408 protein-coding genes, 4 tRNA genes, 1 other RNA gene, 4 pseudogenes and 2 riboswitches (1 of these 419 cut by a window edge) are annotated in these 461,373 nt (G+C 65.4%); of the genes and pseudogenes, 160 read left to right on the forward strand and 257 right to left on the reverse strand.

Annotated elements, in window-relative coordinates; all coding sequences use genetic code 11:
- Positions 1–4: 4 nt before the first annotated feature.
- From nadC to VIK36_RS13370, 4 genes are read right to left on the reverse strand one after another with little or no spacing between them, the layout of a single operon-like run.
- Positions 5–922, reverse strand: a complete 918-nt coding sequence (gene nadC / locus VIK36_RS13355; RefSeq protein ID WP_324642264.1) for a carboxylating nicotinate-nucleotide diphosphorylase — start codon at positions 920–922, stop codon at positions 5–7.
- Positions 915–2,558 (reverse strand): L-aspartate oxidase, encoded by a 1,644-nt coding sequence (gene nadB, locus VIK36_RS13360; RefSeq protein WP_324642265.1) that lies wholly within the window; start codon positions 2,556–2,558, stop codon positions 915–917. The genes nadC and nadB overlap by 8 nt, the downstream gene beginning before the upstream one ends.
- Entirely contained in the window at positions 2,558–3,862 is a 1,305-nt protein-coding gene (nadA, locus tag VIK36_RS13365) for a quinolinate synthase NadA (RefSeq protein WP_324642267.1), read from the reverse strand. Before nadA ends, nadB begins: the two co-directional genes overlap by 1 nt.
- Positions 3,859–4,569 carry an NUDIX hydrolase gene (locus VIK36_RS13370; protein WP_159631683.1) on the reverse strand — a complete coding sequence of 237 codons (711 nt, stop codon included), beginning with the start codon at positions 4,567–4,569 and terminating at the stop codon, positions 3,859–3,861. Before VIK36_RS13370 ends, nadA begins: the two co-directional genes overlap by 4 nt.
- A 283-nt stretch (positions 4,570–4,852) precedes the next feature.
- Here VIK36_RS13370 and VIK36_RS13375 point away from each other — a divergent pair, with 283 nt between their 5' ends.
- Both VIK36_RS13375 and VIK36_RS13380 read left to right on the forward strand, forming a co-directional pair.
- Positions 4,853–6,250, forward strand: a complete 1,398-nt coding sequence (locus tag VIK36_RS13375; RefSeq protein WP_324642268.1) for an amino acid permease — start codon at positions 4,853–4,855, stop codon at positions 6,248–6,250.
- A gap of 81 nt (positions 6,251–6,331) precedes the next feature.
- Positions 6,332–7,159 (forward strand): alpha/beta fold hydrolase, encoded by an 828-nt coding sequence (locus VIK36_RS13380; protein ID WP_255172558.1) that lies wholly within the window; start codon positions 6,332–6,334, stop codon positions 7,157–7,159.
- 48 nt (positions 7,160–7,207) lie between these two features.
- On the opposite strand, the gene VIK36_RS13385 is transcribed toward VIK36_RS13380, so the two are convergent.
- Both VIK36_RS13385 and VIK36_RS13390 read right to left on the reverse strand, forming a co-directional pair.
- On the reverse strand, positions 7,208–7,696 hold the full coding sequence (locus VIK36_RS13385) for a hypothetical protein (protein WP_255172559.1): 489 nt from the start codon (positions 7,694–7,696) through the stop codon (positions 7,208–7,210).
- A gap of 361 nt (positions 7,697–8,057) precedes the next feature.
- On the reverse strand, positions 8,058–9,392 hold the full coding sequence (locus tag VIK36_RS13390) for an MFS transporter (protein WP_324642269.1): 1,335 nt from the start codon (positions 9,390–9,392) through the stop codon (positions 8,058–8,060).
- A 252-nt stretch (positions 9,393–9,644) separates the two neighbouring features.
- On the opposite strand from VIK36_RS13390, the gene VIK36_RS13395 reads away from it, so the two are divergent.
- A complete protein-coding gene (locus tag VIK36_RS13395; RefSeq protein ID WP_324642270.1) occupies positions 9,645–10,379 on the forward strand; it encodes an IclR family transcriptional regulator in 735 nt (244 codons plus the stop codon).
- A gap of 57 nt (positions 10,380–10,436) precedes the next feature.
- Here VIK36_RS13395 and VIK36_RS13400 read toward each other — a convergent pair whose 3' ends face one another.
- From VIK36_RS13400 to VIK36_RS13415, 4 genes are all read right to left on the reverse strand, one after another.
- Complete coding sequence (locus VIK36_RS13400; RefSeq protein ID WP_420716211.1) at positions 10,437–11,777, reverse strand: MFS transporter; 1,341 nt, start codon at positions 11,775–11,777, stop codon at positions 10,437–10,439.
- Positions 11,778–11,881: 104 nt separating this feature from the next.
- Positions 11,882–14,968 (reverse strand): SMC family ATPase, encoded by a 3,087-nt coding sequence (locus VIK36_RS13405; protein ID WP_324642271.1) that lies wholly within the window; start codon positions 14,966–14,968, stop codon positions 11,882–11,884.
- On the reverse strand, positions 14,965–16,143 hold the full coding sequence (locus tag VIK36_RS13410) for an exonuclease SbcCD subunit D (RefSeq protein WP_324642273.1): 1,179 nt from the start codon (positions 16,141–16,143) through the stop codon (positions 14,965–14,967). The genes VIK36_RS13405 and VIK36_RS13410 overlap by 4 nt, the downstream gene beginning before the upstream one ends.
- Before the next feature lie 57 nt (positions 16,144–16,200).
- Positions 16,201–17,130 carry an MIP/aquaporin family protein gene (locus VIK36_RS13415; protein WP_324642274.1) on the reverse strand — a complete coding sequence of 310 codons (930 nt, stop codon included), beginning with the start codon at positions 17,128–17,130 and terminating at the stop codon, positions 16,201–16,203.
- Positions 17,131–17,349: 219 nt separating this feature from the next.
- On the opposite strand from VIK36_RS13415, the gene VIK36_RS13420 reads away from it, so the two are divergent.
- Positions 17,350–18,435: an ADP-ribosylglycohydrolase family protein gene (locus VIK36_RS13420; protein WP_324642275.1), complete on the forward strand. Its 1,086-nt coding sequence runs from the start codon at positions 17,350–17,352 to the stop codon at positions 18,433–18,435.
- Here VIK36_RS13420 and VIK36_RS13425 read toward each other — a convergent pair.
- Positions 18,416–18,895, reverse strand: a complete 480-nt coding sequence (locus VIK36_RS13425; RefSeq protein ID WP_255172566.1) for a DUF4395 domain-containing protein — start codon at positions 18,893–18,895, stop codon at positions 18,416–18,418. The two genes, VIK36_RS13420 and VIK36_RS13425, sit on opposite strands and share 20 nt — an antisense overlap.
- Before the next feature lie 77 nt (positions 18,896–18,972).
- Positions 18,973–20,034, reverse strand: coding sequence for an exonuclease domain-containing protein (locus VIK36_RS13430; RefSeq protein WP_324642276.1), 1,062 nt, complete (start codon positions 20,032–20,034; stop codon positions 18,973–18,975).
- Positions 20,035–20,116: 82 nt separating this feature from the next.
- Here VIK36_RS13430 and VIK36_RS13435 point away from each other — a divergent pair, with 82 nt between their 5' ends.
- Positions 20,117–20,911, forward strand: a complete 795-nt coding sequence (locus VIK36_RS13435) for a VTT domain-containing protein (RefSeq protein ID WP_159635376.1) — start codon at positions 20,117–20,119, stop codon at positions 20,909–20,911.
- Between the two features lie 106 nt (positions 20,912–21,017).
- Here VIK36_RS13435 and rdgB read toward each other — a convergent pair whose 3' ends face one another.
- From rdgB to clpS, 6 genes are all read right to left on the reverse strand, one after another.
- Positions 21,018–21,665 (reverse strand): RdgB/HAM1 family non-canonical purine NTP pyrophosphatase, encoded by a 648-nt coding sequence (rdgB, locus tag VIK36_RS13440; RefSeq protein WP_324642278.1) that lies wholly within the window; start codon positions 21,663–21,665, stop codon positions 21,018–21,020.
- Positions 21,662–22,420: a ribonuclease PH gene (gene rph / locus VIK36_RS13445; protein WP_251046341.1), complete on the reverse strand. Its 759-nt coding sequence runs from the start codon at positions 22,418–22,420 to the stop codon at positions 21,662–21,664. The genes rdgB and rph overlap by 4 nt, the downstream gene beginning before the upstream one ends.
- A gap of 69 nt (positions 22,421–22,489) precedes the next feature.
- Complete coding sequence (locus VIK36_RS13450; protein ID WP_324642280.1) at positions 22,490–23,287, reverse strand: MBL fold metallo-hydrolase; 798 nt, start codon at positions 23,285–23,287, stop codon at positions 22,490–22,492.
- Positions 23,284–24,315, reverse strand: coding sequence for a glutamate racemase (gene murI, locus VIK36_RS13455; RefSeq protein ID WP_420716212.1), 1,032 nt, complete (start codon positions 24,313–24,315; stop codon positions 23,284–23,286). Before murI ends, VIK36_RS13450 begins: the two co-directional genes overlap by 4 nt.
- Positions 24,316–24,420: 105 nt before the next feature.
- Positions 24,421–24,987 (reverse strand): DUF2017 domain-containing protein, encoded by a 567-nt coding sequence (locus tag VIK36_RS13460; RefSeq protein ID WP_255172569.1) that lies wholly within the window; start codon positions 24,985–24,987, stop codon positions 24,421–24,423.
- Positions 24,980–25,363, reverse strand: a complete 384-nt coding sequence (gene clpS / locus VIK36_RS13465) for an ATP-dependent Clp protease adapter ClpS (RefSeq protein ID WP_324642281.1) — start codon at positions 25,361–25,363, stop codon at positions 24,980–24,982. The genes VIK36_RS13460 and clpS overlap by 8 nt, the downstream gene beginning before the upstream one ends.
- A 38-nt stretch (positions 25,364–25,401) precedes the next feature.
- Between clpS and VIK36_RS13470 the strand changes: the two genes are divergently transcribed.
- Both VIK36_RS13470 and VIK36_RS13475 read left to right on the forward strand, forming a co-directional pair.
- Positions 25,402–26,730, forward strand: a complete 1,329-nt coding sequence (locus VIK36_RS13470) for a nicotinate phosphoribosyltransferase (RefSeq protein WP_324642282.1) — start codon at positions 25,402–25,404, stop codon at positions 26,728–26,730.
- Positions 26,730–27,362: an isochorismatase family protein gene (locus VIK36_RS13475; RefSeq protein WP_255172572.1), complete on the forward strand. Its 633-nt coding sequence runs from the start codon at positions 26,730–26,732 to the stop codon at positions 27,360–27,362. Before VIK36_RS13470 ends, VIK36_RS13475 begins: the two co-directional genes overlap by 1 nt.
- A gap of 4 nt (positions 27,363–27,366) precedes the next feature.
- Here VIK36_RS13475 and VIK36_RS13480 read toward each other — a convergent pair whose 3' ends face one another.
- From VIK36_RS13480 to VIK36_RS13500, 5 genes are all read right to left on the reverse strand, one after another.
- On the reverse strand, positions 27,367–29,148 hold the full coding sequence (locus tag VIK36_RS13480; protein ID WP_324642283.1) for a DEAD/DEAH box helicase: 1,782 nt from the start codon (positions 29,146–29,148) through the stop codon (positions 27,367–27,369).
- The gene (locus VIK36_RS13485; protein WP_324642284.1) at positions 29,148–29,486 is read right to left on the reverse strand and encodes a DUF3039 domain-containing protein; all 339 of its coding nucleotides are present in this window, start codon (positions 29,484–29,486) and stop codon (positions 29,148–29,150) included. The genes VIK36_RS13480 and VIK36_RS13485 overlap by 1 nt, the downstream gene beginning before the upstream one ends.
- 109 nt (positions 29,487–29,595) lie before the next feature.
- A complete protein-coding gene (gene nagB / locus VIK36_RS13490; protein ID WP_324642285.1) occupies positions 29,596–30,375 on the reverse strand; it encodes a glucosamine-6-phosphate deaminase in 780 nt (259 codons plus the stop codon).
- A gap of 21 nt (positions 30,376–30,396) precedes the next feature.
- A complete protein-coding gene (locus VIK36_RS13495) occupies positions 30,397–31,968 on the reverse strand; it encodes a transporter (RefSeq protein WP_324642286.1) in 1,572 nt (523 codons plus the stop codon).
- On the reverse strand, positions 31,950–32,744 hold the full coding sequence (locus VIK36_RS13500; RefSeq protein WP_324642287.1) for an ABC transporter ATP-binding protein: 795 nt from the start codon (positions 32,742–32,744) through the stop codon (positions 31,950–31,952). Before VIK36_RS13500 ends, VIK36_RS13495 begins: the two co-directional genes overlap by 19 nt.
- A gap of 51 nt (positions 32,745–32,795) precedes the next feature.
- Here VIK36_RS13500 and VIK36_RS13505 point away from each other — a divergent pair, with 51 nt between their 5' ends.
- A complete protein-coding gene (locus tag VIK36_RS13505; RefSeq protein ID WP_324642288.1) occupies positions 32,796–34,673 on the forward strand; it encodes a Na+/H+ antiporter in 1,878 nt (625 codons plus the stop codon).
- A 10-nt stretch (positions 34,674–34,683) separates the two neighbouring features.
- Here the strand turns inward: VIK36_RS13505 and VIK36_RS13510 are convergent, their stop codons facing one another.
- Genes VIK36_RS13510 through VIK36_RS13525 form a run of 4 tightly spaced genes read right to left on the reverse strand, consistent with a single transcriptional unit; the run spans position 34,684 to position 38,811 of the window.
- Positions 34,684–34,962 (reverse strand): DUF3253 domain-containing protein, encoded by a 279-nt coding sequence (locus VIK36_RS13510; protein WP_324642289.1) that lies wholly within the window; start codon positions 34,960–34,962, stop codon positions 34,684–34,686.
- A 28-nt stretch (positions 34,963–34,990) separates the two neighbouring features.
- Complete coding sequence (locus VIK36_RS13515) at positions 34,991–36,088, reverse strand: NADH:flavin oxidoreductase/NADH oxidase (protein ID WP_324642290.1); 1,098 nt, start codon at positions 36,086–36,088, stop codon at positions 34,991–34,993.
- Positions 36,088–37,083, reverse strand: a complete 996-nt coding sequence (locus VIK36_RS13520) for a tetratricopeptide repeat protein (RefSeq protein WP_324642291.1) — start codon at positions 37,081–37,083, stop codon at positions 36,088–36,090. Before VIK36_RS13520 ends, VIK36_RS13515 begins: the two co-directional genes overlap by 1 nt.
- Positions 37,084–37,134: 51 nt before the next feature.
- Positions 37,135–38,811 carry a hypothetical protein gene (locus VIK36_RS13525; RefSeq protein ID WP_324645282.1) on the reverse strand — a complete coding sequence of 559 codons (1,677 nt, stop codon included), beginning with the start codon at positions 38,809–38,811 and terminating at the stop codon, positions 37,135–37,137.
- Positions 38,812–39,044: 233 nt separating this feature from the next.
- On the opposite strand from VIK36_RS13525, the gene VIK36_RS13530 reads away from it, so the two are divergent.
- Positions 39,045–40,358, forward strand: a complete 1,314-nt coding sequence (locus VIK36_RS13530; protein ID WP_324642292.1) for an AI-2E family transporter — start codon at positions 39,045–39,047, stop codon at positions 40,356–40,358.
- Between the two features lie 13 nt (positions 40,359–40,371).
- Here VIK36_RS13530 and VIK36_RS13535 read toward each other — a convergent pair whose 3' ends face one another.
- Both VIK36_RS13535 and VIK36_RS13540 read right to left on the reverse strand, forming a co-directional pair.
- A complete protein-coding gene (locus VIK36_RS13535) occupies positions 40,372–41,169 on the reverse strand; it encodes an alpha/beta hydrolase (protein WP_324642293.1) in 798 nt (265 codons plus the stop codon).
- A gap of 44 nt (positions 41,170–41,213) precedes the next feature.
- Positions 41,214–41,567: an ATP/GTP-binding protein gene (locus tag VIK36_RS13540; RefSeq protein ID WP_159631654.1), complete on the reverse strand. Its 354-nt coding sequence runs from the start codon at positions 41,565–41,567 to the stop codon at positions 41,214–41,216.
- A gap of 138 nt (positions 41,568–41,705) precedes the next feature.
- On the opposite strand from VIK36_RS13540, the gene nucS reads away from it, so the two are divergent.
- Together nucS and VIK36_RS13550 are read left to right on the forward strand one after the other, a co-directional pair.
- Positions 41,706–42,401 (forward strand): endonuclease NucS, encoded by a 696-nt coding sequence (nucS, locus tag VIK36_RS13545; RefSeq protein WP_159631653.1) that lies wholly within the window; start codon positions 41,706–41,708, stop codon positions 42,399–42,401.
- A 304-nt stretch (positions 42,402–42,705) separates the two neighbouring features.
- Positions 42,706–42,909, forward strand: a complete 204-nt coding sequence (locus tag VIK36_RS13550) for a cold-shock protein (RefSeq protein ID WP_011692441.1) — start codon at positions 42,706–42,708, stop codon at positions 42,907–42,909.
- 132 nt (positions 42,910–43,041) lie between these two features.
- On the opposite strand, the gene VIK36_RS13555 is transcribed toward VIK36_RS13550, so the two are convergent.
- The 14 genes from VIK36_RS13555 to VIK36_RS13620 all read right to left on the reverse strand — a co-directional run bounded on the left by VIK36_RS13555 (position 43,042) and on the right by VIK36_RS13620 (position 56,578).
- Positions 43,042–45,639, reverse strand: coding sequence for a bifunctional lysylphosphatidylglycerol flippase/synthetase MprF (locus VIK36_RS13555; protein ID WP_420716213.1), 2,598 nt, complete (start codon positions 45,637–45,639; stop codon positions 43,042–43,044).
- Positions 45,621–46,949 (reverse strand): alpha/beta hydrolase, encoded by a 1,329-nt coding sequence (locus VIK36_RS13560; protein WP_324642295.1) that lies wholly within the window; start codon positions 46,947–46,949, stop codon positions 45,621–45,623. The genes VIK36_RS13555 and VIK36_RS13560 overlap by 19 nt, the downstream gene beginning before the upstream one ends.
- Before the next feature lie 5 nt (positions 46,950–46,954).
- Positions 46,955–47,386, reverse strand: a complete 432-nt coding sequence (locus tag VIK36_RS13565; protein WP_159631651.1) for a DUF2550 domain-containing protein — start codon at positions 47,384–47,386, stop codon at positions 46,955–46,957.
- A gap of 10 nt (positions 47,387–47,396) precedes the next feature.
- Positions 47,397–47,681: a F0F1 ATP synthase subunit epsilon gene (locus VIK36_RS13570; RefSeq protein ID WP_018760117.1), complete on the reverse strand. Its 285-nt coding sequence runs from the start codon at positions 47,679–47,681 to the stop codon at positions 47,397–47,399.
- 1 nt (position 47,682) lies between these two features.
- The gene (gene atpD / locus VIK36_RS13575; RefSeq protein WP_255172584.1) at positions 47,683–49,137 is read right to left on the reverse strand and encodes a F0F1 ATP synthase subunit beta; all 1,455 of its coding nucleotides are present in this window, start codon (positions 49,135–49,137) and stop codon (positions 47,683–47,685) included.
- An 82-nt stretch (positions 49,138–49,219) separates the two neighbouring features.
- Positions 49,220–50,110 carry a F0F1 ATP synthase subunit gamma gene (locus VIK36_RS13580; RefSeq protein WP_255172585.1) on the reverse strand — a complete coding sequence of 297 codons (891 nt, stop codon included), beginning with the start codon at positions 50,108–50,110 and terminating at the stop codon, positions 49,220–49,222.
- Positions 50,111–50,182: 72 nt separating this feature from the next.
- Complete coding sequence (gene atpA, locus VIK36_RS13585; RefSeq protein WP_141160059.1) at positions 50,183–51,820, reverse strand: F0F1 ATP synthase subunit alpha; 1,638 nt, start codon at positions 51,818–51,820, stop codon at positions 50,183–50,185.
- 78 nt (positions 51,821–51,898) lie between these two features.
- Positions 51,899–52,726 (reverse strand): F0F1 ATP synthase subunit delta, encoded by an 828-nt coding sequence (locus VIK36_RS13590; RefSeq protein ID WP_324642296.1) that lies wholly within the window; start codon positions 52,724–52,726, stop codon positions 51,899–51,901.
- A complete protein-coding gene (locus tag VIK36_RS13595; protein ID WP_175316623.1) occupies positions 52,726–53,277 on the reverse strand; it encodes a F0F1 ATP synthase subunit B in 552 nt (183 codons plus the stop codon). Before VIK36_RS13595 ends, VIK36_RS13590 begins: the two co-directional genes overlap by 1 nt.
- A 54-nt stretch (positions 53,278–53,331) precedes the next feature.
- A complete protein-coding gene (gene atpE / locus VIK36_RS13600) occupies positions 53,332–53,550 on the reverse strand; it encodes an ATP synthase F0 subunit C (RefSeq protein ID WP_003804776.1) in 219 nt (72 codons plus the stop codon).
- A gap of 109 nt (positions 53,551–53,659) precedes the next feature.
- On the reverse strand, positions 53,660–54,460 hold the full coding sequence (atpB, locus tag VIK36_RS13605) for a F0F1 ATP synthase subunit A (RefSeq protein WP_159631646.1): 801 nt from the start codon (positions 54,458–54,460) through the stop codon (positions 53,660–53,662).
- 81 nt (positions 54,461–54,541) lie between these two features.
- On the reverse strand, positions 54,542–54,880 hold the full coding sequence (locus VIK36_RS13610; protein ID WP_324642297.1) for a hypothetical protein: 339 nt from the start codon (positions 54,878–54,880) through the stop codon (positions 54,542–54,544).
- A complete protein-coding gene (locus VIK36_RS13615) occupies positions 54,873–55,355 on the reverse strand; it encodes a hypothetical protein (RefSeq protein WP_324642298.1) in 483 nt (160 codons plus the stop codon). Before VIK36_RS13615 ends, VIK36_RS13610 begins: the two co-directional genes overlap by 8 nt.
- Before the next feature lie 110 nt (positions 55,356–55,465).
- Positions 55,466–56,578, reverse strand: a complete 1,113-nt coding sequence (locus tag VIK36_RS13620) for an MraY family glycosyltransferase (RefSeq protein WP_255172589.1) — start codon at positions 56,576–56,578, stop codon at positions 55,466–55,468.
- Positions 56,579–56,867: 289 nt separating this feature from the next.
- On the opposite strand from VIK36_RS13620, the gene VIK36_RS13625 reads away from it, so the two are divergent.
- Positions 56,868–57,764: a glycosyltransferase gene (locus VIK36_RS13625; RefSeq protein ID WP_324642299.1), complete on the forward strand. Its 897-nt coding sequence runs from the start codon at positions 56,868–56,870 to the stop codon at positions 57,762–57,764.
- A gap of 46 nt (positions 57,765–57,810) precedes the next feature.
- Here the strand turns inward: VIK36_RS13625 and VIK36_RS13630 are convergent, their stop codons facing one another.
- From VIK36_RS13630 to argS, 10 genes are all read right to left on the reverse strand, one after another.
- A complete protein-coding gene (locus tag VIK36_RS13630) occupies positions 57,811–58,578 on the reverse strand; it encodes a WecB/TagA/CpsF family glycosyltransferase (protein ID WP_324642301.1) in 768 nt (255 codons plus the stop codon).
- Positions 58,578–59,405, reverse strand: coding sequence for an L-threonylcarbamoyladenylate synthase (locus tag VIK36_RS13635; RefSeq protein WP_324642302.1), 828 nt, complete (start codon positions 59,403–59,405; stop codon positions 58,578–58,580). The genes VIK36_RS13630 and VIK36_RS13635 overlap by 1 nt, the downstream gene beginning before the upstream one ends.
- Positions 59,402–60,307 (reverse strand): peptide chain release factor N(5)-glutamine methyltransferase, encoded by a 906-nt coding sequence (gene prmC / locus VIK36_RS13640; RefSeq protein ID WP_324642303.1) that lies wholly within the window; start codon positions 60,305–60,307, stop codon positions 59,402–59,404. The genes VIK36_RS13635 and prmC overlap by 4 nt, the downstream gene beginning before the upstream one ends.
- A gap of 16 nt (positions 60,308–60,323) precedes the next feature.
- Complete coding sequence (gene prfA / locus VIK36_RS13645; RefSeq protein ID WP_159631638.1) at positions 60,324–61,397, reverse strand: peptide chain release factor 1; 1,074 nt, start codon at positions 61,395–61,397, stop codon at positions 60,324–60,326.
- Between the two features lie 227 nt (positions 61,398–61,624).
- Entirely contained in the window at positions 61,625–63,763 is a 2,139-nt protein-coding gene (gene rho / locus VIK36_RS13650) for a transcription termination factor Rho (protein WP_324642305.1), read from the reverse strand.
- Between the two features lie 292 nt (positions 63,764–64,055).
- On the reverse strand, positions 64,056–65,030 hold the full coding sequence (gene thrB, locus VIK36_RS13655; protein ID WP_324642306.1) for a homoserine kinase: 975 nt from the start codon (positions 65,028–65,030) through the stop codon (positions 64,056–64,058).
- Between the two features lie 2 nt (positions 65,031–65,032).
- Positions 65,033–66,139 (reverse strand): threonine synthase, encoded by a 1,107-nt coding sequence (gene thrC, locus VIK36_RS13660; protein ID WP_324642307.1) that lies wholly within the window; start codon positions 66,137–66,139, stop codon positions 65,033–65,035.
- Positions 66,140–67,456, reverse strand: coding sequence for a homoserine dehydrogenase (locus VIK36_RS13665; protein ID WP_324642308.1), 1,317 nt, complete (start codon positions 67,454–67,456; stop codon positions 66,140–66,142). It abuts the gene before it with no gap.
- Entirely contained in the window at positions 67,457–68,929 is a 1,473-nt protein-coding gene (gene lysA, locus VIK36_RS13670) for a diaminopimelate decarboxylase (protein ID WP_324642309.1), read from the reverse strand. It abuts the gene before it with no gap.
- Positions 68,930–68,934: 5 nt separating this feature from the next.
- Positions 68,935–70,599 (reverse strand): arginine--tRNA ligase, encoded by a 1,665-nt coding sequence (gene argS, locus VIK36_RS13675; protein WP_324642311.1) that lies wholly within the window; start codon positions 70,597–70,599, stop codon positions 68,935–68,937.
- Between the two features lie 324 nt (positions 70,600–70,923).
- On the opposite strand from argS, the gene VIK36_RS13680 reads away from it, so the two are divergent.
- From VIK36_RS13680 to VIK36_RS13695, 4 genes are all read left to right on the forward strand, one after another.
- The gene (locus VIK36_RS13680; protein WP_324645284.1) at positions 70,924–71,337 is read left to right on the forward strand and encodes an FMN-binding protein; all 414 of its coding nucleotides are present in this window, start codon (positions 70,924–70,926) and stop codon (positions 71,335–71,337) included.
- Between the two features lie 3 nt (positions 71,338–71,340).
- On the forward strand, positions 71,341–72,213 hold the full coding sequence (locus tag VIK36_RS13685; protein WP_324642312.1) for an FAD:protein FMN transferase: 873 nt from the start codon (positions 71,341–71,343) through the stop codon (positions 72,211–72,213).
- Positions 72,210–73,772 carry an oxidoreductase gene (locus VIK36_RS13690; RefSeq protein ID WP_324642313.1) on the forward strand — a complete coding sequence of 521 codons (1,563 nt, stop codon included), beginning with the start codon at positions 72,210–72,212 and terminating at the stop codon, positions 73,770–73,772. The genes VIK36_RS13685 and VIK36_RS13690 overlap by 4 nt, the downstream gene beginning before the upstream one ends.
- 112 nt (positions 73,773–73,884) lie before the next feature.
- Positions 73,885–73,957: transfer RNA gene (locus VIK36_RS13695), tRNA-Arg, on the forward strand.
- Positions 73,958–74,051: 94 nt separating this feature from the next.
- Here VIK36_RS13695 and VIK36_RS13700 read toward each other — a convergent pair.
- Positions 74,052–75,002, reverse strand: a complete 951-nt coding sequence (locus VIK36_RS13700) for a cation diffusion facilitator family transporter (protein ID WP_255172597.1) — start codon at positions 75,000–75,002, stop codon at positions 74,052–74,054.
- 124 nt (positions 75,003–75,126) lie between these two features.
- Between VIK36_RS13700 and VIK36_RS13705 the strand changes: the two genes are divergently transcribed.
- The 3 genes from VIK36_RS13705 to hrpA all read left to right on the forward strand — a co-directional run bounded on the left by VIK36_RS13705 (position 75,127) and on the right by hrpA (position 80,629).
- Positions 75,127–76,179, forward strand: a complete 1,053-nt coding sequence (locus tag VIK36_RS13705; protein WP_324642314.1) for a M4 family metallopeptidase — start codon at positions 75,127–75,129, stop codon at positions 76,177–76,179.
- A gap of 60 nt (positions 76,180–76,239) precedes the next feature.
- Positions 76,240–76,575 (forward strand): protealysin inhibitor emfourin, encoded by a 336-nt coding sequence (locus VIK36_RS13710; protein ID WP_324642315.1) that lies wholly within the window; start codon positions 76,240–76,242, stop codon positions 76,573–76,575.
- Between the two features lie 64 nt (positions 76,576–76,639).
- Positions 76,640–80,629: an ATP-dependent RNA helicase HrpA gene (gene hrpA / locus VIK36_RS13715; RefSeq protein WP_324642316.1), complete on the forward strand. Its 3,990-nt coding sequence runs from the start codon at positions 76,640–76,642 to the stop codon at positions 80,627–80,629.
- 72 nt (positions 80,630–80,701) lie between these two features.
- On the opposite strand, the gene VIK36_RS13720 is transcribed toward hrpA, so the two are convergent.
- The 3 genes from VIK36_RS13720 to VIK36_RS13730 are packed head-to-tail and all read right to left on the reverse strand — an operon-like array spanning position 80,702 to position 83,195.
- Positions 80,702–81,130, reverse strand: a complete 429-nt coding sequence (locus VIK36_RS13720; protein WP_324642317.1) for an HIT family protein — start codon at positions 81,128–81,130, stop codon at positions 80,702–80,704.
- Complete coding sequence (locus VIK36_RS13725) at positions 81,127–82,305, reverse strand: NAD(P)-dependent alcohol dehydrogenase (protein WP_324642318.1); 1,179 nt, start codon at positions 82,303–82,305, stop codon at positions 81,127–81,129. The genes VIK36_RS13720 and VIK36_RS13725 overlap by 4 nt, the downstream gene beginning before the upstream one ends.
- Positions 82,302–83,195, reverse strand: a complete 894-nt coding sequence (locus VIK36_RS13730) for a sulfurtransferase (RefSeq protein WP_324642319.1) — start codon at positions 83,193–83,195, stop codon at positions 82,302–82,304. The genes VIK36_RS13725 and VIK36_RS13730 overlap by 4 nt, the downstream gene beginning before the upstream one ends.
- Before the next feature lie 93 nt (positions 83,196–83,288).
- Between VIK36_RS13730 and VIK36_RS13735 the strand changes: the two genes are divergently transcribed.
- A complete protein-coding gene (locus VIK36_RS13735; RefSeq protein ID WP_324642320.1) occupies positions 83,289–84,392 on the forward strand; it encodes a PLP-dependent cysteine synthase family protein in 1,104 nt (367 codons plus the stop codon).
- Here the strand turns inward: VIK36_RS13735 and VIK36_RS13740 are convergent.
- The gene (locus VIK36_RS13740) at positions 84,389–85,045 is read right to left on the reverse strand and encodes an MBL fold metallo-hydrolase (RefSeq protein WP_324642322.1); all 657 of its coding nucleotides are present in this window, start codon (positions 85,043–85,045) and stop codon (positions 84,389–84,391) included. The genes VIK36_RS13735 and VIK36_RS13740 overlap by 4 nt on opposite strands.
- 104 nt (positions 85,046–85,149) lie before the next feature.
- Here VIK36_RS13740 and VIK36_RS13745 point away from each other — a divergent pair, with 104 nt between their 5' ends.
- Positions 85,150–85,611 carry a Fur family transcriptional regulator gene (locus VIK36_RS13745; RefSeq protein ID WP_159631620.1) on the forward strand — a complete coding sequence of 154 codons (462 nt, stop codon included), beginning with the start codon at positions 85,150–85,152 and terminating at the stop codon, positions 85,609–85,611.
- On the opposite strand, the gene VIK36_RS13750 is transcribed toward VIK36_RS13745, so the two are convergent.
- The 5 genes from VIK36_RS13750 to VIK36_RS13770 form a co-directional block, all read right to left on the reverse strand.
- Positions 85,589–86,473, reverse strand: a complete 885-nt coding sequence (locus VIK36_RS13750; RefSeq protein WP_255172605.1) for a metal ABC transporter permease — start codon at positions 86,471–86,473, stop codon at positions 85,589–85,591. The two genes, VIK36_RS13745 and VIK36_RS13750, sit on opposite strands and share 23 nt — an antisense overlap.
- On the reverse strand, positions 86,473–87,288 hold the full coding sequence (locus VIK36_RS13755) for a metal ABC transporter ATP-binding protein (RefSeq protein WP_324642323.1): 816 nt from the start codon (positions 87,286–87,288) through the stop codon (positions 86,473–86,475). The genes VIK36_RS13750 and VIK36_RS13755 overlap by 1 nt, the downstream gene beginning before the upstream one ends.
- Positions 87,285–88,271, reverse strand: a complete 987-nt coding sequence (locus VIK36_RS13760; RefSeq protein WP_324642324.1) for a metal ABC transporter solute-binding protein, Zn/Mn family — start codon at positions 88,269–88,271, stop codon at positions 87,285–87,287. Before VIK36_RS13760 ends, VIK36_RS13755 begins: the two co-directional genes overlap by 4 nt.
- A 145-nt stretch (positions 88,272–88,416) precedes the next feature.
- Positions 88,417–89,487, reverse strand: coding sequence for a hemolysin family protein (locus VIK36_RS13765; RefSeq protein ID WP_255172608.1), 1,071 nt, complete (start codon positions 89,485–89,487; stop codon positions 88,417–88,419).
- Positions 89,484–90,818, reverse strand: a complete 1,335-nt coding sequence (locus VIK36_RS13770) for a hemolysin family protein (RefSeq protein WP_324642325.1) — start codon at positions 90,816–90,818, stop codon at positions 89,484–89,486. The genes VIK36_RS13765 and VIK36_RS13770 overlap by 4 nt, the downstream gene beginning before the upstream one ends.
- A gap of 559 nt (positions 90,819–91,377) precedes the next feature.
- Here VIK36_RS13770 and VIK36_RS13775 point away from each other — a divergent pair.
- From VIK36_RS13775 to VIK36_RS22115, 5 genes are all read left to right on the forward strand, one after another.
- The gene (locus VIK36_RS13775; protein WP_324642326.1) at positions 91,378–95,163 is read left to right on the forward strand and encodes a multifunctional oxoglutarate decarboxylase/oxoglutarate dehydrogenase thiamine pyrophosphate-binding subunit/dihydrolipoyllysine-residue succinyltransferase subunit; all 3,786 of its coding nucleotides are present in this window, start codon (positions 91,378–91,380) and stop codon (positions 95,161–95,163) included.
- Between the two features lie 156 nt (positions 95,164–95,319).
- Entirely contained in the window at positions 95,320–95,919 is a 600-nt protein-coding gene (locus VIK36_RS13780; protein ID WP_141160025.1) for a GDSL-type esterase/lipase family protein, read from the forward strand.
- 85 nt (positions 95,920–96,004) lie between these two features.
- The gene (locus VIK36_RS13785) at positions 96,005–96,838 is read left to right on the forward strand and encodes a DUF4097 family beta strand repeat-containing protein (protein WP_324642327.1); all 834 of its coding nucleotides are present in this window, start codon (positions 96,005–96,007) and stop codon (positions 96,836–96,838) included.
- On the forward strand, positions 96,838–97,452 hold the full coding sequence (locus tag VIK36_RS13790) for a PadR family transcriptional regulator (protein WP_324642328.1): 615 nt from the start codon (positions 96,838–96,840) through the stop codon (positions 97,450–97,452). The genes VIK36_RS13785 and VIK36_RS13790 overlap by 1 nt, the downstream gene beginning before the upstream one ends.
- 118 nt (positions 97,453–97,570) lie before the next feature.
- Entirely contained in the window at positions 97,571–97,645 is a 75-nt protein-coding gene (locus VIK36_RS22115; RefSeq protein ID WP_369299106.1) for a 50S ribosomal protein bL37, read from the forward strand.
- 104 nt (positions 97,646–97,749) lie between these two features.
- On the opposite strand, the gene rsrA is transcribed toward VIK36_RS22115, so the two are convergent.
- Positions 97,750–98,010, reverse strand: a complete 261-nt coding sequence (gene rsrA / locus VIK36_RS13795) for a mycothiol system anti-sigma-R factor (protein ID WP_056334975.1) — start codon at positions 98,008–98,010, stop codon at positions 97,750–97,752.
- On the reverse strand, positions 98,007–98,780 hold the full coding sequence (locus tag VIK36_RS13800) for a sigma-70 family RNA polymerase sigma factor (RefSeq protein ID WP_324642329.1): 774 nt from the start codon (positions 98,778–98,780) through the stop codon (positions 98,007–98,009). Before VIK36_RS13800 ends, rsrA begins: the two co-directional genes overlap by 4 nt.
- A gap of 275 nt (positions 98,781–99,055) precedes the next feature.
- On the opposite strand from VIK36_RS13800, the gene VIK36_RS13805 reads away from it, so the two are divergent.
- The 8 genes from VIK36_RS13805 (at position 99,056) to VIK36_RS13840 (ending at position 106,730) form a co-directional block, all read left to right on the forward strand.
- Complete coding sequence (locus tag VIK36_RS13805; protein WP_255172613.1) at positions 99,056–99,604, forward strand: DoxX family protein; 549 nt, start codon at positions 99,056–99,058, stop codon at positions 99,602–99,604.
- A gap of 6 nt (positions 99,605–99,610) precedes the next feature.
- Positions 99,611–100,999 carry a 3-phosphoshikimate 1-carboxyvinyltransferase gene (aroA, locus tag VIK36_RS13810; protein WP_324642330.1) on the forward strand — a complete coding sequence of 463 codons (1,389 nt, stop codon included), beginning with the start codon at positions 99,611–99,613 and terminating at the stop codon, positions 100,997–100,999.
- The gene (locus VIK36_RS13815; protein ID WP_324642331.1) at positions 100,983–102,098 is read left to right on the forward strand and encodes a ribosome small subunit-dependent GTPase A; all 1,116 of its coding nucleotides are present in this window, start codon (positions 100,983–100,985) and stop codon (positions 102,096–102,098) included. The genes aroA and VIK36_RS13815 overlap by 17 nt, the downstream gene beginning before the upstream one ends.
- Positions 102,099–102,142: 44 nt before the next feature.
- The gene (gene hisN / locus VIK36_RS13820; RefSeq protein ID WP_255172615.1) at positions 102,143–102,955 is read left to right on the forward strand and encodes a histidinol-phosphatase; all 813 of its coding nucleotides are present in this window, start codon (positions 102,143–102,145) and stop codon (positions 102,953–102,955) included.
- Positions 102,956–103,107: 152 nt separating this feature from the next.
- Positions 103,108–103,221, forward strand: a riboswitch (SAM riboswitch).
- Between the two features lie 36 nt (positions 103,222–103,257).
- Positions 103,258–104,676 (forward strand): aminotransferase class V-fold PLP-dependent enzyme, encoded by a 1,419-nt coding sequence (locus tag VIK36_RS13825; protein ID WP_324642332.1) that lies wholly within the window; start codon positions 103,258–103,260, stop codon positions 104,674–104,676.
- An 85-nt stretch (positions 104,677–104,761) separates the two neighbouring features.
- Positions 104,762–105,520, forward strand: coding sequence for a class I SAM-dependent methyltransferase (locus VIK36_RS13830; RefSeq protein ID WP_324642333.1), 759 nt, complete (start codon positions 104,762–104,764; stop codon positions 105,518–105,520).
- A 73-nt stretch (positions 105,521–105,593) separates the two neighbouring features.
- A complete protein-coding gene (locus VIK36_RS13835) occupies positions 105,594–106,304 on the forward strand; it encodes a metal-dependent transcriptional regulator (protein ID WP_324642334.1) in 711 nt (236 codons plus the stop codon).
- A gap of 48 nt (positions 106,305–106,352) precedes the next feature.
- Positions 106,353–106,730, forward strand: coding sequence for a hypothetical protein (locus tag VIK36_RS13840; RefSeq protein WP_324642336.1), 378 nt, complete (start codon positions 106,353–106,355; stop codon positions 106,728–106,730).
- 72 nt (positions 106,731–106,802) lie between these two features.
- On the opposite strand, the gene VIK36_RS13845 is transcribed toward VIK36_RS13840, so the two are convergent.
- Complete coding sequence (locus tag VIK36_RS13845) at positions 106,803–107,786, reverse strand: S1C family serine protease (protein WP_324642337.1); 984 nt, start codon at positions 107,784–107,786, stop codon at positions 106,803–106,805.
- A gap of 215 nt (positions 107,787–108,001) precedes the next feature.
- On the opposite strand from VIK36_RS13845, the gene VIK36_RS13850 reads away from it, so the two are divergent.
- Positions 108,002–109,111, forward strand: a complete 1,110-nt coding sequence (locus VIK36_RS13850; RefSeq protein WP_324642338.1) for an acyltransferase — start codon at positions 108,002–108,004, stop codon at positions 109,109–109,111.
- 10 nt (positions 109,112–109,121) lie between these two features.
- Positions 109,122–109,586 carry a pyridoxamine 5'-phosphate oxidase family protein gene (locus tag VIK36_RS13855; RefSeq protein WP_324642339.1) on the forward strand — a complete coding sequence of 155 codons (465 nt, stop codon included), beginning with the start codon at positions 109,122–109,124 and terminating at the stop codon, positions 109,584–109,586.
- Positions 109,587–109,640: 54 nt separating this feature from the next.
- Here VIK36_RS13855 and VIK36_RS13860 read toward each other — a convergent pair whose 3' ends face one another.
- Entirely contained in the window at positions 109,641–110,696 is a 1,056-nt protein-coding gene (locus tag VIK36_RS13860; RefSeq protein WP_255172621.1) for a zinc-dependent alcohol dehydrogenase family protein, read from the reverse strand.
- Between the two features lie 187 nt (positions 110,697–110,883).
- On the opposite strand from VIK36_RS13860, the gene VIK36_RS13865 reads away from it, so the two are divergent.
- Both VIK36_RS13865 and VIK36_RS13870 read left to right on the forward strand, forming a co-directional pair.
- The gene (locus VIK36_RS13865) at positions 110,884–111,354 is read left to right on the forward strand and encodes a pyridoxamine 5'-phosphate oxidase family protein (RefSeq protein WP_324642341.1); all 471 of its coding nucleotides are present in this window, start codon (positions 110,884–110,886) and stop codon (positions 111,352–111,354) included.
- Between the two features lie 67 nt (positions 111,355–111,421).
- Positions 111,422–112,462: a zinc-dependent alcohol dehydrogenase family protein gene (locus VIK36_RS13870; RefSeq protein ID WP_324642342.1), complete on the forward strand. Its 1,041-nt coding sequence runs from the start codon at positions 111,422–111,424 to the stop codon at positions 112,460–112,462.
- Here the strand turns inward: VIK36_RS13870 and VIK36_RS13875 are convergent.
- The 17 genes and pseudogenes from VIK36_RS13875 to VIK36_RS13955 all read right to left on the reverse strand — a co-directional run bounded on the left by VIK36_RS13875 (position 112,432) and on the right by VIK36_RS13955 (position 127,659).
- Positions 112,432–113,457 carry an ATP-dependent 6-phosphofructokinase gene (locus VIK36_RS13875; protein WP_255172624.1) on the reverse strand — a complete coding sequence of 342 codons (1,026 nt, stop codon included), beginning with the start codon at positions 113,455–113,457 and terminating at the stop codon, positions 112,432–112,434. The genes VIK36_RS13870 and VIK36_RS13875 overlap by 31 nt on opposite strands.
- Entirely contained in the window at positions 113,454–116,639 is a 3,186-nt protein-coding gene (locus tag VIK36_RS13880) for an HAD-IA family hydrolase (RefSeq protein WP_324642344.1), read from the reverse strand. The genes VIK36_RS13875 and VIK36_RS13880 overlap by 4 nt, the downstream gene beginning before the upstream one ends.
- A gap of 57 nt (positions 116,640–116,696) precedes the next feature.
- Positions 116,697–117,161 carry a pyridoxamine 5'-phosphate oxidase family protein gene (locus tag VIK36_RS13885; RefSeq protein ID WP_255172626.1) on the reverse strand — a complete coding sequence of 155 codons (465 nt, stop codon included), beginning with the start codon at positions 117,159–117,161 and terminating at the stop codon, positions 116,697–116,699.
- Positions 117,162–117,305: 144 nt separating this feature from the next.
- Positions 117,306–117,674, reverse strand: a transfer-messenger RNA (tmRNA) gene (gene ssrA, locus VIK36_RS13890).
- 73 nt (positions 117,675–117,747) lie between these two features.
- Positions 117,748–118,221 (reverse strand): SsrA-binding protein SmpB, encoded by a 474-nt coding sequence (gene smpB, locus VIK36_RS13895; RefSeq protein ID WP_043453530.1) that lies wholly within the window; start codon positions 118,219–118,221, stop codon positions 117,748–117,750.
- A gap of 83 nt (positions 118,222–118,304) precedes the next feature.
- Positions 118,305–119,735 carry a peptidoglycan DD-metalloendopeptidase family protein gene (locus VIK36_RS13900; protein ID WP_324642348.1) on the reverse strand — a complete coding sequence of 477 codons (1,431 nt, stop codon included), beginning with the start codon at positions 119,733–119,735 and terminating at the stop codon, positions 118,305–118,307.
- A gap of 27 nt (positions 119,736–119,762) precedes the next feature.
- Positions 119,763–120,677 carry a permease-like cell division protein FtsX gene (gene ftsX / locus VIK36_RS13905; RefSeq protein WP_224026502.1) on the reverse strand — a complete coding sequence of 305 codons (915 nt, stop codon included), beginning with the start codon at positions 120,675–120,677 and terminating at the stop codon, positions 119,763–119,765.
- Positions 120,674–121,462, reverse strand: coding sequence for a cell division ATP-binding protein FtsE (gene ftsE / locus VIK36_RS13910; RefSeq protein WP_255172629.1), 789 nt, complete (start codon positions 121,460–121,462; stop codon positions 120,674–120,676). Before ftsE ends, ftsX begins: the two co-directional genes overlap by 4 nt.
- A 196-nt stretch (positions 121,463–121,658) precedes the next feature.
- Positions 121,659–122,774 carry a peptide chain release factor 2 gene (gene prfB, locus VIK36_RS13915; protein ID WP_324642349.1) on the reverse strand — a complete coding sequence of 372 codons (1,116 nt, stop codon included), beginning with the start codon at positions 122,772–122,774 and terminating at the stop codon, positions 121,659–121,661.
- Between the two features lie 54 nt (positions 122,775–122,828).
- Positions 122,829–123,275 (reverse strand): pilus assembly protein TadG-related protein, encoded by a 447-nt coding sequence (locus tag VIK36_RS13920; protein ID WP_255172631.1) that lies wholly within the window; start codon positions 123,273–123,275, stop codon positions 122,829–122,831.
- Positions 123,272–123,880, reverse strand: a complete 609-nt coding sequence (locus tag VIK36_RS13925; protein ID WP_255172632.1) for a hypothetical protein — start codon at positions 123,878–123,880, stop codon at positions 123,272–123,274. The genes VIK36_RS13920 and VIK36_RS13925 overlap by 4 nt, the downstream gene beginning before the upstream one ends.
- Positions 123,861–124,277, reverse strand: coding sequence for a TadE family protein (locus VIK36_RS13930; RefSeq protein ID WP_324642352.1), 417 nt, complete (start codon positions 124,275–124,277; stop codon positions 123,861–123,863). Before VIK36_RS13930 ends, VIK36_RS13925 begins: the two co-directional genes overlap by 20 nt.
- Positions 124,278–124,280: 3 nt before the next feature.
- The gene (locus VIK36_RS13935) at positions 124,281–124,577 is read right to left on the reverse strand and encodes a hypothetical protein (RefSeq protein ID WP_324642353.1); all 297 of its coding nucleotides are present in this window, start codon (positions 124,575–124,577) and stop codon (positions 124,281–124,283) included.
- Between the two features lie 76 nt (positions 124,578–124,653).
- Entirely contained in the window at positions 124,654–125,595 is a 942-nt protein-coding gene (locus VIK36_RS13940; protein ID WP_324642355.1) for a type II secretion system F family protein, read from the reverse strand.
- The gene (locus VIK36_RS13945; RefSeq protein ID WP_324642357.1) at positions 125,592–126,449 is read right to left on the reverse strand and encodes a type II secretion system F family protein; all 858 of its coding nucleotides are present in this window, start codon (positions 126,447–126,449) and stop codon (positions 125,592–125,594) included. The genes VIK36_RS13940 and VIK36_RS13945 overlap by 4 nt, the downstream gene beginning before the upstream one ends.
- A pseudogene (locus tag VIK36_RS13950) lies at positions 126,446–126,754 on the reverse strand (CpaF family protein); the annotation flags it as partial. The gene VIK36_RS13945 and the pseudogene VIK36_RS13950, both read right to left, overlap by 4 nt.
- A 131-nt stretch (positions 126,755–126,885) precedes the next feature.
- On the reverse strand, positions 126,886–127,659 hold the full coding sequence (locus VIK36_RS13955; protein WP_324642359.1) for a DUF6994 family protein: 774 nt from the start codon (positions 127,657–127,659) through the stop codon (positions 126,886–126,888).
- A gap of 517 nt (positions 127,660–128,176) precedes the next feature.
- On the opposite strand from VIK36_RS13955, the gene VIK36_RS13960 reads away from it, so the two are divergent.
- Complete coding sequence (locus VIK36_RS13960; RefSeq protein WP_324642360.1) at positions 128,177–131,731, forward strand: SIR2 family protein; 3,555 nt, start codon at positions 128,177–128,179, stop codon at positions 131,729–131,731.
- Positions 131,732–131,887: 156 nt separating this feature from the next.
- Positions 131,888–132,553: a hypothetical protein gene (locus tag VIK36_RS13965; RefSeq protein ID WP_324642361.1), complete on the forward strand. Its 666-nt coding sequence runs from the start codon at positions 131,888–131,890 to the stop codon at positions 132,551–132,553.
- 48 nt (positions 132,554–132,601) lie between these two features.
- Here the strand turns inward: VIK36_RS13965 and VIK36_RS13970 are convergent, their stop codons facing one another.
- Positions 132,602–133,339: a hypothetical protein gene (locus tag VIK36_RS13970; RefSeq protein WP_324642363.1), complete on the reverse strand. Its 738-nt coding sequence runs from the start codon at positions 133,337–133,339 to the stop codon at positions 132,602–132,604.
- 606 nt (positions 133,340–133,945) lie between these two features.
- Positions 133,946–135,136 (reverse strand): competence protein CoiA, encoded by a 1,191-nt coding sequence (locus VIK36_RS13975; RefSeq protein ID WP_324642364.1) that lies wholly within the window; start codon positions 135,134–135,136, stop codon positions 133,946–133,948.
- A gap of 804 nt (positions 135,137–135,940) precedes the next feature.
- Here VIK36_RS13975 and VIK36_RS13980 point away from each other — a divergent pair.
- The 4 genes from VIK36_RS13980 to VIK36_RS13995 all read left to right on the forward strand — a co-directional run bounded on the left by VIK36_RS13980 (position 135,941) and on the right by VIK36_RS13995 (position 141,059).
- Positions 135,941–136,489, forward strand: a complete 549-nt coding sequence (locus tag VIK36_RS13980) for an SAM-dependent DNA methyltransferase (RefSeq protein WP_324642365.1) — start codon at positions 135,941–135,943, stop codon at positions 136,487–136,489.
- Positions 136,486–138,168 (forward strand): Eco57I restriction-modification methylase domain-containing protein, encoded by a 1,683-nt coding sequence (locus VIK36_RS13985; RefSeq protein ID WP_324642367.1) that lies wholly within the window; start codon positions 136,486–136,488, stop codon positions 138,166–138,168. The genes VIK36_RS13980 and VIK36_RS13985 overlap by 4 nt, the downstream gene beginning before the upstream one ends.
- Complete coding sequence (locus VIK36_RS13990; protein ID WP_324642368.1) at positions 138,161–140,713, forward strand: DEAD/DEAH box helicase family protein; 2,553 nt, start codon at positions 138,161–138,163, stop codon at positions 140,711–140,713. Before VIK36_RS13985 ends, VIK36_RS13990 begins: the two co-directional genes overlap by 8 nt.
- A 91-nt stretch (positions 140,714–140,804) precedes the next feature.
- A complete protein-coding gene (locus VIK36_RS13995) occupies positions 140,805–141,059 on the forward strand; it encodes a hypothetical protein (protein WP_324642369.1) in 255 nt (84 codons plus the stop codon).
- Between the two features lie 39 nt (positions 141,060–141,098).
- Here the strand turns inward: VIK36_RS13995 and VIK36_RS14000 are convergent, their stop codons facing one another.
- Positions 141,099–141,560, reverse strand: coding sequence for a hypothetical protein (locus VIK36_RS14000; RefSeq protein ID WP_324642371.1), 462 nt, complete (start codon positions 141,558–141,560; stop codon positions 141,099–141,101).
- Between the two features lie 103 nt (positions 141,561–141,663).
- Between VIK36_RS14000 and VIK36_RS14005 the strand changes: the two genes are divergently transcribed.
- A complete protein-coding gene (locus VIK36_RS14005; RefSeq protein ID WP_324642372.1) occupies positions 141,664–142,005 on the forward strand; it encodes a hypothetical protein in 342 nt (113 codons plus the stop codon).
- Between the two features lie 15 nt (positions 142,006–142,020).
- Here the strand turns inward: VIK36_RS14005 and VIK36_RS14010 are convergent, their stop codons facing one another.
- On the reverse strand, positions 142,021–142,905 hold the full coding sequence (locus tag VIK36_RS14010) for a nuclease-related domain-containing protein (protein ID WP_324642373.1): 885 nt from the start codon (positions 142,903–142,905) through the stop codon (positions 142,021–142,023).
- Positions 142,906–142,949: 44 nt separating this feature from the next.
- On the reverse strand, positions 142,950–143,636 hold the full coding sequence (locus VIK36_RS14015) for a recombinase family protein (protein ID WP_324642374.1): 687 nt from the start codon (positions 143,634–143,636) through the stop codon (positions 142,950–142,952).
- Between the two features lie 881 nt (positions 143,637–144,517).
- On the opposite strand from VIK36_RS14015, the gene VIK36_RS14020 reads away from it, so the two are divergent.
- The 5 genes from VIK36_RS14020 to VIK36_RS14040 all read left to right on the forward strand — a co-directional run bounded on the left by VIK36_RS14020 (position 144,518) and on the right by VIK36_RS14040 (position 146,928).
- Positions 144,518–145,294 (forward strand): hypothetical protein, encoded by a 777-nt coding sequence (locus VIK36_RS14020; RefSeq protein WP_324642375.1) that lies wholly within the window; start codon positions 144,518–144,520, stop codon positions 145,292–145,294.
- Positions 145,295–145,376: 82 nt separating this feature from the next.
- Positions 145,377–145,751 (forward strand): hypothetical protein, encoded by a 375-nt coding sequence (locus VIK36_RS14025; protein ID WP_324642376.1) that lies wholly within the window; start codon positions 145,377–145,379, stop codon positions 145,749–145,751.
- Positions 145,748–146,047, forward strand: a complete 300-nt coding sequence (locus VIK36_RS14030; protein ID WP_324642377.1) for a hypothetical protein — start codon at positions 145,748–145,750, stop codon at positions 146,045–146,047. The genes VIK36_RS14025 and VIK36_RS14030 overlap by 4 nt, the downstream gene beginning before the upstream one ends.
- Before the next feature lie 175 nt (positions 146,048–146,222).
- Positions 146,223–146,639, forward strand: a complete 417-nt coding sequence (locus VIK36_RS14035; protein ID WP_311262093.1) for a nuclear transport factor 2 family protein — start codon at positions 146,223–146,225, stop codon at positions 146,637–146,639.
- Between the two features lie 136 nt (positions 146,640–146,775).
- The gene (locus VIK36_RS14040; protein ID WP_324642379.1) at positions 146,776–146,928 is read left to right on the forward strand and encodes a hypothetical protein; all 153 of its coding nucleotides are present in this window, start codon (positions 146,776–146,778) and stop codon (positions 146,926–146,928) included.
- Between the two features lie 53 nt (positions 146,929–146,981).
- Here VIK36_RS14040 and VIK36_RS14045 read toward each other — a convergent pair whose 3' ends face one another.
- Positions 146,982–147,188, reverse strand: coding sequence for an STAS/SEC14 domain-containing protein (locus tag VIK36_RS14045; protein ID WP_324642381.1), 207 nt, complete (start codon positions 147,186–147,188; stop codon positions 146,982–146,984).
- Positions 147,185–147,370: a hypothetical protein gene (locus VIK36_RS14050; RefSeq protein WP_324642382.1), complete on the reverse strand. Its 186-nt coding sequence runs from the start codon at positions 147,368–147,370 to the stop codon at positions 147,185–147,187. Before VIK36_RS14050 ends, VIK36_RS14045 begins: the two co-directional genes overlap by 4 nt.
- A gap of 157 nt (positions 147,371–147,527) precedes the next feature.
- On the opposite strand from VIK36_RS14050, the gene VIK36_RS14055 reads away from it, so the two are divergent.
- The 4 genes from VIK36_RS14055 to VIK36_RS14070 all read left to right on the forward strand — a co-directional run bounded on the left by VIK36_RS14055 (position 147,528) and on the right by VIK36_RS14070 (position 151,592).
- Complete coding sequence (locus VIK36_RS14055) at positions 147,528–147,695, forward strand: hypothetical protein (protein ID WP_324642383.1); 168 nt, start codon at positions 147,528–147,530, stop codon at positions 147,693–147,695.
- A 58-nt stretch (positions 147,696–147,753) separates the two neighbouring features.
- Positions 147,754–148,371, forward strand: a complete 618-nt coding sequence (locus VIK36_RS14060) for a helicase associated domain-containing protein (RefSeq protein ID WP_324642385.1) — start codon at positions 147,754–147,756, stop codon at positions 148,369–148,371.
- 299 nt (positions 148,372–148,670) lie between these two features.
- Entirely contained in the window at positions 148,671–149,723 is a 1,053-nt protein-coding gene (locus VIK36_RS14065) for a serine hydrolase domain-containing protein (protein ID WP_324642386.1), read from the forward strand.
- A 693-nt stretch (positions 149,724–150,416) separates the two neighbouring features.
- Positions 150,417–151,592 (forward strand): serine hydrolase domain-containing protein, encoded by a 1,176-nt coding sequence (locus VIK36_RS14070; RefSeq protein WP_324642387.1) that lies wholly within the window; start codon positions 150,417–150,419, stop codon positions 151,590–151,592.
- Between the two features lie 348 nt (positions 151,593–151,940).
- Here VIK36_RS14070 and VIK36_RS14075 read toward each other — a convergent pair.
- A pseudogene (locus VIK36_RS14075) lies at positions 151,941–152,338 on the reverse strand (DUF4259 domain-containing protein).
- A gap of 142 nt (positions 152,339–152,480) precedes the next feature.
- Here VIK36_RS14075 and VIK36_RS14080 point away from each other — a divergent pair.
- Positions 152,481–153,380, forward strand: coding sequence for a DNA/RNA non-specific endonuclease (locus tag VIK36_RS14080; protein ID WP_324642388.1), 900 nt, complete (start codon positions 152,481–152,483; stop codon positions 153,378–153,380).
- A 164-nt stretch (positions 153,381–153,544) separates the two neighbouring features.
- Positions 153,545–154,249, forward strand: a complete 705-nt coding sequence (locus VIK36_RS14085) for a DUF2510 domain-containing protein (RefSeq protein ID WP_324642389.1) — start codon at positions 153,545–153,547, stop codon at positions 154,247–154,249.
- Between the two features lie 51 nt (positions 154,250–154,300).
- On the opposite strand, the gene VIK36_RS14090 is transcribed toward VIK36_RS14085, so the two are convergent.
- The 8 genes from VIK36_RS14090 to VIK36_RS14125 all read right to left on the reverse strand — a co-directional run bounded on the left by VIK36_RS14090 (position 154,301) and on the right by VIK36_RS14125 (position 158,721).
- The gene (locus VIK36_RS14090; protein ID WP_324642390.1) at positions 154,301–154,813 is read right to left on the reverse strand and encodes a hypothetical protein; all 513 of its coding nucleotides are present in this window, start codon (positions 154,811–154,813) and stop codon (positions 154,301–154,303) included.
- 224 nt (positions 154,814–155,037) lie between these two features.
- A complete protein-coding gene (locus VIK36_RS14095; RefSeq protein WP_324642392.1) occupies positions 155,038–155,181 on the reverse strand; it encodes a hypothetical protein in 144 nt (47 codons plus the stop codon).
- Positions 155,182–155,319 carry a hypothetical protein gene (locus tag VIK36_RS14100; protein WP_324642393.1) on the reverse strand — a complete coding sequence of 46 codons (138 nt, stop codon included), beginning with the start codon at positions 155,317–155,319 and terminating at the stop codon, positions 155,182–155,184. It abuts the gene before it with no gap.
- Between the two features lie 195 nt (positions 155,320–155,514).
- A complete protein-coding gene (locus VIK36_RS14105) occupies positions 155,515–155,856 on the reverse strand; it encodes a hypothetical protein (protein ID WP_324642394.1) in 342 nt (113 codons plus the stop codon).
- 284 nt (positions 155,857–156,140) lie between these two features.
- Positions 156,141–157,274, reverse strand: coding sequence for a hypothetical protein (locus tag VIK36_RS14110; protein ID WP_324642395.1), 1,134 nt, complete (start codon positions 157,272–157,274; stop codon positions 156,141–156,143).
- Between the two features lie 81 nt (positions 157,275–157,355).
- A complete protein-coding gene (locus tag VIK36_RS14115) occupies positions 157,356–157,901 on the reverse strand; it encodes a hypothetical protein (protein WP_324642397.1) in 546 nt (181 codons plus the stop codon).
- 38 nt (positions 157,902–157,939) lie between these two features.
- Positions 157,940–158,239 (reverse strand): hypothetical protein, encoded by a 300-nt coding sequence (locus tag VIK36_RS14120; protein WP_324642398.1) that lies wholly within the window; start codon positions 158,237–158,239, stop codon positions 157,940–157,942.
- 200 nt (positions 158,240–158,439) lie between these two features.
- Complete coding sequence (locus VIK36_RS14125; RefSeq protein ID WP_324642399.1) at positions 158,440–158,721, reverse strand: hypothetical protein; 282 nt, start codon at positions 158,719–158,721, stop codon at positions 158,440–158,442.
- Positions 158,722–159,219: 498 nt separating this feature from the next.
- On the opposite strand from VIK36_RS14125, the gene VIK36_RS14130 reads away from it, so the two are divergent.
- Positions 159,220–159,912: a DUF6994 family protein gene (locus VIK36_RS14130; RefSeq protein ID WP_324642401.1), complete on the forward strand. Its 693-nt coding sequence runs from the start codon at positions 159,220–159,222 to the stop codon at positions 159,910–159,912.
- A gap of 24 nt (positions 159,913–159,936) precedes the next feature.
- Here VIK36_RS14130 and VIK36_RS14135 read toward each other — a convergent pair whose 3' ends face one another.
- Complete coding sequence (locus VIK36_RS14135) at positions 159,937–160,107, reverse strand: hypothetical protein (protein ID WP_324642403.1); 171 nt, start codon at positions 160,105–160,107, stop codon at positions 159,937–159,939.
- A 653-nt stretch (positions 160,108–160,760) separates the two neighbouring features.
- On the opposite strand from VIK36_RS14135, the gene VIK36_RS14140 reads away from it, so the two are divergent.
- A complete protein-coding gene (locus tag VIK36_RS14140) occupies positions 160,761–161,429 on the forward strand; it encodes a hypothetical protein (RefSeq protein WP_324642404.1) in 669 nt (222 codons plus the stop codon).
- A gap of 418 nt (positions 161,430–161,847) precedes the next feature.
- Here the strand turns inward: VIK36_RS14140 and VIK36_RS14145 are convergent, their stop codons facing one another.
- From VIK36_RS14145 to VIK36_RS14165, 5 genes are all read right to left on the reverse strand, one after another.
- Positions 161,848–162,576, reverse strand: a complete 729-nt coding sequence (locus tag VIK36_RS14145; protein WP_324642406.1) for a PspA/IM30 family protein — start codon at positions 162,574–162,576, stop codon at positions 161,848–161,850.
- 119 nt (positions 162,577–162,695) lie between these two features.
- The gene (locus VIK36_RS14150) at positions 162,696–163,922 is read right to left on the reverse strand and encodes an ATP-binding protein (protein WP_324642407.1); all 1,227 of its coding nucleotides are present in this window, start codon (positions 163,920–163,922) and stop codon (positions 162,696–162,698) included.
- A gap of 72 nt (positions 163,923–163,994) precedes the next feature.
- Positions 163,995–165,227, reverse strand: a complete 1,233-nt coding sequence (locus tag VIK36_RS14155; RefSeq protein ID WP_324642408.1) for an ABC transporter permease — start codon at positions 165,225–165,227, stop codon at positions 163,995–163,997.
- A 2-nt stretch (positions 165,228–165,229) separates the two neighbouring features.
- Entirely contained in the window at positions 165,230–166,156 is a 927-nt protein-coding gene (locus VIK36_RS14160) for an ATP-binding cassette domain-containing protein (RefSeq protein WP_324642410.1), read from the reverse strand.
- A gap of 492 nt (positions 166,157–166,648) precedes the next feature.
- On the reverse strand, positions 166,649–167,584 hold the full coding sequence (locus VIK36_RS14165) for an endonuclease NucS domain-containing protein (RefSeq protein ID WP_324642411.1): 936 nt from the start codon (positions 167,582–167,584) through the stop codon (positions 166,649–166,651).
- Between the two features lie 896 nt (positions 167,585–168,480).
- On the opposite strand from VIK36_RS14165, the gene VIK36_RS14170 reads away from it, so the two are divergent.
- Positions 168,481–168,798 carry a hypothetical protein gene (locus VIK36_RS14170; RefSeq protein WP_324642413.1) on the forward strand — a complete coding sequence of 106 codons (318 nt, stop codon included), beginning with the start codon at positions 168,481–168,483 and terminating at the stop codon, positions 168,796–168,798.
- 76 nt (positions 168,799–168,874) lie between these two features.
- Here the strand turns inward: VIK36_RS14170 and VIK36_RS14175 are convergent, their stop codons facing one another.
- Positions 168,875–169,258 carry a hypothetical protein gene (locus VIK36_RS14175; protein ID WP_324642414.1) on the reverse strand — a complete coding sequence of 128 codons (384 nt, stop codon included), beginning with the start codon at positions 169,256–169,258 and terminating at the stop codon, positions 168,875–168,877.
- Between the two features lie 626 nt (positions 169,259–169,884).
- Between VIK36_RS14175 and VIK36_RS14180 the strand changes: the two genes are divergently transcribed.
- Complete coding sequence (locus VIK36_RS14180; protein WP_324642415.1) at positions 169,885–170,655, forward strand: metallophosphoesterase; 771 nt, start codon at positions 169,885–169,887, stop codon at positions 170,653–170,655.
- A 237-nt stretch (positions 170,656–170,892) separates the two neighbouring features.
- Here the strand turns inward: VIK36_RS14180 and VIK36_RS14185 are convergent, their stop codons facing one another.
- Positions 170,893–173,361: a hypothetical protein gene (locus VIK36_RS14185; RefSeq protein WP_324642416.1), complete on the reverse strand. Its 2,469-nt coding sequence runs from the start codon at positions 173,359–173,361 to the stop codon at positions 170,893–170,895.
- A 443-nt stretch (positions 173,362–173,804) separates the two neighbouring features.
- Positions 173,805–174,083, reverse strand: a complete 279-nt coding sequence (locus tag VIK36_RS14190) for a hypothetical protein (RefSeq protein ID WP_324642417.1) — start codon at positions 174,081–174,083, stop codon at positions 173,805–173,807.
- Between the two features lie 387 nt (positions 174,084–174,470).
- Here VIK36_RS14190 and VIK36_RS14195 point away from each other — a divergent pair, with 387 nt between their 5' ends.
- The gene (locus tag VIK36_RS14195) at positions 174,471–175,400 is read left to right on the forward strand and encodes a DUF2510 domain-containing protein (RefSeq protein WP_324642418.1); all 930 of its coding nucleotides are present in this window, start codon (positions 174,471–174,473) and stop codon (positions 175,398–175,400) included.
- A gap of 109 nt (positions 175,401–175,509) precedes the next feature.
- Here the strand turns inward: VIK36_RS14195 and VIK36_RS14200 are convergent, their stop codons facing one another.
- Positions 175,510–176,328, reverse strand: a complete 819-nt coding sequence (locus VIK36_RS14200) for a hypothetical protein (RefSeq protein WP_324642420.1) — start codon at positions 176,326–176,328, stop codon at positions 175,510–175,512.
- A gap of 129 nt (positions 176,329–176,457) precedes the next feature.
- Between VIK36_RS14200 and VIK36_RS14205 the strand changes: the two genes are divergently transcribed.
- Positions 176,458–176,820: a M15 family metallopeptidase gene (locus VIK36_RS14205; RefSeq protein ID WP_324645285.1), complete on the forward strand. Its 363-nt coding sequence runs from the start codon at positions 176,458–176,460 to the stop codon at positions 176,818–176,820.
- A 497-nt stretch (positions 176,821–177,317) separates the two neighbouring features.
- Here VIK36_RS14205 and VIK36_RS14210 read toward each other — a convergent pair whose 3' ends face one another.
- Positions 177,318–177,605, reverse strand: a complete 288-nt coding sequence (locus VIK36_RS14210) for a hypothetical protein (protein WP_324642421.1) — start codon at positions 177,603–177,605, stop codon at positions 177,318–177,320.
- 1,696 nt (positions 177,606–179,301) lie between these two features.
- Here VIK36_RS14210 and VIK36_RS14215 point away from each other — a divergent pair.
- Positions 179,302–180,474: a hypothetical protein gene (locus tag VIK36_RS14215; protein ID WP_324642422.1), complete on the forward strand. Its 1,173-nt coding sequence runs from the start codon at positions 179,302–179,304 to the stop codon at positions 180,472–180,474.
- Between the two features lie 81 nt (positions 180,475–180,555).
- Here VIK36_RS14215 and VIK36_RS14220 read toward each other — a convergent pair whose 3' ends face one another.
- Positions 180,556–181,440 carry an NYN domain-containing protein gene (locus VIK36_RS14220; RefSeq protein ID WP_324642423.1) on the reverse strand — a complete coding sequence of 295 codons (885 nt, stop codon included), beginning with the start codon at positions 181,438–181,440 and terminating at the stop codon, positions 180,556–180,558.
- 243 nt (positions 181,441–181,683) lie between these two features.
- Between VIK36_RS14220 and VIK36_RS14225 the strand changes: the two genes are divergently transcribed.
- From VIK36_RS14225 to VIK36_RS14235, 3 genes are read left to right on the forward strand one after another with little or no spacing between them, the layout of a single operon-like run.
- Positions 181,684–182,388 carry an SOS response-associated peptidase gene (locus VIK36_RS14225; protein ID WP_324642424.1) on the forward strand — a complete coding sequence of 235 codons (705 nt, stop codon included), beginning with the start codon at positions 181,684–181,686 and terminating at the stop codon, positions 182,386–182,388.
- Positions 182,385–182,777: a hypothetical protein gene (locus VIK36_RS14230; RefSeq protein ID WP_324642425.1), complete on the forward strand. Its 393-nt coding sequence runs from the start codon at positions 182,385–182,387 to the stop codon at positions 182,775–182,777. The genes VIK36_RS14225 and VIK36_RS14230 overlap by 4 nt, the downstream gene beginning before the upstream one ends.
- A complete protein-coding gene (locus VIK36_RS14235; protein WP_324642427.1) occupies positions 182,774–183,379 on the forward strand; it encodes a suppressor of fused domain protein in 606 nt (201 codons plus the stop codon). The genes VIK36_RS14230 and VIK36_RS14235 overlap by 4 nt, the downstream gene beginning before the upstream one ends.
- A gap of 510 nt (positions 183,380–183,889) precedes the next feature.
- Here the strand turns inward: VIK36_RS14235 and VIK36_RS14240 are convergent.
- The 5 genes from VIK36_RS14240 to VIK36_RS14260 all read right to left on the reverse strand — a co-directional run bounded on the left by VIK36_RS14240 (position 183,890) and on the right by VIK36_RS14260 (position 189,932).
- Positions 183,890–185,269 (reverse strand): recombinase family protein, encoded by a 1,380-nt coding sequence (locus VIK36_RS14240; protein ID WP_324642429.1) that lies wholly within the window; start codon positions 185,267–185,269, stop codon positions 183,890–183,892.
- Positions 185,270–185,320: 51 nt separating this feature from the next.
- Positions 185,321–185,665, reverse strand: a complete 345-nt coding sequence (locus VIK36_RS14245) for a hypothetical protein (protein ID WP_324642431.1) — start codon at positions 185,663–185,665, stop codon at positions 185,321–185,323.
- A gap of 1,064 nt (positions 185,666–186,729) precedes the next feature.
- Entirely contained in the window at positions 186,730–186,996 is a 267-nt protein-coding gene (locus VIK36_RS14250; protein WP_324642432.1) for a hypothetical protein, read from the reverse strand.
- A gap of 824 nt (positions 186,997–187,820) precedes the next feature.
- On the reverse strand, positions 187,821–188,639 hold the full coding sequence (locus VIK36_RS14255; protein WP_324642434.1) for a hypothetical protein: 819 nt from the start codon (positions 188,637–188,639) through the stop codon (positions 187,821–187,823).
- Positions 188,640–189,260: 621 nt separating this feature from the next.
- Positions 189,261–189,932 carry a hypothetical protein gene (locus tag VIK36_RS14260; protein ID WP_324642436.1) on the reverse strand — a complete coding sequence of 224 codons (672 nt, stop codon included), beginning with the start codon at positions 189,930–189,932 and terminating at the stop codon, positions 189,261–189,263.
- 106 nt (positions 189,933–190,038) lie between these two features.
- On the opposite strand from VIK36_RS14260, the gene VIK36_RS14265 reads away from it, so the two are divergent.
- Entirely contained in the window at positions 190,039–190,239 is a 201-nt protein-coding gene (locus VIK36_RS14265) for a hypothetical protein (protein ID WP_324642437.1), read from the forward strand.
- Between the two features lie 177 nt (positions 190,240–190,416).
- On the opposite strand, the gene VIK36_RS14270 is transcribed toward VIK36_RS14265, so the two are convergent.
- The 8 genes and pseudogenes from VIK36_RS14270 to VIK36_RS14300 form a co-directional block, all read right to left on the reverse strand.
- Positions 190,417–191,127, reverse strand: a complete 711-nt coding sequence (locus VIK36_RS14270; protein ID WP_324642438.1) for a 4Fe-4S single cluster domain-containing protein — start codon at positions 191,125–191,127, stop codon at positions 190,417–190,419.
- Positions 191,054–191,878, reverse strand: coding sequence for a ComEA family DNA-binding protein (locus VIK36_RS22120; RefSeq protein ID WP_420716214.1), 825 nt, complete (start codon positions 191,876–191,878; stop codon positions 191,054–191,056). Before VIK36_RS22120 ends, VIK36_RS14270 begins: the two co-directional genes overlap by 74 nt.
- On the reverse strand, positions 191,856–192,074 hold the full coding sequence (locus VIK36_RS14275) for a DUF2997 domain-containing protein (RefSeq protein WP_324642440.1): 219 nt from the start codon (positions 192,072–192,074) through the stop codon (positions 191,856–191,858). Before VIK36_RS14275 ends, VIK36_RS22120 begins: the two co-directional genes overlap by 23 nt.
- 5 nt (positions 192,075–192,079) lie before the next feature.
- On the reverse strand, positions 192,080–192,526 hold the full coding sequence (locus VIK36_RS14280; protein WP_324642442.1) for a hypothetical protein: 447 nt from the start codon (positions 192,524–192,526) through the stop codon (positions 192,080–192,082).
- Entirely contained in the window at positions 192,526–194,208 is a 1,683-nt protein-coding gene (locus VIK36_RS14285) for an AAA family ATPase (protein ID WP_324642443.1), read from the reverse strand. The genes VIK36_RS14280 and VIK36_RS14285 overlap by 1 nt, the downstream gene beginning before the upstream one ends.
- A 589-nt stretch (positions 194,209–194,797) precedes the next feature.
- Complete coding sequence (locus VIK36_RS14290) at positions 194,798–195,199, reverse strand: hypothetical protein (protein WP_324642444.1); 402 nt, start codon at positions 195,197–195,199, stop codon at positions 194,798–194,800.
- 232 nt (positions 195,200–195,431) lie between these two features.
- Positions 195,432–196,481, reverse strand: a complete 1,050-nt coding sequence (locus tag VIK36_RS14295) for an SHOCT domain-containing protein (protein WP_324642445.1) — start codon at positions 196,479–196,481, stop codon at positions 195,432–195,434.
- 239 nt (positions 196,482–196,720) lie between these two features.
- A pseudogene (locus tag VIK36_RS14300) lies at positions 196,721–197,644 on the reverse strand (CpaF family protein); the annotation flags it as partial.
- 738 nt (positions 197,645–198,382) lie between these two features.
- Here VIK36_RS14300 and VIK36_RS14305 point away from each other — a divergent pair.
- Positions 198,383–200,893 carry a GH25 family lysozyme gene (locus VIK36_RS14305; RefSeq protein WP_324642447.1) on the forward strand — a complete coding sequence of 837 codons (2,511 nt, stop codon included), beginning with the start codon at positions 198,383–198,385 and terminating at the stop codon, positions 200,891–200,893.
- Between the two features lie 65 nt (positions 200,894–200,958).
- Here VIK36_RS14305 and rfbA read toward each other — a convergent pair whose 3' ends face one another.
- Positions 200,959–201,828: a glucose-1-phosphate thymidylyltransferase RfbA gene (gene rfbA, locus VIK36_RS14310; RefSeq protein WP_159631583.1), complete on the reverse strand. Its 870-nt coding sequence runs from the start codon at positions 201,826–201,828 to the stop codon at positions 200,959–200,961.
- Positions 201,829–201,883: 55 nt separating this feature from the next.
- On the opposite strand from rfbA, the gene rfbB reads away from it, so the two are divergent.
- Genes rfbB through VIK36_RS14330 form a run of 4 tightly spaced genes read left to right on the forward strand, consistent with a single transcriptional unit; the run spans position 201,884 to position 205,433 of the window.
- Entirely contained in the window at positions 201,884–202,882 is a 999-nt protein-coding gene (rfbB, locus tag VIK36_RS14315; protein WP_324642448.1) for a dTDP-glucose 4,6-dehydratase, read from the forward strand.
- Positions 202,883–202,885: 3 nt separating this feature from the next.
- A complete protein-coding gene (locus VIK36_RS14320; protein ID WP_324642449.1) occupies positions 202,886–204,316 on the forward strand; it encodes a bifunctional dTDP-4-dehydrorhamnose 3,5-epimerase family protein/NAD(P)-dependent oxidoreductase in 1,431 nt (476 codons plus the stop codon).
- A complete protein-coding gene (locus VIK36_RS14325; RefSeq protein WP_324642450.1) occupies positions 204,313–205,038 on the forward strand; it encodes a glycosyltransferase family 2 protein in 726 nt (241 codons plus the stop codon). Before VIK36_RS14320 ends, VIK36_RS14325 begins: the two co-directional genes overlap by 4 nt.
- 8 nt (positions 205,039–205,046) lie before the next feature.
- Positions 205,047–205,433: a DUF2304 domain-containing protein gene (locus VIK36_RS14330; protein ID WP_255172642.1), complete on the forward strand. Its 387-nt coding sequence runs from the start codon at positions 205,047–205,049 to the stop codon at positions 205,431–205,433.
- A gap of 86 nt (positions 205,434–205,519) precedes the next feature.
- Here VIK36_RS14330 and VIK36_RS14335 read toward each other — a convergent pair whose 3' ends face one another.
- Positions 205,520–206,401 carry a glycosyltransferase family 2 protein gene (locus tag VIK36_RS14335; protein ID WP_159631578.1) on the reverse strand — a complete coding sequence of 294 codons (882 nt, stop codon included), beginning with the start codon at positions 206,399–206,401 and terminating at the stop codon, positions 205,520–205,522.
- A 192-nt stretch (positions 206,402–206,593) separates the two neighbouring features.
- On the opposite strand from VIK36_RS14335, the gene VIK36_RS14340 reads away from it, so the two are divergent.
- From VIK36_RS14340 to VIK36_RS14370, 7 genes are all read left to right on the forward strand, one after another.
- A complete protein-coding gene (locus VIK36_RS14340) occupies positions 206,594–207,313 on the forward strand; it encodes a glycosyltransferase (protein WP_324645286.1) in 720 nt (239 codons plus the stop codon).
- 104 nt (positions 207,314–207,417) lie between these two features.
- Positions 207,418–208,248 carry a glycosyltransferase gene (locus VIK36_RS14345; protein WP_324642451.1) on the forward strand — a complete coding sequence of 277 codons (831 nt, stop codon included), beginning with the start codon at positions 207,418–207,420 and terminating at the stop codon, positions 208,246–208,248.
- 53 nt (positions 208,249–208,301) lie between these two features.
- On the forward strand, positions 208,302–209,345 hold the full coding sequence (locus tag VIK36_RS14350) for a hypothetical protein (RefSeq protein ID WP_324642452.1): 1,044 nt from the start codon (positions 208,302–208,304) through the stop codon (positions 209,343–209,345).
- Positions 209,346–209,372: 27 nt separating this feature from the next.
- Entirely contained in the window at positions 209,373–210,605 is a 1,233-nt protein-coding gene (locus VIK36_RS14355; RefSeq protein WP_324642453.1) for a lipopolysaccharide biosynthesis protein, read from the forward strand.
- Positions 210,602–212,575: a DUF6541 family protein gene (locus VIK36_RS14360; RefSeq protein ID WP_324642454.1), complete on the forward strand. Its 1,974-nt coding sequence runs from the start codon at positions 210,602–210,604 to the stop codon at positions 212,573–212,575. Before VIK36_RS14355 ends, VIK36_RS14360 begins: the two co-directional genes overlap by 4 nt.
- A 149-nt stretch (positions 212,576–212,724) precedes the next feature.
- Positions 212,725–213,705, forward strand: a complete 981-nt coding sequence (locus tag VIK36_RS14365; protein WP_324645287.1) for a substrate-binding domain-containing protein — start codon at positions 212,725–212,727, stop codon at positions 213,703–213,705.
- Positions 213,702–215,399, forward strand: a complete 1,698-nt coding sequence (locus tag VIK36_RS14370) for a DUF2142 domain-containing protein (RefSeq protein ID WP_324642455.1) — start codon at positions 213,702–213,704, stop codon at positions 215,397–215,399. Before VIK36_RS14365 ends, VIK36_RS14370 begins: the two co-directional genes overlap by 4 nt.
- Positions 215,400–215,650: 251 nt before the next feature.
- Here the strand turns inward: VIK36_RS14370 and VIK36_RS14375 are convergent, their stop codons facing one another.
- Positions 215,651–216,127, reverse strand: coding sequence for a GtrA family protein (locus VIK36_RS14375; RefSeq protein WP_255172650.1), 477 nt, complete (start codon positions 216,125–216,127; stop codon positions 215,651–215,653).
- Between the two features lie 75 nt (positions 216,128–216,202).
- Between VIK36_RS14375 and VIK36_RS14380 the strand changes: the two genes are divergently transcribed.
- Positions 216,203–217,786: a DUF2142 domain-containing protein gene (locus VIK36_RS14380; RefSeq protein ID WP_324642456.1), complete on the forward strand. Its 1,584-nt coding sequence runs from the start codon at positions 216,203–216,205 to the stop codon at positions 217,784–217,786.
- A gap of 67 nt (positions 217,787–217,853) precedes the next feature.
- On the opposite strand, the gene VIK36_RS14385 is transcribed toward VIK36_RS14380, so the two are convergent.
- From VIK36_RS14385 to VIK36_RS14395, 3 genes are all read right to left on the reverse strand, one after another.
- The gene (locus VIK36_RS14385) at positions 217,854–219,824 is read right to left on the reverse strand and encodes a glycosyltransferase (protein WP_324642458.1); all 1,971 of its coding nucleotides are present in this window, start codon (positions 219,822–219,824) and stop codon (positions 217,854–217,856) included.
- On the reverse strand, positions 219,821–221,008 hold the full coding sequence (gene glf, locus VIK36_RS14390) for a UDP-galactopyranose mutase (protein ID WP_255172653.1): 1,188 nt from the start codon (positions 221,006–221,008) through the stop codon (positions 219,821–219,823). Before glf ends, VIK36_RS14385 begins: the two co-directional genes overlap by 4 nt.
- Before the next feature lie 124 nt (positions 221,009–221,132).
- Positions 221,133–221,717 carry an acyltransferase gene (locus tag VIK36_RS14395; protein WP_255172654.1) on the reverse strand — a complete coding sequence of 195 codons (585 nt, stop codon included), beginning with the start codon at positions 221,715–221,717 and terminating at the stop codon, positions 221,133–221,135.
- A gap of 181 nt (positions 221,718–221,898) precedes the next feature.
- On the opposite strand from VIK36_RS14395, the gene VIK36_RS14400 reads away from it, so the two are divergent.
- Positions 221,899–225,981, forward strand: a complete 4,083-nt coding sequence (locus tag VIK36_RS14400; protein ID WP_324642459.1) for an FtsK/SpoIIIE domain-containing protein — start codon at positions 221,899–221,901, stop codon at positions 225,979–225,981.
- Between the two features lie 56 nt (positions 225,982–226,037).
- Here the strand turns inward: VIK36_RS14400 and VIK36_RS14405 are convergent, their stop codons facing one another.
- A complete protein-coding gene (locus VIK36_RS14405; RefSeq protein ID WP_420716215.1) occupies positions 226,038–226,526 on the reverse strand; it encodes a hypothetical protein in 489 nt (162 codons plus the stop codon).
- Positions 226,527–226,755: 229 nt separating this feature from the next.
- Here VIK36_RS14405 and VIK36_RS14410 point away from each other — a divergent pair, with 229 nt between their 5' ends.
- Positions 226,756–227,004 carry a WhiB family transcriptional regulator gene (locus VIK36_RS14410; protein WP_003804966.1) on the forward strand — a complete coding sequence of 83 codons (249 nt, stop codon included), beginning with the start codon at positions 226,756–226,758 and terminating at the stop codon, positions 227,002–227,004.
- Between the two features lie 138 nt (positions 227,005–227,142).
- On the opposite strand, the gene VIK36_RS14415 is transcribed toward VIK36_RS14410, so the two are convergent.
- Genes VIK36_RS14415 through VIK36_RS14430 form a run of 4 tightly spaced genes read right to left on the reverse strand, consistent with a single transcriptional unit; the run spans position 227,143 to position 235,488 of the window.
- On the reverse strand, positions 227,143–228,609 hold the full coding sequence (locus tag VIK36_RS14415; RefSeq protein ID WP_159631565.1) for a sensor histidine kinase: 1,467 nt from the start codon (positions 228,607–228,609) through the stop codon (positions 227,143–227,145).
- Positions 228,610–228,636: 27 nt separating this feature from the next.
- Positions 228,637–233,490, reverse strand: coding sequence for an NAD-glutamate dehydrogenase (locus VIK36_RS14420; protein WP_324642461.1), 4,854 nt, complete (start codon positions 233,488–233,490; stop codon positions 228,637–228,639).
- A 55-nt stretch (positions 233,491–233,545) separates the two neighbouring features.
- The gene (locus VIK36_RS14425; RefSeq protein ID WP_324642462.1) at positions 233,546–234,850 is read right to left on the reverse strand and encodes an AAA family ATPase; all 1,305 of its coding nucleotides are present in this window, start codon (positions 234,848–234,850) and stop codon (positions 233,546–233,548) included.
- Complete coding sequence (locus tag VIK36_RS14430; protein ID WP_324642464.1) at positions 234,847–235,488, reverse strand: hypothetical protein; 642 nt, start codon at positions 235,486–235,488, stop codon at positions 234,847–234,849. The genes VIK36_RS14425 and VIK36_RS14430 overlap by 4 nt, the downstream gene beginning before the upstream one ends.
- A gap of 152 nt (positions 235,489–235,640) precedes the next feature.
- On the opposite strand from VIK36_RS14430, the gene VIK36_RS14435 reads away from it, so the two are divergent.
- Positions 235,641–235,856 (forward strand): helix-turn-helix domain-containing protein, encoded by a 216-nt coding sequence (locus VIK36_RS14435; protein WP_018768505.1) that lies wholly within the window; start codon positions 235,641–235,643, stop codon positions 235,854–235,856.
- A 5-nt stretch (positions 235,857–235,861) separates the two neighbouring features.
- Here the strand turns inward: VIK36_RS14435 and VIK36_RS14440 are convergent, their stop codons facing one another.
- Positions 235,862–236,431: a hypothetical protein gene (locus tag VIK36_RS14440; RefSeq protein ID WP_324642465.1), complete on the reverse strand. Its 570-nt coding sequence runs from the start codon at positions 236,429–236,431 to the stop codon at positions 235,862–235,864.
- Between the two features lie 139 nt (positions 236,432–236,570).
- Here VIK36_RS14440 and VIK36_RS14445 point away from each other — a divergent pair, with 139 nt between their 5' ends.
- Together VIK36_RS14445 and VIK36_RS14450 are read left to right on the forward strand one after the other, a co-directional pair.
- Positions 236,571–237,458: a hypothetical protein gene (locus tag VIK36_RS14445; protein ID WP_324642466.1), complete on the forward strand. Its 888-nt coding sequence runs from the start codon at positions 236,571–236,573 to the stop codon at positions 237,456–237,458.
- Between the two features lie 162 nt (positions 237,459–237,620).
- Entirely contained in the window at positions 237,621–238,127 is a 507-nt protein-coding gene (locus VIK36_RS14450; protein WP_255172661.1) for an Rv3235 family protein, read from the forward strand.
- Positions 238,128–238,244: 117 nt separating this feature from the next.
- Here the strand turns inward: VIK36_RS14450 and secA are convergent, their stop codons facing one another.
- The 7 genes from secA to mtrA form a co-directional block, all read right to left on the reverse strand.
- On the reverse strand, positions 238,245–240,986 hold the full coding sequence (gene secA, locus VIK36_RS14455) for a preprotein translocase subunit SecA (RefSeq protein ID WP_324642468.1): 2,742 nt from the start codon (positions 240,984–240,986) through the stop codon (positions 238,245–238,247).
- Positions 240,987–241,085: 99 nt separating this feature from the next.
- Entirely contained in the window at positions 241,086–242,297 is a 1,212-nt protein-coding gene (locus VIK36_RS14460) for a winged helix-turn-helix domain-containing protein (protein WP_324642469.1), read from the reverse strand.
- Between the two features lie 48 nt (positions 242,298–242,345).
- Positions 242,346–243,071, reverse strand: a complete 726-nt coding sequence (gene hpf / locus VIK36_RS14465) for a ribosome hibernation-promoting factor, HPF/YfiA family (protein WP_159631557.1) — start codon at positions 243,069–243,071, stop codon at positions 242,346–242,348.
- A 144-nt stretch (positions 243,072–243,215) separates the two neighbouring features.
- A complete protein-coding gene (locus VIK36_RS14470) occupies positions 243,216–244,118 on the reverse strand; it encodes a ComF family protein (RefSeq protein ID WP_324642470.1) in 903 nt (300 codons plus the stop codon).
- Positions 244,119–244,253: 135 nt separating this feature from the next.
- Complete coding sequence (locus VIK36_RS14475; RefSeq protein WP_324642471.1) at positions 244,254–245,969, reverse strand: LpqB family beta-propeller domain-containing protein; 1,716 nt, start codon at positions 245,967–245,969, stop codon at positions 244,254–244,256.
- Positions 245,966–247,759 (reverse strand): MtrAB system histidine kinase MtrB, encoded by a 1,794-nt coding sequence (gene mtrB, locus VIK36_RS14480; RefSeq protein WP_324645289.1) that lies wholly within the window; start codon positions 247,757–247,759, stop codon positions 245,966–245,968. Before mtrB ends, VIK36_RS14475 begins: the two co-directional genes overlap by 4 nt.
- A 136-nt stretch (positions 247,760–247,895) precedes the next feature.
- The gene (mtrA, locus tag VIK36_RS14485) at positions 247,896–248,570 is read right to left on the reverse strand and encodes an MtrAB system response regulator MtrA (protein WP_255172666.1); all 675 of its coding nucleotides are present in this window, start codon (positions 248,568–248,570) and stop codon (positions 247,896–247,898) included.
- A gap of 177 nt (positions 248,571–248,747) precedes the next feature.
- Between mtrA and VIK36_RS14490 the strand changes: the two genes are divergently transcribed.
- From VIK36_RS14490 to VIK36_RS14515, 6 genes are read left to right on the forward strand one after another with little or no spacing between them, the layout of a single operon-like run.
- The gene (locus VIK36_RS14490) at positions 248,748–250,235 is read left to right on the forward strand and encodes a hypothetical protein (RefSeq protein ID WP_324642473.1); all 1,488 of its coding nucleotides are present in this window, start codon (positions 248,748–248,750) and stop codon (positions 250,233–250,235) included.
- Positions 250,225–250,863, forward strand: coding sequence for a DUF4129 domain-containing protein (locus VIK36_RS14495; RefSeq protein ID WP_324642474.1), 639 nt, complete (start codon positions 250,225–250,227; stop codon positions 250,861–250,863). The genes VIK36_RS14490 and VIK36_RS14495 overlap by 11 nt, the downstream gene beginning before the upstream one ends.
- On the forward strand, positions 250,860–252,098 hold the full coding sequence (locus tag VIK36_RS14500) for a DUF4350 domain-containing protein (RefSeq protein WP_324642475.1): 1,239 nt from the start codon (positions 250,860–250,862) through the stop codon (positions 252,096–252,098). The genes VIK36_RS14495 and VIK36_RS14500 overlap by 4 nt, the downstream gene beginning before the upstream one ends.
- Positions 252,095–253,108 (forward strand): MoxR family ATPase, encoded by a 1,014-nt coding sequence (locus VIK36_RS14505; protein WP_324642476.1) that lies wholly within the window; start codon positions 252,095–252,097, stop codon positions 253,106–253,108. The genes VIK36_RS14500 and VIK36_RS14505 overlap by 4 nt, the downstream gene beginning before the upstream one ends.
- Entirely contained in the window at positions 253,108–254,400 is a 1,293-nt protein-coding gene (locus VIK36_RS14510; RefSeq protein WP_324642477.1) for a DUF58 domain-containing protein, read from the forward strand. Before VIK36_RS14505 ends, VIK36_RS14510 begins: the two co-directional genes overlap by 1 nt.
- 46 nt (positions 254,401–254,446) lie before the next feature.
- Positions 254,447–255,160, forward strand: a complete 714-nt coding sequence (locus VIK36_RS14515) for a DUF4166 domain-containing protein (protein WP_324642479.1) — start codon at positions 254,447–254,449, stop codon at positions 255,158–255,160.
- Here VIK36_RS14515 and VIK36_RS14520 read toward each other — a convergent pair whose 3' ends face one another.
- The 9 genes from VIK36_RS14520 to VIK36_RS14560 form a co-directional block, all read right to left on the reverse strand.
- Positions 255,161–256,153 carry a hypothetical protein gene (locus VIK36_RS14520; protein ID WP_324645290.1) on the reverse strand — a complete coding sequence of 331 codons (993 nt, stop codon included), beginning with the start codon at positions 256,151–256,153 and terminating at the stop codon, positions 255,161–255,163.
- Between the two features lie 134 nt (positions 256,154–256,287).
- On the reverse strand, positions 256,288–256,695 hold the full coding sequence (locus VIK36_RS14525; RefSeq protein WP_159631548.1) for a chorismate mutase: 408 nt from the start codon (positions 256,693–256,695) through the stop codon (positions 256,288–256,290).
- Positions 256,696–256,808: 113 nt separating this feature from the next.
- The gene (locus tag VIK36_RS14530) at positions 256,809–258,503 is read right to left on the reverse strand and encodes an ABC transporter ATP-binding protein (RefSeq protein WP_324645291.1); all 1,695 of its coding nucleotides are present in this window, start codon (positions 258,501–258,503) and stop codon (positions 256,809–256,811) included.
- A 32-nt stretch (positions 258,504–258,535) separates the two neighbouring features.
- Entirely contained in the window at positions 258,536–259,582 is a 1,047-nt protein-coding gene (locus tag VIK36_RS14535; protein ID WP_324642481.1) for an ABC transporter permease, read from the reverse strand.
- A 1-nt stretch (position 259,583) separates the two neighbouring features.
- Complete coding sequence (locus tag VIK36_RS14540; protein ID WP_255172674.1) at positions 259,584–260,675, reverse strand: ABC transporter permease; 1,092 nt, start codon at positions 260,673–260,675, stop codon at positions 259,584–259,586.
- A gap of 127 nt (positions 260,676–260,802) precedes the next feature.
- Entirely contained in the window at positions 260,803–262,443 is a 1,641-nt protein-coding gene (locus VIK36_RS14545; RefSeq protein WP_324642482.1) for an ABC transporter substrate-binding protein, read from the reverse strand.
- 252 nt (positions 262,444–262,695) lie between these two features.
- Entirely contained in the window at positions 262,696–263,829 is a 1,134-nt protein-coding gene (gene mnmA / locus VIK36_RS14550; RefSeq protein ID WP_324642483.1) for a tRNA 2-thiouridine(34) synthase MnmA, read from the reverse strand.
- Between the two features lie 151 nt (positions 263,830–263,980).
- Positions 263,981–265,210 (reverse strand): cysteine desulfurase family protein, encoded by a 1,230-nt coding sequence (locus VIK36_RS14555; RefSeq protein ID WP_324642484.1) that lies wholly within the window; start codon positions 265,208–265,210, stop codon positions 263,981–263,983.
- Positions 265,211–265,257: 47 nt separating this feature from the next.
- A complete protein-coding gene (locus VIK36_RS14560; protein ID WP_324642486.1) occupies positions 265,258–265,917 on the reverse strand; it encodes a helix-turn-helix transcriptional regulator in 660 nt (219 codons plus the stop codon).
- 88 nt (positions 265,918–266,005) lie between these two features.
- Between VIK36_RS14560 and VIK36_RS14565 the strand changes: the two genes are divergently transcribed.
- Positions 266,006–266,428 (forward strand): hypothetical protein, encoded by a 423-nt coding sequence (locus tag VIK36_RS14565; RefSeq protein ID WP_324642487.1) that lies wholly within the window; start codon positions 266,006–266,008, stop codon positions 266,426–266,428.
- Between the two features lie 103 nt (positions 266,429–266,531).
- Here the strand turns inward: VIK36_RS14565 and VIK36_RS14570 are convergent, their stop codons facing one another.
- Entirely contained in the window at positions 266,532–267,227 is a 696-nt protein-coding gene (locus tag VIK36_RS14570; protein WP_324642488.1) for a hypothetical protein, read from the reverse strand.
- 196 nt (positions 267,228–267,423) lie between these two features.
- Here VIK36_RS14570 and VIK36_RS14575 point away from each other — a divergent pair, with 196 nt between their 5' ends.
- The 4 genes from VIK36_RS14575 to VIK36_RS14590 all read left to right on the forward strand — a co-directional run bounded on the left by VIK36_RS14575 (position 267,424) and on the right by VIK36_RS14590 (position 270,543).
- Positions 267,424–268,365 (forward strand): J domain-containing protein, encoded by a 942-nt coding sequence (locus VIK36_RS14575; protein ID WP_324642489.1) that lies wholly within the window; start codon positions 267,424–267,426, stop codon positions 268,363–268,365.
- A gap of 23 nt (positions 268,366–268,388) precedes the next feature.
- The gene (locus tag VIK36_RS14580) at positions 268,389–268,856 is read left to right on the forward strand and encodes a tRNA (cytidine(34)-2'-O)-methyltransferase (protein WP_255172680.1); all 468 of its coding nucleotides are present in this window, start codon (positions 268,389–268,391) and stop codon (positions 268,854–268,856) included.
- A 207-nt stretch (positions 268,857–269,063) separates the two neighbouring features.
- Positions 269,064–269,672 carry a sigma-70 family RNA polymerase sigma factor gene (locus tag VIK36_RS14585; RefSeq protein WP_255172681.1) on the forward strand — a complete coding sequence of 203 codons (609 nt, stop codon included), beginning with the start codon at positions 269,064–269,066 and terminating at the stop codon, positions 269,670–269,672.
- 10 nt (positions 269,673–269,682) lie between these two features.
- The gene (locus VIK36_RS14590) at positions 269,683–270,543 is read left to right on the forward strand and encodes an anti-sigma factor (RefSeq protein WP_324642490.1); all 861 of its coding nucleotides are present in this window, start codon (positions 269,683–269,685) and stop codon (positions 270,541–270,543) included.
- 78 nt (positions 270,544–270,621) lie between these two features.
- Here the strand turns inward: VIK36_RS14590 and VIK36_RS14595 are convergent, their stop codons facing one another.
- The 4 genes from VIK36_RS14595 to VIK36_RS14610 form a co-directional block, all read right to left on the reverse strand.
- Entirely contained in the window at positions 270,622–271,401 is a 780-nt protein-coding gene (locus VIK36_RS14595; protein WP_255172682.1) for a PIG-L deacetylase family protein, read from the reverse strand.
- A 4-nt stretch (positions 271,402–271,405) separates the two neighbouring features.
- Positions 271,406–272,353 (reverse strand): electron transfer flavoprotein subunit alpha/FixB family protein, encoded by a 948-nt coding sequence (locus VIK36_RS14600; RefSeq protein WP_324642491.1) that lies wholly within the window; start codon positions 272,351–272,353, stop codon positions 271,406–271,408.
- Positions 272,354–272,366: 13 nt separating this feature from the next.
- On the reverse strand, positions 272,367–273,158 hold the full coding sequence (locus VIK36_RS14605) for an electron transfer flavoprotein subunit beta/FixA family protein (protein WP_255172684.1): 792 nt from the start codon (positions 273,156–273,158) through the stop codon (positions 272,367–272,369).
- Positions 273,159–273,393: 235 nt separating this feature from the next.
- Positions 273,394–274,977, reverse strand: a complete 1,584-nt coding sequence (locus tag VIK36_RS14610) for a S1C family serine protease (protein ID WP_324642492.1) — start codon at positions 274,975–274,977, stop codon at positions 273,394–273,396.
- Between the two features lie 282 nt (positions 274,978–275,259).
- On the opposite strand from VIK36_RS14610, the gene VIK36_RS14615 reads away from it, so the two are divergent.
- The 3 genes from VIK36_RS14615 to VIK36_RS14625 all read left to right on the forward strand — a co-directional run bounded on the left by VIK36_RS14615 (position 275,260) and on the right by VIK36_RS14625 (position 279,722).
- A complete protein-coding gene (locus VIK36_RS14615) occupies positions 275,260–277,311 on the forward strand; it encodes a TPM domain-containing protein (RefSeq protein ID WP_324642493.1) in 2,052 nt (683 codons plus the stop codon).
- A gap of 107 nt (positions 277,312–277,418) precedes the next feature.
- Positions 277,419–278,207, forward strand: a complete 789-nt coding sequence (locus VIK36_RS14620) for a PspA/IM30 family protein (RefSeq protein WP_255172687.1) — start codon at positions 277,419–277,421, stop codon at positions 278,205–278,207.
- Between the two features lie 87 nt (positions 278,208–278,294).
- Entirely contained in the window at positions 278,295–279,722 is a 1,428-nt protein-coding gene (locus VIK36_RS14625) for a deoxyribodipyrimidine photo-lyase (RefSeq protein ID WP_324642494.1), read from the forward strand.
- Positions 279,723–279,746: 24 nt separating this feature from the next.
- Here the strand turns inward: VIK36_RS14625 and VIK36_RS14630 are convergent, their stop codons facing one another.
- The 5 genes from VIK36_RS14630 to VIK36_RS14650 all read right to left on the reverse strand — a co-directional run bounded on the left by VIK36_RS14630 (position 279,747) and on the right by VIK36_RS14650 (position 285,628).
- Positions 279,747–280,679, reverse strand: coding sequence for a cytochrome b/b6 domain-containing protein (locus VIK36_RS14630; RefSeq protein ID WP_255172689.1), 933 nt, complete (start codon positions 280,677–280,679; stop codon positions 279,747–279,749).
- A 139-nt stretch (positions 280,680–280,818) separates the two neighbouring features.
- Positions 280,819–280,892: transfer RNA gene (locus tag VIK36_RS14635), tRNA-Met, on the reverse strand.
- Between the two features lie 165 nt (positions 280,893–281,057).
- Positions 281,058–281,131: transfer RNA gene (locus VIK36_RS14640), tRNA-Met, on the reverse strand.
- A gap of 117 nt (positions 281,132–281,248) precedes the next feature.
- Positions 281,249–284,254, reverse strand: coding sequence for a UPF0182 family protein (locus VIK36_RS14645; protein ID WP_324642495.1), 3,006 nt, complete (start codon positions 284,252–284,254; stop codon positions 281,249–281,251).
- Positions 284,255–284,416: 162 nt separating this feature from the next.
- Positions 284,417–285,628, reverse strand: a complete 1,212-nt coding sequence (locus VIK36_RS14650) for a PDZ domain-containing protein (protein WP_324642496.1) — start codon at positions 285,626–285,628, stop codon at positions 284,417–284,419.
- Positions 285,629–285,764: 136 nt separating this feature from the next.
- Between VIK36_RS14650 and VIK36_RS14655 the strand changes: the two genes are divergently transcribed.
- On the forward strand, positions 285,765–287,198 hold the full coding sequence (locus tag VIK36_RS14655) for a zinc-dependent metalloprotease (RefSeq protein WP_255172691.1): 1,434 nt from the start codon (positions 285,765–285,767) through the stop codon (positions 287,196–287,198).
- 59 nt (positions 287,199–287,257) lie between these two features.
- Here VIK36_RS14655 and VIK36_RS14660 read toward each other — a convergent pair whose 3' ends face one another.
- From VIK36_RS14660 to nudC, 3 genes are read right to left on the reverse strand one after another with little or no spacing between them, the layout of a single operon-like run.
- Positions 287,258–287,917: a M48 family metallopeptidase gene (locus VIK36_RS14660; protein ID WP_324642497.1), complete on the reverse strand. Its 660-nt coding sequence runs from the start codon at positions 287,915–287,917 to the stop codon at positions 287,258–287,260.
- On the reverse strand, positions 287,914–290,049 hold the full coding sequence (locus VIK36_RS14665) for an ATP-dependent DNA helicase UvrD2 (RefSeq protein ID WP_324642498.1): 2,136 nt from the start codon (positions 290,047–290,049) through the stop codon (positions 287,914–287,916). Before VIK36_RS14665 ends, VIK36_RS14660 begins: the two co-directional genes overlap by 4 nt.
- 55 nt (positions 290,050–290,104) lie before the next feature.
- A complete protein-coding gene (gene nudC / locus VIK36_RS14670) occupies positions 290,105–291,127 on the reverse strand; it encodes an NAD(+) diphosphatase (RefSeq protein ID WP_324642499.1) in 1,023 nt (340 codons plus the stop codon).
- Between the two features lie 142 nt (positions 291,128–291,269).
- Here nudC and VIK36_RS14675 point away from each other — a divergent pair, with 142 nt between their 5' ends.
- On the forward strand, positions 291,270–292,538 hold the full coding sequence (locus VIK36_RS14675; RefSeq protein ID WP_324642501.1) for a macrolide 2'-phosphotransferase: 1,269 nt from the start codon (positions 291,270–291,272) through the stop codon (positions 292,536–292,538).
- 60 nt (positions 292,539–292,598) lie between these two features.
- On the opposite strand, the gene VIK36_RS14680 is transcribed toward VIK36_RS14675, so the two are convergent.
- From VIK36_RS14680 to VIK36_RS14690, 3 genes are read right to left on the reverse strand one after another with little or no spacing between them, the layout of a single operon-like run.
- Entirely contained in the window at positions 292,599–296,108 is a 3,510-nt protein-coding gene (locus VIK36_RS14680) for a UvrD-helicase domain-containing protein (RefSeq protein ID WP_324642502.1), read from the reverse strand.
- The gene (locus tag VIK36_RS14685) at positions 296,105–299,434 is read right to left on the reverse strand and encodes an ATP-dependent DNA helicase (protein WP_324642503.1); all 3,330 of its coding nucleotides are present in this window, start codon (positions 299,432–299,434) and stop codon (positions 296,105–296,107) included. The genes VIK36_RS14680 and VIK36_RS14685 overlap by 4 nt, the downstream gene beginning before the upstream one ends.
- Positions 299,431–299,847, reverse strand: a complete 417-nt coding sequence (locus VIK36_RS14690) for an MGMT family protein (protein WP_324642504.1) — start codon at positions 299,845–299,847, stop codon at positions 299,431–299,433. Before VIK36_RS14690 ends, VIK36_RS14685 begins: the two co-directional genes overlap by 4 nt.
- 63 nt (positions 299,848–299,910) lie before the next feature.
- Between VIK36_RS14690 and VIK36_RS14695 the strand changes: the two genes are divergently transcribed.
- From VIK36_RS14695 to VIK36_RS14710, 4 genes are all read left to right on the forward strand, one after another.
- Positions 299,911–300,621 carry a 3'-5' exonuclease gene (locus VIK36_RS14695; protein ID WP_324642505.1) on the forward strand — a complete coding sequence of 237 codons (711 nt, stop codon included), beginning with the start codon at positions 299,911–299,913 and terminating at the stop codon, positions 300,619–300,621.
- A gap of 330 nt (positions 300,622–300,951) precedes the next feature.
- Positions 300,952–301,902 (forward strand): substrate-binding periplasmic protein, encoded by a 951-nt coding sequence (locus VIK36_RS14700; protein ID WP_255172699.1) that lies wholly within the window; start codon positions 300,952–300,954, stop codon positions 301,900–301,902.
- A gap of 33 nt (positions 301,903–301,935) precedes the next feature.
- Positions 301,936–302,700, forward strand: coding sequence for an amino acid ABC transporter permease (locus VIK36_RS14705; protein ID WP_324642506.1), 765 nt, complete (start codon positions 301,936–301,938; stop codon positions 302,698–302,700).
- Complete coding sequence (locus VIK36_RS14710; RefSeq protein ID WP_255172701.1) at positions 302,697–303,434, forward strand: amino acid ABC transporter ATP-binding protein; 738 nt, start codon at positions 302,697–302,699, stop codon at positions 303,432–303,434. The genes VIK36_RS14705 and VIK36_RS14710 overlap by 4 nt, the downstream gene beginning before the upstream one ends.
- Positions 303,435–303,506: 72 nt before the next feature.
- Here VIK36_RS14710 and hemL read toward each other — a convergent pair whose 3' ends face one another.
- The 8 genes from hemL to VIK36_RS14750 all read right to left on the reverse strand — a co-directional run bounded on the left by hemL (position 303,507) and on the right by VIK36_RS14750 (position 311,237).
- On the reverse strand, positions 303,507–304,838 hold the full coding sequence (hemL, locus tag VIK36_RS14715) for a glutamate-1-semialdehyde 2,1-aminomutase (RefSeq protein ID WP_255172702.1): 1,332 nt from the start codon (positions 304,836–304,838) through the stop codon (positions 303,507–303,509).
- A 69-nt stretch (positions 304,839–304,907) separates the two neighbouring features.
- Positions 304,908–305,981 carry an LLM class flavin-dependent oxidoreductase gene (locus VIK36_RS14720; RefSeq protein WP_324642509.1) on the reverse strand — a complete coding sequence of 358 codons (1,074 nt, stop codon included), beginning with the start codon at positions 305,979–305,981 and terminating at the stop codon, positions 304,908–304,910.
- Entirely contained in the window at positions 305,978–306,961 is a 984-nt protein-coding gene (hemB, locus tag VIK36_RS14725; protein ID WP_324642510.1) for a porphobilinogen synthase, read from the reverse strand. The genes VIK36_RS14720 and hemB overlap by 4 nt, the downstream gene beginning before the upstream one ends.
- A gap of 57 nt (positions 306,962–307,018) precedes the next feature.
- Positions 307,019–307,900: a uroporphyrinogen-III synthase gene (locus VIK36_RS14730; protein ID WP_420716216.1), complete on the reverse strand. Its 882-nt coding sequence runs from the start codon at positions 307,898–307,900 to the stop codon at positions 307,019–307,021.
- A gap of 7 nt (positions 307,901–307,907) precedes the next feature.
- A complete protein-coding gene (gene hemC, locus VIK36_RS14735; RefSeq protein ID WP_255172706.1) occupies positions 307,908–308,906 on the reverse strand; it encodes a hydroxymethylbilane synthase in 999 nt (332 codons plus the stop codon).
- Entirely contained in the window at positions 308,903–310,147 is a 1,245-nt protein-coding gene (locus VIK36_RS14740) for a ferrochelatase (protein WP_324642512.1), read from the reverse strand. Before VIK36_RS14740 ends, hemC begins: the two co-directional genes overlap by 4 nt.
- The gene (gene hemQ, locus VIK36_RS14745; protein WP_255172708.1) at positions 310,144–310,845 is read right to left on the reverse strand and encodes a hydrogen peroxide-dependent heme synthase; all 702 of its coding nucleotides are present in this window, start codon (positions 310,843–310,845) and stop codon (positions 310,144–310,146) included. The genes VIK36_RS14740 and hemQ overlap by 4 nt, the downstream gene beginning before the upstream one ends.
- Before the next feature lie 110 nt (positions 310,846–310,955).
- Positions 310,956–311,237 (reverse strand): hypothetical protein, encoded by a 282-nt coding sequence (locus VIK36_RS14750; protein ID WP_324642513.1) that lies wholly within the window; start codon positions 311,235–311,237, stop codon positions 310,956–310,958.
- A gap of 7 nt (positions 311,238–311,244) precedes the next feature.
- Here VIK36_RS14750 and VIK36_RS14755 point away from each other — a divergent pair, with 7 nt between their 5' ends.
- Entirely contained in the window at positions 311,245–311,739 is a 495-nt protein-coding gene (locus VIK36_RS14755; RefSeq protein ID WP_324642514.1) for a hypothetical protein, read from the forward strand.
- Positions 311,740–312,088: 349 nt separating this feature from the next.
- On the opposite strand, the gene hemG is transcribed toward VIK36_RS14755, so the two are convergent.
- Positions 312,089–313,540 (reverse strand): protoporphyrinogen oxidase, encoded by a 1,452-nt coding sequence (gene hemG / locus VIK36_RS14760; protein ID WP_324642515.1) that lies wholly within the window; start codon positions 313,538–313,540, stop codon positions 312,089–312,091.
- A gap of 3 nt (positions 313,541–313,543) precedes the next feature.
- Positions 313,544–314,638, reverse strand: a complete 1,095-nt coding sequence (hemE, locus tag VIK36_RS14765) for a uroporphyrinogen decarboxylase (protein WP_324642516.1) — start codon at positions 314,636–314,638, stop codon at positions 313,544–313,546.
- 158 nt (positions 314,639–314,796) lie between these two features.
- On the opposite strand from hemE, the gene VIK36_RS14770 reads away from it, so the two are divergent.
- Positions 314,797–316,122 carry a glutamyl-tRNA reductase gene (locus VIK36_RS14770; protein WP_324642517.1) on the forward strand — a complete coding sequence of 442 codons (1,326 nt, stop codon included), beginning with the start codon at positions 314,797–314,799 and terminating at the stop codon, positions 316,120–316,122.
- Between the two features lie 78 nt (positions 316,123–316,200).
- Here the strand turns inward: VIK36_RS14770 and moeB are convergent, their stop codons facing one another.
- Positions 316,201–317,400: a molybdopterin-synthase adenylyltransferase MoeB gene (moeB, locus tag VIK36_RS14775; protein ID WP_255172714.1), complete on the reverse strand. Its 1,200-nt coding sequence runs from the start codon at positions 317,398–317,400 to the stop codon at positions 316,201–316,203.
- A gap of 85 nt (positions 317,401–317,485) precedes the next feature.
- Between moeB and VIK36_RS14780 the strand changes: the two genes are divergently transcribed.
- From VIK36_RS14780 to VIK36_RS14790, 3 genes are all read left to right on the forward strand, one after another.
- A complete protein-coding gene (locus tag VIK36_RS14780) occupies positions 317,486–318,151 on the forward strand; it encodes a TetR/AcrR family transcriptional regulator (RefSeq protein ID WP_255172715.1) in 666 nt (221 codons plus the stop codon).
- A gap of 62 nt (positions 318,152–318,213) precedes the next feature.
- Entirely contained in the window at positions 318,214–318,438 is a 225-nt protein-coding gene (locus VIK36_RS14785) for a DUF3107 domain-containing protein (RefSeq protein WP_159631504.1), read from the forward strand.
- Between the two features lie 58 nt (positions 318,439–318,496).
- On the forward strand, positions 318,497–318,799 hold the full coding sequence (locus VIK36_RS14790; RefSeq protein ID WP_324642519.1) for a hypothetical protein: 303 nt from the start codon (positions 318,497–318,499) through the stop codon (positions 318,797–318,799).
- A 74-nt stretch (positions 318,800–318,873) separates the two neighbouring features.
- Here the strand turns inward: VIK36_RS14790 and VIK36_RS14795 are convergent, their stop codons facing one another.
- The 3 genes from VIK36_RS14795 to thiO form a co-directional block, all read right to left on the reverse strand.
- Positions 318,874–319,689, reverse strand: coding sequence for a thiazole synthase (locus tag VIK36_RS14795; protein ID WP_303693483.1), 816 nt, complete (start codon positions 319,687–319,689; stop codon positions 318,874–318,876).
- A 4-nt stretch (positions 319,690–319,693) separates the two neighbouring features.
- Positions 319,694–319,930 (reverse strand): sulfur carrier protein ThiS, encoded by a 237-nt coding sequence (gene thiS / locus VIK36_RS14800; protein ID WP_159631501.1) that lies wholly within the window; start codon positions 319,928–319,930, stop codon positions 319,694–319,696.
- Positions 319,927–321,228: a glycine oxidase ThiO gene (gene thiO, locus VIK36_RS14805; RefSeq protein ID WP_324642520.1), complete on the reverse strand. Its 1,302-nt coding sequence runs from the start codon at positions 321,226–321,228 to the stop codon at positions 319,927–319,929. The genes thiS and thiO overlap by 4 nt, the downstream gene beginning before the upstream one ends.
- Positions 321,221–321,339, reverse strand: a riboswitch (TPP riboswitch). (Overlaps the previous gene by 8 nt.)
- A gap of 27 nt (positions 321,340–321,366) precedes the next feature.
- Here thiO and thiE point away from each other — a divergent pair.
- The 4 genes from thiE to VIK36_RS14825 all read left to right on the forward strand — a co-directional run bounded on the left by thiE (position 321,367) and on the right by VIK36_RS14825 (position 326,529).
- Positions 321,367–322,116, forward strand: coding sequence for a thiamine phosphate synthase (thiE, locus tag VIK36_RS14810; protein WP_324642521.1), 750 nt, complete (start codon positions 321,367–321,369; stop codon positions 322,114–322,116).
- A 39-nt stretch (positions 322,117–322,155) separates the two neighbouring features.
- Positions 322,156–323,661: an RNB domain-containing ribonuclease gene (locus tag VIK36_RS14815; protein ID WP_324642522.1), complete on the forward strand. Its 1,506-nt coding sequence runs from the start codon at positions 322,156–322,158 to the stop codon at positions 323,659–323,661.
- Between the two features lie 292 nt (positions 323,662–323,953).
- Positions 323,954–325,648 (forward strand): DEAD/DEAH box helicase, encoded by a 1,695-nt coding sequence (locus VIK36_RS14820; RefSeq protein ID WP_324642523.1) that lies wholly within the window; start codon positions 323,954–323,956, stop codon positions 325,646–325,648.
- An 8-nt stretch (positions 325,649–325,656) separates the two neighbouring features.
- Positions 325,657–326,529, forward strand: a complete 873-nt coding sequence (locus tag VIK36_RS14825; protein ID WP_324642524.1) for a site-specific DNA-methyltransferase — start codon at positions 325,657–325,659, stop codon at positions 326,527–326,529.
- Positions 326,530–326,548: 19 nt separating this feature from the next.
- Here the strand turns inward: VIK36_RS14825 and VIK36_RS14830 are convergent, their stop codons facing one another.
- A complete protein-coding gene (locus VIK36_RS14830) occupies positions 326,549–327,397 on the reverse strand; it encodes a PHP domain-containing protein (RefSeq protein WP_324642525.1) in 849 nt (282 codons plus the stop codon).
- 80 nt (positions 327,398–327,477) lie between these two features.
- Here VIK36_RS14830 and VIK36_RS14835 point away from each other — a divergent pair, with 80 nt between their 5' ends.
- The gene (locus VIK36_RS14835) at positions 327,478–329,052 is read left to right on the forward strand and encodes an aminopeptidase P family protein (protein ID WP_324642526.1); all 1,575 of its coding nucleotides are present in this window, start codon (positions 327,478–327,480) and stop codon (positions 329,050–329,052) included.
- A 117-nt stretch (positions 329,053–329,169) separates the two neighbouring features.
- Here VIK36_RS14835 and VIK36_RS14840 read toward each other — a convergent pair whose 3' ends face one another.
- The gene (locus VIK36_RS14840; RefSeq protein WP_255172724.1) at positions 329,170–330,189 is read right to left on the reverse strand and encodes a general stress protein; all 1,020 of its coding nucleotides are present in this window, start codon (positions 330,187–330,189) and stop codon (positions 329,170–329,172) included.
- 77 nt (positions 330,190–330,266) lie between these two features.
- Here VIK36_RS14840 and VIK36_RS14845 point away from each other — a divergent pair, with 77 nt between their 5' ends.
- From VIK36_RS14845 to VIK36_RS14855, 3 genes are all read left to right on the forward strand, one after another.
- Entirely contained in the window at positions 330,267–331,550 is a 1,284-nt protein-coding gene (locus VIK36_RS14845) for a magnesium transporter MgtE N-terminal domain-containing protein (RefSeq protein ID WP_026265667.1), read from the forward strand.
- The gene (locus VIK36_RS14850; RefSeq protein WP_255172726.1) at positions 331,534–332,226 is read left to right on the forward strand and encodes a DUF1003 domain-containing protein; all 693 of its coding nucleotides are present in this window, start codon (positions 331,534–331,536) and stop codon (positions 332,224–332,226) included. Before VIK36_RS14845 ends, VIK36_RS14850 begins: the two co-directional genes overlap by 17 nt.
- A gap of 64 nt (positions 332,227–332,290) precedes the next feature.
- Complete coding sequence (locus VIK36_RS14855) at positions 332,291–333,448, forward strand: Mrp/NBP35 family ATP-binding protein (RefSeq protein ID WP_324642527.1); 1,158 nt, start codon at positions 332,291–332,293, stop codon at positions 333,446–333,448.
- Between the two features lie 9 nt (positions 333,449–333,457).
- On the opposite strand, the gene VIK36_RS14860 is transcribed toward VIK36_RS14855, so the two are convergent.
- From VIK36_RS14860 to sigE, 3 genes are all read right to left on the reverse strand, one after another.
- Positions 333,458–333,862, reverse strand: coding sequence for a Sec-independent protein translocase TatB (locus VIK36_RS14860; RefSeq protein ID WP_255172728.1), 405 nt, complete (start codon positions 333,860–333,862; stop codon positions 333,458–333,460).
- 69 nt (positions 333,863–333,931) lie between these two features.
- A complete protein-coding gene (locus tag VIK36_RS14865; protein WP_324642528.1) occupies positions 333,932–334,840 on the reverse strand; it encodes an anti-sigma factor in 909 nt (302 codons plus the stop codon).
- A gap of 7 nt (positions 334,841–334,847) precedes the next feature.
- Positions 334,848–335,462: an RNA polymerase sigma factor SigE gene (gene sigE, locus VIK36_RS14870; RefSeq protein ID WP_159631489.1), complete on the reverse strand. Its 615-nt coding sequence runs from the start codon at positions 335,460–335,462 to the stop codon at positions 334,848–334,850.
- A gap of 229 nt (positions 335,463–335,691) precedes the next feature.
- Between sigE and VIK36_RS14875 the strand changes: the two genes are divergently transcribed.
- Positions 335,692–336,324 (forward strand): O-methyltransferase, encoded by a 633-nt coding sequence (locus tag VIK36_RS14875; protein WP_159631488.1) that lies wholly within the window; start codon positions 335,692–335,694, stop codon positions 336,322–336,324.
- A 57-nt stretch (positions 336,325–336,381) separates the two neighbouring features.
- Here the strand turns inward: VIK36_RS14875 and VIK36_RS14880 are convergent, their stop codons facing one another.
- From VIK36_RS14880 to VIK36_RS14895, 4 genes are all read right to left on the reverse strand, one after another.
- Positions 336,382–336,549 (reverse strand): DUF3117 domain-containing protein, encoded by a 168-nt coding sequence (locus VIK36_RS14880; RefSeq protein WP_009357720.1) that lies wholly within the window; start codon positions 336,547–336,549, stop codon positions 336,382–336,384.
- 233 nt (positions 336,550–336,782) lie between these two features.
- Positions 336,783–338,039 (reverse strand): hypothetical protein, encoded by a 1,257-nt coding sequence (locus VIK36_RS14885; protein ID WP_324642531.1) that lies wholly within the window; start codon positions 338,037–338,039, stop codon positions 336,783–336,785.
- Complete coding sequence (locus VIK36_RS14890; protein ID WP_324642532.1) at positions 338,036–338,497, reverse strand: DivIVA domain-containing protein; 462 nt, start codon at positions 338,495–338,497, stop codon at positions 338,036–338,038. Before VIK36_RS14890 ends, VIK36_RS14885 begins: the two co-directional genes overlap by 4 nt.
- Positions 338,498–338,540: 43 nt before the next feature.
- Positions 338,541–339,323, reverse strand: a complete 783-nt coding sequence (locus VIK36_RS14895; protein WP_255172732.1) for a TIGR00730 family Rossman fold protein — start codon at positions 339,321–339,323, stop codon at positions 338,541–338,543.
- A gap of 104 nt (positions 339,324–339,427) precedes the next feature.
- Here VIK36_RS14895 and VIK36_RS14900 point away from each other — a divergent pair, with 104 nt between their 5' ends.
- From VIK36_RS14900 to VIK36_RS14915, 4 genes are all read left to right on the forward strand, one after another.
- Positions 339,428–340,183 carry an amino acid ABC transporter ATP-binding protein gene (locus tag VIK36_RS14900; RefSeq protein WP_255172733.1) on the forward strand — a complete coding sequence of 252 codons (756 nt, stop codon included), beginning with the start codon at positions 339,428–339,430 and terminating at the stop codon, positions 340,181–340,183.
- Positions 340,184–340,252: 69 nt separating this feature from the next.
- Positions 340,253–341,140 (forward strand): glutamate ABC transporter substrate-binding protein, encoded by an 888-nt coding sequence (locus tag VIK36_RS14905; protein WP_141159890.1) that lies wholly within the window; start codon positions 340,253–340,255, stop codon positions 341,138–341,140.
- A gap of 85 nt (positions 341,141–341,225) precedes the next feature.
- The gene (locus VIK36_RS14910; protein WP_018768597.1) at positions 341,226–341,876 is read left to right on the forward strand and encodes an amino acid ABC transporter permease; all 651 of its coding nucleotides are present in this window, start codon (positions 341,226–341,228) and stop codon (positions 341,874–341,876) included.
- A complete protein-coding gene (locus VIK36_RS14915; RefSeq protein WP_018768598.1) occupies positions 341,873–342,712 on the forward strand; it encodes an amino acid ABC transporter permease in 840 nt (279 codons plus the stop codon). Before VIK36_RS14910 ends, VIK36_RS14915 begins: the two co-directional genes overlap by 4 nt.
- 83 nt (positions 342,713–342,795) lie before the next feature.
- Here VIK36_RS14915 and dapE read toward each other — a convergent pair whose 3' ends face one another.
- Positions 342,796–343,932: a succinyl-diaminopimelate desuccinylase gene (gene dapE / locus VIK36_RS14920; RefSeq protein ID WP_255172735.1), complete on the reverse strand. Its 1,137-nt coding sequence runs from the start codon at positions 343,930–343,932 to the stop codon at positions 342,796–342,798.
- Between the two features lie 51 nt (positions 343,933–343,983).
- Between dapE and dapD the strand changes: the two genes are divergently transcribed.
- Both dapD and VIK36_RS14930 read left to right on the forward strand, forming a co-directional pair.
- Positions 343,984–345,012 (forward strand): 2,3,4,5-tetrahydropyridine-2,6-dicarboxylate N-succinyltransferase, encoded by a 1,029-nt coding sequence (gene dapD, locus VIK36_RS14925; RefSeq protein WP_324642535.1) that lies wholly within the window; start codon positions 343,984–343,986, stop codon positions 345,010–345,012.
- Positions 345,013–345,034: 22 nt separating this feature from the next.
- Positions 345,035–345,892 (forward strand): hypothetical protein, encoded by an 858-nt coding sequence (locus VIK36_RS14930; protein WP_324645292.1) that lies wholly within the window; start codon positions 345,035–345,037, stop codon positions 345,890–345,892.
- Between the two features lie 28 nt (positions 345,893–345,920).
- Here VIK36_RS14930 and VIK36_RS14935 read toward each other — a convergent pair whose 3' ends face one another.
- A complete protein-coding gene (locus VIK36_RS14935; protein WP_255172736.1) occupies positions 345,921–346,532 on the reverse strand; it encodes a hypothetical protein in 612 nt (203 codons plus the stop codon).
- Positions 346,533–346,646: 114 nt separating this feature from the next.
- Positions 346,647–347,255 (reverse strand): TetR/AcrR family transcriptional regulator, encoded by a 609-nt coding sequence (locus tag VIK36_RS14940; protein ID WP_324645293.1) that lies wholly within the window; start codon positions 347,253–347,255, stop codon positions 346,647–346,649.
- A gap of 101 nt (positions 347,256–347,356) precedes the next feature.
- Between VIK36_RS14940 and galE the strand changes: the two genes are divergently transcribed.
- Entirely contained in the window at positions 347,357–348,370 is a 1,014-nt protein-coding gene (galE, locus tag VIK36_RS14945) for a UDP-glucose 4-epimerase GalE (protein ID WP_324642537.1), read from the forward strand.
- A 212-nt stretch (positions 348,371–348,582) separates the two neighbouring features.
- On the opposite strand, the gene VIK36_RS14950 is transcribed toward galE, so the two are convergent.
- From VIK36_RS14950 to fdxA, 3 genes are all read right to left on the reverse strand, one after another.
- Entirely contained in the window at positions 348,583–349,869 is a 1,287-nt protein-coding gene (locus tag VIK36_RS14950; protein WP_056334606.1) for a citrate synthase, read from the reverse strand.
- A gap of 252 nt (positions 349,870–350,121) precedes the next feature.
- On the reverse strand, positions 350,122–351,261 hold the full coding sequence (gene dapC, locus VIK36_RS14955) for a succinyldiaminopimelate transaminase (RefSeq protein WP_324642539.1): 1,140 nt from the start codon (positions 351,259–351,261) through the stop codon (positions 350,122–350,124).
- Positions 351,262–351,275: 14 nt separating this feature from the next.
- Complete coding sequence (gene fdxA, locus VIK36_RS14960; protein WP_013601705.1) at positions 351,276–351,602, reverse strand: ferredoxin; 327 nt, start codon at positions 351,600–351,602, stop codon at positions 351,276–351,278.
- A gap of 137 nt (positions 351,603–351,739) precedes the next feature.
- On the opposite strand from fdxA, the gene VIK36_RS14965 reads away from it, so the two are divergent.
- Positions 351,740–351,979 (forward strand): hypothetical protein, encoded by a 240-nt coding sequence (locus tag VIK36_RS14965; RefSeq protein WP_255172739.1) that lies wholly within the window; start codon positions 351,740–351,742, stop codon positions 351,977–351,979.
- 125 nt (positions 351,980–352,104) lie between these two features.
- Here VIK36_RS14965 and typA read toward each other — a convergent pair whose 3' ends face one another.
- Positions 352,105–354,033: a translational GTPase TypA gene (gene typA, locus VIK36_RS14970; protein WP_255172740.1), complete on the reverse strand. Its 1,929-nt coding sequence runs from the start codon at positions 354,031–354,033 to the stop codon at positions 352,105–352,107.
- A gap of 272 nt (positions 354,034–354,305) precedes the next feature.
- On the opposite strand from typA, the gene VIK36_RS14975 reads away from it, so the two are divergent.
- Positions 354,306–355,199 carry an SGNH/GDSL hydrolase family protein gene (locus VIK36_RS14975; RefSeq protein ID WP_324642540.1) on the forward strand — a complete coding sequence of 298 codons (894 nt, stop codon included), beginning with the start codon at positions 354,306–354,308 and terminating at the stop codon, positions 355,197–355,199.
- A 122-nt stretch (positions 355,200–355,321) separates the two neighbouring features.
- On the opposite strand, the gene VIK36_RS14980 is transcribed toward VIK36_RS14975, so the two are convergent.
- From VIK36_RS14980 to VIK36_RS15000, 5 genes are all read right to left on the reverse strand, one after another.
- Entirely contained in the window at positions 355,322–357,028 is a 1,707-nt protein-coding gene (locus tag VIK36_RS14980; RefSeq protein ID WP_255172742.1) for a dipeptide ABC transporter ATP-binding protein, read from the reverse strand.
- An 11-nt stretch (positions 357,029–357,039) separates the two neighbouring features.
- Positions 357,040–357,984 (reverse strand): ABC transporter permease, encoded by a 945-nt coding sequence (locus VIK36_RS14985; protein ID WP_255172743.1) that lies wholly within the window; start codon positions 357,982–357,984, stop codon positions 357,040–357,042.
- Complete coding sequence (locus VIK36_RS14990; RefSeq protein WP_142117098.1) at positions 357,974–358,903, reverse strand: ABC transporter permease; 930 nt, start codon at positions 358,901–358,903, stop codon at positions 357,974–357,976. Before VIK36_RS14990 ends, VIK36_RS14985 begins: the two co-directional genes overlap by 11 nt.
- Before the next feature lie 124 nt (positions 358,904–359,027).
- A complete protein-coding gene (locus tag VIK36_RS14995) occupies positions 359,028–360,716 on the reverse strand; it encodes a peptide ABC transporter substrate-binding protein (protein ID WP_255172744.1) in 1,689 nt (562 codons plus the stop codon).
- 278 nt (positions 360,717–360,994) lie between these two features.
- A complete protein-coding gene (locus VIK36_RS15000; protein ID WP_324642542.1) occupies positions 360,995–362,755 on the reverse strand; it encodes an ABC transporter family substrate-binding protein in 1,761 nt (586 codons plus the stop codon).
- Positions 362,756–362,971: 216 nt separating this feature from the next.
- Here VIK36_RS15000 and VIK36_RS15005 point away from each other — a divergent pair, with 216 nt between their 5' ends.
- Complete coding sequence (locus tag VIK36_RS15005) at positions 362,972–363,496, forward strand: DUF805 domain-containing protein (protein ID WP_255172746.1); 525 nt, start codon at positions 362,972–362,974, stop codon at positions 363,494–363,496.
- A gap of 84 nt (positions 363,497–363,580) precedes the next feature.
- On the opposite strand, the gene ychF is transcribed toward VIK36_RS15005, so the two are convergent.
- The gene (gene ychF, locus VIK36_RS15010) at positions 363,581–364,666 is read right to left on the reverse strand and encodes a redox-regulated ATPase YchF (protein ID WP_159631466.1); all 1,086 of its coding nucleotides are present in this window, start codon (positions 364,664–364,666) and stop codon (positions 363,581–363,583) included.
- Positions 364,667–364,756: 90 nt separating this feature from the next.
- Between ychF and VIK36_RS15015 the strand changes: the two genes are divergently transcribed.
- The gene (locus tag VIK36_RS15015; RefSeq protein ID WP_255172747.1) at positions 364,757–365,986 is read left to right on the forward strand and encodes a DNA recombination protein RmuC; all 1,230 of its coding nucleotides are present in this window, start codon (positions 364,757–364,759) and stop codon (positions 365,984–365,986) included.
- Between the two features lie 94 nt (positions 365,987–366,080).
- On the opposite strand, the gene VIK36_RS15020 is transcribed toward VIK36_RS15015, so the two are convergent.
- Entirely contained in the window at positions 366,081–367,160 is a 1,080-nt protein-coding gene (locus VIK36_RS15020) for a 4-hydroxy-3-methylbut-2-enyl diphosphate reductase (protein ID WP_255172748.1), read from the reverse strand.
- A gap of 9 nt (positions 367,161–367,169) precedes the next feature.
- Positions 367,170–368,021 carry a hypothetical protein gene (locus tag VIK36_RS15025; protein WP_255172749.1) on the reverse strand — a complete coding sequence of 284 codons (852 nt, stop codon included), beginning with the start codon at positions 368,019–368,021 and terminating at the stop codon, positions 367,170–367,172.
- A gap of 161 nt (positions 368,022–368,182) precedes the next feature.
- Between VIK36_RS15025 and xseA the strand changes: the two genes are divergently transcribed.
- Together xseA and VIK36_RS15035 are read left to right on the forward strand one after the other, a co-directional pair.
- The gene (gene xseA / locus VIK36_RS15030) at positions 368,183–369,535 is read left to right on the forward strand and encodes an exodeoxyribonuclease VII large subunit (RefSeq protein WP_324642543.1); all 1,353 of its coding nucleotides are present in this window, start codon (positions 368,183–368,185) and stop codon (positions 369,533–369,535) included.
- Positions 369,532–369,750, forward strand: coding sequence for an exodeoxyribonuclease VII small subunit (locus VIK36_RS15035; RefSeq protein ID WP_056334565.1), 219 nt, complete (start codon positions 369,532–369,534; stop codon positions 369,748–369,750). The genes xseA and VIK36_RS15035 overlap by 4 nt, the downstream gene beginning before the upstream one ends.
- Before the next feature lie 77 nt (positions 369,751–369,827).
- Here the strand turns inward: VIK36_RS15035 and VIK36_RS15040 are convergent, their stop codons facing one another.
- From VIK36_RS15040 to VIK36_RS15065, 6 genes are all read right to left on the reverse strand, one after another.
- On the reverse strand, positions 369,828–370,682 hold the full coding sequence (locus tag VIK36_RS15040) for a polyphosphate kinase 2 family protein (RefSeq protein ID WP_324642544.1): 855 nt from the start codon (positions 370,680–370,682) through the stop codon (positions 369,828–369,830).
- Positions 370,683–370,733: 51 nt separating this feature from the next.
- Positions 370,734–371,954 (reverse strand): pyridoxal phosphate-dependent aminotransferase, encoded by a 1,221-nt coding sequence (locus tag VIK36_RS15045; RefSeq protein ID WP_324642545.1) that lies wholly within the window; start codon positions 371,952–371,954, stop codon positions 370,734–370,736.
- Between the two features lie 141 nt (positions 371,955–372,095).
- On the reverse strand, positions 372,096–373,058 hold the full coding sequence (locus tag VIK36_RS15050) for an ABC transporter substrate-binding protein (protein ID WP_255172753.1): 963 nt from the start codon (positions 373,056–373,058) through the stop codon (positions 372,096–372,098).
- Entirely contained in the window at positions 373,055–373,801 is a 747-nt protein-coding gene (locus VIK36_RS15055; protein WP_324642546.1) for an ABC transporter permease, read from the reverse strand. Before VIK36_RS15055 ends, VIK36_RS15050 begins: the two co-directional genes overlap by 4 nt.
- A complete protein-coding gene (locus VIK36_RS15060) occupies positions 373,798–374,526 on the reverse strand; it encodes an ABC transporter permease (protein WP_255172755.1) in 729 nt (242 codons plus the stop codon). Before VIK36_RS15060 ends, VIK36_RS15055 begins: the two co-directional genes overlap by 4 nt.
- Entirely contained in the window at positions 374,526–375,626 is a 1,101-nt protein-coding gene (locus VIK36_RS15065) for an ABC transporter ATP-binding protein (RefSeq protein WP_324642547.1), read from the reverse strand. The genes VIK36_RS15060 and VIK36_RS15065 overlap by 1 nt, the downstream gene beginning before the upstream one ends.
- Before the next feature lie 238 nt (positions 375,627–375,864).
- Between VIK36_RS15065 and VIK36_RS15070 the strand changes: the two genes are divergently transcribed.
- Positions 375,865–376,884: a pirin family protein gene (locus tag VIK36_RS15070; RefSeq protein WP_255172756.1), complete on the forward strand. Its 1,020-nt coding sequence runs from the start codon at positions 375,865–375,867 to the stop codon at positions 376,882–376,884.
- Here the strand turns inward: VIK36_RS15070 and VIK36_RS15075 are convergent.
- Both VIK36_RS15075 and VIK36_RS15080 read right to left on the reverse strand, forming a co-directional pair.
- A complete protein-coding gene (locus VIK36_RS15075) occupies positions 376,881–377,831 on the reverse strand; it encodes an N-acetylglucosamine kinase (protein WP_324642548.1) in 951 nt (316 codons plus the stop codon). The genes VIK36_RS15070 and VIK36_RS15075 overlap by 4 nt on opposite strands.
- 85 nt (positions 377,832–377,916) lie before the next feature.
- Positions 377,917–378,891 (reverse strand): LysR family transcriptional regulator, encoded by a 975-nt coding sequence (locus tag VIK36_RS15080; protein ID WP_255172758.1) that lies wholly within the window; start codon positions 378,889–378,891, stop codon positions 377,917–377,919.
- Between the two features lie 99 nt (positions 378,892–378,990).
- Between VIK36_RS15080 and VIK36_RS15085 the strand changes: the two genes are divergently transcribed.
- Together VIK36_RS15085 and VIK36_RS15090 are read left to right on the forward strand one after the other, a co-directional pair.
- On the forward strand, positions 378,991–380,229 hold the full coding sequence (locus VIK36_RS15085; protein ID WP_324642549.1) for an MFS transporter: 1,239 nt from the start codon (positions 378,991–378,993) through the stop codon (positions 380,227–380,229).
- 139 nt (positions 380,230–380,368) lie between these two features.
- Positions 380,369–380,872: an Lrp/AsnC family transcriptional regulator gene (locus VIK36_RS15090; RefSeq protein WP_026265760.1), complete on the forward strand. Its 504-nt coding sequence runs from the start codon at positions 380,369–380,371 to the stop codon at positions 380,870–380,872.
- A gap of 28 nt (positions 380,873–380,900) precedes the next feature.
- Here VIK36_RS15090 and VIK36_RS15095 read toward each other — a convergent pair whose 3' ends face one another.
- Positions 380,901–382,148, reverse strand: a complete 1,248-nt coding sequence (locus tag VIK36_RS15095) for an MFS transporter (protein ID WP_324642550.1) — start codon at positions 382,146–382,148, stop codon at positions 380,901–380,903.
- A gap of 169 nt (positions 382,149–382,317) precedes the next feature.
- Here VIK36_RS15095 and VIK36_RS15100 point away from each other — a divergent pair, with 169 nt between their 5' ends.
- Positions 382,318–382,809 (forward strand): Lrp/AsnC family transcriptional regulator, encoded by a 492-nt coding sequence (locus VIK36_RS15100; protein WP_255172761.1) that lies wholly within the window; start codon positions 382,318–382,320, stop codon positions 382,807–382,809.
- Positions 382,810–383,805, forward strand: a complete 996-nt coding sequence (gene corA, locus VIK36_RS15105; RefSeq protein ID WP_255172762.1) for a magnesium/cobalt transporter CorA — start codon at positions 382,810–382,812, stop codon at positions 383,803–383,805.
- Here the strand turns inward: corA and VIK36_RS15110 are convergent.
- From VIK36_RS15110 to VIK36_RS15120, 3 genes are all read right to left on the reverse strand, one after another.
- On the reverse strand, positions 383,802–384,407 hold the full coding sequence (locus VIK36_RS15110) for a Pr6Pr family membrane protein (protein ID WP_324642551.1): 606 nt from the start codon (positions 384,405–384,407) through the stop codon (positions 383,802–383,804). The genes corA and VIK36_RS15110 overlap by 4 nt on opposite strands.
- Positions 384,408–384,631: 224 nt before the next feature.
- Positions 384,632–384,784 (reverse strand): hypothetical protein, encoded by a 153-nt coding sequence (locus VIK36_RS15115; protein ID WP_018760353.1) that lies wholly within the window; start codon positions 384,782–384,784, stop codon positions 384,632–384,634.
- 122 nt (positions 384,785–384,906) lie between these two features.
- Complete coding sequence (locus VIK36_RS15120) at positions 384,907–387,381, reverse strand: PEP/pyruvate-binding domain-containing protein (protein WP_324642552.1); 2,475 nt, start codon at positions 387,379–387,381, stop codon at positions 384,907–384,909.
- 178 nt (positions 387,382–387,559) lie between these two features.
- On the opposite strand from VIK36_RS15120, the pseudogene VIK36_RS15125 reads away from it, so the two are divergent.
- A pseudogene (locus tag VIK36_RS15125) lies at positions 387,560–388,656 on the forward strand (DUF2235 domain-containing protein).
- A gap of 42 nt (positions 388,657–388,698) precedes the next feature.
- Here the strand turns inward: VIK36_RS15125 and VIK36_RS15130 are convergent.
- The 4 genes from VIK36_RS15130 to galU form a co-directional block, all read right to left on the reverse strand.
- Positions 388,699–388,774: transfer RNA gene (locus tag VIK36_RS15130), tRNA-Ala, on the reverse strand.
- Positions 388,775–388,906: 132 nt separating this feature from the next.
- Positions 388,907–389,848 (reverse strand): hypothetical protein, encoded by a 942-nt coding sequence (locus tag VIK36_RS15135; protein WP_324642556.1) that lies wholly within the window; start codon positions 389,846–389,848, stop codon positions 388,907–388,909.
- Between the two features lie 81 nt (positions 389,849–389,929).
- A complete protein-coding gene (locus tag VIK36_RS15140) occupies positions 389,930–390,550 on the reverse strand; it encodes a GNAT family N-acetyltransferase (protein WP_159631445.1) in 621 nt (206 codons plus the stop codon).
- Positions 390,551–390,554: 4 nt separating this feature from the next.
- Positions 390,555–391,460, reverse strand: coding sequence for a UTP--glucose-1-phosphate uridylyltransferase GalU (gene galU, locus VIK36_RS15145; protein WP_324642557.1), 906 nt, complete (start codon positions 391,458–391,460; stop codon positions 390,555–390,557).
- A gap of 103 nt (positions 391,461–391,563) precedes the next feature.
- Between galU and VIK36_RS15150 the strand changes: the two genes are divergently transcribed.
- From VIK36_RS15150 to VIK36_RS15160, 3 genes are all read left to right on the forward strand, one after another.
- A complete protein-coding gene (locus VIK36_RS15150) occupies positions 391,564–392,184 on the forward strand; it encodes a 5-formyltetrahydrofolate cyclo-ligase (protein WP_324642558.1) in 621 nt (206 codons plus the stop codon).
- 111 nt (positions 392,185–392,295) lie between these two features.
- Entirely contained in the window at positions 392,296–392,568 is a 273-nt protein-coding gene (locus VIK36_RS15155) for an FmdB family zinc ribbon protein (protein ID WP_324642559.1), read from the forward strand.
- A 220-nt stretch (positions 392,569–392,788) separates the two neighbouring features.
- Positions 392,789–393,406: an RcpC/CpaB family pilus assembly protein gene (locus VIK36_RS15160; protein WP_324642560.1), complete on the forward strand. Its 618-nt coding sequence runs from the start codon at positions 392,789–392,791 to the stop codon at positions 393,404–393,406.
- Positions 393,407–393,417: 11 nt separating this feature from the next.
- On the opposite strand, the gene VIK36_RS15165 is transcribed toward VIK36_RS15160, so the two are convergent.
- The 7 genes from VIK36_RS15165 to VIK36_RS15195 form a co-directional block, all read right to left on the reverse strand.
- Positions 393,418–397,617, reverse strand: a complete 4,200-nt coding sequence (locus VIK36_RS15165) for a DUF4011 domain-containing protein (RefSeq protein ID WP_324642561.1) — start codon at positions 397,615–397,617, stop codon at positions 393,418–393,420.
- A 129-nt stretch (positions 397,618–397,746) separates the two neighbouring features.
- Positions 397,747–399,336, reverse strand: a complete 1,590-nt coding sequence (gene guaA, locus VIK36_RS15170; protein WP_324642563.1) for a glutamine-hydrolyzing GMP synthase — start codon at positions 399,334–399,336, stop codon at positions 397,747–397,749.
- A gap of 103 nt (positions 399,337–399,439) precedes the next feature.
- Positions 399,440–399,946: a DUF3817 domain-containing protein gene (locus VIK36_RS15175; RefSeq protein ID WP_255172772.1), complete on the reverse strand. Its 507-nt coding sequence runs from the start codon at positions 399,944–399,946 to the stop codon at positions 399,440–399,442.
- A complete protein-coding gene (locus VIK36_RS15180) occupies positions 399,943–400,827 on the reverse strand; it encodes an SURF1 family protein (protein ID WP_324642564.1) in 885 nt (294 codons plus the stop codon). The genes VIK36_RS15175 and VIK36_RS15180 overlap by 4 nt, the downstream gene beginning before the upstream one ends.
- Positions 400,828–400,907: 80 nt before the next feature.
- A complete protein-coding gene (locus VIK36_RS15185) occupies positions 400,908–401,396 on the reverse strand; it encodes a PTS sugar transporter subunit IIA (RefSeq protein ID WP_324642565.1) in 489 nt (162 codons plus the stop codon).
- A 38-nt stretch (positions 401,397–401,434) separates the two neighbouring features.
- Positions 401,435–403,174, reverse strand: a complete 1,740-nt coding sequence (locus VIK36_RS15190; protein ID WP_324642567.1) for a glycerol-3-phosphate dehydrogenase/oxidase — start codon at positions 403,172–403,174, stop codon at positions 401,435–401,437.
- A gap of 105 nt (positions 403,175–403,279) precedes the next feature.
- On the reverse strand, positions 403,280–404,416 hold the full coding sequence (locus tag VIK36_RS15195; RefSeq protein WP_159631434.1) for a GuaB3 family IMP dehydrogenase-related protein: 1,137 nt from the start codon (positions 404,414–404,416) through the stop codon (positions 403,280–403,282).
- 729 nt (positions 404,417–405,145) lie between these two features.
- On the opposite strand from VIK36_RS15195, the gene VIK36_RS15200 reads away from it, so the two are divergent.
- The 3 genes from VIK36_RS15200 to VIK36_RS15210 are packed head-to-tail and all read left to right on the forward strand — an operon-like array spanning position 405,146 to position 406,928.
- A complete protein-coding gene (locus VIK36_RS15200) occupies positions 405,146–405,787 on the forward strand; it encodes a hypothetical protein (RefSeq protein ID WP_324642568.1) in 642 nt (213 codons plus the stop codon).
- A gap of 29 nt (positions 405,788–405,816) precedes the next feature.
- On the forward strand, positions 405,817–406,422 hold the full coding sequence (locus tag VIK36_RS15205) for a hypothetical protein (protein ID WP_324642569.1): 606 nt from the start codon (positions 405,817–405,819) through the stop codon (positions 406,420–406,422).
- On the forward strand, positions 406,419–406,928 hold the full coding sequence (locus VIK36_RS15210) for a hypothetical protein (RefSeq protein WP_324642570.1): 510 nt from the start codon (positions 406,419–406,421) through the stop codon (positions 406,926–406,928). The genes VIK36_RS15205 and VIK36_RS15210 overlap by 4 nt, the downstream gene beginning before the upstream one ends.
- 35 nt (positions 406,929–406,963) lie before the next feature.
- Here VIK36_RS15210 and VIK36_RS15215 read toward each other — a convergent pair whose 3' ends face one another.
- The 4 genes from VIK36_RS15215 to VIK36_RS15230 form a co-directional block, all read right to left on the reverse strand.
- The gene (locus VIK36_RS15215; protein WP_324642571.1) at positions 406,964–408,823 is read right to left on the reverse strand and encodes an ABC transporter ATP-binding protein; all 1,860 of its coding nucleotides are present in this window, start codon (positions 408,821–408,823) and stop codon (positions 406,964–406,966) included.
- Positions 408,824–408,850: 27 nt separating this feature from the next.
- A complete protein-coding gene (locus VIK36_RS15220) occupies positions 408,851–410,362 on the reverse strand; it encodes an HNH endonuclease signature motif containing protein (protein ID WP_324642572.1) in 1,512 nt (503 codons plus the stop codon).
- A 128-nt stretch (positions 410,363–410,490) separates the two neighbouring features.
- The gene (gene guaB / locus VIK36_RS15225; RefSeq protein WP_159631427.1) at positions 410,491–412,002 is read right to left on the reverse strand and encodes an IMP dehydrogenase; all 1,512 of its coding nucleotides are present in this window, start codon (positions 412,000–412,002) and stop codon (positions 410,491–410,493) included.
- Between the two features lie 223 nt (positions 412,003–412,225).
- Positions 412,226–414,298, reverse strand: a complete 2,073-nt coding sequence (locus VIK36_RS15230) for an acyltransferase family protein (protein ID WP_324645294.1) — start codon at positions 414,296–414,298, stop codon at positions 412,226–412,228.
- 123 nt (positions 414,299–414,421) lie between these two features.
- On the opposite strand from VIK36_RS15230, the gene VIK36_RS15235 reads away from it, so the two are divergent.
- Positions 414,422–415,390 carry a DUF389 domain-containing protein gene (locus tag VIK36_RS15235; protein WP_324642573.1) on the forward strand — a complete coding sequence of 323 codons (969 nt, stop codon included), beginning with the start codon at positions 414,422–414,424 and terminating at the stop codon, positions 415,388–415,390.
- Between the two features lie 9 nt (positions 415,391–415,399).
- On the opposite strand, the gene VIK36_RS15240 is transcribed toward VIK36_RS15235, so the two are convergent.
- Positions 415,400–416,923: an ATP-dependent DNA ligase gene (locus VIK36_RS15240; protein WP_324642574.1), complete on the reverse strand. Its 1,524-nt coding sequence runs from the start codon at positions 416,921–416,923 to the stop codon at positions 415,400–415,402.
- A gap of 70 nt (positions 416,924–416,993) precedes the next feature.
- Between VIK36_RS15240 and VIK36_RS15245 the strand changes: the two genes are divergently transcribed.
- Positions 416,994–417,596: a dihydrofolate reductase family protein gene (locus VIK36_RS15245; RefSeq protein WP_324645295.1), complete on the forward strand. Its 603-nt coding sequence runs from the start codon at positions 416,994–416,996 to the stop codon at positions 417,594–417,596.
- A 144-nt stretch (positions 417,597–417,740) separates the two neighbouring features.
- On the opposite strand, the gene groL is transcribed toward VIK36_RS15245, so the two are convergent.
- The 3 genes from groL to VIK36_RS15260 all read right to left on the reverse strand — a co-directional run bounded on the left by groL (position 417,741) and on the right by VIK36_RS15260 (position 420,360).
- The gene (gene groL / locus VIK36_RS15250; RefSeq protein WP_255172786.1) at positions 417,741–419,351 is read right to left on the reverse strand and encodes a chaperonin GroEL; all 1,611 of its coding nucleotides are present in this window, start codon (positions 419,349–419,351) and stop codon (positions 417,741–417,743) included.
- Positions 419,352–419,430: 79 nt separating this feature from the next.
- Positions 419,431–419,724, reverse strand: a complete 294-nt coding sequence (groES, locus tag VIK36_RS15255; protein ID WP_003805290.1) for a co-chaperone GroES — start codon at positions 419,722–419,724, stop codon at positions 419,431–419,433.
- Between the two features lie 255 nt (positions 419,725–419,979).
- Positions 419,980–420,360, reverse strand: coding sequence for a hypothetical protein (locus VIK36_RS15260; protein WP_324642577.1), 381 nt, complete (start codon positions 420,358–420,360; stop codon positions 419,980–419,982).
- A 54-nt stretch (positions 420,361–420,414) separates the two neighbouring features.
- Here VIK36_RS15260 and VIK36_RS15265 point away from each other — a divergent pair, with 54 nt between their 5' ends.
- Positions 420,415–421,653 (forward strand): class I SAM-dependent methyltransferase, encoded by a 1,239-nt coding sequence (locus VIK36_RS15265; protein WP_324642578.1) that lies wholly within the window; start codon positions 420,415–420,417, stop codon positions 421,651–421,653.
- A gap of 6 nt (positions 421,654–421,659) precedes the next feature.
- Here VIK36_RS15265 and VIK36_RS15270 read toward each other — a convergent pair whose 3' ends face one another.
- Positions 421,660–422,478 (reverse strand): shikimate 5-dehydrogenase, encoded by an 819-nt coding sequence (locus tag VIK36_RS15270; protein ID WP_324642579.1) that lies wholly within the window; start codon positions 422,476–422,478, stop codon positions 421,660–421,662.
- Between the two features lie 43 nt (positions 422,479–422,521).
- Positions 422,522–423,970, reverse strand: coding sequence for a glycoside hydrolase family 3 N-terminal domain-containing protein (locus tag VIK36_RS15275; RefSeq protein WP_324645296.1), 1,449 nt, complete (start codon positions 423,968–423,970; stop codon positions 422,522–422,524).
- A gap of 374 nt (positions 423,971–424,344) precedes the next feature.
- Here VIK36_RS15275 and VIK36_RS15280 point away from each other — a divergent pair, with 374 nt between their 5' ends.
- Positions 424,345–425,496 (forward strand): glutamate--cysteine ligase, encoded by a 1,152-nt coding sequence (locus tag VIK36_RS15280; protein WP_324642580.1) that lies wholly within the window; start codon positions 424,345–424,347, stop codon positions 425,494–425,496.
- A gap of 172 nt (positions 425,497–425,668) precedes the next feature.
- A complete protein-coding gene (locus VIK36_RS15285) occupies positions 425,669–426,346 on the forward strand; it encodes a CPBP family intramembrane glutamic endopeptidase (RefSeq protein WP_324642581.1) in 678 nt (225 codons plus the stop codon).
- 11 nt (positions 426,347–426,357) lie between these two features.
- Here VIK36_RS15285 and tsaD read toward each other — a convergent pair whose 3' ends face one another.
- The 6 genes from tsaD to VIK36_RS15315 are packed head-to-tail and all read right to left on the reverse strand — an operon-like array spanning position 426,358 to position 431,596.
- Positions 426,358–427,449 (reverse strand): tRNA (adenosine(37)-N6)-threonylcarbamoyltransferase complex transferase subunit TsaD, encoded by a 1,092-nt coding sequence (tsaD, locus tag VIK36_RS15290; protein WP_324642582.1) that lies wholly within the window; start codon positions 427,447–427,449, stop codon positions 426,358–426,360.
- Entirely contained in the window at positions 427,446–427,916 is a 471-nt protein-coding gene (gene rimI / locus VIK36_RS15295; RefSeq protein ID WP_324645297.1) for a ribosomal protein S18-alanine N-acetyltransferase, read from the reverse strand. Before rimI ends, tsaD begins: the two co-directional genes overlap by 4 nt.
- Before the next feature lie 44 nt (positions 427,917–427,960).
- The gene (tsaB, locus tag VIK36_RS15300; protein WP_324642583.1) at positions 427,961–428,632 is read right to left on the reverse strand and encodes a tRNA (adenosine(37)-N6)-threonylcarbamoyltransferase complex dimerization subunit type 1 TsaB; all 672 of its coding nucleotides are present in this window, start codon (positions 428,630–428,632) and stop codon (positions 427,961–427,963) included.
- The gene (gene tsaE / locus VIK36_RS15305) at positions 428,626–429,213 is read right to left on the reverse strand and encodes a tRNA (adenosine(37)-N6)-threonylcarbamoyltransferase complex ATPase subunit type 1 TsaE (RefSeq protein ID WP_324642584.1); all 588 of its coding nucleotides are present in this window, start codon (positions 429,211–429,213) and stop codon (positions 428,626–428,628) included. Before tsaE ends, tsaB begins: the two co-directional genes overlap by 7 nt.
- Positions 429,210–430,448 carry an alanine racemase gene (gene alr / locus VIK36_RS15310; RefSeq protein WP_324642585.1) on the reverse strand — a complete coding sequence of 413 codons (1,239 nt, stop codon included), beginning with the start codon at positions 430,446–430,448 and terminating at the stop codon, positions 429,210–429,212. Before alr ends, tsaE begins: the two co-directional genes overlap by 4 nt.
- Positions 430,449–430,504: 56 nt before the next feature.
- On the reverse strand, positions 430,505–431,596 hold the full coding sequence (locus VIK36_RS15315) for a carbohydrate kinase family protein (protein ID WP_255172795.1): 1,092 nt from the start codon (positions 431,594–431,596) through the stop codon (positions 430,505–430,507).
- Between the two features lie 91 nt (positions 431,597–431,687).
- On the opposite strand from VIK36_RS15315, the gene VIK36_RS15320 reads away from it, so the two are divergent.
- The 4 genes from VIK36_RS15320 to VIK36_RS15335 all read left to right on the forward strand — a co-directional run bounded on the left by VIK36_RS15320 (position 431,688) and on the right by VIK36_RS15335 (position 437,279).
- A complete protein-coding gene (locus tag VIK36_RS15320; protein WP_324642586.1) occupies positions 431,688–433,100 on the forward strand; it encodes a 6-phospho-beta-glucosidase in 1,413 nt (470 codons plus the stop codon).
- Positions 433,101–433,176: 76 nt separating this feature from the next.
- Positions 433,177–434,442: a D-inositol-3-phosphate glycosyltransferase gene (mshA, locus tag VIK36_RS15325; RefSeq protein WP_159631413.1), complete on the forward strand. Its 1,266-nt coding sequence runs from the start codon at positions 433,177–433,179 to the stop codon at positions 434,440–434,442.
- A gap of 117 nt (positions 434,443–434,559) precedes the next feature.
- Positions 434,560–436,236: a formate--tetrahydrofolate ligase gene (locus tag VIK36_RS15330; protein WP_324642587.1), complete on the forward strand. Its 1,677-nt coding sequence runs from the start codon at positions 434,560–434,562 to the stop codon at positions 436,234–436,236.
- 461 nt (positions 436,237–436,697) lie between these two features.
- Positions 436,698–437,279 (forward strand): endonuclease domain-containing protein, encoded by a 582-nt coding sequence (locus VIK36_RS15335; RefSeq protein ID WP_324642588.1) that lies wholly within the window; start codon positions 436,698–436,700, stop codon positions 437,277–437,279.
- 83 nt (positions 437,280–437,362) lie between these two features.
- Here the strand turns inward: VIK36_RS15335 and VIK36_RS15340 are convergent, their stop codons facing one another.
- The 8 genes from VIK36_RS15340 to glmS form a co-directional block, all read right to left on the reverse strand.
- A complete protein-coding gene (locus VIK36_RS15340; RefSeq protein ID WP_141159814.1) occupies positions 437,363–438,448 on the reverse strand; it encodes an inositol-3-phosphate synthase in 1,086 nt (361 codons plus the stop codon).
- Positions 438,449–438,610: 162 nt separating this feature from the next.
- Positions 438,611–439,651: an L-glyceraldehyde 3-phosphate reductase gene (gene mgrA, locus VIK36_RS15345; RefSeq protein WP_324642589.1), complete on the reverse strand. Its 1,041-nt coding sequence runs from the start codon at positions 439,649–439,651 to the stop codon at positions 438,611–438,613.
- Positions 439,648–441,438 carry a malto-oligosyltrehalose trehalohydrolase gene (treZ, locus tag VIK36_RS15350; RefSeq protein ID WP_324642590.1) on the reverse strand — a complete coding sequence of 597 codons (1,791 nt, stop codon included), beginning with the start codon at positions 441,436–441,438 and terminating at the stop codon, positions 439,648–439,650. The genes mgrA and treZ overlap by 4 nt, the downstream gene beginning before the upstream one ends.
- Positions 441,435–443,762 carry a malto-oligosyltrehalose synthase gene (gene treY / locus VIK36_RS15355; protein ID WP_324642591.1) on the reverse strand — a complete coding sequence of 776 codons (2,328 nt, stop codon included), beginning with the start codon at positions 443,760–443,762 and terminating at the stop codon, positions 441,435–441,437. The genes treZ and treY overlap by 4 nt, the downstream gene beginning before the upstream one ends.
- Entirely contained in the window at positions 443,759–446,017 is a 2,259-nt protein-coding gene (gene glgX / locus VIK36_RS15360) for a glycogen debranching protein GlgX (RefSeq protein ID WP_159631407.1), read from the reverse strand. Before glgX ends, treY begins: the two co-directional genes overlap by 4 nt.
- Positions 446,018–446,086: 69 nt before the next feature.
- Positions 446,087–447,670, reverse strand: coding sequence for an NAD(P)H-hydrate epimerase (locus VIK36_RS15365; RefSeq protein WP_324642592.1), 1,584 nt, complete (start codon positions 447,668–447,670; stop codon positions 446,087–446,089).
- Positions 447,671–447,685: 15 nt separating this feature from the next.
- A complete protein-coding gene (locus VIK36_RS15370; protein ID WP_159631405.1) occupies positions 447,686–448,033 on the reverse strand; it encodes a holo-ACP synthase in 348 nt (115 codons plus the stop codon).
- A 238-nt stretch (positions 448,034–448,271) separates the two neighbouring features.
- Entirely contained in the window at positions 448,272–450,164 is a 1,893-nt protein-coding gene (gene glmS, locus VIK36_RS15375) for a glutamine--fructose-6-phosphate transaminase (isomerizing) (protein ID WP_324642593.1), read from the reverse strand.
- Positions 450,165–450,269: 105 nt separating this feature from the next.
- Between glmS and coaA the strand changes: the two genes are divergently transcribed.
- The 4 genes from coaA (at position 450,270) to VIK36_RS15395 (ending at position 453,841) form a co-directional block, all read left to right on the forward strand.
- Positions 450,270–451,265: a type I pantothenate kinase gene (coaA, locus tag VIK36_RS15380; RefSeq protein WP_201302504.1), complete on the forward strand. Its 996-nt coding sequence runs from the start codon at positions 450,270–450,272 to the stop codon at positions 451,263–451,265.
- 5 nt (positions 451,266–451,270) lie between these two features.
- On the forward strand, positions 451,271–452,128 hold the full coding sequence (locus tag VIK36_RS15385) for a M15 family metallopeptidase (protein ID WP_324642594.1): 858 nt from the start codon (positions 451,271–451,273) through the stop codon (positions 452,126–452,128).
- Positions 452,129–452,152: 24 nt separating this feature from the next.
- The gene (gene mscL, locus VIK36_RS15390; protein WP_324642595.1) at positions 452,153–452,557 is read left to right on the forward strand and encodes a large conductance mechanosensitive channel protein MscL; all 405 of its coding nucleotides are present in this window, start codon (positions 452,153–452,155) and stop codon (positions 452,555–452,557) included.
- 285 nt (positions 452,558–452,842) lie between these two features.
- A complete protein-coding gene (locus VIK36_RS15395; RefSeq protein WP_324642596.1) occupies positions 452,843–453,841 on the forward strand; it encodes a hypothetical protein in 999 nt (332 codons plus the stop codon).
- Here the strand turns inward: VIK36_RS15395 and glmM are convergent.
- Positions 453,831–455,192: a phosphoglucosamine mutase gene (gene glmM / locus VIK36_RS15400; RefSeq protein ID WP_324642597.1), complete on the reverse strand. Its 1,362-nt coding sequence runs from the start codon at positions 455,190–455,192 to the stop codon at positions 453,831–453,833. The two genes, VIK36_RS15395 and glmM, sit on opposite strands and share 11 nt — an antisense overlap.
- A gap of 184 nt (positions 455,193–455,376) precedes the next feature.
- Here glmM and VIK36_RS15405 point away from each other — a divergent pair, with 184 nt between their 5' ends.
- The 3 genes from VIK36_RS15405 to VIK36_RS15415 are packed head-to-tail and all read left to right on the forward strand — an operon-like array spanning position 455,377 to position 460,509.
- Positions 455,377–456,621: a bifunctional glycosyltransferase family 2/GtrA family protein gene (locus VIK36_RS15405; protein WP_324642598.1), complete on the forward strand. Its 1,245-nt coding sequence runs from the start codon at positions 455,377–455,379 to the stop codon at positions 456,619–456,621.
- Positions 456,618–458,597, forward strand: a complete 1,980-nt coding sequence (locus tag VIK36_RS15410) for an ArnT family glycosyltransferase (protein WP_324642599.1) — start codon at positions 456,618–456,620, stop codon at positions 458,595–458,597. The genes VIK36_RS15405 and VIK36_RS15410 overlap by 4 nt, the downstream gene beginning before the upstream one ends.
- A 4-nt stretch (positions 458,598–458,601) precedes the next feature.
- Positions 458,602–460,509 carry a glycosyltransferase family 39 protein gene (locus tag VIK36_RS15415; protein ID WP_324642600.1) on the forward strand — a complete coding sequence of 636 codons (1,908 nt, stop codon included), beginning with the start codon at positions 458,602–458,604 and terminating at the stop codon, positions 460,507–460,509.
- A 59-nt stretch (positions 460,510–460,568) separates the two neighbouring features.
- Here the strand turns inward: VIK36_RS15415 and rpsI are convergent, their stop codons facing one another.
- Both rpsI and rplM read right to left on the reverse strand, forming a co-directional pair.
- Positions 460,569–461,072, reverse strand: coding sequence for a 30S ribosomal protein S9 (gene rpsI / locus VIK36_RS15420; RefSeq protein WP_175316342.1), 504 nt, complete (start codon positions 461,070–461,072; stop codon positions 460,569–460,571).
- A 38-nt stretch (positions 461,073–461,110) separates the two neighbouring features.
- Positions 461,111–461,373 carry the 3' portion of a 50S ribosomal protein L13 gene (gene rplM / locus VIK36_RS15425; RefSeq protein ID WP_015937805.1) on the reverse strand. Its footprint extends 181 nt past the window's final position, so 263 of the gene's 444 nt are visible here — the last part of the coding sequence; the start codon falls outside the window, past its right edge — the gene reads right to left on this strand; the stop codon is at positions 461,111–461,113.

The raw sequence follows: 461,373 nt of genomic DNA on the forward strand, positions 1-461,373 counted from the left end.
AGCGTCACCCTGCGGCCAGTTCGACGTCGAGGCCCAGGTCCAGCGCGGCCACCGAGTGGGTGAGTGCGCCAACGGAGATGACATCCACACCGGTGGCTGCAATGGCCGCGACCGTGCCGGTATTCACGTTCCCGCTGGCCTCCACCCGGGCACGGCCGGCCACAAGGGCAACCCCGGCCCTGAGCTCTTCGAGGGTGAAGTTGTCCAGCATGATGGTGTCCACGCCGGCGGCCAGCACGGGTTCGATCTGGTCCATGCGGTCCACCTCGACCTCAAAGTGGGTGGTGTGGCCCAGCTGTGCCTTGGCGGTCAGCAGGAGTGCGGTGAGTTTCGCCGGGTCCCCGCCGGTCATTACGGCGAGGTGGTTGTCCTTGGCAAGCACGGCGTCGGACAGGCTGTAGCGGTGGTTGGAGCCGCCGCCGCAACGCACCGCGAAGCGTTCAAGGATGCGCAGCCCGGGGGTGGTCTTGCGCGTGTCGGTGATGCGGGCCCGGGTTCCGTCGGCGAGCCGGACAAATTCGGCGGTCTTGGTGGCGATGGCGGACATCCGCTGGACAAGGTTGAGCGCCACGCGTTCTGCCAGCAGCACCGAGCGGGCGGTGCCGCTGACCCGGGCGAGGTGCGTGCCGGCGTCGAACGTTTCCCCGTCCGCCACCAGCAGCTCCACCATGGTGGCCGGGTCCACCAGCTGCATGGCGTCGCGGAAGACCGTGGCTCCGCTCATGACGCCGGGCACGCGGGCGTTGAGGACGGCGGTGGCGCGGGCACCGGCGGGGATGAGCACCTGCGAGGTGATGTCACCCGAGGGCGCATCCTCGGCGAAGGCCCGTTGCAGGATGTCCCGGACGGGGGCCGTCGGAAGGGTGAGGTCCAGCGCGGGGCGCAGGGGCGTTGCCTGGTCGATCACGGCGGGTTCAGTCATGGAGCAGGCTCGCTTTCGGGCGGAGGGAAGTCAGGTAGTCAGTTTCGACGGGTTTATCGCTGCGGTAATGCGCCCCCAGGGATTCACCACGTTTGAGGGCAGCGTCGACCAGCAGCTGCGCGGCCAGCAGGAGGTTCCGGTCCTCATGCACAGCAGGATCGGCAGAGTCGGCAACAGCAGGAGGACAGACGACGGCGGCCCACCGGCCGAGCGTCCGCGTGGCCTGGAGCAACAGCTCCCCGGACCGCAAAACCCCGGCGTGCGAGGTCATGAGGCGGCGAAGAGCCTCCCGCGAAAAGGGTTCCCCGGAAGCGTGCGTCAAGGGGAGGCCGTCCGCGGCCGAGGCAGCACGCGGAGGGGTGTCTTCAGGCGACCCCCAAGCAGGAGCACCGGAAAGAAATGATTCAACAGCGCGGCGGCCGAAGACGAGTCCCTCGAGGAGGGAGTTGCTGGCCAGCCGGTTTGCCCCTTGGACTCCGGTGCAGGCAACTTCGCCGGCGGCGTAGAGGCCCGGAACGGTGGTGCGGGCGGAGAGGTCGGTGCGTACCCCGCCCATCCAGTAGTGGGCGGCGGGGGCGACGGGAACCAGTTCGCGGGTCCAGTCGATGCCGGCATCGAGGGTTTTGCGGGTGAGGGTGGGGAACCTCTGTAGGAGGAAGCCCGCGCCCTTGGCGTGCTCGATACCCCGGGCGTCGAGGTAGACGTGGCCGGTGGGATCGCCCAGCTTGGCCAGGTGGAGGGCGATGCTGCGGGATACGACGTCGCGGGGCGCCAGTTCGGCATCAGGGTGGTAGGCCTGCATGAAGCGGCGGCCGCCGGAGTCCAGCAGGATGGCTCCTTCGCCCCGGACGGCTTCTGAGATCAGCAGCGGCCCGTCCAGGCGGCCCGGGTGGGCCGTGGCGGAGCTGACCAGGCAGGTGGGATGGAACTGGAAGAACTCGAGGTCTGCCACTGCCGCTCCGGCGCGGACGGCGAGCGCCAGTCCGTCGGCGGTGGCAACGGCGGGATTGGTGGTTTGGGCAAACAGTTGTCCTGCTCCCCCGGTGGCGAGCAGGACGGCATCAGCATCCAGGACCGCACGCCGGCCGTCCTGGAGGTACTGGACTCCCGCCACCTGCCCGTCCCGGGTCACCAGGGCGGTGGCCTGGGCATGCGTGAGGATGGCGAGCTTCCCGTCATCCCGCCGGGACAGGACGGCTTGGATCAGCGCCCCGGCGACGCGTGCACCCGTGGCGTCTCCTCCTGCGTGCAGGATCCGCGGGGCGCTGTGGGCTGCTTCTAGCCCAAGGGCCGGGCCGCCGTCGTCCGCTGCGTCCCCGTGTTCCGTGTCGAAGGCGACCCCGTAGCGCTGGAGGCTTGCGATGTCCTGCCGTGCCTCCATGCACATCAACCGGACCGCAGCCTCGTTGCAGTGGCCCGCACCCGCCCGGAGCGTGTCGGCGATGTGCGCGGCGACGGTGTCTCCTGGCGAGGGTTCGGCCAGCACGGCCGAGATGCCGCCCTGGGCGTACCAGGTGTTGCTGTGGTCCAGCGCGCCCTTGGTCAGGAGCACTACGTCCGTGCCGGCATCGGCAGCGAGCAGGGCAGCGTAGAGCCCGGCAATGCCACTGCCGACGACGGCGAGCCGGCCTGTCATCACGGCCTCGCGGCGAGCATGCGCTCGAGCGCCGTCCTGGCGTTGGCCTGCACGTTATGGTCCACGGTGATGCGGTTGACCACGCGGCCGGCCACCAGTTCCTCCAGGACCCAGGCGAGATAGCCGGGGTGGATCCGGTACATGGTGGAGCATGGGCAGATCACCGGGTCCAGGCAGAAGATGGTGTGCTGCGGGTACTCGGCGGCGAGCCTGTTCACCATGTTGATTTCGGTGCCGATGGCGAACGTAGTGGGCTCGGTGGCGGCGGCGATGGCCTTCTTGATGAAGTCCGTGGAGCCGGCGGAATCCGCGGCGTCCACCACCTCCATGGGGCACTCCGGGTGCACGATGACCTGCACGCCGGGGAAGTCCGCGCGGGCCTTCTCGATCTGGGCTACGTTGAAGCGCTTGTGCACGGAGCAGAATCCGTGCCAGAGGATGACGCGGGAGTCCAGCAGGGCCTGTTCGTCGTTGCCGCCGAGTTCCTTGCGCGGGTTCCACATTGGCATCTGCTCGAGGGGCACACCCATGGACTTGGCGGTGTTGCGGCCCAGGTGCTGGTCGGGGAAGAACAGCACCCGCTGGCCGCGCTGGAAGGCCCACTCCAGGACGGTCCTGGCATTGGAGGAGGTGCAGACGATGCCGCCGTGTTCGCCGCAGAAAGCCTTCAGGGCCGCGGAGGAGTTCATGTAGGTGACGGGGATGACCGGAACCCGGCCCTCGGCGTCGGGCTCGGTGCCGAAGATCTCCGCCAGCTGCTCCCAGCATTCCTCCACGGAGTCCGTGTCCGCCATGTCTGCCATGGAGCAGCCGGCGGCGAGGTTGGGCAGGATGACCGCCTGCTCCGGGGTGGAAAGAATGTCCGCGGTTTCGGCCATGAAGTGGACGCCGCAGAAGATGATGGCCTCTGCCTCCGGCCTGGTCAGTGCCGCGTTGGCGAGCTGGAAGGAGTCCCCCACGAAGTCCGCGTACTGGATCACTTCGTCGCGCTGGTAGAAGTGGCCCAGGATGACGGCGCGTTCGCCCAGGGTGGCTTTGGCGGCCTTGATCCGTTCCCCGAGCTCGGCGTCGCCGGCAAGTTTGTACTCCTCGGGGAGCTGGCCCTGGCGGGGGGTGGTGGCGGGGGCAGGGTCCGCGCTGGACGCGCCCGGGCCATAGGCGGGGACACCGGCGAGCGCCTCGGCCAGGTCGTAGTCCCACGGGCCCTTGGCCAGCGCCGGACTGCAGGTGCTGCGCTCGGCGGCTGCGCCCTTCTCGGCCTGTTCGCGCGTGATCAGCTGGATTGCCGTGTTGACGCTGCTCATGGTGTGCTCCTGTTGTCTGGGTCAAGGCCTGGCCGGCCGGTGTAGCGGTAAAGGCGGGGCGGGCGGTGCTTCCCGCCCTGCAGGTATTCCCCGGTCTCTTCGATTTCCGGGGTTGACTTGAGTTGGCGGCGGAAATTGGCCGGGTCCAGCTGGCGGTCCAGGACGGCTTCATAGACTTCGCGGACCTGGGCAAGCGTGAAGTACTCGCCCAGCAGGTGGTAGGCCACCGAGCCGTAGGCCAGCTTGTTGCGGAGGCGCCAGAGGGCGTAGTCCACGATTGCGTTGTGGTCGAAGGCCAGGTCGCCCAGGCGGTCGGCCCGGAACCACTTCACGTTTTCGGATTCGTCCGCGAGCGCTGCCTCCGTGGGCTGGACCAGGGCCCAGTAGACGATGGAGACCACGCGCTGGGTGGGCGAGCGGTGCAGGCCACCGAAGGCGTACAGCTGCTCAAGGTAGCGGGGCGCAAGGCCTGTGGTCTCCTGCAGGTTCCTGGCGGCGGCGCTTTGGAGGGACTCGTCATGGCTGAGGGGTCCGCCCGGCAGCGCCCACAGCCCCTTGAAGGGTTCCCGGATGCGGCGTACCAGGGGAAGCCACAAGGTGGGCCGGCCCGAGGACTCGCTGGGCCGCAGTGCGAAGATCACCGTGGAGATGGCCAGCGACGGCGGCGCGGCCTGCCGCTCGGAAACGTTCGCCGAACTGTAGTACACCCGCTTCACCGCCTTCCATCACCATCGACCGCACCCGGGCGCTCCTCGGTTAGTTATGGTCATCTTGACCAAAACTAATTCTACGGCCGGGCGCACCCGAAAGGGAAATATTTCTGCACCCAGTCGGGGCCGCGGCCGGCTGCCCCGGAACCCTCTTCCCGCGGCCCCTCCTTCCCGTCCGTTTCCGGGCGCGTTCCGGAGGCGGTAAATTCAAGAGGTCCCACGAGGACCCCGGCCCCGAGAGGCCGGACCCCCCAACCAGCCCCAGAAGGTGCACTGCCCCATGACGACGAAGTCCGGCGGGACCACGTCCGCCACATTCCCCACCAAAGCCACTGCCGACCACAGCATGAAGCCGCGGCAGCTCACCATGATGGGGCTGGGCAGCGCCATCGGCGCGGGACTGTTCCTGGGATCCGGTGCCGGCGTCCAGGCGGCCGGACCGGCAGTGCTCATTTCCTACCTCGTTGCCGGAACGCTGATCATCCTGGTGATGTGGGCCCTGGGCGAGATGGCCGCTGCACATCCCACCAGCGGGGCGTTTTCCGTGTACGCGGAGCGGGCGCTGGGCCGGACCGCAGGAGCCACCATCGGCTGGCTGTGGTGGCTGCAGCTCGTGGTGGTGATTGCGGCGGAGGCCCTGGGTGCCGCCGGCCTGCTCTTCTCCGTCTGGCCCGTGGTACCGGTCTGGGCGCTGGCGCTGTTATTCATGGTGGTCTTCACCGGCATCAACCTGGCCGGCGTCCGGAACTTCGGTGAGTTCGAGTTCTGGTTCGCCATCCTCAAAGTGGCCGTCATCGTCCTGTTCCTTGCAGTGGGCGCCGCCCTGCTCCTGGGCCTGCTGCCCGGCGTCGACTCCCCCGGGGCGGAAAACCTGACCGACAACTTCGCTCCCCAGGGCCTGGGCGGTGTTGCTGCAGCCCTGTTCGTGGTGATCTTCGCGTTCGGCGGGACGGAGATCGTCTCCGTGGCCGCGGCCGAAACCGAGGATCCCGAGCGCAGCGTCGGCAAGGCCATCCGGACCGTGGTGTGGCGCATCCTGGTGTTCTATATCGGCTCCGTCTTTGTCATTGCCGCCGTGCTTCCCGCCACGTCCAAGGGCCTCGCCTCGCCCTTCGCCGGCGTGCTGGACGCTGCCAGAATCCCAGGCGCCTCCACCGCCATCACCCTCGTGGCCGTCGTCGCCCTCCTCTCGGCGCTGAACGCGAACCTCTACGGCGCCTCCCGCATGGTGTATTCGCTCTCGCAGCGGGGGGAGGCGCCCCGGGTCCTCACCCGGCTCAACAATGCGGGCGTGCCGCTCCTCGCGGTGGCAGTCTCGGTGGCCTTCGGTTTCATCGCCACTGTCCTGGAGCTGTTGTTTCCGGAACGGATCCTGCCGGCGCTGTTCCAGCTGGTGGGATCCACGTGCCTGGTGGTGTGGGGCAGCGCTCTGGTCTCCCAGCTGATCCTGCGCCGGCGGGCAGACCGGGACGGCACCGCGCTTCCCTTGCGCATGCGGGGCTTCCCCAGCCTGACCATCCTGGGCCTGGTCCTGCTGGGACTTATCTTCGCCGTCGGTTTCAGCGCCGAGGGCAGCCGCATCCAGCTCTTCAGCACCTTCGCCCTGATCGCCGGCATTGCACTCGCGTGCGCCGCCGGGGCCCGGCTGGCCGCCAGGAACCGGGCCGCCAACAGGTAGAGTGGAGCGTACCTTTCCAAGGAAGACGCACCGACGCGCCGGGCCCGCCCAGGCGCCGTACCTGATTGGGGAACTGACACCATGAGCGGCAGGCACACCGGACAGCAGCAGGCGCACACCGTTGAAGGGACCGACCCGCAGCTGTACGTGGCGGTCCATGAACCCGCCAGCGACGCCGGCCTCCGGCCGGTCCTCCTGCTGCACGGCTTTTCCTCCTCCTCCAAACTCAATTGGGAGGACACCGGCTGGGTGTCCTCCCTGCTTGACGCCGGCCGCCGGGTCATTACCGTTGACCTGCCGGGCCACGGCCGCAGCGGTGCGCCGGAGGACCGGGATTCCTACTCCCCCAGCAAAATCAGGGCGGACCTGCTCCAGGCAGCGTTCGACGCCGGAGCGCGCCCCCTGCATGACGGGGACCCTGCCAGCGGGCTGGACGTAGTGGGCTATTCCCTGGGGTCCCGGCTCGCCTGGGAGTTCGCCGCGACCCAGCCCGAGCTGGTGCACCGGCTGGTGCTCGGCGGACCCAACGACTCCGACCCCCTGGCCGCATTCGACCTTCGGGCCGCCCAGGACTACCTGGCGGACGGCACGCCGATCAACGACGAATCCACCGCCCAGCTGCTCAAAATGGCCCTGCTGCTGCCGAGCAACAACATCTTCGCGCTGCTGTCCCTGGTGGAGGCCATCAAGGCAGAGCCCTACGACCCCGCCGAAGCGGTACCCCACGTCCCCATGCTGCTGGTGGTTGGCGACAAGGACGAGCGGGCCCACACGCTGCCCAAGCTCGCCGAGCTGGCCCGCAGTGCCGGCTCCATGGCCGAGCAACTGGTCCTGCCAGGCCGGAACCACACCAACGCCATCACCAGCAGGGCTTTCAAGCAGGCCGCCATTTCATTCCTGGGCGTCTAGGCTGCAGCGATCCCTTGGGCAGCGCGGATTGATTCATATCCTGTCCGGTCAGTAGTCAACCCCCGGATCCGGCCCTCCCTCCATGTGGAAGCACGCGGAGGAGGACAACACGTAAAGTGAGTTCCGCTGCGGGTTGTACTCGATTGAATGCCGATACCCTTCCCCGCTGACGACTACCAGTTCGGGGATTCCATTGATGCCCGTCCCGGACTGGACCGTCCAACCAGGCTTCGCGGACCACTCGGCTTCGATCTGCGGCAGCAAGGCCGCGACGTCGGCATCCGGGGTAAGGACCACATCCATCATTCCCGGCCAGTAATAGCCGCCGTTCCCGCATTCAAACAATGCACGGGACTTTTCGGTCCGTGTCGACGTGGAAACTTCGCCCGGCGGCACCACTGCCTTCAGCTCGTCCTGCTGACTGAGAAGGGACTGTTTCGCGGAAGCAAGATCCAGTCCCGCAGCCGTGGAGTCCACGGCGGGCGCACATGCCGCCAGCGCCGCGAGAAGGCTGGTCGCAAGCAGGGGCGCCCCCATACGGGCAAGCCTGACGGGCATGGTGGTCGATGCACTCCACCGACGGGATGAGCGGCGTCCACGCCGAATTTTTGAACTGTTGGCTTCTCCGGCCACCGTGCCCCCAAATGTTGATCCTGCCCCCACGGTTGGCACCCAGCTTTCGCCCCCCCGGGCCAACGCTACCGGGTGCGGTCAATCCCGGCGATGGGCAGAACTGCCCCGCACGCACCAGCAGCCCGGACTTGGCGGTCCGGGCTGCTGGTGTTGCGGTTCCGCGCCCCGGTTGGAGGCCACGGTGCAGCGGATGGAAACCCCCGCCGTCCCGACCCCTGACCGTAGCGGCGGGGTCAGGGGGACGGTGTTAGGAGGGCCGGTGGGATCAGTGGTGGCTGCTGACGCCGAGCGGGCGGCCCTTGGTCTCCTTTGCAAGCACCACGCCGACGGCGGAAATGACGCAGAGGGCCATGATGTAGATGCCGATCGAACCGGTCCATTTGGTGGACTGCAGCAGGGCCTCCGCGATGGTTGCTGCGAAGGCGCCGCCCAGGATGGCGCCGAAGGCGTATCCGATGGAGATGCCGGAGTACCGAACATTCGCGGGGAACATCTCTGCGTACATGGCGGACATGGGTCCGTAGGACAGGCCCAGGCCGATCGTCAGGACGAACAGGGCGACGCCATAGAGCATGATGTCCTTGGTGTCGATCAAGGCAAACATGGGGATCATCCAGGCAAAGACAATGGCGTAGCCGATCAGGAAGGTCTTGACGCGGCCGATGCGGTCGGACAGCCATCCGCCCACCAGGGTGAAGATCAGCCAGCCGAAGGACGCCAGTGTGGTGGCCAGGAGGATCTGCGGCGTGGGCATCTTCAGGGTCTTGGTGGCATAGGAGATGAAGAACGCAATCAGCAGGTAGCCCGCTGCATTGTTGCCGATGAAGATCAGGGTGGAGTACAGCACGGGCAGCTTGTGGTTCCGGACCAGCTCACCCAGCGGTGCTTTGCTTTCCTTCTTCCGCAGGGCCATCTCCTGGAAGACCGGGCTCTCGGCGACGGCGCGGCGGATGAGGTAGCCCACCACGATCAGGACGATGGAGAGCAGGAACGGCACACGCCAGCCCCAGGCAGCGAAGTCTTCCTTGGACATGCTGGTGTTGAGGAAGAACAGCAGGCCGGTAGCGAGGATCATGCCCACGGGCACGCCGATCTGCGGGTAGGCACCGAAGATCCCGCGCCGGTTGACCGGCGCATGCTCGACGGCCATGAGGGCGGCTCCGCCCCATTCACCGCCGGCTGAGAAGCCCTGGATAACCCGCAGCAGGATCAGCAGCACCGGGGCCCAGGCGCCAATCTGCGCGTAGGTGGGCAGCATGCCGATGAGGGCGGTGGCCGCACCCATCATCACGAGGGTGAAGACCAGCATTGCCTTCCGGCCCAGGCGGTCACCCAGGTGCCCGGCGACAACTGCGCCAAGGGGGCGGAACAGGAAGCTGATGCCGATGAGGGCAAAGGAAAGGATCTGCGCCAGGCCCGGGTTGGACTCGTTCAGCGGTGCCAGGAACAGCGGTGACAGCAGCGTTGCGGTCAGCTGGGCAAAGATGAAGAAGTCGTACCACTCGATCGTGGTGCCGACGAGGGTGCCGGCGAGGACCTTGCGCTCCTCCCGCCGGCTGCTGGGACCGGCGAGCGTATCCACCTTGGAAGGTGTGGTCATTGAAACTCCATTGTTTATTGGGCAGCAGCGCCGCCCGTACGCCTTCAGAATTACCGACAGAACGGTCAGTTAGTTAGTAGGGTACTACGGAAAGTGTGATACGGAACACGGAATGGTCGATATTTGCGGTGAACGGCGACCGAAGCAAAGTTCTATATTTGAACTGCAAGTTCGTATAGAGGACATTACCGGCAGTGAGTGGTCGGTACAAGAGTCACAGCACTCCAGGCCCGCCAACCTAGGATGGACATCATGACTCCTCCAGCAGCCGCAGCCGGGACGGGAGCGGCGGCACAGGCTTCGCCGTCCCAGACCCTCTCGCGCGGCATCCGCGCCCTCGAAATCCTGGCAGCCGCGCCCGGCCCGCTGACCATCGCAGAGCTTGCCGATGCCATGGGTGTTCACCGGTCGGTGGCTTACCGGATCCTGCGCACCCTCGAAGACCATTCGCTCCTGGTACGCGATGATGCCGGACGGGTCCAGCCCGGACCCGGCCTGGCGGTCCTGGCACGCGGCGTGTCCCGCAACCTGCAGAGCGCCGCGTTGCCCGAGCTTACCCAGCTGGCGAACTCGCTGGACATGACTGCATTCGTGGCGGTGTGGGACCACCACGACTGCATTACGCTCGTCACGGTCGAGCCGAGGCATTCCGGCGCAACTGTTGCCCAGCACCCGGGCACACGCCACCCCATCAACGCCGGTGCCCCCGGGATCGCCATCCAGTCCGCCCTCTCGGAGGAGGAATGGGACCGGTTGGCAACCGGAATGCCCTATCGCCCGGAGGCGGCGGAGGCGCGGCGGAAGGGTTACTCGGCCAGCCACGACGAGGTGATCGCCGGGGTCTCATCGCTGGCAGCACCGGTCCGGGTGCCGGGTGGGCGTCCGGCCGCACTTGCAGTGGTCTATATCCGTTCCGCCCATGATCCGGATGCCGTGGGGGCTGCCATCGCGGAGAGCGCGGCAAGGATCGAGCGCCAGCTGGCGTAACGGCCCTGCCGGAACAACGCCGCAACGGACCGGTGCCGCCCGCAGGAACGTGCCGCGTCAGGCCCTGCGGCGGAGGACGACGGCGGTTCCCGCGCCGAGCACAGCCAGCGCCGCCGCCGCGCAGACCGGGACGAGGAACGCGGCCGCGGCCCCGTGGAGCTGGGCCAGCTGTCCCCCAACAGAGGACCCGATGGCTGTACCGGCGACAATGCCGCTGGCCAGCGCTGTCATCACGGTACCGAGCCTGCCGGCGGGTGCCACTTTCCCGCCCACGGCGAACACGGTGACCATGACGGGACCCACGGGGAGGCCCAGGACCAGCAGGACGGCCGCCATCATGGGCAGCGATGACGGTACCAGCAGCAGGACCGCGAGCCCTGCCATCAGGACTGCGCAGGACACCCAGCGCAATCCCAGTCCCGCACGGCGCGGCCAGTAGGCAACTGAGAGTGCCGCGGCGGCCGAACTGAGGCCCATGACGGCGTACAGCAGCCCGGCGATTTCCGCGCCGGCAAGCCCGGCAGAGAAGGCACTCAGTGCGGCCTGGGTGGAACCGAAGAATGTGCCCATGCAGGCCATGGCGAGGACGGGCAGGGAGACAGTCCACGGCAGCTTGGTGCCCTGCGCAGCACCCTTGCGGGTCCCGCGTGCCGCAGGCCGGCTGGCGGGGACGGCCCGGTGGCTGGGATGAACGGCGAAGAGAGGCACCAAAATGATGGTCATGACCGCTGCCAGGACCAGCGGAAGCCACGGCGCCACAAGGCTGGCCAGGATCCCCACCAGGGCCGGTCCCAGGACAAAGGTCACCTCGTCGGCCGTACTCTCGTACGAAAGCGCTGTGTCCAGGTCCCGGGCGGCCCCACCGGATGGTGCCGTTGGACCTCCGGCATCGGCCGTGAGCGACATCCACCTGACCCGGGCCAGGGGCCCCACCTGTGGGCAGGTGGCGCCGGCCGCGAAGGCAGCCGCGAGGACGGCGGGCAGGAAACCGCCCGAGGCCCCAGCGGTATGGGCCGCGAGGACCAGGGCCAGCACGGCCACTGTATTGAGTACGGCCGCCAGCAACAGGACCGGCCGCTGTCCCCGCCTGTCCGCAAGGGATCCCAGTACGGGAGCCCCCAACGCGGAGCCGATGCCCACTGCTCCTGCTGCCGTTCCACCGGCGGCAAAGGAGCCGCTGACGGATGTGACCAGCGTGAGCGTGCCCATGGCCAACATGGCCAGGGGAAGCCGCGCAAAGAGGCCAAGGGGAATGAAACCCCGGCCGGCCAGTTGGGGAAGGCGGAAAAAGCGTCCCCGCGCTGCCGCATCCGTCATGTCCGGGTCAAGGGTTTCCCGGGATGGAGACGCCTGGGCAGGGGCGGTGCCGGTGGATGAGGGGGTGGTTTGTGGTGTCACGTCAGGGCTCGTTCAGTACGTGCGCATCGTCCCTCCTCCCGATGCGCGCAACCCGGTAACACGGACAAGTATATCGGCCCCCGTCAGGGGTTGGTCAGAGGTAGTCAGAGGAGGGCGTCCAGGCTTTCGGAGATCCGCAGCGTTGAGCCGTTCCGGTTCTTGACCACCTGCAGCTGGGTGCCGATCCGCTGTTTCATTTCGGCCACGTGGCTGACCAGTCCCACGACCCTCCCGCCGTCGCGGAGTCCTTCGAGGGCATCCATGACCTGCTCGAGGGACTGGTCGTCCAGGCTGCCGAAGCCCTCGTCAACGAACAGGGTTTCGATTTCCACGCCTCCGGATTCCTGCTGGACAACGTCTGCAAGGCCCAGGGCCAGCGAGAGGGAGGCCATGAAGGACTCGCCTCCGGACAGCGTGGAGGTGTCCCGGCGGAATCCCGTCCACTGGTCCACTACTTCCAGGCCCAGCCCTGACTTTGCTCCGCGGGCCGCCTTGGCGTCAGTGTGCTGGAGAAGGTAGCGGCCGTCGCTCATGGCCACCAGGCGTTCGGAAGCCGCGAGGGCCACCTGTTCCAGCCGCGCGGCCAGGACGTAGCTGGTCAGGCTCATCCGGTAGGTGTTCTCGCCCCGGCCGGCGGCGGCGTCGGCCAACCCGGCAAGCATCTGCGCCCGCTCCGCCGGCTCGCGTGAGGAGCCGGCCAGCGCATCATATTCAGCGGCGATGGACTTCAACGACGCCAGGCAGCGGGCGGCCAGGCCGGCAGCCAGATCGGCTTCCCGCGCCTGATTCCGGGCTGTCGCCGCATCCAGGCGCAACGCTGCCAGCCGCTCCTCATCCGCTGTGAAGCCGCCGGCGGCTTCGTCCAGGGCGAGCACAATGTCCTCCGACTCAAACAGCCCTGCCACGCGGGCTGCCTCGTCCTGGGCTGCACGGATGGCGGACTCGAGGGCTGCCAGTTCAGCGGTCCCGAGAAGCTGGCTGCGGGCATCGTCGGCACTTGCGAAGCCGGCACCTGGCAGGGCCCGTTCCAGGTGTTCCTGCGCTTCGGCGGCCTGCAGCCGGGCACCATCGAGGCGTGCCTGCGCTTCGACGGCTTTGTCCAGTACCGCCACGGCCTCCTCAAGTGCCCGCAGCCGGCGTTCCAGGCTGCGGTGGCCGCCCCGGAGGCCGGCAAGCGCCGTGTCCAGCGACGCAACCTGTTCGGCCAGGTCGGCAAGGGACGCTGCCGTCCGGGACAACTCCACTTCCGTTTCGGACAGCGTGGCCCGCGCCTGGGTAAGGCCGGCGTCCAGGGCCTCCAGCCGCTGCCGCCTGTCCTGCAGTTCCTCCGCAGCCTGCTCGGCATCCGCCGCCGCAGCAAGGGCATCCTCCGCGCCGGAGCGGGCCTCCTGCACGGGCGTAGTCCCGCCTTGACCGGCGAGGACGGCCACCGCCTGCTCGGCCTCGGCAAGGTCAGCGGCAACCAGGGCGTGGGCTGCTTCGGCGGCTTCGTAAACTCCGTGGGCCCGTTCCTCGTCCTGGGCCAGGGCCGGGCCTCCGGTGCCCGCATCTGCCGGGCCGGGATGATGTCCGCTTCCGCAGACGGGGCAGGGTTCCCCGGCAACCAGCCCTGCTGCCAGTTCCGATGCAGCGTTGGCCAGCCGTTCCTCCCGCAGGTCCAGCCAGCGGCGTTTCGCCTCGAGGAGGTTCTCCCGCGAGTCGGCGTGGCGGCTCTTGACCCGGTCCCTGCGTTCGATGGCTGTCCCGTACCGCCGGACGACGTCCAGCAGCTCTGCCGCAGCACCAGCCTCCTTGCGCCGCAGCGCAGCTTCCACCGACCGGGCCTCCAGCTGGTCCATGCCGTCGGCCAGCTGTTCGCGTTCAGCCACCAGGCGCTCGGTGCGCCGGCCCAGCGTCTCCACGGCGAGCTCCAGCTCACCCAGCCGGCCGTTGAGGACATGGTGCCGCTTCCGCAGCTCCTGGAGCCTGTCCTCGTCAGGCAGCCGTGCCTCGACGACGGCCAGCAGCGAACGCAGGCGGCCCAGTTCCTCCGGAGCCCCCGGCATGCTCCCCCAGGCGTCTTTTGCGGTTCCGGGGCTGGCATCGGCACTCTCTGCCGGTCCACTGCCGAGCTGGGCCAGTTCGCCGCCGTCCCCGGCAGCCATGCGCAGCAACGTCATGGCTGATTCGGCGGCCGCGGCGGCGGCGCGGACTTTGGCGGATGCAGCGTCCACAGCCTGCAGTTGCCCGTGAAGAACCTCCGCCTGGCGGTGCCGCCCAAGCCGGGCGGTAGTTTGTTCCTGTTGCGCGGCCCCTGCCTCGACGGCCTTTTGCCGTGCTGCCGCGGCTTCGAGCTTGCGGTGCCGTTCATGGCGGGCAGCCTCCTGCTCAGCCTCTGTGCGGCGGGCCTGGTTCACAACCTCAGCGGCGGCGGCCTGCTCCGTGAGTTGCGCCAGGCGCACGGCAGCAGAAGCCTGCAGCCAGTCAAGGCGGCGGGGGATGTCGTCCGCCGGCGGCGCCTCCTCTTCCGGAAGCTGGAGCGGGCCGGCCTCGGTTTCGGCACGCGAGGCGAGGATGCCGAGTTGGCCGGACAGCACGGCCACGTCCTCCCGCGCGGCGGCGGCCTGCCGGGAGAGTTCCTGTTCCAGGGCTTCAAACCTCTGGGTACCGAAAAGCTTCTGCAGCAGGTCCAGCCGGTCAGCAGCCTTGGAGCGGAGGAAGGCAGCGAAATCACCCTGCGGCAGCATCACCACCCGGGTGAACTGTTCGCGGTCCATGCCCAATAACGCCATGATCTCCGTGCCCGCTTCATCATTGCGGGCAGACTTCTCCACCCAGGCCCCGCCCACCCGTTCGCGGAGGAGCGTCTTGGCCTGCTGGAGAGTGAAGCCGTTCTTCCCACGGGCGCTGGGCTTCTCCCATGCCGGGGACCGGGTGACTTCGAAGCGGCGGCCCTGCGCGGAAAATTCACAGGTGACGGCGGGTTCCTGCCCGGGCTCCGCATGGTCGCTGCGCAGCCGCTTGCCGTCCTGCCGTGCCCCCGGAACGGAGCCGTAGAGCGCAAAGCAGATGGCATCCAGCACGCTTGTCTTGCCGGCGCCGGTGGGCCCGTTCAGCAGGAACAGGCCGTGTGCGCTGAGCCGGTCAAAGTCGATGTCTTCTGTGCCGGCAAAGGGCCCGAACGCCGAAATGCGCAGATGGTGGATCCTCACCGCGACACCTCCAGGAGCCTGACGTTTTCCAGCGCGGCCGCGAGCGCGGTCCTTTCCACCGGGTCAGCGCTCCTTCCCCGCACGTGGTCCAGGAACCCGCAGCAGACGGCGAGGTCGTCCGGGGCGCCTGCGAGCCTGCTGCTGTAGCTGGCCTCCGTGGCGGCAGTGGCGCCCTGGGGATCAAAGGCAAGGACCAGCGTGTCAGGGAACCTGGCGCGGAGCCGTTCCATGGCACGGGTGGGGCGCTGGGAATCGGTAAGGGTGACCTGGCAATAGGCGGTTTCAGCCCAGGCATAGGCCGGATCCCCCAGGAGATCCTCCAGCGGTCCGCGGAGAACGGCCAGCGAACGCGGGGCCTCCCAGAGGACTTCCGCGACCGACGCGACGCCCTCCGGGCCGATCTCCACCAGCCAGGCACCCTTCTGGTGCGTGGACTCCGAAAAGGAATAGGCCAGCGGCGACCCCGAATACCTGACGGAACCGGACAGCTTCTGCCGGCCATGCAGGTGGCCCAGCGCGGTGTAGCTGAAACCGTCGAAGAGGTCCAAAGGAACAGCTCCCACACCGCCGATGCTGAGGTCCCGCTCGCTGTCCGAACTGATGCCTCCGCTGGCGAAGGTATGGGCCAGGACCACCGAGTGGACCGTGGCCGAAGCGGCGCGCCGGGCGATGTCCTCCCGGATCAGTTCGGTTGCGGAGCGGGTGACCTCGAAATGGCTGGCCGTTTCCACCCCCAGCTGTTCGGCCACCATCCTTGGCTCAAGCCACGGAATGCCGTAGAGCGCCAGCGTGGCGTCCTTCCCGGCCGCATCAGTTCCCAGCGGCAGCAGCAGCGGCTGGTCCAGGTCCTCCACCCTGGTGCGCAGGTGCACTCCCCCGCGTTCCAGCAGGCGGGATGCGAATCCCAGGCGGATGGCGGAGTCGTGGTTGCCGCTGGTGAGGACCACCTTTGCGCCTGCGGCAGTGAGCCGGACCAGGGCGTCGTCAAGAAGGTGGACCACGTCCACGCCCGGGAGCGCCCGGTCATAGACGTCGCCGGCGATCAGGACGACGTCGACGCTGTCCCGCTCAACCGCCGCCACCAACTGGTCAACGAAGGCCCGCTGGGCATCCAGCATTCCGACGCCGTGGAAGGAACGGCCCAGGTGCCAGTCCGAGGTGTGAAGTAACCGCATGTTCCTAAGCTATCGGCAGCCACTGACAGTGCAGAAAAACGCCGCGGCAAACAGCGCTCAGGACCTTTTGCCGTCAAAGAACTCCTGCGCCTCGCTGACACCGCGGGCTTTCTCCTGGCGGGCAGCCTCCGCAGGGGCAGGCTCACTCACGGCAGCAACGTCGGCGTCATCACCGGCGTCATCGTCAACGCCGGTGTCATCCCCGGCAGTCTCCACGTCGGCAACGGGCGCAGGGGAACCGGCCACGTCGCCGATCCGGAACACCAGCCCCGCGATGGCAGCGCCGGCCAGCGGAGCCACCAGGAAGACCCACAGCTGCTCCACGGCCCAGCCGGAGCTGAAGATGGCGGAGGCAACGGCGCGGGCCGGGTTGAACGGCAGGTTTCCCACCGACTGGCCCACCTGCAGCAGGGCGGCAAACGACAGGCCGACGGCGACGGGCGCCACCGTGCGGACGCCTCCTTCACGGCCCGCGGCTCCCAGGAAGACAGCCACGATGATGGCGGCACCCAGCAGCTCCAGGAGGACAACGGCCGCGAGGGGGGCCTGGATGATTGAGTGCTCACCGAAGCCCGCGGCCACGGTATCGAAGGCGGTGCGGCTGTCGGGGATGCTGGGCAGCGTGCGCAGGATGCCGAACAGGGCAAGGGCGCCCACCAGGGCCCCGACGAGCTGCGCGGCAGCATAGGCGGCTGCCGCCCCGGCCCGAATCCGCCCGGCCAGGAGGTGCCCCAGGGTGATGGCGGGGTTGAAGTGGCCGCCGGAGATATGACCGAAGGCCAGCATGGCGGCGGTAACGGCCAGGCCGGCAGCCAGGGCGGAGGGGACCGGGCTGGACTGCGGAATGCTGAACAGGGGCACGCCCAGGCCGGCCACCGCCAGGAAAAGGCTGCCAAAGGCCTCGGCCGCCAGGCGGGGCAGCAGGCCGGTGGGCGCGGCAGCCGTGCCGGGCTGCAGTGCGTCGCGGGCTGGGACAGGGGTGCTCATGATGGAACCTTTGCTTGTGGGGGTCTGGGGTTCGGGCTGCCTGGTGGCCCGGGCGCCGCGGCCGTCCAGGAATGTGCCGCTTCCGTCGATGGTGGCGCCGGGCAACCCGAGCAGTATGCCAGCCCCGGCTGTGCGTTTGCTGGACGGCAGCTGTCCGCGGGGTTGCTCGACCACGGTATGCAGCACGGGCCTCCGGGCTGCGGACGGTAAATTTACTCCATGAGCTTCGACCACGGCACCCCCGCGCCCACCCTCAAGTCCCGAATCCACGGCTCCCTGCTGGGTGGGGCGCTGGGCGACGCCCTGGGCTACGCCGTGGAATCCGATTCCATCGCTGCGATCCGACAGCGCTTCGGGGCGCAGGGCCTGGCTGGCTTTGAGGACCTGCAGGGCCCGTGCCATTTTTCCGACGACACCCAGCTGACCCTGTACACGGTGGATGGGCTGGTGGAGGCACTGGAGTGGGCCAACTCCGGCGTGGGCGCGGACGTGAACGCCTGTCTTTGGCTGGCCTACCTGCGCTGGCTGGCCACCCAGGGTGAGGAGGCCGGGCCGTCCGCCCCGGCACCCCAGCCCCGCTGGATCGACGGCAACGAGGTGCTCCGGCAGCGCAGGCGTCCCGAGGAAGACTGCATTTCCGGGCTTGCCACCGGTGAGATGGGAACCATCATCCGCCCGGTGAACCCCGGAGCCAGGGGCGCCGGCACGGTGATGCGTTCAGCACCGTTTGGGCTGGTGCCGCACATCACGCCCGACGCCGTCTATAAGCTAAGTGCCGACGCCGCCGCCCTGACGCACGGGCACCCTTCAGCCCGGCAGAGTGCGGGCATCTTCAGCCTCCTGATCCACCGGCTGGTGTCCGGCGAGGGGCTGCGGGACGCCGCCGCCGGGGTTACGGCGCACGCCGGCGCCCTTGTGGACGTTGCCCCGGAGCTGCCGGAGCGCCTTGAGGCCGCCCTCGGGCTCGCGGACAAGGCGCTCGTCGGCCCCGAAGAACTGCTCCAGGTGCTGGGCGGGGGCCGGACAGCGGAGGAAGCACTCGCCGTCGCGCTTTATGCCGTCATGGCCGCTGCCCCGGCCGACGGGGCGGACACACAGCCCGTTGACCATTTCCGTCGTGCCATGGCCGTTGCCGTGAACCACAGCGGCCCCAGCGATACCGCGGGTTCGCTGGCAGGAAACATCCTGGGAGCCTTGTACGGTGAGGACTGCCTCCCGGCGCAGTGGCTTGAATCCCTGGAAGCGCCGGAGGTGATCCGCGGCATGGCCGATCAGCTGGTGAAGGTTACGACCGGCGAAGACTGAGGTTGTTGCAGGCTTCGCAGACGTCCTCCGGGATCACTCCGCGTCGCTGGAGAAACCCGAAGATGGTGCATCCCAGGCAGAACCCGGCGAAGGCCTCGAGCGAGGCAGCAACCACCAGGACGCCCAGGAGCGTCCAGGCTGCCGGTGCCGCACCGGCGGCGAAAAGGAGCAGGGCGGCGGTGGATACTGCCGCACCGATGCCCTGGGCGAAGCGTTTGGGCGGCCCGGGAACGAGCTTCACCTTTCCCAGCCGGGGGGTGATCACCTTGACCGACAGCAGGGCCAGGGGCGAAATCCGCGGGCCGAAGAGCAGTCGCAGCCAGAATCCGACGGCGATGGCCGCCAGCCCCCATCCTGAATTTGCCACCGCGGTGATGACGGCGAGCAGCACCACGAGCGCTGCCGTGGTGCGGGCGGCGTATTCGTTGACGGGGTTGGGAAAAGTGAACAGGGAGGCCATCCCGCAAGGGTAGGAGCCACCCGCCGGAGCGGCCAAGCTTTGTTGCGCCGGATGACTGTGCGCGGCCCCGCCGGGGATCAGGCGTTGACGGCAGGTGCGCGGGCGCCGGCCCAGGCTTCCCCGGGACCACCGAGCGGCCCCCGGGCATCCCCGCCGCCCACCATCTGCAGGAACTCCCCCTCGGACAGCACTTCAATGGCCTGCCCCCGGTCGTGAAGCTCCAGGACCCGGCGCGCCTTGCCGGTGAGCCTGCCCGAGCGAAGGTCCGAGGCAACAAACCCGTCTCCCACCACCAGGACGGTGGTCCGCGCGGTGACCCGGCTCTCGGTCCGCGCCCCGCACCGGGCCGACCGCAATTTGGCGTCCGGACGGTTGATGGAGAGCTGCCCGGTGAACACCACCGTCTGGGCGTACAACGGGTGCCCGGGCTCGGCGTCCAGGTTGGGCTCGGGGTTCAGTCCTTCCTCCGGCCAGCCGGACTGGAACCGGCGGACCAGGGCGGCCCCGTTGCCGGAGTTGCCTGCCAGCGCCGCGAGGCTGGGCTTTGACAGGTCGTCCGTGGCGGGGTCGAAGGCCTGCTGCCGTGGCATCGCCAGCCCCAGGGACAGGTAGAGTTCGGCGATGCTGTTGGCGCCGTTGCGGCCGGCGATGTCGACGAGGATGCCGGCGCAGGCACGGGCATCCTCCGCGGCGTCGTGGTGGTTGACCAGCGGGACGCCCGCTTCCTCGGCGGCGAAGGGCAGGGAATTGGACACCAGCGAGTAGCAGCGACGGGACAGCATGACGGTGCAGACGTAGTCGTAGGCGGGGCCGGGCAGGCCGGAGACTTCCAGCGCCGAGCGGATCACGCCGAGGTCGAAGGCGGCGTTGTGCGCGGCCAGCACGTCGTCGCCGATAAACGCGCCGATTTCGGGGAACAGGTCGCCAAAACGGGGCGCGCCGGCGACGTCAGCGGCAGTGATGCCGTGGATCCTGACGTTGTTGTGGTCGAAGGAGTCGTATCCCGCCGGCGGACGCATCAGCCAGGAGGCCTCCTCAACGATCCGGCCCCCCCTCACCTTGGTCAGCCCCACCGAGCACGGGGAGCCACGGAAGCCGTTGGCCGTTTCGAAGTCGATCGCCGTAAAGTCCAAACCCACGGCCCCTACCTTACCGCCGCGGACCCCCGGCCCCGGGGAGCACAGGCCCGTCAAGTACCCTTGAGGGGTGAACTTTCCTGTGATGAATGACCTCGCTGTGTCCATGCTGGGCGGTGCGGGACCGGTCCAGCCGAAAATGGCTTCCTTCCTGCCCGATTGGCTGAACCCCCAGGTCTTCCTGGCCGATCCCGCGCTGGCCCCCTGGGTGGTCCTGCTGGTGTGCGGCATCATCTTCGCCGAGACCGGCCTGCTCATCGGTTTCTTCCTGCCGGGCGATTCCATGCTGTTCACGGCGGGCCTGCTGGTGGCCACCGGCACCATCAAGTTCAACATCTTCGCGTTCGCCGCGTTGATCGTGGTGTCCGCGATCATTGGCAACCAGGCCGGCTACCTGATCGGATCCAAGGCCGGCCCCGCCATCTTCAACAGGCCCAACTCCAAACTGTTCAAGCGCGAAAATGTCGAGAGCGCCCACGCATTCTTCGAAAAGCACGGCGGCAAGGCACTGATCCTGGCCCGCTTCGTGCCCATCATCCGTACCTTCGTGCCCGTGATCGTCGGCGTGGCGCAGATGAGCAAGCGAAAGTTCTTCATCTACAACGTCATCGGCGCGGTGCTGTGGGGCGGCGGCGTCACGCTCCTCGGCTACCTGCTGGGCGACAAGGTCCCGTGGGTCCGCGACAACCTTGACATTATCTTCATCGTCATCGTGCTGGTCTCGGTGGTCCCCATCGGCATCGAGCTCCTGCGCGGGCTGTCCGCACGGCGGCAGGCGAAGGCATACGGCACCGACACCGTCGACGAGTACATCGAAGAACACGAACCGGAAGAGGAGCAGAAGACTCCCCGGAACATCCATCGCGGCCGGCCGGAGTAGCAGTCCTCCGCCCGCTCCCCACACCCAAAAAGGTGCGCACCCCGCCGGGGTGCGCACCTTTTTTGCTGGTTCCGTTCGGCGGGTTCCCGCGGCCCGGCCTCGTGTCCTAGCCTGCCGCCTCCAATGCCGCCACGATGGACGGCAGCAGCGCCCGGAAGGCCTTGCCGCGGTGGCTGATGGCGTTCTTCTCCTCGGCGGACAGCTCGGCGCAGCTGCGTTCCTCGCCCGCCGGCTGCAGCACGGGGTCGTACCCGAAACCACCGGCACCGCGCGGTTCACGCAGGAGGATGCCCTCCAGCTGCCCGTACTCCACCACCTCGCGCCCGGGGCCCTCCGCGTCCGCAGGCATGGCCAGGGCGGCGGCGCACACAAACGCGGCACCGCGGTGCTCGTCGGGAACATCGGACAGCTGGTTCAGCAGGAGTTCCAGGTTGGCGGCATCGTCACCGTGCCGCCCCGACCAGCGGGCGGAGAAGATGCCCGGGGCCCCGCCCATGACGTCCACGGCCAGGCCGGAGTCGTCGGCGATGGCCACCAGGCCGGTGGCCCCGGCCACCGCACGCGCCTTCAGCAGGGAGTTCTCGGCGAACGTCACTCCGGTCTCGACGACGTCCGGCGCACCCGCCGCAGCGGCGTCCACCACCTGGGTGTCGACGTCGAGCCCTGGCACCTGTCCGCGCAGCAGCTCACGGAGTTCGCTGAGTTTGCCTTTGTTGTGTGTGGCGAGCACCAGCCGGGGAGCCACACCGGTCACAGGGTGTCCGCGAGGGTCTCGCGCTGGATGGCAGCCAGCTGGGCGGTGCCCAGCAGCGCGAGGTCCAGGAGCTGGTTCAGCTCGTCCCGGTCGAAGGGCGCACCCTCAGCAGTGCCCTGGACTTCGACGAACTTGCCGGAGCCGGTGACCACCACGTTCATGTCGGTCTCCGCACGGACGTCCTCCACGTAGGGCAGGTCAAGCATGGGGACGCCGTCGATGATTCCCACCGAGACTGCCGCGATGGTGTCGATGAGCGGCTGGGCATTCCTGGCGATGAGCTTGGTGTCGCGGGCAAACCGGATGGCGTCGGCCAGGGCAACGTAGGCGCCGGTGATGGCTGCCGTGCGGGTGCCCCCGTCGGCCTGCAGGACGTCGCAGTCCAGCACGATGGTGTTCTCGCCCAGTGCCTTGGTGTCGATGATGGAGCGCAGCGAACGCCCGATCAGGCGGGAGATCTCGTGCGTGCGGCCGCCGATCTTTCCCTTGACGGATTCGCGGTCCGAACGCGTGTTGGTGGCGCGCGGCAGCATGGCGTACTCGGCCGTGACCCAGCCGCGGCCCTCGCCCTTGAGCCAGCGCGGGACCCCGGCGGTCAGTGATGCCGTGCACAGGACCCTGGTGTTGCCGAATTCGATCAGCGCCGATCCCTCAGCCTGGTTGGACCATCCGCGGGTGATGCTGATGGGCCGGAGCTGGTCGGGGGCGCGGCCATCGGCGCGCACAATGGGTACTGCTGTTGCTTCAGATGTCATGCCTTTAGCTTATCGAGTGCCGGTGCGGCAGGCAGGCGCTGTGGAATCAGGCGCTGGAATCAGGGGCAGCTAGATCGTGTAGTGCACGCCCGCCACGGCAACCGCAACGTCGCCGGGAAACACCGGGCGGGCTTCGGCCATCACGGTCGTCTGGGACGTCCACACCGGGATGTGGGTCAGCAGGAGCCGACGCGCGCCCGCTGCCGCTGCGGCCTCCCCGGCCCGCTTGCCCGTCAGGTGCACATCGTTGATGCCGTCATCACGGCCCTCTTCGAAGGCTGCCTCGCACAGGAAGATGTCCGCGTCCTTGGCGGCTTCCTCGAGCCCTGCGCAGGAATCGGTGTCCCCGGAATAGGTCAGGACCCGGGACACCGGGCTGCCGTCCTTGCCGGGCTCCACCACTTCCACCCGGAGGGCGTAGGCCTCCTCAATGGGGTGGTTGACGGCGAACGGGGTAATGGTGAACGGCCCCACGGTCACGGGTTCGCGTTCGGTCCAGTTGGTGAAGTCGAACTCTTCGTGCATGCCGGGATCCAGGGGCAGGCCGTAGGCGGTGGCCATCCGGTCTGCCGTGGCGGCGGGCCCCCACACGGGAATCCGGCCGCGGCCCCAGCCGCCGGGCTTCCAGCGGATGGCAACGTGCAGCCCGCACAGGTCCATGCAGTGGTCAGGGTGCAGGTGGGTGAGGAAGATCGCGTCGATGTCCTCCAGGTCCGTGTAGCGCTGGATGGCCCCCAGTGCCCCGCTGCCGAGGTCCATCACCACCTTCCAGGTCCGCTCGCCGTCGGAGGCGGTCAGGAGGTAGCACGATGCCGGGGAGCCGGGCCCGGGAAAAGAGCCCGTGCATCCCACGATGGTCAGCTTCACTGGGCGGACCCTCCGCCGCGGCGCGCCCCGGCAAGACCGCCGCCCACGAAGTTGGAGATCCGGGGACGGTTGCGCGCGCTTTGGGCGGCTGCAATCATCTCAGGGGTTATCCGGGCCAGGCTGCCGGTGGGGTACTGCGCGGCCACATGGTCCACGTGCCGGACTGACAATACTTCCGGTCCCAGGAACCGCCGGGCGAGCGCCTCGAACTGCCCGGCGTCACCGGTGGCGACGAAGTGGTGCTCGGGCGGAGCCTCCGAGGTGCGCTGCAGGTTGTGGGTGGCCAGGGCGCGGTAGACGTCCTTGGCGGTCTCCTCCGCGCTGGAGACCAGCGTGACGTCGGCGCCCATGACGTAGGAGATGACGCCCGTCAGCAGCGGGTAGTGGGTGCAGCCCAGGACCACGGTGTCCACCCCGGCGGCCTTCAGCGGTGCCAGGTATTCCTCCGCGACGGCGAGCAGCGCCGGGCCCGTGGTGATTCCGGCCTCCACGTAGCTGACGAACTCCGGGCACGCCACCGACGTGATGTCCAGGTCCGGGGCCGCGGCGAAGGTGTCCTCGTACGCGCGGGACCCCACCGTTGCGGACGTGCCGATCACGCCCACCTTTCCGGTGCGGGTGGCGGCAACGGCACGCCGGACGGCAGGCTGGATGACCTCGATGACGGGGATGCCGTACTTGGCGGTGTAGCGCTCCCGGGCGTCCCGCAGGACAGCGGCCGACGCCGAGTTGCAGGCGATGGTGAGCAGCTTGACGCCGGAGTCCACCAGTTCGTCCATCACACCCAGTGCGTTGGCCCGCACTTCGGCGATGGGGAGCGGCCCGTACGGCCCGTGCGCGGTGTCCCCCACGTAGAGGATGGACTCGTTGGGAAGCTGGTCAATGATGGAGCGGGCCACGGTGAGGCCGCCGACACCAGAATCGAAGACGCCGATGGGGCGGGCTTCCGGGGCAGCGGCCGGCAGCGCGCCTTCGCCGGAGTCAGGCTGCGTTTCTGCCGGTGGTTCCATGCTCGGGGCTGTTGTCATGATTATTCGAGGATAGGGGGTCCCGGAAGCGTCAGCCATCATCTTGTGTCCGGTAACTCATGTCTGCTGTGTCACAGCGCACGGCCTCCCCCGGGCCGCCGGAGCTCACCGCCGGGGTTCCATGGACTGCAGCATGGCCTGGACGAGGGACTCCTGCAGCCAGGTGGTGAAGTTGTACACCAGCGCCAGGTAGCTCTCCACATCCTCGGCCTGGGACCAGTCCTGCATGCGGTGGACGTGCTCGGCGTCTGCCTCGTCCCGGATGTCCAGCCGCTCCGCCAGGACCAGCCGCACGTCGTTCAACGCCATCGACCAGTGGCGGGCCCCCTCGGGGGTCAGCACGATCTCGTCCTTGTCCAGGTCCAAAGCAGCCGCGCGGAGGGCGCCGATCTTTGTTTCCCGCAGTGACCGCTCGGTGAGCTGGCGGAACTCAAGGGACGCGGCGCCGTCGTCCTTCACCACGTTGGGCAGCAGCCGCTTGACGGCACGGTCCGTGGGTTCGGCCACGTCCATGTCCAGGCCGATGAGTGCTGCCAGCGGGTCCTGCCCCGTGCGGTCCTCGGGCTGGAGCATTGAGACGACGTCATCGATGAGGCTGCGGAGCAGGTCCCGTTCAGCGGGTTCCAGGTAGCCCGTGATGCCTTTGAGCCCGTACTTGAATGCCTTAGCCACGCTTCCCCTTACCCTGGCCCGGACCGCCGGACTTGCCTGAATTGCCGCCCGTGCCGCCGGTGGCTTTTTCCACCGTGGCCCAGAGCCCGAAACCGTGCATGGCCACGGCGTGGCGCTCCACCTGTTCCTTGCTGCCCGAGGCAACGATGGAACGGCCCTTCTTGTGGACTTCCATCATGAGCTTGTTCGCTTTGCTTTCCGCGTAGCCAAAGTAGCTTTGGAAAACGTAGCTGACATAGCTCATCAGGTTGACGGGATCGTTCCAGATCACCAGGTTCCAGGGGATGTCCGGGGCGGTCAGGGAGTCGGTGGACTCTGCTGTGCCGGTCCGGATGCCCTCCTGTGTATCAGGGCCGGGCGCAACGCTTATGGTCATCTGTCCATTCTATGTGGATGCCCACTAGAGTGACTTTCGTGAGCACCTCAGCCGGCTGGGACCATCCCCGCACGTCCTTTTATACCGACCACTACGAGCTGACCATGCTGCAGGCGTCCCTCCATTCCGGGGCCGCGCACCGCAGGTCAGTGTTCGAGGCGTTCGCGCGGCGGCTGCCCGACGGCCGGCGCTACGGGATCGTTGCCGGCACCGGACGGCTCCTGGAAGGCATCGCCAACTTCCGTTTCGGCCAGGCGGAACTGGATTTCCTGGAGCGCACCCAGGTGGTCAACCAGGAAACGCTGGAGTATCTGGCCAATTACAAATTCTCCGGGGACATCTGGGGCTACGCCGAGGGAGAAGCGTATTTTCCCAACTCCCCCATCCTGGTGGTGGAGGCCTCCTTCGCCGAAGCCTGCATGCTGGAGACCTACCTGCTGTCCGTGCTCAACCACGACACCGCCATCGCCTCCGCCGCGTCCCGGATGGTCAGCGCTGCGGGCGGCCGTCCCTGCATCGAAATGGGATCCCGGCGCACCCACGAGGAGGCCGCCACCGCATCGGCGCGTGCGGCGATCATCGCCGGCTTTGACAGCACGTCCAACCTGGAGGCTGGCATCCGCTACGGCGTGAAAACCGTGGGGACTGCAGCCCACTCGTTCACCCTGCTGCACGACACCGAGCGGGAGGCCTTCGAGGCCCAGATTGCCTCGCTCGGCGCGGGCACCTCCCTGCTGGTGGACACGTACGACGTCGAAAAGGCCGTCCGCACGGCTGTGGAACTGGCGGGGCCGCGGCTGGGCGCCGTCCGGCTTGACTCGGGCGACCTGGTGGCCCAGGCCCAGTGGGTACGCCGCCTCCTGGACGACCTCGGCAACGAGCACACGAAGATCGTGGTGACCTCGGACCTGGACGAGTACGCCATCGCAGCCCTGCAGTCAGCCCCTGTGGACTCCTACGGCGTGGGCACCTCGCTGGTGACCGGTTCAGGCGCCCCGACGGCGAGCATGGTCTACAAACTCGTCAGCCGCACGGACGACGACGGCAACTTCGTCTCCGTTGCCAAGGCGGCCAAGAACAAGGCCAGCGTGGGCGGCCGCAAGTACGCCCTGCGGAAGCTGGACGAACGCGGTACCGCCACCGCCGAGGTGGTGGGAGTGGGCCACCGGCCCGAGGACGACGGCAACGACCGTGCGTTGCTGCAGCAGTTCATGAAGAACGGTGAATTGCTGCCGGGCTGGACCGGGCACGAAGGCGTTATGCGCGCACGGCAGCGCCACGCAGATTCCATGGCTGAGCTGCCGCCGGTGGTCAACCGCCTGCAGCGCGGCGAGGCCGCGATCCCCACCATCTACGAGGAGCACTGATGTCGCGCGCTTTGATCATCGTGGACGTGCAGAACGATTTCTGCGAGGGCGGCTCGCTCGCCGTTCCGGGCGGAGCCGCAGTTGCAGGCGCCATCACCGAGTACCTGGACGCCCACCACAGTGAATTCGACCATGTGGTGGCCACCCAGGACTGGCACATCGATCCCGGCAGCCACTTTTCCGATACGCCCGATTACAAGGACAGCTGGCCCCGGCACTGCGTGGCAGGCACCCGCGGAGCCGAACTCCACCCGGACCTGGACACGGAGTACGTCGATGCGTACTTCCGGAAAGGCCAGTTCGCCGCCGCCTACTCAGGCTTCGAGGGCCTGCTGGCACCTGAGGACGCCGTCCCCACCGGGGAACGGCAGCCCGGCGGCCTGCCCGGCGCCCAAGCCGAGCTGGAAGCCGATGAGGACGCCATCGGCCTCGATGACTGGCTGCAGAGCCATGACGTGGAGGACGTGGTGGTGGTTGGCATCGCCACCGACTACTGCGTGAAGGCCACAGCCCTGGACGCCGTCCAGGCCGGCTACGGCGTCACTGTGGTGCGGTCGCTGACCGCCGGGATCGCCGAGGACCTGGAAGACGCCGTTGCCGAGATGGAACTCGGCGGAGCGGACATCGCCTAGCGCGCTATTTGCGGCCCACGAACCAGTCCTGGAGCTTACGCAGCCGGGACTTCAGCTGCTCCTCGTTGGCCTGGGCCACGGGCGGGCCGCCACAGACCGTGCGCAGCTTGGTGTGCACCACCCCGTGCGGGGTTCCGGTCCGGGCAGCCCAGGCGGCCACGTTCTTGGCCAGTTCGTTACGCAGGTCCATCAGCATGCGGTGGTCCGGAACGGCAGGAACCTGCTGGGCGTCCGCGGCCGGGGCCTTCCGGTTCTTGCGGTTCAGCTGCTCATGCTGGCGCTGGCGCAGCAGCGTTCCCACCTGTTCGGCGTCCAGCAGCCCGGGGATGCCCAGGAAGTCCATTTCGTCGTCGGACCCCACTTCGCCGCCGGTGCCGAACTCGCCGCCGTCGAACAGCACCCGGTCAAAGGACGCCTGGGAGTCCAGCGCTTCGAACTTGCCCTTCGTGAGGCTGTCGGAGGCCTTCTCTTCGCGGTTGGCCTCGTCCATCAGCGAGTCTTCCGGGTTGAAGAGGCCGTCGCCGTCTTCCTTCTCGGGCCGGTCCAGCGCGTGGTCCCGCTCCATCTCCATGGAGTTGGCCAGCGCCATCAGCTGCGGCACGGAGGGCAGGAACACCGACGCCGTTTCGCCCCTCTTGCGGGCACGCACGAAACGGCCCACGGCCTGGGCGAAGAACAGCGGCGTGGACGTTGACGTGGCGTAGACGCCCACGGACAGCCGGGGCACGTCGACGCCTTCGGACACCATGCGGACAGCCACCATCCAGCGCTTGTCGCCGGCGGAAAATTCCTCGATCTTACTGGAGGCCTTGGCGTCATCGGAGAGGATGACGGTGGGCGACTCCCCGGTGATCTTCTTCAGCTGGCCTGCGTACGCACGGGCGTCCTCGTGGTCGGTGGCGATGACCAGGCCGCCGGCATCCGGCACGGTGCGCCGGACTTCGCTGAGCCGCCTGTCCGCACCGGCCAGGACAGCGGGGATCCACTCCCCTGCCGGGTTCAGGGCGGTCCGCCACGCGTGGCTGGTGATGTCCTTGGTCACGGCCGCCTCGCCCAGGGAGGCGGCCATTTCCTCGCCCGCGCTGGTCCGCCAGCGCATCTGGCCGGAGTAGGCCATGAACATCACGGGCCGGACCACGTGGTCGCGGAGGGCGTTGCCATAGCCGTAGGTGTAGTCAGCCTTGGAGCGCCGGATGCCGTCACGGTCTTCGGCGTACTCCACGAACGGGATGGGTGAGGTGTCCGAGCGGAACGGCGTACCGGTCAAGGACAGGCGGCGCACCGCAGGATCGAATGCCTCGCGCAGGCCGTCGCCCCAGGACAGCGCCTCGCCGCCGTGGTGGATCTCGTCCAGGATCACCAGGGTGCGGGCAGCCTCGGTCTTGGCGCGGTGCAGCAGGGGTTTGCTGGCCACCTGCGCATAGGTGACGGCGACGCCAATGAAGCCGCGGCCGTGCTGGCCGTCCGAGTTCTTGAAGTTGGGGTCGATGGCGATCCCCACCTTGGCGGCAGCATCCGCCCACTGGCGCTTCAGGTGGTCGGTGGGGGCAACAATGGTCACGCGGTTCACTGCCCCGGAGTCGATCAGCGTGGAAGCAATCCGCAGCGCGAACGTTGTCTTACCTGCACCCGGGGTTGCTACCGCAAGGAAGTCGCGCGGACTGCTCGCAAGATAGCGGTCAAGGGCTTCCTGCTGCCAGGCACGGAGTTTCGGGGCGGTTCCCCAGGCTGCACGTTCCGGGTAGGCCGGAGGCAGGGTGGGGCCGCCAAAGAGCGTCTCCGTCACTACTTGTTGTTGCCCGAGCCGCCCGGACCCTTCCCGCCGTCGCTGCCCGGGCGGAGGCCATCATAGACTTCCTTGCACTCGGGGCAGACAGGGAATTTCTTCGGGTCCCGGCCCGGGGTCCACACCTTGCCGCACAGGGCAATGACGGGCTCCCCGGTCATGGCGGACTCCATGATCTTTTCCTTCCGCACATAGTGCGAGAAGCGCTCCCGGTCCCCCGGCTCCACTTCCTGGCGCAGTTCCTCGCGCTCAATGGTGGCCGTGGACGTTCCAGCCCCGGAAAGCTCGCGCATCGGGTCGTTTTCGAGAGGGTCCGTCATGCTAGTCATGGCATCCATCTTAGCCGTTCCCCCAGCCTGACGTTCGACGGCGGCACGCCCGCGCCGGGGTCCCGCACCGGCCGCCGTCGTACTTTTGGACGCCGTCACGCCGCTCCCGCAGGCGCCGTCACAGCCCCTGCCAAGCGGGCTTGTTCTCGTACGTGTGGCGGTAGAAATCCGCAAGCTTCAGGGCCGAGGCGGCCGCCTCGTCCAGCAGGACCGTGGCATGCGGATGGAACTGCAGCACCGACGCGGGACAGATGGCGGCCACCGGTCCCTCCACGAAATCGCGGACCGCCTGCGCCTTTTGCGCCCCTGTGGCCAGGAGGACCACGTGACGCGCCGCCATGATGGTGCCCAGCCCCTGGGTGAGGACGTGGTGCGGCACCTCCGCCAGGTTGGTGAAGAACCTGGCATTGTCCCGGCGTGTCTGCTCGATCAGGCTCTTGATCCGCGTCCGCGACGCGAAGGAGGAGCCCGGTTCGTTAAAGCCGATGTGCCCGTCAGTGCCCACGCCCAGCAGCTGCAGGTCCACGCCACCGGCTGCGGCGATGGCCCGTTCGTACGCCTCGCAGGCAGCCGGGATGTCGGTGGCGGTTCCGTCGGGGCCGTGGACATTCTCCGGTGCGATATTCACGCGGTCCGTGAATTCCCGGCGTATCACCTCCCGGTAGGACTCGGGGTGGCCGGCAGGCAGGCCCACGTACTCGTCCAGCGCAAACGCGGACGCCCTGCTGAAGTCCAGGCCCCGTTCATGGCGCGCGGCAAGTTCGTCATAGACGGGCAGCGGCGATGACCCCGTGGCCAGGCCAAGGACCGCGTCCGGCTTGCGGCGGACCAGCTGTTCAATGGCGTCTGCCGCAAGTCTTCCGATCTGCCTGCTGCCGCCGAGTATCACGACTTCCATGGTGCTCCTTTCCTGGAACTGTCAGCGGTTGACTGTGACCTGCGCCAGGAGTTCCGGCCCGCGGGCCTCCAGCCACCTGCCGCCCAGCCGGACGCCGGCCCCGAAAAGGACCAGGCCCAGGACGGTTCCCACCGCGAAGTTGAGCCAGCCGAACAGGATGTTGCCCGTCACCGCCTGGGCAACCAGCAGCGCGGCCTCCGGCAGGACCAGCACCATCAGGACCAGCATTCCCACGAACTGCACGGCCAGGGTCTGCCCCACGTTGCCTGGCGGTTTCTTGAACGGGCTGTCCCCCGGCAGCGGTACGTTGACGGTGTACCGGGCCGATACCACCGAGGAAAGGCCCAGGCCGGTGAAAAGGATCCCCAGGCTGAGACCCAACTGGCCGGGCAGTGCCGTCCAGTTACCCGTGAAGGCGGCGTAACCGACCGAGAACACCAGCACCACGGGCAGCGCAAAGGTCATGCACGCCAGTGCCCGGCCCAGCCGGTCCGCCACCCCACGGACACCGGTGGCCAGGTGCAGGGCAAACGCGGTGTTGTCATAGGAGACGTCGGCGGAGATGGACCATGCCAGGATGAAGGCGGACACCGGGGCAAGGAAAGCCAGGCTGCCATAGCTGCCCGTCTGCGTCCCCTGGAACGCCAGGACCACCGGGAGCAGCGGGATGACCACCAGGGAACCCGAGTACCGCGGGTCCCGGAGCCAGTAGGTGAGCGACCTGGCCATCACGGCGCCGGCCGGGGTGGGCGGCAGGACGCCGAACAATCCCAGCCTGCCGCCCCTGCGCTTCCCCGCGCCGGCATACGGCGGGGTGACCAGTGCCCGTTCGAGCAGCAGCTTCCAGCACCAGGCCAGGGCGCCGAGGACCGCCACCGATACCAGCAGCTTCACCGCGGCCTGCCCGGGCCGGCCCGACGCGATGTCGCCGCCGAGTGACCATGGCGCCCCGAGCGGCGTCCAGGACAAGGCCCGGGCGAACTCGGGCAGGAACCCGGTGGATGCCGGGATGCCGCGGCCAACCCCTGCCACGATGGGGCCCAGCAGGACCAGCGGCACCATGAACGCAATGGCACTGATGTCCTTGAAGCGCCGGGAAGCCGCCAGGCTGGCTGTTGCGGTGGTGACCACCTTGGCCAGCACAATACAGGTCATGACACCCAGGCACGCCCCGGCCAAAGCGGCGAGCGCGGGGAGCACGCCCCGGGACCAGGTGACTACCGTGGACAGTGACACCAGTGCGGTGGCCAGGCCCGGGATGCCGATCAGGCCGCCGAGGGCAAGGCCGGCGAGCATCTGCTTCATGGGGATCGCAAAAGTGGTGAAGCGGGCCGGATCGAGTGTCATGTCCGTGGCCGATGCCACCACCGGAACCACGGCCCAGCCCAGGACCGCGGCGGAGCCGCCCAGGACCACGGCAGTGTGGGCGGTGACCGGCCCGGCGTTGCGCAGCAGGACAAGGGCGATGACCAGCGTTGCCACCACGCCCAGCGCGTAGAGCCCGGCGATGGCCATCCCCACCAGCTGCCAGGGGCTGCGGCGCAGTCCGTTGCGGAGGAGCGTGAGTTTAAGCCTTAGAAGCTGCGCAACCATTCCAGCCCCTCCGTGTGGCTGTGGCCGCCGACCAACTGCACGAACCGGTCCTCGAGCGAGGCACCGGCGCGCACCTCATCCACCGTGCCCGCGGCCAGCAGTCGGCCTTTGGCCACCACCGCCACGTGGTCGCACATCCGCTGTACCAGGTCCATTACGTGGCTGGACACGATGACTGTTCCGCCGGAGTCAACGTAACGGTCCAGGATTGAGCGGATGTTCGCTGCAGACACGGGGTCAACCGCTTCGAAGGGCTCGTCGAGGACCAGGAGCCGCGGGGCGTGGATGAGTGCAGAGGCGAGGGCGATCTTCTTGGTCATGCCCGCCGAGTAGTCCACCACCAGTGTTCCGGCGTCCTGGCTGAGGTCCATGGCGGCCAGCAGCTCCCCCACCCGTGCGGCCACCACGGCCTTGTCCATGCCGCGCAGCAGTCCGGCATACGTAATCAGCTGCTCTCCGGTCAGCCGGTCGAAGAGCCGGACTCCGTCGGGCAGGATCCCCATGAGCCGCTTCGCTTCAAGGGGGTGCTGCCAGACGTCGACGCCGTGCACCACGGCGGTGCCGAAGTCCGGGCGCAGGAGGCCGGTGGCCATGGACAGCGTGGTGGTCTTGCCTGCACCGTTGGGTCCCACAATGCCGAAGAATGAACCCGCCGGGACTTCCAGGCTGATACCGTCCACCGCGATCTTGCCGCCAAACCGCTTGGCCAGCCCGCGGATGGACAGGGCCGCCACGGGGCCGGGATTCAACGCCTGGTCAGGCATGGGAGCAGTCATGGTGCCAGCCTAGTCCGCGGGCCGTCGCTGCGGGGGTGCGAAACTAACTTCATGGACATTGCCCTGGGCCTGCTGGTAATCGTTGCGGTGGTGTGCGCCGGCAGCGCGGTGGGGCGGAAGCTCAATCTCCCGGTTCCCCTGCTCCTGGTCATGGCCGGCGTGGCGGGATCCTTCCTGCCGTTCATCCCGCTGGTCGAGCTTAATCCGGAACTGGTCCTGGTTGGCCTGCTGCCCCCGCTGCTCTACGCCGCCGCGTTCCGCACATCGTTGTTCGACTTCACATCGAACCGCCGGTCCATCGGGCTCCTGTCCGTGGGCTATGTCATCTTCGGCACACTGGGGGTCGGGGCGGTGGTGTGGTGGCTGTTCCCGGAAATCCCGCTGGCCGCCGCCATTGCGCTGGGCGCGGTGGTGGCTCCCCCGGACGCCGTGGCGGCCACCGCGATCGCGCGGAAGGTGGGCATGCCCCGCCGGATCGTCAACATCCTCGAGGGCGAATCACTGGTCAATGACGCCACGGCTCTGGTGTGCCTGCGGGCGGCCGTGGCCGCCATCGCTGGTTCGGTGTCCGCGCTGGATGTCGCCGGCGGCTTCGTGCTGGCAGCCGGCGGAGGACTGGTGGTGGGCCTGGCTGCCGCCTACGTCCTGACCGAAATCCGGAAACGGATCAGCAACGTAGCCATCAACACCTCAACATCGCTGATGGCCCCCTTCGTTGCCTTCCTCCCGGCCGAGGCCATCCACGCCTCCGGTGTGCTCGCCGTCGTCGTGACCGGCCTGGTAATGGGTACCAAGGCGCCGTCCATGCCCAACGGAGCCGCGCGGCAAAGCGCCCGCAGCAACTGGGACACGGTGCAGTTCCTCCTGGAGAACTCCGTATTCCTGCTGATCGGCCTGCAGGTGCGGACCATCATCGACAGCGTCCAGGACGATTCGCTGGGCGCCGGCCGGGTATGGCTTGGCTGCGCCGTGATCCTGGTGGCCGTGCTTGTGCTGCGGCCCATCTGGGTCTTTCCCGCCACGTACCTCCCCCGCCTGATTCCTTCCGTGCAGCGCAAGGACCCCGCGCCGCCGTGGCAGTTTCCCGCCATCGTGTCCTGGGCGGGCATGCGTGGCGTAGTCACCCTGGCTGCCGTGCTCACGCTGCCCGATGACCTGGAACACCGCAACGTCCTGGTCCTGGCCGCCATGGTGGTGGTGGCCGGCACCCTGGTGCTGCAGGGCTTTACGTTGCCGGCCCTGGTCCGCGCCCTGGGCGTGCCCGGGCCGGACAGGCGCGAGGACGCGCTGAACCAGGCCTCACTGATGCAGCTGGCCACCACTGCGGGTATGGAGCGCCTGGAGAAGCTTCGGCGGGACAGCGATCCCCCGGAGGTCATGGACATGCTGCGGCGCCGGACCCAGGAGCGGGGACTGGCAGCCTGGGAACGCCTGGGCAGGCCCGCTGCAGAGGCGGCCACCCCCAGCCAGCGGTACGCCCAGCTGCGGATGGCCATGCTGGAAGCCGAACGGGAAAAAGTCCTGGAACTCAGGCGGGGCGGCGACTTTGCCCATGAGGTCCTCAGCGAAGTCCTGGAGCGGCTGGATGTGGAAGAGTCCATGCTCGATGCCTCCCTCAACGAGCTGGACTCCGCTGCCGGCGGCGGTGGCGGTGAAGGGCTGTCCCAGCCCGGCGGCGTCTGCGACCACCTGACGGCGGCCATGCCGGCACCGCTCCCCGGCGACCCGGCATGTGCAGGCTGCGAACGGGAGGGCACCACACCGGTGCACCTGCGCATGTGCCTTGCCTGCGGACACGTTGGCTGCTGCGACTCCTCGGCGGGACGTCACGCCAGCCGCCACTTCAAGGAAACCGGCCACCCGGTCATGCGCAGCATCGAACCCGGCGAAGAATGGCGCTGGTGCTACGTGGACGACCTTCTGGGCTGACAGCCGGCCTTCACAGCGCCTTGCGGATCCGGATCGGCCCCTTTGCCGTGGCGGGATCGACGACGGACCCGCCCTGGGTGATGTGGACCTGGCCGGCGTCAACCAGGCGCCGCGCGGCTTCGCGGGCCGGTTCCATCAGGTGCCGCCAGTCGTCGCCGCCCACCGCCCTGGCGGCATCGGACGGGCAGATGGTGGACGTTGCCGGCCGGGAAGCCAGCAGCTCCAGGATTTTCGCTTCCAGCTGCCGCCCAACCGGGGTGTGCGGGCCATCCCCGCCAGCGTGTGCCATGCCTGGCTCCGTCTTCACGGGATGGGGCTTAGAAGGTCCGCCGCGGGATGGCCCGCTCGTACTGGGGCGGCCAGGCCATGTCGTGGCCCAGTTCGAAGGCGGCCCGGAGCCACCAGTGGGGGTCGCGCAGCGCGGCCCGGGCAATGAAGACGCCGTCGGCCTGGCCGGTGGCGACCGCGTGCTCCGCCTGTCCCGGCGTGGTGACCAGGCCCACCGTGCCGGTGGCGATTCCTGCCTCCCCGCGGATGGCGGCGGAGAACCCGGTCTGGTAGCCCAGGCCCGGCTTGATCTGCTGGTGGGCCACCGCCCCGCCGCTGGAAACATCCACCAGGTCCACGCCACGGCCAGCCGCCTGGCGGGCCAGGCGGACCGAGGCTGCCTGGTCCACCCCGCCCGGCGCCCAGTCGGTGGCCGAGATCCGGAGCAGCAGGGGCATGGAATCGGGAATCACGGCGCGGACTGCATCAACCACGGCCAGCATCAGGCGGTTGCGTCCGGCCTCGTCCCCACCCCACTCGTCGTCACGCTGGTTGATCAGGGGGCTCTGGAACTGGTGCAGGAGGTAGCCATGTGCCCCGTGGATCTCCATGGTGTCGAACCCTGCGGCCACCGCACGTTCAGCAGCGGCGGCAAAATCGGCGATGACGCCGTGGATTTGTTCCACGGTCATGGCGGCAGGCGCCGCGTAGCCCTCGAACGAGGTGGTGGACGGACCAATGGTGTCCCACCCGCCTTCGGAGGCGGGAACAGTGCCGTGCCGGCCGGAGAACGGCCAGAACGTGGACGCCTTCCGGCCCGCGTGCGCCAGCTGCACGCCGATTTTGGTGCCGGCAGTACCGTTCCGGTGGACGAAGGAGATGATCCGTTGCCAGGCCGCCGCCTGCTCATCGTTGTACAGGCCGGCATCCCGGGGGCTGATCCGGCCTTCGGCGTTCACTGCCGCGGCTTCCGTGAGGATCATCGCCGCGCCGCCCACGGCAAAACCGCCCAGGTGCACCAGGTGCCAGTCGTTCGGAACCCCCGGGGCGGCGTCGGGATCGCAGCTGTACTGGCACATGGGCGAGACCCATCCCCGGTGCTGCAGCTCCATGGACCGCAGCGCCAGCGGCTGGAACAGGGCCGGCACTAGAACAGCACCCGGGCCAGCGCCTGGCGCGCCTTGGCCACGCGCCCGTCACCGGCGCCCACCACCTCGAAAAGTTCCAGCAGCCGCACCCGTGCGGTTTCACGCTCCGGACCGAAATTCCTGCCGATGAAGGCCACCAGCCGGTTCAGTGCGTCCTCCACATGGCCGCCGGCCACATCCAGGTCCGCCACCCCAAGCTGGGCGTCCAGGTTGTCCGGCTCATTCGCCGCCAGCGTACGCAGCGCTTCACTGTCCTGGGCCGACACTGACTGCAGCCGGTGCATCAGCTCCACCTGCGCCAAGCCGGCCTTGGCCTCGTGGTCCGACGGCATTTCCTTCAAAGCCTGGCGGTAGGCCTCGGCCGCGGCGGCGTAATCGCCGGCTTCGATGGCGTCGTAGGCCGCCTGGTGCAGCGGCGGCAGCGGCGCCGGCTCCTGCTCAGCGGCACCGCCGGCGTCCAGGCTTCCGGTGACGCCGTTGGCCGCGGCCACCTTGAGGAGTTCGTCGAAGAGGCTGCGCACCTGCTGCTCCTCCGCAGACCCCTGGAAGAGCGGTACCGGCTGCCCCTTCAGGACGGCGACGGCAGTGGGGACGGCCTGCACCTGGAAGGCCTGGGCAAGCTGCGGGAAAGCTTCGATGTCGGCAGCGCCCAGGACCAGGCGGCCGCCGTAGCTGGCCACGACGCGGTCGAGGGTCTCCACCATCCTGCCGGACTCCGGCGAGTAGGAAGCCCACAGCGCGAACACCACCGGAACCTGCGCGGACAGTTCCACCAACTGCTGGAAGTTCGCTTCGGTGACGTTGACCTTGAGCTCAGGTCCGCCTGCCGCCGCGCCCGGCTGCCCTTCCTGCGCCGCCCCTGACGGCGCGGTGCCGGACGGAGCTGTACCGGAGGGAGCTGCGGGGCGCTTCAGTGAGGAAAGGTCGACGGCGCCGCGCAGGTTAAGCAGGTTGGCAGCGGCAGGAGGGACTGGGCGGGAAGCTGGCGAACTCATGTTTCCCACTCTAGCCACTCCGGCCGCTGCCGGTGGTAATGCAGTCAGGCGCTACTTGAAGCTGGCGCCGACCAGGCCGCGGGTGGCGGCAACGAGCTTCATCGGGCCCGTCGATCCTGCCGGCGGCACGTAGACAGCCATCGATTCGGCGAAGTTCAGGACCATGCCCGTAGTGGTTTCCTTGCCACCGGCCAGGGCTGCGGCGTCGTCACCGATGCTGAGCTTGTCGCCGGCAGCTTTCGGGGTGCCTTCGAAGCCGAAGTTGATCCGGCCCAGGACCAGTGCCCCGCCGTCGGAGGTCCGGAACACCACGGTGCTCTCGGGTACCACCTTGTGGGTGAAGGAGAAGTTGCCGTTCTCGCCGGCCTTGACCACCTCTGCCTGGTAGGACAGGGTGTCGGCGATGTACGGCGAGGAGTCGCCCTCGACCAGCTTGTCCTTGAACGGCGAGTCCGCGGACGTGAGCCTGTCGGCCAAGCCGGACATTGCTTCCTCGCCGCTGTAGAGCAGCCCGGACTTGTCCGACGCTGCCAGGGTGTCGGTGCCACCCCGGCTGATGTTCGGGAACGTGGTTCCCGGCTGCAGGGGCGTGGTTTCCATGAGCTTGTAGTTCTCGCGGGGCGACTGCTGGACCAGCGTCAGGATCTGCGGGACAACGTTGCCTTCGCCCTGGGTCACGGCCAGCACCGAACGCGGCCAGTCACGGTCGCTGGTGACCACCGTGGTCAGGAGCTTGGTGGAGCGCACGGGCATGCGCGGCTCGTAGGAACCCACCTGGGAGCGGATCTTGTAGTTCTGGGTGCGGATTTCCAGTTCGGGGCCGGCAACGCGGTCCGCGAGCTTGGCGGCGTCCTTGGCCGCGTCCCCGGCGTCGGTGGCGCTGGAGACCTGCTCCAGGATCCGGCGGAATTGTGCGTCCAGCAGGACAGGCGATCCTGCTGCTTCCTTCGCCGGCGATGAGGCACTCCCGGAAGGCTGGGGGCTGGGGCTGGCGGCCTGGGCGGCCGTGCCGGATGCAGCCAGCACTGCTGCTGCCACACCGGCTGCCACCATGGTGACCTTGGAGGACGACGACGGGTCCTGGTTCTGCGCCTTCCGGGCACGGGCGCGGGCAGCGAAGCCGGGGTCGCCGCCGCCTTCGCCCTCGCCTTCGCCGTTCTTCCGGCGGGCGGAGAGCAGCGCGAGGACGATTCCGCCCACGATCAGGAGGCTGCCCAGGACCATCAGCGGAACAGCCCACGGAGTGGACGTGTCATTTGGGAACGTCATGGACACGGTGGCCGGCGCAGGCTTGGTGCCGTCGGAGGCGAGCAGGAGGCTCCAGTCGCCGTCGGCGGGCGGGGTCCAGGTGTATTCAAGCTCGCCGCTGGCGTTCTCGTTGGACACCCAGAGGTCCGAACCTGCCGGGTTCGGTGCGGTGCCTTCGCCGTCGGCGTGCTCGACCTGGAGGGACTTTTCGTCCTCGGACACCCCGGTGATGGTGTTGTGGGCTGTCTTGCCCACCCAGGCGTCCACGTCATCCGGCCGGCCGGAGGCCAGCATGAAATTTCCGTCGCCCTGGATGTTGATCTTGACCGTCCCGCCGTGCAGGGTGCGCAGCTTCTGGTCAATGACGGTCAGCGGCGCAGCGGCGGCGTCGGCTGGCGCGGACGCGGTGAACGTCTCGGAGGGAGCCCAGATGGTTCTCTGGCCGATGCCGGCCAAAAGTGTCAGGAGGCCGAGCAGCACAAGTGCGGCTGCAGTCTTTAAACGCAAGGGAAACACCTATCATCAGCGGGGGTTTGCCTTCAATAGTAACCTTTTTGTTACCAGCGCCCCCTTTTTTGCCCTTCCGCCCCGCCCGCACCGGCCCGCGCGCGGCGCCTTCGGCTCGTGGTGACAAGCCTGCTGATAGTGTTTGCGATGATCATCACACCGGCCCGCGCAGGCGGTGCCACGCACGGAACAGGCCCCCAAATCCATTGACTGACAAGACGGACCCGTCCTCGGCTGCAGCCGGAATTCCAGGGGATCCCAGGGGCCCTGTTCCTGCCGCCGTTCCTCCGCTCGCCATGGCAGCACGGCGCGGGGGTTCAGCCGCTGCAGCCCTTGGCCATGTGGTCCGCCGGCTTCGCCAGCCATTGCCCGGCGCCCAGCCCAGGCTTCGGTTCGAGATGCCGCCGGAATACACCGGACAGGCTCCGGAGTCGGAACACGACGGTGACGATGAGCCGCAGTTCGGCCACCCCGGACCGCGCATGTCCCCCCAGCATCCGCTCTACATGGGCTTCATGGGCACCGTGGGCGTGGGACTGGCGCTGCTGGTCTACTGGATCGGTTCCCACACCACGCAGCTGCTGCTGTGGATCGTGGCGGCGCTGTTCATCGCCCTGGGCCTGGAACCGGTGGTGGGCTGGCTCGAAAACCGGAAGATCCCGCGGCCCGCCGGCATCCTGGTATCCGTGGCAGTCCTGATGGGCGCGGTGGTCGGATTCTTTGCCACCCTCATTCCCACCATCGTTGAACAGGTCTCCGAAATCGTGCGGCAGGCGCCGGACTGGGTGCGCAACTTCATGGATTCGGATTTCTTCCGCAACGTTGATGACCAGTTCGGCGTGCGCGACCGGATCACCGAGGAACTGAACAAGTTCGTCAACGACCCCGCCGCGATGGGCGGCATTTTCGGCGGTGTAGTGGGCTTCGGATCCACCGTGGCCAACAGCCTCTTCGGCGCCCTGATCGTCCTGGTCCTGAGCCTGTACTTCCTGGCAGCGCTGCCAGCCATGAAGAAGTGGGGCTACCGCCTGGCCCCGCGCTCCCGGCGGAAGCGGGTTGCCGCCCTCTCGGAGGAGATCACGCGGTCGGTGGGAAACTACGTGATCGGCCAGGCGTGCGTGGCCCTGCTCAACGCCACCTTCGCGTTCGTGGTGATGTCCATCGTCGGCATTCCGTTCGCCCTGCTCCTGGCATTCGTGGTGGTCCTGCTGGCCTTCATCCCCCTGGTGGGCGGGATGATCGCGGGCATCGTGGTAACCCTCGTGTCCCTCACCGAGGGCTGGCAGGTGGCGGCCATCTACGCCATCTGCTACTTCGCATACCTGCAGTTCGAGGCGTACTTCATTTCACCGCGCATCATGCAGAAGGCCGTTGCAGTGCCGGGTGCCGTGGCGGTGATTTCCGTCATCGCCGGCGGCAGCCTGCTGGGTGTCCTGGGGGCCTTGATCGCCATCCCCACTGCCGCCGCCGTGCTGCTGCTGGTCCGGGAGATCTACATCGTCCGGCAGGACCAGCACTAGCACTGCGGGAAGCCTAGGCTCCGGCAGTCGCCGCCGGACCGTCCCATTCCTGCGGCAGCTCTGCACGGTCGGGGTCGGGACTGACCAGGGCCACAATGTCGTTCAGCACCCGGGCCGCGTACTTCTCCCCCACCCAGAGGTGCTTGGCCCCGGCCACGCCCACCACGCGGGCCTGCGGCACCAGGCTGAAGCGTTCGGTTGCCTCGGCCGGCTGCAGGAAGTCGTCATGCTCCGGTACCAGGACGGTGAGGGGCTTGCCTGATTCCGCCCACATCTGCAGGTGCTTGTCTGTGGCGCGGTGCAGCGGGGGCGAGAGCAGCACCGCACCCTCGATTTGTCCGGCCACCGGTTCCACGGCGCCGTACATCAGCGCCAGCTCGGTCCCGAACGACCATCCCACCAGCCAGCGGTTGGGCAGGCCCCGTTCGACGGCGAAGCGGACGGCTGCTTCCACGTCGTAGCGCTCGCCCACTCCCTCCTCGAAGGCGCCGCTGCTGGTGCCGCGCGGCGAGGCGGTGCCCCGGGTGTTAAAGCGCAGCACCGCGATGCCGGCCAGCGCCGGCAGCCGGTAGGAGGCCTTCCGGTAAACGTGGGAATCCATGAAGCCGCCGTGCGTGGGCAGCGGGTGGAGCGTGATCAGCGTGGCCTTGACCGGCCCCGACTCGGGCAGCGCCAGCTCCCCCACCAGTGTGTGGCCGTCCTCTGTCTGCAGCTCGATGTTCTCGCGCCGGGCAGGCAGGACAGTGGAGGCACGGATGGGAGCGGGGCCCTGGGTTGGGCTGAATTCGTACGGCGCCGGATCAAAAGTCATGCCTGCCAGCTTAGCGACCGCGGAGGTTCTTCTGCCGCGCCGCGTCAGCGGTAGCGGTAGCTGCGCGTCATCCAGCAGTTGGTGTGCCAGTGCCGCCGTTCCGCGAGGCCGGCGGCAGCTCCAAAGAGATGGTCATCCTTCCAGACCACCAGGTGGGCGATCCCGGGCAGTACGGCGGTGGAGCATTCCGGGCAGATGTAGGTCTTTTCGGCATTTTTGGCGGTCATGGTGCGGACCATCCACTCGCCGTCGGGAGCGCTTTCCCGGCGGGCGATTCCAGCCCGGGCACGCTCAAGGTCCAGTTCGGGAACGTCCGCACTGCCCTTCCGGCCTGCGCCCCGGCCGGAAACAGGGCCCTTGCCGGAAGCGGGACGGCGGGGACGGTTGGAACGCGGCATGTCTCCATTCTGCCCCAGCCGGTCCGCACACCGAGCCGTACCGTGGTGCCCCCGCCCGTCCGTGGCGTCCCTGCCGCTCCGCCCGGCCACCCGGCGTCGACCATGGCCTGCCGGAGCCCACGCGATAGTCTGTACGGCGTGCGACTCGTCATAGCCCATTGCTCCGTTGATTACGTTGGCCGGCTCAAGGCCCATCTCCCCCTCGCCACCCGGCTCCTACTGGTGAAGGCGGACGGCTCCGTGCTGGTGCACTCCGACGGCGGTTCCTACAAGCCGCTGAACTGGATGAGCCCGCCGGCAACCCTGCGCGTTACGTCCCCGGACGAAGTGGACCTCGAGCTGGGCGTGGTGGAGCAGTGGACCGTGCAGTCGGCCAAGACCGATGACCGGCTCATCATCAACATCCACGAGAAGGTCAGCGAGTCCTCCCACGACCTCGGCGTGGACCCCGGGCTGATCAAGGACGGTGTGGAAGCGGACCTGCAGCGGTTGCTGGCCGACCAGATTGAAACGCTGGGCCAGGGCTACTCCCTGATCAGGCGCGAGTACTTCACCGCGATCGGACCCGTGGACATCCTGGCCCGGGACGCCGATGGTGCCACAGTGGCCATCGAACTCAAGCGCCGCGGGGACATCGACGGCGTGGAGCAGCTGACCAGGTACCTGGAACTGCTCAACCGCGATCCCCTGCTGGCACCGGTCCGCGGGATCTTTGCAGCCCAGCAGATCAAGCCGCAGGCAAAGGTACTGGCCAACGACCGCGGGATCGACTGCGTCACCCTTGACTATGACGCCATGCGCGGAGTCGACGACAGCGAATCCCGGCTCTTCTAGAATTCCCTTTGTTGCTTCGGGCACCTAATTGGCGCTTTTCGAGACGGGGTTCCCTGTCACCTGTTTTTTACCTAAATTTTTTCTTTTTTGCTGTTCGGGCCGTTGACCTGCGGGAACGGGCATGAAATTCTTATCTCAGTCTTTGTGTAGGTGTTTTTCATGCTCGCAAGACATGTTGCGAGCGCGAAGCTCCTGCAGCGCCGGACCTGTCCCAGGCAAGGCAACCCAGGATTCTTCTCGCGGAGTGACCAAGGTCGGCACGAGGTGTGCCGGTCTTAAAAAGTTCCACAATGAGGAGAAATAAATGGCACAGGGAACCGTCAAGTGGTTCAACGCTGAAAAGGGCTTCGGCTTCATCACCCCGGACGACTCCGATGGCGATGTCTTCGTTCACTACTCCGAGATCCAGACCGGCGGCTTCAAGACCCTCGACGAGAACCAGCGCGTTCAGTTCGAAATCGGCCAGGGTGCCAAGGGCCCCCAGGCCACCGGCGTAACTCTGGTCTAGTACCGCCCGGCCGCTTGCCGCGGCTGTCAGCACAAACAAATGATCCCCGGCGCAATTGCCGGGGATCATTTGTTTGTGAAATATATATGCGCCGCAAATATGACTTTATCGTTGAGCGGCGTATGGCCGGTGTCAGGTCACTAATTTGCGGACCAGGCGGGCGCCCTGTGCAAGGGAAAGCCCCGGCAGGTAGGCGCGCGTCAGCGCCCTCCCGATGGCAGGCAGGTGCAGCGGGTCCTGGTAGTACAGGTACAGGGCCCGGTACTCGGGCTTGAACCGGGATTTGAAGGCTGCCAGGGAGCGGAAGCCATAGACGGGCTCAAGCGAGTGGCCCACCAGGTCCAGGATTCTCACGAGGTTCTGCGCGCCCTCATCGGTCGCGGCTGCGTCTTCCTCCCTTTCGGCGTCCCCTGCTGCGTCCCCTTGGGCTGCGTCCTCCGGACGGCTCGCCAGGGGCGAGCCGGACAGCGAGATCATGTCCACGGAATCGCGCAGCTCAAGGACAGCCGAGGCGATCAGGAACTCCATGACGCCGGGAAAGCCCTCACTGCCCCTGCGCATAACGTCCAGCGTCCGGCTGACCAGCCGCCCGCCGTCGTACACCGGAAGCCAGCTGGTCACGCCGTGGACCGCACCGTTGCCGTCCACGGCCAGGCAGCAGAGGACTTCCTCGTCATCGAGTTCGTCCACTCCCCCAAGCGTGAAGCCCATTTCGGGAACGGATTTGCCGGCCGCCCATTCCTCGGACACTTCGTTCAACCGGGACCGGAGTGCGGCCGGCAGCGAATGGTACGAGCCCCAGACCGCGTGCACCCCCAGCTTGGCGGCACGGTTCAGGGCCGTCCTGACGTTCTGCCATTCCTTTCCCTTGAACTCCAGCTGGTCCAGCGCCAGACGCGTCTCCTGGGCCACGGCCACCCGGGAGAAGCCACGTTCCCTGAGCGCCGGCCACAGCGTGTCGTCGCAGGAATACAGTGCGGGGATCAGCGCCTGGCTGCGGCAGTAGTCCAGGAAACCCTCCGTCACGCGTTGCTCCGCCTTGCGCTCCCCAAAGGCGCCGCCCAGGGTCAGTGCCACCGTCCCGTGCTGCTGGAAGGCCATGGCACCCGCGCCGTCCGGGCTGAACCAGTACGTGTTGGGCTCCCACAGCGCCATCCACGACAGCGGGCCGCCGCCCTGGTGGAGCAGCTGCCGCGCGCGGTCGCGGTCCTGCCGGCCGAAGTTCAGGCCGTGGTGCCGGCCCACGAGTACCCACCACACGGCCACCAGGGCCACGAGCCAGAAGATTGGCCCCGAGTAGGCGAACAGGAGGGCTTCGGCGCTGTCCTGTTCCGGGAAGACCCGGCGGAAATGCTGGGGTATGGGCACCGGAACATACTGCCGGGCCAACTCCGCGAAAAGGCCCAGCAGCCCGCCGTCGCGGGCCAGGCCGCCGGACGAGAACCAGGCCACGGTGTAGGAACTGGCCAGGACAAGCCATGTTCCGCAGACCACAACCCCGAGGGTGCGCCGGGCACCCGGCCGGGTCTGCACGCGGAACTGGCGGCGGTTCAGCCACAGGACCACCGCAAGCAGCAGGGGAACAACCACGAGTGGAAGGACGTGGGCGAAGGCCGAGGACAGCGGCGTTGCATGCGTGCCCTGGAGGCGCGAGGGAACCAGGGCGAACAGGGCCAGGTAGACCGCTGCCAGCGCCGTGACAGCCAGCTGGATGGCCAAGGCGATGTTAAGCGCGAGCCGGCGGCCCCGGCGCATGCCGTCCGCGCAGATCAGCAGCAGGATGACCGGCACCACTGCCAGCGCCAGGCCGAACGGTCCGGCGAATCCTGCCCTGCCTGTTTCGAGGCAGGAGGCATCAACGGTGGCGCCACAGTTGAACACGAGCTGGCTGAGCGTGGGCATCGGACTCAGCACGACGTCCCGCAGGAGTGCCAGCGGGCCGGTGGGTGCGCGGGTGATTCCCGTCAGGATGGGGCCCACGGCAAAGACGGCAACGGTGAGGGCCAGGAGGTTCCTGGTCTCGCGGCCGGTGGACCGGTGGCGATGGAGCCGTCCCTGGTCCCCCTGGATCCACCAGCCTGCCAGGAGGCCAAGAAGGGCACCGATGAGCCCAATAATGGTCTCGGCGTGACCTACGTAGAGGACCAGCAGGATCGAGATGGACAGCACCACGGTACGGAGCCGGCGCTGCCACAGCAGCGTGATCCGCGCACTGGCGGCAAGGCCCGCCGTCAGCACCGGCGCATAGGGCCCGATGAGGCTGTCATTCACCATTTTGTCCAGCCAGCCGTCCCCCACGTACCCCGCCAGCTGGGTCACCAGGAGGAACACCGTGACGGCGGCAAACTGCCCGCCAAAGAAGAGTCCGACGGCGGCACGCCGGCCCAGCTTGCGCTCGGCGAGTCCGAGCAGCAGGACAATCATCAGCGACGCGGTGAGGTAGGCCAGCGGGTTTGTGGCGAAGAACAGGCTGGTGAAGAGCGACCACCACTGCCCCTCGCGCAGGCCAGGCCCGCTGACAGACGCCAGCCCCAGGAGTTGCTCGGGCGGTCCATCCAGGAAGCTCCCGGTCAGTGCGGCGGCCGCCAGGAAGGCAACCACCACGCCAAGTGTGAAGGGCATCGATTTCAGCGTGCCCAGTGCCTGCTGGACGGCCGGGCGCCCGACGGCGGCCCACATCAGGACGACGGTACGGTCCGGTTTCCTGGTGCTCACCACTGCAGGCCCCATTGGCTGCCCAGGAACTGCAGTGCGTCCGCAAAGCGCTTGGACGAGGTATCCCAGGAGTGACCGGTGTGCTCCACCTCGTGTGCCTGCACGGTGAAGCCCGCGTTCTCTGCCGCAGCGGCCAGTGTCCGGAGGTTCCCCACGAACTCCGGATCGTTTTGGCCTGCCGTAAGGTACATGCCACTGGACTCGAACCGTTGGTGTTTCATGATCTCCAGTGGAGTCTGCTTGGTGAATTCTTCGGGGTTTCCAGGAAAGGCGGCGTCGATGGTTTTCTGCCGTTCCTTGGCAATGGCGGGTTCGGCCTCGCTGGAAAATGCCAGCACGTCCGCGTAGATGTCCGGATGCCGTGTTCCCATCTGCACTGCGCAGGTGCCGCCGAAGGAGAACCCGCCCACGGCCCAGTGGCTGTGGTTGGTGTCCACCGCCAGGGTGGAACTGATCCAGCGGGGCACGTCCTGGGACAGGTAGGTGTCTGCCTTGGCGATGCGGCTGTCCATGCACATGGTGTTTGCGGACTGCGATCCGTTCGGGTCCGGGATGACCACCACGGGGGCCACCCCGCCGTGTGCGGCGGCGAATGAATCCATATGGCCGCGGATTGCGCCACCGGTGAGCCAGTCCGCCGGGCCGCCGGGCTGCCCGGCCACCAGTACCAGCACGGGCAGCGCCGGCCTGTTGGCAGCAAAATAGGCAGGGGGAAGGTAGATGAAGGCATCCCGCGTGGCCATTCCCGAGGCTGTTCCCGGGATAGCGGACTTCCGCAGCTCGCCTCCGGCCGGCAACTCCCCCTCGGGCTTCCAGCCCTGGAGCGGGACACCGTCAGATTCGCCGGCGTGCCGCATGACGTCCTGCTCGAGGACCGGTATCCGGGCCAGGGCCGTTCCCAAAAGGTCGCTTACCGTCCTGTTCAGGCCAAAGTAGGCGTTGATCTGGATTGCTGAGAGCAGTACCACCAGCAGCGCGGCGAGGATTCCGGCCCCGCGTCCGCGCCAGCCCGTCCTGGGCAGGCGGAGCAGGCCCAGGAGGACTGCCGCCACACCGGGGACCAGCCACAGCAGTACCGGATTCGGCAGGTCCTCCGGGAAAACAGTGAAGACATTGATGAGGGCCCAGTGCACCGTGGCCACCAGCGCGAACGCGGCGGCGGCAGCAAGGAGGATGCGCAGCGCCCAGGTCCGGGCCCGGTGCACGGAAGTCATGGAGGCACGCCGGGGCGGCACCAGGAGATAGGCTGCGCCGCCAACTCCCAATACCAGGACGGTTCCATACAGTGGTCCGTCCGTGAGCCGGATGTCTGAAAACCAGTCCACGCCGGCTAGCGCCAGGTCCCCACGCCGATGACCGGACCCGCTTCCAGCCAGGAGGAAAGACCCGTGTAGGCGTCGAATTTCATGGCGAAGTGGAGGTCCTGCCCCTCGTACCGGAGTTCGACGATCACCACATCCGGCTGAACCTTGACGGCTTCAGCTTCGGTGGGTTTCCTGCGCCCCAGGAGCTCCAGGGAGCTGCGTTTGAAGGTGTACTTGGGCCGGACGCTCAAGGAGATGAGCCTGAACCATTCAAGGTCGTTGTCCTGATAACGACAAACCCCCATCTGCCAGCTGTTTCCAGCTACGCAAATGGAGGCGTCCACCGTGCCGAGGGCACGCCGCAGGTTGAAGCGGCGCACCCCCGAAAGGCACAGTGCAAAGATCAGCAATCCGAACGCGATTGCCAGTGCGATGAACGAAATACCCGGTGCGTCCATCAAGGTCGTGCTAGCGGATCCCAGCGGTAGCCGAGCCGCCCAGCTGGGCGTTGTCAGCAACGATAACCACGCGGTTGTTGTCAACGGAGAAGAATCCACCGTCCACATCTACCGCAATACGGTCCCCGGATACCGGCTGGATTGCCAGTTCACCCTCGGCCAGGATCGCCAGCAGGGGCGAGTGGCCGGGCAGGATTCCGATTTCACCATCGCTGGTGCGGGCCTTGACCATCTTGGCCGCTCCGGACCACACAAAGTGGTCCGCTGCGACAATCTCAACCTCAAGCTCAGCCATATTACTTGGTCTGTTCCTGGATCTTGGCCCACTGGCGCTCAACGTCATCGAGGCCGCCAACGTTGAAGAAGGCCTGCTCTGCGATGTGGTCGAGTTCGCCGTCGCAGATGGCTGCGAAGCCTTCAACGGTGTCCTTGATGGAAACCGTGGAGCCCTCGACGCCGGTGAACTGCTTGGCAGTGTAGGTGTTCTGCGACAGGAACTGCTGGATGCGGCGTGCACGCGACACGACGATCTTGTCTTCCTCGGAGAGTTCATCGACACCGAGGATGGCGATGATGTCCTGGAGTTCCTTGTTCTTCTGCAGGATCTGCTTCACACGGACAGCCGTGTTGTAGTGGTCCTTGCCGATGTACTGGGGATCCAGGATGCGGGAAGTCGACGTCAGCGGGTCAACGGCCGGGTACAGACCACGGGAGGCGATTTCACGGGAAAGTTCCGTGGTCGCGTCGAGGTGTGCGAAGGTCGTGGCCGGAGCCGGGTCGGTGTAGTCATCTGCGGGAACGTAGATGGCCTGCATCGAGGTGATGGAGTGGCCCTTGGTGGAGGTAATGCGCTCCTGCAGGAGGCCCATCTCATCCGCCAGGTTGGGCTGGTAGCCCACGGCCGAAGGCATGCGGCCCAGCAGCGTGGAAACCTCGGAGCCTGCCTGGGTGAAGCGGAAGATGTTGTCGATGAAGAGCAACACGTCCTGGTTCTGCACATCGCGGAAGTACTCCGCCATGGTCAGCGCGGACAGGGCCACGCGCAGGCGCGTTCCCGGCGGCTCATCCATCTGGCCGAATACAAGGGCGGTGTCCTTGAGGACGCCTGCCTCTTCCATTTCCACCCAGAGGTCGTTGCCCTCACGGGTACGCTCGCCAACACCGGCGAACACGGAAGTACCACCGAAGTTGCGGGCAACACGGGTGATCATTTCCTGGATCAGAACGGTCTTGCCCACGCCGGCGCCGCCGAACAGGCCGATCTTTCCACCCTTGATGTACGGGGTGAGGAGGTCGATGACCTTGATGCCGGTCTCCAGCATCTCGGTGGAACCTTCGAGCGAAGCGAAGCTGGGAGCCTTGCGGTGGATGGGCCAGCGTTCGCTGACATCCAGCTCGGACTCGGCAACGTCCAGGGGCTGGCCCAGCACGTTGAAGATGTGGCCCTTGACGCCGTCACCAACGGGAACGGAGATCGGGGCACCGGTGTCAACGACGCCGGTGCCGCGGACCAGGCCGTCGGTTGCCTGCAGCGAGATGGCGCGGATGAGGTTGTCGCCGAGGTGCAGCGCAACTTCGAAGGTAATGGTCTTGGTCTCACCGTTGAGAGTGATCTCGGTGGTGAGGGCGTTATAGATCGACGGGATTGCGTCAGCCGGGAATTCGACGTCGACAACCGGGCCGATTACGCGCGCAATACGGCCGGTTGCACCGGACGTTGCGGCTACGTGTTCGGTAGCAGTGGCAGTCATCTCTCTCACTTCATTCAGTAGATGGCGTGGGGTTAAGTCTATCTGTGGTGTTGCTGGTTCCGCGGAACCGAGGGTCGGGAGGCTACGACGCGAGGGCGTCGGCACCTGCAACAATCTCGGAGAGCTCCTGCGTGATTTCGGCCTGGCGGGCCGTGTTGCGCAGGCGCGTGTACTTCTTGATCAGGTCCGTTGCGTTGTCGCCTGCGGACTTCATCGCCCGCTGGCGGGCTGCAAGCTCGGAAGCTGCCGCCTGCAACATGGCTGCGAAGATACGGGATTCGATGTAGCGCGGCAGCAGGGCGTCAAGGACACGCTCCGTCTCCGGCTCGAACTCGTACAGCGGCAGGAGCTCCGATTCGGAAGCAGCCTGTTCTTCCACTACTTCCAGCGGGAGCAGGCGGATGACCGTCGGCTCCTGGGTAACCATGGACTTGAAGCGGGTGTAGACAACGTGGATTTCGTCCACGCCGCCCTCCTCGAAGTCAGTTGCGAAATCTGACAGCAGCGCCTCGCCGATTTCACGGGCGGTGGCGAACTCTGGAGCGTCGGTTCCTCCGGTCCAGACCCGCGCATATTCGCGGTTCCGGAATTCGAAGTACGCCTGGGCCTTGCGGCCCACGAGGTAGGTCTTGACTTCCTTGCCTTCGTCGTGGAGCAGCTCGAAGAGACCTTCCGCCTGCTTGAGCACACTGGCGGAGTAGGAACCTGCCAGGCCACGGTCCGAGGTAATTACCAGGACGGCGGCACGGCGGATCTGCTCCGGCTCAGTGGTCAGCGGGTGGTCGATTTCGCTTTGGCTGGCGACAGCAGAAACGGCGCGCGTGATCGCGTTCGCGTAAGGCAGTGAAGCTGCTACGCGCGCACGGGCCTTCCCGATGCGCGAGGTAGCGATCAGTTCCATCGCCTTGAAGATCTTGCGCATCGACGTGGTCGAGCTGATCTTCTGGCGGTAGACCCGGATCTGGGCTCCCATACTTATCCTTTCCTAACATTCCGTAGCCGGGTGTGCCGGACCCTGGGGCCCGGCACACCCGGCGATGCGGAACTAGCGCTTCTGCTTGACGATCTTTTCCTGGTCGACTTCGCCCTCGGAGATAGCGTCATGCTCCTCGTGGCCGGCGCCTACCAGGTGGTTGTCACCCTCGCCGAAGAAGCCCTTCTTGAAGTCCACGATTGAGGACTTCAGAGCGGCAACGGTGTCATCGTCCAGTACGTTGGTCTGGGCCAGCGTGGTCAGGATCGAGGACTTGTGGCGGAGGTGCTCCAGGAACTCGGCTTCAAAGCGGCTGATGTCCTCGACCGGGACGTCATCCAGGTAACCGTTGGTGCCGGCCCAGATGGACACAACCTGGTCCTCGACCGGGAACGGCGAGTACTGGCCCTGCTTGAGCAGTTCCATCAGGCGGGCGCCACGGGTCAGCTGCTGGCGGGACGCTGCATCCAGGTCGGATGCGAACATCGCGAACGCCTGCATGTCGCGGTACTGGGCAAGGTCCAGCTTCAAGGTACCGGAGACCTTCTTCATGGACTTCACCTGGGCTGCACCGCCAACGCGGGACACCGAGACACCAACGTCAACAGCGGGGCGCTGGTTGGCGTTGAAGAGGTCCGACTGCAGGAAGATCTGGCCGTCGGTGATGGAAATGACGTTGGTCGGGATGTAGGCGGAAACGTCGTTCGCCTTGGTCTCGATCAACGGCAGGCCCGTCATGGAACCGGCACCGAGCTCGTCGGAGAGCTTGGCGCAACGCTCCAGAAGGCGGGAGTGCAGGTAGAAGACATCGCCCGGGTAGGCTTCGCGTCCCGGCGGGCGGCGGAGCAACAGCGACACGGCGCGGTATGCCTCGGCCTGCTTGGACAGGTCATCGAACACGATCAGGACGTGCTTGCCGCCGTACATCCAGTGCTGGCCAATGGCCGAGCCCGCGTACGGTGCCAGGTACTTGAAGCCTGCGGGGTCGGACGCGGGAGAGGCCACAATGGTGGTGTACTCAAGCGCGCCGTTGTCCTCGAGGGTCTGGCGGATGGCGGCGATGGTGGACGCCTTCTGGCCAATGGCGACGTAGATGCAGCGGACCTGCTTGGTGACATCGCCCGAAGCCCAGTTGGCCTTCTGGTTGATGATCGTGTCGATCGCGATGGCGGACTTGCCGGTCTGGCGGTCGCCGATGATCAGCTGGCGCTGGCCGCGGCCGATCGGGATCATCGCGTCGATGGCCTTCAGGCCGGTCTGCATCGGTTCGTGGACCGACTTGCGCTGGGTCACGCCGGGCGCCTGAAGTTCCAGGGCACGGGTGGTCTCAGCCTTGATCTCGCCCAGGTCGTCCATGGGCTGGCCCAAGGGGTCAACCACGCGGCCGAGGAAGGCGTCGCCAACCGGAACGGACAGAACCTGCCCGGTCCGGTGCACTTCCTGGCCTTCCTCGATGCCCTGGAAGTCACCGAGGATAATGACACCGATCTCGCGGACGTCAAGGTTCTGGGCCAGGCCCAGCGTGCCGTCTTCGAAGCGAAGAAGCTCGTTCGCCATGACCGAGGGAAGGCCCTCAACACGGGCGATGCCGTCACCTGCGGTCGTTACACGGCCAACCTCTACGCGCTCTGCGTTTCCGGGTTCGTAGGACGCCGCGAACTCGTTCAACGCATTACGGACGTCGTCGGCGTTGATGGTCAATTCGGCCATCTGCAGTCCCTGCTCTCCTGTTTGTGATCACCGCAAACGGTGACCGGGGTTTCTATCAGTTTGGTTGTGCTTGTCCGGCTAGCCGGCCAGCTGGCGTTGCAGTTCGCCCAGCCGGGAAAGGACGGAAGCGTCGAGCACTTCGTCTCCCACCTGGACGCGGATTCCGCCAATGAGCGACGGGTCAACGTTGACGTTGACCTTCAGTTCCCGCCCGTACAGGGCATTCAGGCCCGCCTGGAGGCGTGACTGCTGCGTCTGCGACAAGGGCCGGGTTACGCTGACCGTTGCAATCCAGCGCTGCTGCCGCTTGGCCGCCAGTTCGGCGAACCGCTCCACAAGCCTGGTGGGCTTGATTCCGCGTGGCTGGCTGACTGCCTGCGTAATGAGGACTTTTGCTTCCTCACTGACGCCGGGCACCAGCCTCTCTGCAAGGGCAGCCTTCGCGGCGGAGCTTGCCTGCGGTTCGGACAGAGCACGTTGTACCTCGTGGTTGGAGGCAACAGCCTGGTTGAAGGAAAACAGGTCGTTTTCCAGCTCCTCCAGGCCAGTGATTCCGGAGGCAGAAACGGCCGACTTGTTTTCAGCAACGGAAATGACCACCGTTGCGGCAAGAGTCTCGAGTGCATCGCCGATGTCACGCGCCGATGCCCAGCGTGAGCTGGCCAGACCGGCCGCGATCTCAGCAGCATCAGCGGAGACTTTTCCGCCAACCAGCTGCCTCACCAGCGCCGACTTTTCGTCACCGCTGCGGGAGGGGTCAGTCAGGGCACGGCGCAAGCCAGCCGAGCTGTCCACCATTCCCAGAATTCCGAAGAGTTCCTTTGCCAGCTGCAGCGACGCCGTGGGAAGCTTCGCTTCCAAAGCGCCAAGGGCTGTTGCCAGCGATTCGCTCGATACGCCTGCCATTACTTAGCTGCACCTGCGTTCTGGGACTCCAGATCTGCCAGGAAGCGGTCCACTACCCGTGCTGCGCGTGCGTCGTCGTCGAGGGACTCGCCCACGATGCGGCCGGCAAGGGTGGTGGCCAGGGTGCCTACCTCAGAGCGCAGGGACACAACGGCCGCCTGGCGCTCGGACTCGATCTGTGCGTGGGCCTGCGCGGTGATGCGGGCAGACTCTGCTGCCGCCTTCTCCTTGAGATCCGCGAGGATCTGGGCACCTTCGGCGCGGGCTTCCTCACGGATGCGGTTGGCTTCGGTGCGGGCGTCGGTCAGCTGCTGCTTGTACTCTTCGAGTGCAGCAGACGCCTCAGCCTGGGCCTTTTCAGCCTTGGCGATGCCGCCTTCGATGGCCTCGGCACGCTCTGCGAAGGTCTTCTCGAACATCGGGACAACAAACTTGACCACGATGAAGAAGAGGATGGCAAAGCCCACGAAGACAACCAGCATTTCCCAGCCATTGGGAACAAGGGGGTTGACGTCGCCTTCAGCGGCGGCTGAGATGATCAGCTGATGCATATTTCACCCGTCCTTATCTACTCGGTTCTGAATGTTCGCTGAAGTTCTGAAGGTTTACTTGAGAACGAAAGCGAAGACCAGGCCCAGGATGGCGAGTGCTTCGGTCAGGGCCAGGCCAAGGAATGCGATCGGCTGCAGGACGCGCTGGGCTTCCGGCTGGCGTGCAACGCCGTTGATGTAGGCAGCGAACACGAGACCCACACCGATACCACCGCCGATAGCCGAGAGGCCATAGCCGATGAGGTTGAGGGAGCCGTTGATGGAGCCTTCCATTTTTTTTCCTTTCAAGATGCCACTTGTGTGGCAGGTTGTTTGGGTTGCTTCATCCCCGCGAGGGGAAGACTGTGGTGTGCCGCCGGAGCGTGCTGCCCGGCCGGCGAGCCTAGTGGCTGTCGGCGTGCAGTGCGCCTTCGATGTAGATCGCGGTCAGCAGCGTAAAGACGTAGGCCTGCAGGACCATGATCAGGGCTTCAAGCATGTACATGGCAATGGCACCGGCAAGAACCAGGATTGAGGTTCCCTTCAGCAGGACGTTCTCCTGCATGATGAGGTATTCGATGCCGGAACCGGCGATCATCACGATCAGGTGGCCGGCGAGCATGGTCGCGAACAGACGGAGGCTGTGCGTGACGGGCCGGACAACGAAGTTGGAGATGATTTCGATCGGAATGACGATCGGCAGGATGTACCACGGCACGCCCGAGGGGACGGTGGCCAGCTTGAAGTACCGCAGGCCGTTCTTCTTGACGCCGATGGCGATCCAGGTGACGTAGACCAGGCCGGCCAGCACATACGCTCCACCCACGTGCGAGAACGTGGGGAGCTGGAACACCGGAATGGCGCCGTAGATGTTGTTGACCAGGATGAAGAAGAACAGGCTGAACAGCAGGGGGACGTACTTGATGAAGTCCCTGCCGCCGATGATGTCCTTGGCAATGCCGTTGCGGACGAAGCCGTACGCGGCTTCGCCGGCGAACTGGAGCTTGCCGGGTACCAGCTGCTGCTTGCGTGCGGCGAGCACGAAGAAGACGGCGATAAAGACGACAGAGAGGAGGACCAGCAGCATCTGCTTGGAGAATCCTTCTGCGGCACCCCACGGCAGGATTGCCGGCAAATGCATTTCGTTAATACCAGGAGGAGTGAACTCTCCTGAATCTTGGGCCGGGAGCGCAAGCGCGATCAACGCGTTTCCTCTCTGCAGTGTCCATCATTGGGCGTTGGGCGGGGTCCGGCAGCCTGACAGCCTGCTGTTCCCCCTGTGAAATTATTTGGCATTATCTTCTCCGTCCTGGGACGGTGCGCTGGGAGCATGGCGCCCATCAGCATTTTTGCGGGAACTGGTGAGGCCATGCATGTGGGAAAGGTAGAAACCTCCGACGGCTCCAAGCAGAGCGCCTGCGAGCACAATCCAGCGCGTTCCCCACAGATAATCCAGTCCCCACCCTATCAAACTCCAGACGATGATTCCGCCAATGATGTAGCTGAATACAGCCATTCCAGCGTTGTAGCCGCCATCGGTGGATGCGTCGGAAGAAGCCGGCGTGGAGCCGTTGGAGCCGCGTTTGCCGTCGCCGGCGCCTGCGGTTTTTTTCGGATCACGCATCGGATGCTCCCCTGTCTTCAGGATCGTTGTAGATCTGGAGGCGTGCCCTGCTGAAGCCGTGGATCTCCGCGGCCTGCCACAGGACGACGGCAACGACGGCACCGATGACGAACCAGCGGCCGTGCAGCCATTCCGGAGCCCCGATGACGAACAGGACAACGGCGAAGCCAACTACCTTGATGAAGTAGGTTGCTACGAACATCCCGATCGCACCCGAGGGGTTGCGGCGTCCCACGAAGTGCCCCACCAGCAGGCTGATGCCAAAGAAAAGCATCACCAGCAGGCCACCAAGGAAACTGGACACCGCCCCGGTTGCCCCGTTGAGGATTCCGGCCGGGATTGCGCACACCACAAGTCCGGCCGTCGCGGCAATCGAACTGCGCTTGAGCAGGTTCAGCCAGAGCGAACGGGTGGGACCGGACGTACCAACGGGTCCATTGCCGGAGGCAGGTCCGGACTCGGCGTTGGAGGTCATGCGATCCAATCGTCGGCACCACATGGCAGATCGCCAGGAGGCAGGGGGTGGAGTGGCAGCTTGGGCTGCCCCTAAATTCTACACGAGATAGAAATAATTCAGAACCGCCGTTACGCCGCGGTTTCCCCATTGCCGCGGGACAGGTACGGCCACGCTGTCACCAGTCCCATGACCAGCGTCGCGAAGATGTCCACGGCGAGCACGATGTGCCAGGGGAAGACAGCGAACGCCAGGCCGCCGAAGGAGAGCACGGCGGTCCACAGGTACATCAGGACCACCGCGGTACGGTGCGAATAGCCGATGTCCAGCAATTTATGGTGCAGGTGTCCGCGGTCCGCCGACCAGGGCGAACGCCCGCGGGCCGTCCGCCGGACGACCGCCAGACCGAGGTCCAGCAGCGGCAGGAAGAGGACGGCGAAGGGAAGCAGGATGGGGATAATGGTGGAGATACCGTTGGCACGGTCGTAGAGGCCCGAGGTGATCTGCCCCGTGGACACGACGCCGGCCGAGGCCATGAGGAGCCCAATCAGCATGGCGCCGGAGTCCCCCATGAAGATCTTCGAGGGAAAGAAGTTGTGCGGCAGGAAGCCAAGGCACCCGCCCACCAGCACGGCCGTAATGAGCGTAGCCAGGTCTGAATAGTCCAGCAGGACTGCGTTCCGGTGGACCCAGTAGGCGGTGATGAAGAACGCCGTGCCGCCGATGATGGCCACTCCCGCGGCGAGGCCGTCCAGCCCGTCAATGAAGTTGAAGGCGTTCATGGTGGTGACGATCAGTCCGGCCGTCAGCACTATCCGCAGTGTTCCGTCCTGGAGGTAGATGGGTTCAGGTACCCAGGGGACGATGGTCATCTGGACACCCCAGATGGCCACTGTCAGTCCGGCGGCGCTCTGGCCGATCAGCTTCACCCACCAGCGGATGTCCAGCAGGTCGTCCGCCACGCCCACCAGGACGATGACCGCTGCTCCCGCCAGGACACCCCACGGTGAAAAGTTGTTGCGGTAGATGTCCTTGACGAAGAAGGACTGGCTGGCAACGACCAGCGCCACCATGACGCCCAGGAAGATTGCCACCCCGCCCAGCCTGGACACCGGCGTGGAATGCATGTCGCGGCTGCGGATGGGCAGGTGCAGCTCAAGCCGGTGCCCCACGATGCGGGCGCCCCAGGTGGCCCCGTAGGAGACAATGGCGGCGGTGAGCCCCATGAGCAGGTACATGATCATGGGACGGCAACCGCTTCAAGGGTGGTGGTGCCAAAGCCGCTCGGCTGATGTGGCAGCCGGTTGGGGGTGGGTGGGCTCACGGGCCGGGAATCTGTTCTTCGATAAATGAAACTTCTCCGTCGCCGAGCGCGCAGCAGGCAGTGCGCACAGACGTACGCGCAGCGCCTTACAGGGCTGTATTACAGTGGACTCTAGTCAAAGATACTAGTGCCAACGGCACCATGGCTCCGCGCCACACGGGCGCACAACAGGCGGGGAACTCCCTTGCAGCCATGCTGAAAGGACCCCCATGACCCCCCGCATTGCGGTTGCCGCCGTGACTTTCGACCGGCCCAAGGAACTCTCCGTCCTGCTGGATTCGATCAATGCCCAGAGCCGGCACGTGGACACGATTTGCCTGGTGGACAGCGGCACCACCCCGGCCGCGGATGTGGCAGCGGCGCACCCCAACGTGGACTATGTGCGCTCGGAAGCGAATCTGGGCGGCGCGGGCGGATTTGCGCTTGCCGCGCTCAAGGCCGTCGCCAGCGGTGCCCGCTGGATCTGGATGATGGACGACGACGCCGAGCCGGCAGATCCGGAATGCCTCGCCACGCTGCTTCGTGAGGCTGAGGCACGCGACCTGGAGGCGGTGGTCCCTTTGGTCACGGCGCCCGACCATCCCGACCGGCTGTCCTTCTTCTTCCGCCTGGACGGCAAGGTCACGCACGACAGGGCCGAGGTGGAGAAACGAGGCTTCCTGCCGGACGACGGCCACTTCTTCAACGGTGCGCTGATCCGCTCCGACGTGTTCTTCAAGGTGGGCCTGCCGGACATGCGCCTGTTCATCCGCGGCGATGAAGTTGATTTCACCATCCGGCTGCGCAAGGCCGGGATCCGCTTTGGCACCGTCACCACCACGGCCATTACGCACCCGCACGCCTTCGGGGAAACGCAGCACGTCTACGGCGCCCGCTGGCACGTGATCGTCCCGGACTCCGCCTTCAAGCGTTTCTACTATTACCGGAACCGGGGCTACCTGATCCGCCGCTACTTCCGGGTGCGCTCGTTCGTGGCCGACGTCGGCGGGTATCTGGGCTACTTTCTGCAGCGCCGCGACCTTCCGGGCTTTCTGGGGTGGGCACGTTCGTTCACCACCGGCCTGCGGGGCAAGGGCTTCGCTCCGTTGGAGGACCAGAAGTTCTAGGCGAACCCTGCCGCTGTTTGCCGCGCTCCGCTGCTTCCGGCCCCGGTTACCTGTTCAGGCCCGGTTTTCCGAGCCTCCGGGCGGCCAGGAGCCACAACAGGACCCAGGGCTCCCCCAGCACGCGGTAGGCCACGCGGCGGGGATGCAGGAGCAGGCGCCACGCCCACTCCAGGCCCATCCTGCCCAGCCACCGGGGGGCCAGCTTCTGCACGCCGGCCAGCTGCTCGATGGCGCCGCCCACGGCGCAGTACACGGCAGGCGGCATCTCAGTTAGCCGCCGCTGCAGCACTTCCTCCTGGAGCGGCATGCCCAGGCCAAGCAGGACCAGCTGCGGCTGTTCCCGGTGCAGCCAGGCAACGGCTGCCTCCTCCAGTGCAGGACCCCATCCTTCACCGGGAAAGCCTGACACACGGGCGCCCGGAACGATGTCCTTCAGCCTGCTGACTGCCCCCGCGTTCGCCTCCGCACCTGCACCGATCACGGCAATCCGTTCAAGGCCGCGCACTTGGTCCAGCGCCGGCAGCCAGTCCGTTGAACCCAGCCGGTAATCCATGACGGGGCCTTCGGCGTTGCCGGTCCTCCCCCACAGCCACAGCACGGGTGCGCCGTCCAGGAGCACGACGTCGCTGTCCTCGTAAAGGCGCCGGAATCCGTCGTCGGACAAAGCCAGCGTGACGCTGTGCAGGTTGTGGCCCAGGACGGTACGGGTAGAGCCATCCGCCACGAAGCTGCTCAGTTCCGCCACCAGTTCGGGGACGCGCAACGGTGTGGCGTGGACGTCCAGGACAGGAATCTGCTGGCGGTCCAGCGCCATCAAGGCTGCTGGTTCCCGGCCGGCGTGGTGGATTCCGCGGCCGGGCCGGTCACGGCGGACGACCCGGACGCCTCAGGTGCGGCCCCGCCGTCGTCCTGTACATCGGCTGCGCTTGACTGACCTGCGCCAATTTGCTCACCGCCGGCTTCCTCTTCGGCCATGGGGATCTCTCCCAGGCCCAGGACGCCGGGGACGTGCCCGCGGAGCTGGTCCAGGCTCACTGCCCCGTTGCGCACCACGCGCAGGATGGGACCGGTGGCATCCACAATGGTGGACGGCACGCCGGCTTCACCCTCCACGGGGCGCTGGCCGCCCTCCAGGTACACCTCCACGGAATCAGCAAGCTGCTCCCGGGCGGCAGCTGCGGTCTGGGCCGGGGCGTGTCCGGTGCGGTTTGCGGAGGACACGGCAAGTGGGCCGGTCAAAGTCAGCAGTTCCAGGGCCACCTCGTCGGCAGGCATCCGCAAGGCCACGGTCCCCTTGGTTTCGCCCAGGTCCCAGTCCAGGGACGGCTGTGCGTGCAGGATCAGCGTCAGGCCTCCGGGCCAGAAGGCCTCGGCGAGTTTCCGTGCGTCAGCCGAGACCTCGGTGGCCAGGCCGTCCAGGGCGTTGATCCGCGGAATCAGGACGGGCGGCGGCATGGTGCGGCTGCGCCCCTTGGAAACCAGCAGCATGGTGACGGCCTGGGGCGAGAACGCATCCGCGCCGATCCCGTAGACGGTGTCCGTGGGGAGCACGACGCACTTCTTCTCACTGATGGCGCGCTGGGCGTGTTCCAGGCCCCGGGCCCGCTCGTCGTCGATGGTGCAGTCATAAGTTGTGGTCACTGGCCCATTCTTTCATTCCGTGCGGAGTCCCCCACGAGCACGGCGCTGGTGGCGCGCTCCTTGCCGTTGAGGTCCAAGTGCGTTGTGATGGCTGTCCAGGTTCCGGTCCTTGCAAGCATGGCGGCGATCCAGCCGGCCTGGACTTCTGCGTGTTCCATGACGAAGTAGCCCCCCGGCCGCAGCAGCCGGGCAGCGGAGGCCGCTGCCGCCGTCGGAAGTTCCATGCCGTCCGCTCCCCCGCCGTACAAAGCTTCCGGCGGATCGTGCAGGGCTACTTCGGGTTCGTTGGGGATGGCTTCGGCGGGGATGTACGGCGGGTTGGAAACCACCACGTCGACGCTTCCGTTAAGCTCCGGGAAGGCGTCGCGCAGGTCGCCCAGGACAAGGTTGACGCCCAGCGGCGCCAGGTTTTTCGCCGCCCAGGCGTGCGCGAACGGGCTGAATTCGACAGCATGCACCTCGGCTCCGGGAAGTTCGGAAGCGAGCGAACCGGCGATGGCACCCGACCCCGTCCCAAGGTCCACCATGCGGGGACTGCGCATGCCGCGGACGTGGTCGATGGCCAGCTGGACCACCGATTCGGTCTCCGGACGGGGAATAAAAACCCCCGGCCCCACAGCCAGCTCCAGGTAGCGGAAATGCGCCACCCCCGTGATGTGCTGCAGCGGGATCCGGCGCGCACGTTCGGCCACCAGCTCGCCATACCCCTGCGGTGCGGGAGTGTCGCCAAGCATCAGGGAGCGCAGGCGTCCCAGCCCGACGTTCAGGAGATGGTCCGCCAGGAGCTCCGCGTCGGCGCGGGGGCTGGGGACCCCGGCTTCAGCCAGCAGTGCGGCAGCCTCACGGACAGCTGCAGCCAGTGTCTGGGTCTGGGCAGGCACCGCGGAGGTGGGCTCGGTCATGGGTGGCAGCTTCCGCTCAGTCGCCGATGGCGTCCAGCCGCGCCTGCTCGTCCATTTCGATCGCCGACTGGATGACCGGTTCCAGGTCACCGTTCATGACCTGGTCCAGGTTGTAGGCCTTGTAGCCGGTGCGGTGGTCGGCGATCCGGTTTTCCGGGTAGTTGTAGGTGCGGATGCGCTCGGAGCGGTCCATGGTGCGGATCTGTGACTTGCGCTGTTCCGAGTTGGCGGCGTCGATCTGCTCCTGCTGGTGTGCCAGGATGCGGGCGCGGAGGACGCGCATGCCGGCCTCACGGTTCTGCAGCTGGGACTTCTCGTTCTGCATCGCCACCACAATGCCGGTGGGAAGGTGCGTGATGCGGACGGCGGAGTCCGTGGTGTTCACGGACTGGCCACCCGGGCCCGAGGACCGGTACACGTCAATTTTGAGGTCGTTCTGGTTGATCTCGAGCTCTTCCGGCTCGTCCACTTCGGGCAGGACCAGCACGCCGGCAGCCGAGGTGTGGATGCGGCCCTGGGACTCGGTCACAGGCACGCGCTGGACGCGGTGCACGCCGCCTTCGAACTTAAGCCGGGCGTAGACGCCCTCAGCGGGATCGTTCGAGTTGCCTTTGACAGCCACCTGGACGTCCTTGTAGCCGCCAAGGTCCGATTCGGTGGCGGAGATGATTTCGGTCTTCCAGCCGCGGGACTCCGCGTACCGGGTGTACATTCGCAGCAGGTCGCCGGCGAACAGGGCAGCCTCGTCGCCACCTTCACCGCCCTTGACCTCGAGGATCACGTTGCGCGCATCGTCCGGATCGCGCGGAATCAGCAGGCGCCGCAGCTTGGCGGCAGCAGTCTCCAGCGCGGCCTCGAGTTCAGGCACCTCGGCAGCAAACTCGGGATCCTCGGCAGCCATCTCCTTGGCGGCAGCAAGGTCATCCCGGATACCTTCCCATTTGTGGTAGGCCTCAACAATGCCATTGAGCTGAGCCGACCGCCGCCCCAGCTTCCGGGCAAGCCGCTGGTCAGCATAAACAGCAGGATCCCCCAGCTGCGCCTGGATGGAGTCATGCTCATCAAGCAGGCCCTGTACGGACTCAAACATCTATAAACCTCTTTCGACTTGTACAAGTCTAGTAATGCGACGCGTTAGGTGGGACGAACGCAGGTCGGGCGGTTTTTTGCCGCCCCGGGAGTGGCATCGGGCCTGCCGGAGCGTGGTGGCCAAAGTCCGTCAGGACGTGGCCACCACGCGTAGGGGCGGGGGCGGCAAAAAACCGAACGACAAAGGGGCGGGGCCGGCAAAATGCGTCGGCCCCGCCCCTGGTGAAACTATTTGTCGTTATCCGACTTCGCACCAAGCGTCGTCTTCTGGACCTGCATGAGGAACTCGACGTTGCTCTGCGTTTCCCGGATCTTGTTGGTGAGCAGTTCAAGGCTCTGCTGGGTCTCGAGTCCGGAAAGGACGCGGCGCAGCTTCCACATGATCTTGACTTCTTCGGGCGAGAGCAGGTTCTCTTCGCGGCGGGTACCGGATGCGTTGACATCCACGGCCGGGAAGATGCGCTTGTCTGCCAGCTGGCGGGACAGGCGCAGTTCCATGTTGCCGGTGCCCTTGAACTCTTCGAAGATGACCTCGTCCATCTTGGAGCCGGTCTCGACGAGGGCGGTGGCCAGGATGGTGAGCGAGCCGCCGTTTTCGATGTTGCGGGCGGCACCGAAGAAGCGCTTGGGCGGGTAGAGGGCTGCGGAGTCCACACCACCGGACAGGATGCGGCCGGAGGCCGGTGCTGCCAGGTTGTAGGCGCGGCCCAGGCGGGTCATGGAGTCCAGCAGGACCACCACGTCCATGCCCATTTCCACGAGGCGCTTGGCGCGTTCGATGGAAAGTTCGGCCACGGTGGTGTGGTCATCTGCGGGACGGTCGAAGGTGGAGGCAATGACCTCACCCTTGACGGTGCGCTGCATGTCCGTGACTTCTTCGGGCCGTTCGTCAACCAGCACCATCATGAGGTGGACCTCAGGGTTGTTGGTGGTGATCGCGTTGGCGATGGACTGCAGGATGAGCGTCTTGCCGGCCTTGGGCGGGGAGACGATCAGGCCACGCTGGCCCTTGCCGATCGGGGCGACGAGGTCGATGACGCGGGGGCCGATCTTCTTGGGATCGGTCTCGAGGCGCAGGCGCTCCGACGGGTACAGCGGAACCAGCTTGGCGAATTCGACGCGGTCCTTGAGTTCTTCCGGCGTCTTGCCGTTGACGGACGTGACGCGGACCAGGGCGTTGAACTTCTGGCGGTTGGACTGCTGGCTGCGGTCTTCGCCTTCGCGCGGTGCACGGATTGCGCCTACCACGGCGTCACCCTTGCGCAGGTTGTACTTCTTGACCTGGGCCAGGGAGACGTAGACGTCGTTGGGGCCGGGCAGGTAGCCGGAGGTGCGGATGAACGCGTAGTTCTCGAGGACGTCGAGGATGCCGGCGACCGGCAGCAGCACGTCGTCGTCGGTGACCTCGACGTCGTCCACGTCCGGACCCTGGTTGCGGCCGCGGCGGCGGTCGTTGCGGTCGCGGAAGCGGTCGTTGCGCGAGTTGTCCCGGTCCTGGCCGCCGGAACGGTCGTTGCGGTCATTCCGGTCGCGGCGGTTACGGCGGTTGCGGCGGCTTCCGCCGTCGGCGTCGTCGTTGTCGCGGTTGTCCCGACCGCCATCGCGCTGGCCGGCTTCGCGGCTGCCGGCGTTGTCGCGGCCGCCATCGGAATCGCGGGTGTTGTCACGGCCGCGGGTGCGTCCGCCTTCACGGCGTTCGGTGCGCTGGCCGGCGTCCCCTGCTTCTGCGGGGGTTTCGGTGCGCTGTTCACCCGAACGCTGTTCGCCCGCACGCTGTTCCGCGGCCGGCTGCTCTGCCGGGGTTTCCACCGGGGCTTCCTGGACGGAGGCGGCAGCGGCTTCGCCGCGGCGGCGGTTGCGGGTGCGCGGCTGGCGGCGCTCGGGGGCGCCTTCGGTTGCCTCGGTGGTTTCCGCGGGGGCAGCCGACGGCGCCTCGACGGTTGCGGCGGCAGGTGCGGCAGCGGTTTCCACGACGGGAGCTTCGGTTGCCGGGGCAACCACGCCGTCACTGACAGCGCGGCGGCTGCGGCCGCGTCCGCGGGCACGGGTGCCTTCAGCGGCAGGAGCTTCTGCGGCAGCGGCCTCCGGAGCGGCTGCGGCAGGAGCCACGCTGCTTTCCGGAGCCTTTTCCGTTGCCTTCGCAGGAGTCTTGACGGTCAGGGTCCCTGCGCGGTGGGCGGAGATGGCCGAAACCAGGTCCCCCTTGCGCATGCGGGAGCCGCCGGAGATGCCGAGCTGGCTGGCGAGGGCCTGCAGCTGGGCGAGCTTCAGGCCGGCGAGGCCGCTGCTCTTGGCGGGTGCGGCCGATGATTCGGCAGCAGAAGTTGTGTGTTCCACAGCTGGCGACAGCTCAGTGGTTTCGGTCACGAAGGATCCTTCCCCCTCGACGGCGTCCAGACTGGGAGCTGGACGCGATGATTTGATCTGGGCTGCAGTTCAGATCTGCAGCCGGATTTCAGCCTTGCCGGTTGGATTTCGGCCAGCAGGGCCGGATACTGATTCACCTTGCGCTGCGCCCACGGCGCAACGCCTGACTGACGCTTCAGGGGCAGTTGGATGCTGCAGATTCCTGCGACAGACCAAGCAGGTGGCACCGGAATACATTCACAGTGGTAGATCAAACAGCAACTGAATGCAGGAGCAGATCAGATAGGCGGAATTACCGCCGGTGCACGTCCACCTTAGCACCTTCAACGTCCACTGCGAGCTTCAGCACGCGCCAGCCAATGTCCGGCGTGTTCTCCGATGTAAAGGCCTCGATGAAGGCCAGTGCATCACTGGCCTGTGCTTCGCCGTTGGCCAGCACCAGGACGGTTGGCCCGGCGCCGGAAACCACTGCTGCGTAGCCTGCTTTGCGGAGGGCGCCGATCAGCGCCGCGCTGGGCCGCATGGCTTCCGCCCGGTAGCTCTGGTGCAGGTAGTCCTCGGTGCCCGGCAGGAGAAATTCAGGCTTTTGCGTCAACGCATGGATCAGCAGCGCCGCACGGCCCGAATTCATGGCCGCCGCATGGTGTCCCACTGATGCGGGCAGCAGGGCGCGGGCGGCTTCGGTGGACAGTTCGAAGTCTGGTACCGCCACGATGGGGATGATGGACCCGGCAACGGTGGCAGTGGTGCTGCTGTACTGCTCACTGTCCTGCCATGACAGCGCCAGTCCGCCGAAAATCGCCGGTGCGACGTTGTCCGGGTGGCCTTCCATCTCGCTGGTGAGCTGCAGGATCCAGTCGCGGCCGCGCCGGCTTTCACCTGGAACCATGGCATTGGCAGCAGACACAGCCGCCACCACCGCCGAGGCGGACGAGCCCAGTCCCCTGCCGTGCGGGTTGACGTTTTCGGCAGTCACCTTCAGGCCGCCGTGGCGGAATCCCAACCGTTCAAAGGCCGCGTCCATGGCCCGGATCACCAGGTGGCTGGCGTCCCGGGGCAGGGTTTCCGCCCCTTCGCCGCGCAGGTCGAAGACGAGTTCGTTCGTGTCCAGGCTTTCCACGGTCAGGGTGTCGTGCAGGGCCAGTGCAAGCCCCAGGCTGTCGTAGCCGGGACCAAGGTTGGCCGTGGTGGCGGGGACGCGGACAGTGACGCGCTGGCCCGGCTCAATCAGTTGCAGTCCGACGGCGGCCTGCGAGGTGGTGTCCAAGGTTATTTTTCTTCCAGTCCCAGCTCAGCAGCTACGGTGACGACGTCGTTGGGGACCTTGACCGGCTGGACATCGCTGCCATCCTCGGTGCGCAGGGCCCACTGGGGATCCTTGAGTCCGTGGCCGGTGACGGTGATGACGATGGTTTTCCCGCTGGGGACCTCGCCGGCGGCATGCTTCTTGAGCAGTCCCGCGACGCCTGCGGCGGAACCGGGCTCCACGAAGACGCCTTCCTTGGACGACAGCCAGCGGTGGGCGTTCAGGATCTCCTCATCGGTGACGGCCTCGATGAGTCCACCGGACTCGTCACGGGCGCCGACGGCACCGTCCCAGGACGCCGGGTTTCCAATGCGGATGGCAGTGGCGATGGTGTCCGGTTCCGTGATGGGGTGGCCTGCCACGAAGGGGGCGGCACCGGCGGCCTGGAAGCCCCACATCGCGGGTGTCTTGGTGGATACGGCGGGAAGCGTGCCGGCCGTCTCCGATTCGAAGGGAGCGGAGTACTCCTTGTAGCCCTTCCAGTAGGCCGTGATGTTGCCGGCGTTGCCCACGGGCAGAACGTGGATGTCCGGTGCGTCGCCCAGGGAATCGACCACTTCGAAGGCGCCGGTCTTCTGGCCCTGGATGCGGGCGGGATTTACGGAGTTCACCAGGAAGACGGGGTAGGACTCCCCCAGCTTGCGGGCGATGTCCAGGCAGTTGTCGAAGTTGCCGTCCACCTGGAGCAGGGTGGCCCCGTGGGCAATCGCCTGGCTGAGCTTGCCCATGGAGATCTTGCCTTCGGGCACCAGGACCGCACACTTGAGGCCGGCGGCCGTGGCGTAGGCAGCGGCGGACGCGGACGTGTTGCCGGTGGAAGCGCACACAACGGCCTTCGCGCCGGAGGCAACTGCTGCCGTCATCGCCATGGTCATGCCACGGTCCTTGAAGGAGCCGGTGGGGTTCATGCCTTCCACCTTGAGGTAGACCTCCGAACCGGTGAGTTCGGAGAGCTTCTGCGCGTGTACCAGCGGGGTACCGCCCTCACCCAGGGTGATGACCCTGGTGGACTCCGTCACGGGCAGACGGTCAGCGTATTCGCGGATGACACCGCGCCATTGGTGAGCCACTTAGACTCCTTCTACCCGCAAAACGGATGTAACTGAATTGATGACGTCCAGGCCCTTCACGGCCTCGACGGTGGCTGCAAGGGCAGCCTCTGACGCACGGTGGGTGACGATCCGCAGTTCGGCCGACTCCACGTTGGAAGCTGAATCGCGGTGGATGGTCTGCCGCATGATTTCGATGGACACGCCGTGCTCGGCAAAGAGCTGGGCGATCTTAGCCAGGACGCCGGGCTGGTCGGCGACGTCCAGGCCAATGTAGTAACTCGTGGTGGCCGCATCGATGGGCAGCGCGGGAACGTGGCCCGTGGTGGTTTCGGTACGTCCGGGACCGCCCAGGACCAGGCGCCGGGCTGCTGAAACGAGGTCGCCCAGGACGGCGGATGCCGTCGGGGTGCCGCCGGCGCCCTGGCCGTAGAACATCAGCTCACCGGCATTTTCGGCCTCGATGAACACCGCGTTGAATGCGCCCCGGACGGCGGCCAGCGGATGTTCGCGGGGCAGGAGGGTAGGGTGCACGCGGACGGACACGCCTTCCTTGCCGTCAGCGCCGGTCAGTTTCTCCGCGATGGCCAGCAGCTTGATGACGAAGCCGGCGTCCTTTGCGGCGGCGATGTCCGAAGCACTGACGGACGTGATTCCCTCGCAGTGGACATCGTCCAGCGCAAAGCGGGTGTGGAAGGACAGCGACGCGAGGATGGCTGCCTTGGCGGCGGCGTCGTGGCCTTCGACGTCGGCAGTGGGGTCCGCTTCGGCGTAGCCAAGGCGCTGGGCTTCGGCGAGGGCATCGGCGAACTGGGCGCCGGTGGTGTCCATCTGGTCAAGGATGAAGTTGGTGGTGCCGTTGACGATGCCCAGCACCCGGGTGATCCGGTCGCCCGAGAGGCTGTCGCGGATGGGGCGCAGGATCGGGATGGCGCCGGCCACGGCGGCCTCGTAGGACAGCTGGACGCCCGCCCTGTCCGCCTCTTCGTAGAGGGTGGGTCCGTCCTGCGCCAGGAGTGCCTTGTTGCCGGTGACCACGCAGGCGCCGTTGCGCAGCGCGGAGAGGATCAGCGTGCGTGCGGGCTCAATGCCGCCCATCAGCTCGATCACGAGGTCGGCGTCCTTGACGAGAGTTTCGGCGTCGGTGGTGAAAAGCTCCTGCGGCAGGTCCACGTCGCGGGGGGCATTAACGTTGCGCACGGCGATGCCGCTGAGCTGCAGGCGGGCACCGGTGCGGGCAGCGAGGGCGTCGGCGTCCTCAATGAGGATCCGCGCAACCTGGGCTCCAACGTTGCCACAGCCCAGCAGGGCTACTTTCAGCGTTCGCATTTCCGTCATTCAGGCTCCCATGTCGCGGTTCAGCAGATCTTCTTCGGTTTCCCCGCGGACAATCAGCCGGGAAGATCCATCGCGCACCGCGACAACGCCCGGCCGGGCCAGATAGTTGTAGTTGCTCGAGAGGGCCCAGCAGTAGGCGCCGGTTCCCGGTACAGCAAGCAGATCACCGGCTGCCACGTCCTCGGGCAGATATACATCTCTAACAACTATGTCGCCGCTCTCGCAATGTTTGCCCACTACGCGGGACAACTGCGGGGCGGCGCTGGAGGTGCGGGAGGCCAGGACGGCCGAATAATCCGCGTCGTACAGCACCGGGCGGGCGTTGTCGCTCATGCCGCCGTCCACCGAAACATACCGCCGGGGATACGTAACGTTGTTGCCCGCGTCACCGTCGCCGGACGTGCCGGGTGCGTCCACGCGGACCGTCTTCAGCGTGCCCACTTCGTACAGGGTGAAGGTGGTGCTGCCAACGATGGCGCGTCCCGGTTCGATGGAGATGCGCGGCGCGTCGATGCCAAGCTCGGCGCAGGTGGAGCGCACGACGGCGGCCATCGCGTTGGCGATCTCCGCTGCAGGGCGCGGGGTGTCCACCGGCGTGTAGGCGATCCCGTAGCCGCCGCCAAGGTCCAGTTCCGGCAGGGTGATGGAGTACTTTTCCTGCATGGCGGCAAGGAAGCGCAGCAGCTTCTCCGCGGCCAGCGCAAAGCCGTCCGGCTCGAAAATCTGGGATCCGATGTGGCAGTGCAGGCCCAGCAGCTCGATGCCGGGATGCGCTGATGCAGCTGCCACCGCTTCCTCGGCAGCGGAGATGCCGGCTTCATCGGTGGTGTCGGCAGCCATGGAGAGGCCGAACTTCTGGTCCTCGTGGGCGGTGGCGATGAATTCGTGCGTGTGGGCATGCACGCCGGGGGTGAGCCGCAGCATGACCTTCGCCCGCTCCCCGCGCCCCTGCGCGATCGCGCCGACGCGCACGAGCTCATCCAGGCTGTCCACCACGATCCGCCCCAGGCCCATGTCAAGCGCCCTGTGGATCTCGCCGTCGGACTTGTTGTTGCCGTGCAGGGCGACGTCCGCCCCGGGAATTCCGGCCCGGTAGGCCACGGCGAGTTCCCCGCCCGAGGCCGTGTCCAGCCGCAGCCCTTCTTCCTCCACCCAGCGGACCACCGCCGTGCAGAGGAACGACTTGCCGGCGTAGTAGACATCCACTCCCCCGCAGATATCCGCGAAGGCGTCGTTGAACGCGTCGCTGAATGCCCTGGCCCGGGCACGGAAGTCATTCTCGCTCATGACGAAAAGCGGGGTCCCGTATTGCCGCTGCAACTCGCTGACGGGGATCCCGCCGATGGCAAGTTCACCATCGGCGTTCCGCGCTGCGTCACCGGCCCACATCGGTTCGTGGAGGGCATTGAGGTCATCCGGAACGGCAAGCCACTCGGGGGCAAGCGGAGAGCCGTGTGCTGCTGTCTGCGTCATGGGTCCTACATCCGTTCCGGCGCGGAAACGCCCAGCAGGTCAAGGCCGTTCGCCAGCACCTGGCTGGTGGCGTCATTAAGCCAGAGCCGGGTGCGGTTGAGGTCCGTGACGGGTTCTTCACCCATGGGGGCGATACGGCAGGCGTCGTACCAGCGGTGGTACGCCCCTGCGATGGCCTCCAGGTGTCGCGCCACGCGGTGCGGTTCGCGCAGTTCAGCAGCCTTGGCCACGATCGACGGGTAGCTGCCCAGGTAGGACAGCAGCTCGTTTTCCGTGGCGTGGTCCAGGAGTGAAGCATCGAAGCTGTCCTGGCCGTCCACCTGGCGTTCGACGCCGGCGGCCACAGCGTTGCGCGCGGCGCCCCGGGAGCGGGCGTGGGCGTACTGGACGTAGAACACAGGGTTCTCGTTGCTGTGCTTCTTCAGCAGTTCCGGATCCAGGGTCAGCGGCGAGTCGGCGGGGAACCGTGCCAGGGAGTAGCGGACTGCATCCTTGCCCAGCCAGTCGATCAGGTCCTTGAGTTCGATAATGTTGCCGGCGCGCTTGGACAGCTTGGCGCCGTTGACGGACACCAACTGGCCGATCAGCACTTCGATGTTCACCTCGGGGTCGTCACCGGCGGCGGCGGCGATGGCCTTGAGCCGGTTGATGTAGCCGTGGTGGTCGGCGCCCAGGAGGTAGATCTTCTCCGTGAAGCCGCGGTCCTTCTTGGACAGGTAGTAGGCAGCGTCCGCGGCGAAGTACGTGGGCTCGCCGTTGGCGCGGATCATGACGCGGTCCTTGTCGTCGCCAAAGTCCGTGGTCCGCAACCAGACCGCACCGCCGTCGTCGAACACGTGGCCCTGCTCGCGAAGGCGCGCCACGGCACTTTCAATGGCGCCGGCGTCGTGCAGTTCCTGCTCGGAGAAGAAGACGTCGAACTCGACGCCGAAGTCCGCCAGGGTGGCCTTGATGTCCTTCATCTGGGCCTCGTAGGCGGCGGCCCGGATGACCGGAAGGGCGGCGACTTCGGTGAGCTCGCGGATGTCCGGGTGCGCGGTGAGGACTTCATGGCCAAGCTCGGCGATGTACTGCCCGGGGTAGCCGCCGTCCGGCACCGGAAGGCCATGCAGGCGGGAGTAGACGGAGTTGGCGAAGGTGTTCATCTGCGAGCCGGCGTCGTTGATGTAGTACTCCGCGGTGACATCCGCGCCCGAAGCGCGCAGCACGCGGGCGATCGAGTCGCCCAGGGCGGCCCAGCGGGTGTGCCCGATGTGCAGCGGCCCGGTGGGGTTGGCGGAGACAAACTCCATGTTGACGGTGCGCCCGGCGAGCGCAGTGTTGGTGCCGTAGTCCTTGCCGGCCTCGACGATGGCCTTGGCCAGGGCACCGGCGGCTGCGGCGTCCACGGTGATGTTCAGGAATCCGGGCCCGGCGATATCCACGGCGGAGACGCCGTCGATGGACTTGAGCCGGCTGCTGAGGACGGCGGCGAATTCGCGCGGGTTGGTGCCGGCCTGCTTGGCGAGCTGGAGGGCGATGTTGGTGGCCCAGTCGCCGTGGTCCCGGTTCTTGGGTCGCTCCACGCGCACCTCAGCCGGAATGGCTGATGCCGCAAGGGCAATATCGCCGGCGGCGACGGCGTCCTTGAGGCAGGCGGATATGGCGAGGGAAAGTTCTTCGGGAGTCACCCCTCTAGCGTACCGGGGGCCAGTGACAGCAAAGAATTTGGGCCGTGCACGCCCCCGGCGGCGTGCAAAAGAAATCTTCCCGGCCGGTTCCGTGAACCATTCGGGCGGATCCGGCGTTGACTAAACCGTAGCCACTGCCGCAAGGGCCTCGCCCCACACAAGGTGGCAGCCCCAAGGAAGTGAACAGCCCACAGAGAAACGAGAGCCTTCATGAGACCCTCCATCCCTAAAAGCCCCGTCACTCCCGGGAGTACTTTTGCCGTGAAAGGCCCTTCTGTTCCCAAAGTCCTTCTCCGGAGAAGCCTCTTCGCCGGTATCGCAGGGCTGTCCCTGGCGGGAACCGTGGCGGGCTGCGCGCCGTCCACCGCCGACAGCACCCCCGGCACTGCCGCGGCACCGGGCGCCCCCGCTGCCGGATCCTCCGCCCTGGCCGGCAGCGGGGGCAACTACAAAGACGGAACCTACAATGCGGACGGCAACTACGTCTCGCCTAACGGCACGGAGACGGTGGGTGTGCAGCTGACGCTTGCAGCGGGCAAAGTCACGGACGTGCAGATCACCGAGCACCCGTCCAATCCCAACACCCGCAAATTCCAGGGCCAGTTCGCCGGGGGCATCGCAGCCCAGGTGGTGGGCAGGAACATCGATGAACTCAACGTCTCCAAGGTTTCCGGGTCCTCACTGACCAGCGGAGGGTTCAACCAGGCGCTGGAGAAGATCAAGGCGGAGGCGCACTAGGCGGTGTCCGCGACGGACCGGGAGGACTTTTCGTTCCAGGGGATCGGCACCGGCTGGCACATCAGCACTCCTCTGCCGCTGCCGCATGGCGCGCGGGTGCGCCTTCTGGACCGGGTCGAAAAGTTCGACGGCGACTGGTCCCGTTTTCGCGCCGATTCCCTGGTTGCCGGCTTGGCCCGGCAGGCGGGACGCCATGTGTTCCCCGACGAGGCCGCTGCCCTGGGCGACTTGTATTGGCGGCTCTACCGGCTGACCGGCGGAGCCATGACACCGCTGATAGGCGGCAGCCTGGAGCGCCTGGGGTATGACGCAGCGTACTCCCTCCGGGCAGCAGGGCCACCGCTCCCGGCGCCGGCCTGGGAATCGGTCCTCACGTGGTCCGGAACGGTCCTGACTGCCGGCGCCCCCGTGGTCCTGGACATTGGTGCCGCCGGCAAGGGCCTGTTGGTGGACCTGCTGGCGCAGGAGCTGGCGGCCGCCGGCGTGGGCGGGTTCGTCATTGATGCCGGCGGGGACCTGCTGGCCCGCGGAACCGGCCCTGTCAGCGTGGGGCTTGAACACCCCTACAACCCGGCCCAGGCGATTGGCGTGGTGGACCTGGAGGGCCGGGCCCTGTGTGCCTCGGCTGCCAACCGGCGTGCCTGGGGCGATGGACTGCACCACGTCCTGGACGGAACCACCGGGCAGCCGGTCCGCACCGCCGTCGCCACCTGGGCACTGGCAGAGACGGCGATGGTTGCCGATGCCCTCGCCACCGCCCTCTTCTTCGTCCCGGGCGACCTGCTCCAGGAGGCGTTCGACTTTTCCTGGCTGACAGTCTTTTCCGACGGCAGCGCAGCCTATTCCGCCGAATTCGAAGGAAAGCTGTTCCCATGAGCCCCGTGGACACACCGCAAACCGGCCCGGCCACCTCCCTGACGGGCCGGATAGGCACCGCCGTGGGCAGGTTCACCATGTACCGGCTCATCCTTGTAGTCCTGGCTGTACTCGCCGCGTACAGCCTGCTGCTGAATGTGCTGGGCTGGCTGACTTTCGGAATCCCGGAAATGCTGGCACACCTGGCGCTGTGCCTGGGTTTGACCTACGCCGCCAACCGGGCGCTGGCGGCACTGTTCCGGGTCAATCCCCATACGGAGTCCTCGCTGATCACCGGGCTGCTGCTCTATTTCCTGTTCTGGCCGTCCCTGCAGCCGAGGGACCTGGCAGGGGTGGCGCTGGCGTGCGTGCTGGCGTCGGCGTCCAAATACGCATTGGCGTGGCGCGGACGGCACATATTCAATCCCGCCGCGGCCGGCGCGTTTGCCACCGGACTCACCGGGCTGAACATCGCCACGTGGTGGGCCGCGACGCCGGCCATGCTCTGGGTGCTGGTCCCGGGCGTGCTGCTGGTCCTGCACCGGACACGCAAGATGCTGATGGCATCCGTGTTCACGGGGGTGGCCACCGCGATCATTACCCTTGAACTGCTTCGTTCGGGGATGACGGCCGGGATGGGAGTCTGGCAGGCCCTCGCCCAGCGCCCGGTGCTCTTCTTTGTGGGCTTCATGCTGACCGAGCCCCTTACGTTGCCACCGCGCCGCCACCAGCAGCTGGCACTTGCAGCCGTGGTTGGGGTGCTCTTCGCGGTGCCGTGGAACCTGGGCATTGTGGCTAACTCCCCGGAGGCTGCGCTGCTGGCGGGCAACCTGCTGGCTTTCCTGGCGGGCCAGCGCGGGGCCGTAAAGCTCCGGTTCGCGGGGACGCGCCCGCTGACGCCCACCACCGCCGAGTTCTCGTTCGAGCCCGCCCGGCCGGTACGTTTCCTCCCCGGACAGTACATGGAGCTGGACCTGCCGCAGGCCAGGCCGGATGGAAAAGGCCGGCGCCGGGTGTTCAGCCTGACCGGCTCCCCCGGCGAGCGCCTGGTGAAGTTTGGCGTCCGGACGGCGGGCCCTTTGTCAGCGGCAAAGGAGTCGCTCCTGGCGCTGCAGCCGGGTGACGAAGTGACAGCCACGGCGGTGGGCGGCGACTTTATCCTGCCGCGGGATCCCCGCCGGCCGGTGCTGCTCATCGCGGCGGGCATCGGCATCACCCCATTTGTGTCCCACCTGTCCTCGGGCGCCTTGCGGGAACGGGACGCTGTGCTCCTGCTCCTGGCCAGGAGCGCTGACGAGGTGGCCTACGCGGAAGAACTCCGGACGTCCGGCATGCGTGTACTGGTGCGGCTGGCGGATGGCTCCGACCCGCCGTCCGGCCTGGCCTCCGCTTCCGCTTCCGCCGCCAGAACCGGTGCGCACGGCCGGTTGGATGGAAAGGCGCTTGCGGAGCTTGTCCCGGATATCGACCGCCGGGAGGTTTACGTTTCCGGCTCGCCCGCAAGCGTCGCATCCCTCCGCCGCGCGGCCAGGCGGGCCGGGGCACGGAGGGTCCGGACGGACTCTTTCTCGGGCTACTGAGGCTGCTTCGGCGACCACCCCCGGCTGGTCCGGGTGGCGGTTTTCCCTTGCGGGCCACCTTCCTGCTAAGCTCTAGGACGTCCCGCCGGGAACGGCAGGATATCCGGAAATTGCCCTCGTAGCTCAGGGGATAGAGCGTCTGCCTCCGGAGCAGAAGGCCGTAGGTTCGAATCCTACCGAGGGCACACGAATACCCCCGCCGCTTGTTGAAGCGGCGGGGGTTTCTTCGTTCCCGTGCATCCTGCCCCCTGCCGCTCAGGTCCGCCGGGAGGCGCCGGCTTAGAAACGCAGGGCTGCCTCGTCAAGGGTTGCGAGGGTCAGGACGGCTTCCTCCACCGTTTCGTGGTCTTCCAGCTCACGCTCAATCCGGCGCAGCGCCACCGCCACCTCGTGCTCCGGGTGGTCCCCCTCCAGATCCACCGCAGCCACCAGGTACAGCTTGCGCGGGCCGACGAATTCCAGGTGCAGGTAGGTGAGCCGGGCGATGTCGCGGTGCTCCAGCACCCGCCGGGCCATGGAGCGCTCGATGTCCGGGGTGACGCCCTGGCCCACCAGGAAGCGCCTGTTGCGGTCGATCAGGACAACCGCGACGACGGCGAGCAACACGCCGACGACGATCGAACCGATCGCGTCCGGCAGCGGCGAGCCGGTGACCTGGTGCAGGAATACGCCCACGAACGCCACCACGAGGCCGATCAGCGCTGCGGCATCCTCGGCGAAGACCGCGCGCAGGGTGGGATCGGAGCTGATCAGGACCTGTTCAAGGGTGTGCCGTTCCAGCTCGTGGGCCGCCTTCCGGGTCTGGCGGAACGCCTGGACGAAGGAGACTCCCTCGAAGACGAAGGCCACGGCAAGGACGACATACGCCACTGTGAAGTCCGACGCCGGTTCAGGGGCAATGATCTCCTGGATGCCGTGCATGATGGACACCACTGCCCCGGCGGTAAAAAGGCCGAACGCAGCGAACATCGACCAGACATAGGCCTCCCGGCCGTATCCCATCGGGTGGCTCTTGTCCCGGGGCCGGGCAGACCGCCGCTCCGCAAAGAACAGGAACACCTGGTTTCCCGTATCCGCCCAGGAATGCGCTGCCTCCGCGGCCATGGAGGCCGAGCCGGAAAGGACAGCGGCCACCGACTTTGCCGCCGCCACGAGCACATTCGCCACGAAGGCGATGATGACAGTCAGCAGGGTGGAACTGGATTTGGTTCGCTTTTCGGTTTCAGCCATGCGCCTACCGTACCCAGCCCTGCCCGCTCCAGCGCCCGGCGGCTGCTGAATTTGTGGCGGTGGCGTCCCTGTCATTGTCGGTGGCTCCTCTTAGGCTGATTTCACCTAGTTGAGAGGGTACGCCATGCACGTTCAATTCTGTTCAATCATTCCGCCGTACATGCTGCGGCGGCTGGCGCAGCAGGATGCGCCAGAGTTTTCGTCCGCGGCAAGCGCCGCCAGGAAAGCGCTGGGACACGTCGAATCGTTCCAGGCTGCGCGTTCGCAGGCTGTTCCGCCCCTCCCGCCGGGCCTGCGGCCGGAAAAGCCAGGGCCCGTCAACCGCGCCGTCTACGACGCCGCCGGGGACGAAACCCTCCCAGGCAGGCCTGTCCGCGAAGAAGGCGGACCAGCCACCGGCGATGCCGCCACTGACGAGGCCTATGACGGGCTGGGGAACACGCACAGGCTGTATGCCGACGCCTTCGGGCGGGATTCGGTGGACGGCCGCGGGCTGAAGCTGGACGCCACGGTGCACTTTGGCAAGCTGTACGACAACGCCTTCTGGAACGGCAGCCAGATGGTCTTCGGCGATGGCGACGGCGACGTCTTCGAACGCTTCACCAAATCCGTAAGCGTCATCGGGCACGAGCTGGCACACGGGGTCACCCAGTACACGGCGGGGCTTGTGTACCGGAACCAGGCGGGTGCCCTGAACGAATCCATGTCCGACGTCTTCGGCGCGCTCGTTGAGCAGTACGTCAGGAACCAGACCACCGCGCAGGCCAGCTGGCTGATCGGGGAAGGGCTCTTTACGTCCAAGGTCCAGGGGCGGGCCCTGCGGTCCATGAAGGCGCCGGGGACGGCGTACGACGACGATGTGCTGGGCAAGGACCCGCAGCCTGACTCCATGGACTCCTACATCCGGACCAGCGCGGACAATGGCGGCGTACACATCAACTCCGGCATCCCCAACCGCGCCTTTTACCTGGTCGCGGAGGCATTGGGCGGCTGCGCGTGGGAGGCTCCGGGCCGTATCTGGTACGAGACCCTGACCAACGGTTCCCTGCCGCCCGCCGCCACGTTCACGGTCTTTGCCCGTGCCACGGTCCGCGCTGCCGCCGACCTTTTTGGCCCGGAGTCCCCGGAGCATGACGCCGTTGGGGCGGCGTGGGAGACTGTGAAGGTCAAGGTATAACCACTGCCCGGCGGCCCGCTCACTGGCTCCCGGGCCGTATGGAAGCCCAGGGGCCAGGCCATGAAGATCAAGGTGGAGCGCACCGGCGGGATCGCGGCGGTCACGCGCGTGTGGACGGTGGACGCCCGGACGGACAGCGACCTCAGCCAGTGGCAGCCCATTCTCGAGGCCTGCCCGTGGGATGCGGTTCCCAGCACGCCACGGGCGGCCGCGGCGGCCTTCGAGGCGCCCCAGCCGGACCGCTTCATGTACTCAATCACCGCAGGGCAGCGCAGGGCTGCCCTGCCCGAGCATGCCCTCACCGGTCCATGGCGCATCCTGGTTGATACCGCGAGGGCCGCCGCGGAGGAAGCCGGCGGACCACTTCCCGGCACGGACACCGACGGGCCCGGCTGAGGACGGCAGGCGGCCGGGAAACGAAGAAGGGGCGGTTCCTTACGGCAGTAGACTGTCTGCAGCCATGACTTTTCATATCTCCTATCCCGCCGAGCTGCCGGTTTCCGAGCGCCGCGAGGACCTGATGGCCGCAATCGCCGCCAACCAGGTGACCATCATCGCCGGCGAGACCGGCTCCGGTAAGACCACACAGATCCCCAAGATGTGCCTGGAACTGGGACTGGGCGAGAAAGGCCTCATCGGGCACACCCAGCCGCGCCGGCTGGCAGCCCGGACGGTGGCGGAGCGCATTGCGGAGGAGCTCGGCGTCGAGATCGGCCAGGAAGTAGGTTTCCAGGTCCGTTTCACGGGCGAGGTCAGCAAGGCGACCAAGGTCAAACTCATGACCGACGGCATCCTGCTCGCCGAGATCCAGCGGGACAAACTGCTGCGCAAGTACAGCACCATCATCATTGACGAGGCGCATGAACGCAGCCTCAACATCGACTTCATCCTGGGCTACCTCAAGCGGATCCTCCCCCAGCGCCCGGACCTGAAGGTCATCATCACCTCGGCCACCATTGATCCCGAACGGTTCGCCAAGCACTTCGGCACCCCGGAGGACCCGGCCCCCATTGTGGAGGTGTCAGGACGGACCTACCCGGTGGAAATCCGCTACCGCCCCCTCTCGCAGCCGAAAGCGGACGAAGAAGACGCCTCGGACGACGAACTTGAGGAAGACCGGGATCCGCTGGACGCCGTCTGCGATGCCGTGGATGAACTTGCCGCCGAGGCCCCGGGGGACATACTGGTATTTTTCTCCGGCGAGCGCGAAATCCGGGACGCTGCGGAAGCATTGCAGGCCCGCATCCAGTCCAACCGCAGGCTGGCCAACACCGAGATCCTTCCCCTGTTTGCGCGCTTGAGCCTGCAGGAGCAGCACAAGGTGTTCCATCCCGGCAGCAAGCGACGGATCGTGCTGGCCACCAACGTCGCGGAAACGTCGCTGACGGTTCCGGGCATCAAATACGTCATCGATACCGGCACCGCCCGCATTTCCCGGTATTCGCACCGCACCAAGGTCCAGCGCCTGCCCATCGAGCGCGTCTCGCAGGCATCGGCCAACCAGCGTTCGGGCCGCTGCGGCCGCGTGTCCGACGGCATCGCCATCCGGCTGTATTCGGAGGAAGACTTCGAATCCCGGCCCCGGTTCACCGACCCGGAGATCCTGCGGACCAACCTCGCCGCCGTCATCCTCCAGATGACTGCCATGGGCGTTGCAAGGGGGCCCAAGGATGTGGAGGACTTCCCCTTCGTCGAACCGCCGGAAACCCGCGCCATCAACGACGGTGTCACCCTCCTTCGCGAACTTGGCGCCCTGGCTCCCCCGCGCGCCCAGGGTACCGGTGCCAAGCCGGAAGCAGCCGGGGGCAGGGGCGGGCCCCAGGGCGGCGGCCTCACCGCCGTCGGGCAGAAACTCGCCCAGCTGCCCGTGGATCCGCGCCTGGGCCGCATGATCGTCGAAGCGGGAAAACGCGGCTGCGTCCGCGAGGTCATGGTGCTGGCGGCCGCGCTCACCATCCAGGACCCGCGCGAACGGCCCACCGACAAGCAGCAACTTGCCGCGGAAAAGCACAACCGCTTCCGGGACGAAAACTCCGACTTCACCGGCTACCTCAACCTCTGGAACTACCTGCAGGAGAAGCAGCAGGAGCTGTCATCATCGGCCTTCCGCCGGCTGTGCCGCGCGGAGTTTATCAACTACCTGCGGGTGCGGGAATGGCAGGACCTCTTCACCCAGCTGCGCCAGCTCGCCCGTCCGCTGGGGATCACGCTGGACAACAAGCGCCTGGCGGATCCCGTGGGCAACCATGACGGCATCCATATCAGCCTGCTCTCCGGACTCCTGAGCCACATCGGCATCCTGGACGAGCGCAAGCGCGAATACGCCGGCGCCCGGGGCAGCCGCTTCGCGATCTTCCCCGGATCGGCCCTGTTCAAGAAGTCCCCCACCTTTGTCATGGCAGCCGAGCTGGTGGAGACCAGCCGGCTTTGGGCCAGGGTGGCCGCCAAATTCGATCCGGTATGGGCTGAACAGGTGGCCCCGGACCTGGTGAAGCGCAGCTACAGCGAACCCCACTGGTCCACGAAGCAGGGTGCCGTCATGGCCTACGAGAAGGTCACCCTCTACGGCGTTCCGATCATCGCCCAGCGGCGGATCAACTACGGCCGGGTGGATCCGGTGGTTGCCCGTGAGCTGTTCATCCGGCATGCCCTGGTGGAAGGCGACTGGCGCACCCACCACAAGTTCTTCCACCGCAACCGGGCGCTCCTGCACGAGGTGGAGGAACTTGAGGCCCGCATGCGCCGCCGCGACCTGCTGGTGGATGACGAAACCCTGTTCGAGTTCTACGACGCCAGGATCGGCCCCGACGTGGTCTCCGAGCGGCACTTCGACAAGTGGTGGAAGGATGCCCGCCGGGAGAACCCGGACCTCCTGGATTACGACAAGTCGCTGCTCCTCAGCGATGACGCCGACGACCTGGACGTCTCCGCCTACCCGAAGACCTGGCTGCACAAGGGCTTCGAGCTTCCGCTGACGTACGAATTCCATCCGGTGGCACCGGGTTCTGCCCCCGACCCGTCCGACGGCGTCACTGCCGAAGTACCGGTCCTGTTCCTGAACCAGCTCGACGACGCCCCGTTCCGGTGGCTGATCCCCGGCCAGCGGGTGGAGCTGGTGACGGCCCTGATCAAGTCGCTGCCCAAGCAGATCCGGAAGAACTTTGTCCCGGCCCCCGATGTCGCCCGGCAGGCAGTTGCCGTCCTCGAGTCCGACTTCGATCCCGCCACCGACGATCTGGAGCCCTCGCTGGAGCTTGCGCTGCGGCGGATCCGCGGCGCGGTCATCCCGGCCGGCTCCTGGAACTGGGACGCGGTCCCCCCGCACCTGCGCGTCAGTTTCAAAGTGGTGGACAGCAAGGGCAAGGTCCTGGGCGAGGGCAAGGACCTCACCGGGCTCCAGGAGCAGCTGGCCCCCGCCACCCGGCGGGCCATTGCCGAATCGCTTGGCGCCACCCCGGCCTCCACTGCGCCCGGTGCCGCCCCTAACGGGCAGCGCCGGAACGGGAAGGCGTCCGACGGCGGGCCACCGGCCCGTCAGCAGGGCGCCGGGGTGCCGGGAGCCCCGGCCACGGCAGGGTTCGTGGAGCAGGAAGGCCTGACCGAATGGACCTTCGGCACCATCGAGCGCCAGGTGAGCAGCATGGTCAAGGGCCATACAGTTACCGGCTATCCGGCCCTGGTGGACCAGGGCAAGTCGGTGGCCCTGCGCGTGTTCCAGACGGCAGAGGAACAGCTCGACGCCATGCGCGGCGGGGTGATCCGGCTGCTGGCACTGCGCGTTCCGGCGCCGGACCGCTACGTCCTGGAGCACCTGAGCAACACCGAGAAACTCACCTTCAGCCAGAACCCGCACGGCTCGGTGTCGGCCCTGATCGCCGACTGTGCACTGGCGGCCATCGACAAGCTCACGCCACCGGAACTGCCCTGGGACCGCCAGGCCTTTGACGCCCTGTATGAGCTAGTGCGCGCTGAACTGATTGACACCGTCTTCACCGTCACCGCCGTCGTCGAGCGCATCCTGGCCAGCACCCGGCGGATCGAAAAGCAGCTCAAGGGCACCACCAGCCTGGCCCTGATCAGTGCGCTGAACGACGTCAAGAGCCAGCTGGAGCAACTGGTGTATCCGGGTTTTGTGGCACGCACGGGCTACGCCCAGCTCAGCCAGCTCCCGCGGTATCTTGCGGCCATCGAGAAGCGGCTGGAGCGCCTGCCCGGGAACGTGCAGCGGGATGCCCTGAACATGGCAGTGGTGCAGCGGCTCGAGGACGACTACGACGACGCCGTGTCGGCGCTGCTGCCGGGACGGCGTGCCGGACGGGAGTTAACCCAGGTGCGCTGGATGATCGAGGAGCTCCGGGTGAGCCTCTTCGCCGTCGAACTCGGAACTGCCTACTCCGTGTCGGAGAAGCGCATCCGGGCCGTGCTCAACAAGGCACTTGCGCCAGCCTGAACACCTTCGGCTGCTCCGCGCGTCCTGCGTGCCCGGCCGGCAAGGACCGGGCACGCAGCGGAGAGCCGGATGTCAGGCCGCGGGTACGAACTCCCCGTAGCCGGCCGTCCGGAGGCCCTCGCGGAGCTTTTCGGCGTTGGCGTCCAGCACCGCGGGGTCCGGGTTCTGGTCCGCTGAGCCGAAGTCGAAGTCGGCCATGCTTTGCGACGGCCACACGTGCACATGCAGGTGGTTGACCTCGTAGCCGGCCACGATCAGCCCGGCCCGCCGGGCGCCGAAGATGTCCACCTGGACCGCACCGATCCGCCGTGCCACTTCCATGACCCTGGCCAGGGTCTCCGGCGTGGCGTCAGTCCACCGGTCCACTTCTTCGGTGGGGACCACCAGGGTGTGGCCGTCGGCAAGCGGTCCGGTGGTAAGGAACGCCGCGACGTCGTCCTCGCGCCAGACGAACCGGCCGGGAATCTCGCCCTTCAGGATCTTTGTGAACAGGGTGCTCATGCGTCTGCCTCCTCGGCTGCTGCCTGCAGCGTGCTGGTGTCCAGCACGAACCGGTACTTTACGTCTCCAGCGACCATCCGGTCGTAGGCTTCATTCAGCTGTCCGGCGGCCACCATCTCGATATCGGCAACCACGCCGTGCTCAGCGCAGAAGTCGAGCATCTCCTGCGTTTCGGCAATGCTGCCGATCAGTGAGCCTGCATAGGCGATCCTGCGGCGGATCAGGGCACCCGGATTGACCGGCGGCATGGCCTCGGAGGGAAGCCCCAGCTGGAACAGTGCGCCGTCCACGCGCAGGGTGCGGAAGAAGGGGTTCAGGTCGTGCGGGGCCGCCACGGTGTCGATGATGAGGTCGATGGTGCGGTTCGCGGCGGCCATCGAGGCATCGTCGCGGGACAGGACAACCTCATCCGCGCCCAGTTCCAGGGCGGCCGCAACCTTGGATTCGGAGGTGGTGAACACCACCACCTTCGCGCCCATGGCCTTGGCCAGTTTGACGGCCATGTGGCCCAACCCGCCGAGCCCCACGACGCCCACCACGTCGCCTTCCTCGACGTCGAAGTGGCGCAGCGGCGAAAAAGTGGTGACGCCGGCACACAACAGGGGCGCGGCGGCGGCCGGATCCAGCGATTCCGGTACTCGCAGGACGTAGCGTCGGTCCACCACGATGGACGACGAATAACCGCCCTGGGTGATGGCGTCCCCGTTCCGCCGGTCCTTTGCGCCGTAGGTGCCGGTCATCCCGTTTTCGCAGTACTGCTCAAGGCCGTCCAGGCAGCTTTCGCATTCGCGGCAGGAGTCCACCATGCAGCCAACGCCCACGCGGTCGCCCACGGCGAAATCGGTGACGTTCGAACCGGTCCTGCTGACCGTTCCCACGATTTCGTGGCCGGGGACCAGGGGGTATGTCTGGCCGCCCCATTCTCCGCGGGTGGCGTGCACATCGGAGTGGCAGAGCCCGCAGAACTCGATGGCGATTTCCACATCGTCCGGCTTGGGGGCGCGCCTGGTGACCGTCAGCGGCACCAGGCCGCTGGCTCCTGATACGGCGCCGTACGCTGCGGCGCGCACGCCGGCGTCTGCGGCTGCGACTGCGGGGGCCCCGGCGGGTGCGGTTCCGGCGACGGGCGAAATGGGATGGGCAAGGGGCGGTGGTACGGGACGTCCTGGTGTCATAGTGCGACGCTACCCCCGGCTCCGCCGGAGATTCCACCCGGGGACGCACCGTCCCCAGGTTCCGCGCCGGTGGCCACCGGCAGGTCCGGGCGGTTTGACCACTCCGAGAAGGAGCCCGGGTAGAGCGCAGCGGAGAACCCGGCCAGTTCCAGTGCGGCCACCTCATGGGCCGCCGTGACGCCGGAGCCGCAATAGACCGCCACCCGCCGGCCGTCCTGCACGCCCAGGGCTTCGAACCTCCGCCGCAGCTCGGCCGGCGCAAGGAACCGCCCGGCCTGGTCCACGTTCGCAGCGGTGGGGGCGCTGACCGCTCCAGGGATGTGGCCGGCACGGGGGTCCACCGGTTCGATCTCGCCCCGGTACCTCTCCCCCGCCCTCGCGTCGAGCAACAGGCCGCTGTGCGGCCAGGTGGCGGCAGCACCGGCGTCAACCACGGGCATCTGCCCGCTGCCCAGCACAACGTCGCCGGGGACAGGACGGACCGGGCCCGCCTCGAGCGGCAGGCCCGCGGCACGCCAGGCGCCCAGACCGCCGTCGAGCAGGTAGACCTCGCTGACGCCGGCGTCGCGCAGCATCCACCACAGCCTGGCCGCCGCCATATTCCCGCTGTCATCGTAGGCAACCACGACGTCACCGTTGCGCAGGCCCCACCGGCGGGCCGACTCCTGGAAACGGTCGCGGGACGGCAGCGGGTGCCGCCCCCGGTCAGGAACGGCTGGATCGGCAAGCTCCGTGGCCAGGTCAACGAATACCGCGCCCGGCAGGTGCTCCTCGAGATAGTGGTCCTGGCCATGCGGGTCGCCCAGCACCCACCGCACGTCCAGCAGGACCGTCCGGTGCCCGGCAGCAAGCCTGGCTTCAAGGCCGGGGACGTCAATCAATGGCTTCATGGTGCTCCTTCTGCGGGATCCGGGCCATCTGCTGGCGCAGGCAACGGTCCAACTTTAGACGGGCAGTCCGGCTGCCGCGGGTAGGCTGGTGCGGTGAAGATCGAGGGCAGCACCGGCACTGGCAGCGGCGGAACGGACCGGGACTGGGCGGACCAGGCCATCCGCACCATCACGGCGGAGAACAACCGTTCCGCGGACACCCACCTCTATTCGGTGGCCCTGCCGGAGCACTGGGGCATCCAGCTGTACCTCAAGGACGAGTCCACCCACCGGTCCGGCAGCCTCAAGCACCGGCTGGCCAGGTCGCTGTTCCTGTTCGGCCTGGTCAACGGCTGGATCCGGGAGGACACCACCATCGTCGAGGCCTCCAGCGGAAGCACCGCTGTATCGGAGGCGTACTTCGCCCAGCTGCTGGGGCTGCCCTTCGTCGCCGTCATGGCACGCACCACCAGCCCGGAGAAAATCGCACTGATCGAGAAGTTCGGCGGCTCGTGCCTGCTGGTGGAGAACGCCTCTGACGTCTACGCGGCGGCGGAAGAGGTGGCTGCCACCTGCAACGGGCACTACATGGACCAGTTCACCTATGCGGAGCGGGCCACGGACTGGCGCGGCAACAACAACATCGCCGAATCGATCTTTGGCCAGCTCAGCCTGGAGCCACACCCGGTGCCGGACTGGATCGTGGTGGGGGCCGGCACCGGCGGAACCAGCGCCACGATCGGCCGGTACCTGCGGTATCACAGCCATCCCACCAGGCTGCTGGTGGTGGACCCGGAAAACTCCGCGTTCTACCCCGGCTGGCTGGGGGAAGCAGCCGCGCAACCCACGGGCCTGCCCTCGCGGATCGAAGGCATTGGCCGGGCGCGGATGGAGCCCAGTTTCATTCCCACGGTGATCGACAGGATGGTCCAGGTCCCTGACGCCGCATCCGTTGCTGCGATGCGCCACCTGCACTCCTTCGCAGGCCTGCACGCCGGCCCGTCCACCGGCACCAACCTGTGGGGCGTCTGGCAGACAATTGCCGGCATGCTGTCGGAGGGACGCCGGGGCAGCATCGTGTCCTTGATGTGCGACGGCGGCGAACGCTATGCGGGCAACTACTGGAACCAGGAGTGGCTGGCTGGCCAGGGGCTGGATCCGGCGCCGTACGAAGCGGTGATTGCGCGCTTCCTGGACACCGGAGAGTGGACCGGCTAGACCTCCACCGATTCGCGCGGTGCCAGGTGCCGGTATTCTGTGCCGTACTTGGCCCCGATCCGCTTGACGTGCCCTTCAACGATTCCCAGGCCGTTGTCGTTGAGCAGCCCGTCGTGGATCTGGAACGCACGCGGCGCCCGCACCCCGATCACGAAGTCCACTACCTCGGCTGACTTGCTCCACGGGGCGTGCAGCGGAACCAGGAGTGTCTGGACCGTGATGCCGTCCGGGATGATGAAGGAGTCCCCCGGGTGGTACACGTTCTGGTCCACCAGGAAGCCGATGTTGGCCACCATGGGTATCTGGGGGTGGATCAGGGCATGCTGGCCACCAAAGCTGCGGATGTCGAAGCCCGCCGCCTGGAACGAGGATCCCGGATCCACCGCGTGGATGCGTTCCGCGGCACCGGGAGCCTCCTGGCGCAGCTGCTGTGCCACGCCCGCGGGAGCGTGGAGCTCAAGGTGCTGGTTGCCCTGGAGGGCCTCCACCACGGCCTTGGTGTCCAAATGGTCAGCGTGTTCGTGCGTCACCAGTACGGCGTGGGCCCCGGACAGCGCCTCCGCTGATTCGGAGAAGGTTCCGGGATCCAGGACCAGGACCCCGCCTTCCTTCTCGAGCCGGACACAGGCATGGGTGTATTTGGTCAGCTTCATAAGCGCCAGCCTAGGGTCCGTTCCGGAACGCTGTCCACGAACGCCGTCCAGGAAGATCCGGCTGGTAATCTTGATGTTTGCCCCCCACGGAAGCGAGTTCGTCCATGCCTACCGGCGTCAAGGCTGATTCCGCCGCCCCGTCCCCGGCTGGAGGCGGCAAGGAACAGCGCGTTACCAAGCAGCGCAAAGCCGTCAGTGCTGCCCTTGACCGGCTGGACGACTTCGTCAGCACCCAGGAGCTCTACCGGATCCTGCAGAACCAGGGCGTGTCGGTTTCGCTTGCCACCGCCTACCGCATCCTGCAGTCACTCGCCGATGAAGGCCTGGTTGACGTGCTGCGCAACGGCGACGGCGAGGCAGTGTACCGGCGCTGCGCTGTGACCGGCCACCATCACCACCTGCTGTGCAGGAACTGCGGAAAGGCCGTGGAGGTGGAAGCCCCCGCCGTGGAGACGTGGGCCGTGCGCACTGCGTCCGAGCATGGGTTCACCGAGGTGGACCACACAGTGGAAATCTTCGGGCTGTGCCCGGACTGCACTGCCCTTAAGGCTGCCGGGAAGCTGTAAGGACCCGCCCGTTGAGGCCACGGGCCTCCCGTACGGAGCCGATGGTGCGGCACACCACGTAGATCAGGAACGACAACGTGGTGACATAGGGACTGATAGGGATCCGGCCGCCCAGGGCCAGCAGGATTCCGCCCACCGTGGCCGTCACGGCGAAGACCACGCTGAGCACCACCGCCGCCACCGGCGATGAGGTGACCCGCAGGGCTGCGGCTGCAGGAGTGATGAGCAGGGCGAGGACCAGCAGTGCGCCCACCACCTGGATGGACAGGGCCACGCTGACGCCCAGGACAATCATGAACACAATGCCCAGGCTGCGGACGGGCACTCCCCGCGCCTCGGCGAGTTCCGGGTCAACGCTGGCGAAGTTGAGCGGCCGCCAGACGGCCAGCAGCACGAGCATCACGACGACGGCAGTCCCGGCGAGTGCCTGGAGCTGGACTGTGTCCACGGAAACGATCTGCCCGGTCAGCAGCCCGAACTTGTTCGCCGCGCGGCCTTGGTAGAGCGACAGGAACAGGATCCCCAGTCCCAGCCCGAACGGCATGATGACCCCGATGATCGAGTTCTTGTCCCGGGCGCGCACCCCCATCAGGCCCAGCAGCAGCGCGGCCGCCACCGATCCAACCAGCGAGCCGAAGACCACATCGGCCCCGACCAGGAGCGCAAAAGCGGCGCCCGCAAAGGACAGCTCGGAGATGCCGTGGACAGCGAACGCAAGGTCGCGCTTCATGACGAAAGTGCCCACCAGGCCGCCGAGGAGCCCCAGGATGGCGCCGGCCCAGATGGAGTTCTGTACCAGGACCAACAGTTCGCCGTAGTTGTCGAAATTGAAAATGGCGCCCAGGATACTGTCCGCGTCCATTACGCCACCTCCCCTGCCATCGCGTCCGCCCCGGCATGATGGTGCGTGGTGGCATCGGGCAGGCCGACCACCACGAGCCGGCCGTTGGCGCGGATCACCTCCACATGGCTGCCGTAAAGGTCCGAAAGCACTTCCGTGGTCATTACCTCATCGGGCGCCCCAACCCGGAAACGTCCCCCGGCCAGGTAGAGGACACGGTCCACGTACTCGATGATTGGATTGATTTCGTGGGTCACAAAGACCACAGCACTGTTGTGCTCGCGGCTTTGTTTGCTGATCAGGGCGCTCACTGCCTGCTGGTGGTGCAGGTCCAGCGACAACAGCGGCTCGTCACAGAGCAGGACCTGGGGATCCGTCGCCAGGGCCTGGGCCACCCGGAGCCGTTGCTGCTCGCCGCCGGAGAGCTGGCCCACCGGGACGTTGGCATAGTCGGAGGCACCAACCAGCTCCAGGAGCTGGTCAACCTTTCGGTTTGTCCTGGCCAGTGAGAGCCGGATTCCCCAGCGATGGCCGTCCACTCCCAGCCCCACCAGGTCGCGGGCCCGCATGGGTGTGTCCGGTGCAAAGGATTTCTGTTGGGGTACGTAGCCGATCAGGCTGCTGCCGCGTTCCACGGGCTGCCCGCCAAGCGATGCTTCTCCCGCCTGCAGCTTCTGCAGGCCCAGCAGCACTTTCAGGAAGCTGGTCTTGCCACTGCCGTTGGGACCCAGCACGGCGAAGAACTCACCGGGCCTGATGTCCAGGTCAAGGCCCTCCCAGAGCGTGCGCTGGCCGAACCTGAGGCACGCCCCTTTAAGGCTGATGACCGATTTCACCTGTTTGTCTCCAAAACCTTGCTGATGTTGTTCACATTGTCCGTCATCCACTGCAGGTAGGTCTTGCCTTCGGGCAGGGTCTCGGTGAAGTCCACCACAGGCACGCCCGCGGTTTCAGCCGCCTTCTTCAACGCTTCGGTCTGGGGCCCTTCCGTCTGGGCGTTGTAAGCCAGCAGGCGGACGGCTTTGGACCCGACCAGGTCCGTGGCTTCCTTCAGGACGGCGGGAGGAACATCGGCGCCCTCTTCAATTGCGGCCGTGTACTGCTCAGGCGTCGCGTTCGCCAGCCCGGCATCTTCGAGCAGGTACAGCGGCACCGGCTCCGTGACTGCCACCCGGCCCCCACCCCCGGCGGCTTTCAACGCGTCCAACTGGCTGTGCAGAGACGCCAGGGAGGACTTAAGGGATTCGGCGTTGGCGGAAAACGTGGCCGCAGAGCCGGGGTCCAGGGCGGCAAGCTTGTCCGCTATGCCGTCAGTTATCCGCTCCATCGCAGGCAGGCTGTACCAGACGTGCTCGTTGAGGCCGCCGTGGTCATGACCGTCGTGCCCGCCTGCCGCGTCCGGGGTTGTCGATGGCGCTCCACTGGCAGCTTCTTCCGGATGGGCAAGGCCGGAAACCTCGACGGCGGTCAGCACCGAAGCGTTGTCGAGCTTGCTGCTCTCCACCAGGGTGTGGATGAAGTCGTCGTAGCCGCCACCGTTTTCGATGACGAGCTGGGCCTTGGACACAGCCAGCCGGTCCTGGGCGGTCGCCTCGTAGGAGTGCGGATCCTGCCCGGCGTTGTTGATGATTGCCGTCACCTTGACCTTGTCCCCGCCGATCGTGCGGGCAATGTCACCGTAGACGTTTGTTGAGGCCACGACGTTGATCCCCTGTGCCTGGCCCGCGGTTTGGGACGGCTGGGGGCTGCAGGCACTGAGCAGGAGGCCGACTCCTGCGAGGGCGGCAAGGAAGGAGCTGGCAGCGGCTGGACGGCGCACGGAAAACCTCAGTTCACACAGGATGGGGAGGACAACACTGCCCAGCCTATACCTAAATGCGAATGATTCCTATTTAGATGGGCACGCTGCTTCGCAGGGCCCGCCCCTGACGCGCCCCTGCGGGCAGCAGGGGCGCGACGGGGTCTCAGCTGCCGTTCGGCTGGCCCAGCCTGCGGATTCCGGTGGCCTGCGTTGCGTCCCTGATTTCGCCGACCAGCTGTTCGATGACGTCCTCAAGGAAGAGCACCCCGCGTGTATTGCCGTCCGGGCCAATCACCCGCGCAAGGTGGGATCCGGTGCGCTGCATGACGGACATGGCCTTTTCGATCTCGTCTCCCAGCGCCAGGTTTGCCAGGGACCGGACCCGGCTTTCGGCGATGGGCAGCTCATAGGCGGACTCCGGTATGGACAGCACGTCCTTTACATGGAGGTAGCCGTAGAGCATGTCGTCGTCGTCCAGCATGGGGAACCGGGAGAAACCAGTACGGCTGACGGCTTTCTCGAACTCCACGGGGGTGGTGGATGCCCCCAGCATGACCAGGTTTCCGATCGGGACCATGATGTCCTCGGCCGTGTGCTCCGAGAACTCGAGCGCACCCGTAATGAGCCCGGCATCATCGTCCACCAAGCCGTGGCGGGTGGATTCCTGGACAATCGACTGCACCTCCTCCAGGGTGAAGGAGGACGTGACCTCGTCCTTGGGCTCGATCCGCATCAGTTTAAGGATGTGGTTGGCCGACCAGTTGAGGACTGAAATCACCGGATGGACCAGCCGCGAGATGAACAGCAGCGGCGGGGCCAGGAACAGTGCTGCCTTGTCCGCCACGGACACCGAGATGTTCTTGGGCACCATCTCGCCGAATGTCACGTGCAGGAAGGTCACCAGCATCAGGGCCACAGCGAAGGCTGCCACGTCAGCCACTTCCGCCGGCAGGCCTACCGTCTCGATGGGGACCGCGAGCAGGTGGTGGATTGCCGGCTCGGCCACCAGCAGGATCAACAGCGAACAGACCGTGATGCCCAGCTGTGCGCATGCCAGCATCAGAGAGACGTTTTCCATGGCACGCAGGGTGGTGTGGGCGCGCTTTGAGCCGGCATCGGCCAGGGGTTCGATCTGGCTGCGGCGCGCGGACATGATGGCGAACTCAGCGGCCACGAAGAAGGCGTTGCCCAGCAGGAGGACACCCAGCCACAGTATTCCGGCCCAGTCACTCATGGCTTGCTCCTGTGGTTGGCATCCTGCGCAGCCGGCTCCGCCGCGGGGTGGAAGCAGATACGGTCGATCCTGCGGCCGTCCATCCGGGTGACGCTGAGTGTCCCGCCGTTGACCGGAACGGTGTCGCCCACGGCCGCAATCCTGCCGAGCTTGCTCATGACATAGCCGCCCACGGTTTCATAGGCTGCTTCGTCCGGAACGCTCAGGCCAGGTATGTGCTCGGACAGCTCATCGGGACGGAGAAGCCCAGGGAAGTACCAGTCACCGGAGGCACTCTGCAGCAGCCCCGGCCGGACCTTGTCGTGCTCGTCCGCCACCTCGCCCACAATTTCCTCCACCAGGTCTTCCAGGGTGGCAATGCCGGCGGTTCCACCGTATTCATCCAGCACGACGGCCAGTTGCAGGTTTCCCTCCCGGAGCTCGGCCAGCAGGGCATCCAGGTGGATGGTTTCGGGCACGCGCAGCACCTCGGTCATGATGGCGCCCGCTTCGAGGTTCTGCCGGCGTTCCCACGGAACGGCAACGGCCTTCTTGACGTGCACCAGGCCACGGATGTCATCGGCCGAGTCCCCGATGACAGGGAAGCGTGAGTAGCCGGTCCTGCGTGCCGCATCCACGACGTCGGAGACCGGCTGGTCGGCGTCGATCGTCTCCAGCCTGATGCGCGGTGTCATCACGTCCGCCGCTGTCCTCGTGGAGAAGTTCAGGGTGCGGGCAATGAAGTTGGCAGTCCCGGCGTCAAGGGTTCCCATCGCAGCGGACCTGCGGACCAGCGAGGCAAGCTCCGCCGGCGTACGGGCACCCGAAATCTCCTCCTTGGCTTCCAGTCCAAAGACGTGCAGGACCTTGTTGGAAAATCCGTTGAGGACCAGGATGGCCGGTTTGAAGATGGTGGTGAAGACGAGCTGCGGCCCCGCCAGGGCGCGGCCCACGGGAAACGCCAGTGCGATGGCCATGTTTTTCGGCACGAGCTCACCCAGGAGCATGGACAGCAGCGTCGCCACCACCATCGCCAGGATCAGCGAGACGGACTCCACCGCCACGTCGGGAAGTCCGACCGCGCCCAGCGGCGCCTTGAGGAGGCGGCCCACCGAAGGTTCCATGACATAACCGGTGAGCAAAGTGGTCAGCGTGATGCCGAGCTGGCAGCTGGACAGCTGGGTTGACAGTGACTTAAGGCAGGTGAGCAAGGGCACCGCGCCCGTGTCGCCGTCGTCGATTGCGCGCTGGACTGTTGCCTGGTCCAGGGCGATAAGGGAGAATTCGACGGCCACGAAGAACCCGGTGCCGGCGATCAGCAGCAAGCCCGCTGCAAGGAGGAGCCACTCCATTCAGCATCCCGCCCGGAGCGCGGGCTGAGCCGGAAGGGTAGTCGGCCGTGGGGTGGAAAAGCTGTTTCGTCCCGGCGGAGGATGATCGGCGGATACCGACGCCTGGTCCGTGCGGGTAGCGGCAAGCTGGGCCGTGGGCTGGTGATGGGCGCGTTGTCGGGGTTTGCCGGCTCTGGGGGCGGACTGCGCGGCGCTGCTCTTCGAGCTCCGCTGACAGCGCCCAGGCCGGCACCTAGATTTACTGTCCATAAGAATTTCAGTCTACAGGAGCAGCCCCGCGCCGGACGCTGGGCCGGGCGGCCGGAAGTGGCCTGTTGGCCTGCCTGCGCGACCCCCGCACGGGCAGCCGGGCGGCCCCTTGCGGCTGGCCGGCGGCCGCCATATTCGGGCCCTGGTTCGTCACTTCATGATTTGAGTCACCCTTATTGGCAGTTAACACACCATGCTCACTAGACTTGCAAAGGTCCGGGTTCAGAGGACGCAGAGACTGGTTCGAACGTAGTGCTGAAGCACCGGGGGGCCAAAGAGAAATCAAACTCATGGAAGAGGCGTATTTCAAGTGCCAGAGCAGCCAAGCCACCGTCTACCAGAGGAATTTGGCGGAAACGAGTGGCTCGTTGACGAACTGTACGAGCAGTACCAGCAGGATAAGAACGCCGTGGATGCCAAGTGGTGGCCCCTGTTTGAATCCTTCGACTCGGGCAACGGTTCTTCTTCCAATGGAAATTCCGCACAGGCCAACCCTCCCACCCGGGAACTCCCCGTCGTGAAGCAGGCTTCCGCAGCACCGGCACCGTCGCCGGCCGCTGCTGCCCCGGCGCCCGCCGCACCGGCAGCCCCAGCACCCGTTAAGAAGGCCCCTGCCACGGAAGCCCGCGACGGCGGCAAGAAGACAGAGGCCGGCACCGGCTCGCAGCCCATCCCGGCGCAGCTGCCCAAGAACGTCAAGGCACCCACCGCACCCGAGGAAGACGTCGTCTCCGTCCTCCGCGGACCGGCGAAGGCCATCGCCACCAACATGGTCACCAGCCTCCAGGTGCCCACCGCCACCAGCGTCCGTGCCATTCCGGCCAAGCTGCTCATCGACAACCGCGTGGTCATCAACTCAAACCTGGCCCGCGCCCGCGGCGGCAAGGTTTCCTTTACCCACCTCATCGGCTACGCCGTGATCCGCGCCCTGTCCCAGTTCCCCTCCATGAACGTGTACTACGACGAGGTGGATGGCAAGCCTGTTGCAGTCCAGCCGGCGCACGTCAACTTCGGCATCGCCATCGACATGCCCAAGCCCGACGGCACCCGGCTGCTCATGGTCCCGAACATCAAGAAGGCTGAAACCCTCAACTTCGCCGAGTTCTGGCACACGTACGAGGACCTGATCAAGCGGGCCCGCAACGGCAAGCTCACCGCCGAGGACCACCAGGGCACCACCGTGTCCCTGACCAACCCCGGCGGCATCGGCACCGTCCACTCGGTGCCGCGCCTTTCCAAGGGCCAGGCCGCCATCATCGGCGTCGGCGCCCTTGACTACCCCGCAGAGTTCCAGGGCGCCAGCGAAAAGATCATCGCCCAAAACGCCATCAGCAAGGTCCTCACCCTGACCTCGACGTACGACCACCGCGTCATCCAGGGCGCAGGCAGCGGCGAGTTCCTCAAGCTGGTCCACCAGCTGCTGCTGGGCGCGCAGAATTTCTACGACGAGATCTTCGAAGCCCTGCGCATCCCCTACGAGCCCGTCCGCTGGAGCCCGGACCTGCAGGTAGACCCGGCCGACGAGATCAACAAGGTCGCCCGGATCCAGCAGCTGATCCACTCCTTCCGCGTCCGCGGCCACCTCATGGCGGACACCGACCCGCTGGAGTACGTCCAGCGCAAGCACCCGGACCTCGACGTCCTCACCTACGGCCTGACCCTCTGGGACCTGGACCGCGAATGGCCCACCGGCGGCTTCGGCGGCAAGCCGATGCTGAAGTTCCGCGACATCCTGGGCGTCCTGCGCGATGCCTACTGCCGCACCACGGGCATCGAGTACATGCACATCCAGGAGCCTGCCGAGCGCAAGTGGTTCCAGGACCAGCTGGAGCACGCCTACTCCAAGCCCAGCCGCGAGGAACAGCTGCGGATTGTCTCCAAGCTGAACGCCGCCGAGGCCTTTGAGACGTTCCTGCAGACCAAGTTCGTCGGCCAGAAGCGCTTCTCCCTGGAAGGCGGCGAGTCCCTGATCCCGCTGCTTGACGCCATCATGTCCGATGCCGCCGACGACGGCCTGGACGAGGTTGCGATCGGCATGGCCCACCGTGGCCGCCTCAACGTGCTGACGAACATCGCCGGCAAGACCTACGCCCAGGTGTTCCGCGAGTTCGAAGGCACCCAGGATCCGCGCTCTGTGCAGGGCTCCGGTGACGTCAAGTACCACCTGGGGACCGAAGGCACCTTCACCTCCGACAACGGCAAGGAGACCAAGGTCTACCTCGCCGCCAACCCGTCGCATCTGGAAGCCGTGGACTCCGTCCTCGAAGGCATCGTCCGGGCCAAGCAGGACCGGCTGGACCAGGGCGAGTCGTTCCCTGTCCTGCCCATCATGGTCCACGGCGACGCGGCCTTCGCCGGCCAGGGCGTGGTGGCGGAGACGCTCAACCTGTCCCAGCTCCGGGGTTACCGCACCGGTGGAACCATCCACATCGTGGTCAACAACCAGGTGGGCTTCACCACCGCCCCGTCGTCGTCGCGCTCGTCCACCTACTCCACGGACGTTGCCAAGATGATCCAGGCGCCCGTGTTCCACGTGAACGGCGACGACCCCGAGGCCGTTGTCCGCATCGGCCAGCTGGCCTATGAGTTCCGGCAGCGCTTCCACAAGGACGTTGTGATCGACATGGTGTGCTACCGCCGCCGGGGCCACAATGAGGGCGATGACCCCTCGATGACCCAGCCGCTGATGTACAACCTCATCGAAGCCAAGCGCTCCGTCCGCAAGCTGTACACCGAGTCACTCATCGGCCGCGGCGACATCACCGAGGAAGAAGCCGAGCAGCTGCTCCGCGACTACCAGGAACGGCTGGAACGGGTCTTTGCCGAGACCCACGCCGCCCAGACCTCGCCTATCCCGATCGTCACCGCCGACTCCGCTGCCGTGTCCGACATCGAACGGCCCAAGGCACAGCAGTCCGATTCCAGCGTCAGCGCACCGGCCTCCACGGCCATCAGCGCCGACACCCTGGCCCGGATCGGCAAGGCACACGTCGAGATCCCCGACGGCTTCACGGTCCACCCCAAGCTCAAGCAGCTTTTGGAGAAGCGCGAACAGATGTCCCGCGAGGGCGGCATCGACTGGGGCTTCGGCGAGATTGCAGCCTTCGGTTCGTTGATCATGGAAGGCGTCCCCGTTCGCCTGGCCGGCCAGGACTCGCGTCGCGGCACCTTCGTGCAGCGCCACGCCGTCTTCCACGACCGTGCCAACGGCAAGGAATGGCTGCCCCTGGGCAACCTCTCCGATGACCAGGCCAAGCTGTGGATCTACGACTCCCTGCTGTCCGAATACGCCGCCATGGGCTTCGAGTACGGCTACTCCGTGGAACGCCCGGACGCCCTTGTCCTGTGGGAGGCCCAGTTCGGTGACTTCGTCAACGGTGCGCAGACCATCATCGACGAATTCATCTCGTCCGCCGAGCAGAAGTGGGGCCAGCGCTCCTCGCTGGTCCTGATGCTCCCGCACGGCTACGAGGGTCAGGGCCCGGACCACTCCTCTGCCAGGATCGAGCGGTTCCTGCAGCTGTGTGCCGAGGACAACATGATCGTGGCCAACCCCACCACGGCGGCCTCGCACTTCCACCTGCTGCGCCGCCAGGCGTACAGCCGCCCGCGCAAGCCGCTGATCATCTTCACGCCCAAGCAGCTCCTGCGCCTGAAGGCCGCCGCGTCGTCCGTCGAGGACTTCACCAACGGCACCTTCCGCCCCGTCATCGGTGACCACGAGCAGCTGCCGGCCACCGCCGTCGAACGTGTGCTCCTGGTGTCCGGCCGCCTGTACTACGATCTCCTGTCCACCCGGCAGAAGACCGGCGACAAGACCACCGCCATCGTCCGCGTGGAGCAGCTCTACCCGCTGCCGCACGCCGAGATCGAAGCGGAGCTCGCCAAGTACCCCAACGCCGAAGTGGTGTGGGCCCAGGACGAGCCCGCCAACCAGGGGCCGTGGCCGTTCATGGGACTGCACCTGCCGGAGGCCCTCGACCGCCGCGTCCGCCTGGTGTCCCGGCCGGCATCGGCCTCCACAGCTGCCGGATCCATGAAACGGCACGCTGCGGAGCAGGATGTCCTCCTGAAGCAGGCATTCGCACGGAAGTAAGCAGTAAGGCTGCCCGGCTGGAGTCGAAATACCCGACTCCGGCCGGGCAGTTCTGTTTAATGGATTGACAGCGCCTCCCCGCGCCTCCGCAGCAGCGGCGGCAACGGCGGCAGCGGACGTAACGAAGTAAACCCGTACCGAAGTAAAGAGGAACGCGTGGAAGACAGGAAGCTGCGGATTGCGGCTGTAGGAGACGAACTGCTGGCCGGACTGGGCGATCCCCGGGCGCTTGGCTGGCTGGGCCGCGTCCTGGCCCGCACTCCCCAGGACGGCATGCTGCTGGAAAGCTATGCCCTCCCCTGCCCGCAGGAAGGTACGGAAGGCCTCGCTGCACGCTGGCTGGACGAAGCCGGGAGGCGGTTCAGCCCGCAGGCGGAGAACCGGCTGGTCATCGGCCTCTCCGGTCGCGACATCGAGTTCGGCCTCTCCACTGCACGGAGCCGGTTGAACCTGGCCAATATCCTGGACTCGGCTTCCCAGAACAGGATCGAAGTATTCGTCGTGGGGCCACCCCCCACCCTGGACCCCGCCCAGAACCGCCGGCTGGACGAACTCAACACTGCCTTCGCGGATGTGACCACGCGCCGCAAGCACCTCTACGTCGACACGTTCTCGCCCCTGCTGAACCACGAACAGTGGCGCCAGGACCTCGCCGCAAACGGTGGAACCCCCGGCCAGGCCGGGTACGGCCTCATGGCCTGGCTGGTACTGCACCGCGGCTGGTTCCAGTGGCTGGGCATGGACGCGCCCCAGTAGCGCCATTCGAGATATATCTTGACCCCGCCACCGGGCGGCGATACGTTGGAGCGACAACGCGATATATCGCCTTCTGGAGGGGACCATGACCGGAGAAAGCTGGACTGTCGCCAGCCCGCAAACCATCGACATCGACGCCGTGACTGCCGTGAAGCTCGGCATGGTCGGGGGCAGGTTTGAGATCATCGAGCACGACGAACCCGCAGTTCGCCTGGAATTCTCCGAGGTCCACGGCGACCCCGTGGCGGTGTCCCTGAACGGCGGCAGGCTGGAAGTCCGGCACCAACTGCACGGCGCGCAGGGCTGGTTCAAAAATCTCATGGAGACCGTCAACCACACCAGCGACAACTCGGCCGTCATTACCGTCCTCGTTCCCCGCGGAGTGGAGGTGGAAGCCGGAACCGTGAGGGGGGATGGAACCGTCTCAGGTATTTCCGCCCATGTCCGCCTCAATACCGTGTCGGGTTCCGTTACTGCCGACAACACCTCCGGCGAACTGCAGGTCAACACGGTCAGTGGCAGCGTGGCCGTCAGGAACCACCGGGGCGTCCTCACCGCCAAAAGCATCTCGGGTGAGGTCATTGCCTCCGGCCACTTCAGCCATGTACGCACCAACACCGTCAGCGGACACCTCAGCTTCGACCTGCTCGATTACACGCAGGATTTTGGCTCCAACTCCGTCTCGGGAGACCTCACCATCAGCCTGCCGGCTGACGTGGGCATCGACATTGTGGCCAAGTCCGCCGGCGGGGCGGTGATCCTGGACGGCCACCAGTGCCTCCTCACGAACGGCAAAGTGGAGACGATTGCCGGGCCCGATGGGCAACTGATGCTTGTCCGGACCAACTCGGTGTCCGGCAAAACCTCCATCTCGCACGCACCCGCGCCCGTCGACTCCCATGGGGAAGCTGAACGCTGATGCCTCCCGTCTTCGCACACGGTGCGTTGCGCCTCTATCTCCTCTCCCTGCTCGAAAGCGGCCCCAAGCACGGCTACGAGCTCATCAAGGCGCTCAAGGACCGGTTCGGCGGGACTTATTCACCGAGTGCGGGGACCGTCTACCCCAGGCTGGGCAAACTCGAAGAGGACGGCCTGGTGGCAACCGAGCCGGCGGGACGGCGCACCAACTACCGCATCACAGCAGCCGGCCTTGCTGAACTGAACCGGCGCCGGGAGGACCTGGCGGGCGTTGAGAATGACATCGCAGCTTCGGTGCAACGGCTTTCCGGAACCCTCAAGGAGGACATCCGCAGCAGCATGCGGGGGTTCCGCAGCGACCTTGCCGCAGCGGCGGAGGCAGCCCGTGCCGCGGCTGCGTCGGCCACCACCCCGCCGGGAAGCGGCCAGCCGCAGGCGCGCAGGGGGCAGCCGCTCAGGGAGGCAGAACTGCTGCTGCAGGATTTCCGCGACGAGCTTCGCGCGGACCTGCGGCGCCAGGCCACGCACCGGCCCATCAGCCCCGCGACGCTGGAGACCGTGAGGACGGCCCTGGACGAAGCCCGTGCGGCCATCCGTGGCACCCTTCAGCCCTAGCACCCCGCCGTGCCAGCCCTCCCGCAGGTCATCCGCCGTTTCCCGGTTCGCGGGGCGCCAGATCATGTGGGAGACTTGAGGGCAGCTCTTTTGAGTACCAACAGTAAGGAGGCCAGCTATGAGCAAGCGTGCACGCAAGCGTCGTGACCGTAAGCGTGGCGGCGCGAACCACGGGAAGCGCCCCAACACCTAGGCAAATGCCAGGGACTACGGTTCAAGTGAAGGACCCCGCAAGCCACTCGGCTTACGGGGTCCTTTGCTGTCTTCGGCCCTGACGGGGCGAACCGCGTCCTGTACCTACGCCTCCACGGGACGGATCGCGTGGATCCGGTCCAGGATGGCGTTCTTCAGATTGTCCGGCGCAGACTCCGTGCAGGACCGCTTGACCATGTTGCGAATGACGCATTCGAGGTCATACTGCTCCGTGCACTCGGGGCAGTCATCAAGGTGGTTCTTGATTTCCGTAATATCCTCACGGGTCAGTGCCCCGTCAAGGTACTCGTAGATGCGTTGCATCCGGGTATCGTCGCAGTCGCCCAATCCCTGGCAGTCGCTCATTTCCTGTTCTCCTGTGCTTTGCTTCCTGCCGCATCCGACGCATTTGCGGCCGTTTTGAATCCCCGCTCGGCGGCGTATTCCGCGAGCATGTCCCGCAACATTCGCCGGCCGCGGTGGAGCCGGGACATCACGGTGCCGATGGGCGTGTTCATGATGTCTGAGATTTCCTTGTAGGCGAAGCCCTCCACGTCAGCGAAATAGACCGCCAGGCGGAACTCCTCCGGAATGTCCTGCAGCGCCCTCTTGACGTCGGAATCCGGAAGGTGGTCCAGGGCTTCAGCCTCTGCCGAACGCAGTCCGCTTGACGTGTGCGATTCCGCCCGGGCCAGCTGCCAGTCCTCGATGCTGTCCGAGTTCGACTGCAGTGGCTCGCGCTGCCGCTTGCGGTACAGGTTGATGTACGTGTTGGTCAGGATCCGGTAGAGCCAGGCTTTGAGGTTTGTGCCCGGCTTGTACTGGTGGAAGGCCGAGAAAGCTTTCGTGTAAGCCTCCTGGACCAGGTCCTCCGCGTCTGACGGGTTCCGTGCCATACGCATGGCCGCGGAGTACAGCTGGTCGACATACTGCATGGCGTCCCGCTCAAAGCGAAGCCGGCGTTGCTCCACGCTCTCGGTGGCAACGTCCACGGTGCTGTCCTCAGCGTCCGCTTCAACGGCCAGTGGACCGGCATCTGCCTGTCCGGCAGGCAGGGGCGCTGCGCCTGCCCTGCCGTTCGCTTCGCCGGGAGAAGCCTCATACATGGCCGCGACGGCCGGATCCAGGGTGCTCATTGCCTTCAAGTCTACTGTCAGGCGCCCCGCAAGGGGCATGCCGTACTCCGGCGGCTCGGCGGCCAGTTTGTCCACTGCCACCGGTCCTGCCTGTCTGGCCCCGTCCAACACCTTCCGCAAGGCCCAACTCCGCTCTGTATCGGGTGAATGATCGCCGGGCCCGTCCCGCGGACCCGACAGCCATAACCGTCTTCCACGGGCAAATATTCCCCAAAAGTGCAAGACTAGGACCGACTCCGCCGCTCGCCGCGGCTCGTCCATCCAGGAGGAAATCCATGTCCTTTGTCCGCACGCTCGCCAGGCCCATGCTCGCTTCCAGTTTCGTTCTTGCCGGACTGGATAAGCTCAAGAACTCCGACGACACTGCACAGCAGCTCTCCCCCCTGCTGCGCAAGGCTGCGGCCTCGCTGCCCTTCCAGACGAGCGAGAAGACCCTGGCCCGCGTCATCGGCGGAACCCAGGTGGGAGCCGGCGTCCTGTTCGGCCTTGGCAAATTCTCCCGGCTCTCCGCCGGCCTGCTCACCGTGGTCTCCCTCCTGAACACCTTCGTTGAGTGGCGCAGCGCGGACATCAGCAGCAAGGAAGGGCGCGAAGGCCGCAGGAACCAGCTGCTCAAGAACCTCTCCCTCAGTGGCGGCGCCCTGCTCGCATCCGTGGATACTGCAGGCAAGCCCGGCCTCGCCTGGCGCGCCGAACACCTGGCCGCCGACGCGCGCCGCAACGCTTCGCACCTGGCCGCCGACGCCCGCAGGACCACCACCAAGAAGCTGAACAAGGCGGACAAGGCCGTACGCCGCGCCGTCGAGCACGCCGCGGGAGCCTAAGCACGAATGACCGCAGCAGCTGCCACCCGGGACGCATCCGGAACACCCGTCCAGCACTGGGCCGCACCTTTCGCAGCCCGGCCCGTCAATGCCACCGTAACCGTCCCCGGCTCGAAGTCCCTGACCAACAGGTACCTGGTCCTCGCGGCCCTCGCGGACGGACCGTCCCGGCTCCGGGCCCCCCTGCACTCCAGGGACTCCGCGCTCATGATCGAGGCGCTCAGGCAGCTCGGCGCCACCATCACCGAAGTGCCCGGGGACGGCTCCTTTGGACCTGACCTGGAGGTTGTTCCGCTCCCGGCGGCAGCCGCGCCGTCCGCCACCAGGATCGACTGTGGGCTTGCCGGCACCGTCATGCGGTTCGTCCCGCCGCTCGCGGCGCTCCGTAACGGAGCCAGCGTGTTCGACGGCGATCCGCATGCCCGGAAGCGTCCCATGGGGACCATCATCGAAGCCCTCAAAGCCCTGGGCGTGGCCGTTTCCGCCGAAGACGGCAGCGCCCCGTCGTCGCTCCCGTTCGTGGTGCAGGGCACCGGCGCCGTCCGCGGCGGCCACCTGGTGATCGATGCCAGCGCCTCCTCCCAGTTCGTTTCCGCGCTCCTGCTGGTGGGCGCCAGGTTCGACGAAGGCCTGCACCTGGAACACGTGGGGAAGCCCGTCCCCAGCCTTGACCACATCAACATGACGGTGGCTGTCCTGCGGGGCGCAGGCGTGTCCGTGGACGACTCCGTCCCCAACCACTGGGTGGTGGCGCCGGGCCCGATCCGGGCCTTCGACCAGCGGATCGAACAGGACCTCTCCAATGCCGGGCCGTTCCTGGCAGCGGCCTTGGCCACGCGGGGCACGGTCCGGATCCCGAACTGGCCCACGGAAACCCAGCAGGTGGGCGACCTGTGGCGCAATATCCTGGCAAGCATGGGTGCCACCGTCACCCTGGAAGACGGCCTCCTCACCGTCACCGGCGGCCCGGAGATCAAGGGCGGCGACTTCGCGGACACCAGCGAACTGGCCCCCACGGTGGCGGCGCTCTGTGCCCTGGCCACCGGCCCATCCCGGCTTACCGGGATCGCACACCTCCGCGGCCACGAAACAGACCGGCTTGCCGCCCTGGTGGCGGAAATCAACCGGCTCGGCGGTGACGCCGAGGAGACCGACGACGGACTGGTGATCCGCCCCGCACGGCTGCACGCCGGCGTCGTCCACAGCTATGCCGACCACCGCATGGCCACCGCGGGGGCAATCCTGGGACTAGCCGTGGACGGCGTCCAGGTGGAGGACATCGCCACCACAGCCAAGACCATGCCCGACTTCCCGCAGCTCTGGGCAAGCATGCTGGCCCAGGATGCGGCCGGGGCGCCGGGGCCGGAAGGGCGCGGCAGTGGCGCGGAGCACTGATTCCTGGGACGAATCAGACGTCCGGATCCGCCCCAGCAAGAAAGGTTCCCGGCCCCGGACCAAGGACCGGCCCAGCCATGACGATGCCGTGACCGGTCGGATCATCACGGTGGACCGCGGACGGTACACGGCAGTGGTGGGCGAAGACTCGGACAACGAGCGCGTTGTCATCGCAGCGCGCGCCCGCGAACTGCGCCGCTCGCCCGTGGTGGCCGGCGACTTCGTCTCGCTCGTGGGGGACGTGTCCGGGGCCCCGGACACGCTTGCCCGACTGGTAAAGATCCAGGACCGCCATACCCTCCTGCGCCGCAGCGCCGACGACACCGACCCCGTTGAGCGGGCCGTCGTGGCCAACGCCGACCAACTGGTGATTGTGGTGGCGGCCGCCAACCCGGAGCCGCGAACCGGGTTCATCGATCGCGCCCTGGTGGCTGCCTACGACGCCGGAATCGAGCCGATCCTGCTGGTCACCAAGGCCGACGTCAAGGATCCTGCGGAGTTGCTGTCCAACTACACCCATCTGGACTTCCCAGTGATCATCAGCCGGACTGCGGATGCTCGAGCCTCGGGGATCGACGCAAGGTCCGACGACGGCCTCTCGGCAAGGCTGGACAGCGCTGCGGTCGCCGCCCTGCGCGACCACCTCGACGGCAAGGTCACCGTAATGCTGGGGCACTCCGGCGTGGGCAAGTCCACCATGGTGAACGCGCTGACCGGTGCCGAGCGGGCCACAGGTGGAGTAAACGCGGTCACCGGGCGCGGCCGCCACACGTCGTCGTCAGCCCTGGCCCTGCGCCTGGCAGACGCGCCGGCCGGCAGCTGGATCATTGATACCCCCGGCATCCGTTCCTTCGGACTGGCACACGTGGACCCGGACCGGATCCTGCGCTCTTTTCCCGACCTCTCCCCCGGCATCGAAAACTGTGAACGCGGCTGCAAGCACACTGTAAACGCGGTGAACTGCGGCCTGGACGACTGGGTGGCAGGCGGGCACGCAGGTCCCACCGGCCCGGCACGCCTGGCATCGCTCCGGCGGCTGCTCGGCGCTGACCCCCGCATGGAAGCACAGGAAACCAAAGAGCTCGGCAGCGTCAACTGACGCGTTCTCCCGGCAGAAACGTCCGCAGACGGTAGTTTGTAACCATGATCCAACCCGCTTCGAGCTACAACGATGACCTGCGCCTGGCCCATGTCCTGGCCGACTCCGTGGATGACCAGACCATGGGCCGCTTCAAGGCCCTGGACCTCCACGTTGAGACCAAGCCGGACCTGACGCCCGTCACCGACGCCGACAAGGCAGCCGAGGAGGCCATCCGCGGCCAGCTCTCCCGCTCGCGGCCACGCGATGCCGTCCTGGGCGAGGAATTCGGCAGCACCGGGCACGGTTCACGGCGCTGGATCATCGATCCCATTGACGGGACGAAAAACTTTGTCCGGGGCGTCCCGGTCTGGGCCACGCTGATCGCCCTGGTGGACGAAGGCGAGCCCGTGGTGGGCGTGGTCAGCGCCCCGGCCCTCGGCAAGCGCTGGTGGGCGGCAAAGGGCATGGGCGCGTACATGGGCCGGTCCCTGGCAGCTGCTACCCGGCTGCGGGTCTCGAACGTGTCCAGCCTCTCCGACGCCTCCCTCTCCTACTCCAGCCTGACCGGCTGGAAGGAACGCGGAAACCTCGACGAATTCCTTGGGCTGACCGAGGACGTCTGGCGGACCCGGGCCTACGGTGATTTCTGGTCGTACTGCATGGTGGCAGAGGGCTCCGTGGACATCGCCTGCGAACCGGAGCTCAACCTCTACGACATGGCTGCGCTGGTGCCGATCGTCGTTGAGGCGGGCGGCCGGTTCACCTCCCTCGAAGGCGAGGACGGACCGTTCGGCGGGAACGCGCTGGCCACCAACTCGATCCTGCACTCAGAGGTGCTGCACCGCCTCAACCCGTATTTGGACGACCTGCTGTAACTGCCACGATTTGCCCCCTTAAACGAACATTGCGACGCAGGACACCTCCAGACGGGGGTGTCCGGCGTCGTTTATTCGATATTGCGTAATAAAGCCCTTAACAATTGCCGCGGCTTCAATCCTGGCCGCCCCATGTCCTACGCTTTTATGCAGGTCACGAGTGCCAGCGCAAAACCCCGGTTTGCTGGCCGGCAACCCTCCATTCGCGGCGGGGTGCCCCGGGTGACGACCAGGCCGGTCCGGAGTGGATGCGGCAAGCGCGGATTCCCTATGCCGGAGTCCTGTATTCAAGTGAGGTCTCTGTGACAACTGCCACCGTCTCCCCCCAACCCGCCATTGCCGAAGGCCGCATTGCCGGCGATCGCCACGCCGTTGCCGGCCGTCCCCTTGCTGCCGTCACGGGCGCCGAAATCCAGGCACCGCTGATTTCCGGCGGCCACATCCGGTACGCGAACCTTGACTACGGCGCATCCGCTCCGGCGCTCTCCGTGGTCTCCGCCTACCTGAACGAGATCCTGCCCTACTACGCGAGCGTCCACCGGGGGGCCGGCTACGCGTCCCAGATCAGCACGTCCGTTTACGAGAACGCACGCAGCATTGTCCGGGACTTCGTGGGCGGCCGGCCGGACGATTCGGTCATCTTCACCCGCAACACCACCGATTCGCTGAACCTCCTGGCCGGCTGCCTGCCTGCCACCAACGGCCGGCATGACGGCGAAGTCCTCTACCTGGACATCGAACACCATGCCAACCTCCTGCCGTGGCAGGGGGTTCCGCACCGCAGCATCGTTGCCGCCGACACGGTGGCGGGCACCCTGGACGCCGTCCGGACCGAACTGGAGCAGGGCGGAGTCAGCCTGCTGGCGGTCACCGGCGCCTCCAACGTCACCGGCGAGATTCTTCCCATCCGGGCCCTGGCCGCGCTGGCCCACCAGCACGGTGCCCGGATCGTGGTGGACGCGGCCCAGCTCGCTCCGCACCGCCGGGTGGACATCAGCGCGGACGGCGTCGACTACCTCGCCTTTTCCGGCCACAAGCTGTACGCGCCGTTCGGCGCGGGTGTCCTGGTGGGACGTCCCGACTGGCTGGACACCGGCGTCCCGCACCTCGCCGGCGGCGGGGCGGTCAAGGAAGCACGGCTCGACGGCGTCAGCTGGGCCACCGGGCCGGCCCGCCATGAGGGGGGCTCGCCGAACGTCCTCGGCGCCGCCACCCTGGCCCGCGCCACCCAGGTCATCGCCGAACTCGACCAGGACCGGTGGCATGCCCACGAGTCAGCGATCAGGTCTTTCCTGGTGGAGGGCCTGCAGGACATCGACGGCGTCACCGTCCACCAGATCTTCAAGGACACCAACCCGGAAACGGACACCATCGGCGTGGTCAACTTCTCGGTCGAGGGCTACGACGCAGGGCTGGTGGCCGCCTACCTTTCCGCAGAGCACGGGGTGGGCCTGCGCGACGGACGCTTCTGCGCCCACCCCCTGCTGAAGCGCCTGGGCCTGCCGTCCGGTTCCCTCCGGGCAAGTTTCGGCGTGGGTTCGCGGCTGGAGGACGCCGAACGCCTCCTCACCGGCATCCGGACACTGCGCAGCAACGGACTGGGATGGGACTACGTGGTGGACGCGGGCCGCTGGGTGCCCGCCAACGATTTCCGCACCTACCCGCACTGGGCGCCCAACACTCCCGGGACGGCCGGCGCAGCCCCCTGCCTCGACGACTGAGCGGCGGGGCGGCGACTGCCTGCTGATGCCGGGCATGCGGTAAATTCGAAGGACATCCGCAGGCAGCACCAGAAGGAGGCCACGCGTGGTTCGGGGTGGCCCCAGGCTTGATCACGGCCGGCGCACGGAGCTCGGGCAGAGCTTCCAGGACGGCGGCCGCCACTACCAGCGCGTCCGGCCCGGCTACCCTGCGGAATCTGCACGGTGGCTGGTACCGGCCGGAGCCCATGACGCCCTGGACGTGGGCGCGGGTACGGGAAAGTTCACCGCGTTGCTGCTGGCCATGGGGCTGAACGTCACCGCCGTCGACCCCTCTGCGGACATGCTCGCCCAGCTGAAGGCCCACTGCCCCGCCGCCACGGCTGCGCCGGGGACTGCCGAGGCGACAGGCCTTCCCGACGCTGCCTTCGACGTCGTCACTGTTGCCCAGGCGTGGCACTGGTGCGACCCCCTCGCGGCAAGCACCGAGCTGGCGCGCGTCCTGCGCCCGCACGGAACGCTCGGCCTGGTCTGGAACCAGCTGGACACCTCCATCCCCTGGGTGCACCGGCTTTCCCGGATCATGCACGCCGGCGATGTGTACCGGCCCGGCCACAAGCCCGTCGTCGGGCCCGAATTCCACGGGCTCGAAGGGCACGTCACCCACTGGCAGGACAGGGTGACCACCGGTGACTTGATGGAACTCACCAAGTCGCGCAGCTACTATCTGCGTGCCGGCGAGGCGACGCGGGCAAAAGTTCTGGCCAACCTGGACTGGTACCTGCACGAGCACCTGGCCCATGCCCCCGGCCAGGAACTTGACCTTCCCTACCTCACCCTGGCCTGGCGCGCCACCAAGTCATGACGCACGCGGTTTGCGGCGGGGTGGCCGAAGCAGCGCACGCTGCCGCACCGGCCAAACCGGTAGGCTTGGGCATGTGAAGACCAGCGCGCCCTCCTCCTCAATCGAGGACTACGTCAAGGTCATCTACTCATTCACCGAATGGCAGGACAAGCCCATCACGTCCTCCCAGCTGGCACAGCGGCTGGGAGTGGCAAATTCCTCGGTCTCGGAAATGGTCCGGAAGCTGAAGGACCAGGGCCTGGTGGACCACAAGCCCTACAGCGCCGTCACGTTGACCGAGGCCGGCCTGCGGCTGGCACTGTCAATGGTCCGGCGCCACCGGCTCATCGAGACCTACCTCGTCCAGCGGCTCGGCTACAGCTGGGACGAGGTCCACGATGAAGCTGAACAGCTGGAGCATGCCGTGTCGGATACGTTCATCGAACGCGTCGCCGCGAAGCTCGGAGACCCTAAGCGGGACCCGCACGGCGACCCCATCCCCACCGCGGACGGCGAGGTCCTGATGCCGCGCGCCCACCTGCTCGCCGCGCTGGACCAGGGACACAGCGGCAAGATCACCAGGATCAGCGATGACAACCCTGAACTCCTGCGGTACCTCGCCGCCCAGGACATCGACCTCGACGCGGAAGTCGAGGTGATGGGACGGAGGCCGTTTGGCGGCGCCCTTATGGTGCGGATCGCCGGTTCCGGCGGCACCCGCGACTACGACCTTGCTGACGAAATCGCCTCAGCGTTGTGGGTCTCCAGCGACACCCCGCACCCAGGCTGCGTCCTGGGAAGCTAGCCCCGTTCACCTCCGCCGATTTGGCCGGCTCCCGTATGGTGGAAGGTGATGATCAGCAGACGCGACGCAGCAATAACCCTTGATGTTCCCCTTGAGATGGCACAGCGCCACGGCCTGCCGAAATGGATGTCGGAGGACGAGCTCCGCGGCATCATGGACAATCCCCCGCCCTGGCTGGTGCAGTCACGGGCCAACCGGACCGGCAAGCGGCCCGTCTGGGTACACCTGGAATGCGCCGTCTGCGGGTACGAGGAAGCCGCCCGGCCCAAGAAGTGGTGGCCGGACTTCACCTACGTGGTGTGCGGGCATCATGCCCCTTCCGACGTTCCCGCCGTGCGCCCCGGCTGCGTCCGCAGCGAGTACGACGGCGTGGGGACGCGTTTCGTGGGCATCGCTGACGTGGAAGCGCCACCGGTCGGCCAGTAGTCTTTCGTACTTCGCCTTCCGTACTTCGCCTTCCGGACGTGCCCGCCCACGGTGCCGGGGCGCCGTCGACCCTTATCCAGCGCCGTTGGCCGTCATTTCCTCCGGAACAGCTGTCAGGTGGAGCTCGGCGCCGTCGCGCAGGACGGCCAGGTCGAGGGGCCGGCCGATGGCATCGGCGAACAGCAGGCGCTGCAGGCTCTCGGCGTTGCTGACGGGACGGCCGCCGGCTGTGACGATCACGTCCCCTGCGGACAGGCCTGCCGTGCCTGCGGGCGAACCGGGCAGCACCTCAACGACCCGGAGCCCTTCGCGCAGCCCGGTCCGGATCACGGCGCTGGAGCCGAGCTGCATGGGGGTGCTTACCAGGCCCAGGTACGCGCGGCGCACCCTCCCGTCTGACAGGAGCGCGGAGATGATCCTGCGGGTGGTGGCGTTGATCGGGATCGCCAGCCCCAATCCGGCTCCGGCCACGGCAGTGTTGATGCCCACGATCCTGGCATGGGTGTCCGCCAGCGCACCGCCGGAGTTTCCGGGGTTCAGGGCCGCGTCTGTCTGGATGACGTCTTCGATGACCCGCCGGTTTCCGCCCGACCAGACCGGAATAGCCCTGCCCAGGCCGCTGACCACCCCCGCAGTCACCGAACCGGCCATTCCCAGCGGGTTTCCGACTGCGACCACGAGTTGGCCCACCCGGAGGGATTCCGCCGCACCGAACTCTGCAGGCCGGATCCCGGGCCGCGAACCTTTCACCACGGCAAGGTCTGACAACGGGTCCGCGCCCACCAGTTCCAGCTCCATCCTGCTGCCGTCGCCAAAGACCGCGAAGCCTTGCCGGGTGCCGGCCACCACGTGGGAGTTTGTGAGCAGGTAGCCGTCCTCGGTGAAGAGGACCGCGGAACCTGCGCCCACCCTGACCCGTCCACTGCGGCGCTGCGCCGTCATTTCAATCGCTGCAACGTGGGGTGTGACTGCTGCCGCCACCCGCATCACCGTCTGCGAGTAGGAGTCCAGGACGTCGCCTGTGTCCGCTGGCATTGGTTCTTGCGCCTGTTCCATGGCGCACCTCCGGATTCAGTTCCGCTCTCGGCGGTCGGGTGCCCTCAGGGGCCTTACGGAAGTCAACGATGCAGGGCCCGAATCCAGTCCCGCGCCGGCTACGCCTTCGGTGAACGGTGCAGGGGCAGCGCTGCACTTTGTGAGGGGTACCCCCAACGCCCTCAATATTCCATCAAGTAGAGAAATACCTGCTGCCCCGCTGTTAGCTTGGGGCAATGTCATGGGGGAACCACGGACCAGCCGTTGTGGAGCAGCCGGCAAAGGTCCGCGTCGAATGGATTGATGCGGCGCGGGGCCTGTGCGTCGTCGCGGTGGTGCTCTTCCACGTTGGGTTGTGGCACTTCCTCCGGTTCGAGCACGATGCCAGCGCTGCGTTCGCCTTCTGGGACATGGTGGCAACCGGACTCGGCTCAGTTCGCATGCCGCTGCTCCTTGCCGTCTCCGGAATCCTTGCGGCATCCAAGGTCCGCAACGGGTTCAGGAACGGCAGGGCATGGAATTCCAGCCTGAGCAACTATTACCTGTACGCCGTATGGCTGCTTCTCTATGCACTGCTCGGCATCGTCCTGGCGGGCTCGCCGCGGCCCCAGCGGGTTGTCTCTGTCGGTGATTTCTTCCTGCAGCTCATCGCCCCGGACACTCCCCTCTGGTTCATTTACGCCCTGGCCGTCTACGTCCCGCTGCTGACCCTCTGCAGGAAGCTCCCGTCGTGGGTGGTACTGGCCGCTCTTGCAGCCCTGAGCATCATGACCGCAACGCTGGTAGACAGCACTGCCGGCCAGTGGGGCAAAGTCCCGGAGCTTGCGGTCTTCTTCGCCGCCGGTGTCTACGGAAAGAACATCTTCCTGCACATCGCGGGCGCCCGCAGGCTGCGCTGTCTCGCTGTGTCACTCCCGGCCCTCGCTGCCCTGATGGCGCTGCCGGAGAACCACCCCGGACTCGATCAGGCCGTCTTCATCCTTCAAGGATTGGCCGCTGTGATTGCACTGGTAGCGGTGATCAGTGCAGTCACCAGGTACCGGCCCATTGCGGTGGCAGGGTCGTGGATTGGGCGGCGCACCCTTGGCATCTATCTCCTGCACGCGCCCATTATGGATTTCCTTGTCCTGGCTTTCCACGGCCCCTTGTCGCCGGTTGGGCCCGCCATCTCGAAGTCATTGCCCATCGCGCTTATTTATCCGCTTGCCTTGACCACGGCCGTCATCGCCGCCTGCGTGGGGGTCGAATCCCTCTTCAGGAGATGTGGGTTGACGTTCCTGTTCCAACGTCCGGGCGCCACACCGGGTCCTGTACCCACCCGTGCGCGGCTGCTGTCAAGGCTCTAGGATCGGTAGCATGACTGATTCGCCTGCCGGGTCCCGGACCGAACTGTTGAAACATGACGAATGCTGGCGGTATCTTCGGTCCTCCTACATCGGCCGGCTGGCAGTCATCAACGGTGATGTGCCCGAGATTTTTCCCGTGAACTTTTCCGTTACCGGAGAAACGCTGGTGTTCCGCACGGCACCGGGCACCAAGCTGCGCGCCCTGCTCAGTGGCGCGGTTGCTGCGCTCGAAGTGGACGGGCTCAATCCGTACGCCACGGAAGTCTGGAGCGTAGTGGCCAAAGGCCGGCCGGAACCCTTCGATGAGGAACGGATGGCTTTGCCGGACGGCGATGCCGACCGGGAACCGTGGGAGCCGGGTATCAAGGACCATCTGGTGGCCATTACCCCCACGGACATCACCGGGCGGCGTTTTGCCGTGCGGTCGCGCACTCGGTGGTGGCCGCCGGTCGACTTCTCCGCGGACTGGCTCTAGGCCCCCGGCAACCCTCCGCAGTTCCCGTCAGGACGTGCAGTTCCAGGCAGGACGTCACGACGTGAGAATCACCTTGAGCGCCTTGGTCTCGGCAGCCCGGGAGAACGTGTCGTAGGCGTCGAGGAACTGGTCGAAGCCGAAGTGGTGCGTGGCGAATTTCTCCGCCTTGATCTTCCCCTGGGCCACGAGCCTGAGCAGCATCGGCGTGGTGTTGGTATTCACCAGGCCCATGCTGATGTTGATGTTCTGGATCCATAGATTTTCCAGATGCAGTTCCACTGGTTTTCCATGCACCCCCACGTTGGCCACAGATCCGCCGGGCCGTACTATCCCGGTGCACATGGAAAAGGTCGCGGGGACGCCCACGGCCTCGATGGCGACGTCTACGCCGCGCCCTCCGGTCAGGGCCATGACCTGTTCCTTCCAATTGCCGCTGCCCGAGAGGACAGTGTCCGTGGCGCCGAACTCCATCGCCTTTTCGAGGCGGTTGGCGTCCAGGTCGATGGCCACCACGGTGGCAGCCCCATAGAGCCCGGCTGTGGTGATCGCCGCCAGTCCCACGGGCCCGGCACCGACCACGGCTACGCTGTCGCCCGGCTTGACCCGGCCGTACTGGACGCCGATTTCGAACCCGGTGGGAAGAATATCGGACAGCATCACCGCCTGCTCGTCGCTGACGCCCTCAGGCAGCAGGTGCAGCGAGTTTTCGGCATAGGGAACCCGGACATACTCCGCCTGGGTCCCGTCGATCAGGTGGCCGAAGATCCACCCGGTGCCTTCCGCACCTTCGGCCCCGAGGCAGTGTGAATAGAGGCCCGTCCTGCAGTTGGCGCAGTGGCCGCAGGATTTGATGCAGGAGATGATGACGCGGTCGTCTATCTTCAGGCCGGTGACGGACGGACCGGTTTCCACGACGGTTCCTACGCCCTCATGGCCCAGGATGCGCCCCTTTTCGACGGCGGGAACGTCACCTTTGAGGATGTGCAAATCCGTGCCGCAGATGGTGGTGGTGTCGACTTTGACGATGGCGTCACCGGGTTGCTGGATCCTGGGGTCCGGGACGTCGGTCCAGGACTTCTCCCCGGGTCCGCCATAGACGAGGGCTTTCATGGGATTCTCCTTTGGCTGAGGGCCGGCCCTGTGGCGTGCCGGGCGGCTTGCGCCGACTGTGCAGCCCCAGCAGGCATCCCACAGCGTCCCACCGTGCCGGGCGGGTCCCAAGTGCCATAGGTCCTTCCTTTTTCGCCGGGCCTTTATGCCCTTTCCGGACGCCGGAGAGTTGCCTACGCTGTGGCCTATGACTGACAACACAAACGTACCTGTGCCGGAAATCCTCGATGCGGAAGAGTGCTGGACGCTCCTCGGCCAAACCGGGGTGGGGCGGCTGGCCGTCATCACCGGTGGCCATCCCGATGTCTTTCCCGTCAACTACAAGGTGGACGGCCAAACGCTGGTTTTCCGGACCGGCGCCGGCACCAAGCAGCAGGCCATCCAGTCGGACGCCACCGTGGCGCTGGAAGCAGATGCTGTCAGCGCACAGTTCGGCCTGGCCTGGAGCGTCGTGGTCAAAGGCAAGGCTGTTGACACAGCGCCGACAGGACCTGACCTTGATAACATCCGACGGGCCCTGTTTCCCTGGCAGGGCGTGGGGCAGGAGCATTTCATCCGCATCACGCCGGAGTCGGTAACGGGACGGCGCTTCACCGTGAGCGCCCCGCTTTTGTGGCAGACCCCCTTGGACGACGCAACCCGGGCCGGCTTCGAGTAGGCGGGCCGGCTTCGAGTAGGCGGGCCGCCACGAGGCACGGGCCAGTAGGCTCCAGGCAGGAGAAACAGTGCGCGCATGGTGGGTGAATGAGCCCGGTGCCGTGTCCACCCGTCCGCTGGTACAGGGGATCCGCGCCGCGCCCCGGCCGGCAGCCGGTGAAATCCTGGTGGAAGTAAGCGTCTGCGGCGTTTGCCGCACCGACCTCCACCTCACTGAGGGAGATCTGCCTCCGCGGCACCCGCAGGTGGTGCCCGGGCACGAAGCAGTCGGCGTCGTCATTGAAACGGGGCCGGACTGCTCCCGCTTCAGGGTCGGTGACAGGGTCGGGGTGGCATGGCTGGGCGGTGTCTGCGGCCGCTGTGACTACTGCCGCCGCGGCGACGAGAACCTGTGCCTCTCGCCGGTGTTCACCGGATGGGACAGGGATGGCGGCTTTGCCGAGCAGATGACTGTCGCAGAGGATTTTGCCTACCCGGTGCCCCCGGTCTTCACCGACGAACAAGCCGCCCCGCTGCTCTGTTCCGGGATCATCGGATACCGGGCCCTGAAGCGCGCCGCCCTGCCCGTTGGCGGGCGCCTGGGCATCTACGGCTTCGGCAGCTCTGCGCACATTACGGCCCAGCTTGCCCTCAAGCAGGGCGCCTCCGTGTTCGTGATGACGCGTTCTGAAAATGCCCGGGCGCTCGCACTGGAGTTGGGAGCCGAGTATGCGGGAGACGCGTACGACAGCCCGCCGGTACCGCTCGATGGTGCCATTCTGTTCGCCCCGGTGGGAGGCCTGGTCCCGGTGGCGCTGCGTGCCCTGGACCGTGGCGGGACCTTGGCCATCGCTGGGATCCACCTGAGCGGCATCCCCTCCCTGGATTACGGCAGGGAACTCTTCTTCGAACGCCAGGTGCGCAGCGTGACGGCCAATACCCGGGCCGACGGGCGTGAGTTCCTGGCCCTCGCGGCCCGGCTTTCCCTGGCCATCACCACCACCGCCTATCCGTTCGAGGCTGCGGACAGGGCTTTGGAAGACCTGGCAGCCGACAGGATTACGGGATCCGCCGTCCTCCGGCTCCGGCCGGAGGAAAGTCAGCCGAACAGGACAGCGGCCTCCTGGTAGCGCGCCTCCGGCACCACCTTCAGTGCCCCCAGCGCTTCCTCGAGGCCAACGTTCACGATGTCGGTGCCACGGAGCGACACCATGGTGCCCCATCTTCCTGCCGCCGCTGACTCGACAGCAGCCAGGCCCAGCCTGGTGGCAAGAACACGGTCGAAGGCGGTGGGCTCGCCACCGCGCTGGATGTGGCCCAGGACTGTGGCACGGGTTTCTATGCCGGTCCTTATCTGAAGTTCCCCTTCAAGCAGCAACCCGATGCCTCCCAGGCGCGGTCGTCCGAAGGTATCCAGGCCGCGGGGGGCGTAAGGGGCTGGGTGGCCCTCGGGGGCGAAGGCCTCGGCCACGACGACAAGGGGCGCCCTGCCACGGTCACGGGCGGAAAGTACCCACGAGCAAATTTGGTCCAGGGACACGGGATGCTCAGGCATCAGGATGGCGTGTGCGCCGGAAGCCATTCCCGAATGCAGCGCTATCCAGCCGGCGTTGCGGCCCATGACTTCGGCAACCATGCACCGGTGGTGGGATTCGCCTGTAGTCCGCAAGCGGTCGATGGCCTCGGTGGCAGTCTGGACCGCTGTATCAAAGCCGAACGTGTAGTCCGTGGCGCCGAGGTCATTGTCGATGGTCTTGGGCACCCCCACCACATTGATGCCCTGTCCGCACAGTTCGCGGGCCGCCGCCAAGGTGCCCTCTCCCCCGATGGCAATCAGTCCGTCGAGGCCGTTGCGCTGGACGCAGGCGCGTACGCCGTCGATCCCTTTCCCTACCAGCGGATTGGTCCTGGACGTGCCCAGGATGGTTCCGCCCAGGCGCGAAATCCCCCGGACGCTCGTCCGGGGTAAAGGAACAACGTCCTGTTCCAGGACACCACGCCACCCATCCCGGAATCCCAGGAATTCGTACCCATGCGCAACGTCACCGCCCAGCACGGCTCCCCGGATAACCGCGTTGACTCCCGGGCAGTCACCCCCGCTGGTAAGGATCCCCAGCCGCTTCATGACGCCGCCAGCCCGGAAGCCATGGAAGGCAGCGGAAAATGCCGGGTCTCGCCGGGAGGGAGGCCCACGTCCTGGCCACCCACGTGCACTTTGATGGGCCCGGCGTCACCGGGTGCCGAGGCGATGCTCATGTCCCCGTCCTTAAGATGAATGCGAAGGCGGTGTCCCCGGTACAGGACATCAAAGGCAACCGCGCGCAGCCCTGTGGGCAGGTTGGGAGCAAACAGGATGGTGTCGCCGCTAAACCTTAGCCCCGCAAAGCTGCGCTGCACCACGTCGATGGTTCCAGCCATCGCACCCAAATGGATGCCCGCGCGCGTGGTGCCGTGCTGCGTGTCGTCGAGGTCGGCGTCGAGCGCTTCACGGAAGCTGTCCCAGGCCCGGTCGGCGTCAACTCCGGCCAGCACGGAGGCGTGGGCAACGCGGCTCAATGTCGAACCATGGGCGGTCCTGGCAAGGTAGTACTCGATGGTCCGGTTGAGCTGCTCGTGCGTAAACCCGTAGCCCAGGCGTTGCAGGACGGTGAGCAGCCCCTCGTGTCCCAGGAGGTATGGAAGCATCAGGACGTCTGCCTGCTTTGCCAGCTTGTAGCCGTTGGTTTCGTCGTCTTCGGCTTCCAGGATCAGGTCCAGCCGCTCAATGTCACCATAGGTGTCGCGGTAATGTTCCCAGTCGAGCTCCTTCAGCTGCTCGTAGCCCTCAAACTGGCTGATGACCCCGTCTCTGTGAAAGGGCACATACATCGTGGTCCCCAAACGTTCCCACCCGGCCGCTTCCTCATCCGTGACGCCAAGACGGTCCATCAGCCCGGCGCGCTCACTGCCGTGCAGGAATGCCATGATCCCCGCGGCCTGGGAGCAAACCCACGCCGCCATGACGTTCGTGTAGGCATTGTCATTCAACCCTGGTTCGTCGCGGCCGGGATATGCCGTGTGGTATTCATCCGGGCCCACAACGCCACGAACGTGATACCGCGCACCATCCTGGTCGTATGCCGCCAACGAGAAGAAGAAGCGGGCAACCTCAATGACCAGTTCAGCCCCCTTCTGAAGCAGCCAGAGCTTGTCCCCGGTTGCCTGGAAGTACTGCCAGGCGTTGAAGGCGACCGCCAGGCCGGAGTGCACCTGCAGATGCGAGTAGTCCCGGACCCATCTGCCGGACCTGTCGTTGTACAGCCATTTCGGGGTTTCCTCGCTCCCGTCGCTGCCGCTTTGCCAAGGGAACTTTGCTCCCGCCAGCCCGGCCAACGATGCTGCATGCCGTGCGGCGGGAAGCCGCCGCCACCTGTACTCAATGACGGAACGGGCAATATCGGGCGTCCTTGACGTGAGGACAGGCAGGACAAACAGTTCGTCCCAAAAGACGTGGCCGCGGTAGCCCTCGCCGTGGAGTCCGCGCGCAGTGACACCGGCATCCAGTTCGGCGGTGTGGCGCGTCAGCGTCTGCAGGAGATGGAAGATGTGCAGGTTTAGGACCAGGCGTACCTGGACGGGAGCGTCGATCTCCACCAGGAATGGACGGAGTTCCCGCCGCCATGCTTCCTCATGGGCCGCAAGGAGGGCATTGAAATCCCCGCCTGCCCGGTCCAACACTGCGCGGGCGCCCGTTTCCGGGGAGGAGATGGCACGGTCACGGGATGTCACCACGGCTACCGTCTTGGTGATCCGCACTGCGGTACCGGCGTCCAGGGAAAGCAGCAGGGTGCGGAAATGGAAGGCCCCTTTCCTGCCGTCCTCAATGGCCGTTGCTTGGGGAGATACATGGGTCCGGTACGCTGCGGCGATGCGGATCAGGCTTTGGGTGGTTTCAACTTCGACGACGGAGGCCGCGTCCGGGGGCAGGTCCTGGTCCGCGCACTGCGGGGCCGTCCTGTCAGCCAGGTGGACATCGGACCCCTGGGCGCGTTCCGGCAGATTGGCATTGCGGACACCGGCGTTGATCCCGCTGCGGACCTCCACTGCTCCGCTCCAGCCCAGTGCGGTGACAGTCGTCTCGAGCACCAACAGATGTGGTTCGGCCATGGATACGAAGCGGGTTTGAACCACCTCTATGCGGCGGCCGTCCCCGCCCTTCAACAGCAGGCGGCGCTCCAGCACAGCCCTTTTGAGATCAAGGACCCGGCGTTCGCGGACCGGGGTCATGCCGCCCTCTGACCACCACTCCTGGCCGGCCAGGCGGATATCCAAAGGAAGGCAGTCCGGCGCATTGACCATGTGTTCCTCGAGCAGCATTTCGCCGGCCGCATTCACCATGACGCGGTTGTAGACACCGGCGAGGTACATACCGGCGTAGCTGAACGGCCCCCCCTCGGGTACGGCTCCGCGGATCCCCATGTACCCGTTGCCCAAGGTGGTCAGTGCTTCCCGGTGTCCCTCGTGCAGGGCATCGAATCCTTCGTAGGCGAGGTGCCAGGCGTTGCCGATGATCAGCCCCAGGTCCAGTTCACCCACGTCGTTAAGCACAGTGCCCGCTCCGGCCGCCTCCAGCTGGCGGCGGCTGCCGCTGCGATCGATTCCCACCACGAGGCCAAAACCGCCCCGCCGCCCGGCCTCAACGCCTGCAGCGGAGTCCTCAATCACCACGGCATGCGACGGAGCGACTCCCAGCCTGGCTGCCGCCGCCAAAAAAACGTCAGGGGCCGGCTTTCCCTGCAGCCCAAGACGTGCCGCGGCTGCGCCGTCCATCACCACGGTGAAGAGATCCTGTATTCCCGCTGCCTCCAGGACGGATGCGGCGTTCCGGCTTGAGGTGACCACGGCCGTTGGAACTCCCGCGCCTGTAAGCCTTTGCAGCAGCTGCAGCGTCCCGGGGTAGCTTTGGACGCCGTCCCGCTCGAGGTGTTCCAGGAACAGTGCGTTCTTCCACCGGCCCAGGCCGAATCCGGTCCAGGCTCCGGACTCATCCGCCTCCTGGCCCTTCTCAAGATGTACTCCCCTGCTTGCCAGGAACCGCACCACCCCTTCCTCCCGCGGCATGCCGTCGATATAGGTGAGGTAGTCCGCCCTGCTGAGCGGGGCACGGTTGGTACCCGGCGGAATCCTCGGGTCCTGCAGGATCCGGTCGAACGCGTCCTTCCAGGCGGCCTGGTGGACCAGCGCCGTGTTGGTTACCACCCCGTCCAGGTCGAAAATGACGGCGTCAAAAGGAGGCTTGGCAGCAGCGGCGGTAGGGGACGCGATCATAGGTCAGTGGTACCAGCAAGGAGTCGTCCAGCAAAGGGCCGATGGGCCCGCCGGCGGCTACGCGGTGTCCCTGCCTGCGGATTGCCCCACATGGTTCCACCATGTCAGCGGTGACGTGATGGTGAAGCGCCTGCCGCTGACGGACGTGGGGACGATGCGGACAAAGTGGTCCTTTTCTCCGGCCTGCCAGGGAAACAACGTGAGGCCGGCCCCGGTCAGGAGCTCTTTTGAGGGCTCCAGGATGACTGCCCTGCCTTTCACCAGCACGCTCCATGCCTGGGAATCGTCGTGGCCGTCGGCTTCAAGGGCGACGGCGAGTGGTCCCCCGGCGGCCCGCAGCTTCGTTCCTTCCCCGGTGCGGAAAACAACTGACTGTTGATCCACCTTGTAGTTGACGGGGAAGACTTCCGGATACCCGTCCACCAGGACAGCCAGATGGCCGACGGAGACGCCGCGCAGGAGGTCCCAGCACGTTCCGGCATCCAGGACTTCCGTAGGCGGTTGTGGCGGATCGTTGTGCATATGTGGACGGTACCTGCATGCCGGTCCGCCCCGGTAGAGCATTTGGGCCCGGGCGTGGATCATGGCAAAGAAAAACACCCCGGTCCGAAGACCGGGGTGTTTCACAAGGGTGGGCCGGACATCCTGTGGATGTCCGGCCCGCCGGGGTGGAGATGGGGGGAATTGAACCCCCGTCCGATGTCGTGTTGTCAGGGCTTCTCCGGGCGCAGTTTGCGTCGGATTTTCTCGGCCCCAGCCATGCCGCAAACAGCTGGCTGATCCGGGCCCAGTCATCTAAAAGTCCCGTTTACTCCGATGACGGGAGCAAACAGCAGTGGCTATCTAAATGACGCCAGGATCCGGGGCGATAGCAACCCCGGGCTGACGGACTGTCTTACTGCTTAGGCAGCAAGAGCGAAGTCAGTGCGCTTAGATTCGGCACTTATTGGTTTGCAGAAAGCGTTTACGAGATAATTCTGCATCCTCGGCCCGCTTCACCTGTCGCGACTAACACCGTCGAAACCGATCATCCCCGTATTTTGTTACCAAACCGGCTGGCAAGCCTGCCGGACTATCCATACTAACGCACGCCCTGCCGAAATAATTCCTAGCGCCGGCGGTTGCGCTCGCGCATCTCGCGCTGGGCCTCACGGTTGTCCTGCTGTTCCCGCAGTGTCTGCCGCTTGTCGTACTCACGCTTACCGCGGGCAACGGCGATTTCCACCTTGGCCCGGCCGTCCACAAAGTACAGCTGGAGCGGCACGATGGTGTAGCCGGCTTCCTGGACCTTGCGGGAAATCTTGATGAGCTCCTCGCGGTGCAGCAGCAGCTTACGGCGGCGGCGCGCAGCGTGGTTGGTCCAGCTGCCCTGGTTGTACTCGGGAATGTGGATTGCTTCCATCCACAGTTCGTCGTTGTAGAACGTGCAGAATCCGTCCACCATCGAGGCGTGGCCCTCGCGCAGCGACTTCACCTCGGTGCCCATCAGTGCGATGCCGGCCTCGTAAGTGTCCAGCACGTGATAGTCGTGCCGGGCCTTGCGGTTGGTGGCCACCACCTTACGGCCACTTTCTTTGGGCACGGGAAAACTCCTCGGGTTCAGGTCGGATGCCTCCGGGCCTTCGGCCCGGAGCTATACAAGTCTACGGCAGCGGCGCTTGTGCCCTACAGCAGGCCCATGGGGTCCACAGCCCTGCCGTTGAGCCAGGTTTCGAAGTGGGCGTGGCAGCCGGTGGAGTTGCCGGTGCTGCCCGAGTAGGCGATCAGCTGGCCCTGCGAGACCCTTTGCCCGTTTGAGACCACGATGCTCGAGTTGTGGTAGTAGATGGTGGTCAGGGTGTTGCCCTGCATCAAGCCATGATCGATCTTGACGCGCCACCCGCCACCGTCGGCGGAGTTCCACCCGGAGCTGAAGACCTCCCCGGCGGCTGCCGCATACACGGGGGTGCCGCAGGCGGCACCGAAGTCGATGCCGGTGTGCATGTAGCCGCCGGTGCCGTAGAAGTCGATCGTTCCCGGCGGAGTGGTGCGGTACCCAAAGCCGGAAGTGATGGGGATGCTGCCGTCGAAAGGATGGCGGAGGCCAAAGGCCGACGGCGAGCCGGCCGCGGGCGGTACGTACGGCTGGACGGGCGGGGCGGGGCGGTTCGCTGCCGCAGCGGCAGCGGCAGCGGCTGCAGCTGCGGCCTCAGCCTGCCGGCGCTGTTCTGCTTCCCACGCCTCGCGGGCCTTGCGGTCACGTTCAGCAATTTCGTTGGCCACCTGGTTCTGGTTGGCCTGGACGCCGGCGAGCTGCGCCTGGATCCCGGGCTTGGCCGCCTGGAGCTCGGCATCGAGCCGGGTGGTGTCGGCAATCAGCTGGTCAACCTGGGCCTTCTTGGCCGCAGCCTCATCGCGGGCTGCCTTCTCCCGCTCCAGGGCGGCATCTGCCTTGGCCTTAAGGTCCTTGATTTCCGCTTCAACGGCCTGAAGCCGGGCTTCGGAGTTGACGTTGGTGGCATTCTGCTGGCTGAGCTTGTCCATGGCAGCGTTTTGGCTGCGCATGGCCTGGTCCGCGAGGTCCATGGTTTCGGTCAGGCTGCTGCCGCTGTTGGAACCGAAGAAGAGAGACAGGTTGGAGGGAACGCCGCCGGACTTGTAGGCCTGGGTGGCGATCTGCCCGATCAGTTTTTTGGTGTCCGCGATCTTCTGCTTGTCTGTTTCCAGCTGCTGGGTGATCTTGGCTTTGTTCTGCTGGGCCATGTCCACGCGGGCCGACAGGGCTTCGACTTCTTTGACCGCGCCGGCTACCCGACCCTGGGCCTCAAGCAGCGCCTGCTGGGCACCCGGCAACTGGCCCTGGTAGATCACCAGGTCACCGGCAGCTTTGGCAATCCGGGAATCGACAAACTCCAGGGACGCCTGGACACGGGCAGCTTCAGCCTCGAGCGCAGCCTTGCGGTCTTCGAGGTCGTCTGCGAACGCCACAGGAGTCGCAACGGCCATGCCGGCGGAAAGGATGAGGGTGAGCACGCCGCTGACGATCCCCAGACGGCGGGCAGCGGACCGCCCGCGGCTGTGCCGGGGGCGGTGCAAGGTCTGATCAGTTACGTTCATGGGCATTCCTCGGTCGGTGTGCACAGCCTAAACGCGCAAATATCTGCGTAAGGTCAAGAGAGACGAAATTCCTGCCAAGGATCCGCCAAGGACCAGCAGCGCCGGTGCGAGGATCAGGGTCTGGCCGGAGGAGATGAAGGCCGTGTCAGGGTACTGGCGGGACATGTAGTCGCCCAGGAAGAACTGCGCTACTGCCCACAGGGTGCCCGAGGCCAGGGCTGCACCGATGACCGCCGCTATGACGCCCTCGAGGATGAACGGCAACTGGATGACGGTCTTGGATGCACCGACAAGCCGCATGATTCCGGTCTCCCTGCGCCTGCTGAATGCAGAGAGCCTGATGGTGGTGGCGATCAGCAGGATCGCGCAGACGATCATCACACCTGCGATGCCCACTGCCACCAGGGAAGCCCCGTTCATCACCGAGAAGAGGCGTTCGAGCAGCTGGCGCTGGTCAATCACCGTTTCCACGCCCGGTTGGGAGGAGAAGGTCTCGCTGATGATCTGGTACTTCTCCGGGTCCTTCATATTGATCCGGAACGATGCCGGCAACTGGTCCGGCGTCACGGAATCAACGATGGGCGAGTTGGAGAACTGGTCCTTGAAGTGCTTGTAGGCCTCATCCTTGGACTCAAACTGGAAGTCATTGATGTACTGCGCCACGGCCGGTGACTCCAGGAGCGCGTTCAGGCCCTGTTGCTGCTCAGGGGTGACGGGCCCCGAGGCGCAACCCGGCGCCGTCGAACCTTCGCTGCAAAGGAAGATGGCCACCTGGACCTTGTCGTACCAATAGCCCTTCATCTGGTTGATCTGCATCTGCAGCATGCCGGCCGCGCCCACGAACGTGAGGGACACGAACGTGACCAGGATGACTGAGACCACCATGGAAAGGTTGCGGCGCAGGCCGCTGCCGATCTCGGAAAGAATGAATGCGAGCCTCACCGCTGGGCCTCGCCTTCGGCGCCGCTGCCCGGAAGACCGGCGTCGGGCGTTTCCCTGCCGCTGGCGTCCTTCAGGCGCCGTGACTGGCCGACGACGGGGATCATCGAGGTGTACAAGGCCCTGGCTTCGTCGCGGATCACCACGCCATTCTTGAGTTCCACCACCCGCTTGCGCATCTCGTTGACGATGTCGTCGTCGTGGGTGGCCATCACCACTGTGGTTCCGTTCTGGTTGATCTTGTCCAGCACGCCCATGATTCCCATGGACGTGGTGGGGTCAAGGTTTCCCGTCGGCTCGTCTGCGAGGAGGATTCCGGGCCGGTTGACAACGGCGCGCGCGATGGCCACGCGCTGCTGCTCGCCGCCGGACAGCTCGTGCGGCATGCGGTGTTCCTTGCCTTCGAGTCCGACTGTTTTGAGGACCTCGGGGACGGTGTCGCGGATCACGCTGCGGCTCTTGCCGATGACCTGCATGGCGAATGCGACATTGGCGAACACGTTCTTCTGCGGCAGGAGCCGGAAGTCCTGGAAGACGACGCCGATGCCGCGCCGGAGGCGGGGAACGCGCCAGCTGGAAATCTTGGCGACATTCTGGCCGGCGACGTACACGGCACCGGAGGTGGCGCGGTCTTCCTTCAACACCAGCCGGAGGAAGGTGGACTTCCCGGAACCGGAAGCACCTACGAGGAAGGCGAATTCGCCGCGGTCGATCTCAAGATTGACGGAATCCAGTGCCGGTCGGGCTTTCTGGTCGTAAACCTTGGTGACATTTTCGAATCGGATCATGGCCCTAAGTACCCTGCAGGGCATGGCTGATCCGTCTGATGCAGCCCAGTTCTGCAGCCGGTGCACGGGTTTTCGTTTGGGGAAAGTAGGGCCCCGGCCCCTCGACTATACGCAGGATGGCCGGCGGTTGGGCGGGCTTTCGGTCGCGTGTCGCCGGATCAGCCGGCGGCCAGCCGGGAGGACCCGGGAGGACGGCCTACTTTTCAGCGTTGCGGTTGTCAGTGCGCCAGCGGATGCCCGCGTCGATGAAATCGTCAATCTCGCCATCGAACACCGCAGACGTGTTGCCCACCTCGTGTTCGGTGCGCAGGTCCTTCACCATCTGGTATGGGTTCAGGACGTAGGAGCGCATCTGGTCGCCCCAGGAGGCCTTGACGTCGCCGGCCAGCGCCTTCTTTTCCGCGTCCTCCTGTTCCTTCTTCAGCAGCAGGAGCCGGGACTGCAGCACGCGCATGGCAGCTGCGCGGTTCTGCAGCTGCGATTTCTCGTTCTGCATGGAGACCACGGTGCCGCTGGGGATGTGGGTGAGGCGGACGGCAGAGTCCGTGGTGTTGACCGACTGGCCGCCCGGGCCGGAGGAACGGAATACGTCCACCCTAATTTCGTTGTCCGGGATCTCGATCGAGTCTGTCTGCTCGATCAGCGGAATGACTTCAACGGCCGCGAACGACGTCTGGCGGCGTCCCTGGTTGTCAAACGGGCTGATTCTGACAAGGCGGTGGGTGCCGGCTTCCACACTGAGCGTGCCGTACGCATACGGCGCCTTCACCTCAAAAGTGGCTGATTTCAGTCCGGCTTCCTCCGCGTACGAGGTGTCCATGACCGTGGTGGGGTAGCCGTGCCGCTCAGCCCAGCGGAGGTACATGCGCATGAGCATTTCGGCGAAGTCCGCCGCGTCCACGCCGCCCGCACCGGCCCTGATGGAGACCACAGCTTCGCGTTCGTCGTATTCGCCGGACAGCAGGGTGACCACTTCCAGGTCCTTGAGGGCCTTCTTGATGGACTCGAGTTCGGCAGCGGCCTCCCCCATCGAGTCGGCGTCGTCCTCGTCCTGCCCGAGTTCCACCAGGACCTCGAGGTCGTCGATCCGGGACTCCAGGTTGGTGAGGCGCTCCAGTTCAGACTGGCGGTGGGACAGCCGGGAAGTGACTTTCTGCGCGGCCGCGGGATCGTCCCAAAGGTTTGGCTCCCCCGCCCGCTCGCTGAGTTCGGCGATGTCTTCCTTGAGCGCCTCCACGTCGGTGACGCGTTCGATGGACTCGTAGGTGGCGCGGAGCGCGCGGATTTCAGCGGAAAAATCAATATTGGCCATGGTGGTTTAAGCCTACGCTATCGGGGAATACCGGCGGGCTCGGCGGCCTGCGTCCTACCGGGTCAACCGCGAGCGCGCGGTTGACGTCGCCTCAATGGGGATGCCGTCGGGTATCAGGAAATTCACCACAGGCGGGTGGACGGCCGCTGTGAGGACCACGACGGCGGTGGAACCGTCCGGCGTACCCGTTGCCCCCGCAACGGCAAGGCTGGAGAAACGTTGCGACGCAGGGCTCCTGGCAACGAAGTCGGCGGCCACGTTCCGGACGCGGGCCGGGTTGAGGACTGCCGAGGGGCTGCCGCCCTGTGATGAGACCTCCCCCAGCGTGTAGCTGTCGGCAGCAGCAAGCGATGCCCCGTCCGCCAGGGACAGCAGGCGCTTGTGCTCCAGATAGACGGCGGATATTCCGATGACCACCGTCGCCACCAGGAGCGCCAGGACCACGTAGCCGAGGATCATAACCATCAACTGGCCGTTCTCGTCCGGTTCCCTGCGCTTCACCGGTACCGCCCTACCAGCTGGGAGGATGACGCTTGAACCTCTGTGGCGGACAGCCCCTCGGCAAAGGGGATGAACGGCAGCGGCACACTCAGGCTCACCGTCACTGTTACCGTACTGCCCGCCGCCTGGCAGTCTGCGGGGCTGCAGGCGGTGGTCATGCTGGCCCGGTCCGCCTGGTGACCGAAATCCGAGAGGGCAAGTGCCACCGCCTGCTCGGCTGCAGCCTGGGCGGTTGAGGCATCAGGCTGGGCCACGTAGACCTTCGCTGCCTGGTCCGCGGCGCCCACCACGGCGAAGGAGCCTCCCTGGATCTGCCCGACGGTGATCACGAAGTACACCAGCGGAACCATCAGCAGGAGTGCAAGGAACGTAAATTCGACCACTGCGCTTCCCTGTTCATGGGCCGGGCCCGGCTGGTTCCCGCCTTCCCTGCGGGCAGGCGCGGACTCCTGGGATGGGTTCCCCGGGCCGGTGTCCCCGGGCCGCTCCCGGCAGAGTGCTTCTGCCAGCCGGGTCCGGAAGTGCAGGTGCGCCTTGGCGCCCAGCACGGGGTGGTAGCCGGGCGTTGTTTTCCGGGTGAATGGGTCAGGGCTGGACAGCTGCATGCCCTTTCACCTCCAGCAGGTCCCGCGGTCCAATGAGACCAATGACAGGCATGGGAGAGCGGACCGTGACTTCCAGGGTGCGCATGCCGCTGACGTTCACTTCCTTGGAACTGATTTGTTCCGCGAAGCTCGGGTTGAGGGCCAGGCTTATGAGGCTGCGGGTCCGTTCTTCGGCGTCGGAGGCATTGCGGTCAGCGAGGGTTCCGTATCGCGCCCCGGACGCGGCAGCATCGATGAGGGTGTTCCTGACGTGGAGGACCAGGGTCAGCTGGACTATCGCCAGGAAGAACATCGTCAGCAGCCCGCCGACCAGGACGAAGTCCACCACGGCCGATCCCCGCTCGCCTGCCCGGGACAGCGCCGGCTGCTCAGCCGTGCGGGGAGCAGCCCTCCTCATGGTTCAGTTCCCCACCTTGTCCATTGCCTGGTTGAACATGGCCTCAAGTGCAGGGCCTGCGAGCGCCAGCAGGGCTGCCACCAGAACCGCTGACATTAACGTAATCATCACCCAGCCCGGTACGTCGCCGCGCTCCGGATGATCGCATGCGGGTGCCGGCGCCTCCCGGCCGTGATCGGAACCGACGTTGCACTGTGCGGCCTGACGCGGGTGCGGGCGAACAGCCCGGATCATCTGGAGCTGCAGCAAGGCGGCCAGGGACAGAAACAGCGTCGCCCAGCGGATTCCCATGGTTTTCATCTTTGCGTCCTATTCCTGTTTCGGTGAGGGGACTTGCAGGTGTTGCTGAAATGCGGGCTTCGGGTTGTACTCATCGTCAGAAGCCCAGGTTGATCGCCGCGAGACCGGGAAACACCGCGAATACCACCGTCAGGGGAAGCACTCCGAATACCAGCGGCACCATCATGGCGATTTCCTTTTTCCCTGCGGCTTCCATGAGGTCGCGCTTCGCTGAATCGCGTACGTCCTGCGCCTGGGCGCGGAGCACGTCTGCGAGGGGTGTCCCCCGTTCCACCGCTACGATGATGCCGTCGACGAACCTGACCAGCGGTGCAAGATCGGTGCGCGCGGAGAACTCCTGCAGGGCCAGGACCAAGGGCTTGCCTGCCCTTGTCTCCGCGAGGATCTTCGAGAATTCCTTGGACAGTTCGCCCTTCGCACTTCTGCAGACCCGGTCCAGGGCGCCCGTCGCACTCTCCCCTGCGCCGACCGCCAGGGCCATCAGTTCGGCAAGGCTGGGGAATTCTGCCATAATCCGGGTTTCCCGTCGTCGGACCTGGACGCCGAGCCAGTAGTCGCGCAGCACAAAGCCCGCTGCAGCACTGCCAATGATCACCGCGGCCGCGAGGAAAGGGCTGAACCTGCCCGCTGCGGCACCAATGAGGACGACGGTGAGGGCGAATACGAAACCGGCCGCGGCCCACAGCAACTGCTCGGCGCGGAAGTCGATGGGTGACTTGTTGATTCCAGCCTGGGCAAGGCGCCGCGTGGTGGCGCCGGGCGAGGGGTTGAGTTTTCCCAGGGCGGACAGCCAGTCACGGAAGACGGGACGGAGGATCCGTTCAAGAGGGCCGAATGGCGTCACGTTCTGCTCACCGGCGCGCAGAAGTCGCGACTCCAGGTTCTGCGACTTCAGTTGGGGCTCAATCCGATCCGACAGCCTCAAGGGGCGCATTGGAGGGGACCGGAAAATCACAAGCCACAAACCGAGGCCAAGGCCGATTCCACAAGCCAAGGCTGCAGGAGAAGGGACAATCATCGGAGCACCCTTTCGTCCTGCGGCAGCGCCCCGATCTTCAACATGATCGTGTAGCAAACCAAAGAGACCACCAAGCCCCCGAGCAGTACTGCGGCACCCATGGGAGTGTTGTACGCCTGGATTGCCTCGGGCCTTGTCGCGAGGAGGATCATCACGATCCACGGCGCAGCAACGGCGAGCCGGGCGGCATTGATGGTCCAGGACTGCCTCGCCTCGAGCTCGCTGCGGGTCCGTGCGTTTTCCCGCAGGAATTCAGCCAGTGTGCCCAGGAGCTTCCCCAGGTCGGAGCCCCCTACTTCGCGCGTCAACCGGAGTGCTTCGATGATGCGGTCAGCAACCGGATCGGCCAGCCGCTGTTTCAGCGTGTTCAGAGAACCATCGAACTGGCCGCCGGCGCGGTAGTCGGCACCGAACTCGCGAAACAGGGGCCGCAGTTCCTCGGGCCCCTTGTCCCCAAGTTGGATGAGGGCCTCCGGCAGGGGCAGGCCTGCCCGGATTGCAGACCGCAAGTGATCGACGACGTCGGGCCAGAGTTGGCGCAGCATTGCCGTCCGTTTCCTGGCCCGCCAGCGGAGTATGGTGATCGGCAGCCACGCTCCGAAGAGCCCGAAACAGCCGGCGATAGGCCAGGAGCGGCTAAGCGCGTAAAAGAGCAGTGCCACAAAGATCCCCAGCCCAAGGCACGTCCCCAGAAGACCGCGCGCAGAGACTTTGTCGACCCCGGCGGCCGCGAGCAGGTCAGCCAGTCGACCGGGCCTACGCTCGCGGTGACCACGGTTTGGCGTTTCCCAGCAGGACCACCAGATGAGGAAGAGGCCAACCCCGGCGAGCGTTCCCACCAGCGTGGCCGTCATCGCGGATCCAGCAGAGCGGCGACGTCGTACCCGGCCCTCGAGAATTTCTCCGCCGAAGGCATGGCATTGGCGCGGGGGTGCAGGGCGCCGTCCTCCAGGCCAAAGACCAGGGATGATTCGATAACGCCGTTCTCCACGCGACGGCCCAGCGACAGGATCTGCGTGACTTGCCGCCGTCCATCAGGGTGCCTGCTGCAGTGCACGACGAGATCGATGCAGGACGCGACAGTGGGAACAACGAAAGCACTGGAAATGTTCTCGCCCGCCAAGAGCGGGAGCGTGCATATCTTGGTGACTGCATCAGAGGTAGTGCAACCATGACGTGTACCAAGCGGTTCTTGTTTAGTCTAGGAAGTTCACGCGCCCTGGCGCGTCACATAGGGACTTGAACCGCCAGGCCCCGCTTATCGCGGCGAGGTATCCCGGGCATTCCCGGTTATTGCCGCCGCACCTTGATGTCGGGGTGGTTCTCCTCGACCCAGTCGGCCATCCGGTTGCCCCGCAACGCTATGAACTTCAGCGAGGCTTCCCGAACCTTGATGTACTCGTCCTTCGTGACCGGGACGCCCGGACGCTCGAAGACCTCGTCCTCATCCTCCTCGAGGAAGAAGTCGATCTTGCCCTCCGGCGTCACGAGATCCTGGAAGTGGAAGAACTCCACGAACTTCTCGAACGTGCCGAAGAGTTCGAAGAAGTCCCCATAGTTAGTGATGACGTCGGCGAGAGGGCCGCCTGGCTCGTTGGCATAGTGGCGCCGGATGCATTCCAGACTCAGGTCCATCCGGTCTGCGATCCGTATCCGCATTCCCCTTGCGGTGTTGAGGGTGGGCAGGTGTACTGTCCTGACGGGCCAGATCATGCCACTGCCGATCGTGTACGGCGGATTGAAATAGCGGCGCTTCTGCTCATCACTCAACGCGGCCTTAGCCTCAACCAAAGCCTTGGGCCTACCCCACCTGGTGTAGGAGTTCGTGATGGCGTCACTGCCGAACGTGAACCACTTGTCCGGCGTCTGCTCGAAAATCAGGTAGTTCTTCCGGCGCACCTTGGGATCTTCCGAGACCACCAGTTCGAACAGCTGCCCCTCGCATAGCTCTTTGGTCCAGAGCAGCTGATGGTCAGCCTTGAGCCGCCGACTGTGGGAGTCCGGGTCCTTTCCTGGAGGCGTGGTGTCGAGAAGGTAGTCGAAGGCGAGGTCGAAGACGCGCATGAACGGAAGTCTATGTGCCGGCCCCTTGCGAACCGCGGAACCTGCGGCTGAAACAAGCTTGTCCCCGCGGGCGGTCGCGGATGTCCCTCTACGGGTAGACGAATTGTTAATTTACTGGCGGAAAGCACGGGCTTCCGATTGTTAAGGTCCGCCCAGAAACCCCGCAAACACAAGGACTAATGGTTGATTTTCGGTCCGATTGGACTGTTATTATGCGTGTCGTTAACGTATACGCGTCTCGTTAACGCGTCGCTGACAAAAGCTCGGCGCCGACGGACACAACCGGACAGGTCTGCAGGATCTCGCCTTGTCCCTGCTCCGGCTCGACTCGCGCGTTGGCGGAGTCAGCTCATATACAGTCGCGAGATCGCCCCTTCCACACGGCGTGCCAGCCGCGCCAATGCTCGCAGCTGGCGTGCTCCGTCGCTACTATCAGCTTGTGGTCACACGGGTCCGATCGTCGAAGCGAAGGACGGATTGCAGCACAAGTCCGCAATCGTCGAGATTGGGGAGTTAGATGTGGATAACGAGCGACGTGAATTTGCCCCAAGCCATTCTCGACGCACAAGCTGAAGGACGTCTTGTACTTTTCGTTGGAGCGGGGGCTTCGGTCGACGCTCCGTCCGACCTACCGCTGTTCGACAAGCTGGCCCGTCAGTTGGCAGAAATGGCACGGGTACCTTTCGACGAAGACGTCACAATCGATTTCTTCCTAGGGTCGATGCCGGAGAGTTTCGACACGCACCGACACACTTACGAGATAGTTTCTCGCGAAGACTCCGCGCCAAACACCACGCATGCAGCGCTCGTTGGGGTGGCCTCTTCAATCGGGCCGCTGCGAATCGTGACGACGAACTTCGATACGCATCTTTCGTCGGCGGCTACTGCTGGGGGAATCAAGGTTCCCGATACGTGGATTGGTCCGGCCCTGCCGCTAGGGGAAGATTTCACCGGCATCGTTCATCTTCACGGCTCGGTGCTCCGTTCACCTGAGGAGCTCGTTCTCACAGACCGCGACTTCGGGCGGGCGTACCTCACCAGCGCTTGGGCCACCCGTTTCTTGCTGCCGATGTTTCAAAGATTTACGGTGCTTTTCATTGGCTACAGCCACGATGACCCCATCATGCGATACCTCGCGCTTGGCCTACCATCAGGGACGCCGCGGTACGCCTTCACAAGTACCGACGAGGTGAACCACTCTAAGTGGTCAAGGCTCAAAGTGCAGCCGATCGGGTACCCAGTCCAGGGCCACGACCACACAGCCCTTGTCGCTGCACTCGAGGCCTGGAGCCTCCGCGCTCGGATGGGCCAGACCGAACACCGTGCGCGGATTCTCGAAGTGGTTGCCGGCGGCCCGCAACTCACCCCGGTCGACTACGACTACCTCGTCGACCAACTCAAAAACCCTAACGGTGCTCGCGAGTTCGTCCACGCTGTCACGGTTGTTAAACCGAGGCTCCAGGTCGCCTGGCTCCATTGGGCGGAGGCTCTGCCAAAGTTCAAGTCTATCTTCAATGGTCACGACGGAGACTCCGCTGCCACCGTTCTTGGGAACTGGTTCTGTCAGAGCTTCATAGCGTCCCCCGAACTTCATGGGGCTGCATTGCAGACTCTGCAACGGCTGGGCCAAGCGTTCGGCAACGGGCTTTTCCAAGCTGCCGGTTGGGCAGCAGATGAGCTGAGTAAAGCGGATTCTGGAGCTGGACGCAGGTGGAAGGCCTTCCTCGCTACGTCGGTCCATGGACACTCTGGACCAGTCGCCACGGCAACGCTCCTGTCATACGTCCCCGGCGACCAGGCGGAGGATTTGACGGTGATCCGAGCGGCGCTGAGACCCTACCTCGCGCTCAAGCGTCGATGGTCCCTTGATGACTCCGAGGACCTGACAACTTTGCCGCAGGCTGAAGTGCACTGGCTAAGCGAGGCGGAAAGCCTTACAGGACACGTCTTGAAGGTCGTCGAAACGGCACCTCCCGGAGATCCGAAACTGGGAACGGTCCTGGAGGACTCGTTGAGCGCAGCGTACGACCTTCTCGATGCCTACCACGGTCCCCGATCGTGGGATCCGTTAAGCTATGGTCGATCGGCAGTCGAACCGCATGAGCAGGATCAGTTCCGCGATCCCGTTGACGCAGTCCTAGATGGCCTAAGAGCATACGGTGAGAAGGCTCTTGTATCGTGCGCCGATCTCCCCGAAAAGTGGTGGTTTCTGGGTCGTGCTCTATTCCGCCGGCTCGCATTGCATCTGCTCGCACGCGATGCCTCACGGTCGTACGACGAGAAGATCTCGTGGCTGCTCGAACGCTCAGTTCTTTTCGAAACCGACGTCAAACACGAAACTTACGGCGTCCTCAAAGCGTCGGCTGAGAAGGCATCGAAAGAGGTCCGTGCGCAGCTCCTTTCGGCAGCACTAGCCGGGCCGAATCAGTCCGAGGACATCCCGGATCTTCAACGTCACACAGCCTATGCCACCTACAACCTGCTTGTGTGGCTCACCCAGGTCGCACCCGGATGGGCAGAAGCTGGGTCAGCCTTGGAAGCGGTGCGGGCAAAGAACCCCGACTTCGCCCCGCGTGAGAATCCCGACTTTGACAGCTGGATGACGAGCGGCACCTGGGGTGAAAAGCTGCCCATGGAACTGGAAGACTTCATCAGATCATTTGAAGAGGACTCCACCGCCGCTGTCGCTGACCTACTCGCCCGGGACTATTCCGAACGGAACTTTGACGAACCGGATTGGCGCGGCGCACTTTCTCTTCTTAGCGGGTTGGCTGAGTCCCGCCCAGAACTGGGCCAACAGCTCTGGACACTCATAGATGAACTGCCCGGCTTTGAATCTCTGACAATCGATATTCGACTAGCTATTGTCGAGGGCTGGACCAAGGCATATCTGCGCGGCAATGCAGACGCCGTCGTCGAACGTGTTGCAACACTCGTCCCAAATCCAAAGTCCGTGCGGTCAGTCAGCCGCTTTTTGCTGGAGCAGGTCCGCAAAGACATCGAAAGCGACGAGACACCGGCTCTCGCTGGCCTGCGACGCATCGCCTTCCGACTCTGGAGAGAGCACTGCCAGTCATTCACGCACGCGGAGGAACTGGACCTGAATTCGTTCGCTCCGCTCTACCTCAATTCCTGGCCAGGAGACCTCGCCCAGTACTGGATCACGGAAGTTGATCGACGCTGGCGGAAGCATCGCGACGATTGGTCGGGCCTCAACGATGACGAGCGAAGCGCGCTGACGGAACTGCTCGATGGGCCACCACACGCCCTCGATGCGACCCGACCGGCAATGGCAAGCCACTTATTCTTCTTATTTGCCGCCGATGCGACGTTCACCGCTAAACAAGTGCTTCCGCTATTCCGGGAAGACACTACAGCGGCGTTGGCCTGGATTCCTTATCTATTTCACCCGCGCTATAACGACAAACTCCTTGAGGCCGGCCTACTGGACAGCACGATCGCGGAGTGGGACCGGCTCGAAGCTCTCGGATCCCACCTGCAGAGCCAATTTTTCGCACTGGTAGCGTCGATCGTGTCCTTCGCTGGTATCCCGCCAGCGTCACGCCGAGCACTGCTCGATCAAAGCGTGCTCGCCGACGACGGTGCGCACGCAGCGGACTTCGCTCACGCGATTGTTCGTTTCCTCGGAGCGGACGGGGTCGACGGCACAAAAGTGTGGAAGCAATGGCTTCGAGACCACCTCTCCGCGAGGCTCAACGGCTTGCCAAGGACGCCTGACAGCGAAGAACTAACCTGCTGGGCAGACATCGTCCCTTACCTGGGCGATGCTATTCCGGAGGCGACCGAACTGCTCGGCAACCACGGCATCGGTCTGGGCGATCGATTCTTCGTTCCGAAATTCCCACAAGACGCGCTCTCCGCTCATGGGCGGGTTCTGGTCTCACACTTCGCGGAACGCGTTCGCAACTCTTTACCCGGCGACTACTCCAGAATCCATCACGTGAACGAGTTGATCGAGGTGTTACGCGGCGCCCTCGGCGACACAGGTGTGCAAGCGCTAGTGCACGCAGCGACGGCGGGTGGATTCCTTGGCGGCAGCCCAAACGAGTGATGCCCGTGACAAATGTTTAGGCTACGAGGACGAAGTCACTCGCGCATACCGGCGATCGTGTCAGGCTCCTAACGGTCACCCTACGCCGGCTGCGGCCGCATCCGGATCCGCCGAATGTGTCGGATATTCTGACCATGAAAAGGCGGGGTGGGGCAGATGGACGAACAGCGGGCAATAGCGGCCGTAGCAAAGGCATTAGGGAGTATTCCCGAAAAGGATTTCAGCGCGTGGCCGGGCGGGTGGCCTGACCAAATTGGTGTGTCTCTCGTCGATGCCGTGTTCTCCATCCGAGCCGTCTATAAGACGAAGCACCCGGCCAAAGGCGTCCTCGGCAGGGCGAAGTTATTCCGAGACGCCTACCCCGACGCCGCAAACGACCTTGAGTGCTTGCGCAACCTAGGCGAGAAGCGAATAAGGGAGGTCATGGGGAACGGTAAAACCGTCGGACGCTTCAAGAGCGAGTGCATCATCGAAGCGGCCGACAACTTTCTTTCTCTCACTCCCCCAGTTCGCAGCGCGACGCACCTCCATGCACTCGACCCGGACCACAGAAGTGCCTACACGGAGGTAAAGGGCCTCGGCGACGTGACATACGAGTACCTCACCATGCTGCTTGGCCAGCCCGGGATCAAGGCAGACCGAATGATCCGTGGCTTTGTCGATGCCGCACTTAAAGAACAACATCTGGCGCCAGTGACGGCGGAAACTGCTAGGCGAATCGTCGCCGCCGTGCATGCCGCGGAGCGCCCCGATGTTGAGCTTCAGAAGTTCGACCACGCGATCTGGATCTATCAGCGCGATCTCCCTAAAACCACCTTGTAGCTCTGGAACAGCGTGCACCGATGGAACCTCTGACCGGAGGCCGGCCGCCTACTTCCTGCCCAGCACGTCCGCCTTCATGGTCTGGAATTCGTCTTCGATCACGGTGCCAGATTCGCGGAGAGCCTGGAGGCGCTCAAGCCGCGAAATAGCCTCGTTCTCGAGTTCCGGGGCGGCCGGAGACGGTTTGTGATCTGGTACGCCACTCCTCGACGGACGCAATCCCACTTCGCCTACTTCGAACCCACGGTCTTCAGGCCCTTGGAGTGGCAGGGAAACAGTGTCCATGAGCTGAATCTCGTAAGCCTTGCGCTTGCGGCTTCGCACGACGGCGGAGATCGCAAGCGCGATTACAAACGCGGCCACCAGCCATCCCAGCACCGGAATCAGACACAAAACGATGAATCCCAGTAAGGTCAGGAACCATCGGGCGGCTATCCCGAGAACGTTGATTCCTTTTCGTCCTCGGCCGTATTTCCATAACGCCGCAGGATCCTGATTGAAAGCACGCAGGATATTCTCCGCCTGGCCCGTGGTCACGCTTTTAAGGTACGGGCGAATCCCGGCAGCGCGCGCTACCGTGGACCGAACATGCCGCCGCTGGAGCGCCAGGGCCCTTGGGGTCCCGTCCGGGGCCAGCAGTTCCCGCCAGCGTTCTTCCGAAACCGCCTCGCGGGCCAGCGCTTGTCTTGCTGCGATGGCAGCCATCCGCTCATTGAACCTTTGCAGGGCTGCTTGTCTTGCAGCTTTTTTGGCAGCAATCCCTGCGTTCCGGTTTTCCCTGCCCATCCGGCAATTCGGACAGCGCTCGGAAGCGCCCCGGCTTCGGTGGGCGATGGTGCACCCTGGACCCCATCTGCGGCTGGTACGACGCCGTGCCGATTCGCGCCGCGCTTTGTTTATGTAATAGCGCCGACGACGGCTGTATCTTCGGACGTCGTTACGGACGATTCGAAAAGCACCCAGGCCTGCCCTGCGAAGGATTCCCACCAGACGAGCCTCTATCTCTCTTTCTCGTACCGTGAACTGGATTGAACCTATCGCACGACACCCAAATATGCGGAGTTATTTGGCGTGGGCCGAGCGAACTTTTTAAACTGCCCTACTGGCCGGATACCGTGAACCTCCGGTTCGGATCCGAAGCCTCTTTGCCTGCCGGTGCCGAGCTGCTCTCGCGGTTAGGAACGGACCAGGCTGTCGCGGTTTCGTCTTCGCAGCCTGTCTCGCTAGTAGGTGCCGCGGAGCTCTTCGAACACCCCAATGTCTTCTCCGCCGGAGGAGGCCGCGATGCCGTCCTCGACGACGGTCGGGACTCGTCCGGTGAAGTTCAGCCCTTCAAGTTTCCTTTCTTGTTCCGGATGCCGGGTACTCGCGGGCGCATCGGGCCAGCGCGCTCTACCGCCGCCGGTTGGTGGACTTCTCGCCTTTTCGTGGCAGCCGTTCCAGGCGGTCGACGAGCAGCTCGGAACTGAAGCCCAAATAACTGTCCGTCCCGTCCGGGAAGACCGGGCCCTCTACCGGCGGCAACTCCTGGCTGCACTGGCCTTTACCTCGGTCAATGCAGAGATGCAGTGGCCCCCTGGCGTCGGGCCGGAACGGCACGTTCAGACGCCGGTGCACGACATAGGTCCGCCAGCGCGTTCCGCCGTAGGCAATCGGGTTATCTCCCGAGATGACCCCGCAGTGGGGGCAACAATAGGCCAGGTAGGTCTTCTCCGCTGTCTTGCTTTTGCGGGTGATCAGCTTCGCTGCGCGGGGAAGATCCACCTGCTCGTGTTCAAGCAGCGGCAGGACCTGGTCGGCGATGATTCGTTCGATCCGGTCTTGCAGGAACATCCGGGATTCGAGGTGGTACACCGCTTCGATGGTTCCTTCCAGGCCGCAGCGCATCTTGACCTGCAGGTCTTCAAGGCGCCAGAGCGTGAACCATTTTCCGCATGCCTGGCGCCAGCATTTCGTCATGGCCACGTCCATGGAATAAGCCTGGACGTAAGGTTCACTGTGGAAGCGGTAGTCCCCTCGGAGGATGTGCACGACTGCGTCCTCGAAGGGCAGCTCGGTCCTGCTGTAGCGGTCCAGCGTGGTAGACATGGGAATGTGCCAGGCGCCGGGGGCTCCCCCGACGGTGTGGGAGGGAACGGTCCCTGCGTTGAGGGAGTTCTTCGGCGCCACGAACCAGATGCATTCGACCCCGTCCGCCTCGTAGCGTCCCTGGCGGCGAGCGAAGTCCTCGTTGCCTTGGCGCGACCATTGCACCTCCAAGGCGATCCGGCGCTCCCCTTTGGTGGCCATGACGTCGGCGATCCAGTCCCGATGCGGCGACGGCACCTCAAGTTCAGCCTCCCAGCCGGCGGCTTTCGCAGCCTTAACCAGAAGGGATTTCAGTTCGAGATGCTCGGCGGTTTCCCCGCCCTCGTGGATGTCGCACTTTGCACCCTTCTTGTGGGCGAAGAACTTCAGGCCCCGAGAGGAAACTCTGGCTGATCCTGGCTGGCCGCACGACATCAGCAGGGGCTCCCCGGCCCGATAGCGTTTTTTGAGGGATGCCCACTCATCGTCGTTCAGGTCGATTGAAACGACACGCACTCCGGCTAATGTACCGACCAAAGGCATGTGCCCCTCCGTCCCCCTGCGCTGATTCATCCCAATGGAAACACACGGAGACTTTGAGTTGTCAGTTCCGGTTGGCTCTGGAAGGGGTAAATGTCGGTAGTATGGCCGAAGCCAACACGCTCCCCCGCCTTGTGATCCCTGCTCAGTTCCGGCAGTCCTCCGCAGCAGGGCACACTGGGAAGCGGTAATGAGACAAAGTAGCGCGGGCTGGAGGTGTCGGTGAGACTGGTCTCCGGCCAGCTCGTGCGCCGGACTCTGTGACTGGCCTCGCTGTGCTCCACAGACCGACGCCCAGGAATGCTGAAAGGGGACAGGACCCCGACCGAGGCGATTCCGCAAATAGCGTCGACGATTTTCGGGTCACCACACATCTCAGGCCTTGGCCGATCCTGTCACCGTGGGGTCGTATCCTTTTGGAATGGATGTAAGCCCCTTAAATCGAGCACCTATTGGTTGGTGCCACGGCTGCGGCACCGTGCAGCTCAAGTCGGAGATGCCACTGGCGTATATCGAGTGGCAGGAGGACACAGCCCAAGTCTGCATTGAATGCAAGGCTGAACCTTGGTCTTTAGGGGTGTGGAACAAGGGAGATCACGAGCCTTCGTGCTCTTGGACGGAAGCTGCGAGCCAGCGCATCGTCGATTGGTCTCCTGCCTTCGCCTGCAAATGCCGGGAGGACCGCCGTGTTAATGGGACCCACGGGGTGAACTTGTGAGGTCGAAGCAGCGCGTGGTCGATCACGGCGAAGTGTTTACGCCTGCGTGGCTGGTTGACGCCATGCTCGAACTTGTAAGGGACGAAACAGAACGGATCGATTCACGGTTCCTTGAATCAGCCTGCGGGTCCGGCAACTTTGTCGTACAAGTACTACGTCGAAAGTTGGCCGCCGTGGAGCTGAAGTACGGTCAGTCTGCGTTCGAGAGGGCCCATTACGCCTTATACGGCCTCATGTGCATTTACGGTATCGAGTTGTTGCCCGACAACGTGAGCGAGTGCCGTGCGAACATGCTGGAGGTTTTCGACGACTTCCTCGCGCTCAGCGAGGAAGATGAACTACATAGGGCTGCCGCGTACGTGCTACGTCATAACATCGTCCACGGTGACGCCGTGACGATGCTTGCCAGCGATGGCTCCGCGATCAGTTTTCCCGAGTGGGGCTACCTGGGCAAGGGTAAGTTCCAGCGTCGAGACTTCCGCTTCGACACCCTGACCCAGATGAGCGCTTTCGGTGGTGAAGACACACTCTTTGCCGACCTGGGAGATCATGAGGTGTTTACCCCGACCAAGATTTATCCTGCCGCCAACGTTAGACAATTGGCGTCATGACCAGCCACAGGGGTTTCTCGCTGCGGGGCCGCAATCCCGATGTGCTGACTTGTATAGCCAACCTCTCTAACGATGAGGTCTTCACGCCCCCGGAATTCGCTAACCGAATGCTCGACAACATGGCTTCGGCATGGACGCAATCACATCCTGGCGAAGACCTCTGGTCGAAACCTGATGTGACGTTCCTTGACCCATTTACTAAGTCGGGCGCTTTTTTGCGCGAGATTACCAGCCGCTTGGTCAAAGGACTGGAGGAGGAGATTCCCGATCTTGAAGAACGGGTTGACCACATTCTGACTAAGCAGGTCTTCGGCATTGGCGTAACGCAGCTGACCAGTCTCCTTGCGCGCCGAAGCCTCTACTGTTCCAAATTCGCAAACGGACCGCACTCCATCGCCAAATCCTTCAGCACGGACCAGGGCAACATCTGGTACGAGCGCATAGAACACACATGGGCCGGCGGCACGGAATGGGTATACACAGCCGACAATGCCGGCAATCGCATCAAGAAATTCACCAATGGCAAGTGCATCTACTGTGGCGCGAGTCAGAAAACACTCGACCGTGGCGATGACTTGGAAACCCATGCCTACGCCTTCATTCACAACGACAACATCAATGCGCTTATCGCAGAGCTATTCGGAGAAGACATGCAGTTCGACGTGATCGTGGGGAACCCGCCCTACCAACTCAACGATGGCGGCTTTGGCACAAGCGCTGCTCCCATCTACGACAAGTTCGTGGAGCAGGCAAAGAAGCTCAATCCGCGGCTACTCACAATGGTCATCCCCTCCCGCTGGTTCGCAGGCGGTAAGGGCCTTGATGAGTTCCGTGAGTCCATGCTTGGTGATGCCCATCTGCGGAGCATCGATGACTTCCTAAGCGCAGCCGACGTCTTCCCAGGCATAGGACTCAAAGGAGGAGTGTGTTATTTCCTGTGGGACCGTGACAACGCAGGAGACTGCCGCGTCCAAACCCATTTCAAGGACTGGCCAGTCACCACGACAATACGGCCCCTGCTGGAAGAGGGCGCCGATGTATTCATCCGGTTCAACGAGGGGCTATCCATCCTCAAGAAGGTCGTCGCCGTAGAGACTGGGCAGACCGAATCGCTAGAGCTGCCCGAGGCTCTCCGATTTGAGCGGCTCGTCAGCTCTCGAAAGCCTTTCGGTCTCGACACGACTTTCAAGGGCAAAGCAAGCAAATCACCTGGTGATCTTGTGATCTACCAGAACGGCGGAAAGGCCTACACGCCTCGCAGCACAGTGAAGGCAAACGAAGGTCTTGTGGATAAGTGGAAGATTTTCGCGGGCTACGCGGCTCCGGGTACCGGTAATAAGGATACGTATCCTCACAAAATCATTCCCACGCCATTTCTTGGCGAGCCAGGCAGTATCTCATCGGAGACTTATCTCGCTATCGGTCCGTTCGATACCCAGGCTGAGACTGAAAGTGCTCTCTCCTATCTCTCCTGCCGCCTGACTCGCTTGCTAATCCTGCTCCACAAGCCGTCCCAGCACGTTACCCGGAAGGTCTACACTTTCGTGCCCTCGCAGAAGTGGACGAAGAACTGGACCGACGAAGACCTCTACGCGAAGTACGACCTCAATGAGGAAGAGATTGCCTTCATCGAAAAGGTAGTTCGGCCGATGGATCTGAACCAGGCTGACGATGCCTAAGTCCATCGAAGAGCTCCTGCCGCCAAAACCAGACGCAAGACTGCGGGTCTACGCATACAGCATCGACAGCCCTGCACACCTAGGACTTATCAAGGTGGGGCAAACCACCCGCGACGTGAAGAAGCGGATTGAGGAACAGACCAAGACTGCTGGCATCACTCCGAAAATTCTTCTTGACATACCTGCTGAGCGGGAAGATGGCACTGCCTTTACGGATCATCAGGTGCGGGCCCGACTTGTAGCAAAAGGCTTCGAAAACTACCAGCTCGAATGGATGCGGTGCTCCATCGATGACGTCAAGACGGCGATCACCGAACTCCGCACTGGAAAAAAGCTCTCCGGTACGCACCACGAAACGTTCAAGCCGAGGGCAGAACAGGCCCAAGCGGTCAAAAGGACCCGTGACTACTTTCACTCCGTCTGGCAGGAGGATATGCACGCCGTTCCACGTTTTCTCTGGAATGCCAAGATGAGGTTCGGCAAGACCTTCACGGCTTACCAACTGGCCAAAAGCTTGGGAGCAACTCGAGTTCTCGTTGTGACTTTCAAGCCGGCCGTGGAAGATGCGTGGCAGACTGACCTTGAAAGCCATTCAGACTTTGACGGCTGGCAATACATGAGCAAGCAGTCTGGTGTCGATCCATTGGCGGTCGCAAAAGACAAACCGCTTGTCTACTTCGGATCTTTTCAAGACCTGCTGGGCCGCGACAAAGCAGGCAACATCAAGGCTAAGAACCAGTGGGTCCATGAAATCAACTGGGACCTTGTGATTTTCGATGAGTATCACTTTGGTGCCTGGCGAGAGACTGCTAAAGAACTCTTCGAGGGCGAAGACAACTCGCAAATCACAGCCGAAACCAGGCTTGCCTACAATCCCGAGCTGGACGCGTACAACGAAGACCTGGACGAGTTGAACGAGCCGGAAGCGGAATTCCTTCCTATCACTACCCGGGCCTACCTGTACTTGTCCGGCACCCCCTTCAAAGCTCTCGCCACTGGCGAGTTCATCGAGGAACAGATATTTAACTGGACCTATACAGACGAGCAGAGGGCGAAAGAGGCATTTGGCAAGTCCAATCCGGGCAAGCTGAACCCATACGCAGCACTTCCCCAAATGCGCCTCATGACCTACCAGATGCCTGACGAACTTCTGGCCATCGCCAACATAGGCGAGTTCGATGAGTTCGACCTCAACGCCTTCTTTGCCGCCAATGGCAGTGGGGCGAGTGCTGAGTTCAAACATAAAAACGACGTCCAGAAGTGGCTCGACATCGTCCGAGGGGCATACACCCCCACGCAAGTAGACAACCTCAAACAGGGCTCCCATCGGCCGCCGTTCCCGTACTCAGACGTTCGCCTGCTTCCCTATCTTGAGCACTCCTTCTGGTTCCTCCCGAATGTGGCAGCTTGTCATGCCATGGCAAATCTCCTTGCCGAGACGCAGAACAGCTACTTCCACAAGTACAAGGTGCTAACAGTTGCTGGCACGAGCGCGGGCGTCGGCCTGGACGCGCTGCCGCCGGTGCGGCAGGCCATTGGAAGTGGGCACGAGGCAGGCTCCATTACTTTGTCCTGTGGCAAGCTCACGACGGGCGTCACTGTTCCACAGTGGTCGTCAATCCTCATGCTTCGTAATCTGAAGTCACCGGAGACATACTTTCAGGCCGCTTTCCGTGTCCAGTCGCCCTGGAGTCAAAAGAACCCCAACGGGGACAACCCAAACCAAGAAGAGATCTACAAACCGGTCTGTTTCGTGTTCGACTTCGCACCGACTCGCGCTTTGAGGCAGTTGTCCGAGTACGGGGTTGGTCTCAGCCCCAGCGATAACCCTGAGAAGGCAGTTGAGGAACTCGTATCGTTCCTCCCAGTACTCGCCTATAACGGTGCACGGATGGTTCAGATTGATGCCGGTGGCATTCTCGACATGGCCATGACTGGGACGAGCGCGACACTGCTTGCCCGCAAGTGGGAATCAGCACTCCTGGTTAACGTCGATAACGACACCCTGCGACGCATCCTCAATAACGAGGACGCGCTGAAGGCGGTCATGAATATTGAGGGCTTTCGAGCCCTAGGAGACAACGTTCTCGAAACCGTTATCAATAAGAGCGAGAAGGTCAAGGAGACCAAGAAGTCCAAGGGTGAGAACCTGTCGCCCAAGGAAAAGTCGGAACTCACGGCTGAAGAAAAGGAATACAAGTCCAAGCGCAAGCAGATCCAAGAGAAGCTGATCAAGTTTGCAACCCGTATTCCAGCCTTTATGTACCTCACGGACTTTCGCGAGAACACACTTCAAGACGTAATCACGAAGTTGGAACCTGACCTTTTCAAGACAGTCACAGGGCTTTCTGTAGAGGACTTCCACCTACTTGTAAGTCTCAAAGTGTTCAACACCGAACACATGAATCAGGCAGTCTTCGCATTTCGGCGGTACGAAGATGCTTCCCTGTCCTACGCAGGACTCGACAGCCATGAGGGCCTAACCAGGTACGGCCTTTACGACACTGTGGTAGCCCGAGACACTATTGAGGCGATGCCCGCCTAGGTGCCCTTTAGCGCTGCGACAAGCACACCCACCTTTAGGCGAAGCAGTCGTAGCTCCCGCCTGTCCATGAGTAATTGGAGCAGAGGCTGACATGGCTGAGATCCCCGAAGGCTACGAGCCTGCCCAGAACGCCGCCGCCAAGGACCACGTCATGGAAGCCCTGTACGAAGAGTTCGAGAAGCAGGGCATCAACGTTGACGCGGACGAGGACGTTGATGAGAATGTCCCGGAGCTGATCGGCCTGGCCGATGCCGTGGTCGAAGCACTGCTGAAGGTCGGGGTCGTCATACCGGAGGACCTGGAGAGCCCGTACTCGGCAGCCAGGAAAGCAGTCCAGCCCGCCTAGGTGATTGCTGGCGCGGGTGTTGTCCGCGCCAGCACTGGCCTACATTGAACCGGCCATAGACGTGTCGGCCCGTCCCGCCCACGCCACAACTACCCACTCATCGGTGTAGTCGGAATACGGCGGTCCGGCAAGGCAGGCGACCGAGGTCCCAGTCACCGAACCCAGATCCCGTTCGAATCGGACGCAGGCGCTGACGGTGCGCTGCTTGCCCCACCATCCCCCACTGGTTGTGACATGCTCGCGGTAGTAGTGCAGAGTGTAGAAATCCCCTTCGGCATCCCATCCATATGCGTAGGGATCCCTCAGGCCCTCCAGCTTCGAAGCCATCAACCCCTTGTCGGAGGTGTCCGTGGCTTCCACAAACCTGGTGAACCAGGCCTTGCCCTCTGCGGACCGTTCTCGAATGGCTGCGCGGCCGATTTCCTCGATAGAGGGCGCCGCGCATGACGACGTGGCAAGCAGCAGGGCGCCGGCAGCGGCAAGCCTCAAGACACGAATCATTCATCCCCCAAAGATTCGATGACCCATCCTAGCCCGCTTCGGCGGCAGCCGTTCCCGGCCCGACTGCGGGGCAGTATCCTGCTTCCAACGACTGGGGGACATCATGGCGGACACTCGCACGGAACCGGGAACACTCGAAGACGGCGGCTCGATGGAGCTGGTGCGTGTGCCGGCATGGGAAGCGAAGTATCGAATGGGCGAGGATCCGGACGAGCTGGCGCACTTCGTCTGCTGCCGGGACCTGGACTGGCGCAAGGCCGCCTGCGGTTACGAAGAACCGGACATGCCGATCCTGAAGGAAGCCAAGGTCCTGTGCACGATGTGCGTCGAGATCATCCGCGGCCTCGGGGGTGAACCTGGGGTTGCCATCTGCCCGTACGACCAGCAGGCCTGCCCGGACGATGAAGAGGTGGATCGGATAATCGACGAGCGGACCTCGCGCTGACGCCTGGACTTTGCGTCAATGGTTCGCGGTCCAGGTGTCTGAGCGCCTGGCGACGTTGTAGACGACGTCCCCCCAGGCGGGCGGGAAGACTTCCTCGCCGCGGGTAATTGCTGCCCACAGCCCCTCCCCCGACACGAGGAGCGTCGGAAGGGAGCTGAGCACGCTGACGGTCGACCATACCGCGACCAGGGGCTGCACCCGCAGGTCCATGCGGGCCGCCCGGGACAGGTAGTCTCCGGCAAGGCCGGCGTCCCGCGACAGCGAATCGAGCCACGTCTGCTTGTACCCGTCGGCGTAGGCCGCGCCGTCCTTTGCTGTGACCGCATAAGTGCTGGTCTTGGTGTTGACCGCATGGATCCCGGTGGGCCCGATGACCAGGTGGTCAATGTCCTTCCGCGGCGACAGCGGAACGGAGTGCAGCACCTTGTACCCGTCGCACGCCAGGGCGGCCAGCACGCCGGCGGTCCGCTGCTCCCCCGCGACCCCTGCACGGTAGGAGGCGTCGTCCAGGTTCTCGATGAGCATGCCTGGCCGGTTTCGTGACAGGTCCTCCCACGGCATCACTATGGCCTGAGGTTCGGTGGCTTGCACTGGTTCGGGTTGTGGTTCCAGCGAAGGAGCAGCCATCGAAGCGCCCGGAGCCAGGCCGTCGATGGCGCAGCGCAGCATATCCGCCGTCTCCACGGACTCCGGCACGGCAGCCATCGTCGCCAGGTCAAGGTATCCAACCTTGGAGCCGTCCTGCAGATTGATGTACAGCCGGCGCAGCTCTTTCAGCTTCCAGGGGTTGTAGACGAAGGTGGGCCCGGTGGCCAACCGCTGGGTCGGGTCAGCCACTGCCACAGGTGTCGCCGCCCGCTCGGCCGGGGCGGCTGGTTTCATCCAGGCAAACGCATCCATGGCATGCTCCCTCATCTGGTGTTTACAGGAAGCATGCGTAGGCCTTATCTGCGGGCCGGTAGCTTCGTCTTCGCCGCGTACTGCGACCGGCCGCGCCCATGGGCAACTTCACCTGACTCCGGAGGCGTGTCCGCACCGTACTTCTTGAGGTAGCGGTACAGAGTGGCGCGCGACCAGTTGACGGCCTCGGCTGCCTCATCGGCGGTGTTGCCCTCGGACAGGAGCTGACGGACGAGCCTGATCTTGGTCTCGATGGTCGACTGCTTGGGCCCCTGCTTGCCGAACCTCACCCCGCGGGCCTGGGCGGCCATGACCCCGGCACGCACCCTCTCATTGATCAATTCACGCTCGTACTGGGCCAGGCTGGCGAACAGCGCCAACTGCAACCTGCCATGGGCCGACGACGGATCAACGCCGTCCATGATCGAGTACAGCCGGATACCCCGGTCGGTGATGTCCTGGACGGTGTTGACGACATCCACGAGGGACCGGCCAAGTCGGTCAATCCGCCACACGAAGATCTCGTCGCCTTCGCGGGCGTACTCGAGCAGCTTCGTCATCTCGGGCCGTTCGCGGGCGGCCTTGGCTCCCGACATCTGGTCCACGAAGATGTACTTCTTTTCGACCCCTGCCTCGATGAGGGCCTGGACCTGCATTGAGGCATTTTGGTCGGTGGTGCTGATCCTGGCGTAGCCGAGTTTCACGGTGTCCCCTTCCGTCTCATGTCTCATAGACCCTTAAGGAGTCTCAAGACACTACTGTGATACAGGGTATGTGAGACATTTTTAGCCGCGGAATCACGGGAAAACCGGCTGAGCGGAAGTTCCTCGTAAAAGTAGAGTTTGTGAGATGGTTTGAGACGCGCAGTGACCGTCCTCTCGAAGCCGGAGCGGGAAACATCGCAACCTGCATGGGGAGCCCCTTGCCGCTCCTGTCGTACTTTCCGTCGTACGGCATCCTGGTTTCCCAGGGAACACTCGTGAATGTGTAAATGGCAATGCCGATGCAGAGTGCCAGGGCGATCCATTTGACGACTTCGACCCGCCGGCAAGCTACCTTGCCCAGCCTGAGGTCTTCTTCCGTCAACCCCTCCGGAATGGCTGTTTGCTCTGCATCCGAGTTAGCGCCATCCTTCATGGTGTATTCACCGTCTTTTGGCGCAACACCCAGTGGCCGAGCTGTTCATAATTCTTCTCCCCCATGGCTTCAATCCTACCGACCGTCACAGCTGTCCGCCCATATGCCGGTCCCTCACCGTATGTGGCGTCGGAGGAGCAGATGCGGACTCTTCCTGCGTGCCAGACGTGCGCCGAGTTGTCGAACGGCTCAGGTTCCCCCGGTCGTGATGCTGTAGGCCGACGAGGCGCCGTCTGCGGGTCGTGCTTCATGGAGCGGCCCCTGGTTGGCGCTTGCCCTAACTGCGGAGAAGACTGACCTGCTACGGCAGCCGATGACGGCAATGCTCGGGTAGAGTCATGCCCGCGGGCGCGACCCGCGGTTCCGGTCAAAGGGGGATTCGGTGGGTATTGGTTCGTGGCTTCGAGAAGCAATGAGCGGCAGGACGGCCACCCGTCAAACAGCCCCCGAACAGGCATCGCCGAATCAGCCATCCATGACGCTGAAGGTCTCCTTCGACTTCAACTCGTGCCTGGAGGTGGCCGGCACGACCACTTTCGCCGCTGCCGCCGTTGCCGCCCTGGCCGACCGGGAGGGGATGGGCGAGCTGGGCTACTTCGAGGGCCAGGCCCAGCTGCAGCGGGATCCCGGAAACCCGGTTGATCGGCAAGCCATCGATGTGCTGGTCGATGGGGAGAGGGTGGGCTGCCTGCCGTCGTACGCCGCAAAAGACTTCCCCTTGCCGATCGGCGCCAGCCACCCCGTCCCTTACCAGCTGCACGCCGCGGCCGGGAAAAAGCTGCTGGCCAAGGCGTACGTCTGGATGGGTGCGGGCGAGCCGCAGTGGACCTACTCGCGGGAGAATCCGCCGGCGCTGAGCAGCCAGGAGCGGATCAACGACTCCCACACCCAGAAGACCGAGATGGTCCGGGAAGCATTGGAAGAGGGTGGGTCCAGGGCGCAGTCGTTCCGGCGCGGCATGGTCGACGGGGTCCACTACCTGGAGCTCGTGGAGCCGATCAAGCAGCTGAAGCGCGACGGCTGGCTCAACGAGGCCCTGGTCCTTTGCTACAAGGCGATCGAGGCCGCCGAACGAAGCAGGGACGGCCGGGAGCCAGCACCCTGGTACACCGAGCAGGCGGCCATCGTTCACCGGAAACTCGGGGAAAAGGACAAGGAAGTCGCTGTGCTGAAAAGATGGATGGACAGCACCCCGAAGTCGCGCCGGGCCGGCAGCAAGATCGCTGAGCGCCTCGCGAAGCTGGATGCATGAGGCCCAATCCGCGAGTCAATAGTGTCTTCGACGGTATCGCAGAGGTGCTGATCTGAGTGCGACCGAGCCGCACCTTGTGACGGTGTCAGCGACGCGCCGCCCGTGGACGTTCGCCGCGGTGTGCGTCATGGTGCCCGCACTGACCCTCCTGGTGTTCGGCCTGTCCCAGGTGCCGGTGGTCGAGTTGCTGCCGGGCTACGTGGCCGCCTACCTGCTGATCGGGGCCTGCATCTTCGGCCCCGCCGGAAAGCTGCCGTGGCTGCGGCAGGCCGTGGCGTTCCTGCTGCCCGGCGCGCTGCTCGTTCCCCTGGCATTACTGAACCTGGGCTTCTGGGCCGGCGGCTGGCTGCTGGGCCTGCCGGCGTGGGGACTGCTGGTCAGCCGGTGGACGCCTGAGAACCCCCTCCAGCCCGTCCAGCTGCTGAAGTTCTGGGCCTGCTCGTGTTGGGCCTGGTGATCTTCACGTTCAACGCCATCTACCCGTTCCCGAGCCTGGGCCTCTTCCTGCTGCCGGTCATTCCCCTCGTCCGGCTCGCCTACCCCAGGTATCGGCTGCAGGCGGCAGCGGAGCTTCTCGTGGCCATAGCCACTGTCTGGATTGCCTTCGCCATTCCAACCCCTGAAGGAGCCTGGTCCTCGCCCTGGACATACGCCGGCGGCGCCGCCACGGTGGGTTTGATCATCGCCTATGGAGTCCGGGTCGCCCCACGGGCTTCCCGACGCCCACAGCTCAACGACGGGGCAGTTGTGTAGCCGGCAATCTCTTGCCGCCCCGACTCGACAGGCGGACACTTGATCTACTGCGCTAAGCAGTCGGCCTAACAGGTCGCCACCGAACCAGGAGAGGCAAACGTTGCGGAGGCATTGGGGGCGCAGGAAGAAACGGCCAAGGCAACCGCCTTCTGGTCCTGATGCAAGGGGGTGAGTGATGCTCAATGAGGCAGATCTCCTGGAGGCTCTGCAGCGTCACTGGGAGTTCGCGGGCGTGGACGAGACAATCTCCCACGAGATCTACCACGATGATGCTGTGCTTGAGTTCCCTCAGTCAGGTGAACGATTCGAAGGCTTGGAGAACTTCCGCGAGTGGCGGCGGCAGTACCCGGCGAGGCTTAAGTTCCATACTCGGCGAATCACTCATCGTGCCGATCTGGTCGTTGTAGAGAACTTGATCAGCTATGACGGCGGGCCTTGGATGTTCACCGTCGATCTGATGGAGTTCAGAGGCGACAAGGTGGCTCGTGAGCGTATCTACATCATGGATGGCTGGGAAGCTGCGGAGTGGCGCGCCCCGTGGCGTGCCGAGCGTTCTGCCGACCCCGCACCTCCGCCTCCCCAAGCTAACTGATACACGTGTTTCCTGGCCGAACTGCTGTTTACTCGGGCTGCATGTGGGGACCGTACCTTGGGGGACAACAAGCCTAGGGACGGGAAAAGACAATGAACACCGATGAGATAGCCGAACCGACCGACGGCGCGTCCCTGTGGAGGGGTCAAGAGGTCCGTGTCCGTGCCGGGGCCGGGACCTGGGCCACGGCACCGTCGATGACCTGACCGATGACGGGTCCATCGTCTGGATCGTCTTTGGTGGAGCCGAGCCGCGGCGCATGTTCCTTGAAGAGGGCTCGGCCAGGTAGACCGTACTGGCGCCCACATCGATTCGCTAACTCAGCCGTGGTTTCCCGGCCCCTCAGGCATGGGAATCATTGGCCTCTTCGAGCAGCCACTCCATTGCCTTGTCTTCAGAGGTGAAGTATCTGATCGGGAAGCCGGTCGGCAGCAGGGTCAGTCGGAACATGGCGACCACCCGGTCAACGGGAGAGGAACCCAGGAGCGCCATGCGCGAGACGCTGGACGGGTCGGGAAAGACTTTCCGGGCGGACGCCGAGTGAGTCACACCTTGGATTCAACCAGGATCGGCAACCTGGCGCCGTGGCCCAAGGTGGCGATCGCAGCGATGGCAGCCGCGGCTACTTCGATGCCTATGTTTGCCGCTGGCTTCCAGCGCAGGTATAGGATTCCACCGGACAGCTCCATCGTGCCTTTGCCCTTGAGGTCCACCTTGTTCACGCTGTTCATGCCGTCCCGATTCTCTGAAGTCCCACCCCCACTCATGACGGTAGCCCACAGGTGTCGACTCCGAGAGGCACAGGGCTGCTAGGTTGCTTCACCCCCCGCGCCTTCAAAATCCTTCCGCTCGCGTAGCCTAGGCTCCAACGACTATTTGGGGGTAGCAATGTTTAGTCTCAGTCCAGCCTTCGGCATTCTCGGCATCCTGTACGCAGCCTTCACGCTCGTCGTTGCCGGACTGGCGGTGTACGCCCTGGTACTGGCCATCATCTTCCTGCGGCTGCGGATAGCGGAGCTCAAGCGGGCAACGCCCCCGGGTGGCTCGCTGGAGTGAAGAACAGGACCGTCTAGTGGGCCGGACCAACCGCAGGGCGCCGTACCCGGAGTGGGTAATGATGTATCGCAATGGCATCAGCGCGCCGAGGATCGCTGCGGCCGCCGGCGTTGCCGAAGCAACCGTCCGCCGCCACCTAGCCATTGCCGCCGGGCAGGATTCCGGACTCCGTGCCGCCCACGAGTCCGCGGCCTCAAAGCCCCGCCGGGTGATTGCTCCGGGCCGGAGGAACCTGGCCGACGTTCTGGCGTTCCATGAGGCCGAGGGGCGGCTTCCATCCCTCCGCCAGGGCCGGGAGAAAGCATTGGCTACGTGGCTGCAGCGCCGCCGGATAGAAGCCGAAGACGGCACCCTCTCCCCCACGTACGCCGGTGCACTGGACGCAATTGCGAACTGGCGGGAACAGCCAACGAGACGGGATGCCGACGAGGCCCGGTGGAGGCAGCGTGTTGGCGAGGTCGCCGCCTATCTGGCCGCCGGCAACGACTGGCCCCGCCACCATCGGACCGAGGATCAGGACGAACGGATCCTGGGCGTTTGGCTGCACACGCAACGGATCGACTACCGCGCCGGGAAGCTCGACCAGGCCAAGGAGCAGCAGCTGGACGAGCTCATCCCCGGGTGGCGGCACGGCAGGACGCGGCGGGGCGCGAACAGTAAAAAGAGCGGCACGTAGCGGGAGGACTGAAGCCAAGGATCCGCCAGGAAGACAGCTATCAAGGGGAGGGTTCCCCGCCGCGCCGCTCAGTCCTACGATTGAGGGGCTGGGGCGACGGCGCCGCCACAGGTTTGGCCGGACGTGGTGCCGTGGACGGCCGCTAACCAGTCATCTCGTCCCGAGTGGATCCGGCAATGAGCACGAAGAATCACGTTTGGAGGCGGGCGTCACTCGCAGTCGTCCTCCTTGTCTCTGGCTGTACCTATTCACCCGATGAACCCGCACCGTCTTCAAGCTCACCAAGTCCCTTCGCTTCCTTGGAAAATCAGGTCCAGCTGTTCCTGGGTGAGGGCGCGGTGGCGGCCGTAGTCCAGATCCGCTGGCCCGAAGGTGAGTGGTCCAGGGCTTACGGCGTGCGCGATCTTGAGTCCAGGACGCAGGCTCAGCCTACGGACCGGGTGGCGGTCGCAAGCGTCACCAAGACAATGACGGCCGTGTCCGTGCTGAAGCTCGTGGACGACCACCTCATCGGCCTCGACGATCCCGTCAATGACGTCATTCCCGGGTTCACATCCATACTTAAGCCTCCGAGTCCCATCACCGTGCGGCAATTGCTCAGCCACACGTCCGGAATGCCCGAGGTCAACGATGCCCTGCCAAAGGATGTTGACATTCGATCCCTGTTCTCCCAAACACTCACCATGGAGCGGGGCCTGGAACTGGCAGGGACCCTTCCCTGGGCCTCGGCCAGTGTCGGGTCATTCAAGTATTCGAATACGAATTACCTCGCACTTGGCCTCCTCCTCCAGACCCTGCGGCACAAGCCCTACGTCCAGCTCATGCAGGAAGAAGTCTTTAAACCCCTCGGTATGAAGAACACGAGCCTGGATCACGTCGACCCGCATGAGCCCGGACTGTTGCACGGCTACGTAACCCTGCACGGCGAACGAATCGACACGACAGATACCGCCTTCGCGGATGGCAGCCCCGCAGGCGGCGCGTTTTCGACCATGGAAGACCTGAACCTCCTCATGGCCGGACTTTTCCAGGGACGGGCGGTCTCCGCGGCGTCACTGCGCGAGATGAAGACCAGCCCCGGTTTTAGCCCGTACGGACTGGGCCTATGGGAGCACGCGGACGGCTGCTCGAAAGAGTCCCGGCATGAGGGCCTGGGTGCATTCGATGACTACCTGACGGTAGCAGTCAGCAGCGGAGACGGGCGGTACCAGGCGGCGATGACAGTCACAACTCCACCAATGCCCACAGGGTTCGAAGACCCCTCTACTCAGGACAAACGTCACCTCCTGCACGGCCAGATCGAGTTAACCCTTAACGAGGCCCTGGACCGAATATGCAAACCGGCCAGCTGACGTAGCAACCGTCACAGTCGGGTGATGCGCCCAAGAACGGGGGGAAAGGTTCCCTGGCCGTCAATGTAACCATAGGTGTGTTAGCGGCGGCTGGATGGGTTGAGCTCCCTACCCGACAGGATGCCCCTCCTTGCAGTGGTCCTGCCCCGGCTGAATCTCGTGCCCCTGAATGCAAGTCCTCTCAGGCGGGAGCGGCCGGTCGTGGTAACTGAGGAAGATGCTGCTGTATCCGCGTTCTATGCCATCGTCCTCGCGACGCAGCCACTCCCTCAGATGCAGCCTGTGAAGCTCGCCGCCCTTCTCTGGCTTTTTCGATTCATCCGTCCGATGCCTGAGAGGTTTCTTCACCATGGCACTCGCGGCCTTCAATACCGTCCCTGTTTGGCGCAGAGAGGAACCGGTGCAACCATGATAGAAGTCCTCCCAGCGCCGCAGGAATCTACTGCGCTCGGGCCTTGTGAACCCCTGATGGCGGCACGGCGGCCGCGGCGCGACGTAAACGGCGGACGAATCGGCAGTTGGCGAGAGGACTGGAAGCCAAGGATCGGCTGACAGCTACTGGGCGAGGGTTCCCCGCCACCTCTCGCAGTCATAAGATTGATGTGCTGGGAGGGCGGTGCCGCCGTAGGTCTGGCCGGATCCGGTGCCGCGGGCGGCCCCGAACCAGTCATCTCGTCCCGAGCGGATGCGGCAATGAACACGAAGAATCACGTTTGGAGGCGGGCGGCACTCGTTCTGGTCCTCGCTGTCGCTGGCTGCACCTATTCCACCGATGAGCCCGCACCGTCATCAAGCTCGCCCAGTCCCTTCGCTTCTCTGGAAGATCAGGTCCAGCTGTTCATGAATGAGGGCGCGGTGGCCGCCGTCGTCCAGATCCGCTGGCCCGGGGGTGAGTGGTCCCACGCCTACGGCGTGCGCGACCTCGACTCCAAGAGCTCGGCTCAACCCGCGGACCGGGTGGAGGTCGCCAGCGTCACCAAGACGATGACGGCGGTGGCCGTCCTAAAACTTGTGGACGACCACCTGATCGGCCTCGATGATCCCGTCAATGACGTCATTCCGGGTTTCACAACCGCGCTCAAGCCCCCGGGTCCCATCACCGTGAGGCAGCTGCTCAGCCACACATCCGGGATACCCGAGGTCAATGATGCCCTGCCACACGACGTCGACTTCCGCCCGGCACTCACTCAAACACTCACCATGGAACGGGGTCTGCAACTGGCGGGGACCCTCCCCTGGGCCTCTGACGATGTCGGGTCTTTCAAGTACTCGAACACCAATTACCTTGCACTCGGCCTCCTGGTACAGGCGCTGCGGCACAAGCCCTACGTCCAAATTATTCAGGAGGAGGTCTTTGCCCCTCTCGGTTTGAAGCACACCACCCTGAGCCGCGTTGACCCGCACGAGGACGGTCTTTTGCACGGCTACGCGACCCTGCGCAGTGAGCGCATTGACACCACCGACAACACCTTCGCGGTCGGCAACCCGGCCGGCGGCGCAGTATCAACGATGGAAGACCTGAACCTCCTCATGGCCGGAATCTTCCAGGGGCGTGCCGTTTCTCCGGCGGCTCTGCAGGAGATGGTCACCAGGCCCAGTTTTGGCCCGTACGGACTGGGCGTGTGGGAGCACGGGGACGGATGTTCAGCCAAGTGGCGGCTCGAGGGCCGGGGTTCGTTCTGGGGCTACCAGACGGTTGCAGTTAGCAGTGAAGACGGGCGGTACCAGGCCGCGATGACTGTCACAACACCACCGATGCCCACGGAGTTCGAGGACCCCTCCACCCAGGACAAGCGCGACTACCTGAACGGCCGAATCGAATCAACACTCAACGAAGCCCTCGACCGAATCTGCAAACCAGCCAGCTAAGAAGGTTCGAGCCCGCTCGGACAGCACACCCTTGCCATTTAATGATGGGGACCGGAACAAGAATCAGCAGATCCGTGACGGCTCTACTGCCGCCCCTAAAGCTGTTTAGATCCCGCCTCCTCCGACTGGCCCTACCCAGCCGCTGAACTCTCCTCCTCCCCTCTGGCGCTCATCGTCGTCCTTTCCGCAGCGGAGACAGCGCTTGTACAGGCTGCCGTCTTCGGCGTGTTCGACATGCCATTTATGGCTGATATTGAGCTTGCACAGCAGGGCCTTCATGGCCTTCTCCCGTCCGCGTATCTGGCACTTTCAATGATGGCCCTCGCGCGTCACGGACGGTACTGGCAGTTACCGCAGCGCGCTACGCAGCCGCTCCGTGAGGTCGTCGAGGGATTCACGCCATTCGGGTTCGTCGGCGTCGTCCCAGAGCTCTGCCAGCTCGGATTCCTCTCCGGCGACCCGGCCGACAGCCTCCAGCGCCAGTTCGACATCTTCGGCGGTGAGCTCGGCCCCGTGGGCGGTCACCCAGTCGGCGACGTTCTCCGGTAACTCGCCCGGCGGGTTGCCCTGGCAGCCGGCAGTGACCTCGGCGCGGCGATAGCGATGCTGCCCTCCGGAGCGTCGACGTAGCCGTTATTGGCTTTGGCTAGGGCCCGGCGGATGACGTCGCCGCCTCCACCTTCGAGTTCGTCCAGCCAGTCCAGCGCGTCGTCATTCGCAAACGGCAGGTAGCCCCATGCGCCCATATGTCAGCCCCTTCGGTTGCGGCATTGTGCTGGCACTAATATGGCAGACCAGCCCATGCCAGCACAGCATCTTGACTCGGCGGATTAGTACCCGCCGCTCCATGTTCAGCCCACCGTCATGCGCGGCTGGTAGGGTCCGGACATGGATGAACTGATGACGGACCAGGCGGCAGCCGCCACCGCCCGGAGCCTGACCGGCCGGGCCGGGTATGACGCCGGCTTTCTCGGGGTCCCGGTCCCGATCCCCGCACCGCGCGGCGTGAAGACCGTCCTGCTGCCCTACACCCACGTCTCCGTCCTGATGCGCCCGGACAAGCGGCTTGCCGCAGTAACTGCCCTGGCCATGGACGGGAAGAAGCTGATGGACCTGGGCCGGGCCGGGATCCAGTGGCGGCTTGATCCGCGCCTGTCGGCGGACCAGCAGACCGGGGAGCGGGTCTACGCGCACAACGACATTGACCGCGGGCATCTGGTCCGACGCGCGTCGGCCGTGTGGGGCGACACTCGGGCCGAGGCCGAGCAGGCGAACGAGGACACGTTCCACTACACGAACGCAGCCCCGCAGGCGGCCAAATTCAACCAGGGCATACAGCTTTGGCTGGGGCTGGAGTCCTACCTGCAGGAGAACGCAGCCGACAACAGCCGGCGCATCATCGTGTTCACCGGGCCGATCTTCGGCGCCACCGACCCGGTCTACCGGGGCGTGGACATCCCGCTGAAGTTCTTCAAGGTCACCGCCTTCCTCCAAGCCGGGAAGCTAGCGGCCACTGGGTACGTCGTGGACCAGACACCATCCCTGGCCGACCTCCCGGACATCCCCCGGCTTGGAGTCACCGACGAAGCCCCGCCGCCCGGGCCGTTCCGGACCTTCCAGGTCCCCATCCGGGACATCGCCGCCCTCACCGGCCTGGGCCTGGACCAGCTGGTGGCCGTCGACCGGATGCCGATCGCGACTGCCCTGCCCAGCGCCCGCGTCACCGAAACATGGCGGGAACTCCACTCCCCCGAAGACCTGGACCTGGACTTCGATCTGGGCAACTGACGGAGATGTTCTATGAGAAGTCAGTTCGGAGCACGCCTAAAACTGTGGCGATCTTGCCGGAAACTTCGCTTTTTCGAGAGCCGCTTGGGATACAGTCCCCCTGTGCGTCTCCAGACGCAGGCCGGTGCGGTACGACACTGGCATGGCTCTAAAGAGGGGGTGCCATGGGCAAGATGAAGGGTAACCGGCTGAACACCGCGGCGAACGTCGGCAGCTTCATCACCGGACGACAACAGCTGAACGTCCAGCGCACCATCGCTCAGCAGAACGCCGTCCAGGCCGAACTGGCTGCCGTCCAACTCGCCCAACTCCAGCGTCAGCAATTGGACGCGGAGTATCAGAGGATGCGTTCTTGGGCCGACACGGAAGTGGCGGGCGGGCGACTTAGCCAGGCTGACGCAGAGACCCAGGTGGCATCCCACATGTTCAATCTGGTGACCCCTCCGCCCCAAGCCTCCGACCGGATTACTGCCCGCTTCACGGAGTTCCTCGTCGCCGGTCTCAACGCAGGCGGGGCTGGAAGAGGATGGTACAACCAAGGCGATGGAACTGCCCGGTACTGGGATGGGACGATGTGGACGCACCACGTAACCTCTCTCCAAGTAGCTAAAGAACTCGTTCAGCGCCTCTCGGCCGAGGACTATAAGGGCCGCCGCCAGCAAGTCGGACAAGCAGTGCAGGGACCCTTAGGAGACTCGTCAGCAACGCAGATTTCGACTCCTACCCCTGGCCCGGTCCAGTTGCCGCAGCAGCCTGCCCTGCCGCGGGCTGGCTGGTACCCAACGGCAACACCAGGAGTGCTTGGTTACTGGGACGGTCAGGCTTGGACTGGTGAAATCAGGCCCGACCCCGACAGCTTCCCGGGATAGGCAGCTTTCCGGCGCGTTCCTTCGAGGTGCCTGAGACCGAGGTAGAGGCTGCTAGCCCTCTCCTGCCAGCACAGCGCACACGTCTGCTAAGACCTCGCCATCTAGGGAATATGCGGTGATCATGTCGGTGTCGGCGTCGTATGTAAAGGTCTGGTGTCCAGCGACGCTGAAAGTCTGAGTCGTCGCTGTCACCGGGCCTTCCAGCCCGATGTCGCCAGCATAGAACCCGATCATGTATCGTCCATCGATGGTGACGTGAAAGTCGTTGGTCGCTTCGTCATAAGTGGCAACCATCGCATATCGGGAGCGTTGCGTGAATGTCTGGCCGGACTCTGCGTTTGTCCATACGCCGGTGCCGACGTTGTGTTCCCAGAATCGGTCGCCGGGCAGAATCTTTTCCGAGCCCTTTACTGTGATACTCCCGTGTACGGCGAACCCCGGGCAGAAGTCGCCCGCGGGGGATTCGACATCGAAATCCTGAGCGTTGGCGCTCGAGACCGGCACGAGGAGCCCGACTGACAGGACTGATGTCACGGCTATGGCGCGGCGTAGCAGCACGGGCATGGAGGCCTCCAAGGAATAACGTTGTAATGCGGACGTTACGCCCCAGCTTCCGTCCCCACAAGGGTGCTCTGGAAGGCTCCTGGATTCAACGCCAGCCACCGTTGCCGTAGACGTAAGGACGGCGAGTGGAGGGTCGCCCACCGGCGCCCGGATGCCTTCGCAGGATGACCCACAGCCTGGCCTCCGCTCTTTGTTCGACGAGTCGCGTGGAGCCGCTGCAACGGCTATCGGACCCTGAAGAAGGACTTCGGGTCGTCGGCGCCGAGCAGGTCGTGGTGGAAGGCGATGGCGTCCACGGGCCGGGTGTCCACGAACAGGACCGCGACATCTTTCGAGTGGACGACGGTGTAGCGGGTGAGGTCATCCATTCAGGATTGGATCCCGGTGTACGCCTCGACGAACAACCCGTCACCGAGCAGGCCCCGCTCCTCGAGCAGGTCATAGACAGGATTCCAGGCGAGATCCATTCGTTCGTGGATCGCCGCCTCAACCGTTGGAGCCGTCATACCTTCATGGTGCTCCCGGTCACCGACAGTCTTGCGAACGACCCGCGGGCGTGTCCTGAAATGGCCCGCGGCTAGACTGAGTGGGTCAGGACGGTTTGGTTGATCCATGGCGGCGGGGCGCTGCCGCTGTTCCGCTGGTCGGTCCCGCACAGATGAGTCTTATGCCCTTGGCCCTGTTCCGTGTATGGGCCCGGCTCAAAGGAGTCGTTCTCGGCGCTCGAGATCTTTCCATAGCTGCGAAATAGTGGAACCACTGGGGTCGCCTTCCCCGCGCAGATGTGCCTCGGCCCTGGCCTTGAAGTCCTCCCAGCTGAAGGCTCCGGCCCTTGGCCCCAACTCGTGGTCTTCGTGGGCAATGGTCGCCGCCAGCAGATAGCGGCTCATGTGGTCGAGGTCGACATAGTCGTAAACGACAGGCTCCTTGGACCCGCCGCCGCTTCCGGTTCTTCTTATGCGGTTGCTCAGGCTCTGGCTGCCGATCTGCCGGCCGAGTCGGGTTTGTGGATGCGACTCTGGGTTCAGAGGCTCGGTGATCACCAGGTGAGGGAGGGGCGTGACAGTGACCGTGGGCGCCTGCTGGAAATGGTCCGACGAAGGTAGCCGGATGCAACTTGCTCGTCGACTGATAGTCCATCGGCTTGTCCTGTCAATGTTGCTGTCACCGGCATGGCTACGGGGTGGATCGAGTTCGCGACAGCCGCGGATTTGCGCGCGACGGATACAGGTCCACAGCGCGAATTGAGCTCAAAGAGATAGCGGGTGGCCGACATAGACGACACACTCTCGTTCCAGGGACCGCGGGAAGTGGCGCGATCAGACGGTCATACCGGGCTAAACGTGTCCGAGCGAGTAACCCTAAGGTTCTGATGAACATCATCGACCGTTGCATTGATGCCTGATTCTTCGGCAGTCTTTAGGCACCATTTCCAGAAGTAGGTTCCCAAGAGTTCGCGCAGTTCAGTGCCGTCGTGAATGTATTCGCGGATCGCTGCACCAACACTACCCAAAGAGATCCACTCGTCGGAGGGGATTTCAGGGTCACTAAGGACGGCAACAAGGTAGTTTCGCATTCCAGCTATAAACGCTGCTCGATCGCCATTAAGGGGCGCCATACTCGAAGCACTGTGTCGCTTCATCACATGTAGGAAGATATTGGGTTTCGGAGTCTGTGGCGTCTTGCCAGCGATGGGAGGAACCGGCATGTCAACTTCCGCAACACGAGGGGGAATGCTCTGCGGGACGAATTCGTCTCTGATGAGCTCTGCAAGCTGACCATGCAGGGCAGCGATTTGGGCGTGGATGTTGCTGGTACGCTCCCAGAAATTCGCTGATTCTCGGGGGTTATGCTGCCAAATTATCGAATCGGAAAGACTGTCGGGCACCTTGCAACGAAAAAGTTTGCCGAGTGCTTCAGCCAGTCCTACAACTGCTGACATCTCGTTTACCAGCAAGGGCTCAGGACTTACAGTGGTCATCACTGCCGTGCACATATCTTCCAACGAGCCGTAAACCTTGCCGAAACGAAGTCGCTCCTTTTTGGTTTCTGGAGTGATTTGCGGGGAGTAAACACATTGAAAGATCTTGACTCGGTGCGCGTCGAGCTCGGGGAAGAACTGATCCAGGACCTTTTGGCGAAGAGCCCAGCGAACGGCATCCAGCTGACCGGCGACCTGCTCGACGGGATTACTCTGTACGGATCCGTCTTCGAGGAGCCAAACGTCTCCTTCGTCCCTGACTTGGGAAACGTGCTTGGGGTATCTCTTCCATTCGCTGACAAGTATCGTGCCCAAGCGGGTGTTGTAGAAGAGCCAATCCACTTCAGCAATCCGTTTTGGTGACTGAACTCGGCAATTGCTAAACGCCCAGACCTCATCGTTGAGCAGCTCGTTGAGCTTGGCAATGTCAGCTGGATGGGATACATGGGCGGCTTTGCTAGCCGAAGGGAAGTGGAGCATGTCTTCCTCCTTAGTCGCCACCTTGGCGGCCGATAGCTGTTGAAAAATGTCCGGCCATGGTTGATGTCATGGCCGGGCACCTCAAGGATTCTGGAGAGCCCGTGCAAGGCCGGAGCCGGTGGACGAGGCCCAGCCGAAGCCCTTGAACCAGGCGAACGCCAAAACAACCCACGGGATGAGTGGATTCCATGCCCCGGCAGTCATGGTCTGGACTGCCCCGTATCCCAGCACCAGCACACCTCCAACCCAGCCGATGAGTGTGGCCGCCACGATCGGCAGGGTGTCTCCCATCTTGAAGCTCCACCAGTCGATGACCAGGAAGTACGCGGCGATGGCTGCCTGAACCCGCTGGACGACAACTGCCTGCTCGACGCCCAGGAACTGTGTGACCACCGGCGAGGCCGTGAGCGAGATGGCCACTCCCAAGGTCGCGGCCACAGCCACGGAATGAGAAATGACAAATAGCGCGTAGGCTCGGACGCGCCGGGATGAACCCGCGAACGTCCGCACCACGCCCCGCTCGGCTTCGAAGTTGTTGTCGCTCAGGACTTTCCCGAATTGCAGGAGGGCGATGACGGTGCCGACAGCTGCCACGACGGCGATCGGCAGGCCAGCGTCCCGCAGCAACTGCAGAAAAAGTGCAGGCAGTTCGCCGGTTGGCTCCACTAAAGCTGATCGAAGACGTGCTGGACGAACCGCTCAACCTCTTTGCGCTGCCCGAAGCCTTCGACCTTGGCGTGGACGGTTCTGGCGGACTGCTCGTCGAACACGTCAAAGATGACCTGGTACCCCTGGTTGAGGGTCATGTTCATCGAGTTGGTGACCGAGTGCGCCCAGCGCCAGCCCACCCGCCAGTCCGCTGTGCGCCCGGCGGATGCAAACGGGTCATCGTCCGCTTGGGGAGCAAACGGTCCGTACTGTCCTTCGCTTAGGGAGCCGGTCCCGAAGCGCCGAAGGACGCCCATAAAGCGGCGTTCCTGCCCAACCTCCTTGACAACAGCGCCGATTTCCTGAATGGATTTGCCGGTCGAAACAGGTCCTTTAGTAAATTGGTAACCCATAAGTTTGCCCCCTACCAATCAGGCCCAGTGCCTGATTTTGGATGACCGTAACAGACCAGGGGAGAAAGCAGTGGCATGTCGCTCAAAGCAGGGCGCACATTACGTCAGCTCAGGGATCGGACGGTGAATTCTGAGCCATTCCACTCGATCAGCTTCGCACCGCCTTGGCCCTCATAGCCTTTTCCGGTGAGGGCTGCAAGTTCCAAGGCCAGACGTTCCGCATGCTCCTGTTCATTCAGACGGTCCAAAATGACAAGACGCTCTCCGGACCCTGATTCAGCCACAATTTCCCAACTACCACTCAAGGGGTGCACCTCAAATGAACTCACCTTGTCGACGTTGATCAGCTTCAGAAACGATTTGGCGGGCTTTATATACATCCTCATGCGGCAAAATTACCAGCAGGCCCCTTGGGGAACTCCGACTGGAGGATGACGCCGCGCCGGCACGCATGGGCGATGAAGTCCTCAAGGCGTCCCGGCCGATGCAGTGATGTGCACGTGACGGTGCTTCGATCACCGGTTCGTCCTTTGTGGACGGGGTGCGAGTCGGCCTTCAGATCCCGACGAACGGGCTAATGGCTCAAGATCGACGCAAGAGATGCCGAAGATTGATTAATTCGCTTCCGCCTTCTCCTGTTGCCTTCCTAGAGTGTTCTCCAAGGCAACGACAACGACGTCTGGGGGACGTATGAGCACGAGCGATTTCTCATTCACGCAGGAATCACAAGCCTCGCGGCCGCCCGTCCCTTCTCCGCCAAGGAGCCCCTTGGCGAAGCCACGACCAGTGCAACTGGCCCCGGCACTCACGGGCCGAGAGCACGAAGTGCGGCGGCTCATCCGCGACCTTGCCGAACTTGCCGCGGCTCGCCACGGGAAAACGGCATGACCGCCGGCGTCGATACGTCCTTTGACTACTTCTCGGACACGCCTCCCGGGAAAGATCCGGATAGGTACAGCCCAACCCTGCGACGGCACCACCAGCTGCTGTGGAATAAGGAGCTACCCACGGGCGGATGCTTCACTTTGGTACCTGAGCCCGGTGCCCACCTTGTACACAGGTCAGGGTCGGGTGTCTTCTTCCTCTCGAGCGATGCCATCACGACCAGAATGAAGCACAAAGCAGCCCGACTAAGGTGTGACATCTCGTCCGAGGACTTGCCCGCCTACCGCGGCTATACCGCCGGGAGCATCCTCGTGTTCCCAGGCAACAGCATCGGCGGGAAGATGACAGTCAACCGTGCACGGGGTTGCCATCCCAGGATCGCTGATCGCTTCGACCTGACCTTGGAATGCATACGTCGCCACTATCTCGACGAATTTCCGAACCCCCTCGGCGATGTCCTGCACAGGTACGCGGACTTCTTTGCCCTGTTCGGGGACTTCACCGGGTACGTAAACTTCTTCCTGCTCCAAGACCTCGTCGAGGAGGACGGAAAGACGATCCGCTACTTCCACCCGTTCGACGACTTCCGCACCACTGCAGTTCCCAAGACCTGTGCCGAATACCTGGCGTACCTGCGACGCAGTGAAGAGTTCATCACGGCCCGTAGCCGCACCATCGACGCCGAGCCCTAGGATCTTCCCGAAGCCGACCTTTGCCTAGTAGTCGATGGCCTTGCGGTCCATGGACTCCAGCGCGGCGAGCCGGGCTTCCCCTTGGGTCTGTTCTCCCAGGTATTCGAGGGAGGCAAACTGGGGGTCCAGGAATGAGGCGGCGAATTCCTGCTCGCCGCGGACGGGTGGCTTCCTTCCGGCCGATGTTCTCCTCATACCGGTCGATGGCTGCCGTCGGGTCGCCGGCGTCGAGGGCACGGAGGGCGGCGTTGTCCTGGGCGCATCGAGGAGATCCCTCACGTGCCATTGCCTGTCTCGTAACTATCGATGAACACCCCGATTCCTGCAAAAGGTTACGAGGCATAGTTACGAGAACTGCACCTGGAATCGCGGGTCCGGGACTCAACCGAAAATCTGTGGCTGCGCAGGTGAGGAGAGCAGTCACTCTCTGAGACGTCCCGTTACTCAAGGGTTTCGAGACAGGTCTGCGGCGGAGCGGTTAGGGCACCTTCATCGTGCAGGGTAAACGTACCTATCGGGGGCAGACAACGGAGTAAGGCAGGAATCCGTGCCCGAGTGAACGCTCAACGACCGGCTTCCGGACGGACATCGGCGTCGGTCGGTGGACCATTTGGGGTCGCTCGTCCCATCATCCGAAGCTCTCCGGGGCCCTGGCGTCGGGCTTGTGAGGTTTGGTACCGCAGTCCTGTCGCAGGAGACGGGAACTGGATCGTCTCGGTGATAGAGACCGACGTCGAGCGCGACAAATCCGTCGTGCGGGCCGCCACTCTGAGTCACCTGTATTGGAGCATCTGGGGCGGACTCGAACGCAGCCGCCCGGAATGGAGCCGACCCCGTAAGCTAACGCCATGACCACGTCGAGCTTTCTTCTCCAGGACCGATCTTGGCGAACAATAGTGATCCCCTGGGGCACAGACTTCAACTCACGCTTGCGAAGTGCCGTCGCGGATGCGCCCCCTGAAATAGCTAATCCGGCAATCCCTTCGGAACTTGATAGGTACCGGATCACGAACGATAGTTCGCTTAGCCTCCTGGACTCGCGGCAGGTCGAGCCGAACGATCTGTTGCCCTTCCACATCTGCGCCACGGCGTTCCATAGTTGGGCTCGCGCCGAGGAGGAACTCCTCGACTACCAGCGGCAGTGGATAAAGCATCCCGAGACCACCTTGGAATATCGGCTGGTCGATAATTACCTTTACGCTCTCACCTGCGTTTACCAATTCAATCTGGCGAACCTCTCTCTGGTTGACGAGTCGAGCGACTTCTCCATGCTCCAAGGTGCCCTGTCGAGCATCCAGATGGTCCGTGGCGTACTCCAGCAGGCGATCCCATTCGAGGCGTCCCTAATAGATGACCTCAACGGCTTTCCTTGCCCGACCGAGCAGGTTCGCAACGCCCTCGAGCGTCCCACCGCCACCCACGCCGCAAAGACATCAATACCGCCCTTATCGCCCTTTGCTCGGCTGCATCAATCCGCATATCCTCTGCATCGACCTGCATCTCCTCTGGATGGTTAAGTCCTATTCGGTGCAGTGGTCGTAGGCCGTCAGGGAGCGTTTTTGGAGGTTCGCTGGTTTCCGGTTGTGTCCATGACGGTTCGGCGCACGATCAGGCGGTCGAACAAACTCCAGAACACTTAGGCGGGGCCGCCACAGTTGTCCAACGAAAACCAGTGCAGCAACCCCGACATGCTCTAGAACAGCCGGTGACGTGGACACGTCCTGAAGCGAGTGCCGGTCCCAGAAGGGGGTAGGTTTCGAGTTTCCGCATTTGCGCCGCGACGTTGACCTGCTCTGATGCCCGCGCGACAGCAGGAGAGCTGCACGTAAGCCGATCCCCTTACGTACACCGGCTCGTCTTCAGATCTGACGCAAGTGTCTCGTAACCTCTGCGCCTCGAAACCCTAGGGATACGAGACGGCGAGAATGGTCGATCCTAGTAGTCGATGGCCTTCCGGTCCATGGACTTGAGCGCGGCCAGGCGTGCTTCCACTTCGGTCTGCTCTCCGAGGTCTTCGAGGGAGGCGAACTGGGCGTCCAGAGATGAGGCCGCGAGTTCCTGCTGGCCGCGGACGGTGGCTTCCTGGCGGCGGATGTTCTCCTCGTACCGGCCGATCGCCGACGTCGGGTCACCGGCGTCGAGGGCCTTGAGCGCATCGTTGACCTGGGTTTGGGTGGCGGCGACCCGGGCCCGGTTGACGAGCTCGTTGCGCCTGGCGGTCAGTTCGCCGAGCTTGCCGCGCATCTGGTCCAGGCCGCCCTTGAGCTTGTCGACGACCTCGTTCTGGGTGGCCAGGGCCGGTTCCTGGGCCTTGGCGGTGGTTTCGGCGGTCATCTGCCGGCCGATGGCGACCTTGGCCAGGGCGTCGAATTTGTCGGCGTCGGTGCTGTTGCCGGCGGCGCGGAACTCGTCGGCCTTATGGGAGGCGGCGATGGCCTTGCGGCCCCAGGTCTGGGCGTCTTCGACGGCCCGGCGGTGGTCGTCCTCGGCCATGCGGAGGTTGCCGATGGTGGTGGCGACGGCGGCCTCTGCTTCGCGGATGTTTTCGGAGTAGTCGCGGACCATCTGGTCCAGCATCTTCTGCGGGTCTTCGGCGGAGTCCAGAAGGGCGTTCAGGTTGGCCTTGGCGAGCTGGGCGACGCGGGCGAAAATACTTTGCTTCACGGGGGTCTTTCTATCAGGGACGGAGTTCAAGGTCCATGTGTGCGGCAACCGTCATGGCAACGATCGGGGCCGACTCAGGATCTCTCCGAGCCTGTGATCAGAATGCGAGGATCGGCCCGTCAGCTGGCGGCATGCCGGCCGCGCCGCTGGCGCAACTCCGGAACGCTCAGTTCAGGAACTGCCCTCATCATGAATCTGTCGAAATGCGGGACAGTAAAAGCCGCGTAACCGTGATTCGGCGTGTAGAGCAGGCCCTTGTCAATCAGCTGTGACCTCGTCGGGCTGACCTGTTGGGATGTGCGATTCAGCAGGGCGGCGACATCACTTGCCAGCTGCGGCTCTGGCCCCAACTGGGCCATGGCTCGAAGATAGGCTTGCTCGAGCTCTGTGGTGCGGTCCAACCGAACCCGGAAGAAGCTGCCATCAAGCTTCTCTTCCACGTACCGATGCGCATCAGTGACATCCTGAGCGGTGATCGTTTCGTCGTTGGCCAAGTTCCATACTGCAGAGCCCATCTCCTGCAGAAAGTACGGGTATCCCCCAGTCAGGCGCACGGCTTCTGCGGATGCCGTTTCTTCGAACGTCACGCCGCTGTCCAAGGCAGGCCGGGTGATCGCTTCAACGGCGTCATTGTCATCGAGCATGCCGATTTTGGGGAACTTAAAGAGCCGCTCCGAGTACGACTTGGCTTCGCCGGCCAGCTCCGCAATCTGGGGCAGCCCTGCCCCGACCATGGTGATGGGCAGGTCCCGTTGTACCGTCTTATGCAGCGCCGCGATAAGCGCCTCCATCTGTGCCTTTGTTAGAAACTGGACCTCGTCAAACAGCAGGACAAGGCCCGTCTTGTGGTCGCGGGCAGCCTCGCCTACAGCAAGAAATAGGTCGGTCAGGTCAACACCCAGTTCACCGCTGTCAGCCTGACCTTCTACCGCATCCACGTCGAAGCCGGCCGTGAACTTGCCTTCCGGGTCGACCGAGACTGTGAAGGACCTGAGCACCCCGGCAGCCTTCCGTGCGCGGTCAGTCCACTTCGCACGCGGGGAAATCTCGAGAAGAGCTTTCCTGAATTCAACGGCCAGCTGACGACGAAAGTCCTCGTCACTATGCTTGCTGACCTCGATCTCAATGACCGCCCAACCAGCCGAAATAGCTTCCTTGCGGAACGCACCCAACAGGACCGTCTTGCCCACACCACGCAAGCCCGTGATGATCATCGACTGCTCGCTGCGCCCGCGGGCAAGCCGTGCCAGGAGAAGCTTAAAGGACGCCAGTTCATCGGAACGGCCTACCAACACAGGCGGGTTGGCGCCTGCATTGGGTGTGTAGGGATTGTCGAGGGGATCCATAGCAAGGATAGTAGTGGTTTATAAGTTTTTTATAAAGTCAGAATACTCTTGCAAGCCTGCCCGTTCCCCGATTTACTTGGCAGCCATCTCGCTGCGGCGGAAGGTGGCGGCGATGTTGAGCTTCCGGCCGTATTCGATGGAGCCGTACCGGAACAGGTGGACGGCCAGACGCAGGATGGCAATGCCGACGACGAACAGTTCGACGATGACGACGCCGGCCTCGATAGGGCTGAGAGTCCCGAAGGCGTTCCGGAGCAGGGCGGTGACCGGTGCGGTCAGCGGGAAGTAGGTGAAGATTTGGACGATGAGGGCCTCTGGGTTGGAGATGACCAGGCTGAATATGTAGAAGGGGATGAACATCATGGCCATGAGCGGCCCGAAGATGGTGCCCGCCTCCTTGGCGGTCGGCATGATCGCGCCGATGGCCACGAGGGTCCCAGTGAACACAGTGAATCCGCCCAGGAGCAGCAGGGCCCCGGTGATCATGGGTCCGGGTTCGAAGACCAGGGAGGACAGGCTCAGGGCCGGCAGGGCCAGTGAGTCGCGGAAGAACAGGTAGGCCAGCCCGACCGGCGCCAGGAACACGAGGATCTGCACGAGCCCGACGGCGAACAGGGAGATGATCTTGCCGGTGATCAGCGTGGTCGGGTTCAGGGTGGTCAGGATCATCTCGGTGACCCTGTTCTCCTTCTCCTCCAGGGTGGAGTTCAGCATCTGGTTGGAGAGCAGAATCATCGAGATGTAGAAGACCACGAGGAACAGCATTGGCGGGATCACTCCCCCGACGCCGGCGGCGACCTTGCCGTCCTTGAAGGTCTCGGAGTCGAATTTCGCGGTCCCGGTCTGGGCTGCCGTCAGCTGGGGCGAGCCGACCTGGTACTGGGCCGACGCTGCCAGCAGCTGCTTGGCCACGGCCTCGTACTTGCCGTTCTCGAACATCCCCTTGTCGGCCCCGTAGACCTTCACCGGCTCACTGGTCGGGTCCGCCGGGTATTCGAAGTACGCCTCGGAGGTGCCGTTCTTCACCGCCTCGATGGCGGCCGCCGGGTCATTGGTGTAAGTCCCGCCGGCGACCTTGGCCCCGGGAGATTTGATGATGCCGGACGCGTCGCTGTACGTGAAGGAGAACTTCGCGCTCTTCTGCGCCTCGGCGCTGTCCTTCGAGCTGGCGTTGGAGGCGAACACCAGAGCGAAGACGACGATCAGGAGGATCGGGATCGCCAGGGTGGCGATGGCGAAGCCGCGCTTCTTGATGGTCCGGACGAACTCGAAGGCGACCACGGTGCCAAGGTTGTGCTGTGCCATGTCTAGTCCTCTGCCGTCTGGTGTTCGCCGTAGACCTTGATGAAGATTTCATCCAGGGAGACCCGGGTCGGGGTGAAGGACCGGAGGGCGACCCCGGCCTCCACGAGCTCGCGCAGGACCTTCTCCTCGGGGGCCCCCTGCCGCGGGGACAGCTCCGCCCGGCCATCACCCACCGAGATAACGTCGAACAGATCCGAGCCGGGCAGGACGCCGTCGTAGCTGACCCGGTAAACGGTGCCGCCGAACTCTTCCTGGACCTCCGCCACGGTGCCATAGGCCCGAGAGACCCCGTCCTTGAGCAGGATCACCCGGTCACAGAGCCGCTCGACTTCCTCCATCTGGTGCGTGACCATGATGACCGTCGCCCCGGCCCGCTTGTGCTCTTCGATGATGTCCATCAGCAGCCGCCGGTTCACCGGGTCGAACCCCTTCGTCGGCTCGTCCAGGATCAGCAGCTCGGGGTTGTTCATGATGGTCACCCCCAGCTGGACCTTCTGCTGCTGGCCGCCGGAGAGCTTGTCCAGCCTCGTCTTGGCCTTCTCCGGGATCCCGACCCGCTCCAGGTACTGCTCGGACCAGGTCCGGGCCGCGGCCTTGGACAGGCCCTTGAGCCGGCCGAAGTACACCATCACGTCCAGGACGGGTTCCTTCTTGTACAGGCCGCGCTCTTCCGGGAGGTATCCGAGGCGTGCCCCGTCCCGGGGTTCGAAGACCTTTCCGCCGATGTGCAGGGTCCCGGCGGTGGGCCGGTAGATGCCCAGCAGCGCCCGCAGCGTCGTGGTCTTCCCTGACCCGTTCGAGCCCAGAAACCCGAACGTCTCCCCCGCGTGGACGTCGAAGGACAGGTCACGGATGACAGTGGTGTCCCCGAAGTCCATCCGGAAGTCCTGAATGTGCACAAGCGGCTCTGCCGCGTCCCCCAACGTCATGCGCTCAGCCTATCTGTGGCAGGTTGGTCCGTCGCCAATAGGCATGCGTAGAGAGGGCGCCCCGAAGCCTGTTCTTGATCAATTCTTGCGCCCTTCAAGGGCTGTCGTTGCGGGTCGGATTCTACGGTTGAGCCAAGGTCCTACCGAATTGGGGGGAGGGTCTTAGCAATGGGGAAGGGGCCGGCGGCAGTACATTCACTGCCGCCGGCCACACCCCGGTAGGCAATGCAGCACCCCGCCATTCAGGTACCGTCCAGCAACGGCGCCTATGGTGAGGCCAGAGCCGGCGGCGGGATCAGCCGTTGAGACCGCGGGTGCTCCGCCGAGACGCCGCCGGCCACCAGCATCCCTAAGTAAGGCCCTTCCCGGAATCTGCGTAGCCTTTACTCGGGTGCGGACGGGCTGCTGTCCGTAGCGTGGTGTACGGAGCCGGCGGCGATGGCGTTGTCTGAGACCACTTCGCCTCCCCCAGCCGCCGCCGGCTCCCACTCGCTACGCGCCAGCTTCTTCCAGATGGAATTCGACCCGGTACTTCATGAACCGGATATTCCGCGTCATCGACAGGGCGCGCTGGATCCGCAGGTCGTCTTCCTGGGCGATGATGACGCCTTCGACGCTCTGGCCGGGTTCGAGTAGCGCGTCCTGGACGTAGCCCATGTACCGCTGAATCTGGCCCACGACGGCGTCGCTGGCCCTGCCACGCTTGAGCTCCACGACCAGGAGCCGGGTCCGGTCCTTACTGATCGCCAGGATGTCCATCGGGCCGGTGTCGGAGGGGTACTGCCGGCCAACCGGCTGCCCGTCCTCGGAGTAGATGTCATATTCACGGCCGAGAGAGGTGCTGGCCCAGTTGTGGACCAGGAAGTCTTCGAGCTGCTTCTCCATCTGGAAAGCCAGCTGCTCCTGCACTTCGGTGGAGATGGCCTGCACCAGAGGCTGGCCGGGGTCGGTCAACTGGGTGAGGGTGGCCAGCTCGGCGGCGTGCGCCTCCAGCTGGAACACCGTCATCGGCACCGCGGCGGTGGAGGCCAGGGTAGGGCTCATGTCGTCCCGGTTGATCGAGCCCTTCCACTCCACGGGACGCCGGTGCGGCAAGTCCGTCCCAGGGTGGTATTCGTACCCGCCGGTGACGACCCCGTATTGGTAGGTCCGGTCAGGTTTGGGCGCCAGGACCAGGTCACCGTCGGCGATGCCTTCGGATGCGGCCCACAGGTTGCCCATGGCCAGGCCCACAGATACCCGGGTCTTCTCCGGATACATCTCCTGGTAGATGCCGTTCATCGCGCCGCGGAAGACCTCCGCTCCCCCACCCAGGTGCGGCCGGATGTCATAGTCGCCGATGAAGTCAACGCCGATGTACCCGGAGCGGATCATCTCGTCGGCGAACTGTCCGCCGCGGCCCTGCCGCACCACCCATGCTGTTGTCATTGCTCTCCTGCGTCTCTGGGCCTGTCGGTGAGGCCGTTGTTGAAGGTATCAGGGAGCATGCGGCGGCGCGTGCGCGGCCCGCCGTCAGCAGGTGACGGACCGCGGGTTCGTAGTCCTGCTCTTCCAGACGTTCGTTGATCCCGGCACCTGGTACTGGGCCTCGACATAGTAGGTCCAGGTGCCTGCGAAGGCGTTCTGGCTTGAGTAGCCCGTACTCACAGATTGCGGAGGCTGGATTACGCTGTTTGGGTTGGTGACGATGAGTGCGAACGCGGTCGCCAGAGTGGCGAGGACCAGGGCGCCGGCGGAGAATCCGGGCTGGGCCCTCGCGGTCTTCAGGTTGAACCGCTCGAAATCAGGAACCCCGAGCGGCCAGCTCCCGCAAGGTGACTGACCTAAAGGAGGAAGTATGGACGCGGCCGAGTGGGCACAGGAGTTGGCTTACTCTCTGAGCGTTGGGCCAGGAACGCCTTCCTTACTGACGATTGCTAGTTGCACCGGACCCGCTGCGTGCAGGGAAGTCATAGAAACGGCCAAACGAGTAGTCGGGGAGGCCGGATGGCCGATCTATGAGCTCGTCGCTCGCGAGGTAGCCCCTGATCCGTCACTTCTGCGCGAAAGCGGCTTCCTAATCCTTCGGGACGTTCGCCAACCGTTAGCCCCAGGCGTGCCGGTTCTCATTGGCGCTCACCAACTACATATCAGTCGGGGCTTCCCAGTCGGTCTCCTTATCGTCGGGTCTCCTGCCGGAATTAGGGGCCTTCGGAGACATCCCGGATTAGGCTTTCTCAGCCGCGCCGAATGGGTAGTACAGAACTAGCGCGGGACCCGGCGCCGGTACACCTCGCTAAGCCAGCCCCCGGAACGGTGTCTCAGGCCGCGGCTACACTCTCACCATGGTGCAAGAGCTGGGCAATGACGATGCGGGCCGCTACCTTGTGAACACTGCTACGGGCAGCCAGTATCTGCTGGATCTGACCGCCAGGACAGTGCAGAGGCTAATGGCCGCCACCGCTCCAATCGTCGAGTATTTGGATGTGGCATTTTCCCCACTTCGCCGCGACGGGGAGTCACTGGAGCTGCTCAAGCTTGAGTCTTGCACTGTAGGCTGGCCCGCCCGGTACTGGCTTCAAATTCGCCCCGACCACGTTGTTACGCTCAGAACCACCTCCCCCGTGATGGACATCGTTGCCTTGGACCCATTGGAGGCGTGAACTGCGGGCCGGCCCTCAAGAGGACCATGAGACCGCAGCCGGGGTGGTCGAGGGCTTCTCCGCGTGACTCCTGGATCTAGTCCGTCGTTTCTTCGACCCTGACTTCGTCAATCCGGCGGCTGAAGGCTCCCAGCATCGCTTCGGTGTCGGGATCGTAGTTTAGGTACTCATCGGCCAGTGCTTCGTCGTTGGGGCGGCGGCTCCGGGCACGCCGCTTTTGCTGGGTCGCCGCCTTCAGCCGGAGCAGTTCCCGTAATCGGCGCTTGGCGGCCCGCAGCGCGTCCACAAACTCTTCAGCCCAGCTCTTGGCTTCTTCCAGACTTGCAGTTTGGAACAGATGTCGACCGCCGAGGGAGAGGACGTAGACACCCTGCTCATCGTCGAAATGGATACAGTACAGGCCCGCGCTGCTGTTCGCGTAAAGATTGCCATCATTTCGTATGAACCATACGAGCCTCACAATGTTCCCCCCGATCGGGCTGTGCGCTATAGCCTGTGGTCCACCCACGCTCGCACTTCTGGGTGCGCCCGCGCCACACTTGCCTGTACTCGTTTTTGCGCCGTGAGGGTAGCAAACTGGTACCCGCACGTAGGTCGCGTCCTCTGGCCGTACAGATTCTTGCGACCTCCGCCGCTGAGTTCCCGTTGAGGCCGAAGTATTTTGTCATCAGGGCTCGCCTGCAGAGGAGTCCGGCATCCACTCCGATATGAGGTGCGGGACAAGACTACGTGCAGAATGCTGAACAAAAAATGCTGGCCTGGTCGTCTTGGCCCGGAAACGACGACCGGCCGCCTTGGCGGCGTCGGCAAGCTCACGCAGGGCGACTTGCCCGCGGTCGCCATCGCCCGCGGTGCCCTCTGTCGGTTGAGTATGCGTTCGGCACACTTGCCCGCGCGGGAGATCGGCGCAAAGGAAAACGGGATCGATTCCCCGCACCTCCGCCCGCCCAATCGGATTCAGGCCTGCGGCACTAAAGTAGCCCACTATTCAGTTTCGCTGCCAGCGCGGAACAGTACAATCAGGTGACTTCCTGTGAGTATTTGGGTGGATCGAACGCTTCACAATCGAAAGGCAGATAAGACGGCATGGACCGGCCGAAGTGGGTTTTCATCGGAGACACACATGGGGACACCGGCTGGATGAGGACCGTCCTGCGCTCGGCCGCACGGGCCGGTGTCCGCTCGTTGATCCACGTCGGTGATGACGCCTTCGACTGGCCAGGGCGGAACCGACCTAAGCACGCTAATCGTGTGAACCACATGTTGGAGGAATACGGGCAGACCCTGTATTTTTCAGCTGGGAACCATGATAATTGGACGACATTGCAAAAGCTCAAATTAGAGCCTGACGGCCTAGCTAGCTGGCGGCCGAACATCCGAGTGTTCCCCCGCGGTGGCCGTGCAGTCGTGGAGGGCCTCACAATAGGGGCCCTAGGCGGGGCGTTCAGTATCGATGCCCGCCACCGCACCTTGGGTACGTCGTGGTGGGACACGGAAGAGCCGACGCGGGAGGACGCGCAGCGGCTGCTTGACGGCGGCCCGGTGGATGTCCTCGTGACGCATGACGTCCCGCTGGCCGTACCGATGGTTGGAGACTTCAAGTTGCCGCCGGCCATTGCTGACCGTGCGAACGTCACGAGGAGGCTGCTGCAGGAAGTGGTGGACGAGCTCCGGCCTGGTCACGTTTTCTGCGGGCACTGGCACCAGCGGAAGACGCACCAGCTCGTGCACCCGGACGGCAGTGTTACCAAGGTGGAAGTACTGGCTAATGAATACAACCGCCGGACCAACGCAGTTCTGGTGACGCGGAACGAGGACGGCCTCGTGGTTGAGCCATTGGACCTCAGCGGCAACTGACTCGCTGGCGAGCCTTGCTTAGTCCGAGTTCTAGAGAGCAAGACGCCGTGAACAAACGCTTCTTGCTTGGAATGACGGACGGTTTCTCAGCAGCCAACCTACTTGGCGATGGAGCCGACCGCTGGGTTGTTGAAAAGGCTCGCCGCCAACCCAAACCTCTTGACGACCGGCGGCCGCACGTCCCGACTGCGTAAAATGCAGGCGTATCAGCGGCTCGCCGGATCGCAGATGCGCCGCCTACTCGTCAAGTCCCCCGTTCAGGATCGTCATGACGTCCACGGGCACACCCGAAGGTCTTCCAGCACCGTTGCCTGGTCTGACCGTATTAAGCACCCGACCGTTCTTTTTTACTTGGCGTTTGTACCTCGTGGAGGCGAGGCCTTCGTCCCAGACCGATCTCCAGGCCGATGTGTCTTTCTGGCCGGGCAGGACCAATGACGGGAATGCTTTGGCCGCCTCTGCGAATGCTGCTTGCACCTCGAAGAGGATTACCCCTCCGTCCTTGGCTGTCACGAGGTTTCCAATGGTGGGCCCCATAGGCCGCAGGCTCCCGTCACTGCCGCTTGCTTTCCACCCCAGCCGACCGTTGAGGAATACTTCATTCTTTTCGCCAGTTAGCGGGGGACGAATGGACTCATCCCCGGCTACGACGTGGGCATGCCCAGCTGCGAGCAACTGGGACAGTGCTCGGATTAAAGAAGCGCCCGGGGCTGACTGCTGGTTCTCAGCGTGTGCGTCGGTGATAAGCCGGATGACGCTGTCGCACAGGCCGTCCACATCGAACTGGTCCACGAACTCCTGTTCCATGCCCAGGTCGATGGCCATCTCCTGCAGTACCGACAGGGACAGCAATACGTCCGAGGCCAGGGTCGAGGTGCGCTCGAGGGAGCCGGTAGAGGCACCCAGCTCGCTCATAATGTCGGTGACGGAGAACTTTACGTTGTCCCGGACCTGCTCAAGATGTTGCATGTACCCGGCCCAGCCGCCGCGGTAGGTCGACGCCACGTGCCGGATGTAACGGATGACGTGACTGGTGAACCTAGCTTGAGTGCCGTCCTGGCTGGCCATTCTTACGATCCTGTCGGTCTTTTCCCGCTCTGGGTGCAGCTTTCCCTTTCCGATGTAGATCGGAATTAGTCTCTCTTTCACCGAGGGAGTAGTGAGCTCGTTCTCGGCCGTGATGATGAGCTGGGCGACGGGTTTGAAGACTTTCTGGGATGTCATGCCCGGATTCATGCGGCCCTTGGTGGCGTTATTGAACATCGCGCGCGTGATGTCGGTCAATTTCGCGTCCTCGGCCTCGGCCTGCCGCTTGACCGTGGATGGGGCCAAATCATCAATCACGACCACGGCGGAGTCCTCCACGCCCCGGAGCTTCCAGCTGACTTCGACGTAAACCAGAGAATCTTCTTTGTCGACGGTGATCGTGGGGTCGAATACCCCCGTACTCAGTTCCTCGTCCGATGCGGGTCTTCTGTCCACCGTTGAGAGGACCCGGCCGCCTAGCTGCACCCGTTCATCCCAACGGTAACCGCTGATGGCGCCGTTGGGGCCGTTATTGATGGGGACGCATTCCTCAACCGAGTAGCCGTCCTTGGAGACGCGGATGGCACCAGGCCTTTCCTCACCACTTCGGGCCGGGGCAGGCGGCATGTTAGTTGTCAACTGCCGAAGCAGCATCTTCCAGTCGCCCGTCGTGGCGAGGTAGTCGTCCACCCCGGCCTTGGCCATCGACCCGTTGTCCCCAGAGGTGACGGTCGGGTTCAGGAACTTGATGGTCTTCATTCTGGACTTCTCGTCCAGCTGCTCGTAGAGCTTCTTGGCTGCGGCGTGCACGAACGGGTTGGTTTCCAGGTCCGCGTCGAACGCGATCCAGCCTTCGCGGCCCTTGAGGTCGATTTCGCGCCAGTCCACAGGTGTCTGGTGGGCGTTGTTGATCCCGGCGATGGAGACGATCAGGACCCGGTCGGCCGCGGGGATTGCTTCCAGGAGTTTGCGCATCCTTTTGACTGCACTAAACGTGTCGTCGAAGCTTAGCTCTTTCCAATCCAAGCCCTGAGAGTGAAGATACGCAGACATCGCAGCATCACCCTTGAGCATGCCTTCTGCGAACATTACGACGGGCGTTGTGTCGATCCAGTCGATGGGGATGGCGGGGTGAACGTCCAGCGGGGTTCCGGTCTTGGGCTTGAACTCGTACTTGATTGGCTTGCCGTGCTCGTTGTCCTCGGGCATTGCGGGCCGGAGCTGGTAGGTGAACGGTTCGACCTTTACGTTGCGGCGGTCGGCTGACTGAAGGTCGGCCACGGAGTACCAGGGCATCTGCATGGCGTCGCTGTCAGCTTCGACGATGCACCGCTTTAGCCGCTTGCCCTGCTTGGTGGCAAGGCTGAGATCCATTTTCTTCATCTCGGCGGTGAAGTTGGTGGCGTCGATCCGAGCGTAGCCCCGCGCGGCGGCGACCAGTGGGGCAACCCCGGAGTCGGCCAACTTCGCGGCGCCGGAGCCGGTGATGAAGTCGGCGTAGTCTTCGGAGGTCCAGGATGGCAGGGCGGGGATGTCATGGGCATCGGCAGTGGTAGTTGACCTTGAATTTCTATCGAAATTGCCGTCCGTCATTTCGTGAAGAACTTCGTCGCGAAGACGAACCTTCTCATCGGTGCGGGTCGCCGGGTCGAGGGGTGGTGTGTCGGAAATGTGGGTCATGCTTGGTTCTATGCAAGACCTCCAGTGACGGCTGTCCCTGGCGCGGGATAGGGAGTAAGGGGCCTCCCCCGAGGCTGGGCAAAGTCGATCGCGCACAGGCCAACCGCAACTACTGACGGCCAAAATCCGACCTACCCGACCGGCACCCGACCCCGCGGTCGGGTAAAAAACTCAAGTAGATCCGCGAGATTGCGGGCCGAAACCCATAGATAGATAGATACCCGACTTAACCGACCAAATAATAGGACTAGTTAAGGAGTTTCTGAGCTACTTGCTACCCCTGAACGTTGGCGCGATCAGAATGCTCCTATAAACCCAGTAGGGTCGGCTGGTCGGGTATCGCCGGAAGTACAAGGGGAACGGGGGCAAATCGGGTCGGTACGTCGGTCAGGTTTGGTCGGTAAACCAAAGACCGAAGGTAGGGTAAACCTGCATCGGGCGCCTCAAGGTTCGCGACGGTCTATCAATTCCACATCATGCGAGCCGGACTGGTCCGAGTGGTCCGCATTGGTCCAGACGGGGTGGTCCACGCTGGTCCAGATCGGCGGTCCACACTGGTCCACGCTGGTCCAGATCGGCGGTCCACACTGGTCCACGCTGGTCCAGATCGGCGGTCCACACTGGTCCACGCTGGTCCAGATCGGCGGTCCACACTGGTCCACGCTGCGGTCCATGCCGGTCCAGGCCGGCGGTCCACGCTGGTCCAGATCGGCGGTCCACACTCGTCCACGTTGGTCCAGATCGATCCATAAGGGTGGTCCGGTGGTCCACCCACCCAGCCAACTCAGACTCGATTCTCGACGTCGTGAGACCCTGTCCCGGCCTACCGTCACCACCCCGGCGGCGAAACGCTCAAGCTTCGCCCATGCTGGCCGCGGTATGCGTTAGGTCTCACCGTACCTGGCGTCCCTCCCCTTCGGCCCAGACCCTGACCCCGTGGCCACATCGGAGATCTTCACTGCCGACGCCGCAGAGAAGCGCGAGCCGGAGCCGAAGGACCCCAGACGAGTGGGGCTGAGCAGCTACACCCTCACCAAGACAGTTGACGGGGGACTGAAGCACGTCAGCAATGCTCAATTTTCACCCCAGCAACATTTAGGATTCCTCATATGCAGACGAATACGGTGGACGGTCTGATCCGCCTTACAGACACAGCAGTCATCATGGAGTTCGGTCCAGCCGCCATGCCCGTCAAGGGCGAGGCCTCACCCCGGGTGGTCCTGTACGAGAACATCCTTGAGATCGACTACCAGGCGCCGAAGACGTTCTCCCACGGCTACCTCCGTCTGATCGTTCGTGAAGGCCAGACTAAGGTCGATCCGATGCTCGACACCTATGCAAGCCGGCTGGCCGAGAAGAAGCCGGCCGCAGCCCTGTACGAGGCCCTGCAGCAGAAGGTCGGCGCCGTCGAGTACGTGGCCCCGGCGCCCTCCAATGAACCGGAACAGGTGGACCGCAAGGTCACTGCCGCCGAGATCAGCCACGCGTTCAAGAACGTGCTGCCGGCCAGCGCGACTTTCCAGGAATACTCCCTGGTCGGACGTGAGCTGCAGAAGCAGGCGGGCCGCGGCCTGCTGCCCCCGAAGACGTGGCCCGTTGCCGAATGCGAGGCCACCGTCGACACAGGGGCAGCCATCAGCGCCCGCGTGACCGCCACCCGCGTTGCCGCCGGTGCCATGCTGTTCGGCAAGACCGGAGCGGTGGTAGGCGCCATCGCCAAGAAGGACCGGACCAAGGTCTACCTGCAGATCACCACACCCGACGAGGTGATCCTGAAGGAAGTGCGCGGACTGGATGAGGGCAAGGCCCGTCAGTTCGCCAACAAGCTCAACAACCTCGCTGCCACGCACCGGGCTCGCCCCGTGGGCCAGGACGCCGACACCCTGGTCCAGGCAGCCACGGCTGTCGCCCCTCCTCCCCCGCCGCCCTCGAACGTCCCGGCCGGCTGGTACCCGCAGGGCGATGTCCAGCGGTACTGGGACGGCAACGCCTGGACAGACCACACTGCTCCTCTGGCACCGCAGACTCCCCAGCAGTAGGCACATGAGAACGGCCACCCCGCATGATCGGGGTGGCCGTTCTCGTTATGATCGCTGTTGCGTGGAGCTGTAGATGCCGAGCGAAAATCTGGCGTCCGTAATCGGCCTTCTAACGATGGCCACGTCCAAGAGTGGGCAGGCCCCCAGATACTACCGGGCCGCCCTTGCTGAAGGTCAACTCCTGAGGAACCGGCGCGTAGCCGAACGAGCCGGGGGCGGCACGGAAGGACGAGATTGTTGTTCCCAGCGCCTTTGCGAAGCTGTTCAACTCGTCGGCAACGTCTTGGTGATACTTGTTCTCCAACGACGTGGTACGGGCGTGGTAAAGCTCGGCGATTCTTGCTTTGAGGATAGAGTCTCCCGAGCCGCGAGGCCTCCTGGCCGCCTGTCGGACGTCGTCGCGAAGCCTGTCGAGCTTTTTAGTGAACAGGAGTGCGCTTCTGGTCGACCCAAGATATGACGGGCGCATTTCCGGTTGAGTTGAAGCGGCCGGCGCTACCTTTCGTGGTTTCTTGACGAAGAAGGGGTTCTTCGTGCGCGGGTCCGTCGTGTCGTAATCGAAGACTTCCGTGTGCGGCGCAGGGGCGGGGGCGGGCACCTTTCCGTTGCTGACTGCACGTCCGCGCTTTTGGGCTCGGGCTGACGCAGAGTTCGCTGTATGCACGACCTCGGCTTCATCGGGCCTTACCTGAGCAGCGCTCTCCAACTGCTGGAGGCGTTCCCTGTCTGCCCTGAAGCGCAGGACCCAATGAATAATTTCGGCCTTCAAATTAGGGTCTGCAGCACCACGTTCAAGGAGTAGCTTCGCAACGTCGTCGATACTGCTTACGACAGTCCTCAACAGCTTCTGGTTGCCGCCTGATTCGTCAAAGCTCGCAACCATCCCTCGAATGCGGCTGGCCTCCTCGGCCAGATCGCCTGCGTCCATGCAGTCCCCCAAAGTCCAATTCGTCGGCTAATTCCACCACATCGAAGAGACTTGGCAAAGCGTCGCACCTTTGTGCCATAGCTCGGGCAGCGCGTAAGCAGTTGCTGTGCGGTCAACTCCACAGATCCTCTGGCCAGTGGCTACCGCTCCTACCTGGCCCAGGCCGACACTTTAGATAGCCACGTCGCCGACCATGCCAGCGCCAGGGCCGGCTACTCCGAGCATCAGACCGGCTGGGCGGTGGACGTTGGTGACGGCAGCGGGACGTGCAGCGTCACGGCGTGCTTCGCGGATCAACCGCCAGCAGTGTGGGCCGCGGCCAACGCCCACAGGTTCGGCTTCATCGTCCGCTACCCGGCCGGGGCCGAGGCGATCACCGGCTACGCCTACGAGCCCTGGCACCTGCGGTACGTCGGCGTCGAGGCCGCGACCGAGATCCACGACCAGGGCATCACCCTGGAGGAGTTCGCCGGCCGCGGCGCAGAAGGCTAGGGGCAGCCGGCCCGGGGGGTCGGACCTTCGACCCCCTGAACTCTTCGACAGCAATGACGTGCGCTTCGGTCAGCCCCTGGTCCGGGTCCGGTTTCTGCAGCAGCACCGCCTGGTCATGGATGTGGGCCCACTCCCTGGCGTCGGTGCCGAGCACGTCATCGATCCACACGACCGAATCCCAGTCCGCATCGCCGGCGGCCTCCATCCGGTCCAGCCACCTGCCGACCGACCGAAGCTTGGGGTGGGCTCGTCACTGTCGCCCGGCCGCAGCAGCAGCGTCACCCGCAGCGGTTCAACGTCCAGCTCCAGCTGGCACTCCAGGGCCGCGGTCATTTCCGCCGGCCACGTCGACACCCAGGCAATCCGCCCACTGCGTGCCAGCCGACGCACCAGTACTCTCTTCTCGCAGGTGAGGACCGGATCCGGCCGGGCGACGCCGGGCCGGCCACGCAATGACGGGTTCAGCACACCCTCGATGTCGAGCAGGATCACCGGCTTCATGGGTGCACCGCCACCGCGCTGAAGACGAGCGAGAAGCTGGTGACCAGGCCGAAGGCAGCGATGGCGTAACCGAGTGCCAGGCTGGACATGGCTCCCAGCTTTCCGGTGCCGCCGCGCTGGTCTATCTGGTGCAGGGCCACGTGGCCGGCGCCGACGGCGAAGACCGCCAGGACGGCCATGCCCATGAAGGCGAGGCCGACTACAGCGAGCAGCGCGCACGCGACCGATACGACGGCCATCCGGTTCACGCCGCCGGTTCTGGTTCCCGGTCCGGTCGTTTCCATGAGTCCCCCACTCTCTGAATTGATGGGCCCGAGTCTACTGCGAGGGCCGGACCACGGCGGTAGCCGCCACCCCGACCGCCTGCCGCCTGCTCCGCTGGCCGGCCATCCGGACGCGAAGCGGACGGCGGGCGATAGCCTTGTCGGCTTGTGACACCCTGTGGGTCTTGCCGGTGCTGGGTTGGATGTCGCCATATTTAAGAGGGGCTCAGGCGCTGCGCGCCTTCGCCCAACCTGTATCGTTCTCCGTCTCGGTTTCCTTCTCGTCCGTCACGCTGTTCGCTTCCTTCTCGTTGACCTCGTGGCCGCTGCGCGGCCTGGCTGTCCGTCGGCGCGGAGCGCCGGGCTGCGCGAGGACCTGGGCGCTGCGCGCCCTGGTCCGGTGCGTGGCCCGCCCGCCTGGTGCCGGCGTCGCTGCGCTCCTTTGGGCACCCGGCCGGCTGTCTTCTGGGGGTCGGCTGGCCTTCCCTGCGGGGCTGAGGCGGCTTCGCCGCCCGTTGCGTGCCGCTTATCGTTGGCTTCTCGTTTCCCCTGGGGCTTCTGGCTGGGATAGGCGCTTCGCGCCGGGGGGGGTGGCCCTAGGGATGGCGTCTCGTGTCGCGGATCGTTGCACTTTGCGGTGGCGTTGCGTGCTCCTTGGCCCGGCTGCCGCCGGGCCGTTTCCTTCCCGTCGGGCTGTTCGTTGTCTGCTCGTTGGCCTCGCTGCTTCGCAGCGGGGTCCTCTCATAGATGGGCTGGCTGTCCGCAAGGGAGAGGGCTTCGCCCTGGGAGCCGGACTTCGTCCGTCCGGGCCGCGGTGAGCTGGCTGTTCGATGAGCCGAACGATTCGTGGCACGGGGCGGTGACTCTCCGCCTCCCCCCGCTGCCGTGCAGCGCGTTTTCCCGTGACGGGTGACTCTGCGCCGAGCGCATCGTTCACCCCTGACTTCCCGGGGCGCAGCCCCTACCACCACAAGAGCTCCGCAGGACGATGGCCGGACCGTTCCACGACGTCGCCGCGCGCAGCGCTACCCACCAGCGCAGCTGTCAGCCGAGGCTGGGAGATGAGGGGCTCATCCTGGGGCGAAGCCCCTTTGCTCGTCGGCCGCAGGCCACGGGCTGGACGGCGCAGCCGTCATCGGTTGGGGTCGGCCGGAGGGCCTGTGCGGGTGAGGCCCAGGGCGGAGCCCGGCCACCCGGAGGGGACGAAGGAAGATCGGCTGCAGTCCCACCTAAACAAAGGTGGGAGGGACCTGAAGCGGGGGTGATCGACACGATCCTGTTGTCCGGAGATAACCAAGGTTTGTATTACCCGGACCGCCATTGCCGATCGCGGTTATCCCAGGCTTGGGGCTTTCTCAGGATCAAAGGCATCTAGGAAGCCAACGAGGCCTTCACCTACGCATGGTGTGGAGCGATGCTGGCCGTCCAGCATCACTCTCCAGCATCGCTGCCTACCAGTCGTCCAAGGCTACGGCCGTCCCATCATCACAGGAGCTCCACCATCGCCAATCTAACCCCGAGCCGCACCACCTCCGACTCCGTCCACGCCTCTCTCGTCCCCTCGGCCTGCCCCGACGACGAGCTCGCGACCCACTCCCGCCGCGACCCCTACTGGGACCGCCTGTGGGCGCCGGGTTCCCAGGCGACCTGGTCGAATCGGCCGCTCCTTCAGCAGCGGAAGGAAGCCAATCCATCTTCAGTGAACGCCCGCTACCTGATGGATGAGCACGAGGCCATGCGGCTGCTCACCATCAACCGAGGGCGGCGCGAACGTCTCGCTGCATGGGGTGTCGTCGACTCCTGGCGCACCGTCTCTGCCGAGCAGCTCGCCGCGATGACCGGCTCCCATCTCTACCTAAACTCGGCTTCGTCAAACGTCGCCGCCTCCATCTCAGTCCACCTGCTCGACGTCGGCACCTACTCCGCTCCTGAGGTCTCCGAGGCAGCTCTCAACCGCAACTGCCTGTACAGGCCGTCCAACACGGAGACCTTCGACAAGCTCATCGTGCCCGAGCTCACTTGGCCAGAATGGATCTCCGTCACCGGCGGTTACCCCTGGTCAGGTGGAGGCCAGTACGACAGACACAACTTGCTGTCCACCGAGCTCGCCCTCCGCGCCGCCGAGTACCTACCGATCGGCGCAGTCCTCGGCGAGAAATTCTCCTCGGTCGACCTGCTCGCCGGCTCCGGGCTCGGCAAGAAGGTGAAGAACCCGGACAACCGTCGGGCCGACGGGACCATCGTCCGCATCGATGGAATGCGGATCGCTTACGAGCTCACCGCGACCGCGTCCAAGTCGCTGGAAAACAAGGTTCGCCGGTGGGCGCAGCTGCTCAGCGAACGCCCCTTGGAAACCTCGGGGCTCACTATCCTCTTCATCGCCGCACCCCACCCGGACCGGCCCAAAGACCGTGCCGGCGATCCCCGTCATGAGATCTACCGCCGGGTCGCCTCCGTGCTGAAGGAGTTTCCCGGCACCGGCACCGACTCCCCTGCCGCGCGTATCGGCATCGCTGCGTGGGACGAGTGGTTCCCTGCGAGGCACGAGCTCTCCGAGAACTTCTTCTCCCTTTCCGCTAACTTTGCCCTCAACAACGTCCACGGGCCCGCCAAATGGGTCAAGCGCAGTCTGCTGGACGACTATCCGTTCACAGCCTGGAAAACCTTCGATGCCACCGCCGTCGTAGAGCATGCCCCACTGCTGCTCGCCACCCCTCACTGGATGCGCGCCGGCGACCGGACCCACCTGATCCCTTCGCCCATGGAGCGCTCCGGCTTTCCGACGCCAGTCCCCGGCCCGGCTCGGCCGGAGCTCTCCCGCAACCGACCCTTGGGCCATGGCACTGGATCAGCCGGAGATGCGAGACTCCCTTCTCGCCTACGGCTATAGCAGGCAGGAAAGTTGCTACACCGGGACGGTGGCGACTGTTGGTGCTACCCGGTATCCGTTCCCGCAGCCGACGACAGGGGGTCAGATGAGCTGGTCCAGCTTCGCCCAGAACGCTTCGCGAAGCGCGCGGCGCACCCCCTGCAGGTCGGTCTTGTATTCGCCGATCCGCTGGGCACAGTCCTTGAGTAGGACGCGGTCGATCTCTACCGGAAGGATGGGCCGGTCGGCCAGGAGTTCATTGAGCTCGCCTTGGGTAATGGTCCCGTACCAGTTGGTGGCGACGCTTTCCCCGACCTCGAAAGCGACGTCCAGGGGGCTGTCCTCCGGCGGCAGGATTGTAGGCCCGGTGCCGCCGGAGCTGTAAACCAAATGAGCCTCAGAGCGATACGGTCGCGGAGGGGACGGCAGGATCATGCGGCCGCGGGGAGGTGCCGGGCGCGCGGCCATGTCTGACGGGCGCGGTACAGACGGGGTGGCTGGCGCCGGAGTGGGCGCCGGCGGCTGAACAGCCACGGCCGGTGTAGGCCGCGGCTGCTCAGCAACGGTCTTGGTGAAGCATTCCTCGATCAGGTCTGTGGACAGGGTGATGATGCTGTCCACGCGCAGCGCCAGGTGCTCGGCCACCGACGTGGCACCGAGCCGGTGGTTGGGGTTGTCCAGCCCGACTAGGACGACCTTCATGCCCAGGTCCTGGGCCTCTTCAACGGCCTCGGCCAGGTCATCGTCCCCGGACATCAGGAATGCTACCGATGCAGCCCGGTTGCGGGCGACACCAACCAGGTCCAGTCCGAGCTTGAGGTCAACGCCCTTCTGCTCGCCATTGAAGGAGATCCGGCCGAGGCGGACCTTCACATCGGGCAGCAGGCCGATCCGCTTGTGTTCGTCTGTGAACAGGGCGTCCTTCGTAGCGTCATACCAGTAGACCCGCAAGACCTCGAGGCCGCAGTGCTCGGCGGTGCGCTTCAAGAGTCCTTGGATGAGCTTGTCGTAGTCGACCCGGAACGCCGAGCGCAGGAAGTGCCGGCGACGCGGGTGCCGCCTACGGCAATGAGGAAACCGGCATCAACGAAGATCGCACTCTGGGTCATGGACTCCAACGTACATGCACACTCCGACTGCTGAGGGCGGGCGCCGCATAGTGTCTTCGATTAGCGACTCTTCAGGCTGATGCGTGCCATCCGTCAGCGGGTGATCAGGCAGAATGGGCCCATGTGCGGCAGATACGTGATGTCCAAGGCCACCGGCGACCTGCTGAGCCACTTTGAGGCCAAGGAGGTGGAGGGCAGCCCGCCACCTCCCAGCTGGAACGTGGCGCCCACCCAGGCGGTGCCCATTGTGGCCGAGCGGCTGGACGAGGGAAGCATCGAGCGGCACCTGCTGATCGCTAAGTGGGGCCTGGTCCCGTCCTGGGCGAAGGACGCCAAGATCGGCAACAAGCTGATCAACGCTAGAAGCGAATCCATCCTGGAGAAGCCGTCGTTCCGCAAGGCCGCCGTCAAGCGCCGTGCGATCGTCCCGGCCGAGGGCTACTACGAGTGGCAGAAGACCGAGGACGGCAAGAAGATCCCGAACTACCTGTACTCCGAGAAGGAGCCGCTGCTGGGCTTCGCCGGCCTCTACGAATGGTGGGCGGACCCATCCCGGCCTGAGGACGATCCTGAGCTGTGGCTGCTCAGCTGCACCGTGCTCACCACGACGGCCCAGGATGCGCTGGGCCACGTGCACGACCGGTCCCCGGTCATCATCCCGCACGACCGGTTCGCCGAATGGCTGGACCCGGACCTGACCGACAAAGCCGACATCCAGCACCTGCTCGATTCGCTGCCGGAGCCCGTCCTGGTCCCGCGGATCGTGAGTACCCGGGTCAACAGCGTTAGGAACAACGGGCCTGAGCTGATCGAGCCTGCCGAGTGAGCGGCTTCAGCACCACCGCCGCTTTCCCCAATGCCCTGATGTGGCTCATGTCCGAGGACGACCAGGAGCTCGTCATCCCCGAGATCGACGGCGTCGCGAACTTCTGGACCAGCCAGAACGCCTGGGGCGTCGCTGTCCAGCACGATGCCGAAGGTGAGGTGGAGCTGACCATCGGGCCGAACCCGCCGGAGGACCCCTCCCTGATGCAACTCCATGAGGGCATTCTGCACACCGGTCGGCGGCTCATCGACGTCCAGACCGTCTACCTTGACAGCATCGCCAGATTCAGGACTAGGAGCGAGGACACTCCCATCCGGATCTGGGGCGACGACCCGAAGCAGCCGGAACACGTCCAGATTCAGTGCCCAGACATCGAGGAGATGCTGTGATTGACGAGCTGCGCGAGCACTACACTCAAGCCATCGGCACTGAGCCGGTCCTCCACGAGATGAACACCCGGACCGGCAAACGGATGGGCGTCTTCGAATGGCCTGCAGGCACAACCAGGCTCGGGGTCCACCTGTACACCTCCGCCGGCGCCGGGCACTACTGGAAGGACGGCCACCGGCACGCCGTGGAGCTGTTCGCCGGCGTGAACCACGGCGGACAGGAAGTCCTCGAGGCGTTCTGCACCATGGCCCTGAATGTCCGGGAGTCCGGCACTGTGCCGCAGCACGGCGTCTTCGTCGCAGGGGACTGGAAGATCATCAAGGGCCGAAAATTCACCGGCTGGGTCCTCACCGAGCGGCCGGACAACTTCATGCCCCAGATGGACCTGCCCGGCGGCCACGTGGTCTTCCTCGATGCCCTGCCGGTCTTCCCTGAGGAAGCCGAGTACCGGCACGGCAACCGGTCCGACGACCTGTTCGACATCTGGGAAGCCGAGGAAGTGAAGTCCTGGGACTTGGACCGTGGACTGCCGGCTGAGATTGAGCCGCGGAGCACAGGCATCGTTGGGTGGCTCGCCAGGAGCTTGGGAGGGCAAAAGTGACGGATTGAAAGCCCACCACACTCGAAAGTGGGCCGGCCATGGATTTTTGCGGGCTCCACGGCGGGGCTGGTACTGGGTTCACCAGACAGGCGGAGATGGGCAGCCTGGACCGTCTGAAGCCGAACAGCCATCTTCGTCGGAAATCCGTCAACAGTCGATGAGGCAGTCCTCTACTCGTTCCGGCGGGCGTCTTATTCGAGGAGGTTACGCCAAGTTTCGTGCGGACGGCGGCGTGACTACGTTCAACAGTTGTGCCGCGCCACACCGAACAAGAGATCTGTCGCGCATTCACGCCGCGGGACTCCCTTGAGCGGCATCGCCACGTGCTTTTTCTGCGGCCACACGGTCTACAGCGCCGAGAGTTCTCGCATGGAGTGCCGGGTCGAGCGAGACTATTCCGCTCAGGCCCTGAGCGGTCCTAGTAGCGACGATCCACTCGACGATGCTTTCCTGGTTTGTGTCCATGCTGCTCTCTATGCAGGGACCCACGGCACGGCGGTCGCTAGGGGTTTAGGCCCTCCATTCGGGGACGAGCCGACCAGGATCAAAGGTCTTCATGCCAGTCACCTGGCGTCTCGGCATGACGACGACTCGGACAAAGATGTCATCCAAAACGGCTCGGCGGGCACTTGTTGCCAAGTCAGCCCAAGCGGCTCTCAACATGGCGCCCGTGGTCAGCTCACGCCGCCGAACGATCGGGACAGGGTATTGGGCCTTCTGTCGCTCTACGGCCGCCCTCGCGGCCAGCCACTCGTTGCGAGAAATGACCCCGCTGCCGTAATCCGCAGCCAGCTCTTCCAGACGGGCGTCCAGGGCGCCGATCTTCTCAAGCCACTCCCCCGTTGTCTCTTCCTCGTCCAGGACTCGGGCGTCTTGAAACAGGAAGGCAGCCTCGGCCAGCCATGCCTCTGTCTCAGCTGCAACGATGGTCGTTCCGCCGCATGCCGCCGCTCCAGCATTGCGGGGGCATCGGTATGAAGGTTTCTTGCTCTTGCCGTTTATGGATTTCACCATTCCAGTTCCGCATTTGCTGCAGACCAGCAACCCTGTCAGCAGGTGTTTTCGGGCACCTCCACGTTTCTTGCCTTCGGAGCGCCCCGGGGCCATTTTTGCTCTGAGCATCGCCAACGTTTCTTCGGACACAATGGCCTCCCACTGACCTTTGGCGGCGATCTTTCCGTGGTGAACACGGAGTCCGGCTATGCGGGGTGCTTTGAGGATGTTTTGAATGCTTGCTGCCCGCCATTTTCCTCCTTTGGCGGTAGGAATGCCCCGCCGAGTCAGGTCTCTGGCGATCTCGTTGTAGCCCTCGCCATGCAGGACGCGAGCAGCCATCTCTCGAATTACCGCAGCTTCTTCTTCAACGATTTTGCCGTCAGCCGTGTATCCGTAACAAGCGCGGCCAGTCCATGCACCAGCCTCAGCAAGCTCGAGGTGTTTCCTCTGAATCCGAGCTTTGGTTTTCGCTACTTCCGCAGCCGCAAACGCCGTCACTACTCGTGCCACCGTCTTGCCATCAGGGGAGCTCAGATCAATCGTTCCACTCATGACGGAATGCACATTGATTCCTGTACGCGCGGCCAGGTCGATCCAATCTTCGAGCTCCCTCGGGTTTCGGTGCAAGCGATCGGCGGCGTACACAACGACTACGTCGACACCCTGAGCTTCCATCAATGCCTTTAGCCGTTCGTAGTTTTGCCGGTACTTCCCCCCGGAAGCGGAAATGTCGTTATCTTCAAACTCCTCAACCACCTCCCATCCATGCTTCTCTGCCAGAGCCCTGCAGTCCTTTAGCTGCCGGGCCACCCCGAGTCCTTCGAGGGTCAAGTCCTTAGATATACGGGTGTAGATGGCGGCGCGGGCGTTTTCGCCCTCTCGATGATTGATCATGCTGGTATCTATGCAGGCATCGGCGCGGCGGCTGATCTTCTTCCTGCCTGGCTAAGAGCGCGGCAAGCGAACGAAGCGTATCGTCAGGCGGTGCAGACTCCGCGGTGTCCTGAATTGGACGGAACGGCTCACGTCGGCACGGCATGAGTAGTCGCCCTCTGGAATGTAAAGAACTTCGGGAGACAGCAACGGCGAGGTGAAGTCCTGAATGAAATGTTCTACAGCAGCGGCATCGATCTGTTGGTGCTGAACTTCGACGACCACGCCCTGCCCGTGTGACCAATAGGTGCTCACTGCACGAGGGCGCATTTCGCTCACCAGACCGATCCGACGGAGCAGAATGCTTTGCCACACCGGGTCTTCCGGAAGGCCGTTTGTGTAGCGTTCCATCTCCAAGCGGGTCCAGTTTTCAGGATAACGGGCCGCTAGGCATGTACCGAGTCGATGTTCCTTAACAAGCCCTGACTGGTGACCCAACTCCCATTCCCGGGCACTAGTGCCCCTGAGGATGATTTCGGCATCCAGTTCGTGACGGAAGAGGCAGAGGCCGACCGGATGAGGGCGGACCCTAAGTCCAGGAACGCCGTACAGCTCCGCTGATACGTGCGGGGACTCGAGTACGGGCATAAGGTCCAGGGCTAACCTGGGAAGCAGAGCGGAAGCCACTGGCCCAAGCATCAGGCTGTTTGGGGCTGGCTCGATCTTTCCAAACTCGAAGAGTTGTACAGCGCCGTCGATGGGCCTCGGAAGTAGGTCACCGATCTTGGAGAGCACCTCCCCCTCCAACTCCTCCTGGGCTGGCGTGGGGGCACAGACGACTGGAAAACCCCGGTCGGTGTGAAGTCTTAGTGCTTGTTGATATGTCTGCCCGGTAGCGCGCATCGCAAGGCGCGTAATCTTCTTCAGGCTCTTCGTAACGGTCACAGGAATCCTCCGATGTGTCCTGCCGACCCAGGCATCAAGAAGATGTCAAACACTCACAGCAAACCGTCCAGAAAGACGAGCGGGAGCCACTAAGGCCCCTTCTAGGCAGCAGTTCTGGTCGGAGATCTGATGTCCATGGTTACTCGTAATCCCAAGTAGAGAATACACGGTCTGTTCCTGCTGGTCAGCAAAGGTTTCACGTAATCCGACGGAGTGGCCCTTAGACAAGTGCCTGGAACTCCTCCCGGGTGCCCCTGATGACCATGCGCCGCCCGGAGCGGCCGCCCTGCCGCAAGCTCGAACAAATCCGTCCTTTCCGCAGCAGTTCGCAACCACGACTAGACGCTAGGCACGCTAAATGGCTCACACTTTTTCGACCACCACTGACAGCGAGTCAATGGGAAATCCCCGGCCTCCGCGGCCATCGGACCAACGGCATCTCCGCCAGAGGATGAGAGCCTTCAACCGTCTCGCCCTCTGGCGGAGCAACGAGATCAATGGGAATGAGTTAGTCGGCTGTGAATCTTTTAAAGCTGCTATTGCTTGAGCACTTCCTGAACATTGAAGCCGTCGCACCGATGGAGGATTTCGATAAGCGCTGCTTTGTGCTCGTTTTCCTTGTCTGAAAAGACTGCTTCGATTGTGTTTTGTAGTGATGGCTCCGCACGCGTTGCGATCTCCCGGACTTGATCCCTCGCAGCCCGACCTTTCACCTTGTCTTCCTCCATCAGGCTTGACGACGAGGACGAGTAAAGGAGCTTAAGGTAGTCTTCCAAGGGACCAAAAGTGGTCTCGGTGCCCACGAGCTGAGCACAAATAGTCTCCGCAGATGCTGTGAATTTGGCAGTTGGAAGCGAAGAAACAGTGGATGTTCTGGGAGTGGGTGCAGCAGGAGTAGCGGCCGTGCCGGACCCTGCGCATGCAGACAGAGTGAGAATCAGCGCACTGGCAGCAGCATAATTAGCAGTTTTCAAAGTTTCCCCCATGACGGCTAATGAATTAGATAGAGCCGCTCCCGCGCGCCCTCAGGCATCCTACACGCCGCCGAAGGATTCGGGGCTGACGCCAATGAGCACCGGCACCAGGCCCCAGTCAAGGTACATGCCATTGATGACATGCTCCATCAGGAACTATGTTGATCAGTACACCCGGTCCAGCCGTTTGGGCGAGGACAGCTGGAGGTGAGCTCTAATGCAACATCAATCCAGAAGCCGGCTGCAAAGCTGTCTCAGGCAGGATCGCCCCCCAAGGACGGTCGGTTCGTTCAGCAGAGGTGGGGAAGAGTTGCGGTGACTCTATTCCCCAACCGCATATCAACGCCGTGGAGGACGACCAGCGCACACAGCGTTCAACACATGACCCATGGCAACCTCCGCAGCCGATGCTTTCGCGCTCCACGTCAGCGGGCGGTTGGGAACGTTAAGAGCATTACTCCCGTATGACCCGTCGGTTGCGCCGATTAGGCGTCCCGACGCGGCGCGTCGTGTCTTCTTCCGACAACCTCAAACCGCCCTCTAAGGCAGCATCAACATGCGAGGCACCGTCCCTCGGGACCGAGTGAGCGGCACGACTCAGGCGGTTCCCCCGCCTATGTGTGCGGAGAAAGCGGAGCCTCTCCCCGGGCCAATCAGCCGGCGGGCGTGTAGGTGTTGGGCAGGCTCTGCCCGCCTGGGAGGTTTGCGCGGGCAGGGTTTCCGCAGTCCCGGTGGTTGCTCCAGCTGGAGAAGTAGATGTCGTACCGGTCCATTGCAGAGTAGAAGCTTTTCACCTTCGCTACCGTCAACTCATACTCCCTGGGAGAGTGGACGGTGTAGCCCATGCTCTCCCCCGGTTTCAGAGTCAAGGTCGGGGGCCGTGGCTGCCCTGCCGGCGGTACATAGTCGAACTCCCCCATGGTCATGAGCGTGCCTACTGTTCCGCGCGCGTCGAGGCCCTGCACTTCGGGGATGAATCCGTCGAAGAATGATACCTGCGCGTCGGTCGCGTTGTGGATGACACCCCGGCCGGAGATGGACACGTATCCGGTGCCGTATTCCGGTGCGGGCGCCACAGATATTTCGGTCAGGCCTCCTGCCACGACCCCTGACGGACAGGGGTGGGCCGCGGGCTGGGACGGCGGCGGCGCGGGCGGCAGCGGTGCCTGCACTGTCTGGATGACTTCGGGCGCGTAAGCGGTGGGGGCGGGCGCAGGCAGGCTCGGCACGGACGTAGGCGTCAAGGCGGGAGCGGGGATGGCGGTAGCAGGGGCGGCGCCGGTGGGCTTTACGACCTGGAGGGAGGCCACAGCCGTCGGGCGCGCCGTCAAGCCGGTCTTGCGGTTCGCCGCGCTCCGCTCCGATTCGATGACGCCCGCCATGATCGCACCGCCGGCAATGCCAACGGCCAAAAGAGAAGCCAGAACGATTAGGACGATCTTAAGGTTGCGGTTCATCCGCGGGCCGGCCATACCGGAAGTTTACGCACTCGATTGGTCAGGCCGCGGTTGTTACCTCTATTGGCTCTGGCATCCACTACCGCTGGCTTTCCCTGTGCGTCACCGCCCCGTCAGCTTCCCGGACCGGAAAGTCCGTTCTTTCGGCCCGGGCGTGGGTGTGCCAAGGTTTACCAGCGCCCGGCACCACAATCGGCGCGCACCGGATGTTCTCTTCGCGATTCCACATGAACAAAGGAGCAGATAGTGGGAAATCGCGCGTGGGGTTACGCAGGGTCCCCGGAGTCTGCGGCTCTCACAGAGTGCTTTCGGTCCCCACTGTCGCACGGGCGTCGATTACGCTTCGTTGAACCAATGCGGTGGAGCTGTGTCTGCCCATCGCTCCAAAGGATCAGCGTTGAGGCTGCGAGTTCGGTGGCTACCGTCTCCGTGTTGTGTACGTCTTTTACATCGATCATTGATGCGACCTTTCGTTTACAGTCTTTGGAGGCCCTAAACCGTGGTTCATGGCCGCCTCAAGGCAGATGTTTTAGTAACCGAGTGCTTTCAGGCCGCCCTCCTTCAGGACGACTTCAATACGATCACCGACCAGAGGATCATCGACGTCGAGGTAGCGATCAGCTTCCGCCCCGGGGGCTAGTCCGGGAGAGCGTCAGCGGCCTGTCCTGTTTCAGGGCGGGCCGCTTTCCATTGTTCACGGAAGGCCTTCTTGTGGCGCCGCAGCCCGGCTCCCCGGTCACTGCCGCGCAGCAACGCGAACTCCTCATCGGTCATCGACGCCCGCCAGGCTTTCTCAAACTCCCTGGACCGGTGGCGCCGGATGAGAGCCGGGAGCTTCCCCGAAGCTTCCGCCTTCTCGACCTCCCGGCGGTAGGTGGTGAGATGGTCCAGCGGCAGGTCCGCGGCTTTGGCGCGAAGCGCCACAATCCAGTCAGGCGGGAGATGTCCACCGGACGGCCCGGTCCAAAGCACGTCGGGCCCGCGTTCCGGCTCGGGTTCCTGGACCCAGGCGATGCTGTCGCTCAGTGGAAGGTCGCGTTCGATGATGTCGCGGGCCTGCTCAAGCAATTCCACCCAGGCGGCTGCCTGTTCCCGGGCGTGCCTGCTTTCCCGGGACAGCCGGTTGAGGTCCAAGGGCGTCATACAGCCGTGCAGGGCCGCATATAACCGTTCAAGGCTTGCCACGGCTTCCCGGGCCGCCTCGACCGTCTGTTCCAGGGTGTGCGGTGTGAAGCCGTCGGGCGTGGGATCGAATACGTCGAGGGCACACCGTTTTCCGGTGCGGTTCCGAGGTGCGGGATCATCCATCCGGCCAGTGTATGGGCCGGCCGTTCAGGGACCGTATTCCGGCCGCGACTGGTGCCGGGTTCCTTGCTTCCCGTTCCCGGAGGCAATTAGCCGCACACAAGAGGGTATGACCAATACAGCACAGTCCTCGATCTGGTGGGCGTCTTGCTCCGGCTTTGAATTCGCCGCTACCGCCCACTCCGAGAAGGTCTCGTCCCTGGGCGGGCCCATCACCGCGCGGGAACAGGCCTTCGTTGGCCTGATGAGCGACACCCTCAATGGCCGCGGCGAAGCCAAGGCCTGCCGGACGCCGTCGTCGACTCCCTGATCTCCGGAGAGTCCCCAATTCTCGCTACCTGGTGTACACGCTTTTTCGAACACGTCCCTCCATGGCGGGATGCACGTATAGGCGGCTCCCACGCGGTGTAGGTGACCGCTGAAAGCGACTCCCGCGCAAAACCTGAGTCATCGCCTTTTACAGTCGGACAAGTCTTCACACAGGGGCTTACTGAACTTGCCCGCGCCCGACCCGCGGTGTCAGATCATCAAGAAGTGTATCGAGCCGGTCAACAGGAGCCCACCCGTTTATAGCAACTGCACCCATCGGGCTGATCCTTACCTCGATCCGGTCCGGCATCCCCTTCAGGTTCTCTTCTAAGTGGCGGTAGCGGTCCGTGAGGAAGTGAAACCGCTGATTTGTGGAACCAACCCAGGGCCGGCCGAGATCGCGTTTGTCTGCCAAGTAGGGCCCATCGACGAGCAGGTCGGTCTGGGCCAGCAGTGCCGCTGCGCCGTCGGGAGCATCACCGCTTTCCAGAAACTCCCGCTCAAATCCGCTAAACACCATCATCGACAGTCCTGCCTCGCGGACCTTTTTTCCGAGGGCTGCGAAGGCTGGAGCCTGTTCAAACGGTTCGCCCCCCAAGAGGGTCACACCATCCACTCCAGCGTCAATAGCCTGACGGGCAATGTCCTCAACGACAACGTCCTGCCCCCCGGCCGTCGCCCAAAAATGCGGGTTGAAGCAGCCAGTGCATCGAATTGAGCAGCCTTGAGCCCACACCGCAAAGCGGAGGCCTGGCCCTTCAGCCGTGGTGCGAGGCGATATTGACCCGATCCGCAAGAGATCGGGTGCTGGTCCATCAGTAGTCAAGGCGACGGACAGTCGGGGGCTCAGTGGCAGCTGAAGGCCTTTCCGCCGCCGGGGCGGCTGCATTCTGCTTGCCTGGCCCGAAGGTTACTTTTTCGCGAAACTTAAGGAGTTCGTGAGGCTGAAGAAGGGCTGCCTGAGCCAAATCATCGAGATTTCGATAAGGTCCCCGCTGTTCGCGGGTCGAGATAACACGATCAGCCAACATGAGGTCAATACCAAGCGCCGCTGCCAACTGAACACCGCTAGCGGAATTAATGTCCGGCGCTGCTACGTCGCGGGACCGCTGCATTGGAGCGGGCGGCATGCTCGGCGGGGCGTAGTAGCCGGAGTTGTCAACGCCGAGAAGCCCGGGCGCAGGGGCTGGCGGAGCAATGGGGGCTGGGGCCAATCCACTCGTTACGGGAACAGAAGCGTGCTGTCCGTGCGCGTTAGGGCCAGTCGGCTGATTGTACCAGGCATTAGCTGCGCTTCGGGCTGCCCTCCATCGCAGGTAGTCGCGGTTCAAGATGAAGCCATAGATAATCAGACCCACCCATACAGCAAAAGTTATCCCGCCGCCCCAGGAGCCGTGGCCCTCGGATGTGCGTTCGTTCCAAACGGCGTTGCCGACCCAGACGCAGGCGGAGGCAAGGCAAGCGATGACGCAGGCGGTCCAGAATTTTCGGGTGCGGGTTCGGAGTGCGACGTAAAGGAATCCGACGAATGACAACATGCCGAATCCGAGGATCGGAGCGAGGAGCCAAGCACTATGGCGGATTCGCCACTTGCGGCTGGCAAGGCGGCTCATTGCTTCAGTGTTGGCGTAGTTCATCATCTACCTCGATGGCATTGTGCGTGCTGGCAGGCACTTCGTCGTATTCTTTCGTGTAGCTGCTTGTAACGGTTTGCGCTTCAAGCAGATCCTCTAGGAGTCCAATGGCCTCCAGACATTTGGGGCCTTTCATGCCTTTGGTCTCTGCAAAAATTGCCCCGTCAGGGGAGATTCGGACGACTAACTGCTCGTTCCCCATTGTGTTCATCCTCCAACATTCAGCACGAGCGTCACGCTGTCATCCTCTTCCAGGCTTTCGGATGCCACCGTCATTCCCGCTAGTGGCGCTCGAGCCCGCAACCTTGCGAGTACCGCTCTTTGCACCTGGCGGCCATATGCATGGTCGATAGTGGCAACAATCCCAGACGCTTTCTGCTCGTCGATGTCGCCTGTGAAGTCCACCTGCCAGATCTCTCGCTCATCGCGGTTGAATCGGGCGCGCACGCCTTGCCAGTCGGCAACAATCGTATTCGCCGATGCGGTGACCGCAGCGTTCGTGTCCGCTAGCGCCGCCCTTAAAAGCCCGCTGTCGCGCATCCTAGTTTGCACATGGCAGACGGTTCGTCCCTCAGCGTCTGTTTCTTGGCGACTGGCCTGCCATGCGCCGATGGCCGCTACGGCGATGGGAACGAGGACTATAGAAATACTCATCAGAAATCCACCAGTCTTCCGCCTCTAGACAACGAGGGTTCTGGGTGAGGTGGCTGGGGTGCGACCTCGGGCAGGGCGGCCGTCTCCGCAACCGGGGGCGATGAATAGCCGGAGAGGTCTTCCAAAGCTGTAGCAGCGACAGCGCGTTCCGCCGCCCAGTGGCGAACTGCAGCAATCTCTTCAGCCTGCGTAACACTAAGCGGCACCATGTTCCTGACGGCGCGGTACAGGTCGTCGCTGACTAGTGAACGGCGGTCCGCATAAGCATCGAACAGCGACGCCACAACCGCTTGCTCGATTTCGGCGCCCGCGTAGCCTTCGCTTGCATCTGTAAGTCCGGCGAGAAGCCCCTCGCCTACTTCAAGGGCCCCGGCTTTACTTTTCTTGAGCCGCTTTGAGAGATGAAGGCTCCATATCTCGCGCCGTTCCTGGCTGGTGGGCAGGTCGACGAAAAATATCTCGTCGAATCGACCCTTGCGAAGAAACTCAGGCGGCAGGCGGTCGACCTTGTTTGCAGTCGCAATGACGAACACTGGTGCGGTTTTCTCCTGCATCCACGTGAGGAACGACCCGAATACCCGACTGGACGTGCCGCCGTCACCTCCGTCCCCCGACACCCCGGAAAAGCCTTTTTCAATCTCGTCCAGCCACAGAACGCAGGGCGCAGCCGCCTCGGCTGTGCGGATAGCAGACCTCATGTTCTGCTCGCTGGATCCCACAAGGCCGGCGAATATCTTGCCAATGTCGAGCCTCAAGAGAGGCAATTCCCAGGCAGCAGCAATGGCTTTTGCAGTCAATGATTTACCGCAGCCCGGGATGCCGGTCATGAGCACGCCCTTTGGGGCGGGTATGCCGTAGTCAGCAGCCTCATCTAGCCAGGAATTATTGCGCTTCGCCAGCCAGCGCTTCAAGTTCTGCAGCCCGCCAACATCGCCTAAGTCCAGGTTGACGTCCACAAACTCCAACAGTCCGGCCTTGCGCACGATCTGCTTCTTTTCATCCATAATGACGTGCACGTCATCATTCGACAGAACTCCGTCGTCGACCATCGCCCGGGCAAAGGCGTTTGTTGCTTCGTTGAGAGTAAGGCCGAGGGCTGCCTTAGCAAGACGCTCCTTGCCAACCGAATCGACCTCGATCCGGATTCGGCTGTCAGCGGAGCTGTTAGCCTCAATCATTTGATCCAAAACGTTCCGGATTTCCTTCTCGTTGGGCATCGGGAAGTCGACCAGGGTTACGTCTTTCTCTAGCTCATCAGGTATACGAAGGAGCGGCGCGACTACAATGAGCACGCGTGCCGCGCTGCCGCTCTGAAATGCGCTAGCGACATCACGGAGCCCCCGCACAAGCTGCGGGTCCGCCGGACGACGGTCGTCGCCGAGGTAAGCGTGAAGGTCGAGCATAACGAAGACGCCAGCACCGTCCTGCCTCAACGCCCATTCGACAGCAGCCTTGGGATCTGTTGTCTCCTTTTTGACGGACCCATCCAGACTGATGAATCCCCGTGTCCCACTCCAGATGTAGACGGGGCGAACTGTTCGCATGAGGTTTGAGTCGGCTGCAACTGATCGAATTTCGGCCAAGACGCGCGGCTCTTCGAACGATTCGATGTACAGAATTGGGAACCTTGCACGAAACAACAGGGCGAGCGATTCGCGAAAATTCGTCCGTCCAACTGCCATCGTAAATCCCCCGTAATCCAGCTATTCCGGGGTGACTGTTATGCGTTTCCCCAATTCCCGGTTAGCTTACCCCAAGTGCAGCTATACGACCCATGCTGTTCGCATAAGCGGATCGGCAGCAATAGTCAGTCCGACTAGGGCATACAGCCTCGGTGCAACGGATCATCGCGCGGCTCGATCACTGCTCTATGTGGTGGCCAAGGACCGTGGGGTTATTTCTTACTAATCAACGAGCTTCTTGGCCTTGTGCCGGAGACAATACGAAAAATTTCGTACCCGGCTGATTACCACCCTCCTAGCGACTAGTGCGCGAGGACAGACCGACGGATTGGTGCCGCCTCGACCTGGACGCCTACGTCCTCAGGCACGAGGGCCGCTGCTAGCACCTTGCTCGATTGCGCCGACCCTTGGGCGCCCCGCCTGCCCCGCACGTACCAGCCGTGGGCAACATGGGCGACCCTGCAGTGCGAATCATGGACGGTGACACGGCCCCGCGCACACCAGCTTCGGTCTACGTGCTTCCTGCTTTGGCGGGTTCACCCGGGCCTCATACTTCGGTATCAGCTGAGGTTCGGCGTCAATAGGCACGTCAGCGCCAAACTTCTTGTAGCATTCCAGTCGCTCGGCCGCGGCAATACGTTCCCGTTCCGGTACCGTACTCGGGACCTCCCGTCCGGAGGCCGCGCAACGCAGCGTCGAATCCGGTTCCGACCGTCCCGTCCGTTGCACTGACCACCAGCGACGTCAAGGCTGGAAGATTGTTCTCCAGGCAAAGGCGAATGACGCGGTTCAACAGCCTTGAGCTGAAGTTCGGAACGAGCATCCGTGTGCTGGTCTTTGTTTCTTCGAAGACCCGGGTGGCAAGTGCCTTGTAGGTGATGAAGCCTCCGTACGTTCCGGCAACGTCCTGGAGCACCGGCACGGCTGCTAGCGCCCATTTTTCGATGTCCTGCCGGAAGGCGGACTCATCGTCGCGCAGGGACTCCCTCATGGCGCCAGGCGAATCCGGCATGACCCTTCTCTCGTCATAGGGACTTTTTCAGGATGCATCCAATCTGGAAACAAACACCCGATAGCCAGGGGAGGCAAGCTTCGCCGGGACGGCAGCCCTCTGGCCCTGCGGCGGATATACGCCGGGGTGCACATAGGACTAAGGCTCTGACGCGCGTATCTGGGGCGGATGCGTCTGCGGGGCCTCTGCAAGGCCCGCCGAAGGGTGATTTCTAGCCTTCAAGCAGCTTCGCCTTGGCGCTCGTGAACTCGTCGTCGGTGAGTAAGCCGTCCCGGTGCAGCGCGGCTAGGTCGCGGAGTTGATCGGCCAGTGACGCCGTAGGTGCTGCGGGAGCCACCGAGGCACGGGACTGAGGTTCTCCGTCTGGCAGCGCACCCGACATGGAGTTCACGCGCACCGCTAGGTCGGTGACGCGATCGGCCGCTGCGGGGTCAGTGGGGACCACCAACTTCCACTGCGGGTGGCTCAGAACGAAGTTCACGGTCCTCGGAAGCACCGCGCGCACCGCCGTTCGTGTCAACGAAGGCTTTGCCAAGGTCTCCATGTTGCCGCCGTCCTCGACTGCTGCTGTGACGTCAGCATCCAGTGGTCTGACCGTGGTCTCAACCAAATCTTTGACCCTTCTCTTGCAGAGGATTCGGTCACTCATCAACTTGAGTTCTTCGCCGATCTCGCCCAAGTCTTCGACGTCTCGGCGTAGCCGTCCTGCGTCCATTCGTGCATGGATCTCGGCCGATAACCACTCGCCCGCTGAGAACCCACTGACGGAGGAGATGATGCGCTCCGACCGCGCAATGGCAAGTTCCTCGCCGATCATGTCGCCCTGTTCCCCGCAGTGCTCGGCGTGGTCCAAGGCCAGCAGGGCCTGTTGACGCAGGTGTGCATGCTGCTCGCCGAAGTTGGGTGCAACCAACGGGATAGAACTCGGGGCCTCCGCGTTGCCTGCGAGTGTCGTCGCGACTGCTTCAAGGAGCCGTTTCACCTTTCCGCGATCGGCGGCGGCGCTTGAACCTTGGTACGAGATCCCCTTGATGACGAACGCCGAGACCACGGTTCCGTTGAAGAAGGGCGTCGGCCGGAGTACCCATGATAAGCCGCCCGGAGCGAGGATCGGCATCTTAAAGTCAAAGCGCAGCGCGTCGCCGTCGCGTTCCAAGCGTTTGACGCGCTCGTGCTCAGTACATGCCGCTTCGAGCACCGACATCACCTCATCGACTGGGTGGGCGTACTGACACATCTCAAGTTCGAGTTCATTCGCCATCTTCGCTCCCCTTCAAACTCGCACCCCGGTCATGAGCCCCGATAAGCCGGGTACGGAAAGCCATACTAAGGTTAGTAGCCATACTAGGCGGCCAATTCGCGCGCTTGACGCGAACTCGCCTCCCAGGCATTCACGCGCGGGCGACCACTACAGATAGCAGGCCCAGCGCTCCGGCGCGTTGGGAGCGCCTCCCTCTCCCGAGATCTCGCTCGTGAAGGTACACGTCTTTTGAGCAGTGCCGCATCATGTGCCGAGTTCGCGTGGACGGTACACATTCCCGGAAGGCCCGAGTTCAGGGCAATGAGCATGTCCAGGCTTTCGGCTTCGCGCACCTCCCCCACCACCAGCCTGTCCGGACGCATCCGCAGCGCTTCCTTCACCAGGCGCCGGAGGGGAATTTCGCCCTCGCCTTCGAGATTCGGTTGACGGCACTGGAGGCCCACAACATCCCGGAGGGGAAACTGGAGCTCGAAGATCTCCTCGACGGTGATGACCCGTTCCCGGCTTCCGATGCTCGCGGCCAGGCAATTCAGCATGGTGGTCTTACCTGCCTGGGTTGCTCCGGACACGAGGATGTTGAGGCCGCTGGACACCGCAGCGCCGAGAAAGCGTGCTGCTTGCGGCGTCAGCGTGCCCAACTCCACCAAATGTTCCAAGCGGCTGGCCTTCACTACGAACTTGCGAATGTTCACTGCCCAGTGACGGCGGGTGACATCTGGAATCACCACGTGCAGCCTTGAGCCGTCCGGCAGCGCGGCATCGACGAACGGGGATGACATATCCAGTCTTCGGCCGGAGCTTTTGAGCATGCGCTCCACGAGATCGCGCACCTGCTGTTCCGTGAGGCTCAGCGACGTCAGCTCAGACTCGCCGTTGCGCGCCACGTAGATTTCGTTGGGTGCGTTAAGCCAGATTTCCTCGATCGACGGGTCATCGAGGAGCGGTTGGAGTACGCCGAACCCGGCGACGGCGTCGAAGAGGAACCGGCGGGCCGCATCAAGCGGGCCGAGGGGCGGCAGGGGCCCCATCAAAGTCCGTTCGTCGTAATCCGTGACGGCTGCTTCGACCAACCGCCGGACCTCGCCTGCCTGCCTGAGCGGGTCCAGTCCACGGCGGCGGATGAGCTCGCGGACTTCGTCCTCGACAATTCCCAGCGCGTCCATATGTTCCCCCATACAACTGCCGCCCCCGGTGGAGGCAGTGCGACTGGGCTACAGCCTAGGGAGCTTGCCCGGCGGCAACAAGTCATCCACCGGCTGTGTGGATAACTGACAAACCTCAAGATTGTCTCCAGTAGGCCTCAGGATTGAATCGGCATGACCACAGGATTCACATAAGTAACATCAGAATCACTGGTTCCGCTGGTAACACGGGTGCTATGGTGAGCGCGTTATTTATCGAAATAGCACTATCAGGTGCCTTCCTGGGGGAATTCACCTGAGCAGTATCCAAAGAGGCGCTCGGGGGAGCGCCCCATTGTCTCCGGAGCACATATGAAGCGGAACCTGTCTCAGTCCCGTCGCCCAGTCCTGAAGTCTTTTGGGCTTGTACTACTTGCCTGCTCCTTGTTAACGGGACCCGGCCTGAGCGGAGTCGCCTTCGCCGTTGATTCCAGCCCGACGCCCGCTCCGTCACCTACTTCCACGACGGCGCAATCCCAGACTGTGCCTTCGCCGGCACCGACCTTGCAGGGTGTACCCACTACGCCCCTTCCGGCCCCGGCAGCGACCGCTTCACCTGCAGCTCCGGCCCCTGCGCCGTCTCCCACTGGCACTAACCCGGCAGCGCCCTCCACCACGAAGAAGTTGTCCAGGCAGGAGCTGCTCGCTGCCGGTGGGGCCCAAATGGGACAGCGTTCCTCGCGGGTGGCACGTGATACGGCAATCGCGGCAGGTTCAGGTTTGTCGACGCAGTCTTTGTCCACGGAAGGCACCTGGAGCCCAACATTTGGCGTCCTTGGGCTGGACGTCAGCAAGTGGCAGCCAAGCGTGGACTGGCAAGGCGAGTGGAACAAGGGCGCCCGGTTTGCCTACGTGAAGGCGTCCGAAGGCACCTACTACACGAACGAATTGTTCAACTCCCAATACCAGGGCGCACGCAACGTGGGCATGATTCGCGGTGCCTACCACTTCGCCCATCCGTCATCGACATCCGGCGCTGACCAGGCGCGCTTCTTCGTCAACAACGGAGGGGGCTGGAGCGCGGACGGCTACACACTGCCCCCGGTCCTTGACATTGAATACAATCCCTACGATGGCAACATCTGCTATGACATGACGCCCGCCCAAATGACGGCATGGATTGCGGACTTCGGCTCCACCATGCGGGCGTTGACGGGCCGGCTGCCGGTGATCTACTCGACCACCGATTGGTGGGCAACCTGCACCAACAACTCCGCCGCATTCGGGGACTACCCGTTATGGGTCGCTTCCTATCCGCTGTCACCGGCTTCCTCGCCCGGAATGCTGCCGGCAAGCTGGAGCACGTACAGCATCTGGCAGTACAGCAGCACCGGTCCCTTTGCCGGCGACTCAAATGTATGGAACGGCGACTTCGCAGCACTCCAGCGGTTCGCGGGAAGCAGCGCTCCCACTATCCAGGTCCCGTCCCAGGCCACCCAGCAAATTGCAGCGTATGCAGGCAGCCACCCCTCCCTCGGCAGCCAAACCACCGCCATCACATGCGGTTTGACCAGTGGCGGCTGCTACCAAGGATTCCAAGGCGGCACCGTCATGTGGTCCTCAGCCTCCGGGGCTTTCGCTGTATCGGCCGGACCTGTCACCGGCGCGTGGCAGGCCCTCGGCGCTGAGCGCAGTCCGGCCGGCTATCCGACCAGTGACCTGATCTGCGGACTGAAGAATAACGGCTGTTTCCAGAACTTCCAGGGCGGCAGCATCATGTCCTCCCCTGCCACAGGTGCCGCCTTCGTTCCATTTGGCGCGATCCGGGATGCCTGGGCAGCGCAGGGCTACGAAAACGGGCCCTGGGGCTACCCGACGAGCAATGCTACATGCGGGCTGCGGTCGGGCGGTTGCTTCCAACTGTTCCAGGCAGGATCGGGGCTGTGGAGTCCTTCCAGCGGCGCGCACCTGGTCAAATCAGGACCGATTCTGGACGCCTGGGCAAAAGACGGGTTTGAGAACGGCCTCCTTGGCTTCCCAAGCACGGATGCGACCTGCACGGCTTCCGACTGCACCCAGCTGTTCACCGGCGGAGTTATCGGATGGACCTCCGCAGCTGGAGCCTGGCCCATCTACATGGGCATCGGTGACACCTGGAAGGCAGCGCGCGCAAAGGGAGAACCAATCGGGTTCCCCCTGGCCAAGGAAGTGTGCGGACTTCGTGGCGGCGGCTGCTACCAACTGTTCCAAGGTGGAAGCATCCTGTTCTCCCCCACGTCCGGGGCGTACTCGATGACGGGCCGCATCCTTAACTACTGGGCGCAATCCGGCTTCGAAAACGGCCAGCTCGGCTACCCGACAGGTCCGGCCAGTTGCGGCGCCGTGCAGAGCGAATGCTGGCAGTCCTTTGAAAAGGGAACGGTCGCCTACTCCGCGGCCACACCGATCCAGACCATCCCGGCCGGCCCCATGGCCCAGGCGTGGAAGAACCTCGGCGCCTCAGGAGGGGCCCTCGGTTACCCCTCGTCAGCACAGATCTGCGGCCTCAAGGACGGCGGATGCTTCCAGATGTTCGCCAAAGGTGCCCTCATGTACTCCCCCGCTGCAGGGGCGCAACCCAGCCTGCTGGGGCCCATCCGTGACTTCTGGCAGAAGCAGGGGTTCGAAAACGGCGTCCTTGGCTACCCTGCTTCGAATGTCATTTGCGGGCTGGTCGGTGCCGGGTGCTTCCAGAACTACCTAGGCGGGACAGTGATGTGGTCCAATGCCAGCGGGGCGCACGCCATGTCGTTCGGTCCGGTCCGGGACGCCTGGATAGCTTCCGGTTTTGAGAACGGAATCCTTGGCTACCCCACGAGCGAACAGATGTGCGGTCTGCGGAACGGCGGCTGCTTCCAGAACTTCGTGAACGGAACCGTGATGTACTCACCTGCCACCGGGGCCCAGACCATGTCATCGGCACCTATTCGCGACAAGTGGGCCACCACAGGCTTTGAGGGCGGATCGTTGGGCTACCCCACCAGCGGCGCCATCTGTGGCCTGCGGAACGGCGGTTGCTTCCAGAACTTCGAGAAGGGAACCATCATGTGGTCCGCCGCGAGCGGCGCCCAGGTGATGGTACCGGGACCCATCCAGCAGAGCTGGGCGGCGCAGGGCTTCGAAAACGGTGCGCTGGCATTCCCTACTAACGGCCAGACCTGTACCGCCGACAAGCTTTCCTGCAGCCAGACCTTCCAGGGAGGCACCGTCAGCTGGACCTCCACGGGCGGGGCGAAAACCCGCCTCAACTGACCCGGCCCGCAAACAGCAGGGGCGGGACCGCTTTCGCGGTCCCGCCCCTGCTGTTTTGTTGTGGATCAGCGGCCGTGTTCCAACAGCTCGATGAGGTAGGAGCCGTAACCGCTCTTGACGAGAGGCTCCGCCCGCTCGCGCAGTTCGTCATCCGTAAGGAATCCCAAACGCCAGGCAATTTCCTCGGGTGCCCCGATCTTGAGCCCTTGCCGGTTCTCAGTGGTCCGGACAAAGTTCGAGGCGTCGTTCAGGTCATTGAAAGTTCCCGTGTCCAGCCATGCTGTCCCCCGCGGAAGAATCTCGACCTGCAGCTTGCCGCGCTCCAGGTAGGTTCGGTTAACGTCAGTGATCTCAAGCTCTCCCCGGGCCGACGGCTTGAGGTTCTTTGCAATATCCACGACGTCGTTGTCGTAGAAATAGAGCCCGGGCACCGCATAGTGGCTCTTGGGTTCCGCAGGCTTCTCTTCCAGCGAGACCGCCTTGCCGTTCTCGTCGAACTCCACAACGCCGTAGGCCTTCGGATCGGCCACCCAGTAACCGAACACTGCTCCACCGTCAATGTTTTCGAAGCGCCGCAGCTGCGTGCCCATGCCGTGCCCGTAGAAGATGTTGTCGCCCAGGACAAGGGCCACGCTGTCGTCACCAATGTGCTCGGCACCGAGCACAAACGCCTGTGCGAGGCCGTCGGGAGACGGCTGCTGCTTGTAGGTGATCGAGACACCAAACCGGGACCCGTCACCGAGGAGCCGCTCGAACTGCTCAGCGTCGTGGGGGGTGGTGATAATGAGGATGTCCCGGATGCCCGCGAGGATCAAGGTGGAGAGCGGGTAGTAGATCATGGGCTTGTCGTAGACCGGGACCAACTGCTTACTGACGCCCAAGGTGATGGGGTGGAGCCTCGAGCCGGTACCGCCGGCGAGTATTATTCCGCGCATGCACCCATCTTTCCTTTAGCTAAGTGCAGCGGCAAATCCGGTAGTCTTGGGAATTATGCAGCGACTTCTTGTTACCGGCGGCGCCGGCTTCATTGGCTCGAACTTTGTCCACTACGTTATTGAGAACACAGAAGACCATGTCACTGTTCTGGACAAGTTGACCTACGCCGGCAACCTCGCGTCGCTGCAGGGCCTTCCAGCCGACCGCTTCTCATTCGTTCAGGGTGACATTGCCGACCCCGCACTCGTTGACGGGCTCGTTGCCGAGGCAGATGTAGTGGTCCACTACGCAGCAGAATCGCACAACGACAACTCCCTGCACGACCCCCGGCCGTTCCTTGACACCAACATCATCGGTACCTACACCCTCATCGAAGCAGCGCGGAAGCACAGCAAACGCTTCCACCACATTTCCACTGACGAGGTCTACGGCGATCTCGAGCTCGATGATCCCGAGCGCTTTACGGAACAGACACCGTATAACCCGTCCAGCCCGTACTCCTCCACGAAGGCCGGGTCCGACCTGCTGGTCCGCGCCTGGGTTCGCTCATTCGGTCTCCAGGCAACCATCAGCAACTGCTCCAACAACTACGGTCCCTACCAGCACGTGGAAAAGTTCATCCCTCGGCAGATCACCAACGTGATCGACGGCATCCGGCCCAAGCTCTACGGCAAGGGGGAAAATGTCCGCGACTGGATCCACGCCAACGACCACTCCTCCGCCGTCCTGGCCATCATTGCCAAGGGGCGCATCGGCGAGACCTACCTGATTGGCGCCGACGGTGAGAAGAACAACAAGGACGTCGTTGAACTGATCCTGAAGCACATGGGCCAGGCGCCGGACGCCTACGACCATGTGATCGACCGGGCCGGCCACGACTTGCGCTACGCGATCGACTCCACGAAGCTGCGGACCGAGCTCGGCTGGGAACCCCGGTTCTCCAACTTTGATACCGGCATAGAGGACACTATCGCCTGGTACCGGGACAACGAGGACTGGTGGCGCCCACAGAAGGCCGCCACCGAGGCCAAGTACAAGGAACAGGGCCAGTAGGGCATGTCCATCGAGTTCTCCAAAAAGCTCGCCGTCCACGAAACGCCCATTCCCGGCGTCGTTCTCTACGACCTTCCTGTCCACGGCGACAACCGCGGCTGGTTCAAAGAAAACTGGCAACGGGAAAAAATGGTTGCTCTCGGCCTGCCGGACTTCCGGCCCGTCCAGAACAACATCTCCTTTAACGAGAAGGCAGGTACTACCAGGGGGATCCACGCAGAACCCTGGGACAAGTTCATCTCGGTCGCCACGGGACGGATCTTTGGAGCATGGGTGGATCTGCGCCAGGGGCCCACGTTTGGTGCCGTTTTCACTGCCGAACTTGATCCGAGCCAGGCGATTTTCATTCCGCGCGGCGTCGGCAATGCTTTCCAGACCCTTGAAGATACGACGGCTTACACGTACCTCGTAAATGACCACTGGTCCGCGGACGCCCAGGGCCAGTACACCTTCCTGAACCTGGCGGACGAAACCGTGGCCATCGAATGGCCCATCCCGCTCTCCGAAGCCGAACTGTCCGATAAGGACAAGGCGCACCCCCGCCTCGCGGACGTCGTGCCCATGCCACCGAAGAAGACCCTGGTGATCGGCGCCAACGGCCAGCTGGGTAAGGCGATGCGGAAAGAGTACGACGGCGACACTTCCGTTGAGTTCGCATCGCGCAGTGAGTTCGACCTCGGCAGTCCGGACGCGTTCAAAGACCGCAACTGGAAGAACTACTCCGCTGTCATCAACGCGGCGGCCTACACGGCCGTTGACGCGGCGGAGACTTCGGAGGGGCGCGCAGCCGCCTGGGCCACCAACGTGACCGCGTTGACGCAGCTTGCGCGAATTGCCGTTGAGCATGACCTCACCCTGGTGCATGTCTCCTCTGACTACGTGTTCGACGGGGCCAAGGAAGTCCATGCGGAGACTGAAGCGCTCACGCCGCTTGGTGTCTACGGGCAGACCAAAGCAGCAGGCGACGCTGTTGTCAGCGTGGTCCCCCGGCATTACATCGTCCGCACGAGTTGGGTCATCGGTGAAGGCAACAACTTTGTACGCACCATGGCCTCGCTCGCTTCACGCGGAGTGGAACCTTCCGTGGTGAACGACCAGTACGGCCGCCTCAGTTTCACTGATGACATCGCGGCAGGTATCCGGCACTTGCTGCACACCGGCGCTCCCTACGGCACCTACAACCTGAGCAACGACGGCGACCCGCAGTCGTGGGCGGACATCGCAGCGGACGTCTACGAATTGTCCGGCAAGAGCAGGGACGCCGTGACGGGCGTGAGCACCAAGGAATACTTCGAGGGGAAGGATGCTGCCCCCCGCCCGCTTAACAGTGTTCTGGATCTCTCCAAGATCAAGGCAGCAGGCTTCGAGGCACCGCCGGCAGGGCTGCGCCTGACCGAGTACGTTAATTCGACCACGAGCGGATTCCCAGCATGACCGAAGCACGCCACGACACCCTTGTCATCATGCCGGCCTGGAATGAGTCGGAAGCGATCGGCAACACCATTGCGGAAGTCCTTGAGTTTGGACCCCCATGCGATGTGCTGGTGGTGGACGACGGCTCCCGTGATAACACCGCCCGGGTGGCACGCGCGGCCGGCGCCACCGTTGTGCAATTGCCGTTCAACATGGGCGTCGGTGGCGCGATGCGGACCGGCTTCAAATATGCCCAGATGCATGGTTACCGGCAAGTCATCCAGGTGGACGCTGATGGCCAGCATGACCCCCGGGACATCAAGACAGTCCTTGACGGATTGCGCGACGCCGATATCGCCATTGGTGCCCGGTTCGCCGAGGCGGGAAACTACACCGTTCGCGGCCCCCGAAAGTGGGCCATGAACGTCCTGGCGTGGACAATATCCCGGCTTGCACGGACAAAGCTCACCGACGTGACCTCCGGTTTCCGCGCAGCGAACACCAAAGCCATCCGCCAATACCTGGACCATTACCCCGCTGAGTACCTGGGCGACACGATTGATTCACTGGTCGTGGCGATCCGTTCAGGCTGCACCGTCCGCCAGGTTGGCGTTTCAATGAGGGAGCGTCAGGGAGGCACCCCCAGCCATGACCCGATAAAGGCCGCCATCTACCTCGGCCGCTCAGGGATGGCGCTCTTGTTCGCGCTGACGCGCAAGAAATCCACACCTTCCACCAACTAGGAATCCACATGTCCCTCCTTATGGGCTCCATCGTCGTCGTGGCGATTCTCTTCTTCGTCTTCGAAATGCTGCGACGGCAGAAGTTGCGCGAGAAATACGCTGTTCTCTGGATCGTCATCGGCATCGGCACTCTTCTGCTGGCGGCCTTTCCCGCCCTGCTTGAGCAAGCCAGTGGCCTGCTCGGGATCCAGGTCCCCGCGAACCTTCTCTTCATCACCACCCTCGTCCTCCTTGTCGGGGTATGCCTTCACCTGTCCCGTGAGCAGTCGCAGGCCGAGGATGAGGTGCGCATTCTTTGCGAAGAGGTGGCCCTGTTGAAGGTGGAGCTTTCGGCACTGCAGCAGAGCGTCGGGTCACACCCGCGACAGGACGGAACCACCGGCCCCGCTGCGTAGCAGGAGCACTTCCGCGGGCCTGGCCAGGCGGACCAAACAAAAAAGGGAGCGACCCCCGCGGGGCGCTCCCTTTCCTATTGGATCGGTCAGCCGAAGATGTGCTTTGCCAGCCGTGGGAGGGAGTCCACCTTGCCCATGGCCACAGACTTGACCACCAAGGACGCAGCATTCAGCCGCGAGGTGGTGTGGAAGGACGCTGCGCGGGCAGCGCGGTTCCAGCCAAGTTCCTTGAACCGGGCTGCCTGCCCTTCAAAGAAGCGCCGCTCTTCATCAAAGCGGCGCCCGTCAAGGGCACGCACGGAAGAATCTGACGCCGAGTGCCTCCGGTACAGGAAGGACAGCGTGGGGTCCACCACAAGGGAGCCGCCTTCTGCCGCTATGTCCAGCAGCAGGGCAAGGTCCTGAACGACGTCCAGGCCGTCCGTGAAGCCAATCCGCACGATGGTCTCCGACCGCCAGGCCAACGACGGAAAGTATGCCCAGTCAGCACGTACCAGGCTGGTAGCCATCTGTTCGCCCTTGAGCTCGATCCGCTCGCGGGTCTTCGGGGCGTAGGCCTTTTTGACGGCATCAGCCAGGGGGATGCAGGCAATGCCCTTTTCATCAATGACCTGGACACCCGGCTGGACAACGCTGGCATGCGGGTAGGTCTCGAACGCATCGACTACGACGTCCAGGTAGTTGGGCAGCATGACATCGTCTGCGCCCATGATGACCACATACGGTGCCTCGACCATGGTCAGCGCCTTGCGGTAGTTGCCGTTGGCGCCCAGGTTTTTCTCGTTCTTGAGGTACGTAACGCGAGGGTCAGTAATCGTCGAGAACCAGCGTTCCGGCTCGGGATCCGGGTAGCCGTCATCGATCACGATGAGCCGCCAGTCTTCGTTCTCCTGGTTCATCACGCTTCGGGCTGCGAGCTTCATCTGATCGACATCGCCGTAGTAGGGCAGCATTACGTCAACGGTCATGGACCTGGGATTCCTTCCGTGGGCTCCGCTCGAAGAACTCGGCGGCTTCCCCACGATTATAGTTGACGGGCCCTTGTCGGGCCTGTCAGGCACGGCTTGCTAGACTGCTTGGGGTCCTGCCCGCCCCGCTGGCACCGCCCGGAGTGAGGAGAATTACTTTTGGAGCCCACAACCACACGGCCGCGCATCAGCGTGTGCATGGCTGCCTACAACGGCGCCCGCCACATCAGCGAGCAGATCGATTCAATCCTTCCCGAACTTGGCGCCCACGACGAAGTCATTGTCGTCAACGACTGTTCCACGGACAACACTGCTGCCATCGTCGCCGCTGTTCCGGATGGCCGGATCCGGCTGATCAATGCCGAACAAAACCGCGGCTATGTTTCAACATTTGAAAGAGCCCTCGGGGAGGCGCGGGGAGAGTTCGTTTTCCTTTCGGACCAGGACGATGTGTGGCTCCCGGGCCGGGTGGAACGCATGATTTCGGCCTTGGACGGCAAGGACATGGTGGTCAGTAACTGCAGGCACTTCGACGGAGCGCCCGGCTCATTCCATGAAATTCGTTTACGGGCCAAGGATTCCACCCACCACGTACGCAACCTCCTCGGCATCGTGGTCGGTTACCGGCTCCACTGGGGTTGCGCGATGGCCGTTCGGCGGAACCTTTTGGCGCAAGCACTGCCGTTCCCCCACTACATGAACGAATCCCACGACCAGTGGCTTGCCACTGTGGGCAACGTCAACCGCTCCATCGTCTACATGGAAGAAGACACCATCCTGCACAGACTTCACGGCGAGAACCTGACGCCCCACGGTATCCGCTCAGCCTCAAAAATAATTCGTGCACGGCTTGCCTTCCTGCGCAACGTCTACATCGCAGTAAGGCGCTCCCGGCAGGCGAGGCAGGCGTGATGGTCCAGTCCGGCCCGAACCCGACCAGTCCCCACCCCGGCGTGTGTGGAGTTGTATCGGCCTATAACCCCGGTGATGAAAATGTTGCCAACATAAAGTGGCTGTTGCGCTTCGTCGCCCACGTCGTGGTTGTCGACGACGGCTCGCGCGACGATGTATCGCAGGCCCTGGCAGAGATGGAGCAGGCAGGTGCCGTTGTTCTGCGCCTCGGCACCAATTCCGGGATCGCCCGGGCCCTGAACACGGGAATCAAGGAAGCACTCGAGCGCTGGAACCCGGAGTGGATTGTCACCATGGACCAGGATTCCAGGTTCACTGGAGACTACATCGGTGCCGCTCTCGCTACTGTTGCAGCATCCCGTGACCCGCACAGCGTAGGCATGGTGTGCGCGGAGTCGCACAACCACATCCCCCTGCCGGTATGGGGCAGCCGGGATGAGCCCCAGATCTTCGACCCCATGACCAGCGGAACGTTGGTGCGTGCACGCACGTTCGATGCAGTTGGCCTCTTCGATGAAGGGTTCTTCATCGATTGCGTGGATTCTGAATTCAATGCCCGGCTCCGGGAGCACGGACTTCGTGCACTGGCAGGACGGGGCTGCAATCTCGAGCACAGCTTGGGCAGTGCACGGCCGATGAAGATTCTCGGCTGGCACGCGCACATCGGAGCCAAAAAGCTCTACATCTACTACCACGCGCCGTTCCGGGTCTACTACATCACCCGGAACTCACTGACACTCGCACGCCGGTATGCGCTGAAACAACCGGCTTGGGTGCTGCGCCGAATCTACATGGAAATCCAAAGCAACATTGTGCGCTTCGGATTTGGTCCCAACCGGCGCAAACACGCGGTTGCCGCTGCAGCCGGCATCCGGGACGCCGTTCGTCAGCGGATGGGCAAGATTGACGACGACCTCGCTGCCCGCCTGCGCTAGGCGTTGGCTCCCCCATTCCCCTGCACTGCCCGGTCAACATCGAAAGAAAACTCATGACCACCAACTCAGGATCAATCTTCGTCCTCTATCACCGCGGCTTGCGCACCGGAGGGCCCGAAGCCCTCCACCAGCTGGTCGATATGCTGCGTGAGCTTGGGCAGGACGCCTATCTGGTCCCGCACCCGCACACAGCAGGCAACGACCGCGTGGAGCAGTACGGGATTTACGACGCCCCGGAGGCGCCTGAAATCATCGATTCCGCCGAAAACGTTGTGGTCTATCCGGAGACCTACGTCCACGAGATGTCCCACATCAAGCAGGCCCGCCGCATGTGCTGGTGGCTCAGCATCGACAACTCGCTGACCTTCATGGCCGAGCGTATGTGGTACCGGAACACGGCCGGCCTGTTTGAAAAGGCAAAGGAAGCGGCCGTCCCCTTCGCCCGGATGTGGAAGAACGGCGTGACGCCGGCAAAACTGCGCACGGACAAGGACGTCATCCACCTCGTGCAGTCCTCTTATGCATGGGCCTTCGTTGCCACCAGGTTGGACGTCGTGCCATCCCTGGTGTCCGACTACACCCCCACAGGGGAGTTCCAGGCCACCGCCACCGCCAAGCGGAACCGCCAGCTGGTCACCTACAATCCCGCCAAGGGCGGACACATCATCGATGCGGTGAAGGCCGCGAGCCCACCCACCATTGAGTGGCAGCCAATCGTCGGGATGACCCGCGCCGAGGTTGTTGCGACCCTGCAGCAGTGCGGCGTTTATTTGGACTTGGGGCACCACCCCGGTAAAGACCGCATGCCTCGGGAGGCAACACTTTCCGGCGCCCTGACCATCGTGGCCCGTCGCGGATCCGGTGCCTTCTACGCTGACGTTCCCATCCCCTGGGAACACAAGATCACGCCGGGAGATACCGAGGTTGCCACCGCTGCAGCCATGCTTCCGCAGCTCATCGCCAACTTCGAGCAGGAAGTGGCGAAACAAGCCAGCTACCGCGAAACCATCCTCAACGAACGTTCCCGGTTCAAGCGGGAGGTTGAGGACGTCTTCGTCAACGGTCGCCTGGGCAAGGACGCCTATGACTATGTGTAGTCGACGCACCGCGGCCGGGACCACGGCATGATCAAAAGGATCGCCGCTTTCGCCGGATTGCCGCTGCTCGCCTCGCTTGCGTCATTCATCCTTTTGCCCATCATTGCCAGAGTGGGTGGGGCGCCGGCCTGGAATTCCCTCGCCGTAGGCCAGGCTGTAGGGGCAATCGCGGCGATTGTCATAGGTCTGGGGTGGCCGCTGACAGGCCCCGCCGCCGTCGCCTCAGAAAGCGATCCGGGAACCCGGCGCCGGCTTTACGCCACCAGTTTCATTACCCGCGCATTTGTCTTCGTCTGCGCCATCCCCCTTATGGCAGCCGCCCTCTCGTTCACGGGAGCCAAAGAACAGTTCTGGGTTGCTTTCCTGATGGCCTGCGCCCAGGCGGCGGCAGGACTCACCCCGGCTTGGTACTGCATTGCCACCGGACACGCCGGCAGGATCGCAAAATACGACGTTGTTCCCCGTATGGTGGCGACTCTGGGCGTCATCCCACTTTTGTTCGCAACAGGTCAGATCTTCCTCTACCCACTTGCGCTTCTGCTGCTGGGCCTCGCGGGCACCATGTGGTTCAACAGGGATCATTCCCAACGGGCGGACTTCGAGGGGCTGACGCCCCGCGCAGTGATCCGGGAGATCTGGGGACTGAGAGGCGGTGCCGGCGTGACGGTCGCCGCAGGAGCGTACGCGTCCACCCCCGTCCTTGTGGTGCAGTTCGCCGCCTCTGCCTCCGGCCTGGCTGCGTTTGTGTCAGCGGAGAAGCTGTACCGCATTGGACAGCTCGCGACGGCCGCGCTGGGAAACAGCCTCCAGGGGTGGGTCAACGAGTTCGGCTCAAACCATGCCGAGCGGCGAAAGTTCTCCCTTCTGGCTTTGTCAGTCCTGGGAGCAGCCGGCTGGCTGATCCTTGCTGTTCTGGGTCCATGGGTGAGCACCCTCCTTTTCGGTTCGGAGTTGGCCGCTGACTTCTGGACCTGTTTCTGGTTCGGTCTGTCGTTCCTCCTCGTCTGTGTCACAACGTCCACCGGAGCCCACTGGCTGGTGCCCGCAAAACAGATGCGCACCGTCTTCTCCAGCACCATCGCAGGAGCCATCGTTGGGCTCCCGGCCATGGTCATCCTGGCGCACCTGATGGGCGGCCCGGGCGGCGCACTGGGTCTGGTAGTGGGCGAAGTTGCGGTAACCGTCATACAGCTGCGTGCCATCATCCGTCTGCTGCGGGAACCGTCGCCGCAGGACAGGACTGAGGAAATTCCGTCGTGAACTGGCTGACCATTCTTCCGGCCTCGGCAGTCGCAATCCTGCTCCTGTATATCCCCGGTGCCGCCATCGCGTCATGCCTCAAGTTCCGGTTGGGCGGGGTTCTCGGCATCGCGCCCCTTCTATCAACTGCAGCCGCCGGACTTGCCGGGGTCATCGGCGGGTTCCTCCACGTGCCCTGGAGCGTCCTGCCGTATCTTCTCGTCACCGCGGTTCTCGCCGCCGGAGCACTGGTCCTGACGCGCCGTATTCCGTGGCGCCTGGCTGCCCCCGTCTGGAGGCAATCCCTGCCCTTCGCTGCCTTGGCACTCGCAACGCTGCCCATGAGCTGGCGGTTCATCCAGCTGGTGGGGTCACCGGACCACCCGTCACAGGTCTTCGATAACGTCTTCCACCTCAATGCCATCCGCTTCATCATCGACAGCGGAAACGCCTCATCGCTGACGCTGGCGTCGATACAGGGAGTGCAGGGCCTTGACGCGGTCTATCCCGCGGCGTGGCATTCTTTTGCTGCCCTCCTGGTGCAGCTGGCTTCCGTGGATATCCCTACCGCTGAGAACGTCCTGAACCTGGTCATCGTCGTGCTCCTCTGGCCCGCGTCCTGCCTGTTCCTCGTCACGAAGACCATCTCGCGCAGGCCGGCGGCCCTCATCATCACCGCGGTGGTCGCCGGCGCACAGGTTGCCTTCCCCTTCCTCATGATTGTCTGGGGCCCTTTGTTCCCCTACGCCATGGCCCTCAGCATGATGCCGGTAGTGATAGTCGAACTCGCAGCGCTGGTCCGTATCGGGCGGACGCGGACGGACCCACTTCCCAGCTGGGCAGCGGCACTGGTGTTGTCGCTGGCAGGTCTCGCTTTTGCCCACACGAGCTCCATCAACATCACGGTGGCGCTTGGCCTTCCGATCCTCGCCATTTTGTGGTGGCATATCATGCCGCGCAGGGAGATGTGGCGGGTTAACCCCGCCGGAGCGTGGCTGCTCCTTGGCGGGACCGTCGGGATCCTCGCCGTGGCCGCGGTCCTGTGGTTGAAGCTGCGCCCCGCCCCCTATGACAATTGGGGACCAACCGTGAAGCCGGGTGCCGCCGTCGGCGAAATACTCACAGCCAGCACGATGCAATCAGCCATACCGGCCGTAGTGGTCTCCATCCTGTCGGTCTACGGCCTTCTCACCACCTTCAAAGTACGGAAGTGGCGCTGGATGGCTGCGTGCTACGCCGTACTCGGCGGGCTCTATATCGTTGCGGCGTCGTTCCCGAAGGGAAGCATCCGGGACCTCCTGATCGGCACCTGGTACCAGGACACCTACCGCCTCGCTGCACTCCTGCCCCTGCTGGTGACCCCACTTGCCGTCATCGGAGGTCTTCGCCTGTGGGACTCAGCCCGCTGCTCCCGCCCCAGCGCGCGGACTTGGCAGGTGTGGGAAGCTTCCATCGACCGGACAGGCGCGAACGGAAAAACAGTACTGTCCACGGCCGCTGTGGTGGTCTTCGCCCTCCTCACTTCGTTCGCCGGCCCGCTAAGCCACTACATCAACGGCGCCTCGTCCGTTTACCGCTTCGACGCACAATCTGAGCTCCTCACACCCGATGAGCTGGCTTTAATACAGCGTCTCCCTACCCACGTCCCTTCCGATGCAGTCATAGCTGACAATCCGTGGAACGGAAGTTCACTCGCTTATGCGTACACCGGCCGCCGCGTCCTGACAACTCACCTGTTTTCAACAGACGACCCTGATACGGAACTGATTAACCAAAAGCTCGGAGAGGCCGCGGGCAACACTGCCGTCTGCGCCGCCCTGCGCAATAAAAACGTGCAGTACGTCCTGGACTTCGGGGCCCGTTACCTGATCGACCTGCCAGGGTCCGAAAAGTACCCGGCGTTGACCAACCTGGCGCCCGGAAACGGATTGACCCTGGTGGATTCGCAGGGTCCGGACGCACGGCTATACCGGATTTCCAGTTGTGGATGAGCGTGGCCTTCGCCGGTGTGGCGCCGGCCGTGCCCATACTTGCAGTGCTGGACCACTAGGCTGGATAGGTGATTCCCGTTTCTCGACGAACTAAAATCGGTGCCGCTGTTGTGCTGTCCGCACTCCTTCCCCTGTCTGCATGCGCAACCATGCCGCCGGGGACAATCGAGGGTGCCCTGACCGGAATTGGAAGCAATGCCGGCCAGGGAGCTGTCAGTGCGTGGGGCCTCGCGTGGGGAAGCTCGGTGAAGGGAACCTACGTCAGCTACTCCCCCGACGGGTCCGCGGCAGGGCTGAAAGCGTTCCAGGACGGGCAGTCACAGTTCGCTGTTGGTTCCGCTCCGCTCTCGGAAACCGAGGCTTCCGCGGTCCGGGGAATGTGCACATCCAAGGGTGCCATGTCCCTGGCTGCCGGTGTTCTGCCCGTGGGTGTTGCCGTCAAGCTCAAGGGCGTCAACGACCTCATCCTGGACGCGAAAACCCTTGCACAGATCCTGCAGGGCGGCATCACGCGCTGGAATGACCCGAAAATAGCGGCACTGAATCCGGAGACCTCCCTTCCTGACGTGGCCATCACGGTTCTCGTACAGGAGGGGCCCTCGGATACTGTCCGCCCGGTTAATTCCTACCTCAAGGACGCGGGAACAGACTGGAACGCGCCCGCTGAGGACCGATGGCCGGGCAGTGTAAAAGGTCAAGTCCAGTCTCCCCCCTTGGATCTCGCGAACAAGCTGGACGACACCAACGGAGGCCTGTCGATCCTTGATGGAAGCATCATCGGGAACAGGTTCGTCGCTGCCCAGCTTGTCTTCGACGGCAAGCCCCGGCGGCTCCAGGCATCCTCAGTGGTGGACGCCGTGTCCACCGGCAACGTAACCGCCTCATCAAATGCAGTCACCCAGGCACTCGATGGGCGCTCGGGTTATGGCCTGGGCACCGTTATCTACATGTACATGTGCAGGGAGTACACCGACGACCATATGGGCCGGCTGGCCCGCTCATTCGGTGAAAGCGCACTCAGCGAAGAAGCACAAAAGAACGCGAACGCATTCGCCTTCGTCATGTCGCCTAGCAAGAAGGCGGTGAACGAAGGGCGCGCCCTCGTCAATGCAATTGGAGACGGACAGTGAGTTTATTCCTAAGAAGTGTTCGCGCGCGTTCCCTTCCCCGGCCCCTTCCCACCTTCGCGCTCCTGACTGCGATCTTCTTCCTGCTGTTTGGTCTGTGGTCCCTGGCAACACCCTTGATGGGCGTCCCCGACGAACCGGCCCACACCATCAAGGCGGCAGCCGTGGTCCGGGGCCAGGTACTGGTTGAGGACGGCACATCATTCGGCCACGGCGTCCACGTCCGCGTTCCCAACTACATCGCCAGTCTTCATGCCCAGAGCTGCTACAAGTTCAACAGGGCCCAGGCAGCCGACTGCGCAGCGCCCCTCTACGTGGACGATACGTTCACGAACATCGGTGTCACGTCAGCCGGCTCCTACAACCCGATGTACTACTGGATAGTAGGGCTTCCTACCCTGTTCATGTCCGGCGCACCCGCAATCTACGGCATGCGCCTGGTCAGCGCCCTCTTGTGCGCTGTGTTCTTCGCCGCTGGGTTCACAGCCTTGACGGAAATGAGGCGGCCAAAGTACGCCGTCCTCGTCGCAGCGCTTGCAATGACGCCCATGGTTCTGTTCCTCGGCGGAGGCATCAACCCCAACTCATTGGAGATTGCCGCCACGATGGCTGCCTTCTCGGGTTTCGTCGTCGTCCTGGACAACCGAAGGGGCACCAAGCGCGTGTTGCCCGCCCTGGCCACCGTCGCGGCCGCGACGGTGGTGCTGGCAAATGCCCGGCAAATATCACTGGTGTGGCTGCTGTGCGCCCTCATCGTAGGGGTTTGCTCCTTCCGGCTCCGCAGGGTCGTGACCGTCTTCAGCGACCGGCGGGTCCTCACGGCTGTAGCACTGGCGGTTCCGGGGGCCCTGCTGGGCCTGCTGTGGATGTACATCGCAGCGAACGGCCCCGCCAACGTCGGAGTTGCTCCTGAGGGTATTGCCAGTCCGCACCCCGACGCCCCCCTCTACAGGGGCTTCATGATCATGCTTGACCAGACCTACGACTTCTTCCCGCAATACATCGGTACCATGGGCTGGCTGGACACGCCGGTCCCCGAACTGGTTGCCCTTGTTTGGGGCGGCTTAATGATTGCAGGCCTTGTGGTCCCCTTCTGCGTCCGCCCGCTGCGGAACTGGACGGGTTACTGGGTGGCGCTGGCCATGCTGTACCTGGTCCCGGCGCTCCTGCAAACCGCGTTGTGGCGCGGAATGGGATTCATCTGGCAGGGCCGCTACACGCTTCCCTTGGTGGTAGTTCTGTTCATCAGTGTGGGACTTGGCCTGCGGAAGCTGCGGTTCCCCGGCGGCGCTCTGGCGTTGCGCATTTCCAGGGTCTTCTTTTGGCTCATCGTCGCGTGCCACACGCTCGCCTTTGTCTATGTTCTGCGCCGCTACGTCGTCGGCATCAGCGAAATAGCCAACTGGCAAACACTGTTTTCGTCACCGCACTGGCAGCCGCCCCTGGGCTGGCTGCCTCTGACCGTCCTGTACCTGCTCGTGACAGCGGTCGGAGCCCTGCTCCTCTTCCGGTACCTCCACCCAGGAAGTCCCCTGGTGAAGGGAACTCTGTCCCGGAACGGCGGAACCCGACACAGCTCAGGCCGGGCGGCCGATAAAGAGGAAGAAGTCATTGGTCGGGAGCCTGCGCCGTCAGGTGCACGCGCTGCGGCTGAAGCGCAGATAAGTGCCGGCGAGAGCCTGCGGCAGGGAAAATAGACTGACCCGGGGCCACCCGGCAGGTCCGAGGGACTCTACCTTGGGGGGAAACAGTGTGCCGCCCGTTGTCGACGGATCAACCTGCAGGCTGCCTGCCCGGCATCGAACGGCCGGCAGGCACCTTGCAGGCGGCCGGACTGAGGCGTGGGCAGCCGTCCGGCAAGACCGTCCTCTACAGAGTGGTTAGGCCGGGAGGAATCGTCGCGCCGGCGGGCGGGGGTGGAAGCCTGAAGCGCAACACCCGCGTTTCCCTATGAGCGGGCCTCTTCCGGTGTACGCCGGAAGATCCAGTGCCGGTACAGGAAGTAATTCCACGCCGTCGTAAGGATGGTGGCAGCTGTCTTGCCAATGACGTAGGTCCAGCCCACGGCGTCGAACCCAGTGACGATGAGGTCGCTGATCACGATGTTGACGATGACCAGCAGGATGTACTTCAGTGCACTGATGCTGCCGCTGTTGTTGGCGCGGAACGTGAACAGGCGCTGCAGGAGAAAGTTGAAGACCAGGCTCACGATGAACGCGATGGGGGTCGCTATCCATAGCGGGACATCGAAAATTTCGTGGAGGATGGCCAACAGCCCGAGGTCCAGGGCAAACGAGACGCCGCCAACGAGCAGGAACCTGACCACCGGGTGCTGGTAGAGCCCCATCACCATCCCCGGAACAGCTGGAGCAGCCTCGACGGGGGTTTCCGGTGATGAAGACGTGCCTGACGGCGGTGTTGGCATGGGTGGGTGATCCTCTCATGGTTGCGGAGTGTTCAGCCTCTGCACAGCCCGCCTCCAAGTATCCTTAAAGCTATCATGCCGTATTCCACTCGCCCCTTGCTCATGCCCAAAATCAGGACAGCCGGCCCGCGCCGCCTCCCGCCGTCGCCAATCCGGGTACTCATCGTTGCCTGGCTGATTTTCGGCTCCATTGGCAGCGTCTGGAGTTTCGCGTCCCCGCTGATGTCCGTCCCTGACGAACCCGCGCACGCCATCAAGGCCGCTGCGGTGGCCAGGGGGCAACTTATGGGTACGGGGTCCGGCGTGCAGGGCGATCCGTTGGTTGTCCAGGTCCCGGGATACATTGCGAACCTGAATGTCCGCAGTTGTTTTGCCCAGCACTCGAATATCACCGCGGACTGCGCCAAGCCGGTCGACGCAACGGACCGCGGCTGGACCGCAGGAAAGACGTCCGCCGGAAACTACAATCCGGTGTATTACGCGATCGTCGGCATGGGAAGCCGGGGCCTCAGTGGTGAGCCGGCAATCTACGCCATGAGAATCATCAGCAGCTGGCTCGTCGGATTCTTCCTGGCAGCAATCTTCGCGGCCGCCTTCTCGCTTCGCCACTTCAGGCGCCCCGTCATCGCCGCCGCTGTTGCCCTGACGCCGGCGGTGTTCTTCCTCTCCGGTTCCATTAACCCCAATGCTCTGGAGATAGCGACCACCGGCGCCGTCTTCCTCAGCCTGTGCGCCGTCTTTGAACAGGTGGCCGGCAGGACATCGCTGCAACGGCTCCCGCTGGTTCTCCTTACCCTGTCCGCATCGCTCCTGGCGCACACCCGTCCGCTTTCACTGCTGTGGCTGGCGCTTGCTGCGATCGCAGCCGTACTGTGCTACGGCTTCGGGACTCTTATGAAGACCCTGGCCCAGCGCGGCTTCCAGATAGCCATGGGCATCATCGCGTTGTCCTGCGTGTTCGCTCTTTGGTGGGTCTTCTCCGCCAGGAGCTTTGACAGCCTTCTTGCGGGCGCACCTATGCGGGCAGAAGATGCGGCCGTCGCCATGCTGGATAAGACCGTGTTCTTCATGGTCGAGTACGTTGGTGTCCTGGGCTGGATCGACACCATGCCCCCGCCCGGCACCCTTTACACCTGGGTGCTTGGATTTGGCGCCCTGCTGTTTCTCGCCTACACGGCGCGCCCTGTGCGCGGCCGCTGGGTCATGGCCCTGCTCACGGTCACAGTCATCGCCGTGCCCACCGCGCTCCAAGCAAGTTCGAGTGAAAAGCTCGGCTGGATCTGGCAGGGCCGCTACGCACTCGCCATGGTGGTGACCTTGATTCTGGCAGCTGGGGTAACCACGCGGTTCCGCCAGTTCCGGATCACACCGTGGTCCAAGTCCATGATCCGCTGGGGCCTGGTCCTGGGCGTCCTCGCCCACACGTACATCTTCCTGGAGGGACTGCGCCGCTACACCATCGGCATTCAGGACCACGTCAACTGGACCGAAATGTTTGATCCCCGTTGGCAGCCGCCGCTGACCTGGCAGGGCCTCGCCGTCATTTACATCGCTCTTCTGGCCGCCGGTGCCGTGTGCCTGTACCGCCTGCTCACGGTGAAACGTGCAGTGTTCAGCCTGCCCCATGCAGAGTCAGTATCCGCCGTGGACCGGGCGTAAGCCTCCTTTAGGACGCAAAACGGCTGCCGGATGTGAATCCGGCAGCCGTTTCGTTGTTTAAGTGCAGCTACCCGTTCCCGCGGAAAGTTTTCCGCCACGCCTCCATCGATACCAGGTCCGCAAGCGCTGCGCGGTAGTCCGCCGCCAGGGCGTCCCAGTTTTTGTAGAGCGCCGCGTGCTGAAGAGCCGACTGGCCCAGCATGGCTTTCAGCTTTTTTGGGTCGCGTTTGTACCAGGAGGCGGCTGTTCCCTCGGCATTGGACACTACGACGGAATCAAACTGCGCCGTACGGAACCACCTGTTGTCGACGTGGGCAAGGTAACCCTGCGGGCGTTCAAGCGAGGCCGCGGAGGGCTGCTTGAGCAACTGCCGCGCCACTGTCGTCAGGCCCCACTTGACCATGTCCTTCTTCGCGGGCATCTGGCTGTCACCCTGTCCCGAAAGCCCTGCCCCGAGGGAAGGTGCGGGAAAATCGTCTATGTCTTCACGCAGCTGTGCATCGGGGAAGGAGTCCCGCAGCCTGTTGATGCTGGCCAGCTTGGTGGCGAGGGACGGATGCAGATGGGAGGGGCCGGTCATCAGGTCCGACCTCGCCGTCAGCCGGTTCTGCACCGTGAAGTACTGAAGCGAGACGAGGTGCTTTACGTCTTCCTGGAAAGATTCCCGCAACACGGAGCCGCCCTTCGGCTGTGGGCTGTGGAGGAGGGCGGTTATCAGGCGGTTCCGGTTATGGAAATATGCCTGCCAGCCAACCAGGTCGTCTTTATCAATCCATGAGATATGCCAGAGCGCCGCGCCGGGCAAGGATACGGTCCGGTAGCCGGCGGCCCGGGCGCGCAGCCCGTATTCCGAGTCGTCCCATTTGATGAACAATGGGAGTGGAAGGCCGATGTCGCGTATGACGGAAGTGGGTATCAGGCACATCCACCAGCCGTTGTAGTCGACGTCGACGCGCCTGTGCAGCCACGGCGTCTGCCGGAGATTCGACACACTGAAGTCGTGCCGCATCTGCATGTCCTGGTGCGGCTGGCTGGGTGAAAACCGCCGGGAATCAATCGTTTCGCCCATTGAATACAGCGTGCTGCGGCTGTACAGGTCGAACATGTGGCCGCCGACGATGGTGGGCTTACGGCAACGGCCGGAGAACGCCATCATGCGCAGGATGCTTTCCGGCTCCATCACAACGTCGTCGTCAAGGAGCAGAACGTAATCGCTGCCGTTTTCAACAGCTTCATACATTCCACGGGCGAACCCTCCGGAACCACCCAGATTCGGCTGGTCGATCACTCGAAGCTTGGGGCCGATGCGGGCTGCAACTTCAGCGAAGCCGGGTTGGTCAGCCACCTTGACGGTGCCCTGGTCAACGATCAGTACTTCCCGGGCTACCTCGAGCGCTTCCGGGTGTTCTGCCAGGGCACGGACGTTGGCAAGGCAGAAGTCCGGCTTGTTCATTGTGGTGATCTGGATGGTCGCTGTTTCGAGGGGCCGTTCTGCGGGAGCCCCCTCCCAGCGGGCCTCCCCCAGGATAAGGTCACCCCGGCTTGACGCCAGGTCGAACCAATACCACCCGCCGTCACCAAAGGGTTTGATGGAAAGATTGAATTCTGTTCGTGAGTCGCCGTCGACCCTCGTGCCATCCACTCGTTGAATGGTGCCGCGCGCGTTTGATTTGAAGACGGTGATGGATCCGTGCCCGGACGTCTCGACCACCAGGCGAACCTCGCGCAGGTGTGTCCACCTCCGCCAGTAGCTGGCGGGAAACGCGTTGAAATACGTTCCCAGCGAGATTTGCTCCCCTGAACGCACGCGTATGGAGAACCGGGACAGCAGGTCGTCGAAGTGCACCTCCCGCTGGCTGGATCCCACAAGTTGCAGCTTGTCCTCTGCCCGTTTGGGATTCCGGGCCGACTCATCGCTTTCCCGGAAACGGATCCCTGTTGCCGGGCCGGGGTCCGCATAGAGCGACATCGTGTCGACTCCGGATTCCGGCGGGAATATCACCCGCTGGAGTGTCGCCCAGCCCGGCGAACCGCTCATGCGTCCACGCCTCCGCTTTCCAGCTTCACGCCGCTTTCGAAGTGCGGCCTGATCTTGTTGTCGAACATGCTCAGCGCGGACCCGATGGCCATGTGCATGTCCAGGTACTTGTAGGTGCCGAGGCGGCCGCCAAACAGGACATCCTTCTCCGCGTTGGCGAGGTCGCGGTACTTGAGCAGCCGCTCCCTGTCCGCCGAGGTGTTGACCGGGTAGTAGGGCTCGTCGCCCTTCTCCGCAAAGCGCGAGAACTCGCGCATGATGACAGTCTTCTCACTCTGGTAGTCGCGCTCAGGGTGGAAGTGGCGGGGTTCGATGATGCGGGTGTAGGGGACGTCGTCGTCGTTGTAGTTCACAACGGACGTGCCCTGGAAGTCGCCCACCTCAAGGACTTCTTCTTCGAAGTCGATAGTGCGCCAGGACAAGTCACCCTCGGCGTAGTCGAAGTAGCGGTCAACCGGGCCGGTGTAAATAACGGGGATGTTGCCCACCACTTTGTTCTTGCTGTACTCGTGGGACTCATCGAAGAAGTCGGTGTTGAGCCGCACCTCGATGTTGGGGTGCTCCGCCATCTTCTCGATCCAGGCGGTGTAGCCGTTGGTGGGCAGCCCCTCGTACTTGTCGTTGAAGTACCGGTTGTCGTAGTTGTAACGCACGGGCAGCCGGGAGATGATGCCGGCCGGCAGGTCCTTGGGATCCGTCTGCCACTGCTTGCCGGTGTAGTGCTTGATGAAAGCCTCGTACAGTGGGCGGCCGATCAGCTGGATGCCCTTGTCGTTCAGGTTCTGGGGGTCCGTTCCCGCCAGCTCGCCGGCCTGCTCCTGGATGAGGTCCCTTGCCTGCCCTGGTGTGAGGTTGGCCCGGAAGAACTGGTTGATGGTGGCCAGGTTGATGGGCAGCGAATAGACCTCGCCCTTGTGGACGCCGTAGACCTTGTGCACGTAGTCAGTGAAGGTGGTGAACCTGTTGACGTACTCCCACACGCGTTCGTTGGAGGTGTGAAACAGGTGGGCACCATACCGGTGGATCTCGATGCCGGTCTGCTCTTCCTTTTCGCTGTACGCGTTGCCTCCGATGTGGTGGCGGCGGTCGATGACGACGACCTTCAGGCCGAGCTCGGTGGCGGCCTGTTCTGCGATTGTCAGGCCAAAAAAGCCGGACCCTACGATGACGAGGTCAGCGGTCACAAAATCTCCTGGTTCGAATGCGGGCAGCGCAAAGGCGTGCATTGTCTGCTGCTCCAGCCTACCCGAGGGACCGCAGGGCCCGTCGAATCAGCATGCCCGCTGTGAGTTGGTGCACACGCCGTTTTCAGGCAGGGCGCAGCACTCCGCCGCCCTCAAGGTAGGCGTCCCCCGTTTCCGGGCAGATCCACTGCCTGCCCTCTTGCGTGAGAGGCTTGCCCGCCTTCCCGACCCATCCGATTCGTCGCGCCGGGACTCCCGCCATGAGGGCAAAGTCCGGCACGTCCTTGGTGACGACGGCGCCTGCCGCCACCATGGCCCACGCACCGATCGTCACGGGTGCTATGCAGACGGCCCGGGCGCCGATGGCCGCTCCCTGCCGGATGGTGACGCCCACTTTGTCCCAGTCATCCTCCGTCTTCAGGCTGCCCTCCGGGGTCACGGCACGGGGAAAGACATCGTTGGTCAGGACCACCGCCGGGCCGATGAAGACTCCCGCCTCCAAAACTGCCGGCTCGTACACCAGTGCGTAGTTCTGGACCTTGCAGTTCTCTCCCAGGACCACGCCCGGGCCAATGTAGGCACCGCGGCCGATAACGCAGTTCTCCCCCAGGCGCGCTGCCTCCCTGATCTGGGCAAGGTGCCACACCTTGCTGCCTGCCCCTATGCAGGCTCCGGCGTCGACGTCCGCGCTGTCAGCGATCGTGTTCAAAGGGGACTCCTTCGCTGCTGTCGGACCGCCTAGCCAGGTCCAGGGTGTAGTGATCCTAACCGGGCTGCCACCTTCCGGGGAGCCCGGAAACCACACGTTTATCCACATAGGCCGTGAAACGCCTGCCGGGCGCCGCGTGCCGTGGCTAGCGTGTGGGTACATGCACCAAGGATCCCAGGCGATGACACTCAACTTCACACTGGTTGGCGGCCCGGGATCATCACCGGAGCAGCTGCCCGTGGAACTATCCATCAGCGCCCCGACCGGCACGCCAGGCGACATGATCCACGAGCAGTTGGTCCGGAAGTTCCGTACGGGCGCCGTCACGGTAGATGGGGAGGACCTGCGTTGCGTGGCCTTCGGAGTACCGCCGCTTGTAGAGGCCGCGATCCTTGTCGACGGCGGCCCCATCCCGTCAAGCCGGCGCCCGCGGCGCCGCCCGTCCCCTGAAGCCGCGGCTCCCCTGGCTCTTGCCATCCACAGCGGCGCCGCCGCGGGGACGGTTGTTCCGTTGCGGCGCGGCAGTTACAGCATTGGCCGAAGCGGAACGCGGATAGTCATCCCGGACCCGGAGTTGTCGCGTGAACATGCGCGGGTTGTGGTCACGGACACCGACATCCTGTTGATTGACCTGGACAGTGCCAACGGCACCTATGTTGACGGTGAAAGGATCCGGACCAAGGTCATCTCCACGGATTCCAGCATCAGATGTGGGCAATCGAACCTGTCCCTGGTCTTTGCAGACCCGCCTGGCCGGGCGCTTGCTGACGCCGGCCAGTCCGTGACGGAGCCCATTGTCGTACCCGCGCGCGTTGACGCTGGAAACCGGGCAGCACTCGTTCTCACCGCGGTTCTCCCACTGGCAGCGGGGGTGCTGCTGGCCGTATTCACAGGGATGTGGATGTTCCTTGCCTTCTCCGCAGCTTCCGCGTTCGCCGTCCTTGTTCCTGCTGTCAGCGGACGGCGGCAGAGACGGGACCTGTCAGCCGCCCTGCAGGCCGCGGTTGAGGAAGACAGGGAACGACGACGGCGGAGCGCACCGTCCCTGTCCCTCGTCGCGTTGGCAGCACCACGGGGCAAGGAGACGTCCGGTCCCGGCTCCGGCGGAGGCGTCTGGTTGCGGCTGGGCCAGGCAGCGCAGGCGGCCAACGTCCGGATTGAACCGGCAGGCGCCGGTCCAGCGGTTCCATCGGCAGGGGCGGTGCCCCTGGTCCTGGACCCGGGCCGCGGACTCACCACCATTGGCGGTCCCCGGTCCGCCACTGACGGCGCCATCCGGTCCATACTTATGCAACTGGGAGGGTATCCGCGCGCAGGCAGAACCCACGTCCTGGTTCATGGAAAGCCAGGAAGCCTGCCACTCGCCGCCCGGTATCTGCCCAGGGTGACTCTCACTGCAACACCACACGCCGCCCTCGGTGTCGTGACCAGCGGTCACCCGCACGGCTGCGAGCGCGCCGTACTGCTGATTCGGGGGGAAAGCTCTGAAGGGGCAGCTGATGACTCAATACGGGACGCAGCGATTCGACACGGATGGCAGGTGCTTCACTTCCGGCCTGAAGAGGGGGAATGGCCCACACCTGACGTCTTTCTTTCCGAGCGCAGGTCTGTCCTGTTCGAGGAGCTTTGCGAGACCATTTTTGTTCCCGATCTGGTGCCGGAGGATGTCTTCACTGGTTTCTGCCGGCGCATGGCAGGCGCCACGCGGCAAGGCACGGTACAAGGGGGAACCGTTCCCGCCACCTGCAGCCTCGGCGATGTCCTGCCGTTGACGTCTGCAGCCACCGCCGCACGCTGGGGATCCAGCGGGCAAAAGGACGGACTGGCCGTACCCCTGGGCCTCACTGCGGCAGGAACCAAGACCGTGGATCTGCAGCACGACGGGCCCCACCTGCTGGTGGCGGGCACTACAGGCTCCGGGAAATCGGAACTGCTCCGCAGCCTCACGCTCGCTCTCGCCCTCAGCTATCCGCCCGAGCGGGTCAACTTCTTCCTGATCGATTTCAAGGGCGGCTCGGGGCTTGGTCCACTGAGTGACCTCGTCCACTGTGTGGGACTGCAGACCGACCTTTCCAGCTCCGAAATGGAACGGACACTGACCTCGCTCCGCGCCGAACTGCAGCTCCGCGAGCAATGCCTTGCTGCGGCCCGGGTACCGGACCTTTCCGCGTACCGCTCCACTGAGGCGGCGGAGGACTTTGTCCTCCCCCACCTTGTCATTGTCATCGACGAGTTCAGGATGCTGGTTGAGGATGCGCCGGAGGCGCTCCGTGAGTTGCTGCGGATAGCGTCCATCGGGCGTTCCTTGGGCATTCACCTGATCATGGCAACGCAGAGGCCGCAGGGAGCGCTGACAGCGGACATCCGCGCGAACGTCACGTCCAGCATCGCCCTTCGTGTGCAATCCGACATGGAGTCGGTGGATGTGGTCAATTGCAGGAGCGCTGCGGCCATCAGTGTGGACGCACCTGGCCGGGCGTTCCTGGCCCGCGGGACGGAGGCCGCCGAGGAGTTCCAGGGTGCGTCACTGGCCGTGGCGGCGACGGGCGGTGCATCATGTCCCGTCACTGTCCACCGGACGATTGATTTTCTCGCGGGCCAGGTTACCCGGCCCGGCAAGGCGCCAGCCTCTGTGCCAACTCCTGCGGAGGCGGTGGAACCCTTGGCAGCCATGGTGCGGAACCTCTGCACCCAGCAGGAGAAGCAGGTCCCGAGGAGGCCCGTCGCCTCTCCGCTGCCGGAGGATCTGGAAGAACCCGTCCCCGGGGGCCAGTCCCCCTGCTCTGCCGCCCCCGCTTCCCGGCCGCTGGAGCCCGTCAATCCGACGGGTGAGGTCCGCCTCGGCCTCATGGACGTGCCCGAACAGCAACGGGTGGAAGCCCTGGCGTGGAGTCCTGTCCGCCACCGCCACGCAGCGTTTATCGGCAGCCCTGCGTCCGGTGCCGGGGCGGCCTTGGAACTGGCCGTCCACACATTGATGACCTGTGGCAGTGAAGCCCACTTTTACGTGCTGGACGCCACGGGAGGTTTCCTCCCGCTGGCCAGTGCAGGCCGGGTGGGTGCACTGGCCGGACTGGATGACCTGCGGCGTGGAGTTCGGATTCTGGAGCGGCTTGTCCGGGAGCTGGGTCAGCGGCGGAGCCACCCAACCTCCGGGGAGGTGCCTCTTGTCGTCGTCGTCTCCGGCTGGGGATCCTGGGTGTCGGCTTTCCGTGCGGGACCGCTGGCATGGGCTGAGGACCTGGTCCATGACCTGGTCCGTGACGGCGCCCTGGCAGGGATAACGCTGCTGCTCTCCGGGGAACGGGAGCTTGTCACTGCCAGGTTCTTCGGTGCCCTTCCCAACCGTTTCTATTTTCCGGCCGGTTCCACCGAGGAGAGCCGCGCCATGTGGCCACGAATGCCCTCGGTACCTGCAGTTGAAGGGAGGGCTGTTGCCTTCGGCCCGGTTTCAAACGGCAGTCCTGCTGTCTGCCAGTTCTACCGGAGCCCGGCCCCGAATTCACTGGGCAAAGGCGGCGCAGGATATCCGGTTGCCTCGCTGCGGCCATTCCGGCTGGAACCCCTCCCCGAGCAGATCACGGTGACGGAGGTGGCAGCAAGGGCGGCACCGGCACTCCGACAGGGTCACTCAGCCGAAGCCCAGCCAGGCCGGGAACCAGCCGCCGGCGGCCGTCCGCCGGAGCGCCCCATGACCCGCACGGGGAAACGGGATGTCTTCCTCGGAGTCGCCGGGGATGAGCTGGCCGCAGCGTCCTTCCGCATTCCGGCCAGCGGGGTAGTTGCGGTGCTTGGCAACCCCGGAAGCGGCAAGAGCAATACCCTGCGCGCATTGGAGGCACTCAACCCCGGCCAACTGTGGTGCGCGCAGCAAGGGCCATCCCAGGCCGCGGACGACTTTTGGGCGGACATGCTCCTGCAGGCGGGGAGTGGTTGTTTGCCGCGGGAGGCACTGCTGCTGGTTGACGACGTCGACCAGCTCGCACCTTCGGCATTGAGGGATGTGGGCGAACTACATGCCCTGGGCCATTCCCTGGTGGTAACCGCTGGTTACAGTCCTGCACTTCTCCATCGTGTCCCGCTCCTCATCAATGCGCGGTCATCCGGCGCCGGGCTACTGCTCGGCCCGCGTTCGATCGCTGACGGCGACCTTTTCGGGATACGGTTCGACGTCGAGTCCAATCCCCCGCCGGGACGTGCTGCCCTCATCACCGGCGGCCGGGCCGTCCCCCTCCAGGTGGCGTGGGCTGAAGCAGATGGGTGACCGGCCCGCGGGACAGGACGTGCACACCATCAGCCACATATTCGGGACGATCCAGCTCAGAGGGCAGGGGGTGCACTCCCTGTGCGGGAGGCATGGCTGACAACCGGGTTGGTAAAGAGGAGAACGATGGCGGTGACGGCGGGGACGAGCATCGCCAAGCCGGCCAGGACGAGGCCGCTGGTCATCGTGGGCACCCCGATGGTGAGGACGAATAGCTGGGCGACCAGCGCTGCCGCCCTGGTCCACCGGTAGCCCCGGTAGAGGAAGACTGCCACCGCGTACAGCCACGCCGAAAAAGCCAACAGGAGTCCCAAAGTGAAGACGGCACCCCAGAAGGACAGGACCGGGCTGCCACTGAGCAGCTCGTAGGCATACCAGCCGGCCGCCGCCAGGAGGGCAGTGGCCTCGGCAGCCGCAACGATGGCGACGACTTTCGCGGCCGCGGGCACGGGGTCCCGCCGCCCGTTCGTCCCGCCGTCGGGGACGCCGACGGGTTCGTCGGAAGAGGATGGGGTACCTGCTGGGTCTACCGGGGGTCTTGACACACTGGCACCCTACCGGACATAGTCGGACACTGGTGAGGGCCGGAGCAGCCACTGTGATGCATCGCTCAGGTTTCGTGGGATATCAGGCGTTATTACCCCTTGTTTACACAGCGTTAACATGACAGGCTTGATGCAGATGACCAAGGGGGCCCAGAGGGCCCTTTTCCTTTGTAGCCACTAGTGAATAATTTCACAAAGGCTTATCCCAGAAATGGAGCAACTGATCAGCATGGATTGGCGTAACCGCGCAGCGTGCCTCGACAAGGACCCGGAACTGTTCTTCCCCGTCGGGAATACAGGACCGGCCCTCCTGCAGATCGAGGAAGCAAAGAGCGTCTGCCGCCGGTGCCCCGTTGTCGACACCTGCTTGCAGTGGGCCCTTGAGTCCGGCCAGGACGCCGGAGTCTGGGGCGGAATGAGCGAAGACGAGCGCCGCGCCCTGAAGCGGCGCGCTGCCCGCGCACGCCGCGCTTCCTAGGATCCCGGCGCCGGCGAAACGGCACAGGACGACGCTACCGGCACACAGAGGCCCCGCGACAAATCCATTTCGGATTGTCACGGGGCCTCTGTCAGTTCAAGCCCGCGGCCAGGTAAACCACTGGCCGGAGCGCACCTCCTACTTCCCGGCCAGGCTGAGCCGGATCTTGACCTCGGTCCCGCCGCCCTCGCGGCGCTCCCACGTGATGGTCCCGCCGAGCTCACTCGTGACGAGGGTCCGCACAATCTGCAGGCCAAGGCCCTCCACATGCGGGGTCTGCGGAAGGCCCACGCCGTCATCGGCGATGGTTACAGTCAGCTCTTCGCCGTCCTCCGCTTCGGACCGGTCGGCCACCAGCCAAACCGTGCCCGCCCTCCCCTCAAGGCCGTGCTCCACAGCATTGGTCACCAGTTCGTTGATCACCAGGGCAAGCGGCGTGGCGAGATCGCTGGGGAGCTCCCCGAAGCTGCCGGAGCGTTCCGTCCTGACCTGCTGTGAAGGGGAAGCCACTTCCGCGGACAGCCGGAACTGGCGGCCGATCAGTTCATCGAAATCCACGCTCTGCGTCAGTCCCTGCGACAACGTCTCATGGACCAGCGCGATGGTGGCCACGCGGCGCATGGCCTGCTCCAGGCCCTGTTTTGCTTCATCGCTCACCATCCGCCGGGACTGCATCCGCAGCAGCGCAGCCACCGTCTGCAGATTGTTCTTGACCCGGTGGTGGATTTCGCGGATGGTGGCGTCCTTGGTCACCAGCTCCATTTCACGGCGGCGCAGCTCTGAGACATCGCGGCAGAGGACCAGCGCGCCGAACCGCTGCTGCTCGTCCCGGAGCGGGATGGCACGCAGGGACAGGCTAACTCCCCTGGACTCAATCTCGCTGCGCCAGGGCATGCGGCCGGTAACTACAAGCGGCAGGGTCTCGTCGACCAACCGGCGGTCCTTGAGCAGGCCTGCGGTTACCTCAGCGAGCGAACGTCCCTCCAGGGACTCCCCGTCGCCCAGCCTGCGGAAGGCTGAAACTCCGTTCGGGCTCGCGTACTGCACCACCCCGTCGGCATCCAGCCTGATCAGCCCGTCGCCCACGCGGGGAGCACCCCGCCGGGAGCCCGTGGGCGAAGCAAAGTCCGGCCACAATCCCAGCGTGCCCATCCTTAGCAGATCGTAGGCGCACTGCCGGTAGGTCAACTCAAGCCGGGACGGCATCCGTGAACTGGAGAGGTCCATATGGGTGGTAACAACTGCAAGTGTCCGGCCGTTGCGGACCATGGGGACAGCCTCTACCCGCAGGGCCATCTCACTGTTCCAGTTCGTCTCGCTGGAGCGCTCAATGGACCTGCTGTTCCATGCCTTGTCCACGAGCGGCTGCAGGTCGGAGCGGATGCCCTCACCCACGAAGTCACTGTGGAATGCCGTGTGCGTGGTGGAAGGACGCACGTGGGCCAGGGCAATGTAGCCAAGCTCCGGGTGGGGGAACCACAGCGCCAGGTCGGCAAACGCAAGGTCCGCGACCATCTGCCAGTCCCCCACCAGGAGGTGCAGCCACTCGGCATCGCCCGGCCCGAAATCAGCGTGCTCCCTGATGGGGTCCGTAAAGATTGCCACTGCACCTCCAGTTACGGCGCCTGCTTCCTAGCGCCGGACGATTGACCTCAAGAGCCTCAATGCTACCGACAGTGAGGCCATGTCGTCGGCCTCCAGTGCGTTCACCTCGTCGAACATGCTCTTTGCCCGGCCCAGCTGCTCGGCATTTTGCGCCTCCCAGTCCTTGAGCCGTGCATCCGGCGACCCTGTGGCGGACGTGGCGTCCAGCACCGCCGTCGTCATATCCGACACCGTTGAGTACAGGTCATCGCGCAACGCTGCCCGTGCCAGCGCCTGCCACCGGTCCTGCCGGGGAAGGCTGCTGATCCGTTCAAGCAGCGAGTCCGCGTGGAACCGGTTGAACACGGTGTAGTAAACGGCCGCGATCTCCTCTACGCGGTCCTTCCGGGAGCGGGCGATCTTGGCGATGTCCAACAGCACGAAGCTCTCGAACAACTCGGCCCAGCGCAGCGCAAGGCCTTCCGGGAGTTCCCACTCGCGCCCCTTCGCCAGCCACGCCGCCACCCGCTCGCGGTCGTCGCCGCGGAGGTAGTCCAGCAGCCGGGCGCGCATGGGATCCATCAGCGGCTTGAACTCTGCCACCACCTCGGCAATGGGGCGGGAAACACTTTCCTGGCTGAGCAGCCAGCGGACTGCCCGGTCCAGGAGCCGACGGATGTCCAGGTGAACTGTGCTCCAATGCTCCGTGGGGAACGAGGCAGGCAGGCTGTTCAGTTCCCCCACCATCGCGTCCAGCTCATATACCTCTCGCAGTGCCACAAACGCCTTGGCCACGGCAACTTCGCTGGCCGAGGTTTCCTCCATCACCCGGAAGGCAAACGTGATACCGCCAAGGTTGATCATGTCGTTGGCCACCACCGTGGCGATGATTTCGCGGCGCAGCGGATGCGTGTCCAGTTCGGCGTCAAAACGTTCACGAAGCTGGTGCGGGAAGTAGGCACGCAGGGTGTCACGGAACCAGGGGTCATCGGCGAGATCGCTGTCCCGCAGGGCCGACGCCAGCTCGATCTTCGCGTAGGCGGCCAGTACTGACAGCTCCGGGGACGTCAGTCCCTGGCCCTGCTGCAGCCGTTCCCGCAGCGTTTCCGTGGTGGGCAGCGCCTCCAGGTCGCGCTTAAGGTCGGCGCTCTTCTCCAGCCAGTCCATGAGCCGCTCGTAACTCGGGCTCCACTCAGCCACCCGCGTCCGGTCGTTCAGGAGCAGGATGTTCTGGTCGATGTTGTCTTCGAGAACCAGGCGCCCCACTTCATCGGTCATGGAGGCAAGGAAGTCAGCGCGCTCCCCCGCCGGCAACTTGCCGGCAGCAACCATCCGGTCAACGAAGATCTTGATGTTGACCTCATGGTCGGAGCAATCCACACCTGCGGAGTTGTCGATGGCGTCCGTGTTGAGGATGACCCCCTGCAGCGCTGCTTCAATGCGGCCGCGCTGGGTCATTCCCAGGTTGCCGCCTTCACCCACTACCTTCACCCGCAGGTCCCGGCCGTTGACCCGGATGGCATCGTTGGCTTTATCGCCTACGGAGGCGTTCGACTCGGAAGACGCCTTGACGTAGGTTCCGATTCCGCCGTTGTAGAGCAGGTCAGCCGGCGCCAACAGGATGGCACGCAGGAGTTCAGGCGGGCTGAGCTCAGCGGTTTCCGCCGGAAGCCCCAGCGCGGCCCGGACCTGCGGGGACACGGGAATGGACTTGGCCTGGCGGGCGAAGACACCGCCGCCTTCGCTGATCAGCGACTTGTCGTAGTCGTCCCAGGAAGACCTGGGCAGGTCGAACAGCCGCTGGCGCTCCGCGAACGAGGCTGCCTCATCCGGGTTGGGGTCCACGAAGATGTGCCGGTGGTCAAATGCCGCCAGCAGGCGGATGTGCCGGGACAGCAGCATCCCGTTGCCGAACACGTCGCCGGACATGTCCCCCACGCCAACCACGGTGAAAGGTTCGGTCTGGGTATCCAGGTCCAGTTCGCTGAAGTGGCGCTTCACCGACTCCCAGGCGCCCCGCGCCGTGATGCCCATGGCCTTGTGGTCGTAGCCCACGGAACCGCCGGAGGCGAATGCGTCCCCCAGCCAGAAGCCATACTCCGCGGACAGCCCGTTGGCGATGTCCGAGAAAGTAGCCGTTCCCTTGTCCGCCGCGACCACAAGGTAGGAGTCGTCGTCGTCATGCCGGACAACGTTCGACGGCGGCACGAGCCGTTCGCCGCCGCCCTCGGTAAGGAGGTTGTCAGTAAGGTCCAGCAACCCGCGGATGAACGTCTTGTAGCTTTCGACGCCTTCGGCCATCCAGGCCGCGCGGTCGGTTGCGGGGTCCGGAAGCTGCTTCGCGAAGAAGCCGCCCTTGGCTCCCGTAGGCACGATAACGGCATTCTTGACCGTCTGCGCCTTGACCAGGCCCAGGACTTCCGTGCGGAAGTCCTCCCGCCTGTCGGACCAGCGGAGCCCGCCGCGGGCAACCTTGCCGAACCGGAGGTGCACACCCTCGACGCGCGGGGAGTAAACCCAGATTTCGAACATGGGCCGCGGGAACGGCAGCCCTTCAATATGGGCGGGATCCAGCTTGAAGCTCAGGTGCGGCTTGTTCTGGTAAAAGTTGGTGCGGAGGGTGGCCTCGATCAGGTTGACGAAGGTGCGCAGCACGCGGTCGGCGTCGAGAGTGGCAACTTTTTCGATGGACGCTGCCAGTTCCTGCCGCACCGAAGCCTGGGCCCCAGCGCGTTCACCATCGCTGATGGAGGGATCGAAGCGGGCCGCGAAGAGGGCGCTCAGCCCCCTGGTCACATCCGCGTTGGCCAGGAGAGTGTCCGCCATGAAGCCGAAGGAACTGCTGTTGCCCATCTGGCGCATGTACCGGGCGTAGGCGCGGAGCATGGTGATTTGCCGCCATTGCAGACCTTCCCGCAACACCAGTCGGTCAAAGTTGTCCGATTCCGCAGCACCGGTGACGGCCGCGCCAAAGGAGTCGGCAAGAAGCCCGCCCGTGGACAGGGGGTCCACTCCCGCCGGGTACTTCAACCCCAGGTCGTACAGGAAGAAGTCCCGATGGTCTGCTGTTTCGATTTCAAAGGGCCGCTCGTCCAGGACCTCGAGCCCGAGGTTGTGGAAGTAGGGCAGGATCTGGCTCAGGCTTTTGGGCTCCAGCATGTAGAGCTTTACCCGGGCGTCTTCCTCCAGTGTTGCACCGGCGCCTTCGGGAAGATACACGTGGACTCCGGGACGGTCCTGCCGTGCCCCGGCGTTCCGCTCGGCGGCGGCCCCGTACTTTTCGAACCGCGCGATGTCTTCGAGGGCGTCCTCCACTTCGTAGTCCACCCGGTAGCTGGCCGGGAACGCCTCGGCCCAGGTACCAGCCAGTTCCTTGGCCTCGGCTGGGTCCCGGCCCTCACGCAGGACCTCCGCGATGCCTTCGCTCCAGGACCTCGCCGCCCGGACCAGCCGCTTTTCCAGCTCGTCGCTGTTGACATGGCTGACGTCGGCGTCCTTGGGCAGCCGGATGCGGAAGAACAGGCGCGCGAGTGCCGATTCGGTCATCCGGGCTTCGTAGTCGATCGAGACTGCCTGGAAGGTTTCCCGAAGTTCCTGTTCGATGCGAAGCCGCACGTTCGTGGTGTACCGGTCCCGGGGCAGGTACACGACAGCGGACATGAAACGCCCATAGATGTCAGGCCTCAGGAACAGCCGGGTACGCCGCCGTTCCTGCAGTTTCTGGATTCCAAACGCGGTTGCGGCCAAATCAGGGATTTCGATCTGGAACAGCTCATCGCGTGGGTAGGTTTCCAGGATTCCCAGCAGGTCCTTGCCCGAGTGCGAATCCGGCGGGAAGCCGGCGTTCTGGAGGACCGCATCCACCTTTTCCCGGACGATAGGAATGTCGCGGACGGAACCGGCGTAGGCGCTGGTGGCAAAAAGGCCAATGAAGCGGCGTTCGCCGTTGACGTTACCCGCAGCGTCAAAGCTCTTGATGCCGATGTAGTCCAGGTACGCCGAGCGGTGCACGGTGGACCGTGAGTTGGCCTTGGTGATGACGAGGGCGCGCTTTTCCCGCGCCTTTTTACGACCGGTATCAGTGAGGTGCTGGATGTGCGGGGAGTCCGCGGCTGCCCGGAGCAATCCGAGGCCGCTGTCCTCGCGCAGTTCCAGGACGTCTTCGCCGTCGACATTGAGCAGATCGTATTCGCGGTAGCCCAGGAACGTGAAGTTTCCATCGTCCAGCCAGCGCAGCAGATCCTTGGCCTGCCGCAATTCGGCAATCTGCGCAGAGTTGGCCACCTTGTCCAGGCTTTCGGCGATCTCCAGCGCCTTTTGGCGCATCCTTGGCCAGTCCTCGACGGCGGCCCTGACGTCGTTCAGGACGCGGGTCAGTCCCGCGAGCAGGGAAGTCTTCACTTCGTCGGAAACCCGGTGGATTTCGACGGCGATCCAGGACTCCATGTGCGAGGCATTTTCACCTTGCGCAATGAGGTGGGAAAGGTTGGGCATTGCCGCTGTGTCCCCGCTGGAAATGCCCAGGTGTGCCGGAACCCTGTTGACCTTGACCAGTTCGCCCGTTTCCCGGTTCCTGGTTGCTACGAAAAGCGGGTGGACAACGAGCCTGATGGCCGCGTGCTGCCGGACAAGTTCGGCGTTGACGGAGTCGACCAGGAACGGCATGTCGTCAGTAACGACAAAGATGACGCTGCTGTCCTCTTCATCGATGATCGCTATCTTCGCCTGACCGGGCTGCCGCACGGACGCTGCCCGGCGGTGTTCCTCGGCACGGGCTTCCAGAACATCCCGGGGGTAGCTTCGGGCATCCTCCTCAGCCAGGTGCTGGTAGTAGTCCCCCATGAAGCCTTCAAGGCCTTCAATGGAGAGGGGCTGGTCCTCCACACTGGATCCAGACGACATCGACAACGCCTCCATCAGAGATATTCGCCGCACCTTTGCAGCTCTTATGGCGAGCCTAGTCCTTTGCCCTTCGCCGTGGTGTGGAAGAAAATACAGAGGATTTGGCTTTTCGCTGGTCTGGTGCACAAACAAGTTCACGGATGGCACGCCGAAGCGCGGAGTCGGGGCACGCTTCAAGCAGCAGCGACCCTGCAAGGAGTGCTGCATCGGCGGCGCCGGGGTCGTAGGGCAGGAACGCTTTGAGTTCCGACGCGGGGCCGTACCGTTCCCAGGCATCCCGCAACTGGCGCTCCGGGGCTCTGCCCACGGAGGAGGAACGCACCTTGTTCATGACGACAGTGGGTGAGGCTTGCGGTACAGCACCTTCCAGTTCGGCAAGCGCACGGACCATCCGCGGGACACCCACGGGATCAGCCGCGCCAACGGCATAGACCGCGTCCGCCAGTTCCAGGGGACGCAGCGTCGCGGCATTCCGTCGCGGCGCCATGGTGTCGAAGCTCAGCTCTTCATCGGCTTCGAGGCAAAAGCCGGTATCCACCACCACAACGTCCGCGATCTGCCGGGCCCGTTCAAGAACAAGCGACAGGGCAGTGGCGCGCAGCTCAGTCCAGCGGTCCGCGCGGGTAATCCCCGTAAGCACCCGGAACGTCCCGGACGCAGTGGCGACGGTGGCGGCCACCTTCCTAAGGGCGTCCGGGTCCAGCAGCCCCTGGTCGGCAAGCCTGCACGCCTGGGCAAGCCCGGCTGACTCATCCAGGAGACCCAGCACCGCCGCGACGCTGGCGCCGTAGGTGTCCGCGTCGACCAGCAGGACATCCCGGCCATCGGCAGCCATCTCGCCGGCGATGTTCACCGCAACAGTGGTCCGTCCCGGCGCCCCGGCCGGTCCCCAGACAACGATGAGCCTGCCGGCTGGTTCGCCCTCGAGGCCAGGTGCAGGCTGCACGGGATCTAAGGCCAGCGCAGCCCCGGTGTCAGCTCCCGCGCTCAGGATGGCGGGACGGGCAGCACCTGTCAGCTGGGCAACGGCATCGGCGATCCTGTCCGAAAGCTCTGCTGACTCGACTCCCGTCAGCGCCGACGCGACACCGATTTTGCGGAGCCTGGCCGCCTCCTCGGCATTGTCCGTCAGCGCGATGACTGCCACCCCAACAGCTCCAAGCCGGTCGACAAGGGAAGCAGTCAATCCGTCGGACCCTTCTGCCACTACGGCGGCCCTTGCCAGACCGCTTTGACAGGCAGCGAGGAGCTCGGGAAGTTCGGTGCATCGTCGAACCACTGTCACCGGACCGTGCAGTCTTTCCAGGCCGCCAACCAGGTCCTCCCGGCTTTGGCCAACGGTGACAACCGGGATACTCATCGGGCCCCGCCCGGATTCCACACAACGGATATCTTCGCGTCATTGGCCTGGGCACCCAGCAACGCAGGCATCTGCTTGTCCTCTACCAGGACCATCAGCACGGTGGTCTTTGACGATCCGAGGGCAGTGGACCCGGTGGTGACCTCGGCGATTTCAGCTCCGGGAAGGATGAGTTTCGGCTCGCTGAATCCGTTCTTTGCATTCGGCTGCGCCACCCAGACGTCCACCCTCGCACCGGCAACCGCCTGGGACGGCAAAGTCTGCGCGATGTTGAGCGCCACCGGCTTACGGTCCAACCGGTCCACCTCACCAAGGCTTGCCCTGGGAACCAGCTGGTCCTTGGCGATCCGCTGCACGGCGACAACGTCCTGGGGCAGGCCGTCCTCCACGGTGATGTAGTGCTGCTCCGTGTCGCCCAGGCGCACCTTCGCGCGGACCACATTCTCCGCTGTCAGGCGCTCACCCACGGCAATGCCGTCCCGCGCCGCGAAGACCTCGGTGGTGCGGTCTGCGCTGCCGACCAGGAAGGTAACCCCTGCGACAGACACCAGGACCAGGAGAACGCCCACCAGCAACCGCGGGTCCTTCCACGACGGGCGCTTCAGCCGTGGCGCCGTGGCGCTCGAATCAGGAACCATACCGTTCTCCCCCTAGGTACACCGGACCTGCCCACTCTGGCCGGACTCCTCATTGTTACCGCCAGGGACCGAGAACAAAAGTCATTTGTCTAAATACCGGCTATCTGTGGAAAACGGGCGCAAACAACGTCATGTGATGGCAAAATGGGCGTATGCCAAGGTTCCTCACGCTCGCAGACGTCGCCGAGCAACTCCAGATCAACTCCCCCGCCGCGTACGCCTTGGTCCGCAGCGGGGAGCTGAAGGCCATTCAGGTTGGCGGCCGCGGGCAGTGGCGCGTCGAGGAGAAGATGCTGGAACAGTACATCGAGGAACGCTATGCCGAGGCCAGCCGCATGATCCAGGAGTCCCGTTCGAAGTCAGTGTGACGCCCTTAGGCTCCGCCGGCCTTATGGGACTTGATCATCGCCAGCGCCGCAAAAGGTATCGCTGACACCTGGCCAACGCTTTGGGCCCTCCGTGCCTCGCCCGGAATCACCGCGGCAAGGTCGATGTAGTTCCGGCCGACCCGGTCAATGACGCCCTCCACCCGCACGGCTCCGGTTCCCCCGGCAATCATCACGGTCACTTCCGCCCGGTCCCGGGCAAGGGCCCGCAGGGAATGGGCAAGTCCGATCGAGCGGCGGACCGGTGAGTCCTCCATCCGCACATGCCTGCCCAGGCCCACGTACCGGGCTGCGGCCGCATAGGGAATGAGCACCTGACTCCGTTCTTCATCCAGGACCAGCGCATCAGCTCCAACATGGGTCAGCTCCCCCTGCGCCGATTCGCCGCACAGGAGGTGGACCATGATCCTGTAACCAACGGCTGCCCGGAGCCTGTCATCGAGCCGCAGGCCAACCATCTCGGCCCGCATCCGCTCGCTGACCTCGCTCTCGAGCGCCAGCCGGTCAGCCTCCGCGAGCTGGCTTTCCATGTCGTTGAAGAGTGCACCCCAGCGCATCCCGCCAGCGTAGGGTCCCCTGCCCCGCCCGTCAACGCGCGCCTTATTTCACTCCAACGTCTGGACAAAACGTGTTTAGGCGGTTCAGACTGAGTCAAACAACATCAAACAGGGTCAAACAACGTCAAGGCGGTTGTAAATGGGACACTCAGGTAGGACGGGATGGTCGGATGCCGCCATAGCGTTGGCCTTTCTGGTGCTTGGAATCCTGCTCTGCATCCTGGGAGCGGGCCAGCTGGTGCAGTGGCAGGACGCCGCCACGCATCAGCAGGGGTGGACCGTAGAGGTCCTCCTGGCAGCCGCCGCAACAGCAGTCGGCCTCGGACTTTTGCTGTGGTGGGCATTTTCGATGCTGGCTGCTGGAGCCTCCGTCCTGCTGGAGCGGCTGGGCCGGTACCGGGCTGCTGCGGCCGCCCGCCGGCTCTCACCTGCATTCATGCAGCGGGCGGTGATTGCCGCCTTTTCGATGCAGCTGATAGCCTGCGCCGCGGCACATGCGGCCACCAACGCGCCGGGGCCGGAGTGGACACCCACGCACGAACAGTCCTCGGCGGCTTCCGCCAACCCTGCAACTGCGCACGTTGCTCCGACACCCGGCCAGGGCGCTGGCCCGGGCATGCATCTCTCTGTCCAACCGGGCCCCGCGGAGGTGCCACCACCGGACCGGGAAGCCGCGTCGCCGGCATGGCAACCCGCCGCGGCCCTGCCCACCGCCGCCACGCCCAACCCGGGATGGCAACCTGCCTCCCCGGTGGTGGAGCCAGGCCTGCTCGCCGCACCGGAAACCAGGACCGCCGCCGGCGCGGAGCCGGACCCACGGAAAGCGATTGGCGGGGCGGCCCCGGTGACCGTGCTTGCCGGCGACACACTATGGGACATCGTGGCGGCCCAGCTGGGGCCGGAGGCATCGGATGTGGACATAGCCCTCGAATGGCCCCGGTGGTACGCAGCGAACCGCGGACTGATCGGCGGGAGACCGGATGTCCTGCTACCGGGACAGATCCTCCAGGCGCCGCAGGCGCCATAGCCACTGGCGTTTTCCGTGCTGCGCCGGCGCCGGGGCCGGGGCAAATAATACCGAAGATCCAACCGACGTGCCGGCATGCCGGACCGGCCTGCCCGCATTGCCCGGCGCCATGCCAGCCAATAGATCATCAGCTATTCCGCTATTCGAACCAAGGGGAACACCATGACCGCAGTGACACCTGCCCGGACCGCCCAGCGGCTGGCTGCCAACACCGTAAACGGCGGGAGGGCCCTCGCGAAAACCGCGTCAGCGTCAACAACGGCGGTGACCGCAGGCCGGTCCCGCGCCGCGGACCCATCGTCCCTGAGGCCCGTCAGTGAAGCTGCGGAAGTAAGGGCCATTACCCGCGGAACGGTTCAGGCTGCCATGGAGGTCCTGGCAGGGATCCGTCCCATACACCAGCTGGCGCGCCGGCTGGATCCTCGGTGCCTGGCATCGCTGCAGCACCGGGCCGCGCTGATCAGGCGCGAACTTACCCGGACGGGCAATCCCGCCCTTGCCCGTCTACACCGGAACTCCACAGTCCGCTCCGTGCGGGTGTGCGAGGTAGCGGAGGGAATTTACGAGGCAAGCGCTGTCGTGGTGGATGACGTACGGGCACGTGCCGTTGCCGTCCGGCTTGAGCGCAGCAAGCAGGTCTGGCGCATCGTTGAACTCGTCATCGGCTAAACCGCTGGGTGATTTGATGCGCATCCGAAAGCACACGGTGCACCATACAAACAGGGCAGGGGCCCATCGGCCCCTGCCCTGTTCATTAACGCCTGTGCGCGTTTACGGCTGTGTCTACTAGCGCTTTTTCTTCTTCGCCGGGCGCTTGGCGGCGTCCTGGGCAGCTGCCTTCGCAGGGTTGCCGGAGCGTCCACTACCTGCCCGGGTTTCCACCCGGGTTTGCGTTCCGCCGGTCTCGCTGGGAGCCGTGTACTGCAGCTGCGCGGGCTTTTCGGGGGCCTCGAGCCCGGCGGCATGGACCTGCGGGTCCACGTGCTCAGTATGTCCGCCGGCCGCGTCCTGGACGACGACATCCTGGGCCGGCGTCACCTCGACCTCAAGGTTGTAGAGGAAGCCAACGCTTTCCTCCCGGATGGCCTCCATCATGCTTTGGAACATGGCGAAACCTTCGCGCTGGTACTCCACCAGCGGATCACGCTGCGCCATGGCGCGCAGGCCGATGCCCTCTTTGAGGTAATCCATCTCGTAGAGGTGTTCCTGCCACTTGCGGCCAATGACGGAGAGGACCACACGGCGCTCGAGTTCCCGCATGCTTTCGGAGCCGATGACCTCCTCGCGGGCCTGGTACACCAGGCGGGCGTCGGAAAGGATCTCCTCCTTCAACAGCTCCACGGTGACCCTGGACTTGCCACCGGCCTCTTCGATGATGTCTTCGGGAGTAACGCTGACAGGATAGAGCGTCTTAAGGTTCGTCCACAGCTGGTGGAAGTCCCAGTCGTCGCCGTTCCCTTCCGCGGTGGCGGCGTCGATCAAGGCAGCGATGGTGTCCTCAATGAAGTACTGCACCTTCTCGTGCAGGTCATCACCTTCCAGGATCCGACGGCGGTCGCTGTAGATGGCTTCGCGCTGGCGGTTGAGGACGTCGTCGTACTTCAGCACGTTCTTGCGCTGCTCGGCGTTGCGGCCTTCCACCTGCCCCTGGGCAGAGGCGATGGCCCTGGATACCAGCTTTGATTCCAGCGCAACGTCGTCCGGCACCGAGCTGTTCATCAGCCGTTCCGCCGCCCCGGAATTGAAGAGCCGCATGAGGTCGTCGGTCAGCGACAGGTAGAACCGGGATTCACCCGGGTCGCCCTGGCGGCCGGAACGGCCGCGGAGCTGGTTGTCGATGCGTCGCGACTCGTGGCGTTCGGTGCCCAGGACGTACAGGCCGCCGAGGTCCAGGACTTCCTCGTGTTCGTCCTTGACGGACTGCTTGGCGGCTTCAAGCGCTGCGGGCCACGCGGCTTCGTACTGTTCGGAGTTCTCCTCCGGGTCCAGCCCGCGCTTGGCGAGTTCGGCGACAGCCGTGAATTCGGCGTTTCCGCCCAGCATGATGTCAGTGCCGCGGCCGGCCATGTTCGTGGCCACGGTGACGGCACCCTTCCGGCCTGCCTGAGCGACGATGGCAGCTTCCCGGGCGTGATTCTTGGCGTTCAGGACCTCGTGGCGGATACCTTCCTTGGCAAGCAGCTTGGACAGGTACTCGCTCTTCTCCACGCTGGTGGTGCCCACGAGGACGGGCTGGCCTTTTTCGTGACGCTCGGCGATATCGCGCACCACGGCGTCGAACTTTACAACCTCATTCTTGAACACGAGGTCCGCCTGGTCGATCCGCTGCATGTCCCTGTTGGTGGGGATGGCCACGACGCCCAGCTTATAAGTGCTCATGAACTCGGCCGCCTCAGTCTCGGCGGTACCGGTCATTCCGGAAAGCTTGCCGTACATACGGAAGTAGTTCTGGAGCGTCACGGTGGCCAGAGTCTGGTTTTCCGCTTTGATCTCGACGCCTTCCTTGGCCTCGATCGCCTGGTGCATGCCTTCGTTGTAGCGCCGGCCGGCCAGGATGCGGCCGGTGTGCTCGTCAACGATCAGCACTTCGCCGTCCAGGATGACGTAGTCCTTGTCCCGCTTGAAAAGTTCCTTGGCCTTGATGGCATTGTTCAGGAACCCGATAAGGGGGGTATTGGCGGACTCGTACAGGTTGGAGATGCCGAGGTAGTCCTCCACCTTTTCGATCCCGCTCTCCAGGACGCCCACCGTACGCTTCTTCTCGTCGACCTCGTAGTCCTTTTCGGGCTGCAGCCGGAGCACCACTTTGGCGAATTCGCTGTACCAGCGGTTGGTGTCCCCCTGCGCAGGCCCGGAGATGATCAACGGGGTGCGCGCCTCATCGATGAGGATTGAGTCCACTTCATCGACGATGGCAAAGTTGTGGCCGCGCTGGACAAGTTCGGTCCGGTCCCACGCCATGTTGTCGCGCAGGTAGTCGAAACCAAACTCGTTGTTGGTCCCGTACGTGATATCGGCGGCGTACTGCTGACGGCGAACGGCGGGATCCTGGTTGGCCAGGATGACACCGCTGGTCAGGCCCAGGAAGCGGTAAACGCGGCCCATGAGCTCGGACTGGTATTCGGCGAGGTAATCGTTGACCGTGACCACGTGGACGCCCTTGCCGGTAAGGGCGTTCAGGTAGGCGGGAGCGGTCGCCACCAGGGTCTTGCCTTCACCGGTCTTCATTTCAGCGATGTTGCCCAGGTGCAGGGCGGCGCCGCCCATGAGCTGGACGTCGAAGTGGCGCATGCCCAGGGTGCGGGAGGAGGCTTCACGCACTGCTGCGAAAGCCTCCGGAAGCAGGTCGTCGAGCTTCTCGCCGTCCTGGTGGCGGGCGCGGAGGCGGTCCGTCTCCTCGCGCAGTTCGGCGTCGGTAAAGGTCTTGAATGAGTCTTCGAGGGCGTTGATGGAATCGGCATAGTTCCGCAGCTGCCGGAGTGTTTTCTTGTCACCCGTGCGGAGAATTTTTTCGATAAGTGATGCCACGTGAAGATGCTCCCAGTCTGATGCCGCCGAATTCTGGCGTGTTCAGTCTACGGGAGAGACACGCCGCCGGTGCTCCTTTTCCCTGAGAGCGGATACTCCCTACGGACGTGCCAGCTCCTGCGCCAGCCGGGCGGCAAGGTCTCCTGCCGGCCCCACTTCCACATCCGGCAGGCCAAGCCATTGGCCCATGAGCTTGAGCTCGGCGGCAAGTTCGACGGCGGTATCCGCCGGTGCGTCGGGCTCGGCGAACGCGGCCCTCGCCAGCAACCGGCCGCCGGCCCGGTCTGCTTTCAAATCCACCCGCGCCACGATCCTGTCACGCAGCAGGAAGGGCAGCACGTAATAGCCGAAGCGCCGGTTGGGTTCCGGGGTGTAGATCTCGATCCGGTAATGGAAGCCGAACAGTTCGGAAAGGCGCCGCCGCTCAAAGACCAGGGAATCGAACGGGCTCAAAAGCGCCCGGCCGGTGGCACGCCGCGGCAGCAGCGAATCCACATGCCGGAAGATCTTCCGGTTCCAGCCCGCCACCGTGACGGGTTCCAGCCTGCCTTGCTCCACCAGGTGCTCGACAGCCAGGGCTGTGGCCTTGACCGGAGTCCGGAAGTAGTCGGCGAAGCAGCGGATGCTGCCGATTCCGTGGGCCTGGGCGGCCGCGTCGGTCAGGCGCCGGAGTGCAGCCTCTGGATCCCTCTCCCCTGCGGCGGCGGCCGCATCCGGGAGGACCTTGGAGGTCAGCGTGTACCTGCGCTCGAACTGCCCGGTCCGGGAGGCCGCCGACACCAGACCCGCTTCGAAGAGGTGTTCAAGGACCCGTTTCACGGCGTTCCAGTTCCACCCCCAGTTGTCCGCCTGTTTCTCTTCGACATGCCCAATCCGTGCCGTCAGTTCAGATGCCGTCATGGGCCGGGACCGGGCGAGGACCGCCAGGATCTTGGCAGCAACCTCATCGCGGAGCACGGGGTCCATCCGGGACGCGCCCACCCAGGCCCGCTTTTGCCAGAGAAGGAGGTCCTGGTAATGCTCCGGCCGGATGTAGCTGGCTTCGTGAGCCCAGTATTCGAACATCCGTCGCGGGTGGCTGGCGGACATGCGCTGCAGGATGTCCCGGTCATAGTTGCCAAGGCGGGAATAGAAGGGCAGGAAGTGGCTGCGGACCAGGACGTTTACGGAGTCGATCTGGACCAGCTGGAGACGGGCAAAGGTACGGCCCACCGCCCGTGCTGTCACGGGGCCGGTGGGCCGTCCTTTGTGGAGTCCCTGCGCTGCCAGCGCGATCCGCCGGGCCTGGTCAAGGCTCAGCGTTGCCGACAATTCAGACCTCTCTGGTGGTTGGTACCACCTTGGACGTTGCCAGGTACGTCAGACAGTGGCGGCTGCGTCGTCGGAGCGGTAGGCAAGGACCTTTTCCTCCACGACAGTGTCCCCTGGCTCGCATTCGTGGTCCAGGGTAATGACGCCGTAGGTCCAGCCGCGGCGGCGGTAGACCACGGACGGCGTGTTGGTGGCCTTGTCCACGAAAAGATAGAAGTCGTGGCCGACGAGCTCCATGTTGTCTACGGCGTCGTCGAGGGTCATGGACGCAGCGGGGAAGACCTTGCGCCGGATCAGTACCGGCGAGCTCCCGGCCGGGATGTCGTTCTCGACATCGTAGGGGGATTTTTCCTCCGGCGCCTGCGCTGTTTCGCTCCTGCGGTTGGCCTCGAGGTAGAGCGGTTCGTGCGCGCTGGCTGGTTCAAGGGAGGCGGTTGCTTCACGGACGGCCTTGGGCGTGTGGCGGCCATGGTGGACCTTTTTGCGGTCCTTCGCGCGCCGGAGGCGCTCAAGCAGCTTGTTGTAAGCGAGGTCAAAGGCGGCAAATTTGTCTGCGGCGCTCGCTTCGGCACGGATTACGGGGCCCCTGCCCAGGACTGTCACTTCGACGGTCAACTGGTCGCCGGTTTGCCGGGCGTTGGTCTCCTTGGAGACTTTCGTATCCACCCGCTGGATCTTGTCGCCAAGCGATTCGATCTTTGCGATCTTTTCCCCGGCGTATTCGCGGAACCGGTCTGAAACGGTCAGATTTCGTCCGCTGATCATAAACTCCATGGTGCCCTCCAAATGACTTCGGTGACACGACGGCGGCACTTCCCTGGGCCGGGCTGTTTGACAGTCGAGCCCCTCTCCGAGCCGCCATCGAAAGGTACATTCTGTTCTTGGTACCCACCACCGACGTTAGTTCATAGCCACCTGTTATTCATCCTTTCCCGGTTTATTTTTTTCTAAGTCATGGCTCCTTCCGTGCGGTCCGGCGGCGGGCGTGGCGGGGTCCGCAGCAGCGGGCGGGCGTGTCGCGGCAAGCACGACGGCGCCCCTCACCTGGGCTCCGGCCAGGTGCAGGGCCCGGGCTGCTTCTCCGATGGTGGCGCCGGTTGTCAGGACGTCGTCGACAATGATGCAGGGACGGCCCAGGACCTTGGTTCGGGCGCGGGATTTGACCTGCATGGACCCCCTGACACGTTGGGAGCGGGCGCCCCTGCCCAGACCTTTTTGGCCCGCCAGACCTTTCTGCCCGCCCAGACCCTTTGGTCCTTCCAGAAGCGCCCGGGGCTTCTTGCCCAGGACATCCGCGACGTCGAGGCCTGGCAGTTGCCGTGCGGCTTCCTTCAGGAGCAGATGGACCGGGCTGAACCCCCGGTTGACGTATGCCGCGGTACCGGTGGGCACCGGAACCAGCAGGAACCCGCTGCCGCCGCGGGCCGCTGCCCTGACCGCCACGGCCAGCGCCCTGCCAAGGTTCCTCCCAAGCTGGTGCTGGCCGTGCCTTTTGAACGACAGCAGGCCTTGAGCCAACTCGTCCCGGTACACCCCCGCGGCCACCACCGGCAGCATGATGGTCCCGTCGACATCCATCAGCGCGGGGGCTCCGCTTTCGGCGCGGAAGGGGTCCCTGGTCAGCTGGCGGATGCGGCTGCAGCACGAGGCGCAAAGGGTCCGGTCTTCGGCCCCGCAGCAGACGCAGTCCACCGGCACCGCCAGTGCAAGGAGATCTGCCGCCGCGCCGGACACCCAGTCGAGAAGGCGCAGGAGCGCTGCGGCGTGTTCGGCCCTGTGCAGTGCCGGCCAGGGCGGCGGCGGCTGAAGGTCGGGATCCATCCGCCGGGTCCCCTGCCGGCCAGGGCCAGCTGTTCCGCTTCCTCCGGATATTCCGTTCACTGCCCCAGCATGCAGCAGATGCCCAGGCATCAGGAGAGTCTGGCGCACCTATGTGGACAAGTCGGATGACAGGGGTCAGCCGGGAAACGCGGGGTCGATGGGACCCTTGATCTGCGGCGACCAGCCATTGCCGAGGCGCTGGAAGATACCCTCTCCGGACTGGACGTAGATGTCGTCTGCACCATTTCCGGCACTGATGGCAACCAGTCCGGGCCAGGGAGCCAGCTGCTGCGGCTGTCCGGAGGTGAGGGACAGCAGCTCCGGCGTGACGTTCGCACCGGCTGCCTCCTTCATAACGGCAACGGTGGTTCCGTTCACCCACACACCTTGGTCGGGATCGCCGGCGCTGACCAAAGTGATGGGCGCGGTCAGTTCGCGCGGCGTGCCGTCGCCGGCGCGGATCACCCCGGCCACCTGCACCTTGGACTTCCCGTTCTGCTCTGAAATGACCAGGGCGCGCACGCCGTCGCGTGAGATCCGGAGCTCCTTCACCGTCCGGCCGGCAAGCCACGATGGCGCCAGCGTCACGGACGGGACAGGTGCCCCCTCCGCCACTCCGGTGGGATGGAACGCCACGACTTCGGTGGCACCGGTAGCACCGGGTCCGGCCGTCCACACCCAGTCGTTAACACTGAAGGACGGCCGGCTGAGGGTGCTCCGGGTGGTCAGGGCACGGGCAGGTTGCCCCGGGCTGATGCTGTAAAGCGTGGTGCGGCCGTCGTTGAGAAAGGCGGCGGTCTGCGACACCGCGGATTCCGCAGGGTAGCGCGGGTTTAGCGCGGAGACCGGCTGCATGTCGGGCAGTGGCGAAACGCGGTTGTTCTCGTAGCGCACCAACTCATTGCCACTGATGGCGATCTGGCGGGAAGGAACGGTTTTATCCAGCACCGGAGGAAGGACGGACCCGTTGTCCTCCACCCGGACCAGGTCCTGGTTGGCACGCAGCTCAACGTTGACAACGTCGGGCTGGCTGCGGAACGTCAGGGTCAGCTGCATCTGCATGCGCAACCGGTCCTCCGCCGAGGTTTCCGTCAGCTCCTTTGCCGTCAGATCCACCTGCGCGGCCCCGGAGACCACCGGGACAGACTCACGTGCCAGCTTGATTCCCGATGGGAACGCGCTGGCGACGGCGCCGCGGAGGTATGGGGCGGGCCCGGCCAGCAGCGCGCTGGTCATGGCTTTGACGGTCTTGTTCTTCAGGAACCAGCGGACATCCGGGATGGCGTAGGTGAACGTGGGGTCGTAGAAGTAGATGGGGTAGGCGCCGTAGATCACTTTGAACGTTTCCTCGGCGATGGCCGTCCCGTCCGGAATCGCGGAGATCCGCCATTCGCCGTCCACCTGGGTCACCGTCACCGGAATGCGTTCCACTGTTCCCGGCGGCGACTGGGTGGCGATGCCGTCGGCGTCCACGGTGTAGGAGACATCCAGCTCGTAGTTGAAGACGTTTTCTGTTTCTGTGGGGACGACGCGTGCCTCCCGGTAGACCAAGGCTCGTTTGTCCGGCTTCCAGGACACCGCCGACGCCTGCGTCAGGTACTGGCGGGCCACGGCGTAGTCGTCCTCGTAGCCGCTGCCGGCCCGGTAGAAGTAGTCGATGATTGTTTCCGGGGACGCACCGGGCTGGGGTGCTGCGGGAAGGAAGACGGGCGCGTTGACGTTGCCGGCGCTGCTTTCGCTGCTTTTCCCCACCGGGCCGGAGGTGGGGATCCGCGCGCAGCCCGACAGGAGGACGATGAGCAGCACGAGCAGTGCCGCGGGGTACCTGGCATGGCGCATCGAGGCCCTCATGGTGTCTCCTCGGGGGGCCGCACTGGGGCGGGACCGGCCGCACCAGTCTGGAGCAGCAGCATGTTTTTGTAGTCCTGTTCCGCGGGTATGCTTCCCGGCGCTCCGGGGATGGTGGCGTCCCTGGGTTCGAGCTGAACTGGTGACTCGGTGATTGCGCCGTCCTGCCGCAACGGAAGGGTCAGCCGGAAGTTGGCGCCATCGCCTTTCCTGCCCCATGCCTGGAGCCAGCCATGGTGCAGTTTGGTGTCCTCCATGGCGATGGACAGTCCCAGGCCGCTGCCTCCTGTCGTGCGGGCGCGGGCGGGGTCGGCACGCCAGAACCTGTCGAAGACCCTGGCCGCCTGCGATGGGTCCATTCCGATCCCGTGGTCCCGGACGGAAACGCCCACCGCCGTCTCATTTATCGCGACCGTGACAGTCACCGGCTTGCCCTCACCGTGCTCCACGGCGTTCAGGATCAGGTTCCGCAGGATCCTGTCGATCCGCCGGGCGTCCATTTCCACGATCACGGCCTCGTCCGGGGCTGTGTAGAGGATTTCCGAGCCATACTCGGCTGCGACCGGCGCCGCGCCCTCAATGACGTGGGCGATGACCTGGAGCAGGTCCTCAGGTTCAGCATCCAGGACCGCCACGCCTGCATCGAAGCGGCTGATTTCCAGCAGGTCGGAGAGCAAGGACTGGAAGCGCTCCACCTGGTTGTACAGCAGCTCGGCGGACCGTTTGTTGATGGGGTCAAAGTCGTCCCGGGCGTCGTACAGAACCTCCGCGGCCATCCGGACGGTGGTCAGCGGTGTCCGGAGCTCGTGCGAAACGTCGGACACAAAGCGCTGCTGCATCTGCGACAACGTGGCCAGCTGGGTGATCTGCTCCTGCAGGCTGGCTGCCATGTGGTTGAAGGAGGCACCAAGGCGGGCCACTTCGTCCTCGCCTTTGACCACCATGCGCTCCTGCAGCTGGCCGGCTGCGAGCTTCTCGGAAACCATGGCGGCGTGACTCACCGGGCTGACCACGTTGCGCGTGACATACCAGGCGACGGCGCCGATCAGCAGGACCAGTACCGCACCGCCGGCCCAAAGGACGCTTTGGATCTCATTCAGAGTTTGCTGCGCGGTGTTGAGGTCGTAGATCAGGTACAGCTCGTAGACAGTGCCGTTGAAGGTCACCTTGTTGCCCACGGCGATTCCCGGCCGGTCCTCGGTCCCAACGGGAATGACGGTGGATGCCCAGTACTGGTCCTTCCCGGATTCCTGGACTGCTTTGCGCAGGTCAGGGGGGATGACGCTGACCGTCAACTGGTCCGACGCGCGGGATTCAACCCAGCGGTTGCGGGGTTTGGTCTGGTTGGGCACCGCCTCGAAGACGTAGCGCCTTTGGATGACCGAACCGCGCCCTTCCACGGCGCTGAGCGTGTCCGAGACCAGGGTGATGACGCTCGACTGGTCGGTGACCTGGGCGCCGTCGAACGTCTCCTGAACCTGCTTTACGTTGTAGCGTGTCTCGGATTCGGCCTGCGTCAGCCGCTCCTGGAACAGGTTGTTGGCGATCTGGTTGGACAGGTAGGCACCCACCACAGCGAACGACGTCACGGCCAGCATCAGGGTGGTAAGAACGGTTCGGAACTGCAGGGACCGGCGCCAGCGCTGCTGCAGCGCCCGGCCAAGGTACCTCAGCCCCGGGAGGAAGCGGCGGACTCCGGTACGCACCAGCCGTGCCACGCGCAGCGCCACGATCACGGCGCGACGCTGCCAGATTCGTGCGCGGAAGGCAACATGCCGAAGACCGGGAGTCACGGAATTTCCGGGTCCGGGCACGTTGGCCTCGTCGCCGCCCTGGGATGGGCTGTCCGGCCCGGCGCCGCGGCTCAAACCTTCATCAGCGGCGTGCGGCGTTGTGCGCTGGTCCGGTTGCCCGCCCTGCGCAGCGGGGTCAGACCCCTGCTTTGTAGCCGACACCACGCACCGTCAATACAACTTCCGGAGCTTCCGGGTCCTGCTCGATCTTGGACCGCAGGCGCTGGACATGGACGTTGACCAGGCGGGTATCAGCGGCGTGGCGGTAGCCCCAGACCTGCTCCAGCAGAAGTTCGCGGGTGAAGACCTGCCAGGGCTTGCGGGCCAATGCCACCAGCAGATCGAATTCCAGCGGCGTCAGGGAGATCCGCTCGCTGCCCCTGCTGACGGTGTGCCCGGCGACGTCAATGGTGATGTCCGCGATTTTAAGCGTCTCGGGGGCCTTCTGGTCGCCGGGGCGAAGGCGGGCACGCACGCGCGCCACCAGTTCGGCGGGTTTGAACGGCTTGGGCACGTAGTCGTCAGCGCCGGATTCCAGTCCGCGGACGACGTCTGAGGTATCTGACTTGGCGGTCAGCATGACGATGGGCACATCCGACTCAGCGCGGATCTGGCGGCAGACCTCGATGCCATCCATACCGGGAAGCATGAGGTCGAGCAGGACCAGGTCCGGCCGCGACGACCGGAAAACGTCGAGGGCCTGGGCGCCGTCGGCGCAAAAGACCGGCTCGAAGCCGTCATTACGGAGGACAATTCCAATCATCTCGGCCAGCGCTTCGTCATCATCTACCACCAGAATGCGTGCCTTCATAGCTATATATTCCCTTATCGGGATGGGTTTGTCCTGTTGAGCGGCTTCCGGGCATGGCGGGACACTAGGCCGGCCGACGGCGGAACTATAGTCTTGGGGTCATGCCCTGCATTGCCGGTGCGCGCCTTCCGGCGGCCGGCACGCGGGGCAGGCGGACTGATATGGGGGAGGAAATCAGTGTCAGCTCAGGAGCCGGAGCGCGGGGAGCCCACGCCGGCGTGGCCCGGCAACAGACATGACGACGGCGGGTCCGCCGGCGCCGGAGGACCCGGCCCGGCACCTGCCTGGGAGCAGCCGTGGGCGCCGCCGGCAGGCCGGCAATCGGACACAGGCAAGCAGCCCGGCCCAGGGCAGCAATTCGCCGCCGAACAGCAGCCCGGCCCAGGGCAGCAATCCGCCGCCGAACAGCAGTGGGCGCCAGTGCACCCGGCGCAGCAGGCACCCGGGTGGGAGGAACGGCGGCCCTGGCAACAGCAGTCGCCGCAGCAACCGCCCCAGTGGCAACAGCGTGGACAGTACCCCTACTCCGACGCGCCGCACTCCGGCCCGCCCTACCCCCGTGTGCCGTACCCCGGTGCGCCTTACGGAGCCTCCCCCTACGGACAGCCCCGCTATGTCGCCCCGCCAAAGCCGGGCATCATCCCCCTGCGTCCCCTGATGTTCGGGGAAATCCTGGATGGCTCGTTCCAGGGCATCCGGCGCAATGCCAAGGCGATGCTGGGCGCCGGCATCCTGGCCCAGTCCCTGTCGGCCATCCTCGCCGCAGTGCTTACAGGGGTCGTTGCAACGTCGTCCGGGTCGATTGAATCCTGGGCGACGACCGCCAGCAGCGCCGACGTCGCATCCCTCGGGATTGGGCTGATGGTTACCTTTGCCTTTCTGTCCATCCTGTCCGTCTTCATGTCCGTGGTGCTCCAGGGCGCCATGGTGGTCCCCGTGGCAAGGTCCGTCCTGAACAGGCCCACCGGCTTCCGGCGCATGCTGTCCTTGGTGCGTCCACGGATCGGGGCGCTGATCAGGCTGGCCGCCGTGCTGGTGGCTGCCGCAGTGGCCGCGATAGCGCTCTTCTTCGCCGTCATCGTGCTCCTGTTCTCCAATGTCCGCGGCGCGGCAGCGCTGCTGGTCATCCCGCTGATGATGGGCTTCGCCGTCCTGTTCCTCTGGGTGGCGATCAAGCTCATGGTGGCGCCTGCCGCCGTCGTCATCGAAGAACTGGGCGCCCTGGCCGGACTGCGCCGCTCGTGGGCCCTCACGCGGGCAAACTGGTGGCGCATCCTTGGCATCACCCTGGTGGTGGGAATCCTGGTCGCTGTCATCACCCAGGTGGTCCTGATCCCCGCAAGCATCCTGCCGACGGTCCTGTCAGGAGTCGTCTCGCCGCACGGCGGCAGCGGGCAGGACGCGACGCTTACCGTGGTCATCAGCATCATTACCGCGGTGGTCGGTGCCCTGGTGGGTGCGGTGGGCTACGCCTTCCAAACGTCTGTCATGGCCTTGCTCTACATGGACCTGCGGATGCGCAAGGACGGCCTGGACATCGTGCTGCTGCGCGACCTGGAGACCGGGGCGGATCCCGACGGGATCCCGGGCCGGAACGCCGGGACCGGCAGCACCCCGTACTCCGGGTACGGCACAGCCCCGGGGGCATGGCCGTATGGCCGCTGAGCCGCCGGTGCTGCCCGGAGCCGACGAGGCCCGGCGATGGGCGGCAGAAGAGTTGGCCAAACCTGAATACCGGGACGCCGCCCCCTCCTGGCTGGACACACTGTGGCGGAACTTCCTCGACTGGCTGCAGTCCCTTGACGGCTCGCCCGGGGATGCCGCACCGGTGCCCAGCCCCGTCATCGCCCTCGTCATTGCCGTCATCATCGCCGCCGCCATCCTCCTTGCCCGCCCCCGGCTGAACGCGCGGGCACGAGAGGCCAGCGACGTGTTCGAAAGGGAAACCGCACTGACCGCCGGGGACTACCGGAACCGCGCGGAAGCCGCAGCCGCAGCCGCACAATGGGGCGACGCCGTCGTCGACCGTTTCCGTGCGGTGGTCCGCAGCGCCGAGAACCGGACCATCCTTGATCCGCAGCCGGGCAGGACGGCAGATGAAGCCGCGCAGGCGCTGTCCGTGCCGTTCGCCGGTGAATCCCGGCGCCTGGCCCGGGCAGCGGCCACATTTGACGGCATCCGCTACGGAAACAGGGCAGCGGGCAGTGGCGATTACCAGGAAATGGTGGCACTGGACGCGGCATTGGATGCCATGAAACCTGCCGCCGCCGGCAGCACGGTGACACAGTTATGAGCGGACCCACCATTGCCGGCACGGAGCCTGGACAAGGCACGGACGCGGCCCAAGGAACGCGGCAGTCCCAAGGACCTGATCCGACGGGCCGGAAACTCTTGGCCGGCTCGCTGATGAGGTGGCTGCGGCAGCATCGTGCTGCCACCGCAGCAGCAGCGGTGGTGGCAGCTGCACTGGCCCTGGTCATCGGTACGCAGCTGGCGCCCAAGGGTGACAGGCTGCCCCTTTCAGTCCACAATGCCGGACCGGAGGGGGCCAGGGCGCTGGGCGAAATCCTGGGCCGGCACGGAGTTTCTGTCCACACCCCCGGCCGGTTCGACGCTGCGCTGGACGACCTGCACTCAAGCTCCTCCCCCACCCTCCTGCTCTATGACAGGAACGGTGTGCTGGACAGGCAGCAGCTGGCCGGCCTGATGGCTGCTGCTGACCGCATTGTGGTGGTCACCCCCAGGCTGGACACCCTCGCCGCCCTTGACAGCGGCATCCACCAGGCCGGCGTCGTCCCCGACGCCTCTCCGGTCCTTGACCCCGGCTGCACCCAACCTGACGCAGAAGCAGCAGGACAGGTCACGGGCAACAAGGGATTCGTGTACGACGGCGGCACCACCTGCTACCGTGCGGCAGGAACCGCCGGGATGCTTGCCGTCAGCGGTGACGGCCGGCTGGCCGTCCTGGGTAGCACGGCGGTCCTGGGCAACGACAAACTGGACGAGCTGGGAAACGCCGCCCTCGCGGTCCGGCTGCTCGGCGCGGCCCCGGATCTCGTCTGGTACCTGCCCTCGATCGAAGATGCAGCGGCCAACGGGTCCGGGAAAACCCTCGACGACCTTGCACCGGGCTGGGCCCGCTTCCTGGGCCCCTGGCTGCTGCTGGTGGCAGTCGTTGCCATCCTATGGCGTGGCCGCCGGCACGGGCCGCTGGTGTTCGAACCGTTGCCCGTGGTGGTCAAGGCGGTTGAAACGGCGGAAGGCCGCGCCCGGCTCTACCAGGACTCCCGTGCCGTCGACCAGGCCCGGGACAACCTGCGCGCCGGCCTGCTGGTGCGGCTCTCCGGAAAACTGCGGCTGGGGCCCGGCGCCACAGCGGAGGACACGATTGCCGCAGCAGCCCGGCTCCTTGGCAGGGACCCGGCCGGCGTCCGCGCCTTGGTTAATGAACGCCCCACAACAGAAGCCCGGCTGGTGGCCTGGTCCCAGGCCCTGGACAAACTGGAGAAAGAGGTCATGACCCGATGAGTGAACAGAGCAGTGGCCCGGGGGTCCTGAACCCCACAGACCCCAACAGCCCGATGAACGACGACGGCCCACGGCAGGCGCTGCTTGCCGTCCGCCGCGAGGTGGCCAAGGCAGTGGTGGGACAGGATGCCACGGTCACGGGCCTGCTGATCGCCCTGCTTTCGCAGGGGCATGTGCTGCTGGAAGGCGTACCGGGGGTCGCCAAGACCCTGCTGGTCCGGGCGTTGTCCTCCGCCCTGAGCCTGGACACCAAGCGGGTGCAGTTCACCCCCGACCTCATGCCCGGCGATGTCACGGGATCGCTGGTTTACGACTCCCATACGTCCGAGTTCAGCTTCCGGGAAGGACCGGTCTTCACCAACCTCCTGTTGGCCGATGAGATTAACCGGACCCCGCCAAAAACCCAGGCTTCCCTCCTCGAAACCATGGAAGAGCGGCAGGTGTCCGTGGACGGGGCAGCCAGGCGTCTCCCGGCCCCGTTCCTGGTGGCGGCAACCCAGAACCCGGTGGAATACGAGGGGACGTATCCGCTGCCCGAGGCGCAACTGGACCGGTTCCTGCTCAAGCTGACCATGCCCTTGCCCGGACGCGGCGAGGAGATTGAGGTCATCCGCCGGCATGCCGCCGGATTCGATCCCCGGGACCTGGCAGCAGCAGGGGTCCGGGCCGTGGCGGGCGCGGAGGACCTGGAACGGGCACGGGAAGCTGTGAACCGCGTAGCGGTGGAACCGGAAATTATCGGCTACATCGTTGACCTGGTGCGCGCCACCAGGGCCGCTCCCTCCTTCCAGCTTGGTGTTTCACCGCGCGGTGCCACTGCCCTGCTGAATACATCCAGGTCTTGGGCCTGGCTCTCGGGGCGTCCTTTCGTCACCCCCGACGACGTCAAGGCCCTGGCCTTGCCCTGCCTGCGGCACCGGGTGGCGCTGCAGCCCGAAGCCCAAATGGACGGGGTCCGGGTGGACGACGTCCTGGGCAGCATCCTGGCCTCCGTCCCTGTTCCCCGCTGATGGCCGTCTCGGGGCGCTTCGTGGCGGTGGTGCTGCTGGGCCTGGTGCCGGTGCTGCTGTTCCCGGGATGGTTGACCGTGTTCACCACGGCCGCCGTGCTCGTTGCCCTGTTGGGCGTCGACCTGTTGTTGGCAGGATCCCCCAAGCGGGTGGGTGCGGTACGCGCGGAGCCGGAGAACGTCACGCTCAACAACGCGGTGGAGGCGGTCCTCACGCTCCGCAACGGGGGCACCCGCAGGCTCCGGGGATCGTTCAGGGACGGGTGGCAACCATCAGCGGGCGCCCAAAATCCCGTCCAGGCCATCGACGTCCCGGCCGGCGAAAGCAGGCGGTTCGCGGTCAGGCTCCGGCCGGTCCGTCGGGGGGACCTGGCTGCACCGCATGTGACCATCCGTTCCTATGGTCCGCTCCGCCTGGCAGCCCGGCAGCGGACCATCGATTGCCCCGGCTCGGTGCGGGTGCTGCCGCCGTTCCATTCCCGCCGGCATCTGCCCTCGAAGCTGCGGAAGCTGCGCGAACTCGACGGCAAGGCCGCCGTCCAGATCCGTGGCGCCGGCACGGAGTTCGATTCCCTGCGTGACTATGTCCGCGGCGATGACGTGCGGTCCATTGACTGGCGCGCCACGGCCAGGCGCTCCTCGGTGGTGGTCAGGACCTGGCGCCCGGAACGGGACCGGCGGGTGGTCATGGTCCTGGATACCTCCCGCACGTCCGCGGCGAGGATCGCCGACGAAACGCGGCTGGACACCGGGATCGAGGCTGCGCTCCTCCTGGGCGTGCTGGCCGAACGGGGCGGCGACCGGGTGGACTTCGTGGCCTTCGACCGCAGGACCCGGGCGCGCGCCGGTTCCGCAGGCCAAGGCAACATCCTGGGCCGGCTGGTCCAGGCGATGGCTCCCCTTGAGGCAGAGCTGATCGAGATGGACTGGCCGGCTGTCCCGGCGCAGGTCCGCGCCGTCTCCGCGCACCGGTCCCTCGTGGTGCTGCTGACGTCGCTGGACAGCGGAGCTCCCGAGGAAGGCCTGCTGCCCGTGGCGGAGCGGCTGGCCAGCCAGCACGTGGTGGTGGTGGCGGCGGTCCGCGACCCCCAGCTGGGCACCATGCTCCGGGAACGCAGCGACGCCACCGGTGTCTTCCGTGCGGCTGCCGCCGAGCGCGCCCTCCTGCAGCGCGCGGCGGTCACCGCCGAACTGCGCCGCTACGGCGCAGAGGTGGTGGACGCGGAGCCCCACGACCTGCCACCCCGGCTTGCGGACATGTACATCCGGCTCAAGGCTGCCGGTAGATTGTGAAGCCGGAGGCAGACAGCGCCGCCGCAGGCAACAGGAGGTCCACGTTATGAGCGTCCCCATCTACCGGCAGGCCCTGGGCTCCGGGTTCTCCCGGCTGCAGCCAGAGCTTCAGGAGTACTTCTCGCTGGCACCGGGTTCCGGACAGTACGGGGTAGGGGAAGGAACGTTCGACGTCGTGGGGTGCCGCCAGCGGTGGCTGCGCCCTTTGCTGCGGCTGGCGGGCGGGGAAGAGGCCTTTTTCCCGGAATACGGTGAGAACATCCCGTTCCGGATCGAGAACCACGTCCACCAGGATCCGTTCGGCCGCTCCAGCCTTACCGCCCGCCGTGAAATCCGCTTCCCGGACCGCACCCGGCTCTTCCAGGACACCACCAGTGCCACCCGAAGGGATGGCAACACCCAACTGGTGGACTACGTGGGACGCTACCGGCGGCTGGTGACGGACCTGAACCTGAGTGTCACGGCCGAGGGAAGGCTACGTGGCGTTTCTGAGGCATCGAGGCTCTTCGTGGGTCCTCTGCGGGTACCGCTCCCGGCCGCCCTCGACGCCAAGGCTTACGCCGAGCAGTGGTGGGACCCGGCCGAAGGCAGCGATGGACGGCACCGCATCCAGGTGAAGGTCATCCAGCCGCAGATCGGCCTGGTCCTGGTGTACGCCGGGGCCTTCGACTACCGCTTGCGCCCCTACACCGGCGGCAGTTCCGCCCAAAGCTACCTGCCCCGCTACGCCCAGCCGGACCGCTGGGAGAACAGGGTGTAGCTAACCCAGCGCCTGCTGGTTCAGGCCGTCGGCCACCTGGGTGAGCATGTGCAGGACGGCCGTGGCCTGGGCGGGTGTGTGGCCGGCCAGCCCTTCCGAGGGCGTCACCCGGATAGCGCCCAGCAGCGACGGCGGCAGGCCCAGCTGGCGCCAGGGTCGCCAGACGGATTCCACGCACTGGGCCACTTTGGGCAGGCGACCGCCGGCAGGCACGTCCAGGGCACCGGCCCAGAACTGTTTTCCAGCCTCCACCGCTCCGGCCACCTGCTCCCACTGGCGGTTGGTCAATGCCTTCAGCGGCAACGCGACGCCGTCAGCCCCTGCCGAGAGGGCCAGGTCGATGGGGGCTTCGATTTCGGGGAAGGACACGACAACCTCGGCTGCACCGGCGGCCCGCAGGGAGTCCAGGACCAGGCGCCAAGACTCGCGTGCTTCCGATTCCGCAATGGCGCGGAGGGTGCGGTAACCGCTGGCGGTGGGTATGGTCCCGGCCAGGACGGCGGCAATGGCGGGCTCGTCCACCTGCACCACGAGCCGGGCGCCGGGCACGGCCGCGGCCACCCTGTTGAGGTAACCGGCCACGCCCGCCGCGAGGGAGGCGGCCAGGTCCCTTCGGGCGCCGTAGTCCAGCAGGGCGCGTTCACCGTTGTGCAGGTACAAGCCGGCGGCAAGGCTCAGCGGTCCCACCAACTGCACTTTGAGTTCACCCGCCGATACGTCTTCCGCGCCGACAACATCGGCCAGGACGTTCAGGTCGGTCGACAGCGCCGACGCTGCCCGCCGCATGTCCTTGCCCGGGCGGTCCACGAGCCGCCAGCCGTGCGGCTGCACATCCACCGCGAGTTCCTCCAGGAGGGAGGCGGTACGGCCCAGGGCGTCGGAACCGACCCCACGGTCCGGCAGTTCAGCCAGGAAGGGAAGGTGCGGGCTGCCAAGCTCCCCGCGGATGCTCCTGGCGGCTTCCAGCGGATCCTCGCCCGGCCAAGGGCCCAGGCCGGTGGCCGTGACTTCTTTGGCCCTGGCCTGGGTGGAAGAGGCTGCGTTTAATGAGGAAGCGTTTGATGGATCACCGGTGAAAGGGGCGCCCGCCGGAAGCGGGCCGGCGCCCGCATGGCGCTGTTCCCGGTTCACGCCAGCGCGGAGGTCTGCGGTTGCTGGCCGGAGGAGGCCTGGTGGTCCTCGGCAATGGCCTCGTGGTGGCGGATCACTTCGCCGATGATGAAGTTGAGGAACTTCTCGGCGAAGGCCGGGTCGAGGTGGGCATCCTCGGCAAGGCGGCGCAGCCGGGCGATCTGCGCGGCTTCACGCCCCGGGTCACCGGCGGGGAGGCGGTGGTTTGCCTTCAGGAAGCCCACTTTTTGCGTCGCCTTGAAGCGCTCGGCCAGGAGGTACACCAAGGTGGCGTCGATGTTGTCAATGCTGGAGCGGATGGACAGCAGTTCAGCCATCACCGAATCGTCCACGTGGCCTGCAAGCGAGCTGGCGGATGGATCAAATTCGTCGGCGCCAGGAGAGCTGGGGTTGTGCTGCGTCATGGCTCCAGTCTAGGGGAGCCGGAGGAACCACCGCGGGTGTGAAGCGCCGGTGCCGCCCATCTGGCGGCACCGGCGCTGTCCGTGGCAGGACTGCCTGCAGGACTTCCTGCGGGTCAGATTCCCAGGAGCGCGCGGTGCTCCTCCCGGCGTTTGGCCTGTTCGGCCGGGTCCGGCACCGGCAGGGAGGCGATCAGCCGGCGGGTGTAGTCGTGCTGGGGGTTGCCCATGACCTGGCTGCCGATCCCCTGCTCCACCAGTTTGCCCTTGTACAGCACGCCCACCCAGGAGGACAGGATGTCCACCACGGCAAGATCGTGACTGATGAACAGGCAGCCGAACCCGAACTCTTCCTGGATGTCCCGGAAAAGCTCGAGAACTTTTGCCTGCACCGAAACGTCGAGGGCCGACGTCGGCTCATCCGCTATCAGCAGCCTGGGGTTCAGGCTCAGTGCCCGCGCCAGTGATGCCCGCTGCCGCTGGCCGCCGGACAGTTCGTGCGGGTACCGTCCCGCATACGACGCCGGCAGCTGGACGGATTCAAGCAACTCGCCAACGCGCTTGCGGGCCTGGGCGTCGCTTGGCCGGGTGTGGATGAGCATGGGTTCGGCGATGCACTCGCCGATGGTCAACTGCGGGTTGAAGGAGGCGGCGGGGTCCTGGAACACGAAGCCGATGTCCTTGCGCAGGGGTTTGAACGTGCGTTCCCGAAGGTTCAGCATCTCGTAGCCCAGTACTTTGAGGCTGCCGCCGGTGGTTCGGTTCAATCCGGCGATGGCACGGCCGATGGTTGTCTTGCCGGAGCCCGACTCCCCCACCAGGCCGAAGACCTCACCCCTGGCCAGGGTGAAGCTGACACCGTCAACGGCTTTGAAGGCCGGTGTCCCCAGCCGACCCGGGTACTCAATCTCCAGGTTGTCGGCGGCCACCAGCACTTCCTCATCCTGGTGGGGCCGCTCGGTGAGGCCTTCCGACGCCGAATTGCGGCCCAGGTGCGGCACCGCGGCAAGGAGGTTGCGGGTGTAGTCCTGCTTTGGTTCAGCGAAGAGCGTCTTCGCGGGGGCTTCCTCCACGACGTCGCCCTGGTACATCACCACTACCCGGTCCGCCAGGTCGGCCACGACCCCCATGTTGTGGGTGATCAGCACGATCGAGGTGCCGTATTTGTCCCGAAGGTCCCGGAGGAGTTCCAGGATTTCCGCCTGGACGGTGACATCCAGGGCGGTGGTGGGCTCGTCGGCAACAATCAGGCCGGGGTTCAGCGCCAGGGCGGCCGCGATCACCACGCGCTGCTTCTGGCCGCCGGAAAACTGGTGCGGGTAGTAGTTGACCCGGTGCTCGGGGTCGGGGATGCCCACCTTGCCCAGCGCCTCGATGGCCCGGGCTTTGGCCTCCTTGGCAGACACACGTCCCCCGCCGTTGGCACCGGCGTGGGCACGGATGCCTTCGGCAATCTGCCAACCGACGGTGAACACGGGGTTCAGGGCGGTGGAGGGCTCCTGGAACACCATGGCCACGTCCCGGCCGCGGATTTGGCGCAGCCGGCTGGGGCTGAGGCTGATGACGTTGGCACCGTTGATCAGCACCGCGCCGGAACTCACAGCCGTTTCCGGGAGCAGGCCCAGGATGGTCTTTGCGGTGACGGTCTTGCCGGAGCCGGATTCCCCCACAATGGCCAGGACCTCACCCGCCTTGACGTCCAGGCTCACATCCTTGACGGCGTACACGTCGCCACCGTCCGTGGCGAAGGTGACCTTCAGGTGGTCGATGTCCAGGACTGTCTTCCGGTCCTGCTCCAGACGGCCGGACAGTGGACCGGGATTTTCGGAACCGGGGTTTTCGCTCACGGGTTGCTCAATTCTGTTTCGGGGCCGGATTCATGCGGAGCCGCGGGCCCAGCAGGAGTGGCCGGTACGCCAGCGGGTGCCGCCTTGCGGCTGCTGCGCTTGCGGCCGCGGAGTCGCGGATCGTTGAGGTCGTTAATGCTTTCGCCCACCAGCGTCAGCCCGAGGACGGTCCAGACAATGGCCAGGCCGGGGAACAGCCCGGTCCACCAGATGCCCGATGTGGTGTCCGCGAGCGCCTTGTTCAGGTCGAAGCCCCACTCGGCCGCCGAGCTCGGCTCAATGCCGAAGCCCAGGAAGCCCAGCCCGGCCAGGGTCAGAATGGCTTCGGAGGCGTTGAGGGTGAAGATCAGCGGCAGGGTCCGGGTGGCATTGCGGTAGATGTGCCGGGTCATGATGCGGATGTTGGAGGCACCCACCACCTTTGCGGACTCGACGAAGGGCTCCGCCTTGAGCCGGATGGTCTCGGCACGGATCACCCTGAAGTACTGCGGGATGAACACCACCGTGATGGAAATGGCGGCGGCCAGGATCCCGCCGAACAGGCTGGACTGTCCACCACTGATGACGATGGCCATAACGATGGCCACCAGCAGTGACGGGAAGGCATAGATGGCATCGGCCACGACCACCAGGACGCGGTCCAGCCACCCCCCGATGTAACCACTGACCAGGCCGAGGATGACACCGGCGAAAATTGAGAGGATGACGGCCACGATGATGACCAGGAGCGCCGTCTGCGTACCCCAGATCACGCGGGACAGGACGTCGTAACCGCCCACCGTGGTGCCGAGGAGGTGCTTGCCGCCGGGCGCCTGCTGGGTGGGGAAGCTGCCGTCAGCGTCCGACAGCTGCGCGAAGCCATAGGGGGCCAGCAGCGGCGCGGCAAGGGCCGTCAGCAGGAAGATGCTGGTGAGGACGAGCCCCACCACCAGCATGAAGCGCTGCAGTCCGACGCTCTTGTTGAAGTGCGAAACAACCGGCAGCCGCCGGATCATGGATGCCCGTGGGTTGGCGACGGGTTCAAGGGTGGTATCGGCAGACATTTCAGTACCTCACGCGGGGGTCGATCAGCGCGGCGATGATGTCCACGATGAAGTTGGTGACGGCGACGATGACGGCCAGCAGCACCACGATGCCCTGGACAGCTACGAAGTCGCGCGCCGTGAGGTAATTGGCGAGCTGGAACCCGAGGCCTTTCCATTCGAAGGTGGTCTCAGTCAGCACGGCGCCTCCGAGCAGCACCGCAATCTGCAGGCCCATGACTGTGATGATCGGGATCAGCGCCGGCTTGTAGGCGTGCTTGGTGACCAGGCGGAACTCGCTGACGCCGCGTGAACGGCCGGCCTCGATGTAGTCCTTGCCCAAGGTGCCGATGACGTTGGTCCGGACAAGGCGCAGGAAGACTCCGGCCGTCAGGAAGCCCAACGCCACCGCCGGAAGGACAGCATGTGACATGACGTCGCTGAAGGCGGCCATGTTTCCGCTGCGCAGGGCGTCCAGCCAGTAGATGCCGGTGGGTGCCTCCAGCGCGGTGAGGGACAGTTCCGTCCGGGTGCCTGCGCGGCCCGCTACCGGCAGCCAGCCCAGCCACACGGAGAACACGAGTTTGAGCAGCATGCCCGCGAAGAAGACGGGGGTGGCGTAGAACAGGATGGCCAGGATCCGGAGCACTGCATCCGGCAGGTGGTCGCGCCGGTGGGCGGCGACCATGCCAAGCGGGATCCCCACCAGCAGCGCGACGATGAGCGCGTTGATTGCCAGCTCCAAGGTGGCCGACCCGTAGGTGGTCAGCATCTCGGTGACCTTGCGGTTGTCCGAGAGGGTGGTGCCGAAGTTCCCGGTGACCAGTTGGCCCAGGTATTCGAAGTACTGCACGAGCAGGGGCCGGTCGTATCCGGCGGCGTGGATCCGTTCCTGCAGCTGTTCCGGGGGCAGCCGGCCGCCCATGGCGGCGGTGATGGGGTCACCGGTGATCCGCATCAGGAAGAACACCATGGTGACGAGGATGAGGATGGTGGGGAAGATCAGGAGGAAGCGGACCAGGATGTACTGGCCCAGCCCTCCGCCTGTTTGTTTTTTCTTGGGCGGAAGGAGTGCGTCGGCGTCACTGGGTGGCGCGTCAATCAAAGTTGTCATCGGTACCTGGATTCGTGGTGACCGGGAGCCAGCAGTCCCCTCGTTGCTGGCTGATGACCGGCAAAAGGCGGGACACCGTTGCGGCGTCCCGCCTCTGGCCCGTCAGAGCCCGATGGGGGTGGAGTGCTTACTTGGACAGGACGCCAAGGCGGGTCTTGAAGGACGGATCAAGGGTCTTTTCGACACCCTTGACGTCCTTCCCGGCCACCAGCAGCTGCGAGCCCTGGAGGAGCGGCAGCGTGGACAGGTCCTTGGCAACGGCCGTCTGGACGTCGCCGATCAGCTTCTGGCGCTCGGTCTTGTCCGGCGTGGTGAGCTGCTTCTGCACGAGGTCCGTGACCGTGGGGTTCTCGTAGTGGTTCTTCAGGAAGTTGCCCGGGATGAAGAACGGCGTGAGGTAGTTGTCTGCATCCGAGTAGTCCGGGAACCAGCCCAGCTGGTAGACGGGGTAGGCGTCGGCGGTACGGGCCTTGGAGTAGGTCACCCATTCGGTGGACTGCAGGTCCACGGTGAACAGGCCCGACTTCTCCAGCTGCTCCTTGATCATGGCGTACTCATCACCGGAGGACTTGCCGTAGTGGTCGGGGTTGTATTGCAGCTTCACGTTGACCGGGCCGGTGACTCCGGCGTCCGCCAGGGTCTTCTTGGCCTTGTCCAGGCTCGGTTTGCCGTTGCCGTCGCCGTACAGCTCCTTCATGGGCTGGGTTGCTCCGGGCAAGCCGTCCGGAACCACGGAGTACGCCGGGACGTAGGTGCCCTTGTAGACCTGGTCGGAGATGGCCTGGCGGTCCACGATGTCAGCCATGGCCTGCCGCACCGCGAGGGCCTTGGCGGGGTTGGCTTCCGGTGTCTTGGCGCCGAAGGGCATGGTGTCGAAGTTGAAGACGATGTAGCGCAGTTCGCCGCCGGGTCCCTTGTACACCTTGACCTTGGAATCCTTGTCCAGGTCTGCGGCGTCGGTTGCGGTCAGGCTGCGGCCGGCAACGTCGATATTGCCGCCCTGGACGTCCAGCTTGAGGTTGTTGGAGTCGGCGTAGTACTTGATGACGGCGCTGTCATTGGCCGGCTTGCCCAGCAGTCCACTGTAGTCAGCGTTGGCCTTGAGGCTGACAAGTTCGTTCTTCTTGTAGGAATCGATGGTGTAGGGGCCGGCAAAGGGCTTGCCGGCGACGATGTCCTCATCGCTCATCACCTTGTCCGCCGGGAAGACTTCCTCGTCGACGATGGGGCCGGTGTTGGTGCCCAGGACACTGGGGAACACCTGGTCATTCCCTGCTTTGAGGTTGAACACCACAGTGGTGTCGTCCTTGACGTCAACGGACTTGAGGTTCGAGAGCAGGGACGCCGGTCCGTTGGGGTCGTCGATCTTCACCACGCGGTCGTAGGAGAACTTCACGTCCGAAGCGGTAAGCGCGTGGCCGTTGGCGAACTTCAGGTTGGGCTTGAGCTTCACCGTGAACTCTGTCGGTGAGGTAAAGGACGCGGACTCAGCGATGTCCGGGCTGACCTCAGCCGAGCCGGGCTTGGAGTTCATCAGGAAGGGGTAGACCTGGTTCATCACCAGGAAGGACCCCGCGTCGTAGGAGCCGGCGGGGTCGAGGGTAACGACTTTGTCCGTCGTTCCGAAAGTGATGGCACCGCCACCGGCATTTCCGGTAGACGTTCCTCCGCCGCCGCCGCCCGAGGGCCCTGTGCAGGCTGTCAGGGCCAGGGCGGAGATGCCTGCCAGCGCGATGGCGCGGTGCAGGGCCGTTGTGCTCTTGATCATCTGTGAACTTCTTTCCGATGAGTACGCGCACGCCCGCGGTCATAGGTTGATAGCCCCAGACGCCGGCGTGCAGTGCTGATCCCTAGATTGAATCAGAGAGTCAGCCCTCAGGACGGCCGTTCTTGTGAGTTCAAACACAAAATTTTCCTAAAAGTTACCCGACGGGGCCCAGCAGCACCGTCAAGGGACGCCCGCCCGGGTACAGCAAAGCACCGCCACGGCAGAACCGTGGCGGTGCTGAAGGCGGCCGGGTTACAGCGCGGCGCGCTGGAGCGAGCGGGCGGCGTCGATGGTGGCCTGGCCCAGCACCCTGCTGCCCTGGTACAGCACCACCGTCTGGCCCGGTGCGACGCCGCGCAGCGGCGTCACCAGACGGACCACCAACTGGCTTGCCCGGGTGCCTTCAGTGGAGGGCTCCATCCGAGCGGTGGCCGGAACCGGGTCCCCGTGCGCCCGGACCTGCGCGTAGCATTCGAACTCGGCGCCTGTTTCCACCTCGGCGATGGGCAGGCCCGCCCAGGAGACCTTGATGCCGCGGATCTCATCGATGGCCAGCAGCGCCTCGGGGCCCACCACCACTTTGTTTTCCTTGGGCCGGATTTCCAGGACGAAGCGGGGCTTGCCGTCGGCGGCGGGGGTTCCGAGTTTGAGGCCGCGCCGCTGGCCGACGGTGAAGGCGTTGGCGCCGGGGTGCTCCCCTACCTTCGCGCCGGTTTCATCCACGATGTCACCCTGGGCCATGTCGATCTTCTCGGCCAGCCAGCCGGCGGTGTCGCCGTCGGGAATGAAGCAGATGTCGTGGCTGTCGGGTTTGTTGGCGACGGAGAGGCCCCGCCGTTCCGCTTCGGCACGTACCTCAGCCTTGGAGGGGGTGTCCGCCAGCGGGAACATGGAATGCTTGAGCTGCTCGTGGGTGAGGACGCCCAGGACGTAGCTCTGGTCCTTGGCCCAGTCCGCCGCACGGTGCAGTTCCCGGTTCCCGTCAGCGTCCTCGATGACCTTGGCGTAGTGGCCCGTGCAGACGGCGTCGAAGCCCAGCGCGATGGCCTTTTCCAGCAGGGCGGCAAACTTGATGCGCTCGTTGCAGCGCATACAGGGGTTCGGCGTCCGGCCGGCGGCGTATTCGTCAATGAAGTCCTGAACGACGTCTTCCTTGAAGCGCTCGGAGAAATCCCACACGTAATAGGGAATGCCCAGAACGTCGCAGGCACGCCAGGCGTCCCGGGAATCCTCGATGGTGCAGCAGCCGCGGCTGCCCGTGCGCAGGGTGCCCGGCATGCGCGAAAGGGCCAGGTGGACGCCGACGACGTCGTGCCCGGCTTCCACCGCGCGGGCGGCGGCAACGGCAGAGTCAACTCCACCGCTCATGGCTGCTAGTACTCGCATGCTGGCTTTCTGTTGGGGGATGCCCGCTGCCCGGGGCCGTGCTTGACGTACCGGCGGCGGAAACGATCTTCGCCTATCCATTCTACGGCGGCAGGCAAATCAGCCCGCTTCACGCCCGGCGGAGCGGGCGGCAGGACGCGCCGGCTGGGGCTCAAGCGCCCGGAAAGCCCTGCCGGGCCGCGGTCCCCGCGGTCTGGATGGAGGACTCGTGTCCAGCCATGCCGGCCTGGCGCGCCCGCGAATAAGCTTCGGGCAGCGCTGCAAGGAGGGCGTCGACGTCGGCTTCCGTGGAGGCGTGCCCCAGGCTGAACCGCTGGGCTCCGCGCGCCGTTTCCTCGTCCAGGCCCATGGCCAGCAGCACGTGGGAGGGGCGGGGCACCCCTGCCGTGCAGGCTGAACCCGTGGATGATTCGATGCCGGCAAGGTCGAGGAGGAACAGCAATGAGTCCCCTTCACAGCCCGGGAACGTGAAGTGCGCATTGCCCGGGAGCCGGCGGTCGCCGGGCGCTCCGCGGAGGACTGCCTCCGGAACGCGTTCGCGGACGCCGTCGACCAGCCGGTCGCGCAGTGCTGCGATCCGGGCCGCCTCGGCGGGCAGCCCGGCAGCGACAGACTCCGCGGCGGCAGCGAAGGCAGCGATGGAGGCGGTGTCCAGCGTCCCGGACCGGACGTCGCGCTCCTGGCCGCCGCCATGCTGCACCGGCGTCAGTTTGACGGCCCGCCCCAGCAGGAGTGCGCCTACACCCACCGGACCGCCGATCTTGTGCCCGGAGATGGACATGGCATCCAGGCCGGAATCCTTGAAGTGCACCGGCACTGAGCCGAACGCCTGGACGGCGTCGGAATGCACCGGGACGCCGGCGGCGTGCGCCAGTTCCACAATCTGCCCGATGGGCTGGATGGTGCCTACCTCGTTGTTGGCCCACATGACAGTCACCAGCGCCACCGAGCCGGGGTCGCGGGAGAGTTCTTTCTTGAGGACCTCAAGGTCCACAACGCCGTCACCGTCCACCGGCAGCCATGCCACTTCGGCACCTTCGTGGCGTTCGAGCCATTCCACCGTGTCCAGGACTGCGTGATGTTCGACGGCGGAGCAGAGGATGCGGCGTCGCCCTGGCTCTTCTGCCACCCGGGACCAGTACATGCCCTTCACGGCGAGGTTGTCCGCCTCGGTGCCTCCGGACGTGAAGATGACCTCCGAGGGATGGGCGCCGGCCGCGGCCGCGATGGCCTCTCTGGCGTCTTCGACGGCACGGCGCGCCCTGCGGCCGGAGCCGTGCAGCGACGAGGGGTTGCCGGTCCGTGCCAGTTCACGCGTCAAGGCAGCGAGCGCGGCACCGGAAAGCGGCGTGGTGGCGGCGTGGTCGAGGTAGGCGGGCATCCTCTAATTCTATCGTGGCCGGTCCCGGTGGCCGCCGCGTGGAGCGGTCAGCTCCCGCCGGTAATCCGTGCGCAGCAGTGGCCTGCAACGGGGACAACCCGGTCCTCGGCGCCGCCGCAGCCAACCGTAGCCCCCCGCAGGAAGGCGCCGTTCATGTCGCACACCACTGCGGCGTGCGCCCGCGACAGCCGGTGGAACGGGCAGTTGGGCAGCAGGTAGCCCCCGTCCCCGTCAGGCTCCGGCTGATAGCCCGTTTCTGCCAGGAACTCTTCCAGGCCTGCGGAACCTTCTGCCAGTGCCCGGCCTTTCCGGAAAGCGACGGCGCGCAATGACTCCCCCACCGCCAATCCTTCGGCCTCGGTGGCCTCGATGGCCTCGGCCATCAGCTCCCCGGCGAGGTCGTAGTTCCGGTCCGGTACGGACGCTCCCACTTCACTTCCAACCGGCCGGTACATCTTGGCGGGACGACCTGACCCCGGACCGGTCCTGCCGGCGGGCTTGTGGAATTCCACGGCCAGCAGGCCGCCCTGGACCAGCCTGTCCAGGTGGAAGGAGACGGTGCTGCGCGCCATGCCGGCAGTTTCGGCCAGCTCGTCGCGTCCCAGCGGGCGTGGTGAGGCCGCGACCAGTTCAAAAAGCTGCAGTCTCTTGGCGTCGGTCAGCGACGCAACGGCAGCAATCCTGTCCGCCCAGGGAAGTCGGTACATGGCGCCTCCAATTCCAAAGTCAAGATGTATTGATTATAGATCGCCATCTTTCTAAAATTGACATACCTACTTTTAGAAGGAGAGCACCATGAAATCAGCATCGGCAATGCGGGCCCAGCATGCACCAACCACCGTGCCGCCGGCGCGGCAGGCGTTCCTGCTGCTGCGTACCGTGTTCACCGTCGCACCGATCCTTTTCGGCCTGGACAAATTCACCAACATCCTCACGCACTGGACCGTGTACCTGGCACCCCAGGCCACGGCCGTCGTGCCGCTGCCGGCCCAGACCTTCATGTACATCGTGGGGGTCGTGGAAATCATCGCGGGCGTGGCCGTGGCAGTGCGTCCTAAATACGGCTCGTTGATCGTGGCCGCGTGGCTGGCCGGAATCATCATCAACCTGCTCCTGCTGGGCAGCTTCTACGACGTCGCTCTGCGTGACTTCGGGCTGCTGGTTGGCGCCTTGGCCCTCAACCGGCTGTCAATGGGGACCAGCCGGACCACTGCGTGACTCCCCAGGCGTTGGCCGGGCGCAGGACATTGCAGCCACACAGACCCGCCGGCGGCTGAGCCCTCCAGTTGCCGGCGGTTTTGCGCCTGCAAACGGCAGGGCCTTACGCGGTCGGCGGCACCAGCGGCAGGTACCGGGCCACGTCCTGGCGGGCCGCACCAAGTGTTGCCGCATCCGGGCAGGACACCGATACGTAGGCCGATGACCCGGCAGTACCAAAAACCCTTGCCAGTACCGCAATGGCGCGCCCGCCGGGAGCTGCCTGCTCCAGGGCCAGCACCTCCACGTTCCGGCCGGGAGCCTCCGGGGTACCGCCCCACTGCAGGGTTGCCGTCTTCAAGTACGAGGGCTGGATGGTTGCGTCCAGGTACTGGAAGAGGGCAACAGTGGACTCCCGGTCGTCACCACGGACCAGCGCTGCCTGGCCGGTGGCAGCCCGTGCGGAAACGATGCAGCCATCGGCCTTGGCATATTGGCTGGCACCGGCCACGTTTTCCTTCGCCAGCTGCCAGCCCGGCGCACCTTTGAGCTCATCGGAGATTGCCACGGGCACTCCGGGAGCCAGGTCACCGCCGGCAGCGAAGGACATATCACGCGCAGCCACCGCGGCGGCATCATGGCCGGGGGTGATGGTGGGAGTGGCCGGCACCGGAGTGCCGTCAGGGGCTGCGGTGACGGAGGGATCCCGGACGTCCACGCTGCAACCGCTTAGAAGCACGGCACCCAGGCAGCCGATCACCAGGGCTGCTCCCCCGCGCCATGCCCTGCCGGCCCGCTCCGCCGTCGTCGGCATCTCCATCTCCACTCCGTCGCATCCCCTTATACCGGTGTTCGCACCGCGCACGCACGAGTTTAGACGCCGGCCTCCCGGGAACCCACCAGCCCGGAATGTTCGTTGTCACCGCAGGCGCACCATCCATGCTGGCTAGACTGGGCGGGCGCTCCGCTTTCCCGCCGGGACTGAGGAAGCCGCGCACCAAGAGAAGGAAGATTGCTTGACCGAGAGCAGCAGCTCCCATTACCAGGTCCTTCGGGTGGCCGTCACCGCCACCGAGAAAGAAATCAAGGTGGCCTACCGCCGCGCGGCCAGGATGGCCCATCCGGACCACGGGGGCGACGCCGCAACGTTCCGCCGCGTTACCGCTGCCTATGAGACGCTGATCGATCCGCAGCGCAGGAAGGCGTACGACCGCTCCTATGGCGCGGGAACGGTCCGGGATGCTTCGTCCGACGACGGCGCCCACTTTGATGCCCCCGCCGCTGGAAGCCGGGCGTCCGCCACCGTCCACCGGCCGGGCAACGCCAGGAATACAGCGGGGGACCCGCCCGTCTACGTTCCCCCCTACGATGGAAACGATGCTCCACTCATCCCGCTGGCACAGGCGCGGCAGCAGGTTCACGGGATGCCTCGAAAGCGGGGAATTTTCGGCGCCGAGGCACGCATCCAGCGGGAGATGCGCACCGTGCAGCTGCTGACCCGCCAGGTTCTGCCGGCCATCCCTGCCGCCCGGCTGGTCAACGGCCTGCAGTCGCCCGCGGACAACAGCCACATCGACCACGCCGTCCTTTCCGGCTACCGGTTGGCCCTGGTCAACTCGATGCTCCTGCCCAGGGGCGCCTACGCCTGGGACGGCCGGACCCTCAACCACGGGGGCCGCGCTGTGGCACCCCCGCAGCTCGCCCGGATGGTGTGGGCCATGCAGGACATCTTTCCCGAGCTGAACGTCACGGGATGGACCGTGGTGCACAGCCCCGACGGCAACCTCCACGAGCCGGTGATCGATCACCACCGCCGCCCCGCAGGCGCCCTGGAAACCGTCCAGATCGTCAATGCAGCGGGCATGGTGCGGGGCCTGAAGGAATTTCTGGCGTCCGGCCCGGCTCCCAACACCGTGAACATCCCGGTCCTGGCCCGGCTGCTGCGCGGCATGCACTGACCGCGGGTAGCTAGGATGGGGGGGTGTTCCGCATCCTTTTCCATGAACCTGAAATCCCCGGCAATACCGGCAACGCCATCCGCCTTGCCGCGATCACCGGTGCCGAACTGCACCTTGTGGAACCCTTGGGCTTCGACTTCTCGGACGCGAAACTGCGCCGGGCAGGGCTCGACTACCATGACCTCGCCGTCGTCACCGTGCACAAGACCATCGAAGTCGCCTGGGAGCACCTGCAGCCCGAACGCGTCTACGCGTTCACCTCGGACGGCACCACCAGCTACACGGACATCGCCTACCGCCCGGGAGATGTGCTGCTCTTCGGACGTGAATCAGTGGGCCTGCCGCCGGAGATGAAAACCGATCCCCACGTGACCGCCACGGTGCGCCTGCCCATGTTGCCGGCCCTCCGTTCCCTGAACCTGGCCAACGCCGCCTCCATCGCGGTGTACGAGGCCTGGCGCCAGCAGGGCTTCGCCGGCGCCAGGATCTAGGCCCGCCGGGCAACGGGTCACGCCGGCACGGAAAAAATTGCCGGCCGCCCCATCCACCCTCCACGCGGCGCCGAATGACTCTTGAAGACATTCGAGCGGACCAAGGAGCGGCAGGTGACCCTACTGGAGGCACGTTCCAGACCGGACAACCGCAGTCGGCACGGCACTGCTGAGGATCCGTCGCCCGGAGACTTATGCTTGGACGTAATGGAAACTCCCAACGCGCCGAATCCCGAAGGCTCCGCCGCGGTGACCGACCCACCTGCAGACCTCAGCCAACGCCTCTCGGCCCTTTTGGCGGGGATTGCCCGCGGGGACCAAGCGGCTTTCGCCGAGTTCTACCAGCTCACGTCCCGCAGGGTCTTCGGTATGGCGCGCCGCGTCCTGATCGACCCTGAACTCAGCGAAGACACCACGCAGGAGGTCTTCCTGCAGGTCTGGCAGAACGCTGCAAAATTCGATCCGCAGGCAGGCAGCCCGCTGTCCTGGCTGATGACCATCTCGCACCGCCGCGCGGTGGACAAGGTCCGGTCGTCGCAGTCCTCCACGGACAGGGAGGCCAAGTACGGCGCCAGCACGCAGGAGATCGACCATGACAGCGTGTCCGACGAAGTGGGCAGCAGGCTGGAGGCCGAGGCGGTGGTCCGCTGCCTGGGGACGCTGACCGAAACGCAGCAGGAGTCCGTGCGCCTTGCTTACTACGGTGGCCTTACCTACCGGGAAGTCGCAGAACGGCTGAACGCAGCAGTGCCCACTATCAAGTCCCGCATCCGCGATGGACTGATCCGATTGAAGACCTGTTTGGGGGTGAGTTGAGATGAGTGGAATGGATGACAGCCGCGACGGCCGGTCACGCGCCTTCGGGGACACTGTGGCCATGGACATCGCTGCCGGCCGCGCCGTCGACCTTGCTGAACTCTACGCCCTGGATGCGGTCACGGAGCAGGAACGCGAAGCCATCGACCGTTACATCTCGACGGCCCCGGAAACGGAACGCCGGGCCTTCCTTGAGCGCGTCCGCCAGTCCAGGGAGGCGCTGGTCCGCACTTTCCGTGCAGAGGAGGAACCGCCGTCGGACCTGTTCCAGCGGATTGTCGCCCAGCTTCCCGCCCAGTTCCCCGGGCAGGACGGGCTGACCGGCGAGGGCGCGCAGGCACCGGCAGGCAGTACGGCACTGCCTCCCCGGCCGGGGCCACAGGATGAACTGGCAGAGGCCCGGAAGCGCCGGGAGCAACGCCGGGGCGGTTCCGGCATGCGCCGGTGGCTGGTGGGAGTGGCAGCGGCAGCAGCCATCGCCCTGGGCGGCGTGGGCGTGGGCGCGTACATGGCAGACCAGAACGATCCCGTCAACCAGGTGGCCAGGGCCAACGACCTGCGTGAGGCCTCCGTGAACGTGGTGGGCGGCGGCAAGGCAACCCTCCTGATCTCCGCGTCAGAGGACGCAGCCGTGGTGAAGATGAGCGGCGTGCCCGCTCCCCCGGCCGGCAAGGTCTACCAGATGTGGCTGATACCCAAGGACGGCTCCGCTCCGGTGTCGCAGGGTCTGATGGACGAGCAGGCGCTGTCCAAGCCTGCCGTGGTCCAGGGCATCCACTCGGCGGCATCACTGGGCATCACTGTCGAGCCTGCAGGCGGCTCCAAGGCACCGACGCTGCCCACGGTGGCCGCGGCCCCACTGGGCGCCTAGCACCCGCAGTAATCGGAAACGCGTTAACCCAGAACGCCCCGTTCCTCCCACCGGAAGGAACGGGGCGCCTGGTTTAACTCAGAATCCGGCGATGGTGCCGGGCCCGTTGATGGCCACCACATGGAATGCTTCCGCGCTGCGCCCCTCCGGGAAGCCGGCCCTGCCGGCGTTCAGGAGCATGCCCTGGCGGACGGTGGCCTCCATGGCCTCCACGTCCGGGTGCTGGCTCACATGGACGTGGATGGCGGCGAGCTTGGCTTCCACCTGGTCGGTGACGTCGACGAAGTGGTTTTCCCGTTCCCCGGGGCCGGCGTAGAGCCACAACCACGGCAGCTTGTACGCATCCAGGCCTGCTTCCGCCAGTTCAGGGTAGGCAAAGGGGTTTTCGAGGGCCGGGTACACCGCGCGGGTCACCGCCTCCCCCACGGCCAGGTGGTCAGGATGGCTCTTTTGGATCCGTTCCCAGTTCCGTTCCGGGTGCATGGCAAGGACGACGTCGGGGCGGATTTGCCGGATCAGCCGCACCACCCCTTTCATCACCTCATGCGACGCCTCGAGGTACCCGTCACGCTGGTGGAGGTAGTGGATGTCGGTGACGCCCACCAGTTCCGCGGCCCGCCGCTGCTCGGCGTCCCGCATGGCGATGATGTCCGCGCGGTGGGCGGGGTCGAAGCCGCCGGCGTCGCCGTCGGTCATGATGCAGTAACTCACCTGCACGCCCGCTGCCGTCCACGCGGCGATGGTACCGGCAGCGCCGAAATCGATGTCGTCAGGATGTGCCGCAAAACAGAGCACCCGCCCAACCCGGTGGATGTCCGGGTTGAACGGGCTCTGTGCCTGCTCGTGGGAGGCAGTCAAAGAATCAGCCTTTTCGCTTCTTGATCTCGGCGGTGGCCTGCGGCAGCACGTCGAACACGTCGCCGATGATCCCGAAGTCGGCGATCTCGAACACCGGCGACTCCGCGTCCTTGTTGACCGCAACAATGACCTTGGACGTCTGCATGCCGGCTTTCTGCTGAATGGCGCCGGAAATGCCGGCCGAAATGTAGAGCTGCGGGGAGACGGTCTTGCCCGTCTGCCCAACCTGCGCGTCATGGCTGATCCACCCGGCATCCGTGGCGGCACGCGATGCACCTACGGCGGCGCCGAGGGCATCCGCCAGTTCCTCGACGGGGCCGAAGTTGCCGTCCATGCCGCGTCCACCGGCCACCACGATGCGGGCATCCGTGAGGTCCGGGCGGCCGCTGGCCACCTTCTGCTCCCGCGCGGTGATCCTGGCCGCAGCGGCTACTGCCGGTACCTCCACGGTGGCGGTCTCCGGGCTGGTGGCCGCGGGAGCCGGTTCCGGAGTGACGTTGTTGGCTTTGAGGGTCAGCACGGAGACAGGGGTGGTGGCCTTGCAGGCGGTGTTGTAGGAGCCGGCGAGGACGGACTTGTGCGCGGTGCCGTCCGGATCGACGGCGACGACGTCGGTGATGACGCCGGCATTCAGGCGGATGCCCAGCCGTGCCGCGATTTCCTTGCCTTCCGGGGAGTTGTCCAGGAGCACGATGCCGGCGCCGGTGCTTTCAGCCGCGGCGGCCAGGTAGGCCGCTTTGGGCGCCACCAGGAAGTCATCCAGGTCATCCGTTGACGGACGCAGGATGGTTCCCACGCCGTATTCGGCGAAGGTGCCGGCGGCGTCGTTGGACAGGTCTCCGTTGAGCGCCACGGCACTCTCGCCGAGGGAACGCGCCAGGGTCAGCAGCTCGAGGCTGCTTTTCTTGAGCGAGGCGCCGGGGTTATCGATGAATACAAGTACTTTTGCCATGTCGGTGTCCCTCTTAGAGCAGCTTCTGGGCGGCCAGGAAGTCAACCAGCTTAATGCCGGCGTCGCCTTCGTCGGTGATGATGGTGCCTGCAGTCCTGGGCGGCCGCTGTTCCGCGCTGGTCACGGTGGTCCAGGAACCGGCGAAGCCCACCTGGGCGGGGTCCACGCCGATATCGGCCAGGGACAGCGTGCTGATGCTCTTGCGCTTGGCGGCGATGATGCCCTTGAAATTGGGGTACCGCGGCTCGTTGATCTGGTCTGTCACGGACACGACGGCGGGCAGCGGCGCCTCCACCGTTTCGGAGGAGGTGTCGGCATCGCGGCGGGCCGTCAGCCGGCCGCCGTCGACCTCAAGCGTGGAAGCGAACGTCACCTGCGGCAGCCCAAGCCGCTCGGCCAGCTGCGCCGGAACAAGGGAGGTCTCCCCGTCGGTGGAAGCCATGCCGGTGATGACCAGGTCCACGTCACCCAGGTGGCGGACGGCGGCTGCAAGCGCAAGGGAGGTGGCTGCGGCGTCGGAACCGGCCAGGGCGTCGTCCGTGAGGTGAACCCCCTCGGTGGCGCCCATCTGCAGCGACTTCTTGACCGCGTTGACGGCTCCTGCAGGCCCCATGCTCAGGGCGATGACCTGGTTGCCCGCCTTGCTGCCGCCGCGTGCCTCCGCCAGTTGCAGTGCTGCCTCGAGCGCGTACTCGTCAAGCTCGGACAGGATGCTTTCGTCGCGGTCGGCGGTATTGCCCTCCCCGTTGAGGTGACGGTCGAACTGGGCGTCCGGTACATGTTTGACCAGGACTACGATCTTCAATGTCTCTTCCACTGTTTCTACAGCAGCCTTCCATGCTTGTGGACAGCCAGCCGGGTGGGACATGGCCGCGATATGCCCGGCAGGCGGGTAGCTCCTAGCTAACCATATCGGCGCGTCCGGGCGCCCTCTTCCGTTAACGCCTGTGTCAGGCTTTTTCGCCGGGACATGCCGACGGCGGCGCCCCCTCAAGTGGGACGCCGCCGTCGTTACTGCCTGGCATTGCTGCTGGGGTGCCTTAGCTGGCAGCCGCACCCAGCGTGACGTCGAACGTCTGCTCCTTGCCGCTGCGCATGACGGTGATCTTCACGGTGGATCCAGCCGGCTGTTCGCGGACGGCCGCGGTCAGCTGGTTGGGTTCGCCGATGGTGAGGTCGTTGAACTTGGTGATGACGTCACCAACCTTGATGCCGGCCTTTCCGGCCGCCGAGTTGGGGTCGACGGTGGCGACGTCAGCCCCCACCGAGAACTCGGAGGATGCGCCCGACGAGGTCTTGGCCTTGACGCTGACGCCGAGCTGCCCGTGGGATGCCTTGCCGCTGTCGATGATTTCCTGCGCCACCCGCTTGGCGTTGTTGATGGGGATGCTGAACCCGACGCCGATATTGCCGCTCTGGGACGTTGACGTACCGGACCCCGCGGATGCGATGGCCACGTTCACGCCGATGATCTCGCCCTTGCTGTTCACCAGGGCGCCGCCGGAGTTACCGGGGTTGATGGCTGCATCGGTCTGGATCACATTGATGGCGATGGAACCCTCGCTTGAGCTTTGCTGGCTCTGGCCGCCGCCGGGAGGGGCGAACTGGAATCCCTGGTCACCGCCCTGGCTGTTGTCCCCGCCCTTGGGCGCTGCGGACGATGCCACGCTGATGGTCCGGTTGAGGGTGGACACGATGCCGTCCGTGACCGTTCCGGTCAGGCCGAGCGGGGAACCAATGGCGATGGCGGTATCGCCAACGTTGAGCTTGGAGGAATCACCGAGCGTGGCGGGGGTGAGTCCTGACGTGTCGTCAACCTTGATGACGGCGAGGTCGGACAGCGGGTCGGTGCCCACCAGTTTTGCGGGCAGGACCTTTCCGTCGCTGGTGCGGATTTCCAGGGTGGCGCTAGCAGTCTGGCCATCGAGGGTCACCACGTGCGTGTTGGTCAGGATGTGCCCCTGGTCGTCCAGGACGATGCCGGAACCGGTGCCCCCGGAGCTGCCGCTGGTGGCGCTGATGGTGACGACGCTCGGCGAGGCCTTCACGGCGGCTGCGGTGATGGCGTTGACATCGTCCTTGTTGTTCACGATGACCGTGCCGGGCTGGTTGCTGCTGCCGACGGTTGAGGTGCTGGACCCGGTGTTGCCAAACATTTCACCGGCACCAACTGTTGCCACTCCGCCGCCCACGAGTCCTGCCGCGAGGATGCTTGCCACGAGGGTGCCGACGCCGAAGCTTGCCTTCCGGCGCGGGGCATCCTTAGGGTTTGGCGCCAGTCCCACACTTCCGTTGGGAGCCCCTTGGCCGCCGCCATGCATGGGGTGGCCGTGCTGGTCCTGCTGCTGGCCATAATGTCCGGACTGGCCATAGAACGGCTGCCGCTGCGGGTAGACGGGGCGCGGCGCACCCGGCAATTCCTGGGTTTCATGGGGCCCGGCGGCCCTCTGCCGGTGGTCCCCTGCGTTGTAGCCACGCTCCGATCCCCCGGTGGCTCCGCCATTCCCATACTGAGCAGGTGCCGGGCGGTCTCCGGGCTGCTGCGGGCCCTGCTGCTGCCACGGGTTCCGGCTGTCCCCCTGGTTGTCCTCCGGGACCGGTCCTGGGGTTTGATTCTCAGTCATGGGACTTCCTTTCATCCTCGTCTGCCATTAACTATGACCGGTCCCGCTGGAACAAGCTCGGATGTTTGCTGAAAGCTTCCTGAACGCCGGGCCGATGGCCGTTGCGCCGCCGGAGCGTTTCGCTGGCGGCATATTCGGCCGCATGGACTGGCTGTGGGGTGCACCATAGAATCAAGATGAATTGCCACAGCGACCTGCGGCTTCACACCAAGCGTGGGGGCGCTGCTGGATTCGACGACTGATTCGTCCCGAATCGGTGTCAGGCGTGCTGAAGGGTTGCACATGCGGTCAAAGTTCAAACGTATCCTCGCCGTGATCGGCCTTGCCGGGCTGCTGGCGGTACCCGCCGGCGCTGCCTGGGCCGAAGACCCGGTAACCATTCCCTCCGGGACCAATATCGTTGACAACGCCAACGTGCTGGGCAGCCGAAAGGGTGAGGTCCAGGATGCGATCCAGAAGCTGCTGAAGGACCACAAGTACAACCTCTACGTGGTCACGGTAAAGTCCTTCGACAACCCCTCCGACCCCACGGTCTGGAGCCAGGCTATGGCAAAGACCAAGGGTATGGGCAAGGCGGACGTCATCCTTGCCATCGCCACCGACCAGGGCAAGTACTACTTCTCCCCCAATTCGGCCAGCGCCATCTATTCCAAGCGATCCAACATCACCCAGAATGCGGTGGTGGCCAACCTCGCAGGTGGCAAGAAGGACTACGCGCAGGCCGCCATTGACACCGCCTCCGCCGTGGGGGACGCCGCAGGCGGCGGCAGCGGCAACGTCTCTTCCGGTAACGGCGCCGGAGCCGGCCTCCTGGTAGGTGCAGGCGTGGTGGTCGCTGGAGGCGGCGCCTACCTGTACTTCCGCAACCGCCGGAAGAAGGCCGCAGGCCAGGTGGCCTCCAGCGGAAGCTACGGCCCCCAGGGCGCCGAGCTCGACCCCCTGGCATCACTCAGCGTGGAGGAACTTCGCCGGAAGAGCGGTTCCCTGCTGATCGAAGCAGATGACGCCATCAAGTCCAGCGAGCAGGAACTCGGTTTCGCCCAGGCGCAGTACGGTGATTCCGCGGTCGGAAACTTCACCAAGGCCTTGGCGGAAGCGAAGGCCCACATGACGGAGTCCTTCAAGCTCCAGCAGCAGCTCGATGACCACATCCCGGATACGGAAGAGCAGCAGCGGACCTGGCTGGGTGAGATCATCCGCCGCTCGGAGGCCGCGCTCGAGTCCCTCCAGGAGCAGAAGGCGGACTTCGACTCCTTGCGGGAGCTGGAGAAGAACGCTCCCCAGGCCCTGGCAGCCGTCAACGCCGGAGCCCGCGAAGCCGATGGCAAGATCTCCAGCGCCGAACAGTCCCTGCAGGAAATGCGGTCCAAATACGCGGACAGCGCGCTGGCACAGGTTTCGGACAACATCGTGCAGGCCAAGGAACGGCTCGCCTTTGTGCAGAATGCATCCGAAACCGCCCAGCAGAAGCTCGGTTCGGGCGAAGGTAGCCTGGCGGCCGTGGCCGTCCGTGCGGCCGAGGAAAGCCTGCACCAAACCAATGTCCTCCTGGACGCCATTTCCAAGGTCGCCACCAGCCTCGACGAGGCCCGCAACGGCCTGGAAGCCGCCGTTGTGGACACCTCCCAGGACCTGGCCCAGGCAAAGGCCATGATCCAGTCCGGCGCCCATGCGGAGCTGGCCGGCCCCGTAGCCGCGGTGGAGGCCGCCCTGGCACAGGTGAAAACCGAAATCCAGGGCGGAAGGATCGACCCCATCGCCACCCTGCAGCGGGTGGAAACCGCCCACCAGTCCCTGGACCAGGCCCTGACCGGCATCCGCGACCAGCAGGAGCAGGCCCGCCGCGCGCAGGCATCCCTGCAGCAGACCATCATGTCGGCCCAGGCCCAGATCAGCGCCACCTCCGACTACATCACCGCCCGCCGCGGCGGCGTGGGCACCGAGGCACGCACCCGGCTGGCCGAGTCCCAGCGGAACCTCGACTACGCCTTGTCCATCGCCCGCACCGATCCCGTCACCGCACTCACCTACGCGCAGCAGGCCCATGCCCTGGCCGCGCAGGCCGCGCAGCTGGCCCAGGCAGACGTGGACCACTTTGACGGCTACGCGAACCAGGGCTTCAGCCGCGGCGGCATGTTCGGCGGCGGAGGCGGCGGCGGCCTCGGCGGTGCCATCCTGGGCGGCATCCTGATCAACTCCATCCTTAACGGGGGCCACGGAGGCTGGGGCGGCGGTGGCGGCTGGGGCGACGGCGGCGGTGGCGGCGGCTTCGGCGGCGGCGGCGGGGACTTTGGCGGCGGCGACTTCGGCGGCGGCGACTCCGGCAGTTTCTAGAGACTTCCGCCGGACGCGCCGGAAGATCCCGGCAGGCGGACAGACGCAGTACACCACTGTGCACCGGTTCCAGTGGTCAACACAGAGCAGGACGAAAGGCAAACACCATGGTTAAGCAGTCCATTTTCGGCCGGATCGCGCAGCTGGCAAAGGCGAACATCAACTCCTTGCTGGACAACGCCGAAGATCCGCAGAGGATGTTGGACCAGATGGTCCGCGACTACACCAACAACATCGCAGAAGCCGAGTCTGCCGTGGCGCAGACCATCGGCAACCTCCGGATGCTGGAAGACGACTACAACGAGGACGTCAACAACGCCCGCGACTGGGGCAACAAGGCCCTTGCCGCTTCCCGCAAGGCTGATGAGTTCCGCGCGGCCGGCGATGTAGCCGACGCCGAGAAGTTCGACAACCTGGCAAAGGTGGCGTTGCAGCGCCAGATGGCGGCGGAAAGTGAAGCAAAGGGTGCAGAGCCGAGCATCGCCTCCCAGCGGGAGGTAGTGGACAAGCTGAAGACCGGCCTGGAACAGATGAAGAACAAGCTCAACCAGCTGACCAGCAAGCGCAACGAGCTTGTTGCCCGGTCCAAGACGGCGGCGGCACAGTCCCAGGTCCACGACGCCATCAAGAGCATCGACATCATGGACCCCACCAGCGAGGTGGGCCGCTTCGAGGAAAAGATCCGCCGCGAAGAGGCCAAGGTCCGTGGGCAGCAGGAGCTCGCAGCATCCAGCCTGGACGCACAGTTCAACCAGCTGGAGGACTTGGGTGAGCAGACGGAGATCGATGCCCGGCTGGCGGCCCTCAAGGCCGGAAACTCCAAGCCTGCCCTTGGCGCCGCGGGCTCCGCATCAACCGAATCGACCGTGGACGAAGCCGACTTCGACAAGCTCTAAAGTTCGGGGCACCGCCTCCAGCTGATACGCAATGGCCGGGACCGTGGTCCCGGCCATTGCTGCGTCCGCTGTGTGTAGCGTGGTGCCATGACTTCTTCTGATGGCACGTCCCTGGTTTGGCTGCGCGATGACCTGAGGTTGGACGACAACCCGGCCCTCGCAGAGGCCGCCGGCCGGGATGCGCCGCTTACAGTGGTTTACGTCCTGGACGAGGAGTCCGACGGCGTGCGGCCCCTTGGTGGGGCAGCGCGCTGGTGGCTGCACCACTCCCTGGCCGCACTGTCCGCCGACCTCGAAAGCAAGGGATCCCGCCTGGTACTCCGGCGTGGCCCCGCCGGCGACGTCATCAGGGACCTTGCTGTCCGGACGAAGGCAAGCCACCTGTTCTGGAACCGCCGTTACGGGCAACCCGAACGGACTATCGACGCCGGGCTCAAGGAGTGGGCGGCCGGGAACGGGATCGAGGCCGCAAGCTGCCAGGCGAACCTGCTCTTCGAGCCCTGGACAGTGAAGACGGGGGCGGGCGGGCCCTACAAGGTGTATTCGCCCTTCTGGCGGGCGTGCCTGGCATCCCAGGACATCCGTGACCCCTACGAGGCGCCGGACGCGTTGCCCGGTCCCGCGCCTGCCGGGAAGGGCCTTCCTGCCAGTGACACGCTCAGCAGCTGGCAGCTCCTGCCCTCCAAACGCGATTGGAGCGCCGGACTGGCCGCCACGTGGGTGCCCGGTGAAAAAGGCGCCCTGGACCGGCTCGAGGACTTCCTGGACGGGCCCATCGAGGAGTACGGGACGGGCCGGAACCTGCCCGGCACCGAGGGCACCAGCCGACTCTCACCACATTTGCGCTTCGGTGAAGTGAGCCCGTTCCGCGTGTGGCGCGAGATTCGCCGCCGGCATCCCCGCGAGGTCCCTTCCGACGTCGGCACCTACCGGGCCGAACTGGGCTGGCGGGAATTCAACTGGCACCTGCTGTACCACAACCCCGACCTGGCGACCCGCAACTTCCGGCCCGCCTTCGACAAATTCCAGTGGGCCTCCCCCAGCCGGCAGGAGCTGGCCGCGTGGCAGCAGGGAAACACAGGCTACCCGCTGGTGGACGCCGGGATGCGGCAACTGTGGCAGACAGGCTGGATGCACAACCGGGTGCGCATGGCCGCCGCGTCATTCCTGGTCAAGAACCTCCTGACCGACTGGAGGGTCGGGGAGGAATGGTTCTGGGACACCCTGGTGGATGCCGATGCCGCCAACAACCCCGCCAACTGGCAGTGGGTGGCTGGCTCGGGGGCGGACGCCTCGCCCTATTACCGGATCTTCAACCCGGTGACCCAAAGTAAGAAGTTCGACGCCGACGGCAGCTACCTGAGGGCCTTCATCCCCGAACTCCGGGAACTCAAAGGCAAGGAAATCCACGAACCGTGGGCGGCGGATACCGACGGATACCCCCAGCCGCTCGTGGACCTGCCCGGGTCGCGGGAACGGGCCCTGGACGCCTACCAGAAGCTCAAGGACGCCTGACGTCGCCCCCGCGGCGCTGCCCCGTCAGCGGCTGACCTTGCCCATCAGGGACGCGATGGGCCGCAGGAAGACCGGCCGGGCCAGGAACCAGGCCGCCACCATGACCGCCACGGAGGCGAGGAATACCCAGAAGCCAAACCAGCCGTCGTCGTCGCGGACCCCGTACATGTGGTTCAGGTTCCGCAGTGCGCCCGTGGTGAGCACCAGGAAGACGTGGACCACGATGAAGGCCACAAAGTAGATCATTACCGGGAAGTGGACGGCACGGGCCCATTCGATGGGGAACGCCTTGTTGAGGCCGGTTGCCTTCTTGGGCCAGGCTCCGGACATCCGCAGGCCCGTGATGAACGAGAGCGGCGCCGCGATGAAGACGGTCACAAAGTATGCCAGCAGCTGCAGTGCGTTGTAGTTGATCCAGCCGTCCTCGGTGGGCCAATCCAGCGACGCGTACTGCAGCGCGGCTGAGAGCGCGTTGGGGAAGACGTCCCAGCTGGTGGGGACAATGCGCATCCACTGCCCGGTAGCGAACAGCAGGACCGCGAAGATGAGCCCGTTGAGGATCCAGAGGGCATCCAGGGTCAGGTGGAACCACAGTTCGAGGCTGATCTTGGTGGGCGCGTTCCTGGTGCGGATCAGGCCCTTGTTGTTCCTGGTCCAGTACCCGCTGGGCCGGGTGGTGGTCCGGACCTGCCACCCCGTCCGGATGATCAGGAGCAGGAAGAACGCATTGAGGAAGTGCTGCCAGGCCAGCCAGGCGGGGAATCCCACGGGCGCGTTGTCCGGCAGTTCGGACCGGCCCGGGTAGTCGGCGACAAAGGATGCCACGGCCGGCAGTCCGATGAGCAGCCTGGCCAACAGCACCACCAGGACCAGTGCCACGAGGACGGCGGGAACCATCCAGTAAAGCCGGGACCGCTTACCCGTCGCGGAGCCGGGCTTCTTCGTGGGTGTGGCCATCGAACAACATACCTCTCAGGAATGACGGGGGGCTGCCCGCAGATCGCGGGACCCTTCGAAAGAGAATACTAGGAACTGGGCGCATCCAAGGAAAAGAAAGGCCCCGCCCGGCGTAACTGCCGGTCGGGGCCTTCATAAGTTGCGGGGACAGGATTTGAACCTGTGACCTCTGGGTTATGAGCCCAGCGAGCTACCGAACTGCTCCACCCCGCGTCGCTTGATCAACACTACCCTACTTTCGCGGCCGCCCTCACCACCACACCACGAGCCCGCCGTCACCGGTGAACCCACCCGTGAACCACAGCGCCCGGGAAAGCAAAAGAACCGGGCAAAGCGAAAGACCCGGACATTGTTTCCAATGTCCGGGTCTTTCCTCAGTTGCGGGGACAGGATTTGAACCTGTGACCTCTGGGTTATGAGCCCAGCGAGCTACCGAACTGCTCCACCCCGCGTCGCAAGAACTACTTTACCGGGAGGTGAACCGCAGGCCAAATCGTGGCGGCGTGACGTCCGTTACGCCGCCCGGCACCCAGCCCCGCGGGGACCGGGTGCCGGGTGCCGCCGTCGTACTACTGCCCTGCCGACGGGGACGGGGACGGGGAGGACGAAGGCGATGCCGAGGCAGCGGGGGCCGGGCTGGCCTCCGGAGCAGTGACCGGAATCTTGGCCTCCGCGTCCATCGCCTTCTTCAGCGCGGCCGCAACCTTCTTCTGCGCGTCGCCATAGGCAGCGAAGTCGCCGGCTGCGAGCGCCGTTTGGCCTGCCTGGATGGCGGCGTTTGCCTCGTCCAGGGCCGCCTTGAGCTGGGCCTTGGCGTCCGCCTCTGCGGGAGTGGCAGGCGCTGACGGACCGGCCGGTGTCTGGCCATTGTTGGCCGAATCCCCCGCGGCCGCACCGGAATCCCCACCGAAGAGCTGCTTGAGGGCTGCATCAAGTGTGGGCGCGAAGCCCACCTTGTCGCCGAAGGCCACCAGCACACGCTGCAGCGTGGGGTATGACGTCTCACCGGTCGACTTGAGGTAGACCGGCTGGACGTACAGGATGCCGCCGCCCACCGGCAAAGTGAGAAGGTTGCCGTTCAGCACGTCGGACGCGCCCTGCCGCAGCAGGTTGAGTGCCTGCGACACAGTGGGATCCGAGTTGAACTTGTTTTGCGCCTGCCCCGGACCGGGCACCTGTGTTTCCGGCGGGATCTGCAGCAGCCGCAGCTTTCCATAGCCGTCAGCCTTTACGCCGGCCTGGTTGCCTGCATCCGAATCAGCGGCGAGGAAGCCGTACAGGACGTTGCGCGCATTACCGTTCACGATCTGTGGGATAAAGGACGACGTCAGCTGGAACGCCGGCTTCTGCTGGTCCGGCATCTGCAGCGACATGTAGAACGGCGGCTGCTTTACGTCGGTGTCCACGGTGGGGTCAGCCGGCGTGCTCCATGCGTCGTTGTTCTTGTAGAAGCTGGTGGGATCGGTGACGTGGTACTGCCCCAGCAGCTCGCGCTGGACCTTGAACAGGTCCTCCGGGTAGCGCACGTGGCTCATCAGCGCACCGGACATCTCCGAATACGGCTTCAGCGTTGAAGGGAAGACCTTCTGCCAGGCCTTGAGGACGGGGTCGGTGTCGTCCCAGGCATACAGGGTGACCGAGCCGTCATAGGCATCCACCGTAGCCTTGACGGAGTTGCGGATGTAATTCACCGTGCTGTTCGGCAGGGCCACGGCGCGGCCCGAGCTCGTCTGGGAATCGGCAGTGGCATCAGACAGGGACTTCTGCTGCGAGTAGGGGAAGTACTGGCTGGTGGTGTAGCCGTCCACGATCCACTTGACCCTGCCGTCCACCACAGCCGGATAGGCGCCGCCGTCAACAGTCAGGTACGGTGCCACCTTCTGGACACGCTCGCGGGGGTTGCGGTCGTAAAGGATTTGCGACTCCGGGTTCACGCCATCGGAGAGCAGCAGATCCGAGGACTGGAACTTGATGGCGTAGAGGATCTTGTTGAAGAACGAGCCAACGTTCGGCCCGCCATTGCCCTTGAAGGTGTACTGGGTTTCCCCCTCGCCTTCCTTGCCGGAGGGACGGTCCTGCTCGCGCGGCGTGGCACCGTCGGGAGCCCCCACGATCGAGTACTCGGGCGAGGATTCACCGAAGTAGATCCGCGGTTCGTAGGTGGTGTCGTTGCCCAGCACGCCGGTGGACGGAATGCCGGACTGCAGGAACTCAGGCTTGCCGTCCACGGTGAACTTGTTGCCCTTGGCCGCCACCACACCGTAGCCGTGCGTGTATACGACGTGCTGGTTCAGCCAGCCCTGCTGGTTGGTTGCGACGTTCGTGGGGTTCAGCTCCCGCACGGCGATCACCGTGTCCTGGATCTTGCCGTCCACCTCGTACCGGTCCACGTTGAGGGCCTTGGGGAACTGGTAGTAGGGGCGGTACTGTTCCAGCTGCGCAAAGGCGTCGGAGATCAGGTTCGGGTCCAGGAGCCGGATGTTCGCTGTGGTCTGCGCGTCAGGTGCAAGTGCCCCCGTGCTGGCGGTGTTGGTGGCGTCATAGCGGGTTTCCTGGATGCCGTCCAGGCCGTAGGCCTTGCGGGTGTTCTCGATGTTGCGCTGGATGTACTTGCTTTCCAGGGTCTGCTCCGACGGGCGGACCTGGAACTGCTGGATGACCCACGGGTACACGCCGCCGGCCAGGATGGAGGTGATGACCAGCATGGCCGTGCCGATCACGGGAAGGCGCCAGCGGCCGATGACGGCTGCAACGATGAAGAGGATGGCCACCAGGACGGCAGCGACGGCGAGGATGGCCTTGGTGGGGATGACGGCGTTGACATCGGTGTAGAGCGCACCGGCCCAGCGGCCGCCGTTGCTCTGCACGGACGAGTAGCGGTCCAGCCAGAAGTTGACGCCCAGGAGCACCAGGAAGGCGGCACCGATGACGGCGATGTGGATCTGCGCTGCGCGGCTGGTGAACACGCCGCGCTCCATGAGCCGGATGCTGCCGTACAGGTAGTGGGTGAGGATGCCGGCGATGCCTGCGATCACCACCACGCTGATGAGGAACCCGGTGACGAACCCGAGGAACGGCAGGGTCATCAGGTAGAAGCTGATGTCCATGTTGAACTGCGGATCGGGTTGGCCGAAGCCGACCTGGTTGAAGAACAGCAGGACTTTCTGCCACTGGCTCGCGGCCGCGCTGCCCGCAAAGAGGCCGAAGAGGACCGGCAGGCCGATCATGACAATCCGGCGGACCGGCTCGAGCTGGGCCTGGTACCGGTTGAGGTTGTCCCGGATCTCAGAGTCCGGGGCGTAGACGGGCCGGGCGTTGTAGGCAATGCGGATGGAGAAGAAAACCGCCGCGAACATGATGGCGAAGCCGGCTGCGAAAGTGGCGATCTTGGCAAGGTTTTCGGTGACGAAGACCTCGAGGAAGCCCAGTTGCCGGTACCAAAGGACGTCGGTCCAGACGTTGGCGAAAAAAATGAAGCCCACTACCACCAGGGCAACGACGATGAGGGTGGGCGTCAGGGCTCCCCGTCGCGATGGGGGCCTTCCTGTGGACGTGGTGCTGGCGGGACGGGACAAACTGGGTACCTCATAGCTGGTCGTCGAAACATTCGAAGCGTGCGAGCGACGTACGGTACCGGTCAAACGGCTGGTTTCGTCCGTCATCAGTGCCACGAGTGGCGGTAAAGCTTAGTTCCTGTCGAAACTGTTTGGGCCCAGTCTATGCATGGCGCAGGCGGCCTATTTCCCCGTGCACGCCGGAAGTGCGGATGTGTCCTGCCCGCTCCCGGCCAGTTCCACCGCGTGCCGCGCTTCTGCGAGGTTCTCCACGCGGACCACCTGGAGGCCGTCGGGGATGTGTCCGGCAACCTCGTCGCAGTTGGCGGCGGGCGCCAGGAACAGGGAGGCTCCGGACGAGCGCGCACCCCGCATCTTCTGGCCGATGCCGCCAATGGGGCCCACCGCACCGTCCGGCGAAATGGTGCCGGTGCCCGCGATGTGCTTGCCGCCGGTGAGGTCGCCCGGCGTCACCGTGTCGATGATGCCCAGCGAAAACATGAGTCCGGCGCTGGGGCCACCCACCTTGTCCAGGGAGATCTGCACCTGGAAGGGGAAAGTAAACAGGTACTTCAGCATGACGCCGAGAATGAAGCGGCCCTGGCCGTTGTCCTTGGGCGTCACCTCGACGGCAACAGGCTGGCCGGCGCGTTCCACCGTCACCGCGGCCGGGGCCCCCTTGCCCGCAGCCAGTTCATCCTGGATGACGGAGAGTGAGGTGATCTCCTTGCCGTTGATGGACTTGAGGATGTCGCCCTGCTGGATCTTGCCCGCAGATGCCGAGTCCTTGGACAGGCCCGCGGCCTGGAGCTGCTGGCCGAACGGAATCTTGAGTTCGTTCAGGGCGGAGGCCACCGCGTTCTCCTGGGACGTGGCCATGGCCACCGCACTCTGCTCCTGGGCCTCCTCCTTGGTGGTTCCCGTGGGATAGATCAGTTCCACCGGGTAGACGGCCTTGGAGTTGTCCAGCCACGCGGAGAAGGCGTTAAGGATGCTGACGGAGCCGGTGGGGCCGCCGTCGACATACACGGTGGTCAGGTCCAGGCTCCCGGCAGCGGGATAGGTCTCGTGGCCGCTGACATTGATCACCGGATGCCCCTGGCTCTCCCCCAGCGTGTTGTAGGTGGGCCCGGGCGACTCGATCACGTAAGGCACCGGAAGGGTGCCCACGGCAATCCCCAGCCCCAACGCGGCCAGCCCGGCAACCATCATGGTGGAAAGCCGCCTGCCCGGGCGTCCGCCGTCGGCCGCCCTGACACTGCTGCCCGCGCCTGCCACGCCGCTTCCGCCCGGGCTTTCCGGCGGACTGCCGGCCCCGAAGGGTCCGGGGCTGGAGAAGGGGGAAACGTCGGGAACGTGGTCCTCGGAGGAGTGGCCGCCACGGGTTGTAGTCACCCCACCAACAGTACGCGGTGGCGGCGGGCCGGGGGGCTTTGCCTAGAGCGAACGACGGCGGCGGGCGGCAGACAGCCGACCCCCACCGGGGTACCGTGAAGGTTGATCAACAGTCACACCATCGATCGGCGGGACCATGACCTCCAACCCACTCAATCCGTCCAACGGCGACGACACCCCCAAGGATCCGTTGACCGAAATGCTGCAGAACCTGATGGGCGGCAAGGGGATGGAAAACTTCGACCCCTCCGAACTCGCCAAGGCTGCCGGCCTGCCGGACGACCCCAACCTGCTGGCCCAGATGTTCTCCCAGGTGCAGGCCATGATGAGCGCACCGTCCGAGGGGCCCGTCAACTGGACGCTGGCCCACGACAACGCCCGGCGCGTAGCCGCCGGCAGCTCCGACCCGTCGGTTTCGGCGCAGCAGTCCCGGGAGGTGGACGAGGCCCTCCGCCTCGCCGAGCTGTGGCTGGACCCGGTCACCGACCTGCCCGCCACCGGCCTGATCGGCAAGGCCTGGTCGCGCGCGGAGTGGGTGGAGGCCACCCTGGGCACCTGGAAGCGGCTGACCGAACCCGTGGCCAACAGCATCGCCAATGCGCTGTCCTCCGCCATGACGGAGCAGATGCCGGAAGAGATGAAGTCCATGATGGGCGGCGCCTCCTCCATGCTGCAGAACATGGGCGGCGCGATCTTCGGCATGCAGCTGGGCCAGGCCATCGGCGCCCTGTCCAAGGACGTGGTGAGCTCCACCGACATCGGCGTCCCGCTGGCCGACCTTGAAATGGCACTGCTGCCGGCAAACGTTGCCGCCTTCGGCGAGGGCCTGTCCCTGCCGGAGAACGATATCCGGCTGTTCCTTGCCGTGCGGGAAGCCGCCCACGCCCGGCTCTTCGTGCAGGTTCCCTGGCTGCGCGGACACCTGCTGGGCGCAATCGAGGCCTACGCCCGCGGCATCCACATCGACACCTCGCGCATCGAGGAACTCGCCCGCGACCTGGACCCGAGCAACCCGGAGGGCATCCAGGAGGCATTGTCCCAGGGTGTGTTCATGCCGCAGCGGACCCCGGCGCAGGAACAGGCCCTGGAGAAGCTCGAAACGGCGCTCGCCCTGGTGGAGGGCTGGGTGGACGAACTGACTGCGGCGGCCACCGAGAAGGTGCTGCCGTCGGCCGGGGCGCTCCGGGAAACCGTGCGGCGACGCCGGGCAACGGGTGGTCCCGCCGAGCACGCCTTCGCCTCCCTGGTGGGGCTGGAGCTGCGGCCGCGCAGGCTTCGCGATGCCGCCACCCTCTGGGCCACGCTAAAGGACGAACGCGGCATCGAGGGCCGGGACGCCATCTGGCACCACCCCGACCTGCTGCCCACCGCCGAAGACCTGGACGATCCGAAGGGCTTCAGCTCACGCCGCAAGCTCGCCGAGGCCAGCGACAGCGAAGTTGACGACGCCCTGCAGAAACTGCTCAGTGGCGGGTTTGACGATACTTCCGCTGAAGAGGGCGGAGCAGCGGACACCAAAGATGCCGGGGACAAGGACGACGACGGCGAGACCGGAGAGCCCAAAAACTGACACCCCCAGACGCCGATAAAGACCCCGGTGGGCCAGGAAGTCCTGGCCCACCGGGGTTTTTAACGCCCGATCGGTGTTCCGGACATGGGCTGGCCGGCGTCGCCGCTGCCGGCCGTGCCGTCCTTGTCCAGCCCCTCCAGCCCCCGGGAAGTGGCGAACGAGACGCCCTCCAGGAATGCTTTGGCCCGCGGAGTTTCCGGGTAGGCCTCCAGCAGCTTCCAGAATGCGGCGTTGTGCGAAGCCACCAGGAGATGGGCCAGTTCGTGCAGCAGGACGTAGTCGATGACCCACTGCGGCATGGGCCGCAGTTTGTCCGACAGCCGGATGGTCCCGTCGGCCGGCGTGGCGGAGCCCCACCGGGAGTTCTGGTTGCTGACCCAACGGACGGACGTGGGCGCCGGCCTGCCGCCGAGGTACTGTGCCGACAGCTGTGCGGCGTGGGCTGCAAGGGCATCATCGGTAGCGGGGCGGCGCCGGCCGGCTGCAGCCCGCCGCTCCCCCTGCTTGTGCAGCTTCGCCAGCATCCGCTGCACCCACTCCCGCTCTTGGGCAGCAGTGAAACGGGCCGGAATGGCGACCACCGCCGTGCCGTCCTCCCAGAACGCGGCCACCGTCCGCGTGCGCCTGGCAGAACGCCGCACCTCAACCGGGGAACCGTGGGATGTGGTCAGTGATGCTGCCTGCTGCGTGCTGCTGCTTGCCGGGCTGCCCCGCCTCACAGTACGGAACTTTCGACAAGAACCCGGAGGACGTCTTCCCCGTACTTTTCCAGCTTTGACGGGCCGACGCCCGCGAGGCCGGCGAGCTCCTCCAGCGATGCCGGCCTGGCTTCGGCAATGGCGGTGAGGGTGGCGTCCGTGAAGACGACGAACGCGGGGACATCCGCCGACTGGGCCACCTCGCGGCGCCAGTTGCGCAGGGCGTCAAAGGTCTGTTCCTCGTAGGTGGGGGGACAGGCGTTGCAGCGGCCCACCTTGCGTTCGGCCCCGGTGGCGAGCATGGTGCCGCAGACCCGGCACACAGCGGGCGCGGCAGCCTTTCGGCGGGGCGGGGTTCCCTTTCCGCGGGCACTTGAACTTGCCACCGAGTCAGGCCGCAGCCCGTCCAGGAACCGGGACGGCTTCCGGTTGGCGCGGCCGCCGGGGGTCCGGGCGGTGCTCCACGAGAGGGACAGGTGCTCACGGGCCCGGGTGATGCCGACATACAGCAGCCGGCGTTCCTCATCCACCGATTCGGGAGAGTCCGCGAAGGAAATGGGCATCAGGCCCTCGCTGAGCCCCACCAGGAAGACCGCGTCCCATTCCAGGCCCTTGGCTGCGTGGAGGGAAGCGAGCGTCACGCCTTGGACGGTGGGCGCGTGCTGGGCCACGGAGCGTTCCTGGAGTTCGCTGACGAAATCCGCCAGGCCAAACTCTGGACCGCGGTTTTGGACGAGTTCATCGGCGAGCGCCACCAGCGCCGCGAGCGACTCCCACCGCTCACGCAGGGCTCCTCCGCTGTGCGGGGCAGAATCCGTGTACCCGAGGGACGAGACGATGTCCCGGACCAGCTGGCCCAGTGGTTCCGGCGTATCGGTTTCTGAAACGGCCCGGGTGGCTGCGCGCAACTGGAGGATGGCGTCCCGGACCTCCTTGCGGGCGAAAAAGCGTTCGCCTCCCCGGAGCTGGTAGCCGATTCCTGCCGCCGCGAGCGCCTGTTCGTAGGCTTCGGACTGGCCGTTGGTGCGGAAAAGGACGGCTACCTCGCTGGCGGGAGTCCCGGCGTCGAGCAATGCCTTGATCTTCTGCGCCACCGTGGCGGCTTCGGCCTCGTCATCCGTGCATTCGGTGAACTGGGGGGCCGGCCCGGCGGGGCGCTGCGCCACAAGCTGAAGGGGGGCTGCCCAGGCGGCGTCGGCGGCAGGGCCACCACTCCGGCGGCCGGCCAGCAGGTCATTGGCCAGTTTCACCACCTGCGGGGTGGACCGGTAGTCCCGGACGAGCTTGACTACATTGGCCTGCAGATAGCGAACTTTGAAGTCCAGCAGGTGCCTGGGCGATGCGCCGGTAAAAGAGTAGATGGTCTGGCTGGCGTCGCCCACGACGCACAGTTCGTCACGGCCGCCGAGCCAGAGCTCCAGGAGCCGCTGCTGCAGCGGGGAAACGTCCTGGTACTCGTCCACGACGAAGTGCCGGTACTGTTCCCGGACCGTTGCAGCAACCTTCTCATCTTCCTGCAGGATGCCCACCGTGATCAGCAGGACGTCCTCGAAGTCGATCACATTGCGGTCCGTCTTGACGTCCTCGTAGGACTGGAAGACGCGGGCCACCGCAGTAAGGTCGAACCCGCCAGGAGCGCCCCTCCCCTGCGCGTTTTCAAGGTAATTGGCCGGCGTAAGCATGGACACTTTGGCCCACTCGATCTCAGAGGCAAGGTCACGGATGGAGGCCCGGTCCGTGCTGAGCCGGAGCCTCCGGGCTGCCTCTGCAATCATCTGGGCCTTGTGGTCCAGGAGGTTGGGCAGCGTGCCGCCCACGGCCTGGGGCCAAAAGAACTGCAGCTGGCGCAAGGCCGCGGCGTGGAACGTCCGGGCCTGCACATTTCCGGCACCGAGGTCGCGCAGCCGGCTTCGCATCTCTGCCGCCGCCCGGGCAGTGAAGGTCACGGCGAGCAGGCGCTGCGGGCTGTAGACGCCCGAGTGGACGCCATAGGCAATCCGGTGGGTGATGGCACGGGTCTTTCCGGTTCCCGCGCCGGCCAGCACGCACAACGGGCCGCTCAGCGTACTGGCCACCTCACGCTGTTCTGCGTCAAGCCCCCCAAGGATCCGGTCCTCAAGGGAGGCTGCTCCGTCAAAATTTTCTGTAGTCACTTCTGCTGCTTTGTTTCTCGACTACCGCGTGCTGGAGTCTGGTGGATGGAATAACTTAGTCGCCGGTCCGGTCCTGGATCCGGCCGCCGTACCAGTGCTCAATCAGGGAGCGGGCAATGGAGAGCCTGCTGGAAATGGTGATCTCACCACTGAGCACCGCTTCCTGGAGTTCCTCGCGGCTGAACCAGCGGGCCCTGGTGACCTCCACGCCGTCGGGCGTTGCCTGGGCGTCCTCGGTGACGGCGGTAAATCCAAGCATAAGGGAGGCCGGGAACGGCCACGACTGCGAGCCGAGATACTGGCAGGCAGTGACCCGGACGCCCACCTCTTCCTGGATCTCGCGGACCACAGCTTCCTCCAAAGACTCCCCCGGCTCAACGAACCCGGCCAGGGTGGAGTAATTCCGGGCGTCCACGGGGCCACCGCCGCCAAGGAGCAGCCGGCCGTCCGGGCCGACGACCGTGACGATGATGGCGGGGTCGGTCCGGGGATAGTGTTCAGATTTGTCTGCCGGGCACCGGCGTACCCAGCCGCCGGCTTCAACGTCCGTTGGTGTGCCGCAGCGGGGGCAGTGTGTGTGGGCTGCATGCCAGTTGGCGATGGCGCTGGCTTCCACGAACAGGGCTGTGGAGGTGGCGGTCAAGGCTGCTGCGACGTCCCGAAAGCCGGCCAAGGAAGCGTCTGCGGGAATACCGGCCGTGCCGGGTTCCGGAGGAGCAGGCAGGACGAACAGCAGCAGCTCGGTCCCCGCCGGAACGTCCGAAGCAGGCAGGGCGGATCCGAGGTACACCACGAGCTCCGGCGCTGATCCCGCCTCTTTGAGGTGTGCCAGGAGTTCCCTGGCCCCGGTCAGGACCAGGTTGCTGCCGCGCACCAGGCCTTGCCGGCCTGACAGCACTGCGGCCACCGCGTCCGGCCCGGCCAGCAGGTCATCAATCATCCCGGCCCTGATGCGGGCGGCTGATCCGCGGTCCACCAGTGCCGGCCTCACCGGGAGCAGGGTGTCCACCAGATGGTTCGCCGGCAGCGGCGCCGGCACAGCCTGATGGACGGTTACAGCGGACTCCGTGTGGCTCATGCTTCCACCGTACTGACTGCTACAGACATTTCACATTTCGGCCGGGCCCCATCCGCCCCGGGGTGCCCCCTAATTCCAGCTATCTCGAGACTCGCCGCGGCCAGACCGCGGTCTGGGACGGCGCGCAATCTACCGTGGAACGGTGAGAAGAAAACCGATTGAACTGGCGGCGATTGCAACCGCGGCAGTCCCCGGACTGACCCCGACAGCTGTTAGCTCTGCGCCGGACGACCCCGCGGACTTCGACTCGGCCCTGCTCCTCGATTCCGAAGGCAAGCGCTGGCGGGTCCGGTCGCCGCGGCACGCCGAAGCCAGCGCACGGCTGGAAACGGAGTTCCTGGTGCTGCGCGCCTTCGCTCCCGCCGTCCGGGCCGAACTGCCGTTCCTGATGCCAACGGTCGCCGGCAGTGTCCGGTTGGGAAGCCTGACCACGTTCGTCTACTCGCACCTGTCCGGGAGCACGCGCAGCGTGGAAGAGCTGACCTCCGGACCGTCAGGCCTCGCCCGCGAAATCGGTTCCGCGCTGGCCGCGGTCCATGACCTCCCCCGGTCGCTGGTCAGCAACGCCGACCTCCCCAGCTACACCCCCAATGAGTTCCGCCAACGGAGGCTGAACGAACTGGACCAGGCGGCAACGACGGGCAAGATCCCGGCCGCACTGCTGCGCCGCTGGGAACATGCCATGGAGGACGTATCCTTGTGGCGGTTCAACCCCTGCGTTGTCCACGGCGACCTGCACGAGGACAACCTGCTGGTGGAGTCAGGCCGGGTGACTGCGGTAACCGGTTGGACGGACCTGCGCATCGGTGACCCCGCAGACGATTTCGCCTGGCTGGTGGCCTCCAACGAACAGGACTTCATTGATGCCGTACTGAAGTCGTACACGTCCAGCCGCCGCGACGTGCCGGACCAGCACCTGCTGCGCCGGGCCGCCCTGTCAGCCGAGTTCGCCCTGGCGCAGTACCTGGTCAAGGGCCTGGCGGCCGGCGACCACGACATGGTCAGCGAGGCCGAGGGAATGCTCGAGAGCCTTGCCAGCGACATCGCCGAATTCGGCGGCCAGCCGATCAGTGTGGAGCCGCTGCCGGCCAAAGGCACTCCCGCCGCACCTGCAGCAGCCGCACCCGCGGCGGCCGGAACGCCGGCTGCAGTCCCGGCCCCCTCACATGGCAGTTCAGCGGTCAGTCCCGCAGTGACGGTCATCCCGGTCCCCGTCGAACCGGCAGCAGATGCCATGCCGGATGTCCCGTCGCCGGCAGCAGTTCATGCACAGCCCGCCGTCCACGTGGCCCCTATCCCGGTGGAGCCAGCCGCGGGTGCTGAGGCCGCGGAGGTCCGGGCCGGAGAAACCAAGGCGGCGGACGACACGTCCACGGCAGCCATCTCGGTCATCAACGCGAACCGGAGCTGAGCCCGACAGTCCCGGGCCCCTGAGGCACCACCGTGGTGTTCCCCAGGTGTGGGCCCAGCCTCAAGGCCGGGTAATCGCAGCGGCAACGATTCCCTCCAGGTCGGCCGCCGTCCCCAGGTCGTGCGGCCGCACTACCGCGTTGTCAGCAACGTACAAGAATGCCGCCCGCACCTCCTCCAGCGGAACATCCTTGAGGCGCGCCCAAGCCAGCCGGTAGACCGCCAGCTGCACCGACCGGGTCTTCAGCTGCTCTGCCGACGGCCGCCGGCCGGTCTTCCAGTCCACCAGGTCCCAGCGGCCGTCAGCGTCCTGGAACACTGCGTCCACCCGGCCGCGCACCACCACTTCGCCCACCCTGGTTTCCACGGGAACCTCAACGAAAGCCGGTGACCTGTCGGCCCACGGGGAAGCCTTGAAGGTGGCTACCATCTCATCAAGGTCGTAGGCAGCATCGATGTGGTCGTCCGAACCCGGTGCTTCGCCGAGGTCCAGCATGCCGGCCTTTCCGAAATACTCCTCTACCCAGGCGTGGAACGCCGTGCCCTTCCGCGCCGACATGCCCGGTTCGCGCGGCACAGGGCGGCGCAGGCGGCCCAGCACTGCGGTGGGGTCGTCTCCAAGGTCAACAAGGGTGGAAGCCGATATATGGGTGGGCAGGTGCACGTCCTGGCCGCCTGACCTCCTTGCCCTGCGCTCCAGCAGCAGCGAAGCTTCGCGTGCCCAGCCTGCAGCTGCCCCCGTGAGCCCGGGCAGTGGACTGTCTTCCTCTCCAGGCTTGCCTGCCTGCCCTGTCCCCTCAGTCCGAAGCAGCCGGGCAGAACCGGCGGCCAGTATTCCGAGCACCTGCTGCGCCGCCGTTTCCATGGCTGTCCTGCGCCCGCTGGCCAGGCGCAGGCGTTCACCCGTCCCTGGGTCGACAGGTCCTTCAAGAGGATCGTAGGGCCAGCGGGCTTCTTCCGTTTCCAGCGTCAGCGGGCTCTGTTGGGGCAACGCTGCCTCTTCCAGCGACAACGGATGGACAACAGCCGGCACCCTGGATCCGCCATCAGCCGGTTGCGTGAGGGCTTCCAGTTCCGCGAGGAACGGGGACATTTCCGCGCGGCCGGCCCGCGATCCCACCCAGGCGGCACTGGACACCCACAGGACATGTTTGGCCCTGGTGTAGGCAACGTAAGCCAGCCGGCGTTCCTCCGACTCGCCGTGGGCCTGCACCCCGGCTTTGTACTCTTTCTCGGCATCCAGCCAGCCTTTCTGGTCCGGCTGGTCGAGGTCCCACTGCGGCAGGTCTGCCCGATCCCCACGAAGCGGCCATGGCAGGGCAGCAGAACCGCTGCTCCAGCGGGAGTCCCGGTCGCTGGGAAAGGCGCCCGCGTTCATGCCCGGAACAAACACGACGTCCCACTCCAGCCCTTTGGAAGCGTGCACCGTCAAGAGCTGCACGGCTTCCCGGTTGACGTCGCTGGCTGGCGCCTCCAATCCGTTTTCCTCCGCCGACGCAGCCTCAAGCCAGGACAGGAAAGCGAGGATGTCCACCCGTTGGGAGGTGCGGAGGAACCCTGCAGCCGCATCCTGGAAGGCGTCGAGGTTGCGGCGGGCCTGGTGAATGCTGATTCCGGGGCGGGCGGCGACCTCGATGTCCAGCAGCATGGCCCTTTCGACCTCCCCCAGGAGCGTGGTGAGGTCGTCCCCGAGGTAGCCGCGCAGTTGCCGCAACTCGGCTGACAACCTGGCAAGCCTGCTGCGCGCCTCCGGGCTGAGGGTGCGGCCATTGGACGAGGTCCATCCGTCCCGGGGCAGGAAGTCCAGGGCCTCCACCAGGCTGGCTCCGTCGGTCAGGTCACCCTCAAGGACGGGGGCATCTGCTTCGTCGTTGTCATTGTCCTGGACGTCGTCGTCGAACCCCTGTGCGGCCTTCCCCCGGCTGCGTGCCAGCTGGCTGGACCAGTCGCGCAGGGCCATGAGGTCGGCAGGTCCTATCCGCCACCGGGCACCTGCGATAAGCCGCATGAGGGCATCAGACCGGCCGGGGTCTGCGAGGACGCGCAGCGTGGCCACCAGGTCCACGATTTCCGGAGTGTCCAGGAGGCCGCCGAGGCCCACGATTTCGTAGGGGATGCCCCGGGCCTCAAACTGCCGCCGGACGGGCTCCATCTGCGCGCGCCGGCGGCACAGCACGGCGAGCGCCGGGGGCTCCGGTGTACCGTCCGGCTTCAGCTCGAAGTCCGTCACGCGGTACCGCAGGACATCGTCAGCCAAGGCAGCAGCTTCCTCCACGTCGCTGGCGAAACGCCCCAGCACCACGGTTCCGTCCACGGCGTGGGGGCTCGGTTGCAGCGGCGGCACTTCAGCAGCAGCCGGCCTGCTTCCGGCAGGTCCATGATGTGCAGCTGTCCGGCCCAGGGATTGGGACATGACGTTGGCAGCTGCGAGGATCGACCGGCCGTTCCGCCATGCAGTGGTCAGGTAGGAGGTCGGGGCGGGCGCCCAGCCGGTTCCTTCCCCCGCTCCCCCGGTGCGCACGGGAAACTCGCGAACGAAGTGGAACAGCTGCCCCGCCGAAGCGCCGCGAAAACCATAGATCGACTGATTGGGGTCGCCGACCGCCGTCACGGCATGGCCGCCGCCAAAAAGGCGGGAGAAGAGCACCAGCTGGGCATACGACGTGTCCTGGAATTCGTCGAGCAGAACCACCTTGTACCTTTGGCGTTCCATCTGGGCCGCCAAGGGAACATCCTGCGCCACCTTGGCAGCGAGGGCCACAAGGTCGCCGAAATCGAGTGCCCCGCGGGCCCGTTTGGCGGCGGCGTAGCGGCCCACCATGTCAGCGACGCTTGCCCGGGTCCGCAGCATACCGCCGAGGTCCAACGCGGCCTTTGGCGTGTTCCTCTTCTTGTCGGCCAGGTACGGCAGGGATTCAAACTCCGAAAGACGCGCCATCAGCCACGCTTCCACGTCTTCGGGTTCCTGAAGGTGTTCGGCGCATTCACCGGCCAGTTGGATGACGGCCTTCACCAGGGTGGACTTGGCGGCACGGAAGTGCTGGTATTCGCCGTCGTAGGCTTCAACCACCTCGCTGGCAAGCTGCCAGGCCTGCGCACCCCCCAGCAGAACCACGTCCCGCTCCACCCCAAGCCGCAGCCCGTAGTCGGAAACGATGCCGCTGGCGAATGAGTGGTAGGTGGACACCTTGGGCTCCAATGCGTCACTGCTGACCAGCCCTGCCGGGAATAGCTCCCGGTGGTCGTCCTTCGCGGCAAGACGCTGCAGCGCAAGGAGTTTTGACCGGATCCTGCTGGCGAGTTCACCCGCAGCTTTGCGGGTGAAGGTCACGCCCAGGACTTCCTCAGGGGTGACCCATCCGTTGGCCACCAGCCATACCACCCGGTCGGCCATGGTGGCGGTCTTGCCTGATCCGGCGCCCGCGATGACCAGCCGGGGCGCCAAGGGGGACGAGATGATGGCGGATTGCTCGAGCGTGGGGGTGTTCTTCTCGCCGAGCAGCAAGGACAGTTCTTCGGGGCTGAAACGCACGGCCGGGGTGGCCTCCGCAGTAGGGAGTGCCCCACTCATTCGGTCACCTGCCGTCCACGCACACACAGCGGGCACACCTCGGGAAGCCGGCAACCATGACCGCCGTGGCTGCCCTTGGCGGGATCGTGCCGGGCAATGAATTCACTTCCACCCATGACGGCGGCGGCCTCCTTGACCATATCCAATGCCCAGTTCTCCTGTGGGTCGAGTGGTTCCTGCTGTTGGATGGCGGGACTTTTTGCCCCGGTCCCGAGCTGCGCCAGCACGGCCCCGCCGGACAGGCCCTGGCCGCCGCCGGAGGCGTCAAACCCGCCGGCGAGCACTGCTGCCTGGTAGGCGCCCAGCTGCGGATGGCGGGACAGTTCGTCCTTGCCCGGCTGCCTCTTCCCGGTCTTGAGGTCCACCACCACCAGCCGGCCTTCCCCATCGATTTCCAGCCGGTCCACCTGGCCGCGGAGCACGGACTCCCGCGGCGGAGCTTCATCCACCGCCACTCCGCCGAGGGCCACTTCGAAGTCCTGTTCAACACCCAGCAGACTGCGGCCCTCGTCTCTCATGGACAGCACATACTGCGCCAGCTTCCGCACCATGGACTCGGCGCGCTGGAAGTCCAGCCGGCCCTCCCAATTGTCCTTCATGCCCAGCGCGGGCCACCGGCGCACGAGTTCAGCAACGTACTCGGATCCGGATGCGTCCGGCATGTCCTGCGCGATTGCATGCACCAGGGTGCCCAGGCTTCGGGCGAAGTCTGTGGCAGGCTCCCCTCCCGCTGCCTGGACGAACCAGTCCAACGGCGACTTCTGCACCGTTTCCACTTTCGACGGGGACACGGACACGGTTCCCCCGGGCGGGACCACAGCCTCGGAGGTGGTCAACGGGGCGAGTCCCCACCAGCTGCCAGGGTGGGCTCCGGCCACGGCTGGTTCGGCCGCTGCGAGATGCGCCAGGACCCTGGCGGCTTCCGCGGCTTGCGGCGCCGCGGCGTCGAGCTGGGCATGCTGCCTGAGCTCCGCCACCAGGGCGCGCAGCGTCATGGGCCGTTCCACCTGGGTGAAAGCCCGGCCCTCGCCCTCCGGTCCCAGTGGTGAAACAAAATCCAGGAACGATGACGGTTGGTGGTCCTCCGACGAAACCGCCGTGCAGACCAGCAGTTCGCGTGCCCTGGACACCGCAGTGGAGAAGCTGCGGAGTTCGTCATAGCGGATATCCCGCAGACGGCTGAGGGGATCGCGCTGCAGGGCGTATTCCGGGCCGTGTTCCACGGCATCCGCGTACAGGGTGCTGCCGAGCAGTTCACCGCGGAGCCTCGTATTGGGCCACACCCCCTCCTGCAGCCCGGCAATGATCACTACGGGCCACTCCCGCCCTGCTGCACTGGCCGGCGTCATCAACTCCACAGCGTCATCGAGCTGGGCCCGGGCTGCGAGGGTGTCCATGGGAAGCTCCTGGTTGAGGAGGTACTCCAGGAACTGTTCGGGGCCGGCGCCGGGCATTTGGTCCACGTAGCGTTCCGCGGTGTGGAAGAGCGCCATCATGGCATCAAGGTCGCGGTCAGCCCGCGCACCGTGCGGTCCTCCCGACAAAGCTGTCGCTGTCCAGGCCGACGAGAGGCCCGTTGAGTCCCAGAGCGCCCACAGTACCGACTCGGCATTGGCACCCGGCAGTCCGGCTGCTTCCCGGCCCGCACGGATCATCCGCGCCGTGCGCCGTGCAGCGCGCCCTTCGATCCCCAACGCGCCCAATGCTCCCGGCTCAAGCAGGGCCTGGACCAGCAGCGCATCACTGGCGCGGCCCCCGCCGCCCAGGAGTTCCTCGCGCCGCAACGATTGCCGGAGCCTGCGCAGCTCAATGGAGGTAGCGCCGCCGATGCGGGAGGTGAGGAGGGACACCGCGGCTTCGGGCGTCAAAAGCTCCGGATCCAGCGCAATGGCGAACGCATCGAGGAGCGGACGTACAGCTACCTCATCGCGCACCGCGGATTCAGCCACGGGCACCCGCACGGGAATGCCCTGCCCGGACAAATAGCGCTGCAACTCGCTGACCTGGCCGCCGTTGCGCACGATCACTGCCATATCCGCGAGATCTCGGTTGTGGTTTATGTGCTGGTCCAGGATCCGCTGGGCAACGTACCGCAGCTCATGCACCGGAGTAGGGACAAGGTGGGCCTCGACCCTGCCGGGTTCACCAGCATGGCCGGGCCGGCTGAGGCGGCGGGCCAGTTGGCCGCCTGCCCGCTGTGAGATGCGGCCTGCGACGTTCAACCACGCCTCTGCCACTGCAGGCGCCAGGCCGTGGGCGTGCCACAGCGGACGCTCGAGGACCGTCGACTGGGCTGACAGCAGCCGGGGCAGTTCAGCCACCAAGTCCGGCCGGGCGCCCCGGAATCCCTGGACCACAGTGTCCGGGGACGACGTCACGTAGCAGTCTTTACCGGCGGCGATATCCGCCAGCAACTCGAAGATGGCGGGGTTTGCTTCCTGGATATCGTCCACCAGGACAACCTGCAGCCTGGCACGTTCCGCTGCGAGGAATTCGGGCGCGTCCTGGAAGATCTGCCGGGCGGCTGTGATGATACCGGCGGGGTCGAAGGCTTCGGGCATCCGCAGGTCAAGGACGTCCCGGTACTCGGCGTAGAGGCGCGCCGCCGCCTTCCAGTCCGGCCGGCCGCAGGAGTCCGCCAGTTGCGCAAGGTCCTCAGCCGTGCGGCCCGATTCAATGATGCGGTCAAAGAGTTGCCGCACCTCCTGGCGGAACCCCCTGGTTTCCAGGGCGCCATCAAGATCGGACGGCCACGGCAGTTCCAGGCCCGGCAGCCTGTGGCCCTCAAGGAGTTCCTTGATGATGAGGTCCTGTTCAGGGCCTGACAGCAGGCGCGGCGGCCTGGACAACGGTATGACGCCTTCAGCCTTGGCGCGGCGGATCAGGTCGAATGCGTACGAGGCCCATGTCCTGGCAGGAGTGGTGCTGAGGCTCCTGTCGAGCCGGGCAGTGAAACGGTCCCGCAGGAAGTCGGCAGCAAGCCGGGTGGGCGCAAGGATCAGCATGCGTTCTGGATCCACGCCGTCGCGGAAGACCCGCTGGACCGCGGCCTCGACGAGGACGGTGGTCTTTCCCGTGCCTGGTGCACCCGGAACCAGGACCGGTCCGGAACCTTGGGTGACGTCAACTGCTGCCTGCTGGTCTGGTGTGAGCACGGGTGACTCGGCGTGCACCCGCCGGGGCGGCAGCAACCGGAGGGCGGTGGTGGCCTGGGCGGCGCTCCCGCCGTCCGGGCTTCCGGGCACGGGGAAAGCCGGCTCCCTGCCTGCTTCCGGCTCCTGCCGGTGCGGGCCCCAGGGTCCGGTCAAAGGAATTGTTACGGTCACAAAATCATTCCATCATCAGGCACCGACAACCTGTGGAGCCGACGCTCCAGTTCCTCGGCAACTGCGTCGATACTGTCAAGATCACTGTCTGTTGGCGCCCAGCGTGCCGTGCCCAAATCCACCCGCCACCGCCCCTCCCCCGTGCGGAGATAGGAACTGTAGTCGCCAACCAGCGGGGTGCCTTCTTCAAGGTAAAGCAGCAGGGCCTCGGCCTCGTGCCCCGGGGGTGCGTGGCCGCTGGCCTTCAGGACGCGCCACCAAGGGACGGCGCCACCATGGTGGCTCATGACGGAACCGACCTGGCGTGGGCCGCCCGCACCCAGGAGCTCGGCAACGTCCCCATAGGATACGGCCGCCCCCGGCGGTACCAGGCCCACGACGGCCAGGACCGCTTGGACGTACTCATTCCGCATTGATCCAATCTAGCCGCAGTGGCGTTCCCCGGAATTGTCGGCGGGTCCCCTTAGCGTTGAAGCATGAGTTCCTGGAACACCCTCCCCCGCGCAGCCTTCGATCTGGAAACCACGGGCCGCAACTCGCGGGCGGCAAGAATTGTCACGGCATCAATCACCGTAGTGGACCATCAGGGTGAGGTCATCAAGGAGCATGAGTGGCTGGCCGATCCGGGGGTGGAGATACCTGTGGAGGCCAGCGACGTCCACGGCATCACCACCGAACAGGCCAGGCGTGACGGCCGCCCTGCCCATGAGGTCACGGGTGAGGTCGCCGCCGTCCTGCAGGAGCTGTTCGATTCCGGCACTCCGGTGATCGCCTTCAACGCGAGCTACGATTTCACTGTCCTTGCCGCCGAGTCGGCACGGTACGGGATTCCGCAGCTGAGCCGCTTCCCGGTCCTGGATCCCTACATTATGAACAAGCAGGTTGACCGCTACCGCAAGGGAAAGCGGACACTCACCGCACTGTGCGAGGAGTACGGGGTGGTCCTGGACAACGCGCACACTTCCGCGGCGGACGCCCTGGCAACCCTCAGGGTGCTGGATGCCATGGCAGGCAAGTTTCCCAAGCTGATGATGCCGGCCAGCCAGCTGCACCAGCTTCAGGTGGACTGGGCGGTCAGCCAGGCATCGGACTTCCAGGAGTACCTTCGGAAGACGAAGCCGGCCGCTGTCATTGAGGGAGACTGGCCGGTGTTGCCGCCGCAGGATGCCACGACAGGTGGCTTCTAGGGGCGCTCCTGCGCTCACCGTTTTGGGAGGCATGTCACAGTCACGCCGCTTAACAAAGTTTCGGGTTGCAGGCCGGGCATCGTTCGCCGGGATGGAGTCATAACCCCGCAACTGCTTGGCCCCGCGCCGCAGGGACGGAATTATATTTTGCCGGAATGCGCCGAACTTCCATTTTGTTCACCTCACGTGCGGTATTCACTCAAGTGAGACAATAAAGTTTTGCGGTCACCCCTGCCCCGGACAGCTGGACCAGCGCCGGGCAGGTGCCAGGCGCCACAGCGCTGCCTTGCGGCCCGGTCGACTTATGCCTCATATGAAAGTGACAACCTGATGAACATCAAAGCGTTGAAGTGGCTCAGGACCGTTCCTGTTGCCCTGGCCCTTGCGGCATCCCTGGCCGCCTGCGGCGGCGGTTCCTCCCAGCCCAGCGGCTCCCCCACGGACGCACTGAAGGGCAGTGACCAGCAGACGCTGGACAAGTACACCACCGCCGATGTCACCCCCCTCGACAAGATTGATAAGAGCAAGCTCGGCCTCGTCACCGAGGGCACCCTGCGCGTGGGAACGTTGTCAGACGCCCCACCCAATATCTTCGTTGATTCCTCGGGCAAGTTCACTGGCTACGACAATGAGCTTCTGCGGGCGATGGCCGACAAGCTGGGGCTCAAGGTCGAGTTCGCCTCCACCAAGTTCCAGGCGCTTCTCAGCCAGGTAAAGAACAAGCAGTTCGACGTGGGATCCTCCTCGATTTCCACCACGGACGCCCGCCGTGAAACGGTTGCCTTCACCAATGGTTACGACTTCGGTTACATGGCCCTGGTGACCAAAGAAGACGCCAAGGTTCAGACGTTCGCGGAACTGAAGAGCGGCCTCCGCATCGGCGTCGTCAGCGGCAGCGTCCAGGAAGACTACGTCAAGAACACCCTGAACATTGAGCCTGTTTCCTTCCCCGACTACAACACCGTTTTCGCCAGCCTGAAGAGCGGGCAGGTGGACGCATGGGTGGCTCCGTCCCAGCAGGCGACCGGCCAGGTCAAGCCCGGTGACGGCACGAAAATCGCCGAGAAGAAGCTCAACACCCAGAACTTCACCGCTTACGCCGTTGCCAAGGACAATCCTGCCCTGCTCGAAGCGCTGAATTCGGCCCTTGATGCCATAGTCGCCGACGGCACCTGGTCCAAGCTGACTGCCGAGTGGTACACGGACCGCCCGACGGCTGCCGAGCAGACCCCCGAGGGTTGGAAGCCGGGCAGCAAAGCCGTCAAGATCCCAACGAAGTAGACACCAGCTACCCAGAAAAGATAACGACGCCATATGGATTTCCTGACACGACTCAGAGAGACCTTCCTTGACTGGGAGAAGATCGCTGAGGTTCTGCCAAGCATGTTCTCTGTGGGCCTGCCCAATACGCTGGTCCTTGCGATCACTTCGGGACTTATCGGGGCCTTCGCCGGCCTGGTCCTGGCTCTCATGGGAATCTCGCGGAATCCTGTGGCACGGTGGGCCGCCCGGGTGTACACAGACGTATTTCGTGGACTCCCGGCCGTCCTCACCATTCTGGTCATCGGCCTGGGATTCGGACCGATATTCCGCGAGATGACGGGCAGCAACAGCCCCTACCCCATGGGCGTTGCGGCTCTGTCGCTCATGGCCGCCGCGTACACGGGCGAAATCTTCCGCTCCGGCATTCAGAGCGTAGACAAGGGGCAGCTCGAGGCGTCACGCGCCCTGGGATTCGGCTACGGTGCATCCATGCGCCTGGTGGTGGTTCCCCAGGGTATCCGCCGGGTGCTTCCTGCCCTCATGAACCAGTTTATTGCGCTGATCAAGGATTCCTCGTTGGTCTTCACCTTGGGCTTGCTGGCCACGGAACGGGAACTGTTCCAAATCGGCCAGGATGCGGCCGCCCGCAGCGGGAACCTGTCCCCATACGTGGCAGCTGCCATTTTCTACCTGGCCATGACCATCCCGCTCACCCACCTGGTCAACTACATCGACGCCCGGCTGCGCAGCGGCCGGCCGGAAAAGAAAGAACCGGACGACGCCGCGGCCGTCGTCGGTAAGGGAGCCCAGGCATGAGCGAATTCGCATCAGGAACACTGAGCGCCAAGAACATCCACCTTTCCTTCGGCAGCAACCACGTCCTGCGGGGCATCGACCTGCATGTACCCCAGGGCACCACGGCGTCAGTCATCGGCCCGTCGGGTTCGGGTAAGTCCACCCTCCTGCGGGTCATGAACCGGCTGATCGAACCCGACCAGGGGGACATCCTGCTGGACGGCCGCTCGGTCCTGAAAGACAATCCCGACGAGCTCCGCCGCCGGATCGGCATGGTGTTCCAGCAGTTCAACCTGTTCCCCCACAAGACCGTGGAGGAAAACGTCTCGCTGGCCCTGCGCAAACTGCGCAAGCTCTCGAAGGAGGAGGCGCGCAGCGAGGCGCTGGAACAGTTGGATCTGGTGGGCTTGAGGCACAAAGCCGATTCCCGCCCGGCCAACCTTTCCGGCGGCCAGCAGCAGCGCGTGGCCATTGCCCGGGCGCTGGCCATGAAGCCGGAGGTCATGTTTTTCGACGAGGCCACCTCCGCCCTCGACCCCGAACTGGTCAAGGGTGTCCTGGCACTGATGACGGACCTCGCCAAGGGCGGCATGACCATGGTGGTGGTGACCCACGAAATGGGCTTCTCCCGCAACGTCTCCGACGCCGTGACGTTCATGGATGCCGGCGTCGTGGTGGAGTCCGGGCCGCCTGAGCAGCTCTTCACCGAGCCAAGGACCGACCGGCTCAAGGGCTTCCTCTCGGACGTCCTCTAACGCCTCGCACGCAAAGAAATCCCCGGCTGCAGCCTGCAGCCGGGGATTTTTTCGTAAGGAACGACGGCGGTGCTAGCCCTGGGCGGCTGCGGCCGCCTTCGCTGCGGCAGGCAGTGCATCGTAGATCCGGTTCATGGCGGCGTCGTCGTGGGCGGCGGAAAGGAACCACGCCTCAAAGACCGACGGCGGCAGGTAGACCCCCGACTCCAGCATGGAGTGGAAGAACGGCGCGTAGCGGAACGCCTCCTGCGCCTGTGCATCGGCGTAGTTGTGGACCCCGTTGGCCGAGGTTCCGAAGGCCACCGAGAACAGGTTCCCCGCGAACTGGATTGAGTGGTCCACCCCTGCGGAATCCAGCGCGTTGGAGACGGCGGAGGAAAGCTCCAGGGAACGGACGTCGATGAAGGAGTAGACATCGCGGGTGGCGTGGGTCAGTGTGGCAACGCCGGCAGCCATCGCCACCGGGTTCCCTGACAAGGTGCCCGCCTGGTACACGGGGCCGGTGGGCGCGAGGTATTCCATGACGTCGGCACGGCCGCCGAGGGCCGCCGTCGGCATTCCACCGCCGATGACCTTGCCGAAGGTGAGCAGGTCGGGCGTCCACGGGTTTTCCGCATCCGGCGCACCGCCGGTGAGGCCCCAGTAGCCCGAGTAACCGGTGCGGAACCCGGTCAGAACCTCATCGACGATGAGGAGCGCGCCGTGCTCGCGGGTGATCTGCGACAACCCAAGGTTGAATCCCTCGGCAGGGGTTACTACGCCCATGTTCGCCGGCGCGGCCTCGGTGATCACGGCAGCGATGTTCGGCCCGTGCACTGCGAAGGCTTCCTTGACGGCGGTGAGGTCGTTGTAGGGCAGCACCAGCGTCTCCGCGGCGGTTGCTTCCGTGACACCGGCGGAGCCGGGCAGGGCAAGGGTTGCCAGGCCGGAACCCGCGGCGGCCAGGAGTCCATCCAGGTGGCCGTGGTAGCAGCCGGCGAACTTGATGATGAGGTTGCGGCCGGTGAATCCGCGGGCCAGCCGGACGGCGGTCATGGTGGCTTCGGTGCCGGTGGACACCATCCGGAGGCGTTCGACGGCGGGAACGCGCTCCTGGACGATGGCTGCCAGGTTGGCCTCGTCCGGGGTGGACGCGCCAAAGGAGAGCCCCCGGTCGACGGCGGCGTGCACCGCTTCCAGCACGGCCGGGTGGGCGTGGCCCAGCAGGGCCGGACCCCAGGAGCAGACCAGGTCCACGTATTCCTTGCCGTCGGCATCTGTCAGATACGGTCCCTTCGCTGAGACCATGAAGCGCGGGGTCCCGCCGACAGAGCCAAAAGCCCGCACCGGCGAGTTGACGCCGCCGGGCATCAGCCGGCGGGCGCGGTCGAAGAGTGCCTCGTTGCGAGGATTGCTGGAAGTCATGGTTCCTATTCTCTCAGTTAGCCGGAAAGCTCAGTTAGCCGGTAGGCGCAGTCAGCCGCAGAAGCCCAGTCAGCCGGCGAGCAGTTCCGCCACCCGGGGCGCCACCGCCGTGCCCATCAGTTCGATTGAGCGCATCATGGCGCTGTGCGGCAGCGGACCGTTGCTGTATTTCAGGTCGAAGCGGTCAACACCCAGGTTCCGCTTCAGCCGGACGATTTTTTGGGCCACCGTTTCCGGTGATCCGACGTAGAGGGCCCCTTCTGCGGAACAGAGCGCATCGAACTCACCGCGTCCGGCCGGACCCCAGCCACGCTCGGCCCCGAGCCTGTTCCGGAGTGCCAGCCAGTGGGGATAGAGCTCTTCCCGGGCCTGCTCATCCGTGTCGGCGACATGGCCAGGCGAGTGCGTGGCCATCTGCTGCATGGGATGTCCGTATTTGCCCATCGCCTCGCGGTAGAGGTCGGCCAGGGGCCGGAAGCCCCGCGGCTGGCCGCCGATGATCGCGAAGATGATCGGGTAACCGTACTGGGCGCACCGCAGCACGGATTCGGGGGTGCCGCCCACGCCGATCCATGTGGGCAGCAGGTGGTGCTCCAGGGGCGGGTAGACGCTCAGCCCGTGCAGGGCGGGACGCGTGCGGCCCTCCCAGTGCACGGGTTTTTGCGCCCGGACCTTGTCGAACAGTTCGAGTTTTTCCTCGAACAGGACCTCGTAGTCCGCCAGGTCCAGCCCGAACAGCGGGAAGGATTCAATGAACGATCCGCGCCCGAGCATCACTTCGGCCCGGCCGTTGGAGATGGCGTCCATGGTGGCAAAGCGCTGGAACACCCTGATGGGATCGTCCGAGCTGAGGACCGTCACGGCGGAGCCAAGCCGGATGCGGGACGTGCGCGCCGCGGCGGCGGCCAGGAAGACTTCCGGCGCGGAGACGGCGTAGTCCTTGCGGTGGTGCTCCCCCACGCCAAAGGCATGGAGTCCGACGGCGTCCGCCAGTTCCGCCTGCTCCAGCAGCTGGCGCAGGACCTGGGCATGGGGCTGCGGACTGCCGTCCGGGTTCGCGCCGATGTCACCGAAGGTGTTCAGCCCAAGGAGGATGCGGTCCTCCCCCACGGGTGCGGTTGGCGCGGCGGAAGGACCGGTCACCGGGTTTCCTTCAGCCAGCCGGCCAGTTCGGCGGCCCAGTAGGTGAGGACCGTATGGGCGCCGGCACGCCGGATACCCAGTACGGACTCGGTGATGGCGGCACGGCGGTCGATCCACCCGTTGGCGGCGGCGGCCTCGATCATCGCGTATTCACCGGAGATCTGGTACGCGGACACGGGTACCGGACTCATGGCGGCAACGTCTGCCACGACGTCCAGGTAGCTCATGGCCGGCTTGACCATGATGATGTCTGCACCCTCGGCCAGGTCCAGTTCCACCTCGCGCAGGGCTTCGGTGCGGTTTCCAGCGTCCATCTGGTAGGTCCGCCGGTCGCCCGTGAGCTGGGAGTCCACGGCCTCGCGGAAAGGTCCGTAGAACGCGGAGGCGTACTTCGCGGAATACGCGATAACGGAGGTGGTCACGTGCCCTGCTTCATCCAGCGCCGAGCGGATGGCGGCGATCTGGCCATCCATCATGCCTGACGGGCCGAGCATGTGGGCGCCGGCCTCTGCCTGGGCCACGGCCATCCTGGCGTAGATCTCCACGGTGCGGTCGTTGTCCACGTAGCCGTCGGCGTCGAGCACTCCGCAATGCCCGTGGTCGGTGAATTCGTCCAGGCAGACGTCACTCATGATCACCAGGTCATCGCCCACCTCCGCGCGGACGTCCCTGATGGCCTTGTTCAGCACGCCCTCAGGATCCAGGGACGCGGTGCCCTCGGCGTCGCGGGTTTCGGGAATGCCGAAGAGCATGATGCCGCCCAGGCCGAGCTCAACCGCTTCGGCGGCGGCCCGCTTCAGGGTGTCGGTGGTGTGCTGGACTACGCCCGGCATGGACGTGATGGGGTTGGGCTCGGTGAGTCCCTCCCGGATGAAGGCGGGAAGGATGAGCTCGGCCGGTGCGAGGCGGGTTTCGGCGGTCAGCCGGCGCATGGCCGGGGTGGTGCGCAGGCGGCGGGGGCGTTGGGTGGGGAAAGTCATGGGTCCTGTCCTTCGCATGGTTGTGAAGCTTTGTGGAGGGAAAACGTTCCGGCCCGGTCAGGGCGGGTTGAGGGCCTTCGCGACGGCTGCCACCAGCCCGTCCGGTGTGGGCTCTGCCGCCACCTCCGCGACCTCAAGGCCCAGGGCTGCGGCCTGGTCCGCCGTCGAACGGCCAATTGCCACCAGCCGGCAGCCGCCCAGCGGACCAAGGGCGGCGATCCGCCGCACCGCGCTCGGCGAGGCGGCGATCACGGCGGCAATGCGCCCTTCGGCGATGTCCGTGGCGGCAGCTTCCGGCGTCAGGAGGGAGTACGACGGCGGCTGCGGGCCGGCGTCGAACGCTTCCGCCCGGACGGCGAGACGGCGCTCCGCTGCCGCCGGGTAGTCGACGGTGCGGTAGGCAGTCACAGCGGTGACGTCGCCGCCGGCGGCTTCCAGTCCCGCCGCCAGCGTGCCGGCCGCGATATCAGCCTGCGGCAGCAGGATCCTGCCGCTCCCGGGCCAGACGGCGCGCAGGCCGGCGGCTGACTGCTCCCCGGCCGGCGTGAGCGCTACGTCCAGTCCGCCCGCATCCAGCAGCCGGTGGGTTGCCGGACCGATGGCGGCGATCCGCGTGCCGGAAGGTACCAGTTGGTCCAGGCGCAGGCCACGTTCGGCCGCCTTTTCCATCAGGACGTGCACTGTTGTGGCGCTGCTGACCACCAGCCAGTCGAAGGCGCCCGCTGCAAGGGCGTCACAGGCGACGTCCAGCGCGTGTTGGTCCGGCGCTCTTTCGAAATCGATGAGCGGAAGCAGCACCGGCAGCGCACCGGCTCCCTTCAGGGCCTCCACCAGGGCGCCCGAGCGCTCCGGGCTGCGCGTGACCAGGACCCGGACCCCACCAAGCGGCATGCCTCCATGCGGCTTGGCGGATCCGGAGTCACTGGAAGGCTGCGTCATTGCCAGGTCAGGACGCCTGCAGGTCTGCGATGTCGGCGGCTCCGGCAGCAAGGAGGGCCTCCGCCAGTTCAATGCCCAGCAGGGTCGCTCCCACCTCCGTCAGTCCGTCCGTGGCGCGCTTGTCCCGCACGGTGGCGGTGCCGTCCACGGCGCACACCACGGCTTCAAGGTGCAGCATGCTGCCTTTGCGGTAGGCGTATGCTCCCACCGGAGCTGCGCAGCCTGCTTCGAGCCTTGCCAGCAGGGCCCGCTCCGCCGTGACGGCAAGGCGGGTGTCGGGGTCGTCCAGCGCTGCCAGGGCCTGGGCCAGGACGTCACGGGAGCCGTCAGCCGCGCCGGGCTTTGGCGGGGCGTCCGCCGTCCGGCACTCGATGGCCAGTGATCCCTGTCCTGCTGCGGGCAGCATCACGTCGGTTTCCAGGTATTCGGTGACGGCGTCCAGGCGGCCGATCCGCTCCAGGCCGGCGGCCGCGAGCACCACGGCGTCCAAGTCACAGGACTTTCCGGGGACCACCTCGCCAGTGGAGTTGCCGGGCAGCCCGGGAACGCGGCCCAACCGGGTATCCACGTTGCCGCGGATGTCCACGATGTCCAGGTCCGCACGGGCGGCGCGCAACTGGGCCGCACGCCGTGGCGAACCGGTGCCAATGCGGGCACCGGCGGGCAGGTCTGCCAGCTTGAGTCCGTCGCGGGCGCACAGGACGTCGCGGACGTCCACACGGCGCGGGGTGGCGGCAAGGCTGAGGCCTACTGCTGCCCCTGTCGGCAGGTCCTTGAGCGAGTGGACGGCAACATCGCACTCATCGCGCAGGAGCGCGTCACGCAGGGCGGCAACAAAGACGCCCGTGCCGCCCATCTGGGACAGCGAGCCCGTGAGGACGTCGCCGTCCGTGCGGACGTGCACCAGTTCCACCGGGAAACCGCCGACGGCGGCAAGCTGGTCCGCGGTCTGCTGGGTTTGGGTGAGCGCCAGCTTGCTGGCGCGTGTTCCGATCCGGACTGTCACAGCTGGGCCGTTTCCGCGGCACCGCCGGACGGGTACGGGTCATGGCCGGTGCCTACCGTGGTGTCGGCCCCTGCAATGGTGGGCTTTTCGCCACGGAAGTTGGCGCAGCATCCTGGTCGGCAGACGTCGTACCAGGGACCAAGATCCGTCAGGGCGGGGCGGTCGCTGATGTTGTTGGCCACCGTCCGCTCGGAGATGAGGTCCACCAGGCCGTCAACGAACTTCCGGTGCGTACCGGGCGTGGGGACGCGGGTGGCGGCCAGGCCCAGGTTGGCGCAGGTTTCCATCGCTTCGGTGTCCAGGTCCCAGACGACTTCCATGTGGTCGCTGACGAAGCCGAGCGGAACGATGACGATGCCCTTGACGCCCTGGCCGGCCAGTTCCTCGATGGCGTCATTGATGTCCGGTTCCAGCCACGGCACATGCGGGACACCGGAACGGGACTGGTAGACCAGGGACCACGGTGCGGTCAGCCCGGATTCCTTCTCCACCCGTTCGATGACGGCGGCGGCATTGGCGAGGTGCTGGGCCACGTAGGCGGAGCCTTCCTCGAACACGCGGGGCTCCCCCTCGGAGCGGCCCGCAGCTTCGGCGTCCCGGGTAGGGATGGAGTGGGTGGCGAACAGGATGTGGACGGGGGCATCCGGCGTGCCGGCTTCGGCGAGCTTGGCCCGCACGTCGGCCAGGCCGGCGGCGGTGCCCTCCACGAACGGCTCCACGAAACCGGGGTGGTCGAAGTACTGGCGGACCTTGTCCACTTCGAGTTTGCCGTCCAGACCGGTCTCCGTCAGCGCCATGCCGATGTCCTCGCGGTACTGGCGGCAGCTGGAGTAGCAGGAGTAGGCACTCGTGGTGAGCATCAGCACCCGGCGGTGGCCGGCGTCGTACGCTTCCTGCAGGGTCTGCGGGATGTAGGGGGCCCAGTTGCGGTTGCCCCACAGCACGGGCAGCTCGATGCCGCGGGCAGCCAGCTCGGCTTCCAGCGCTGCCTTCAGCTCGCGGTTCTGCTGGTTGATGGGGCTGACGCCGCCGTTTGCGCGGTAGTGGTGTGAGACTTCCTCAAGCCGCTCGTCCGGGATCCCCCGGCCGCGGGTGACGTTGCGGAGGAATGGGATGACGTCATCCTGGCCTTCCGGGCCACCGAAGGAGGCCAGCAGGACGGCGTCGTAGTTCTTGGGGGCCATGCGTCCGGCCTCGGTCACCGGGTTGACGGCGGTGGCGGCCTGCTGTTCCGGGCTCATGCCAGGACCTCGGCAACCTCTTCGGCGGAGATGCGGCGTCCGGTGTAGAACGGGACTTCCTCCCGCACGTGGTTGCGTGCCTCGGTGGCGCGGAGGTGGCGCATGAGGTCCACCAGATCAACGAGCTCGGGGGCTTCCAGGCCCAGGATCCATTCCCAGTCGCCCAGGGCGAAGGAAGAAACGGTGTTGGAGATGACCTGGGGGAAGTCGCGGCCCAGGAGGCCGTGGTCGCGGAGCATTTTGCCGCGCTCGGCCTCGGGCAGGATGTACCACTCGTAGGAGCGCACGAACGGGTAAACACAGAGCCACTCCGCCGGAGCGACACCGCGGGAATATGCCGGGGTGTGGTTCTTGGCGAACTCGGCCTCGCGGTGGACACCCATCGCGGACCAGACAATCTCGGTGCCGGCGAAGAGGGTGCTGCGGCGGATGTCCCGGATGGCCTGCTGCAGCGCTTCCGGCTTGGGTCCATGGAGCCACACCATGACGTCGGCGTCGGCGCGCATGGCCGAGACATCGTAGCTGCCCCGGTGGGTGACGCCGGCGGCGGCGAGACGTTCCAGCAGCGCGTCGAAGTCGGCGGCGGCATCAGCGCTGCGGACCACTGACCCCGACCTCTTGAATACCGTCCAGAGGGTAAAGAACTGCTCGGCTGATTCTTCGGTTTTAGTGACAGATTCGGCAGAAGTGTGGCTCATGGTTACAAGTTTGCCCCTTCCCTGCCCCAAGACGAAACCGAAAAGTTCTACAGCTCGTAGAAGTGAGCAAAGTCACATTCCCTTGTGCAGCAGGCCACCGGATGCGCCCCTTAGAGGCGGCGCATCCGCAGGAACACCAGACCGGCAGCCGCTCCCACGCCGACAAGGCCCGCACCCAGCCACACCATGGCATCGGGCACGCCAGGCAGTGGGCCGGTGGAGGAAACTGCCTGTCCCGGTCCGGCCGGGGCGCCCGCAGCGTGCGGCGCGCGGGTGGGCTGGGACTGGCGCGCGTTGATGGACAGCGACGTTGGCAGGGCGGACGCATGTGTGGCGTCAGGACTGGCCGCCACGCCGGAGCCCGGCACGCCGAGAGCACTGCCGCCCGCCACGGCGGAAGTGGGAACGAAAGGACTGCCCGCGCCGCCGGAGCCCGGCACTGCTGCCTGGGTTCCGGAGGCCGGAGCAGACCCTCCTGCTGGTGCTCCCGCGGCCGTCCCACCGGCCGAAGGAACGCCTTCCGGCGCCGGCGCCCCGGCCGCCGTGGAAGTGCCGGTTGCGGGGTCAGCGGCCGGCGCTGACGCAGTGGAGGGCCCGGACGCCGTGGGAGACTCTGGCCGGTCGGTGGCCGGAGAGCTGGTCGGAGTGGCAGCGGCTGTGGTTCGCGGGCCAGGTGCCGGCGGCGTTTCGGAGGACGTCGGACTGGGCGCGGTAGCCGACGTGGCCCCCGCGGACGGGGAACCGTTGGCCGCCGGAAGCAGGGAACCCGGCACCGGAAGAATGGGCCATGGCGTGCGCGGGGCGCTCGTGGCCGGGGATCCCGCAGTGGGTTCGCCCGCTCGCTGCCGGCTGTCTCCCTCATGCCCGGATGCACCGTTCCCCGTGGCTCCCTGAGTTCCGGGAGCGCCTTGACGGGCCGCCGTGGACAGTCCGAACGCCGCGGCGGTTGCGGCCACGGATCCTTGTGCCGCCGGATCCTGCGGAGGGGGGACCGCGTCGTCAGCCAAGGACGCCTGGACGCCGGTGGAAAGAACCAGTACCGCTCCGACGGCCGCTGCTGCGGTGCCGCGCCGGAGTCCCCCATGGATACCGGTCCGGGAAAGTGAAAGCTCGGACCTGTGTTGAACCATAGTCATCGACCCTAACCAGAACGGCTGGCCGATTGGAAACCAGGAAGGAGGCCCGGCCGTCCCGCCAGGCCGGAGCCAAGGACCGGCTTCGGGGCGCTGACCAGCACCGACGCTCAGGCGGCAGGCAGTTGGCCGATTTGCTCACGTGTGTCGGCCACCACAGCGGCCAACCCGTTCCCGGCAACCCATCCGCCCACGACGGCCAGGCCGCCCGCGGCGCTGCAGGACCGCCGGATGTCCGCTGCCCGTGCGCGGTGACCGACGGCGGCGAACGGCAGGGCTCCGCGCCACCGGACCACGTCCCAGCCCCGCACGTCCCCGCCGGTGATGCGGACGCCGAGCAGGGCGGATGCGTCGCGCAGGGCGGCCGCGAACAGCTCATCATCGGTTTGGGGACCGGCGGCGGCAGGGGCCGAAGCACCGTCCACCCGGCCGTACGAAAGGCGCACCACATGGCGCCCGGGGCCGGCAGCGGCGGTCAGCCAATCCCATTTGCCCGTGGCGTGCGTCAACGCCTTTGCTTCGATGCCGGGCGTTTGCGGGGCCACCAGGATTCCCGTCCCACGCGGCCGCCGGTCCAGGTCCGGTTTGTCCAGGACCAGCGTGACCAGCTTGACGTCCGGCCCGGAGGCCGGTTTCTTTCCCGAGATGGCAGGTACAGCAGGTTCCAGCAGTTCGACGGCGGCCGGGCCCTCCACGGCCATGACAAGCAGCGCGGCATGGAAGGCCGCGCCGGCAGCATCGACGCGCCAGCCTTCCGGGGTGCGGGAAACCGACGTGGCGGCAGTGCCCAACAGCAGGGTCACGTCCCGGCGTTCGAGCTCCGACACCAGGGCGTCCACCAGCGTGTGCATGCCGCCTTCGAGGCCTGCGACGGCGGACCCGGCCTTTGCCGGTTGGGGCGTCCGGGCCTGGGCGGTCGTGCCCGCGCCGCGCCGCTGTGCCGAGACCGCGGCAGCGAGGGAACCGTGCCTGCGCAGGCCTGCACGCAGGCCCGGAGCCACCATATCGACGTCGAGCAGGCCGGGATCGGCGGAGTGGACGCCGCCCACCACGGGCGAGACGAGGCGTTCCAGCACGCGCGACCCCATGCGGGTCCGGACCAGCGTGGAGACGCTGGTGACGCCGGCCCCTGCCCCTATGGATGCGGGCAGCAGCCGGTCCAGGGAGGCGCGCAGCGAGCCGAGGATGCCCAGGGTGCGGCGGACCTCAGGGTCCCAGGGGTTGGCGGGAATACCCAGCACTCCGGTCCGGGGCAGCTCGCGCGGCCCGTCCGGCAGCTGCACCCAGGCACCCCCGGGCCGCGGGGGAACGATCTTCGCGCCGAGCCCAAGGTCCGCGCAGAGCCGGGCTACGGCGTCGGACCTGGTGGCAAAGGACTCAGCGCCGCTGTCCAGGGTCAGCCCCGCGACCGTATGGCTGCCAACACAGCCGCCCCACGCCGTCCCGGCTTCCAGGACAGTCACCTCATAACCGGCTGCTGCGAGTTCCCGGGCGGAGAGCAGCCCGGAGATCCCGCCGCCCACCACGAGCGCCTGGCCAGGTTTCGCCGGGGAGCTGCCCACCGGTTACTCCGGCGAGATGGAGTGGATAAGCTCCACCACCCGGGTCAGGACGTCAGGGTCCGTTTCGGGCGGTACGCCGTGTCCCAGGTTCAGGACATGGCCCGGGGCGCCGGCGCCGGCGGCGATGACCTCGCGGACGTGCGCCTCCAGGACGTCCCAGGGTGCTGCCAGCAGCGCGGGGTCGATGTTTCCCTGCAGCGGCACGGTTCCGCCCAGCCGGCGGTTCGCCTCATCGAGCGGCAGCCGGTAGTCAACGCCCACCACGTCCACTCCAACGTCCCGCATGGCCACGAGGAGTTCGGACGTGCCGGTGCCGAAGTGGATGAGCGGGGCACCCAGGTGGCGGACGTGGTCCAGGGCACGGGACGACGCCGGCGCAACGTATTTGGTGTAGTCGGCCAGCCCCAGCGAGCCCGCCCAGGAGTCGAACAGCTGGGCGGCCGAGGCGCCCGCCTCCAGCTGGGCCCGGAGGAACATGCCGGAAGCGTCGGCAGCCCAGTCGGCCAGCGCGTTCCATGTCTCCGGGTCGGCGTGCATCATGGTCCGCGGGCCCAGGTGGTCGCGGGACGGCTTTCCTTCCACCATGTAGGCGGCCAGCGTGAACGGTGCGCCGGCGAAACCGATCAGCGGCGTCTTGCCCAGTTCGGCCACCGTGAGGCGGACGGCTTCACGGATCGGCTCCAGGGCTTCCCACGTGAGCTGCGGCAAGGCGGCAACATCGGCTGCCGTGCGTACCGGCTTGTCGAGGACCGGCCCGACCCCGGGCACGATGTCCACGCCCACGCCCGCGAGCTTCAGCGGGATAACGATGTCGGAGAAGAAGATGCCGGCGTCGACATCATGGCGGCGGACGGGCTGGAGCGTGATCTCAGAGGCCAGCTCCGGGCGGAGGCAGGAGTCCAGCATGGCGATGCCTTCGCGCACCTTGAGGTATTCGGGCAGCGACCGGCCGGCCTGCCGCATGAACCAGACGGGACGGCGGGACGGCTTGCCGCCGCGGTAGGCCGTGATCAGCGGGGAGTCTGCTGTGCGGCCGTCCATCAGTGGATGGTCTGCGGCGAGGGTGCCGGCAGCGGAGACGGCAGGGCTAGGAGTCATGCTTTTGATTGTGCCCAAAAAGAGCTGCAAAAGATAACGACAACCTGTCGCTGAGGGCACGGGAATCGCCGAGGTGGCACGGATCACGTCCAGGTGTGGCGACTATCCTTTCCGGTGGTTGTTCTACCGGGCAACGAAAAAGCTATGATTGGTCTGCTGTGGTTCTTTTCTCATTGGTGGCTACACACGCCGACATCGATCTTGAAACCGTTGCTCAGTTGAGCAACGGTTCCTCCGGGATTGCCGCATCCGCGCTCACCGAATCCCCCGCCGTGGCCGGAGCGGTGGTCCTCGCCACCTGCAACCGCTATGAGATCTACGGCGAAGCTCCCAATCCGAACGACGTCGAAGCGGCCCGGGCGGCGCTGGTGTCGCGGATCAGCCAGGCCAGCGGACTCTCCGAGCCCCTCGTGTCACGCTCCTTCAGTACCCGGACCGGTCCCGAGGTGACCCAGCACCTGTTCGCCGTCAGCGCCGGACTGGACTCCGCCGTCGTTGGTGAACGCGAGATCGCCGGCCAGGTGCGCCGCGCCCTCATCACCGCACAGCACGACGGTACTGCCAGCGCCGGCCTGGTCCGGCTGTTCCAGGCCGCCTCGAAAACCGCCAAGGACGTCGGCGCGCAGACGGCCCTCGGTTCCCGGGGGCTTTCCATCGTTTCGGTGGCCCTGGACCTGGCCACCGATCTTTCCGAAAACCCCGACTGGTCGACCAAGAAGGTTGTGCTGTTCGGGACCGGCGCGTACGCCGGCGCCACGATGGCACTGCTGCGTGAACGCGGCTGCACGGACATCTCCGTATACTCCTCGTCCGGCCGGGCCGAAGGATTCGTGGCCTCGCGCGGCGGGTCTGCCCTGGACGTGGATTCGCTGCGCCCGGCGGTGGCGGCCGCCGACGTCATGATCGGCTGCAGCGGCTCGGACACCCGGGTTGAAGCGGACGAACTGGCCCAGGTCCGTGCGGACTCACCCCAGCCCCTGATTGCCATCGACCTGGCGCTCACCCACGACTTCGATCCTGCCGTCGGCGAGCTGGACGGCGTGGAACTGCTGACCCTGGAATCGGTGCGCCTGGCAGCACCGCAGGAGCAGGCGGAATCGCTGGCCCAGGCAAGCGGCATCGTCAAAGGCGCCGCCAAGGCCTTCGAACAGGAGCGCGAAGCCCGCTCCGTGGACTCCGCCATCGTTGCCCTGCGCCGCCACACCATGAACGTGCTGGACGCGGAGATGGAAAAGGTCCGTGCCCGCCACGGCTGCACCGCTGCCGCCGAAGAAGTGGAGTTCGCACTCCGCCGCATGGTCAAGCAGTTGCTGCACGTCCCCACCGTCCGCGCCCGCGAACTCGCCGCAAACGGGCAGCAGGATGACTACGTTGCGGCGCTTGAAGCGCTGTACGGCATCACCGTCGAGCAGCCCGGCACGGCCGCGACGGCAGTGGTGGAGGCCGAGTGCCCGGTGGACCACAAGGGCCGCGAGACCGCCTGACCCACAAACACCCCCTTGCTCTATCAGATATGGCTCCTAAACCACCGGTTTGCGAGCCATATCTGATAGAGCAACCGGTCAGTAGACCGGTTTCCCGGGTTCCACATCCCGCACCCAGGCCAGGATCCCGCCGTCGAGATGGCTGACCCGCTGATAGCCGGCCTGCCGGGCCGCCGCCAGGACGTTGGCGGAGCGTGTACCGGCCTTGCAGTGGAACACGATGTCCCGGTCCTGCGGAAGTTCATCCCAGGCCTCCCCGGCCAGGATGCGTCCCTGCGGGATGAGTTTGGCCCCGTCGATCCGGACGATGTCGTACTCCCCCGACTCGCGGACATCCACCAGTTCGAAGTCCTTGAGCCCGGCTTTCCGTGAGGCCAGCATGGTGGCCAGCTGGGTGGCTGTGACGATGTGTTCCGTGTCCGACGGGGCGGCCGGGGCGATGCCGCAGAACGCCTCGTAGTCAGTGAGTTCCGTGATGGGCTGGGCAGCCGGGTCCTTCGACACGCGAATTTCACGCCAGCTGCCGCCCAGTGCGTCAAACAGGGCCACGCGGCCCAGCAGGGAACGTCCGACGCCGGTAATCAGCTTCACCGCTTCGGTCACCATGAGCGATCCCACGGCAGCGCACAGCATGCCGAAGACGCCGCCCTCACCGCAGGACGGCACGGAACCGGCAGGCGGTGCCTCGGGGTACAGGTCCCGGTAGGTGGGTCCGTGCTTCTCCCAGAACACACTGACCTGGCCATCGAAACGGAAAATGGAACCCCACACGTAGGGCTTGCCCAGGATGGCGGCGGCATCGTTCACCAGGTACCGGGTGGCGAAGTTGTCGGCACCGTCAAGAATGAGGTCGTACCCGCTGAACAGTTCCAGGGCATTGGATGAGTCCAGGCGCACGTTGTGCAGCCGGACGTCAACCAGCGGGTTCAGCTCGGCAATGGCATCGCGCGCCGATTCGATCTTGGGGCGGCCCACGTCGCTGACGCCGTGGATCACCTGGCGCTGCAGGTTGCTCAAGTCCACGACGTCGTCGTCGATGATTCCGATCGTTCCCACCCCGGCCGCGGCGAGATACAGCAGGGCGGGGGCACCCAGGCCGCCGGCGCCGATGACCAGCACCTTGGCGTTCTTGAGCCGCCGCTGCCCCAGCGCGCCGATCTCGGGAATGATCAGGTGCCGGGAGTACCGTTCAACCTCGGCGGGGGTGAGGCCGGCAGCCGGTTCCACCAGCGGATCCAGGGCAGGGGTTGCAACATTTGCGGTGAAAGTCGAAGCCATACTTCAATGTATGCCCCGGGATACCGCCGGGTCATATTACCCCGCAGTAAAGTGAAGGGTAACTGCAATGGAAAGAAGGACAACTGTGGTCCCTGAAGCACGGGCTGACCGTCCGACCTCCGCCGCACCCCAAACTCCCTCCCGCCCCGCAGGCCAGCGGTCCGCCCGCTTGCCCCGGGATGAGCGCCGCGCACAGCTCCTTGCCGCGGCCCAGGAGGTGTTCGTAGCCAACGGCTACCACGGTGCGGCGATGGATGAGATTGCAGAAACCGCCCATGTGAGCAAACCGGTGTTGTACCAGCACTTTCCTTCCAAGCGCGACCTCTACCTCGCCCTGCTGGAAAGCCACCTGGCCTCACTGACCGAACTGATGCTGGGCGCCCTGAACTCCACCACGGACAATGATGAACGCGTCCAGGCCGTCATGCGCGCCTACTTCCACTTCATCGCCAATGACGACCAGGCCCACCGCCTGGTGTTCGAGTCCGACCTGATCAACGATCCCGATGTCAGCTCGCGGCTCGAAACCTTCAACCGGACCTTCGCCGACGCCATCGCCCGGGTCATTGCGGAGGACACCAAGCTCCCCCACCTGGAAGCCGAACTCCTGGGCCGCGGCCTGGCCGGAATGGCCCAGGTCAGCGCCCGGTACTGGCTGGAAACGGACGGCAACCTGGACCTCGATGTGGCCAGCGACCTCATCTACCGTTTAGCTTGGCGCGGAATCTCTCGCTTCCCCAAAGAGTCCTAGACTACAAATAAGACAACACCTCGTAGAGAAACACGAGTACTTTCACAGGCTGGGAGGCCCCCTTGGAAATTAAGATCGGCGTTCAGAACGTTGGCCGCGAAATCGTGCTGGAATCAACCCAGGATGCGGAGACGGTGGCCAAGGTTGTTGGCGAAGCCATTAATGAGGGCAGCGAACTGCGCCTGAAGGATGACAAAGGACGCCTGATCATTGTTCCGGGCAACGCACTGGCTTACGTGGAAATCGGTGCCGAGGAGGTCCGGCGCGTAGGTTTCGGCCAGTTCTAGTCCGGCCCGTTTCACCCTCTGCCCGTCCCCGGGCCACCGCAGTTTTCCAAGGAGATCCATGCTTTCGCTGACCATCGTGGTGCTGGCAAGCGTCGCCGCCGGCTTCGTCGTCTGGGCCAATGACAAGCGGCATGCCAAATACGGTGCGGCAGTTCCGGCCGGTGTTGCGGCGGGTGTTGCGGCGCTGGCGTGGATCATCCTGATGACCGCGGGCTTCGGCTACCTGCCGGGGACCACCTGGCTTCCGTGGGTCCTGCCCATTGTCGTCGGAGTAGCTGCAGCCGTCGCCGCCGTCGTCTACCTGGGCCGTACCCGTGCGCGCCGGGACACGGAGCGGCTGACAGTCATTCTGCGGCGCTGACCGCCGGCAGGTCAGTAAATACGCGTGTGGCCACCACCCATCCGGGTGGTGGCCACACCTGTCTCACGGTGGGGTCAGAGGAACTCCGCCCGGCCCTCCATCGCGGACGAGGCAAGGGCGTGCTCCCGGCGAGGGATGCGCCCGGCGGCCCTGGCCATCCTGCCGGAGATCACTGCATGCTTGAACGCCTCGCCCATGAGCGCGGGGTTCTGGGCCCGCGTCACTGCCGTGGCCAGCAGGACGGCGTCGCAACCCAGCTCCATGGCCAGCGCAGCGTCTGACGCCGTGCCGATCCCTGCGTCCAAAACCACCGGCACCGAGGCGCGGGAAACGATGAGCTCGATGTTGTGCGGGTTCAGGATTCCCAGTCCGGTGCCGATCGGGGCGCCCAGCGGCATGACGGCGGTGGCGCCGAGGTTCTCCAGCCGCAGCGCAAGCACGGGGTCGTCATTCGTGTAGGCGAAGACCTTGAACCCCCGGTTGACCAGCTGCTCCGTGGCGTCCACGAGCTCCACGGCGTCCGGCAGGAGGGTCTGCTCGTCCGCGATGACCTCCAGTTTCACCCAGTCGGTCTCCAGAGCCTCCCGGGCAAGTTCCGCAGTAAGGACCGCGTCCCTGGCCGTGAAGCAGCCGGCAGTGTTGGGCAGCACGCGGATCCCATGGTCCACCAGCAGCTGGAACAGCGACCCAGTTTCAGCCGTGGAGTACCGCCGCATGGCCACTGTGGTCAGGGCGGTGCCGGAGGCCAGCAGCGCTGCGCCCAGGCCGTCCAGGCTGGGTGCCCCGCCCGTGCCCATGATGAGCCGGGATCCGAGGGCGACGCCGTCAATCACCAGGGCGTCGGCGGCACCCGCGTTTCCGGCGGGGTTGATGGTGTTGGTTTCGGTCATGGCGTCAGCCTCCCTGTACTGCAGTGACAAGTTCAATATCGTCGCCCTCGGCGAGCGCGGTGGCGAACCATTGGCTGCGCGGCACCACCTGGGCATTATGCGCGACGGCGACGCCCAGTTTCCCGCCGTCCGTCGCCTGTCCGTTGGGTGCCAGCGGGCGCCCGGTGACCTGGCTGACGAGCGTGGTGATGGAGGCGCCGTCGGCCACCTCGTGCGTGTTTCCGTTCAGGGTGATGTTCACGCTGTCTCCTTGATGTGGGGTGTGGTGGCGGCTGCCGCCGGCCGGGAGAACCGCTCCGGGCTGAAGGGCGCCCAGCGGGAATCGGATGTACCGTCCAGCAGCGCCGTGCAGATGGCGGCTGCGGCGGGTGTGAGCAGGACGCCGTGCCGGAAGAACCCGGTGGCGATGATGAGTCCCGGGACGTGCCCGTCGGCAGGGTTTCCGGACCCCGGATCCACCCGCACGCGGCCCAGCAGGGGCGCGTTGTCAGGGGTACCGGGGCGGGCCCGGGCGGTGCACTCGAGCAGTTCCAGTTCGGCGACGGCGGGCACCAGCGCCTGCGCGTCCCGCAGCAGCTGGTAGACGCCTCCGGCGCTCACGGCATCGGAGAGCGCGTCCTCGCGCTGGGTTGCCCCGATCACCACGGTTCCGTCCTGCCGGGGGACGATGTAGACGGGGACGCCGTGCACCAGGCCGCGCACCGTGGAGGTCACCAGGGGCTGGAGGTGCTGCGGAACGGCGAGGCGGAGGATGTCCCCGTGGACTGGGCGCAGTGGCAGGTCGAGGCCGTCGGGCAGGCCCCCAAGGTCCCCTGCCTGCAGGCCGTTGGCCACGATGGTTTCCGCCGCCAGGACGGTGCCGCCGCCGGCGAGGCCGGCACCGGTAACCGCTCCGCCCTCCCACAGCAGGCCGGCGGCCCGGTCGGGTACGGCATACCCGTCCACCGCTCCGGCGGCGGCCCGCTCCGGGGACCTAAGTGCAGCGCCCGCGAGGGCCAACCGCAGGGCTGCCACCAGGCGCCGGGGATCCACCTGGTGGTCTGCGGGTGTGTCCAGGGCGCAGGCGATGGCGGGACTGAGCAGCGGTTCGCGTTTGCGGGCTTCGCGCACGGCCAGGGGCTCCACCCCCAGTCCGTTGGCCTGTTGTACCGCGCGGAGGTCCATCAGCGCGCGGCGGTCCGCGGCGTCGGCACCCACGGCGAGTGTCGGCGTCGTCAGGTATCCGCAATCCGCCCCCGTCGCGCCGGCGATCCCCGCCGCGAACCCGGGCCAGCGGGACGATGCCTCAAGCATCAGTTCCAGGAGGTCCTCCTCCTGGTAGTGAAGTTCGCTGACCGGGGCAAGCATGCCCGCGGCGGCCCAGCTGGCACCGTTTCCGGGTGCGTCATCGATCAAGGCAACGGAGCGTCCGGAACGCTGCGCCTCCCAGGCGATGCCATGGCCCACCACTCCCCCGCCGATGACGGCGACGTCGGCCCGGACGGTGGACTGGATGCCGGTATGGGCGGGCCCGGGGACATTGTCAACGGGGTTGCGCATGTGGTTCCTTCCCTACGCCGGCATTAACCGGATCAGGTCAAGCGGTCGGCTCTGACGCCCTCTCAGCCCGGCGCTTTGTGACAGCTGCCGCAGGCTCCCGCAGTACCTGCCCAGTTTAGAGGAACTAGGCTTGCAGGCATGAATGTGTCCGCCTCATCCCTGCCCGCCGGCCCCCACGCTCCAGCCACCGCGGCCCTCACCGCCGAAGTTGCCAACGCCGGCCACAGCGACGCCCTCAAGGCAGCCCGCCTGTACCTCTGCACCGGCGCACGGACGGCGCGCGGCGATTTCGCAGAGTTCATTGACGCCGCGTTTGCCGGCGGCGTGGACATCATCCAGCTGCGCGACAAGACCATCGAGGCCGCAGAGGAACTGGACCTCCTGGCGGTCCTGAAGGAAACAGCGGTACGCCACGGCCGGCTGTGGGCCGTCAACGACCGTGCGGACATCGCCGTGCTGTCCGGGGCACCGGTGTTCCACATTGGCCAGAAGGACCTTCCGCTGCCGGCAGCACGGACGCTGGTCAACGGAAACGCGGCCATTGGACTCTCCAGCCACACCACCGACCAGGTGGACGCCGCCTTGACCGCAACGGTTGGGCCGTCAGGGCTGGACTATTTCTGCGTGGGTCCGGTCTGGGCCACACCCACCAAGCCCGGCAGGGCCGCCGTCGGCCCTGAACTGGTGACATATGCCGCCGAAGCCTCCCGGCAGGCCGGAGATCCCGTGCCGTGGTTTGCCATCGGCGGCATCGACCACGGAAACGTCCGGGAAGTGGTGGAGGCGGGTGCCGGCAGGATCGTGGTGGTCCGCGCCATCACGGAGGCACCCGACCCCGCGGCCGCCGCCGCCTCCCTTCTCGACGCGCTGGACGGCACCGGCTCCTGAGCCTGCTTAATTCCGGGACTTGGGGATACGCTGATTTTTGTGTCACATCATCGGTTGGCCCCCAACGTCCATGACCACAAGAACGCCCTGGAAGAGGCGCTGGGCCTGCTGCGGACGGAACTTGAACTGCCGGGGCCGTACCCCGCCGAAGCAGTGGAAGACGCCCGGGCCGCCATCGCGGCGCTGAAACTGCCGTCATACGACCTGACCGCCGTCGAGTTCGTGACCATCGATCCGGCGTCCTCCACGGACCTGGACCAGGCAGTGTTCATCGAACGGGACGGAAACGGCTACCGGGTCATGTACGCCATCGCCGACGTTCCGGCGTTTGTTGCTCCGGGCGGCCCGCTGGACGCCGAAACCCGGCGCCGCGGACAGACGTTCTACGCCCCGGACGGCCGGATCCCGCTGCACCCCGAGGTGATCAGCGAGGGCGCCGGAAGCCTGTTGCCCGGCCAGGAGTGTTCGGCTTTCGTTTGGGACTTCACGCTCGACGGTGACGCGACAGTGCTGTCCGTGGGCGTCCGGCGGGCGCGGGTCATCAGCGGTGACAAGCTCAGCTACAAAGGCGCCCAGGCCGATCTTGACGCCGGGACTGCCTCGCCCGTGCTGGGGCTGCTCCGCGAGGTGGGGTTGAAGCGGGTGGCGCTGGAACGGGCACGCGGGGGCGCCAGCCTGAACATGCCTGAGCAGGAGATCGTCCAGTTGCCCGACGGCGGCTACCGGATCGACGCTGTTCCGCAGCTTCCCGTGGAGGACTGGAATGCGCAGATTTCCCTGATGACCGGAATGGCCGCCGCACAGCTCATGCTGGAGGGCAAAGTGGGCATCCTGCGCACCATGCCCGCTCCGGATGAACGGTCCCTGCGGCATTTCCGGCTGCAGACCGAGGTGCTGGGCAGGCCGTGGGACGGGGAGGTCAGCTACGGCGAGTACCTCCGGTCGCTCGATCCCACCGATCCCCGGCAGCTGGCCATCATGCACTCAGCCGGCATGCTGTTCCGTGGCGCGTCCTACACCGCCTTCGATGGCACTGTCCCCGAAGACGGCATCCAGTCGGCCATCGGCGCCGCCTATGCCCACACCACCGCGCCGCTGCGCCGCCTGGTGGACCGCTTCGTGCTGGTCATCTGCGAGGCCCTGAGCAACGGCGGCGACGTCCCCGGCTGGGCCCGGGAGGCCCTGCCGCTGCTCCCGGGCATCATGGCGGGATCGGACCAGCTGGCCTCCCGAATGGAACGCCTGGCCCTGGATACCGTGGAAGCGGCGCTGCTGCTGAACCACATCGGGCAGGAGTTTGATGCCATCGTCATTTCCGGATCCAAGCCGCAAAACGGAAACGGCAACGGAAACGGCAAGAATGGAAACGGGAACGGGAAGAACGGCAACGGCAACGGAAACGGAAGTTCGGGGATCATCCAGATCGCCGAACCTGCGGTGACTGCACGCTGCGCGGGCGAACTGGAGTCCGGCACCAAGGTCCGCGTACGGCTGGTTTCCTCGGACATCACCACCCGGCAGATCCACTTCGAACTCGTTTCCTGAGAGGCCGGCAGGTGCCCCGGGCGGACCGAAACCGTGTTTCCGCGCCCGTACGGCTAGACTGGAAGGGTAGAACTGGATGCCCGGTCGTTGATTTCCTTGATTTGAAACCAACAAGCCCGCCCCTACGCGATCTTGAGATTTACCCGTTGGTCACCAGTGCCAGCATTTAGATAGCCCGCGATCGGCTTCCACTGGAATCGCTTGCGCGCCTGAGCGTGCTCCGGAGCGGCCAGCCTTGGCCGGCCCGTTGAGCAGGCAGCGCCATTGCCCAAATGAATAAGGAAACTCCCCTGTGAGTGAATTGCATACCCACCAGCTCCTGAGCGATGAGTCCGGCACGGAAACCATCGAGCCGGAAGAAACCATCATCTCCGACGAGACGCCGCACGAGATCGCGGAGAAGTCCTTCGCCGACTACAACGTCCGCGCAGACATCGTCGAATCCCTGGCCGACGCCGGCATCACCCACCCCTTCCCCATCCAGGCCATGACCCTGCCGGTCGCCCTGGGCGGCCACGACATCATCGGCCAGGCCAAGACCGGTACCGGCAAGACCCTGGGCTTCGGCATTCCGGCGCTGCAGCGCGTGATCGGGCAGGATGATCCGGGCTACGCCAAGCTGGCCGTGCCCGGCGCACCGCAGGCCCTGGTCATTGTTCCCACCCGTGAACTGGCGGTCCAGGTAGCCAACGACCTTCAAACGGCGGCGCGCAAGCGCAACGCCAGGATCACCACCATCTACGGCGGCCGCGCCTACGAGCCCCAGGTGGAGGCTTTGAAGCAGGGCGTCGAGGTAGTGGTGGGAACCCCCGGCCGGCTGATCGACCTTTTCAAGCAGAAGCACCTGAGCCTGAAGAACGTCAAGATCGTGGTGCTGGACGAAGCCGACGAAATGCTGGACCTGGGCTTCCTGCCGGACGTGGAGACGCTGATCGCGGCAACGCCCGCCGTCCGCCAGACCCTCCTGTTCTCCGCCACCATGCCCGGGCCGGTCATCGCCATGGCCCGCCGCTACATGACCCAGCCCACGCACATCCGCGCCGCGGATCCGGAGGACGAGGGCCTGACCAAGCGCGACATCCGCCAGCTGATCTACCGTGCGCACAGCATGGACAAGACCGAAGTGGTGGCACGCATCCTGCAGGCCCGCGGCCGCGGACGGACCATCATCTTCACCAAGACCAAGCGCACCGCAGCGAAGGTGGCCGAGGAACTTGTGGACCGCGGCTTCGCGGCCGCCGCCATCCACGGCGACCTGGGCCAGGGCGCCCGGGAGCAGGCGCTGCGGGCGTTCCGCAACAACAAGGTGGACGTCCTGGTGGCCACGGACGTTGCCGCGCGCGGCATCGACGTCGAGGACGTTACCCACGTCATCAACTACCAGTGCGTGGAAGACGAGAAAATCTACCTGCACCGGGTGGGCCGCACCGGCCGTGCCGGCAACAAGGGCACCGCCGTCACGTTCGTGGACTGGGACGACATGCCGCGCTGGGGCCTGATCAACAAGGCGCTGGGGCTGAGTGTGCCGGAGCCCGTCGAGACCTATTCCTCCTCGCCGCACCTCTACACCGACCTCGACATCCCCGAGGGCACCAAGGGCCGCCTGCCCCGTGACAAGCGGACCCTGGCCGGCGTCGACGCCGAAGTCCTCGAGGACCTCGGCGAGACCGGCAAGAAGAACAGCCGCGGCGGCCGCGACGCAGGCCGCTCACGCGACCGGGACGGGCGGGGCCGCGGAAATACCGACGCCGGCAAGGGCGGCAGCCGCGAAGGCGGCCGCAGCAATGACTCCACCGGACGCCCGGGCGAGCGCCGTCGTCGTCCCTCAACTCCGGAGACCGCATCCGCCGCCGAAGCTGCGGCACCCGCGGCAGAGGGCGAAAAGCCCAACCGCGCCCGCCGGACCCGCACACGCACCCGCCGCCGCAACGGCGAAGTGGTGGCCGGTGCGGACAACGGCAGCCAGCCGGGCAACTCCGAGGCCTAACTGCCCTGATGACTGACACTGTTTGGGCGCCGGACGGCGGCAGCCTGGTGGTGCACGCGGACAACGCGGCGTACCTCCCCACGCTGCCGGACGGCGCCTTCACACTGATTTACGTGGACCCGCCCTTCAACACGGGCCGGCCGCAGCAGCGCCAGGAAACGCGGATGGTGGTGAACGCCGGCGGCAGCGGGGACCGGGTGGGCTTCAAGGGCCGCTCCTACGACACGATCAAGGGCGCCCTGCACCGCTACGACGACGCGTTCAGCGACTACTGGTCCTTCCTGGAACCCCGGCTCGTGGAGGCCTGGCGCCTCCTGGCCGACGACGGCACCCTGTACCTGCACCTGGACTACCGCGAGGTGCACTACGCCAAGGTGATGCTGGACGCCATCTTTGGCCGGGAGTGCTTCCTGAACGAGATCATCTGGGCGTACGACTACGGCGCCCGGGCGAAAAACCGGTGGCCCACCAAGCACGACAACATCCTGGTGTACGTCAAGAACCCCGCGAAGTACCATTTCGACAGCGCCGAGGTGGACCGGGAGCCCTACATGGCGCCCGGCCTGGTGACCCCTGCCAAGCGGGAGCTGGGAAAGCTGCCCACCGACGTCTGGTGGCACACCATCGTCTCGCCCACCGGCAAGGAAAAGACCGGCTACCCCACGCAGAAACCCGAGGGCCTGGTCCGCCGCGTGGTCGCTGCTTCGTCCCGGCCCGGTGACTGGTGCCTGGACTTCTTCGCCGGCTCCGGCACCCTCGGGGCAGTTGCCGCCAAGCTCGGCCGCAGGTTCGTGTGCGTGGACCAGAACCAGCCCGCCATCGACATCATGGCCAAGCGGCTCGGAGCGCACGCCACCCTGAGCTCCTTCCCGTCCAACTAGCCAGGGTGTTGCCTGCCCCTTAGGGGCGGACGACGGCGGCTCCCGTACCCAGTTCCTCGATTCGCGCCAGCATCTCCAGGGCCGTGAGGTTTTCGCCGAGCAGGTTGGGCTTGCCGGTGCCGTGGTAGTCGGAGGAGCCGGTGATCAGCAGGCCGTGCCTGGCCGCGAGTTTGCGCAGGAAATCCCGGCCCTCTTCCGGATTGTCCCGGTGGTTGATCTCCAGGCCCGCCAGCCCGGCGTCAATCATCTCCCGGTAGGTCCGCTCTCCCACGATCCGCCCCCGGGAGGAGGCCACGGGATGGGCAAACACGGGCACGCCGCCGGCGGCACGGACCAGTTCAACGGCGGTGGCCGGGTCCGGTGCGTAGTGCGGGATGAAGTAGCGGGACCGGGAGGTGAGGATGGAGGCAAAGGCCTCGGACCGGTCCTCCACCACACCCGCGGCGACGAGGGCGTCGGCGATGTGCGGCCGGCCCAGGGTGGCTCCGGGCGCCACATGGTGGATCACGTCGTCCCAGGTGAGCGGATAGTCCTCGGCAAGGATGGTGACCATGCGTTCGGCGCGGGTCAGGCGGGAGTCCTTGGCCTTCGTGATTTCCTCGAGCAGGCCGGGATGGGTGGGGTCGTGCAGGTAGCTCAGGAGGTGGACACTGATGCCCTCCTCCGTCCGGCATGAGACTTCCATGCCCGGCACCAGGGCCACACCGTACGTGGCGGCGGCCGCGGCGGCCTCCGCCCAGCCGGCCGTCGAATCATGGTCAGTCAGGGCCACCACGTCCAGTCCCGCACGGGCAGCAGAGGCCATGACATCGGCCGGGGTCTCGGTGCCGTCGGAGACGTTGGAGTGGGCATGCAGGTCAATCCTCACTTATCCAGCGTAGTGGACCGGGAACAGGAGACCGGGGAGGCCTGTTCGCATAGCCGGGACGCTGGTGAGACGATGGTGCCGTGAACGATGCCGAAAACACCCAAAACTCTGCTTCCCAGCCGCTGGAGGACCGCGTCAACAACCGCTCCCAGCGGCCCAGTTCCAACGCCTTCAAGGCCTTCATGGCCAGCAACTGGGCGCCGTCCAGCCAGGAGCTCCCCGGGCGCGACGCCGTCGCCGGCTACGCCGCAACCCGGCGCAAGGCAATCTCGGCCCAGTTCAAAGGCGAACGCCTGGTCATCCCCGCGGGGCCGCTCAAGGTCCGTTCCAACGACTGCGACTACCGCTTCCGCCCGCACTCCGGCTTCGCCCACCTGACGGGCCTCGGGCTGGACCACGAGCCCGACGCGGTCCTGATCCTGGAACCGGTGGAAGAGGGAACGGGCGACGACGGCGCCCACCACCGCGCCACGCTGTACTTCCGGCCGCTGGGCGGCAGGGACACGGAACAGTTCTACGCGGACTCCCGCTCCGGTGAGTTCTGGATTGGGGCCCGCCCCACCCTCGAAGAGTTCGAGGCCCGGCTGGGACTGGCCACCGCGCACATCGACCAGCTGGAAACGGCAATCACCAAGGATGTGGGCGCCCCGGAGATCGGCGGCATCTCCATCCGCCTGGTCCGCAAGGTTGACGACAACATTGACGCGCTGGTGGACACGGCCCGGTACAACACGGCCAGGGACCCCGAGAACTTGGACCTCGAAGTCCTCGACGCCCTGGACGAGAAACTCAGCGAAGCCCTCTCCGAACTGCGCCTGCTCAAGGACGAGTGGGAAATCGAGCAGATGAAGATTGCGGTGTCGGCCACCGTTGAAGGATTCGAAGAGGTGGTCAAGGCCCTGCCGCGGGCCCTCACGCACGCCCGCGGTGAACGCGTGGTGGAGGGGGCCTTCTTCGCCCGTGCCCGCGAGGTAGGCAACGAACTGGGCTACGACACCATCGCGGCGTCCGGCAACAACGCCACCGTGCTGCACTGGACCCGGAACACGGGCCGGATCCACGCCGGCGAGCTCCTGCTCCTGGACGCCGGCGTCGAGGCCGACTCGCTCTACACCGCGGACATCACCCGGACCCTTCCGGCCAGCGGCACCTTCAGCGACATCCAGCGCAAGGTCTACCAGGCGGTCCTCGACGCTGCCGACGCCGGATTCGCGGCGGCCCAGCCGGGAACCAAGTTCCGTGACATCCATACCGCAGCCACCACGGTCCTGGCCGAGCGCCTGGCCGAATGGGGAATCCTGCCCGTCAGCGTGGAGGAAGCCATCAGCCCGGAGGGCCAGCAGCACCGCCGCTGGATGCCGCACGGCACCAGCCACCACCTGGGCCTGGACGTCCATGACTGTGCGCAGGCCAAGCGGGAACTCTACCTTGACGGCGTCCTCACCGAGGGAATGGTGTTCACCATTGAGCCGGGCCTGTACTTCAAGAAGGAAGACCTGGCCATCCCGGAGGAATACCGCGGGATCGGTGTCAGGATCGAGGACGACATCCTCATGACCGCTAATGGCCCCGTCAACCTTAGTGCCGCCCTGCCACGCAATGCGGAGGATGTGGAGGACTGGATGGCCGGCATCTACCGGACCGAAGAAGCCTGACAGGGGCTGAAGAATCAAAGAGCGGGGCCGCTGGAATCATTCCAGCGGCCCCGCTCTTTGTTTGTGGCACCGGTTCCTGACGCCGTCAGGCTCCTGGACCTCGACGCACCTGCGGTGTTACTGCCGGTGGTCGCCCCGGTGCTGGTCCCCGTCGGGACCATACTGGTTTTCACCCGGGTGCTCCGCGCCATCCTGCACGTGGTCCCCTGCCCGGTGTTCTGCTTCTGCCCGGTGTTCCGTGGTCTGTCCCATGCCCGGCTGCCCCGCTTCGGCGGCAGGGCCCTGGGGCAGGCGCACGCCGTACTGCGGGCGGCCGTCCGGCAGGTCCGGGTAACGGACGGAACGGACCGGCTGCTGGCCGCTGTGCTGCTGGCCGCCGTCGTACTGCTGCGCCGGCTGCTGGCCGGTATGCTGCTGGCCGGCGTCGTCCGGGTACCCGTGGCCTTCCTGCTCCGGCCCGTTATGGGCGGACGAACCGGAGGACCGCTGGCCGTAGGGATCGTTCCAGCCGGCGGGGCGGGCCGGGCCCTGCCCCTGCTGCTGCCCGGGCTGCTGGTGGTGCTGCTGCTGGTACGGCTGGTTGTAGTAGTCATGCTGCGTATACGGGCCGTGGCCGGATGCCGCGTCCGAGCGGGACATGGGCAACTGCTGCAGGAGCCGCCGGGCCTCGTGGGCTGCCTCCGGGGCCACGATCACGTCGTAGCTGGTGGCCACCACCTGGCTGGTGGAGGTGAAGTCCCGCTTGCCGCGCTGCATGGCGTAGGTGACGATGCCGAACAGCATGAAGAACGCCGCGCCCATCAGCACCGAGGTCATGATGGAGAAGTACCCGGGTGACGGAGCGAAGAAGGACAGCATGACGCCCACGAACAGGCCGAACCACATGCCGCTGAGCGCTCCCGACAACGCCACCCGCGGGTAGCTCAGGCGCCCCGTAACCCGCTCCACCATCTTCAGTTCATTGCCCACGATGGACACCATCTGGACCGGGAACTGCTGGTCCGCCAGGTAGTCAACCGCTTTCTGGGCGTCGAGGTAGGAAGTGTAGGAGCCTACGGTGTCACCGGTGGGAACAGCCCGGGCATCGTCCGGTCCGTTCGCGGCGCCGGCCTTGGGAGCACCAAAAATGTTCGACATAAACCCATTCTTGCCCATCAAGGTGGGTGCCGCCTGTAAATTCAGCTAAAAGAGAGCAGACTCGGTAGCCTGTAGTGGTGAGCACAACACCTACACGCGTCTTCGTGGCACGCCTCCTGGGCCTCGACGTCTTCGACCCGCTGGGCGACCGGCTGGGCCGGCTGCGTGACGTTGTTGTGCTGTCCCGGGGAACCCAGGGAGCCCCGCACGTGGTGGGCATTGTGGTGGAAGTTCCGGGCAAGAAGCGTGTCTTCGTGCCCATGACCCGCATCACCTCGATCGACCAGACGCAGATCATTTGCACAGGCCTGGTCAACCTGCGCCGGTTTGAACAGCGCGGGGCGGAAACCCTGGTGGTGGCCGAGATGTTCGACCGCCGGGTTACCCTCCGCGACGGCAGCGGCGACGCCACGATCGAGGACATCGCCATAGACCAGCACCGGTCCCGCGACTGGTTCGTCAGCAAGCTCTTTGTGCGGCGCGGCCACTCTCTGTCCCCTTTGAGCCGGCTGCGCCGCAACGAAACGTTGATCATCGACTGGGCGGACGCCCAGCAGGGGCCGCGCACCGAACCTCAGGCTGCCACCCAGTTCGTGGCCAACCACGAGGACCTCAAGCCCGCGGACTTCGCCGAGGCCCTGCAGGAAATGAGCGACAAGCGCCGCTTCGAGGTTGCCAGCGAACTGCAGGACGAACGGCTCGCTGACGTCCTCCAGGAACTGCCCGAGGACGACCAGGTGGAGATCCTCTCCGCCCTGGATGTCCAGCGCGCCGCGGACGTCCTGGAGGAGATGGATCCCGACGACGCCGCCGACCTCCTCGGTGAACTCCCCTCCGCCCAGGCAGAGGAACTGCTCCAGCTCATGGAGCCTGAAGGCGCCGAAGACGTCCGCCGCCTGCTTGAGTACGACGAGGACACCGCCGGCGGCCTGATGACCCCGGTGCCTGTCATCCTGCCCCCGGAGGCCACTGTCGCCGAAGCCCTGGCCCACGTCCGCCGCGAGGAGCTCTCCCCCGCCCTGGCGTCGTCGATCTTCATTGCCCGGCCGCCGCTGGAAACGCCCACCGGCCGCTTCCTGGGCGTGGTGCACATCCAGCAGCTGTTGCGTTTCCCGCCGTTCGAGGCCCTGGGAAACCTGGTGGACAAGAACCTGGAGCCGTTGTCCGACCAGGCCCACATCAGCGAAGTGGCACGGACTTTGGCGACCTATAACCTGAACTCCCTCCCGGTGGTCAATGACGCCGGCCGGCTTGTGGGGGCGGTGACTGTTGATGACGTATTGGATCACTTGTTGCCGGACGACTGGCGCGCCCATGATGGCGAAGCCCCGATAAGAAAGCTCGGTGGCCGCATTGGCTGATAACAGCGCTCCGAAGAACACCAACCAGCGGAACCTGGCCAATGCGGAATCAAAAGGCAGTCTCGACACGCCTTTGAGCGCCCGTCAGCGGATCCTGCCCAAGTTCTCCCCGGACCCGGACGCGTTCGGCCACGCCACCGAGGGCTTTGCCCGGTTCATGGGCACCCCGCAGTTCCTGGTCTACATGACCGTGTTCTGCATTTTCTGGCTCGGCTGGAACACATGGGCGCCTGTCGACTGGCAGTTCGACTCGAGGGACCTGGGCTTCACCCTGCTGACCCTGATGCTGTCGCTGCAGGCCTCCTACGCGGCACCCCTGCTGCTGCTGGCGCAGAACCGGCAGGATGACCGCGACCGCGTCTCCCTGCAGCAGGACCGGCAGCGCGCCGAGCGCAACCTGTCCGATACCGAATACCTGACCCGGGAGCTTGCCTCCCTGCGGATCGCACTGCGCGAAGTAGCAACCCGCGACTATGTCCGGGCCGAGCTGCGTTCCCTCCTGGAAGACCTCCTGGAAGCCCAGGAGGAGCTGCGCACCCACGAGGACTCCGGTCCCGGCTCGCACGAATCCCCGCGGGACAAGGTCAAGGACAAACTGCGCGAACAGCGGGACCGCCAGCGCAACCCGCGCACCCAGCAGATCCCCCGCGTTAAACCCGGCCACTCTGCCCAATGACAAGCAGGCCGACCGTCACCGGCCGGCCCGTCGCCGATACCGCACGAAAGCCGAGGCTCCGTCCATGAGCGCCCCCACAAACCCCGCAGCCACCGGCTGGTCACCACTGGTCCGTGCCGTCAACGATGCCCTGGCGACGGTCATTGATCCGGAGCTGCGCCGCCCCATCACGGAACTGGGCATGGTGGACTCCGTCCAGGTGTCCGACGACGGGAAGGTCACCGTGGCGGTCCTGCTCACCATCGCCGGCTGCCCGTTACGGGATACCATCACCGCCGATTCGCAGAAAGCCCTTTCAGCGGTCCCCGGCGTCACGGCCGTCAACGTCGAGCTCAAGGTAATGGACCAGGCGCAGCGCGATGCCCTCAAGGAAAAGCTGCGCGGGCCGGGCGGCCAGCGCAGGATTCCCTTCAACGAGCCGGATTCCCTGACCAAGGTCTACGCGGTGGCCAGCGGCAAGGGCGGGGTGGGCAAGTCCTCGGTAACGGTCAACCTGGCCACGGCACTGGCCGCCCAGGGCCTCCGGGTGGGCATCGTGGACGCCGACGTCTACGGCTTCTCCGTACCCGCCCTGCTCGGCATCACGCAAAAACCCACGCAAGTGGACGACATGATCCTTCCGCCGGTGGCCTACGGCGTGAAGGTGATTTCCATCGGCATGTTCGTGACCGGCAACCAGCCGGTGGCCTGGCGCGGACCCATGCTGCACCGGGCGCTGGAACAGTTCCTCACAGATGTCTATTTCGGCGACCTGGATGCCCTGTTCCTGGACCTTCCGCCGGGCACAGGTGACATCGCCATCTCCGTTGCCCAGCTGCTGCCCAAGGCCGAAATCCTGGTGGTCACGACGCCGCAGGCAGCGGCAGCCGACGTCGCCGAACGGGCCGGTGCCATCGCCACGCAGACCGGGCAGAAGATCGCAGGCGTCATCGAGAACATGTCGTATCTGGAGATGCCCGACGGCGCCCGGATGGAGCTCTTCGGCAGCGGCGGCGGGACGGTGCTCACGGAACGGCTCAGCGCCACGGTGGGAGCGGACGTTCCCTTGCTGGGCCAGATTCCCTTGGACATCGAGCTGCGCGAGGGCGGGGATGCAGGGGTGCCGATCGTCCTTGGCAGGCCCGGGGCTCCGGCGGCGGCCGCGCTTAACGGCATCGCCGGACAGCTTGCCGCCAAACCGCGCGGCCTCGCGGGGATGAAGCTGGGTCTGCAGCCCCGCTGAGTGGGCCGCCTAGGTGGCTTCGGTGTCGAACGGGGCGGTCTCGCCCGGGGCGAGCCGCTGGACTACCCTTTCGGGCCGGTGGGGGGCGGCATCTGCTGCGGCCGCAGCACCTGAAACGGCAGCCACCGCGGCGGGGGCGCCTGCGCTGACAGGCTTGGTGTCGTCGTCGAGCAGTGCTTCCTTGATGATGCGCCGGGGATCGTACTGGCGGGGATCGTACTTCTTCCAGTCGACATCGTCGATGTCGATGCCCACTTCTTCCTTGATTTGCTCACGGGCACCGTTGGCCATCCGGCGGACTTCCTTGACCAGGTTCGCCAGCTTCTGGGTATATTCCGGCAGCCGCTGGGGGCCGATCACCAGCACGCCAATGATCAGCAGAAGGATGAACTCCGGGCCGTTGATTCCAAACACTTTAGGAAGATTACCCTCTCCGGGCAGCGAGTGACGATTCCCACCCGGCGGGCGGGTAAACAGTCCGTGTCATTGGGTGAACAGGGCCGCGATCTTGTTGATTCCGCGCTCCAGCCGTGCATCCAGGGGTTCCGCGGCCTGCCCTTCCGGCCGGTCCGGGACGGCTGCCGCGACCCCCTCCGCCGCGGAATCGGCAAGCCGCTTGAGGATGGGCATGGCATCGTCGGCCTGTTCCGCGGGCAGGTCGGACCGGTACGTGATGGTGAGGCCTGCGGCCCGGTAGGTGGCGGACCACTGGGAGGTGCCCGGCACCTGCACCGGTCCACCCTGCTGGCCCGGGGCGCTCTCCCCCTCTGCAACCCCGTGAACCACGGGGGCCTGGCCTGCTGGTTCATTGGTGACAGGGTGCTGCTCCGTGACAGTGGCGTGGTGTGCGCCGTCAGTGAGCCTCAGCTCAACTGCGGGCTCCCCGTTAACCACCAGCGCACGAGCCGCTTCCAGATGGAATCCCATGGCCTGCAGGTCCGGACACGCCCATCCTTCAGAACGCAGGGTGGCCAGCTGCGCGGCGGTCAAGGTCCGGCCGTCAGCGGGGGTCTGTGATGAGACATGCGAAAAAGCGGCCTCGGTTCCCGCCGGTTCGCCGGCTCCGGGGTCCCCGGCTGCCGTGAACGCCCCCACGGCCAGCACGCCGGCCGCGGCCACGGTTCCGCCGGCGGTGAGCGCAAGGGCCCGGGCGGCCATGCGGGAGGTGACACCCTGGTGCGCCGGCACCGGGGCGGCCGGCTGGGCTGCCAGTTCGTGGGTCCGGGCCAGCAGCCGTGCCGTCAGGTCCTGGCTGGCCGGCGGAATGGGAGCCTCCCGCAGGCGCTCAAGGTACTGCCGTTCCCGGCGCACGGTGGCGGCACACTCCTGGCAGGCCTCAAGGTGGCTGCCGGTGCGCTGATGCCTGCCGCCGAAAGGAAACTGGGACTTCATATGCCGTTCAGAGGATGCCGGCGATGCGGGGCATCGAAAGCTTGCGGCGGGACTGCTGCGGGCGCGGATCGCGGTGGGCCAGCTTTTCGCGGAGCATGGTCCGTCCCCGGTGGATGCGCGAACGGACGGTGCCCAGCTTAACGCCCAGGGCCTCGGCGACTTCGTCGTAGGAGAGCCCTTCAAGGTCGCACAGGACCACCGCGGCACGGAAGTCCGGCGGCAGTTCCTCCAGCGCGGCCTGCACGTCCAGGTCCAGGTTGTTCAACTCGAAGCTCTGCTCCGGGCCTGGCTCCCGGCCTGGCAGCCGGGACTCCGCGTCCTCCGCCAGCGCGTCGAAACGGATGCGGGTCTTCCGGCGGGCCTGGTCAAGGAACAGGTTGGTGGTGATGCGGTGGAGCCAGCCATCGAGGGTTCCGGGCTTGAAGTTCTCCAGCGAACGGAACACGCGGACAAAAACCTCCTGGGTGAGGTCCTCGGCGTCGAACTTGTTGCCGGTCAGGCGGTAGGCCAGCCGGTAGACCTTTGCGGAGTGGTTGGTGACCACTTCTTCCCAGGTGGGACGGACCCACTCATCATCGGGATTGTTTACTGCAGGGACAGGTGCCACAACTGAAGATGACATCGTCCACTCCCCTCGTGGAATGCTAACGCCCGGATACTGTTGACATCTCTGATTCGGCGCCGGTCACCTTTTGGATGAGCGGATACCAATCATTTCAAACTTGGCTGGGAATTTCCTGATCGGGCGCAAACTTCAGCCGTCGGCGCAACGCCTGCTTCCCTGCCCGGCCCGGCCGGACACAGTAGGCTGGAGGAGACATTCCCCCTTTACGCCCAGAAAGCGATTATTCATGAGCGCCGACAAGTCCAGCAGCTGGTCCTATGCAGAAGATCTGCCCGCTGAGGATGAGGTTATGCTTCGGGCCCGGGAACGTTCTTTTGAATTGGGCGTCAGCGCCATCAGTCCCGGCGTGGGCGCGGTCCTCACGGTCCTGGCCGCTGCGTCAAAAGCGCAGACGGCGGTGGAGATCGGCACCGGCGCCGGCGTCTCCGGCGTCTGCCTGCTGCGGGGCCTTGGCGCGCATGCTGTCCTGACCACCATCGATGTGGACGTGGAGCACCTCCGGGCTGCCCGCGAAGCGTTCGCCGAGGCCGGCAGTCCCGCCAACCGGACCCGCACTATTTCCGGCCGCGCGGGCGACGTCCTCCCCCGGCTCACGGACGGCGCCTATGATCTTGTCTTCATTGATGCGGACAAGCCCGGACTCCCGGGCTACGTGGAACAGGCCATCCGGCTGCTCAAGCGTTCGGGCCTGCTGGTCATCAACGATGCCCTGGACAAGGACAAGGTGGCCAACCCTGCGGGGCGCGAGCCCAACACGGTGACCCTGCGGCAGGTGGGCAAGGCCATCCGGGACGACGACAGGCTGGCTTCGGCAATGCTTCCCACCGGGGACGGCCTGCTGGTGGCCGTCAAGAAGTAGTCGCCGCATAAAGGTCAGGGTGCGCAGCCCGCGGGCTGCGCACCCTGACCGGCACGACTATTCGGTAACGCCAACCAGGCATTCCTTGAGGTTTGCTGCCTCGGCAGCGTTCAGTTCGACCACCAGGCGCCCGCCGCCTTCGAGCGGGACCCGCATGATCAGGCTGCGGCCCTCCTTGGTGACTTCCATTGGGCCGTCGCCGGTGCGTGGTTTCATAGCCGCCATGAGGAATTCCCCTCCATTTTGTCCCAGGACTAATCAGCCCGGGCGGGCTGTGTCCGCATGTCGATCAGGCCGCTGTGGCGGGGTGGTTGGACCACCGCCGAGGCTGCGCGTTTTCTGAATGCTTTTGTCCTTGCTTACCTATCATTATCGCGGAATTACCCGCACGTAGCTAATCGATGGACATTTCCCGGAACGTGTCATTCCCGCCCTGACCTGCGCGAAAGCCCGTTTTGCTACGGCGGGTAATCGCCTCCGCCGGGCAGCTGTGCCCACGCCCACAGCCACACGATCCAGACGATCTGCAGCAGCAGGAACATGGCCACCACGGTCCCCCGGTACGCCCTGGACCGGGACAGGAACACCGCGCCCAAGGCCAGCGGAAACAGCGGCAGCAGCATCCTGAACGTACTGGTCTGGGGGTGGAGGAACGCCAGCAGGTAGCCCATGTTGCAGGCACACCAGAGCCGCAGTTCGACGCCGAGCCGAACCACCGGGGGCAGGAACAGCATCAGGCCGAACAGCGCCACGAACACCAGGGGCGCGAGGACGCCCAGCACAGGACCAAAGAGGTCGACGCCGGCGTCGAACCACGGCTTGAAAGGCACCAGGTCGCGGCCCCGCCAGACGGTTTCGGTTTTGGTGTACGCCTGCAAGTCCCCGGTAGCCGCCCATGCCGCAGCCGGCCAGGCCAGCGCGGACAGGCCTGCGACGGCGGTGAGCCCGGTGAGTGCCGCCAGGTCCTTGACCGAGTGGGCATTGTCAGCCGGAGCCCGTTGCCGCCCGCGGCGGACATTTGCGGCGGCGTGGAAGACCAGGAGCAGCCCCAGCATGACGGCGAAGGGAACGCCCACGGGCCTGGACAGGCACAACAGGACCACTACGGGGGCGGCCCAGAGGTACTGGCGGCGCACCACCAGGAGCAGTGCCCCCGCGAGCAGCAGGAGGGACAACGGCTCGGCGTAGGGCACCTGCAGCACAGCCGAGACGGGGAAGACCGAGAAGAAGGCAACACCCCACATGGCGGGTGCGTGCGGGGCCTTCTGCCGGAAGAGTGCGTACACCGCCAGCGCAGCACCCCATCCGGCCAGCATGGCGACCAGCGTGAGCGCGGCGGCCGGGTTCAGCCCGGTAAGGCGGCTGAGTCCGCCGGCCAGTGCAGGAAAAAGCGGGTAGAAAGCCCACGTGTTTTCCTGGACGTTGCCGGCGGCGTCCGTGGGAAGGACCGACGGGTAGCCGTTGGCGATGACCTGTGCGTACCAGCGGGCGTCCCAGATGTTGATGAAGTTCCAGTAGTCCGGCTTTGGCGGAAACCAGGGGTTGGGGCCCTGGTGGAGCGCCGCGGCCATGAAGATGCAGGCTGTTACCAGTCTGGATCCGCCGTACAGTGCCGTGACCTGGAGCCACCATGGCCACCCGCGGACGGCGGACGCAGCCCGGTGGGCCATATTGCCGGCAGAGGCCAGCGGGCTGCGGCGGGCAACCGTGCTCACAGGCCGCCCTTCCGCGGGGCAGCGTCCTCATGGACCGCCTGGTTCCCGCCCTCTCCGGCGTCCGGCACTTCCGGAGCCGTGCCGTGGGCCGGGAGCCCGTCGTCGTCCGGCTGCCGCGTACCGGCGCCGGTTTGCACCTCCGTGGCGGCCAGCCGGTCCCGCAGTTCGGCCAGTTCTGCGTCGCGTGCCGCCAGCTGGTCCCGCAGTTCGTCCAGGACCTGGTCCACCTGGTCCATCCGGTAGCCGCGCAGGCCCAGCGAGAAGCGAAGGCGGGTCACGTCCTCCGGAACGGCGCGCTCCGGCAGCAGCACCGGCGGCAGGTTGGCCGGCGGCTCTTCGAAACCGCCCAGCAGGACGGGCAGCGCCGCCCCGTCCGGCTTGCGGGAGCGCCGGCCCAGGCCGGCCCAAAGGACCGCCGCCACGAGGACGACGGCAAGGAAAACCAGAAAGAAGCTCACTGTTCCATCGTGCCAGACCGGTGGCGCCAACCGCGGCCCGCTGCTACTCCGGCCGCTGTTCCCCGTTCAGTGACGGGGTCACGGCGCCGCTGAGGACCCGGTCCACAGCTTCCGCGGGGTCATCGACCAGCTGGATGAGGTCCAGGTCCTTCTCGGACACCATGCCCTCGGCCACTAGGGTGCCCCTGATCCAGTCGATCATCGGCCCCCAGAAGTCGACGCCCAGGAGGACGATGGGGAACGACGTCACCTTCCGGGTCTGGACCAGTACCATGGCCTCGAACAGCTCATCCAGGGTGCCCAGGCCGCCGGGCAGCACGATGAAGCCCTGGGCATATTTGACGAACATGGTCTTGCGGGCGAAGAAGTAGCGGAAGTTGATGCCCAGGTCCACCCACTGGTTCAGGCCCTGCTCGAAGGGCAGTTCAATGCCGAGGCCCACCGATACGCCGTTGCCTTCCACCGTTCCCCGGTTGGCCGCCTCCATGGAACCCGGGCCGCCGCCGGTGATCACGGCGACTCCGGCTTCGGCGAGCTTGCGCCCCACCTCCACGCCCATCTCGTAGTACAGGCTTCCGGGCTTCGTGCGGGCTGAGCCGAACACGCTGACCGCCTTCCCGATGTCCGCCAGCGCGCCGAAGCCCTCGACGAATTCGCTCTGGATGCGCAGGACCCGCCACGGGTCGGTATGGACGAACTGGCCGGGGCCTTTCGTATCGAGCAGATGCTGGTCCGACATTTCCACGGCCGCCTGCTTGCGGCGCAGTTCGAGGGGCCCCTTACGGCGCGGCTGGGAATTCTTGGCCGGATCTGCGTTGATGCTCATTCCCCTAGGCTAACCTCCAACTCCAGGTATCTCTTGAATCACGATCAGCATGAACTTGGGGTGATTGGCGTCATAACCCCCGGTTGTTCGCTAGATTCTTTCCTATGACTACTCATGTGCCCGGCGATACTCTCGTCTCCCTGAACGCCGTTAACAAGCATTACGGCCAGCTGCACGTTTTGAAGGACATCAACCTCCAGGTCCGCAAGGGCGAGGTTGTTGTGGTCATCGGGCCCTCCGGCTCCGGTAAGTCCACCCTCTGCCGGGCAATCAACCGCCTGGAAACCATCGAGGGCGGAACCATCAGCATCGACGGGAAGGTCCTCCCCGAGGAAGGCAAGGAACTTGCACAGCTCCGCGCCGACGTCGGAATGGTCTTCCAGTCGTTCAACCTGTTCGCGCACAAGACCATCCTTGAAAACGTCACCCTGGGGCCGATCAAGGTCAAAGGCGCCTCCAAGGCGGCAGCGGAAAAGGACGCCATGGCGCTCCTGGAACGGGTGGGCGTGGGCCACCAGGCGCCCAAGCTGCCGGCCCAGCTCTCGGGCGGCCAGCAGCAGCGCGTTGCGATAGCCCGTGCCTTGGCAATGAAGCCGAAGGTGATGCTGTTCGACGAGCCCACGTCAGCGCTGGACCCCGAAATGATCAACGAGGTCCTGGACGTCATGGTCCAGCTCGCCAAGGAAGGCATGACCATGATCGTGGTCACCCACGAGATGGGCTTCGCCCGCAAGGCCGCCGACCGCGTGGTCTTCATGGCGGACGGCCAGATCGTGGAGGACGCCACCCCGGAGGAGTTCTTCACCAACCCGAAGAGTGACCGGGCCAAGGACTTCCTGTCCAAGCTCCTCACCCACTGACTTACCGAACAACCACACTTCAGATCGCATCCAGGCCGGAAACCCGCGGCCACCAATGAAAGGAATGTCATGAAGGCATTTATGTCCCGGCGAAAGTCCTTCGTCGTGGCGGCTACCGCTGCCCTCGCACTGTCGCTCAGCGCCTGCGGCGGTGGAGACTCAGGCGGCTCCAGCAACCCGAGCCCCGTTGAGAAGCCGTCGTTCGCTGCCGGAACCACCATGGCGAAGCTGTCCTCCGCCGGCACCATCAAGATCGGCACCAAGTTCGACCAGCCGCTGTTCGGCCAGGTGGGCCTGGACGGCAAGCCCGTAGGTTTCGACGTCGAAATGGGCAAGCTGATCGCCGCCAAGCTGGGCATCCCCGCGGACAAGATCGAATGGTCCGAGACCGTTTCCGCCAACCGCGAGCCCTTCATCGAGCAGGGCAAGGTTGACCTGGTCATCGCCACGTACACCATCAGCGACAAGCGCAAGCAGGTTGTCGACTTCGCCGGCCCGTACTACGAAGCCGGCCAGGCCCTCATGGTGAACAAGGACAACGACACCATCAAGAAGCCCGAGGACGTCAAGGGCAAGAAGGTCTGCTCCGTCACCGGTTCCACCCCGGCCGCCACGATCGTGGACAAGTACGGCGCCGAGCTCGTCCCGGCCGCCACCTACTCCGCCTGCCTGGAGCCGCTGCGCAACAAGCAGGTTGAAGCCGTGACCACGGACAACGTGATCCTGGCCGGTTTCGTTGACAAGGAGCCGGACGCCTTCAAGCTCGCCTCTGACGAAACCTTCACCAAGGAGCCTTACGGCATCGGCCTGAAGAAGGGCGACACCGAGTTCCGCAACTGGATCAACGACCAGCTCGAATCCTTCGAAAAGGACGGCTCCTACAAGAAGGCCTGGGAAGCCACTGCAGGTTCGGTCATTAAGACCGCCCCCAGCCTCCCGGCCATCAACCGTTACTAAGTAGCGTCCGCCGCGCCGCCGGGGCTGTTCAGCAGCCCCGGCGGCACAGCCGTTAATCCGTCCACGCTTACAGCCGAAGGATCTTATGGACGTCATCTTTGAAAACCTGCCCCTGTACTGGGAAGGTTTTCTCCGCACTCTTTTTCTCTCTGTCGTTTCCGGCATTTTCGCGTTGATTCTTGGCACCCTGCTGGCCGCGGCACGCGTCTCCCCGGTGGCGGCGCTCCGCGGTTTCAGCACCGTGTACGTAGAGGTACTCCGCAATACGCCGCTGACCATCGCGTTCTTCTTCGCAGCGGTGGTACTCCCCCGGATCGGGGTCAAATTCGAGCAGTTCGAGATCGCTGCCATCATTGCCCTCAGCACCTACACCGCCGCGTTCATCGCCGAAGCTGTCCGCTCAGGTGTCAACAGCGTGCCTGTGGGCCAGGCCGAGGCAGCACGCAGCATTGGCATGAAGTTCGGCCAGGTCCTCTCGCTCATCATCCTCCCCCAGGCACTGCGGACGGTGATCCCGCCGCTGATCAACATCCTGATCGCCCTGGTCAAGAACTCCTCGGTTGCCGGCGCCTTCTTCGTCCTGGAGCTGTTCGGCTACGGCCGCCAGCTGGCCAACGCCAACGGTGACGCCGTGATCACAGTCCTGCTGGGCACCGCGTTCTTCTATCTGCTCCTCACCGTTCCGCTGGGAATCCTCGCCAACACGGTGGAACGAAAGGTGGCGATTGCCCGATGAGCTCCGTTCTCTACGACGTCCCCGGCCCCAAAGCGCGCCGGGTCTCCCTCATTGCCTCCATCATCGGCGGCCTGCTGATTCTCGGCCTGCTGGCCTGGGTGGTCACGATCCTCGCCCAGCAGGGCATCTTCGAAGCCCGCCGCTGGCAAATCTTCACCCGCGGCGACGTGTGGCAGCTGCTCGGTAAGGGGCTGGGGTCCACGCTTTCCGCAGCCGCACTGGCGGCAGTCATCGCGTTCCCGCTGGGCCTGCTGCTGTGCCTGCTCCGCATTTCGGATGCCGCATTCATCCGGATTCCTATGAGGATCATCCTGGAATTCCTCCGGGGCATGCCCGTGGTCCTCATGATGCTCTTCATCCTGCTCGGGTTCGGCACCTCGGCGTTCATCGCCGTCGTGGCCGGCCTGGTGCTGTACAACGCTGCGGTCTTTGCCGAGATCATCCGCGCCGGCATCCAGTCCCTGCCCAAGGGACAACGGGAAGCCGGCCTGGCCATCGGCCTCACCAGCTACAAGTCTCGTATGCTGATCGAGCTGCCGCAGGCGATCCGCCGCATGATGCCTTCCCTCGTGGCGCAGATGGTGGTGCTGCTGAAGGACACCTCGCTGGGCTACATCGTGGCGTACGGCGAGCTGCTGCGCGCGGTGCAGGTCATGGCGGACTTCCTGGGCACGCAGTACCTGTTCCCCATCTTCTTCGTGGCGGCGGCCATTTACATCGCCATCAACATCTCGGTTTCGCGGCTTGCCGTATGGATCGAGCGCCGCGGCTCCAAGAAGGCCGCCGGCGGCATGGCGAAGGCCGAACCCGATGTCCTGGAAGCTGCGGCTCCCTAGACTTCCAAGCTGCATCAGGTGCTCCAACAAGAAAAGGTCCGGAATTCCCGTGGGGAGTTCCGGACCTTTTCGGTTACTGGCCGTCAGCCAGCGAGCCAGCTTTGCAGCGCGGCGAGGCATTTGCGGACGGCATCAGCGTGGACGTGCTCGTTGTCCTTGTGTGCCAGCAGTGCATCGCCCGGGCCGAAGTTCACCGCCGGGATGCCCAGCTCACTGAAGCGTGCGACGTCGGTCCAGCCGTATTTGGGCTTGGGCTCGGCGCCCACGGCGGCAACAAAGGAGGCGGCAGCCGGGTGCTGCAGGCCAGGACGCGCTCCCGCGGCGGCATCGGTGCGGACCACGTCAAAGCCCTCCAGCAGTTCCCGGACGTGGGCTTCGGCCTGGTCCGGCGTCTTGTCCGGGGCGAACCGGTAGTTGATTTCCACCACGCAGCGGTCCGGGATGACATTGCCGGCAGTGCCGCCGTTGATCTTTACCGCGTTGAGGCTTTCCCGGTAGTCAAGCCCGTCAACGTTGATGGTCCGCGGTTCGTAGGATGCCAGGCGGGCCAGGATGGGGGCTGCTGCGTGGATGGCATTGCTGCCCATCCACGCCCGCGCCGAATGTGCGGCCTCGCCCGCTGTGCTGGCCTCGAACCGGCTGGTGCCGTTGCAGCCGCCCTCCACCGTTCCGTCCGTGGGCTCCAGCAGGATGGCGAAGTCTCCCTGCAGCAGATCTCCGTGGTTGCGGACCAGGCGACCCAGGCCGCTCTTGACCGCCTCCACTTCCTCGTGGTCGTAGAACACAAAGGTGACGTCCCGCTTGGGCTGCGCGCCGCCGTCGAACATTCCTGCTGCCAGCGCGAGCTGGACCGCCACGCCGCCCTTCATGTCGGTGGCTCCGCGGCCAAAGAGGACGCCCTCGCCCGGAACGCCGGACTCCCAGCTGGACGGGACAGTGCCCCTGGAACCTTCAGTCAGCGGAAGCGGGACCGTGTCCAGGTGGCCGGCGAGAATCACGCGCTCACCCAAGCCCAGTTCCGTGCGGGCAATGATGGCGTCACCGTCGCGCACCACGGTGAGCTGGGGAATCTCCCGCAGGGCCGCTTCGACGGCGTCCGCGAGCTGCTTCTCATTGCCCGACACGCTGTTGATGTCCATGAGTGCCGCGGTCAGCAGCGCAACGTCCTGGTGCAGGTCAAGGGTGGACACGGAAGATTCAGGGGCGGTTTCAGCAGTCACGAAGCCAGTCTAGTTCGAACCGGCGGCCCGGCCCTCGATAGACTGGGGCACATGACTGAGACTGCTTCCTCCGCCGTGCCCGAAACCCTGACCTCCAACGCTGATGACCGTTCCGCCTATGGCTTTGGTGTGGCCACCGTTGCCACCGCCGGCAGCGGCACCACGGTCCTGGACGTCTGGTTTCCGGCACCGGCACTGGGTGTTGCGGCCGAGGATCTCCGCTCGGTGGAAAACGCCGACGAAGCCCTGACGGCCATCGCTGAGAACGGTGCAGACCAGGACCGCGGCACGGAGCAGAAGGTGGTCTTTGTCCAGGTCAACCTCGACGAAGCCCCCGCCGACACCGCGGACGCCTATCTCCGCCTGCACCTTCTCTCGCACCGCCTGGTCCAGCCCAACACCATCAACCTGGACGGGATCTTCGCCAAGCTCCCCAACGTCGTGTGGACCAACTTCGGCCCCGCCGCCGTCGAGGGCTTTGAACTGACGCGCGCCAAGCTGCGCCGGCGGGGCGCTGTCACCGTCTACGGCATCGACAAGTTCCCGCGCATGGTGGACTACGTGGTACCCAGCGGGGTCAGGATTGCCGACGCCGACAGGGTTCGCCTGGGTGCGCACCTCGCCGCCGGCACCACCGTCATGCACGAGGGCTTCGTGAACTTCAACGCCGGAACCCTGGGCACCTCCATGGTGGAGGGGCGCATTTCGGCGGGCGTCGTGGCCGGTGACGGCAGCGATGTGGGTGGCGGCGCCTCCATCATGGGCACCCTGTCAGGGGGCGGCAAGGAAAAGATCACCATCGGCGAGCGTGTCCTGCTCGGTGCAAACTCAGGTGTGGGCATCAGCATCGGTGACGATTCGGTAGTGGAAGCCGGCCTCTACGTCACGGCCGGCACCCGTGTCCGCGTTCCGGGCCCCAAGGACGAGGTGGGCGAGGACACCACCAAGATCGTCAAGGCCGCCGAGCTCTCCGGCGTCCCCAACCTGCTGTTCCGCCGCAACTCCACCACGGGCGCGGTGGAGGCTCTCCCCCGCAAGGGCCAGACCGTGGAACTGAACGACGCCCTGCACGCCAACTAGTCTCTTCGTGGCACCTCTGTCTGTGGCGCGTAGGCGCGGCCTGCGCCGCCTGGCGGTGCTGCTCCTCACCCTGGCACTGGCAGCGGGAGGCATTTACACGGCGGTGTACTTCGTGCAGCGTTCCGAGACCCTCGTCTCGGAACGCTGCACAGCCACGGCCGGCGGCCGGACCGGGGAACTGGCGCCGGACCAGGCGGCCAACGCAGCCCTGATCACCGCCGCGGCCGTCCGGCGGGGCCTCCCTCCGCGTGCCGCCACCATTGCCCTGGCCACTGCCATGCAGGAGTCCAAGCTGCGCAACATCGGCCACGGCGACCAGGCCGGCCCTGACTCGCGGGGGCTCTTCCAGCAGCGGCCGTCCCAGGGCTGGGGCACCGAGGCCCAGATCATGGACCCGTACTACGCCGTCAATGCCTTCTATGACGCCCTGGTGAAGATCCCCGGGTACGAGACGCTGGACATCACTGACGCGGCCCAGCAGGTCCAGCGTTCCGCCTACCCCAAGGCCTACGCCCAGCATGAGGAGATGGGCCGGGCCTTCGCTTCCGGGCTGACCGGACAGACCCCCGCGGGTGTCCAGTGCACGCTGCGTTCCCCGACGGCGGGCGGGAATTCAACAACAGTGGTGACGGAACTGGACCAGGCTTACGGCGGCGTGGATTCGCAGGTGGACGGCGCCACCCTGGTGGTGGACGCGGACGGGGCACTGGCGTGGTCGGTGGCGCAGTGGGCGGTTGCGAATGCCAAGAACCTGGCGGTGACCAAGGTGGAAGTTGCCGGCCGCAGCTGGGACCGGCCGGGCGGGGACGGATGGCAGGCGTCGGGGGCCGCTGCCGGGCAGGTGCGCATCACCGTACGGCAGGACGACGGCGGCACGTGACGTCCCGCCGTCGTCCTCCCTGCAGGGGCTAGACCAGGATTTCCAGCACCGGCTGGACGTAGCTGCGGAGCAGCTCAGGCTGGCCCATCAGCTCCTGGCTCATGATGATCTTGTCCGGTTCCAGGTACCAGGCCCGTTGCTCGTCCAGCGGCAACTCAATGATGGTCAGCGTGAAGTCCCGCGAGTCCCGCCCCACCTCCATCAGCCGGTCATCCACCATGTCCCCGAGCAGCTGGTCCGTTCCGCTGGCCACGCGCTGGGCTTCGAGTTCGGCGTATTCGCTCCGGCGTTCCCTGGCCCAGGTGAGGGCAGACCCGAAATGGGCCTGCAGGAGCCGTTGGAGCGCCGGCGAGTTGCCGAACGCTTCGAAATCGGGCGGGGACAGTTCCGGGGAGGTGTGGGGGTGCGCCTTGAGCAGCTGCTCCCACCAGGCCTCCCACTCGGTCTTCAGTGCGCTGAGGCCGCCAACATCCGCGGTCAGGTGCTTATGGTCCGCCGAACGGACTTTGGGTGATGCATGGGACAGCATGGGACGGCCCACGCCGTTCAGGCCGGCGGCGTCCCGGACGTAAAGAGCAATCATCATCGGCCCGGATGTGTCGGTGGTGATCTGCCACCCGGAACCGCTTGCGTGCTGCATCCAAAGTCCTTTCCTGGCCTACCGGTGCCGGGCGTCGTGATCGGTCCGGCCTACCCGGCTATCAGTCTATTCCCGCAACCAGTCCGCGGAAGTGCAGGACAGCCTTTTGATCCCTTAGCGTGCGATCCCGTCAAGGTGCCGCTCAAGCACGTCCCGGCACATCTGCGCCGTCATCCAGCCCGGCTGGAGCAAGGCGTGCATACAAAGTCCGTCCAGCGTGGCCAGGAGCCGTTCGGCCTCCACCACCAGGTTCTCCTGCGGTTCATCGTCCGGCAGCAGGGTTGCGACGAGTGCGCCCACGATGGCCGCGATTTCACGGTGGCTTCGGTCCGACTCCGCGGCAAGGAACGGCCGGATGCGGGCGGCGTTCTTGAACGCCAGCCACGCACATGCCTCCACTGCTGTTTCCTCGTCCAGGGGAAGCATGCCGCCCAGAAGGGTTAAAACAGCCCCCCGCTGTTCGGGACTGGCTGCGGCAGCATCAAGGACGGCGGGCAGCAGGGCTTCCAGCCGGCCGGCCACCCGGTCCACCACCGTGCCGAACGTAAACGCCAGAAGCTCCTCGCTGCCCTGGAAGTAGTGCCGGACCGAGCCGACCGCCAGTCCTGCTTCGTCCGCAACTTCCCGAAGCGAGGCACGCTCGAGACCGTCCACGGCAATGATGCGGAGAACCGCCTGGACCACATCCTGCCGCCGGGCATCGGCGTCTACAATTTTGGGCACCATTCTTATTAGCACACTTGTGTTTACTCTGCCTTTTCACAGACCGCCCGCCATCCGGGACACGGCGGCGGGCAACGCTGCACGTGGGATAGCGTTGAGGCATGAAAATCTTGGTCACAGGGGGCACCGGCTACATCGGTTCCCACACTGTTCTTTCCCTGCAGGAAGCCGGCCACGACGTGGTCGTCATCGACAACCTGGTCAACTCCAGCGAGGAGTCGCTGCGCCGCGTAGCCGAACTCAGCGGCAAGACCGCGGAGTTCCACAACGTGGACCTGGTGGACGAGGCCGCCGTCGAGAAGGTGTTCGCCGGAAACGGCATCGAGGCCGTCATTCATTTCGCAGGCCTCAAAGCGGTGGGTGAATCAGTGCAGGAGCCGCTGAAGTACTACTACAACAACCTGGTGGGGACGCTTAACCTGGTCCGCGTCATGGACAGGCACGACGTCCGGTCAATCGTCTTCAGCTCCTCGGCCACCGTCTACGGTGAGCACAACCCCATCCCGTACGTGGAAAAAATGGAGATCGGCGCCAACAACCCGTACGGGCGCACCAAGGAACAGATCGAGGACATCCTCTCTGACCTCGGCGCCGCCGACTCACGATGGCACATAGCACTGCTGCGCTACTTCAACCCGGTGGGCGCACACCCCTCGGGACGCATCGGCGAAGACCCGCAGGGCATCCCGAACAACCTTGTCCCGTTCATTGCCCAGGTGGCGGTGGGGCGGCGTGAGAAGCTCATGGTCTTCGGCGGCGACTACGACACGCCGGACGGTACCTGCCTGCGCGACTACATCCACGTGGTGGACCTGGCCGAGGGACACGTGGCTGCACTGAACCACATCGCGGACCGCACCGGCGTCTTCCGCTGGAACCTCGGTTCCGGCAAGGGCTCCTCTGTCCTGGAGGTCCTGCGCTCCTTTGAGAAGGCAGTGGGCCAGCCCATCCCCTACGAGATCACCGGCCGCCGCGCGGGAGACCTCCCGGCGTTCTGGGCCGATGCCACCTCGGCACTGGCAGACCTGAGCTGGTCCACCACCAAGACCGTGGACCAGATGTGCGAGGACCACTGGCGCTGGCAGAAGAACAACCCCCAAGGCTACGCCTCCTGACCCTGCCCTCCCCGTCGATTGCCGAGTAGCTGGCCTTTTGAACCCCCAAAAGGGCAGTGGGCCGACGCCGGCAGGGTTCCCTGGCCGAGCTTGCGAAGGTTAGGGTGCCGGTGGGGAGCAATGGATGGTGATTAAAGCGAAACGGCCGCCCACCTGTGAAAGGTGGGCGGCCGTCGTCGTCATTGCTGTTGCTGTCCCTGACAGGCGGGGAATCAGCGGGCGGGGTAGTCGCGCTCCGGCTCGCCGATGTACAGCTGGCGCGGGCGGCCGATCTTGGTGTTCGGGTCGCTGATCATTTCGCGCCACTGGGCAATCCAGCCCGGCAGGCGGCCGATGGCAAACAGGACGGTGAACATCTTCTCGGGGAAGCCCATGGCCTTGTAGATCAGGCCGGTGTAGAAGTCCACGTTCGGGTAGAGCTTGCGCTGGATGAAGTAGTCATCGCTGAGCGCCTTCTCTTCCAGGCGCATGGCGATGTCGAGCAGTTCGTCGTTGCCGCCGAGCTTGCTGAGGATCTCGTGGGCCGTGGCCTTGACGATCTTGGCGCGCGGATCGTAGTTCTTGTAGACGCGGTGTCCGAAGCCCATGAGGCGGACGCCGTCTTCCTTGTTCTTGACCTTCTCCATGTAGTCCTCGGGCTTGAGGCCCTCGGCCTGGATCTGGCGGAGCATCTTCAGCACGGCCTCGTTGGCGCCGCCGTGGGCAGGGCCGAAGAGGGCATTGATGCCGGCCGAAACGGAGGCGAAGAGGTTGGCGTTGGAGGAGCCCACCAGGCGCACGGTTGAGGTGGAGCAGTTCTGCTCGTGGTCCGCGTGCAGGATGAGGAGCAGGTCCAGGGCCTTGACGATGACCGGGTCCAGCTCGTACTGCTCGGCGGGGAGGCCGAAGCTGAGGCGCAGGAAGTTCTCCACCAGGTTCATGGAGTTGTCCGGGTACAGCATGGGCTGGCCGATGGACTTCTTGTGCGCGTAGGCGGCAATAACCGGCAGCTTTGCCATCAGGCGGATGGTGGAAACCTCCACCTGCTCGGCGTTGAACGGGTCCAGCGAGTCCTGGTAGAAGGTGGACAGCGCGGACACGGCCGATGACAGCACCGGCATGGGGTGTGCGTCGCGGGGAAAGCCGCCGAAGAAGCCCTTAAGCTCTTCGTGCAGCAGGGTGTGGCGCCGGATCTTCTGGTCGAACTCGTCCAGTTCGGTGGGCGTGGGCAGGTTGCCGTAGATCAGCAGGTAAGACACCTCGAGGAAGCTGGAGTGCTGCGCCAGCTGCTCGATGGGGTATCCGCGGTAGCGCAGGATGCCCGCATCGCCATCGATGTAGGTAATGGCGGAGGTGGTTGCTGCGGTGTTCATGAAGCCGGGGTCAAAGGTCACGGCACCGGTCTGCTTGAGCAGCTTGGAGACGTCGTAACCTTCGTTCCCTTCAACAACCTGGATGCGCGGGAGCTTCAACTCGCCACCTGCGTGGAGCAGGGTCGCAGCATTGTTGGTCTCAGTCATGGAGTCCCCTTCATGAGGCGTCTTCGGCCTCTGTCGAAAGCTTGATCCAACATCAGGTGAGCCGCGCACTTGAGCCTGAGAAGACAGGTTCCAACACCCGGGCTGCCTTCTTGTAGAAAGCCACCATTGATCGTCAACTTAAAAAGTACCGCTCCTTGGCGGGTGTCACTAATCCGCGAGCTTCCCATCCGGCCTAAAATGCACCGGATGTGGGGCGAGTCACACGATTATTACGTGTCCCCGGGGGCCGGATCAGGCCAGCCGTGCAACGGCTGCATCGATCCGCTCGTCGGATCCGGTCAAGGCCACGCGGACATAGCCGTTGCCCGCGTCTCCATAGAAGACACCCGGCCCCACCACAATGCCGCGTTCAGCCAGGCGGGCCACCGTGGCCCACGTGTCCTCGCCTGCAGTCGACCACAGGTACAGGCCGGCGTCGGACTCCTTGATCTCCAGGCCGAAGTCCAGCAGCGCGGGCACCAGGCGTTCACGCCGGCCCCGGTACAGGTCCTTCTGGGCCTCGACGTGGGTGTCATCCCCCAGCGCCACCCGCATGGCCTCCTGGACCGGGTAGGGAACGATCATGCCTGCATGCTTGCGGCTGTTGACCAGGTTGGGCATCAGGTCCGGATCACCGGCAACGAAGGCTGCGCGGTAGCCGGCCAGGTTGGACTGCTTGCTCAGCGAGTACACGGCGAGCAGGCCCTGGTGCGAGCCGCCGGCCACGTGCGGATCGAGGATGCTGGGGACGCGCTGGCCGCCGCGCTGGACGTCCCAGTCGCCCCAGCCAAGCTCTGCGTAGCATTCGTCCGATGCCACCACAGCGCCGATTTCACGGGCCTGGACCACCAGCGCCTTCAGTGACTCCGCGTCGCGGACACTGCCCGTGGGGTTGCCCGGGGAATTGACCCAAATGAGGCGCACGCGTGCGCGCGTTGCGTCGTCAAGCTCGTCCAGGTTGTCCGTGGCCACCGAGGTGACCCCAGCAAGGGTGGCGCCGATATCGTACGTGGGGTAAGCCACCTTAGGCCGTACGACGACGTCTCCGGGCTTGAGGCCCAGCAGCAGCGGCAGCCACGCAACGAGTTCCTTGGACCCCACAGTCGGCATGATGTTGCGGGGGTCGAGGCCTGCCACTCCGCGCCGGCGTTCGAACCAGCCCGAGATGGCTTCCCGAAGCGCGGGAGTGCCGTGAACGGTGGGATATCCGGGGGCATTGGCGGCCGCCTTCAGGGCGTCCTGGACCAGCTGCGGTGTGGGATCCACGGGCGTGCCAATGGAGAGGTTAACTGCCCCGCCCGGGTGTTCCGAGGCCTTGGCCATGTAGGGGGCCATGGCCTCCCACGGGTAGTCGGGCAGGTTCAGGCCAAACGAATTCACTGCTGCGGTCACGTTTCCCGTCCGCGTCAGTGGTCTTGGTTCTGCGGCGGCAGGGCGGCGATCATCGGGTGGTCCTTGCCCGTGTTGCCGATCTTGGCCGCGCCACCAGGAGACCCAAGGTCATCGAAGAATTCGACGTTGGCCTTGTAGTAGTCGGCCCATTCCTCCGGGGTGTCATCCTCGTAGTAAATGGCCTCCACCGGGCACACCGGCTCGCAGGCGCCGCAGTCGACGCACTCGTCCGGATGGATGTACAGCGAACGCTCGCCTTCATAGATGCAATCGACCGGGCATTCCTCAATGCATGCCTTGTCCTTAACATCCACACACGGCTGCGCGATTACGTACGTCACGTCCCTGGCCTCTCCACGTTGGGTTCCGGCTTCCCCGCCGGCTCTAGCATCCGGCAGCACGGCCGGACTATTGACATCTGAGCCTATTATCTCCCAGCCCGTTCCCGCGAACCTAGCCGGCGGCCTAGTATGAACTGGTGAGTCTGCCAGCGCCTGCCCCTGCCCGCTTCCTGGCCGCGGCTGAGCCCGGAACCCGGGTGGTGGTGCGCTACCGGATTGAAGGTGGCCTCACGGATGCCCTGGGCCACCTGCTGACGTGCGACGCCGGTTCCTGCACCGTCCGCACCCGCCAGGCCGACGTCGTCATTCCCCTTGAGCTTGTGGTGGCCGCGAAGGAAGTGCCGCCCGCTCCCCCGCGCCGCGCCGCTGCGCACTGACAGCGCCGCTCGTTGCCCACGGGCTCTCCCTGCCTAACGAACCCACGGTTTCCTGCCCAATCGCGAGCTTAAACGCAGAACGCCACCGGCAAATGCCGGTGGCGTTCTGCGGACCTGCGGAGTTACTAGGCCTTGGCGCGGGCGCGGTTGGCCTTGGCGCGCTCGTTGGTGTCCAGGATGACCTTGCGGATGCGGATGGCGTCCGGGGTCACTTCGACGCACTCGTCCTCGCGGGCGAACTCGAGTGACTCTTCGAGGGTGAGTTCCCGCGGCGGGGTCAGGTTCTCGAAGGTGTCGGAGGAAGCGGCACGCATGTTGGTGAGCTTCTTTTCCTTGGTGATATTGACGTCCATGTCGTCGGCGCGGGAGTTCTCGCCCACGATCATGCCTTCGTAGACCTCGGACGTGGGCTTCACGAAGAAGGAGCCGCGTTCCTGCAGGTTGATCATGGCGAACGGGGTAACAACACCGGCGCGGTCGGCAACCATGGAACCGTTGGTGCGGTACTCGATGGGGCCGGCCCACGGCTCGTAGCCTTCGGAGATGGAAGCCGCGATGCCTGCACCACGGGTGTCGGTGAGGAACCGGGTGCGGAAACCGATCAGGCCACGGGCCGGAACGATGAACTCCATGCGGCACCAGCCGGTGCCGTGGTTGGCCATGTTGGTCATGCGGCCCTTGCGGGCTGCCATGAGCTGGGTGACGGCGCCCAGGTATTCCTCGGGCACGTCGATGGTCATGTGTTCCATCGGCTCGTGGATCTTGCCATCAACGGTCTTGGTGACAACCTGCGGCTTGCCGACGGTCAACTCGAAGCCTTCGCGGCGCATCTGCTCCACCAGGATAGCGAGGGCGAGCTCGCCACGGCCCTGGACTTCCCAGGCGTCGGGACGCTCGGTGGGCAGGACCTTGATGGAGACGTTACCGATCAGTTCCTTGTCAAGACGGTCCTTGACCTGGCGGGCAGTAACCTTGGCGCCCTTGACCTTGCCGGCCAGCGGCGAGGTGTTGATACCGATGGTCATGGAGATCGCGGGATCGTCCACGGTGATCAGCGGCAGCGGCTGGGGGTTCTCGGCGTCGGTCAGGGTTTCACCGATGGTGATCTCCTCGATGCCGGCGACGGCGACAATCTCGCCGGGGCCTGCGGACTCGGCCGGCACGCGCTCCAGCGCCTTGGTGGCGAGCAGCTCGGTGATCTTGACGTTCTTCAGCTCGCCGTTGGCGCGGGCCCAGGCCACGGTCTGGCCCTTGCGCAGGGTGCCGTTGTAAATACGCAGCAGGGCCAGGCGGCCAAGGAACGGGGAGGCGTCGAGGTTGGTGACGTGCGCCTGGAGCACACCCTCCGGGTTGTACGTCGGAGCCGGGATGTGCTCGATGATGGTCTTGAACAGCGGTTCGAGGTCCTCGTTCTCCGGAGCGGTGCCGTCAGCGGGCTGCTCCAGGGAGGCGCGGCCGACCTTCGCGGCGGCGTACACCACGGGGACCTCGAGGATTTTGTCCAGGTCCAGATCGGGGACCTCGTCGGCCAGGTCGGAGGCGAGGCCGAGGAGCAGGTCCATGGACTCGTGCACGACCTCTTCGATCCGCGCGTCGGGGCGGTCGGTCTTGTTGACCAGCAGGATCACGGGCAGGTGCGCAGCGAGGGCCTTGCGCAGCACGAAGCGGGTCTGGGGCAGCGGGCCCTCAGAGGCATCGACGAGCAGGACGACGCCGTCGACCATGGACAGGCCGCGCTCGACCTCGCCGCCGAAGTCGGCGTGGCCGGGGGTGTCGATCACGTTGATGGTGATGGTCTCGCCGTTCGAGGACGGACCGTTGTAGGCGACAGTGGTGTTCTTCGCCAGGATGGTGATGCCCTTTTCGCGCTCCAGGTCGCCGGAGTCCATGACGCGGTCTTCTACGTGGTTGTGCTCTGCAAAGGAATGGGTCTGCTTGAGCATGGCGTCGACCAGGGTGGTCTTGCCGTGGTCAACGTGGGCCACGATCGCGACGTTGCGGAGGTCACTGCGCGATGCAGTGGCTACCGCGGTGTTGGTGGTGGTTTCAGACATGCGTAAAGGCTCGATTCAGTGGAGTCAGCTGTTGTATCGCGACATTTCCAACTGGAACGCACGACGGACAAGGCCCTTGGCACAGGGCGCCTTCCTTTATTCTAGCCGCTGAGTTATTTGTTGGCCTAAATTCCGGCCGGGTCGACGGCCCCTGGAGGTGCGGCGATCAGGGACCGCCGGTACACGGTGTGACCAAGTTCACTACCGCTTCCGTGTGCATGGCATGATGTCTGTGACACAGAGCCCATCCTTTGAGCACGCCGGAGACAACGATGCCCCCTGCCAAGGCCAGCACCATGCGCGGTGCGGCGTGGGCTGTGGCCGCAGTGGTCGCCGGGCTCGTGGCCGTCGCGGGATCCGGTGGCGACGGACTTTCCGCTGGTTCGGCCGGCAGCAGCCTGTCGCGGGCAGCCACAGGCCAGGCGGCCAACAGCCAGGTGGCAGCCGTGAAGCCGGGCGCCCCGAAGGTGTCGGTGGCAGCCACTGCCCACGTCCTGAATACGGGCAATGGCCGCCTGGAAGCAGTTGTTCCCGATGTGGGCAGAACGGTCCTGCTGATTGGGGATTCGCAGTCGGAACCCGTAGACGGCTGGCCCCGCCTGGGCCTGGCCGCTGCCGGGTACAACGTATACTTCTGCGGCCGCGGCGGCACCGGCTACGTCGCGGCGAACGGCGCTACCGGTAATTACGTGGACGCCCTGCAGCGCGGGGACTGGTTGCTTCCTTCCGGGACTCCCGCCCTCCTTGTGGTCGAGGGTGGCGGCAACGACGCCGCCGGAGGAGCAAGCAACGCGCAGATCTCGCGGAACGCCGAGCGGCTGATCGCTGAGCTGCGGAGCCGCTATCCCGGCACACGGCTGGCAATGATCGGCACCCTGGCCCGGGGAGCGAACGACGGCGGCGGGCGGCGGAGCGAGGTGGACGCTTTGCTCGGTGCCGTGGCGGCAGCAAATGGAGTGCCCTTTGTCTCCACCGGAGATTGGCTCACCAGGTATGGACTGGCAAAGTACCTCGCTGATGCGGTGCATATGAACCCCGAAGGCCGCACGGCCCTGGGCGGGATTCTTGAGCGCAGGCTGCGGGAACTCGGACTGGACCGGAAACCCGCAGCGGAGCAGGGCGCCCTCGCTGCCGTGCCTGCAAGCGGGAGCACCTTCCAGGACTGACAGCCGAACCGGGCTGTTACCGCCCGTCCAAACAGTCTCGCCGGTTAATCGAACCGGCCAATTAAACGGATGGAGCCGGGCCCCAAAGGTCCCGGCTCCAGCCGTTCAAGGAAAACGTCCCGCTATGCCACCTCAGGCGGAAGCATCAGCTTCGCACCGGGGATGGCGTTCAGCAGCGCCTTCGTGTAGTCCTGCTTGGGCGACTCGAAGACCTCGTCCGTGGATCCCGTCTCCACCAGGCGGCCCTTCTCCATCACGCAGACGTGGTCCGCAATCTGGCGCACCACGGCAAGGTCGTGCGTGATGAACAGATACGTCAGCCCGAGGTTGGCCTGCAGGTCGGCGAGCAGGTTCAGCACCTGCGCCTGCACCAGCACGTCAAGCGCGGAGACTGCCTCATCACAGATGATGACCTCGGGGTCCAGCGCAAGTGCCCGTGCGATGGCAACGCGCTGCCGCTGGCCGCCGGACAACTCGTTGGGATAACGCTGCATGGCGGACTGGGGCAGTGCCACCTGGTCCAGCAGCGTCCGGACTTTCTTCTCCCGGCTGGCCTGGTCCCCGATCTTGTGGACCCGCAATGGTTCTTCGATCGTGCGGTAGATGTTGTACATCGGATCGAGGGAGCCGTACGGGTCCTGGAAGATCGGCTGGACCCGCCTGCGGAACTTGAACAGCTCGGCAGCCTTCAGGGCCGAGGTATCGACGCCGTCGAACAGGATCCTGCCCTCGGTCGGCTTCTCCAGCTGGAGCACCATCTTGGCCACTGTGGACTTGCCGGAACCCGACTCCCCCACGATCGCCGTCGTGGTTCCCCGCCGGACGTCGAAGCTCACGCCGTCGACGGCCGCGAAGTCCGTCGCCTTGCCCAGCCCCGAGCGAAGCTTGTAGACCTTCCGCAGATCCTGGATCTGCAGGAAGGTATCGGACTTCACCGTCTCGGCGCCGGGCGCCAGGAGGTCCGCCGTCTCCACTCCCTGCTCCTTGGCCACCTGGATACGGCGGCTGGCGAGCGACGGAGCGGACTCCACGAGCCGCTTGGTATACGGGTGCTGCGGGTTGCGCAGCAGCTCCAGGGACGGTCCTGCTTCAACCACACGGCCCTGGTACATGACCACCACTTTGTCTGCGCGCTCGGCTGCCAAACCCAGGTCGTGGGTGATCAGCAGCACCGAGGTGCCCAGTTCGTTGGTCATGGTCTCCAGGTGGTCAAGGATCTGCCGCTGGACGGTGACGTCGAGGGCCGACGTCGGCTCATCCGCAATCAGCAGGCGTGGCTGGCAGGAGAGGCCAATCGCGATCAGCGCACGCTGGCGCATGCCGCCCGAGAACTCATGCGGGTACTGGTTGGCCCGGCGTTTGGCGTCCGGAAGTCCAGCCTGGGACAGCACCTTGGCGATGTCGTCCGGCCCGCTGGGACGGCCGTTCGCCTTCAGTGTTTCCCTGACCTGGTAGCCGATCTTCCACACGGGGTTCAGGTTGGACATCGGGTCCTGCGGGACCATGCCGATGGTGTTGCCGCGCAGTTCGATCATGCGGTGCTCGCTGGCGTGGGCGATATCCTCTCCGTCGAGCAGGATCTGTCCCCCGGCAACCCTGCCGTTGTTGGGCAGGAGGCCGATGGCTGCCAGGGCAGTGGTGGACTTTCCGGAGCCGGACTCCCCCACGATCGCGACGGTTTCGCCGGGCATGATGGTCAGGTGCGCGTCCCGGACAGCCTTGACTTCACCGCCGCCGGTCTTGAAGGTGATGGCCAGGTCACATATTTCGAGCAGCGGCCTGACGCCGGTGGTGCCGGCCTCATCAATGCGGACTTCTGGAGTTGTCATCTCTTTTTCTCTCATCGCTGACGGCTCTTCGGGTCAAGGGCGTCGCGCACGGCGTCGCCCAGCATGATGAAGCTCAACACCGTAAGGGAGAGCGCGGCGGCCGGGTAGAGCATGATCTGCGGATGCGTTCGTATGGAAGTCTGTGCTGCGGAGATATCGTGCCCCCAGGACATGACCCCCTCGGGCAAGCCAATCCCCAGGAACGAAAGGGTGGCTTCCGCCACGATGAATACGCCGAGTTCGAGGGTGGCCAGGACAATCACGGGTGCGAGGGCGTTCGGAAGGACGTGCTTCACCAGCGTTCCGAATTTCGAGACACCCAGCGCGCGGGCTGCTGTCACAAAGTCGGCGTTACGCACCTCGATGACAGCGCCACGGGTGATGCGGGCCATTTGCGGCCAGGCAAGCAGCGAGATGACAAAGACCACGGTCCAAACGCTCTTGTTTTCCCTGAACATGGGCAACTGTGTGATGACAAGCGCCCCGAGGATCAATGGCAATGCGAAAAAGATATCACCAAGACGCGCGAGGATGGTGTCCAGCCAACCGCCATAAAAGCCGGCGAGGGCACCGAACGTCACCCCGATGATGAGGACGCAGAGGACGGAAAGGATACCTACCGAAAGTGAAGCCTGCGTGCCGTGGATGACCCTGGAGTAAATGTCGCAGCCCTGGAAGGTGAAGCCGAATGGATGCCCTGGCGCAGGTCCGCCTTCTGAGTTTGCGAGCTCGCAGCCCTCGTTCGGCGGGACCGACGAGAACAAGCCAGGGAACAGCGCTACGACGATCAGCACCAGGATAAGAAAAGCCGAAATGATGAACAGCGGACGACGGCGAAGCTTGCGCCAGGCGTCTGCCCAGAGGCTGAGCGGGGCCTGGTCAGTCTTGACGGCGTCCGTCGCCTGCAGCGGCGTCTCGTCGATGGGGGCCACAAAGTGGCTGTTGTTACTGGTCATAGCGGATCCTCGGGTCAAGCCAGGCGTACAGGAGATCGACAAGCAGGTTGGCCACCACGAACACCAGCACCAGCACGCTGACGATGGAGACGATGGTGGGTCCCTCAGTGCGAAGGACAGCCTGGTAGAGCTTGTTGCCTACGCCGGGAACATTGAAGATGCCCTCGGTAACAATGGCGCCGCCCATCAGGCCGCCAAGGTTGGCGCCCAGGTAGGTCACCACCGGGATCAGCGAGTTGCGCAGGATGTGCGCCAGGACCACCCGGGGCCGGGAAAGGCCCTTGGCGGTGGCTGTCCGCACGAAGTCGGCGTTCATGCCCTCGCTGACCGACGCACGGGTCAGGCGGAGGACATAGGCGAACGAGACAAGTCCCAGGACTACTGCCGGTAACAGCAGATTTCCCCAGTCCGCATTGGCTCCGACTGTGGGTTTGGCCCAGCCGAGCTGGACGCCGAAGACGAGCTGGAAGACGAAGCCCAGGACGAAGGTGGGGACGGCGATAACCACCAGCGAGGCCACCAGGACGGTGGAGTCGAACCAGCCGCCGCGGCGGAGCCCGGCGAAGACGCCGAACGCCACTCCGAAGACGGCCTGAATAATCAGCGCCTCGACCGCGAGCATGGCGGTCACGGGGAAGACCCGGGCCAAAGTGGCCGCGATTGGCTGTCCCGTGAAGTCATTGCCCAGGTTGAAGGTGAAGAGGTTCTTGAGGAAAAGGCCGTACTGGACCCAGAACGGCTGGTCCAGGTTGTACTGGCTGCGCAGGGTGTCGATGACTGACTGCGGGGGCTGGCGGTCGCCGAAGAGCGCCGCGATGGGGTCGCCGGGCAGGGCGAACACCATGTAATAGACGAGCAGCGTGGTGCCGAGAAAGACAGGGATCACCTGTAGGAGTCGGCGAAGAATAAACCGGACCACAGGTTTACCTGCCTTCCGGCAAAGGGGAGAACGGGTTCATTGGTGCCTTCCTGCAGTTGCAAGCGAATGGGGGCCCGGCTGTAACCGGACCCCCAGTGCGCCTCACAGCAAGTTAGATCTGGGACTACTTAGCCGTGATGTTGTAGTAGAGAATTTCGCCGTTCCAGCCGGTCTCGGCCTTCGCAACGTTGTTGCTCCACACAATTGCCTTGGCATAGTCCCAAAGCGGCAAGCCCGGAAGGTCCTGGAACAGAACCTCCTGTGCCTGGTTGAACTTGGCGTTCGCGTCATCCGTGCTCTTGGCGGCGAGGCCCTCCTTGAGCAGCTTGTCGAACTCGGGGTTCGAGTACTTCTCATAGTTGGAGGAAGCGCCCGTTGCCCAGACCGGTCCCAGGAAGTTGTACAGCGACGGGTAGTCGCCCTGCCAGCCGGCGCGGGTCAGGCCCGGCAGCTGCTGGGACTTGCGGAGGTTCAGGACTTCAGCGAACTTGGCGAAGGGCTGGATTTCAGCCTGGATGCCGAGGTTGTTCTTGAAGCCGTTGGCCACGGCGTCGATCCATTCCTTGTGGCCACCGTCGGTGTTGGAGGCGATCTGGAGCGGCTTGGAGCTGTCGTAAGGCTGGATCTTCTCAGCCTGCGTCCAGAGGTCCTTGGCCTTGGCGGCGTCGAACTTCAGGACTTCGCTGCCCTTAAGGCCTTCCTTGAAGCCATCGATGACCGGCGGGGCAAAGGCCTTGGCCGGGGTACGGGTGCCGTTGAAGACAACCTTCGTGATTTCTTCACGGTTGATGGCGTAGGACAGCGCCTGGCGGCGGAGCTTTCCGGCTTCACCCTGGAAGTTCGGGTTGTAGCCGGGAATGTTCAGCGTGGCGTTGGTGGCAACAGGCTTGGTGGCGTTGCGGTCCGGGAAGTCGTTGACATAGGTCTTTGTGGCGTTGGACGGCAGAACATCGGTGATGTCGAGGTTATCGGCCTGCAGGTCCGTGTACGCGGGGCCTGGGTCGGTATAGAACTTGAAGGTGATGCCACCGTTTTTGGCCTCACGCGGGCCCTTGTAGTCCGGGTTCTTCACCAACGCGATTGACTGGTCATGGACCCAAGCGCCTTGCTTCTCGAACTTGTAGGGACCGTTGCCCACCGGGTTTTCCCCAAAGGTCTTCGGGTCCGCCAGCGCGGCCGAGGGCAGCGGGTAGAAGGCGGAGTACCCCAAGCGCAGGGACCAGTCGGCCTCAGGCTGGGTGAGCTTGACCGTGATCGTGGAATCATCTGTTGCTGCCAGGCCGGACATCTTGTCGGCCTTGGGAGCGGGCGTGGTGGTGGTCTTGCCGTCCGCGGATTTCTCCGTAGTTACGGCTGAGACGTCCTCATAGCCGGCGATGGACTCGAAGAAGAAGCTGTTGTTCTGCAGGTTCTTGGAGTTGGCCGCAAAGTTCCAGGAGTCGACGAAGGTCTTGGCGGTGATGGCTTCACCATTGGTGAACTTCTGGCCCTGCTTGACCTTGATGGTCCAGTTCTGGGCGTCGGAGGAGTCGATGGACTCGGCCAGCGAGTTCACTGCTTTGCCGTCGGCATCATACGTGCGGAGGCCTTCGAAAAGCAGGTTGATGACGCGGCCGCCATTCGTTTCATTGGTGTTCGCCGGCAGCAACGGGTTTTGCGGTTCGCTGTTGTAAGCGGTGATCACCTTGTTCGGGTCGCCGGCAGCGCTGCTGGACCCGTTGGTGCTGCCGCCGCCGCCGGCGCCGCACCCGGTCAGGGCAAGCGCGGTGATGGCCGCGATACCCAGTGCTTTGGAAGTGCGCGTAAAACGCATTCCGCCTCCTATGAGTTGTGGGAGAGATGTATAGGGGAATCTTGTGCTTCCCCGCAGGTCGGACGCAGCTCACCGCTGTGACGAAACCTACACAATACGAGTTAGCCTAACCGCACGAAGTCCAGATATTGGTACTCCGTTGCCAAACCGTGACCGGCGGCTTTTCAATGCCCCGGGCGGCGGCGATAGTTAGGCACGTCACATGCTACTCGCCGGTAGGCCTTACGGCGAATCGGCGCCGCAAGAGCCAAAGGACCCTAAAAAGGACGTGGCCGCGGCTAGGACAGCCGCCACTCCGCAACGTTCCACCACACGCCGAGGGGACCGGGGCTGGTCTTCACGCCGGCCACCCGGGAATTGAACGCCGTTGTTCCCGGGGTTTGATAAAGGGGGAGGCCATACGCGTCCTCCCAGATGTGCTTGTCGATCCCGGCCAGAAGCTCGTCCTGTTTGCCCAGGTCCGTGGTCACGGCCAGTTGTTCCATGATCTTGTCCGCGTCGGCGTCGGAATATCCCGTGAAGTTGCTGCCGGCCCCGGTGCGGAAGATCTGCGGCACCCTGCTGACACCCGCTTCAGTCCCGATCCAGCCTGACAGGGCGGCGTCGTAGCCGCCCCGGCTCAACGCGGCAGCCCACTCTGCACTCCCCTGGCCGCCGTCGACAACCCGGAATCCCGCCAGGGCGGCCGAATCGCGGATCAGGGCGAAGGCTTTGGCCCGGTTCGGGTTGTCCCGGTTATAGAGAATGCGGATGCTGGGGGTGGCGTCCTTAAGGAGCCTCTTTGCGCCATCGATGTCCACCTTGGCGTAATCGGAAGACCCGTTGTTTTTCACGGTCTCGTCGTACTTTGGCTGTCCGGGCAGGAACACTTGGGAGTCCAGCGGCTTGTTGTCCGCCACCTGGGTGCCCACCACGGCGTCCACGATCGCCTGCCGCGGCACCGTTTTGAGGAAGGCTTCCCGGACATCCTTGTCCGCAAACGTTCCGGAGAAGTTGAGGTCAAGGTGGTCGTAGCCGGACTGTTTGTACCGTTCAACGGTGATGCCCTGGCCTGACAGGCCGGTGAGGAGATTGTCCGTGGCAGCCGAGGGCTGGGGCGAAATGATGTCCGCCTGCCCGTTGCGCAGAGCATCAACCGCCGCCGGCACGGCCCCCGTGAACCGGACATTGATCTCATCCAGCCACGGTTCCGCGCCCCACACGTAGTCCCGGTTCCGGACCAGCTTCATGGAAACTTCAGGCACGATGTCGCGGACAATGTAGGGGCCGCTGGACAGGTAGAGCGCAGGATCATCCGGAACGGACTTCGTGTCGAAGCCGGTGTTCCAGAAATCGCTGACCTTTTTAAGGGCCGGGTGCGACGCCGGCTTGTCCGGGTTGCCCCGGGGCGTGTCCTTGAGGAGCTTGACCAGGTCTTCCTCATCGTTGAGTCCGCTCTTGGCAGCGACGACATGGGCCGGGAGTCCGACGTCGAACGCCACTTCCCAGTCAGCGTACGGTGCGGCGTACTCAATGGTGATGGAACGGCCGTCCGACCCGATTTCGGGAAACAGGGTACCCGCCAGGCCTGTGGTATCGGAGGCAACCGAGAAGTACTTGGTGCCCTTCCCCGCTGCGGGGTCGACGTCATCGAAGTAACCTGACCCGGCGGCCCAGCTCAGCAGGAGGTCTGCAGCTCCGATGGGCGCACCGTCCGACCACTTCACGCCCTCATTGACCGTGTACTTTACTTTGAGCGGCTGGTCAGAGACCTTCTCGAAGTGCCCGAACTTGTCGTTGCGGACCACCTTGGAGCTGTCGTCCAGGTAGAAGAAGCCCGAGTGTGTGATGGCGCCGATCTTCGAGTTGATGTCGGTGTTGCCGCTGGCGCTGTAGGGGTTGAACGAGGAGAATGCGTTGACCTCGGCCACGGTGACGCTGCCGCCCCGCTTTGCCTCCCCCACCACCACGGACGGGGCGCTGCCGCCCGAACAGCCGGAAAGAACCAGGGCAGCCGCCAACGCGGCGATGAGCAACTGCATCAGACGCCGGACCGGCATGCCGCCTCCTTGTGGTTTTCCCTCTCCGGAGGGGACTGGGGCCGCTTCGATCACGCCCTACAAACTCAGGATACTTGGTGCTGCTGCCCGCCAGCCCAATCCGTGCCCCCGCCACAAGGAGGTAGTCCGGGCCGCCGGACGGGACCTACGGCCCGAGCCCGGGCCCGGCCGGTTCCGTAGCATGCTGGCAACGGAACCTCAGGAAGGAAAAGCTCGATGAGCATCCCCCAACCGTCCAATGTGCCCGGAAGTGCAGTCCCGCCCCTCGAACTGCCGTACTACGGTGCTCCGCCGGTGGACGCGGTCAAACGCGTCTTCCAGAAGTACGCGGTCTTCTCGGGGCGCGCCAGCCGAAGCGAATATTGGTGGTGGTTCCTCGCTTCCGGGCTGGCCTCAGCGGTGCTGAATTCCATCAGTCCCACTGTAGTCAACGGCCAGGTGACGGGGTCCAGCGCCCTGGGTGGTTTGTGGTTTCTCGCCACCGTTGTCCCGTCACTCGCGGTGGCGTCCCGGCGCCTCCACGACGTGAACCTCAGCGCCTGGATGCTGCTGCTCGCCCTCATCCCCGTGCTTGGATGGATTGTGCTCATCGTGCTGCTCGCACAGCGGGAGAACCCGTATGGCCAGCGTTTCGACAAGTACCCTGCACCGGAGCGTGGGCAGGCATCATCCGCTCCCCCGTCCTGGCCTCAGCAGCAGCCTCCCTACCCGCCAGGTCCCGCGGGTCCGACCGGGCCGTAGGCCAGGGCAGACCTCCGGCAGTTTTTCGGCCTGGACAGTAGCCAGCATGATTCCGGGGCGGCAGTGCGCCTGTTCCTGCGGAAATCAGACGTTGAAGCGGAACTCCACCACGTCGCCGTCGGCCATGACGTATTCCTTGCCTTCGATCCGGACTTTGCCGCGGGATTTCGCCTCAGCCATGGATCCGGCGTCCACAAGGTCGTCGAAGGAGACTACTTCGGCCTTGATGAAGCCGCGCTGGAAGTCTGAGTGGATGACGCCGGCTGCCTGCGGTGCCGTGTCACCCTGCCGGATGGTCCAGGCTCGCGCTTCCTTGGGGCCCGCCGTGAGGTAGGTCTGCAGCCCCAGGGTGTGGAAGCCCACGCGTGCCAGCTGGTCCAGGCCGGATTCGTCCTGGCCGTTCATCTCCAGCATCTCGCGCGCCTCTTCCTCGTCCAGCTCCACAAGGTCGGCCTCGAGTTTGGCGTCAAGGAAGATACAGTCTGCCGGGGCAACCATGGCGCGCAGTTCTTCCTGCTTTTCCGGGCTGCCCAGGATGCCTTCGTCGGCATTGAACACGTAGATGAAGGGCTTGGCAGTCAGCAGGCCCAGCTCCTTGAGGTGTTCCATCTCCAGTTTGTCGCTCTTGATGGAGGAGTAGATGGTGTCTCCCCGCTCCAGCACCGCCTGCGCTGCCTTGATGGCGGCGAGCTCGGCGGCTTCCCGCTTCTTGATCTTGACTTCTTTTTCGATCCGCGGGATGGCTTTTTCGATGGTCTGCAGGTCCGCGAGGATCAACTCGGTGTTGATCGTCTCCATGTCCGAGCGGGGATCCACCTTGCCGTCGACGTGGATTACGTCGGGGTCATCGAAGACCCGGACAACTTCGGCGATGGCTTCAGCTTCGCGGATATTGGCCAGGAACTGGTTGCCAAGCCCCTCCCCCTCCGATGCGCCCTTCACGATGCCGGCGATGTCGACGAAGGATACCGCGGCGGGCAGGACGCGCTGGGAGCCGAAGATCCCGGCGAGCTTCTGCAGCCTGGGGTCCGGGAGGTTCACGACGCCGACATTGGGTTCGATGGTGGCGAACGGATAGTTCGCGGCCAGGACCTGGTTGCGGGTGAGCGCGTTGAACAGGGTTGATTTGCCGACGTTGGGCAGTCCGACGATGCCAATAGTAAGAGCCACGAGGATTGATTCTACCCGCCGGACCCCGCCGCCCTGTACCCGGGAATGTCACTGCCCATGATTGTCAGAGCCCCGTGCAACAGTGAAGCCATGGATGCTTTTGCCTTGATTCTGGCCCTCTTCATGCTGCTGCTCGGTGCGCTTGCCGGCGCTGCAGCCACCTATTTCTCATTGCGCCGGAACTCGCACGCCCTGGAGTCGGACTTCGACCAGGTGTCGTCCCGCCTGTCCGATGTCACGGCGCAGCTGGCAGCGGCCGACGCCGAGCGGCGGCTTTTGGCCGCACAGAACCGTGAGCTGGGTGAGGCCCGGACACAGGACGGCAGCGTGCTGCGTGCCCTGGCGCCCGTGGCCGAGAAGCTGTCCGCGGTGCAGCAGCAGGTGGCACTGCTGGAGCGGGACCGGGTTGAGCAGTACGGCCAACTGGCCCAGCAGCTGCAGGAGGCCAGGCTGTCCGATGAACAGCTCATCCGTTCCACGCATGCCCTGGAATCGGCGCTGCGTTCCAACAGCGCCAGAGGCCAGTGGGGCGAGGTGCAGCTCCGGCGCGTAGTGGAGGCTGCCGGCATGCTCCGCCACGTCGACTTCGTCGAGCAGGTCCACAGCGCAGGCCACGACTCAGCTGTGCGGCCGGATCTGGTGGTGCAGCTGCCGGGTGAAAAGCAACTGGTGGTGGACGCAAAAGTCCCGTTGTCGTCCTACCTTGAGGCACAGGAACTGGACGCGGTGGACCCCCGCCTGGCACGGGCCGCCGGGCCACAGTCGGCAAACGACGGCCGGAACCGGCAGGCCCTGCTGGCGGCACACGCCAAGGCGCTGAGGGCGCACGTCGACGCGCTGGGTACCAAGAAATACTGGGACATCCCCGGGAACTCCCCGGAACTGGTGGTCTGCTTCATCCCGGCCGAATCCATCCTCGCAGCGGCATTGACTGCTGACGCCGGACTCCTGGATCACGCGCTGTCACGCAACGTTGTCCTTGCGTCACCGAGCACCCTCCTGGCCGTGCTGAAGTCCGTGGCGTTCACGTGGCGCCAGGACGTCCTGACGGACAGTGCACGCGAGCTCTTCGAACTTGCGCGGCAGCTGTACGACCGGATGGGCACGCTGGGCGAGAATGTCACCAAGCTGGGATCGTCACTGAAGACCTCAGTGGACCGTTACAACGCCATGGTTGGCACACTGGAAGCCAGGGTCCTGCCCACAGCGCGGAAGCTCAACAGCCTGGAGGAGTCCGGCCTGGTTGCACCTTCGCTGGTGGAAGTTACCCCGCGGGCGTTGGTGGCACCGGAACTGCAGGGCGACGACGAAGCGGCCTGAGACGGCCGCCGGCATGCGGAAAGGGCCGGGCAGCGTGGTGGCTGCCCGGCCCCTTCCGTTGAGATGTGGTGACGGTTGAAATGTGATCGCGGTTTTAGCTGCGGGACCGGCGTCCGCCCAGCGCGCGGCTGACATCGCCGGCCTGCTTCAGGGTGGCCCGGAGTTCCTTGGGCAGCGAGAAGAGGAGGTCTTCCTCGGCCGTAACCACTTCCTCCACGGCTCCGTAGCCGTAATCAGCCAGCAGCCGCAGCACGTCCTGCACCAGCACCTCGGGAACGGATGCCCCCGAGGTCACACCCACGGTTGCGACGCCTTCAAACCACGCCTCGTCAACCTCGTTGGCGAAATCCACCCGGTACGAGGCCTTGGCACCGTATTCGAGCGCCACCTCCACCAGCCGGACAGAGTTGGACGAGTTGGCCGAACCCACCACGATCACCAGGTCCGCCTTGGGCGCAATTTTTTTGATGGCCACCTGGCGGTTGGTGGTGGCGTAGCAGATGTCGTCGCTGGGCGGATCCTGCAGGGTGGGGAACCGTTCCTTGAGCAGCCGGACGGTCTCCATGGTCTCGTCCACGCTCAGCGTGGTCTGCGAAAGCCAGATGACCTTTTCGGGGTCGCGGACAGTGACCTGGTCCACTTCGTGCGGGCCATTAATGATCTGGATGTGCTCCGGCGCCTCCCCTGAGGTGCCTTCCACTTCCTCATGGCCGTCGTGGCCGATCAGGAGGATATCGAAATCGTCCTTTGCGAAGCGGACGGCTTCCTTGTGCACTTTGGTGACCAGGGGGCACGTGGCGTCAATGGTGCGCAGGCCCCGGGTTTCGGCGGACTCGACCACTGCCGGGGACACTCCGTGGGCGGAGAAGATCACGAGGGCACCTTCGGGTACTTCGTCCGTTTCGTCCACGAAGATGGCGCCCTTTTCCTCCAGCGAGCTGACCACGTGGACGTTGTGGACAATCTGCTTGCGGACATACACGGGCGGCCCGTAGTGTTCCAGCGCCTTTTCGACCGCGATCACGGCCCGGTCAACGCCTGCGCAGTATCCGCGGGGAGCGGCCAGCAGCACCTTCTTGGTTCCGTTTACGGGGGCTGCGGCTGCTACCTCCTCAGGCGAGCGGCGCCTGCGCGGAATGGTTGGCATCGAAAGGGATACAGCCGAGGTGGTCATTCCTCCATGTTACCGGCTGGTCCCCACCCGTTTCCGGGATGCGAACAACGTCACAATGCCCACCGCCACCAGGACGCCACCGGCAACCCCGGCCGCGGCGATCCACGTTTGGAAGTCCGCGCCGGCAGCGGCAAGGAAATGGTCACGGAACATGTTGGCCACCGCATTGCCGGTGTCCGTGGCCTGGGCGCGGGCTGACCCCAGCTGCAGTCCCAGCCCCCACAGCCCCGCGAGCGCCAGTCCCCCAAGGCCGGCGGCCAGCAGCACCGTCCCGCGGCGGCGTGCCGCCACGAGCGCCAGCAGGAACGCTACGGCCGACCCGATGGCCAGGATGTAGCCCATGGGCGCGTAGGTGGCCAGCCGTTCAGTCCACTCCTTTTGCGCAGGCTGGCCTACATTGATCAGCGTCTGTTCCGGCGGGTCGAGGGGAAGCCTGGTGGTGCGGGAGATCTCCTCCGAGCCCAGGGCAACCAGCGGGGCAACGTCGAGGGTCAGGGACGACGCCGACGCTCCTCCCTGGGATGCCGCGGCAGGATCGGCAAAGCTGAGGCGGTGGCTTCTGCGGAGGGTCTCCTCCCAGGCCGCCGGATAGCCGGGCAACCCGGTCAGTGACTCCGCCGCCTTTTCAAGCATTGGCTCCACCAGACCCGAGAGGAACCCGGGAACCGCCCCGGTATCAATCGTTCCCACTGCGGCGGCGGCCAGCTTCTTTTGAAATTCCGTGTCCCTGCCAAGTGGAGCTGCAAGACGGACGAAGCCGTCTTCCTGGACGATGTTGCGGTCCACCCAGATGGCGGGAACGGCAACGGCGGCGAGGAGTATGCCCAGCACGGTGGCGATGGCAGAGATAAAAGTGCGCACAACAGGTCCTTAGGGGTTGGGGGCCTTATCCCATCCTAGGCAGGGTCCAGGGGCTGCCCCTGTCAGTCCCCGGTGCTAGACCTTATGGATAAGGTTGATTGACCGCCCACGACAGTTGAAGGACCGCATGCCCGCAGCACCAGCCTCCCACCGGCGTCCGCATGTCTGACCAGGCCTCGTTACCGGGTACTGCCCCCACTACGTTGCCGGCCACCGCGGCGGAAACCAGCCCGGACAACCCGTGGCCGCTGCAGCTGCTGTCGCAGAAGCTCAAGGCCCACATCGACCGCACCCCGTCGGCGTGGGTTGAAGGCCAGGTCATTGAACTGAACCGGCGCGGGACCAACGCCTACATCACGCTTCGGGACGTGGACGCGGAGGTGTCGCTGCCGGCTTCCGTCTGGACCAAGGTCCTGGAGCGGCAGAACCTTCCACTGGAGCGCGGATCACGGGTGGTGGCCCTGCTGAAACCGGAGTTCTGGCTGAAGACGGGCCGGCTGAACATGCTGGTGCGGGACATCCGGCCGGTCGGACTGGGTGACCTGCTGGCCCGGATTGAGCGGCTGCGCCAGGCCCTCGCGGCTGAGGGTCTTTTCGCCGATTCCCGGAAGAAGCGGCTGCCCCTGCTGCCGCACCGCATCGGCCTGATCACGGGTCGGGATTCGGACGCCAAGAAGGACATCCTTCGCAACGCGGCCCTCCGGTGGCCGGCGGTGGAGTTCGAGATCCGCGAGGTGGCCGTCCAGGGAAACACGGCCGTGTCCCAAATAGTCCGTGCCCTGCGTGAGCTGGACGCCCGGCCTGAGGTGGATGTCATCGTCATCGCCCGGGGCGGCGGGGCACTGGAGGATCTCTTGCCCTTTAACAGCGAGGAGCTGATCCGTGCCGTGGCCGCGGCCAACACGCCCGTCGTGAGCGCCATTGGCCATGAGGCGGACCGCCCGCTGCTGGATTACGTCGCCGATCTCCGGGCCTCCACCCCCACCGACGCCGCGAAGCGGATCGTGCCGGAGGTATCCGAGGAACTTGCCGGGGTGCGCCAGGCGCGGGAACAGCTGCGGCGCTGCGTGGAACGGCTGGTGGACCGGGAGTCGGACCGGCTGGCGGCACTGCATTCGCGGCCCGTCATGGCGGCGCCCGAGGGCATGGTCTCCGTCCGGGGCGAGGAAATCGAACGGCTGCTGCGGCGCTCCTCCGCCGCGGTGAGCTCCACGGTGGTGCGGGCAGCGGACCAGCTGGAGCATCTGAAAGCCCAGGTCCGCGCGCTCTCACCGCAGAAGACCCTGGACCGGGGGTACGCCGTCGTCGAACTGGCAGGAGACCAGGCCGCACGGATCGCCGAGGCCGGCCACGCCGTCGTCCGCAGGCCCGCCGAAGCACCTGCAGGTGCCCCCTTGTCCATCCGTGTGGCGGAGGGACGCTTCGGGGCCACCTCCACCGGCCCTGCGGAGTCCACCAGGGCACCGCACCCAGGAAACCCAGACCAGCACCAGGAAGTGGAAGAGAAGGCATGACCGAACAGAAACCAGAATCCGACGTTGCCGCGCTGAGCTATGAGGAGGCCCGGGAGCAGCTCATCGCCGTGGTGGGCAGGCTGGAGGCCGGAGGGGCAAGCCTGGAAGAATCCCTGGCCTTGTGGGAGCGCGGCGAGGCACTGGCCGCGCGGTGCGAGGAGTGGCTCGAGGGAGCACGGAAGCGGTTGGCCGCTGCCCGCGACCAGCCGCTGTAAACAACCGCCGGACCAGGCCAGCCCTTGGGACCGCGGCTTTGTACCGGGCCACACTGCTCCGGCCCCAGGGCCCGGGCTCAGGAACGGGCTACGAGCTCCCGTTCGATGTCGACGTCGAATTCAGCCTTGGGCCACTCCAGGCGGAAATCGGACAGCGCCGACATCACCAATTGCTGCACGGCGATGCGGGCGAACCATTTCTTGTTGGCGGGAACCACGTACCATGGGGCAATCGCTGAACTGGTCTCTTCGAAGGCGGCCTGGTAGGCGGCCATGTAGTCATCCCAAAAGGCCCGTTCCTTCAGGTCGCCACTGCTGTATTTCCAGTGCTTGGCAGGGTTGTCCAAGCGGGCCAGCAGCCGGGATTTCTGCTCATCCTTGCTGATGTTGAGCATCACTTTGATGATCTTGGTGCCGGCGTCGGTTTGGCGGGCTTCGAATTCGTTAATGGCCCGGTAGCGCCGGCTGATTTCTTCCGGGGTGGCCCAGTTGTGGACGCGGTGGATGAGGACGTCCTCGTAGTGGGAGCGGTCAAAGATCCCTACCATCCCGGCTGCGGGGACCTCCTTCTCGATACGCCAGAGGAAATCGTAGGACTTCTCCTGCTCGGTGGGGGCCTTGAACGCCTTGAACTGGACGCCCTGGGGGTCCATGGTGGCCATGACGTGGTTGACGATTCCGCCCTTGCCGGCTGTATCCATGGCCTGGAGGACCAAGAGGATCCGTTTCTTGCCGCCGACCCGTGATTCGGCGAACAGCTGTTCCTGCAGCTCCGACAGCGTCCCGTCCATCTCAGCCAGCAACGCCTCGCCGTCGGCCTTGTTGCCGCTGTAACCCGGAGTGGCGTCCGGGTCCACCGCGGCCAAGGAAAATCCCTTTCCAACGCGCAGGGTCTCAGACGGATGCTGGTCGAAGCCAACGACGCGGGCCATGGGGTTCCTCTCCGCAGGGGGTACACGGGCCCGGTGGCCCGTGAGCACAGGCTAGTTCCCCTGGTACCTGCTTAGGAAGTCCCCCATGCGCCCGATAGCCTCTTCGATGTCCTTCACGTTGGGCAGCGTCACCATGCGGAAGTGGTCCGGGCGCACCCAGTTGAAGGCACGGCCATGCGATACCAGGATCTTCTGTTCCCTCAGGAGGTCAAGGACAAATTTCTCGTCATCCCGGATGTGGTAGACCTCGGGGTCAAGCCGCGGGAACAGGTACAGGGCGCCTTTGGCCTGCTGAGTGCTGACTCCGGGAATGGCGTTCAGCATGTCGTAGGCCTTGTTGCGCTGCTCCAGCAGCCGGCCGCCCGGGAGGATGAGGTCGTTGATGCTCTGGTAGCCACCCAATGCCGTCTGGATGGCGTGCTGGGCCGGCACATTGGCGCACAGGCGCATGTTGGCCAGGAGGTTGATGCCTTCCAGGTAGTCGGCGGCATCCTTCTTGGGTCCTGAAATGGCCATCCAGCCTGCCCGGTAACCGCAGACGCGGTAGGCCTTGGACAACCCGCTGAAGGTCAGGCACAGGACGTGGTCGCCGGTGAGGCCGGCCAGGTTCACGTGGACGGCGTCCTCGTACAGGATCTTTTCGTAGATCTCGTCGGCAAATATCACCAGGCCGTGCTTTTCGGCCAGGGCCACGATGCGCTTCAGGGTCTGTTCCGGGTACACAGCGCCGGTGGGGTTGTTCGGGTTGATGACCACGATGCCCTTGGTGCGGGGTGTGATCTTGGCTTCCAGGTCCTCCAGGTCAGGCTGCCAGCCGGACTCTTCATCGCAGAGGTAGTGCACCGGCTTGCCGCCGGCGAGCGCCACGGACGCTGTCCAGAGCGGGTAGTCCGGCGTGGGGATGAGCACCTCGTCGCCTGAGTCCAGCAGCGCCATCAGGGACATGGTGATGAGCTCGCTGACACCGTTGCCCAGGTAGATGTCGTCAACGTGGATGTTCTGGATTCCGCGGGTCTGGTAGTACTGCGAGACGGCGGTGCGCGCCGAAAAGATGCCACGCGAATCGCTGTAGCCCTGGGCGTGGGGCAGGTGGCGGATCATGTCCACGAGGATGGCGTCCGGTGCCTCGAAGCCAAACGGCGCCGGGTTCCCGATGTTCAGCTTGAGGATCCTGTGGCCCTCCGCCTCCATCTGCTGGGCGGCTTCAAGGATCGGTCCACGGATGTCATAAAGGACGTTGTTGAGCTTCGTGGACTGCCTGAATTCTGCCATCCCTCAAATATGCCACAGGAAGGATGCATGGCCGTTGAGACATCCGCCACATGGCCGACGGCGGCTGCCGGACCTTCGAAAGTCCGGCAGCCGCCGTCGTCGTCACCTGCGTGTACCTGCCCAGGGGCAGGGATCGCGGACCTACTTGACGATGCCCTTCTCCTTGAGCCAGTTGGTTGCTGCCGTCTTGGCGTCCTGCTTCTGGCTGCCGCTGACGGCACGGTTGAGGTTGATCAGGTCATCCGTGGTGAGGGTGCTGGACACCGAATTCAGTGCCTCCTTGGCCTTGTCCGTCATCTTGGCCTTGTTGTACAGCGGCAGGACCTGCTGGGCGATGAAGTTGTTCTTGGGATCGTCCAGCACCACGAGGTCGTTGTCCGCGATGGACGGCGTGGTGGTGTAGATATCGGCCACCTGCACCTGGTCCTCCAGCAGCGCCTTGAGCGTCACCGGGCCACCGCCGTCGCTGAAGGGTTCCAGCTTCTTGGGCTCGCAGTTGTAGTTCTTCTTCAGCCCGGGCAGGCCGTAAGCGCGCTCGGCGAAGGTGGCCGGGGCTCCCACGACAATCTGGCTGCAGACCTTGGCCAGGTCCTCAATGGACTTCAGCTGGTACTTCTCCGCGGTTGCCTTGGTGACCACCATGGCGTCCTTGTCCTCAGCTTTGGAGACGTCCAGGACCCCGAGCCCGTCCGGCAGCTTGCCAGGCAGCGCCTTGGCGATGTCCCCTGCGGAGACTTCCTTGGCTTCCTTGTCCACGTACAGCAGCAGGTTGCCGCTGTAGTCCGGCACCACATCCACCGAACCGTCCTGGACGGCCTTGAAGTAGACCTCGCGGGAGCCGATGTTCGGTTTGGTGGTGGCGGTGATTCCGTTGGCGTTCAAGGCGCCCGCGTACAGTTCGGCGATGATCTGGCTTTCCGGGAAGTCCGCGGAACCCACCACCAGGGATGTGGCTCCGCCGGAAGCGCCGGCACTGGATGCGGGCGCGTTCTTCAGCGGATCGGACGAACCGCCGCAGGCTGACAGCGCCACTGCCAGGCCAAGCCCGGCGGCAAGGCCGCTGAACGCCCGCCTGCCGAGGCGCTGGGGACGGCTATCTTTCATGACTTACCTCCTTGTACAACAGTCTCCGCAACTACGGGGTCTGTGAGTTCAACCGCGGCCTCCTGGCTGCGGTGGGACAGTCTTGAGGCGCCCTGGGTGAGGAACAGCCTCTGGAACAGGGACAGGACGAGGTCGACGGCGATCGCCAGCACAGCGATGAGGAGGGAACCTCCCAGCATCTGGGGGAAGTCGCTGAGGACCAGTCCGTCAAAGAGATACCGGCCCAGTCCGCCGAGGTTGATGTACGCCACCACCGAGACAGTGGCGATCACCTGCAGCACGCCGGTCCGGAACCCGCCGAACATGACGGTGAGGGCGTTGGGCAGTTCGGCCCGGAGCAGGACCTGCAGCTCCGTCATGCCCATGGCGCGGGCAGCATCAACCACGTTCCGGTCCACACTGGAGATCCCGGCGTAGGTTCCGGCCAGGAGCGGCGGGACTGTGAGGATCACCAGGGCCCATATGGGGGGCATCAGTCCGATGCCGGCCAGCAGTACGAACAGGATCAGCAGGCCGAGGGTGGGCAGGGCGCGCAGGGCACCGGCCAGGGCAACGACAGCAACGCGTCCCCTTCCCGTATGCCCCACGAAGAGACCAACGGGAACCGCGATGGCGGTGGCGATCAGCATGACCAGCCCCGTGTACTGCAGGTGCTCCCCCAGCCGGACGGGGATGCCCATGCTTCCGGACCAGTGCAGGGGATCCGAAAGCCAGGCGAAGGTATCGGCGAAGACGTTACTCACGCGTTGCCACCGCCGGTCTCCGGCCGTGCAAAGCGCTCCGCTGCGGCAGGTGCTTCCGATGGGAGACGCCCTGAACTGCGGTCCCGCCGGCTTCCGGCCCGCTCCCAGGGAGTGAGCACGCGTTCCAGCAGGACCAGGATGGCGTCCATGAGCAATGCGAGGATCAGGATGGCCACGATGCCCACCACTACCTCGGTGACGAAGTCGCGCTGCAGCCCGTCGGTAAAGAGCATGCCCAGGTTGCCGACGCCCAGGAGGGCCGCAACGCTGACCAGCGAGATGTTGCTGACCGACACCACCCGCAGACCGGCGAACATGACCGGCAAGGAGAGGGGCAGGTCAACCTGCAGGAACCGGGCCACCGGCTTGAACCCCATGGCCTGCGCGGCCTGGCTGACATCCGCGTCAACGGAATCAAAGGCATCCAGGGCAGCGCGGACCAGCAGGGCCACCGCATAGATGGTCAGCGCCACCACCACGTTGAGGGGATCGAGGATCCGGGTGCCCAGGATGGTGGGCAGGATGATGAACAGCGCGAGGGACGGGATGGTGTACAGGAGGGATGACGCTGTCAGCACCACGGAACGCAAGGCGCTGTTTCGCCGCGCCAACTGTGCCAGCGGGATGGAAATGAGCAGGCCCAGGACCATAGGGACCAGCGCCAGCACCAGGTGCTGGCCGCCGCGCTCCAGGATCATGCCGGTATTGGCCAGGAACCATTCCATCAGAGGGCAGCCTGCCGCACCTGGCGCGCTTCTTCGATCAACGCCAGGACCTCACCGCCGCGGACCACCCCCAGGACCACGCCGTCGGCGTCCACGGCAACGCCAAGGCCGGACGGCGAGGACAGGGCCGCATCCAGGGCGCGGCGGAGGCTCTCTCCGGGACGGAACAGCGAGCCCCCGGGGATCAGTTCAGTCTCCGTGCCGGGTGCCGACCATCCCAGCGGACGCTTGTCCGCATCCACCACCAGCTGCCAGCCGCCGGCAGCGCTGGAATCCGACTCGTACCCTCCCGAGGCCCGGATGATCGTGGGCACCGGGTGGATCGCCACGCCGTCGGACGGGGAAAAACCCAGGTGCCGGAAGCCGCGGTCGCGCCCCACGAAGGATGCCACAAAGTTGTTGGCCGGCGCCCGCAGGATCTCCTCGGGCGAGGCGTACTGGGCCAGCCTGCCGCCGGTGGCAAAGACAGCCACCTTGTCGCCCAGGATGGTGGCCTCATCGATATCGTGGGTCACGAAAACTATGGTCTTGGCCAGATCCTTTTGCAGTCGCAGCAGCTCGTGCTGGAGTTCGTCGCGGACAACGGGGTCCACCGCGCTGAACGGCTCATCCATGAGGAGCACGGGCGGATCCGCAGCGAGGGCGCGCGCCACGCCCACACGCTGCTGCTGGCCGCCGGAAAGCTGCGACGGGTAGCGCCCGCCAAGCGACGGCGCCAGGCCCACCACGTCCAGGAGTTCGCGGGCACGCTTCCGGGCGTCCGCTTTGGAGACCCCGTTCAGGCGCGGAACGGTGGCGATGTTGTCCAGGACGGAGCGGTGGGGCAGGAGCCCGGCGGACTGCATTACATAGCCCATGGACCGCCGCAGTTCCGCCGCCGGCACCGAGGTGACATCCCGGCCGTCCACGGTGATGGTGCCTGATGTGGGTTCCACCATCCGGTTGATCATCCTGAGGGACGTTGTTTTGCCGCAGCCGGAAGGACCCACAAAGACGGTGACGGAACCTTTGGCGATGGACATGGACAACCCGTCCACAGCCGGCTGGCCGCCCGGATACTGCTTGGTAACGCTCTGGAACTCGATCATCGCCTGGTCCATGGTGCGGACTTACCTGTTCTCTTGGACGGGCTGTTCCCAGCACCGCGACATTGCCATAAGCACGCTGATAGTTACGGTAGCCCAAACGGTGGCAGGCTTCAGCAGCTGAGGCCCTAATCCGCGCAAAGGAATCCCTACTGTAACCATTCGGAACCCCAACCGGGATGGATGGGTTCCGCAGGATCCGCACACACAGCGGCTCCTGTCGGGGCGCCGCAGCCCGGCCTAAAGTGGAGGCGTGACCAACTTGGAAGTTTCGCCGCAGCAGGAAGTTTGCCCGCCCGCCCCCGCAGGAGGGACGTCCGGCCCCTGCCTGCAGCTGTGGCCTGAACGCGAAGTGCCCCTGGGCGGGGTCCGCGCCATGAACGTCAAACGTACGCTGCCCCAGCGCGGCCTCCCCACCATCGGGGCCTGGTGCTTCCTGGACAGTTTCGGCCCGGACCGGACTGCGATGTCCGTCCTTCCCCATCCGCACATCGGGCTGCAGACGGTGACCTGGCCGCTGGCAGGGCACATCCACCACCGGGACAGCGTGGGCAGCGACGTGGTGGTCCGTCCCGGGGAGCTGAACATCATGACAGCAGGCCACGGCGTATCCCACTCCGAGTTCGCTGTGTTGCCTGCCGGCGGCGGGGAGTTGCCGCTGCAGCAGGGCCTGCAGCTGTGGGTTGCCCTTCCTGACGGGGACCGGCATCGGGAGCCTGCATTCGAGCAGCACCGCGAACTGCCGCGCGCCGCCGGCCCGGGCTTCACGGCGACCGTCATGGTGGGAGAGCTTGCAGGGGTGGCCTCCCCCGCAACAGTGTTTTCGCCGATCGTTGGCGCGGACGTTTCCTGCCAAGGGGACGCGGTGCTGCCGTTGAACCCCGGCTTTGAGCACGGCATCCTGGTGCTCGACGGCGGCCTGGCGGTGGACGGCCAGGACCTGCCCGCGGGACCGCTGGGCTACCTGGGCACCGGCCGCAGCGAACTCAGGGTGGAGGCACTCCCCGGTACGAGGTTCCTGCTCATCGGCGGGGAGCCGTTTGGTGAGGAACTGCTGATGTGGTGGAACTTTGTGGGCCGCACCCATGACGAAGTGGAAAAGGCCAGGGACGACTGGGAAGCGCAGGCCGGCCTGCCGGACGCTGAAGCGGCTGCAGCCCGCTACGGCCTGGTGCCGGGCCACGGCCCGGATGCCGGGGCGGAGGCCGGCCGGATTCCCGCTCCCCCACTCCCCGGTGTCCGGCTGACGCCCCGGAAGCGTTCCGTGGGCTAAGCGGGTTCGGCCACCAACTGCAGCACGCCGAACACCGGTTCCTGGTCCAGCACCCTGACCTCCGTCACACCGGTTTCGGCAAGGTTCCGGCGGAAGGACTCCTGCAGGGGCGCCACGTTCATGCCGAGACCGCCACCCAGGATCACCGGACCTTCGATTTTCAGCTGGCCCAGCACCTGACCGGCCAGGGCAGCGAGGTCCTGCCCGGCCTGCTCCAGCAATATTGCGCTGTCCCGGTGCCCGGTGGCCGCGGCTTCCACGACGTGCCTGGCCTGCTGGGCCCAGAAGCGCCTCCCGGTGTCCGGTGAGTGGAACAAGGCGATGAGCTTGTTGGGATGGTCCAGACCGCAGGAGGCCAGGAGGGCCGCGGTGAGCTGGTCGACGGGCAGGCCCTGGTTCATCCTGCGCAGGCTGTGCCGGACCGCCTCCCTGCCCAGCCAGTAGCCGCTGCCTTCATCCCCCAGCAGGTAGCCCCAACCGCCGGCCCTGGCCTCCCTGCCGTCGGCATTGCGTCCCCACGCGGCCGATCCAGTGCCCGCAATGACCGCTACTCCGGTGACTGCGCGGCCCGCGGCCAGCAGGAGGCGGGAGTCATGGACCACGGTGACGCGTGCTTCGGGAGCCAGGGGCTGGATCAGCGCAGCCAGGGCGGCCGCGTCTTCATCGGTATCGATTCCGCCGGATCCCGCGTACACCCGGTCCACGTGTCCTCTGCCGATCCTGGCGAACAGGTCCGCAAGGTTGCGTGCCGCCTGCTCGCGGCTGACATTCTGGACGTTGGAGCTTCCGGCCGACTCGTCGGCCACGGGGAGGCCGTCCTCGAAACGGATGCCATGGGTCTTGGTGCCGCCGATGTCCAGCCCGATCGTGATGCCGTGCAATGGACTGGCCGGGGAGCCTGCCGCTTGGTCAAAAGGAGTGGCAGAGGGGTTCTGGGTGTTTGTCACGTCACAAGGGTACTTGCCCCATGATGTTTGGCGCCCCGCCGCCCCGGCACCGGAAGCCAGCAGCCGCCGTCGGACATTTTCCGGCTCAACGGCCTGCCTTGGTGACCAGCCCGGCCAGCAACGCCGGCCCCTGCCCCACCACCAGTTCGCGGAAAAGCCGGGCCGGAACCGGCTCGCTTTCCGGTTTCCGGCGCCGCCAGCTGACGCCAACTTCCCGGAAGGCGAGTGCCGAGTCAAGCGGAACCTCCACCCACCCCAGGTCCCCGGTTTCGGGACGCGGAGTCCGGCCAGGGGCGTCCCCGCCCGGCGGCAGGATGCTGACGCCAAGGCCGGCAGAAACCAGGCCGCGGACGGTGTGGGAATCCTGGCTTTCGAAGGCAATCCGCGGACGGTACCCGGCCTCGCGGAAAAGAGCGTCGGTCAGGGATCGCAGCCCATAGCCGGGCCCGAGCACCACCACCGGCTCCGTCCGGATGTCGGCCAGCCGGGCCATCCGCTGCCGGGCGAGCGGGTGGGCGTGATGCACCACCAGGCGCAGCGGCTCGCGGTACAGCGGCGCCGAGTCGAGGTTCTTGCCGGGCGGCGCCACCGGTGCAGTGAGGGCCAGGTCCGCCTCCCCCGCTGCCAACTCGTCCAGGCAGGTGTCCCGGGCGCCCTGGCTGAGCCGGAAGCCGGTCCCGGGATGCCGGGCACGGAAGGCGCTGATCAGCAGCGGCAGGGTTGCCTCGCCGAAGGTGTGCTGGAAAGACACGGCCACGGTGCCCCTGACCACCTCGGACTCATTGCGCACCAGGTCCAGTCCGGCCTGGAACTCCGCGAGCGCCTGCTCGATGTAGGGCAGCAGTGTCCGGGCGGCAGGAGTCAGCCGCACTCCCCGGCCGTCCCGGACCAGGAGTTCCGTGCCCACGGCGGCGCTTGCCCTCGCCAGTGCCCGGCTCACCGTCGACTGGGGTACTCCGAGGAGCTCCGCCGTCTCCGTCACATGCTCCGTCCGGCCCAGCTCAGCGAGTACCGGCAGCAGGGGCAGCAGCTGCGCCAGCTGTTTCCGGTCGGGTTCCATGACGGCCTCTCCCTTTGCGGCAAGCAATCCAATCCTGCTATCAGTTTTGCATGAGGTATGCATTGGAAGCATCCATCGAGGGCGGACTACGCTGGGCGGATGCCACCGAACGCAAGCGCCGGCACTGACGCTTCCCCCCTCTGGAACGGCCATACCAAAGGATCCAGGGCCTACGGGCGGATCCTGGCCGGCCTGTCCTGCGCGGGTGTGGCCACCTTCGCCCAGCTCTACTCCACCCAGGCGGTCCTCCCCCTCCTGGCGGCCGACCTGCACATCACGGCCGCCGAGGCCGCCCTCACCATTTCCCTCGCAACCGTTGGCCTGGCTGCCACCGTGATCCCGTGGTCCTTCCTGGCGGACCGGATCGGCCGGGTGAAGGCCATGATGTGGGGCATCACCGCGGCCACCATCCTGGGGCTGCTGGTGCCGATGTCCACCAGCTTCACCATGCTGCTGGTCCTGCGGCTGCTGGAGGGAATGGCCCTGGGCGGCATACCCGCCATTGCCATTGCCTACCTGAACGAGGAGGTCAGCAAAGCCCACGCCGCCCTGGCCGCGGGAAGCTACGTGGCCGGCACCACCCTGGGAGGACTGTCCGGCCGGCTGGTGGCGGGGCCGGTCGGCGAGCTCTGGGGATGGCGGTCCGCGGCGCTGGCCGTGTCCCTGCTGGCGACCGTTGCCGCCGTCGCATTCCTTGTCCTGGTGCCCCGCGCCCGGGGTTTCGTCCCGGCCCCGGCTTCCGGCCTCCGCAGTGCCATCAGGACCCTCGGCGGCCACCTGCGGAATATCAGGCTGCTGGCCCTGTACGCCCAGGCATTCCTGATGATGGGCGGGTTCGTGGCGGTCTACAACTACCTGGGCTTCCGGTTGTCCGGTGCGCCGTTCGGGCTCCCGGCCACGGTGATCAGCCTGATCTTCCTGGCCTACCTTTCCGGCACGTTCTCCTCCCGCTGGGCGGCGGGGATGACCACGCGGTACGGCCGCCGGAACGTGCTGCTGGCAGGACTTGCGCTGGCCCTGGCAGGACTGGCCCTGACACTTACCCAGTCCCTGGTCCTGATCCTGGCCGGGCTGGTGGTGTTTACGGGCGGCTTCTTTGCATCCCACAGCATCGGCTCCGGCTGGACGGGCGCCATCGCCAGGACCGGACGGGCGCAGGCGGCGTCACTGTACAACCTCGCCTACTACCTGGGTTCCAGCCTGCTGGGCTGGGCCGGCGGCCTGGTCTTCCAGGCCTGGGGCTGGAACGCCCTTGCGGGAGCCGTCATGGTCCTGGCGTGCCTGACTGCGGCAACTGTCGCCGTCGTCCATCCGCCGGCGGAACAACGCGCCTCCTGAGCAGGGGCGCCGCGGGCGAATTAACCAACTTCACAAGGCCTCGTGAGGGTTTGGATGTTCGGCTTGACGCGCGCCTGCTGCGCAGCTCGCGGCGATTCTGCGGTCTAGGATGAACCAGGACCGCTTGGAAGGAACCGCAGTGAGCACGAATGCAAGGAACACCAGGCCCGGGGCGCACCTGGAGCCGCTGGACGCCATCGACGAGCGTCTCCTCGCCGCACTGGTGGCGGATGCCAGGATTTCCAACAAACAGCTTGCCGAGATGGTGGGGATTGCGCCCTCGACGGCACTTATGCGTACCCGTGCCCTTTCGGAGCGGGGCATCGTCCAGGGCTACGAGGCGAAGCTGAGCCTGTCAGCCATCGGCAGGTCCGTGCAGGCACTGGTGGCCGTCCGGCTCCGCGCCCACGACAGGGACCAGATCGACCGTTTCACCGCCCGCGTGCCGCACCTGCCCGCCGTGCTGTCCACCTTCCACACCTCAGGTTCGGTCGACTACCTGCTGCACATCGCCGTCGGGAGCACCGAAGACCTGCGGGACTGGGTGCTGGACAACCTGGCCACCGATCCTGTGGTGGGGCACACCGAAACCACCCTCGTCTTCGAACACATCCAGGGCAACCACGGCCCGCTTCCGGACTAGAAGCGGAAACGGCGCCAGCGGCCATGGCTCAGGCGGCGGCGTGCCGCCTTGCCGACTGGACCAGCGTCACCCCGGCAAGGCCAAGGGCCGCTGCGCCGCACAGCAGGACGAAGCCCTGTACGGCCACTGCCATGCCGAACGCGGCGCTGGCCCAGCCCAGCCCCAGGACCGGCACCGCGCTTCCCAGGTAGGTGATGACGTAGACGGTGCTGATGATCTGCGCGTGGCGGGCCGGTTCCACCCTCGCCGCCACATCGTTGAAGACGGTCCGGAATGCAAGCCCCTGACCCACCCCGGCGGCAACGGCGGCGCCCACCAGCATCACGGGGCTGTGCCAGGTCCCGGCGGCCCCCAGCAGCATGACGGAGACGCCCAGGACGGCCAGGCCGGCGGGCACGGTCAGACGACCCCGCACGGTGACCAGCTGGCTCAAGGCCGAGGCACCCAGCGGCAGGCCCGCGAGAACACCGATCAGCGGCCGGGAGTCCGTGCCCAGGACCTGGGCGAAGTAACCCGGGGCCAGGGACAGGGAGAAGCCAAACACGGCAAAGCTGAGGAAGCCGACGCCGGATGCCAGCCAGAAAGCACCCCTCGCCTGGCGGGACACGGAGGGCCGGCGCGGCGCAAGGACATGCAGCGGCCGGGACACCGCGGGAACCATGATGGCGGGGCGGGCACGGATCAGGTACAGCGGCACCAGGAGCCCGGCGAGAAGCAGCGAATGGACGGCATAGGGAGCGGTGGTGGCGCCGGGAAGCAGGGACAGCAGGCCGCCGATGACAGGGCCGGCTGCAACTCCCCCTGAAGAGGCCAGCAAGGTAAAGCGCGAGGCCCATTCCGGCCGCGAGGGAAGCAGCTCACGCAGGGCAGCCGCGCTGGCTCCCGTGGCAAGCGCCACTGCGATACCCTGCAGGGCCCGGCCGGCGCACAGGGCCGCCAGCGACTGGGCTTCGGCAAATATTCCGCCGCCCGCCAGTCCGGTCAGCACGGCGACCAGGAGGGCGGCCCGCCGGCCGATATGGTCCGACCAGTGCCCGGCCAGGAGCAGGGTTCCCACCAGTGCCAGGACATAGCTGGCGAAAGCTGCGGTCACCTCCAGGCTGGACAGTCCCAGGTTGGCCTGCAGCAGCGGGTACAGCGGCGTGGCAAGGTTGGCGCCCACCAGGAGCATGAAGATGGCCGCCCCGGAAATCACCAGCCGCGCCGTGGTGGAGGCATTCCACCCGGTGGGCGTGGCCGGTACCGGACGCATGCGCAGTTCGCTGAAGACCGTCATTGTGCCGCCTTAGGGATCGCCGCGACGGGTGGTCCTTGTGGGAGCCCGGCGCGGATACAACAGTGTTGGTTCAAGAGTGCGGCACCGCTGCGCTATCCATCCGAAATGAGGTGGATAATTGAGCAAAATCATCAACTTACGGATCACCGCATGATGGAGAGTGACGATCTTGAACAAGTTGGACCCCACAGACCTGAAGATCCTCCTGGCCCTCATCAGGGATCCCCGGATCCAGATCGGAGAGCTCAGCGACTCCCTGGGCATCGCCCGTAACACCGCCCAGTCGCGCGTGCGCCGCCTGCTCCGCACCGGCGTACTGCGCCCTGGCGGCCGCGAAGTTGATCTCGAAGCGGTGGGCTATGACGTGGTGGCTTTCGTCACCATCGAAGTCTCCCACCGTGAGCTCGACGGCGTCGTGGCGGCGCTGCGCCTCATCCCGCAGGTCCTGGAAGTCCATGAGATCTCCGGCCGCGGGGACGTCTGGTGCCGGGTGGTTGCCACCGACACCCACAACCTCCAGTCCTCCTTGCGCCAGGTCCTGAGAATCAAGGGAGTCATCCGGACAGAGACCGTCCTGGCCCTGCACACCCATATTCCGTACCGGACCGAGCCGCTCATCAGTGGCCTTAGCAGTGCCGCCGCCCCGGCTAGGATTTCCTGAATGACCATCATCGATAACGCCGTCTACGTCAACGGCGTCCGCCACACCGAGCCCGAAAGCCTGGAGCAGACCTTTGAGACCCTGGCCCGGCACGGCGGCATGGCATGGATCGGGCTCTACCGTCCCACTGCGGAAGAAATGACCGCCGTCGCCAACGAGTTCGGGCTGCACGCCCTCGCGGTGGAGGACGCCGTCTCGGCACACCAGCGGCCCAAGCTGGAACGGTACGACGACAACCTCTTCACCGTCCTGCGTCCGGCCCGGTACCTGGATGTGGACGAGACCGTGGAGTTCGGCGAACTCCACGTCTTCACCGGGAAGAACTTCGTCGTGACCGTCCGGCATGCGGAAACGGCAGGCGTAGCCCGGGTCCGGCAACGGCTGGAGGCACGGCCGGACCTCCTCCAGCACGGGCCTGAAGCTGTTCTTTACGCCCTGCTGGACCGGGTGGTGGATGACTACGCGCCGGTGGTGGCGGGCCTGGAAAATGATATTGACGAGATCGAGGACCAGCTGTTCAGCGGCGATTCGTCGGTATCGCGCCGGATCTACGAACTGGCACGGGAAGTCATCCAGTTCCAGCGCGCCATCCACCCCCTGCCGGAAATGCTGGACCAGCTGAAGCGGGGCTTCGAGAAGTACGAGGTGGAAACCGAACTGCGGCACAACCTGCGCGACGTGGAGGACCACGTGGAGCGGGTGATTTCCCGGGCCGACTCGTTCCGGGACTTGCTGCAGAACGCCCTGACCCTGGACGGAACCCTGACCGCCAACCGGCAGAACGAGGCCAGCGCCGAGCAGAACGAACAAGTCAAGAAGATCTCTTCCTGGGCAGCAATCCTGTTCGCGCCGTCATTCGTGGCCGGTATCTACGGAATGAACTTCGACAACATGCCCGAGCTCCACTGGGCCGCCGGCTATCCCTACGCCTTGGTCCTCATGGTTGCCGCCGGGGCCCTCATGTACGGAATCTTCAAAAAGAAGGGCTGGATTTAGGGGTTTCGGCCCCGCCGTCCCTTTCCCGCCGCCAGCGCCGCCCGCGCGTTGCCCGCCGCGTGGACGAGGACCGAGACAACCAGGAACGCAACCAGGACCTGGGCCGTGGAAACGAACACCCGGGCCCACCCGCCGTCGAGCGTGGGATCAAGGAAGTCGTAGACGTACCACCCGTCAAGGCCCCCGCGGATCCAGGAGAACGCAAGGAAGGCCACCGGATAGCCCAGCCAAGCGAGCGGCCGCCACCACGTCCCGCGGACCGTCCGTGTCACCAGGAGCCAGTCGAGCGCCGTCACCAGCGGGGCCAGGCGGTGGTGGACCATCTGGGGCCAGTACAGATCCCAGCTCCACCACGGTTCTCCCGGCGGAGCCACCAGCACCACATAGATGATGCCCGTCATCACCAGATACAGGACCAGGGCTCCGAAAAGGTGGTCCCACCAGCGCGGAAGCCGGGCCCGCCGCCGGACGCCCGAAACAATCAAAACGAGCCCCAATACGAGGTTTCCCTGGACGGTAAACTCCGAGTACAGCTGGGGAACATCCACGTCATTGCCGGGGAGGGTGGCGTCGAACGTCTTCTGGACCAGTGCAGCGAGCACAAAGAGTCCGACAGATATGCGGACGGACCGGATCCAGGGACGGTCAGGGTGCAGGGCGCGGTTGGCAGGGGTATCCCGGCGGACCGGTGGGACCGGCGGCGGGCTCTATGAGGCTCATGGAGAAAGCGTGGAGCCGCGGATGCGGAAGGGCTAGGGCCTTTTGGCAGTAAGGAGTTCACCGCCGGCCGGACCGGCAGCCATTGGCCAGGCCGGCGGATATGCCGTCAGGCGTTGGTTCTGCGCTTTAGCCAGCCCCAGACGCCGGTGGCGACGAAGAGGACCAGGCCGATGATGGCGAGCCAGAGCAGGCCCTTCACGACGAAGCCGACGATGGACAGGATGAGCCAGATGACCAGCAGGCCGATGATGATTCCCATGGGCCCCACTCTAGGCCCCCATGATTCAATCGGGCCGTCCATCGGGCCCGCGTTTTGCCAAGTGCATTTTGCCCAGTGGACTGCCCGCATCGTCCGCGCCCGACCGACAGTGTGGCCTTGGGTCAGGCCGCGGTGACCCGCCCTGTGCTTCCGTCCACCATCACGGCCTGCCCGTCGGACAGGGTGCTGGTACCGTTGCCCGTGCCCATGACGGCCGGGATGCCGTACTCCCGGGCGACGATCGCGGCATGGGAGCCGGCACCGCCCAAATCCACCACCACCGCAGCAGCATGCTGGAACAGTGGTGTCCAGGATGGGTTGGTGTAGGGGCAGACCAGGATTTCACCGCTCCTGAGCAACCCGAATTCCTCCGGGCTGCGGATCACCCGCACTGTCCCCGTTGCCTGGCCGCGGCTGGCCGGCATGCCGCTCGCCAGCACCCCGTGCGGCCGCCGGGAGCCGGCGAACAGAGAAACGGGGTCCAATAGCGGGATACCCTCGAGTTCCCTGCGCTTGGCAGCCCTTGCCAGCACCAGGCGGCGGTACCGTTCCCGCTCGTCCGCCGGCAACGCGCCGCCGTCGGGCATTGCAGCCAGCTCCTCGAAGCGCAGGTGGTTGACCTCCCGGGGGTCCACCAAAACTCCGGCGATGGCCAGGCGGCGCCCCAGCTCCAGCAGCGCCCGGCGCAGGGGCGGCAGCACTTTAGTGGCATGGAAGTGGCTGTCCTCCCGGAACGCCATACCGGCTTTGGCCGCCTGGACAGCGGACAGGACGTGGCGGCGGAGGACGGGCACGCGGAGGGCAGGATGCCGCATCAGGTCCGCGAGCGCCTCGCCGGTCTGGTCCCGGACCGGCGGGCGGTCACCCATCATCGACGTGATGAGCCCGAGCACCACTTCAGGGGCGTCCGACCAGGTGGGTGCGCTGCTAAGCACCACACTCACCGTTTCGCGGTGTCCGTACTCGGCCAGGAAACCTTCGAACGCGGACCGGAAGCCGGCGAACTCCTGGCGGTGCTCAAGGGCGGGCAGCAGTTCGCCCGGTGGGAGGCTGCTGAAGGCCTGTTTCAGGGCCGGACTGGACCTGACCTGGCCAGCCAGATTCTCCAGCGCCGTATTGGCCTGGCTGGTGCGGGTTTCCGCACCAGCGATGAGTGCGGGTGCAAGCTTCAGCTTGCCCAATAGCAGCAGCATCAGGCGCAATTCCAGTTGCGGAAGGAGTATCCCTGGAAGGTACGAGATCCTCAGTTCGGTGATCCCCCGCATGGTGGTGAAGGCCTCAGTGGCGAGCGAAACGACTCCCTGCCAGGAGAGCGGGCGCGGGTCTTGGGCCGCCAGCCCGTTGACGTTGTCCAGAAAGGCCGTGAACCTGCTGTCGAGGGTCCACCGGGAAGGGTCGTAGCGCCTGGCCCGGCGGATGAGGGACAGCGGGGCTGCCAGCGTCCGCAGGGTGGGCCGGGGTACCGGCGGAACCAGCCGCACCACCACGCCGTCCTCTTCGGGCAACAGCTTCTCCAGGGGCGGGAATGACACACCCACGCTGCCGGCTATGCCGTGGAGCATGGCCAGGATGCCGCGCTGCATCCATCCGGAAACGTCCAGGGGGTAGGGGCGGACCTGGAACATCTCCAGCAAAAAGGGAGCCAGCAGGCGCTGGATCGGGTTGAGCCGCAATGGCTGCGGGGGCAGGGCGGTTATGGGCCGGGCCTGCACCAGGAATACACGGCCGCCCGCAATCGCCCATTCGATGTCCTGGGGTCGGCCGAAATGGCCCTGCACGCCCACCGCCAACCGTGCCAGCTCAGCCGCCTGGCCGCTCCCGAGTCCGGGTACGGATTCCCCCGCCCCAACGGACCTCTCGGTACCGCCTGCGGTCCTTGCCCGGATAACCACCTCATGCCGGCCCGGCCTGAAAGCGCGTATCCCGCCCGCCCGGTCCAGGACATACCGTTCAGGGATGACCTCGCCCGCAACCACTGCCTCGCCCAGTCCGGGGCTTGCATCGATGAGGATTTCGTTGCGCTCACCCGTTATGGGGTTGGCGGTGAACATAACGCCCGCTACGTCGGCGCGCACCATTTCCTGGACGACGACGGCCATGGCTGCACCGCCGGGGTCCACGCCCTGCCTGCCGCGGTAGGCAATGGCCCGGTCCGTCCACAGCGACGCCCAGCAATCAACCACTGCCTGGACCACCGCCGCCTCGCCATGGATATTCAGGTAGGTGTCCTGCTGCCCGGCGAATGTGGCGCCTGGCAGGTCTTCGGCGGTGGCGCTGGAACGGACCGCCACCGGACTCCCGCCCAGGGCTGCATAGGCCCCGGCAATGTCCTTGAGGACACGGTCCGGCATCTTTGCCTCCGTGAAAAGACTACGGATCTCCGCCGGCGCCGCGCCGGCCTTGAGCAACCGGCCAAGCTCGCCGCCCACCCCGGATTCCTCCAGCATGGCAACGTATGCCCTGGTGGTCACTATAAACCCGGGCGGAACCGGAAAGCCGGCGCGCACCAGTTCGCCAAGGTTGGCGCCTTTTCCACCGGCCAGGGCCACGTCACGGGCACCGAAATCCCTCAGGGCGCCGACCGTTGTCCCATTCATCCCGGGGCTCCTGACACTGTTCCGCCCGCTGCTCACTCCAAGCTAAGCCCCCGGGACCGGGCACACAACAACCCAGCCGCCGGCGTTAAAGCATGTATGGACGGGAAGCCCGTGCGGGTGTATACCGATGGAAGCCGTGACCGCGGACAGGCGAGGGTCGGATTCCCAGGAAGACGAAATGGCCAAGCGCATAGTAGTTTGCTGCGATGGAACGTGGGCAACCCCCGACCAGGCGGACGACGGGCAGCCGTGCCCTACCAATGTCACAAAACTCGCCCTGGGGATCGCCCCGGCCGGCAGGGACAAGAACGGCACCGACATTGAACAGAAGGTCTTCTACCATCGCGGCGTGGGCGCCGGACGACACGACCGTCTCGGTGGAGGCGCTTTCGGCGCAGGGCTCTCCTACGACATCCTTGCCGCCTACCGTTTCATCATGGGCAACTTCCAGCCCGGGGACGAGCTGTTCCTGCTGGGCTTCAGCCGCGGCGCCTACACAGCCCGCAGTACCGCTGGACTAATCAGGAACGCGGGCATCCTGCGCCGGCGTTTCCGGGGACGGCTGGGCGACGCCTACAGCCTCTACAGGGACCGGACTGCCACCACCAACCCGCGTTCGGTGGAAGCCACCCTCTTCCGCCGGTCCTTCTCCCATGAGACCCGGATCCATTGCATCGCGGTCTGGGACACCGTGGGGTCGCTCGGCATCCCGCTCACCGGGGTACCTGTCATTGACAGGTACAACCGCAGGTTTGCCTTCCACGACACCGCGCTGTCCGCTACCGTCGACAACGCGTTCCAGGCCTTGGCAATCGATGAGAAAAGAAAGCCTTTCGCCCCGACACTCTGGCAGCCGCAGGGCGACCCGGGCAGCCGCAGGGCGACCCGGGCAGCCAGAGACTGGAACAGGTATGGTTCACCGGAACGCACGGCGACGTAGGCGGCGGAAACCGGAGCACCCTGCTGTCCGACATTGCCCTGGCGTGGATCGTTGAACGCACCCGGAGCGCAGGGCTTGCCTTCCGCCCCGATGCCTCCGGGGTCGTGCCAGGTGCGCCGGCTGAGCCATCCGACCAGTATCCGCCGATCCAGGAATCCCGCGTTGGTTTTTGGAAAATGCTTCCTGCCTACGTCAGGCCCATAGGGTCAACCGATCCCGCGCACGAACGGGTGGCAGAGTCGGCTCTGAAGCGGCATGATGCCGATCCCACCTACCGGCCGCCCAACCTCGTGCGCTATCTGGGGGAAAGGTCCGGGAATCCCTCGTTGTCCTGAGGGGGGACCAGGCAGCCCCGGAACCGGCCGGGTGCCTGCAAATGGTGGAGCTAAGGAGATTCGAACTCCTGACCTCTTCGATGCGAACGAAGCGCTCTACCAACTGAGCTATAGCCCCGGACGTATCCACGCCTTGACGGGCATCTGCCCGCCGGTGCGGAACCGGTGTCCCTAGGCTACAAATTTTCCCCGCTCAACGCCAATTGACGCGCGCAATGCGCGGGAGAGGAACGCAAGGCGCGGCCGGGCCCTATGCGCGGCGGCGCTGCAGGACGTCGTCGAGGTTGCTGAGGGCGCTCTGAGCCTTGGACAACTGCTGTGCTTCCGCCGCAGCAACTGTCTCTGCCGCCGGCGCCGCGGAAGCACCCTGCTTCAGCGAAGGCTTGCCAACTGCTTTGGGCGCTTCGGGAAGCTCAAGCGGCTTCGGCTCGGGGCGCTCAGCCTTTGGGGCTTCCACGTAGATGGGCTTGGGGACCTCCACCGGCTCCCAGGGGGTGCTGGCGGGAGCGGCCGGAACAGCTGCCGCTGCGCTGGTGTCGCCGGCAGCCACGGCGACAGCGAGGGCGGCTTCGCGAAGCTCCATGGCGGTCAGCGGCTTGGCCTTTGGCTCCCCCGCCTCGGCGTCGAAAAGCTGGCTTTCCGGCAGTACGGGGGCGGCCTCGGGCTTCGCCGGCAGGGCTACGGTGTCTTCCGGCCGGCGCGCGGGTGCACTCATGGCAGAGCGGAAGGCAGCGTTCACCCTCGCCTTGCGGTCGCGGACAGCGAGCCACCGCAGCAGTGCGACGGATGCGACGGTCACCAGGGTGCAGGTAATCGGCAGAGCCGGCGAACCGATGCCGAAGGGAAGCAGCACACCTGAGATGAATGCGGTCACCAGGGAGAGGAGTCCCACAAGGGCGAGGCCAGTGCGGCCGTAGCGTATGCGGAACGGCGCCGCAGGTGGGGTGCTTGCAGTGCCGGCAACGGATGCGGCACTCTTCCTGGGTTCCATGGCTTTCTCCTGCTGGGCGGCGACGTTCAGGACCAGGCCGGCATGCGGATCCGGCCTTTCATCGGCGGGGGCCTCTGCCAGGAACTCGCCGGCGGGCTGGAACTGGTGCCTGCGGTTCCGGAGGACGTAAGGGGCAACCCATACAATCCAGAGCGCGACGGCAACCACAAGGATCACTGAGCTGCTAAGGGGGAAGTCCACACTCAAAACCGTATGAGCATCATGCCTGCTCAGGCCGCATTAGCTGCGGTGTGTCGTGCCCCCACTGGCAAACCGTTGGATTTATGACCGGCGCGACGCCAGCCACGGACCCAACAGGCCTTCCGGGACCTCTTCGGAGGTGAGGGCGAACGAACGGTGGTCCGCCCATTTGCCGTTGATGTGCAGGAAACGGGGACGGTACCCCTCGTCCCGGAACCCCAGCTTTTCCACCACCCGCAGGCTGGGTCCGTTCTCGGGCCGGATGTTGATTTCCATCCGGTGCAGGCCAAGCGTACGGAAACAGTGGTCCGTTACCAGCGCCACGGATGTGGGGGCTATCCCCCGTCCCGCCCGGGATTGGTCCACCCAGTACCCCAACGTTGCCATCATGGCCGAACCCCAGACGATGGAAGACACCGTCAGTTGGCCCACGATGGCCGGATTCCTCAGGCCCGGCCTCCACTCCGTGATGACGAAGGGCAGGGCGGTAGCCTGTGCAGCCTGCAGGTTGAGCGAGCGGACCATGTGCCGGTAGTCCGGGAGGCCGCCGGACGGGTCCGGGTTGGAGGCCTCCCACGGGGCCAGCCACTCACTGTTCCGCGACCGTACTTCAGTCCACTCTTTCTTGTCCCGGTACCGGATGGGCCGCAGGACCAAGTCGCCGCACTCGAGGGTGGCCGGCCAGATGGGACCTGTGCGCACGGCGCTACCGGGAGAGGCCGGCGGTGAAGCCCGGCAGCCATTCCCGCAGGCCGGGTCCCAGGTCATCGCTGTCGATGGCCAGCTGGACGCAGGCCTTGAGGTAGCTGAGCTTGTCGCCGGTATCGTAACGGCGGCCCCGGAACACCACGCCATACACGCCATGTCCCTCGCCGTCACCGGAGGCAAGTTCCTGCAGGGCATCCGTCAGCTGGATTTCGCCTCCGCGGCCCGGCTCCGTGTGCTCGAGGACTTCGAACACGGCGGGGTGCAGGACATATCGGCCGATCAGCGCCAGGTTGGACGGGGCTTCCTCCGGCGAGGGCTTTTCGACGAGCCGGTTGACGCGAACATAATCCTCGCCCTCGATGGCCTGGACGTCGGCGCAGCCGTAGGCGCTGATTTGGGAGGGTTCCACCTCAATGAGTGCGACGACGGACCCTCCGGTTTTCGCCTGTACGTCAATCATGATGCTGAGGAGTTCGTCGCGGGCATCGATGAGGTCGTCGCCCAGCAGCACCGCGAAGGCTTCATCGCCCACGTGCTGCTTCGCCCGGAGGACGGCATGCCCCAGGCCGTGGGGATCGCCCTGCCGGACGTAGTGGATGTCACCCAGCTGGCTCGCGGCCTGGATGGACGCAAGCTTTTCCGTATCGCCCTTGTCCTCGAGGGTCGATTCGAGGGATGGCACCCTGTCGAAGTGGTCTTCGAGGGCGCGTTTGTTGCGGCCGGTAATCATCAGCAGGTCGTTGAGGCCCACGTGGACGGCTTCCTCCACCACATACTGGATGGCAGGCTTGTCCACGACGGGAAGCATTTCCTTGGGCATGGCCTTGGTGGCAGGCAGGAACCTGGTGCCCAGGCCCGCTGCGGGAATGACGGCTTTGCGGACTCTGGGGTTACTGGTGTTCACCGGACTAATCTAACGTCAGCGTCAAGTATTTCAGTAACCCCCGGCACCGAAGGCCGGCACGGGGCTTCAACGCCGCGGAACACCGGGCTTCAGGGAGGACAACATGCTGCAGGAGACTAACGCTGTCAAGGACAGGATCCGGGCCGCCCACCGGCACCGGCGGGCAGGCCTGATGCCGGCACAACTGGAAGCTGCCGGCCAGGCCCTGGCCACCCATGGGGAAGCCTGGGCTGGATCGGTGACGCAAGGCCGTCCCGGGATAGCCTGCGTATACCTTGGCGTGGGGCAGGAACCACCCACCCTGCCGCTGATCAACGCCCTGCACCGCAGCGGCCACCAGGTCCTGCTTCCGGTGTGCGAACCGGCCAGGGAGTTGAGCTGGGTGTTCTGGACTCCGGACACCGGCTTCGAGCGCAGCAGGTACGCGCCCATCCTGGAACCTGCGGGGCACCGGCATGGGCCCGAAACCGCCGGCGACGCCGCTGTGCTTTTCATTCCCGCCACAGCCGTGGACCTGGCCGGCAACAGGATTGGCCAGGGCGGCGGCTACTACGACAAGTTCCTGGGGCACCTCGCTACGGCCGGGAAGGAAATTCCGCTGGCCGCTGTTATCTACGACGATGAATTGCTGCCCGCCGGACGGATCCCGGCCGAGGAGTTCGACCGTCCGGTCCCGGCCGTCCTGGTTCCTTCCGGGTACCGGCCCCTGGCGGGTGGCGCCTGAGCACGGGCGTTCCGTGCACAGTGATAGAATTAGCACTCAGGCCCTGCGACTGCTAATGGTTTACCAGGTGGCAGCACGGGACCTCTCGTTTGCCCAAGAGGAGGAGCACCAGTGCCAACATATGCTTACGCCTGCAAGGATTGCGGCCACGCCTTCGACATCGTCCAGTCGTTCTCGGACAGCAGCCTGACGTCCTGCCCTGAGTGCGAGGGGACGCTGCGTAAGAAGTTCAACAGCGTCGGTGTCGTCTTCAAGGGCTCCGGTTTCTACCGCACGGACTCCCGCGATTCCAAGGGCGGCTCGGTTTCCCCTGCGCCCGCCGCGGCTCCGGCCGCGCCTGCTGCTGCCCCCGCCGCGCCGGCGCCCGCAGCCGCCGCGAGCTAGTCCGGCACAGACTTCACGACGGCGGCCGGCGCTATCCAGCGTCCGGCCGCTTTTGTCCACATAGGCCTCATCCCGGCCCCCTTGCGCGTGCGCCCGGAGTTAGCGTGGGCGCATGCCCTTACTTCCCCGCCGCCGCGCCGCCCTCCGGTATTCTTCGGGCCCTGCAGGCGCTGGCCGCAGCCCCAGGAACCGCCCTCTGGCCGCGCGTGTTGCCGCTTGGTTGAGCCGAAACCGCCGGCTCGCCGCTGCACTGTTGTTGTGCGCAGCTGCCGCCATCGCCGTCCAGCAGCTCACTCCTGCCCCGCTCTCCACCGCCACGGCCCTGGCCGCTGCGCGGGATCTTCCTGCCGGTACCGCCGTATCGGACGCGGACGTGGTCCGAGTCCAGGTGCCCCCTGGCATGGTGGCCGACGGCTTCCTCCGGGATGACGCCGCCGCCACCGGCAAACAGCTCGCCGCACCCATGCGCAAGGGCCAGCTCCTCACCGATGCCCAGCTGGTGGGTCCCGGGCTCCTGGCAGGTACGCCGCCCGGTTCAGCCGCAGTTCCACTGCGGATGGCGGATGCCTCGTCGATTCAGCTGGTCTCCCCCGGACAGCTGGTCAACGTTGTGCTCACATCAGCCAACGGGTTCGACCAGCAGGGCCCGTCGGAGGTGCTGGCGTCGGCAGTCCCCGTACTGTGGACCTCCAACAAGGGCGGCCAGAGCGGCCAGTGGCTGGGCACCACGGAGACGGACGGACTGATCGTGGTGGCAGCCACCGCCGAACAAGCATTACGCCTGGCCGGAGCGTCAACCCAAGGCCGGCTGTTCTTCGTCCTGGTCGGGCCGCCGTAACCTTGTGGCGGTCAGCCCCAGTGCGGCGGCTTCTGTTCCTTCAACCACGTGTCGTGGTCATCCTCACGGTCACCCCAGTTGCGGGCGTCGTCCTCTGCGGCCTTGCTCGGGAGGATCTCTTCAGCGCCGCCTGTTACCGTCCGGGTCGCCGGCCCCGTTTCGGCCGGGCCTGCAGGAACGTCCCCGCCGGTAACTGTTTCTGCCTGCCCGTCCTGGATCTTGTCCTGGCGCATGTCTTCCTCGCGGCCGTCTTCCTCAAGCCTGCCGTGTGCAGGTTTCTTTTCCTCGGTCATGGATCCCGCTTCCTGGTTTCCGCTGTCACCGTTCCGGCCTGTGCCGGGATCCCCGGGCAGGTAGGAAACTCCGGCGGACGGCGCGGCGTCAATTCCATTGAGCGCCTGGTCAACGTCGTCGTCAAGGAAGCCCACAGACTGGTGGGTCCTTCCCGGCAGCACCATGTTCTCCAGGCCCAGATAGCCTGCAATGCGGTCTGCGCAGGACGACGGGTCCGTGAACACTTCGATGGTCCACAGCGGCATGTACCGCCAGCCAAGGCGTTCCAGCAGTTGCGGACGCAGCCTGCTGCGTTCACGCACGCTCATGGTGCGGTACTGCGCAGTGCCGTCGGACTCGATGGCCACAGGCCGCGGAATCTCGGAGTCCTCCTGGCCCATGGTATTCAGGGGGTCGGCGGCTGCCACTACATCGATTGCCCCGTCGTATTGGTGCCAGACCCTTGCGCCCCGGGCACGCAGCCGGTCGCCCAGGTCCGCCACCAACGGGTCCGCGCCAAGCGCCTGTTCGCTGGCGGCGGCGCGGGACGCGGGGGTGCCAAGTTCCGTGTTGCCGGAAAGTTCCCGGTCCAGCAGCGCGTACAGGTCCACCGCCCCATGGGTGAGCCGGGTGTGGTCCAGGTCCTCGGGCCGGAAGCACGTGAGCACGTGCAGGGAACGGCGGGCCCGGGTCATGGCCAGGGCAAACTTCTCCCGGCCGCCTTCAGCAGACAGCGGCCCGAAGTTGTGGAGGGCCCGCCCGTGCGGGGTCCGCCCGAATCCCGGCGAGAAGATGACATGGTCGCGGACCAGGCCCTGGGCGCGTTCCAGGTCCACCACCCGGAAGGACTCCGGGCCGGCGCCGAAGAATCCGGCCAGGCCCGGCTGGTTGGACAGCTGGAGCCGGATGGACTCGCCAATCCTGGCCGCGTGCCGCAGGCTGGCGGTCACGACCGCGAGGGACGTCCGCGGACGCAGGCGGGCGTGCTCGAAGACCAGCTCCACTACCCGGTTGACCTCGGCCACCACGGACTCCACGCCCTCATGGTCGGCACTGGGAAGGCCGGTGCCGTCCGGCAGGTATTCCACCAGCAGGGACCGGTCCAGCCCCGTGGCCGACTGGCCTTCGGGCAGCCGGCGCAGGCCGCCGTCGTAAAAGTTCTTGCTGAGCTGCAGGACCAGGTCCTCGTCCACTGCGCGGTACACCACGTTGAGCCGCCACACCGGCAGCACTGCGGAGAGCGCGGTGAAAGCGCTCTCGACGCGGTGGTGGGCGGACTCGCCGGGTGCAAGCCGCTCCACCCCAACCGTGAACGTCCGCGGCGTGGCGATGCGCGGATCGCCAAAGGCGATCACCTGCCGTGCCCGGGCGATCGACGGCAGGACGGCCTGCAGGGAGGTGGCCTCCGCGTCGAGGATCACGACGGCGTCGAAGTGCTGTTCTGCCGGAAGCAGGCCCGTCATCAGGTACGGGCTGACGGACCAGACCGGGACGAGCGTGCCGATCAGCTCAGGCGCCTGCGCGGTGAGGGAAGGCAGGGACACCCGGCCGTCCTTGAGCAGGCTGCGGAGCAGGTCTGCCTGGCGCGGCTGGGCAGCGATGGCTGTCCGCCACCGTTCCGCGAGGTCCCACCGCAGGCGGGCGGCGCCGCTGGCAATGTGGGCGTTGTCGGCCAGCCGGTACTCCGCTTCCAGCTGGCGCAAGGCGTCGCCGTCGGACATCGCCAGGTAGTCGTCTCCGCTGATCATTGCCTCAAGCGCGGACTGCCACCATGCCAGCTCCAGCTCCGCGGCGACGGATCCTTCCGGAACTTCCCGTTCGGCGAGGTCGGCCAGGAGTTCGCCCAGGCCGTGTTCGCGCATGTTCTCAATGAGGAGTGTGCGTTCGGGCAGCGTCTTGAGCGTATCGGTGTCCGCCACCAGGCGTTCCAGCCGGTCCATCAGCTGCGCATAGGGAACGGTGGACAAAGCCCCGCCGTCTTCGGTGTGCTGCAGGGCCTCGCCCAGCTGTGCCAGCTCCTGGTCCAGGGACCGGTACATGGCGTTCATCTCGGCCAGGCCGGAGGGAACGGCGGGATGGCGCTGCGTGGTGGCGTAGCCCGCCCAGAGGGCACGCTGTTCCTGGACCAGCACCAGGGACGAGTGCAGGTCCGCGATGTGGACGCCCGGACGCACGTATTCCTTGGCTACCCGGCGCAGCCTGGAACGCTGCATGGCAGTCAGCTCGATGCCCCGCTCCCGCCGCCACGCGGACGGCGCCGTGGCGGAGATCAGGTCTGTCACGGGCCGGTCGAAGATGTCCGGGGTGAACTTGTCCAGGCTGCCCCGGACGGCAACCAGCAGTTCCAGTTGCTCGCCCCACTCCGCGAAGGATTCGCCCAGGCGGATTTCGGCGTGCTCGGCAACGGCGTCCATGCGGTCGCGCAGGACGGGGAGGCTCTTGGCCACCGAGCGGACCAGGTCCTGGGCTTCCTCGGTTTCCTTGCGGGTCAGCAGCCTGGCTCCGTGCCAGGGGCTGGTGGTGGCCGCCTTGCTGAAGCTGCCCAGTTCCGCGGCGCGCCGCAGCCGGCCCGCCAGCTCCTCGCGGTCCCGGATGCTGTCCAGGACGCTGCGCTTGAGCCGGACGGTGGTGGCCGGGGCAGGATGGATCGAGGTGAGCTCAGCGAGTGACTGCATGGCCTGGTACGGGGAGCAGCCCCACCTCTCGCGGACGTTGTGGAGCGATGCCACGTGGTCCATCAGGGCGTGCCGGTGTTCGGTCAGGGTGGTGTGCAGGTTACCCAGCTGGGGTTCCAGGGACTTTTCATTGCGGACGATTGCCCGGACCAGTTGGCCTTTCAGCTGTTGGGCGGTGACGTTCCCGGTCAGCTGGAAGAGGATGGACTCCAGGCCCAACGACTCCAGGTGCCCGGAAACCTCGTTCAGGCTGGCGCGGCGATCTCCCACCACCAGCACTGTCTTGCCGGCATCCACCAGGGCGCCGATGGTGTTGATGGCGGTCTGGGTCTGGCCGGTGCCGGGCGGGCTGCTGACCACCAAGGAGTCCCCAGCGCGGGCCGCATCGACCACGTACTGCTGGTCCGTGTCGGCATCCAGCAGCAGCAGCTCGTCCTTGGGGTGCCTGTTGTCCAGGTGCGGGAAGCGGGACGGATCCGGTTCCTCAACGTCCACCACTTCGCCGCCGGCGGCGGTGGCCAGCGCAGAGACGATGGGGTGGGAATCGTTGATCCAGGGGTCGTCGAGGTTGCCGGAGAGGTCCGCAAAGGTGGAGACCAGCAGGTTGTGCTGGGTTTCAGCGCCGTGGATGGGCCGGATCAGGGTGGCCAGCCGGTCCAGGACGGGCTGGGGGTCAAACCGTGCAGTGCTGTAGGCCAGCCGGGTCACGGCGTTGACGTCGAACACGATCCCGTGGATGTTTTTCAGGTGCCGCACCAGGGCGGGGTTGATCTGCGCCTGTTCGGTGAGCTGCAGTTCGAAGTCGTCCTCCCCGGGGCGAACCGTCAGGGAGATGGCGGTCAGCATGACCGGGGCTGACACGCGCTGGGGTTTGCCCCCGACGGCGGATGTCCACACCACGGTGCCTGCCGACAGGTATCCGGCGTCGATGCCGCGGTCGTTGGCGAGCTCGAAGATCTTTGACCGTATGTTGCGCGACGCCCTCGCGGCCACCACGTACTGCTGCCTGTCACGGATCAGGGTGGACAGGCGTGTGCGGCGCCCGGCCATGAGCTGGGCAAGGCCCGAGGGGTGGGCCGAGGTGAGGTCGATGGAACCTTCCGGCGTCTTGGTGAAGCGGAGCATCGTGTCCGCGCCGGTGACGGGTTTGAGCCCGGACAGCCATTTACGAAGCTCCTCCGAGCCTTCCGGGTGGCCTTGACCAACTGACACTTCTGCCTTCTTTTCTGCGTTTGCACGTGACGTCCTGGACCATACCGGCATAGATTCGAGAGTAGCCGCTCCGGCGCCGGACTTGAGCGACCGCAACACTGGGGCACCGGAAATTGCGGAGGAATTCGCTGGGAAAAAGCAGTGGCCGGCCCCCGCTGTCGGAGGCCGGCCACTAGGATGCTATTCCCACTCGATGGTTCCCGGCGGCTTGCTGGTGACGTCCAGCACCACCCGGTTGACGCCGTCCACCTCGTTGGTGATCCGGCTGGAGATCCGTGCCAGCAGCTCGTACGGCAGGCGCGACCAGTCGGCAGTCATGGCGTCTTCGGAGGACACCGGACGGAGCACGATGGGGTGGCCGTAAGTGCGGCCGTCGCCCATGACGCCGACGCTGCGGACATCTGCGAGCAGGACCACGGGCATCTGCCATACCTCGTTGTCCAGCCCGGCCGCGGTCAGCTCGGCACGCGCGATGGCGTCCGCCTTGCGCAGCAGGTCCAGCCGTTCCTTGGTGACCTCGCCGACGATCCGGATGCCCAGGCCAGGGCCCGGGAAGGGCTGGCGGCCGACGATTTCCTGCGGCAGGCCGAGCTGGGCGCCCACGGCACGGACCTCGTCCTTGAACAGGGCGCGCAGCGGCTCAACGAGCTCGAACTGCAGGTCCTCGGGGAGGCCGCCCACGTTGTGGTGGCTCTTGATGTTGGCTGCACCTTCGCCGCCGCCGGATTCGACGACGTCCGGGTACAGGGTGCCCTGGACCAGGAACTTGATCTTCTCGCCGTGGGCTGCGGCCTCGGCGATGATGGCCAGTTCGGCTTCTTCGAAGGCGCGGATGAATTCCCGGCCGATGATCTTGCGCTTGGTTTCGGGATCGCTGACACCGGCCAGGGCCGAGAGGAAGCGTTCCTGTTCGTTGGCCACGTAGAGCTTCACGCCGGTGGCGGCCACGAAGTCGCGTTCAACCTGCTCCGCTTCGCCTTCACGCAGCAGTCCGTGGTCCACGAACACACAGGTGAGCTGGTCGCCCACAGCCCGCTGCACCAGGGCTGCCGCCACTGCCGAATCCACGCCGCCGGAGAGACCGCAGATGACGCGGGCATCCCCTACCTGCTGGCGGATGCGCTCCACCTGTTCTTCGAGGATGTTGCCGGTGGTCCAGTTGGGCTCCAGCTTGGCGCCCTTGAACAGGAAGTTTTCGAGCACTTGCTGGCCGTAGGCGGAGTGCTTGACTTCGGGGTGCCACTGCACGCCGAAGAGGCCCTTTTCCTCGTTGGCGAAGGCTGCGACTTCGGCGCCCGCCGTCGTGGCGAGGACATCGAATCCTGCAGGTGCTTCATGCACGGAGTCGCCGTGGCTCATCCAGGTCTTCTGGTGCTGGGGCATGCCCTCTAGCACCGAGCGGCCGTCGCCGAGGATGGTGGTCTCCGTGGATCCGTACTCCCGCAGGCCGGTCTTGTCCACCTTGCCGCCCAGGGCGTTGGCCATGGCCTGGAACCCGTAGCAGATCCCGAAGACGGGGACGCCGGCTTCGAAGAGGTCGGCACCCACGCTGGGGGCGCCGTCGGCATAGACGCTGGAGGGGCCACCGGACAGGATGATGGCGGCAGGGTTCTTGGCCAGGAGCTGCTCGGTGGAGTAGGTATGCGGAACCACTTCCGAATACACATTCGCTTCCCTGACGCGGCGTGCAATCAGCTGCGCGTACTGGGCACCGTAATCAACAACCAGCACCGGCTTCTGGGAAGTCTGGGATGCAGTGGGAGTAGTCACCGTAATAGCCTACTTTGCGCCCTTGCACCGGCGCACCTTGAGAAGCCGCGCTGTGACGCAGTAGACGTCCGACGGCGGGTGGCCGGGGCGCGCCCGGCCCGTTTCAGTAGCGCTGGGGAGCCTGCGGATTGGCGGCCAGTTCGGCTTCCACCTCTGCGTGGAACTTCTTCTCCACGATGAAGGACAGGAACGGCACGACGCCGCCCAGTGCCAGCAGCACCAGTTTCAGGAAAGGCCAGCGCATCAGGGACCAGAGCCGGAAGTTGGAGATCAGGTACACAACGTACATCCAGCCGTGCACGATCAGCACGGTGACGGAGACGTTCATGCCGTTGAGCACCCCGGGCGGTTCCGCGTCGGCGAATCCGAAGCCGAACGGCTGGCCGGTCACCGCGTTGGTGCCGCCCGCGAACAGGTACTGCCCGAAGCCGTACCGTGCCACCAGTTCCGCACACAGCAGCAGGAGCATGGTGCCGGTGAGGTAGGCCATGACCTTGTAGAACTTCAGGGCGGACCGGATCTGGGCCTCGGTACCGCCGAAACGGCGTTTCTTCCCGGATGTCTTGCCGGCGGCCTGCGATGAGGGGGTGGCCGGTTTCGGATCAATCATGGCTGTACCTTCTGCTGGTGCTGTTCAGGCTGCTGGTGCTGTTCGGCCTGCTGTGGAAGCTGGTGCTTTTCGTCGTGCCCGTCATCATCGTCCCCGGCGTCGTCAAGGGCCTCCTCAAGGTCCCGGTGGTAGTCGTCCTTGACCAGCCGCCACCAGATGAAGAGGGCGAACCCGGCGAAGACAACCCACTCGATGGAGTAGAAGAGGTTGAGCCAGTTGATGTGCTGCGCCGGCGGCTGCGGACCGATGTCCAGTGGAAGGAGGTTCCCCGGAACCGCTGCAGCGCTGACGTCCTGGCCGCCCACCTCTTCCGCGGTGGCAGACACAAAACCGGGGTAGCTGCTCACCTCCCAGTAGTTGATGAGCTCCGCCACGGAGACGGCCGAGGCCTCCCCCGGTTTCGGAGCTTTCCCCGCCACCGGCGCTTCGGACGGCAGCAGCCGCCCGGTCAGTTCGACAAGGCCCGACGGCGGTGCTGCCGCGTCCCCGGGCTGGGCGACCCACCCGCGTGCCACCGGGATCCACGTCTGTGGTGAGGCGCCTGCTCCGGTCAGGGCGGGGGCGCCGTTGACGGCGAAGGCTGAAACAACCCAGTAGCCGGTTTTGCCGTCGTGGAGCCTCCCGGGAACCAGGACCTGTTTGTCGGGACTGTACGTCCCCTGGGCAGTGACCATCTGGTCGGCAACGCTGCCGTGGAAGAACTCACCCGGCTGCAGGGTGCCGGTGAGGGGCTGCACCTGTTCGGTGGCGGGGTTGACCGGAACCTCGGGTTGGGTGGAGCGGCCGAATTGCCACTGGCTCAGCAGCACGAAGACCCCGGAGAGAGCGATCGCGAAGATAAAGCCTGCGATCCATCGGGGCTTAAGGGCTGTTTTCCACACGTCTTAACCGTACTTCGTACTTCTGTAGAACAACTAAACGCCAAGGGCGTCCGGGCCCGGAAGCGGGACCGGGGATGCGCCTAGTGGTCGAAGAACACCAGGCTGGAGTTGATGAGCTCGGCGATTACTTCGGCGTCATAGGCACGCCGCAGCGATTCGCGGAATGATTCCTTGGAGAGTGACCTGGCCAGGGTGGCCAGGACTTCCAGGTGGTCGGAGAACGAGCTGGCCGGGGTGGCGATCAGCAGGATGACCGTGGCGGGGCCATCGGCTGCCCCGAAGTCGAGCGCGTGGCCGTACTTGGTGATGCCGACGGCGATGGAGGTTTGGGACACGAAGTCGCTGCGGGCATGCGGCAGTCCGATGCCGCCCGGGAGCCCCGTGGCCAGCTGGTGCTCCCGGGCATTGACGTTCTTCAGGAACCCGTCAAGATCCGAGATCCGCCCGGCGGCGTGAAGCCGCTCTGCCAGTTGGTTGGTGGCCTCGGTCTTGTCCTTCGCCTCCATTTCCAGGATCACCATGTCGGCGGTGGTCAGGTGGGCGTCATACGGGTCCAGTGGTTCCGCCAAGGCGTTTCCCTTCGGTCAGCAGTGGGGCGAACGGCCCCTCAACGCAAGGGCACGATATCTTCTGCGCCCAGGCGGGCGGCGTCTGCGGATTCGTCGTCCGGCTGTTGCTGGCTGAGGCGTTCGGCCTCCACGCGGGCAAGGTAGTGGCGGACTTCGTTTTCACGCTGCGTGTCGCTCCAGCCAAGGACGTCACCCATCAGTTTAGCGACAACGGGGGCGGCGGACACGCCGCGGTCCCATGCTTCGATGGAGATCCTTGTGCGCCGGGTCAGGACGTCCTGCACATGGCGGGCACCTTCATGGCTTGCGGCGTAGACGGCCTCTGCCTGCAGGTAGTCGTCGGCACCCGGTAGTGGTTCCGCCAGTTCCGGGTTCTGCTCAATGATGGCCAGGACCTCGGGTGTCATGGCCCCGTACCGGTTGAGCAGGTGCTCGATCCGGGCCACGTGGACCCCCGATTCCTCCGCGGTGCGGTTGCGGCGGTTCCAGGCGGCCCGGAAACCGCTGGCGCCCAGGAGCGGAATGGTTTCGGTGCAGCTGGGCGGGACCCGTTCGTCCATGGTGCGGGTGGCCTCGTCGACGGCATCCTTGGCCATGACACGGTAGGTGGTCCACTTTCCGCCTGCCACCACCACCAGTCCGGGAACAGGGTGCGCCACCACGTGCTCGCGGGACAGCTTGGCGGTCGAGTCGTTTTCGCCGGCCAGAAGCGGCCGCAGGCCGGCATAGACCCCTTCGACGTCTTCGCGGGTCAAGGGCCGTTTGAGCACCTGGTTGACATGCTCCAGGACGTAGTCGATGTCCTTGCTGGAAGCCGCGGGGTGGGCCTTGTCCAGGTGCCAGTCAGTGTCAGTCGTGCCGATGATCCAGTGCCGTCCCCACGGGATGACGAACAGCACGGACTTCTCGGTACGCAGGATCAGACCCACCGTGGATTGGAAGCGGTCGCGGGGAACCACCAGGTGGATGCCTTTGGAAGCGCGGACCTTCAGCTGGCCGCGGTCTGTCACCATGGCCTGGGTTTCATCGGTCCACACGCCGGTGGCGTTGATGACCTGCTTGGCGCGGATGCTGAACTGCGTCCCGTCCTCGCGGTTTTCCACCTTGGCGCCCACCACCCGTTCGCCTTCGCGGAGGAAGTCCACCACCTTCATCTGGTTCACGGCGTGGGCGCCGTAGTAGGCGGCCGTGCGGACCAGGTTGGCGCAGTATTTGGCATCGTCCACCTGGCCGTCGTAGTACCGGATGGACCCGACGAAGGCGTCGTTCTTGAGGCTGGGGGCGGCCCGCAGGGTGCCGCGCCTGCTCAGGTGCTTGTGGAACGGCACTCCCCTGCTGTGGCCGGCCGAAACGGACATCGCGTCATAGAGTGCGATGCCGGCCCCCACGTAGGGGCGCTCGATAAAGGGTTTGGTCAGCGGATAGAGGAACGGCACCGGCCGGGCGAGGTGGGGTGCGATTTCGGAGAGGAGCAGCCCGCGTTCCTGCAGGGCCTCCTTAACCAGTGCGAAGTCCAGCATTTCCAGGTAGCGCAAACCACCGTGGATCAGTTTGGACGAGCGCGAGGACGTACCGGCCGCCCAGTCGCTTGCTTCGACGATGCCAACGCTCAGCCCGCGGGTCACGGCGTCAAGCGCAGCCCCCGTGCCAACGATGCCGCCGCCGACGATCAGGATGTCAAGTTCCTGGCCCGGTTCGGTGGTGGCGCGCAGCCGCTGGATGGATGCTTCCCTGGCTTCCGGGCCAAGGACCCCGCCGTTTGCAGGAACACTCTTCATTGAACGCCTCCAGTGCCTCTAGTGCCGGTAGTAAACCCACACTACTTGCTAGGGGCGTGCTTTGGGCAGGGCGGGAGGGCGTCCGCCCCGCCCTGCCGGGGCGTGTCAGTTCCCTGCGTACGGCGACACGACGACGTCGACCCGCTGGAATTCCTTCAGGTCCGAGTAGCCGGTGGTGGCCATGGAGCGCCGCAGGGCGCCGATGAGGTTGGATGTGCCGTTGGTGTGGTGGCCGGGTCCGAAGAGGACTTCCTCCAGCGGGCCGACGGTGCCGACGTTGGCGCGGTCTCCCCGGGGCAGCTCGGTGTGATGGGCCTCCTGGCCCCAGTGCCAGCCCTTGCCGGGGGCTTCTTCTGCCCTGGCCAGGGCGCTGCCCAGCATGACGGCGTCGGCGCCCATGGCGATCGCCTTGACGATGTCACCTGAGGTGCCCATGCCGCCGTCGGCAATGACGTGGACGTAGCGTCCGCCAGACTCGTCCATGTAGTCCCGGCGGGCGGCGGCGACGTCGGAGATGGCTGAGGCCATGGGCGAGTGGATGCCCAGGGCACGGCGCGTGGTGGTGGTTGCACCGCCGCCGAAGCCAACCAGTACGCCCGCAGCGCCGGTGCGCATGAGGTGCAGCGCCGGAGTGTAGCCGGCAGCGCCTCCGACGATGACGGGGACGTCGAGTTCGTAGATGAACTGCTTGAGGTTCAGCGGTTCGTGGTCCTTGGAGACATGCTCCGCCGACACGGTGGTGCCGCGGATCACGAAGATGTCGACGCCGGCCGCGAGGACCGTCTTGTAGTGCTCCTGGGTGCGCTGCGGGGTGAGGGACCCGGCAACGGTGACGCCGGCGTCACGCATTTCGGCGAGCCGGGACGTGATGAGTTCGGGCTGGATGGGTGCCTGGTACAGCTCCTGCATGCGCGTGGTGACGGCCGGGCTGTTGGTTTCATCCTGGAGCGCCGCGATCTCATCGAGGATGGACTGCGGATCCTCATACCGGGTCCAGAGGCCTTCCAGGTCCAGCACGCCGAGGCCGCCCAGCTTGCCCAGTGCGATAGCGGTGGCCGGTGACATGGCCGAGTCCATGGGGGCCGCGATCACCGGCATCTCGAACTGGTACGCATCGATCTGCCAGGAGACTGAGACGTCCTTGGGGTCGCGGGTGCGACGGTTGGGGACGATTGCTATGTCATCCAGGGAGTAGGCACGACGCCCACGCTTGCCACGGCCGATCTCGATCTCATAAGTCACTGCTCTAGGTTATCCCAGCAGTCATCCTGTACAGGCCGGGACCGGGAGTGGCGCGCTGCCTGCCCCCTCCCCCTCCTTGCCGCGGGCACATGTCCCCATCGCTGCCGCGCGCCCGGTGACGTAGTTTGGACAGTTGGATGGAACGGCAGCGGGCCGGTGACAGCGAAGGATTGTGGGGGAGACATCATGGCGCCAGTGACAGGCGGTCCTGCCGGCAGCCATCTGTGGCAGGGAGCCCGGCAGCCACAGACAGCAGTGGCCTTTGGCTATGCCCAGCGCAGGTTGTGGGTATTCTTCGCTTGGTGGTACCCGGCGGTCATTGCTTCAGGCGGTACGCTGCATGCGTTTTGGCGATGCCCGTGGGCCAGGACCCGAAGCTCGGAATATTGAGCGCGCTTTTTGGACTCGGGCTCGCTGCCGTGGGCTGGGTGTGCACCGTCAAGCCACGCTTTACGCGCAGGCTTCCCAAACCCGCCGCTGACTTGGCGCGGGTGGAACAGGCTTTGCATATGGGTCCCGTCCTCAGCTGGACAGTCCTGGCCGGGGGCGTCGTCCTGGTTCTCGCCTTGGTCGCTTTCGTCCCCCTGCCCGCAACAGCAGGGAACCTTCCCTTCTCGGCATGCTTGTCGCTTGGCCGGCAGGTGCCGCCGCAGGGGTCTCATACGTGAATCGGCTGATGAAGAACAGCCCCCAACTTTATGTCCGATGGCTCGAAAGAAGGTGATATCGATGGTCAACATCCAGCCCGTCGCCCAACCAGCGCATCCCCTCGACCATTGGCTCTCCCCCGAACTGGCCAGTATCAGCCCGCCGGATGCCCCGTCCCGGCTCCGCGAGCTGGCCGATGCCCAGGGCACACTGGCCGCCGGCTGGAGCGGGGCGATCGCCGGCGGACCCGTCCTGGCCCTGGCAGGCGCCTTCACATCCGTGATGTCGGGGAACCCTGTGGCCGCGCTCGTCCTGGTCCCGTTGGGGGCTGTGCTGATGGTGCTGGGCTTGGTCGGGTGGAGACGGGTCCGGGCCGTCCTGCCCAGGTCCGACAGGGTCCTGATCACCCGTGGTCCGGGATCCGCCCGGGGCGGCATCGCCATGGTGTCTTTTCTGGGGGCCATCCTGGGCGGGATCATGATCCTCGCCCTGCCCTCGGCCGTGGCAAAGGGTGCCGGTGAGGTCACAATCGTGGTGGGCATCTACGTGCTCCTCCTGGCCCTGCTGGTCGCGTGCATCATCGTCCCGTCCGCGGTCCTGGGCCGGGCCCGGGAGTCGTTCCGCCTGCGGGTGCAGACCAACCCGGGCCTTCGAAGGGCAGTCGAGGAGGACCTGGCAGTCTGGCGCGATCCGTACGGCAACGCCGCCTACGGGCCGCTGTGAGGCGCCGCGCTTCCGGTTACAGTGGCGTGGTGAGCAGCCGCTGGACATTTGACGGGCACATCGCCGGGATTGGCACCGCCTCCGGGCTGCGCGCCGTGGTGGGCATGTGGCAGGACTCCCCCTTTGGGTCGTTCGCCGATGTCATGGTGCAACAGCCTTCCGGGCACCGCCTGCTGCTGGCACCCACACCCGACGTGGCCGGCTTTATCGCCGCCACCTACAGCTTTGACGAGGTGCAGGTGGTTGACGTCGCCGCCTCGCTCGACCGCCACAGCTTGACGGTCGACGCCGGCCCGCTGGCGATCCGGGCCATCACCGGCGCGAGGACCCTGCTGGGAACAGCGCTGCGGGCAGTGCCCCGGCGCCTTGCAGTCCATCCCCGCTGGCTCGCCGCGGTCAACCCGATCGCTGCCCTCGCCGCACCCGGTGCCCGCACCTATGGAACTGCCGGCAGCGGGAGGGCGGAGTTCTATGGGGTGACGGACCTGCACCATGTGACGTCCGCCGTCGTCCGCTGGAATGGTGCCGATGCCGGAGCGCTGGCACCCATCCGGCCCGTCGTCACGTTCGGCTTCAGCAGCGTGCCGCCGCGGCCAAGTGTGGCCCGCGTGCGCACTACCGTTATGGAGGCATGATGGAGACGACGACGGGCACCCTTGACTCACGGGAACACGCGCTGGGATACGCCCACCGGCGGGTCCGCGTCTTCTGGTTTTGGTGGATGGGTATGGTCTTCGCCGTACCCGGCGCGGTTCAGGCGATTGTATTGGCCGGCACTGGCCAGAATCCTGAGAATGGACTCGTGCTGGCGTTCCTGGGCGTTGGCATCTCCGGGGCGGGCTGGCTGATGGCAGTGGGGCCGCGGTTTACGCGCAGTGCACCCCGCCCGGCCAACGACGCTAACCGTGCCGAGCAGTACATCCGAATTGTTCCCGGAACCGTGATCGGCATGGTGGTGGCGATGCTGGTGCTGGTTTCACTCCTGATGGTGGCCACGCCGCGCGGAACCTCACCCGACGTCCTGCCCATCCTTGCGTTCCTGGCTGCTTTTCCCTTGCCTATTGGAACAGGAATGCTGTATTCGCGGCACCTGCACCAGCACCGCGACCGTCTCTACGCCGCCTGGTTGCGGCGCCGCTGACGCAACCACGCGGCTCACAGTCTCCGGCGGGCACGTCAGACTTCTTCAGGTTCCTCCACGGAAAGCTGGGACTCGAACATCCTGAAATACCGGCCGCGCAGGGCCACCAGTTCCTTATGGGTGCCTTTCTCCACAATGCAGCCATCCTCCAGCATGTACACCACGTCCGCCTTCTCGATCGTGGCGAGCCGGTGGCTGATGGCGATGATGGTGCTGCTGCGGTCCGCGAAGAGACGCGTGAAGATACGATGCTCCGCCAGGGCATCAATGGCGGAGGTGGGTTCATCCATGACCATGAAGGACGCGTCCCGGTAGAAGTTCCGGGCCATCGCCAACCGCTGCCACTGGCCGCCGGACAGGCCGCTTCCCTTCCGTCCCCGAGGATCCTCCATCCAGTTGCTCACGTGGTTGTCCAGGCCGTTGGGCAGTTTGTTGATGAATTCGAGCGCTTCGGCGTCGGCTGCAGCCTTGCGGACGCGGGCGTCGTCGCGCGGCGAATCAACGTCGCCGAAGTAGATGTTGTCGGCCGCAGTGGCGAACTCGTACTTCAGGAACTCCTGGCTGAGCACGGCAAGGTGGCGGTGCCAGGAGGTGACGTCGACGGCGGCGAGATCCACGCCGTCGAGCAGTACCTGGCCTGAGTCGGGCCGGTAGAGCCCGGCGAGGATCCGGATCAGCGTGGACTTGCCTGCACCGTTCTCCCCCACGATGGCGATGTGCTGGCCTTGGCGGATGGTGAGGCTGATGCCCTTGATCACCTCAATGTCGCTGCCTGTGTACGTGAAGCGGATATTCTTCAGCTCCACTTCCCTGGGTGCCTCCAGGAGGGGCGGGGCATGTTCCGAGTGCACGGGCATGGCCATGAACAGCTCGTAGTCCTTCAGGTTGGCCAGGTCTTCATCAATAGAGCTGAGCGAGGACACGAGGTTGTTTGCGGTGGACAGGGCACGGCTGACGATCTGCTGGACGTAGAGGAACTGGCCCACCGGGGCTGCGCGGGCAATAATCTGGCCCACCACCCAGATCAGGGACACCACTTCGGCGCCGTACTGCAGCGCGTCCGCCGCCAGCTGTTTGGGGATGTACCGACGCTGGTAGTCGAGGCGACGGCGTTCGTCCGCGTCCCGGAGCCGGGAACGTAGCTCCATGAGGAAACCGACGATGCCGTAGAGCCGCATCTCCGCGATGTGCTGAGGCCGAAGGAGGTTGGTTTCGATCATGCGGCGCTGGCGCCGCGAGTCCACCTGCGTGTTCCAGTGCGCGATCTGCTCACGGGACAGCTTGAACTGCAGATACACGCTGGGCACGATGGCCACCAGGACGATGACGGCGATCCACCAGCTGACCAGCAGCAGGGCGCCCACAGCGAGAATGACCGAGACGAGCTGGGTGAAGATCGCGGCAATCCGGTCCAGGACGCGGGCGTAGGAGTCGGAGAACCGTTTGGCGCGGTCGTAAAGGTCCACCGTCTCCTTGTCGTCGTAGCGCCAGAACTCCAGGGAGAGGAAGCGCTCGTACATCTGGTCCCCCACGATGGCGCCTACTTTGAAACTCATCAACTGCTGGATGTAACGGTCCACGCTGTTGAAGGCGCCCCAGAACAGACCCAGCGCGGCAGTGACGATGACGTAGACGATGGCAAGGCGCCCCGCTCCGCCGTCGCCCGCGTACGCTGCCGCCAATGCTGTGGTGGTGAGGGACGCGTAGAAAGTGGTGACCAGCGGCAACACAGCGGAGATCAGGGAACCGAGCACCTTCATGACCACCGCGCCCGGGGAGGCACGGAAGCTCACCCGGAGCACTTGGGCCACGGCCTTGGCATAGGGGCGCAGGGCAAGCCGCTTTTGCGGGTCGCGTTTAGGGGTCAGTTCCGCCGGATGGCGCGGTTGGGACATGGAATCAGCCTAGTGCCGGGCGGTCCGTCATGATGTGGAATGGAGACAGCGCAGCAGGGCATCTTCGCCTGGCGAGTGTGCCATGTAGTGGAAGTCCGGCCGCCCACCAACCAACCGATGTGCTCCCCCGCTGTGGGTTGCCGCTCTCATCCACTCCTGGCCCAGCCATTGTGGCCAGTGGGTTGGTTCGGCATCCTGGTGTTCGGGCTTGTAGTGCCTGCCTGTTGGTGAGGTCCAGCCGGGTGGCTCATTCTTGTTGGCCGGGTCCGGTGTCCATCTGCCGTGATGTTTGAGCCGATGATGCTTGGGGCAGAGCTGTGCCAGGTTGCTGGTTCCGGTGGTGCCGCCGTGTTGCCACGCGTGTAGGTGGTCTGTTTCGTTGTCGGGGGTCTTGTTGGTGCAGCCGGGGAAGGTGCACTTGGCATCCCGCAGCCTGATCCAGCGTTTGATGGCCTCGGTGAGCCGGTAGCTTTTGCGGCCGATCTCCAGGGGTGCCCCGTCCCGTGGGTCGACCAGGACCCGGTAGAACGAATCCGTCCCGTCCGCGACGAGATTGCGTGCCACGGATGCCGGGATCGGGCCGAAACCATCCAGTACGGCGGGTTCATCGGTCTGGCCGAGGAGGGAGAGCACGGGCACGGTGACCAGGACGTCGGCCCGCGGGGTGGGGACCTGTCCGACCTCCATGGGTTTCCCGGTTTGTGTGGTATGCCCGGCGCCGAGGAGGAGGGATGCTGCGATGTCGGGGCGGAGTTGGGTGAGGGTGCGGGATTCGTCCGGGCCTTGGAGGCCGCGTGCGGTGGCGGTGGTCCGGTTCCAGATGGCACAGGCGGTGTCCCCGGGGAGGTAGAGGGAGACCCAGGCCATGCCGTCCCGGTCGGGGGTGTATTCCATCCGCCGGTCCGCCGCACCCTTTTCATGGCGTTTCTCGATGGAGTCGGGATGGTGGCGTTCCCGCCACCCACGGACCTTGGCGCGGAACCGGGACGGGACGAGCTCACCGGGGGCGGCAGCGCGGGCGGGGTGGGGTGCGTCGGGGTCGAAGAAGTGCGCCACCAACCCGGCGGCACCAGCGGCATCGAGGCTTTCGGTTTCGTCGGCGATGATCTTTGCGTGCTGCCAGGACATCACGCCGGCGGCCAGTGCGTCCATGACGGGTGGCAGGGAACAGACCCTGCGGGATTGGTCCACGAACGCGGCCGCGGCCGCGGAACTGATGGTCAGGACCCCGGCGATCTCCTCCATCACCGACATCCCGGCGTAGGTGTGGTCCTGCACGGAGGCGTCCGGCGGTGTCATGGCCTGCTGGAACTCCACTGCCTCGGCAGCGTCCTGCGCTCTCACCGCCGCCAGCTGTGCCTCAAGGCGGGACGTGACCTCCAACCGTTCCAGCCGGACCTCATACCGCCGCTGCAACACGTCCACAGCAGCACCCGTAGCCTGTTCAAGGGCCTGGTCTTCAAGAGTCAGCGCATCCAGGGCATCAATAGAGGCACGAACACCCTCCAAAACCACCCCAACCCCACCGCTGGATTCCATATGGACATGATGCAGCGGGGGTCCGACATTCAGGCCGACAGCACCCTCCGGTACCCAACAACAAGAGGAGGCGGGAAAATCCCGCCTCCTCTTTCACACGCCTCAGCGTGAATAAAACCCTTCGCCGTTTAGCGTGAGCCGTAGTTCGGCGCCTCGACGGTCATCTGGATGTCGTGCGGGTGCGATTCCTTCAGGCCGGCGGAGGTAATCCGGACGAACTTGCCGCGGACCTTCAGCTCGGGAATGGTGGGCGCTCCGGTGTAGAACATGGTCTGGCGCAGGCCGCCCACCAGTTGGTACGCCACTGAGGACAACGGGCCACGGTATGCCACGCGGCCTTCGATGCCTTCGGGGATCAGCTTGTCGTCACCGGACACGTCGGCCTGGAAGTAGCGGTCCTTGGAGTAGGAGGTGTTCTTGCCCCGCGACTGCATGGCGCCCAGGGAGCCCATGCCGCGGTAGGACTTGAACTGCTTGCCGTTGACGAAGATCAGGTCGCCCGGAGACTCGTCGCAGCCAGCCAGGAGGGAGCCCAGCATGACTGTGTCGGCGCCGGCCACCAGGGCCTTGCCGATGTCGCCCGAGTACTGCAGGCCGCCGTCGGCGATCAGCGGCACGCCTGCCGGAATGGCAGCCTTGGCGGATTCGTAGATGGCCGTGATCTGCGGGACACCCACGCCCGCCACCACACGGGTGGTGCAGATGGAGCCGGGACCAACGCCCACCTTGATGCCGTCGGCGCCGGCGTCAATCAGTGCCTGGGCACCTTCACGGGTGGCAGCCTGGCCGCCGATAACGTCCACGTGCGCGGCGACGGGATCGGACTTCAGCCTGCGGATCATGTCCAGGACACCCTGGGAGTGCCCGTTGGCGGTGTCCACGAACAGGGCGTCCACGCCGGCGTCCACCAGGGTCATGGCGCGCTCCCAGCCGTCGCCGAAGAAGCCGATGGCGGCACCCACCCGGAGGCGGCCTTCATCGTCCTTGGTGGCCAGGGGGTACTGCTCGGCCTTGGTGAAGTCCTTGGTGGTGATCAGGCCCTTGAGCCGGCCCTGCTCGTCCACCAGCGGGAGTTTTTCGATCTTGTTGGTGGCCAGCTTGTGCGAGGCTTCCTCGCGGCTGATGCCCACGTGCCCGGTGACCAGGGGCATCTTGGTCATGACGTCGCTGACCAGCCTCAGCGGGAAATCGGACTCCGGCACAAAACGGGTGTCGCGGTTGGTGACGATGCCCAGAAGGCGGTTGTCCTCATCCACCACGGGGAGGCCGGACACGCGGTAATGGGCGCAGAGATCATCGAGTTCGCGCAGCGTTGCCTCGGGGCGGATGGTCAGCGGGTTGGTGATCATCCCGGACTCGCTCCGCTTGACCCGGTCCACCTGGTCCGCCTGATCGGCGATGGACAGGTTGCGGTGCACCACGCCCAGGCCGCCCTGGCGGGCCATGGCGATGGCCATGCGGGACTCGGTGACCGTGTCCATCGCCGCGGAGAGCAGCGGGGTCTGAACGGTGATGCGCTTGGAAATTCGTGAGGACGTGTCTGCCTCGGACGGGATGACGTCGGTGTGGCCCGGCAGGAGCAGGACGTCGTCATAGGTCAGGCCGATGAAGCCAAAGGGGTTGTGTTCGGGCTCGGTCATGAGTGCGCCTCTTACCTTGGTTGCTGGGTCACGGGTAGGGGTTGCAGCCGATGACCAGCCCGTAATTACGGAACTGGCCTGTGCAGACGATCCTGCGGGAGCACCGTGCAGTACGGCGTTCCGGGGGCAGAAAGTGTTGAGTAAATATTAGAACCTCGGCGCCAATCCCCCTATTCCACGCCGGCAATGTGAGCAACCCCACGGGCCCGGCAGGCGGAATGGTTCAGCTCCAGCCGGTGGCGGCCAGCAGCCGGTGCTCGAACATCGGGATCATGGTTTCCACATACGTCCTGGTCAGGTGGTTGTCGTCCTTGTAGACGTACACGTTTCCCACCACGGCCGGGCAGACGCCCCGGGCACAGATGAAGTCGCTCATGTCCATCAGGTGCAGCCCCGGCAGTTTGCCGCGGTAGTTCTCCAGCGGTGACGGCTCCACCAGGGACTCGGCCAGCGGCGGGTTGCAGGCAGGGGCGCTTGCACCGTTCCGCTGGGCACACTGCGGCATGTTGAAGGTGAACCGCGGGTTGTCCCGGATGCCCACGATTTCGATCCCGGCGTCCGCGAACGGCCGGACGCCATCGAGGTATCCCGGCACTTCGGTTTCGAACGGAGCGTCCTCGTGGGTCAGTGAGGCCACGGTGAACACGGCGTCCGGCCGGTGTTCCAGGACATAGGCGGAGCTGGCGCGGTTGTAGGCGTTGCATTCGGCGTTCCTGGTGTCCGATTCGGCGCCGAAGCGGCAGGCAGGCATCAGCAGCGTTACCAGTTCCCAGCCACGCGCTGCTGCCACGGGCGCCAGGGCGGCGAGGTACTGCTGGGCGTGGGAGTCGCCCAGGACCACGATCCGCCGGGTGGCCGGTTCCTCCGGCAGCTCCTGCCGGCAGCCCTCAAGGACCGGATCGCCGGTGGCGTTGGCTCCTGTGCAGGGTGAATCGATGCCGGCCCAGTCGTTGTCGAGTGCGGTGGGTCCGGGGATGGTCCGCGCCCTTGGTGCGGGCGAGTTCTCGTTTTCCGGGGTGAGCACCAGGGCACCTGGCGTCAGCTCCCGCGGTTGGGCCGCCGTCGCGCTTTCCTCTGCGGTGAGCGTCGTCTGCCAAACCGCGACGGGCCCGGCCAGCACGGCGCCGCAGGCAATGATGACGACGGCGGTCCGCCAGGCGCGCAGCTTGGGCCAGTGCCAGTCGCGCAACGGCTTTTCCACGAAGCGCGTGGTCAGGACGGCAAGCACGATGGAGGCCCCGACGATGCCAAGACCCTGCTTGAGGTTCGGCGCTTCGACGCCGGTGGCGGCCAACACCAGCACGAGCACCGGCCAGTGCCAGAGGTACAGGGCGTAGGAGTTGTCCCCCAGCGCGACGGCGGGCGGGCTGCTGAGGAGGCGGTCCACCCCGAACCGGCTGCCCGACTGGCCCGCGACGATGATCGCTGCCGCCGCAAGGGTGGGCCAGAGGGCCACATATCCGGGGAAGGAACGGTCAACGGTGAGGACCAGCCCGCAGGAGACCATGGCCGCCAGGCCGGCCCATCCCAACGCCACGCGCAGGACGCGGCCGGGCTTGAGGTACGGCAGCGCCAGTGCCAGCAGGGACCCCAGCGCAAACTCCCAAAGGCGGGCCCGGGTATCGAAGTAGGCGTACGCCTGGTTGGTGGCGGTCTGGTCAATGGAGTAGGCCAGGGACACCGCAAAGACCGTGCCGAACACCAGCGCCAGCAGGCCCCGGTACGTCAGCCATTGCAGGCGGGGCACCCTGCGGAGCCCAGCCAACACGGCTGCCGTGACGGCAAAGACCAGCGGCCACAGGATGAAGACCTGGCCCTGGATGGACAGCGACCAGAAGTGCTGCAGGGGGCTGGCACCGGCGTGGTCCTGCGCGTAATAGTCTACGGACAAATCGGCAAGGAGCCAGTTTTGGCGGTACAGCAGTGACGCCCAGGCCTGGTTGAGCACCTGCGGCCACCGGCCCTGCGGCAGGATCAGCCAGGTGCCGGCGAGCACTCCGAGGATCACCACAACGGCGGCTGGCAGCAGTCGCTTGAACAGGTGCAGCCAGTGCGCCAGGAGCCCGAAGGGTTTGCCTGATTCCGCCTTGCGGACGAAGGACAACGTGAGCAGGAAGGCCGAAACCAGCAGGAAGATGTCCACGCCACCGGACACGCGGCCCAGCCAGACGTGGTAGATGACAACCATGAGGACGGCAAGGGCCCGGAGCCCCTGGACCTCCGGCCGGAAAGTGGGCTTCCGCTGGCGGGGTGCGGCGCCGGGGCTGGGTTCGTGTGCCTTCGGGGTTTCCGTTATCGACACTAGAACCTCTCACAACGCCCGCCAGCCAAAACCCCAAGCCTAGCCAACGCGCTGTTCAACAGCCAATCACGCCGCCGGTTCAGACTATGCTGGCCCCAGTCGTGGAAGGGAGCGGGCGTGGTTGTCCAGCTGCGGATTTGTGTGCCCGGGGAGCTGTCCGACGTGACCCGGCAGACCTGCTGCGACCAGCGCGGAACGGCAGAAGTCGCTGTGGTCCGGGGCGCCTCCGTGGTGCCGGAGGGCGATGTCATTGAAGTCCTGATCGCCCGGGAATCAGTGGAGGAACTTCTCGAAAAGCTGGAGATCCTCAAGGTCCGGGACCTGGGTTCCATCGCCATGGCCACACCGGAATTCGTCCTGTCCCGGAACGCTGACCGGGCCGAGCGCGCCGCCCCGGGCGAGGGCGCGGACGCCGTGATCTGGGAGGATGTCACCCGTCAAACGGGCGAGGACTCCCGGTTGACCTGGAACTTCCTTGCCTTCCTGGTGCTGGCGACCCAGCTCGCCGGAATCGGCATTGTGACCGACTCCCCCATTGCGATCGTGGGCGCCATGGCAGTTGGCCCCGAGTTCGGACCGCTGGCCGCGCTCGCGGTTTCGATCGCCACCCGGAAGTGGAGGCTCGGCCGCCGGGCTGCGGTCGCCCTGGCCGTGGGCTTCCCGGTTGCAATGCTGCTGGCGGCGCTGACGGCGTGGCTCTCGATCCCGCTTGGCCTCTTCCCGCGCGATGCCCTGGACAAGGGATCCGCCGTCGAGTTCATCTACCATCCTGGGCCGTATTCGTTGATCGTTGCCATCCTGGCCGGAATCGCCGGAATGCTTTCCATCATCGGCCGCCGGTCCGCAGCACTGATCGGCGTGTTCATCTCCGTGACAACGGTGCCGGCCGCCGGGTACGTGGCGGTAGCTTTGGTGCTGGGCGAATACCAGAAGGCCGCCGGTTCCGCCCTCCAACTGCTGCTCAACCTCGTGGGCATCGTGGTGGCCGCCCTCGCGGTGCTGCTCTTTTACCGGGTGGTCGCACGGCGCCTGCCCGATGGGGTGGCGCGCAGCCTGAAGCGCCAGCGGACCGGGACGGGTCGCTGACCGCTTGCCCTAGGAACGCAGCAGGGCGCGCAGGGTTTGGATGGTGTCCGCTTCCGCCGGGGCCTTGTCGTCCCGGTAGCGTTTGACGCGCGCGAACCTCAAGGCGATCCCGCCCGGGTAGCGAGGCGACTGCTGCACGCCGTCGATGGCTATTTCGACGACGGTGACCGGTTCAACCCAAACAGTGCCTGCCGTGCGCCGCACCTCAAGCTCCTGGAACCGCTCCGTCTGCCAGCGCAGCAGTTCATCGGTGAGTCCCTTAAAGGTCTTGCCGACCATCACGTAGCCGCCGGGTTCGCCGAACTCCCCGGTGGGGTCAAGGGCACCCAGGTGCAGGTTGGAGAGCATTCCCGTGCGGCGTCCGGAGCCCCATTCGCAGGCGAGCACCACCAGGTCATAGGTGTGGACCGGTTTCACCTTCACCCAGTTGGATCCACGCCTCCCGGCGGCGTAGGTCGATTCGATCGCCTTCACCACCACGCCCTCGTGGCCCGCGGCGAGTGCATCCCGCGACACCCGTTCGGCAACGGCCGGATCAGCCGTGACCTCCCCGGGAATCCGGTGCGCGGGTGCAACGCGTTCCAGGACGTCGATGCGGGTGGACAGCGGTTCGTCCAGCAGGTCACGTCCGTCGATGTGCAGCACATCGAAAAACCAGGGATGGAGCAGCGTTTCCCGGACTGCATCAGCGCCGAAGCGGGACATCGTTTCCTGGAAGGGCCGCGGGGCGCCGTCCTCATCCAGGGCGAGTGTTTCGCCGTCGAGGATCACGTCCTGCACGGGCAGCCCGCGGACCAGATCAACCACCTCGGGCAGCCGGTGCGTGACCTCCGCGAGGTTCCGGGTGTAGATGCGCACGTCGTTGCCGGAGCGATGCACCTGGATGCGGGCGCCGTCGAGCTTGTATTCCACCGAGGCCTCCCCCGTGGCTTCGAGGGCTGCCCCGGCACTGCCCGCGGTGGCGGCGAGCATGGGCTGCACCGGACGGCCCACCACCAGGCCGACGGCGTCGAGCTCATCCAGGGTGCCGGTGAGCGCCAGGAGGGCGGTCCCGCCGAGGTCCCCGGAAAGCATTGCCGCACGCCGTACCGCCTCGACGGACCTGTCTGCGGCGCGGGCAATGGCATCGGTCAGCACTCCTTCCAGGGCGCCGGTGCGCAGTTCCCCGAGCAGCACGCCGGCGATGAATGACTGCTCCGACGCGGTGGCCGCTCCCATCAGCGTCCTGAGGATGGACGTCCGCCCCGCACCCGACCCGCTACCCGCTGTTGCCAGGAGCCGGTCCAGTGCGGCATCAAGATCCGCCACGGTGAGGCTTGGCTCCGCGGCGGGTTCTTCCTTGGCCGCCGCCACGGCGCTCCAACCGACGCCAACCCGGCCCTGACGGGGCTTGGCACTGAGCAAACCCACCGCCGTCGGGATCTCCGCGGGTTCCAGCCGGCGCAGGAGGTGGGCCAAAGCATCCACTTTCGCGAGCCGGGACCGGGTCGATGCGACGGTTTTCGTGGTGTCCACGAGCTCAAGGAGCAGCATGGCACCATCCTGCCACGGGCACCGGACAGGGACACTGGACACAGCACCGGTGCGGGTCCACAATGTGCGCGTGGGGATCATCGTGGCGAACCTGTTCATCACCCTCGACGGCGTTTACCAGGCGCCGGGCGGCCGTGAAGAAGACCCCGAAGGCGAATTCGCGTTCGGCGGCTGGCAGGCGCCGGTGTCCGACGACGAGGCCGGCGCGTCGATAGCGGACGAGATCAGCCGGATGGATGCCCTCCTCCTCGGCCGGAAGACCTATGAAATCTTTGCGTCCTACTGGCCGCACCAGTCCGGTGACATTGCCGATGCTCTCAACCGAGTGCCCAAGTTCGTTGTCTCCGGCACGCTGGCGGACCCGGACTGGGCCGGCACCACTGTCCTGCCGGATGCCGCGGCCGCGGGCGGCCTCCGGGACGGGTTCGGGCAGCTGCACATGTTCGGCAGCGGGGTCCTGATCCGGTCCCTCATGGCGGCAGGAGTGCTGGACCGGCTCCACCTCTGGCTGTACCCGCTGGTCCTGGGCCAGGGAAAGCGTCTGTTCGACGCCGGAACGGTGCCCTCCACCTTCACGCTGGCCGAGTCGGCCCGCAGTTTCCCGAAGGGGGCGGTGTCGCTGGTGTACGAGCGCGCGGGAGAAGTGGAGACGCAGGAGATGGCGGCCACCTAGTCCCCACCGCCCCCTAACCTCGCTTCGCCCGGCCAGGGAACCCTGGCGGCGTGGGCCCACCCACCGTCCCAGACAACAACGCAAAAGGCTGGCCCGGCAGATGCCGGACCAGCCTTTTCAGCGGTAAGCCGCCAGGGCGCAGCGTTAGTGGCTGTGGCCTGCGTGCTCGTCCTCTTCGGCCGGCTTCTCCACGACCAGGGTCTCGGTGGTGAGAACCAGGGCGGCGATGGAGGCCGCGTTACGGAGGGCTGCACGGGTGACCTTGACGGGGTCGATGACGCCGGCGCCGATCAGGTCCTCGTACTCGCCGGACTTGGCGTTGAACCCGTTGTTGGTCTCGAGGTCTGCAACCTTGGAGGTGACGACGTAGCCGTCGAAACCAGCGTTCTGGGCGATCCAGCGCAGCGGCTGCACCAGTGCGCGGCGGACGATGCCCACAGCAGCGGCGGCGTCGCCTTCGAGGGCCTTGACGGAAGCGTCCTCGTCCAGTGCCTTGAGGGCGTGGATCAGGGCGGAGCCGCCGCCGGCAACGATGCCTTCTTCGAGGGCAGCGCGGGTGGAGGACACAGCGTCCTCGATGCGGTGCTTCTTTTCCTTGAGCTCAACCTCGGTGGCAGCGCCGACCTTGATGACTCCGATGCCGCCGGCAAGCTTGGCCAGGCGTTCCTGGAGCTTTTCGCGGTCCCAGTCGGAATCGGTGCGGGTCAGCTCGGCGCGCAGCTGCGCAACGCGTGCAGCGACGTCCTCGGCAGAACCGGCGCCGTCCACGATGGTGGTGTTGTCCTTGGTGACGGTGATGCGGCGGGCGGTACCCAGCACCTCCAGGCCCACGGAGTCCAGGCTGAGGCCCAGTTCCGGGGAGACAACCTGCGCACCGGTGAGGGTGGCGATGTCCTGCAGCATGGCCTTGCGGCGGTCGCCGAAGCCGGGAGCCTTGACGGCTACGACGTTCAGGGTGCCGCGGATGCGGTTGACGATCAGCGTGGACAGGGCCTCGCCCTCAACGTCCTCGGCGATGATGAACAGCGGCTTGGAGCTCTGCAGCGCCTTCTCGAGCAGCGGCAGGAATTCCTGGATCGAGGAGATCTTGCCCTGGTTGATCAGGATGAGCGCGTCCTCGAGGACTGCTTCCTGGCGCTCCGCGTCGGTGACGAAGTACGGGGACAGGTAGCCCTTGTCGAACTGCATGCCCTCGGTGAGGACCAGTTCGGTCTGGGTGGTGGAGGACTCTTCGATGGTGATGACGCCATCCTTGCCCACCTTGCCGAAGGCCTCGGCGAGCAGCTCGCCGATTTCGTCGCTCTGCGCCGAAATCGCGGCAACGTTGGCCACCTGGGTGCCCTCGACCGGGCGGGCGTTTTCCAGCAGGCGGGCAGCCACGGCCTCAACCGCGACCTCGATGCCACGCTTGATCTGGCCGGGGGCAGCGCCGGCTGCAACGTTGCGCAGGCCTTCCTTGACCAGGGCCTGTGCCAGGACCGTGGCGGTGGTGGTGCCGTCGCCGGCAACGTCGTTGGTCTTGGTGGCTACTTCCTTGGCCAGCTGGGCGCCAAGGTTCTCGTAGGGATCGTCCAGTTCCACTTCGCGGGCGATGGTGACGCCGTCGTTCGTGATGGTGGGGGCACCCCACTTCTTGTCCAGGACGACGTTGCGGCCGCGGGGGCCGAGCGTCACCTTGACGGTGTTCGCGAGCTTATCGATGCCGGCCTCAAGGGACCGGCGAGCAGCGTCGTTAAACGCAAGCTGCTTTGCCATGGTTTTGTCCTTTCAAAGACAGAAACCCCGCACTGCCGGCCAGCGTGAGCATGGCCGGCAGCACGGGGATCCGGAAGAATTACTTGACGACGATTGCCAGGACGTCGCGGGCGGACAGCACGAGGTACTCGGTGCCGCCGGTCTTGACTTCGGTTCCGCCGTACTTGGAGTAGATGACGACGTCGCCAACTGCTACGTCAACGGGAACGCGGTTGCCATCTTCGAAGCGGCCGGGGCCTACTGCGACAACTTCGCCTTCCTGCGGCTTCTCCTGTGCGGAGTCCGGGATGACCAGGCCGGAAGCCGTGGTCTGCTCGGCTTCGAGCGGGCGGACAACAATACGATCCTCAAGAGGCTTAATAGAGACCGACACTCGGACCTCTCCTTTTCGTCAGCAAATTCGTGGACTGGAAAGCTTTCCGCCGTAGCTGGCAAACCGTCGTCGCGGTGCCGGCAGCAGCCTGGCTGGCAGCTCTTCATGTGTTAGCACCCTCCTAGGGAGAGTGCTAATGAAGACTCTATGTAAGGGTTAGCACTCGGTCAAGGTGAGTGCCAACGTTTCGTCATGGGCGTACAGCCTGGAGTGGACGACGGCGGGTGGCCGGGGACGCGAAAGGACGCTCTGTCGCTACCGGCCCAGGTCGTCGAAGTCCACGTCCTCGCCGCCCTCCGTGTCGGCGCCGCCCTGCTTCCGTCCCCGGAAGAGCACCCAGCCGGACACCGCTGCGGCGAGCAGCGCGGCAACGAGGAAGAAGATGCTCCCAGCCCGCGCGCCGTCGTACAGCCCGCGGATGTCCCGGGCCTCCTGGGTGTTGTCCTGGACGTCGTTGCCGCCCACGGAGTAGACGGTGGCGTTGAACGTATCCAGCAGGAAGATGATCACCAGCAACGCGATGGAGACCACGGCCACGACGGCGGCCGCGATCAGCACAGGACGGGCGAACCTGGCCGGATGGCGGTCCCCGGACTCGTGGTCGCCGGTCTCGCGGGGGGCTGCGCTTTCATCCATGGATTCAACACTATCCGCATCCCGGCCACGCGCTCCTCCACTAGGCTGGAACCCATGGCTCACGCTCCCCAGGACCAGATTGCACAGGACCAGATCGCACCATTGCTGACCCCCGAAGGCTGGGAGTTGCTGGCGTCCCTGGGCCCCTACCGGGACGAGGACTCGTTCGAGCTGAACTCCGCGCTCCGGAAAGCCGGACACCCGCCCGCGCTCGTGTCCGCCGTCCTGACGCAGTCACGGCTCCGCACCAAGGCAGAGGGGAAATTCGGGGAGTTCGCCCGGCAGATGCTGTTCACCCAGGCGGGCCTGGAGCAGGCCACGCGCCTCAACGTCGCCGCCCACCACGCTCAGCGGTTCGCTGCCGCGGGGATCAGCCGCGTGGCGGACCTGGGGTGCGGCCTCGGCGCCGATTCCCTGGCGCTGGCCTCCCTGGACATCAACGTCACGGCCGTCGAAATGGACGAGACCACCGCGGCGTGCGCCACGGTGAACCTCATCCCGTTCCCCAACGCCACGGTGGTGCACGCCGATGCGGAATCGGTTCCGCTGGACGGGATGGACGGCGTCTGGCTGGACCCCGCCCGGCGGGTCACCTCCACCTCCGGCACCAAGCGGATCTGGGACCCTGAGGCATTCTCCCCGCCGTTGTCCTTTGTGGAATCACTGGCTGCCCAGGGCAAGGCCGTGGGAGTGAAGATGGGCCCGGGCATGCCGCACGAATCCGTGCCTGCGGGCTGTGAGGCGCAGTGGATATCGGTGGCCGGGGACGTCACGGAGGTGACCCTGTGGTTCAACGCCGTGCGCAGGCCCGGGGTCCGCCGCGCTGCCCTGGTCCTGGGGCCGCAGTCTCCGGCGGAGCTGACCAGTGCCGAGGACTTCGGCGCCGGCCCGTCAGCGCCGGTGGGCCCGGTGGGGGGATACCTGTACGAACCCGACGGCGCCGTGATCCGCGCCGGACTGGTGGCAGACGTGGCACTGCAGCTCGGCGGACACCTGGTGGACGAACACATCGCCTACATCTGCGCTCCCGAACTCCTGGCCACCCCGTTCGCCCGGGCCTACAAGGTCCTGCAGGTCATGCCCTACAACGTGAAGGCGCTCAAGGCCTGGGTGAAGCAGGAGGGCATCACCGTGCTGGACATCAAGAAGCGCGGCACCGCGGTCACCCCGGAAGAGCTCCGGAAGCAGCTGCTGCCCGGCGGGAAGAACGCCAGGAAGGGCGGCAAAACGGCCACCCTGGTCCTGACGCGCATCGGTGAGGACCGGGTGGCCATCGTGGTGGAACCCGCCTAGCTGCACCTACTGGGCGCGCATGAACTCCTCGGCGGCCCGCACCTGGTCAGGGGTGGGCCGGACGCCTGTGTACAGGACAAACTGCTCCAGTGCCTGGATGGTGGCCACCTCGGCCCCCGTGATCACCGGCTTGCCGGCCGCACGGGCGGCGCGGATCAGCGGCGTCTCGGCGGGCAGCGCCACCACGTCGAAAACCAGGCGGGCCGCCTCGATGGCCTCCGCCGGGAAAGCCACGGTGTCCGCTTCCGTCCCGCCGGCCATCCCCAGCGGGGTGACGTTGATGATCAGGTCAGCCGTCCCGCCGTCGATCGCTGCACGCCATTGGAAGCCGTACTGGTCCGCGAGCGCGCGCCCCGCGGCCTCGTTCCGGGCCAGGACGGTGACGTCCGTGAATCCGGCGTCCCGGAGGGCGGCAACCGTGGCCTTGGCCATGCCGCCGGCGCCCTGCACCAGCACCGAATAGTCCGTGGGGACTGCATTGGTGGCGAGGAGTTGCTCGATCGCGGTGTAGTCGGTGTTGTACGCCTTGAGGTGCCCGTCCGTGTTCACGATGGTGTTCACCGAGTCGATGGCCTTCGCGGAAGGGTCCATCTCGTCCACCAGGGCGATGACGTCTTCCTTGTACGGCATGGAGATGGCGCAGCCACGGATGCCCAGCCCGCGGACGCCGGCGATGGCCTGTTCGAGGTTGGTGGGCGCGAAGGCCTTGTAGATCCAGTTCAGGTCCAGCTGTCCGTAAAGGTGGTTGTGGAACCGGGTCCCGTTGTTGCTGGGACGGGCCGAGAGCGAGATGCAGAGGGTCATGTCTTTATTCAGAATGGGCACCAGACCATTAAACGCGTTCCCGCCGGCGTGGGCGTCCAGGGACTTAGGGGCAGCCGGTTCCCGCGGGGAAAGGCCCGACGGCGGCGGGCAGCTTTCCCGGGGCGGGCGCCTTCCCTACCAGCACCGCGGCCAGCGCGTCGAAGGCGGCGTCGGTCCGGCCATAAAGTGCCACCTTCACCGGCGCACTGGACCCTTGGAGCGGCCACGGAGCGTCGAGGGACACGGCGATGTCCCCACCGGCCGGTTTTCCACCAAAGCCGATGAGGTTGACCAGTGGCCCTGATCCTACGGTGAGCCCGGCGCGCGCTGCGGCGGCTTCGAAGCGCTCCCGGTCCCCCGGTCCCCCGCCGGCCACCCGCACGGAACCGGGCACCAGGGGTCCGCTGCAGGGACCGGATACAACGGTGACGGCCGACGCCGAGACCTGGGCGGACAGGGCTGCCCCGCTTCCGGCCGGTGCACCTGCGCCCGCTGTTCCGGCAGGCGGGGTGGTCCGGGCATGCCAGATCATCATGGTGGCCACGCGCTGCGCTGCCTCATCCAGGCGTGCGGCGGGAAGTGTGCCGGCCGCCAGGGCCTGGACGATGGCGGCGTGCGCCTGCTCCACGTCCGAAGGCATCAGCAGCAGGTCGGCACCGGCGGCCAGTGCCTTCACTGCAGCCGCGCCGGACGGGTACTGCTTGTCAACGGCACCCATGTTGAGGGCGTCGGTTACGGCCACGCCCTTGAAGCCCAGGCCCCTGAGCGCCGCGTAGCTCGGCGCCGAGAGCGACGCCGGCACGCCGGGTTCCAGCGCGGGTACGGCAATGTGCCCGGTCATGACAATAGGGAGGCCCGCGGCGACGGCAGCTTCGAAGGGTTTCCAGTCCCGGCCCCGGAGCACGTCGATGCCTGCCGGCTGGACGGGGAGGCTGAGGTGGGAATCCGCCGTCACCGAGCCGTGCCCGGGAAAGTGCTTGACGGTGGGGAGCACGCCGGCGTCCAGCATGCCTTGGGAGAAGGCGGTGCCCTGGGCCGCCGCCGCGGCAGGGTCGCCGGACATGGAACGCGCCCCGATGGTGGGGTCTGTAGGACCGACGGTCACATCCGTGTCCGGGGCGAAGTCGAGGTCGAAGCCCAGTGGCACCAGCTCACTTGCCAGGCCCTTGCCGGCCGTGCGCGTCAGGTCCAGGTTGCCGGCGGCCCCGTAGCTCATGGGAGCGGGCCACTCGGTGAGGGGCGGCCCCAGGCGTGCCACCGAGCCGCCTTCCTGGTCCACGCTCATGATCCCCGGCCAGCGCCGTCCGTCGGCGGCAACCGCCTGCTGCAGCCGCTGGTTTACGGCGGCCATGGCGGCCATGTCCACTTTTCCCTGTGGGTCGCGCGGCACATTGTCGCCCATGATGATCGATCCGGCCAGGTGCAGGCGCTGGATAAGCGCCGCGTGGGCTTCCACCTGGTTGCCCTTGAAGAACGGGAGCAGGACCTGCCCGGCTTTCTGCTCAGGCGACATCGCCGCAACGGCCGCAACGGCGGCGTCCTGGTCCCGCTGCTCCGGGCCCCATCCCAAAGGCCGGGAACCCGGATCAGGCGACGGGGAAGCCGCAGGAGGTGCCGGCGTCGTACTTGCTGATGCGGTGGGGGACGCCCCGGCGGGCGGGGCGGAGGATGAGGGCGGTGCGGTGCTTGGGGCGGCTGAACAGGAGGCCAGCGCCATTACGGACAAGGCCAGGAGGAGAGGGAAGGATTTGGCAGGACTGTGACGCAGGGGGAACGGTGCCATCAGTACGATGCTACCCCTGCACTAGACTTGAACCACCCGTTCGCCTGCCGGCTGCAGCCTGTGAGCGGCATCAGCCAGCGGCAAACCGGACAGTAAGGAAACGTGTGAAGATCGACTTCGCGTCATCGAGGCAATCCACCCTCGGTGTTGAGTGGGAGCTTGCCCTGGTGGACGGGAAGACGGGCGAACTCGCTTCCGTGGCCAACCAAGTGCTCCGCGGGGTGGCGTCGCGCCACCCCGAACTCAACGAAGACGACGAACATCCGCACATCAAGCAGGAACTGCTGCTGAATACGGTGGAACTGGTCACGGGCATCTGCGAAACCGCAGCCGAGGCCAAGGAGGACCTCAGCCGGTCCGTCGCGGCCGTCCGTGAAATCACCGATCCCATGGGCGTGGAGCTGTTTTGCGCCGGCAGCCACCCGTTCAGCCCTCCGCAGCTGCAGCCGGTGACGGACAAGGCACGCTACGCCAAGCTCATTGACCGGACCCAGTGGTGGGGCCGGCAGATGGTCATCTACGGCGTCCATGTCCACGTGGGGCTGGACCGCCGGGACAAAGCGCTCCCCGTCCTGGACGGCCTGGTCAACTACTTCCCGCACTTCCAGGCGCTCTCCGCGTCCAGCCCGTTCTGGGGCGGTGAGGACACCGGGTATGCCTCGCAGCGGGCCTTGATGTTCCAGCAGCTTCCCACCGCGGGGCTGCCCTTCCAGTTCAAGTCCTGGGAGGAATACGAGTCCTACGTCCAGGACATGTTCACCACGGGCGTCATCGACACCATCTCGGAAATCCGGTGGGACATCCGGCCGGTGCCCGCCCTGGGCACCATCGAGATGCGGATCTGTGACGGCCTGGCCACCCTGGAGGAAGTCGGGGCCATCGCGGCGCTCACCCAGTGCCTGGTGGATGAGTTCTCCACCACCCTGGACAACGGCGGAACCATCCCCACCATGCCGCCGTGGCACGTCCAGGAGAACAAGTGGCGCGCTGCCCGGTACGGCCTGGACGCCATCATCATCCTCGACGCCGCGGGCAAGGAGCAGCTGGTCACCGACCACCTGCTGGAGACCCTGAACCGGCTTGAACCGGTGGCGGCCAAGCTGGGGTGCCCCGACGAGCTGGCCGACGTCGAGAAGATCATCCGCCGCGGTGCGGGCTACCAACGCCAGCGCCGGGTGGCTGCCGAGAACGGCGGAAACCTTCAGGCTGTGGTGCTGGACCTGGTCAAGCAGATGCGCAACGGCCCCACTGCCTGACCCGCCCCCCTTACTTGCTCCATCAGATATGGCTCCTAAACCGGCGGTTTAGGAGCCATATCTGATGGAGCATCGCAGGGATTGACGAAGGACTTAGGACCCTGCCAAGACCTGCAGCGCGGGGTGATCCTTGTCCCGTAGTCGTGTGAATTTCGGCGGGAAGGAAGGCCGAATGTCGACCGCTCGTCCCGAGGTTAAGCATCCCCGCCGGGTCCTGCCACTTTTTGCCGTGCTGCTGGTCCTGTTCGCGGTGGCGGCACTCTGGCCCGTTGTGGGTCGTGTCACCGGCAACGCAGAACTGCCCGTACAAATCGCCGCGAATCTGGCGCCGTTCGCAGTCTTCTTTGGTGCCGTAGCCTTGGCGGCCCGGTTTGAGGGCATCTCCCTGGCCACCGCCGTCGGGTTCTCGACGCGGCATGCCGTGCGGCAGTTTCTCACCGCCCTGGCGCTCTTGGCCGCCACACTGGCCCTAACCGTCGCTGCGGCAGCCCTGGGCTTCCGTATGTTCGGCGAAGGGGAGGCCGGGCTGCTGTTCTTCCTGTACGCGGCCTTCCGCAGTTTCCTGCTGGTGGGCTTTGGGGAGGAGCTCATCTGGCGGGGCTACGTTCTGGGCGCAATGCGCCGAAACATGCACTCCGATGCGGCCGCTGTCCTGCTGTCTTCGGTGCTCTTCGGGGTGTGGCACTACCCTGGCGGACAGGACGTGCTCCAGGTGCTGATGACCATGCTCTTCGGCGTGCTGTGGGGCATGGCCCGCCTAAGGATCCGGCATTGCTCAACGTTCTCCACCGGAACCGCCCACGGGCTGCATGACCTGGCGTTGCTCGTCATCGCCACTCTCACCGCCTGAGTTGCCCGAGGTCAGGCCGGAAGCGACACCGAGGTGACGGGCATCGAGGAGTCCGGGGCGAATTCGATGCCGCTGGGTTCGGCACCGGCCATCACCAGCTGGGCGCCAAGCGCGGCCACCATGGCGCCGTTGTCCGTGCACAGGTCCAGCGGGGGAACGTGCAGCCGGATGCCGGCGGAGGCGCAGCGTTGCCCGGTCAGTTCACGAAGGCGGGAGTTTGCCGCCACGCCGCCGCCCAGCAGGACATCCTTGATGCCCTGCTCGCGGCAGGCCAGGACCGCCTTGGAGGAGATCACATCCACCACAGCCTCCTGGAACGCTGCGGCAATGTCGGCCACCGGAATCTCTTCGCCACGGGCCTCGAACTGCTCCACGCACCGGGCCACGGCCGTCTTCAGGCCGCTGAAGGACCAGTCGTACCGGTGGGGGCCGGGTTCATCGGCCGTGCCCATGTACTTGGGCTGGGTCAGGCCTCGGGGGAAGCGGATTGCCTTGGGGTTGCCGGTACGGGCAATCTTGTCGATGGCCGGTCCGCCGGGGTAGCCAAGTCCCAGGATGCGGGCCACTTTGTCGTAGGCCTCGCCCGCGGCGTCGTCAATGGTGGAGCCCAGGAGCTCCACATCGCTGGTGATGCTGTTGATGCGCAGGATTTCGGTGTGGCCGCCCGAGACCAGCAGGGCGCCCAGGTTCTCCGGCAGCTCCTGCCTGCGGCCCGTGGCGCGGTCGTCCAGGAGCCCCACGCCCACATGCGCCACCAGGTGGTTGATGGCGTACAGCGGCTTTCCGGTGGCCACGGCAAGCGCCTTGGCAGCACACACACCTACCATCAGCGCGCCGGCAAGCCCGGGCCCGGAGGTCACGGCGATCGCGTCCACCTGGTCCAGGGTGACGCCGGCGTCCGCGAGGGCCTGTTCCAGGGTGGGAACAAAGGCGTCGAGGTGGGCGCGGGAAGCGATCTCGGGGATGACTCCACCGAAGCGGACGTGCTCGTCCATGGAGGAAGAGACCGTGTTGGTCAGGAGGGTGGTGCCGCGGACCAGGCCGACGCCGGTTTCGTCGCAGGATGATTCGATGCCCAGTACCAGGGGCTGCGTACGGTTCATGCCTGGCCTGCCTCCGTTGCTTCGTGTCCTTCAGGGTGTGCCACGGGCAGCTGGAGCCGCATGATGAGGGCATCCACGCCGTCCCGGTAATAGCGCGGGCGGACGTGGATCTGTTCGAAGCCGAACCGCAGATAGAGCTGTTGTGCCCGGGGGTTGTCGGCGCGGACCTCGAGCAGGACGTCGGCGGCGCCGCGGTGCCGGGCCTCGTCAATCAGCTGCGTGAGCAGCGTGCTGCCGATGCCGCGGCCTTCGTAGTCGGGGACGACGGCGATGGTCTGGACGTCCGCGATGGGTTCGATGCACATCAGGCCGGCGTAGCCCACGATGCCGCCGCTGGTCTCCGCCACCAGGTAGCGGCGGGTCTCCGGCTGGGAGAGCTCATCCAGGAACATCTGCACGGGCCACGCATCAATGGGAAAGAGCCTGTGTTCCAGTGCACCGACGGCAGGCACATCATCCATCGTCATGTCCCGGACGGTGACGTCCGCCGCGCGTGGGTCCGGAGTGCTGCTCACAATGCCCGCTTCCGTGGTCCGGGGACCTGCGCGTCGGATTCCCGCAGGTACAGGGGGGTGGAGTCCAGCAGGGTGTGTCCTGCCGCCAGCCGTGCCAGGGCGAACTGGCCAAGGTACAGGGCGTCCGGCTGCTCCGCGGCGAAATCCGGGTGGGCCTGGAGCACGCTGGCGTAGAGTCCCGCGCCGGCGCCGAACGCAGGCAGGGCAGGGAGGTCAGACGCGAACCCGACGTGGGGGCCGTCCTCCAGCACGGGCAGCTGGCCGTCATCCAGGCTGTACCGGGCCCAGTAGACCTCTTTGCGGCGGGCGTCCGTCACCACCAGGAACTCGGATACGGCGCCGGTGGACTCCGCAACTTCCAGGGCCATCGCGTCCAGGCTCACCAGGCCATGCAGCGGCTTGCCCCACACGAAGGCCAGGGTGCGGGCGGTGGCAATGCCGGAGCGCAGCCCGGTGAAGGGGCCCGGACCAACACCCACCACCAGGGCGTCCACGTCCTGCCCGGTCACGCCCGCTGATGCCAGCATGGCGTGGATTCCGGGCGCAAGCACCTCAGCGTGGCTGCGGGTGTCCTCCGTGGCGAAGCTGGCCAGCACGCTTTCCGGGGCATCATCGGTGACCAGCGCAGCGCTGGCCACCGCCGACGTGTCAATAGCGAGGATCAGCATGCCGCTCCCCCGTCGGGTCCGGCCAGTTCGGGAACGGCGGCCCACCGCGGCCCATACCCGCGCATCACGATGGTGCGGGGCTCATCGGTGTCCTCGGCGTCGAAGTCCAGGCTTGCGGAGGTGCCCGCCGCGGCGCTGCCCAGGCCGATCGCACGGTGCAGGTCGATCTCCAGCCGGCTGTCACTCAGGTGCTCCACGCGCTCCTGTCCCCACTCCACCACCGTCACCGATGAATCCATGGTGTTTTCGAGGTCGATGTCATCAATCTCCGCCGCCGAGCCCAGCCGGTAGGCGTCCACGTGCACCAGGTCCGGACCACCCGGACGCGGGCCGTCCGGCAGGTTGGGATGGATCCGGACCAAGACGAACGTCGGAGAGATGATGCCCGGGCGGACACCCAAGCCTTCGCCCAGGCCCTGGGTAAAGGTGGTTTTCCCGGCACCCAGCTCGCCGGACAGCACCAGCAGGTCCCCGGCCTGCAGTACCTCCGCCAGGCGTGCGCCGAAAGCGTGCGTCTGTTCCGCCGTCGTCGCCGTGAAGGTCTTTTCCCAGTTGGCGGGCAGTTCTTCGGGCGTGCTCATGCCGCTCCCGCCTTGCCGGGGACGCCCGCCAGGGTGTGGCCGGCTTCCGCGCGCTCGTCTTCGTTGATAAAGCGGCGGGGAACACGGGGACTGATCCTGGTCACCACCTCGTAGTTGATGGTCCCGGCGGCGCGTGCCCACTCGTCAACCGTGGGCCCGCCGTCGGCCCCGTTACCGAACAGCTCCGCCTCCGCGCCCTGCAACGCGGCACCCGATGCCTCCGGACCCAGGTCGATGACCATCTGGTCCATGGCGATCCGCCCCACTACGGGATAGGTTTTCCCGGCCACGCGGACGGGGCCGCCGGTGGCAACGCGCGGGACGCCGTCGGCATAGCCCAGCGGAATCAGCGCCAGGGTGCTCGCCGTCCTGGTGCGGTAATGCAGCCCGTAGGAGACGCCCTGCCCCTCGGGCACCTCTTTGCACTGCGACACCAGGGTGCGCAGCGTCATGGCGGGGCGGAGGCCCAACTCCGCGGACGTCTGCCCGTCGAACGGCGAAAGCCCGTAGATCCCCAGGCCCACACGGACCATGTCGAAGTGCGTGTCCGGCCGGGAAAGGGTGGCGGGGGTGTTGGCAAGGTGCCGGACCTCAGGATCCACGCCCGCGTCCTCGGCAATGGCCAGGGCCTCCCGGAATGCGGCCACCTGCTGGTCCGTCTCGGGCCGCTCCGGCTCATCAGCCACGGCCAGGTGCGAGAAGATGCCCACCACGCGCAGCAGCCCCTGGTCCTGGTACTCCACGGCCTCCCCCACCAGGCGGTCCCATGCCTCGGGCGTTGCGCCGTTGCGGCCCAGCCCGGTGTCCACCTTGAGGTGCACCCGTGCGGGACGTTCCTGTTCGCGGGCGGCGGCAACGATACGTTCCAGCTCCCAGCCCGAGCAGCCGATGTCGACGCCGGCAGCCACGGCGGCGCCGAAGTTGCTGTCGGTGGTGTGCAGCCAGGCGAGGAGGGGCGCGTCGATGCCGGCGGCGCGGAGCGCGAGGGCCTCGGAAATGTGCGCGACCCCCAGCCAGGACGCGCCGGCCTGCAGGGCTGCACGGGCCACGGGGACCGCGCCGTGCCCGTACGCATCGGCCTTGACCACGGCCATGACTTTCGCGGGGGAAGCAGCGGCGGCAAGCCGGCGGACGTTGTGCCGGATGGCCTCCAGGTCGATCACGGCGGACCGCTCATGGCGGGGGTCCGGCCCGGAGGCAGCGCTGAATTCACCGGTTGTTGCGGGGTAGGTCACCTAACTGATTCTAGTGCGGGCACTTCGCGCCGAATAATCGGGGCGTCCGGCGCTCCTCAGGCGTCCGACAGGTGCGCGATGGTGGCCGCCGCCCGGCGCTGGGCCGCCAGCGGCACATCCTCGATGATGTCCGCGAGGAATCCGAAGCGCCGCAGCCATTGGCTCATCTGCCGTTCGGGGCGGGCGTTGGCTCGCTTCCACCAGTCAGCGATGTCCCCCCAGCCAGGGGCGGCCAGGGATCCGCCAACCTCCTGCACGGCCAGGGAGGCGCACAGATTGGCAAACCGCAGCCTGTCCCCCAGCGGCCAACCGGCCAGGGTGCCCACGATGAACGCTGCGTCGAAGCAGTCACCGGCCCCCGTGGGGTCGTGCGCCTTGACCGGAAGCGACGGGACCCACTCCTCCTCCCCGGTTTCCGAGTCAACGGCCATGGCCCCCTGCGCTCCCAGGGTCACCACAGCCACCGGTACGCGGTCCGCCAGAGCATAGAGCGCACTCCACGGATTGTCCTTGCCGGTGAACGCCATGGCCTCCCGCTGGTTGGGCAGGAAGGCGTAAAAGTACTGCAGGTTGTCGAGCCGCACGGGCGCCCACTCGCCGCTGGGATCCCACCCCACGTCCCCGAACAGCCTCACCCCGGCGGCATGGGCTGCCCGGGCCCACGGCTCAACCTCAAGGCCCACCTCGGCGATGCCGGCGCGCGCCTGGGGCGGGTCTCCAATCAGCTCGGAGTTTGTCACCGGCGCCGAGTGTCCGTGGGTTACCAGGGAACGGTCGCCGTCCACGCAGAGGGACACCGTCACCGGCGAGTGCCAGCCCGGGACGCGGCGGGAGAGGCTGAGGTCCACATGTTCCTGGCCGGAGAGGATCTTCCAGTTGAAGTCGCCGTATCCGTCGTCCCCGAAAGCCGCTGCCAGGCCGGTGCGCAGGCCCAGCCGCGCGGCGGCGATGGCCTGGTTGGCCACCCCTCCGGGACAGCTGCCCATGCCGTCACTCCAGATTTCCGTACCTGGTTCGGGCCCGTGCGGGAGGCCGGTAAAGATGATGTCCTGGAAAACGGTCCCGGCCAGCAGGAGATCGAATCCGGGTTCCCCCGGCGGGCGGACGGCAGCCAGAGGATCGAAGGGGCGGGCTGGCATCGCGTCCATAGTGCGCAGGATACGCCGCGCGGCAGTGCTCCGGTAGGGGCCTTGGACACGGTATGGACACGGTGTCGGAGGCTGGTCCTAGACTGCATCCATGCGGCTTCTGATTGCCGGCGGCGGGGGTTTCAGGGTGCCGCTCATCTACCGGGCGTTGGTGTCCGGGCCCTTTTCCGGCCGGGTCACGGAGCTGGTGCTGTACGACGTCGATCCCGCCCGCCTGGATGCCGTCACCGCCGTGCTGCGCAGCATGCCGGCAGGCCAGGGTGCACACCTTCCGGTGCATGCCACCACAGATCTTTCCGCTGCCCTCTCCGGCACCTCCATGGTCTTCGCCGCGATCCGGCCCGGCGGCACCGCGGGTCGTGTGGCCGATGAGAAGGTGGCACAGGACCTCGGGCTGCTGGGCCAGGAAACCACCGGGGCCGGCGGGATTTCCTACGCTTTGCGGACCATCCGGCACATGGTGGGCCTTGCCCTGCTGATGCGCGAGCACTGCCCGGACGCATGGCTGGTCAACTTCACCAATCCGGCCGGAATAGTCACCGAGGCCTTGCGCCCTGTCCTGGGGAACCGGGTCATCGGGATCTGCGACTCCGCGGGAGGGCTGGTGCACCGGGCGGCACGGGCTGCGGGTGTCCCGTTGCCGGAGGGACGGCTCGACGGCGTGGGCTACTACGGGTTGAACCACCTGGGCTGGCTGTACCGGCTGGAGTCCGGCGGACGGGACGTACTGCCCGGCCTGCTTGCTGACGCCGGGGCGCTCCAGTCGTTCGAGGAAGGCCGGCTCTTCCCGCAACCGTTCCTTGCCGGACTCAGCATGCTGCCCAACGAATACCTGTATTACTACTACCAGCGCGATTCGGCCCGGCAGGCAATGCAGGCCATGGCACGCACCCGCGGGCAGACCATCCACAACCAGCAGCAGGAGCTGTATCCGCGGCTGGCCGCCGCGGGCCCTGAAGCATACCGGCTGTGGGAGGCGGCGCGGCGCTCCCGCGAAGAGGGGTACCTGGCCGAGGCCCGGCACGACGGCGAGCGCCGGAACGAGGAGGACCTGGCCGGCGGTGGCTACGAACGGGTGGCGCTGGCGGCGATGCAAGCACTGGCTGGCCGGGGCGATACCCAACTGATCCTCAACACTGTCAACGCTCTGCAGGCCCCGTCGGCACCCCCGCCACGCCCCGGCAACCGTGACCTGCTCCAACCCGCCATTCCCGGCCTGCCGTCGGACGCCGTCGTCGAAGTCCCCTGCACCGTCACCCCGGCCGGAGCCGTGCCGCTGCCCCAGCAGGAACCGCCGGAACCACAGCTGGGCCTGCTCCGGCAGGTCAAGGAGGTGGAACGGCTCGTTGTCCTGGCCGCGGGCACCGGCAACCGGGATGCCGCCGTCGAGGCCTTCGCCCGGCACCCGCTCGTGGATTCGGCGGACCTGGCCGCGAAGCTGATGGCCGGTTATGAGCGGGCGTTTCCGGCCTTGGGGAAGATGTGGGAGGGCGGTGGGCGTTAGGGGAAGGAGTAATGTTTTATCGGATGCGCACTGAGCCGGCTCCCCTGACACGCGCCGGCGGCCGGAAGGAGGTCCCGTGGCACTGATCCGCAGGGTCGCTTTGCTTTCCCTCCACACCTCCCCCATGGAACAGCCCGGCTCCGGTGATGCCGGCGGAATGAACGTCTACATCCGCGAGCTGGCCTCGGCACTGGCCGAGGCAGGCGTGGAAGTGGAGATCTTCACGCGGGCCACCTCAGCCGACCAGCCCGCCGTCGAGCATCCCGACCCCGGCGTGTGCGTGCACAACGTCCTGGCCGGCCCGCCCAGGAAGATCCCCAAAGAGGAACTTCCCGGACTGCTGCACGCCATGGTCGCGGAAATCGAGCAGATCCGCCGCCGCCAGCCGCACGGCCGGTACGACGTCATCCATTCCCACTACTGGGTGTCCGGGATAGCCGGGCTGGAACTGTCCGAGCTGTGGGGCGTCCCGTTGGTCCACACCATGCACACCATGGCCAAGGTCAAGAACCTGTTGCTGGAGTCCGGTGAGCAGCCGGAGCCCCGGCGCCGCGAACTGGGCGAGCACCGCATCGTCGACGGCGCGGCCAGGCTTATTGCCAACACCAGCTCCGAGGCCGCCGAACTTGTGTCCCACTACGGCGCCACCTACGACCGCATCGACATCGCGCCACCCGGCGTGGACCTGGCCACGTTCACCCCCGCGTTCCGGGCAAGGTCCAGGGCGGAGCACGGCGTCAGCCCCGACACGTTCCACCTGGTGTTCGCCGGTCGCATCCAGCGCCTGAAGGGCCCCCAGGTCCTGGTCAAAGCCGCGGCGCTGCTGCGGAAACGCCGCCCGGACATTGACCTGCGCGTCACCATCCTCGGTGCGTTGAGCGGCAACAAGGAATTCAACCTCCGCTGCCTGGTGGCGGAAGCAGGAATGGACGACGTCGTCACGCAGCTTCCGCCGGTGAAGGCACCTGAGCTGGCGTCCTGGTTCCGTGCGGCCGACGTTGTGGTGATGCCTTCCTTCAGTGAATCCTTCGGGCTCGTGGCACTCGAGGCCCAGGCCTGCGGGACGCCCGTGGTGGCCACCCGGGTTGGCGGGCTCTCCCGCGCCATCTTCCACGGCCGGACCGGGCTCCTGGTGGACGGCCACCATGCTGCGGACTGGGCCGATGCCCTGGAATCCCTGTACGACGACCCCGCCACCCGCGAGGACCTGGGCCGCGCCGCCGCCATCCGCGCCCAGAACTCAGGATGGCAGCGCACTGCCGCCATAACGCTGGAAAGCTATCATGCCGCCGTCGACAACTTTGTGGGCCGCCGCCTGGCCCCGGTGGTTCCGGCTTCCTGACGGTTCTTCGCAGGCCGCTGCTGGTATCGGGTGCCGTTGGAGCCGGGTGCTGTTAGCTTAGGGGCAGGTCTCCGGCGCCGGCCGGTGCAGGAAAAGACTGCGCAGGAAAGGACAAGGATGTCTGCTCTCCCCTCTGATCTGGAAATAGCCCGCGCCGCCCGCATCCGCCCCATCGGGGACATCGCGGCTGCGGCCGGGGTCAATGCCGATGCTCTGGAACAGTACGGGCGGTACAAGGCGAAAATCGATCCCGCCCGGCTTGCGGCCCCTGCGCCGCACGGCAGGGTGGTGCTGGTCTCGGCCATGTCGCCCACGCCGGCCGGCGAGGGCAAATCCACCACCACTGTGGGGCTGGCGGATTCACTCGCCCGCGCCGGCCACAAGGTGATGATCGCGCTGCGGGAACCGTCCCTGGGGCCGGTGTTGGGCATGAAGGGGGGCGCCACCGGCGGCGGCTACTCGCAGGTACTGCCCATGGACGAGATCAACCTGCACTTCACCGGCGATTTCCATGCGATCACTTCGGCCAACAACGCCCTGATGGCACTGGTGGACAACCACATCTACCAAGGCAACTCGCTGAACATCGATCCACGCAGGATGACGTTCAAACGCGTCCTGGACATGAACGACCGCTCCCTGCGGGAAGTGGTCATCGGACTGGGCGGACCGACGCAGGGCGTGCCGCGGCAGGACGGGTTCGACATCACCGTGGCTTCCGAAATCATGGCTGTCTTCTGCCTCGCCACGGACCTGGCGGACCTCCGCTCACGGCTGGGCCGGATCACGTTCGGCTACACCTACGACCGGGCACCTGTGACCGTGGCAGACCTCGGCGTGGAGGGGGCGTTGACGCTGCTCCTGAAGGAGGCGGTCAAGCCCAACCTGGTGCAGACCATCGCCGGCACCCCCGCCCTGGTCCACGGCGGCCCCTTCGCCAATATCGCCCACGGCTGCAATTCGCTCATTGCCACGCAGACCGCCCGGCGGCTGGCGGACATCGTGGTCACCGAAGCCGGCTTCGGGGCTGACCTGGGCGCCGAAAAGTTCATGGACATCAAGGCGCGGTACGGCGGCCTGGCCCCGTCCGCGGTCGTGGTGGTGGCAACGGTGCGCGCCCTGAAGATGCAGGGCGGGGTGGCCAAGGACCAGTTGGCCCGCCCGGATGTCGCTGCCCTGGAGGCCGGGGTGGTTAACCTGCGCCGGCACGTGCACAACGTGGAGAAGTTCGGAGTCACCCCCGTGGTGGCCATCAACAAGTTCTCCTCCGATGCGCCGGAGGAACTCGACTGGCTGCTGAAGTGGTGCGCAGCCGAGGGCGTGCGCGCCGCCGTCGCCGACGTGTGGGGCCGGGGCGGCGGGGGCGACGGTGGCGACGAACTCGCGGCCCTCGTTGCGCAGGCGGTGGAGGCGCCCAGCAGTTTCCGCCACCTTTATCCCCTGGAGCTGTCCGTGGAGGACAAGATCCGCACCATCGCCCAGGAGATCTACGGAGCCGACGGCGTGGACTTCTCCGTGCCGGCGCTGAAGCGGCTTGCCGACATTGAGCGGAACGGCTGGGGTTCGATGCCCGTGTGCATGGCCAAGACCCAGTACTCGTTCACGGACGATGCCTCACGGCTGGGCGCCCCCAAAGGATTCACCATCCACGTCCGCGACCTGCTGCCCAAGACCGGTGCGGGCTTCATCGTTGCCCTTACCGGGGCTGTCATGACCATGCCTGGCCTCCCGGCCGTCCCGGCTGCGCTGCGCATGGACGTGGACGCGGACGGCAACCCGGTCGGCCTCACCTAGCCCCAACTCGTTGCTCTATCAGATCTGGTCCCTAAAGCCCGGGTTTGGGAACCGTATCTGATAGAGCAACGAGAGGTGTGGATAAGTTCTGCGAGATGACCGGCTGCCGGTAAACAATGATCCCCATGCGTCCTGTTTCGCCCCTGCCGGCCCACCTCGAAGCCATCCCCTTCACAGTCGCTGAGGCGCGGGCAGCCAGCCTCACCCGGGCTCGATTACGTTCTTCCGACCTGGCTTCGGCCGGACGCCTCCTGTATCTGCCGGCAGGCTGGGAGTTCGAACTTCCAGCAATGGCACGGGCCCTCTCTGCGGCGACTCCCGGAGCGTGGATATCCCACGTAACGGCCGCAAGACTGTTGGGGCTCTGGCTCCCGCCGTGGTTCCAGGACTGCCGGGACCTCCATCTCAGCAAACCCCGGGCACTGCCGCAGGTCCGGCGGGTCGGCGTCGTAGGGCACACCGTGCTGGCCCATCAGGATGAGATTATGGATTGGCAGGGCATCCGTATCTCGACACCCGCACGGACATGGCTGGACCTTTGCCGCCTGCTTCCCATGGAACATGCGGTGGCAATCGGCGACCAATTGGTCCGGCAGCCGCACGACGGACTCGAGCTTCGCACCAAGCCTTGGGCAACGATTCAAGACCTGCGGGAGATGCTGAAGCGGCACCCGAAGATGCAGGGCATTGTGAAGGCCCGCGCCGCCGTCGAACTGATCCGCGCAGGTGCGGATTCCGCACCCGAAACCTTTCTGCGTCTTGCTCTCGTTGACGCCGGATTGCCGGAGCCTGAACTTCAGGTTCGGATACTTGCCGATAATGCACACTCGCCGGCCGCGGACCTCGGCTACCGACGGCAAAGGATCGGCATCCAGTACGACGGCGGCCATCACCTCACCCGGGAGCAGCAGTCACGCGACAATCGGCGGGATGCGGTCTTTCACTCTGCAGGCTGGCGGTACTTCAAATTCAATGCCGACGATCTTGCCAGGGATTTCCGCTGGGCGGTGAGGCAGATCCGCGCAGCACTGCGGGAGCCTTAAACACCAGTTGCTCTATCAGTTTTGGTCCCTAACCAAAAGGTTTAGGGACCAAAACTGATAGAGCAACCAGGGCCTTAAGGGGTTTAGCGTTCCAGGTCGCCGCGGATGAAGGCTTCGACCTTCTCGCGGGCGAGGTCGTCGTTGAACTGCTCCGGCGGGGACTTCATGAAGTAGCTGGAAGCCGAGAGCAGCGGGCCGCCGATGCCGCGGTCCAAGCCGATCTTGGCGGCACGGATCGCATCGATGATCACCCCTGCGGAGTTCGGCGAATCCCAGACCTCCAGCTTGTACTCCAGGGACACCGGGGCGTCGCCGAAGTTCCGGCCTTCCAGGCGGACGAAGGCCCACTTGCGGTCATCAAGCCACTGGACGTAATCGGACGGGCCGATGTGTACGTCCTTGGCGGCCAGCTCGGCCTCCACATTGGAGGTCACGGCCTGGGTCTTGGAAATCTTTTTGGACTCCAGCCGGTCACGCTCCAGCATGTTCTTGAAGTCCATGTTGCCGCCGACGTTCAGCTGGTACGTGCGGTCCAGGGTCACGCCGCGGTCTTCGAACAGCTTGGCCATGACGCGGTGCGTGATGGTTGCACCGATCTGGCTCTTGATGTCGTCGCCCACGATCGGAACACCGGCGGCGGTGAACTTGTCAGCCCACTCCTTGGTGCCGGCGATGAATACGGGCAGGGCGTTGACGAACGCTACGCCGGCGTCGATCGCAGCCTGGGCGTAGAACTCGGCAGCCTGCTGGGAACCCACGGGCAGGTAGCAGACCAGGACGTCAGCTTTGGCGTCCTTCAGGGCCTGGACCACGTCCACGGGCTCTTCGGTGGACTGCTCGATGGTCTCGAGGTAGTACTTGCCCAGGCCGTCCAGGGTGTGGCCGCGCTGGACCGTGACACCCGTCGGCGGAACATCGGCGATCTTGATGGTGTTGTTTTCGCTGGCCAGGATGGCATCGGACAGGTCCACGCCGACCTTCTTGCCGTCTACATCGAACGCGGCGACGAACTCGACGTCACCCACGTGGTACTGGCCAAACTCAACGTGCATCAGGCCCGGGATGGTTTCTGCCGGGTCGGCATCCTTGTAGTAGTGGACGCCCTGCACCAGCGAGGCGGCGCAGTTGCCCACGCCAACGATTGCAACACGAATGGGATGTGAAGACACAGAACTCCTTTGGGGACAAACGTCAGCCGGCCTGGTTGGCCTCCGAGGAATGGACGACGGCGGCCGGCTGGCTTGGCGCCGCGCGGCGCCTTTTCATACTACCCAACACAGCGGGACCGGCAGTTGTTCCGCCGGTCCCGCTGTGTAATGGAAACAAGCGCCTCAGGCGTTCTGCTTCCAGAGGTTGATATCGGATTCCACGGCGAATTCATCGATCGCCGTGAGCTCCTCATCAGTGAAGTTGAGGTTATTGATGGCGGACAGCGTGTCCTCCAGCTGCCGGACGCTTGAGGCTCCCACCAGGGCCGATGTGACGGGTGAACCCTTCGGCTGGTCGCGCAGGATCCAGGCAATGGCCATCTGGGCCAAGGACTGCCCGCGGCCCTCGGCGATCTCCCGCAATCCGAAGACCCGGTCCAGCTTCTCCTCCGTAATGGAGTCCTCGGAGAGAAAACGTGCCTTGGCTGCCCGGGAGTCTTCCGGGATGCCGTGAAGGTAGCGGTCCGTGAGCATCCCCTGTGCCAGGGGCGAGAAGGCGATCGACCCTGCGCCCACCTGGTCCAGCACCTCGTACAGGTTCGGCGAGCCGTCCTCGGTCCAGCGGTTGAGCATGGAGTAGCTGGGCTGGTGGATCAGCAGCGGCGTACCGAGTTCCTTGAGAATCCGGGCAGCCTCAAGGGTCTGTTCCGGCGTGTAGGAGGAGATTCCCGCGTACAGTGCCTTGCCGGACCGGACAGCGTAGTCCAGTGCGCCCATGGTTTCTTCCATCGGCGTTTCGGGGTCCGGGCGGTGGCTGTAGAAGATGTCCACGTAGTCCAGGCCCATCCGTTGCAGCGACTGGTCCAGGCTGGAGATCAGGTACTTGCGGGAACCCCATTCTCCGTAGGGGCCGGGCCACATGTAATAGCCGGCCTTGGTGGAGATGACCAGTTCGTCGCGGTAGGGCTTGAAGTCGTCCCGCAGATGCCGGCCGAAGTTCGTTTCCGCGGACCCGTCCGGAGGGCCGTAGTTGTTGGCGAGGTCGAAGTGGTTGACGCCCAGGTCGAAGGCGCGGCGGAGGATGTCCCGCTGTTCCTCGAAGCGCTTGTCATCGCCGAAGTTGTGCCACAGTCCCAGGGAGATGGCCGGGAGCTTGAGCCCGCTGCGGCCCACCCGGCGGTAGGGCATGGTTTCATAGCGGTTGTCCGCTGCTGAATAGGTCATGCGTTCTGTCCTTCCTGTTGGGTTGCGATGATCGCTGCACTCCAGGGCGCCATGGCCAGGGCGTCACCGTCCAGCCCGGTCCCGTCGTCCGTGGCCAGCAGGACGCTGCCGGACGCGCCGTCAAGCCGTACCTTCGAGTCGGAGAAGTTCACCAGCACCTCGACGGAACCGCGCCGGAAGCGCAGCCAGCCCGCGTCGTCGTCGAACGAAACGTCTGTCCCGTCAAAGCCAGGCCCGGCCAGGTCCGGATGGGAGCGGCGCACCGCCGTCAAGGACCGGTACAGGTCCAGGAGCCGCGCATGGTCGCCCGTAGAGGCCTCGGCCCAGTCCAGCTTGGACCGACGGAAGGTTTCCGGATCCTGGGGATCGGGCACGACGGCGGGATCCCACCCCATGCGCTCGAATTCCTTGATGCGCCCTTCCGCGGTGGCCTTTCCGAGCTCCGGTTCGGGATGCGAGGTGAAGAACTGCCACGGTGTGGAGGCCCCGTATTCCTCGCCCATGAACAGCATGGGCGTGAACGGCGAGGTCAGCGTGAGCACCGCGGCGACGGCCAGCTGCCCGTAGGACAGCGACTGGGAGAGCCTGTCCCCCGTGGCGCGGTTGCCGATCTGGTCGTGGTTCTGGTTGCAGACCACCAGCGCCGCCGGGTGCACCAGCGAGGCGTTGATGGGGCGTCCGTGGTGCCGGCCGCGGAAGCTGGAATAGCTGCCGTCGTGGAGGAACCCGTCCTTGAGGACCTTGGCCAGCACGGCCAGGGATTCGAAGTCCGAGTAGTAGCCGGTGGTTTCGCCGCTGACGCTGACGTGGACGGCGTGGTGGAAGTCGTCGCTCCATTGCCCGGCCAGGCCGTACCCGTTCACGTCCCGGGGGTAGATCAGGCGTGGGTTGTTGAGGTCCGATTCCGCAATAAGGGTTTTGGGCAGCCCGGTTTCGGCCGAAATGGCGTCGCCCAGGGCCCCCAGGTCCTCCAGGATGTGGATGGCCCGCTCGTCCCGCAGCGCGTGCACCGCATCGAGGCGGAGCCCGTCCACGTGGTAGTCGCGCAGCCACAGGGCGGCGTTGTCCAGGATGTATTCACGCACTACGTCCGAGCCGGGACCGTCCAGGTTTACCGAATCGCCCCACGTGTTGGCGTCGCCCTGTTTCAGGTACGGGCCGAACTTGGGGAGGTAGTTGCCGCTGGGTCCCAGGTGGTTGTACACCACGTCCTGGATGACGCCCAGTCCTGCAGCGTGCGCGGCGTCAACGAAGCGCTGGTAGGCAGCAGGACCGCCGTAGCCTTCGTGCACGGCGTACCACTGGACGCCGTCGTAGCCCCAGTTGTGGGTGCCGTTGAAGCCGTTGACCGGCAGCAGTTCCACGAAATCGATGCCCAGGTCCGCCAGGTAGCCCAGCTTCTCCACGGCGGCGTCGAGGGTTCCTTCAGGGGTGAAGGTGCCCACGTGCAGTTCGTAAATGACGGCACCCTGCAGGTCCTTGCCGCGCCAGCCGGAATCCCGCCACGCGTAGGCGGCGGGATCGTAGGTCCGGGACTGTTCATGCACACCGGAAGGGAGCCGGCGGGACCGGGGGTCCGGAACAGGGGTGGTGTCCCCGTCCAGCAGGTAGCCGTAGTCCACATCCCCGTCGGCCGGGGCGTCAGGTGCAGTCCACCACCCTTCGGATCCGGGCGCCGTGTCCTTCTTCCGCATGGGATATTGCCGGCCATCGGCCAGCAAAACCACCGATGAAACGTCCGGGGCCCACACATCGAAACGCTCGGGTCCTACGTTGACCAGGGTCATGCCTTTTCTCCATCCACAGGTACCAGCAGGGCCACGGGGTAGGTACCCAGCACCTCTGCCACCGAAACCTGGCCCGGGCCGAAGCTGGCTCCGGTCAGTTCGTCACGCATGGCAGTGGAAAGGTCGACGGCGGTGTCCCGCCACCCGCCGGCAGCCTCCAGTCCGGCGGGGAGCCGGGTGGCAAGCGTCAGCGCACCGGGGGTCGCATCGGTTCCGCGGGTGAACGCGAGCAGGTGCCCGGCCGCCGCGCCTGTGGCGGCGAGCGGCGTGTATCCCTGGAACAGCTCAGGCCTGTCGCGGCGCAGGCGCAGTGCCCGCGAGGTGACCAGCAGCTTGCTGGCCTCTGTGCCCGCGTCCGGCAAGGCGCCGGCGTCGAGCTTTGCCAGCTCTGCCTGCCGTGCGGCGAAGTCGACGGGGCGGCGGTTGTCCGGGTCCGTGAGTGACCGTTCCCAGTACTCGCTGCCCTGGTAGACGTCCGGCACGCCCGGCATGGTCAGCTGGACCAGCTTGGCGGACACCGAATTGGTAGCCGAGTAGGCGTCGATGCGGGCCACGAAGTCCCCAACCACCTTGGCCACCGTGGCGTCGTCGAAGACCGCATCTACGGCAGCCTTGACCTTGGCCTCGAAATCCTCGTTGGGCTCGGTCCACCTAGTGGAGTTGCCGGCCTCCCTGGCCGCCTTTTCCGCATAGCCCTGCAGCCGCTCCCGGCTTGCCGGCCATGCACCAATGATTGCCTGCCACAGCAGGTTCTCGTAGGGTCCGTCCGGAATCGGCGCCAGTCCGCGGAGCGTCTCCAGTGTTTCCGCCCATTCCTGCGGCAGTTCGGCGATAACCGAGATCCGCGCCCGGGCATCCTCGCTGCGCTTGGTGTCGTGGGTGGACAGGGTGGTCATGGACAGCGGCAACTCCTGCTCGCGCCGCTGCATCCGCCGGTGGAATTCCTCGGGCGCCACCGCGAACTCGGTGGGCTCGGCACCCACCTCGGTCAGCGTGCCCAGGCGTGTGTAGCGGTAGAACGCGGTGTCCTCCACGCCCTTGGCCATGACCATGCCGGAGGTCTGCTGGAAGCGGACGGCGATGGGATTGGCGGGGTCCAGCAGCAGCGGCAGGAGGGTTCCCACCGCCACTTCCAGGTCCGGCCGGTGCGCCGCGGCGGACTCGCAGGCTTCCTTGAGGACGTCCGCTCCCACCGGCAGGTAGGACCGGTAGACCGGGAAGGATGCGATGATCTCGGCAATGGCGTCGGCCGCCTGGTCCACGGTGATGCCGTGGGACTCGGGGACCAGCCGGGCAAGGCGCAGCACCTCGGAGCGCAGGATGCCGTCGGCGATCATGCGCTTGGTGCCGCGGATCATCTCCGCGTAATCGGCGGGCCCGGACGTTCCCCGCAGGGATGCGTCAAGGGCATCCAGGGCCTGCTGCCCGGCAGGGTCCACGAAGACCCGGTCCACGTCCGCCAGGGCGTCGTAGCCAGTGGTCCCTTCGCAGGCAAAGTCCTGAGGCAGCACTTCGCCCGGTTCGAGGATTTTCTCCACCAGAACGTACGCGCCGCCACTGAGGTCCTTGAGCCAGCGGAGGTAGCCCGCGGGGTCAGCCAGACCGTCCGGATGGTCCACGCGGAGCCCATCCACCAGGCCTTCGGTGAACCAGCGGCCCACCTCGGCGTGGGCCTTCTCGAAGACCGACGGCTCTTCCACCCGGATGCCGGCGAGGGTGGTGACCGCAAAGAAGCGCCGGTAGTTCAGCTCGGCATCGGCCCGGCGCCAGTCCATGAGCTGGTAGTGCTGGCGGCTGTGGACGTCCTGCGGGGAGTCACCCTCGCTGTACGTGCCCTCGGCCAGCGGGAACCGGTGGTCGTAGTAGCGCAGTTCACCGTCCTTGACCTCGAGTTTGTCCAGGTCGGAGTCCGAGCCCAGCATCGGCAGCCGTACCTTTCCGCCGCCAAGGTCCCAGTCGACGTCGAACGCTTCGGCGTACGGCGACCCGCGGCCTTCCTTGAGCAGGGACCACCACCACGGGTTCTGCGCCGGGGTGGCAACGCCCACGTGGTTGGGCACGATGTCCACCAGGACGCCCATTCCGTGCTCGCGCGCAGCCTTGGAGAGGGCCAGCAGGCCTTCCGGGCCACCGCGGTCCGGATCCACCGCGGAAGGGTCGGTCACGTCGTAGCCGTGGTCCGAGCCCTTCTCCGCGGTGAGGATGGGCGACAGGTACACCCAGTCCACGCCGAGGTCCTTCAGGTACGGAACCTTGTCGGCGGCGTCGAACAGGGTGAAGCTGCTGCGGATCTGCAAACGGTATGTGGAGACCGGAGTCCTCATGCTTTAGCTTTCTTGTCAGCGCCCGTTGCCCTCGCCTCGCTCGCTTCCGCGGCCTTGGTCTGGGCCTCCGCCATCTCCTCCTGGGCCTCCTCGTGCTCGGCCATGGAGGCCAGGGACGCAGCCGCGGACGTATCCACTTCGGCTTCGGGGCCGGAGTAGGCGCGCAGTACCACCATGGACTTCGCGTCCAGCGTCAAAGTGGCACCGGCCTTGAGCGGTTCGTAGGCGTCGGCCTGGGCGGCAGTGTCAATCAGGACTTCCCAGTACTGCGAGTACTCGTCGGACGGAACGCAGAAGTCCACCTCATCATCGTGGGCGTTGAAGGCCATGAGGAAGCTGTCGTCTGTGATCCGGCGGCCGCGTGAGTCCTGTTCCTGGATGCCGTCGCCGTTGTAGAACACGCCGATGGTCCGGCCAAAGCCGCTCCCCCAGTCCTCCGGCAGCATCTCGGTGCCGTCGGTCTTGAGCCAGACGATGTCCGGCAGCTTCTCGCCTTCGCCGCGGCGCACGGGGCGGCCGTCGAAGAAGCGGCTGCGGCGGAAGGTGGGGTGGTCGTGCCGGAGCTTGTTGACGAATGCGGTGAACTCCACCAGCGGCTGGTCCATGGCTTCCCAGTGCACCCAGCTGAGCTCGGAGTCCTGGCAGTAGGTGTTGTTGTTGCCCTGCTGGGTACGGCCGAGTTCGTCGCCGTGGAGCAGCATGGGGACACCCTGGGAGAGCAGGAGCGTGGCGATGAAGTTCCGCTGCTGGCGGGCACGCAGGGTCAGCACCTTCTCGTCGTCGGTGTCTCCCTCCACGCCACAGTTCCAGGACCGGTTGTGCGATTCGCCGTCGTTGTTGCCTTCGCCGTTGGCCTCGTTGTGCTTCTCGTTGTAGGAGACCAGGTCCCGCATGGTGAAGCCGTCGTGGGCGGTGACGAAGTTGATGGAGGCCACCGGGCGCCGGGCGGAGCTTTCGTACAGGTCCGCGGAGCCGGTCAGGCGGGACGCGAACTCGCCCAGGGTGGAGGGTTCGCCGCGCCAGAAGTCACGGACGGTGTCGCGGTACTTGCCGTTCCATTCGGTCCACTGCGGCGGGAAGTTGCCCACCTGGTAGCCGCCGGGGCCAACGTCCCACGGCTCGGCGATCAGTTTGACCTGGGAAACTACCGGGTCCTGCTGGATGAGTTCGAAGAAGGTGGAGAGCTTATCCACGTCGTAGAACTCGCGGGCCAGGGTGGAGGCGAGGTCGAAGCGGAAGCCATCCACGTGCATCTCGGTGACCCAGTAGCGGAGGGAATCCATGAGCAGCTGCAGGGAGTGCGGGTGGCGCACGTTCAGCGAGTTGCCGGTGCCGGTGTAGTCCATGTAGTGCTTGAGGTCGTTGTCCACCAAGCGGTAGTAGGCCTGGTTGTCGATGCCCTTGAAGGACAGCGTGGGGCCGAGGTGGTTGCCTTCGGCCGTGTGGTTGTAGACGACGTCGAGGATCACTTCGATGCCGGCGCGGTGCAGGTCGCGGACCATGGCCTTGAATTCCTGGACCTGGTGCCCCACATCGCCCGTGGAGCTGTACGTGTTCTGCGGCGCGAAGAAGCCGATGGTGTTGTAGCCCCAGTAGTTGTTGAGGCCCTTCTCTTCCAGGGTGCCGTCGTTGACGAACTGGTGAACGGGCATGAGCTCGATGGCGGTGACGCCGAGCTTCTTCATGTGGTCAATGACCGCGGGGTGCGATACGCCAGCGTAGGTGCCGCGCTGCTCTTCGGGGATCTCAGGGTGGAGCTCGGTGAGGCCCTTGACGTGGGCTTCGTAAATCACCGATTCGTGGTACGGGATCTTCAGCTGGCGGTCGCCGTCCCATTCGAAGAACGGGTTGATGACCACGCCGTGCATGGTGTGCGGCGCGGAATCGGCGTCGTTGCGGGAGTCGGGGTCGCCGAATTCGTAGGAGAACAGCGCGGGGTCCCAATCGATCTGGCCCTGGATGGCCTTGGCGTAGGGGTCCATCAGCAGCTTGTTCGGGTTGAAGCGGTTGCCGGCGGCGGGGTCGTACGGCCCGTGCACCCGGTAGCCGTACTTCTGGCCGGGCTGGATGTGGGGCAGGTAGCAGTGCCACACATAGCCGTCCACTTCGGTCAGCTCGATCTTGGTTTCGGTCAAGTCATCGGCCAGGAGGCAGAGTTCGACCCGCTCCGCCCGTTCGCTGAACAGGGCGAAATTGGTGCCGGTGCCGTCAAAGGTAGCTCCCAGCGGGTAGGCAGTTCCAGGCCAGACTTCCATCGTGCTCCTCATTATTTGGTCAGCAGCAGACGGCATTGGAACGCCCCTGCTGCTGGTGCGAACTAATGCCTACCGTAGTGGTTGGCTGTGACTATTACGTTTCCAGGCTTCATAGTTACTAAGCATGCTGACTTTACCCCAGGTTTCGGGTAGGGCATCTGCAATTCCGCCAGCGGCGATCGGCCCGCCGGACGCCGCCTCCGACGCAGCCCTCCCGGCCCGGCCGTGCAACGCGGCACCCAGCGCGGCAATGGCAGCCCAGCGGCTGTCCCCTGTGATGCCCACCTCGCTGAAGCGCCCGACGTCGGGCCCGGCCTGGGCGAGCAACGCACCGATGACGCCGGCCAGGACGTCCCCGCTGCCGGCGGTGGCGAGCCAGGGCGTGCCGTCCGCCTGGCTGAAGGTGATGCCCCAAGGCGCGGCCACGAGCGTGGTGGCGCCCTTGAGCAGGACGGTGGCCCCTGTGCGAACAGCCGCCTGGCGGACTGCGGCAAGCGTGCCTGCTTCCACGGCTTCCCTATCCTCCCCGTGGCCCAGGCGCTGGAACAGGGATGCCAACTCACCGGCGTGCGGGGTCAGCACCACGTGCGGCGCGAGCATGGCAGGCAGGGCGGGCAGCGCGCCGGCATCGGCCACCACCGGAAGGTCCGATGCAATGGCGTCCCGGGCGCGGGTCAGCTGTTCATGGTCGTGCGGGCCCATCCCGGAGCCCACCAGCCAGGCCTGCACGCGGTTCTCTGCAACGGTTCCGGTGCTGCAGACAACTTCGGGACAGGACTGGCGGACCAGGTTGGCCACGGACGGCGGACCGAGGTACCGGACCATGCCCACTCCTGCTGCCAGTGCTCCCCGGCAGGCGAGGACCGCAGCGCCGGGGTAGTCCTCGGATCCGGCCACTACGCCCAGGACGCCGCGGGAGTACTTCTGGGCGCGCCGGGCGGGGTGCGGCAGGATTCGGGCCAGCTCGGCGTCCTCGAGCCGGCGCAGGGATGGTTCCGGCAGGTGCTCCTCAATCCCGATGGGCACAACCACCACGCGGCCGGCGAAGTCGGCCCCAGGGTCGGCCAGCAGGCCGTTTTTCGCTCCCCCGAACGTGACGGTCAGGTCGGCCGGCAGGACGGGCTCGGTAGCCTCGCCGGTGTCCGCGTCCACGCCGCTGGGAAGGTCGCAGGCCACCACAAGTCCGCGGAGATGTGCGCCGGCGAGAGCCTGGACCAGGTCCGCGGCACTCCCCCGCAGCCCGCCCTTGGCACCGGTTCCCAGCACCGCATCGATCACGACGTCGGCGCGTGCGGATTCGGCGGACAGTCCCGGAAGTGCCGCTTCAGTGAACCGCTGCACCCGGCCGCCCGCGCGCTCGAAGGCGGCCAGTCCGGCCGGATGGGCCGCATCCCCGGTGAGCACCGCCGTCGTACGCATTCCACGGGCGGCCAGGAAGGCGCCGGCGAACAGGCCATCGCCGCCGTTGTTGCCCTTACCTACCAGCACCACCACTCGCGAGCCGTTCAGGCGGCTGCCGCGGGACTTGAGTTCATTGACGACGGCGCCGGCCAGCCCGTGTGCGGCGCGCTGCATGAGCACGTCCCCCTGGCCGGCAGCCAGCAGGGGTTCCTCGGCGGCCCGGACCTGCGTTCCGGTGTAGGCGCTGATCATGCGGCGGAGGCCTGATCAGCCCTCGGCCAGCACCGTGGCTGTGGCGATGCCGCCGTCGTGGCTGATGGACAGATGCCAGCGCTTGACGCCCTTGGCCTCGGCAACGGCAAGGACGGTCCCCTTCACCTGGACGGTGGGGCCGTTACGGTCGAGGCCGATCCAGCAGTCCTGCCAGTTCATGCCGGCGGGCGCGCCGAGGACCTTGGCCACCGCTTCCTTGGCGGCGAACCGGGCGGCCAGGGAGCGGGTGTTCAGCTCGCGTTCCGCGGGCACGAACAAGCGGTCCCTCAGGCCCGGCGTCCGTTCCAGCTGGCGGCCGAACCGCTCGATGTCTACTACGTCTACCCCAATGCCAACGATCATGGGTGCCATTCTACGGTGAGGCTCCCTGCGGGAAGCCGGCGCGCGCCGGTCATTCGGGCTGTCCGCCATCAGCGGAAAAGCGGGACTTTCAGGCTGGCCGCGCGGAGCGCACCCCGACATCCCGGGGCTTCGGTGGCCGGGGCGGGCCAAAAGTTACGCAAACCCGCTCGGCCCGAGGGCGTTAACGCGGAAAGCCCCGGGCCGTGGGGACCGGGGCTTCTGTCCTGCGATATTCCGCTTATTCGACGGTGACGCTCTTGGCGAGGTTGCGGGGCTGGTCCACGTCGTAGCCCTTGGCTGCGGCGAGTTCCGCGGCGAAGATCTGCAGCGGGACGGTAGTCAGCAGGGGCATCAGCAGGGTGGGGGTCTCGGGGACGTAGAAGACGTACTCGGCGTAGGCCTTCACGGCTTCGTCGCCTTCCTCGGCGATGACCAGGGTCCGGGCGCCGCGGGCGCGGACTTCCTGGATGTTGGAGACCACCTTGGCGTGCAGCGAGTCACGCCCGCGCGGGGACGGGACGACGACGAACACGGGCTGGCCTTCATCGATCAGGGCGATGGGGCCGTGCTTGAGCTCACCGGCGGCGAAGCCTTCGGCGTGGATGTACGCGATTTCCTTGAGCTTCAAAGCGCCTTCGAGGGCCACGGGGTAGCCCACGTGGCGGCCCAGGAACAGCACGGACTTCTCGTTGGCCATCGACCGGGCCAGTTCGCGCAGCGGGCCGGCGTTGTCCAGGATGGTCTGGATCTTGGCAGGGATCTTGTTCAGGTCCGCCAGGACGTCCTTGATCTGGCCCGAGAAGATGTTCCCGCGCAGCTGCGCCAGGTACAGGCCCAGCAGGTACGCGGCCGTGATCTGGGCCAGGAACGCCTTGGTGGAGGCCACCGCGATCTCCGGGCCGGCGTGGGTGTAGAGCACTGCGTCGGATTCACGCGGGATGGTGGAGCCGTTGGTGTTGCAGATCGAGATGGTCTTGGCGCCCTGTTCCCGGGCGTACCGGACAGCCATCAGGGTGTCCATGGTCTCCCCGGACTGGGAGATGGAGACCACCAGGGTCTTCTCGTCCAGGATCGGGTCCCGGTAACGGAACTCGTGCGCGAGCTCCACCTCGGTGGGGATCCGGCACCAGTTCTCGATCGCGTACTTCGCCACCGTGCCCGCGTACGCGGCGGTGCCGCAGGCCAGCACGATGATCTTGTTGACCTGCTTCAGCAGCTCCGGGTCGATCCGCAGCTCATCCAGGGTCAGCTTGCCGTCCAGGTCCGACCGGCCCAGCAGGGTCTGGGCGACGGCGTCGGGCTGGTCATGGATTTCCTTCTCCATGAACGAGGAGAACCCACCCTTTTCGGCCGAAGCCGGATCCCAGTCCACGTGGTATTCCTTGCCCTGGGCCGGGTTGCCAAAGAAATCGGTGATCGTGACGGTGTCGGCGGTGATCGTGACGATCTGGTCCTGGCCCAGCTCCACCGCGCGGCGGGTGTAATCGATGAACCCGGACACATCCGAACCCAGGAAGTTCTCCCCCTGGCCCAGGCCCACCACCAGCGGTGAGTTACGGCGGGCGGCCACGACGACGTCGGGCTGGTCCGCGTGCACGGCCAGCAGCGTGAAGGCACCCTCAAGGCGCTGGCACGCCAGCTCCATGGCCCGGGTCAGGCCACCGTTGGCGGTGTCCCCGCCCAGCTGGTTGCGCAGGATGTCGGCCAGCAGCGCCGCGGCGACCTCCGTGTCCGTCTCGGACAGGAACGTCACACCCTTTTCCAGCAGCTCGAGCTTGAGCTCGGCGAAGTTTTCGATGATGCCGTTGTGGATCACGGCGAGCTTGCCGCCGTCAGCCAGGTGCGGGTGCGCGTTGCGGTCCGTCGGACCACCGTGCGTCGCCCACCGCGTGTGGCCAATACCGGTCAGGGTCTCCGGCAACGGCCGGGCCTCCAGCTCACCAATCAGGTTGCTCAGCTTCCCGGACTTCTTCCGCGACTCGATAGCCCCCTGGGACACCACAGCCACACCGGCAGAGTCATAACCGCGGTACTCCAGGCGCCGCAGCCCCTCCAGGACAACATCCAACGCACTGTGACCATTAATTGCACCGTCAACCGAACGGCCTACGTATCCCACGATTCCACACATAGGCACAAGACTATCGGCAGCGTGCCACTTGCTCTAAACCGGGAGGCCTCCGGGCGGCGCCTCCGTGACGGGTGCCGCCGCACTGAACAGGGGCGTCATTTCGCGATGGGCCGGGAGCGGGGCAGAATCTTTAGCGTGACTTCGCAACGCAATGAAGCGAACGGGGAGGGTGCCTCGCCGTTCGTGGAGCTGGACAGGCATACCTGGTCCCGGCTCGCAGCCCAGATGGAACAGCCCCTTAATGAAGAGGATGTGCTGCGCCTTCGCGGGCTTGGCGACCCCCTGGACATCAAGGAAGTCAGGGATGTCTACCTGCCGCTCTCACGGCTCCTGCACCTGTACGTGGAGGCTGCCGGTCAGCTGCACGCGGCCACCACAACGTTCCTGGGCGAGCAGACCCAGCGCACCCCGTTCGTGATCGGCGTCGCCGGCTCTGTTGCCGTGGGCAAGTCCACCATCGCCCGCGTGCTGCGGGAGATGCTTCGCCGCTGGCCGGGCACCCCCAACGTGGAGCTCATCACCACCGACGGGTTCCTCTACCCCCTGGCCGAGCTCAAACGCCGTCAACTGCTGGACCGGAAGGGTTTCCCGGAGTCCTATGACCGGCGGGCGCTCCTGCGCTTCGTGAGCGAGATCAAGGGCGGCGCCGAGGAAGTGCGCGCGCCCTGGTACTCCCACGTCACGTACGACATTGTGCCCGGCAAGGAAGTGGTGGTCCGCCGCCCGGACGTGCTGATCGTTGAGGGCCTGAACGTGCTGGCCCCTGCCCGCCCCCGGCATGACGGCCGCCAGGGTTTGGCCCTGAGTGATTTCTTTGACTTTTCCATCTACGTGGACGCCAAGACCTCCTACATCGAGGAGTGGTATGTGGACCGGTTCCGGAAGCTGCGCAGCACCGCGTTCGCGCAGCCGGAGTCCTACTTCCACCGCTACGCCACCCTGTCCGATGAAGAGGCAGAGAACACCGCCCGGGACATCTGGAAGCGGATCAACGAGCCCAACCTGGAGGAGAACGTGCTGCCCACACGCGGCCGGGCCCAGCTGGTGCTGACCAAAGAGGCGGACCACTCCATCCGCCGCATGCTGCTCCGGAAGGTGTAGCACAGGTGTGCTACCAATGCGTTTCTTCCAGCCGGCGCAGCTTCACGCGCTTCCTCGCGGCAGGGGCCGGACTGACCGTCCTGGCAGCCTGCACACCGGAGGCACCCAAGGCGGCGCCGTCGTCGTCCGCTGCTCCTTCCCCTTCCCCGTCCCCTACGGCCGCCACCGCGTCAGCGGGCCCGACGGCGGACGCGGCCACAGTGGGGCAGCCGCCTGAGGCGCCGTCCCCCACACCCTCGCCCTCGGCGGCTTTGGCGCGGCAGTTTTCGCTCGATGATCCGGCGAGCCCCTGGGTCGTCGTGAACAAGCACCGGCCGTTGAAGCCGGCGGACTATGTGCCGGCTGACCTGGTGCGTCCCGCCGTCGCGGTCTCCGCCGCAGGTGAGGCGGCGCTGCTGAACAGCACCACGGCGGCAGCGGCTGAGGCGATGTTCGCCGCGGCCGCGCGGGATGGTGTGGCGGTGGTCCTGGCCAGCGGCTACCGCTCGTACAGCACGCAGGTGACCACGTACAACGGGTACGTCGCGGCGCGGGGGCAGGCCGACGCCGACACCGCCAGTGCGCGGCCCGGGCACTCGGAGCACCAGACCGGGTGGGCGTTCGACATCGGGGACGGCGGGGGTGCCTGCAGCTTCCAGCCGTGCTTCGCGGAGCAGCCGGCGGCCACCTGGGCGAAAGAGAACGGGCACCGGTTCGGGTTCGTAGTGCGGTACCCCTGGATGCTGCACCCCATCACGGGGTACTACTACGAGCCGTGGCACCTGCGGTACGTGGGAGTGGAGGCGGCCACGGACATGCTGAACCGCGGCATCGGCACGCTGGAGGAATACTTTGGCCTGGAAGCGGCACCGGCATACCTGTAATCCCGGTGCGCTAGGTTGGTTCTCATGCTTAGTGGATTCAAGAACTTCATTATGAAGGGCAACGTTGTTGACCTTGCCGTGGCCGTTGTCATGGGTACCGCGTTCGGAGCGGTGGTCACGGCGCTGGTGAACAAGGTGCTGATGCCGTTCGTCTCCGGCCTGGTGGGTGCACCCAATTTCGACAGTTTTGCCAAGGTAAACCTGAACGGCAACGCCATCGAATTCGGGGTGCTGCTGACTGCAATCGTGAACTTCCTGCTGATCGCGGCGGCCATCTACTTTGTGGTGGTGATGCCGATGAACATGATGATCGAGCGCCGCAACCGCCGGCTGGGGATCAACAAGGACGTCAAGAAGGATGCTGCCGAGGACCCTCAGGTTGCGCTGCTGACCGAAATCCGGGATGCGCTGAAGGAGCGCGCGCTCTGAGTTTTTCCAAACGCCAGTGGCCCGTCTCCCTCGAGGAGGCGGGCCACTTTTGTTTGCTCACGTATAGTCATGTGGCATTGTTCCGTTGACACCTCGCCTCAAGCCCTCAATGATTGCGCAATGGGGCAATCACGGCCGGGACTTTCGGCTTCATCAACCACGTCGCAACGCAAACTCTTCCTTGGTTTGTCTCTGCTAGTTGCCGCGTTCGCGCGACTACTGACGCTTCCATTCGTAAGCGATGATGCTCGGATCTATCTACTGCCTTGGATGCAGGAGTATCGAATGCATGGGGCGGCAGCCCTGGGGGGAGAATTCTCCAATTACAACTTTCCCTACCTCTTCTTGATGTATGTAGCAAGTCTTCTACCAATCGCGCCGCTATTCGCAATCAAAATCATTTCACTGATTGGTGATGTTCTGTTGGCTGTCTCAATGGCGCACCTCGTGCGCCATTACCGACCTTACGGGCTGGAACCTGCAACCGCAGCCGTAGTCACACTCTTCATTCCTACAGTGCTTTTGAACTCGGCCATGTGGGGACAATGCGACTCGTTTTACGCTGCCTTCCTCACACTCTCGCTCAGCTATCTCCTCCGAAACGACGCACGCAGAGCGTGGCTTCTTTGGGCGGTTGCACTCGCGTTCAAGCTCCAGTCTGTGTTCTTCCTGCCAGTGCTCGTTCTGATCTCGCTGCGCAATCGATTCCACCTGATGAGCCCCATTCTCGCAGCCGGACTTTGGGCAACACTCAGCCTTCCTCCGATGCTGTTCGGTCGCTCGCTGGTCAGCACGCTGGGCATCTACGTGAAGCAATCGGGTGAAGACCGGCTAGTAGCCGGTGCAGCAAACGTATACGAATGGTTTCCCGGTGTAACAGCAGCGGAAGGAAGGATTCCGGCACTGATTGCATGTTCGGTAGTCCTGTTGGGAATTGCTTTCGCCTACTGGAGAGCGCCGGACTCTTCTGAGCGAAGAATCCTGCTGGCCGTGTGCGTCCTGGCCGTATGCCCATACCTCTTGCCGCAAATGCATGACCGCTATTTCTTTGCCGCCGAAGTGCTTTCACTCGTTTTTATCAGTACTAGAAGTCTTCGTTTGGTTCCGGTAATTTTTTCCGGAACGGGCCTTCTGGTCTATGTCCTTTACTTCTCCGGCAACCGCTACATCTGGCCACTTCTCATCGCATCAGCATTACAAGCCATCGCCATCTTCCTACTGATGCACGAACTAGTAAAAAAGCGCAACGACATGAAGAAGAGCTTGCTGCCCGTTAGTCACTAACGAGCTCCAGCGCGAGCTCGGTCCGGACCACCTGGGCGAGGTGTTCGGCGATGGACTGGGCCGTCTCCTCGTCAGCGGCCTCCACCATTACGCGCACAACGGGCTCGGTCCCGGACGGGCGGAGCAGGACGCGGCCGGTGTCGCCCAGTGCTGCTTCCGCTGCTGCCACGGCCTGGGCCAGGACGTCACTGCTTCCGACCCGGCTGCGGTCAACGCCCTTGACGTTAATGAGGACCTGCGGAAGCTTGGTCATCACGGTGGCGAGCTCTTTGAGCGGCTTCTTGGTCAGGGCCACCTGCGCGGCCAGCTGCAGCCCGGTGAGGAGGCCGTCGCCGGTCGTTGCGTGGTCGGAGAAGATCACGTGGCCGGACTGCTCGCCGCCCAGGTTGTAGCCGCCGTCGCGCATGCCTTCCAGGACGTAGCGGTCCCCCACGGCGGTTTCCAGGATGGTGATGCCGGCGTTGCGGAGGGCGATCTTGAGGCCCAGGTTGCTCATGACGGTGGCCACCAGGACGTCGTCCTTGAGCTTGCCCGCCTTTTTGAGCGCTACGGCGAGGATGGCCATGATCTGGTCGCCGTCCACCTCGTTGCCCTCGTGGTCAACGGCCAGGCAGCGGTCGGCGTCGCCGTCGTGTGCGATACCCAGGTCAGCTCCGTACTTGACCACGGCTTCCTTGAGGGGGCCCAGGTGGGTGGAGCCCACGCCGTCGTTGATGTTCAGGCCGTCAGGATCCGCGCCGATGACGATGAGCTCCGCGCCGGCGTCCTTGAAGAGCTGCGGTGAGCAGCCGCTGGCGGCACCGTTGGCGCAGTCCAGCACCACTGTGAGGCCGTCCAAGCGGTGCGGGAGGGTACGGAGCAGGTGGACGATGTAGCGGTCCTCTGCGTCGGAGAAACGCTGGATCCGGCCCACATCGGCGCCGGTGGGGCGGACGGCTTCCTTGCTCATCTGGGCCTCGATGGCGTCCTCCACCTCGTCGGGCAGCTTCTGGCCGCCGCGGGCAAAGAACTTGATGCCGTTGTCCGGCGCCGGGTTGTGCGAGGCGGAAATCATGACGCCGAAGTCGGCATCCAGATCCGCCACCAGGTAGGCGGCTGCGGGGGTGGGCAGGACGCCGGCGTCGTAGACGTCGATGCCTGAGCTGGAGAGTCCGGCTTCCACGGCGGCGGCGATGAATTCACCGCTGGCGCGCGGGTCTCTAGCCAGCACGGCGCGGGGCCGGGAGCCGTTGGAGTTGCGGTCGTGACCAAGCACGACGGCGGCCGCCTGGGCCAACTGCAGGGCCAGTTCTGCTGTCAGCAGGCCGTTGGCCAGCCCCCGGACACCATCAGTTCCAAATAATCTAGACACCGGTCAAGTGTAGAGGATGGGTGCTGCCAAGATCTGCGTAGTCGGCGTTCCGCGGCTGGCCCTACCTGTCGAGTACCTGCTCACGGTCTGGGCACATTACTGGGACTACTTGGTTTATTTCCTTGCTACCTGTCTTTACTCGAAACCCTCGCCACGCCTATTTGGAGGCCCCTACGATCCATGCATGACACCTAGCTATGGGGGCTTGGCGCTCGAAATTGTAGTACCGGTCTACAACGAAGAAACGGTACTGGAACGCAGCATCACAAGGCTCGCCGAATATCTGACGAATGAAATGCCGTCGACGTGGAAAATCACCATCGCCGATAATGCAAGCACTGACCGGACACCGGTGATTGCCGCTCGACTTAGCGAGCACCTGCCAAACGTTGAGTATCGGCGCCTTGAGGTCAAAGGACGCGGGTACGCGCTAAGGGACGCCTGGTCAGCCTCGAATGCAAAAGTCCTGGCCTACCTGGACGTTGACCTCTCCACGGACCTGGCAGCGCTTCCACCTTTGGTGGCCCCCCTGCTGTCCGGGCATTCTGACATCTCGATCGGCACCCGTTTGGGCCAGAGTTCCCGGGTGAGCCGGGGGCCCAAGCGTGAATTCATTTCCCGGTCCTACAACTTTTTACTCCGCCGCACCATGCAAGTGAGGTTTTCCGATGCACAGTGTGGTTTCAAGGCGATCCGCGCCGACGTAGCCCAGCGGCTACTTCCCCATATTGAGGACAACGGCTGGTTTTTCGACACGGAGCTTCTGATTATTGCTGAGCGTTCAGGGCTTCGCATTCACGAGATTCCTGTCGACTGGGTGGACGATCCGGACAGCCGGGTTGACATCAAGCAGACGGCTCTAGATGATCTCAGAGGGATGGTGCGCGTAGCGGGATCCCTTTTCAAGGGGGTCATTCCGGTTCAAGCCATCTACGCCGAGCTTGGCCGGCGTCCCATTACGTCTGCAAGGCGGCCAAGCTTCTTTGGTCAAGTACTCCGTTTCGGGCTTGTGGGGATTGCCTCCACCGTGGCGTTCGCCGTGCTCTACCTCATCTTGCAGAGCCCATTTGGATCCCAGGAAGCGAACTTCCTGGCCTTACTTCTGACCGCTGTTGGCAACACCGCAGCGAACCGGCGCTTTACCTTCGGGATCGTCGGGCCTTCGAGACTAGTAACCCAGCAGATTCAAGGACTGATTGTCTTCCTGCTCGCATGGGGCATCACTTCTTCGGCCTTGTTCATCCTTCATGCCGCCCAGCCGGATGCACTCCCGAGCGTGGAACTACTGACGTTAACAGGCGCCAATGTCCTTGCGACCTTATTGCGGTTCGTCCTCCTGCGCCTGTGGGTCTTCAGGAACGGACGAAATCAGAAGATCCAGCCACGTCTTGTCGGGGCGCCTATAACGGTCGATGGACGCGTCTCATGAGCCGCCTGCTAAATAGCGACCTCGTTTCCACAGCTACCGACAGAAACAGCGGGTATATCGGTGCAAAACGCACAAGCCCGTGGGAATGGAACCGCCAACTGTTGTTCGTTTTACACCGCATCTGGCGCGGCCCGGACGAGACCGAGCCATGGGAGAGGCGGGCGCTTTTTGGCCTGCTAAGTGTTATCGCAGCCCTGTACCTTTGGGGGCTGGACGCGAACGGCTGGGCCAACCCCTACTACTCGGCGGCTGCTCAAGCGGGAGCTCAGGACTGGAAGGCCTTCTTTTTCGGATCCTTCGAGTGGGGCAATCTGATAACGGTTGACAAGACCCCGTTGAGCATCTGGGTCATGGCCCTGTCAGTTCGGCTGTTCGGTCTCAGCAGCTGGAGCATCCTGGTTCCCCAAGCCCTAATGGGAGTGGCTACCAGCTACCTTTTGTACCGCTTGATGCGGCGGGGTTTCGGTCCGCGCACTTCTCTTTTTTGTGCAGCCGTCTACGCAACCACGCCTGTTGTCATGCTGATGTCAAGGTTCAACAATCCTGAACCGTTGATGGGCTTGCTGACGGTGTCGGCAGTATCCATAACTCTGAAGGCAATGGAGTCCGCCAAGCTGCGGACATTTGCGTTGGCAGGGCTCCTCTTGGGGCTTAGTTTCATGGCTAAACAGGTTCAAGCCCTCCTAGTTTTGCCGGCGCTTGGCATTTCCATCCTTGCCTTCGGCCAAGGGCAGTTCCGGCACAGGCTTCAGCAAGGGATGGTCGCATCGGGAGCCCTTCTAGCCACTTCATTAGGGTGGCTCATTACCGTGGACCTAATTCCCGCTGCCGATCGTCCCTACATCGGTGGATCGGTAAATAACAGCGCACTCGAACTGACTATGGACTACAACGGTCTTGCACGGTTTCTTCATATACCGCTGAATTCCCAAGGCAACAAAGTTTCAGGTACAGCCAGCGACGCCGTGGAGTTCGTCGGAGGCCTACCTCGGCTCCTTAACGGCAACTTCGCCCAGGAGATCGCCTGGTTGTTAGTAACCGGGATCTTCGCGAGTATCGTACTTGTCGTCCTGCATCGCACTCTTAACTTGAGCCGCGGTCAGCGGAACATCGTTGCAGTTTCAATACTTTGGTTCAGCACAGCGCTTCTGGTGCTTTGCTGCATGGGCACGATGATCCATACCTATTACACGTACTCCCTGGGTGCACCTCTTGCTATGACCGTAGCCTTGGGGCTCGCGTCCCTCTGGAAGCTCCGCTATAGAACGGTTCTTCGCGTCCTGGGGGCCATCTTGATTGCGTCTTCGGTGTACGTGGCTATGAGAGTGATGGAATACAGCAATGAGTGGCCTTTGTGGCTGCGCATCGGCTTGTCTGCCCTCGGTTTAGTCGGCGCAATGCTTTGGGTTCTACAACCGACTCGCCGTCACCTCGATCTTCTTACCTCGGCCGTTCTTGCCTGTAGCCTCTTGGCCGCCCCTATAGCAACCAACATATACACGATGTCAACTCCCCAATGGGGCACCAATCCCATGTCAGGGCCAACCGGCAATGATGCCGGCTCTTTGACAAAACTCATGGCAGCTTTGAAGAAGGGGGAGATCCGGTGGGCGCAGCAAACAGCGCTCGGAGTTACCGTTCCAGAGGTGACGGAGATGGTCAGAACCCGAACCTCAAACCAAAAATGGGGAGCCGCAACCTTCACCGCACAGAATGCTGCTCTTTACCAGCTGCAATCCGGAATGCCAGTAATTCCCCTGGGAGGTTGGCTCGGAAGCGATCCAGCACCAACACCGGAGCAGTTTAGGACTCTAGTGGCAGAAAAACAGATCGGGTACTTTATTTTGTCTCAGGACTTGCTGGAGCGGGGCGGTCTAAGTACTCAAACCCAGGAAATCACAGAATGGGTTCGCCGCAACTTCACAGAAGAGGTGGTGGACGGTGTCAGCATCTACGATCTCCGTAAGGAACAATAAGCCAGTGCTCAGCTTCAAGCCTTCAACGCTCGTTTCGAAAATAAACACTGCAGCTCGCTGGTTCCTGCGAGGTCATGGTGGGGAGCCCGTTTGGGAACGCCCGGCGCTGCTCGTGATTCTCGCGGCAAATGCCATCCTTTATTGCTGGGATTTGGGGATCAACGGATGGGCTAATTACTTCTACAGCGCTGCAGTGCAGTCAGGTCTCATGGACCCAGTTGCCTTTTTCTTTGGATCCTCGGATTGGGGAAACTCCATAACAGTGGATAAGCCGCCCCTTAGCCTCTGGGTGATGGGCCTGTCTGCCAGGTTATTCGGCTTCAACCCCACCGCCATCCTGCTGCCGCAGGCTGTCATCGGCGTCGCGACCACACTTTTGATCTACGCCATCCTGCGACGCTGCGTTTCCGGCGTAGCGGCCCTGTTGGGAGCGACCGCCTTCTTTACGACCCCCATAGTCACTCTGATGTCGCGGTACAACAATCCGGATCCTCTGATGCTGCTTCTTATGGTGGCTGCTCTTTGGTTCGTTCTGCGAAGCGTAGAGACAGGCCGAGGCCGTTTCTTTGTCGTGGCCGGAGTATTGCTGGGTCTAGCATTCATGACCAAACAACTGCAGGGCTTGCTGAGTGTCCCTGCGTTCGGCCTTGTCTACCTGACGTTCAGTCCTCAGCCTTGGGTCAGCCGCCTGAGAATAGCGGGTGCCGCGGTCGGCGGACTAATTGTGGCTGGCGGACTCTGGATGACAATAGTGGACCTGATTCCAGAAGATCGACGCCCCTTCGTGGGTGGTTCACCTGGCAATAGCGTTCTGCAGCTCACTCTTGGCTATAACGGGATCGAACGTATTGCCGGAACCGAACAAGATCCGAGTGCACAGCAGTTGCCGCCTCAGTACAGGACAGTTGACAACGACGCTGGCTTCTTTCGGCTGCTAAACGGAAACTACAACCAAGAAGCCTCCTGGCTGTTATTTGCCGCCCTCTTAGCTGCGCTTTGGCTGGCTCTAACTTGGCGCCGAGGTTTTATGACCCGGGCTACCAGAGCCACATACCTTGCATCGAGCCTGTGGTTACTAACAGCATTTCTGCTGCTCTGTTTTATGGGCAACCAAATCCACTCCTATTACACTGCAGCACTGGCACCACCCCTGGCGCTGGTACTCGGTATCGCCGCGGATGAACTAATCAAGAGACGCCGATCGGCGAGAGTACGTTTCGTTGGGGCAGCAATCGCGCTCACGGCTTCGCTATCCGCATGGCTCATTCTGTCCAGCACCACTGGTTGGCCTGCTTGGCTGGCAGGCGCTAATTTAGGCATCGGAATTGCGGCCATATCCGCTTTGATCCTAAGGCCGCCAACAGCAAAAGTTGAAGTGACTGCCGCGGGCGTACTCGTGATGTCGCTTTTCTGCGGCCCCATTATTACGTCCATACACAACGTCGCGACACCTTTCAACGGATCTAATCCGCTCTCTGGCATGCTTTCTAAGAACCCACGAACTATTAGCCACCTACTGGCGGAGTTACAGACCAACAAAATACCTTGGGCTCACGACATAGCTTTCGGGAGGGATCCAGATGTTGAAGTTGTAAATATGCTTGCGAACTCTAACGTATGTACTTGGGCAGCTGCGAGCTACGCCAGTCAGTCGGCCGCGCGTTTGCAGTTAGAGTCGCAGCACGCTGTTATGCCTGTGGGAGGTTTTGCTGGGACAGACCCCTCCCCGACGCTTGACGAATTCAAGAACAGGGTGGCAGCTGGAGAAATCTGCTACTTCGTCGAGCAGGAAGCATTCATTGAGGTCCAATTCCCCGATTCAACGGCCCGTCTAATCTCAAGCTGGGTTCAGCAAAACTTTCGTTCAGAGAAGATCGGCAACACTACCGTGTACCGTCTCGCCCAGGGGTAAATTACGAGAGCAAAAGCCCGCCCCACCAACCGGTGGGACGGGCTTCTGTGCAAGCGGGTTTAGCGCTTAGAGTACTGCTGAGCCTTACGAGCCTTCTTGAGACCGGCCTTCTTACGCTCGATGACACGGGCGTCGCGGGACAGGTAACCGGCCTTCTTCAGTGTCGGGCGGTTGTTCTCGACGTCGATCTCGTTCAGCGAACGGGCGATGCCGAGGCGCAGGGCGCCGGCCTGGCCGGAGATGCCGCCGCCGTGGATGCGGGCGATGACGTCGTAGGCGCCTTCGAGATCAAGGATCTTGAAGGGCTCGTTGACGTCCTGCTGGTGCAGCTTGTTCGGGAAGTAGTTCGCCAGCTCGCGGCCGTTGATGGTCCACTTGCCGGAACCGGGCACGACGCGGACGCGTGCAACGGCTTCCTTACGGCGGCCAACAGCTGCGCCGGCAACGGTCAGGGCCGGGCGCTCCTTCTTGGGCGCAGCTTCAGCAGCTGAGCTTTCAGAGGTGTAGCTGGTCAGGTTTTCCTCGGCCTCGACAGCCTCGGTGGTCTCTTCGTTCTGAGCCACGATTCTCCTTGTATAGATAAGTTGTTTGGTGGCCAGGACTACTGGGCGACCTGGGTGATTTCGAAAGTCTTGGGCTGCTGGGCGGCGTGCGGGTGCTCAGCACCGCGGTACACCTTCAGCTTGCCGAGCTGCTGGGCAGCAAGGGAGTTCTTGGGGAGCATGCCCTTGATGGCCTTCTCAACGGCGCGGACCGGGTTGGATTCCAGCAGTTCCGCGTAGTTGACGGAAGTCAGGCCGCCCGGGTAGCCGGAGTGGCGGTATGCCCGCTTCTGCTCCAGCTTGGCGCCGGTCAGGGCTACCT

It is taken from the genome of Pseudarthrobacter sp. LT1, assembly GCF_035621795.1.
Lineage (GTDB): Bacteria > Actinomycetota > Actinomycetes > Actinomycetales > Micrococcaceae > Arthrobacter.

Coding starts and splice junctions, on each gene's coding strand:
- VIK36_RS14100 (WP_324642393.1), bottom strand. CDS start 155,319: ATGACGGCTCCAACGGTTGAGGCGGCGATCCACGAACGAATGGATCTC.
- VIK36_RS13970 (WP_324642363.1), bottom strand. CDS start 133,339: ATGGGCAGGGAAAACCGGAACGCAGGGATTGCTGCCAAAAAAGCTGCA.
- VIK36_RS15260 (WP_324642577.1), bottom strand. CDS start 420,360: ATGGATGAAAGCGCAGCCCCCCGCGAGACCGGCGACCACGAGTCCGGG.
- VIK36_RS15190 (WP_324642567.1), bottom strand. CDS start 403,174: ATGAAGAGTGTTCCTGCAAACGGCGGGGTCCTTGGCCCGGAAGCCAGG.
- VIK36_RS14740 (WP_324642512.1), bottom strand. CDS start 310,147: ATGAGCCCGGAACAGCAGGCCGCCACCGCCGTCAACCCGGTGACCGAG.
- VIK36_RS14000 (WP_324642371.1), bottom strand. CDS start 141,560: ATGATTCGTGTCTTGAGGCTTGCCGCTGCCGGCGCCCTGCTGCTTGCC.
- VIK36_RS15210 (WP_324642570.1), top strand. CDS start 406,419: ATGATGGAGACGACGACGGGCACCCTTGACTCACGGGAACACGCGCTG.
- VIK36_RS15315 (WP_255172795.1), bottom strand. CDS start 431,596: ATGGACGCGATGCCAGCCCGCCCCTTCGATCCTCTGGCTGCCGTCCGC.
- VIK36_RS14170 (WP_324642413.1), top strand. CDS start 168,481: ATGGTGCAAGAGCTGGGCAATGACGATGCGGGCCGCTACCTTGTGAAC.
- VIK36_RS14695 (WP_324642505.1), top strand. CDS start 299,911: ATGAGTTCCTGGAACACCCTCCCCCGCGCAGCCTTCGATCTGGAAACC.
- VIK36_RS14420 (WP_324642461.1), bottom strand. CDS start 233,490: ATGTCGTCTGGATCCAGTGTGGAGGACCAGCCCCTCTCCATTGAAGGC.
- VIK36_RS15320 (WP_324642586.1), top strand. CDS start 431,688: ATGCGGCTTCTGATTGCCGGCGGCGGGGGTTTCAGGGTGCCGCTCATC.
- VIK36_RS14690 (WP_324642504.1), bottom strand. CDS start 299,847: ATGCGGAATGAGTACGTCCAAGCGGTCCTGGCCGTCGTGGGCCTGGTA.
- VIK36_RS13665 (WP_324642308.1), bottom strand. CDS start 67,456: ATGACGGAAATGCGAACGCTGAAAGTAGCCCTGCTGGGCTGTGGCAAC.
- VIK36_RS14435 (WP_018768505.1), top strand. CDS start 235,641: ATGCCAAGGTTCCTCACGCTCGCAGACGTCGCCGAGCAACTCCAGATC.
- VIK36_RS13855 (WP_324642339.1), top strand. CDS start 109,122: ATGACTGATTCGCCTGCCGGGTCCCGGACCGAACTGTTGAAACATGAC.
- VIK36_RS13580 (WP_255172585.1), bottom strand. CDS start 50,110: ATGGGAGCCCAGATCCGGGTCTACCGCCAGAAGATCAGCTCGACCACG.
- VIK36_RS15275 (WP_324645296.1), bottom strand. CDS start 423,970: ATGTCGCCTGAGCAGAAAGCCGGGCAGGTCCTGCTCCCGTTCTTCAAG.
- VIK36_RS14055 (WP_324642383.1), top strand. CDS start 147,528: ATGTTTAGTCTCAGTCCAGCCTTCGGCATTCTCGGCATCCTGTACGCA.
- VIK36_RS15240 (WP_324642574.1), bottom strand. CDS start 416,923: ATGCTGCTCCTTGAGCTCGTGGACACCACGAAAACCGTCGCATCGACC.
- VIK36_RS14255 (WP_324642434.1), bottom strand. CDS start 188,639: ATGGCCGGCCCGCGGATGAACCGCAACCTTAAGATCGTCCTAATCGTT.
- VIK36_RS14470 (WP_324642470.1), bottom strand. CDS start 244,118: ATGGATCCCGACCTTCAGCCGCCGCCGCCCTGGCCGGCACTGCACAGG.
- mscL (WP_324642595.1), top strand. CDS start 452,153: ATGCTTAGTGGATTCAAGAACTTCATTATGAAGGGCAACGTTGTTGAC.
- VIK36_RS14140 (WP_324642404.1), top strand. CDS start 160,761: ATGACCACGTCGAGCTTTCTTCTCCAGGACCGATCTTGGCGAACAATA.
- VIK36_RS15040 (WP_324642544.1), bottom strand. CDS start 370,682: ATGGCCCGCGTCGTTGGCTTCGACCAGCATCCGTCTGAGACCCTGCGC.
- VIK36_RS14625 (WP_324642494.1), top strand. CDS start 278,295: ATGACTTCTTCTGATGGCACGTCCCTGGTTTGGCTGCGCGATGACCTG.
- VIK36_RS14505 (WP_324642476.1), top strand. CDS start 252,095: ATGAGTGAACAGAGCAGTGGCCCGGGGGTCCTGAACCCCACAGACCCC.
- VIK36_RS15265 (WP_324642578.1), top strand. CDS start 420,415: ATGGCTCACGCTCCCCAGGACCAGATTGCACAGGACCAGATCGCACCA.
- VIK36_RS14935 (WP_255172736.1), bottom strand. CDS start 346,532: ATGCAGCACGCAAGCGGTTCCGGGTGGCAGATCACCACCGACACATCC.
- VIK36_RS15000 (WP_324642542.1), bottom strand. CDS start 362,755: ATGCCGGTCCGGCGTCTGATGCAGTTGCTCATCGCCGCGTTGGCGGCT.
- VIK36_RS14900 (WP_255172733.1), top strand. CDS start 339,428: ATGACTACTCATGTGCCCGGCGATACTCTCGTCTCCCTGAACGCCGTT.
- VIK36_RS13990 (WP_324642368.1), top strand. CDS start 138,161: ATGCCTAAGTCCATCGAAGAGCTCCTGCCGCCAAAACCAGACGCAAGA.
- VIK36_RS15220 (WP_324642572.1), bottom strand. CDS start 410,362: ATGGAATCCAGCGGTGGGGTTGGGGTGGTTTTGGAGGGTGTTCGTGCC.
- VIK36_RS14440 (WP_324642465.1), bottom strand. CDS start 236,431: ATGCGCTGGGGTGCACTCTTCAACGACATGGAAAGCCAGCTCGCGGAG.
- VIK36_RS14840 (WP_255172724.1), bottom strand. CDS start 330,189: ATGTCGAACATTTTTGGTGCTCCCAAGGCCGGCGCCGCGAACGGACCG.
- VIK36_RS13485 (WP_324642284.1), bottom strand. CDS start 29,486: ATGGATGCCATGACTAGCATGACGGACCCTCTCGAAAACGACCCGATG.
- VIK36_RS14130 (WP_324642401.1), top strand. CDS start 159,220: ATGACCGCCGGCGTCGATACGTCCTTTGACTACTTCTCGGACACGCCT.
- VIK36_RS15150 (WP_324642558.1), top strand. CDS start 391,564: ATGCTGCAGGAGACTAACGCTGTCAAGGACAGGATCCGGGCCGCCCAC.
- VIK36_RS13730 (WP_324642319.1), bottom strand. CDS start 83,195: ATGAAGCCATTGATTGACGTCCCCGGCCTTGAAGCCAGGCTTGCTGCC.
- VIK36_RS13765 (WP_255172608.1), bottom strand. CDS start 89,487: ATGAGTGACTGGGCCGGAATACTGTGGCTGGGTGTCCTCCTGCTGGGC.
- VIK36_RS15015 (WP_255172747.1), top strand. CDS start 364,757: ATGGATGCTTTTGCCTTGATTCTGGCCCTCTTCATGCTGCTGCTCGGT.
- treZ (WP_324642590.1), bottom strand. CDS start 441,438: ATGACCCTGGTCAACGTAGGACCCGAGCGTTTCGATGTGTGGGCCCCG.
- VIK36_RS15395 (WP_324642596.1), top strand. CDS start 452,843: ATGCATGGGGCGGCAGCCCTGGGGGGAGAATTCTCCAATTACAACTTT.
- VIK36_RS13475 (WP_255172572.1), top strand. CDS start 26,730: ATGTCGCGCGCTTTGATCATCGTGGACGTGCAGAACGATTTCTGCGAG.
- tsaB (WP_324642583.1), bottom strand. CDS start 428,632: ATGCTGATCCTCGCTATTGACACGTCGGCGGTGGCCAGCGCTGCGCTG.
- atpE (WP_003804776.1), bottom strand. CDS start 53,550: ATGGAAGGCTCCATCAACGGCTCCCTCAACCTCATCGGCTATGGCCTC.
- VIK36_RS14535 (WP_324642481.1), bottom strand. CDS start 259,582: ATGTCTGCCGATACCACCCTTGAACCCGTCGCCAACCCACGGGCATCC.
- VIK36_RS13805 (WP_255172613.1), top strand. CDS start 99,056: ATGTCCTTTGTCCGCACGCTCGCCAGGCCCATGCTCGCTTCCAGTTTC.
- VIK36_RS15215 (WP_324642571.1), bottom strand. CDS start 408,823: ATGTCCCAACCGCGCCATCCGGCGGAACTGACCCCTAAACGCGACCCG.
- rfbA (WP_159631583.1), bottom strand. CDS start 201,828: ATGCGCGGAATAATACTCGCCGGCGGTACCGGCTCGAGGCTCCACCCC.
- rimI (WP_324645297.1), bottom strand. CDS start 427,916: ATGACGATGGATGATGTGCCTGCCGTCGGTGCACTGGAACACAGGCTC.
- VIK36_RS13565 (WP_159631651.1), bottom strand. CDS start 47,386: ATGGACGCACCGGGTATTTCGTTCATCGCACTGGCAATCGCGTTCGGA.
- VIK36_RS14330 (WP_255172642.1), top strand. CDS start 205,047: ATGTCCCTCCTTATGGGCTCCATCGTCGTCGTGGCGATTCTCTTCTTC.
- VIK36_RS13520 (WP_324642291.1), bottom strand. CDS start 37,083: ATGAGTTCGCCAGCTTCCCGCCCAGTCCCTCCTGCCGCTGCCAACCTG.
- VIK36_RS14290 (WP_324642444.1), bottom strand. CDS start 195,199: ATGAGGGAGTCCCTGCGCGACGATGAGTCCGCCTTCCGGCAGGACATC.
- nudC (WP_324642499.1), bottom strand. CDS start 291,127: ATGAGCCACACGGAGTCCGCTGTAACCGTCCATCAGGCTGTGCCGGCG.
- rsrA (WP_056334975.1), bottom strand. CDS start 98,010: ATGAGCGACTGCCAGGGATTGGGCGACTGCGACGATACCCGGATGCAA.
- VIK36_RS14085 (WP_324642389.1), top strand. CDS start 153,545: ATGGGCAAGATGAAGGGTAACCGGCTGAACACCGCGGCGAACGTCGGC.
- VIK36_RS14630 (WP_255172689.1), bottom strand. CDS start 280,679: ATGGCCACACCCACGAAGAAGCCCGGCTCCGCGACGGGTAAGCGGTCC.
- VIK36_RS14260 (WP_324642436.1), bottom strand. CDS start 189,932: ATGGATGATCCCGCACCTCGGAACCGCACCGGAAAACGGTGTGCCCTC.
- VIK36_RS13740 (WP_324642322.1), bottom strand. CDS start 85,045: ATGAAGCTGACCAAATACACCCATGCCTGTGTCCGGCTCGAGAAGGAA.
- thiE (WP_324642521.1), top strand. CDS start 321,367: ATGAATGTGTCCGCCTCATCCCTGCCCGCCGGCCCCCACGCTCCAGCC.
- VIK36_RS14565 (WP_324642487.1), top strand. CDS start 266,006: ATGAAATCAGCATCGGCAATGCGGGCCCAGCATGCACCAACCACCGTG.
- tsaE (WP_324642584.1), bottom strand. CDS start 429,213: ATGAGCACGCCCGAAGAACTGCCCGCCAACTGGGAAAAGACCTTCACG.
- VIK36_RS13495 (WP_324642286.1), bottom strand. CDS start 31,968: ATGGTTGCGCAGCTTCTAAGGCTTAAACTCACGCTCCTCCGCAACGGA.
- rph (WP_251046341.1), bottom strand. CDS start 22,420: ATGACATCTGAAGCAACAGCAGTACCCATTGTGCGCGCCGATGGCCGC.
- VIK36_RS13845 (WP_324642337.1), bottom strand. CDS start 107,786: ATGGAACAGGCGCAAGAACCAATGCCAGCGGACACAGGCGACGTCCTG.
- VIK36_RS14510 (WP_324642477.1), top strand. CDS start 253,108: ATGGCCGTCTCGGGGCGCTTCGTGGCGGTGGTGCTGCTGGGCCTGGTG.
- sigE (WP_159631489.1), bottom strand. CDS start 335,462: ATGTCATCTTCAGTTGTGGCACCTGTCCCTGCAGTAAACAATCCCGAT.
- VIK36_RS13615 (WP_324642298.1), bottom strand. CDS start 55,355: ATGACCTCCAACGCCGAGTCCGGACCTGCCTCCGGCAATGGACCCGTT.
- prfB (WP_324642349.1), bottom strand. CDS start 122,774: ATGGCCAATATTGATTTTTCCGCTGAAATCCGCGCGCTCCGCGCCACC.
- VIK36_RS13790 (WP_324642328.1), top strand. CDS start 96,838: ATGCCTCCCGTCTTCGCACACGGTGCGTTGCGCCTCTATCTCCTCTCC.
- VIK36_RS14365 (WP_324645287.1), top strand. CDS start 212,725: ATGCCGCCGGGGACAATCGAGGGTGCCCTGACCGGAATTGGAAGCAAT.
- VIK36_RS14915 (WP_018768598.1), top strand. CDS start 341,873: ATGAGCTCCGTTCTCTACGACGTCCCCGGCCCCAAAGCGCGCCGGGTC.
- lysA (WP_324642309.1), bottom strand. CDS start 68,929: ATGACGCAGACAGCAGCACACGGCTCTCCGCTTGCCCCCGAGTGGCTT.
- mnmA (WP_324642483.1), bottom strand. CDS start 263,829: ATGCGAGTACTAGCAGCCATGAGCGGTGGAGTTGACTCTGCCGTTGCC.
- VIK36_RS14600 (WP_324642491.1), bottom strand. CDS start 272,353: ATGGCAAAAGTACTTGTATTCATCGATAACCCCGGCGCCTCGCTCAAG.
- VIK36_RS14180 (WP_324642415.1), top strand. CDS start 169,885: ATGGACCGGCCGAAGTGGGTTTTCATCGGAGACACACATGGGGACACC.
- hemL (WP_255172702.1), bottom strand. CDS start 304,838: ATGACTTCCAGCAATCCTCGCAACGAGGCACTCTTCGACCGCGCCCGC.
- murI (WP_420716212.1), bottom strand. CDS start 24,315: ATGACAACAGCCCCGAGCATGGAACCACCGGCAGAAACGCAGCCTGAC.
- VIK36_RS15285 (WP_324642581.1), top strand. CDS start 425,669: ATGTCGACCGCTCGTCCCGAGGTTAAGCATCCCCGCCGGGTCCTGCCA.
- VIK36_RS13710 (WP_324642315.1), top strand. CDS start 76,240: ATGAAGATCAAGGTGGAGCGCACCGGCGGGATCGCGGCGGTCACGCGC.
- prmC (WP_324642303.1), bottom strand. CDS start 60,307: ATGACCGAGCCCACCTCCGCGGTGCCTGCCCAGACCCAGACACTGGCT.
- VIK36_RS14475 (WP_324642471.1), bottom strand. CDS start 245,969: ATGAGGGCCTCGATGCGCCATGCCAGGTACCCCGCGGCACTGCTCGTG.
- VIK36_RS14225 (WP_324642424.1), top strand. CDS start 181,684: ATGTGCGGCAGATACGTGATGTCCAAGGCCACCGGCGACCTGCTGAGC.
- VIK36_RS14020 (WP_324642375.1), top strand. CDS start 144,518: ATGACGCTGAAGGTCTCCTTCGACTTCAACTCGTGCCTGGAGGTGGCC.
- VIK36_RS14380 (WP_324642456.1), top strand. CDS start 216,203: ATGCCGTATTCCACTCGCCCCTTGCTCATGCCCAAAATCAGGACAGCC.
- VIK36_RS14210 (WP_324642421.1), bottom strand. CDS start 177,605: ATGGAAACGACCGGACCGGGAACCAGAACCGGCGGCGTGAACCGGATG.
- VIK36_RS14215 (WP_324642422.1), top strand. CDS start 179,302: ATGGATGAGCACGAGGCCATGCGGCTGCTCACCATCAACCGAGGGCGG.
- rfbB (WP_324642448.1), top strand. CDS start 201,884: ATGCAGCGACTTCTTGTTACCGGCGGCGCCGGCTTCATTGGCTCGAAC.
- VIK36_RS14350 (WP_324642452.1), top strand. CDS start 208,302: ATGACCACCAACTCAGGATCAATCTTCGTCCTCTATCACCGCGGCTTG.
- VIK36_RS15060 (WP_255172755.1), bottom strand. CDS start 374,526: ATGGAATGGTTCCTGGCCAATACCGGCATGATCCTGGAGCGCGGCGGC.
- VIK36_RS13435 (WP_159635376.1), top strand. CDS start 20,117: ATGAATGACCTCGCTGTGTCCATGCTGGGCGGTGCGGGACCGGTCCAG.
- VIK36_RS13850 (WP_324642338.1), top strand. CDS start 108,002: ATGTCATGGGGGAACCACGGACCAGCCGTTGTGGAGCAGCCGGCAAAG.
- VIK36_RS14610 (WP_324642492.1), bottom strand. CDS start 274,977: ATGACTGAGAATCAAACCCCAGGACCGGTCCCGGAGGACAACCAGGGG.
- VIK36_RS14620 (WP_255172687.1), top strand. CDS start 277,419: ATGGTTAAGCAGTCCATTTTCGGCCGGATCGCGCAGCTGGCAAAGGCG.
- VIK36_RS14910 (WP_018768597.1), top strand. CDS start 341,226: ATGGACGTCATCTTTGAAAACCTGCCCCTGTACTGGGAAGGTTTTCTC.
- VIK36_RS14525 (WP_159631548.1), bottom strand. CDS start 256,695: ATGACGCAGCACAACCCCAGCTCTCCTGGCGCCGACGAATTTGATCCA.
- VIK36_RS14400 (WP_324642459.1), top strand. CDS start 221,899: ATGACACTCAACTTCACACTGGTTGGCGGCCCGGGATCATCACCGGAG.
- VIK36_RS15365 (WP_324642592.1), bottom strand. CDS start 447,670: ATGATCAGCGCCTACACCGGAACGCAGGTCCGGGCCGCCGAGGAACCC.
- VIK36_RS14295 (WP_324642445.1), bottom strand. CDS start 196,481: ATGGCGAATGAACTCGAACTTGAGATGTGTCAGTACGCCCACCCAGTC.
- VIK36_RS14320 (WP_324642449.1), top strand. CDS start 202,886: ATGTCCATCGAGTTCTCCAAAAAGCTCGCCGTCCACGAAACGCCCATT.
- VIK36_RS15035 (WP_056334565.1), top strand. CDS start 369,532: ATGACCGAACAGAAACCAGAATCCGACGTTGCCGCGCTGAGCTATGAG.
- VIK36_RS14335 (WP_159631578.1), bottom strand. CDS start 206,401: ATGACCGTTGACGTAATGCTGCCCTACTACGGCGATGTCGATCAGATG.
- mtrA (WP_255172666.1), bottom strand. CDS start 248,570: ATGAAGGCACGCATTCTGGTGGTAGATGATGACGAAGCGCTGGCCGAG.
- VIK36_RS15175 (WP_255172772.1), bottom strand. CDS start 399,946: ATGATTGATCCGAAACCGGCCACCCCCTCATCGCAGGCCGCCGGCAAG.
- VIK36_RS14090 (WP_324642390.1), bottom strand. CDS start 154,813: ATGCCCGTGCTGCTACGCCGCGCCATAGCCGTGACATCAGTCCTGTCA.
- treY (WP_324642591.1), bottom strand. CDS start 443,762: ATGAGGACTCCGGTCTCCACATACCGTTTGCAGATCCGCAGCAGCTTC.
- VIK36_RS14160 (WP_324642410.1), bottom strand. CDS start 166,156: ATGACGTTGGGGGACGCGGCAGAGCCGCTTGTGCACATTCAGGACTTC.
- VIK36_RS14050 (WP_324642382.1), bottom strand. CDS start 147,370: ATGAACAGCGTGAACAAGGTGGACCTCAAGGGCAAAGGCACGATGGAG.
- VIK36_RS13945 (WP_324642357.1), bottom strand. CDS start 126,449: ATGACGGCCACGCTGGTGGGAACGCTCGCCGGGGTTGGCCTCTTCCTC.
- VIK36_RS14070 (WP_324642387.1), top strand. CDS start 150,417: ATGAACACGAAGAATCACGTTTGGAGGCGGGCGGCACTCGTTCTGGTC.
- VIK36_RS14450 (WP_255172661.1), top strand. CDS start 237,621: ATGACCGCAGTGACACCTGCCCGGACCGCCCAGCGGCTGGCTGCCAAC.
- nagB (WP_324642285.1), bottom strand. CDS start 30,375: ATGGAAGTCGTGATACTCGGCGGCAGCAGGCAGATCGGAAGACTTGCG.
- VIK36_RS13380 (WP_255172558.1), top strand. CDS start 6,332: ATGAGCGGCAGGCACACCGGACAGCAGCAGGCGCACACCGTTGAAGGG.
- VIK36_RS14375 (WP_255172650.1), bottom strand. CDS start 216,127: ATGCCAACACCGCCGTCAGGCACGTCTTCATCACCGGAAACCCCCGTC.
- VIK36_RS14265 (WP_324642437.1), top strand. CDS start 190,039: ATGACCAATACAGCACAGTCCTCGATCTGGTGGGCGTCTTGCTCCGGC.
- VIK36_RS14155 (WP_324642408.1), bottom strand. CDS start 165,227: ATGGCACAGCACAACCTTGGCACCGTGGTCGCCTTCGAGTTCGTCCGG.
- VIK36_RS14825 (WP_324642524.1), top strand. CDS start 325,657: ATGACTGACACTGTTTGGGCGCCGGACGGCGGCAGCCTGGTGGTGCAC.
- VIK36_RS14010 (WP_324642373.1), bottom strand. CDS start 142,905: ATGGATGCGTTTGCCTGGATGAAACCAGCCGCCCCGGCCGAGCGGGCG.
- VIK36_RS14875 (WP_159631488.1), top strand. CDS start 335,692: ATGAGCGCCGACAAGTCCAGCAGCTGGTCCTATGCAGAAGATCTGCCC.
- VIK36_RS14185 (WP_324642416.1), bottom strand. CDS start 173,361: ATGACCCACATTTCCGACACACCACCCCTCGACCCGGCGACCCGCACC.
- VIK36_RS15330 (WP_324642587.1), top strand. CDS start 434,560: ATGTCTGCTCTCCCCTCTGATCTGGAAATAGCCCGCGCCGCCCGCATC.
- VIK36_RS15005 (WP_255172746.1), top strand. CDS start 362,972: ATGAGCATCCCCCAACCGTCCAATGTGCCCGGAAGTGCAGTCCCGCCC.
- VIK36_RS13700 (WP_255172597.1), bottom strand. CDS start 75,002: ATGGCTGAAACCGAAAAGCGAACCAAATCCAGTTCCACCCTGCTGACT.
- VIK36_RS14135 (WP_324642403.1), bottom strand. CDS start 160,107: ATGAGGAGAACATCGGCCGGAAGGAAGCCACCCGTCCGCGGCGAGCAG.
- VIK36_RS14240 (WP_324642429.1), bottom strand. CDS start 185,269: ATGATCAATCATCGAGAGGGCGAAAACGCCCGCGCCGCCATCTACACC.
- atpA (WP_141160059.1), bottom strand. CDS start 51,820: ATGGCCGAATTGACCATCAACGCCGACGACGTCCGTAATGCGTTGAAC.
- VIK36_RS14325 (WP_324642450.1), top strand. CDS start 204,313: ATGACCGAAGCACGCCACGACACCCTTGTCATCATGCCGGCCTGGAAT.
- VIK36_RS13610 (WP_324642297.1), bottom strand. CDS start 54,880: ATGCGTGATCCGAAAAAAACCGCAGGCGCCGGCGACGGCAAACGCGGC.
- VIK36_RS13770 (WP_324642325.1), bottom strand. CDS start 90,818: ATGGAGTGGCTCCTCCTTGCAGCGGGCTTGCTGCTGATCGCCGGCACC.
- VIK36_RS14905 (WP_141159890.1), top strand. CDS start 340,253: ATGAAGGCATTTATGTCCCGGCGAAAGTCCTTCGTCGTGGCGGCTACC.
- VIK36_RS14150 (WP_324642407.1), bottom strand. CDS start 163,922: ATGGATCCCCTCGACAATCCCTACACACCCAATGCAGGCGCCAACCCG.
- VIK36_RS13935 (WP_324642353.1), bottom strand. CDS start 124,577: ATGAAAACCATGGGAATCCGCTGGGCGACGCTGTTTCTGTCCCTGGCC.
- VIK36_RS13620 (WP_255172589.1), bottom strand. CDS start 56,578: ATGATCATGTACCTGCTCATGGGGCTCACCGCCGCCATTGTCTCCTAC.
- glgX (WP_159631407.1), bottom strand. CDS start 446,017: ATGGAAGTCTGGCCTGGAACTGCCTACCCGCTGGGAGCTACCTTTGAC.
- hisN (WP_255172615.1), top strand. CDS start 102,143: ATGATCCAACCCGCTTCGAGCTACAACGATGACCTGCGCCTGGCCCAT.
- VIK36_RS13860 (WP_255172621.1), bottom strand. CDS start 110,696: ATGAAAGCCCTCGTCTATGGCGGACCCGGGGAGAAGTCCTGGACCGAC.
- VIK36_RS14035 (WP_311262093.1), top strand. CDS start 146,223: ATGCTCAATGAGGCAGATCTCCTGGAGGCTCTGCAGCGTCACTGGGAG.
- VIK36_RS13500 (WP_324642287.1), bottom strand. CDS start 32,744: ATGACTGCTCCCATGCCTGACCAGGCGTTGAATCCCGGCCCCGTGGCG.
- VIK36_RS14585 (WP_255172681.1), top strand. CDS start 269,064: ATGGAAACTCCCAACGCGCCGAATCCCGAAGGCTCCGCCGCGGTGACC.
- galE (WP_324642537.1), top strand. CDS start 347,357: ATGAAAATCTTGGTCACAGGGGGCACCGGCTACATCGGTTCCCACACT.
- coaA (WP_201302504.1), top strand. CDS start 450,270: ATGGGCCGGGAGCGGGGCAGAATCTTTAGCGTGACTTCGCAACGCAAT.
- VIK36_RS13925 (WP_255172632.1), bottom strand. CDS start 123,880: ATGCAGCTGTCCAGCCCTGACCCATTCACCCGGAAAACAACGCCCGGC.
- VIK36_RS13930 (WP_324642352.1), bottom strand. CDS start 124,277: ATGAGGAGGGCTGCTCCCCGCACGGCTGAGCAGCCGGCGCTGTCCCGG.
- typA (WP_255172740.1), bottom strand. CDS start 354,033: ATGTCTGAAACCACCACCAACACCGCGGTAGCCACTGCATCGCGCAGT.
- VIK36_RS13865 (WP_324642341.1), top strand. CDS start 110,884: ATGACTGACAACACAAACGTACCTGTGCCGGAAATCCTCGATGCGGAA.
- VIK36_RS14985 (WP_255172743.1), bottom strand. CDS start 357,984: ATGACCAGTAACAACAGCCACTTTGTGGCCCCCATCGACGAGACGCCG.
- VIK36_RS14710 (WP_255172701.1), top strand. CDS start 302,697: ATGAGCGAATTCGCATCAGGAACACTGAGCGCCAAGAACATCCACCTT.
- VIK36_RS14195 (WP_324642418.1), top strand. CDS start 174,471: ATGCAGACGAATACGGTGGACGGTCTGATCCGCCTTACAGACACAGCA.
- tsaD (WP_324642582.1), bottom strand. CDS start 427,449: ATGAACCGTACGCAGCCCCTGGTACTGGGCATCGAATCATCCTGCGAC.
- VIK36_RS13390 (WP_324642269.1), bottom strand. CDS start 9,392: ATGACCACACCTTCCAAGGTGGATACGCTCGCCGGTCCCAGCAGCCGG.
- VIK36_RS14790 (WP_324642519.1), top strand. CDS start 318,497: ATGCTTTCGCTGACCATCGTGGTGCTGGCAAGCGTCGCCGCCGGCTTC.
- VIK36_RS13535 (WP_324642293.1), bottom strand. CDS start 41,169: ATGACTTTTGATCCGGCGCCGTACGAATTCAGCCCAACCCAGGGCCCC.
- VIK36_RS14680 (WP_324642502.1), bottom strand. CDS start 296,108: ATGAGTGGGGCACTCCCTACTGCGGAGGCCACCCCGGCCGTGCGTTTC.
- VIK36_RS14855 (WP_324642527.1), top strand. CDS start 332,291: ATGAGCGCCCCCACAAACCCCGCAGCCACCGGCTGGTCACCACTGGTC.
- VIK36_RS14950 (WP_056334606.1), bottom strand. CDS start 349,869: ATGACTGAGACCAACAATGCTGCGACCCTGCTCCACGCAGGTGGCGAG.
- VIK36_RS13745 (WP_159631620.1), top strand. CDS start 85,150: ATGCCTACCGGCGTCAAGGCTGATTCCGCCGCCCCGTCCCCGGCTGGA.
- VIK36_RS15095 (WP_324642550.1), bottom strand. CDS start 382,148: ATGACGGTCTTCAGCGAACTGCGCATGCGTCCGGTACCGGCCACGCCC.
- hrpA (WP_324642316.1), top strand. CDS start 76,640: ATGACTTTTCATATCTCCTATCCCGCCGAGCTGCCGGTTTCCGAGCGC.
- VIK36_RS13555 (WP_420716213.1), bottom strand. CDS start 45,639: ATGGGGCCTGCAGTGGTGAGCACCAGGAAACCGGACCGTACCGTCGTC.
- VIK36_RS14425 (WP_324642462.1), bottom strand. CDS start 234,850: ATGAGTATCCCGGTTGTCACCGTTGGCCAAAGCCGGGAGGACCTGGTT.
- VIK36_RS14545 (WP_324642482.1), bottom strand. CDS start 262,443: ATGATCAAGAGCACAACGGCCCTGCACCGCGCCATCGCGCTGGCAGGC.
- mgrA (WP_324642589.1), bottom strand. CDS start 439,651: ATGACCTATTCAGCAGCGGACAACCGCTATGAAACCATGCCCTACCGC.
- VIK36_RS13980 (WP_324642365.1), top strand. CDS start 135,941: ATGCTCGAACTTGTAAGGGACGAAACAGAACGGATCGATTCACGGTTC.
- VIK36_RS14540 (WP_255172674.1), bottom strand. CDS start 260,675: ATGACAACTTTGATTGACGCGCCACCCAGTGACGCCGACGCACTCCTT.
- guaB (WP_159631427.1), bottom strand. CDS start 412,002: ATGACCGAGCCCGAACACAACCCCTTTGGCTTCATCGGCCTGACCTAT.
- VIK36_RS14880 (WP_009357720.1), bottom strand. CDS start 336,549: ATGGCGGCTATGAAACCACGCACCGGCGACGGCCCAATGGAAGTCACC.
- VIK36_RS14975 (WP_324642540.1), top strand. CDS start 354,306: ATGCCCCCTGCCAAGGCCAGCACCATGCGCGGTGCGGCGTGGGCTGTG.
- dapD (WP_324642535.1), top strand. CDS start 343,984: ATGACTGAGACTGCTTCCTCCGCCGTGCCCGAAACCCTGACCTCCAAC.
- VIK36_RS14980 (WP_255172742.1), bottom strand. CDS start 357,028: ATGACAACTCCAGAAGTCCGCATTGATGAGGCCGGCACCACCGGCGTC.
- VIK36_RS15115 (WP_018760353.1), bottom strand. CDS start 384,784: ATGGGAATCATCATCGGCCTGCTGGTCATCTGGCTCATCCTGTCCATC.
- VIK36_RS13875 (WP_255172624.1), bottom strand. CDS start 113,457: ATGAAGCGGCTGGGGATCCTTACCAGCGGGGGTGACTGCCCGGGAGTC.
- VIK36_RS13375 (WP_324642268.1), top strand. CDS start 4,853: ATGACGACGAAGTCCGGCGGGACCACGTCCGCCACATTCCCCACCAAA.
- VIK36_RS14495 (WP_324642474.1), top strand. CDS start 250,225: ATGGCCGCTGAGCCGCCGGTGCTGCCCGGAGCCGACGAGGCCCGGCGA.
- thiO (WP_324642520.1), bottom strand. CDS start 321,228: ATGCGCAACCCCGTTGACAATGTCCCCGGGCCCGCCCATACCGGCATC.
- VIK36_RS13955 (WP_324642359.1), bottom strand. CDS start 127,659: ATGCGCGTCTTCGACCTCGCCTTCGACTACCTTCTCGACACCACGCCT.
- VIK36_RS14280 (WP_324642442.1), bottom strand. CDS start 192,526: ATGAGTATTTCTATAGTCCTCGTTCCCATCGCCGTAGCGGCCATCGGC.
- VIK36_RS14865 (WP_324642528.1), bottom strand. CDS start 334,840: ATGAAGTCCCAGTTTCCTTTCGGCGGCAGGCATCAGCGCACCGGCAGC.
- VIK36_RS15080 (WP_255172758.1), bottom strand. CDS start 378,891: ATGGAACCCGACCGGAAACAGCTGGCGCAGCTGCTGCCCCTGCTGCCG.
- VIK36_RS13720 (WP_324642317.1), bottom strand. CDS start 81,130: ATGAGCACCCTGTTCACAAAGATCCTGAAGGGCGAGATTCCCGGCCGG.
- VIK36_RS14895 (WP_255172732.1), bottom strand. CDS start 339,323: ATGAGCATCAACGCAGATCCGGCCAAGAATTCCCAGCCGCGCCGTAAG.
- VIK36_RS13940 (WP_324642355.1), bottom strand. CDS start 125,595: ATGATTGTCCCTTCTCCTGCAGCCTTGGCTTGTGGAATCGGCCTTGGC.
- VIK36_RS13725 (WP_324642318.1), bottom strand. CDS start 82,305: ATGACACCAGGACGTCCCGTACCACCGCCCCTTGCCCATCCCATTTCG.
- VIK36_RS14125 (WP_324642399.1), bottom strand. CDS start 158,721: ATGAGGATGTATATAAAGCCCGCCAAATCGTTTCTGAAGCTGATCAAC.
- ftsE (WP_255172629.1), bottom strand. CDS start 121,462: ATGATCCGATTCGAAAATGTCACCAAGGTTTACGACCAGAAAGCCCGA.
- VIK36_RS13385 (WP_255172559.1), bottom strand. CDS start 7,696: ATGGGGGCGCCCCTGCTTGCGACCAGCCTTCTCGCGGCGCTGGCGGCA.
- VIK36_RS14445 (WP_324642466.1), top strand. CDS start 236,571: ATGGGACACTCAGGTAGGACGGGATGGTCGGATGCCGCCATAGCGTTG.
- hpf (WP_159631557.1), bottom strand. CDS start 243,071: ATGGAGTTTATGATCAGCGGACGAAATCTGACCGTTTCAGACCGGTTC.
- VIK36_RS13965 (WP_324642361.1), top strand. CDS start 131,888: ATGGACGAACAGCGGGCAATAGCGGCCGTAGCAAAGGCATTAGGGAGT.
- VIK36_RS13705 (WP_324642314.1), top strand. CDS start 75,127: ATGCACGTTCAATTCTGTTCAATCATTCCGCCGTACATGCTGCGGCGG.
- VIK36_RS14385 (WP_324642458.1), bottom strand. CDS start 219,824: ATGAGCGGTTCGCCGGGCTGGGCGACACTCCAGCGGGTGATATTCCCG.
- VIK36_RS14110 (WP_324642395.1), bottom strand. CDS start 157,274: ATGCTCCACTTCCCTTCGGCTAGCAAAGCCGCCCATGTATCCCATCCA.
- VIK36_RS15410 (WP_324642599.1), top strand. CDS start 456,618: ATGAGCCGCCTGCTAAATAGCGACCTCGTTTCCACAGCTACCGACAGA.
- VIK36_RS14555 (WP_324642484.1), bottom strand. CDS start 265,210: ATGCCCGCCTACCTCGACCACGCCGCCACCACGCCGCTTTCCGGTGCC.
- VIK36_RS15165 (WP_324642561.1), bottom strand. CDS start 397,617: ATGCCGGTATGGTCCAGGACGTCACGTGCAAACGCAGAAAAGAAGGCA.
- VIK36_RS14560 (WP_324642486.1), bottom strand. CDS start 265,917: ATGTACCGACTTCCCTGGGCGGACAGGATTGCTGCCGTTGCGTCGCTG.
- VIK36_RS13800 (WP_324642329.1), bottom strand. CDS start 98,780: ATGAGCACCCTGGATCCGGCCGTCGCGGCCATGTATGAGGCTTCTCCC.
- VIK36_RS15370 (WP_159631405.1), bottom strand. CDS start 448,033: ATGATCGTTGGCATTGGGGTAGACGTAGTAGACATCGAGCGGTTCGGC.
- VIK36_RS14080 (WP_324642388.1), top strand. CDS start 152,481: ATGGATGAACTGATGACGGACCAGGCGGCAGCCGCCACCGCCCGGAGC.
- VIK36_RS13840 (WP_324642336.1), top strand. CDS start 106,353: ATGATCAGCAGACGCGACGCAGCAATAACCCTTGATGTTCCCCTTGAG.
- VIK36_RS14570 (WP_324642488.1), bottom strand. CDS start 267,227: ATGGAGATGCCGACGACGGCGGAGCGGGCCGGCAGGGCATGGCGCGGG.
- VIK36_RS22120 (WP_420716214.1), bottom strand. CDS start 191,878: ATGATGAACTACGCCAACACTGAAGCAATGAGCCGCCTTGCCAGCCGC.
- hemB (WP_324642510.1), bottom strand. CDS start 306,961: ATGACTTTCCCCACCCAACGCCCCCGCCGCCTGCGCACCACCCCGGCC.
- VIK36_RS14515 (WP_324642479.1), top strand. CDS start 254,447: ATGAGCGTCCCCATCTACCGGCAGGCCCTGGGCTCCGGGTTCTCCCGG.
- VIK36_RS13540 (WP_159631654.1), bottom strand. CDS start 41,567: ATGCCGCGTTCCAACCGTCCCCGCCGTCCCGCTTCCGGCAAGGGCCCT.
- VIK36_RS13690 (WP_324642313.1), top strand. CDS start 72,210: ATGAGCCCCGTGGACACACCGCAAACCGGCCCGGCCACCTCCCTGACG.
- VIK36_RS13985 (WP_324642367.1), top strand. CDS start 136,486: ATGACCAGCCACAGGGGTTTCTCGCTGCGGGGCCGCAATCCCGATGTG.
- VIK36_RS15045 (WP_324642545.1), bottom strand. CDS start 371,954: ATGGCAGAATTCAGGCAGTCCACGAAGCTCAACAACGTCCTTTATGAC.
- VIK36_RS13885 (WP_255172626.1), bottom strand. CDS start 117,161: ATGCACAACGATCCGCCACAACCGCCTACGGAAGTCCTGGATGCCGGA.
- VIK36_RS13510 (WP_324642289.1), bottom strand. CDS start 34,962: ATGGCACACGCTGGCGGGGATGGCCCGCACACCCCGGTTGGGCGGCAG.
- VIK36_RS14615 (WP_324642493.1), top strand. CDS start 275,260: ATGCGGTCAAAGTTCAAACGTATCCTCGCCGTGATCGGCCTTGCCGGG.
- VIK36_RS13625 (WP_324642299.1), top strand. CDS start 56,868: ATGACCCCCCGCATTGCGGTTGCCGCCGTGACTTTCGACCGGCCCAAG.
- VIK36_RS14410 (WP_003804966.1), top strand. CDS start 226,756: ATGGATTGGCGTAACCGCGCAGCGTGCCTCGACAAGGACCCGGAACTG.
- VIK36_RS14655 (WP_255172691.1), top strand. CDS start 285,765: ATGACCTCCAACCCACTCAATCCGTCCAACGGCGACGACACCCCCAAG.
- VIK36_RS13900 (WP_324642348.1), bottom strand. CDS start 119,735: ATGAACGTAACTGATCAGACCTTGCACCGCCCCCGGCACAGCCGCGGG.
- VIK36_RS13550 (WP_011692441.1), top strand. CDS start 42,706: ATGGCACAGGGAACCGTCAAGTGGTTCAACGCTGAAAAGGGCTTCGGC.
- VIK36_RS13960 (WP_324642360.1), top strand. CDS start 128,177: ATGTGGATAACGAGCGACGTGAATTTGCCCCAAGCCATTCTCGACGCA.
- VIK36_RS13880 (WP_324642344.1), bottom strand. CDS start 116,639: ATGATCGCGTCCCCTACCGCCGCTGCTGCCAAGCCTCCTTTTGACGCC.
- corA (WP_255172762.1), top strand. CDS start 382,810: ATGACCATCATCGATAACGCCGTCTACGTCAACGGCGTCCGCCACACC.
- VIK36_RS14015 (WP_324642374.1), bottom strand. CDS start 143,636: ATGAGACATGAGACGGAAGGGGACACCGTGAAACTCGGCTACGCCAGG.
- VIK36_RS13630 (WP_324642301.1), bottom strand. CDS start 58,578: ATGGCGCTGGACCGCCAGCAGATTCCTGTCCTGGACGTCCACGCCACA.
- glmS (WP_324642593.1), bottom strand. CDS start 450,164: ATGTGTGGAATCGTGGGATACGTAGGCCGTTCGGTTGACGGTGCAATT.
- VIK36_RS14705 (WP_324642506.1), top strand. CDS start 301,936: ATGGATTTCCTGACACGACTCAGAGAGACCTTCCTTGACTGGGAGAAG.
- VIK36_RS13410 (WP_324642273.1), bottom strand. CDS start 16,143: ATGCGGTTACTTCACACCTCGGACTGGCACCTGGGCCGTTCCTTCCAC.
- clpS (WP_324642281.1), bottom strand. CDS start 25,363: ATGACCATAAGCGTTGCGCCCGGCCCTGATACACAGGAGGGCATCCGG.
- VIK36_RS14095 (WP_324642392.1), bottom strand. CDS start 155,181: ATGGATGACCTCACCCGCTACACCGTCGTCCACTCGAAAGATGTCGCG.
- hemQ (WP_255172708.1), bottom strand. CDS start 310,845: ATGAGCCACACTTCTGCCGAATCTGTCACTAAAACCGAAGAATCAGCC.
- VIK36_RS14120 (WP_324642398.1), bottom strand. CDS start 158,239: ATGGGCGTCCTTCGGCGCTTCGGGACCGGCTCCCTAAGCGAAGGACAG.
- nadB (WP_324642265.1), bottom strand. CDS start 2,558: ATGACAGGCCGGCTCGCCGTCGTCGGCAGTGGCATTGCCGGGCTCTAC.
- VIK36_RS14200 (WP_324642420.1), bottom strand. CDS start 176,328: ATGGACGCAGGCGATCTGGCCGAGGAGGCCAGCCGCATTCGAGGGATG.
- VIK36_RS13415 (WP_324642274.1), bottom strand. CDS start 17,130: ATGAGCACCCCTGTCCCAGCCCGCGACGCACTGCAGCCCGGCACGGCT.
- VIK36_RS14285 (WP_324642443.1), bottom strand. CDS start 194,208: ATGGCAGTTGGACGGACGAATTTTCGCGAATCGCTCGCCCTGTTGTTT.
- hemE (WP_324642516.1), bottom strand. CDS start 314,638: ATGACTCCTAGCCCTGCCGTCTCCGCTGCCGGCACCCTCGCCGCAGAC.
- VIK36_RS14165 (WP_324642411.1), bottom strand. CDS start 167,584: ATGACAACAGCATGGGTGGTGCGGCAGGGCCGCGGCGGACAGTTCGCC.
- groL (WP_255172786.1), bottom strand. CDS start 419,351: ATGGCAAAGCAGCTTGCGTTTAACGACGCTGCTCGCCGGTCCCTTGAG.
- VIK36_RS14795 (WP_303693483.1), bottom strand. CDS start 319,689: ATGACCGAAACCAACACCATCAACCCCGCCGGAAACGCGGGTGCCGCC.
- VIK36_RS14995 (WP_255172744.1), bottom strand. CDS start 360,716: ATGCGTTTTACGCGCACTTCCAAAGCACTGGGTATCGCGGCCATCACC.
- VIK36_RS14500 (WP_324642475.1), top strand. CDS start 250,860: ATGAGCGGACCCACCATTGCCGGCACGGAGCCTGGACAAGGCACGGAC.
- VIK36_RS13395 (WP_324642270.1), top strand. CDS start 9,645: ATGACTCCTCCAGCAGCCGCAGCCGGGACGGGAGCGGCGGCACAGGCT.
- VIK36_RS15050 (WP_255172753.1), bottom strand. CDS start 373,058: ATGAAAGATAGCCGTCCCCAGCGCCTCGGCAGGCGGGCGTTCAGCGGC.
- VIK36_RS15200 (WP_324642568.1), top strand. CDS start 405,146: ATGGTCAACATCCAGCCCGTCGCCCAACCAGCGCATCCCCTCGACCAT.
- prfA (WP_159631638.1), bottom strand. CDS start 61,397: ATGTTTGAGTCCGTACAGGGCCTGCTTGATGAGCATGACTCCATCCAG.
- VIK36_RS13995 (WP_324642369.1), top strand. CDS start 140,805: ATGGCTGAGATCCCCGAAGGCTACGAGCCTGCCCAGAACGCCGCCGCC.
- VIK36_RS14270 (WP_324642438.1), bottom strand. CDS start 191,127: ATGCAGCCGCCCCGGCGGCGGAAAGGCCTTCAGCTGCCACTGAGCCCC.
- VIK36_RS14590 (WP_324642490.1), top strand. CDS start 269,683: ATGGATGACAGCCGCGACGGCCGGTCACGCGCCTTCGGGGACACTGTG.
- VIK36_RS14730 (WP_420716216.1), bottom strand. CDS start 307,900: ATGACGCAGCCTTCCAGTGACTCCGGATCCGCCAAGCCGCATGGAGGC.
- VIK36_RS13425 (WP_255172566.1), bottom strand. CDS start 18,895: ATGGCCTCCCTGTTCACTTTTCCCAACCCCGTCAACGAATACGCCGCC.
- VIK36_RS13595 (WP_175316623.1), bottom strand. CDS start 53,277: ATGCATCAGCTGATCATCTCAGCCGCCGCTGAAGGCGACGTCAACCCC.
- xseA (WP_324642543.1), top strand. CDS start 368,183: ATGTCTGACCAGGCCTCGTTACCGGGTACTGCCCCCACTACGTTGCCG.
- VIK36_RS13505 (WP_324642288.1), top strand. CDS start 32,796: ATGGACATTGCCCTGGGCCTGCTGGTAATCGTTGCGGTGGTGTGCGCC.
- VIK36_RS15120 (WP_324642552.1), bottom strand. CDS start 387,381: ATGAATGGGACAACGGTCGGCGCCCTGAGGGATTTCGGTGCCCGTGAC.
- atpD (WP_255172584.1), bottom strand. CDS start 49,137: ATGACTGCCACTGCTACCGAACACGTAGCCGCAACGTCCGGTGCAACC.
- VIK36_RS13420 (WP_324642275.1), top strand. CDS start 17,350: ATGAGCTTCGACCACGGCACCCCCGCGCCCACCCTCAAGTCCCGAATC.
- VIK36_RS14355 (WP_324642453.1), top strand. CDS start 209,373: ATGATCAAAAGGATCGCCGCTTTCGCCGGATTGCCGCTGCTCGCCTCG.
- VIK36_RS13570 (WP_018760117.1), bottom strand. CDS start 47,681: ATGGCTGAGCTTGAGGTTGAGATTGTCGCAGCGGACCACTTTGTGTGG.
- VIK36_RS15085 (WP_324642549.1), top strand. CDS start 378,991: ATGCCACCGAACGCAAGCGCCGGCACTGACGCTTCCCCCCTCTGGAAC.
- VIK36_RS14005 (WP_324642372.1), top strand. CDS start 141,664: ATGGCGGACACTCGCACGGAACCGGGAACACTCGAAGACGGCGGCTCG.
- nadA (WP_324642267.1), bottom strand. CDS start 3,862: ATGAGCAGCGTCAACACGGCAATCCAGCTGATCACGCGCGAACAGGCC.
- VIK36_RS15065 (WP_324642547.1), bottom strand. CDS start 375,626: ATGGACCAGGCGATGATCGAGTTCCAGAGCGTTACCAAGCAGTATCCG.
- VIK36_RS14700 (WP_255172699.1), top strand. CDS start 300,952: ATGAACATCAAAGCGTTGAAGTGGCTCAGGACCGTTCCTGTTGCCCTG.
- VIK36_RS14060 (WP_324642385.1), top strand. CDS start 147,754: ATGATGTATCGCAATGGCATCAGCGCGCCGAGGATCGCTGCGGCCGCC.
- VIK36_RS14275 (WP_324642440.1), bottom strand. CDS start 192,074: ATGGGGAACGAGCAGTTAGTCGTCCGAATCTCCCCTGACGGGGCAATT.
- moeB (WP_255172714.1), bottom strand. CDS start 317,400: ATGGCTTCGACTTTCACCGCAAATGTTGCAACCCCTGCCCTGGATCCG.
- VIK36_RS13785 (WP_324642327.1), top strand. CDS start 96,005: ATGACCGGAGAAAGCTGGACTGTCGCCAGCCCGCAAACCATCGACATC.
- VIK36_RS15405 (WP_324642598.1), top strand. CDS start 455,377: ATGACACCTAGCTATGGGGGCTTGGCGCTCGAAATTGTAGTACCGGTC.
- aroA (WP_324642330.1), top strand. CDS start 99,611: ATGACCGCAGCAGCTGCCACCCGGGACGCATCCGGAACACCCGTCCAG.
- VIK36_RS13750 (WP_255172605.1), bottom strand. CDS start 86,473: ATGGACGCGGACAGTATCCTGGGCGCCATTTTCAATTTCGACAACTAC.
- nadC (WP_324642264.1), bottom strand. CDS start 922: ATGACTGAACCCGCCGTGATCGACCAGGCAACGCCCCTGCGCCCCGCG.
- VIK36_RS13590 (WP_324642296.1), bottom strand. CDS start 52,726: ATGGCAGGCGTATCGAGCGAATCGCTGGCAACAGCCCTTGGCGCTTTG.
- VIK36_RS15020 (WP_255172748.1), bottom strand. CDS start 367,160: ATGACCACCTCGGCTGTATCCCTTTCGATGCCAACCATTCCGCGCAGG.
- VIK36_RS14430 (WP_324642464.1), bottom strand. CDS start 235,488: ATGGTTCCTGATTCGAGCGCCACGGCGCCACGGCTGAAGCGCCCGTCG.